The sequence below is a fragment of the Rhodococcus sp. GB-02 genome, from assembly GCF_053470465.1.
Genome location: NZ_JBPUKE010000003.1, coordinates 632896 through 961275 on the forward strand (window position 1 = coordinate 632896; position 328380 = coordinate 961275).

Below are 328380 nucleotides of genomic sequence, written 5' to 3' on the forward strand. Positions count from 1 at the left end.
TACATCAGATCTCCCGGAGCCCCGAAAGGATCTGCGACGAAACGCTCGGAGGTCGCTCCGGCGCGACCGAGGTATCCCCTGGCCAATTGCGGTCCGGCCAGATAGAGCTCACCTCGTTCACCGTCGGCGACCGGCTCGAGCGCGCTGTCGAGCAGGTACGCACGGGTTCCCGCGAGCGGGTACCCGATACGCGGTCCGGCACCTTCGACCGTGGTCGCGATCGCGTCGACCGTCGTTTCGGTTGGGCCGTAGAGGTTTCGAGCGGGAACGCCGGATTCGATGATCGCGTCCCACAGTGCGGGCGGTGCCGCCTCGCCGCCCATGACAAGCAGGTGCAGTCGCTGGGTGCGCAGCAATCCGTTGTCCACCATCGCTGCCGCCATCGACGGCGTCGTGTCGACCACGTCGACGCAATCTCGCTCGAACGCCGCGACCAGGGCAACAGCATCCTTCTGCAGTTCTTCGTCGTATACGTGCACCCGATGACCACACAGCAGCCACAACAGCTGATCGAGAGACGCATCGAAGGCGAACGACGCCGTGTGTGCGGTGTGCAGTTGCCGGTTTCCGACTCGCTCGGCAGTTTCCCGGTACATAGTGGCGCAGTGGTGGTGAAGCAGATGCGCCAATCCACCACTTCTGACCAACACACCCTTTGGCTTGCCGGTCGATCCAGAGGTGTAGATGACGTACGCCAGGTGATCACCGTGCCGCGGTGTCGCCAGTTCACCGAGTTCGAGGGGAAGCTCGGAATTGGCACGGAGTTCTTCTCGCACGGCGTCGGAATCGAGTACGAGCGGGACGGGCCGCGAATCTCCGACGAGTTTCCCGGCCAGTGTGGAAGTGGTGAGCACCACCTTCGGTTGCGCGTCGTCGACCAAGTCCCGCAATCGCTCAGCCGGGTGCTGCGGATCCAAGGCCACGTACGCTGCGCCCGCGTTCAATGTCGCGAGCAGAGCCACCACCATCTCGGAGGTACGCGGAAGTGCAAGTCCGACAATGTCGTCCGGGCAGACATCGCGAGCCCGAAGCAACCGGGCGAGTTTGTGGACGCGGCCACCGAGTTCTGCGCCTGTCAGACGTTCCTCACCGCACACCAGAACCGTGTCATCCGCGTGCTCGACGACGATGCGGTCGAACACGTCGGGAACGAGTTCGACAGAGCCGGGCAACGGTGCAGTTTCGCGGCTGGCGAGAATCCGCGCGGCTTCGGCCGCAGGCATCATCTCCACCTGTCCGACGGCAGGATCTCCCTCCCCGACCATCGCGTTGACGATGCTGACGAAACCGGCGAGGCGACGCTGAACCGATTCCCGAGTATTGGTACGCGCGTCCACTTCGAATCCGAGTAGAACTTCGCCGTCCGCAATGGGCGTCACCGTCAAACCCAGGTCCTCCGGCGGCCCCCCGGCGACGTTACGCAGTACACCCACAGCGCCGGCGAAATCGAGGGCGAAGTCGAAAGCCTTGAGATTGATTCCGATCCCGTGAAGCAGTGCGCCGGTGCCGGCGACGCCCAGGTCCCGAGCAAGATTCTCACCGCGGTAGCGCTGGTGTGCGCGCAGGCTTTTCATCGTGGCGGCCACCTGCTTGCTCAGGTCACCGAGTCGATCGTGGCTGCGAATCGTCAACCGGAGAGGCAGAACGTTGACTGCCATGGCGGGCGTCTTGAGTGCCGTGCGCCCCACGCGCGCCATGAGTGGCATCGCGATGACAACATCCGTCTCGCCGAGCAACCGGTGGAGAAACGCGCCGTAGCAGGCGATCAGCGCTTCGGCCCACGTTGTTCCCGTCGCGTCTGCCACCTCTTTGAGGCGGCCGAGGGCGTCGGCGGTGATGACCTCACGAACCTGGATCGTTCGTTCCGCCGGACCGGCGACCTGCTGGCCACGTCCGTCCAACGCGGGCAACGGCGTCAGGACATCACGCCAGTAGTCACGATCTTCCGCGAACTGCTCGCCCGCCTGGTACGCCTCGTCCTCGCTGACCAGATCGGACATAGAGCCGAATCGCGTTGGCGCGACCTCGGTTCCCTTCTTCGCGGCCGTGTAGTGCGCGGCGACACGACGCGAAATCATGGCTGCGCTGTATCCGTCGACGATCAGGTGGTGATAGAGCTGGATGCACCAGATCTCGCGATCGCTCAGCCTGATCAGCGAGTACGTGTACAGCGGGCGCTCCACCATCAAGCGGCAGTACTCGGACGCCCGGCTGCGCTCGGCGTCGACCAGTGCGTGCGCCACGGCTACGGGATCGCGCTCGTCACGGACGTCGGTGATCGGGATGACGCCAACCGGCTCGTCGGAGATGTATTGACGCGGGCCGTCCGCCGTCTCGATCATCCGCAACCGCATGGTCTCGGCTTCGCCGATCGTCGCCCTGATGGCGGCCGGCAGAAGTTCGGTGTCGATCGGTTCGTCGCCCGAGATTTCGAGAACCTCACCGACGAGATAGCTCCGAGATTCGGGATCAAGCCTCTGTGCGTTCCAAATCCCGAGTTGAGCTCCTGTGAGAGCAAACGTAGCTTCGTTTGCCGCTCCGGAGTTCGAACCTGGAAGAACGCTCACACTGATCCCCTCGTCTGTGGACACACGTCACCCAAGGGTGACCTAACATTGTTTTGGGTAGCCTAAACTAAATATCGATGAATCGGGGAATCCGCCTCGCCGGTGACCCGAAAACCGGCGGCTCCCGACGCGTTCACCAGAGGACGCGCGCTGCTACAACCGCTTGCTGGACACTCTGTTTCGTGAACCGAAACGAGAATGTGAAAGCTAGTCCATCAGCGTTGCTGCGACGGTTCCGCCCAGTTCATAGCAACCGTCGCGGACAGATTTATCCACGCTGACAGTCACTTCGAGCGGATCCGCCACCGCGACCAACCCGAGCCCTGTCGCGAGTTTGCGCACCGACGACGCGGCACCAGCAGTGTCGTTGTTGCCGTGAACCCACAGGCCGTACGGCCGATCCGACACCGCACCGAGGCATTGGTAGTACGTGGTGTCGAAAAAGTACTTGAGCGCACCCGACATGTAACCGAAATTGGCGGTGGTACCGAAAAGATAGCCGTCAGCAGCAAGGACGTCGGGCACCGTCGCCGCCAACGCCGGCACCACCTTCACCTCCACACCCTCGATCTCCGGATCGCGAGCACCGGCAAGGACTGCATCCAACAATTCGTGGGTTGTCGGCGAGGGCGAGTGGTGAACCACCAACAATGTCTTCACGCACCTGACAATACGGCGACGATTATCACCCCGTCGCCGTTCACGACTACGCCGAAACCGTTTCCGCGCTCATCGCCTTGACCAGGTCATCGGTTCGGGTGACCGAGGCGCAGCGCCCGGCTGCGTACTCGAGGGCACCGACATGCTCGTCCAGGGAGAAGTCGGCCACCGCGTCGCCCACGAAGAAGATCTGCACGTCTTGCATGAACCCGTCCAAAGCGGTAGTCAGGCAACCGATGTGGGCATAGATTCCGGTGATGATCAGCTGGTCACGCCCACTCTCGCGCAGCCGCTCACGCAGATCCGTTTTGATGAAGGCGCTGTAGCGCCATTTTGTGAGCATCACGTCGTCCGGATGCGGAGCCAACTCGGCGATCACGTCGGTGTGAGCGGGATCTGCCTTCAGTCCCGGTCCCCAGAAATCCGACAGCAACGCACGCTCCTCGGGATCCTGATCACCGGGTTGCGCGGTGTAGACGATCGGGATTCCGGCAGCTCGCGCCGACGAACGAAGCCGGTCGATATTCGGAACCACGGTTTGGAGCGGGTCGACGCTTCGGTCGTACGCGTTCACGAAATATTCCTGCATGTCGTGCAGAAGCAGCACCGCTCGGGAAGGATCAAGAGTCCAGTCGACCCGATTCTGCGGAAACTCGGTGGGCATCTCGTATCGGACTGCTGTGGGTAGCGCCATGATGAATCTCCTCGAAAATGTGGGGTGGTAACCGATCAACTCGACAGAGTCTGCGCCGCAATCGATTCGCTGAGAACACGGCGCAAGGCCGCCTTGCTGGTCTTTCCGACGCCGGTGACGGGGAACTCGGTCACGAACTCCACTCGATCCGGAACCTTGTACGCCGCAACGCCTCGGCCTCGTATGTATCGCTTGATCTCGCCGACAGTCGGCACTTCTCCCAAAATCACCAGAACGGCGCAGGTTCGCTCGCCCAGGTACTCGTCGGGAACAGCGACGACGGCCGCATCGTGGACAGCAGGATGCGAGAGCAGGTGGTTCTCGATCTCCTCGGCGGCCACCTTCTCGCCGCCGCGGTTGATCTGGTCCTTTGCGCGACCCTCGACTATCAGGTGACCCGTGTCGGTGACGCTGACCAGATCGCCGGTGCGATAGAAACCTTCGGCGTCGAAGACCTCGGCATTGTGCGCTTCCGCCCGGTAGTAGCCACGGATCGTGTACGGCCCCCGCGTCAGTAAGTGCCCCGTGGTTCCGGGCTCGACGAGAGTGCCCTCGTCGTCGACCACACGAACCTCGTCGTCGGGTGAAATGGGCCGGCCCTGCGTGCTGACGATCAATTCTTGTGTGTCGTCGAGGCGGGTGTAGTTAACCAGCCCCTCGGCCATCCCGAACACCTGCTGGAGGGTGCAGCCCAGCTCCGTGGGTACCCGCGCAGCGGCTTCGGCGCTGAACTTCGCTCCGCCAACGCCGAGAACCCGCAAGCTCGACAGATCGTGATCTGCCTTGCTGGGGGCTGCCATCCAGGCCAACGCGATCGGTGGTACCAAAGAAGCGTGCGTGATTCGCTCTGATTCGATCAGACCGAAAGCTGTGGAGGGCATGGTGTCCGGCGCTAGAACGACGGAGCCGCCCGCGTGGAAAACACCCAGGATGCCCGGCGAACTCATCGGAAAATTATGCGCTGCAGGAAGAACCACCAACATGCGCGTCGAGTCGTCGACGCCGCAGATCGGGTTGGATGCCCGCACCGAGTAGAGGTAGTCGGCGTGCGTTCGCGGAATCAGCTTCGGAACACCGGTCGTGCCACCGGAAAGCTGAAGAAAGGCGACCGACAACGGATCGACATCGGCAAGGACGGAAACCTCGTATCCGCGCAGCGAATCGAAACCGACAAACTCTTCGGGGTCACCGGCCACGATCACAACAGGCGGAGTCTCGAGGCCTTCGTTCACCTCACGCGCCAGCGCGCGGTAGTCGAACCCGCCATGCCGGTCGGCGACGATATAGGCAGCGACATCAGCGAACTGGCAGAAGTATCCGATTTCGGTTCGGCGATGCGCCGGCAACCCGAATACCGGCAGGGCGCCGAGCTTCAGCACACCGAACAATGCTTCGACGTATTCCACGATGTTCGGCAGCTGCAGAAGCACCCGGTCACCGGCGCGAACACCCAAGCCGGACAGGCCTCCGGCCACGGCCGAGCTGCGACGATCGAGGTCGGAGTACGTCAGCCGTGTCTGTGTGCCAGAGGCATCGCTGCCGACCACCGCTTCGTTGTCGGGATGCCGTGCGGCCGCGGCCGTGACGAATCCGGCCAGCGTCTCGTCAGTCCAATAGCCTCGTTCCCGATAATGCGTCACCAAATCGGGTGGATACTGTGCGACGGGTGCCAAGGGCTCGCGAGCGATCCTCGAGGTCATGCAAGTGACTCCTGTTCGAAAGTACTGTCAGCAAATACGTCTCACGCTTTGAGCGTCGCTCCACCATCGACGTACAGCGCCTGCATGGTGATGTGGGCCGCCCGGTCGGACAGCAGGAAGTGCACCGAGTCCGCGATATCGTCGGCGGTGGCCAGTTTTCCGAGCGGAATGCCCAGGCGATAGTTCGCAAGATTGCCTTCGATGACCGCGTCGGCACCCGAATCGTCGGTGGGGTCCGACCACAACGAACGCTGCATTGCGGTGTCGGTGGACCCAGGAGCGACCACGTTGACACGAATCCCGTCGGCGGCCAACTCCAGTCCAGTGGTTCGAACCAACATGGTGGCAGCAGCTTTGGACGAACCGTAAGCACCCATCCCGATACGTGGGACACCGGCCGCGTTCGACGAGACCACCACGATCGACCCGGTCCGCTGACGACGCATTTCCAGTCCCACACTTTGCAGCACGTTGAGCAAACCGAAGACGTTGACGCCAAAGATCTTCCGCCACTGATCGGGATCAGAGTCCAGCACCGATCCGGTGTCGAGTATTCCGGCGACGTGCGCGAGCGCGTCGATCCGGCCGAACCTGTCTATCGTGGAGGCAACTGCTGCATCGACTGCTTGCCGGTCGGTCACGTCCACGACGTGGGACTCGATCGAGGCGCTATCGGCGATGGTTTCTGCCATTTCCGCGGCTACCCGCTTCAATTCGACGTTGTCGCGATCGAGAAGCGCCAGCGAATAACCGTCGCACGCAAGGGTACGGGCTACTGCGGCGCCGATCCCCGCCGCAGCACCGGTGACCACGGCGATTCGGCACTCGCTCACTGCGGGCACAGGACCTGAACCCAGGCACTGATCGTGGGCTCTTCTGCCAACTCCGCGAAGTCGGCATCCGCGCCCGCTCCCCGCCACCGTTCGACGAGCGTCATCAAGCGAACCGAGTCCAGTCCTTCGTCACCCAGGTCCGCGTCGTCGCCGAGTTGTTCTGCCCTCATCGACAGAACCTCGGCGACGTCGCGCACGATCTGGTCACGGTCCACGGTGTTGCTCATCGGTCTCCTCGAGTAGTGGTCGACGCGCTCAGATCGAGCCAACCCACCCTCGTGTCGACCCCGTCCGCACGCCTTGATTTTAGGCCAGCCTAACCATAACGGCACGGAAGTACACAACCCAGACGTTCACGACACAATTTCACCCGAACTAAGGCTAGCCTCAACATAACAAGCAAACTGTCGAACTGGAAGGGTGTCCATGTCAGCACTCGCCGAAGTATCCGAATTCCCGTTGCGCAACAACCGGACTGACGATGGAACGGACTCCGTTTTCCTGCTCTCACGTAGGGAAACGTCAATCCGCACTTCGGGAGTAGTCGAAGAATTCGACTCAGCCTTCGACGCGGCTGAAGCCCTCAAAACGGGGCGCATCGACTCGGTCGTCGGCGCCCTGCCGTTCTCCCCGGAGACACCGTCCGCCCTTACTGCGCCGCTGAGTTTCACGCGTGTCCGCGGTGATCTATATCACTCGAACGTTCCGGCACTCCCCTCTTCGCGGGTAGCCGGATTCGAACCGAGCCCGCAGATCCACACCGACAGGGTCCGCAGCGCCATCGCCCGTCTCCGAGCAGGCGAGCTCGACAAAGTTGTCCTCGCACGCTCACTGACCATCGAAGCCGAGGCTGCGATCTCCCCCTCCGCTCTGGCCGAGAAACTGATTGCACTCGACCACGCGCACAACGGCTTCTGCGTCGACCTGTCCCCCGCCGGTGGCGGGTACCGCGGACGTTCGCTGGTCGGCTCGACACCCGAGGTCCTGATCGAGCGGCGAGGCGACATCGTCACCTGCCACCCGTTGGCGGGCTCGATTGCACGGCAACCGAATTCGGATCAGGACGAGGCGAATGCCGAGCAACTCCGCGCTTCGACCAAAGATCTCACCGAACACGCTTTTGTCGTCGATTCCATCAGCACAATACTCGGACCGCTGTGCACGTCATTCACTGCACCCAGTGCTCCGGAACTGCTTCGGACACCGCAACTGTGGCACCTCGGGACCAAGATCGAAGGTGTCCTGACCGACCCGAGCCTGACCTCTCTCGAACTGGCAATGGCACTGCACCCGACTCCCGCTGTCTGCGGAACACCAACGGACGCTGCACGTGAGCACATCACCGCAACCGAGGGCGATCGCGGGTTCTATGCCGGTGCGGTCGGCTGGTGCGACCGCACCGGAGACGGCGAGTGGATGGTAGCCATTCGTTGCGCCGAGATCGCCGCAGACGGTCTGTCCGCGCGGGCGTACGCCGGCGGCGGCATCGTCGCTACTTCCGATCCTGAAACCGAACTGCGAGAGACCAGTACAAAATTCCGCACGCTACTCAGCGCGTTCGACCTCGCTGAGCATCAGCTCTGACAGGGAGTCACTTTTTCGAGGTGTTCAAGGCAATCGCGGCGTGAACGAGTGCCTTGAACGCCTTTTCGTTGACGGCTTCACCCTCGTGAAAGTCGATCGCCCGCCTCGTATTGCCCTCGAGGCTGGAGTTGAAGAGGCCTGAGGTGTCCTCGAGTGATGCGCCTTTGGCAAAAGTCACCTTGACTGCGCTCTTGTAAGTCTCACCGGTGCAGATCATTCCGGCGTGGTACCACACAGGGACTCCCCGCCACTTCCATTCCTCCACTACATCCGGATCCACCTCTTTGATCAGGGTACGTATCCGCGAGAGCGTCTCGCCCCGCCAGTCTCCGAGTTCCTCGATTCGCTTGTCGATCAACTGAGACGGGGAGTCTGCGCCTTGCTTTTCGGGATCACTCTTCGCCATCGCTTCGTCACTTCCTGCTCGTTGTCGCCGATCTCCGGTGAGTCGAGTATCCCCTCCTGCACGCACATTCCTTCGGCGAACCATCGATCTCCGCGGCTTCGACGCTCTGTGCACACCCACCGATGCGGCCTTTCCGAGCTGTCCGGACTCACCGCCACAACAATCGGGATGTACACAATCGGCGACAGAGGCTCTGACGATCGCGTCGCCGAACTCGATTCGAACTGCCAAGTTCAGCGATGGATCAATGTGGGCACTCCTCGCGTCGATGTCGGGGATCTCCGACGACGAATGGGCACACGCCGTACAACAAGCCACCGAAAACGTCACCCGCATCGAAACACTCAACCGTGCAAGCAACCAACGCGGAAACTCCTGGTCCCTCCCCATCCCCGACGGCACCTACAGCCGTACCCCCAACTGGACCAGCCGCACACACTGGCAACACCAAGTCCGCACCCTCCTCAACTCCCCCTCCGGCACGACACTCTGCACAAAACACACCATCAGCACCGAAACTGTTTTCGCCGTCTCCGTCATCCACGCCTCCCTCGCCTAAAGCGCAACCGGAAGCTCAGTGACCGCCTCACGCGAGACCATCGCCCACCGTGCAGGAGTGAGCACCTCCACCGCCAAACGCGCCCGACGAGTCCTCACCGCACTCGGAGTCGCAGTAGAACTCGCTCGCGGTCGCTACCTCAGTCGGCTGGAAGCTATGGCCGCAGAATCACACCACGGCCACCGCCAACTCCGTGCAGCCTCCACCTGGACGCTCACCACACCCCGCCCGGTAGCCACGACCGTCACCCCTCCCTCCACAAAACCCAGAAAACCCTCCAGAGCCACACTGCGCACCAACGCATACCGATCCAAAACCACCACACGGAACCATCCACAATCCAGCCACCGTGACCCCCTATCCCCCTCCGGGGGGATTTGCACTTAAAGCTCTTGCTTTCAAGATCTCACCAACGCGCACACAAGCACACGCGGGCAAGACACCACACCAACCAACAACCACTCCCCGACCCCTCCACCTCCAACGCGCAGCAGCCGAACTCATCGCTCACGCAACAGCATTGAAACCAGCCGGCCACATCGGAACAATCTGCGACGCCCTCCAACAAACCGGAATCGACACCACCCGATGGACCGGCCGCGACATCGCACACCAACTCACCACAGACACCAAACAACGAGGCTGGACCTGGCCCAACCACATCCCACGACCAAGCGCTTTCCTGCGCTGGCGAACGACCCAACTAGATTGAACTGCCATCTCGCCGACGGAACAAAGGCTCGAACATGATCGCCTTCGGCGCTCGGAACAAGCCAAACGACGCGCAGAATTGCGAAAGCGCGATGCAAGCAGGGCGACGGAAGCAACGCGAATCGAAATCGTTCAAACCCTCCGAGCAGCTCAAAGCCCTTTCCGTCAAGTACCCACAACGACCATGCGCTCGATCTCTCATGGTGAGCACACGAACTGAGCGGCGATGTTCGCGATTCGACTTGCTGCCTCGAGCTCGAAAATGAGGGTATGGAAGTGGCATTCCCCGGAGTCACGGGCGACGGCGGTGAGTTTCGCGCCCATCTATAGTTGGCTGCGCTCGCGATCGCGCTCAAGCGCCGGGTTGTCATTCTGCAGGGCGTTGAGGTCGGCCAAAGCAATGAGGCCAATCCCTTCGAGAACTTCGTACGGAGTCTCCGAGACGACCAGCACCGGGTCGCCGTCCTGGAAGGCCGGGTGGAGAACGTCCTGCGACGGCTGTCTGCGCTCGAATTGCGCTCACCTAAACGGCTCATCGGCAAGGTGATGACCAGGAAGCAGGTCGACAGCCTGCTGGAAACGTCATACCGTCTGCATGCACTCGCCCCCGCTCACCGCGCAAGCTCCCCGAGCGCTGATGTTGTAATCGAGATCAAGAAGCGCAGCGATGGCACACTCCTGGCGCTTCCAGCGCGTGCCTCCTGACCAAGGAGTCGCAAGTTGGCTCTAACCGAGGCTCGACCAGGTCGTTCCGAAAGTCGATTCCCAAATGCAGTCGATAAGTGATTCTCGCACGCCACAGGATGATGCCGGTGGGGCGGGAACACCAACGGTGCCCCTGCTGTTCCCGCTCGTCCTCACCCGAGCGAATCTACGACCTTCATCGTCTCGACCAGCGCTTGCTCTCAGAGCAAGGTCCACAAACCGAGCGTCGCTGCACGGGCTGCGACACGCCCATGAAAAGTGGCTATTTCACCGCGGCCTGGGAAGACCGTGACAACGCAGATGCCTACATCACCTGCCCAAGTTGTGGTTACCAGAACATTTTCTAGGCTGTGCGCTCGTTGGAATTGAACCCTTGCCACGAAGTCAGTCGTCGACGTTCTCCTCCAACAGCGTGCGGAAACTGGCAGCCAGTCGGACAACTGTGCTCCCGTTGTCATGGTCGACCAAGCACACGCTTCCGTCCGCAGCGATCCAGATCGGATTCCCCGACCCGTCGTCAGCGAACACCACCCCGTCGATGAGGGCACCGTATGCGTCACGCGCCTCAATGGTCAGCTCGATGCATGTCTCACGACCGATAAGCTCGGCGTTGTCCCATGCGTGCACTGACACGCCCACGAAGCATCCACCCCAACGTCCCACGAACTCGGTGAAGTCTTTGTCCGGGGCGATGTCGAGCGCGTGCAATCGCGCGTGAATCTCGTCTGCCGGAATCGGACGGCCGGGACCGTAGAAGTCCACGGTCCGCTCGATGCGAGCGACCAACCCGTTTCCAAGAGCCATATCGGAAGCTTAATACCGGCGCAGGACACTAGCCTGATCGCTAGGTAAGTATCCGCGTACAGTCATCGCACGATCTCGAGACGAGCATCGCCGAAACCCAGGGAATGCTCCGAACTCTTCCGAAGCTCCTTCGAGCCTGGGAGCACGGCGACACCGACGTCCACGGACTGCCCATCGACGTGATGCACGGCCCGTTTGCCGCCCCGGACATGTACCGGTTGCAGGCCGCACGCTCCAAGCCCCGCACCTCCTACGCCTGCATGCCCGACAACGCACCCCTGTACAAGGTCCTGCGCGATGCCGACTACGGCTCGTACTGGGACGACAACTCCGGACCCGACCACGACATCCGCCTGTTGGTCAGCACCGTCGATGCGAATACCGAGTTGGGGCGCAACCAGATCGCGCACGAAATCAACGCGGGCTCCCAGGTTCGGATGCACTCGAACCTGCCGAGCTTCTTCTGGGTGCTCGACCACTCGAGCATCGGCATCCCGTTCACCTGGGGAGAAGCCTGGCCCAGCAGCGTCATGTCCATCCAGTCCCCGGCGCTCGCGGAACTCATGACCTGGATCTACCACCGTCTCTGGGAAGAGGCGGTACCCGTCACCGGACACAACCACACCTGGGAGCACCCGTGGGATCCCATCCTGCGACTGATGAACTCGGGAATGACGATGGAATCCGCGTCGACAGCCCTGGGATTGACCGCCCGAACGGGCCGACGTCGGGTCTCTGACGCCATGCGCCACTACGGCGTCCGCTGATCGACCGCAACCATCGAAGACACTTTTGCATGCCTCCATCAACGCACGAAAGTTCTTCTTGAGTAGCTCAATGTCGCAGTAGTGCAACACTTGTTGGCGAGCTCCCCGTCGTTTCAGCTCACTGAGCAGAGGTGTCGCGTTACGGGCTGCGTCGTCGCAGGGCGCTGGATCGGGCACCTTTCGCGACTCCTCCTTTATCGGTGATGCGGTCCCCGCCCAGATTCTGGACAGGGACGACCACATCGAGCTTGTGCGGCGTTACTGGTCGGCGGGGATCACTGGTTCTGACTTGCTCAGAGCATCAGCGAACGCATTGATGGTTTTGGTGTAGCGCGGGTAGCTCTTGTTGGCGCCGTAGTCCCAGAGCACCATCTGTCCGGCGTCGACACCCGAGAGGGTGCCGAAAGTGGGGTACTGGTCGGAGAGTTCGGACAGCTGGACATCGGCCGCGTTCGCGACGTCGTGGTAGACGAACATCAAATCCGCGTCGACGGTGGTGATGTTCTCCCAAGAAATTTTTTTCCAGTAACCGTCGTCCGTGGCTTCCGGCCGGTACATCGCCAGTCCCCAGCTGACGTAGTCACTGAAGTCTGGATCTGCCGTCGGGTCCAGGACGTAGGCAACATCGAGCGGCCAGATACCCATCCCGATCACGTCCTTCTTGTCGGCTGCGACCCGCCGGAAATTCTCCACTGCCGCCTCGAAGTCGGCTTTGATTTCTGCCAGACGGCCACCATCGATGTTCACACCGAGCGCTCGAGCCAATTCTTGGTAGTTGTCGATGGTTTTTTCGGTCGACGTCGTCTCGAGCGTGACACCGAGGGTGGGGGCGGCGCTGTCGAGGACATCCGACTTCGTGGTGTCGCCTTTTGTTGTCAGCTTACCGAATTGCTCGAATCGCGGATTATATTCTCCGACAATCAAATCAGGAACCAATGCGAGTACAGATTCGACGCTGATCGACCCCCAGGCCTCGCCCACCGACTGCACCCCTGTCAGGTCCAGGCACTGCAGGATCGGGCTCTTGTCCATCGGGGTGGTGGACCAGATCGCGATCGGCTTGATGCCGTACGAGTAGAGCGCTGCCGCAGATTCCTCATCGGCGATGATGCGCTCGGGTTGACGATCCAGCGCGATGGTGCGTCCGCGACCGTCGGTGAAGGTGAACGGCCCGGATGCTCGATCGATCGCGGGCGTGGCGTCGCCGTCCGCGCATGCTGCTGGATCGGATGTCAGATCGATTGCCTGATCCGTCTCCACTGGTGCGGAACCGCATCCCGCCACGACGGACAACGCCATTCCTACCGCCGCGAAGGCGAGTCCTTTTTCGCGTAAGCCTCGCAGCGCGAATCGTCCCTGATGAACGCCGAACATGTGTTGAGTCCTCAATGTTTGTAGGAAAGCGAATGCCTGAACAGCCCGTCGACAACCCCGCCGCGGCAGCTTGAGGTTAGCCTTGCCATGCCATTGGCGCTATGCCTCGAAGGAGACACAGATGCTCCCGACAAGACACAAGGTCTGTCTCATTGGAGGTATCTCACTACGGAAAGGGCGAGTTCAGAGACAATGAATACGCCGAAAAGGACTATTGATAATTTCCATGTATTCGAGCACAACGTCGACACGGTGACCTCGTTCGGTGCCCACCGACACCGCGAGCATCAGATCGCATGGATGCGCCAGGGCCGCATGCAGATCGACGTCGACAACCGGCGACTGCACCTGCATCCCGAACACATGATCTGGCTACCGAGCTACCTCGTACACGAGATGACAATTATGACCGCCGGCACGCTCGTCAGCGCGTACGTTCATCCCGGCCTTTCACCTGGTGGACAGCGCTGGCAACGTCCGGTTGTCGTCACCGCACACCCACTGGCGACCGAATTGCTGACTTACCTCACCGAGACCACGGTCAGCGACAAACATCGTGAACAATGCGTTCAGACACTCTTCGGGGTACTCGAACACGCCCCCGAACGCGAGGACATTCTCGCGCTCCCCCTCGATCGGCGCGCACGAGCCATCGCAGCCGCGATCCTCGACAACCCCGCAGACAGCCGAACCCTGCAGCAGTGGGCACACGAAACCGGCGTCAGCACGAAAACACTAATGCGTGCCTTCTCCGCCGAGACCGGACTCTCTTACACGCAATGGCGAACGCGAGCTCGCATACACTCCACCCTCGAAGCGCTCGCCGCCGGAAAGTCGGTGGCTACCATAGCCGCCGGCACCGGATACAGCACCACTAGCGGATTCATCACAGCGTTCCGAAGTGTCTTCGGCACCACCCCATCCGCCTACGCCCGGGCTCACCGCACCAGCAATAACACCGGGCTGTCCGCAGACTCGTGATCCGCCCGCGTTCCCTGGCGTTTGCCATGGGAACATCGCGCTCGTGAAAGTTTTTGACGCGAAAGGACTTCCGCGAAACACACGTGTTCGGCCACAACATCAGCCCCGCCGCGAGCGATCTCATGGACCACAAGTTCACTCATGAAGAGCCGAACAAGCCGGGGGTTGAACATTTCCCGTCACCTTCTCCAGTCCGAGTGGCACACTCACTGCGACGACGCCGATCACCGCGGCCAGGACCGCGAGTGGCCGCTGGTGTCGACCCATCAGGATCGCTGCGGCCAAAGGGGCCGATCACGACCAGGTCATCGCCGCGATCCGCGCTATCAACCGCGGCGATGCTCTGCATCCGGTGACATCGCTGTATCTGGACCGGTGTGTCATCGACGCAGTCCGACAGCTCTCGACCGTCGAGCCACCGCCGCGCGCTCGCGACGATGGGGACCATCGCGATCGGCCCGTTCGCAGCGCCCTTTCGTCAACGGGCGGCGGGAGTCGCCGTCTGCACGACCATGCTGTACGCGACACCATGCGGCAATCCGATCGCGCCATCTAGGCGCAGTAGGTGCAGTGATTCGCGACAGACCAGCCATCTCAACTCGGGGCGCGTACCAACGCTTGGCCGACAGATCCCATCGCGCACCTTCAGCCTTTGCCACATCCTTCTCCGCGTAATCTGTGAGGATACGAGGCGAACTCGATCGCGTACGCGTTCAATGCCGTAGCTGTTGGTGGGGTCTTCGTCGGTTGCTCCATCTGCATCGCCTCCGCGTCACCGACCGCGGCCAGTGGGCACTCCACTCCGGCAGCATGACCCGGCGGGACTCGAACTAACCGTTCAGTAACACCAGGCACTGAAAGTGAAATACGTTGCCAAAGAATAGATTTCGCTATCTCCTGCTTGGGCGATCAATGCACACTTGTCGCGCCAGAAACTTCGATAGCGAGCATGCCATCGGTGAGCGCTCCGAGAGATTGTTGATCGACACCACTGCCGGCGATACCGATTCGTCGACACCTCGGATCAGCGATGCCGCCGCGATCGTGAACACTTCACCGCTCCAGTGCTCGGGCCCGAAAACGGACGCGGGCCGCACCTGAGCTCACTGGGGTTACCGGCATTGGTTCCAGGCGGCAACGTATGCCAGCGCGACCATACGTCGCAGCATCGACCGTGTCGTCACCTTTCTTGAAGACTGATCTCGCAACGTAAAATCAGGGGTAAATGCATCAGCTTCCCGCAACCCTACTTCATTTTCCATATTTGCAATATAATAAAAGGTGGGCTTCAGCGTACAAGTATCTCGTTTCATATTTTGTACATTTTCATTTTTCGATACAGGGATGATCGAGCAATTCCAAGACTCTTTGCTGCGCGCATCCTGTTTCCATCGTTCTCTTCCAGGCTTTTTACTATAGCCTCCCGTTCCACATGTTCTAGAATTCCAGAAGCATGAATCGATGACAGGCAAATGGAAGTGGGAAGATCTTCCATCTCTATCATCCCAGAAGGTTTTTTCGACAGACACTTTAAAAGCACATTGCGTAGTTCAGTTATGTTACCCGGCCAAGAATAGGCGGATAGTTTCTCGAGCGCGTCGCTACTTATCTCCGAGACACCGTTACCGGATATTTCACTCAGCGTGTGCCGCGCAAGGTAAGGAAGGTCGTTCGTGCGATGCCGCAGCGGTGGGACCTGTATTGATCGACCGAAAATACCACGAAATGATCGATGAAAATGATTCTCTTTCGACCCAGAACTTTCCGCTTCTGTGACTATGGCCGCCACTCCAACAAGATTTTCCTGTGAATTCAATTCGGACAGCACCTCTTTGATAAGAAGAATCTCGTCAGCTGTCAACCGTTCCGGATGCCGCAGAATAAGATACACGGTTCTGCTCCCATCAGAACTGGCGCACGTTTTCACGTCGTTCGCAAGGAATCCTGGCTCGATGCCGATAAAAGTAACGTCTGGATGCACTTCACGAACCATGTCCCTGATCAGTTTTTCTTTTCCCACTCCTCGTTCGCCAATGAGAGTGACACTCTCTTTTCTTTCCACCACATCTCTCACTGAAGATGTGACACTCTTCCAAACCGAAGATAATTCAGTGCATGGTTCAGAAACAGAATTTCGGCCAGCACACATCGATGAATCGTTGACCACATTGAATTGAGGAACCGTTACAGCGACTGTTTCGCGAACAGTTACGTCAAGTGTAGTTAAATCCAAAATCGACACTCCGACGCCGACAACAGACTTTCCTGATGAAATTCGAGTGGTTCGTATTTTGACTATTCGCTGCGGAGAAAGCTCGATTTCTTCAGTGGCTTTTGTCGCCCGCTCCGCGAGATACAGCGCATGTTGGACGATTATTCTTTGTTCGGCGGCGTCGAGGAGCTTCTGCGCTTTGCTGGTAGAGATCAGGACGTTCTTTCCTGCAACAAGCAGTGGCGAGCGAGATTTTGCTTCCATTTTCGAGAAGGCATTGAAGAGGATACGTTGGTTCAGTTCTCGATCGTTGAGCAATGCGGTTTCGATCGTCGATGCGGCGGAACGAACGAAACTGTGAAGCAGTGGGGTCGAGTGCTCGACCAGGCAGGTCAAATCGAGTACACCCTCGATATGGCCTGACAGTGGGTCTCGAATCGGGGCGCCTGAACACGAATACTTTTGGAATCGCTCGTGAAAGTGCGCCGCCCCGACAATGTGGACTGAACGCCCTGATTCGAGGACAGTTCCAACTCCGTTGGTTCCGACCTCACTCTCGGCATAACTGAAACCCGGAGCCAGCGAGATGGTGTCGACCAGTGCGCCGATAGTGGAGTTGGTGTCAAGCCTGGAGAGCACTCGCCCCTTGTTGTCCGAGACCGCGACGCTCAACGGCACATCCTCGGTGTATTCGATGAGCTTTTCGAGCACAGGCTGGGCGTAATGAACCAGACGCGATGCGACGTCGACATCTCCGATGTACCGGATATCGCCGCCCTCGGGGGAAACTCCGGCGGCTTGCGATCGGAGCCAGGACGCAGCGACGAACTCGTCTGTCCCTCCCAATCGGGCGTCCCGGTTGCCGGGGCTCACACGCTTTCGGCCATCACCGTCCGTGTCGTCGACGATCCCCATCATTGCGTCCTCCATGTTTCCAACCTGCTAAATCGCCACCGCTGCTACGCACCTGCCCGGGGTGATCCGTGCATTCAGGAAACACCCGGAGGCGGTGGTGTGGAGTGTCCCAAGGTCGGACACTCCACCCCCTCGCTCTCGATGTGATGCTTTCCCCTGTTCGCAATCGAAGTGATGCCCATCACTTTAGTTTCATTCATTCTCGACAATGCTAGGAGCCTCGGTGGAGCGTTTGATCAACATCGACAACGGCGGAACCTTGACCGACATCTGCGTCGGCAGTGGATCCGAATTCGCATTCACGAAGACACTCACCACTCCGGTCGATCTGTCCCAGTGTCTGTTCGACGGTATGACCAAGGTGTCCTCGGTCATCTATGGCGAGCAGAACCTTGCAGGTCTGCTGCATTCGACTCAGCACATCAGATATTCCTCGACGCAAGGCACCAATGCCCTCGTGGAGAGGAAAGGGCCTCGTCTCGGATTGATCGTCGACGATGTTGCGATCGTGGACGAACTTCGCACCAACACAGAGTCCGAATCACTCTTCGACGACGTGATCGGGCCGCGTAGCTCGGTGGTATCGGACGAACTTGTCGGCGACGCCTTGACCGTTACATTGGTGGCGGAAATCAACAGGTTGACCACGGCAGGTGCCGAACGACTGATCCTCGCCGCGAAGTCCAAGGACCGTGAGGCACTCTTCAAGCGGATCATCCTCGAGAGCTTCCCACGCCATCTGCTCGGTTCCGTCCCCGTTCTGTTCAGCTGGGAATTCTCCTCCGACGAATTGCGATCACGCCGAATTTGGTCAGGAATCATCAACTCGTTCCTCCACCCCACAGTGGAGCGTTTCCTCTACAGCACCGAACGCCGGCTACGCAGCTACAAGATCAAGAACCCCCTGCTCATCTACCGCAACGACGGAGCCTCGTCCCGCGTCGCAAAATCCGTGGCGCTCAAGACCTATTCCTCCGGCCCGCGTGGAGGTCTCGAAGGAACCCGCGCGCTCGCCGAAGCGTACGGCCTCCCCCATGTGCTCATGATCGACGTGGGCGGAACCACCACCGATGTCGGAACGGTCAAGAATTACACCATCGCGACCGAGCGCCGCGGCCGGATCAACGGCGTTCCGGTCTCCTACGAACTCAGTGACGTCAAGTCCGCCGGTGTGGGCGGCAGTTCCATCATCGCGGTCGAGGACGGCAAGATCGTGGTCGGCCCGGAAAGCGTCGGAGCGGCCCCCGGCCCCGCGTGCTTCGGTTTCGGTGGCAAGAAGGCGACCATCACCGACGTCAATTTGCTGCTGGGCGTTCTCGATCCCGACACGTACCTCGACGGTGAAATGTACCTCGACGCGCAACGCTCCCGGGCGGTCATCAGCGAGAGCATCGCCGAACCACTGGGAATCACCGTTGAAGAAGCACTGATCGAAATGGCCGCCGCCTACGCGGCGAAGGTGTCGGAATCATTTGCCTCTTCCGTCGAAAGCCCGGAGACGACAACGGTCGCCGCATTCGGCGGTGGCGGGCCCATGAGTGCGTGTGATGCCGCACGAATCGCCGGAGTCCGGCGGGTGCTGGTCCCGAAACTCGCCGCCGTGTTCTCCGCATTCGGTATCAGTTTCTCCGATATCGCCCAGTCCTACGAAGCCAACATCACCGACTGCACCCCCGAGCAAATCACTGCAGCGATAGACGAATTACGTTTGCGCGCAACACGTGACATGTTCCAAGAGGGATACGACATAGCGGATTGTTCGTTGGAATGGGCATCGCTGGTCGAGGATGCCGACGGCACCGCGACCCGGGCCGAGTTCGACAGCGATCTCGACGTCAGCTCGGCAGCTGGGAGCAAAACCATCCTGGCGTTGAAGGCGACGCGCGAGCTTCCGCACTCGATGATCAAGGGCGGATCACCAGAGAAGAAGTCTCCGGCGGTTTCGACCGCGACGCGATCGGTCCGCACCTCGGCGACATCAGTCGAGGATCTGCCGGTCTACCAGCTCGACCAGCAGGCTGCCGGTGCGGTGGCATCCGGTCCGGCCGTCGTGGAGGGACAGTTCTTCACCGCTCAGGTCCCCGCCGGCTGGGAGCTGGAAATCTCCAACTCCGGCGACCTCATCTTGACCGACACCGCGTAATCGGTACGCGATCTCTTCTCGAACCAACACATCGATATTTCTCGACACGAAGGTAGCGAACATCATGCGTATCCCCATGACCGAATATCTTGCAATAGATCTCGACTCCGAGCGGTGGCTCTGCCGGGTCTGCCAGCACGATCTGGGCAATGCCCGAGGGAACTACAAAGAAGGCACGCTGGTCTACGACCGCGATCCCCGCGACATTCACCCGTCGATTCTCGATCCGGAGAAATACGAGTACACCTTCGCGCCGGATCCGCTGTTCTGCCGGATCCTCGAATTCTATTGCCCCGGTTGCGGAACACAGATCGAAACCGAGTACACCCCGCCCGGACACCCGCCAACCGTCGACATGATCTGGGACATCGACGCACTCAAGAAGCAATGGGCCGAGCGTGAGGGCGATCCGGAAACCCTCGTCAACTACGGGCCCGGCGAGAATGCGATCGCCGAGCCGCGAACACGGCATTCGCACTCCCACTCACACGCCCAGCACTGAGACCGGATCGAAGGAGATTTACTGTCATGAAACGCATTTCCGTTGATATCGGTGGAACATTCAGCGACTGCTTCTTTGTTTGGGACGACATCTACGTCGAAGCGAAGGCTCTGACCACCCACCACAACCTGGCCCTCGGCTTCAATGAAGCACTGGACTTGGCGTGCTCGCGCGCCGGAGTGAGCCGCAGCGACGCTCTCCGCGAGGTCGATTCGGTCCGTTACGCCACCACGTTGGGCACCAACGCACTCATCGAGGGCAAGGGCCCCAAAGTCGCCGCCCTGGTTACACACGGATTCGAAGATACGATCCACCTTTCCCGTGGTCGCGGCTACGGCGAAGGCCTCGACGGCGTCAAGCAGGGCGATATGGCGGACGCCCAACGCCCCGATCCTCTGGTACCGCGTCATCTGGTGCGATCGGTCAAGGAACGAGTCGACACCGTCGGCGAAATCCTGGTCCCGTTGATGGTCGACGATGTTCGTCAGCAGGTGCGCGAGTTGGTGGATAACGGTGCCGAAGCCATTGTCGTGGCACTGACGAACGCTACCGAGAACTCGGCCCACGAGCAGCAGATCCTCGAGATCATCCTCGATGAATACCCCACGCACCAACTCGGAGCAATCCCGGTGCTGCTCAGCAGTCAGGTTTCCGGCCGAAAAGGCGAGTACGTCCGGGCAACATCGACAATTGTCGATGCTTTCCTGCATGCGACGATGTTCCACGCACTCAATCAGTTGTCGAGCAATCTGCGTGATTCCGGCTATGAAAAGCCGATGCTAGTCATTCACAATTCCGGCGGCATGGCCCAGCCGAACTCGACCGATGCGTTGCAGACCATTCACTCGGGTCCGATTGCGGGAGTCGGAGGGGCTCAACACCTAGCGGAGACCACTGGCATCGGCGACGTCGTATCGATGGACATGGGCGGAACATCCTTCGATATCGGTCTAGTCCCCGAAGGCGGAGTTCGTCACTACGATTTCCAACCGACCATCGGCCGCTGGCTGGTCTCGGTTCCGATGATCCACCTCAACACCCTCGGCGCTGGCGGAGGCTCCATCGCGACGTACAACCGGATCCACAATTCGGTGCAGATCGGACCCGAATCGGCAGGCTCGGACCCCGGCCCAGCATGCTACGACCGCGGCGGCCTGCAGGTCACGGTCACGGACGCAGACCTAGTGCTCGGATACCTCGATCCCGACAACTATGCCAACGGCTACATCGCACTCAACAAGAAGCGTTCCGTCTATGCGATCGACGAAAACCTTTCCGACGAACTCGATCTGGAGGCCGTAGATGTCGCGAAGGTGATCAAACGCACCGTCGACGAGCAGATGGCTATCGGTATCGAGAAGGAACTGCGCTCACGGGGCGGTCTTGTCGAGGACTACACCATGCTCGCCTACGGAGGCAACGGCCCGTTGCACGCGTGCGGAATCGCCGCCAAGGCCGGCATCAACAAGATTCTCTTCCCCCCGTTCGCCTCGGTTTTCTCCGCACTGGGCGCGGGCAACATGAAGCCGCTCCACATCCATGAACGAAGTGCCTACATCGTTCTCTACGAGCCACGCGAGCGAACTCTCTACAATCAGTACGAGCAACTCAACTCCTACATCTCTGAGCTCGAGAACAAGGGCACCGAAGATCTTGTCCGTCAAGGCTACAACCGTGACGACGTCAAGTACCGACTCGAGATGGACATGCGTTACGGCAATCAGTTGGTCACCACTGCCGTGTCCTTCGACATCAACCGAGTCAACGGTGTCGCCGACGTCCTGTACCTGATCAAGACTTTCGCCGAGATCTTCGGCCAGCGCTACGGCGAGGGTACCCAGGCTCCCGAAGCCGGAGTTCGCGTACAAACCTTGCGCGTCGCCTCCTACATCAACGGCGACGTGGTCAAATTCGATTCCATCGACACCGGCGGCAAGCGCGCGGTCCCGGCGCCGGTGACCAATCGGAAAGTGCACTTCACCGACATCAACGAGCCGGTTCAGACCCCGGTCTACGACGAGTCCGCTCTCAATCACGCATACGTTATCGCCGGTCCGGCAATCGTGACGACGGAAAGCACCACCTACCTCGTCGAACCGGGCTGGCGACTCGAGCCGACCGTTCAAGGTGCCGTCTGGCTCCTCAAAGACTGACGAGCAGTCGAATCAACCCCAGTTCTTTCTAAGGAGCCAAACATCATGACAATTTTGGACAACGGCAGCAGCGGACCATCCACGGACCGCGACGACGCTCAACAGCTCAGCGCACAGGAGCAGCAGTGGGTCGACAAGTTCATGGACGAGACCACCCTGTTCCTCGGCCCCGATCCCGAGATCATGCGACACCACCAGATCGCGGCACGCACAGCGCACGAAAACTACTGTATGACCTCTGATACGGATCCTATCGAGGCCGATCGAATCCGCAAACGTCTCGCCGGCTCGCTGGACGAGGCATTCGAGATGTGCGAGAGCATGGGCGCGGCGCCGGGCGCAAAGTGGGCCGACCTATCGGTCGCCGTCTATACCGCTGAGGGCGACGTCAGCTACCTTTCCAACCGCGGCGTCATCGCGTTCTCCGCGGTCCTGCATCACCCGATTCGCTACATCATGAAGAACTGGAAAGACGAACCGACCGTAGGAATTCGGCCGGGAGATGGCTTCTTTCACAATGATTCCCGATTCGGCATGGTCCACAACACCGACCAGTCGATGCTGGTGCCGGTCATGCGGGACGACCGGATCATCGCCTGGGTGGGGGCCACCATCCACGAGGGTGAAAACGGTGCTTGCGAGCCGGGTGGTATGCCCTCGGGATCCGAAACTCCCTTCGATGACGGGCTACGCGCATCGCCGATCAAAATCGTCGAAGGCGGTCGCCTGCGCCGAGACCTGTTGACTTTCCTCCAGCACTCCACCCGTGACCCCAAGCTGATGCTCGCCGACATCAAGGTCAAGATGGGCGCCGTCAGCCGGGTAATGGACACGGTCAACCGCCTGATCGACGAGGTCGGCGAGGAAGCGTTCGTCTCCACCCTCCGGAGCACGGTTGAGAACGTCGAAGCCGAAGTGCGGCGCCGCATTTCGGATCTACCCGACGGCACGGTCACGTTCAATCAGTTCGTCGACTCCACTCTCAAAGAGAACATCTTGATCAAGTTCGCCTGCAAGATCACCATCAAAGGCGACCGGATGATCGTCGATCTCACCGGCACTGGCCCCGAGATCCTCAACAGGGCCATCAATTCGCCACTCGGGTCGACCAAGTCGTTCATGACCCAAGCAATTCTGTCGTACTGGTGGCCGGATCTGCCGCGCAGCACCGGCGCGCTCTCGCCCATCGAGGTCATCTCGGAGGAGCACACCTGGGCCGACGCTGGATACGACGCGCCCGTCGGTCAATCCTTGCAGGCTTCGTTCCGTGGTTTCTCGGCCCTGCAAACCGCGTATGCCAAGCTGCAATTCTCCGCACCCACCAAGTACTCGAACGTCATCGCCCCCTGGTTCAACCAGATCAACAACTTCCTGTGGGGCGGAACCACCCAGCACAGCGAGCAAGTGGGCAACCTGTGTGCGGACTTGAACGGAATGGGCGGAGGCGCGAAGGCTTTCCGGGACGGCGAAGATGGCGTCGCTCCCCTGTTCTGCGCAATGGCCGATATCGCCGAGCAGGAGGTCATGGAAGAGGAGGTACCATTCCTGCAGTTGGTCTCCAAGCGGCTGGTCAAGGACAATCAGGGCTTCGGCAAGTACCGCGGCGGAATGGGCTACGAAATGATCGTGGCCTCACGCGGCACCCCCAGCTGGGGGTTCATGACCGTGACTTCCGGATCGAAATTCTCGTCGGTCAGTGGAATGTTCGGTGGCTACGGATGCCCGACCTATCCGTTGTCGATGGTCAAGAACATCAACATCTACGACATCATCCGCAAAGATCCGTCACAGTTCGACCTGTCCATCGAACGCGTGATGAATGAACAGCCCTACGAGGGCGGCAAATATCTGACCGGCCACATGGGACTCCAGTTCGACGTCGCCAAAGAAGGCGAGCTGTACATGATCAGCCAAGGCTCCGGCGGCGGATACGGCGACATCCTCGAGCGCGATCCCGAGCTTGTGATGGCAGATTTGCAGCTCGCACGAATCTCGGACAAGGTGGCCGGCGAACTGTACGGCATAGTCTACGAACCCGACACCTTCGTCGTCCGCGAGGAAGACACAATCGCGCTGCGCGCACGGATGCGTCGGGACCGTTTGAAGCGGGGCAAGCCATACAAGGAATTCGTGGCCGAGTTCGTCAAGCCCGAACCTCCACAAGAGTTGCTGTACTTCGGTTCTTGGGGCGATGACAACGACCAACTCGTTGCCACTCACTGGGGTAAGAGTGAGCCGGAGAGAGTGACCGCACGGCTCGAGGATCTGCCCCTCATCATGATTCCAGACCGTCGCGTACTCAAGATCGAGGAACTGAGCAAGCGAGTCCGTGAACTCGAAGTCAAGTGTGGCGAGGAAGTCCAGCACAAGTCCTGACCCTGCCGATACCGCGCGGTGATGCACCGCCGACCCCTGCACCATGTCGGCGCCAGCATCACCGCGCGGTGTCGCACCAACCTCCGAGGAAGACCATCATGTCCACCAGCCTTCTCACCACAATCGCCACACCACCCTCGGGCCGCGCCACGGCACTTTTACTCGATCACCACAAGTACGCGCAATCAGTGTTCCTGCGTAATCGGCCAGCCCCCTGGGACGACCCCACCAGCTACGCCCGCTACTTCAATCAAGCACAAGGTCTACTCAAACCCGACCTGGCCATCTTCGACCTGAGCCCCTTCTACGACCACCACCTCGAACTGAACCCCACCCTGCGGGATGCAATGTCCCAGAAGACGAGGACCGGATACGCCCTGCGAACCATGCTCGCAGACAAGGACCTCACCCGTAGCGCCATCGATCTTGCACAAACACTGACCGCGATGGCATCAGGACCAGTGGTCCTGCAGATCCCCTCGCCCATGCAGTGGCTGCGAGCCACCCATAACTATTCGGGTTCTTCCGAACTCGACAGCCTCGATGCCGACGACGCGGAAAACTCGTCGATGTACGTCGCGGATTGGCTACGCGGCTTCGCAGCACTTCCCTTCTCCGCGATACTCCTCGACGACCGACCAATAAACCCCTCCGAACCAGCGACACCGGTCGCGTTCGACTCCTACACCCCGATCACCAATATCACCGCGCACTACCGACTCGTCGTCGGAATGCGCGACTCCCACGGTGTAACGCTCCATCAGCAGACCGCCCGCGGGAGTGTCCTCCCCGAAAGCTACTGGCTCGGAGAAGAATCAATACTTCCCCCGGACGACTTCTACATCACTCAGATCCCCGCCGCCGCGATACCAGAAATCGTCCTCAACCAACTTGCCCAGCTCAAGTGACGCAAGCCCATTCGATCCAACCAACCCGAACCGAATCGCAACAAGCGAGCCGTCAAGCCCCTTCAACAAGGATCAGCACCTCACATCCGACGGGAAGCTGCATGAACGTGCCTGGACGGAAGAAAGCGGTCTGATATCTCCACGAAACCGTCTGTCAACGCCATTGATGAGGACCCCGATTGGCACTGTCTCGATCCGGCTGCTCGGGGCATTTTTCTCGACGACTGCCATGACGCGAACCCGGCGCAGGGACGACGACACCGATCGCTGTCGATCACCACACAATGATGATGGTTCTTATCGCGTCGATACTTGCCCACAGTTGCCCCACATGCGGTTCCCTTCACGCTTGTTCTCCACAGTTCGGCCCTTCACCTGGGCGGACTCTGTCTACGCCGCAACTGTCGCAGAACCACTCTGTGGCTTTCCCTGGCGCGGGATGGCCTTCTGTAGTGAGGCAGAGACCGAACCAACCACCGCCAGGGGAACAGCAAAAAGAAGCGATCCCCACACGGAAGTCCAGTTCGCCATCCCGACGACGGACAAACCGACGAGTGCGGCGACCTCAAACCAGGAAACCAACTTTCGCATTGCTAATACCGCCACCAGAGGGGGTGCTGTGAGCAACATGGAGTGTGTCAAGGTTCTTGGACAGCGACTCGGCGGTTTCAGGCAGCTGAAGCTGCGTTTCGATACTCGGCGAGGGCTTCCGCGGGGGTGCGATAGCCCAGCGTCGAATGCAGACGTTGCCGGTTGTAGAACACCTCGATGTACTCGGCGACCGCGAACCGTGCCCGGCTCCGGGTGCCGAACGTTCGCCGGTAGTACATCTCGTTCTTCAAGGTCGCGAAGAACGACTCGGCCGCCGCGTTGTCCCAACACGCCCTTGTTCGTCCGACACTGGTTCGCACGTCCTTCGACTCGGCGAACTCTGCGAATCTCGTTGATCTGTACTGACTTCCGCGACCTGAATGGAACACTGCGTCCGTCCTGACGTGCCCACCGGTGACGGCCATCTGCAACGCGTCGACGATCAGCGACGTGCGCATGTGCGACGCGGCCTGCCATCCGACGACCATCCGCGTCGCGAGATCGATCACCGTCGCCAGATACAACCATCCCTCACTGGTGCGTAGGTAGGTGATGTCACCGACCAGACGCGCGCCCGGAACCTGTGCGGTGAAGTCCCGGTCGATCAGGTCCGGGATCGCCGCCACCTCGCCGGCAATCGTGGTCCGCTTGTACGCACGTGGTTGCACCGCGCACAATCTCAGCTCGCGCATGATGCCGGCGACGGTGCCGACGCTGACCTCGAAACCGTCCCGATTCAACTGGGCGGCCACGCGCCGGCACCCGTACGTCTGCCGCGACGTGTCGAACACCCGCCTGACCTGCTCGCGCAACCCTCGCCTGCGCGAGGCAGTCGGTGTCTCGACCCGGCCACGCCAGACATAGAACGTCGACCGCGGCACATCCAACAGTGTGCACATCCAGCCGATCGAATAGTTGGCCTTCTCCGCTTCGATCAACGCGCAACGCTCGGCTACGGGTGTGTCCTGGCGAAGAAGGCCGCGGCTTTTTTCAGAAACTCGTTTTCCATCCGCAGCCTGCGGATTTCTGACTCCATCTCCGCCACACGTGCCGCCTCCACAGGGTTCGTCGCGGTCGCGGGGTCGGGATTCTCCTCGCGCCACGCCTTGACCCAGTTACCGAGCGTGCCCGGATTGATCTCCAGGTCCCGGGCGACAACGGCGAGTGAACGTCCCAGTCCGACAACCATGTGCACCGCTTCCGCCTTGAACTGCGGGCTGAACTGACGACGCTTCTCGGTCATGTACAGATCCTCTCTCATCCCGAGATTCACTGTCCAAGATCATTGGCACACCCCACCGTCCTTCTCCCGACCACTTGCTACGTCGAACGGTCGCGCAATGGAAGAGATCATTCGGGCCGCCGGTGGCCGCCGCGACGGCCCAGTCGATGAACAGCAAGGCCACCGATACGCGCTAGACCAAGCGCTCCGGCAAGGTCAAGTTCGAGTGTGAGGATGGGAATCGGCTAGTCGACTGTCTCACCGGCCTACCCGAAGAGCGTTGCCGCACATCAGGAATAATGCTGAAATGTCGTCTTGTTCAGGATCCGCCAAGAGATTGAAAACACCGCGGGTCCGGTATCTGATCGCGTTCGCCGCAGCAATGTTCCTCCTCACCAGTTGCGGCACCACACCCGTCGATGAAAACAGCCTGCCCACAGCCTCATCGCATGCACCTCTGACGGGCGGAACACACACCACGATGGACGCCGTCACAGCCACGCTCCCACTAGCATTGGCCCAGAGCAGCATCTGCTCACAAGGATCGAACACCGAAGCCGGCGACCTCTACCTCTTCTGCACCGTCTCCTCCGCATCACCACTGAACAGAGGGCTCTCCGACAACAACATCGTCTATCTCGTCTGGGTGAACAAGGCCGAAGCCGAACGAACACTCCAGGACTGGCGCAACGGGGACCGACCCGAACTCGTCACCGAAAACACCACACACACCGCAGCAGCGCGCCTCGAATACCGCGACGCCGTCAACTCCGTGCACTACGTCCACACCATCAACGGACTCAACATCGACATCAGTGCAGGTAGTCTGCAAACTGCAGAAGAAGCGACAACCTTCCTCCGCCGCGCCGACCTCATGAACTGAGATGACAACTACCGTTCCCCCTCCGATGCCGCCGAGGGTCATGTCTAGAGCTCTGCCGTAGCGCGGGGAGCTTCGAAGATCGTGTGTAGGGCGGCGATGTCACCGTCCATGACGACGGCTGATGCGATGGCGTCGATGGTCAGCACTCCTGCTGCCAGACCCAGCACGATCGGGGCCTCGGCACTCAGAACGGCGCCGACATCCCGCCCGTCCGGCAGACCGACATCGATACCTGTGGGTGTGGCGCGGAGTTGGATGAAGTGGTCTGCAACCGAGACGTTCACCGGCGCTGTCTGACCGACTGGGACACGGCCGGTGAACAAGGCCTGAAGGGCCAGCAACATCCACTCGGGCCGGAACTCGTCGTCTTCTGGACCGCGGATCATCAGCGGCGTCGACCACCGGATCAGTCCGTTGATCGGCTCGCGAAGTTCGGCACCCCACGGCGTCAAGGCGTAGGTGATGGCATTCCCGCCTTCGGACAGGCGTCTTTCGATCACACCAGCGGTCTCGAGGTCGCGTAGGCGGCCGGCCAACAGGTTGGTGGCGATGCCGGAGAGCGCTTCGCGTAGGTCACCGTATCGAGCAGGCCCCAGCAACAACTGCCGGACGATCAGCAAATTCCACCGGTCACCGATCACATCGAGAGCTCGGGCGAGTCCGCAGTACTGGCCATAGTCGCGGCTCATAACACCTACTTTCGAAAATAAAGTGTGCTTCACTATATCAACCATCCACTTTGCGAGGGGCGCGCATGACGACGACAACAAGGCCATCCTGGGTCGACGACGACTTGTTCCCGTTCGAGAGTCGATTCGTCAACATCGACGGAAATACCGTCCACTACGTCGACGAGGGATCCGGCCCCACATTACTTCTGCTGCACGGCAATCCGACCTGGTCATTCCTCTGGCGCGAGGCGATCAGTGCGCTCCGCTCCGACTTTCGATGTATTGCCCTCGACTACCCGGGCTTCGGCCTCTCGACCCCCAAGCCCGGCTACCGCTACTTTCCAGAGGAACACGCCGACGTCGTCACCGGATTCGTCGACGCACTCGGCCTCGACGACGTCACGTTGGTCGGCCAGGACTGGGGCGGGCCGATCGGACTGGCCGCCGCCCAGCGGCGACCGGGTGTTTTCGATCGACTGGTACTCGTCAACTCCTGGGCGTGGCCGGTCAACGGGATTCTCCACTTCGAGGCATTCGCTCGCATCATGGGCAGCCTCCCGATCCGCTTCCTGGTTCGCCGGCACAACCTGCTCGTCAACGCCTTCCTCCCCACCGGGCACCACCGCCGGAAACCGACCACAGCCGAGATGACCCACTACAGACTGGCCCTCGATACTCCAGAGCGACGACAAGCCACCGCTGTGCTTCCCGGCCGAATCCTCGCCAGCCGCGACTTCTTCACCGAAGTCGAAGCCGGCCTCCCCGACCTCGCTCACCTACCGACACTGATCGTGTGGGGTGACGCGGACATCGCCTTCCGCCGGCAGGAGCGTGAACGCCTGGAAACTACGTTCCCCGACCACACAACCGTGATCGTCACAGGCGCAGGCACCTACGTCGAATCTGACGCCCCTGACGAGTTCGTCGCCGCAATCCGCAACTGGCACACACCCCGACAGTGACGGCGGCTGGCGACGACACCAGCGTGGCCGTGACCGGTGCATGAGCGCGAAGGACCTTCATACAAGCCAGCCGGCGAGTCGGTAAGAGCCATCATTCGAATCTATCGGCAGAAATTCGCCCAGGATCGAACGTGATTTCTACGTGCCCGCCACTCGAGAACAGCGCCTCGGCCCGACCGCTACGGCTAACGAACTGTCGGTCGCTTCAATTGCACTGCGAGCACGACCGCACCCAGGAAAGTGAGTGAGAGCGAAAGACACGCAACGACTGTCGGACCCCAGCCTTCAGGCAGGACACGGACATTCACACCCACCTCGGGATCAGCACCCTCACAGGCCACCCCGATCGGCCACCACCACCGAACAGCCCGCACACCAGCAGGCCCCGGATACGGCGGATTCTCCGGAGTCCCCCACGGTAAACGATCAGCGCACAAACCTCCCCCGGGAATTGCCCACTACACCCAACCACGGGGCAACCAGCGCAATCGCACATACGCCAAGCCCAATGACGATGGCACACGCAGAGATGACTACCGCGTCAGTCCGACGCGTCCTACCGCCACACATTCCGCGCTCGCCCATCGGGGAAGGTTATCGTTCGTCAACGAAAGATCGTTGTGACCTGAGGAAGTGTCGACTTCTCGAATCCGGAGCCGAACCCGCATCGGTGCCGACTCGACTGGGGCGGATCCAGTCCGAATGACAGGGCACGGTGTAGACAGCTACCTCGGCTGATCGCTGTCGGAAACCGATGTGTCACGACCTCGAACCCTCATCCGCCAGCCAAGCAGGACCATCACAAGCACAACGGTTCCACATGTAGCGGCAATGACCCACCTCAGAGAAGTGTCGGCGTCGTCGATGCCGACACTTCTCTGAGGATCCGGGGTTCGCGGCAATCCGTAGACGGCCACCGCCGCAGAGTGAGTGCGTTCGTTGCTCGATTCGGTTGTTGCCGAACAACTGTTCACCGACCACGATGCAGCGGGATTCTCGGGTGCGGAAGCGAAGACGATGTACTCGGTCCCGATCTCGAAACCGCGGCCGCAAGAAGCACTCAGCCCGTACGACGATACGACCGTCGTCGCACCGACATCACCCGAGAAAACCTCGCGCACATCGAACTCGTATAGCCCGGTATTACCGTCAACGCGTTTCGCCGTCGCGGTTCCGGTGAAGACCGACGCTGCAGCCGAGACCTGCTCGACGATCTGGGGTCCGTCAGGCGCGTAGACACATGAGCAGGCGTGAGCCGGGGCAGATGACGCCAACGGCAGCGCCCCAGCGAGCCCCATCGTCACGAGAACCGACAACAACCACGGCATAACTCCCCCTGTTCGCCGACATGGATACCAATCCGAACCGACGTTACGGCAGAACTCGACGGCCATCCCCGCCTTGATCGGGTTTCCAGCAACGTAAACGGCAAACAGTTTCTCACCCAGCGGCGACGTTTTAGCGCCTTCGCATAGGCGGTCACGATTGGACTGAAAAGTCGTCACCTGTAGTGCAACAATCCAATTCGTCCGCAATCTTACAATTGCGATCGCGTGTGGCGGCACGATCGGTGTTGTAGGTTCGACGACTCGGTGTCACCTCAATGTGCACCTGACCTGCGGGTTCTCAACATCGAGTCAGTGCTTGCTTCTCACGAACCCGTCGGAATCTTCAGTCCGCTCACTATCCGTTACCGGATCGGGGACCAGTCACGAATCCGCTTGCCGGTTACCGTTCGGGAAGTCGGCCAACTCCTGGTACTTCTCAAACGCGGCTTCCTGATAGCCGATGTTGTACAAGGTCTGTGACATCTGTTCGAAGAGCATGCCCGCCCGCTCGACGGCGCGAAAGATCTCTTCGCCGAGCGCCAGGGCATCCCCCACTCCGCGGACACCGATGAAGACGTCCCAGAATTGCTGGCCGGGCTGTCGCCGTGTACTGGGATGTTCTCGGTGGAAACGGACTGAATTCTCCGGTACGAGTGCGGGATCGAGAATCTGCCACCGACCGATCTCGCCGAGAACGGGTGCGATCACCTGATCCAGTGCGGACACATAGTCGGCAGCCTCATCGGACGTGGCGTAGATCTGAAACCCGAATTCGAGGACGTCGGCTTCCTCGAAAGGGACCGGCAGATCCGGAGGTGTGTCCCACGCCGTGCCCTCGTAGACGTCGACATCTCCGACCGTCCCGAGATCAGCCGCAATTGTCTGCACCAAGCACAGCATCGGATGGCCGTAGAGAGCCGCCAGACGCGCCTGCCTTGCGAAGATCTCCAGGATGCTCCGGCCGGTGCGATGGTCGATGTGCAGCAGCACGTCGAAGTCCGCGATCGCAAGGACGGTTCCCACCGTCGCAGGATCGCTGCCATAGCTGAAAGTCGCGACATCACTGAGGGCATCGTTGAACGCATCCAGGTTCTTTCCGTAGTAGTCCGGAAACGACATCGATGCTGCGAACGCGGCGTGCATGTCCGTAACGGAGGTCCATTCCTGCGCTTCGAGCTCATGCACCAGATAGCCGAGGTCCGTGAGTCGTGTGCACGCGCTGTCGAACTGGAACCGAGTGGCGTACCGGAACACGAACCCCGACTGCAGAAGCGTCCAGTCGAAACCTTGCCGCTGCTCATCGAACAGTTCCCGCTCAGTCGGATCAAACACCACCCTGCGCGCCATCCACCGAGCGTATGCGTATCCGATCGCGATCGGGGACGTTGTCGACGAGCGTCGTCAGATCTGCCTCATCGTTGGCGGCGCGGCGCGAGAGCAATCGCGTTCCGTTACTGTCGATCACCACGCAGTGGTGGTGGGCTTTACCTGCATCGATGCCCGCCATAGTGGTTTCTTGCGTTCCTCTTAGGTTCTCGATTCGACTAACGACCTGGTGGACGACCTCTCCGTCGTGTCCTTACACAGCGATATGGTTCGCGTCTCTCAATGAGCGGTCGAGTCGTCGAGAACACCGGGTGGCCATTCTCCTTCAGCCATGCGCACAGCAGAAACAAAAAGAGCCATACCCGGCGTCCCCAGGCAGCTCCGAACCTACAAATGTTCGGCCAGTACCGCCCAGCAAAACGGTAAGGAAACAAATAGAACGCTTTTCCGGAATGGAGCGAAGCGGCGTTCTCTTCGGGGGACACCGCAGGTGGCCGGGCCGCCGGGCAGGCGGATGCAGTCGGTGATCCGACCGACCGGGTTGAGTGCCAGACATTTACTCATCTGGACCTGAAAGCGGCAAGCGGTCCGTTTCCACGTCCGCACCGAAGGTGCGATAAGCCTTGTCTCGCCTAGTCATAAAGTATGAATGGCCAGATTGCGAGCCTTTCGCGCTACCGCTGACGTGACCGACGTCATTGTGTCGCAAATGTTTGGTTACCGGATTTTGCGATACCGTCAGTTACATCAAGTTGGTTGCGGTCGATGCAGCCTTCGCGTCGCAGGAGGTTTCCATGTCTCGTTCACGTATGGCCGTAGCTGCACTGTTAGTCCCTGTCGCAGCCGGTGCTGTCGCACTCCTCGAGGCGGGTGCAGCTTCTGCCGCAACCCCGTACTCCGGCAACGGGTATGTCGGCATTCGATTCGATCCGAACGAAACTCAATTCATTGCCGACACCAATGCCGCGGATTTCCTTGAGGTTGTTCCGAACGACTACTGGAGCATCGCCCTCGGCGAAGACTCGATCTACAAAGGCGACGGCCAGTACGTCTACGCCAGCATCGATCAGTTGGTCGAGGAAGCAGCGTCCCACCGAGGTGAGATCTCCTTCTCGCTCACCGATCCTGCGATCTGGAACAACAACATCTACATCCTCCAGGACTGGTGACATAGGTCGAGTTCGTACGCGTAGGGCCGGTGAGCGCATTGCTCACCGGCCCTTTTCGCGTGTCCGTAATTGCCCGGCTCAAATGGTAGCCGGCACTTCGGTGACGGCGTCGGCGGTCACGAGCATGTCGATCTCTACGAGGTTGGTTCCGCCGGCATCGGTGACTCGCACGGTAATTCCGGCCAACTTGTGTATTGCCGGTCAATGACCGCACCCATCAGGTATAGGACGTCGAGTTGAGATAGAGGCGTGCCATTCGAGACGCAAGGAGGGCGAGATAGCCGTTTCCCAAGCTATCTCGCCCTCGGCCGATATGTGCAGCTACGCGATGTGGTTGGTGACCTCGTCCGTGGTCCAGTTCTTGGATCTGAGCACGGCGAACGGCGCAGGGTGCTGTTCCCACAGCTCCAGCAGATACCGCTCCGGAGAACTCCGCACGACCTGATCGGGCTGACGATGACGTCCCTGCGCGCTCACGCACACCCGATACGTAGCCGCCGCGCTCGATGTAGCCTTCAGGATTTCGTTGGCTTCCTTGAGATCTCGCACCTCTCGCTTGAGGTCAAGGACGCTCGCGCATCTCCTGGCCGCGTCAGCGAGACTCCCCGCTACACGGGTCACATTGCCTCGGTCACTCGAGAAGGCGAGTCGGTGTCATGCCCGCTCGCCGCGTGTTCGTAGAGCGCCGTCACGGCCGCGGGAAGGGAAGAGTCCACGCCGGCGTCCTTCGATGCGGTGGTCACATGCTGCATCGTCGTTACGGCGGACATGATAGTCGAGGTATCGGCTGGATATGTCCGGTTGTCGGCGTCTCGTGCGAAGCCAGGGCCGATGTCTGCAGCGAGCTGCACCATTGCTGTCAGCTGGGCAGCGATCGATTTGCCATCGATTCCGTGAGCTCTCGCCAGTGCGGTGCCATGTGCCCACGCTGCGAGCGTGGTCCAGAACACGCCGAGCAGTGCTGTGTCGAATGACGCGGGGAGCTCGTGTCGATTTCCCAGCACCGTCACGGTGGGGGCGATGGTGGTCAAAACTGGCAGCGCCGAATCGAGGTCGGCTTCGTCTCCGGCGACGAGCATCGTTGATCCGCTTTGCCCCACGATTGTCGACGGCGTCACCATGACACCGGCCAGGTAGCGAACTCCGCGTTCGTGAGCCCACTGACTCAGAGCTCGGCTACTGGCGGGGGTGTCCGAGCTGAGGTTGACCACCAGCGATCCGCGTATTGCATATCCCGCCGAGACAAGAATGTCTCGCGCTGCCTTGTTGTCGAGGGTCGAGACGACGACTAGATCCGCACTGGCCAAGGCTTCTGCAGGGTTAGCGGCGAGAAGTGCGCGGTCGGCGAAGGGCGTTGCCCGCGACGGTGTGCGGTTCCAGACGGTTACCTTGTGACCCACGTCGATTAAGTGAGTCGCGATCGCGGTGCCCATGTGTCCGAGTCCGAGGACTGAAATTTTCATACCGCCAGGGTGGGTGCTTGCAGCCCCGACCACAAGTACCCACTTTCAAGTGCGGTAGCCACCTCAATGGCAGTATTGCGCTATGGCAGCAACTTTCGCGGGGAGCAAATACTCATGCGGCTTGGATGCGGCCGTCTCCGTCGTCGGAGGAAAGTGGAAGCCGCTGATTTTGTGGCAACTCCACGACGGTCCGAAGCGCCACGGCGAACTACGCCGGTCGATCGTTGGCGTGAGCGAAAAAGTCTTGACACAGCAGCTCAGAGAACTTCAGTCCCACGGCATCGTTCACCGCGAAGTGTTCGCAGAGGTACCACCTCGAGTCGAATACTCACTGACTGCCCTCGGGCAAAGCCTCAACGACGCGCTACGAACCCTTGGCGATTGGGGCGAAGAACACGCGGAACACATCATCGGCCTGAGCGCCGAGACATAGAGTCGCCAATCGGCGAAGCCGTCAGGGGTTGCGCCGGGACCGCCGTCGATCAGGATCGGAAGGACAGCAAGGAAAAAGGATCTTTCGCTTGTACAGAGCGGAGCGCAGCGGAGCATCCTCTTGGGGGACACTGCAAGTGTCCGGGTCGCCGGGCAGGCTTGTCACACGGTCAACGGTCAGCCACGAACTATGGCTACAAGCCAGCCATTGGCCGTCGTGCATTTTGACCCAAAACTGTTGGGCTGCATCAAGATACCCGGACATGTAGAGCGCGGACGTTTTCACCCGCATGCTCACGTGAGCTGAGTGCCGCCCTCCCACAATGTGTGACATACGCTCGACACTGGCGAGACGTACGACCGCCCGATCACACGTGAATCGCATATCTCGGTTCGCGTGCTGGGAAGCCGTTTATTTCCTCGACGGCTGCGAGGGTGGTAGCCCTATTCCATCAGGAAACTGAGATACCGGTCGACGCTGCATGGCTTGGATCGCCACGCGTCTTTGACCATGCGGGACTCTTGCGCGGCCATCACCAGCGCGAGGAGCAGGATCTGGACGCGGGGTCTCGGACGACTTTTCTCTGGGCGTCGGAGGTGTCCGCCGTTTCCAACGATGCTTGGTCCTGTCGCTGTTGTAACGTCAGCGGCGTGCGAAAGCCCCTCGAGAAAACCGCGATCCGGACATGGAGCTGCCCGATTGCTCGGCCGCCGTATCGAACAGCGCAGCCGCAGCGAGACTGCCGAGTGTGATGTGGCCCGCCGCAGCTTCGTGGGTTTCGCGTCTGATCCCCAGTGCTCGCCATCCGACGCGTTTGGTGGCGACGGGATTCGGAACCGCAACCGTCATCGGCGCTCTACTGCTGATGCTGCCCGTCGCATCCGAGAGTGGTGAAAGAACCGATTTCCTTACAGCTTTGTTCACTGCGACGTCCGCAGTATGTGTGACCGGACTGATTGTGGTGGACACAGGCACACACTGGTCGTCCTTCGGTGAGGTAGTGCTGCTGTGCCTGATCCAAGTCGGTGGTCTGGGCATCATGACGCTGGCGTCGATGCTGGGGCTCCTCGTTGCGCGCCGGATGGGTCTTCGGATGCAATTGGTGGCACAGACAGAAACGAAGAGCTTACGGCTGGGCGAGAGCAAACGTGTGGTCATCGGGGTGATCAGGTTGAGCCTGCTCGTCGAGCTCGTGACGGCGATCGCCTTGACCGCTCGCTTCAGGTTCGGATACGACGAGCCGTTAGCCCGAGCCACATATTTGGGTGTGTTCCATTCGATCTCGGCATACAACAATGCCGGGTTCGCTCTCTACACCGACAGCCTTGTCGGGTTCGCCACCGATCCGTGGATCATGGTGCCGATCATGGGTGCTGTCGTACTTGGCGGTTTGGGTTTCCCGGTGATCTTCGAAGTGACTCGGTCGATACGGCGGTCCATTGCCGCCAACGGAGCACGACCGGGGTGGTCCCTTCACACGAAGATCACTCTGCTCACGTACGGGGCGCTCGCTGGCGCTGGAATCGTTGCAGTCACGGCCATCGAATGGAGCAACCCCGCCACGCTCGGTTCGCTGAGCGTGGGCGGACGAGTATTGACCGGTGTCTTTCACGGGGTCACCCCGCGTACCGCCGGTTTCAACTCCGTCGATGTCGCAGCAATGCATCCGTCTTCACTACTGGTCACCGACGTATTGATGTTCGTCGGAGGTGGGAGTGCAGGGACCGCCGGCGGAATCAAGGTCACGACATTCGCTCTGTTGGCGTTCGTGATTTTCGCCGAGGTCCGCGGCGAACCGACGGTCCACGTCATGGGCCGCCGTATCGCCGCGACAGTGCAACGCCAGGCGATCACGGTGGCACTGCTCGGAGTCGGAGCGGTAATGTCCGGCACTCTCACCATTTTGCTCATGACGGATTTCGATCTCGACGCCGTCTTGTTCGAGGTCGTCTCGGCTTTCGGCACGGTCGGTCTGTCCACCGGAATCACAGCCGATCTCCCACCATCGGGACAGGTAGTACTGATTGCCCTGATGTTCCTCGGGCGACTCGGCCCGATAACCCTGGCGTCGGCACTTGCCCTACGCGAGCGCGAACGACGTTACGAACTACCGGAGGAGCGACCCATTGTCGGCTAGGACAAACAAACGACACGGCACGCGCGTGACCGTGATCGGGCTTGGCCGCTTCGGCAGCTCGCTCGCGCGAGAACTCGTATTGCACGGATCCGAAGTACTCGGTATCGACTCCGATCCGCGTCGGGTCCAGCGCTACTCCGAAAGCCTCACCCACACCGCCGTCGCGGACACCACCGACCGGGAAGCGCTCGAACAGCTCGGTGTACCTGATTTCCGCCACGCGGTCGTAAGCATCGGAACCGACCTGGAGTCGAGCATTCTCACCACCTCGCTACTCGCAGACTTCGAAATTCCGAGGATCTGGGCGAAAGCGACAAGTCGACAACACGGACGGATCCTCGAACGCGTAGGAGCCCACCATGTAGTGCTGCCCGAGCACGACATGGGTGAGCGAGTCGCTCACCTTGTCACCGGCCGCATGCTCGACTATGTCGAATTCGAAGAGGACTACGCGATGGTCAAGACACTCGCTCCAGCCTCGACCATCAATCAACCTCTCTCCGACAGCCGCCTGCGGGCAAAGTTCGGAATCACCGTCGTCGCCATCAAACATCAGGGGGGAGAATTCACCCACACAACGCAGGACACCATCGTCCGTGAAGGTGATCAACTCATCGTTGCCGGCCGGACATCTCAGGTCGAACGATTCGCAGAGATGACCTAGTCGCAAGGAGCTGCCGATCGCTGTTCACGCAGGGTTTCGGGGCACGAGTAGCAACAGGTTTCGGGTCAGGAGTAGCAACAGCTCGTTCATCCAAGACGATGCGAAAAGATGCTTTCGCCGTGGCGCCGCCGAACGGTTGGTGGCGTAAGTCTGAAGTCAGTGCTCGCCTTCGTCGGCAGAGAACCCTCCGTTCGCCCAGCTGCGGCAGTGGGTCGTGGACACCCCGTTGCCAGGTAGAATGGCATTGTGCAGATCCGGTATGCGACTCCTCGTGGCGAGTCCGGTGCCATGATCACGAGTAGCGACCCGACGGAGGAAGCGGGTGCATCTACTCGGTTTCACGAGCCGTCGATGATGTTCTTCGAAGAAAATCTGCGCCCGGGTGGGACGAACGGCTACACCACCTCGTGGGGTACGAATGCTCACGGCAAACTCGCCGGCTGCCCACCTTCTCATCATTGACAGCTCCCGCCTTCCTGACCTGATTTCACAGCAATTCGGGCGGGAAGTGTCCATCGTGGTGCTGTCGCTTTGCCTTCTGTGACCGGAATTGCTCCTGCGTGGGTGGTTCACCAAGCGCATCTCCTCTCCTCATGTGTTGGGAGGTGCGCAAGGCCTGAAAGTCAGTGATGACCTCCCCTTTCTCCCGTTTACCGTTGTTCTCCCGCGGGTCTTGGCCCGAAACTCAACGCGTCACCGCGGTGCTCCGCAAGGAAACCGTGGGTGGTGTCCTCCTGCTCATCGCTGCGGCCACCGCTCTGATCTGGGCGAATACTCCTTGGTCGGATGCATACGATTCGTTGCGTGACTTCACCGTCGGCCCATCGAGTCTGCACCTGAACCTTTCGCTAGGGGCGTGGGCAGCGGACGGATTGTTGGCGATCTTCTTCTTCGTCGTCGGTCTCGAACTCAAACGCGAATTCGTCGCCGGTGATCTGCGCGACCCGAGGCGTGCGGCGCTTCCGGTGATGGCCGCAATCGGCGGCATGATCGTTCCTGCCCTCATCTTCGTGGCGATCAACATCAATGCCGGCGGCGGCGCGTTGAACGGATGGGCGATCCCGACAGCAACCGATATCGCGTTCGCTGTCGCGGTCCTCGCCGTCGTCGGATCTCACCTTCCGACAGCGCTACGTACGTTCCTGCTCACGCTGGCCGTCGTGGACGATCTGTTGGCAGTGACGGTGATCGCGATCTTCTACACCGACGATCTCAACTTCGCCTACCTCGGACTTGCGTTGATTCCGTTGGCGGCGTTCGCTTTTGCAGTACAGCGGCGGGTGCGCAGCCCGTGGCTTCTCATTCCCCTCGCGTTGGCGACATGGTGGTTGGTGCACGAGTCCGGAGTGCATGCAACTGTCGCCGGTGTGCTCCTGGGATTCACCGTTCCGGTACTGCGTAGCCAGGCAGCGGGCGGGCCGGATGCCGGACCGGGGCTCGCGGAGTACTTCGAGCACCGCATCCGGCCACTTTCCGCCGGGCTGGCTGTCCCGGTGTTCGCGTTCTTCGCCGCAGGCGTGACCATCGGCGGTCTCACCGGATTCGTCGACACTCTCGCCGACCACGTCGCCCTCGGCATTGTCGCCGGTCTGGTGATCGGGAAGGTGATCGGCATCGTAGGAATGAGTTACCTGACCGCGAAGTTCACGAAAGCCGAACTCGACACTGATCTGACGTGGTGGGACGTACTCGGAGTCGCGATGCTCGGCGGTATCGGATTCACCGTCTCGTTGCTGATCGGCGAACTCGCGTTCGCAGGCGACGCCGTGCGCGGAGATCACGTGAAGATCGGGGTCCTCACCGGCACCGTCATCGCAGCAATGTTGGCGTCGATCGTGCTCCGACTGCGCAACCGCACCTACCGGGTCATCGAAGAACGAGAGACCCGCGACGACGACAACGACGGTATCCCCGACATCTACCAGCAGCCCTGATATCTATCCCATCCCTCTTCGCAGTTTCCCTCACCGCCGCTTGAGATCGCGTATGGCGGGCGGCCAAGCCCGGCGTCCATACTTGACGGTCGATACCACTGCCGAGGTTTCTCGAACGGACGACGAGTCGGCGAGGGCCGTACCTTCTGGCAGAAAAGTCCGTAGAATACGGCAACAATGCCAACGCATCCACATATCGAGCGGTACAGGGCAAAGGAGCCGGCCAGGGTAGCTGTCGGCCGCGAGTCGACAGGGCCTGTGCACCACCCGCGGCCGTTCCCCCGATCGTCAAGGATTTCTTCGGGACACCTCTCACGCTTCAGCAAGTACTCCAGTGCTTTCTTCATTCCACACCGAAGAGTTGGGAGTCCTGATGTTGCCCGGCCGAAGTATCGATGCGAAGGACCTGCGATGGCGGTGGGTGGGAATCGCCGCGGCGGCAGGCGCCGGGTCGAGTGTTCTGATTTCAGCTGTGGCGACAATAGTCGTGGCAACGCTCCTCGGGGCGCTCGGACTCCTGTCTTTTCACTTCGCCCGATCACGGATGCTGGGTGGGGTTTCCGCGTCCATTGGTCTGGGTTTGTTGATTCCGGCGGTGCCGTTGGCACTTGTCTCTGCGGTCGACCTGCTTTAGATCCCGCTGCCCCAGGCAAGCACAAGCCCTGCGTTGCCACCAACCCAGTCGGCGTGGGCGAGGCTTTCGGACGAGAGTGCTGAAGGCCAGCCGTTCGACCGCCGAGCACCGTGTGATCACTCGTTTTCGGGCGGCAATCCGATCTCGCGGCGCTCTCAGCAGGAACTCGGCGCGGCGATCATCATTGCCCTACCGCGCGATGATTTTCTACGATCGTTTTGAGAAGTGCGAGATGTGCGCAACGACGAGCACAGGGATCCAACACCTCCTTTTCCTCTCAGTGGTGGCGCGACTCAGGTGGCGGGGACATTTTCTTGGGATCCAAGAGACGCAGCTTTCTCGGGTGCTTCACGCCGTCGAATCGGCCGGGACCGGACAGGAGTGGCCAATGAGCCCACAACCTATATTCGCTGAAGGGATCTACCGGAGTTCCGATGCAGGTGTACCGGTCCGGCGGTGGTGTCGTGAACATCTGCAGCAATGGAGTGAGCCGCACTGCTTGATCCGCTTCGATACCTCGTTGGGATCGTCCACCGTGGTCTCGGCCGGTGTAAGCACCGACCTACCCCCTGTGGTGATCCTGTCCGGGACAGGGTTGAATGCGGCCACCTCACTTGCTTCCGCAGGTGCCTTGACGAGGCGCCGGCGTGTGTTTCTCGTTGATCTTCCCGGGCAGCCTGGTCTGAGTTCTTCGACAGGACCGCCGCAGCGTGGGCACATGAAAGGGTACGGGCGTTGGCTCGACGAGGTGATTCCGCAACTGACCATCGATCCGGTTGTGCTCGTGGGACATTCCCTCGGTGCTGCGGTGGTCCTGTCGTCGGCCCCTTCCCCGCAGGTGGCCGGGTTGGTACTGGTCAATCCATGGGGATTCGTTGCAGTTCACCAATCGGCAGGTTTTCGGATCCTTCGATGGAAGTGGCTGACCGACCCCTCGACGAAAAACAGCGAACGATTCCTCTCCCATCTGATCTCTCCGAGGTTCGTGCCCGATGCAGCACTGATCGTCTGGTTTCAGCTGCTCGGGGAGCACTGCAACGGGATTCGATATGACAAGCCGTTGCCACCGGCATTGGTTCACAGGTGGAGGGACTACGGCACACCGGTGATCGTGGCGACCGGATCGCACGACCGACTGGTCTCACCCGATCAGCTCCGAGGTCCGGTGTACTCACTTCTCGGTTCGGATGTGCAGACGATCACCGGGTGCGGCCATCTTGGTTTACGCGAGGCTCCGGCGGCAATCGCGACATTGGTGAGTTCGGTGACCTCCCACCACGGGTAGATGTGTCTTCCGTGTTGACGAACAGACCATCTCGGACAGGAAGGGTGGATCACGAAGAACTGTGCAGGCGCCCTGGATTCCGTAGGATGGGCAGACAGCACGTGACCGGCAGCGATTCGAGGCACGGTTCTAAGAATCTCTCTCGGCGGGTGCCGGGAGGGAGGCGGCCATGGATTCGTCCGAGCACCTCCTGCCGACGTCACGACGAAGCCGGGTACTGATCGGCGTCTTGGTTGCGTTCGTACTGGCACTTCTGACAGTGCCGCGATTCGTCCTCGTCTACACCGACTGGTTGTGGTTCGGCGAAGTCGGATATCGCAATGTGTGGACCACGATTGCGTCGACACGGTTAATCTTGTTCGTCGTGGTCACCGGAGCCGTCGCCACGATCATGTTCGTCGCCCTCGCGTGCGCGTACCGCATGCGGCCAATGTTCATCTCCCCCGACACGGACCCGCTCGAGCCGTATCGCGCTCTTGTGGTGCGCAGAGCTCGAAGGCTGGCAATCGGTATCGCCTTGCTGGTTGCGGTGCCGTTCGGGCTCTATGCCCAATCGAATTGGGCAATAGTGCAACTGTTCCTCCACGGTGGATCTTTCGGCACCTCCGACGCCGAGTTCGGGCACGACATCGCGTTTTACGTTTTCGACCTGCCGTTTTACCGGATGGTGTTGAACTGGCTCTTCGTTATCGTGTTTCTCGCACTGATCGCGAACCTCTGCGCGCAGTATTTGTTCGGGGGCATCCGCGTGCAGCGTAAGGACAAGTTGCCGTTGATCACTCGTCCTGCACGAATCCAACTCGCAATCCTTCTGGGCATTTTCGTCACGCTCAAGATAGTCGCGTACTGGTTCGACCGGTACTCATTGCTGTGGAGCGGCCGCAAGGAACCGACATTTACCGGCGCCGGATTCACCGACATCAATGCCGTTTTGCCGGCCCGGTTGATCATGGTCGCGATCGCGGTGATCTGCGCTGGGGCGTTCTTCGCCGCTGTCGTCGTGCGCGACCTACGGATACCCGCGATGGCCGCTGCCTTGCTTGTTCTCTCGTCCATCCTCGTAGGAGGTATCTGGCCGGCGCTCGTCGAGCAGTTTTCGGTGCGCCCGAACGCCGCTGACCGAGAACGTGTCTACATCGAACGCAACATCGCCGCCACACGCGAAGCGTACGGACTGAGCGAGGATCGGATCGAGTACCTCGACTACCCCGGTGTCGGCACCCGCTCACCGCGGGAGGTGCCCGCCGACATCACCACCACCGCCAATGCCCGACTACTCGATCCGACGATCCTCTCGCGCACGTTCACCCAGCAACAACAACTGAAAAACTTCTACGGCTTCACCCCTACCCTCGACATCGACCGATACAGCCTCGACGGCGAAATCTCCGACTACATCGTCGCAGCGCGGGAGTTGTCCCCGAACAGCCTCAGCGGCAACCAAACCCAATGGATCAATCGTCACACCGTCTACACCCACGGCAACGGATTCGTGGCCGCGCCGGCCAATCGCGTCAACGCCGCAGTACGAGATGTCGCCGGTCAAAGTTCCACCAGCGACAGTGGATACCCGATCTACACGGTCAGCGACATCGCTACCCAATCAGCCGGTACGCAACTCATTCCCGTCGAGCAACCCCGTATCTACTACGGGGAGGTGATCGCACAAGCCGACCCGGACTACGCCATCGTCGGCGCCTCCGGCGAGAGTGAACCGCGCGAGTACGACACGGACACTTCGCAATACACCTACACCGGCAGCGGCGGTATACCCATCGGCAACTGGATCAACCGGTTGGCGTTCGCCGCGAGATACACCGAACGGAACATCTTGTTCTCGGGCGCCATCGGCGCAGAGTCCAAAATTCTCTTCAACCGGGATCCGGCGTCGAGAGTCGAAGCCGTCGCTCCGTGGCTGACCACTGACGACAACCCATATCCCGCTGTCGTCGACGGCCGCATCACCTGGATAGTCGATGCGTACACCACCCTGGCGAACTACCCGTACTCCCAGCCCGGGGCGCTCAGCGAACCCACCCTCACCGTCTCGGGGACACCGCGGCCGGCCCCGGAAATCTCGTACGTCCGCAACTCCGTCAAAGCCACCGTCGACGCCTACGACGGCACCGTCACTCTCTACCAGCTCGGCGACGACCCCGTCCTCGACGCGTGGATGAACGTCTTCCCCGGTACCGTCAAACCCGAAAGCGACATCTCACCCGATCTGCGTGCCCACTTCCGGTACCCGGAGGACCTGTTCCGCATCCAACGCGACCGCCTGGCCAAATACCACGTCAACGATCCCCGGGAATTCTTCACCAACAACGCCTTCTGGTCGGTCCCGAGTGACCCGACGTCGGAAACGATCGACGATCAGCCCCCGTACTACGTACTCGTCGGTGATCAGGAGACCGCACAACCGTCCTTCCGGCTCACCAGCGCGATGGTCGGATTCAACCGAGAATTCCTCTCCGCCTACATCTCCGTCCGCTCGGACCCCGAAGACTTCGGGAAGTTCCAGATCTTACGACTGCCAACCGACACCCAAACCCAAGGACCACAACAAACACAGAACTCGATGATCTCCGACACCCGAGTCGCTTCCGAACGAACCCTGCTCGAACGCTCGAACCGCATCCACTACGGCAACCTCCTGACATTGCCGATCGCCGGCGGCGGCTTCCTGTACGTCGAACCCCTGTTCACCGAACGATTGAGCACCCAAGCCGACGGCTCGACCTTCCCCCAACTCTCCCGTGTCCTCGTCAGCTACCGAGAACCCGGAACAGGCGGCGTCAGAGTCGGCTACGCCCCCACCCTCGCAGAAGCTCTCGACCAAATCTTCGGGCCCGGCACCGGAACAATCGCCACAGCCCCCGGCGGAGACGCCGCCGCTCCACCCCCTTCCACCGCGCCACCCCCGCAGCAGACACCATCCATACCAGCCGATCCCGGATCCGATCTCACCACCGCAGTGACCGAACTCAACCGCGCCCTCGCCGACCTGCGCACCGCACAACAAAGCGGCTTCGGCACCTACGGCGACGCCCTCGACCGACTGCAACAAGCCATCGACGCATACCTCCAAGCAGGCGGACGCTGAATGCGCACCCGCCCACTCGGATCAGGAGGCAATCTCATACGACGAACCACTCGCGGCCCGAATTTGAACTGACGCATCACCGCACGGCGGCGTGTCCGTAGGTATCGGATGCCTGACTTTTGATGATCGTCGGTTACTGTGGCGCACGGTGTGCCGGGAAGTCTGGTCGGCGGCAGCTCGATGCTGTCCCGTTCAACCAGGAGAGCCATGAACCACCCCACGCCTCATACCCCGATCGTTTCGCCTGACGTGCCCCTCGAATCCGGGTTCCGCTGCCCCGGCGACGAACTGCAACTGCACACCTCCGCGCGCAAGATCCTGCAGACCTGGACACTGTCCTGGACACTGCAGCGACTGCGTACGTCATTGAGCGACACCCTCGTGCTCGCAGTCGGCTCGGCATCACCGCTACCGGCAGCTGTGATCATCCCCGGCGCCGGACTGAGCGCCGCACTGCTCGAACCCGCACTCGCTGAGATCGCCTGCACCCGAAGAGTATTCGTCGTCGACATACCCGGCGAACCAGGGATGAGCGCCGCCCGCCGGCCCGCCTCCGCTGACCTCGATCACTACGGCCGCTGGCTCGACGAGGTCACCGACGCGCTCGGCGAGAAATCCATCGTGCTGATAGGCCATGCCTTGGGCGGCGCCATCGTCCTTTCCTCCACACCCCACCCTCGTGTCGCCGGCACGGTTCTGGTCAACCCGGAGCGACTCTGTCGCTCCCGCTGTTCCTGGGGCGCCCTGCGACGGTTCCTATGGCGCAGAAGCACCGACATCGACGCAGCGCAGCACTACCTCGAACACGTCACCGGACCACAGTTCATTCCCTCCCCCGAGCTGGTGACCTGGTTCTGCAACGTCGGCGCCTACTGCCACCCGACCCCATCGCGACCACTGCTGAGCAAGGACAGATTCACCATCTGGACCCGGCATGCCCCGATGACCGTCGCGGCCGGCGCTGACGACCCCGTCTCTCGCCGCCAAGCCGTGTACCGCGCTGTGAAGGATCACACCGCCTCGGTGATGCTTCTCCCGAAGACCGGGCACCTGGCCCCGGTTGAAGATCCGCTCTGCCTCTCGCAGATCTTACGAAAGCACGAACTCCCCGCCCGACGGTCTGCCCCCGGCGAGTAACAGCCGGAGGCAAACCGGTGCGCGGTGACCCCCGTGCCCCGAAATACGCCCGTCGCGCACATCGCATATCCGCAACGATGATGCTCTAAACAAGCCTCGACCGGCCGGAGGTAGATCCTCCGCCGGAAAAAATCATGACGACGAGACAGGGAACCATTGAACCTGCGTGCCCAGAAACTGCATCCTCCGACACATGCTCCTCGACGTTGCCGCTCGCCGAGCGGCAACGCTGGTCAGGCCTCAAAGTCGAGGAAGGACTCGCCTGCCAGCGCCAGGATCTACCGTGTGCGTCGGTAGGTTGCCCAGCACCAGGTGTCCGGGGTCGATTCCGCGGTCCAAGCGGCCTTCTCGACGTGCGACCAGATACCGGTATCCGAGGACACAGAAGATCACGATCAGCAGAAGGCTCCAGCCGAGGGTGCTCTTGGTGTATTCGGCGGCCCGGCCGAAGGTCGGCCAGCGGTTCGACCACCAGCTGTCGAAAGTCATGAAGCCGTAGACGGCGAGCCAGGCGGGCCAGTTCCGCATGACCGAGTTCTTGAGCACCACGGACATCAGGAGCGGGAGCAGCATCATCGAGTAGTACATCTGGCCGAGCGAGGGCAGCAGGAACGATGCGGTCATGATCACACCGGTTGCGGTGGTGAGGAAGAAGAGTTCGTCGTTGCGGTAGTAGCGGTACAGCAGCCACAGAGAGACTGCGACCATGGCGGCGAACACGACGCGAAGCAGCAGGATCAGCCACTCGGGCAGGCCGAAGTAAGCGCCGTTTCCGACAATCGAACTGTTGAAGTAGTCACGCGATTCGAGTAGGTACGGCACGGTGCGGCGGACGAAGTCCATCGGATCCGACGCGAGTGGCCACGCCACGACGGTGAGAATGAACGGGATGCCCAGGGCGGTGACGAACACCTTCCACTGGCCGCGAGCGAGTGGCAGTAGGAGCAGCGGCGCGAGAGTGGGTTTCACTGCGATGGTGAGCCCGATCGCGGCGCCGGCCCACAGATCCTTCTTGCGCATCAGCAGCAGGAGGAAGGCAATTTCGCCGAGCAGCACGAGACCATTGATGTTGGTGAACACCAACGTGTTGGTGACCGTCTCCGACATGAAAGCACCGAGCACGAGAATCGGCGCCGCAATGGAACTGATCGTCAGGTCGAACAGGCGCAACAGCAGGTAGAGAGCCACGAGGACGGCGACGGCATTGACACCGATGAACAGCCACCGCGAGCGCTCGGGATCGAGGATCGCGAGGGGCGCCATCAACAACGAACCCGATGGTGGGTACAGGTAATGGGGGTCTACCGAGTTGAAATCTGCGGTGTAGACGTCGCGCCCGTTCCAGAACGCCAGCGCGGCGTTGTAGACCGGTCGGAAGTCATCGGTGATGGCGCCGTTGACTGCGGTCACGATGACACGATTGAGCACTGTCATCACGGCGATCGGCCACAAAACGAAGTTGACGACTTGTTGGGTTGTCCGCCCGGTACGCGGCTCGAGCTGTCGAAGGAACACTTCGGCACGGTACACCGGAACAGGATCGGGCCGGCTCACATCGCACCCTCACGACAGCGCAGGCAGATCGACTCCTCGACCCCGATCAACCGACCGAGACATGAACATGCACGACCCCGCTGCCCTCGACCAGTAAGCTACGCGCACAGAACCGAATGGAAACGAGGTGGGAAGCGTCTCTCGGAATAGGTTTCGGTCACGTTTGAACCGATCAGAGACACTCACCGACCGCCCCGACTTCGCGCTGGTCGGTGTGCTTCGCGTGCCAGGAATACAGAACAGTCCCGGCACTGCCATCCTCCGCCGAATCGGATATGCACTTACCGCGCTGGCGCTCGTTGTCGTGGTGGTCTATCTCGACCGTGACGGATACTCCGACACCCAGGGTGACGACCTGTCGCTCCTCGACTGCATCTATTACGCCACCGTGTCCCTGTCGACGACCGGCTACGGCGACATCGCACCAATCACCGATCAGGCACGACTGATCAACGTCCTCGTCATCACACCGCTGCGGGTGTTCTTCCTCATCGTCCTGGTCGGTACTACTCTCTCCGCACTGACGGAGTCTTCGCGCCAGGCGTTCAAGATTCAGCGCTGGAGGCGCAGCACCCGAAACCACACCATTGTCGCCGGATACGGCACCAAAGGACGCACAGCGGTAACCGCGATACTCGGTGACGGAGTTCGCCCCTCCGACATCGTGGTCGTCGACACCGACCCCGTCGTCCTCGAGCGAGCCATCGGGCAGGGATTGGTGACAGTGCACGGTTCGGCAACGAAATCCGATGTACTACGACTCGCCGGCGCCGATCGCGCCTCGTCGATCGTCGTTGCCACCAACCGCGACGACACCGCCGTATTGGTGACGCTCACCGCTCGGGAAATTGCCCCTGGTGCCAGGATTGTCGCCGCCGTACGTGAATCGGAGAATACCCAACTGCTGCGCCAATCCGGCGCGAACTCGGTCGTCGTCTCCTCCGAGACCGCGGGCCGACTCCTCGGTGTGTCCACCACAGCCCCGACTGTGGTGGAGATGATCGAAGATCTCCTCACCCCGGAGACCGGGTTGGCAATCACCGAACGCGAGGTCCATCCCTCCGAAATCGGCGTCTCCCCACGTCACTTGTCCGACATCGTGCTCGGGGTAGTGCGCGGTGGGCACCTTCACCGGGTGGGTGGTCCTGACATCGACACCGTGCAGCAAGGCGACAAGTTGCTCTACGTTCGACGCGTACCGTCCTGAAGGTTCCATGTCTCCCGCATATTCACTCTGGGGACGGCTTGCGGAACACGGTTCGGTTTGGTCCACACGTAGTGAACGTATCTGCCCGACAGTGACACCTGATTCAGCGTGATTTCTCCCAGCCGGCGGCCTCTGTGCCTGGTCCCCGCTTTTCGAAATGCCGGCCACGGGTACCTGTCGTAGGTGTGACGAGCAGCAGGGACGGAAAAGATGCACAGTTTCGCACTGATCGCGACGATCCTCTCTATCACTGCCCTCGCGGGATTGCTCGCCACCCGGCTTCGGCAGCCCATGATCGTCGCCTTCATCGGGGTGGGGGTCTTGGTGGGCCCGGTAGGAACGGGCTGGGTAGTCGCAGACAGCACCATCGAACTCCTCGCCCGCATGGGCATCGCTGTCCTGCTCTTCCTTGTCGGGCTTCGACTCGACATGCACTTGATTCGCATGACCGGTTCTATCGCTGTGGTCACCGGTCTCGGACAAGTCGTGTTCACCGCGGCGATCGGTTATCTCCTGTGTATCGGATTCGGGATGGACGCCGTCGCCGCTCTGTATGTCGGATTGGCTCTGGCCTTTTCCTCGACCATCATCATCGTCAAACTGCTCTCCGATACCCGGGAAATCGAGCAACTTCACGGACGCATCGCTGTAGGGCTGCTGATCGTTCAGGATCTCGTCGTCATCCTGGTGATGATTGCCGTCAACGCGTTCGGTCGCACCACCGACAGCACCGTGGCAGCAGCCGTCGCCGGGACGGCGTTGAAGGGACTGGGATTGCTTGCGGCAATCGCGATTCTGATGAAGTTCGCCTTGCCCTGGCTACTGAGACAGGTAGCGCGGTCGCAAGAACTGTTGGTGCTCTTCGGGATCGCTTACGCAGTCTCGGTCGCGACCGTGACCGAGGCTCTCGGATTCAGCTCCGAAGTCGGCGCATTCCTTGCCGGTGTCTCGCTCGCTGCAACGCCCTACCGAGACGCGCTCGGAGCCCGCATGGTGAGTTTGCGTGACTTTCTGCTGCTGTTCTTCTTCCTCGATCTCGGCGCAGGATTGGACGTCGCGGAAGCAGCGGGTCACATACCGCAAGTAGTGATGTTGTCCCTGTTCGTTCTCGTTGGTAAACCGCTCATCGTCATGGTGATCATGAGCGCCAAGCGCTATCCGATTCGTGTCGGATTCGCCACCGGACTTCCTCTTGCCCAGATATCGGAATTCTCCCTGATCCTCGCGGCATTGGGCTTGAGTCTGGGACACATCACCGCGACCACAGTCAGCGTCATCACGGTGACAGGCCTGGTGACCATCGGCGGATCGACCTACCTGATTCTCTACTCCCGTGCGCTCTACCAACGGTGCGAACGTTGGCTACGAGTATTCGATCGGGCAGGGAACCGACGTGAAGAGCCGACACAGACAAATCCCGAGGTCGACATCGTCCTCTTCGGCCTCGGGAGATTCGGTCGCCACATCGCCGATCAACTCAGCAGCACCGGCCACCGCGTACTCGCAGTCGATTTCGACCCCCAACGACTCGCTGCGAACGAACGCGACAGAGTCACCGTGGTCTTCGGCAGCGCCGAGGACCTCCATTTCCTTCAGACGCTGCCCCTGCCACAAGCCAAATTCGTCATCAGCACCATCGCCCTCGCCGACGTCAACACCGCCCTCCTCCACGGACTCCACCACTACGAATATCAGGGCCATGTACTGATGACCGCGCATACACCACACGACGCCGAACTCCTCAGCCGAGCCGGAGCCGACCTCGTCCTAGAACCCTTCTCCTTGGCCGCCGAGAAAGCCGACGAAATCCTTACTCGCCTCACACGAAACGACGAAAACCACACCAAAAGTCACGACGCCACACCAACCGAGCAGGATCCGGCCGAACCAGAATAGAACCCGATCCACAACACACGTCCATCGATCACAACATTCAATTTCCTTGTTTCGCAGCACTTTCCGAACGAACAACAATCGAAGAAGACTCCGCGTGGCGGGTGCTCACGCCAGGGCGCGATGGACTCGGAACCCCCCTGAGACCTCACCACCTACACCGGACTTCGAAAGCCACCCGAGCGGAAACGGGAAAATTGACGGGACCGAGCTCGCGGGGTCGATCGCGCTTCGTGGTTCACCCGAACCGTGGCCGTCATGGTGCATCGGACGCTGCAGCCCTGGAAGGCTACGTGAACAGGTCCCCGGTCGCGAACCGGTGGAAGTACCGCGCGAAGATTCGGGCTTCTTCCGGTGGCCAGCCGCTCAGACTTTCGCTAATACGTGCGGCCAGGCGCCTCCGAAGTTCGTCCACAACCGCTTCGCCGCGCGAAGTGAGCACCAGGAGGGTAGCTCGCTGGTCGGCGGTGTCCTGTTCACGACGTATGAGACCGGCCTTTTCCAAGCGGGATGCGCGACGCGTCACGACGGAGCGATCCACTCCGACATCCGGTGCGAGGTCCGCGGCGCTACGAGGTCCGGTCCGTGCGAGCCCACTCAAGACCGGGTAGGTCGTTTCGTCCACTGCTTCACCCAGATCTGCGGTCAACGCCGTGTAGATCCGGCTGCGGGTGGTGCGCCGCAGAAGCAACCCCAAAGCGTCGGCGACCTCACGTCCACCTTCGTCGTCCATAAATGGAGGATAGCGTGCATCACGCACGGATAGGCTGCTACGGTGACACAGGTGCGTGCATATTGCACGCTTTATGTGGCAATCACTCCACCGGAGGACCTCATGAACCGCACCGGCATGCATGCCGCCCTCACCGACCTGATATTCACCCCCGAACTCGACCTACACGATGCGGTCGACCGCCATTTCAGCCCGACTTACCAACAGCGCACCGACGGCGAGTGGAGCAACCGAGAACAATTCGTCGAACACATCGCCCACCTCCGGGAAATTGTGGCCTCCGGGTCCATCGAGATCCACGACGAACATCACGATCACAACCGTTATGCCGACCGCCACACCGTCGACATCACCAAAACCGACGGCACCACCGTACGAATGGAGGTCTACGCCTTCGGAGAACTCGCACCAGACGGCCGCTTCAACCGCATCGAGGAGGCCACACTCATGCTGTGCGGGCCCAACTCCGACCGGAACCTCGGCCGCGCCCGCTAGGACGAGACCGTCTCCAGCTCAGCGTTCCGGCGCCGGACACTGAATGAGCGCTAACGTGGGAGGTGCCGCAGGGACGGCACCGGAAGCTGAGCCGAAGACGGAGGGCGATCCGATCAGTACGAGCTATCGCCGTCGTCGTCAGATGGCCGTTCACGCGGGAATTTCGTCAGATGGCCGTTCACGCAGGAATTCCGGCCGAGGCCCACTGCTAACTCGATACGATCAGCGAGATCGTCGAGCTCCGCATTCAGCAAAACCAGAAACACTCGCGCCGGCGCGGTTCGAAGGCCCTGCAAGCGGCCTGCACGCTCGTTATGACGCGACCAAGGCAGAAAGACTCTCGTTCGCCATACGTTCAACGAGCAGAGGAACGAAATCTCGTATCCGGTGCCCGACGAAATGAGCATGGGCAGACGCGACAGCCTCGGCTACGACATCCGCCGACACCGCGGGGTACTTCGCGGTCAGACGTGCACGCGTCTGCGCAATCAGGCGATCTTCCTCGTCGTTTGTCATCTACCAATGATGAGCCCGCTCCTCCAGCACGTCCACAGGAGAAGCTCCTCAGGATACGACTCACTCAGGCCACGTCAGTAACGACCGCAGGCCTTCTGCGTAGTGGTGAAGACTCGCAGGTGACGTGGAAACGAATGCGACGAGGACCCAAGTTGTCCATGTCCGTTTCGTCTGATTTTGCTAGACTGATTGATCCCTATTCAATTTCCGTCAGCTCCTTCGAGGAGGAAGGGCCATGGACACCAGCGACAAACCCTGGCCGCCTAAATGTAGGCGGCTGCGATGAACGAGATCGTCGTCAACATAGTGCTGGTGCTGGCTTTCGTTCTGATCGGCGGAGGGTTCGCCGCCACCGAGATTGCCCTGGTGTCGTTGCGCGAAGGGCAGATTCGGCGGTTGGAGCAGCGAGGAGGGCGTGGCGCTCGGACTGCAGCGCTCGCCCGTAATCCGAACCGTTTCCTCTCCGCCGTCCAGATCGGGGTGACGGTCGCCGGTTTTCTCTCCGCCGCGTATGGCGCCTCCACTATCGCTCCGGCCGTTTCTCCCGCTCTCCAATCGTGGGGGCTTCCGCCTGCCGCGGCCTCGATCACGGCTTTGGTCGGCACCACACTGGTGATCTCGTATCTGTCATTGATCTTGGGAGAACTGGCCCCCAAACGTATTGCGCTGCAACGCTCCACCGGAGTCTCGTTGCTGACCGCACCGGCGTTGGACCGGTTCGCAACAGTGATGCGGCCCGCGATCTGGTTCCTGTCCCTCTCAACGGACCTGTTGGTACGACTGGTGGGCGGTGACCCGAAGACCAAGGGGGAAGCCATCACTCACGAAGAGTTGCGCGATCTGCTCATCGGTCACAACGCAATCGCCGAGGACGAGCGCCGTATCCTGTCCGAGGTTTTCGATGCAGGACACCGATCTCTGGTAGAAGTGATGCGACCGCGCACCGATGTCGATTTCCTTTCCTCCGATACCGCGTTGCCGCTGGCAAGGGAACGGGCATTGCAGTGGGGGCACAGCCGGTATCCGGTCGCGAACACCTCCTATGACGACATCGTCGGGTTCGTGCATCTTCGCGACCTCCTCCTCGCCGACGAACGCGCAGTCGCCACTGTCTCCGATGTGTCGCGTCCTGTTCTGCACCTTCCGGGATGCAAACCTGCATTGGCTGCCCTGACCGACATGCGCCGCGAGAATCTACAGATCGCGATCGTCGTCGACGAGTACGGGGGTACCGCGGGGATCGTCACCCTCGAAGACATCGTCGAGGAGATCGTCGGCGAAATCGGCGACGAGTACGACGAACCTGCAGCGTCCCCGGTATCCCCGATCCCGAAGCGTCAACGAATCGATGGTTTGCTTCTCGTGGACGATTTCGAGTCCGTCACCGCGATCACGCTTCCGGCAGGTCCGTACGACACCGTGGCAGGATTCATGCTGCACCGACTCCAGCGTGTCCCACAACTCGGTGACACCGTCATTTTCGAGGGGCACCGGCTCACCGTCAGCACCCTCGACGGTCGCCGCATCTCGGGCATCCGGGTCACCCACCCACAGGCCAGCGTGCAAACACGTGAGCGCCCCGCCGGGTCGATCGTCCAGTGACAGGCAACATGTGGGACCGTCGGACAATCACCCGTGCAGATACTCACAACGGGGGGCGGTAGCGATGCTCGTAGGCCCTGGGATCGAGTCCGGCAATCTACGGCGGCGTTGGATGACCGTTGCCGCGATCGGCTCGCTGTGTGTGATCTGGTTCGTCTCCCCCGTCGCAGTCTTGCTCACTGCTGCGGTCGTCGGCGGGGCCGGACTGCTAGTTTTTCACCTCCTCCCGCTACGCGAAGCAGGTGCCCGCGCAGCGTCGGTCGGTGTGGGGTTGCTGATTCCAGCGGTTCCTGTTCCGTCGTGTACTTGGTCAATCTGATGTAGCACGCGACATCACACGAACCGTGGGCATCCCGGGGGCGGTAGGGCCGGTGATCTATCGGTAGGGCATCGTTTCCGTATTTCGGTGGCAAATATTTTTCGGCGAAATGGACGATGGTGCCGCTGGTGGAAGTGTTTTCGACAGTGGCTCTGCTTGGCGATCTGAGAAGCTAACTGGGCGGGGATCGCTGCCCTGCGCTCTCAACATTCCCTGAAACGCACCTGCTCATTCCGCAGGGAGGTACACCGTCGTCACCCGGCCGTCATCCTGGATGAGCGCTGAAGATGGAATCTTGGCTACTGCATACGCCTGAAAGTAGTCGCCCGACGAGCCCGCGAAGTTGAGGATCGTGACGACGTACACCGAGAAGAAGAACTGCGAGGGCAACGTGAGCAACAGTGTCACGAGAATGAGGCCCCAGACGACGACTGGTGCGAGAGCGACGACGAGAAAGCTTCGCGTGTTGAGGTAGCCCCGGCCACCGACGGCCAGATAGGGGAGCCTTACCATGACGGCCGGTCGCGTGTGGGAGAACAACCACAGGAAGCCGGCGTGGGTCAGTTCGTGAACGACCATGTAGAAAAAGCACGCGACGACGGTCATCACGATGGTCACCCACGTGCTGAAGTCGCTCGACAACGGAAAGTCGAGGATGAGTGCCAATCCGACCAGGACTACCGCAATTGAGACTAACGCGACTTGGATTGCGGCGGCGATTTTCCGATCCGTCTTAAGATCGACTGTCGTGCGCACGGCATACTGCACCGGAAGTACGTTCGTGTTCCCGATCATGCGGTGAGTGTCCCCTTTGTCAGTCCTGCCTGAATCGTGAGGTTTCGGCAACCATCGCGTCCACCCACCGGTGACTGCGAGGGCGGCCCGAGCGTGTTCATGCGGCCAGTTGAGGTTGAACAGCGAGTGGAAGGCAACGCCGGGAAGAGTGATCCCGGTGAGCGCCGCGCAGCATGCCAGGACGATGTCGATCGGCCGAAGATGACGTCCTCGCGGGCTACCCATAGCCCTGCTGGGCATCGCACTGGTGCAGACCACACTGTGTTTCGTCGCGGCATGTGCGCAACGAAGGTTTCGCTCACAGCGGGTTCTCAGCTCAGGGTCAGGGCGTGTTGGACGAATGGACGATCAGAATTGGGCAGTGCGCTGAGTTCATCAGTCGCCGGCTGGTCGAACCCAACAGCATCGATGTGAAGCCACCGCGCCCGCGACTTCCCACGACGACGAGTTGCGCTGATGTGGACTCGGCGATCAGAGCATGTACGGGCCTATCGCGCACGACGACATGGCGCACTGCTACATCAATGAACTTTTCGCTCCAACCCGCCAAGCTTTCGGACAATACGGCGTGTTCGCCTGATTCGATTGCATCCCAGTCCAAAGCGACTCCGTCTGGATCGGATCGGAAGACGGTGGCGAGGTCGAGGTCGGTCCATGTGTGGACGGCCACGAGACCTACGCCATGCAGCGAGGCGCTTTCAAATGCTTCTGCAATTGCTGGTTCACTGTTCGCGGATCCGTCGACACCAACGACAACAGGGCCGTCACTTGCCGATTTTCCAGGATTAGATATTCCACGAATAATCGCGACCGGCACACGAGCGTGCAACGCGACGGCGGAACTGACCGACCCGAGCAGCCCGCTGGTCAACTGCCCCTGCCCACGAGAACCGACCGCGAGAATCGAGCAGTCCCTGCTTTCTTCGAGCAGGACGTCGACGGCGTGCCCGTATCCCAAATGTTCGGTAACCGAGACGAGACTGCCACCAAGCTCCTTGATGGCTGCGGATCGGGCATTGGAGAGTCGTTGCAGCCCTGCGTATTTCTGGTCGGGGAAGTTTTCGGCCGTCAGCCGAAAGGCATTACCGAAGGTGTCGGGCGCAGCAGGCGACGCGGCGACGAGATGCAGCGGGCGGGACCGCAGGGCGGCTTCGCGTGCTGACCATCTGACGGCATCGAGGGCGCAGGCCGAGCCATCGACCCCGACCACAATAGGGGCTCGTAATTTCATGATTGCGTTCCTGATTTCTGAGCGCTGCTCGGCTGATGCGCGAATCGAATCAGCTCGGCCCAGTTGTCGACGGATTCCCAGTCCCGGAAATCTCCCTCGGGCGCTCTAACAGCACGAACCATCATGCGTTCCCCGAACCCCAGCGTGTTGCGATCGAGTTTGCCGGCGAACATCCGGTGCGCGAGGGCACCTGCCGACTGCATCTGAGCGCTGACATCGGGGGGATCGTTGACGGTTCGTCCGTTGTTTCCAACCGGTCCGGAGGAAAACAGCCATACCTGGCGAAGTCACAGCGCATCTCGGAAACGCGCGATGAACTCTTTTGCCGAAGACAACCAGTGCCCGGTGTAAATCGCACTGCCGATGACGACGGTGTCGTAATCGGTGATCTCGTGCACGTCGTCGGGTTCGAGCAGGTCCACTTCCACACCACCTTCACGTAGGGCGGCGGCGAGTGCTTCTGCAATCTCGTCGGTCGATCCATGGCGACTTGCAGCTGTGACAAGAGTCTTCATGGGAGTTCTCCTGAAGAATTGACCACGCGTGGGTGGCTTCGCCTCGCACTGTGCCAGATGGGAGGGTTCTTGGACAGGGTCACGTGGTTCACGTTCGTGGGCCCACCGGCCGTGGAAGCCAATCGAGGAGGACACCCAACCGGGTGTTCAAGTCGCTAGCCAGCTGTTGCGCAGATTCCGAGTGTCTCACCGTCGGGTGTGTCAGTAACGGTCTGGGTCTCAACGCATCTGCATCAACCCCAGAAGATCGGATCTGGGACTGCCTCGCCAATTGATACACCAGAACTTGACAATAATGCCCTTCGCTGGGCGTGCAGTCGTCTTCTGAAGAATGCAGTCGTCTTCTGAAGAATGCAGTCGTCTTCTGAAACTGACATCGTTCTGCGTTGAGAGCGATGCTATCGAACCGACCGAAAACGGTCTACCCGCCAGTTTCGACCGATCTAGTTTCGGGATGACTTTCGGTCGACGGTTTCGCGTGGTCGGTCAATCGCGCTGTGACTTTCAGCTGAATGTGGCGTGATTTTCGATGCCGAGTTTGGCGCGGTGTGGATGTTTGCCGTCTTTGTCCTGCGATGCAATTACGACGGTGTGGCATTCTGGCGGGATGGCTGGAGGCGGAGGGGCGGATGCACTGCGGTCCGTCGATACCGGAAAGGGCGCGCGGTTTTCAAGCAGGACTGAGTGGCGACGGCATGACACCGCATGGGTGACAAGTGCGGCTTTGCTGCCGATCCTTCTCCTCGTAATCTCGGTACCGGCTGCTCTAATCGAGGACAATCGCGGGACACTGATCGGCGATGTGCTCAACTCTTGGAATCTGGTCGGTGTTTTCGGACTGGTGGTGGTCGTGCCGGTGATGACAGTTTCCTTGTTCGGTGCGGGTGCGTTGGCTGAGCAGTTCCGTTTCGGTCGCTGGCTTGCGTCGATCGGAAGCGTGGGCATGGTCCTCGTGGCTGCTGCCGCTGTATACGGCGCAGTTGCGGAAGTAATCACGCCTGCTGCGTGGCGTGATCCATACAGTTGGTCAGTGCCGCTCTCGCCTTTCGCGACGGCGCTCTTCATTATCCCGTATCTCGTGATCGCTGCGATCAACATTTACGTCATCGCCCGACTATGGAAAGGGACTGTCAGAGTTTGACGGTGGTGTCGAGTCGGCGGTGGATCATCGATAGCGTGGTGAGAAGCTCGAGTAGTTCGGTGTCCGGGACCGTGCGGTGAATCGCACCGGCGAGTCCGGAGACTTTGATGTACCCCGAGTTTCGTGGAGTCGTCATATTTGACTTCAGGCTACGGGTTGACGTGTGAAGTGTACGTTCTCGAACTCGATCGGGGTCAGCATCCCGAGTGCACTGTGCCGGCGTTGGCGATTGTGGAAGATCTCGAGGTACTCGAACATGGCGTTGGCCAATTCGATCCTCGTTTTCCATCGTTTCCGATTCAAAAGTTCAGTTTGCATTCTGCCCCAGAAAGATTCGATCACTGCGTTGTCATAGCAATCGCCGATCGATCCCATCGACGGGACCAGCCCTGAGTCGTGCGCCCGGCGGGTGAATGCCCAGGACGTGAACTGCACTCCGTGGTCCGAGTGAATGAGTGTGCCGGGTGTTGGGCCTCGATTGGAAATGGCCATTCCTAGAGCGTTTGTCACCAATGTCGCTGTCTGCGAGCTGTCGATAGACCACCCGACGACTCGCCTCGAAAACGTATCCAGGACAACAGCGCAGTAAATTTTACCTTCACGGGTGGGATGTTCCGTGATATCCGTGACCCACAACTTATTCGGCTCGTCGCGGGTGAACTTAGGTCCACGAGATCGCTCGCGGTCGGAGTCTGATGCTTGGAACGCGCACGTTTGTTTCCCGGAAGTCCTTTCACACCAGCAGCTCTCATCAACATTTCGATGCAGCCGTGTCCCACGGCAATGTCGTGACCAAGGGTGAGTTCAGCGTGGATGCGCCGCGCACCGTAGGTGCCATGCGAGGTGGTGTGAACCTCGGTGATCAGCTGGGTCAACCAGGCATGTCGCAGTGAGCGTTCGGAGGGTGGCCGGTTTCGCCACTCGTAGAAACCGGACTCCGACACCTCCAGAATCCGACACGAAGTCTGTACCGGTAGTCCTTCTTTGGCCATCACTTCGATCGCTTCGAACCGCCTTTTGGGAGCACCACCGACTTCAGCAGTTCCGTGGAGCGTTTGGCGATGGCAAGCTCGGTCTCCAACTCGGCGAACGACGACGGGCGGCGGCGAGTTCGGCGCTCTCGATCGAGCTCAGCCCCGGCTTCTGTCCGGTATCGATGAGCTCCTGGTTACGCCAGTTGTAGATGGTTTGTTCGGTGACAGCGAGATCCGAGGTGACGTCGGCGACCGTGCGTCCTGGCTTCAACAGATCGAGGACTTTTCGGTGGAACTCGGGCGGATAGCGTCGGGGCATCGTGGACCTCTCTCGGGTGCATCAATGCCTGAAGTAAAACAAACGAACTCCGGAAAACTCGGGGTACATCAGGTGCATCGCCGGACGATCTGGTGAAGCACTTTGAGGACCTTCAGCTAGTGCCCGAATCACATCTGAACCAGTAACCGATCGAAAAATGCTCAGTGGCCGCGGAGGAACGGCCACTACCTGACTCGATTGACAGATCGTCGGTGGTCAGCTCTCACCGGGTGCCGCATCAACGACAAACGATCGGACACTCCCACCCTCGCCCCACGGGTGGCGGAACTCGTCGATCGATCCGAGAAGAGGGGTATCTGCGTCCACGAGAGTGGTGGAGATGGAACTGGTGTCGAGTGCGATACCCAAGCTTTCACGCACAACTACCTCCAAGGATTTCACGAGAGTTTGAAACACAGAAAAGACGGCGGGTGAGCATGTCAGGTTTCGGAATGCGCGTGTCGGTGGTCAGAACGTTAACCCGTTCACAGACATCGCACGGGGGGATAACACGACCTCCACCGGTGCCCTACCGTCGACCGTGACGCGGTACATGCCGGGAAGGAGCCCGACGAACGCGAAGCGCCCAGCGACCGGCGTCACTGACCGAACAATCGCGTGAGCACACTGATCAGCTCCCTCGATCGTCACGAACTCTGCCGGACCGGAGGTAACCAGACCGGCGATGCGGCCGTCCGCCACCACCGAACCATCCGGAGTTGCTGCACGGTCGGAGACGGGGACTCCGTGCGGATCACAGACGCCCGCCGTGGTCGAGACCCGCACGGTGACCTCCCCCGAACGGACACGAACCGCTCCCTCGTCAGCGGCCACGATTACCGCGATCGGCAGCCCGTCCGCCGTCGACCGTGGACCAGCTGTCATGGTCACGGTCCGAGTGAAATGCTCACCCTGCCCCACACTTCCTACGCGGCAGGTCAATCCCATAGCGTCGACACCTGAGCCGGGGCCGCAGTAATCCGGCACGGACATCAACGCGGTGAGCTTGTGTCTCCCGGGCCGGAAGTGCGGCGAAATCGCGCTGAACACCGCCAGAAACCGTTGAGCCGCACCGGATGAGCGGAAGCCCTTCATCGCGTGTTCTCGCTGTCTGGTGGGTTGGTGCGAGTTCTCGGCCCGGTTGTTGAGGTACTTCGAGCGCCGATGTTCCACCGATGGCATCAACTCCCGATGCGCCACAACGTAACTGGCGAGCTTATCGGTCACCAGCACCCTCGGTACCCGCCCCTGCTTGCGCATCAGCTTGCCGAGGAAGCGTTTCGCAGCCTTCGCGTTGCGTCGTGACTGAACCAGGACGTCGAGCACGTTGCCGTCCTGATCGACCGCCCGCCACAGGTACTTCCGGACGCACTGTCACGTTGTTGAACGCGGCAAACTGGGAGAATGTGGCGTGACCAGCCCGATGCCGTCGTACAAAGGCCACCGCTACCCGGTCGAGATCATCAACCACTGTGTGTGGTTGTACTTCCGGTTCCCGCTCAGCTTCCGTGAGGTTGAGGAGATGATGCTCGAACGCGGTGTCGTGGTGAGTTACGAGACGATCCGCCGGTGGTGTGCGAAGTTCGGGCAGGCATACGCAAACGAGCTGCGCCGGCGTCGGTCCCGGCCCGGTGACAAATGGCACCTCGACGAGGTTTTCATCAAAATCAACGGCAAACTGCATTACTTATGGCGGGCGGTCGACCAGGATGGCAATGTGCTTGAGGTGCTGGTCCAGTCCCGCCGAAATGCGTTGGCGGCCAAACGGTTCTTCCGCAAGCCGCTAAGAAGGCTGGAGTATGTGCCGCGGGTGCTGGTGACCGACAAGCTCGCCAGCTACCGGGTGGCGCACCGCGAGACGCTGGCCTCGGTCGAGCATCGCCAATCCAAGTACTTGAACAATCGAGCCGAGAACTCGCATCAACCCACCAGGCAGCGAGAACGGGCTATGAAACGGTTCACATCACCTGGGCACGCCCAACGATTCTTGTCCACCTTCTCGGGCATCTCACCGCATTTCCGGCCCAAACGGCACAGACTCTCGGCGCCCGAATGGCGTACCGAGATGGCTGGCCGCTTCGCGGTCTGGGAGCAGGTCACCGCGGCCGACGCCGCTGCCTGAAAGCGAACTGCCCGGCAGTGTCCCGTAGCAGCATCCCCAAACTAGCTGCGACGCTGAACTTTTCGACTAACGTGACAGTGCCATCGGTTCCGCTTGGTCCGAATTCCCAGTGGTCCTCCAGAGCGTCGACGAGTTCGGGCGCCCGCTCGTCCGGGAAGAACAGCCGCGCACCTGGCACCTCGACCACCCTCATCGCTCCGGGGATAAGATTGACAAGCCAATCCGCCCAGGTGCGCCGGAAGAAGATGTCGCCCGTGCCCCACACGATGATGGTCGGCACCTCGCACGCACCCAGGAGAGGTCGGATCGGGGCGAGTAACTCGGGCGTCATCGACGACAGCAGCGCTGTCATAAAACGAGAGCCCTCGCGACTACCCAGAGTCGGTGCCAGGTAGTCGATGATGACATCGTCGGGCACGGCGGACACATTTTGATAGCCAGCGCGGTAGATCAGTTTCGCGAGCCGCGGGCGCTTGGCAAGCGGGGCGCCCACGCGCAACAAGCGGGCCTTGGCCGCCCAGACTGCGGGCCGGAACGCAGGCGGTGGGAAGTTGCCCTCGGTGTCGCAGTTGGTGAGAGCGAACGACGCGAACCGTTGCGGGTCGCGGGTCAGCACGACCTGAGCGACCGCACCGCCGGTGTCGTTGCCCACCAGGTGAATGTCGCGCAAGTCCAGCTCGCGGATGATCGTGTCGACGGCGTCGGCCAGCCCCCACAGCGACGGCTCCCCCACAGGGGGTGTGTGCCCGTGGCCGGGGAGGTCGATGCTGATGCAGCGGCGGTGCTCGGACAGCAATTGCACGCAGTTGCGCCAAAGCCTGCCGTTGGTGAAGACCCCATGCACGAACAGCGTGACCGGGCCCTTCCCTACGTCGGTGAAGCTGATGCCCCCGGCTGTGCGGCGATGGGCGGCGAACTCTTCAGTCACGTACTTCTCCTGGTCTGTCGGTCAGTCGGTAACGCCTAGGCCGCCGCGGTTTCCCTGCACGGGTTCGGGGTAGAGCTTGGCGGCGAGTTCTCGCGCTGCTTCGCGGTCGGGGATCAGATCGAGGTGTTGCCAGAACAGGTGCTCGATGAGGTAGTCGGTGTCGATCAGGAGCGTAGTGGAGATGACTTCGCACTCTGAGCGGTATCCGAACTGCGCACCGGCCGCGACCAGCACCGCGTCGCCGGGTTTGGCGAAGCTGGGTTTGGCGCGGCCGATGTCGAGGATTAGTGAGCCGTCGCGGACGAGCAGGAATCTCACGCAGTCGTAGGAGCCTCACGGTTCGCTACGGATGCTTGTGACTGCCCGCACTGCACTCGCTGCCATCGTTTAACCGTGTATTCAGCCGTAGGAGAACCGGCCGTTGATGGAACCGTGGTCTGCGATGGTTCGGATGGCTGGCACGCACGCTGACCGCAGGGGCATCATCTCGATGTCGGCTCCGCGTCGTAGGTCACCCAGGCGGTTCGCGTGGCCAGCGTGTTGTAGAGGACCTGGGCTTGGTTGTTGTCTTCCGCTGTCATCCATTGCACTCCTGCGCGCCCCTCGGCGGCGGCCATGTCGGTGAGTCGTCCGATGAGTGCCCGCCCGACACCGCGGCCACGAGCTGCGGGAACGGTGAAGAGGTCATCGAGGAAGATGTGACTCGTGCCGGTGTAGGGCGACGAGAAGCGGCGGTGGTGCGCGAAGCCGAGAATCTCCCCGTCGGCTTCGGCGACGAGCGCCTTGCACTCGTGAGTCGGGTCCATAAACCAGCCCCACGCGCGGGAGACGACCTCTTCGGATTCTTCGAGCTTGTAGAACTCGCGGTAGGCGCGGAAGAGACCTCGCCACAGGTTCTCGTCGGCGGGAGCGAGGAAGCGGACGGTCGGTGCAATCTTGGTAGTCATTGATGTGTCCTTGAATGTCGAGGTGGGCAGTCGGTGTTGCCGCGTCCTGCGGGGTAGCCCCTGGGGTTGCGCGGACCTATCGAATGGAACGGTGAATACTCGCCTATGTAGTCACAGCGGCCTCCCTTCCGGCGCTGGGCTGGCGGGAGTGTTCCCGGCGTGGAGCGAGCATGAGGTAGACCGCGGTGCCCGCCAGCAGACCCCAGAACGCCGCGCCGACACTGAGGACGACGACTCCCGACATGGTGACTGCGAGGGTGGTGATCGCAGCGAGGCCGGTGCGGGTGTCGCCGCTCATCGCGCCGGTGAGCGCCGTGAGCGCAGAACCTAGCAACGCGACAGCAGCCACGACAGCAACGGTTTCGGAGGGGATCGCCCGGAACCCGGCCACCAGCACGCCGCCGAAGGAGCCAACCAGCAGATAGGTGAGACCACCGGAGAGGCCAGCGACATAGCGCTTGGTGCGGTCGGGGTGAGACTCCGGCCCGAGCGCGATTGCCGCAGTGATCGCGCCGAGATTGATGCCGTGCGCACCGAACGGTGCCAAGGCTGCCGACACGGTGGAGATCGTGCCTACCAGCACGCGGTCATTCGGTTGGTAGCCCTGCGAATACAGCAGCGCGAGGCCGGGCGCGTTCTGCGACGCCATAGTCACGATGAACAGCGGCAGCGCGATACTCACGAGCGCGGCAGGCGTAAATACAGGCATCGTAAATACCGGGCCGCCCAAGGTGAGTGAGAGCGCGACTTCGTGGAATGATCCTGTGGCCCAGGTGATTGCAAGGCCTGCGACGAGCGTAGCCAGCACTGCGAAACGGTCGAAGAAGCGCTTGCCGACGAAGAACGTGACCACGATGCTCCCCGCGATCAGTGGAGCAGTTGCGAACGCTCCCGCGGCGGTCACGACAAAGGGAAGCAGGATGCCAGCAAGCAGCGCCTGCAACACGGGGCCGGGCACCTTGGAGAGCAACCAGCCGAACCAGCCCGTGTATCCCACGACTGCCGCAGCGACCGACGCCACGAGAAAAGCCCCCACCGCCTCAGCGAACGAGAAGCCGCCCAAGGAGGCGATGAGCAGCGCGGCTCCCGGCGTCGACCACGCCACGATGACCGGGATGCGAGTGAAGAGGCTGAGTGCGATGCTGCACACGCCGTTGCCGATCGACAGCGCCCATACCCAGGAAGCGGTCTGCGCTTCGTTCAGGCCCGCCGCTCGGGTCGCTTCGAGCACGATCAAGAAGGGCCCGGCAAAGTTGATGAGCGCCGAGAGAAACCCAGCGACCACGGCCGAGACGGACACATCCCGCAGAACAACAGCCACCCGGCTCATGCCCGCACTGCCTCGGCGACGAGAACCGAGCAAGACCGTAACGGACTTGCAAGATTAAGAGTAACGTTATCTACTGGCTTCATGTCCAATGATAACAGAGCGTCGGAGATCGCGGCACGGCTGCATCAGCGAGTCACAGCGGCACCCGCCGGAGAGAAGCTGCCCGGCGTGCGGGAACTGTCCAAAGAGTTCCAAGCGAGCGCCGCCACCGTCTCCGCCGCCCTCTCGGAACTCAGCGCGCTGGGATTGGTGCGAGCCGAACCCGGCAGAGGCACATTCGTCGCCGAGCGCGGACGGCTTGCCGAACCGGACTTCGCCTGGCAGTCACAGGCCCTCGGCCCCGCCCGCGTGGACGCCGACCGCGCATCACGCCTCGGCGGATACGGCACCCCCGACCACATCCCGCTCTCCTGGGGCTACCTCGCACCCGAACTCCTGCCGAACGAGGAGTTGCGCCGCATCAGCACCCGCGCCGCCAAGAACAACCGCGCCTGGATGATGACCCCGCCCGCAGGGTCGCCGGATCTGAGGCGCGTGCTCGCCGCAGAGTACCGGGCCGATCCGGGCGATGTGCTCATCGTCTCCGGCGGGCAGCAGGGTCTCGTGTTCACGATGCGCACCCTCGCAGAACCGGGCTCCACCGTGATCACTGAGAGCCCGAGCTACCCTGGCGCGATCCTTGCCGCGCAAAGCGCGGGCCTCACCATCGCGTCCGTGCCTGCAGACAAGGACGGGATCATGGTCGAGCGCCTCGCCGACGAACTCGAACGCACCCGCGCACGCGTGATCTATCTCCAGCCCAGCTATGCGAACCCGACCGGCGCGGTGCTCAGCCCGGAACGCCGCGCACAGGTGCTCGAACTCGCAGCACAACACGGCGCGTTCATCATCGAGGACGACTGGGCCAGGCATCTCGGCATCGACGGACGCACCCCAGCACCCCTCATCACGGAAGACCCCAACGGTCACGTCGTCACGGTCACCACGCTTTCGAAGCCCGCCTCGCCTGGACTCAGACTCGGGGCAGTGATTGCGCGCGGCCCAGCCGGTGACCGGCTCCGTGCCTCCCGCACCGCCGACGACCTCTGCGTCGCACCGATGGTGCAGGAGATTGCCCTGAGTCTGTTGACCTCGAACGTCTGGCCACGGCACCTGAAACGCCTGCACACCGAACTCGCCGAACGCCGAGACACCCTCGCCGCCGCGATCCACCAGACCCTGCCCGACATTCGCATCCAGAGCGTTCCGAGCGGGGGCATCCACCTCTGGGCGCGGCTGCCTCACGGGGCCGACACCCGACAGATCAGCGCTGACGCCTACGCCGCAGGAGTGCTCGTCGGAGACGGGCGACACTTCTTCGTCAACGAACCCCCGGCCCCATTCCTCCGCTTCTCCTACGGTGCAGCCACCCCCGCCCAGATCTCCCAAGGCATCCGGCAACTTGCCCGCATCCTCGCCTAACGATGATGGCCGAATTCGAGTCAGACCTGATCAGAAGTCGAACCAGGGACGCTGTGGCGGCGGCCGCAGCGGCCGGCAAGATGAAAGGCCGTCAGCACAAGCTCACGCCGGAAGAGCGTGCGTACCGTTGCAGCGCACGAGACCGGACAGTTCAAGATCGAAACACTCTGCCGGAAAACAGGTTTGAAGCGTTCGACACTCTACGCGAATATCGAATTGGCGCGCACCGGACGGGAGGCGTGGACGCTCCCGGCACACTGAACCTGACCGGAAGTCAGCCATACCCGCGGCGATCCGTAGGTGCCAGCGAACTCGTGTGAGGCGCGGATCTCTTCGATCAACGTCAGCAGACGTTCGTCGCCGCACCGACGCAGTGACGGCGAGGTTCGACGTGCACGCCAGTCATAATAGGTCGACGAGGCGATATTTAGAAACCGCAATACGATACCGGCCGAGAAGTCATGTGCACCAACGAAACTCATGACCTCCTCCGTGTCGGGTCGATCTCCGCCGCGAAATACGCGCTCGCCGCCCGCAACACCTCGTTGACCCGCCGCAGCTCCGCGTTCTACCTGGCCGGGCACCGGTTCTCCTCGAGCATCGCCGTGCTAGGCCGGTCGTCTCGCTCCCCGTGATCGGCCTGGGCCTGACGGATCCAGTTCCGCAATGCTTCGGGGTGGACGTTCAGCTGCTCGGCCAGGCGCCGGATCACCGGCTTCTGCTCCGACTCCCGGTACAACCGCACCGCGCGCTCCCGCAGCTCCGGCGGATACTTTCTCGTTCCCACAATGATGTCCTTTCTCGGTCTCCACGATCAAACCTGGTTCGGAAGTCTCCGGGAAAACGGGGAAACTCAGGACAGGCAATTTCCACCCTACGATGGGTCTATGTCCAGGCCATCGAGGGTGAATTCCGCGCGTCGAATTTCGGCAATCGTCGCCGATGCTTCGTCTCTGGACGAACGCGCCGAAGCGGTGATCGACGAGTTGGCGAACATTGTTGCGTACGACGCTGCGCAGATCGCTACATGGGACCCGCAGACCGCGACGCATCTCACTGTTGCCAGCCGCGGCTACACCCAGGACATGAGAGTGGCCCTGAACGGTCCTCGGTATCGCACCGACCGGGTCTGGAACGTGTTGGAACAAACCCCGGAGCCGGTCTTCTGGAAAGACTGCCCGTTCGATCGTCGCGAATCGGAGTTCTACGTCGAGGCGGTCGAAGCGCACGGCTTCAGGGAAGGCGCCACGATGCTGCTCCGCGACATCAACGGCGGGTATCTGGGCATGCTCCTGGTCAACCTCGAGTCGGCAGCGGCACCCGAGGCCGCGGCGCAGGAATTGTTGGGCATTGTCGGAGCCGGGATGACTCCGCTTGTCGACCCTCTCGCCCCTGCACGGCAGTTCGTCGCGATGCATTCGTCGCAGCAGTCGACCGCGGCGCTCGATCGAACACGTGGATGGCTGCCGTTGACCCCGGAAGGACTACCTCCCGAAGCACTGCTCGACAGGCTGTCCGAAGTCCTCTCGCGTACCGACCGCCCTACCCGTTTTCTCTGGCACGATGCAACTGACGATCGCAGGGGCCGGCGAACACGTCCGGACCCGCTGATCGTGGAGTTGTTCCCCTTTACACATTCCACCTGCCGCGCCGTGGTGAGCTGGCGCCGGGAGCCACTTCCACACGGCCTCACTAGACGCGAACTCGATGTTCTCGCCATCTTGGTGACGGGTGCTTCGAATGCCGCTATCGCGCAGGCACTGTCGACGAGCACCCGCACGGTCACTACTCACGTCGAACACATCCTCGCCAAGCTGTCCGTCTCGACGCGCACGGCTGCGGCGCTCGTTGCCGAGCGTGAGGGACTGCTGAGCGCCGACGAAAGATACGTAATCTGACCGACGCGCCACAGCAGTGATGCAGATTACATTTCCACTCATCGGGCCACTCACGGCAGTGGACGGAACCATTCGTCAGCTGCACTGACTCGGGCCCGAGGTGGAGGAATGCGTGGCACCCTGCCGGTGAAGAACCGGCCCACTCCCCTCCGACCGCCTCGTCGTAGCTTCCGCTACGCGATTCAGTCCACGCGAACCATGACGTTCGCGGCACGAGGAGACAACGATGACGACATCTTCCGAACTCGACACGCTTTCCGCGGCGGAGACCGCTCGAGCCGTCAGGGCGAAGGAACTCTCGCCCGTGGAAACCACCGAGGCGGCCATCGAGCAGATCGAACGACGTAACCGAACCCTGAATGCCGTGACGCACAAGGGGTACGACGATGCTCGGACGCGCGCTCGACAGTTGGAGGCCCGCGTTGTCCAGGGCGAGGATATCGGTGTGCTCGCCGGCGTACCGAGCCTGATGAAGGACCTGTTCGGATTCAAGCCCGGCTGGCCCGCAACCCTCGGTGGTCTCTCGGCACTGAGGGGCAACCTCGCCGATACCTGGAGCACGTTCCCCGCGCGCGTCGAAGCTGCCGGCAGCATCGTCGTCGGTCAGACCAACAGCCCCGCGTTCGGGTTTCGAGGCACAACCGACAATGCAACTGTCGGTCCGACGAAGAATCCGTTCGACCTCGATCGGAACCCAGGCGGATCGTCCGGCGGAAGCGCGGCCGCAGTCGCGGACGGCATGGTTGCGCTTGCCGGCGCGACCGATGGCGGAGGATCGATCCGAATTCCCTCGGCGTGGAGTGGAGTCGTCGGGTTCCAGCCTTCCGCAGGTCGGGTGCCATTCGTCGCCCGACCGAACGCCTTTGGGACATCCTGCTTCCTCTACGAGGGTCCGATCACGCGAACCGTGGAAGACTCCGCACTGGCGATGACGGCACTGCACGGCTACGACCCTCGCGATCCGACTTCTCTCCACGGCACAGTCGATTTCCTGGGCGCGCTCACACGCGGAGTGCGCGGCAAGCGCATCGGATACACCTCCGACTACGGGATCTTTCCCGTCCAGAAGCAGGTGCGGGACATCGTCGACGAGGCAGTGCAAACATTCGAGACCCTTGGTGCGATCGTGGAACCGGTCGACTTCAACTTCCCCGTCTCTCAGCAGGAACTGAGTGACATGTGGTCACGTGTCACCGCGTTCGGCGTACACGAAACCTTGGCCTCCCTTGCGGATAACGGTGTCGACCTCCGGGCCGAGAGCCCGCATGAACTGCCTCGATCGATGATGCGGTGGGTCGATCTGGTTCCCACGCTCACCGCGGACGACCTTATCCGGGATCAGCGGATGCGGACAGGTGTCTACGACCGCTTCGCGAACGCGTTCGAACAGTACGACTACATCGTCGCCCCGACGCTGGCGTGTATGCCCGTCCTGAACGGTACCGATGGAGAAACCCAGGGTCCGACGGAAATCAACGGTAAGAGCATCGATCCGCTAATCGGTTGGTGCATGACCTATTTCACCAACTTCACGGGCAACCCCAGCGCATCCGTGCCCGCTGGACTCTCGAACGGACTGCCTGTCGGAATGCTCGTCATGGGCCGACGGCACGACGATGCAGGCGTCATGTCGGCAATCGCCGCGTTCGAGCAGGCCCGGCCCTGGTCTCAGCACTACAGCATTCCCGATACACGGTCACTGTGACCGGTGCGTCGGGAGGGAGGACACCCCTCCCGACGCCCCAGATCCTTGTCGCAAGTTCCGCTCTTCGCCCTCCTCTTCCCACCTGCCGCCCATTGGAAGGTCAGTATGCCGTCCGCCGCAACTTCTCGAGAGTTCTCCCCTGGCCGAACTCGTAAATCTGCCACTCTTGGAACAGTTCTCGGCGCATCAGCTATCTGTGCGCTGACGGCCGCCGTCGTCGCTCTCCTCGAATCCGCTACCTCGTCGCACACGAACACGGCGCACAACTACCAGCAGTGGACAGCCCACGTTTCGACGTCGTGGACGGCGTGGTGGACGTGGGTACTGGGGGACTTCACCGAGCCGGCCTCCTACAAGAGTCCAATCGCTTCCGTCGGATTGCTCGTCGGCGCATTCGTTGCGTACTTCTTGTGGCGGACTTCATCTCGGCTCGCCGGCACCCCCGTCTCGTACGGTTTGGGCGCCCGATTCCCGTGGATGATCGGATCGGTGACTCTGTCCCTACCCATGTCGAACCTGGTCTTCCGCGAGCTGCTAGCCGACGGCCGATGGCAGCCGACCTTCGTCGTCGTCGCCTCGGTCCCGGCGGCCATCGTGTTGCTCTACGGGCGCGGCTGGGCGATCCTCGGCACGGCCGCCGTTCTCGGCGTAGTGACGGTACCGCCCCTCGCGATGGTATTGATCACCAAACTGTGTATCCCAGTGGGGATCCCGAATGTGGTCGGTATCGTCCTGGCCATGGGTATCGGCGGGGTGATCGCCTGCGCAGTGTGTCACGTCCTACCCTGGATGAGGATCACTGCAGATCCGACGCCACCGCCCGTTCCGGCGACCACGGCACGGCAGAACGAAGTGACCTGGACGATCCGCCGTATCCTCAGCGACTTCTCGGAAGCACAGTTCATCGGCAACGAATGGGCCGGCGGATTGATGATCGTCGGAGCGTGCGTCGGATTCCTCATCGATCCGAGCTTCGCCGGATACGGTCTCGAACTGCTACCCCGGATACTTTTCTCCCAGGTGCTCGCCTCCGCCATCGGGGTGATCTTGTGGCGGCAGTGGTATCGCGACGGCGGATGGACCGCGACGTACGTCCCCGTCGTCTCGTGCGCCCCGACCGCCGTGATTGCCTTCGGCGGCAGTTGGCCTGCGGTCATCCTTGGTGCGGCCATCGGTGCAGTCCTCGGTGCACCGGTCGCTCGACTACTCGCGAAACCATTGCCACCGACATTCCACCCGTACATCGCGAACGTGCTCTCCATGGCAGTGACCACCCTCGTCATGTACTGGTCACTCAGCTCTCTGCTCTCGCAGTAGGACGAGCAAGGACTGAGCAAGGACTGAGCAAGGACTGAGCAAGGACTCATGCTGAACCTTGTGCCTGCGCGCAGTGCACGGCCTCAGTTGCTCGAGGCAGCTGTACCCATACGACTCGGCACTATAGCGGGATGCGTTGTGGAACGTGATATTTGGCAGGCACAAACCGGCAGCAACTGGCGAAACGGCCATTACACGCATGATCCGTCGGGCGCACGGTGCTATTAACCGCCGATCGTCGAGGTCCGGGAATCGGCGATCTCGGCCCGCTTCTTCTCCGAGGACCCACGAGTCCAGATCGCGGACCTGCGCAAAACCGGGGCCGGCATCCGGCAGATCGCCACAGCGATGGGCAAGTCGACCTCTACCGTGAGCCGAGAACTGCGCCGCGTCGGGTGAGTATCGCCCGTTTCACACGCACTGACTTACTCGGAACCGGCGATCCCGCGAACGCCCGAGCCAGATCGACTCCAATACTGCTCTGCGGCAGAAACATTCAAAACCTTCTAGAACAACGGTGGAGTCCTGCGCAGATCAGCTGGCACCTGGCCACCGAGCACCCCGACCAGCCGGCAATGCGGGTAACGCACGAAGCGATCCACCGCGACCTCTACGACTCACGGGCAGGTTCACTCGACCGCGGTAGTACCGGATGCTTCGCACGAAACGGGATCGACGTAAACCCTCACGGCCTGTGCAGCGGCGCCGATCGCGATTCGCCGGGAACGTGTCGATGATCAGCGACCGTCCTTTCGCGCCGACCGACCGATCGAAAGCTGTTGTGTGGGAGCGTTATTTAATCATGGAACGGCACAACCGTTCCGCGATCGGCACCCTGATCGAGCGGGCCAGCAGGTATACTCTTGTATTGTCGTCGATGCCGACAGGCGCTCGGAATTGTTGCGAGACTTGCTCATTGCTGCATTCGCCCGACCCTACAACGCGAACGTGCGATGAAACGGTTCACCTCACCTGGGCACGCGCAACGGTTCCTATCCACGTTCAGCAGCATCGCCGCATTTCAGGCCGCGCCGACACCTGCTGACCGCCGCCGAATGGCGTACCGAGATGGCCGACCGATTCGCGGTCTGGCTGGAGATCACCGCGACCGATGCCGCCGCCTGAATCTGAACGGCCCGGCGGTTTCCCGTAGCAAAATGCACCACAATAGCTGTGCTGCTATATTTCTCGACTACTTTGACAGCGCCGTCGGCAGGCCGCCCGGTATCAGAATCTAGAGGTGTTGAACCGTGGAAACGACACGTCCCTCCATTTTTCGGGAGATAGGAGCAGTGGCTCGATCGGAGCGGCAGCCAGCCTGTCGGGGTGTTGGCTACGTTCAACACACGCTGGAATTCGGCCAGCACCGAGTGCATGCCGAACATCGCGCGGCCCTCCGCGGTGGCGGTGTCGATCCCCTGCTCGGTTGTGCAATGGGGAGGGTCGCCTGCCCCTCCCCACTACCGGAGGCTCGTAATCGGTTGACCGCGCGCGGAACCCACTAGTGCGCTGCCTTGAATTCGTACTGTTCGGCGGCGGTGTCGATGGTCAATCCGGAGCCGAAGTGCGGGCCTGCGCCGCCGCTGTATGTGCCATAAACCCGCTTGAGTAGGGACGGGCTCCGACGATCACAGCGGCGATCCTTTCGCTGGTCTACATCGCCGCATTGTGCGCCCTGAACGGACTCACGGATTTCAATGTCCGAGAAATTGTCGGGACGTTCGAATTGTGGCTCGCACTAACCATTTTGACATTCGGCACACTCAGCGTTTTCCTTGTCGACTACCTCCGTCCCACGCCGAAACCGGATGATCGCTAGAGTCGCAACGCGATCGAAACCTGCCGCACAACAACCGACGATCCTCTCGTGTGCCGTAGTGGTGTCTGCATGGTCGGAACATCGGCAACGCGTCAGCACCGTGTCCAGTCGTTCTGCGTGGCACAATGGAGCCTCGGCCACGCAGGTACGAACCGGCGGCATCGAATCGACCATCGTCCCTCGGCGGCTTCGTAAATCTCTGACGTGCACAAGAAACGGGGTTCCCGGAGACCGCGTTACTCGCCCCATCGCGACAGCAACACCCCTCCTTCGTCCGTTCGTTTCGCCGGGGTGGCAGCGAGAGACTGCTGATCGCGAACTGCCGATTCTTCTTTGCAACAGCGTCGATTCCGCCGAGTCGTTCGATGACAGTTCGCCGTTGTGAACCTTCGGTGACGCCGGCGCGCGGTGCGGCGCGTGAGCGCGGATCGCCGTCATCGACAGATGACTGTAGGTGAGTCGCGTTGCTGCGCGTGGTTGATGAGCCGTCGCGCGTGGGGGGGCGTCACCACCCACTCGCCTGGTTGCCCGAGGGAAACCAACTGCTAGTTTCTTGAGGGGAAACAAAATGATGGAGGAGAATGTGGATAGCAACGAAGCAGCCAACCGCCTCGCTGAGGTGCGTCGGATGAACCGTTTGTCGGCGAGGAAGGGAGCGCGGGGGACGTCTCTCGTTCTGTCCGTCGCCGCACTGGCGATCGGAGCGGTGCTCGATTTGGACATGATGTATCTCTCGGGACTCGTTGTGCTGGCCGTGGTGGGATTGTTGTCGATCGGGTCGATCCGGCCGCGCTTGACGTGGTCCGATCGAGGCGGAGCGTGGTTGGTCGGCGGCGGGGCCGTTCTGGCGCTCGCGGCATACATAGCCGTGCAGTTTCCCGTGCGCGCGGCGGGATGGATCGCCCCCAACACGATCGGAGCTCTCGCCGCCGTGGTCGTGATTCTCATCTTCTGTCGAGCTGGCCTGCAGCGCCTCGCGAGCGCCTCCACGGCCGCGGAGTCCAGGAACACACAATGAGCGACGTGCCGGGAGGAGATACAGAAGCTCTGCGCCTAGACCCGTTGCTGCATGAGCCGGCGCGGTTGGCTGTACTGGCTGCCCTTGCTCCTGCTGACTTCATCGAGTTTTCAGCGCTCCTCGGCCTCGTTGGGGTAAGCAAATCGGCGCTGTCGAAGCATGTTTCCGCTCTGGCTGATGCTGGCGTTGTCGTGGTAACGAACAGCCCGGCCGATAAGCGGGCACGCCGTATCGCACTCACCGACGCTGGACGGGACTCCTTTGACGCTTACCTGCGACGGCTCGAAGAAATCGTCCGATCAGCACGACGGTGAAGCAACGGTCTCCTCTCCCACTTTCTGCATTCCAGGTCTCCGTCGTAGGGTCGTGGAGTTCGATTGTTGACCGCGTAGTGATAGTCATTCGCACGAAGGATTCGAGGACTGCGGTTCATCCTCGGATGACAAGCACGTCGGACTTGATCACAATCGGCACCGTTAGAAGACGCTGTGTCATGACTCCATCATGGTTGAGTACGGGTGGATCATATTGCCGTGGCTCGCCGGTTGTCGTTGCCGGCGCCTGGCGATCGGGAGCGGTTCGATCGGTTCATTGTTCGCGGCCCCGCTGAGCGTGATTGTCATTCTGGTCAGGGGTCGATTTCTGATGACGGATATGGTCGAAACTGAGCGGTATTGCATCAGGTATACATTCGCCCGATACCGACTTGCTGTATGAGGAGCGTCGGATGCCCGAACCGTTCGAGACCGAGGTGGACGCCTTCTACAACACGATCGTCCTCCGATCACCGGATGACTACAAGCCTCCCGGGCCGGAGTGGTTTCCCACCGAACCCCAGTTGGTGAACGGCGGTCCAGGCCGGTTCGTCATCCATACCGGCGGACGCGGGCTGGTGCGTGTGACAGTCGCAGCGACCGAGACACCCGCGCCATCTTTGAGCGACTCGTTGCTCGAAGAATGGGAAGACATTGCGGAAGGCTCGTTTCCCATTGAAAGCGAGACGCTCTGCTTCGACGGATTCTCTTGAGATATCTCGCAGCCCATCCCCACCCCCGGTCCCGGCCCGCGTCGGGTGCGAGTATTTGCGCGGGGACGGACCGAGCACTGGGACGCCTACCGGACACCGGAGGACCAACCGCAGATACAGTTCCACCTCCAGCTCTGGCCGCAATAACTTGGCGACCCTCACCTGATCCAGCGGCTGTTAGCGTCGATCGCGGAATGCAGGTAGGTGTAGCCGATGCGGGCCTGCTTGTTTTTCGTTTTCCGGTGCTGGGATCGTTTGGCCTGCTCGCACCCGCGGCCGTGAACGCGCCACCCGCCGCCGTCGGGGATCTTCCCCACTTTCTTGATGTCGACGGGGACCATCTGTCCTGGCCGTTTCGCGATGCTGACCTGTGGTTTTCGGTTGGTTTCGCCGTTCGGGTCGATGAACCGGCGACGATTCAGCCCGAGATTCCGCAGGAACTTCGTGACAGTCGTGCGAGCAATGACCGTCCCATCCATTCGTAGTTCGAACGTAATTCGTGAGGCCGACCGCTTTCGGGCCCGTCGCATGAGTTCGATCTCGGCCACGACGCCCGCCGCGGTGGCGGTCGGTTGGTGTTTCGGTGTGCTGGATCGGTCGTGTAGTCCCAGATCGCCGTATTTGCGGTGACGGTTGACCCACTTCAAGGCGCATTGCCGAGAGATCCCCATTTCAGCAGCGACATGCGCTACCGGACTCGTTCGGCATCGTTCGACGAGTCGCTGTCTTCCCTCCACTGTCAGCGGAGCATTACGGTGTGTCACAGGGCTGGTCCTTCTTGGTTGAGAACGGTTGTGTCGCAACTCCCATTCTCACTCCGAGGACCAGCCCGTCTACTTCAGTCCCGCGTCAGCAACGTCCATACCCACAACAGCTAGGCGGGTATGCCGTAGCTCATCTTCATCGTTTCCGGGTTCTCCACCAATGCCATCAAGTTGGCGAAGGCATCGGTGTGCGCAACTTTACTCATCGAGTTTTGAGCTTCGAGGAGTGTGGCCCATCGGTACTCGAGGAGCCAACCGTTGTCTGTTCCAGCAGCGCGGTACAACTCTCGTGACTGGAAGCCACCGATATCTGCTAGTTCTCGGTCGAGTGCGTCCAATGCTCGCTTCAGGTTTTCGGCCGTGGTGCTCGGATGGGTGGTGAACTCGACGATCTCGATGACGGTCATGTGGTTTCCTTTCGACAGGGATTAATGGAGGGAGCGGAGAGCTCGGCGCGCGATCCGTTCGGTCGCCGCGTTCGCTTCGTTTTCGGTGAGCCATCGCCGGCATTGGGTGCGTGCCCAATCCGGATTCGTCTTCGCTGCGTCGTTGATCCAATTCGCCACCGAATCCTGCACGTACCGGGACGGATCTGCTCGCAACGGCGTCAGGATCGGCAACCCGAGGTCGGGGTCGACCTTCAGTGCCGCGATGTGTGTCGACCACACTCCGCGTGGACGGAGCGCTTCGCTGGCAAATCGACGGATACGCTCGGATTCGTCGTTCGTCCACTCAGCGAGTAGACCGATGCTGGTCTCGAGATCGGTGACCAGTGTCGACCGTACGGCCATCCATGCCCATTCTCGAACGGCGAAGTGAGGATCGTCAGCGAAGGAACGAATCTTGGTCAACAACTCGGCTGGTTCGATGTTGTCGATCGCGGCGACGATGAAGCAACTCCACCCGCGCGCAGTGTCGGACGGGTGCGCGGCCAGGCGCGCCGTTTCTTCCTCATCAAGCGAGTCAGCGAGCGCAGCGCCGACGTGTCGCATCCGAGCGAGGATGCCCAGAGATTGTGCTTGCGTGACTGACGAACGCAGTTCGTCAGTCACAAACGGGAAGATGTTTTCGAGCAGCAACGCCTGGTCCACGGACAGCGCCTCTGCGAGGGTGCGAGATGCGACTCGACCCTCATTCAATTCGAGTAAACGTTCGGGATCGATGCCCGTGCGGCGCCGCGAACCATGCTCAACCACCGGAAGTGTCCGTGTCCAGGTTGCGCTGGATGGTGGCCATCGCCCGGGTGGCTGCCGCTCGATCTTCTGCGCCGATGTCAGCACTGAGGTGACGCAACCAATCCGTGTACATCGGCGTCAGCGCCGCGAGGAGGGCTTCGCCCGCCGAAGTGACCTGCAACGAAATGGAGCGACGGTCCCCGACGACGCTTGTCCGACGGACGAGGTCACGACGTTCGAGCCCGTCGAGCAGGCCCGTCACGGTGGCACTTTTCACCTCCAAACGATCAGCGAGGGCACCGGGGGCAATTCCAGGTTCCGCGGACACGCCCAGGAGCGCCGCCAAGCGTCCTTCGGACATTTCGTATTCGGCCAGCAGCTCGGTGCATTCTGCATCGATACGTCGCGCTGTTGTCAGCAACGCCATAACCAGTCGGTTGGCCTCGTCGTCGCCGATCCGCGACAGCAACAGCTCTTGTTTCACACCCACGAGATTTTTCATTAGGCGCCATAATATCAGGCGACTTATTATCGTCTCCTCGGCCCCAGACCTTGTCGTACCTATTTGAGCGCGTTGCCGACCCGGGAGCTGGCAGCTTCGAGGGCAAGTCGGCGAACCTCGACGATCGCTCGTTCGAGTATTGCGGTTCCGATGAGCATCGTCTCGACGGCAGCCGTACGATCCGACATGGCTCGGGCGTATTCCACTTCGATCTGCGCGGTCCGCTCGATGATGTCGGCGACACTGTCGAAATCGGTGAGCATTGTCGGGAAATCGAACCGGCGCATCGTGGCGACAAGTTCGGCCAGGCGATGCGGCGCGGGCGCGTCCGACTGGATGTGCCATCCCCTGGACGAAAGCCATTCCTGCACTTCACTGTAGGCCGCTTCGATGTTGGTGGGCCGGGTATCGGCGGGCACCTCGTCGAGGCCGTGCATTACCACCCCGAATGCGCCGTGCATGGGCGTCGATTCATCGTCAACTGCCGCGAGTGTTGCACGCACATGTGAAATCGAGAGACCGCCGATGTCGATCAGGGAGCGGATCAGCCGCAGCCGCCGAATGTGCTGTTCGCTGTACACGGCTTGGTTGCGGCTGTCTGCACACCGCCTGTCAGCAGGCCCTCACTCAGGTAGTACTTGATGGCCGCAACCGTCACCCCACAGAGCTGACTGAGTTCCTGTCTCGCCCCGCACTCCGCGATGCTCACCGGGTGGACATTGCACAGCAACACGATTCGCTGTCCCTCATTGTTGCGTTTCTTCGACCCAGTCGGGGTGTTCTCGGCTGTCGTCGAGCACCCAGGTACGGGATTTGTCGCCGATGCGGTCGGGGTCAGTGAGCCAGCATGTTGCGTCGGGCGCCCATCCGGCGATGACGCTGGCCATCTCGTCGTCGACTCTGATCGCGGTTCCCGCTGCGGCCAGGTATCCCGCCACTGTGAGATGCACGCCCGTGTAGCTCTCGGCGACGAGTTGCCAGTTGGGGATGACCCATCGCCCTGATCGTCCGGTGGTCCGGTACCAGTCGTGTCGTTTCTCCGCGGTGACCTCGAGGGGGAACCGTCTGCAGAGTTCCGCCCACGCCTGAGCGCCGTCGATCTCGTATATACGAGCGCCGGCGGGTGTGCCGACTTGTCGCACGGCGACGCGTCTCCAGCCCATGCTGTCTTCGACAAACCACAATTCTGCCGGGGTCCCGTCGAACAGTGTCCGTGTCGAACACCGAACAGACGGATTCGACCACCAGTAACCGGACCAGTTCGCCGTTGGATCGGTCGGGCGGTCAGCGGCTCGCGCTTCCGCTGCGAGAGTGTGCTCGTGCCAGTCGCTCAGGAGTTCTGCAGCCGTCGACTCAAAGGTATCGGGGCTGTCGTCGTCCCGGCTCACTATCACCCATTGGTCGGTCTCGGCGAGCGCGGTTGTCCACCACTGCGCGTGTGGGGATCGTGCGATGTGCTCGGCGACTCGTCGAAGCTCACGCCGTACCGGCTCGGTTGCGACGAGGATGTCTTCACCGTCGGGGTCCTGCCAGTAGCGAGCTGTGTCCGTCGCTGCGGCGAGGGCCGAACGGAGTGCAACCTCGGTCACCTCGGGAAGCGGCACTTCGGACAGGCGGTGCGCCACATCGTCGGCAGTGACGACAGCACGTAGGGGCTCTTCAGGAGGCTCTTCAGCGCCGGACTCGTACGCGAGTGAGTACGTCACGCTGGAGTCTCGATCGGGGTCGAGGTGATGCGACGCCAGAAAAACCGCGGAACCAAACGAGTCGTCATGCGGCTCGGGTCGCCGGATCCGTTCGGCATCCATCACGTAGTCAAGCAGCATCCGCCGTCCGCGTGGCCCCGACAACAACGCATCCGCTGTACTCGTTGTGCTCACTGCCTCAGGCTCCTCGATTTCCGTCATGACTGTGTGTACCAGTATGTCGAGCTATCGGTGTTGTGCGCTGGGGCCACACACCCCGGCGGCCCCAGCGGATCGGGCACCACTCCTCGAAGACGAAGGTGGCGCTGCCATCTTCTGGCATCTCGTGAACGATCACCTCGTTGCCGATACCCGTGACAACGGACACGAAAGTGGCCGCCTCCCTGTCGATCCTGACGTACACGGTCATATCCGGCTGGATTCGTGGAGGATGCCAACGCCGCCCCGGTTCCGGGACGGCGTTGGTGTTCTTTGTAGTGCTTTTCGCGCTGTTACACCGAGAAGCAGTGACGCAGAAGGTGCCTGCTGATCCGGAAACACTCGTCAAGATCAAGAACGTCAGCTTGCTCGGCGGACTGATGATCGCGTCCGTCGACACCGAGGGCAAGCCGCCGCTCGGCTGGCGTGGCCGCCGCGGCGCTTCCGTTGGTCGCATCGTAGACCGATCACACGAGCGATCGCGTCGAACATGCTTTGTCGGTGGCATCCGAGCGCGGCTCCGAACTGGCCGAGACCGCACGCGAGCGCAGTGCCGAACTGGCCGAGCTGGCGAGCAAGCGCAGCTCCGAGTTCGCCGAACTCGCACTCGAGAAGAGCAACGAGTGGGCAGAGACAGCGTCGGAACAGACCGAGGTGCTGGGTAAGCGGGCCCGCAAGCGCACCGAGAAGGCGCTGGAAAAGGCTCGCGCCAAGAAGGACGAATTGACGCACTGAGTGCACCGAAAACAGGGTCATAATCCTGCAGTGATGCTACTACGAGTTTGTTGGCTAGCGTTTGCTGGCTAGATTTCGTAGCCGACGAAAACGCGATGGACATGCACTCCAAGAGATGAGCGCTCCGAACGGATGACACAGCGGGGCACCCACTGGCTGCGCTCGCGGGGCTTTGTTTTAGGGCGCGACTCGGGGGTGCGCCAACGAACACGAAGGTATAGGCAGGTCATATAGGGACCTGGCTCGCGAAATTGACGGATGATCACGTAGAGGTAGCTAGATGACGGCCCGAGAGGACAAGACCAAGATCACCAGGGAAGGCGTCACCCTCGTACGCGGAGGAGAGGTGATCGGTGTTGACGACGGGGTCATCGGTGTGGTCGGGTCGATGCTTCTCGATCCGACCACCGCATCTCCGCGGTGGGTCACAGTATGCCGGGACCACTCAGGAGTGGTGCACGCACCGATCCCCCTGGGCGACAGTGCATACCGCGACGGGCAGACTCTGCGCGTGCCGTTTACTGCGTCCCAGGTCGACTCTGCACTCAAGGTGGGGCTCGTCGACGTCCTTTCCGCCGAGGATGAACAAAAGCTGCTCGACTACTACGTAAGGGGTTGAGCCGGCCTCCTACCAGGGTCGGCAGTCCGAGACTTTTCTTCGTCGATGTGGATGGCGCCGGTACACATGTCGGATTCGGCGGTGATCTGGAGAAAGGCGCCGAGCGGCTCCGCGGAAAGATTCGCATGCCGAGCAGGCATGGACGGGGAGGTAAAGGAAGATCGCGAATACTCCGTTGAAGCGGATCACGTGGTGAGCAATCTGTTTCTCTACCTCTACAGCGGCACAGCGACCCGAGTGGGTTCAGTTGAGTCCCGCGTAGGAGTGCAAGCCGGAGACGACCATGTTGATGATGAAGAGATTGAACAGCATCGCAACGAAACCGGCGATATTGATCCAAGCAGCCTTCGTCTCCCGCCACCCGGACGTTGCCCTCGCATGCAGGTAGGCCGCGTAGATCACCCAGGCGATGAAGGACATCGTCTCCTTCGGATCCCAACCCCAGAAGCGTCCCCACGCAGCTTCCGCCCAGATGGCACCCAGGATTACGCCCGCGCCGAACAGCGGAAACGCGATGATCGTGCTCTTGTACGCCAAGCGGTCGAGAGTCTGGGCGTCCGGCAGTCGCTCTGCGATCCGGCCGCCGATGCTCGTGCCTTCGTCACCGGGCGGGAACTTCAGTCGCAGCAGGAACAGGAGGCTCGCGATACCGCCGATCATGAAGATGCCGGAGCCGACGCTGACGATCGTCACGTGAATCGGAAGCCAGTACGAGCGCAGCGCCGGAACCACGGGAGCCGCGTCGGCGTAGAGGACCGTGCCGGCGAGGAACATCAGAATCAGAACGGGAACCAGCAGGAAGACCCACATCGGACGGTAAGTCGGCTTGATCAACAGGACGTGCCCGACCAGCAACGACGCCGCACACGCCATCGCCACGAATTCGTACATGTTGCCGAGTGGGAATCGTTCCGTCGCAAATCCGCGGAGCATGATCGACGCGATGATCAGAACCGTTCCGACGACCAGGACAGCTCGGCCCATTCCGCCGAATCGCTCCGAGAGCGACTTGGTCGAAGTCTCCGTGACCCTGCCCGGCACGGAAGCGTCGACTCCGCCGGCCGAGACCAGTTCCTTGTTCTGAATCGCCTTGGCTCTGGCCGACGCGTACTGCACGATGAGCAGCACGAACGCCAGAACGAGCACGGTGAAGGCGGACTTGAAGGCCCAGTCGCTGTACTGCGCGAGTGTCTCGTTGGTTGTCATCGGGCGTTCTCCTGGGCGTGCGGTTGTTTCACCGCGGTGGTCGGATTGCTTTTCAGCAAACGGTCGGTGAGGGTAGTCTCTGTCGATCCTTTGCTTGTGACGAGACGGGCTACTTCCGGTGGTGGGTCTCCACAACCGGGCAGGAATGCGGTCTGATCGAGTGGGGGTCAGGCGTCGGTGCAGGTGGTATCGGTTAGCGGCTCGTCTTCGCCCGACGTATCAAGCCCGGAGCGCTCCTGACGTGCAACTTGCAATACCCGCAGCGACGCCGCTAGGCCGAGGGCGAGGAATGCGATCGCTGCGACCATCGCCCATTGAGTGGCTGAGGCGAAGGCCTCGGACAACTGATGGATGACCTCGTCGGGGCCGTGACTCGCGCGTAAGCCGGCGATCGCGCCGCCCGCCGATTCTCGGGTGGCGTCGGTGAAGTTCTCCGCTGGACCCTGGATACTGCCGAGGTAGTGGGCCAGCCCGATCGAAAGGACCGCACCGACGACTGCGGAGCCGAGCGCCGAGCCGATCTGTCGAACGGTGCTCTGCGTGGCGGAGCCCTGCCCGGAAAGGTCTACTGGTATATCGGACAGCACGGTGCTGGTAAGTTGCGCGGACGCCAGGCCGAGGCCGACACCGTAGATCACGAGCACTGCGCCGACCGTGACAGGGGAGACGTCCGCGCTGATGACGAGAACGAGTGTCAGCACGCCGATGATCTCGAGGACGACGCCGACAACGACTGTGCCGGCTGCACCGATCGCAGCCGCCAGGTGACGGGCCATGGTGCCGGAGAGAAAGGCGCCGGCTGCCATCGTTGCCAGCACGAAGCCGGCGCCGAGGGTGCTCAGGCCGATGGCATTGATCAGGAACAGCGGCAGCGCGAAGATCAGGCCGAATTCGCCGACTGCGATCATCATCGCGGCGATGTTCCCCCAGCTGAAGGTGGGGGTGTAGAACATGTGCAGGTCTAGAAGTGCGGACCGATTGACTCTGGCACGGTGGCGTTCCCAGAACACGAACAGTGTCAACGCGACGGCGGCTACGAGTAGCAGGATCGGCACGATCGAGAGGGGCTTGTCTGCCGACCACGTCATACCGAAGAGGCTCAAGTCTTTGAGTGGCTTCCACCACCCGAGGGTGCTGCCTTCGATGATGGCGAAGACGAGTGCACCGAAGCCGATCGCACTGAGCAATAGCCCATCCACGTCGAAGCCGGGGCGGGTGTCGCCGGAGCGGGTCTCGGGGATCACAACCAGCGCTGCGACTATCAATACAAGGCCGATGGGGATGTTGACGTAGAAGATCCACTGCCAGCTGAACGAGCTGGTAAGCCAGCCGCCGAGCAGCGGGCCGAGTGCGGCGGCGCCGGCCATGACCGCCCCCCAGACACCGAATGCGGCGGCCCGATCCTTGCCGCGGAAGGTCGCGTTGACTGTCGAAAGCGTGGACGGGAGGATGCACGCGCCACCAACGCCCTGCAGTGCGCGTGCAGCGATGAGCATCTCCGCGCTCCCGGACTTGGCGGCCCAGAGGCTCCCGGCGAGGAACAGGGCGATGCCGACGATGAAGATGTTGCGCCGGCCCAGGCGGTCGCCGAGGTTGCCGGTGGTCAGCAATAGCGCGGCGAACACGATCGAGTAGAGCGAGTTCACCCACTGGGCGTCGGTGATGTTCAGGTGCAGGTCGTCGATGATTGTCGGGAGGGCGACGGCCACAATTGTGCCGTCCATGACGATCATCGCCAGGCCCAGCGCGAGTACGACGAGGCTCCACCACTTGGATATGCGTGGGGCAGGAGAGAGCGCTGAGGCCGATGCTTTTTCCGTCACGGGGTCACACTACGGTTCGCGGCGGACGTCTGCATCAATCGAAAGTTGTACTGTCACCGGTTAGTCAAGGTTCACGCAGGACTGAATTGGGGAGTGAGCTCCCCTCAGTCCACACGCCCCGTCCGCCTCAATAAGTGGTCGCCCCAGGGACTTCGAACAGTGGGTTCGTAGGTTTCGGTTGTCTTGGATGCGATCCCCACTTTTAGGCTATCCTTCGGCCTTTCATCGATCGGTCCGGGACAAGATGGAGCTGAGCTAGTCTCAGGCGATGTTGGCCACCGCGATTATCGTCATCACATTTGCCCTGGTTTTCTACTCCATTGGCATCTGGTCAGAACGCATTCAGAAGACGCTGAAGTGGTGGCACGCTGGTGCATTCACGCTCGGCCTCATTTGCGATGCAACAGGCACATTCTTGATGAGTCGAATTTCCGATCAGTCTCCGGATACCGGCACCTCCACATTCGACCCAATTATGATCGCCACCGGAGCCTTAGCTATCGTGCTCATGGCAATTCATCTGGTGTGGGCTGTAATTGTTCTACTCCGAGATCGTCCCTCCGAAAAGGCGAAGTTCCACAAGTTCAGCCTGGTCGTCTGGGTCATCTGGCTGGTGCCCTACTTCACTGGAGCCATCGGTGCGATGACGAGCTAGTGCCCCGAGTTTGAAGTTGTTTTACGGTCGGCTTTCGCCAGGATCTGCTCGGCAGTTTTCGTCCACACGAAAGGTTGCGCCCGCGGATTCCACCCGTTGATGAACTCCCGGATCTTGCTCGTCAGATCGCGAACACTGCGGAAAGTTCCGCGATGAATCGCTTGGCGTTCAATGATCCCGAACCATACCTCGACCAGGTTCATCCACGACGCCGATGTCGGGGTGAAATGGACATGGATCCACGGGTTCGCAGCCAACCACTGACAGACCTCGACCTTCTTGTGGGTCGCGTAGTTGTCCATCACCAAATGCAATTCCTGCTTCGGATACGCCCGCGCAACGTGTTTGAGGAACACCAGAAACTCCTGGTGACGGTGCCGAGGCCGACAGATCCCGGTCACCTTCCCGGTCGCGATCTCCAACGCAGCGAACAAGGTGGAAGTGCCATTGCGGACGTAGTCATGGGTTTGTTTCTCCGGGATCCCGATCTGCATCGGCAACGTCGGAGCCGTCCGATCCAATGCCTGAATCTGCGACTTCTCGTCCACACACAGCACGATCGCGTTTTCCGGCGGATCGAGGTACAACCCCACGATATCGGTCACCTTCGCAACCAGTTCCGGATCGGTGGAAAACTTGAATGTCTCACTGCGCCAAGGCTTCACACCGTACTCACGCCAGATCCGCGCGACCGTGCCGTACCCAATCCCCAAATGGTTCGCGAGCAAACGCGAACTCCAGTGCGTAACACCGTATTTCTCCGGCGGCGCCATCAAGGTCGCGGAGATGATCTCCCGGTGATCGAGGCTCCGCGGCCGGCCGGACCGGGCATCGTCCTCGAGGCCGGCCAACCCGTCCGCATCGTAGCGGGCACGCCAAGAAATCACCGTCGGCCGCGACACCCCGACCAGCTCTGCGATCGACGAATTCGACTCACCTTGAGATGCGAGCACAATGATCCGTGCCCGCTGCGCCGCGCCCGAGGGGATCGACCTCGACCGCACCCGCCTCGCCAATTCGATATCGTCCCCGTCGCGCAAAACCAGAGGCTTAATCCGCATGGGTGAAGTATCTCAAATCGTACTGTTAAAGAACTTTAGGCGCGCGGCACTAGCGCCTCGGATCGGAACTTAGCTAAGGGCACTGTCAAGATTACAAAAGATATTGCCTCGGAAGAACTTCCCGCAACCCCGAACGCCCTCGCTCTCGCGCGCTGCACGATGGCCGTCCTCACCGGAATCGCCCAAGCCTCACGCGACCACGTATCACCATCCAACCTCGCCGCAGTCGCACAGATCGCACTCCGCGCTCGGCCATGAACTCCGAACACTGCCAGATCGAAGGTAGTAAGGCGCTGTCACGTTGCTGAAGTCAGCGAACTGGGAAAAACGGTGGGGCGAACACCGCTGTTCCGTCGGAAAAGGGTCACCGATACCCGGCCAAAATCATCACTGGAATAAGTCTTCGCATTGGTCGCTTCAGGGGCTGTCGGTGCTGACGTTCTTTGCTCCCCCTCCGACACTATCGAAGGAAATGCGCAGCAAGACAACGTATCCAGCGACCCTCTCACATAGCCGAAGCCGCGTCCCCCAGCACTCGTCACCACCCGATCCATCATCCCGATTTGCCGAAATCGACAACAATTCCGTAGCTGCCCGCTTATCGCATCAGCGAGCCGGATCTCCGATATCCCGCGCAGCGACCCGCCGCTCAACTGCCCGATTCTGGCGGTAGACGGGACCGAGGACCCGGCGACGTCAGTAGAGGGACTGCACGCGTGGTCGGTGCACACGACAGGCGGTTTTCAGCTGGCACTGCTGCAGGGCGGGCACTTCCACCTTCATGACTCTTGGCCCGCGATCGCCGGGCCGCTGCGGCGGTTACCCCAAGGCTGCGATAGTTTCGCGGTTCTGTTCACAGACATCGAAACCAGCCGGCTGATCCTACGTTTCCTGCGCGAGGAGGACCGGCCGACGATGATCGAATTGCACACCGATCCTCGCACGACCCAGTTCCAGACCCGGCAGAGCCACTGCCCGCAACGTCGGGACAGCTCACGTACACGATGGTCGAGGACGGCGGCCGCTGGCGGATAGCCTCCGCCCGGACGACGCCGATCAGGGCCTGAGCACCGTCCACGCCGACCGCTGCCGGAGCGCGCGAGTCTCGATTAGCACCGACACTTGCCCGCCGAGGACACGAATACTCAGATCTGCGCGGGCTGCAGGGCACACTGTGGGCATGCTGCACCTGCGTATCCTTTCGCCCTCGCTGTTGACTCAGGACGTACTCGGGTGCCTCGTCGACAGCCCCGCAGTCAGCGGGATCGCGGTGACCCGCGAGGCCTCGGTGACACCGGTAGGCGACCTAGTCGTCGCCGATGTCGCCCGCGAAGGCGCGAACGAGATCATCGACCACCTGCGCACACTCGGAGTGCACCACGAAGGCAGTATCCACATCGAACCGGTTCGTACCTGGCTCTCGCGTGCGGGCTTCGACGCCGAACAGCGCACTCCGGGCAGCAGCGCCGACGCAGTGGTGTGGGCGGATGTCGCGCAGCGCTCATATGAGGAGACCGAACTCAACTGGACCTACATCAGTTTCATGAGCATGGCCACGCTGCTCGCGGCGATCGCGATCGTCATCGACTCACAAATCCTGGTCATCGGCGCCATGGTCCTTGGCCCGGAGTTCGGAGCGATCGCCGCCCTCGGTGTCGCACTGGTACGCGGGCGGTTCACGCTGCTGGCTCGCGCGACGCGGACCCTCGTGGTCGGATTCGCCGTGTCGATTGCTTTCACCACTGCCATGGCGCTATTGGCTCGCGCGGTGGGATGGGTGAGCGTCGACAACGTCACCGGACCCCGACCAGGCACCGACTTCATCTACTCCCCGGACAAATGGTCGTTCATTGTGGCAGTGATCGCGGCAGCAGCCGGGGTCCTCTCGATCACCTCCGCGAAGATGGGCGGACTGTCCGGGGTGTTCATCTCGGTGACCACAGTGCCCGCCGCAGGAAACGTCGCCCTGGGATTGACGTTCGGAATCGGACACGAAATCTGGGGCAGCACTCTCCAATTGGTGGTGAACATCGCCGGTATGGCCGTGGCCGGTTGGGCTACTCTCGCGATTCAGCAGAGTGTGTGGGCGCGGTTCTCCGCTCGCCGCGCCGCCGCCGTCAACCGATTCCGGAAACGCTGAGAGAACCCGACCCACACGAACGACCATCACCGCGTCAATAGTCCGGCGGCGCAGAGCCGCAAGCAGTTTCATTGCCGATTCGAGCCGTGATCTCAGTCGAGTCCCCGCGTATCTTCCTCCGGAGCGGATGGCGTCCTAGCCTGGGATCTATGGCTGGCAACAGGTACGGAGAGCTGACCTCGTGGGATTTGGGTCAGACGATCGATGACTACAAGCCGGGGAGCGACACAACGCGTCCATGGGGTATGACCGGCCGACTGGTCTCGGTGCGACACACTCTCGAAAGCGACGAATACGTGACCCGGCTGACGGTGGAGTTGGGTGACGGTCAACGGATCACGTTCGCAGCTGATTCCGGCTCACACCTCAACGGCGATGACTAGGAGCGCCGACGATGCTCACCGTTGACGATTTGGTGAACTTTCGACTGTTGTCGGCGGACCAACTCGTCTTGCACGATCTCGAGCCTCAGCTCCTCACACCGGCTCAGCTCGTCCAGATTCTCGAGCCGGTTGAGCTCCTCGACCAAATCGAAATCGGTCATCGCGCGTCTGACGTCCTGCATTGTGTAGGCACCTTCCGATCTGCATCTTTTCCGTAGGCGTACCCCAGGCAAGTGGCCCGGTAATCAAGGCCGCTGAATCTTCCGAACAGGCGGGACGGCGGGGGCGACCATGAGCTATCGGCTGGTGCAGAACGTGTGGCGGCACGAGTCCCCGCGCGTACTCACCGTCCGGACGCGCACGCATAGGCGACCTCGCTGCCTACGCGGATGCCCACCAGATCGTCCTGTACGGGTCATCGAATGTCGGGTGCAGCTATGTCGACGAAGCGCGCGATCTCAGATCTCCCCATCCCAAGCATCGATGCGATCGCGGCATGCGGGCGTCGGCAGGCCATGTCCGAGCCCACGCGCCTTCATCTCCTCGTTCACAAAGTAGAACCGCGCTTTTTGATTCGGGATAAGGCGATCGAACCGGGAATACAAGCATTGGTACTCCTCGACGAGATCGTCTCCCGTCATTCGGTAAACCGACAGCGGCACCTCGTCATCCGTCATCGATGGCCTCCTCGATTCATCAACGCCCACATGACTACCAGGGCATCTCCCCCACCGACAGAGTCCACACAGTGGACCTGTGGGAGCGCATAGGTCAATTACACGCCTCTCCACGACAAGGTCAAAGCAATACGGCTGCGTGATGAGATCCGGTGCTCGTCGTCGTTTCGCAGCCCGGCGTACCGTCTTCGGTCGGCATCGGTCATGCCACCCCAGGTTCCGTACAGTTCACCAGCACCCAAGGCGTATTCGCGACACTGAGCGAGCACGGGGCAGTTCAGAAAAATCCGCTGAGCCCGCGGTTCCCGCTGGGACCGGGCGTGACCACGCTCCCCTTCCGGGGAAAAGAACATCGACGCTTCAGCGCCACCGCACGCGGCGTTCCCTGCCACCACTTGGAGTCGGCAGCACCGTCCGGGACGGGATGCGCCGAACGCGCTACGGGTATCACTACGAAATCCCCTCTCACTCGCAAACTCCGATACAGGACTGACGCCAGGCAGCGCCTCGAAGGTCTCTCGGTCACATGCTTCGACGGGAAGATCACATGCTGCTGCGCACACGTCCAAGCCGGACTCAGAAGTGGGTGTGGCCACCCAGTGACGCCGTGAAGACCGCGGGCCGCGGCAACGGGTGGAGGCGGTAGTAGCTGTCGAGGTTGATCGCTTCCTCCTCGGTCAGGTCGCCTCGATGGAACAGGCCGGTCAGGTGCAGATGGTCAACGAGATACTTCATGACGTGATCCTCGCTAGCGTTGGAGAGAAAACGGCGCGAACCAGGCTGCTGCGCAGCGACTTCGACTTCACCTCGGAGATACATGGCTGAACCACTCCCGTTGCTTCGCGAAGGCTGGTATCGGCCGTCGGTCCGGTGGCCTCGCGGTCGGTCCTGTTCGAGCGCCCTCCGCGTGGCTGGTCGTCGAGACTCTGACACCAACGTGGCTCAGTGGTGAGCCCGGTGGCGTACTCGCACTCACGCAGGTGCTGGGCAACCGAACTCTGAATGCGCGGCATATCGCCATCACATGCCAGGCCGTCATCACCGCACCCGCGGACGAGACCCGAGTCGGCCACCGTCCAGGACCGGACGGACCTTCGGAACGCCGGGGCGGACTGGCCGGCGGGTATTGACGCAACGCAGAAGCAAAGCGGCCCCGAGAAATGAGCCGACGAGGACGAGAGTCAGGACAAACGAATCCACGGCAGAGCTGCCTTTCCGAGACCACCAAAGTAACCAACTCACCCAGAATCAATCATCGACCGGCTCGAAGGAAGAATTCCGCTCGGATCTTCGCGGGATCCATACAACTGGGTTGCTGATCTCTACTCACATGCCCTCGCCGGCATCATCCTCCGGAAACGCAGCCAGAGGCCCGGACTGCGGAGACGCACCCCAATTAGCGTCAAAGGTCTCGAGAGCTGAACGTGACGGACAGACGGGACAGCGTCAAAGCGTCTCGGGGACTTGCTGTTGCAAGTGAGGGGTGCGCAGTCGAGAAATTCGCATATCGTGGAGTTCCGTGAGCACTGTGCCCGTCGTCGTGACCGAGCCTGGACGCGATTGTGTCCAGTGCGGCCGTCCGCTGTTGATCACCGTGCTCGAATTCTATGCCGGGGCGCAGCCCACACCGACCGGCCGACGCGAAGGGTTTGTCGATTGCAGCAACGGTTGCGTCGGCGTCATCGAACCGCCTGCCCTCCTGGACGTGACACGTTGAATTGCTGGCACGAGTGCAAGTTCCGGCCGGGCCGGACAAATATCTGCACTGACGGTTTCTACAGCCAGCGTTTGCGGCGGAACAAGGTGAACAACGACACCGCGCCGGTCACCGCGATGATCCACCACAACAGATACCCGTACCGCCATCGCAGTTCCGGCATGAACTGAAAGTTCATGCCGTAGATCCCGGCGAACGCAGTCACGAACGCCGCCAAAGACGCCCACGCGGTGATCTTGCGCAGATCAGTGTTCTGTTGAACATTGACCCGAGCAAGGGTCGCAGCGACGAGAGAGCTGATGACATCGTCGAACTCGACGATCCGTTCCGCCACCGCGGCGTGGTGTTCGGCGACATCGCGTAGCTGTCGGTGTACGTCCTTCGGAATCGGGTCCGGTAGCGCGGTAGTCGTGGTGAGAGTGGACAGCGCCGCCGCGAGCGGATTGACCGAACGCCGCAATTCGAGCACCTCACGTTTGACGAAATAGATCTGCTCGATAGGGGTGTAACGATCGGGACTGAGCAGTTCCACCTCCAGGGTGTCGATATCGACGTCGACCGAACCGACGACGCCAAGGTATCCGTCTACGATCTGGTCGATCACCGCGTGCAGGACAGCCCACGGCCCCATTCGCAGGTGTTCCGGCGATCCTTCGAGTTCGGCGCGCACGCCCGCCAACGCGGTGTGAGCACCGTGCCGGACGGTGACGATGAAATCCGCGCCGACAGCAGCGAGGATCTCACCCGTCTCGACGATGTCGTCGGCGGTGCGGATCGAGGTCGGTGAAAGGTAGTGCGCGGTGCGCATCACCAACACGGTCACCTTGTCGTACTGTTCGAGTTTGGGGCGTTGATGCGCGTGCACCGAGTCCTCGGCGACCAATTCGTGCAGGCCGTACGTCTGTGCGACGACGGTCATCTGCTCGAAGGTCGGTGCAAACAAACCGAGCCACACGAACCCCGAACCACGGCGCCGAACCTCATCCAACGCACTTTCCGGCGTGTGGGTGCCGGGCAGTCGCACCCCGTCGACATAGGCCGCGCAGTCGACCACAGCAGCGGCAGCACTTGATGCTCGCTCCCGACCCATACCGTTTACCCTCCGAATCTGCGCAGGCCTCCGACGACGGGGGCGATTCAGAATAGCGGCTGACCGCGCACCGAGCGTGATGAGCGCTGCGCCGGAAACCGATCAGCTGCGGAAAGAATGTGCGGCAGGCACATCAGCGGGAACATTGGCGGCAGGAAAGCGGCGTATCAATTGCTCGACCAGAGCATGCACCCGATGAAGGTCCTTACGCAGAGCCGCCGCATCGGTGCGCGCCGCCGACGCCAACCCGGGTGCGCCCGGACGAGTACCCCACACCAGTCGCAGCGTGGATTCGATACGCTCCGACAGTTCGTCGATCTCCGAATTCAACAGCGCCAGAAACACTCTCGCCTGCGCAATATCGGACTCGTCTGCCGCGGACACGTCCGCTAAGACGGGACCAGCGAGGAAAGTTTCTCCCCCGCCATGCGCTCGACGAGCAGAGGAACGAAATCACGCACCTTGTGGCCGTCGAAATGAGCATGAGCAGACGCCACAGCGTCCGCAACGACATCAGCCGATATCGACGGATACTTCGCAGACAACCGCGTCACCGCATGAGCGATCAGACGCTCTTCCTCTTCGGTCTTCATCTGTAAATACTGCGCCCCACCTGCCCATAGTTCAACAGGAAAGACAACTTCGGCTGCGGAGAACGGCCAGCACGTAGTACCTCCGTGCTGCCACGAGTCGAACCCGGCAGGCAGATCGCCCCAACCGGCGACCGGTGCACGGAACCAGGATGCGACGTTCAGGAAATCTCCTACCCTCAAACCATGAGCACCGCCCTCGTCGTCGTGACCGAACACGGCCGCAACTGCACCCACTGCGGCCGACCCCTCACGATCACGGTGCTCGAGTTCTACGCCGATCCCTACCCGACACCCGTCGCCTGATGTACCCCGAGTTTCCCGGAGTTCGTTTGTTTTACTTCAGGCATTGATGCACCCGAGAGAGGTCCACGATGCCCCGACGCTATCCGCCCGAGTTCCGCCGAAAAGTCCTCGATCTGTTGAAGCCAGGACGCACGGTCGCCGAGGTCGCCGCAGCTCTCGATGTCACCGACCAGACGATCTACAACTGGCTTGGGCCAAGAGCTCATCGACACCGGACAGAAACCGGGCCTGAACTTGATCGAGAGCGCCGAACTCGCCGCTGCCCGTCGTCGTGTCGCCGAGCCGGAAACCGAACTTGCCATTGCCAAACGCTCCACGGAACTGCTGAAGTCGGTGGCGGCCTAAAAGGCGATTCGAAGCGATCGAAGTGATAGCGAAGGAAGGACTACCCGTCCAAACCTCATGCCGAATTCTGGACGTGTCGGAGTCCGGTTTCCGCGAGTGGCGAAACCGGCCACCCTCGGAACGCTCACTGCGACATGCCTGGCTGACCCAGCTGATCACCGAGGTTCATACCGCCTCGCATGGCACCTACGGTGCGCATCGCATCCACGCGAACTCACCCTTGGCCACGGTATTGCTGTTGGACACGGCTGCATCGAATTGCTGATGAGAGCTGCTGGTAAGAGGTGTGCGGGAAAGGTATTGGAGATCTGGGAGAGGCCTGCTGGTCAGGTCTGGCGCTCCAGTACTGGACGTGTGGGCCTTCAATCTCGCCTTCGGGCCCGGCGAAGGTGGCGGCCAGTCACCTGCGCCGCACCGAACCACCATCGACCACATCCTGCTCCTGTGGACACGTGCAATGCCTGCAACGTCGAGATCAGTCGAAACGACGCCATTTTCAAAGCTCTCGAAGAGCAAGAGTTGCGCTCATTTTTGGCGAATCGCTGAGGTGGCCGACGGTCGAACGGACAATCACAAGCGAACCAAAGCGCAGACATCAATTGTAGTACAGTTACCGTATCGAATTACGGAGGCGTTCGAACGTCACGATCCGCAAGATCGCGACGGGACCGCCCAACTCGACTACGCGGGAATTTTGGCAAATTATGTGGTGGACTGTCATTTCATTGCAATCATGGTCAGCAGTCCTGTCCAGTTTGCGTCAGGAACGATGCGTTCAGACTTCGAGGAATGAGCTGTAGTGACGATCGACCTTAATCTAGAGAATTCTGACATCGTGAACGCAACGTCAGCGACATTCGAGCTTCTGGGCGATCGACTCACACTTGCGGTGTTGCGGGACGCTTTTCTCGAGCGAACGTGCCGGTTCAATCAGTGGCTCGAACACACGGGTGCGCCGCCTGCGATACTGGCCGACCGGCTCAATGCCCTTGTCCTACGGGGCGTATTCCACCGAGTACCGCAACCGGACACTCCGGAGCGATACGAATACCAACTCACCGAGTTGGGATTGTCGACGTGGCAGATCCTCGTCTGCTTGTGGGGTTGGCAGCGCGAATGGACCGCAGAAGGAGCCGGGGAACCTGAGTTGGTTCATGAGCAGTGCGGACACCGTGGACCTGCAGTTGTGGTTTGTTGGGAATGCGATAACCACATCAGCGCACGCAACACCGTTGTGGAGATAGAATCGGACGCAGTCTGGTCATCGACATCGGGTGCCCGTCGACGTTCGAGTCGACTTCCAAGCGAGCCCGCACAGCGCGGGGACATGCAGTTCAATACGGTGATGGAAGCTATCGGGGATCGCTGGAGTGCTCTCGTGACCGGGTATGCACTGGCCGGTGCCAGACGGTTCGGCGATTTCAGAGCGGCCCTGGATGTTTCTCCCACGACTCTCACCGATCGGCTCAGCCGACTGTGCGCGGCTGACATTCTCCGCAAGTGCGAACCTGGGCAGCAGTATCGACTGACTGCCCGCGGCATGGACTTGTTCGGCGTGTACGCGTCGTTCATCTGGTGGTCGGGACAGGCATTTCCTGATGCGACGGGGCGAGGCCTTGTTATCCGCCACCGGTTGTGCGACGCGCTCGTGGAACCGGTATTGAAGTGCCGTGGCTGCAATAGTCGGCTTAACCGGACCAGCGTGCGGTTCGATCACGTTAGAACACAGTAGCCGACAGCTATCACCATTGACCTCCAACTACAGAAGTCTGTCCACATCTCCGAGGTTCTTCACTAGCCGAATACCACACTCACGAAAGACGACTTCGCATGAAAAGCAATACATTCGGCGCTGGAGATTCCGCGCCGTGGGTGATCGATGCAGCTCGGACGCCGTTCGGTGCGGCGCGAGGATCCTTGGCGCACATACGTGCCGACGATCTCGCCGCGTTGCCCATTGCCTCTTTGATCGCCCGGTACCCAGATTTTGATGCTGCCGGCATTGAGGATGTCTTGTGGGGTAATGCAAACGGCGCCGGTGAGGACAACCGGAACATAGCGAGAATGGCTACGCTTCTTGCGGGTCTTCCGACGAGTATCCCCGGCGTCTCGGTCAACAGACTGTGCGGATCCGGTGCAGAAGCCCTCGCGTCGGCCGCTCGGCGTGTAGCTGTAGGCGAAGGCAATCTGTATCTGGCCGGGGGCTCAGAGAGCATGAGCCGAGCGCCCTTCGTGCTGCCTCCCGTGGATTCCGCATTTCCGCGTTCCGTCGAGCTGGTCTCGACGACGGTGGGATGGAGGATGGTGAATCCTCAATTCCCGCAGCCCTGGGTGGAAACTCTTGGGCGTTCAGCCGAGTTGATCGCCGACGAGAGAGGTGTCGGCAGGGAAGAGCAGGATGCGTGGGCCCTGAGGTCGCACGAACTGGCATCAAAGGCATGGTCGGACGGTGTCCATACTGGATTCGTGGATCCGTTGTCCGGCCTCGAATGTGATGAGTTGATTCGACAGACAAGCATGCAAAAACTCGCCTCGTTACGTCCGGCGTTCTCCACGGGAGGCTCTGTGACAGCGGGAAATTCATCACCTATCAGCGACGGCGCAACGGCCGCACTTGTAGGAACTCGTTCTAGCGCAAACGATCTAGGGGTTGAGCCGCTGGGACGAATCTTGACCTCGGCGGTTGTTGGCGTGGAACCTCAACGTTTTGCACTGGCACCGGTGGCCGCAGTACACAAGGCGATGGACCGCTTGAACCTCAACTTCGCAGACATTCGGGTACTCGAGATCAATGAGGCATTTGCAGCGATGGTGCTGTCCTGCCTACGCGAGTTGTCGCAGATACCGGTGGATCGAGTAAATCCCTTTGGGGGAGCTATCGCGCTGGGGCATCCACTCGGGGCATCTGCCGCGAGACTCGTCGTCGACTGTATGCGGCACCTTCGCCGTATGGGCGGCGGGATCGGTATCGCGACTGCGTGCATCGGCGTAGGCCAGGGAATCGCCGTCGTAGTTGAAGTGTAGGGGCCCCGAGGTATCGAGATCGTTTCAACGGCAGGGCGAGCCGGAATGCACAGCATTCTGGCCCGCCTTGTCGACCGATTCGACGCCGTCAGACCCCGGCGCTCACCGGATGTCCGTCCGAAATCCGCTGCAGCGCAGTGCCGTACTCCGCAGCAATCTGATCGACTATTTTGCTCACCGGCTCGACCGCATGGATAGTCTGCAGTCCCTGACCGGCCGCCCACACGTCCTTCCACCGCTTGAGCGATCCACCACCGGCCGTGTAGTTCTTCTCCACGGTCAGCGGCGCAAGGTTGTCGGGGTCCAGTCCAGCCGCAATCAGACTGGGTTTCAACCAGGAGGCCGGAGTGCCGGTGACAGACGCACTCACGACAAGATCATCGGGGCCGCTGTCGACGATCATCTGCTTGTACGCCTGCTGCGCCATGCTCTCTTCCGCCGCTAGGAAGCGAGTTCCCATGTATACGAGATCAGCACCCGCGGTGATGGCGCCCGCAACTCCGAAGCCGTCGCTGATTCCGCCGCCAATGATGATCATGCCGTCGAAGAACTCGCGGACGGCTGACGTGAAGGCGAACGGGGAGAGATGGCCGGTGTGTCCACCCGCCCCTGCGGATACGCACGCCATACCGTCGACTCCCGCATCTGCTGCTTTGTGCGCAAGTGTCATGTTGACGACGTCCGCGATCACGATGCCGCCGTAACCCTTCACGACGTCCATTACAGGCTTCGGGGAACCGAGAGCTGTAATGACCAACTTGGGCTTGTATTCGGCGATGAGACGAAGGTCATCCGCGAGACGTTGGTTGCTGCTGTGGGTTACAAGGTTCGCGGCCCACGGAGCAGGGTTGGTGGAACCGTTTGCGCCACTACCGAGGCGATCGGTTATCGATCCCATCCAACTGTCGAGGTCGTCGAGGGTCCGGCAGTTCTGCGTGGGAAAGGAACCGATGACGCCTGATTGACATGCCGAGACGACGAGGTCGGGTCCCGAGACCAAGAACATCGGCGCGGCCACGATGGGGAGACGGAGGGAAGTGAGGATCGGGCTGTTCATTGGTACCTACTTAAGAGATGGTTTCGGGTTCAGATGTCGGGTTCAACCACTGCATGTCGTTTCCGATCACGCAGTAGCTTTCTGCGTGAGTTGCTCGAGCAGTCGCGTTGCACTGACCCTGTCGATCTTCCCCAACGGTGTCAGGGGAAGATCGTCGACGTGGTGAACGGACTTGGGACGTTTGAAGTCGGGAAGTCGGCGTCGGCATTCGGCCAGTGCACTCGGTTCGTCGACCGTCGTGGTGGATTCGACGGTGTACGCCGCGACGATGCGCTGACCCCAGAGGGGGTCTGGAAGGCCAATGACGACAACGTCTTTGATTCCGGGTATCGCGGAGAGCTCCTCTTCGATCTCTCTCGGATAGACGTTGTATCCGCCGGTAATGATCATGTCCTTACTGCGACCGGTCAGATGGAGGTAACCGTTGGTCGCACGGAATCCGAGGTCGCCGGAGTACAGGAGTCCTTTGTCATGACTTTTTCCGAGGTCGGTACGTGTTTCGGCGTTGTGGTATCCCGGGCTCACTGAAGGTCCGCTGACCACGAGTTCGCCGATCTGGCCGTCCGCGACGGTCTCGCCGCCGTCGCAGAACTCGATTTCGACTCCCGTGCAGGGTTTCCCGACCGAGTGGAGCACGTCCGCGTCCTCCGTCACACCCCGGCGGTGATCAGCTGTGGTGAGTACGGTCAACGGCGGAATCGCTTCGACCATCCCGTAGTACTGTACGAGATTCGGCGTGATCCGATGGTATGCCTGACGGAGATGCTCGACGGGCATCGGCGCGCCCGCATAGGCGAGCATGCGCAGGCGGCGCATCGGCGCGAGTCGTGCGTCATCGAAATCCAACAAGCGTGCTACGACGGTAGGCACCAGCGCGGTGTGTGTCCCACCATGCTTTTCGATGGCATCGATCATGTCCTCGGGATGAGGATGATCGAGAAGCACTTGACGGCCGCCTGCCTCGAGGAGTGGGAGGACGAACAGTCCGCTCGTATGGATCACGGGTCCGGCATGGATGAACACAGAAGGTTCCAGTCCGTCGAGGCTGCCTTCGAGCACGTGCTCGCGCATTGCGCGCAGCGATGCGAGCCGGTTCGCGTGTGACCGTTGCGCTCCTTTTGGTACACCTGTTGTACCGGACGAGTAATGCAGAGCGCATAGGGATGCAGGGTCGAGGGTTCCGAGGGAGGCACCGAACGGTGCATCGGCAATAATTTCATCGAGTGTGGGCCGCGCGCTGCCACTTCCTTGCACCTCGATTACTACCTCGGCCGTCGACCGTGACACGAAATCGGTCGCTCCGTCAACCCTCGGGTCGAAGATCAACGCACGAGGAGCGCAGTCTTGTTCGATTCTTGCCCAGTCCCGTTCGCCGACACGTGGGTTGAGTGCAACTCGTATGTATCCCCCGACAGTCAAGGCGAGGTCAACCTCGACTGATGCAACGGAGTTGGGCAGAAGTACGAGGACTCTATCGCCAGGTGAAACCCCGACTTTGTCGAGTCCGACTGCCAGTTGGTGTACTCGGTCGGACAGTTGAGAGAACGTCAGTGAACCTTCGTCGTCTTCCACGGCCACTTCGGGGCCGTACTTGCATGCTGCACCACGCACCACATTTTCGATTGACATTCGAACTCGATCCCTCCAGTTAACTACACTTATTGAAGTAGACAACGAGGAGGGCCAATACCGCAACTGCGTTTCGCCTGCGAAGCCCAGGACAGTTGACAATTCGCCAAGTAGACCAGCGACTATCTGTCACGCAAGGCATTTCAGGACGGATCGTTGACAACGATAGACTCACTAGATTAACTTCATTAGCGGTAGTAGCATCTGATTCGTGCAGTGAGCCGATCCACACACAGGCCCCGCGAGTAGCTGGCTGCACTCAATCGAACTCTGTGCCATTTCTAACCCTGAGTTGTATTTGCCGCCGACAGGAACGAGTGTTCATGTTCTTCGAAGTCCATTTGGATCTACTCCAGGCCGCAGTAGAAGCCAATCTGTCACGCACCGCATGGACTGGATTTGCCCCCATCACTCCACCCGATTCCCGGCAGGCCGACGAATTTGTCGGAGCCTATGCCGGTGCCGTACTGCAGCTTTCGGACCTCTCTACGTCGACAATCACTGCTGACGAGGTTTCGCCGTACACTGGAAAGCCTCTGAACGTCTCGTACAGCGCACCCACCGCACATGAAGCCTTGGCCGGCGCTGCTCGGGTGGCTGCAGACCTGCGTGACGCTGGGGTCCAACGCCGTGTCGGCGTGTGCCTCGAGGCGTTGCATCGGATCCACCAGCGTGGACCGGAGTTCGCCGCCGTCACCTCCCACACCACAGGCCAGAGCCTCTCCATGGCGTGCAGCGGCAGTGGGACAAACGCTCTCGACCGTGGACTGGAGGCCGTTGCAATGGCCTGGGCCGCCATGAATCGTGTTCCCAGCGAGGTGACCTGGCAGCAGACGTTCGGCAAGACTCCGGTGACTCTGCGCAAGCGTTTCCGCCCCCGACCACTCGGCACGGCACTCGTCATTGCCTGCGCGTCGTTCCCGGCCTGGAACGCCTATCCTGCGATCCTCGCGAACCTCGCCACCGGCAATCCGGTGCTCGTGAAGCCGCATCCCCGATCGATTCTCGCAACGGCACTCGCCGTCAGCATCATCCGGGACGTGCTCAGCGAAACCGGCCTGCCGGCAGATTCGGTTCAGCTCCTCGTCGACACGGCCGAGAGCCCTGTCGCCGGTGACCTCGCAACCAATCCGGCCACTCGAATTGTCGACTTCACAGGTAGCCAGCGCTTCGGAAACTGGCTCGAGCGCAACGTCTCGAATGCGCTCATATTCACGGAGACGTCCGGCGTGAACACCGTGATCCTCGATTCAGTTCAGAACGTGGCCGCGACGATGCGGACCTTGGCCGGCGGTCTGTCACTGTTCAGTGGGCAGATGTGTACTACGCCCCAGAACATCTACATCCCCGATGCGGGCGTCCTCACGCCCGACGGAGTCGTTTCCCGAAACGACGTGGTCGCCGCACTCAGCGCAGCCATCGACGATCTGGCGGGAACACCCCGCCGAGCAGCTGCCATCTGTGGTGCACTTCAGTCGGAGAGCACTCTCGAATCACTCAATTCCGTTGCAAACCAGGCTGAAACCAACGGAACCCTGGTGCGCAATCCGGTTGCCTACGCGCATCCTGAGTACTCGAAGGCCCGGGCTGTGACGCCGTTACTGATCCGTGTCGATCCACGTCGAGGCGACCAGTTGCCCGGCGGCGAGCAATTCGGACCCGTCGCCTACCTCATCGATTGTGCGGACCGTGACGCTGCCGTCGAGCACGCGACAGCAAGCATCCGTCAACACGGTGCAATCAGCTCGTACCTGTATTGCACCGACGACAACGCCATCGACGATATCGCGGCCGCCTATGCCGACGCCGGGGCATCGCTGTCGGCCAATCTCGTCTCGTCGATGCCGATGCAGTACGCGGCCGCGTACAGCGACTACCACGTCACCGGGCTGAACCCGGCTGGAAACGCCACCTTGACCGACGAATCCTTTGTGGCTGGGCGATTCCGTATGGTCCAGGACCGCCGTCAGATCGAAGGGTGACAGCATGTCGCAATTCTCTTCCGGCGTCTACATTTACGACGCCATCCGCACTCCGAAAGCCCGGGTCCGTCGCCAAGGCGGCACCCTCGCGAACGTTCCGGCTCACGACCTTCTCGGCCAGTTGTTGTCGGCAGCAGCAGAACGCGGCCTAGCACCCGAACTGGTCAGGGACATCATAATCGGGACAAGCACCGCATTCGGTGACCAGGGCGGCAACGTCGCGCGTGCCGCGGCACTGTGGGCCGGCTGGCCCGACGAAGTGAATGCCGGCGTCGTGTCGAGGCTATGTTGCTCGAGCCTCGACGCCATCGAGACCGGCGCCGCCAAGGTTGCTTCCGGTATTGCGGACGTCGTAGTCGCCGGAGGAGTCGAATCGATGTCTCGGGTCCCGATGATGGCCGACAAGCCCTCCTTCGCGATCGACGACGAGCTCGGAGACCGCACAGGTTACGTCACGATCGGAGTCTCCGCCGATCTCACGGCCGCCCAGTGCGGCTTCACCAGAACGCAACTCGACGAGTGCGCAGTTTCCTCGCACCAGCGGGCGCTCGCGGCGCCGTCATCCGATTCGATCATCGCGGTACGGTCGAACGACACGACGATCCTTTCCACAGACGAGGGCCCGCGCGCAGGCCTGAGCGTCGACGGGCTCGCCGAACTACCGACACTGTTCGGGGAAGATCCGTCGTGGGAACGGGTCGCGTATCGATTGCCGTCCGCGCCTCGTGCCGCGACGGGACTGCATACGTCGGCGACCGCGCCTCAACTCGCCGACGGCGCAGCGTTAGCTGTCCTCGGCTCGCGTGCCGCGTCAGCACGCCTCGGCCGAGAGCCGGTAGCCGAGGTGATCGGTGTCGCGCAAGCCGCAGTGCGTTCTCCGCTCCTGACCGCGCCCGTGGCGGCAGCACAGCGCGCCTTGGCCAACGCCGGGATCACGGCGCCACAACTCGACGTCGTGGAAGCGAACGAATCCTTCGCGGCATCTGTGCTGTTGATGACCCGCGAATTCGAGCTCGATCCAGCCATTGTGAATCCGCTCGGTGGTTCCATGGCCACTGGACATCCACTCGGCGCCGGCGGCGCAGTGCTGCTGGTCAACGCCCTCGACCAACTGCGCCACATCGACGGTGAGTACGCCCTGATCACCATTCCGGCGGCTCTCGGACTGGGCGCTGCCGTCGTCGTCAGGCGTCTGCAATGACTCTTCTCCCCCGCCCGTCGTCCATGCCTGCCAAGCCATCCAAGGGAACGAAACTCGTGAATGCCATCATGGATCAAGATCACACGAATCAGTTGCGCGCTTGCCATCCCGAAAGTCGGGTCCTCGATCATCTCGAACGTGGATGGTGGCTTCCTGAAACGGTTCTCAACCTCTTCGACGGTCATGTTCTCTCACGCGGCGACGCACCTGCCATGACCGACCCGCAGAATCTCTCGGACATCGCCGGGATTTCACCCGGTTCGTTGACCTGGTGTGAACTTGATGCACGTATCGACGACATCGCCGCAACCTTGCATGCGCACGGAGTGGGCCCCGGTCACGTTGTTGCAGTCCTGCTGCCCAACTCGATTGCCCTTGCCGCCACGTACCTGGCGCTGTGGCGTCTCGGAGCGATTGCGGCGCCCATGCCAGCCTCCTACCGACGACACGAACTGAGCCGGATCGTCGAATCGTCCGAGGCAGTCGCCGTCGTCACCGCGACGCGACTGCATGACCGAGCGCCGCACGAGGAAGCCCTCACCCTCATCGATGTAGCTCCGTCGTTACGTCGCGTCTTCACCTTCGGACCATCGCAGGACAACGCAGGTGTGCCGTTGGACGGGGCTTCATCGACGGCTGACGACATCAACGCAGTCCGGAAGGCTTACAGCCAACTCGACCGAACTGTCAACGACTGCATCACGATCTGCTGGACGAGCGGGACCGAAGCAGCACCCAAGGGTGTCCCCCGGTGCCACGCCGACTGGCTCGCAATCGGCCGGGCGGTGCAGGACGGACTCCGGGCCGACTCGGACTCAATCATTCTCGGTCCCTTCCCAATGGTGAATATGGCAGGATTCGCGACGTCCCTGCTGCCGTGGCTGCTCAGCGGCGCGCACCTCGTCCAGCACCATCCATTGGACATCGCAGTCTTCCTCAACCAGGTTCAACAGCACCATGTCACCCATGCCAGCATGCCCCCCACTGTCTTGAGCATGCTGCTGCAGAACCCGAACCTGCTTTCCACATTCGACCTTTCGTCGTTGCACACAGTTGGATCCGGCGGTGCGCCACTGCCTCCCGGGGTAGTGCGCGACTGGCAGAACGACCTCGGCATCGAGGTTCTCAATTTCTTCGGATCCAATGAAGGCGTGTGTCTGCTCGGGGCTGCGTGCGACACCCCCGACCCGATGATCCGAGCCGAGTATCTGCCGAACTACGGTGCCACCACCAGGACCTGGGTAACGTCGGTCGCAGAACGTACCTCGGTGCGCCTGGTCGACTTGACGACCGGTGAGGTCGTCACCCGGGTTGGCGGTCGCGGTGAACTTCGACTGAAGGGGCCGACGGTATTCGCCGGCTATCTCGCGGGAACCGCAGAGAAAGGCCCGTTCGACGACGACGGGTACCTTTGCAGCGGTGATGTTTTCGAACTGTGCGGAGAATCCGGCGAGTACCTCAAGTTCGTCGACCGCAGCAAGGAAATCATCATCCGAGGCGGAATGAACATCGCGCCGGCAGAGATCGAGGGACTACTCCTCGAGCATCCCCACGTCTCGGACATTGCGATCGTCGGCTACGACGACGCTGTCCTCGGCGAGAAGTGCTGTGCCGTCGTAGTTCCCATGCCTGAGGCGAGTGTCTCACTCGACGCACTGGTGGAATTCCTGCGTGCCAAGGACATCGCGTCGTTCAAATTGCCCGAACGGCTCGTCACAGTCGAGGAGTTGCCGCGCAACCCGGTCGGGAAACTACAGCGCCGCGACCTGCGAGTCCACATCGCACAGAATCTGTGATCGATGAGCCGGAACCAATCCCCGGTAGGGCTTCCGAGAGCAACACCTACCGGCGTCGACCTCCCACTGACCGATGAGCTGAACGCCATGCTTCAAGGGCGACTGCCGGGCCTGATCGGCATGCGCATCCGCAAAGCCTCGGCAGAATCGGTCATCGCCGATCTGACCGTTAGGGAAGAACTCTTGGCACCCAACGGATATCTACACGCGGCAACTGTTGTTGCACTGGCAGATACGGCTTGCGGAATCGGCACACGCCTGGCACTGGCGGACGGTGATTCCTTCACCACACTCGAAATCAAGACGAACTACCTCGGAACCGCACGATCGGGAATGGTCACGGCGGTCGCCACGCCCGTCCACTGTGGGCGACGCACTCACCTCTGGGATGCGAGCGTCCTGGACGAGGAAGGCCGGCGTATCGCCGAGTTCCGATGCACGCAGTTGGTGATCCGGCCCCGGATGGGACCGGAGCTCAAATCGATGGAAGGAAAACGATGACGAATACTCAGTTGCCTGCCGGCGAGGCGCCGATCGCGGTCGCACGTCCTGTGAACGGCGGCGAAGACAACCCCTACCTTCTCGGGGTGTTCGCTCCGGTGAAAGATGAACTGACACTAGAGGACCTGACTGTGATCGGCGAGATCCCCACGGACCTCAACGGTGTCTACCTTCGGAACGGTCCGAACCGCCAGTTCCCGTCCACCGGGCGCTACCACATGTTCGACGGGGACGGCATGATCCACGCCGCCCACTTCGAGAACGGCAAGGTCAGATACCGCAACCGGTACGTCCACACTCGTTCTTTCGAGCAGGAATCGGAGGCCGGCGGCGCATTGTGGACCGGCCTGATGGAGAACCCCAAGGACAACCCGTGGGGTAACGGCCACGGACTCGGCATCAAGGACGCCTCCAATACCGACGTCATCTACCACCGCGGCCAGGTACTCTCGACGTGGTATCTCTGCGGAACACCGTACGCCGTCGATCCTCTGTCGCTGGAAACACTAGGTGCACAAGACTTCCTAGGCACCTTCGCCGGCGACATGATGGCTCACCCCAAAGTCGACGAGACGACGGGCGAGCTCATCTGGTTCGACTACGGGCCGGATATGGATTACCTGCGGTACGGAATCATCGGAGCCGAGGGCACGCAGACACATGAAACAAAGATCGACCTTCCCGGCCCCCGCTTGCCGCACGACATCGCGATCACCGAGAACTACTCGGTCCTCATGGATCTCCCGCTGGTACAAGACCATGAGGCCCGGAAAGCCGGCAAGTACCGGATCTTCTACGATCAGGCTCTACCCGCCCGTTTTGCTGTCATCCCCCGCCACGGGACAGGCCAGGACGTTCGTTGGTTCGAGGCGAAACCGTGCTACATCTATCACGTCGTCAACTCCTGGGAACAGGGCGACGAGATCATCATGGATGCCTGCCGAGTGAAGAACCCTCAGCACCAGTCCACCTTCGAGCATCCACTGTCCAACATGCTTGCATACATGCGTCTCGATGCGCAGCTCTACCGGTACCGTTTCAACCTTCGCACCGGAATGACAACCGAGACGCCGCTCGACGACGCCAACATCGAGTTTCCCAGCGTCGACTCGCGAATCATGGGCCGAGAGCATCGGTACTCGTACAACATGAGTCTCGCCAATGAACCCACCCTCCTCTTCGACGGACTCGTAAAATTCGACTCCCAGACCCAAACCAAAGAAGAGCACAAGTTCGGACCGGGACGATGGGGTTCCGAAGCGCCCTTCGCGGCGCGCGACGGCTCCACCAGCGAAACCGACGGCTACCTGGTCTGCTTCGTCAACGACGAAGCAGAGGATCGCGGCGAGATCAACATCTTCGATGCCGAGAACATCGAGGACGGCCCCGTCGCTCGCGTCCTACTGCCGCAGCGAGTTCCGTCAGGATTCCACGCCTGCTGGATCCGCGGCGACCAACTCCAGAAGGCATAGAGCTCTCGACAGAACAAGATCTCAGCAAGTATCTCGTGCCGCTGGTGGATCTCTTGGCAGCTATCCACCAGCGGCAGGCCTCAATCCGGCACACCCCATGAAGGACCGGCCACGCAATCGTCGGAAACCACAACGTCGATCCCAGCCGGCCTCGAGACGAGCAACAGCACACCGGCGACCGACACGAAGTCGTCGCGATTACCCACTCAACCAAGCCGGAATTCTGCGGCCAGGACCCGATCACCAACCCGACGAACCGCACACCCGCACTCACCAACGATTCGACACTCAAGGCACTGTGGTTGAGCGTGCCCAATCCTGACACAACCACCAGGATGGCGGGTGCCGACAGTTTCACCGCTACATCGCGCACCGAGAATCCGCCCAGACCGAGACTGACCAGAACTCCGCCGGCACCTTCCACGAGCGTCAGAACATGCGCTAGTTCGGGCGGGTTAAGGCTTGAGCGAAGACGAGAAGTTCGAAATCCAAGTATGGGGCTCGCAGGCGGAATCTGTTTGTAGCGGCGTTTGCTTCTCCGGACGTTCGCGTCCATCGGGAAGACGGCTATTCGTCAAAAGCCTTGGGAGTCCAGGTCCGGCGGCTCTGGGAATTGCTTGCCTACGGCGCTTTGCCCAGGCTGGCCTCCCGGCGTGTGACTGACTTCCATTGACGACCGGACCGCGGCAACGAAAACAGCAGCAGCACAAACACTCCAGCGAGCACAATGCCAATCAGATTGACACCGAGTTGAGCAATTGAGCTCAGCACGACATTCCACTTCCCCGCGAAGACCGCGACGACGGCCAGCCCCGCAGCTGGCACCGTCGTTACCGAGATGAAGACGCCCACCAGGACCGTAGAGGTGGAGGTGACCATTGCCAGCATGCCTGCCGCTCCCGCTAGCAGTGCTACCACCAGGGAGAACGGTCCCACCTCGTAGATGAAATCGAACGCGCGGGCGTTCTCGACATCACCGACCCCGACCCAGCCCAGACGAATCCACAGCAGGGTGGCCAGGCCGGTGAACGCCATCGCGGCCGGAAACGAGATCGCCAGAGTGCGTATCGAATTGCGCACGAGCCCTTTGTCTCGACGTACCAGACCCACTGAAAGCGCTGCCGATGGCCGGAATTCGGGTCCCACCACCATTGCACCGACCAAGGTCAGCGGCGAAGCAGTGGCAACACCGACTGCCGAGAGCAAAAATGCGATCACCAGAAAAGCAAGAAACGCGGGAGTCAGACGGGCCCCCTCCCTCGCCTGAGCGAGTAGCTGCTCCCACACCACCGTCTCGTCCGACCTTGTCGGAGCCGCAGCGCCCGCCCGTCCCCCCTGAGAAGGACAGCACGGTTCCCACCGGCTCGAACGAAATACCGCCGGCCCTCACCAAGTCCAGAGCAGTCAACGCAGCAAGCACATCATTAGCGCAGGCACGCGCTACATCCGCCTCGATCACATCCCCAGGCGGATCGACAGCGGCACTGAGCGCGAGCGTCACATGAGTGACCCCGGGCTCAGCAGCCAGCATGTTCAACACGTCTCCGGTTCGCTCACTCGGCGAGATGACGCGCAGGTGCAGCACAGTATTGTCTCCTTCAACCGGCGGTGGTCTCAGGGGCGGGCAGCATCGACGGCCGGTACATCGCCAGAAACCACAGCGGGCATTGTCATATTAACGTGAATATCCGGTGGCACAGTGTGTTCGGATGCGTGGTGACACAACGGACTTGTCGCCGTTGCCTTTTCAGCCAGCGGCGGCGCTAACGGTAGCCTCACGCCAGACGCCGAACTGATCGGCCATCACGCACCGGTACTCACCGGCCGACAGCAGATGTCGTCTCGGGCGGAAGTGCGATCTGATCCCCCCGAAAGCAGACAGGGACCGCTGCGCGCGGCCAGGTGATTTGAACCGCCGCATTGCCCGCTCCCGCTGCTGGGTCGGCTGATGACTGTCTTCGGCGCGTTGGAACGGGCTATCCGCCCTAATCTGAACTAGGAGATAGGGATACTCCTATGCCTGATGAGCAGCTACTTCTTGCAGGGGAAGTGCTGCAACGAGAGCTGCATCAAAGGACACTGGCCCCAGAGCTGCCGCACCCTTGGGAGAACCTATGTCAGTGAAGAACTCGGCATTCGCGCTGGCATAGCCAGCCCAGATGTCAGGCAGATCCTCGTCAAAATAGATTGCTTCGACAGGACAAACCGATTCGCAGGCCCCACAGTCGATGCACTCCCCCGGGTGGATGTACATTGATCGCTCACCTTCATAAATGCAGTCAACGGGACAGGCCTCGACACACGACCGGTCCAGGACATCCACACAGGGAAGTGCAATGACGTAGGCCATTTTTCACAGCTCCTCGACACCCGTATAGATGGTCTTGCCCCAGGAGAAGAACTCCAGCGCAGTGTGGCCCTGTTCCCGGAAGGTGTTTGTCGATGAATCCCCGATCCCGCCGAACGGTACGTTCAGATCCAACCCCGCAGTGGGTCGGTTGACCTTGACGACCCCGGCTTGGGCGCGCTGGGTGAAGTCGGTTGATCGAGCGAGGCTGTCGGTGCAGATGCCTGCGGTGAGTCCATAGGATGAGTTGTTGATCTGGGCAAGCCCCTCCTCGTAGTCGGGGACTTCAAGAACCGCGACCACGGGGCCGAAGATCTCGTCGGTAACGACGGGGTCGTCGTTGGAAACATTGGTGATCACCGTCGCTTCAAAGGCCTGGCCGTTTGAGCGGCCACCCTGCACCACGCGCGCACCACGCCGGGTCGCACCTTCAACGGCAGCGATGTCCGTTGCCAGCTGTTGTTCGCTCACCACCACGCCCATGGTGGTCGCCGGATCAAGGCCATCACCCGGGACATAGTTGCGTGCCAGGCCCGCGAGCTCGTCGAGCAGTGCAGGGAAAATGCCGGGGGTCGCGTAGACGCGGGAAGTGGCGGTGCAGGCCTGGCCCGTGAGGCCGAAACCGCCGGCCGCGATCACTTGTGCCGCGCCACACGGGGATGCATCGTCAAGGACAAGCACACCATTCTTGCCACCCATCTCTAGCTGCACGCGGGCGCGGCGTTCGCTCAGCGCGCGGTGCAGACCGAGACCCACGTTTGTTGATCCCGTGAACGAGAGTGCGGCAATGCGCTTGTCCTTGGCCAGCGCCTCCCCGATGACCCGTCCCTTGCCGTGGACGACGTTGAGTACGCCTTCGGGCAGACCGGCATCCATGAGCGCCATGGCCAGGTGTGTTGCCGACATCGGCGTGAGCTCTGCCGGCTTGAGCACCACGGAGTTGCCGGCCAGGAGCGCGGGGGCCATCTTCCATGCCGGGATGGCGATCGGGAAGTTCCATGGCGTAATAAGCCCCACCACCCCGAGCGGCTCGCGGCGCGTGTGGATGCTCGTTCCCGGCAACCCGCTGGGCAACACATCGCCGCTTGCGGCCCACCCGAGTGAACCGAAGAAGCGCAACACATCGATGGCACGATTCACCTCGCCCGTGGCCTCGGCGAGGGTCTTCCCTTCTTCGCGGACAAGGTCGGCGGCAACGATGCCAATCCGGCCTCGGAGGATCTCTCCGGCGGCCATGAGGATTGCGCCGCGGGCCGGCATGGGGAGCGCCGCCCATTTGCGTTGCGCGGCGCTTGCGGCGCCGATGGCGTTACTCAGGGTTTCGACCGTGGAACTTGGTGAGACGGAGGCGATCTGGCCGGTGCGGGCCGGATTCATGCGTTCAAAATCCGAGGTTCCGGCCCATTCACCACCGATGAGGTTTTGGGCGATGGCTGTGGCTTCGAGGGTGCTGGTCATGGTGTTCTCCAATGCCGTGTCAGGTTAGAGGGAGCGGACAAGTCCGCCGTCGCAGCGCAGCGCAACCCCCGTGATGTAGGAGGCGGAGTCGCTGCAGAGGAAGGCAGCCGCGGCGCCGAATTCTTCTGGGCGGCCGTAGCGGCCCGCAGGTATTGCCGCGAACGATTCGGCGCGCACCGTTTGTAGGTCGGTGTCCCGCCGTGCCGCGGCCGCCGCGTCAAGTGCATCGACGCGATCGGTGTTGATGCGGCCGGGCAGCAGCAGGTTTGCCGTGACTCCCTGGTGGGCTTGTTCGGCGGCAAGAGTCTTGATGTAGGCGGCGAGCGCCGAGCGCCCGACGTTGGACAGCACGAGGTTTGGCAGGGGCGCAGTGATCCCGCTCGATCCGATGGCGAGGATGCGACCCCAGCCGCGCTTGACCATGCCGGGCAGCACCGAGGCAATCAGCCGCTGTTGGGGCAGCAGCAGTCCGTCGATTGCTTCGGAAAGGTCTTCGGCGCTCGTGTCGCTTGCGGGCTTTGGCTTGGGGCCGGGCCCGTTCGTCACGAGTATCTCGACAGAACCCAGCTCCGCGGTGACCCGGTCAACGGTTTCCGCAGGCGCACCCGGGACGCCGAGGTCCAGGTGGAAGGCGGTGGCGCCGGGCAGTGTCGCGGCCACGGACCGGGCACGTTCAAGATCGCGCCCGGTGACCACCACGCGTGCACCCTCAGCTGCCAGGGACGTGGCCACCGCAAGCCCGAGGCCGCCGGTCGATGCCGCAACGAGGGCGACGCGTCCTTCCACTCCGAGGTCCACTATGCCTCCACGGGTGCTGAAGAAGTCTGCAGCAGATCGCGCTCGAGGGCTTCCCGGTGCGTGACAAGCGAACCGTGCAGGATCTCCGGGAACGCCGCAGCGGGAAGGCGGGCTCCGGACTCCTTGATGAAGCCCCGCTGGCGCAGCAGCTCCTTGCGCACGGCGAGGGCAATGCGGGGCTGCTGCTCAAAATTGATGAGCGGCAGGTACGGGGCCAGCGCCTCGTGTGCGGCTTCGAAACCGCCGCTCTGCCAGGCTTCGACGCACGCGATCAGTCCCTCCGGGTAGGAGAAACCGGTCATCGCGCCCGCGGCGCCCGAGAGCAGCTCGTCAAGCAAATTCTGTCCGCCCAACCCGCCAAAGACCGGGACCTCAACGGATTCGCGGAGCTCCGCGATCGCAAGATTGGTGGGCGGGGCCTCCGACTTGACCGCAATGACGAACGGGCAGGCCCGCACGATGGCGGCGACGGATGCGCTGGACACCGATACCCCGCTCACCGCCGGGTAGTCCTGCAACACGATCTTGACGCCGAGGGTGTCATGGATTGCCGTCAGGTGGTCCACCACGAGGTTCGGTCGCGCCGAGTTGATCTGCACCATCACGGCAGCAAGCCGGTCCCCCACGGTTTCCAACGCCAGCCGGGATTCCTCAAGCGCGGGGCGTGTGTGCAGGCTCGCCACCCCGACGACCAGCGGCAGCGTCGTGCTCTCGACCACGACTTCCATCACGGTCTCGCGCTCGATGGCGGTGAGGCTTGCAGCCTCTCCAAAGACGCCGAGCACGGCGAGGCCTGTCGCCCCGATTCGTTCGTAGTGTTCGACGAGAGTGGCAAGGCTTTCCTCGTCGATGTCGAAGGTACTTCCCTGGAACGGGGTGGCAACGATTCCCCAGACCCCGGGGACGAGCCCTTCCGTGCGCTTCGTGGTCATGTTCAAACTCCTTGGTGTGCAACGTTCCGGTGGTTGCTTCACTTGCTTGCTTCGTTTGGTTGCTTCGACGCGCGGTTTCCGGCCTAGCGGCCGCTCCAAACCGGTTCCCGCCTCTCCTGGAAGGCCAGGACTCCCTCTTCCTGCTCCTTGCTCATGAGTGCGTCGGTGAGTGCCGGCACCAGGAGCGCACGGGCGTCGCGTGCCGAGAGGTGCTCGGTGCGGGTCACCATCTGCTTGACGGCACGAACCGAGGTGGGTGCGCAGCGCAGGATCTGCTGGACCCAGCGTTCGACGGCTTCGTCGAGTTCGGCGTACGGGACAACCTCGTTGACAAGCCCGTGACTGTGCAGCTCCTGCGCGCTGGCCTTGCGGCCGGTGAGCAGCATGCCCATGGCCACGTTGTGCGGAATCTTGCGAACCAGAAGCGCGATCCCGCCGTCAAGTGCGAGCCGCCCGACGTTGGGTTCCGTGAGCCCCAGACGGGCGTGGTCGGCGGCAACAACGATGTCCGCACCGAGCACAATTTCCATGCCGCCGCCAAGCGCGTAGCCGTTGACGCGGGCGATGACCGGCACGTCGAGGGTGTTGCGCAGGCTGAGGCCGCCGAACCCGTTGGGATCCATGTCTGCCCAGTACTCCAGGCCGGTCTTGGCGACCGCGGAGGGGGTCATGTCTGCCCCCACGCTGAATGCGCGGTCCCCCGCGCCGGTCACCACGACCACGCGGACATCGCTGTCCGCCTCGATGCGATCCCAGATCTCGTTGAGTCGGTCGAAGGCGGGTCCGTCCACCGCGTTGAGCACCTGGGGCCGGTCGATCGTCACCCGGGCGATGTGGTTGGCGACTTCGAAGCTCACGCCGTCGCGCGTCTCGAATGGCGTGCTCATCGCAGTACCCCGTCCGCGCGCAGCTTTTCGATGGTCGCGTCGTCCACGCCGTACTCACGCAGGATCTCGACGTTGTGTTCGCCGAGTTGGGGTGCGGCCCGGCGCACCTCGGGCGGGTTGGCCGAAAGCCTTATCGGCGCGTTCAACATCTTCACGGTGCCGACCACCGGGTGCTCGGCCTCGACGATCATGTTGTTGGCGGCGGTCTGTGGATCCGCGAGCGTCTGTTCAAGGGAATTGACCGGGGCGTTGAGCAGCCCTTCGTCCTCCAGCCGTTGGCACCAGTACGCGGTGGTGTTGGTGGCAAACCTCGCGGCGAAGATCTTCTGCAGCGACGGCTTTTGGGCGAACTGCTGTTCAAGCGTTGCGTACTCGGGGCGCTCGCTGAGGTCGTCCTCGAGGTCCAGTGCCCGGGACAGATGGTGCAACGGGTTTTGGGTGAATCCGCCGACCAGGCACAGGGCGCCGTCGGTGGTTTCGAAGACCCCGCTCAACGGCATTTCGGCCCAGTTGACCTCGTAGCCGCGGTTAAGCTGCATGCAGGCCTCCTGCATCTGCATGTGCAGCATCGAGTCGTACATCGTGACTTCCACTTTCTGGCCCTGGCCCGTGAGGTCGCGGGTGCGCAGGGCGAGCAGGATCCCCTGGGCCAGGTGCATTCCGGTGGTGTAGTCGCAGAGGGTCGTGGGGTACATGGACAGGGGGATCTCGGGCGATTCGCGGCGCCACATCACTCCGGAGTAGGCCTGCGCGATCGCATCCTGCCCGCCCTTGTGTGCGTACGGCCCTTCGTTGCCGAATCCTGTGCCGGAAGCCCAGATCAGGCCGCGGTTTTCACGCGAGAGTTCCTCGTAGCCGAAGCCCATGCGCTCAATGACACCGTGGCGGAAGTTGCTGACCACTACGTCCGCCTCGGCGATGATGCGTCGCAGTACCGCGCGGCCTTCCTCCTCCCGGGTGTCGATCGAGAGGCTGCGCTTGTTCCGGTTGATCGAGAGGAAGATCGGGTTGTCCTGCCCGTCCTTGTCCGGGAAGGAGTTGCGGGCGATGTCGCCGAGGCCCGGGCGCTCGATCTTGATGATGTCGGCGCCGAAGTCCCCGAGCATCTGGGTGGCACTTGGCCCCATGAAGACTTGGGTGAAGTCAACAACGGTGATCCCGGCCAGCGGGAGCGGCAGGGCCGTTGCCCCTGGTTCGCTCAGGTCATTCGGACGGGTGTCGGTGATACTCATACCAGTGCCTCCTCGGGGGCGTCGATGGTTGCGTTCGTGGCAGGAACGTCGCCGGGGTCGGCTCCGTGCAATTTCATGCCTGCCTGAATGTCGATTGCGGAAATATCCCGGACCAGGAGGTTCTTGTCCAGCGCGATGGCTGCGGCCACGCCGACGGCCTGCCCCATGGCCATGCACGGGGGGATTTCCCGCGAGGACTTCTGGGCGTCGGGAGTCGCCGAGTAGTGGCGGCCCGCGACGAGCAGCTGGTCGACTTCCTTGGGAAGTAAGGAGCGGTACGGGTAGTAGTAGTCGCGACCGCGTGCTACCGAGTCGGCGAAGTGGCGGCGGGTGGTGACATCGTCCTTGGTCATCACGTATTCGCCCTGCAGCAGGCGCGTTTGGCGCACACCGATCTGTGGTGCGGCATCGACGATGTAGCTGTTCTCGAAGCCCGGCAAGTTCTCCCGCACATAGGCCGCAGCCTCGGCGATCCGGTCGCGGGCCGCCAGCTCGGCGCGGGTGAGATCGACGGGGTCAACGCCGTTGTAGCCAGTCATGTGCGGAGCGTTGCACCAGACCACGCCGGGCAGCGGGGTCTTCAGCCACCATAGTTCCCAGGCTCCGCCGAGCAGGCGCTTGATGGTGCGGTTGATGGCGCGTGCTTCCTTCGGGTTTTCCTGTTCGAAGTGCTCCGCGGCATCCGTGTCCACGCCACCGAGCCGGAACACCAGGGTGGTCAGGTAGCTGTCCTGGATGTGGCTGGCGCCCGCGCGGGAGGCAACGTCGATGTCGCCAGTGGTGTCGATGACGATGTCGGCGAGGTATGCCTGCGGGCCGGCCTTGGATTCGCAGATCACGCCCTTCATCACGCCGTTCTCAACGACGGGCTGGCTGAACCAGGCGTGGAGACGCAGGTCGACGCCGGCTTCCCGCACCAGGTCGTTCGAGACCCGCTTCCAGCCATCGGGGTCGAACGCCGCTGCATAGCAGATCGGCTTTGGCTGGACATGCGAATGGAAGTCGAAGAGACCGTACCGGCCCCACTTGTTCCAGGTTTCGCGCGATGCGTAGCGGTCTTCCTTCGGTGCAACCACCACGAGGCCAAGCCGGTCCATGCGTTCGATGTACTCGGAGACGATGCCCGTGACGGAGATTTCCGACCCGTTGACCATGTCATCGAGTACCAGGACCATGCCGCCGGAGGCGAGCCCGCCGAGGTATGAGTACCTCTCCAGCAGCGTGACCTTGGCGCCGGAACGCGCTGCGGTGACCGCGGCGGACACACCGGCGGGTCCACCGCCCACGACGATGACGTCGGAGCGCGAAACGACGGGTGCTTTCAAGGTAGCGGGGGTGACTCGAAGGTCTAGTGCAGTCATTGTGGTTTCTTCACTTTCCGATGTAGAGGCCGTTGGCACGGCGGGCAAGGATGTAGAAGACGATGCTGAGAATGAGGAGAACTGCTACATAGACCGGGAATAGCCATGAAGCACCGACGGATTGCAGCCACACCAACAGATAGGAAGCGGTGCCTCCGAAGAGTGCGACGCCGACGCCGTAGCCCAGTGATACGCCGGCACCACGTGAAGCCTTGGGCATCAGGGAGCTGGAGACCACGTTGTAGAGGGTCAGGTTCAGTACGAGCACCACCGAACCGCCCAGAAGCACCACGGCAAATCCTCCGATGCCGGGCTCGGTGTATGCCAGCATGAGGAAAACGGAAGGGACGGCGAGTATCCGCGTCACGATGAACCAGCGCGACATGGGTCGGCCGTCAACGAGCTTTCCAACGACCCAGCTGCCGGCCACCATGATCACGCCAAGAATCGTGGTCACGGCAAAGACCGAAGTCGGATTTTCCTTGAAGCCGCTGCGTGCGGCGCTGGGCAGGCCAGTGGTCCAAGCGTAGCTGTAGGCCTGGACCGCACCGACAACAAAGACGATGGCGAGAACGCTCAGCCAGTTCTTTCGTACACCGGCCCAAACAGACTTCGTCGTCGTTTCCGCCAGCTCTTCCGGCTTCATCGTTTCCGGGAGCGTGCGGCGCAGATAGAGAACCACGAACCCGAAGACTGCCCCGATGATGAACGGGATGCGCCAACCCCACGCGGTCATCTCATCACCGCTCAGAGCCAGGCTGCAGAAGAAGCTGACCATCGAGGCGAGCAAGACGCCGATGTTGACGTAGAACGTCATGATACCGGCGACGGCACCCTCGCGGCCTTCCGGCGCCAGTTCCAGAGCGTGTGCCGTGGACAATGGAGCCTCGATACCGGCCGAAATGCCCTGAACAACGCGGCACAGCAGCAGGATGACTCCTGCCCATGGACCGATCTGTGCGTAGGTGGGAGTGAGTGCGATGACCAACGTTGTAGCCGCCATCATCATGATCGACAGGAGCATCACGCGCCGGCGGCCGATTTGGTCGGCAAGGGTGCCGAGCAGGATGCCGCCAAGAGGGCGGAACGCGAACCCCACCGCAAACACGGCCAGGGCGCCGAGGGTTGCGGTAACGGGATCGTGCGAGGGGAAGAAACTTGGCCCAATGAATGCCGACAAGAGACCGAAGATCATCCAGTCGTACCATTCGAGGGCGTTGCCGAGTCCGAGCCCGAACAAGCCTCGGCGAACCTCGGAAGAGAAGCGTGATGTGTTGCGTTTTGCCGCTGGGGAGACAACGGTTTCTACCATGATTTCCTTCTTTCACTTGCGCTTTCAGAGCGCATGAAGGATCGACTGAGGAACCGGTGGGCACAAGGCACAACGGTTTAGAGCCAATCAGTGAGGGGAAACGCCTGCTAGGTGTAGCGAACTATTACCAGGTGGGTGGAGTGTTCACCCAGATAGAGACGCAGGCTTCGTCGTATGGATTCATGTACCAATGTGGGACATCGGAGGCATAGGTGATCGAGTCGCCGGCCTCGAGAACGTACAACTCTCCGTCGAGGTAGACGTCCTTCTTGCCGGAGAGAACAACACCGAATTCTTCTCCGCCGTGGCGGAATGGGGTGGCGCTGGTGTCGGACCCTGGAGGGCTGACAATCCAGTGCACCTCCAAGGATCCGTTGAGATTGGGGGTCAGGAGTTCGTAGACCTCTCCCCCGTTGGACTCGCGCGCAGTTCCTTTGAGGTTGCGCCGTTCATCCTTCCGTACGACCGGTGACGTGGATTCTTCTTGGGTAGGGAAGAACCGTCCAACGGGGATCCCCAGGCCGTGGGCGAGCTGAACGAGTGTAGTAAATGATGGGTTCGCTAGTCCGCGTTCAATCTGGCTCACAATTGCGGGGCTCAGCCCCGTGAGTTCAGAAAGTTGAGAGAGCGTGAGGCCCCGCTCCTTGCGCAATGCCTTGACCTGGCTTCCGACACTAACGAGGAGGGACTTCATGACAGCTGGCGATGTAGCATTGAGCATCATTCAGTGCCCTTCCTGTGATGTGCCTTACGTTTAATATACTGAAAATATTTACTAAGTCAACGATTCTGTGAAACTCGCAGAACCACAGGCTGAATCCCCTCCGTTACGGATATCCGCAGGGCAGTAAACACGTAAAAACGAATCGAACTCACGCGCGGAACCTGGCTCAATGAAGCAATCCCACGCCAAGCAGTTCCACTGAGACGGTCATCCAACCCTTGACCTGACTACCCGCAACGGGGACCCACAACGCGCTTGCCGATTCGCTGAGATCCTGGCTGTCTACATTCTCCGAGGCCCGCGGGTTGCTTCCATCGCGACGTAGCGGGCTGCTTGTACTGCGGAGGCGTGGACTTTCTGCCAGTCGATGGTCCAGCCGGAGGATTTGAGGAGTTCGTCGAAGAAGACTCGTTGCGTGCGGGAGTTTCCGTCTCGGAACGGGTGCAGGACGGTGGTTTCGCCCCAATGGTAGGCGAGTCGGTCTACGGCGCGGTCTTTCGGGAGTCCTTGGGGGAAGTTGTCTTTGGCGATTCCGCCGAGCACTCACGAACTGGACATCCGACAACGCAGCTCCGGAACCTTTCACAGTCATCGGAAACTAGAACGTGCTCGCACCAGCACAGGAAACCTTGAAATGACCGCACTTGCCACAGGGATCGTCCTCGTGACTGCGCTCCTGAATGCAGGCTTCGGCATCTGCGTCCCGGCACTGCTGTCGATCTAGCGGAAACGGTAGACACTTCGACATACACCCGGTCACGAGCACGACGCTGCGTGGATACAAATGCGCGCAGTCCACTTGACCTGCCAAACAACATTTCGGACTCCGTTGCGCTGTTCGTGTTGTTCTCGCGCCACTCCGCGTCGGACTGGACCATCGGTCCTCGCAGGCAGTAGCGGCCGCCGTTGTCTTGGACGTAAGGGGTGAAGCACCTGTTCTCGCATCCGCCGCGTCCTTTGGTGCGACGTATCACGACAAAGCTTGTGGGAGTATCTATTTCGGTCATGTTGACGCCTTCTTGCGAGTCGGTAGTGTTGCTCCCCTGTCACCTTGTCGAGTGCTTCTATCAACTTCGCAAGGCCAACAGCCGTCTCGGGCTCAGCACCGATATCGGGAGTGCTCGACTACAGTCCCCTTCATGAGCGGGACAGACTGGTGAATTCGGCTGTGTGGCGTCGTGGGTGGAAACGATGAGTGACGTTTCTCCGACAGTCAATCGTTCATCGTTTCGCCGCTTCCTCACAGCCGCGGTGATCAGTTCGGCCGGCTCGTCGGTGACAGCGGTGGCGATGCCCATTCTGGTCGTGCAACTTCTAGACGCGACACCCTTCGAAGTCGGTGTGGTGAACGCAGCTCAGTTCATCCCCTATGCGGTGCTCGGATTGTTCGCGGGGGTCTACGTCGACCGGTGGCGACGCAAGCCAATCCTCGTGTGGGCCAGCATCGGTCGAGCGGTAGCACTCGGTGCCGTCCCGCTCCTGTGGCTCGCCGGCCTTCTGCACATCTGGGTTCTGGTCATCGTGTTGCTCTTGTTCGGCTCCTTCTCAGTGTTCGGCTTCGCCGCGATGCAGTCCTTGTTGCCCCGGCTGGTTCCACGCAGCCAACTGGTGCAAGCAAACGCTCGACTCGACCAAGCCGACGCAGCAGCAACGACATTGGGACCAACGGTCGGAGGCGCACTCGTAGGCCTACTCGGCGCTCCCGTCGTGATCGCCGTCGACGCAATCAGCTACCTCGCTGATGCCGCACTCAATTCCGGTCTCGATGTCGACGAGCCACGACCCGCTGCTCGCTCCCGCAACCTGATAAACGAAGTACGCGACGGTCTGAGATTCACCTACCGCCACCGCACCCTCAACCCACTCGCACTATCAACACACGTGTGGTTCCTCGCCAACGGAGCTGCATTGACTGTGCTGTCGCTCTTCGCCCTCCGCTCACTCGGGTTCAGCGCCTACACATACGGCTTGCTGCTGACGACTTTCGGTGTCGCCAGCCTCCTCGGCACATCCTGCGCTCACGCGCTCGGCATGCGCATCGGATCAGGACGCGCAATCATCCTCGCCCGCACGGTATACCCCGTCACTTGGCTTCTCGTGGCCTTCGCGACGGACACAGGTGTCGGCCATGTGCTGCTCTTCGCAGCACTGGGCCTGCAAGGCTTGGCGGCAGGCGCCGAGAACGCGAACGAGATGGGCTATTGGCAAGCACTCACCCCCGATGAGCTTCTCGGGCGCGTGAATGCCGCCCGACGTTCCGTCAACCGCACCATGGCCGCACTCGGTGCCGTGATAGCAGGCCTGTTGGTCGGCGCGATCGGCGAATGCCCCACCCTGATCGGCGTCATCATTGTGTTCGCCATCGCAGCAGGCGCACTGGCGTTCTCGCCGCTGCGGCACTCGGCGCGCGATCTCTGACCTCGAAACGAGCGCTAGCCAGGGGTTGGAACCGTTGTCGTACAGTTCCCGCGTTTGAGCCTCCAGCGAGCGATTCAGATCCTTTTCGTTGCGAGGTTTAGATACAGAGCGCTGCGGGCGACGTTCAGCACTTCGGCGATCTCGGTCGTGGATACGCCGTCGCCCCGCATCGTGTTGGCCTGCCGTTTCTCCGCCGCAGTCGCGAGGATGGCCGGCCTCCGACGCGGCCGCGATCACGAGCCGCGGAGAGTCCCGCCGTGGTGCGTTCCTTTATCTATACGCGTAGTGGACGGATTTCAATACTGGCCAGGAGTAAGAGGCGTTGGAGGTAGCAATGTGGCTATGGGTTGCCTGAGCGACGTGTTCGCACTCCTGCGAGCATGAAGTGGGAGAAAATCTACTGATCGATGTTGGGCGTCGGGTTCCGCTGCAACCAATGGTGTTCCGTGGAGGGCCAGCTAGGCGGAGCAGACCAACTCCTTACAAGTTGTTCAGGGCGGCCCCGATCGGCGTCAGGGCGGCTTCTTCGTAGGCGCGTAGCGCAGCGATCCGGTCGACGAGTGCAGCTTCTGCTTGTGCAGCAACGACATGCCTTCTGCCCCACTCTGCCCGTGCTCGGGCGAGTTGGTCGTTGCCGTCGTCAACCGGCAGCGTCGGTGTATTCGACCGCAGACGGAGTCGCTCTTGCGCGGCGGACGCGATCATGCGCAGTTCGGGGTGTGTCCAGGATGGGTCGGAGATGATCCGTGCGACAACATTTTCCGCGACTACGACGAGTCGGATCTCGGGGCCTTCCTCGCGGGGCTTCCTGGTGAGGGTGCACCACCAGCTCGTTTGGGCGACAAGTTCGTTCGGGTCGACGATCGTGGTCGAGAGTGCTGCGAAGGCGGACTGCGTGGACGAACTCACAGACGTCCAGTCTAAGACTGCGGTGGTGCGCGTGGATCGTTGAGGGAAACGGAGTCGCTCGATCACCCAGGCGCGGGCGGCGTCCATCTCGACCAACTCGATCGCAGTCTCTTCCCTCTCAGCAGGGGCAATGGGGTCAGTTTATCGCCGGATACCTAACACCCGCGCCGACAAACGCGCTTCAGTGGCCGGCGCGCTTGCGGCGGCTTCTAGCCGCGTGGGCGGCGTTTGGTCAAGGCAACGGGTGACTTCTGCGAGACGGACGTCCAGTATTCTCTGGGTACTAAGTCCCGATTCTTCGGCCCGGAGGACTCCATTGTGATGTGGAATCGCGCGCTTGCCCACTCGATTTTCGCGGCTGCCGGCTCAGTTGTTCTCGCCGCCGCAGTCGCTGGTGTTCACGCTGCTCCGGTAGCGGCGAAACAGGCCTCGCGCGTCTTCGACGCAATGTGCACACCCACCGATGCGGGCCTTTCGGAGCTGTCCGGACTCACCGTCACCGCGGCCGGAATGTACGCAATCGGCGACAGCGGCTCTGACGATCGCGTCGCCCAACTCGATTCGAACTGCCACGTTCAGCGCTGGATCAATGTGGGCACCCCTCGCGTCGATGTCGAGGATCTCTCGTCGGCTCCTGACGGCCATCTGTGGCTGGCAGACATTGGCGACAACAACGCGATGCGAACGTCGATCGGTCTGATCGAACTCGATCCGGCTTCAGGCACTGCCACCTCCTACCCCCTGGTTTATCCGGACGGGGCGCACGACGCCGAGACACTGTTGATCCAGAGCGACGGGCTTCCCGTCATCGTCACCAAGGACTACTTCGGCGCAAGCGTCGTCTACACAACCGCTGAGCGACAGCATGTTCAAGATCTGAGTACGGCATCGCCGACCACGTTGGCCGAAGTGGGCCAGCTGAGGATGACGCCCACCCTCACTTCCGGTGGGCCGGTTCCTCATGCCGGGACGATGGCAGTCACGGGCGGCGCCGTGAGCAAGGACGGCACAGTGGTAGCGCTTCGCACATACACGGACGTCTACCTGTATTCAGCTCCCGATGGTGATGTCGCGAAAGCGTTGACCACCAAACCGATTCGTGTTCCCCTTCCCGACGAGCCACAAGGTGAAGCGATCGCGTTCAACGCTGCCGGTGATCTGATCAGCGGTTCCGAGGCATACCAAGGGCCGTTGCCGCCGCTGCGAATTCTTCGCGGCGCCAGTGACATCGCACTGTCGGGCGGATCGAGCGGCTCTCTCGGCTCGTAGTCGAAACACGTCCCAGGCAAAGCGATCGGGTGCCGCTATCATGGCCGGGTGAACAAACAACTTCGAGCGACAGTGGCGATCTCGGCAGTTCTCGCGGTGGCTTCGTGCGCGAATTCCGTCGAAGGAACACCTCGTCCTGATGCGTTTGTTCCGAGCGTCGACAATCCGGATCCGTCCGAGGCCATCGACGGAGTTGTCGCGGTCGACTACCCAGCCGCTCAACACGTACGCCCGAACGAACGTGTGGCGTACACACATTCACCGCCCTTCGGCGGGCGTCATGATTCGGTCTGGGCCAACTGCGCCGGAGTTGTTTATCCGCAAGCGATTCGGACCGAGAATGCGGTCCATTCTCTCGAGCACGGAGCTGTGTGGATCACGTACAACCCCGACCTCGTCTCGGGCGAGGATCAGGCCCGCTTGGCGCAGCAAGTCGAGGGCATGAGCTACACATTGATGTCGCCGTACCCGACCCTGGATTCGCCGATCTCGCTGCAGTCATGGGGCCGTCAACTCAAGCTCGACAACGCGGAGGACGCCCGCGTCGATCAATTCATCTCGGCATTGCGGGTCAATCCGAACACGTATCCCGAAGTGGGCGCGACGTGTTCAGTGCCGGTAACGAGCTTCGACCCGAACAACCCGCCGCCATTCGACCCCACCACTCCGGATCCTTCTTCTCCCACAACGGTTCCGGAGCGCTAGCACCTCACCGATCCCCTGGTCGCAGGAGAGGAAACTACTTGCCTCGCGAACGACGTTCCAGTTCCACTGCCCGGCGCATGGTTTCCCGCGCACGGCTTCGGTCACCGGCGTAGTCGTAGGCGCGAGCGAGTCGGAAGTTCTGCTTCCAGTTGTCCGGATCTGCTTCCCAGTCGACCTTGATCTGGGCGAACAACTCGTCGGCGGCCGCTCGCTCGATCCGACCCGAAGGCAATTTCGGAAGCGAAGAGGCGTCGACAGCGAGGCCTTCGTCGTGGATCTGCTGCGCGAGACGCTGGTGTGTGAACCCCGCACGGAGCGTGGCGATGACGAGCCACAGCCCCAGGAACGGCAGGATCAACACTCCGATCCCGAGACCGATTGCGGCGCCGCCGCCGTCCTGGATCAGCTGGATTCCGCGCTGACCGAGCAGCACGAAGTACACCGCGAGCGCGATACAGATCGCAACGATCAGCGCGAGGGTGCGGGTGGTCTTGTTCATAGATCGAGGAAGGAATCGATACCGACGGTCAGACCCGGACGAGAGCCGATCTGACGAACACCGAGCAGAACGCCCGGCGCGAATGAATTCCGGTCGATCGAGTCGTGGCGAATGGTCAGCGTCTCGCCCTGCGTTCCGAGAATCACTTCCTGATGCGCAACCAGGCCGGCCATGCGCACGGAGTGAACCCGGACGCCGTCGACGTCGGCTCCACGCGCACCCTCGAGTTCGGTCGTGGTGGCGTCAGGACTGCGTCCGACGCCTGCTTCCGCACGAGCCTCGGCAATCATGGCGGCCGTTCGGTATGCGGTGCCCGAAGGCGCGTCGGCCTTGTTGGGATGGTGAAGTTCGATGACCTCGACGGAATCGAAGAAGCGCGCCGCCGCAGCCGAGAAACGCATCAACAGCACCGCGCCGATGGCGAAGTTGGGCGCGATCAGAACACCCGTTGCCGGCTGGGCGTCGAGCCAGGACTGCACAGTCGCGAGCCGGGACTCGTCGAAGCCGGTGGTGCCGATCACAGCGTGAATTCCGTTGGCCACGAGAAATTCCAGATTTCCCATGACGACGTCGGGGTGAGTGAAGTCGACCACTACCTGGGTGCGGGTGTCGACAAACGTCTCGATGCGATCACCGGTGTCGACCTGCGCAACAAGTTCCAGATCGGGAGCAGCCTCCACTGCCTCGCAGATCGCTCGACCGACCTTGCCCTTGGCTCCCAGAACCCCGACCCTGATGGGTGCTGCACTCACGTCTTCCACGCTCCGTCCGATGCATTGTTTGAGGTGAAGCCTACGCAATCGCGCCGATACGCTCACCATCAGTCGGGCAGGAGTCATGTCACCACTGGCACACTGGACGTAGTGAACAACCGTCCGCAAGTCCGCGAAACCGGCAACCTTCGACCACTCGAGTTGGCGACAGGTGCCGTCATGGCCGGATTCACGGTCGCGTTGTCCGTTATCGCCACGGTCATCCCCATGGCCAGCGCCCTCAACCTCGTGGCCGCCGTTCCGATGGGAATCGTTGCCCAGCGCTTTCGCGTCCGTGCGGTGGTGACGGCTGGAGTGTCGGCTACTGCGGTCGCCTTTGTCGCCGCTGGTTCCGGGTCTGCATGGGCGGTGGCATTGTGCGCCCTCCTCGGCGGAATCATCGGCACGGTCAAGCGGCGTGGTCTCGGCTTCGTATCCGCGCTGCTGTCGTCATTTGTCATCGGGCCGGCGCTGGCGTTGTTCTCCATAGTCTTGCTGCTTGTTCTCGCGCCCCTGCGCAACTTGTTGTTGAACTCGCTCGAGAACACCGCGCTGGGTGTGGCCACGATCTTAAAGCGTGCGCCTTCCCTGGTCGGGGCAGCCGAGTGGATCGAGAACAGCATCGGCTCGATCATCGACTACTGGTGGTTGTGGATCGCCGCGTCGATCATCTCCGGGATCGTCCTGAGCACCGTCGTTTCCTATTTTGTCCTCGGTGCCGTCCTCGATCGATTGGCTGCACTCCCCTCGTCCGACCCGCTCGAGACAACACCTGACGACCGTCCGATCGATCCGTTGCCGGTGACTTTCGATCACGTGGGCTTCACCTATCCGGGTGCATCGACGCCGGCCCTCGTTGATGTCAACTTCACCGTCCGACGCGGCGAGTTCGTCACCGTCGTCGGCCACAACGGCTCGGGCAAGTCCACACTCACCCGGTTGCTCGCCGGTCGCGCACCAACCGTCGGGAGCCTGACGAGACCCGGGTCCGCAGGCCTCGGCCGACACGGCGGAACCGCAATTGTCCTGCAGCGACCGGAGAGCCAGATCCTCGGAACCCGCGTCGCGGACGACGTCGTCTGGGGGCTTCCCCCCGAGTCTCATCCCGACGTCGATGCACTGCTGACTGAAGTAGGACTCGCCGGCATGGGTATGCGCGAGACCTCGGGGCTGTCCGGCGGCGAGATGCAACGTCTGGCGGTTGCTGCCGCTCTGGCGCGGCGTCCCGCACTGCTGATCGCGGACGAAGCCACCGCGATGGTCGATCAGGCCGGCCGGGAGGAATTGGTCGCACTCCTCGCCGAACTTCCACGACGCCATCCCATGGCCGTGGTGCTCGTGACCCATCACCACGCTGACACCCGCGCGGCAGATCGGGTGATTCAACTGCAACGCGGACGGCAGATCGACCACCAACCCGGTTGGATGACGTCGACGTTTGCGGGTCCGCCCGCCGCGCCCTGGCCGGCCGGCACCCGACCGGTCCTCCAACTCACCGATGTGACGCACACCTACAACGACCGGACTCCGTGGTCGAGACGGGCACTGTCGGACGTGAACCTGACCATCAGCGACGGGGACGGACTACTGATCCTGGGCGGCAACGGTTCCGGTAAATCGACCCTGGCCTGGACCATGGCCGGCCTGATCACTCCGAGCAGGGGAACCGCAGTCTTCGACGGCAAACCTGTCTCTCGTCAACTTGGCACCGTCGGTCTCACGTTCCAACATTCGAGGCTGCAATTGCAACGCCGAACCGTCGCCGAAGACATCGAGGCCGCCGGCGGTGCGGAGATCGGATCCGTACAAGTGTCCTGGGCGCTCGACGCCGTCGGACTCGACCGCCACATCGCCGGCCGCAGTATCGACGAGTTGAGCGGCGGGCAGATGCGACGCGTCGTGCTGGCCGGTCTCCTCGTCCGCCAACCCCGAGTGCTCATTCTCGACGAACCTCTCGCCGGTCTCGATCCGCCCGGCCGCCACGAAATCCTGAACGTACTCAGGTGGATTCGACGGAACGGAACCGCAGTTGTCGTCATCTCCCATGACGTCGACGGCATGGATGCCGTGTGCAGCAGAACGATTCGACTGTCGCAGGGTCGCATACTCGATCCGGCCGCCGGCGCAGCTTTGGAAGGATCGACAACGTGACCACCCTCTTGCGTGAAGTTCCGACTTCTTCTCCGGTCCATCGACTGTGGGCCGGAACGAAGATCGTGGCCGTCGTACTCGTCAGCATCGTGGTGGTTGTGACACCGTCCTGGCCGACGATCGGCGTCGTGCTCGGACTGCTGCTGCTGACCGCGGTGATCGGACGCATCCCCCCGACAGCAGTTCCCCACCCTCCGTGGTGGTTGTGGGCGCTTATTCTGCTCGGCGCATTGATCAACCTTCCGATCGGCCTCGACGCGGTGTTCCTGTACCTGCAAGCCGTGACCTTCGGCCTCGTACTGCTTTGCGTCTCACTGATGTTGGCGTGGACCACGTCGATGAGCGATGTGGCGCCCGCCTTGGCCACACTGGGCCGACCGCTTCGATTCTTCAAGATTCCCGTCGACGAGTGGGCCATAGCGACAGCCCTTTGCATTCGTTCGCTTCCGCTGTTGATCGACGAGATGCTCACGCTCGTTGCGGCACGGCGACTCCGTCCGAAAGCTGTGGTGAACAGTGCTGCCGACAACTCGATAGTCGACCTGATCACCACAACCATGTCGGTGGCAATTCGGCGATCTGCCGAAATGGGCGAAGCGATCTCCGCTCGCGGGGGCACAGGATTGATCGCGGCGTACCCCAAGCGTCCTCAACTGGCCGACCTGCTCGCCTTGGTCGTCGTCATTGTTGCGTGCGCCGGCGCGGTCGCTTTGACGATAACTCTGCGCTGACCGGGTCACTTTTCATCGAACCCACCTGGGCGATGATCGCGGAACCCATCCAGCGTCGTAGGTATCGCCGCAGTTCCTCGTCGCTTCGCGCTGGGTCGCCGGGCGCGAGGAAAAACGACTGCATAGTCCGCAGGACATATTCGACCAGTTCCTGAAGCGACGCGTCGTCGTATCCGTAACTCAGCCAGTCCACGTCGAAGCGGGTGATCATCGCCATTCCGAAGGCTTGCGCCTCCTGAGAGGTCAGACCTTCGGGGTGAAGACTCGAATTCGTGCTTGTGAGCAGGATGCCGAGATGGGGCGTTCGATGGACCTGGGTCAGTGTGTAGACGACACCCTCGGTCATCGCCTCGACGGGGTCTTCGATGCCGCTCACGTGCGTGGTCAGTCGATCGAGATAGCCGTCGACCGACGCGATCGCAGCTGCCCTCATCAGAGCGTCGGCACTGGGGAAGTAGCGATACACGGTCTGCCGGATCACGCCCAGTGACTCGGCGACGTCGCCGATGCTGATTTCCGAACTCGTCCGTCCGATCAGCTCGACCGCGGCCTCGACAATGCGACGAGACGCATCGTCGTCACTGTCCGGTGGATTGCCACCCCACCCACGCCTTCGTGCCACTGCCCACTTCCTCGCTCGAACGAGGCTCGAACCATATCTTTGCGCTCGAAGTCCAAGAGCCACAGGCTAACACAGGCGAGATTTGCAGCCGGACCACTCGAATTTCCCTCCGTCGACGAAAGTGAACATACAACCGCACACCAATATGTATGATTACCGCCACACGTGGCTTCCAGTGCCAGAGCGGCCACCTGACCAGCCCCTCCGAAAGACGAGGTTCGACAAGTGACCAACCTTCAGCCCCGAAAGATGGATTTCGGATTCGAGGATCATGACGTTCCCTTCCTGTGGAACTCGGAGAACCCGGCCTGGTCGAGCATGTCCAACGCGGTCTCGTTCCTGGCCATCGGTTTCGAGAAGATGATCGTGAAGATGATCATGCAGACCAAGTCGCGGATCAGCGATCCTGAGGTTGCCGAGGAAGCCGTGGCGTTCATGCGTCAGGAAGGCCATCACTCGACCGCGCACCGCCAGCATGTGAAGGCTCTGATCAGGCGCTACCCCGGACTACAGAACACGCTCGACGCCGTGATCGGTGAATTCGATCTGCTGACCGAGGCGACCTCGCTGAACTACCGGCTTGCATACACCGCGGATCTGGAGGCGACCTTCACGCCGGTGTTCAAGCTGATGCTCGACAACGAGGCGACCTTGTTCCGCCCGGGAGACGACCGTGTCGCGTCGCTGTTCATCTGGCACTTCGTTGAGGAGGTCGAGCATCGCAGCTCGGCTCTGATCATCTTCAATTCCGTTGTCGGAAGCGAGCTTTACCGGATGCGGATGGCACCGTCGATCTTCGCGCACGTAATGAAGGTGATTCGCATCGCCTGCGCAGGCTTCAACCAGCACGTTCCGCTTTCCGAACGGCAAGTCGACTCACTGTCGATGTTCGCCACCCACCGCACCAAGCAGAAGATTCTGACGTCGTTCGCTCCGTATCTGACCAAGGGCACGATGCCTCGCGCCTTCGATCACCTTCAACTCGGAGAACAACTCGTCGCACTCGGCGGTGTCTTCCGCAGCCAGATGCCCAATCACAACCCGGACCTCGAGAAACTCCCCGCACTCGCCGACCAGTGGTTCAAGCGTTACGACGACGGCTACGACTGCACACGCTGGTACACCGCCGAATCTCAGGCACAAGCCGAGTCGATTACGTCAGGGGCCAACTGATGGCAGAGCACTGCTCCCCCACGTTTGCCCAGCTCGCAACAGAACTCGGTTTCTCCTGCCAGGAAGCAGGTGGACTCGTCGAGTTCCGCAACCCGGCGGCGCTGGAGAACTGGACCCTGCCCGTCCTCGAATGGACGATCATCGTCGGCTCGGTGCTGGCACTGGTCCTGGCGATCGTGCGGTTGCGCCGCAACGGCGACCCCACCAACCTCGTTCTCTGGTTCGGCGCCACCGCCTACCTGTTCATCATCGAGCCTCCGCTGTACTTCCCGGCGGCGTTCGGCATCGAAGAACAAGTGGACACGATGTTCGCGCACAACGTGTTCACCGTCGACTTCATGTGGGGTCGACTGCCGCTGTACATCGTTGCCATCTATCCACTGATGGCAACATTGGCCTTCGAAATAGTCAGAATGCTCGGCGTTTTCCGCAAATACGGTCCACTACTGGGCGCAGTCTGCGTCGGCTTCGTCCACCATGCGTTCTACGAAATCTTCGACCACCTCGGACCCCAGTTGAGATGGTGGGAGTGGTCGACGTCGAACCCGATCAACCAACCCATGTTCGACGCGGTTCCACTACCCAGCGTGGTCGTCTTCGCCGCACTGTGGCCCATGTCGCTGGCATTCTGCGTCCAGTACTTCGTCGGACGGCACGTCGATGCCGGCAAGCACTTCTCCGGACTTCAATTGGTATGGCGCACCATCGTGATCGGCCTTCTGGCGTCACTGGGAACGTTCATCCTCCCGCTCCCGGCGACGGTCTTCGGAATGGGCAGCGACACCGTTCGCGGGTTCCTCTACGCGGCGGAACTTGCCGTCCTCACGGTGGTCGCCATCGTGATTCTCGTCCGCCAATGGACGCACCTGCGCTCGGCAGAATCGAACGCTCCTGCCCACACCAACAAGTTCGTCCAGATTTACAGCGTGGTGTACCTGGTTGTCATGGCCGTACTGTGGGCGAGTGCGCTTCCCGACTTCTTCGAAGCAGTCGACGGTTCCACCAGCGCGGGAGATCCCATCGGAAACCTCTGGTACACAGTGGCCTGCTTCGTTTTCGCTATCCTGTGCGTGAGCGCAACTTTCACCATTCCGAAGCGGAACACCGGCGCCGACGACGCTGAACTTCTCAGCGCAAACTCAGCGACTCCCGCTACCTAGGTCGACCGGGACGAGACCTCTCGGGTCTCGTCCCGGTTCCTCGGGGTCACGGAGCCTCAGGGGGTCAAGGCGTCACGGGACGCGGTGAGTCCACTCTTCGGTGCTGAATTTCGTCTCCACCAGCTTGCGCGCCTGCTCCAACTCCGAGTCCGTGTAATCGCTGTCGCGGGTGTCGTGTTGGCCTCGGAAGTGTTCCGCAAACGACTCCAGGATTGCTGCACGCGTCATTCCGGTCTGCGAGCGCAGCGGATCGACGCGCTTGGCCGCGCTCTTGGTTCCCTTGTCCGACATCTTCTCTCGTCCGATTCGCAGCACCTGCGTCATCTTCTCCGCATCGATGTCGTAGGCCATGGTCACATGATGGAGCACGGTGCCGGACGCGAAACGCTTCTGAGCGGCGCCGGCGATCTTGCCCTTGTCCGAGGCGATGTCGTTGAGCGGCACGTACCGAGCGTTGATACCGACCTCGGCAAGCGCTCCCATGACCCACTGATCGAGAAACGCGTAGGACTGCTCGAAACTCAATCCCTCGACCAACGACGCCGGCACTGCCAACGAGTACGTGATGCAGTTGCCCGGTTCCATGAACATCGCGCCGCCACCGGAGATTCGGCGCACCACCCCGATGCCGTGCCTCGCAGCCGCCTCGGAGTCGACCTCGTTACGCACGGACTGGAACGATCCGATCACGACCAAGGGCGAGTCCCAGTCCCAGAATCGCAATGTCGGCGGACGCTCACCCGATGCGACCTCACGCGCGATGACCTCGTCCAGCGCGACGTGCATCGCGGGATCGAGAACCACCGGCGGGATGAGGTCGAAAGTATGATCCGCCCAACTCGTGGCGTGGCCGAGTGCGCGCCGGATCGCAATACCGACCGACTGCGGCGTGAAGCCGATCATCGAGACGGACTCGTCGAGCGCACTGGAAATGGCTTGTGCCAACTGTTCAGCATCCGAGTCGGCGGGCATTCCGCGCAACGCCGCGTTGATATCGTCGAGCGCACTGTCGGGCTCGAGGAAGAAGTCCCCCGAGACTGCGACTTCGGCCAGCCGACCGTCCGCCACCTCGACGTCGACCGCGACCAGTTTTCCACCAGGAACCTTGTACTCTCCACGCATTCGTCCAGCCTATCCCTGTGCGATTCTCGGCGGTGAGCGCCGTCGAAGATCACACCGCGCGCGCAGTGCGCATCGGTTCGGCCGGAAGGGCGATCAGGCACTCACACCTGTAAGTCGCTGCGGGGCTGCATGATCGCGACGCGAGGACAGCACGTGTCGGACTCTACCCATAAGGTCGACCGATGCCTCTACTTCTGCTCTCCCTCGGCATCGGCGCCGTCCAAGACTTCATCTCCACCCACGTCGACCGGGTACCCGGCGAGATCGATATCGGCTACATCAACGATGCATCGCTCCCCTACTCGGGCGAAGAATTCGTCGCCGCCGAACGCGAGCAACTCGCTGCGCTCGGATACTCCCTGACCGACATCACTGCCGGTGACCACGACCAAGCAGGTACGTTCCGATCCGTCCTCGACGAACTCGATGCCGTCTAAGTCGCCGGCGGCAACACCTTCGTGCTCATGTCCGCGTTTCGCCTCAACGGCACCGGCAACGTACTCGTCAAGAACGATTCACCAATTCTGAATGCCTCGCCGTGACCTCCCGCTTCTTCCGACAGGCGAGATGATCTCTGGGGTAGGAGGATTGCCGCGACGAGCCAACTCTCCAGCGAGTCACAACGGAGGTAGCCATGAAGGTCCCCGCGTTCCACTCGACGGTTCCTTCGGATCTCGACGTCTACCACGACAACGAAAGCTGCATTCTGGCCGCGCGCATCGCAGTGTCCCATCGTGCCCCCGGAGTCGACAGCCGACCGTGGTGCACTGCCTGCGCGTCTTTGGACTGATGAGCAACCACCAGCTCACTCACACCCACGTCGCCGATTCGGGGACAACTCCGTTGGCCCGAGCATTCGCATCGATGACTGCGCGGAGCCACACGGTCAGACCGGTCTCGACCGTGTCGTAGAACTCAGAGAAGCCCGGATCGGCAACGTACATCCGTCCCAGACACACATGCATCGAATGTGTGCAGTCGAAGTAGACCCCGATCGACGCTCGGTGTCGTTCTGCCAGCGAATTCGCCTCGGCGCTTCCCGGTTCGACACCCGCACGGCACGCCAACGCCAGATCTTCGTTGAGCGCCTCGACGCACTCGGCAATCTTCTGCCAATCCTCAGCGGTCCTACCTGCCGACCGTTCCGCGTGCTGCGCCCACTGCGCACTGTCACCCCAACGCTCGTTCGCCTCCGGCCCCCATGACGGCTGCCAGTGTCGGCCGAAGATCGACACCTGCTCGTGTGCCGGCAAGAGCACACCCGACTTCCTGGCATCGATGATGCGATCCAAGGACTCGCCCAGTTCCTCCAAGTCGGCTATCCGTTGCCGCAACTCGACGCGCTGCCCACGCAGCGTCTCGTCCACGTGGGCTGCGGGCGCATCGAGCAATACCCCGACCTCGTCGAGCGACAAGCCCACGTCACGGTAGACAAGCACCCGGCCGATGCGGCCGAGGTCCGCGTCGGTATACAGCCGGTAGCCCCCGTCACTGCGCCCGGACGGGCGCACCAAACCGATCGCGTCCCAATGATGAAGGGTGCGTACGGTTATGCCAAGTCGCGACGCGGCAGCACCAACAGTAAGAGCACTGTCTGCGTCGTCTCCGAAGAGTTGGTCCGTCACGACATCCAGTCTGACAGACGCGGTGCGGGAGGCCACAGCGTCAGGCCGCTGCTCAGTCGTCGGATCCGTCAATTCCAATACCTCGCAGATGCTCGGCCTCGGCACTGTTCGGGTCGTACGGACGAGCGGCCGTCATGATCACGCGCGCATTCTCCGGTGTCACGATCTCCAACTCCAGTGAATTCCACGGCTTCAGGTGTGGACCGCTGGTGCATCCGGGCCGCAATTCCTCACACGCCTGTGCTATCTGGTCGATCTGACTCAGCACACACGCAAAGCTCACGCTGACGGACGGTGGTGAATCTGCTCGCTCACCGGATACGAGCAGAACGTCTTGAAATGCCCAGCGTCGCAAGTGCGTCAGTCGATCAGGCACCGAAAAGAGATCGAAGAAACCGAGCCCTCGGATCCAGAAGTCTGCCGATTCGGCCAGATCCGAAGTCGGAATCGACACGAACATCGGCATACCGTAGAGACCTCGGAACTGTTCCGGAGGCACGGCATCGGTTGCAGGTACGGGGACGGGGCTGATGTCGAAAGCTGGGTAGGTATCGGTCATGAAGTCATCGTGAGCCCTCACGCTACGTCAGGGTCAAATCGTGTGAACTCAGATCGAACCAGATTGCGCGATCACTCCTCGCCGGCGAATACACCGTCGTCTGCGAATACACGTTGAGCAAAGCGTTCGCCGATGAGACGGTGCGTCGCAGCGTCCGGATGGAGCTGATCGGGAAGCGGCAACTCTGCGTTCTCGGCCGCACCGTAGAGATCGCACCCGTCGACGTAATGCAGATTGGGATCATCCACCGATCGCTGGGTTACGATGCGCGCCAACTCTTCCCGAATAGAGCGCAGCGTCAGCTTTCCGGCTGCGTGCTCGGCGGGATCTCCGGTGGCAACGAATCGCATTTCGCCTCTGGCAAGCGCGTCGAAATCGAAAGCACCAGGTCCCGGCGTGTCCTCGTGAATCGGGCAATAGACAGGCGAGACGACCAACAGTGGAGCCGCTGGATGGCCGTCGCGGACCGTGTCGAGGAAGCCGTGCATTGCCGACGTGAAGGCCCGCAGGCGCATCACGTCGGAGTTGACCAGATTGATGCCCATCTTGATGCTGATCAGGTCCGCTGCGGTGTCTCGCATCGCGCGGGCGGTGTACTGGTCCAACAGAGCGCTGCCGCTGAACCCGAGGTTGATCAGATCCACGCCGCCGAGGGAGGCTGCGAGAGCAGGCCAAGTGCCGGAGGGACTTTCAGCGCCGGAGCCTTGACTGATCGAGCTTCCGTGATGGAGCCACACGCGACGCTTCGTCTCGTCCGCGAGTTCGAGTGGGGCGTCGGTCCGCAATGCGACAAGTTCGGTGGTTTCGTTGTGCGGCAACCAGATCTCGACAGCCTTTGATCGCGCAGGCAGGCCCGCGAAACGGATGGTGCTGACGGGCCCGGACTGTCTCTGAGCGGTACCGGTCGCCATGTCGATCGTCACCGTGTTGCCGCCCCCAGCGATTGCGTGCCCGGCTGGTTCGCCGTCGACGATCAGGTCGTACACCCCTTGTGGTCGTGGTGGGGCACCGATGTAGATCATTTTCGTGGGCAGAGTGTCGAGTTCGATGGCCGTAGCGCTGGTTTGGAACACCAGCCGCACGCCGGACGGTTGTGATTGCGCCATTGCCATCTGCCCGTCAGCGAATTGTGTGCGAGCCCTGGCGGGCAGACGGTGTGTCAGCACACCGCGTTCGGTCCGCTCGAGTTCGAGGGCTCCGCGCACGATGTCCTCGGAAATTGCGGTAGTAATCCAATTGCTCTGGCTGTTCATCTCATTCACCTGTATATAGCTTGCGAAAATCTTAACTACAACACACAGTAATTTGCCTATACTATTTAGGCAAGCGGTTTCACTTCTCGACGAACAGGACCAACGGACATGCCTCGCGCAGGACTGACACCCGAACGCCTCGCCATGGCGGGCGCCGAATTGGCCGACGAGATGGGATTCGAGCAGGTGACCGTGTCGGCAGTCGCCAGAGCGTTCGACGTCAAGGTTGCAAGCCTGTACTCCCATGTGAAGAGTTCGCACGATCTCAAAACCAGAATCGCACTGCTTGCCTTGGAAGAGATGGCCGACCAGGCTTCCGAGGCCGTTGCGGGCCGGTCCGGCCGCGACGCGTTGACCGCCTTCGCGAACGTGTACCGCGACTACGCAAGGGCACACCCCGGGCGGTACGCCGCGTCACAGATGCGCCTCACCCCGGAGGCCGCGGCCGCGAGCGCGGGCGTCAGACACTCACAAATGATGCGATCAATTCTGCGCGGGTACAACCTCACCGATCTCGATCAGACCCACGCAGTTCGATTGCTGGGCAGCGTTTTCCATGGGTACGCCAGCCTCGAGTTAGGTGGATCGTTCAGCCACAGTGCACCGGACAGCGCCGAAAGCTGGTCCAGGATCCTTGAGGCACTCGATTCGATGCTGACCAATTGGCCAGCGTCGAGTGCATGATCAGGCGTGCTTTTTGCGAGCAAAGTTCTTGCGCCACTTGGTGATCACACACGGCCAAGAACCCTCGGGCCCGCCACAGGAGCTGTGCCACACAATTGCGCATGCCCGCAATCATTAGTCGCAATGGACAGCAGAGGGTCCGAGTAGGCAAGAGGCCGAGGCGTGGGGCTCCGCCTAGAGGAGAAGCTTGGCACGCAGAGAGTCGATAGTGCCCTGGTCGACGCCGAGGCCCTCCCGTACGTAAGTATCCATACCGCCGTAGAGCCGGTCCACCTGTGCATACGCCGCATCGAGCCACGACAGGTCCACCGCGTCGTCCCGGCCCAGGTACGTGTTCGACGCCATGAAATCGGCACTGATGACCTCACGCGGGACACCGAGGATGGTCAGCAGTATCGCGGTACCCCAACCGGTGCGGTCCTTCCCTGCGCTGCAGTGGTAGACGGTTGCGCCGTCGGAGTTGTTCGCGATCGCAGTCATCAGGTCGCGGAAGGCGGCATCGGAACCACGGTAGTTGACCATGAACGGGTAGCCGATGCTCTGGCCGATGTTCGAGGTTCCCTTGACTGCGCCATCGATCAACGCGCGACCGAGGGTCAGGGGAACGAACTCGTGGAACGCGATGCCGTGTTCGATACTGACGACGTCGGCAACCTGGTAGGTGACCCCGGCGGGGATCCGATCGGGATCCTCCGCGCGTTCGGAGGCGTTGCGCAGGTCGACGTCGAGGGTCAGGTTCGCGGCGGTGAGTTTTGCCAGATCAGTCTCATTGAGCGAGCTGAGCTTGTTGGAACGGAACACCAGGCCTGACCGGACGGTCCTACCCTCGGTAGTCCGATAGCCGCCGATGTCGCGGAAGTTCCGCGCCTCGTCGAGCCTGATCTCGGCCGCGGACGGCGGTGGGATCTCCGGCAGCGGCGGTTGCTCCCCGGACGATCCGAACTGACTCGAACCCAATTGCAGGTCGCCGCTCGAGGCGGAGGCGAGTGTGGGGCCGGTCAGGGCCGCACCCACCGCAACCAGCGCAGCGAGGGCGATTCCGAGAGGGCGCGCCCCTCGGCGGCGCGCGTAAGCAGTCGTCATCCTCGTCCCCTCGCTCGCTGTGCGGGACGACCCGCGCCCCCGCAAACTCACGTGCGAGATTACAAGGGTGGCGCGCTCCTCGTCCCGACTTTGCCCCAGAAACCGGACATGTGTTCAGGTGCCCGGACAGCCGCCATCATGCAGGAAGAAACTCTTGCCCGTCACTGCGGCGCCATCGACCACGCCGGACCCGCTCGATCGACAGACCGCGGCCGCGGCGGCAACCGTAACTGCACACCGCTGAACAACTTCACTGTCGAGCAACTGCACAAATCTCCACCTCGAACTGGTATCCGTTGGGACGAAATCAATCTCACGAGCTACCGGCCATCGACCATGACCAGTGCAGGCTGAGGAATGTCGGACGAAGGATCTGCGAGGGCAGCAAGATCGCCGTCGAGTGCGACAAGGTCCGCGCGGCGACCCGGCGCCAGCATCCCTGCCCGTCCTTCATCATGAACTAAGTACGCACTGTCCACAGTCATGGCCTGCACCGCGCGATGTACTCCGATCCGTTGGTGGGAGCCAAGGACCGCCCCGCCCATGGTCAGCCGATTCACCGCGGTCCGAATCGTCTGGAGGGGATCCATCGGAGTTATCGGGCAATCCGAGTGCAGCCCGAATTTCAAGCCGATGTCATCGGCGCACGCCAGCGGGTCCAGGTTGCCGGCCCGCTCAGGACCGAGGAAACGGTCACGGTGACGATCACCCCAATGAAAGACATGGTTGACGAAAAAGCTCACACCGAGCTCGGCATCACGTATCGCTTCCAGGTCCGCAGGCCCACTGACCTGGCAATGCTCGATACGGTGCCGCGCTCGACGACCGTCGCTGCAGTGTGCACTTCGCAGAGCCGAGATAGCGGCGGCTACGGCCGCATCGCCGTTGGCGTGCACCGCGACCTGCCCTCCCTCGCGGTGGACCTGGAGAACCATGGCGTCGAGTTGCTCCTGAGGATAGAGCAGATCACCGTGATGGTTCGGGCTGCACGTGTACGGGGTCCGCAGAGCTGCGGACAACCCTTGAATGGACCCATCCGCCCAGAATTTGGCGCCGGCCAAACGGAAGCGTGACCCTGGGTCCGGAGTAGCTGCGAAAGCAATCTTCCCTTCCTCCAGTTCCGCGATCGCGAGATCACCCCGAAGGAAGCCAACCGTGTGCACGGGCATCTCGCCCAGGGTGTCCAGGGCACGATAGGCGGCTAACTCCTGCATGCCCGCCGACAGGCCGACCCCTAGATCGTGCACGGTCGTGATTCCTCGCGAACGCGCCAGTGTCAAGCTTCGCAGCAACGCGGTCTGCACCTCCGCCTCTGTCAGGTCTGGGATCGCGGCGCTCAGCCGGGCCACTGCATCGATTTCCCAGGCCATCCCTGTGAGCCTCCCGTCCGCCCCACGCGGAAACTGGGAGCCCCCGGGATCCACCGTCGATTCGTCGATGCCTGCAGCTGCGAGCGCAACGGTGTTTGCCACCGCAAAGTGCCCCGAGATGTGCAGAACGATTATCGGGCGGTCAGTGCAGACTGCGTCGAGGTCATCGCGTGTGAGATGGCGACCTTCTCGAAGTTGTGTGTCGTCATACCCCCATCCACGTATCCAGCCGTGAGTGGGAGCGGAGTTCCGCAGCGCCGCTTGGATATCCGTGATCGAGGCGCACGGGGGTGTCCGGCAATCAGCCCATCCGTCAGTCAATCCGGCGTAGGTCGGGTGAATGTGCGACTCGATGAGCCCCGGGATCACAGTTGCGCCAGGTAGATCGAGCCGACGAGCTTGCGGTCCGACGATCTCCGCCATGTCCTTTCGACTTCCGGTGGCGACAACCAGGCCTCCATCGAGGACAAGGGCCTCCACCTGAGGTGACGCCGCGTCGTGGGTGAGGATTACATCTGCGGTGAGTAATGTCCTGGTCATCGGAATTCCGCCTTCGAGGTCGGGGTGACGGGGCAAGGCGCTGGTGCCGATCGATTTTCTGCGCGGAGGCCCGAAACCGCTTCGACAGGAGGCCACATCAGCCGGGTAGCGGACACGAACAACACGTTCAGCAAGAGGGCTGCGGCACCGATGTTTATGCCTTGATCCGCCAACCACATCGATACCGTGCCGTGTGTGTCGAGGTACAGCCAGAGCACCACCACGTCGCCGAGCACCACGCCCATCGCGAGCGCTGCCGGTCGCAGCTTCCATCCGAAGATCATCGTCGCGAACACCACTACGGCCTGGGTCACCCCGTAATACGCGGTATTCACCAGCGTCAGCAGCAATTGGGGTGCGGCGAGGGTGAGGATCAGTGAGAGGCCGAGGTAGGCGACGATGACCCCGCGCACCCACACCCGCTGACTTGATTCGGGTATTCCAGGAACGATGTTTCGCGAGACGATCGAGCCGATTCCCAGCGCCGAGCCACACAGAACCACGATCGCGCACAGTGCCGCACCACCCGCCACCACTCCGGTCAGCCAGTCCGGGAGCACGAGGCGGGACAGTTGCAGGAGCACCTCATTGGATTCTGCGCCCTCGAGCTTGTTGGGCAGCAATGAAATTGCGCCGAAGGCAGCAGCGACGAGGAAGGGATACATGAGCATGTACAGCGGGTTGAATCGGGCGACTCGCTTGAGGGTTGCCTCGGACTTCGCCGATAGCACCGCCTGCACGATGAAGGGGAAAACGAAAAAGCCGAGTGACTGGAACACAATTGTGGTGAGCACGAAGGTCAGCGACGAACCGGTGACGGTGGATTGCGAGGTCTGCCCGGCCCCATGGGATGCCGCATCGCCAAAGAGCTTCGTGATACCGCCCGATTTGGCCGTGGCGGCTAGTCCGATCAGGATCGCTCCCAGCAGCAGGGCTGCGTCCTTGACGTAAGACACAAACGCCGGTGCACGCACACCCGAAAGCAGGAGGAAGAGCAGAGCAAGCGCAGCGCCGACAAAAACCGCCACCGTCGGGTCGATGGTGATGCCAAGTCCGCTCAGTGCGACCTGGAGGCCCGCCAGCTGCAGTTGACCCCAGGGAATGAGGAAGACAACCGAGGCAATCGCGATTGTCAGTTCCAACCCGCGCGACCGAAAGTGCCGCCCTGCCACATCGGGCAGCGTCATCGCGTTGTACCGCTTGCCTGCCCGCCAGAGATAGGGCGCAAAGAAGTATCCGATCGGATAGGCAAGCAAGATGTATCCGATGAACCAGACGCCGTAGCTTGCCCCGTGGGCGTACACACCGCCGGGGAATCCAATGAGCGTACCGATGCTGTAGGCCTCACCTGCTCCCAGAATGAAAACCAGCACGGGACCGAAAGATCGCCCGCCCACGAGGTAGTCGGAGATCTCTTTTTTGCTTCCACGGCGTGAAAGAACTCCGGCGCCGAGCGCGAGGAGAAGGACGAGCGTAAATGTTGCAGCGATCATGTCGGATCCCCGATCTCGGCCTTGGCCTGAGCCAGGTCGTTTCGTTCCGCTTCCTCGAAGTCCTTGCGGTCAAAGAACTTCCATGCCAAGTGGAGACATAGCGATGTCAGCGGCATCCACAGGAAAAGCCACGCGAACAAAATGGGAAACCCGAGAACGGTCAGTTCGGATCCGGAGAGCGCAACTATCCCGCCCAGCACCCCGACGAACGGAACTCCGATTGCGAGCAAGGCACTCTTCGCCTCGTTGGACATGATTGTGGCTCCTTAGCCGTTGATCGATCCGGAGCAGATGAGGCGAGGGGCGTTTTGCCGTCGAATCGTCGTCCGGTCTAGCGTTGAGTGTGCCTCCCGTCACTATGGCGGGACCATGGGTGAACCCCGGAATCCACGACGCTCGTTCGTGAAATTCACGGGACGCAAGAACAAGCACGCACAAAGGAGTAACCCCGTGGACGTAACCGACGTCGAAGAAGAAGACACGATCCGTCGGTTGTGTCGCGAGGTTTCCGACGAGCTCGAAGCGCTCACCGAGCGCGCGGTACATCAGATTCGCAGCGAACTGCCGGCCTACTCCGCGGTACCAGTAGCCGAGCAAGGCAACTACATCCGCAAACAGTTGTCCGCAATGCTGTGTGCCGTTGCCGAGAACGAAACGATCACCACAGAGGACACCGACCGAAACCGCGAACTCGGGCGCCGGCGCGCGATGCAAGGACTCCCCCTCTCCGATGTCATCGAGACCTATCACATTGCTTCTCGAGAGCTCTGGGACACGATGGTCGAGCGGTCCACGAAGCCGACGCACGAGTTGCTGCAAGCAGGCGGCAAACTCTGGGACCTCGTTCACGCCGCTACGAGCGCAGTCGCGGTCGGACACTCCGAGGCAACGCGCAGCGAGCAGGCCATCCGCGCCGGCGTTCGATACCGATTCTTTGAAACATTGCACAGTGCAACGGATATGGAACTGAGCAACGCCCGAGAGCTGGCACAAACCCTCGGGTTCGATACACAGAAATCGTTCCAAGCACTATCGGCCGTCGAGGACGAATGGTCGGAAGCACAAGTGGATCAGCTGCAACGAACCCTGGATTCCGTGCACGTTGTCGCGCAATGCAGTAGACATGGCACCCGAGTAATCGTGATGTGTCAGGGCGGACCGATCGAAGACGTCATCCACGCAATCATGCGAGATCATCCACGAACGTCGTTAGGCATCGGGATGCCCCGGGTCGGGCTCGTCGGCGCAGCTCAAAGCATCAACGACGCCGAGCGCACATTGCAGTTGGCGACAGCGCCGGGCACGACGGTCAGTTTTGCCGACGAATGGCTCATCGCCACCCTTGCCGCCCACCAGGACGAGCTGCTGCCACTCCTACGGGCTGGGGCGTCCGTGGCCGAAGAGCACTCACATCTGATGGACGCCGTCCGCGCCTTCGCCCGAAGCGGGTTCTCCGTCAGCGCTGCCGCCCGTGACATCCATCTACATGCAAACTCTGTCACCTATCGACTCGACCGCTGGCAGCATCTGACTGGATGGGATGCGCGAACCCTCGACGGCCTGATGAAATCTATCGTGAGCCTCGAATTGTTTCATCGTCCAACGCTCGACCAACATCTGACACCGAACACGCGCCGCGTATCCTCGGCACGCTGAACCGCGCCCGTGCCTGTCACGCCGGCTCGGCGTCGAGACAATGCCGAAGCCAGGCACCTGTATCGAGCGCTGCGCGCCGGGCAACAGGCGTTGGATGGCTTGTAAATCCATGCGGGACATGAGGATAGAGACGCAAGTCGACGTCGTTACCGGCCGCCGACAGCCGCGCCGCCATGGCAAGGTTCTCAGCCAGAAGCACGTCTTCTGATCCGACAATCACGAGGGTAGGCGGCAGGCCGCTGAGGTCGCCGAATGTCGGAGAAATATCCGGGAGAGTGCGATCATCGATATGGCCGACGTAGGCTTCGATGAAGTATTCGTCGCCGATGGTGCGGCCCGCGGGAGTCTGGGCACTGACGTCGTACGTGCCCGCTTCCAGCACCGCACCCGAAAATGACATTGCCAGACCTCGATCGCGAAGGCGCAGCAATGTCGTCATCACCAAGGTCGCTCCCGCCGACATGCCACCAATGGCGAGCCTGGTCGTCCCGAACCGTTCGGCAGCGACATCAAGCAGCCACAAGGCGACTGCCTCACAATCGTCCGGCGCTGCCGGCCAAGGGAATTCCGGCGCAAGCCGGTAATCGACGGTAACCACTGCGACCCCGACCTCGTCGGCAAGTCTCGTACTTCGAGTGTCATCGCTTGCCGCCGAACTCATGTAGAAACCACCGCCAGGAAGATACAGATAGACCCCGTTGACAACGCCATCTTTCGGAGTGACCACACGGACCGATATGGCTCGGCCGTCGATGTCGAGCATGTGCTCAACAGCTCGAGTCGGCGGCGCGTGATCAACCACCCTGGAAGCACGCACTGCGAGCAGTTCCTGCAGAGAACTCGGACCGGTGCCAGCGGTCCGTGAATCGTAGAACACTCGCGTGATTGATAAATCGTCGCCGGGTAGTTGTTCGACCAGTTCAGTCAGTGCAAGTTTCACAAATGCTCCCTCGAGTCGCGACTTGTCGACGATTCTCGCACCTCGAGTAGCAGCTTCGAGCCGGCGTGCCAAGCAATGAGGTGACGGGTATGTGCGAATCGCGCCGCAGAAGGGCGTTCTCGCGCTAGCCTCAAGTCGGAATTGGACGTTTGTCTAGAAAGGTCGATGGATGCGTGCGCTGTTGCTTGCCACCCTTGCAATCCTGGTCCTCCAGATTGCAACTCCGACGGCGAACGCTGCACCACCAGATCCGGGCTGGACTCTCCCCCAACTGACCGTCGCAGATCGCACGATCAAGGACGTCGACGGACGAACAGTGTTGCTACGCGGCGTGAACGCCAACGGTCTCAACGACTACGCAACCAACGGCACCGGACTACCCACCGTTACGCCGCTGGGAAGGACGGACTTTGCGCAAATGGCCACGCTGGGCTTCAACGTCGTCCGGCTCAACGTCGCGTGGTCCCTCCTCGAACCGACCCGCGGTGCATTCGACAAGGAGTACGTCGACCGCATTCGAATAGCGGTCGAGGATGCAAAAGACCACGGCATCTACACCGTTCTCGACATGCATCAGGACGCATGGGGCCCGTATGTCGGTACCCCGAGCGACCAGTCGTGCCCGTCATTCATGCGGCCGGGAGTCGGCTGGGACGGCGCACCGGAGTGGGCAACCCTGACCGGCGGATGGACAACCTGCAACATCGGCGGACTCCGGGAAGCTGCACCAGCGATCGCCCATGCTTTCCAGGCGTTTTACGACGACGAGCAAGGAATCCAGAGCCGTTTGGTGGCGACGTGGGCGAAGTTGGCCGCGGAGTTCAAGAACGAGCCCGCGGTGGCCGGATACGACCTGTTGAACGAACCGAACCCCGGTCTGCGCGACCCCTTCACCGCCGCAGACCAGATCGGGCAGTTCTACCAGCGCGCCACCGACGCCATCCGGCAATCCGAAGCCGGCGGGTTCCCACACCTCGTGTTCTTCGAGCCCAGCGCGATCTGGTCGGCATTCGGCTTCGACGCACTGCCCCCACGCGAGTACGTGACCGATCCCCTGATGGTGTTCTCGCCGCACCTCTACAGCGAATCCATTACGGTGAGTGGCGAATTCCCCGCGATCGAAGACGGATTTCGGATCGCCGACCGCGCCGCCGCCTGGTATGACGCCCCGTTGTGGACGGGCGAATGGGGTTGGTTCGGGGACGCCGACGAGCAGGGAGCAGACGTCGACCGCTTCGTCGACGCCACCGACAAGTACCGGATAGGCGGCGCGTGGTGGTCGTGGACACAAGCGTGCGGTGACCCCCACCCGGTTCGCGACGGCAATACCCACCAGCCACAGGGAAATCTGAATCGCATCGACTGCCCGTCCGGTGAATCACTCGGGCTCGCAGAGGGATTCGCAGTGCCACTCTCGCGAGCGTATCCGCGGGCAGCGCCCGGAATGCTGACAGAGGTATCGCGCGACGGGTTTACCGGGAGCGGCATCGGACGGGTCGAGGCCTGGTACCCCGGCACCCACCAGCCACAGCTCGAGATCACGAATCTCGCCGACGTCCGACTGTCCCCGATCGAGGGCGGATGGCAACTGATCGGGCACGCCGACGGCGACTACGCGGTCAAGCGAGCCTGATCGAACGATCATCTCGGGAGTCGCGCGTTCAAACCACGCGAAAGAGTGGGCATCAGAAGATTCCGCCGATTCCCTTGCCGATCAGAACAACTCCGACGACGAAGATCAACACACTCATCACCGTGGTGTTGTTGTCTTGGAGCCAGACTTTGAGCGACAGTTGAACTGGCGATGATCGTGAAGACAAGGCCCAATCCCTTGACCGCGGTCATCTCGTCGATGGCTTGCATGTGCTGACACTCTGTGCGCCTACATCGTTCGTGCCTCATTCGAAAGGGATGAGTGCCCGAACCGCCGTACCTCTGTCTCGTCCCGTGTCAGCTCGTCTGTGCTTGTTGGAACGCAGCGGCAACACCGCCCACGTCACCCCCGACTTGGAAGACTCCACGAGGCAGATCGGGAAACACTGCATCGCTGACGGCCACGACGAACAGAAGTCGGCGATCGTCGGGGGTGATCATGTAACCCGAGAGCGCTTGAAGGGTCACGATCAACCTGCCGGTGTCGGCTTCGACGTCGGCGGATGTTCCCGTCTTACCGATGACCTTCCCCTTCGCGGGACTGTCGGATCCGACGCCGGACAGTGAACCTCGCTCACCGAGCACCGGTTGACCTGCCCAGAAGGCGTCTGCCCAGGGCTGCTGGTCCACCCAGTCGAGCCAGTTGACGACTGCCGCGGGTGTCGCTTGCGACGGATCTCCGCCCTGACCGTCCATGACCACAAGATCAGACGCTGCAATACCTGCTTTCTCCGCGAGTGCCCGGACGGTAGGTAGACCGTCACTGCACGACGACGATCCTGCCGCTACCGCCAACAGACATAAGAACGTGTTGGCGCCGGTGTTATAGCTGGTTGCGAGGATCATCCCTCCAGACTGCGAAAGTGGTGCTGATTGCAGGTTCGCGACTTGTCGACTGCCGGCATAGGTCCGATCGGCCGGCAGAGCAGCTGCGTTGTTGGTCCGAGATACTGTCGCGACATCGATTCCGTTGCGACGCAGCGCTTCTACGAACAGATGACGGGCCCACGTAGCTGCATCGGTGATGCGATAGACAGTCAGCGAGGTCTTTCCAGCCGGTACCGAACCGGTCACGTTGATCTGGGTGGGGTCGGACTGATCGGCTGCTGCCTTCAGTGTCGAGTCGCTACCTTCTTCACCTGTGGTGACCTGTGCATCGACGCGGAACAGGCTGTTTCCGGGAAGCATGTCGATGGTGGCGGGCTCACCTACCGCACCTGGGCTCGCCTGAATATCGACGAGGTTGTCGTTGACGAAGATCGACGGGACGAGGCCTTCGACGGTTTCGTAGGTGTCCCACAGACGAGGGTCCACCAGAACGTCGCCGTTTACCCGAGTGATGCCGGCGTCGGCTACTTGTCGTGCGAGATCGTTCAGGCCTGCCAGCGGATCGCCGGGCGCGAGAACAACTCCGGGTAGGGCGTCGGCGTACACGTGGTCGATGCCGTCAGTAGCGAAGTCGAATCGGCCCTGTGCCGCATTGCGCCCGCCGAGCGCAAGGTCACCGGAGCCGACGAGCACGAGATCACCGGTGAGGGTGCCCTCAACGGGAACGGAGGTGGCATACACGGGGGTCGTGACGGTGCGGTCCACGCCGAAGGTGTCGTAGGCGGTGCCGACGGTGAAGTGTTTGGTTTGTGAGGCCAGAAACATCGAGTTGTCAGCGTTGTTGCTGTAGATCACCTTGTCTGTGTCGGGGTCGACTACGAGATACGACCACCGAGCCATGGCGTATGGATCGGAGGTCATGATGCGGGTTGCCTCCTGCGGAATTTGCTGCGTCGGAGCCGATGCGATTTCGGAATTCGACGGCTGCGCCGAACATGCGGTGAGGACTACGCCGACGCTGACCAAGGCAGCGAAGGCACGAGCTGATGCGGTGTACGGCATGGGCGCTCCTGAGGATGCATGACTGATTTGTCGTAATTTACTGCAAAGTGCAGCATGCAGAGTGCAGTATCGCTTAAAGTCATTTCATGAACTCTGATGGGAAGTCGACGTCACGAGACGACGTCAAGGTTCGCAAAGTGGCCGTGGTCGGTATCGCCACGGCGTTATTGCTCTCAGCCTGTTCGTCCGCAACCGATTCCGCGTCCCCCTCCTCGTCAGCGCCGACCTCCGCCGGGTCTGCGGACAGCGCTGTCTTGTCTTTCGACAGCGCTGCAATGGATTCCGCCGTCTCCGAGAAGGCGGAGCAGTTCCGCGAGATCGCGATGGTGGTCATGATCACGACACCGACGCAGAAGTACGTCAACACGTGGGGTTCGGTCCGAGAAGGTGTGAACGAGCCTCCCACTCTGGACACCAAGGTTCGCGTGGGCTCGAACACCAAGACCTGGACCGGCTCGGCAATCCTGCAGTTGGTCGACGAGGGCAAGCTGGCGGTAACCGATCCGGTCAGCAAGTTCCGCCCCGATGTCCCCAACGGGGACAACATCACAATCGGCAACCTACTCGACATGCGTAGCGGCCTGTACAACTACACCGAAACCCTCGAACTCAACCGGGCGCTCGACGAGCAACCGGAACGAGTGTGGGCACCCGAGGAGCTACTGGCGATGGGCCTGAGCCAGCCGCCGTACTTCGCGCCCGACACCGGCTACCACTACTCCAACACCAACACCGTTCTCCTCGGCTTGATCGCCGAGAAGCTCGACGGCAAGCCGATTCAGCAGATCTTCGCGGACCGATTCTTCGGGCCACTCGCACTGACCGGGACATCGTTTCCTGCCAACACCGATACCAGCATCCCGACGCCTTATGCAGACGGCTACACCTACAGTGGGAACGTCGAAACGCTGGGCGAAGGCAAACAAGCGCTCCCGCAATCTCGCCTCGACGCGATCGCTGCAGGCACCGAAAGACCGACCGACACCACGATGCACAATCCTTCGTGGACGTGGTCCGCAGGTCAGGGAATCTCGACTGCGAACGACATGGCGACATGGGTCAAAGCCTTGGGCACCGGGTCACTCCTCACTCCGGCCACACACGAGTTGCGTTTGAACAGTGTGCAACCCACAGATGGCGAGGGATCCGCGGGATACGGATACGGCATCGCTCAAATGGGTCCGATGTACGGCCATATCGGCGAACTTCCCGGCTACAACTCCTTCATGGGGTACGACCCGGTCAACGATGTGACCATGGTGGTGTGGGGAAATCTGGCCCCAACCGCTGATGGTTTCGCGCCGGCGTCTGCAGTCGCTGGAGCGCTCGTCCCCTTCATCTACGGCAAACCCGCACAGGATGCATCCGACGACATCGCCGACACCGAGGATGCGAACGGCGAAGGGAAGTAACACTTGTAGGCTTGGATCCCAACCGCGGAGCGAAGGGAGCCATGTGGCTCAGCGTGATCTCACACCCACCTCGTACATGATCCTGGGACTGCTGACAGCCAAGGACTGGTCCGCATACGAAATCGCCGAACAGGTCGGACGCGGGGTCGCCGAATTGTGGCCCAGCGCCGACCGACAGCGATACAACGCCCCAAAAATACTGCTCGAGCGCGGCCTGGTCACGGCCACCACGGTCACAAAAGGCACTCAGCGCTCCCGCACCGTCTACTCCATCACCGACGAAGGCCGAACCGCGCTGAGCGACTGGCTCGCCACCCAGTCCACGCCTCCGGCCTTGCAGTTCGAAGGCATGATTCGCGTGATCTTTGCCCACCAAGGGACGATCGACGACCTGCGGTCCAACCTGACCACCATACGCGAACAGGCAACTCAATCCCGAAGTCTGTTCGTCTCACACGCACAACGAATTTCGGCTCCCGAAGCCGGCACACTCCCCCAACAAAATCACCTGATGGCACTGGCGAACCGATTCATGATCGGCCATTTCAACCACATCGCAGAATGGGCCGACTGGGCATTGGAAGAAACTGCAGACTGGCCCGACACGGTGCAACCCGCAACAACCCACCGAAAGCGCACCCTCTCCACCCTCGCCCGTGCGATAGACGACGGAAGTAGCTAGTTCCCCCCGAAAGTCATCGGACGCCGGTCCGACACCATCTCGAAACCAGTTCGATCAGCGATCTGGAAGAGAACAGTCCGACGGACGCGGACCGCGGGCGAATGATCAGAGAAGGCGAGACCCGCAAAGTCCGGTGAAGAACGAGGATTCCAAGTGCACGGCCGGGAAAGATGTCGACAGCCGACGGCGGCCGCACTGGACGACGTTGAATCTGCAGTAATTTCTCCTCGGCGTGGTTAGTTCACGGGTAGGCGGCGATCTCGATGAGGTTTCCGTCGGGGTCGCGACAATAGTGCGAGACCATCTCGCCGAGGGCACCCAGTCTGGTCACGGGCCCGTCAAGTACCTCGACCCCACAGTTCTCCAGTTGCTCGCGGACAGTTCCAGGTGACGCAAGAGTGATGAAGCACAAATCCTCGGAACCTGCCGCCTCGACGGCGCCGGTGGTCCAGGCCGGGTCTTGCTCCACCGATCCGAGAGGCCTCAGATTGATCTTCTGATTTCCGAACTTCACTGCGGTGCGCGCCGAAGGGCCGAATATCTCGATCGTCATTCCGAGTACCTTCGCGTACCACTGGGCGGTGGCGTCGACGTCACGACAGTTGATCACGATGTGGTCGAACCGTTCGACGGAGAATTCCATGATTGTGCACCTTGTCCTTGCCGTCAGTGCCGTCGCCAAATCACCTTACAGAGCGGACCCTTGGCTGCCATTTCGCGATGGATGACCCGCAACCGCCCGCTGCGTTTGCCCGTCTGTTCGTGAGGTTCACCTGTCTGTTCGTGGGGTTCGAAGGGAGGGCTCACCAGCCCGCACTGCCCGTCGAGCATTGGCCAATATGCCCATGCTAGGGAGATATTAGAAGAGTTGGTCCTCGGGGAACCCTTACACGGCCGTCAGGAATGCGCGGGGCGCATCACGTCCCCGCAACCGCTCGTAACGCGAAACGGCACCGAATCGCCGGTCAAGCGACTAGCGTCGAATCGTATGACTGCACTCAACGCTCTTGCACGTACCGGTGTCACTGTCTTTGCGGCCCTTGCGATCTCCGGCGTGATGTTGCCGGGGACCGCGGCAGCGGCGCCGAGTACGGTTCCGTTCCAGGTCGACCCTTACATCCCGCTCGTCGACTTACCCACACCCCGCCTTGCCGCGAGCATCGGCGAAGAGCCGGGCGTCGCTGTGCTGCACGTACGCCGCGCACCCGGAGACGGAAACCCCCACTCCGCGGTCGTCCACTGGCTCAGCCTCGGTACTGGAGCGTACGGATCAGCATCATTTCCGACACTGGATGCACAACCCGTCACCATTCGTCCGGGCTCGGGTCAGGTCGTCGCATACGTCGATCCCCAGGCGATCGGTACACCGGGCTTCGGAACCTTCTTCGTCCCCTGACACCTGCGTGTCCGCCAGACTGAGGTCCCTGCGCTGACAGGGCACTGTCGCGTCGACATCTCATCAGCAGCAATGACGCAGAGTCCGCTTCAGATGGGCGGAGGACACTGGTGTCAGTCCCGCCTACGACGATCACGTACCGGTCGACAGCATCTCGTTCGCGATCTGCAGTGCAGAGTCTTCCGCGGCATCCAACGCATGTGACTGCTCTGCAGTGATGCTGTCGCACAGCCAATCCCAGTGCATCGTCACCACGGCGCCCAGGAGGGGCATCGCCGCAAGTGAGCGGCCGTCTACGCTCCATCGGACTCGCTGCGTTACCGGCGTGCCTCGTGCGAGTTTCTCGCCGTCGAACTCGAGCGGGGAGGAAGCCACCAACGCGTGCTCCTCGCCGACGTCCTCGACCACTCCCCATCTGATCCGGCAATTCTGGAGGACGGACAGTGGGACCGTACCGCGCTTCCGTAGAAGTTTGACCCACGGATACACCAGAAGTACGTGAAAGCTGTGGTGAGCGAGCGCGCGGTCCCGTTCCTCGAGGACGGGGAGGAACCCAGTGTTCTCGCGTTCACCGAAGGCCGTTCTCAGGTGCTGCAACAACTTCCCCGAATCGAGAGAGTCGAGGAGATCACCTCCCACCCAATAAGCTTCGATCACTCGCGGATCCAGGGGGTCGTCGATGCCCGCACTTACGGCCAATGCCTCGAGGTACGGCCACGCACCGTCGAATTGACGAGCGCGGTCACGGTCGCCACTCGCCGAGATGCCGTGGGCCTGTCGAAGCAGCACGGAAGGATCATCGGGTCCGCAGTAACCCAACTCGTTCGGCGGATACGCGTAACGAGCAAACAACACCGGCCCGTCCATATCGACGGCAGTCATCAGCAGATCCGCGGGAGTTGTTCACCCGCCGGCAAATCCACTACCCGATTGCCTCCCAATGCTGTTCGCGCCACCACCATTCCGCGATGTTCGGCCACGCACTCCCCGATGACGGCAGCTCCCACACTCAGTGGATTACCGCGCATCGCTTCCAGGACTCGGTCGGCATCTTCGCGTGGAACAAAAGCGATCAACTTGCCCTCGTTTGCGACGTACAACGGATCCAAGCCGAGTAGCCCACAGGCATCGCGCACGTCAGCGGGAATCGGCAGATCTCGCTCCACCAGCGCAACCCCGATGTTCGACGCCTGAGCGATCTCGTTGAGGGTCGCGGCAACTCCGCCCCGGGTAGGGTCGCGCAAGACATGGATGTCGACGCCGGTGGCAATCATGTGGGCGACCACGCCGTTCAAGGAAGCACAATCACTGCGCACCTCGGTCCCGAATTCGAGACCTTCGCGACAACTCATCACGGCTACTCCGTGAACGCCGATGTCGCCGCTGACTATCACGACGTCACCTTCTTGTGCGCGGGTGGGATTGATGTCAACACCATCGGCGACAATCCCGATTCCCGCGGTGTTGATGAAGACTCCGTCGCCGTGACCGGCATCGACAACCTTCGTGTCACCCGTCACCAGTCGGACGCCGGCAACGCGCGCGGCCTGCCCGAGCGCCTGCGCGATTCCCGCGATGTCGGTCAGCGCCGTCCCTTCTTCGAGGATGAATGCCGTCGACATCACCAATGGCTGCGCTCCCGCCATCGCCAGGTCGTTCACCGTTCCGTTGACTGCAAGGTCACCGATCGTTCCGCCGGGAAACACCATGGGTTTCACGACGTACGAGTCGGTCGAGAAGGCGAGCCGCACCCCGCCGACATCGAATACGGCCGAGTCACCGAGTTCTGCATCGGCAGCGCTTCCGAACGAGGGCAGGAACAGGTGCTCGATGAGCTCGGCGGACATCGCTCCCCCACCACCGTGCCCCATGACGATGTTCGGCGAATCACGCAGCGGCAGTGGGCAGACCCACGCCGACAAGTCCACGACAGCGGTCTCCTCAGCCGGCATGACCCGCCTCCTGAAGTTCCAGGCGCCGGTACAGGTAGTACGCAGCGCACGCCCCCTCGGACGACACCATCGTGGCACCGAGCGGATTCCGCGGAGTGCATTCCTTCCCGAAGGCACTGCACTCGTGTGGCTTGATCAAGCCTTGCAACACTTCTCCGGAACGGCAGACGCTCGACTCGTCAGTGTGGATATCGGTCACCGAAAAACGCTCCTCCGCATCAAAATACGCATACTTCGGTGCCAACTGCCAACCGCTGTCCGGGATCGATCCGATGCCGCGCCATGTCCGATCCGACACCGCGAACACGTCCTCGAGCATTGCCTTCGCCGCGGTATTGCCCTCGGCCGTGACAGCACGGGCGTAGGCATTTTCGACCTCGTATCGACCCGATTCCAACTGCAGCACCGTCTTTCTGATGCCCTCAAGCAGATCCAGCGGCTCGAATCCGGTGACGACGATCGGGACCTTGTACTTCTCGGCGAGCGCCGGGTACTCCGAAGTTCCCATCACACTGCACACATGCCCGGCCGCCAGAAATGCCTGCACGCGGCACTCTGGCGAGTCCATGATCGCGGCCATCGCCGGCGGGACCAGAACATGCGAGACGAGTAGCGAGAAGTTCTCGATACCCAGGCGATTGGCCTGATAGACGGTCATGGCGTTGGCCGGCGCGGTGGTCTCGAATCCGATCCCGAAGAACACCACTTGTCGGTCCGGATTCTCCTTGGCAATAGTCAGTGCATCCAACGGTGAGTACACCACCCGTACGTCGCCGCCGGCGCTCTTGATCCGGAACAGATCCGACGAACTCCCTGGAACCCGCAACATGTCCCCGAAGGAGCAGAAAATGACATCGGGTCTTGCCGCGATTTCAAGAGCTTTGTCGATGATCTCGAGCGGGGTGACGCAGACCGGGCATCCGGGTCCGTGGATCATCTCGATCTCTTGCGGAAGTAGTTGATCGATGCCGTGTCTGATGATCGAATGTGTCTGACCACCACACACTTCCATGATCGCCCATCGCCGTGTGGCCAGCGCGCGGATCTGATCCAGCAGTTTGCCGGCCAGTTCCGGATCGGAGAACTCGTCCAGATACTTCATGATTCTTTCTCCTTCGGTTCGATCCCCGCGGCCCGGGCAGCCCTTTCGAACCCGTCACCGAATTCCTCTTCGAGTACGCCGAGGTGCTCGAATTCCGCCAGCGTGCTGCGAGCGGATTCCTCGTCGAGTCGCTGGATGGCAAATCCGACGTGCACCACGACGTACTCGCCGACTTGGGCGCCCGGAATGTACTCGAGGCACACTTCTTTTCGGACGCCACCGAAGTTCACCACCGACATCGTCGTTCCGTCGCGTTCCTCCAGGGACTCGATACGTCCTGGTACGGCTAGGCACATGGCGTAACTCCTGACTTCATGACGAACTCCCGACCAGCACTTGGCCGTAGGCGATACCGCCGTCGTTCGGTGGCAACTCCAGTCCTGTCAACGGCGTGAATCCAGCGTCTCCGAGCAGAGCACACGCCCGAACGAGCAGGAGCGGGTTCTGGAAGACACCTCCGGTGAGTACTACCTCGTCCACTCCCGCCAGTTCCCGGCCACGAATTGTCCACTCGAGCACCAGATGCGCTACGGATTCGTGGAAACGGGCGCCGATCACTTCGGCGGGCACCTTCTCCCGAAGATCGCGGACAACAGCCCGAATGACCGACCGCGGATCTGCTGTCCACGAATCGTCGTCCGACTGCATCCAGTCGAAGGTGTACCGCGAACCGGCGCAGTCGACTCCCCTCGACACCCCCTCCAACTCGACGGCAGCCTGCGCTTCGTAGTCGACCCTCTGTCGGACCCCGGTCAGCGAGGAGACTGCGTCGAACAACCGCCCCATGCTGGAGGTGTCCACACACCCGAAACCGGTCTCCAACTGATGAAGTAGAACCGACTGCTCCCGGGGCGGACAGGCTGCCACGGGCGCGAGGTCGGATTCCCATTCCAACCCCGCATGCCACAGGTGGGCGAGCGCCATTCGGTACGGCCGTTCCACTCCGGCATCGCCCCCGGCCAGCGGCACGTATCCCAGATGCGCGAGACGGCGATAACCCTTGTACGTCGCCAACAGTAGTTCCCCTCCCCACACTGCGCCGTCCGCCCCGTAACCGGTGCCGTCGAACGCTATTCCGAGAACTGGTTCGCTCCCGTCCTGACCGTTCTCCCCCATCACGGAAGCCACATGTGCGTGGTGATGCCCGACGACGCGCACCGGTCGGTCACCACTACGACTGCGAGCCCACGAGGACGAGCGATACCGCGGATGTTCGTCACAGACAATCTGGTGCGGCACTACTCCCGTGATCGATTCGAAGTGACTCTCCGACGCCGCAAAACTGTCGATAACAGCGAGGTCGCCCATGTCGCCGATGTGCTGACTCGGCCACACATATCCGCCCTCGGCAAGACAGAAGGTGTTCTTCAGGTCGGCCCCGACCGCCAAGGTAGGCGGTACGTCGAACGGCGCGGTGACGGGCAGCGGAGCATATCCGCGCGAGCGACGAAGCAACAGTCGTCGGCTGTCCACTATTCGCATCACCGAGTCGTCACACGGTATCAAGATCGGACGGTTGTGGGTCAATACCCCGTCGGCCAGATCGCCCAATCGATCGAGATCGTTGTCGGAGTATAGAATCGGCTCTCCACCGATGTTCGCCGATGTCATAACCAACACCGCCGGCCCCGCAGCTTCTCCGGCCAAACCCAGAAGAAGATGCTGAATCGGGTTGTATGCCAGCATGATTCCGATATCCGGAATGTCGGGGGCAATCAAGGGCGAAAGCGTGTAGCCAGACGCTTTGGCAACCAGCACTATCGGGCGCTCGCGCGAGGACATGGCGTCAGCCTCGGCATCCCCGACCGCACCGAGCTCTCTGGCTTCTCGCACATCTCGCACCATCACCGCCAGCGGCTTGCTTGCTCGATGCTTGCGTACACGCAATTCGTGGACCACGCGATCATCGCGGGCATCGCAGGCCAGGTGGAAACCTCCAATCCCCTTGACAGCAAGTATCTTCCCGTCTCGTAGTAGCGATCGGGCTCGTAGCAGTGCAGCCTCGCCACTCACCTCGCCCGTGCCCCGTTCCACGAATGAGAGCGTCGGACCGCACTCCGGGCAGGCAATCGGTTGCGCGTGAAACCGGCGGTCCGATGGATCCACGTACTCCGCCGCACAAGCCGTGCACAACGGGAACCGTTTCATCGTCGTGGCGGCCCGGTCGTATGGCAGCGACTCGATGATCGTGAATCGTGGACCACAATTGGTACAGGTGATGAAGGGATGACGAAATCGCCGATCGCCGGGATCGGTCAGTTCCCGGAGGCAATCGTCGCAGATCCCGACGTCGGCCGGCGCCAAGGTTCGCCCGACGGAAACTGCATCCGTCTCGATTATGCAAAACCCCTGACGACCTACCGGTCGCGAGTCCTCGCGCTCTACCGACTCCACCCGGGCCAGCGGTGGGGGGCGGTTTCGCACCCGAGCGACAAATGCATCGATTGTCTCTCCGTCGCCTTCGACGTCGATCACGACACCGAGAGCAGAATTTCCCACCGAACCCGAGAGTCCCAACTCGGTGGCGGTCGCATGAACGAACGGCCGGAATCCCACCCCCTGGACTACGCCACGAACGATGACACGGCAGGCGATGATCATGTCCCGACCTCGCCCGTACGAGTATCGGAGTCGTCGATCTCACCGTCATGACCACCACGGCCCATCAGTTCGAGGCCTGCCCGAGCGTGGCGTGCTCCCTGCTCGTCGACCTTCTCGACTGCAAAGCCCATGTGGATCACCACCCAGTCACCTGCCGTGACGGTGCCTTCGTCGAGCATGCCGATGTTGACCTTGCGTGGCGCACCTTCCACGTCGACGAGGGCGAGTTGACCGCCGTACCCGTCCAGTAGTTCGCGTACCCGTCCCGGAATCCCCAGACACATGACTCACACCTCCGGCCCCAAGGTGGTGGCATCACAATCCACGTCGATCGACCGGACGAGTGCCATCACCGCAGAGGCGGCTTGCCCCACCGAATCACGCATCTCTGCACTCAATCCGATTCCGTCGCCAGTCGATTTCGCGTGTGCCCCCACCACGAACGTCCGCGGGAGTGTTCCGCCGAGCGCCTGCAGGCTGGCAAACACCGAACTCGGATGCATCGAGTGCGCGTCGAAACCTCCTTGCGTGCCTTCACTTTCGGGGTCCACTTCGACGATCGCGAGCTTCCCCGGGACTCCGGTCACCGGTAAGGCGTCGATCAGCACCAGCGCGTCCCACGACTCCAACAAGTCGTAGGCCAGATGCACCCCCCGAATTCCGTAGTCGACCAGGCGAGCTCCCGACGGGAGAATCTCATGCTGCAGCGCCCGAACAACTTCGGGGCCGAATCCGTCGTCTTCGAGAAATATGTTTCCGACACCTGCAATCAGCACGCGCACAGCGTTTTACATCTTTCGCATTCGCAGATAGCGCTGGATGTCCGGCATCGACACCACCAGAACGACCGCGGCTGCGATCGCGGTGGCGCCGAGAAGTGCCGTCGACAGCAATCCCATGTTCCTCATTGCGAGTTCTCCTCTCGATAGCTGTGAAGTCCGATAGCTGTGAAGTACGTCAACTCGCGCTGTCTCGCGGCATCGGCTCTATCTCGTCCGGCGCGAAGTACAGGTAGCGGCCGTACCAGTTGTGCAGATCGGCGGCCGGATCGTCCAAGAGTGTCACCCCAACATGAATGTCGCCGTCCACGTCTTCATGAATGGTGGCGACGTGGGCGATCCGGCCGTCGAAGAACAGGTCCTGCGCATCAGCGCGACGTGAGGGGTGAAGGCGAACTGTACTGCCACCGGAGACGCGGACGCCGTTGATCAGAACTGCGTCGGTGCGTGGTTGAACACTGGTGTCGGCTTCCGGGGTCCACCAGTCCACGCCGTCAGGCACCTCGGGTATCAGATCAGAACCGGCGTGCGGATATCGCAGCACACCGTGCAGGCCGGCTAGATCATCGTCCGTCAAGTGCTCACATCGGTCGATGATGTCGGCAGCTTTGGAGTCGGTTGCCCGCGCCCGCGCCTTTTCCGCGTCGGTCATGGCAAGGATTCTCAGGGTGAGAATTTCGTCGATCTCCGTCGAATCGAAGAGAGATCCCTCGCTCTGCGGCGCAATCTCGGGAAAGTCGTACAAGATGATCGGTGACACCAGAACGGTGGGTGATGTACCAGGGTGAGTGTGGTCCTCGGCCCCCGCAAGCACTGGATAACAGCGATTTTGCCGCAGCGACTCCAAGTGATCTGCGTCTTCGAACATCGACAGGAACCTCGAGCCTGTGCAGTTCAAAATGACGTGAGTGCCGAGCATCGATTGCGCCGTGGCCGTGCCCTTGTCCCTTGCGTCGACGCTCGTGGCATTCATGATCTTCACGGAAATCACCGTGCGTCCGACCCCGGCGGCGGCGCTCACTGCCAAGAAGCCATTCACCGGAAGCCGTGTCCGGACGATCCGTCCGACCACCCTGCCCCGAGAGTCCGACAGAGTCTCTCCGTCGACAACTCCCACTGCACAGAAGGTTTCTTCGACGCCGCCCTCGAGTTCGTCCAAACCCCACGGACCCAACACGATCTCGGATTCGGTGGCTTCGTCCCACGAGATCGACTCGCGCTCGTCGACTACCAACCGATCGACCGGGATCCACGCGCCGCCTGCGCCGAGTCGTTCAACCGTCCGCGACTGGTGATGCAGAAACCTCACAGTCGCAGTCACTTCGACGCCGCTCCGCTCGAATTCGCCGAGCAGACATTGCGCGGACATCGACGGTTCCTCCCCGACTCCGACCTCGGCGGCGCCTGGCGGTCCGAGAACCCCGAACTGCCAACGGGATTGATTCTTCGCCGAGCCGGCCCGGTAGGGATAGAGAAGATAGCCCTCGTAGAGGACAGCGTCGGCCACGGCCCGAACGTCGTGATCCATCTCAGCTCGAGTCATCGCTGCACCTGGCTCGCCGTCAGCAACTGCCGCACGGCTGAATCGAGGTCCGTGAGGCCGTGGGCAGACTTGAATCGCACGAGATCGGCAATCGTCTCATGGTCGAGGCGTACCCAGCCGGAGGCCGGATAATGCGTGGCCATCAGCTGTTTCCACACGTCGACCGGCAATTCGTAGGCAGCAGATCTGTCCCACGGGATCTGCTGGACCGAGAAACCGCGTTGTCCGTCGGTGAATACCGTGCCGCTCAGTAGTACCACGATCGGAATCGTTCCGTCACGGAGTGCGTGCATGTACTTCGACGCCGTCACCGAGAAGTCGTACGTACACGCCATGGGTAAGGCTACGACCGTGGTTCCGGTGAATCCTTGAACGACCGTGGAGCATTCCATCCACAGGAAGGTGCGCAGCGTACTCGACCAACGCTCCCGCGGACCGAAGAGATCGCGCAGACCTTCCCCTTCCGCGTCGGAGTACGGTCGGCGGTGGGGTTCGATTCGAACCTGAGCGCGCAGAGCCACCGCACGGACGGTCGCGCCGGTGGATTCCGACATTCTCAATCTCACCGTCAGATTCGGCGTAACCGCGTACGGTTCCACCTCCACGTTGTCGACCGAGAAGTCGAGAACAGTCATGCCGACCTGCTTCGCGCCTCGACGCGCCCGAAGAACTCGTCCACTGCGCGTGCGGCATCCTGGCCACCGTCGAATCCGCGCCACACGGTGCGCAACCGTCCCACCAGCTCGTAACAGGCGTCGATGGGAACAACGAAGCATCTCGGCGATTGCCCTGACGTGGGCACGGACACTATCAAGGCCTCGACGTCGGCGCGCATCTGCGAGAGCCCCGGATTCTCGTCGTGCACAGTCTCGAACGCGTCGATGGGCAACTCGGATTCGGTAGCTCCGGCCGGTCCCGGGTAGAAGACTATGTACTTGTCGAGGAGTGAGTTTCGAAAGAAGAATGCCAGGCCGACGGGGATTTCCAGAGACTCCCACCGGCCAGGTCCTAGGTCGAAGTTCGGAAATTCGAGATACCTATCGGGAACCGCCTTGTATCGAAGGTCTGCGTCGATCGGCGCAAAGAGTAGATAGCAGGGACGGCACACGCACATCAGGCTCCGGACCTGTACGTCCACGACGTGTTGGTGTTCGTCACCTATGCCCGCCGCGCACATCTCACACCGCGGTCCGGTCGGAACGGCGCGCGTCGAGGCGATTCGTGTGAGCACCTCTCCCACAGTGACTTTCATAACCGGGCTGCGTTCACGGCTAGGTCACCGGTATCACTGAATCGTCAGCAAGCGCGACCGAGAGCACTCCGTCGCGAATCAGCACCGGCACAGGCGCCAGATGCTCGGAGCCGGTGCCCACCCGTGCTCCCGCTCCGTAAACACTGAAGTGAGCAGAGCACGTCGGACAGGTGAGGACGGCGGCGTCTCGGGCAGGTCGGCCCATCATGCGTTCGAGCACAGCCCCCGCCATCGAGTGCTCACACACTGGGCAGTGGTCGCGATACGCGTACAGATCGTCACCGGAGCGACAGACCAACAGATCGGTGCCCGATACCCGGAACCCCGCGACCTCACCCACGTCGACTTCGGCAAATTCGGGGACCTCCACCCAGTGCGCACCTCCGCCGTCGGCGTGTACGTGCGAGAACAGGGACTCGACCGAGATCACACCCGACCTCACCTCGTGCGGGTCAGGTGTTTCGACGTCGATTCCGGTGGTCTCGGGTGCCGCCGCCTGCACCGCATCCTGGACGGCGGTTTCGAGGGTGACCGACGACGAAGGGCAACTGTTACAGCTCCCGAGCAGACGGAGCCGCACGACTCCATTCGCCACCTCGATCAGTTCGACGTCGCCGCCGTGCGAGCCGAGGTACGGACGCACGCTGTCGAGCGCAGTACGGACGCGCGTCTCCACGTCGTGCGGGTGAAGTCCGTGCACCAATAGGAGGCTGGACACCAGATCGTCACGAACCATCGCATCCATCGTGGCCGGATCCGCCAGCGCGACGGTGCGTTCGAGTGCTGCGCCGTACAACTGCACGACTTCACGCACCAGTTGCTCGGCGCGATCTCTGGCCACCGGGCCTGCACCGGCATTGGCCTGCAACAACGTCTCGATGCGCTCACCTGCTCCGCGCCAGTAGTCGGCCGATTGCTCCATCGATCACTCCCCGGTCACGGACTGCGTCGGAGAGTGCAACTTCTCCAGGGTCTTACCGCCGCCGAGATACATGTGAACACCACACGGCAGACAGGGATCGAAACTACGCACGGTCCGCATGATGTCGATGCCCTTGAAGTGGTCTCGATCGTTCTCCTCGAAGATCGGCTGACCCTGCACGGCATCCTCGTACGGACCGGGGGTTCCGTAGCTGTCGCGCGGGCTCGCATTCCACGGGGTCGGTGGGTACGGGTGATAGTTCGCGATCTTGCCGTCACGAATCACCATGTGATGTGAGAGAACTCCGCGGACGGCTTCGGTGAATCCGCAACCGATTCCCTCGTCCGGAACCTCGAACGACTCCCACGTCTTGGTGCGGCCGGCCCGGATCTCGACAAGCGCCTTCTCTGCGAAGTGAAGGGCAGCCGCTGCTGCGTATGCCTGGAAATACGTTCGCGCACGGTTTCTTTCGAGAGTGTTGCTGCCATGTTCTGGAATCTTCCACTCGAGCGAGACGGGACCTTTCAGTGCTGTTTTCGGAAGATTGATCTTCACACTGTGTCCGGTCGACTCGAGGTATCCGATGTCGACCAGGCCGGCAAGAGCGGTGCTCCACAGACGAGCCAATGCTCCCCCGCCGGTGTCCAGAGCGAGGTTGTCTTTTCCATCGAACCATCGCGGTGACATGACCCAGCTGTACTTGTCCTCGAGATTACGCTTCTGCGGATGTGGGTTGGTGTGTTGATTCCACGGGTGCCTGCGATCGACCGGGTTACCCAGCGGATCGGTTTTGACGAACATCTCCTGATCACTCCAGTCCTCGTAATACGAGGACCCCAGCATGATTCGGATACCGAGGTTGATGTCCACCAGATCCGTGGTGACCAACTTTCCGTCGACAACCACACCGGGAGTGACAAACATCTTCCGGCCCCAGTCGGTCATGTCCTTGTACGAGAAATTGCAGTACTCGGGGTCTTGGAACGAACCCCAACAACCCAGCAAGGTCCGCCGCAGGCCTACCTTTTCGTAGCCAGGCAACGCCTCGTAGAAGAAGTCGAACAGGTCGTCGTGCATGGGCACGACCTTCTTCATGAATTCGACGTACCGCATCAGCCGCGACATGTAGTCCGTCATCAGTTCGATCGTCGCGACCGTGCCGACGCCACCGGGATAGAGCGTCGACGGGTGAACGTGCCTACCCTCCATCAGGCAGAACATTTCACGGGTCGAACGCGAGACTTGCAACGCTTCGCGATAGAACTCACCCGTGAACGGATTGAGAGTCCTCATTATGTCGGCGATCGTGCGATAACCATGCTGGTCCTCGTGCGGGCAGCGCGTGTTCTCCGCCTGCGCCAGCACACCGGGATTCGTCTCGGAGACCATCTTCTCGCAGTAGTCGACCGCGACCAGATTCTCCTGAAAGATGTTGTGGTCGAACATGTACTCGGCGGCCTCGCCGAGATTGACGATCCACTCGCCCAGATGCGGCGGCTTGACGCCGTACGCCATGTTCTGTGCGTAGCACGAGCACGTGGCGTGATTGTCACCGCAGATGCCGCAGATGCGACTGGTGATGAAATGCGCGTCGCGCGGGTCCTTCCCCTTCATGAACAGGGAATACCCACGAAAGATCGACGACGTGCTGTGGCACTCCACCACTTCGCGATTGGCGAAGTCGATCTTGGTGTAGATGCCCAGGCTGCCGACGATTCGGGTGATGGGGTCCCACGCCATCTCGACAAGACCGTCGCGGTCCGCAGTCGAGGTGGGTTCGGGAACGATGGCCGTCATTGCAGTGCCTCCCAGAGACGTTGCTCACGAACTGATTTGAATGTATCCGGTCAGTCACCACGTACGCGTTGCACCGGTGAGCAACTTCGACCCGCGCTCGCGCCAGTGCGGTTCCTTGTCCAACGTGTGGCCGGTAATCCGGCGCAGACTGTGAATCACGGACCCGTACATTCCCACCGCTTTGGTGGAGAGTTTGCCGCCGGGCGGTTCATCCATGAACGGCATGAACTTGTCGGGGAATCCCGGCATCGTGCACCCGATGCAGATCCCGCCGACGTTGGGACACCCGCCAACGCCGTTGATCCAACCGCGTTTGGGGACATTGCATTTCACGACCGGTCCCCAACACCCGAGTTTGACGATGCACTTCGGTGACCCGTACTCCGTCGCGAACTCGCCCTGCTCGTAGTACCCGCCACGGTCACAGCCCTCGTGAACGGTGGCACCGAAAAGCCACTGCGGGCGGAGGGATTCATCCAAGGGAATCATCGGCGCCTGATCAGTGGCCATGTACAGAAGATAGGTCAGGGTCTCGGAGAGGTTGTCCGGTTGAATGGGACACCCGGGAACGCACACGATCGGGATGCCCGCCTTCGATTTCCAGCTCCACCCGAGATAGTCCGGCACACCCATCGCACCGGTCGGATTGCCGGCCATCGCATGTATTCCGCCGTAGGTCGCGCACGTGCCGACTGCAACTACCGCAGTGGCTTTCGGTGCCAGCTTGTCGAGCCATTCGCTCGTGGTGACCGGTTGGCCGGTTTCGCGATTGTTCCCGAAGCCACACCAGTACCCTTCGTCGTGGAGTTTCTCGTTCGGTATCGATCCTTCGACAACAAGAACAAAGGGTTCCAATTCTCCCCGGTCGGCTTTCCAGAACCACTCCAGGAAATCGTCAGCGCCACCTTGCGGTCCGCATTCGAAGTCGATGAGCGGCCAGTGAACCGCTACCTGAGGCAGGCCGGGCAACGCACCGAGCGCGATCTCCTCGATACTGGGTTGCGTGGCAGCAGTCAGCGCCACCGAATCACCGTCGCAACTGAGCCCGGCATTGATCCACAGCACGTGAATCAAGGTTTCTTCCGCTTTCGCCGCTGCGCTTCGGGAGGTCGCTGCGCTTTCGGAGGCAGGTTCCGCCGTGGTGCCAGCAGTCGATTTTTGTGTGTCCATGTCAGCAGCTTTCACGGGTGCACTTGCGCCTTGACTCTCAGCGCCGCGACTGGCCTGACACGCTATGACCTCGAAACCCAAAGGCTTCGAATTGCCGCGGCACCGAAACGCTGACGCCACCGGAGTCGAACCTCGACCCACTTGCGTGGCACCCACTCATTTCATTAACTACCGGAGCAGTTCAGTTGTCAACGGCCAGCGGAGAAATCGCCGAACGACTACCGATCCACTCATACCACTCGTCCATGCCCTCACCTGTCGTAGCAGACAAAACAACCACGCGCACAGCCGGATTGAGGATTTTCGCCTGCGCGACACAGGCCTCGACGTCGAACTCGACGTATGGGAGCAAGTCGATCTTGTTGATAACCACCAGGTCCGCGACGGCAAAGATGTGCGGGTACTTTTTCGGCTTGTCATCCCCCTCCGGCGTCGAAATTAGGACAACCTTGCCTTCCTCTCCCAGGTCGAAGAGTGCGGGGCACACCAGGTTTCCGACGTTTTCGATCAGAAGCAGCGACTTGTCTGCGGGATCCAGGGCGCGTAGTGCGCGGTCGATCATCTCCGCGTCGAGGTGACATCCGGCCCCGGTGTTCACCTGGACCACCGACGCACCGGTCTCGCGAATCCGTTCGGCATCGAGCCGGGTTTCCTGGTCACCTTCGATCACTGCGACAGGTCGTTGCCGTTCGAGTTCCCGGATCGTTCGCGCCAGCAACGTCGTCTTCCCCGCGCCGGGCGAACTCATGATGTTGAGCGCCGTGATTCCGTGCGCCCGCATCCACTCACGATTGTGAAGTGCGATGCCGTCATTCTTGGCAAGTACCTGCTGCTCGAGAATCACAGTGTGGTCGGCGTGGCCGTGCTCATGGTCATGCCCGTGACCGTGCCCATGACCGTGTTCCTGCTCGTGTTCTCCGTCAGCGACTACCGACACCCGAGGTCCTGTGGTGTCCCCACACCCACACGTCGCGCACATGCTCAGCTCACTTCCATCGACAGGATCCGCAACTCTCGGCCGGCAAGCACCTCGACATCAGCACTGCCGCATGTACACAGCAAGAACATGTCTGGCGGCGAGAACGTCACGCCGCAGCTTTTGCATCGCGCGCTGGTTGCAATTTGATCGATGTGCAAGCTGGCACCTTCGGCGTGAGTACCCGCAGTGACGACGTCGAAGCAAAACAACAGAGAGTGTGGAACCACCGCGCAGAGTTGCCCTACTTCAAGCCGCACGCTCGATACCCGTCGCTCGCCGGCACGCTCACACACCGCTTCGACCACACTCTGCGCAATAGACAACTCGTGCACGGTGAAACCCACGATTCGTGATCCGGGAACCTCCCTTCCACGATAAGCACCAACGGTCGCTGTACGTAACCCGTACATGAAAACAGGCTGCGATCCGCAACTAGTTGCGGATCGCAGCCTGTTTTCAGCGTTATTCGTGTGACGAACGCCGGCGAGAAGGATTACGGGTTCGGAACCGGCACCTTCGCCGTCGTGGTCGTCGACGTCGCTGTTGTTGTCGGGGGCACCGTCGTCGCATCCGTGGCCGCTAGCGGTGTGGTCGGAACGGTCGACGTCGGCGTCACTGCCGCCGAACCTGTCGGAGTGGCGACCGCTCCCGATGTGACCGACGCCGATCCTGCCGCAGGCACCTGTGACGTGGTTGCGGGCGCTCCAGCAGATCCCGTGGAGCCAGTGGTCCCGGCCGGTGCCTGACCGGTTCCGGCGCCTTCAGCCACCGCGGCATCGCCTTCCGCATTGCCGTCAGCCATGTATGCATCGACGGCGGCGGTGATCTGTTCGGGGGTCGGCTTCGCCGTAGCGTCGACGGGCTTTCCCTCCTTCGCCTGTTGAGCGAGGTAGGTGAGCCAGGCTGCTGCGTACTGAGCTGAAGTCAACGGTTTGCCGTTGGCCGCATCCGCATCACGCCAGTAATCGAAGTGGTGTCCGACATCCGGAGCGAGTGTCTGCTGGTAGGGGTCGCTCAGGATCACGGGAATCGTGTTCTGGTTGGTAGCGATGAGACCGACGATCTCCTTGAAGAGCTTCTGCGGCAGATATGCCAGCGGAGACACCTTGTCGGTAGACACCGTCTCGCCATCGGCTACCGGTGCCGGCGCGGGTGTTTTACCGGGCTTGTACCCCGGATCCGACACCTTGAGCATCACCTGAAGGAACGTCTCGTCACTCTGCATCCAGTTGGGATTGGACGAAATGTCTGCGAACGCCTCGAAGACGACCTGGCCGAATACCACCGCGACGTCCTGACCGGTGGCCGGGTTCAAACCCTGCGATTCGAGCTGGTCGATGTTCAATTGCCGACCGACATTTGCCGCCAAGATCAACAGGGAGATGTTGCTGGGAGCCGAGCAGGTGAAGTCACCGTCCGAGCAGAAGGACGCGACCTTGCCGTTCAGCTTGCCGAAACCTCCAGCAGTGTCGGGGAGAACACCTTCGCCGGGTGTCGCGGAGGTGCCGTCCTGGTACTTCGTATCGAAGTTGTTCGGGTTCGTGAACGGATTCTTGGCACCGAGGAACGTTCCGTCGCCGGCTTCACGGCCTGCATCCGCCAGCATGACCACAGCGACAACCTTGTCCGGGTCGACCCCGAACTCGTTGTTCTCCTGCGTACCGATGTCCTTCGCCACGCGACGCACCACATCGGCGCCTTCGCTGTACCCGACGATCGAGAACTGAGTCTTCGGGCATTCCTTGGCGATGGCACTCATCACGGACTGCGTGTTTGCAGCGCCGGCAGCGACGGCGTCCTCGTAGGACGCCATGTTGGCCGGGTACGCGATGTACACAGCCGCGTAAGAGCCGGGTTTGTTCGCGTTGACGGAGCCTGCCGGGTTGATCACCTGGTCGACGCGTTCACTCTTGTAGTCACCGGACAGGGCGGCCGGAAGGGGCTTCCCGTCGGCTCCCAGCAACATCTTCACCGTCGAAGCGTCCGGTGTGTCGTGTCGACCTGCAACCGCGATGCTCACCATGTCGTGGCACTCGGTGACCGAAGACGTCAATTGTGTCTCGATCGTGCGTGACTCCGGAGAATCCACGGCAACTGCGACCGCCACCAACGCGGCCACGCCGAGCGCTGCGGGCGCTAGTGCACCCGCCAGTATTCGATGTCGCGAAAAGAACCCACGAACCGGCATATCTTCTCCCCAATCAGCTTTTGGAAAACGTACGACCGACCCCCGGGGCGTCACGCAACGTCATTCGAGTAGTCGTCCAGTACGAAAGAAGCGTTACAGGAGGTAACGATTTTCAGTCGAAAACTATGACCTGTCGGATTGCTTTTCCGTCCGCAAGTTCGTCCATACCGGAATTGATGTCGGCCAATTCGATGCGCGAGGAGATCAGCTTCTCGACCGGTAGCTTCCCGTCCCGCCACAACTGCGCGTAGATCGGGATGTCGCGAGCCGGGACTGCGGATCCGAGGTAGCTGCCGATGATGGTCCGCGCTTCGGCGACCAGCCCGAGAGGTGAGATCGACGAGCGCGCGTCAGGCGCCGGCAACCCGACCGTGACGGTCGTGCCACCCGCTGCCGTCGCAGCCACCGCGGTCTCGAATGCCCGAGCATTTCCGGCAGCCTCGACGACGATGTCTGCGCGGACACCGCTCTCGGTCAACCCGGACGGTGTGAAGACCTCGGTCGCGCCCAATTCCAGGGCCTGGGCCAACTTCGACTCCAGCGCGTCGACGCCGATGACGTTCTCGACCCCGAGTGCGCGGGCCGTCAGAATTGCGGCCATCCCGACTCCGCCCAAGCCGACCACCATTACCGTGTCGGCCGGGCGAGGCCTGGCCGCATTGAGCAGCGCTCCCCCGCCGGTCAACACAGCGCACCCGAGGACGGCTGCGATCTCCGCCGGGATGTCGTCGTCGACAGCAACCACCGACTTGGCGTTGACCACTGCATGCGTCGCGAAACCCGAAACGCCGAGGTGATGCTTGACGTCCTCACCGGAACGCCTGAGCCGCTGCGCGCCGCCGAGCAGACTGCCGTCGTTGTTGGCGGCGCTGCCCACCGTGCAAGGCATCCGGCCGTCAGTGCCGCATCCCGCGCATTCACCGCACCGCGGAAGAAAAGTCATCACGACGCGGGTGCCCACCGACAACGAATCAACTCCGTCGCCGAGTTCGATGATTCGACCTGCCGCCTCATGGCCCAACAACATCGGCACTGGGCGTACGCGATTCCCGTCGACCACGGAGAGGTCGGAGTGACAAAGCCCGGCAGCTTCGATCTTGACCAGGATCTCGCCGGGGCCCGGGGATTCGAGATCAAGCTCCGAAATCGAAATCGGGGTCGATTCCGCAAAGGGACGCTCCCGGCCGATCTCTTCGAGCACTGCACCACGGATCTTCAACTGCACACCCCGATTTCGATTTGTTCGAACTACTTGCCCACGATCCCGCGTACCGACGCGGGGAGATCACGAACCCGCTTGTACGGGCCGACGACGGCGGCTGCAAACGGCCTCGTCAAAAGTACCTGCGCCACCTCGAGCACCTCTTCGGAGGTGACTGCGTCAATGGTCGCGAGCGTCTGCGCAACACTGCGATGGTTGCCGTAGTTCAGTTCACTGCGACCGATACGGTTCATGCGTGAGCCTGAATCTTCCAGTGCCAGAACCAATCCGCCGCGCAGCGATCCCTTGGCGCGGGCGATCTCGGCATCGGTGATTCCGTCCGTCGCCACGTTCGCGAGTACCTCGCGGATCACTGTGGCAACCTCCCCGAGGTTCTCCGGCTGGCAACCTGCATACACGGAGAACGCTCCGGTGTCCGCGAAGGTGTCGACGCCGGAGTAGACGGAGTACGCAAGCCCGCGCTTCTCCCGAATCTCTTGGAACAGACGAGAACTCAGCCCACCGCCCACTGCGGCGTTGAGCACCGACAGCGCCCAGCGATGGCCCTCGTGCCGGCCGAACGCGCGTACCCCGAGCGCAAGGTGGACCTGCTCGCTGTCGCGGTGGGTCAAGCTCAGTTCAGGCATCGTTCGCAAACGCAGAGTGCCTTCGCGCCGCGGCGCCGGCTTGACCCCGCGCTCGAGATGTCCGGCAAATGCACGGCGAGCGAGCGTCACAACCTGCTTGTGGTCGACGTTTCCCGCCACGGCCAGCACCATCCGCTGCGGTGTGTAACGCCGAACATGGAAGGAATGCAACTGATTGCGCGACATCGACTCGATCGATTCGACGCTACCGATGATCGGGCGGCCGACAGGATGATCGCCGAACAACGCGGTCAGGAACGCGTCGCCGAGCAAGTCTTCCGGATCGTCGTCACGCATTGCGATCTCTTCGAGCACTACTTGCCGCTCGACGTCGACGTCCGCGGTTCTGCAACGCCCGCGCAGCACGACGTCGGCGACAAGGTCCACCGCCATCGGCAGGTCGTCGTCGATCACGTGCGCGTAGAAACAGGTGTGTTCCTTCGACGTGAACGCATTGAGTTCGCCGCCCACACCATCCATGACCTGCGCGATGTCCAACGCAGTCCGTGACGGCGTCGACTTGAACAGCAGGTGCTCGAGAAAATGCGCGGCACCGGCCACACTCGGCTGCTCGTCGCGGGAGCCGACTCCGACCCACACGCCGACGGAGGCCGAACGCACACCGGGGATGAATTCGGTGACGACGCGCAGCCCGCCGGGAAGGACCGTGCGCTGCACTCCCGATTCAGGAGACTTCGCATCGATCGGCGATTTCAGCACAGCGCTGCGGCTGCGCGTGGTGTTGGGAGTGGTCTTTGCCATGAAAAGGTTCAGCAGTCCTCGGTACAAGTGGTGAATCAGGTATCTACAGGCTCGTGTCTACAGACAGTACAGATGCGGCCCCGCACGGAAATCCGCGCGGGGCCGCATCAGAGTACGAAGTGAGATCTACTCGGAAGCAGCCTCGTCGGCGGCCGGAGCGGCAGCCTCGTCGTTGCCCTCTTCGACCGGGATCAGCGAGATCTTGCCGCGAGCATCGATGTCGGCGATCTCGACGCGGATCTTGGATCCGACGTTGACCACGTCTTCGACCTTGGCAATGCGCTTACCGCTGCCCAGCTTCGAGATGTGCACCAGTCCGTCGCGTCCCGGCAGGAGCGAAACGAAGGCACCGAAGGCAGTGGTCTTGACGACCGTGCCCAGGAACCGCTCGCCGACCTTGGGGAGCTGCGGGTTGGCAATGGCGTTGATCATGTCGATCGCGGCCTGTGCAGACGGTCCATCGGTGGCGCCGACGAACACGGTGCCGTCGTCCTCGATGGAGATGCTGGCACCGGTCTGCTCGGTGATGGAGTTGATCATCTTGCCCTTGGGGCCGATGACCTCACCGATCTTGTCGACGGGGACCTTGATGGCCGTCACGCGGGGAGCGAACGGGCTCATCTCGTCCGGGGTGTCGATGGCCTCGGCCATGACCTCGAGGATCGTGGTCCGGGCGTCCTTCGCCTGCGACAGCGCGCCGGCGAGAACCTTGGACGGGATGCCGTCGAGCTTCGTATCGAGCTGCAGAGCCGTGACGAAGTCCTTGGTGCCTGCGACCTTGAAGTCCATGTCACCGAAGGCATCTTCGGCGCCGAGGATGTCGGTCAGAGCCACGTAACGGGTTTCACCGTCGACCTGGTCGGAAACCAGACCCATGGCGATACCGGCAACCGGAGCACGCAGCGGCACACCGGCGTTGAGCAGTGCGAGCGTGGAAGCACACACCGAGCCCATCGAGGTGGAGCCGTTGGAGCTCAGAGCCTCGGAGACCTGGCGAATTGCGTACGGGAACTCTTCGACGCTGGGCAGAACCGGCATGAGAGCGCGCTCGGCGAGTGCACCGTGACCGATTTCGCGACGCTTCGGCGAACCGACGCGGCCCGTCTCACCGGTGGAGTACGGCGGGAAGTTGTAATGGTGCATGTAGCGCTTGCTGGTCTCGGGACCGAGCGAGTCGACCTGCTGCGCCATCTTGACCATGTCGAGAGTGGTGACACCCAGGATCTGGGTCTCGCCGCGCTCGAACAGTGCGGAGCCGTGTGCGCGCGGGATGATCGCAACCTCGGCAGACAGCGAACGGATGTCCGTGACGCCGCGACCGTCGATGCGGAACTGATCGCGCAGGATGCGCTGGCGAACCAGCTTCTTGGTGAGCGAGCGGAACGCTGCTCCCAGTTCCTTCTCGCGGCCTTCGAAGTTCGGTGCAACCTGCTCGAGAACCTCGACCTTGACCTCGTCGGTCTTGTCGTCGCGTTCCTGCTTGCCGGCGATTGTCAGTGCGGCATTGAGCTTTTCGGATGCAGCGGCCTCGACGGCAGCAAATACGTCGTCCTGGTACGCCGGGAAGACCGGGTAGTCACCCGTGGGCTTTGCAGCCTTGGATGCCAGTGCTGCCTGTGCAGCGCACAGGCGTGCGATGAACGGCTTGGCGGCCTCGAGGCCTTCGGCGACGATGGCCTCGGTCGGTGCCTGAGCGCCGTCGGCGATCTTCGCGATGACGTTGTCGGTGGCCTCGGCCTCGACCATCATGATCGCGACGTCGGCGTTGTCACCGCTGCCGGACACGACGCGGCCGGCGACGACCATGTCGAAGACGGCGTTCTCGAGCTGATCGACCGTCGGGAATGCAACCCACTGGCCGGCCTTGTTGTCCTCGGAGACGATGAGTGCAACACGCACGCCACCGACGGGTCCGGAGAACGGCAGGCCCGCGATCTGCGTCGACGCGGAAGCGGCGTTGATAGCCACGACGTCGTACAGATCCTGAGGGTTGAGGCTCATGACCGTGACGACGACCTGGATCTCGTTACGGAGACCGTCGACGAACGACGGGCGCAGCGGCCGGTCGATGAGGCGGCAGGTCAGGATCGCGTCGGTGGAAGGGCGTCCCTCACGACGGAAGAACGAACCGGGGATGCGGCCCGCTGCGTACATGCGCTCTTCGACGTCCACCGTCAGGGGGAAGAAGTCGAAGTGCTCCTTGGGGTGCTTGCTGGCGCTCGTGGCGGACAGCAGCATGGTCTCGTCGTCCAGGTAAGCGACGACGGCGCCGGCGGCCTGCTGAGCAAGGCGTCCGGTCTCGAAACGGATGGTGCGGGTACCGAAAGACCCGTTGTCGATCACGGCGGTGGATTCGAACACGCCTTCGTCGACCTCTACTACGGAATTGTCTGTCATTCTTTTCTCTTCACTTCCCTCTCGTCTTCGCCGTACCCGCGCGGGCGTGTCCACCCTCCTGGTGGAAACTGCGCACCGAGGGACGTCCCCCTCTTGAATTGCAGACGCTCCTGCTATGCGAGCGATTTCTGCTTCGGGACGTCACGACGTTCGGGCGGCCGTCGATCGAAGTCCGCCGGAGCTTTCGGGCACTTGCCCGGTCCGGAGAACCACTACCGACAACCGACACCACGTTCTCTGGTGCATACGGTGTGCTGACTGCGCACTGCACAACTGCGCATAGACAACTGTGCATGTGCGCCGACAGCGGAAACTGCCTTGCGGCAGCTAACGCCGAAAGCCAGCGAAGCCCAGTATATGCGTGGCTTCGCCGGCTGACGGAGTGTTCGGCAAACCGAAGCGTGCCGTATTGCTTTCGATCAGCGTCGTAGGAAAAATCTAGCGACGCAGGCCGAGACGCTCGATGAGCGTGCGGTAGCGAGCGACGTCAGTCTTTGCCACGTACTTCAGCAGACGACGACGGCGACCGACCATCAAGAGCAGTCCACGACGCGAGTGGTGGTCATGCTTGTGGGTCTTGAGGTGCTCGGTGAGATCGGTGATGCGCTTGGTGAGCATTGCCACCTGAGCTTCGGGCGATCCCGTGTCGGTCTCGTGCAAGCCGTACTCGCCGAGAACGACCTTCTTTTCTTCCGTGGTCAATGCCACTTGATTCACTCCTGTAATGACGTTTGCGTGAAAGGAACTAGATCGGGCGCGGCCACCGCAAACCGCAGCACGCACCGAGAGAAGATCCTACCAGCAGTAATGCGGCGCATTCGCACGCCTACAGCGAATGTGGCCGCCGCCACTAACGCTGCGCTCTGCGCTCAACCCACGCTGCGCTCTGCGTCCTCACTCAAGATTTCGCGAGCACGGTCGACGTCCCGGTTCATCGCCGTGACGAGCGACTCGATCGAGTCGAACTTCTCCATCCCGCGAATCCGCGAAACCAGGTCGACCGCGACATGTTGCCCGTACAGGTCGGCTTCGGTGTCGAGTACGTACGCCTCGACGGTTCGGGTCCGGCCGGAGAAGGTCGGATTGGTCCCTACAGACACTGCGGCTTGATATCGACGACCGGGAACGACAGTTCCGAGTTCCTCACCGGCGCCGAGCACCGTGAACCACGCTGCGTACACACCGTCGGCCGGAATGGCCGAAAACATCGGCGGTGCAACGTTGGCCGTCGGGAATCCCAACTCGCGTCCACGCTTGTCACCGTGCACGACTACACCTTCGACACGATGCGGACGCCCGAGAGCTTCGGTAGCCGCTTCCATGTCGCCCGCGTCGACGCAGGAGCGGATGTAGGTGGACGAGAAGGTCACCGCGTGCTCGGCGAGCAGCTGGACGCCGTCGACGGCAAAGCCGAAACGAGCGCCCATCTCACGCAGAAGATCAACGTTTCCGAGCGCCTTCTTGCCGAAGGTGAAGTTGTCGCCCACCACCACCTCGGCGACATGCAAGCGTTCGACGAGAATTTCGTGGACATAGCGCTCGGGCGTCAGCTTCATGAAATCAGCGGTGAACGGCATCACGCAGAAGACGTCGATGCCCAGATCCTGAGCCAATTCCGCACGCCGTTGCAGCGTCGTCAACTGGGCTGGATGACTACCCGGCCGCACAACCTCCATGGGATGCGGGTCGAACGTCATCAACACGCTCGGAACACCACGTTTGCGGGCAGCGGTAACCGCTCTCGCTATCAATTGGGCATGCCCACGATGCACACCGTCGAACACACCGATAGTGAGCACACAACGACCCCAATCGGCCGGAACTTCGTCGAGACCACGCCATCTCAGCACGATTGGCAGCCTACGGGTCCACTAGCGGCGGGTCACGTTCGGACCCGCTCAGCGAATCACCGCTGTGCTGCCGCTCACGTACGGAAGTTCCGGATTTCGTAGCCTAAGCTAAGCGTTGTGGCAGCTCACAAGACCGGAACCCCGGAAGCATCATCGGCGTCGGACAGCGACAACACTTCGGCGCACGACGCGGCAATCGACACGCTCGCGCTCTCGTCGGTGGCTCAGGACTACCTCAAGGTCATCTGGACGATCCAGGAGTGGTCCCACGAACGGGTTTCCACCAAGCTCCTGTCCGAGAAGATGAGCGTCTCGGCCTCGACCGTGTCAGAGGCCATCCGCAAACTCTCGGACCAGGGCCTGGTCGATCACGCCCGCTACGGTTCCATCGCCTTGACGGACAGCGGCCGCGCCGCTGCTGTGTCCATGGTCCGGCGCCACCGGTTGATCGAGACCTACCTGGTTCAGGAACTCGGGTACGGGTGGGACGAAGTCCACGACGAAGCCGAAGTCCTCGAACATGCCGTTTCCGATTTGATGATCTCCCGGATGGACGCCAAACTCGGCTTCCCCGAACGCGACCCACACGGTGACCCCATTCCCGCCACCGATGGTTCGGTACCGACTCCCCCGGCCCGCCAGCTCAGCGACTTCGCCAACGGCGAACGGGGCCGCGTTGCCCGGATCTCCGATTCCGATCCCGAAATGCTCCGGTACTTCGATTCCGTCGGCGTCAGTCTCGATGTCGAGATCACTGTCGAGGAGCGCCGCGATTTCGCCGGTACCGTGTCCGTGCGACTCGGCGACAGCCCGAATACCATCGACCTGGGAAGCCCAGTCGCTCAAGCAATTTGGCTCGTCTAACCGCTCAGAGCGGCAGCCGGTATCGACGTTCCACCGGCCGGACGCCGTCAGTCCGCGTCCAGTCGGCGAGCCTCTCGTCGACGTACACCCAACCTCGACGCTCGTACAGCACGATCGCCGGCAGAGCGTCGTCGACGACGTCGAGCACCAGTCCCAACCGACGGTCGACGGCAAAATCCGTCACGGCGTCAAGTAGTGCACCACTGAGGCCGTTTCCGCGTGAACCGGGATGAACGAATAGTCGCGACACGGCTATCGTGCCCGCAGCAGTGGGCGCACCTCCGAGCGAGCTGTCGAGGGCGACATGGCCGACAACACGGCCGTGACTCTCACCGACCCACGCCTTCACCAGAGTTGGCGAACTGAGCCAACGTCGTGGAATCTTCGGCCATGTGTCCGGATAACCGTCGCGCTCGTGAACCTGCGCCAGCGCATCGACGCAACCGTCGAGGTCGCTTTCGACACGCTCGCGAACGATCATCCGCGCAGCGTCGCCGGCCGCACAACCATTACCGAACTGGCGCGTCGACCCTTCTCCTGCAAGAGCGCGATCGTGTGACCCGTGGGATCGATGGCCGCACAGATCCCCTTCATCCCGATCGGCTCGAGCCAACGACCCTGACTGATCGCCTCGGCTTCCTCCGCCGTGATCTGCCGATGTGGAAAGGCCGTCTGCGCGGCCTGATCGATGTCGAGGCTCACATCCGGCTGTTCTGCGAGATCTTCGAGCGTGCGCGCATGTTCGAGAGTGAACGGCCCGACGCGGGTGCGGCGCAGTGCCGTCAAATGACCGCCGACGCCCAACTCACGACCGAGATCCCGTGCGAGCGAGCGGATGTACGTACCGGACGAGCACTCCACGTCGACATCCAGATCGACAAACCCTCCCGGGACATCTCGCCGAGCCAGAACCTCGAAAGTCGAGACCGTTACCGGGCGGGGCGAGAGTTCGACGGTTTCTCCGGCTCGCACCAATGCGTGTGCGCGCTGACCGTCGACCTTGATAGCACTCACGCTCGCCGGGATCTGCTTGATGTCTCCGGTCAGCGTGGCCACGATCGCGCCGATCTCCGCGTCCGTCACCTGCGAAGCATCTGCGGAAGTCAGGACCTCACCCTCGGCGTCGTCCGTGTCCGTCGCTGCGCCGAGGCGAATGGTCGCCGAATACGCCTTGGTGGTCAGCGCCAGGAGGCCGAGCAACTTGGTCGCACGCTCCACCCCGAGAACAAGGACGCCGGTCGCCATGGGATCAAGCGTCCCGGCATGTCCCACCTTGCGGGTGTTCAACAATTTGCGGCATCGAGCGACCACGTCGTGGCTGGTGATACCCGCCTCTTTGTCGACGATCAGGATTCCGGCGCCGACAAGACCGGAGGAAGGCTTTTCACGAGCTGACACGTGTGCCGATTCTGCCAGTCGCGCTCACTGCACCGAAATTGCCGTCAGGATGAGCCCGTCCGACACTAACCACCTGCCGCCGAAAGAGGTGAGCGGCGGACCGGACGTCGCCTCACCGGGGACGAGCAGACGTGAAGTGAAAGTTCCGGAAGTGTCCGACTCCGCCTCGAACGTGATGTGGGCGTCCTCGAACCCCAGCCAACGCCCGGTAAGCGGAAACCATGCTTTGTACGTGGCTTCCTTCGCGCAGAAAAGCACTCGATCCCAATGCACCGGACCGTCGGTCTCCTGGGCACCCAGCCACGTGCGTTCCGCCTCGATGCTGACCGCGGGCAAAACCCCGTCCGGCAGCGGGCCGTGCGGTTCGGCGTCGATCCCGAGTGAGCGGACCTGCATGGAGTACGCGAGGACAGCGCCGCGGTAGCCGTCGCAATGGGCGAGGCTCCCGACCACTCCTTGCGGCCACAGCGGGGCACCACGCTCGCCGCGCATGACGGCAGCAGACGGAACACCGAGCTTGCCCATCGCCTGACGCGCAAGGTGCCGAGTAGTCACGAACTCGCGACGACGCTTCTCGACGGCGCGGCCGATCAACGCCTCCTCGCTGGGATGCGGTACCAGACCGGGCGGATCGACGAAGGCCTCGGCCGTCGCGACTCCACCGGGAAGAATCTGTTCGATCACGTAGCGATACCTCTCAGCGTCCGGCGCGCATGCGCTCGACTTCGGCTTCCTGCTCGGGCGTGACCTTGAAGTGGCCACCCCACTTGTTGAGCGTTCCCGGCGGGTACTCCGGCACGGGAAGAATCTGACGCAACAGCTTCTCCGGCAGACCGCGCCGACGCCATTCACGTGGGTATCCGAGTGAGACTTCCTCGAAGCGGACGCCGTCGTAGTACGTGGTTCGGGGAATGTGCAGGTGTCCGTACACCGAGCACACCGCGTTGTACTTCACATGCCAGTCGGCCGTCGCAGTGGTTCCGCACCACAGTGCGAACTCCGGATACATGAGCACGTCCGTCGGCTGCCGGACCATCGGGAAATGGTTCACGAGAACGGTTTTTGTGCCTTCGGGGAGCGCGTCCAGCCGTGCCTGGGTGTATTCGATTCTCGCCCGGCACCACGCATCGCGCGTTGCATAGGGCTGCGGCGAGAGTAGGAACTCGTCGGTGGCGACGACGTTCTTGTCCCGCGCGATCTCGAGCCCGTGTTCCTTGTCCCGCGCACCTGCGGGCAGGAACGAGTAGTCGTAGAGAAGGAACATCGGGACGACCGTGACCGGCCCCTCGTCTCCCTCCCAGACCGGGAACGGGTCCTCGGGCGTGATGACGTCGAGTTCGCGGCACATGTTGACCAGGTATTCGTACCGCGGCGCTCCGTGAATCTGAACCGGATCCTTGGCGGTCGTCCACAGCTCGTGGTTGCCCGGAATCCAGATGACCTTTGCGAATCGGCTGCGAAGGAGCTTCAACGCCCACCGGATGTCGTCCGTCTTCTCCGAGACGTCACCGGCGAGGATGAGCCAGTCGTCAGGCGAATCCGGAAACAGTTCTTCCGTCATCGGCTTGTTGCCGTTGTGACCGACATGAATGTCGCTCACCGCCATCAACTTTGCTGCCACGATCCCTCTGCTTCCTCAGTTGAACTTCCGCGCCTCGCCGTCGCCGGACCTGTCACTGCCCACTTGCCGGAAAACGCTCGCCACGACACTGCGACCATCCGAAGTACTACGAACACGGTAAGCCCTGCCCAAATTCCGGCCAGCCCCCAGTCGTAGGCGAGAGAGAGCCAGATCGCGGGCAGAAACCCGAGAACTGCGCAGAGCATGGTCGCGTTGCGCAGAAACACCACGTCGCCGGCACCGAGTAGAACACCGTCGAGTGCAAACACGATTCCCGCTACCGGCATGATCGCGACGAAGAACCACCACGCGATCGACATCTGACCGAGCACCTCGGCGTCAGACGTGAAGAGTCCGGGGATCACGGAGTGTCCGGCGGCGAAGAGGATCGCGAGCAACACGGCAAATACCGTCGACCATGCGGTGATCCGCCAGGTCATCTTCTTCGCCGCGGCTGCGAATCCGCCGCCGAGCGCCGCTCCGATGAGCGTCTGAGCGGCGATGGCCAAGGAATCGAGAAGGAGCGAAACCAGGTTCCACAGTTGGAGGACAACTTGGTGTGCACCCACGACGGCAGCACCGAACCTCGACGCCACTGCAGCCGCAGAGACGAAACACGCTTGGAATGCGAGGCTGCGCAGAATCAGGTCACGGCCCATCAGCATCTGCGCCCGCATGATCGCAAAATGCGGTCGGGCGGAAACCGGTTCACGAAAGAGCGCCCAAGCGAACAGGACACCTGAAACGGTCTGGCCAACCAGATTCGCGACAGCCGACCCTTCGAGTTCCATACGCGGAGCACCGAGCAAACCGTGCACGAGAATCGGGCACAAGACCGCCGAAATACCCAGGCCGACAAGGACGAACCGAAGCGGTCGCACCGTGTTCTGAACCCCGCGCATCCAGCCGTTGCCGGCCAGGGCTACCAGGATGAGTGGAACACCCAATACCGCTACCCGAAGCCAACTTTCCGCAGCCGCGGCGATGTCGGGAGTCCCGGCCACCGCCGAAGTCAGCGGGCCGGCGATCACCTGCACGATCACGACCAAGGCCAAGCCGATCGCTGCCGCCAGCCAGGTCGCCTGAACGCCCTCGCCCACCGCGTCGCGCTCGCGGCCCGCTCCGTGCAGCCGTGCCGCGCGTGCCGTCGTGCCGTATGACAAGAAGGTCAGCTGCGTACTCACCAATGACAGGATCAGACCACCGACCGCCAACCCGGCCAGCGGAAGCGCCCCGAGTCGACCGACCACGGCGATGTCGAACAACAGATAGAGGGGTTCGGCCGCCAGCACCCCGAGTGCCGGAAACGCGAGGGAAAAGATTCGTCGTCCAGTGACGTCGAAATCAGCTGCTGAAGATCCCGCCGAGGTGGCGTCGGTTTCGCTCAATGCCGCGGATTCAGCCGAGTGCCGCGACGAGCGCGACAACAATCTCGTCGCTGGAACTGGCCGACGTATATCCGGCCGACAGCCGATGCCCGCCGCCACCAAGACTTTCGGCCACCGCCGACACGTCGATCGCCGACTTTGCACGCAACGAGATCGACCAGCTTCCGGAAACCGACTCTTTGAGTACCGCGGCAACTTCGGCTTCCGAAGTGGTTCGCACGATATCGACGACGCTCTCGATCTCCTCGGAACGAAGATCGCCGATGTCACTGCGTCGGATCACCGCGTACACCAGCCCACGCCCACCCGCGGCTTCCGGGACCAGCACCGCGGACCCGAGTACCGAAGCCAGCATCGGCAACCACCCGAACGGATGGGTGTCGAGCAGCTTTCGCGCAATCGCGTCGCCGTCGATGCCGGTCGCCAGCAAACGCGCCGCGAGCACGTGCGGGGTCGGTCCACCCCAGCGGAAGGAGCCGGTGTCGGTGACCAGCCCGGCATAGAGACAGTGCGCGATATCGCGATCGATCGCGACTCCCCACGAATCGAAGAATCGCGCGATGAGCGCCGTCGTCGAAGCCGCGGTTTCGTCGACGACGTTGATGGTTCCGAATTCGGAATTGGAACGATGGTGATCGAGAACGATCGTGCGATTCGCGCCGGCGAGTCGACTCGCCAACTCACCGAGCCGCCCCTCGCTCCCGACGTCCACGGTCACCAAAACATCGACGTTTTCCCGAACATCGATGGGAGCCACGAGCAGGTGGACACCGGGGAAATCACGCATCGACTCGGGCAGCGCCGACGGCCGGCTGAACGCCACCTGAACCGAAACTCCCCGACGCTCGAGAACGAGGCCGAGTGCAAGTCCGCTGCCGATCGTGTCCGCATCCGGCTGCACATGGCAGAGAATTGTCACCGTGTGTGCTGCTTCGAGAACCTCGGCCACCTGAGCGAACTTCGCCTCGCAGGGGTCGACGTCCGAAAGTGCGGTGATCGTCATTCTTGGTGCGCGTCAGTCGGCTTCACGAACATCTGGCGACGCCTCGTCTTCGTCCGAAGCCACTCGCGGCTCCTTGTACGGATCTGCATCTCCGGCGGGCTGAGCGTTCTCACGCGCCTTGGCGACCTCGTCGTCGGCGGCCTTGGCACGGGCCAGCAGCTCTTCCATATGACGCGCGGTGTCGGGAACGGTATCGGCGACAAACGTCAGAGTCGGCGTGAATCGCACTCCGGTTCCGGCACCAACCTTCGAGCGCAGAACGCCCTTGGCCTTCTCGAGACCTGCAGCCGCGGCTTCCACGTCGGGCGCAGAATCGACCTTCTCACCCATGACCGTGTAGTACACCGTCGCGTCGTGCAGATCGTTGGTGACCTTGGTGTCGGTGATGGTCACGAATGCGAGTCGCGGATCCTTGATCTCGTGATCGATCGCCGTCGCGACGATGGTTCCGATACGCTTTGCCAACTTGCGTGCCCGGGCTGGATCTACCATGACTGTCAGTCTCCTCTACCTGGCCACTCGAATCGAGGTGACTCGATCGATCAAAGTTCTGGTTAACAAGAATTATTACCGACAACAGTCTCGTCCATCGGCTACCCGGCAACCAAATCACCATACGCAGAGGTCCTCGAGCACATTCACACCGCTGGCAGGGCCGTCGTCGATCTCCACGGCAACCGGGAGCGTCGAGCGTGAGCACAAACACCGTCACAGTTAGTCCCGAAGCCACCGAATCCCTTTCCGACGAACTCGATTCGGTACGCCGTCTGGAAGCGTGGCTCACTGACACCGATCGGTGACGCTCAGTCTTCCGGGCCGAAGATTCGCCTTCTCACTGCCAGCAACTGAATCTCGGGACGCTCGGCCACTGCCCGTTCACAATGATCGAGAACATCGTGCAGGTGATCGACGGACGAGCTGACCACCCCGACGCCCACGAGCGCACGACGCAGGCGTCCCTGCTCCCCCGCCTCCGCTGCACTCACGCCGAATCGACGGAGTTCCGTCAGGATCGGCGACAGCATCGAACGCTTTTCCTTGAGTGAGTGGACATCCCCGAAAAGGATGTCGAACTCCAGTGCCCCTACAAACATTTTCCCCCTAGACAGAGCCGAATGGACCCTCCCGGCCTTGAATGTTCAAGTCCGGGAGAGTCCATGTCAGCTAGTACTCACGTGCGTCCGCCCCAACGCCCGTGTCGACATAATCAGTCGCGCGGCTTCTCGCGAAGCTCGTAGCACTCGAGAACGTCACCGATCTTGATATCGGAATAGGTGACGGTCAAACCACATTCGTAGCCTTCGCGAACCTCGGTTGCGTCTTCCTTCTCCCGCTTGAGCGAGGAGATGGTGACTGTCTCGGCGACGACCTTGCTGTCGCGGATGAGACGTGCCTTGGCGTTGCGACGGATGCTGCCCGACGTGACCAAGCAACCGGCAATGTTGCCGATCTTGGACGAACGGAACATGGCGCGGATCTCTGCCTTGCCCAGCTCGACCTCTTCGTACACCGGCTTGAGCAGACCCTTGAGTGCCTTCTCGACCTCGTCGATGGCCTGGTAGATCACCGAGTAGTAGCGAATGTCGACGCCCTCGCGGTTCGCCAGCTCCGTTGCCTTGCCTTCGGCGCGGACGTTGAAGCCGATGATGATCGCGTTGGACGCAGCAGCCAGGTTGACGTTGGTCTCCGTGATGCCACCGACACCGCGGTCGATGACGCGCAACTGCACCTCGTCGTCGATCGGAATTCCGAGGAGAGCCTCTTCGAGGGCCTCCACGGTTCCCGAGTTGTCACCCTTGAGGATCAAGTTCAGCTGTGAATGTTCCTTCAGAGCTGCATCGAGATCGTCGAGGCTGATGCGCTTACGACTCTTCGCTGCAAGCGCGTTGCGCTTACGTGCGTTGCGACGGTCTGCGATCTGGCGAGCGATACGGTCCTCGTCGACCACGAGCAGGTTGTCGCCTGCACCGGGGACCGACGTGAAGCCGATGACCTGGACCGGACGTGAAGGCAGTGCCTCGTGTACGTCCTGACCGTGTTCGTCCACCATGCGGCGGACGCGGCCGTAAGCGTCGCCGGCAACGATCGAGTCGCCGACCCGCAGCGTTCCGCGCTGGATGAGCACGGTAGCGACGGGGCCGCGGCCACGGTCGAGGTGCGCCTCGATGGCAACACCCTGAGCGTCCATGTCCGGGTTGGCGCGCAGATCCAGGGACGCGTCGGCCGTCAACAGCACTGCTTCGAGCAGTGCGTCGATGTTGAGGCCCTGCTTCGCCGAGATGTCGACGAACATGGTGTCTCCGCCGTATTCCTCGGCCACCAGTCCGTACTCGGTGAGCTGCTGCCGGATCTTGTCCGGGTTCGCGCCTTCCTTGTCGATCTTGTTCACCGCGACCACGATCGGCACGTCGGCCGCCTGGGCGTGGTTGATCGCTTCCACCGTCTGCGGCATGACACCGTCGTCGGCTGCGACAACAAGGATCGCGAGGTCGGTGGCCTTGGCACCACGAGCACGCATGGCCGTGAAGGCCTCGTGACCCGGGGTGTCGATGAACGTCACGAGACGCTCGTTGCCCTCGAGCTCGGTCAGCACCTGGTAGGCACCGATGTGCTGCGTGATGCCGCCGGCTTCACCCTCACGGACATTCGCCTTACGGATCACGTCGAGCAGACGGGTCTTACCGTGGTCGACGTGGCCCATGACGGTGACCACAGGCGGACGGGACTCGAGGTCCTCTTCTCCGCCGGCGTCCTCGCCGTAGGTGAGGTCGAAGCTGTCGAGCAGCTCGCGATCCTCGTCCTCCGGGCTGACGACCTGCACGACGTAGTTCATTTCGCCGCCGAGCAGCTCCAACGTCTCGTCGTTGACCGACTGAGTTGCCGTGACCATCTCACCGAGGTTGAACAACGCCTGCACGAGTGCTGCGGGGTTCGCATCGATCTTGTCCGCGAAGTCCGACAGCGATGCGCCGCGAGCGAGACGGATGGTCTCGCCGTTGCCGCGTGGCAGCCTGACGCCGCCGACTGCGGGAGCCTGCATGCTTTCGTACTCGGCGCGCTTCGCCCGCTTCGACTTACGTCCACGGCGAACTGCTCCGCCGGGACGACCGAATGCACCTGCCGCTGCGCCGCGCTGGCCGGGACGGCCACCGCCGCCGGGACGACCGCGGAATCCACCGGCCGGAGCTGCTCCACCGGGAGCACCTGCACCGGCACCGGCGCCGGGAGCGCCGCCACCGCGGTATCCACCGCCGCCACCCGGACGACCACCGGGAGCGCCACCGGGACGACCCGGACGTCCGCCGCCACCGGGCGCGGGACGAGCGGAACGAGCAGGCATTGCACCCGGGTTCGGGCGAGGAGGCATGGAGCCGGGGCTCGGACGGGGTCCGCCCTGACCTGCAGCCGGACGAGGTCCACCCTGGCCGGGAGCCGGACGGGGACCGCCCTGACCCGGAGCCGGACGAGGTCCACCCTGGCCGGGAGCCGGACGGGGACCGCCCTGACCCGGAGCCGGACGCGAACCGCCCTGACCCGCACCCGGGCGCGGCGCGCCGGGAGCCGGACGAGGTGCCGGACGCTCGGCGGGAGCGGAGGAGTACGGGTTGTTACCGACGCGAGGTGCCTTCGGTCCCGGACGCGGTCCGCCGGGCTTTGCGCCGGTGGACGGTGCGGCCGGAGCCGCGGGGGCTGCCGGTGCCGACGCTGCGGGAGCAGCCGGAGCCGGGCGTGCCGGCTGTGCTGGTTTCGGAGCGTTGAACGTCGGGGTGGGGACCGGCGCGGACGGCGCGGACGGTGCTGCCGGAGCAGCGGCTGCGGGAGCCGAGGGGGCTGCCGGTGCCGGTGCTGCGGGAGCGGCCGATGCGGGTGCGGCCGGTGCGGGTGCGGCCGGCTTGGGGCCGGGACGCGGGGCGCCGGGCTTTGCAGCTGACGGCGACGGCGCACCGGGCTTTGCCGCGGGGCGGGCCGGAGCGGATGCGCCGGTCTCGGTCTTGGTTTCTGCTCCGCCTGCCGACGGGAATGACTCCCGCAGACGACGGGCGACGGGCGCCTCCACTGTGGATGACGCAGACTTCACGAACTCGCCTTGCTCTTTGAGCGTTGCGAGTAGTTCCTTGCTGGTGACACCGAGTTCTTTAGCCAACTCGTGCACGCGGGCCTTGCCTGCCACTGCTCTCCTCACTGATGAGGTCGAGCAGGAGGCATCCCACAGATGTGGGTCCCGCACGACCTCGGGTTATCGCCGATGGACGTTCATCGTTGGTGCTTCACGGTGTGCTCATGAGTGCTTGTGCCTGTTCTTCTCGAGAGGTACTGCTTTTGTGTGAACTGCGTCGACCAGTTGGTCGACAGCGGACGTGTCCAGATTTCCGGACACTCGCAGTGCTCTGCTGAATGCTCGGCGCCGCTCTGCCAGGCTCAGACAACTCGGATCCAGGTGCAGCCATGCACCTCGACCGGGGAGTCTTCGCGATACGTCGGGGATCAGCGGGGAGCCCTCCGGCCCCTGCTCACCAACCACGACCCTCAACAGATCGACAGCCGACCCTTGTTCCCTGCACCCCACACACGTTCTAACCGGCGAACCGGGTTTCACGCGCGCAGAATCCGAGGACTCACGTCGAACCATTGTCCACTCTACCGCCGAACCGTCTCGATCACTGCATTCCACCGTTATCCGTTGGACGTGGCGGGCCGCTCGGACGCATCTGCAGCGGGTGCCGCATCGCTACGAATGTCGATACGCCAACCCGTCAACCGCGCAGCCAGGCGGGCATTTTGGCCCTCTTTTCCAATGGCCAGCGAAAGCTGGAAATCGGGCACGATGACACGGGCCGCACGAGCTTCGGGATCGACGACAGTGACGGAGACCACTTTCGACGGGGAAAGTGCGTTGCCGACAAAGGTCGCCGGATCTTCGTCGAAGTCGATGATGTCGATCTTCTCCCCCGCCAGTTCACTCATGACGTTGCGGACGCGCTGACCCATCGGGCCGATGCACGCGCCCTTCGCGTTGAGTCCCTGCACGCGTGAGGCAACGGCGATCTTGGAACGGTGTCCTGCTTCGCGCGCGACGTTGATGATCTCGACGCTGCCGTCCGCGATCTCCGGAACCTCGAGGGCGAACAACTTGCGAACCAGGTTCGGGTGGGTCCGCGACAGGGTGATCTGTGGGCCACGAGCGCCGCGAGCAACTCCGACGACGTAGCACTTGATGCGCTCACCGTGCTCGTAGTTCTCGCCCGGAACCTGTTCTGCCGGCGGCAACAATCCTTCGGCGCCATTGGATTCGCTGCCGATGCGAACTACGACCATTCCTCGAGAGTTCGCTCGCGTGTCACGCTGGATGACACCGCCGACGATCTCACCCTCATGTGTGGAGAACTCACCGAAACTGCGCTCATGCTCGGCGTCGCGCAGGCGCTGCAGGATGACCTGGCGTGCGGTTGTCGCCGCGATCCGGCCGAATCCTTCAGGAGTGTCGTCCCACTCCTCGCCGATCATGTTGCCGTCTGCATCGGTGTCGTGCGCCATGACTCGCACGGAACCGGTCTTGATGTTGACGTCGATCCGAGCGTTCTGCTTGTGTCCCTCGGTGTGGCGATACGCCGTCAGCAGCGCGGTCTGGATCGTGGCGATCACAGTTTCGATCGAGACACCCTTTTCGGCTTCGATCGCTCGCAACGCTGCAATGTCGATATTCACTTGTCGAACCCTTCTTCGTTTTCTACGTCTTCTAATTCTGCTTCGTCGTCTTCAGCGCTGTCGACACCGACATCAATCGCATCCGACGGGACTGCACGGCCCTCCGGAATGCCGCCCGCGAGTTCCAACTCCGCCTCACTGGGCTTCGAGAACTCCACCTGAACGACTGCCTTCTGTACGTCGGCCAGGGCTATCTCTCGCACGCTCAGTCCGCCGCGCCCACCGATGACAACCGCAACCGAATCGTCGTTCAACGTTCCGATACGGCCCACCACGGTCTCGCCGGCCAGATCGATGCGCGCTTTACGTCCCCGAGCTCGACGCCAGTGACGCGCGAGCGTCAGCGGACGATCGATTCCCGGCGAGGTCACCTCGAGGGTGTACGGCGTTTCACCGATTTCGTCGAGACTGTCGAAGAGTTCCGAAACGAGTCTGCTGATCTCTGCGGCGGCATCGAGTTCGATCCCGGCATCGCTGTCGACCATGATGCGCACCGCGCTGTGCTTGCCCGCGTTGGTCACGACTACGTCTTCGACGTCGTAACCCTGGGCGTGCACGAGTTCGGAGATCAGCTCGATCACCCTCTCCCTGGATGGCACCGGCATCTCGCGAACTCCTCATTTCAGTTGTCGTCGATTGTCCGACTTGTGTCGACGGTCGACGTGGGCGGCTGCGAGCATGAAAAGACACCAGGTGCCACATGCTGCAAGCATCCAAGAGTACCGCTCATTGCGCGTCTCCGTGACCAGAGTGCCCGACGCACGTCACAGTTGAACACGACCCGCGGATTCGAACGATCGGCCGACCACCTGGCACGATGGACTGGTGCTGACGCCCATGACCACTACCCCACTCTCCCGGCGGAGTGCGATCAAGATGACGGGAACCGCAGCAGCGTTGGGCGCTGCAGCCTTCACCTTGTCCGCCTGCACCGACGACGGCACAGCGGAGGCGGCTGCAGAAGTCGACCAGCTGACGGCCCAGGCCGAGAGAGCTCGTTCGGACGCGGCAGCGGCAACCGCCGCGATCGCTCTTGCACCGGACAAGTCGGCCTCGCTCACGACGATCAGCGCCGAACGAACAGCGCATGCACTCGAACTCGATGCCGAAATTGCACGGGCAGCGGGCGGCGCCGCTACGACCACTGCATCGCCGTCAACCTCGGCCGCGAACGCTCCTACTGGCGTCGACACGCTGAGTACCTCGCTAGCCGATTCGGCGCGCAGTGCCTCAGACCTGGCGCGGACGATGTCCGGCTATCGCGCAGGCTTGCTCGGCTCGATCAGCGCGTCGTGTTCAACCCAGGTTGCGGTGTTGCTTCCGTGATCACTTCGCACACCCGTCGATCCGAGAGTTCTGCCTTGCTGACCGCCATCGAATCCGAGAATGCCGCGATCTTCGCCTACGGAGTAGTCGCCGCATTTTCGAACCCTGCCCGTGTCGATGAAGTTGCCACGCACACAGCTGCGCACCGCGCTCGACGCGATGCTCTCGTCGCACTCTCGACCGAAACCGGCGAGACCCCGCCGACAGCCGCGGCGGCCTACGAGATTCCGTTCCCGGTGACCGATGCCGTTACCGCAGCACAATTGGCTGCACAGATCGAAGCTGACACTGCCGTGACCTACCGGGCATTTGTCGAACAAGTCGACACCGACCAACTCCGCACGTTCGGAATCGACGGCCTCACCGATGCGGCAATCCGCGGTGCCGGTTGGCGGTCCGCACTGGGAACCGCTCCGGCCACCTCAGCGTTTCCGGGGGACCCGACTACGTAACTGCTGTGCAGTTGTTCAGGCCTTGCGATGCGAGGGCACGAACAATGCCGCGACCACCGCGACCAACACGAAGCAACCGCCGACGCGCAGAGCCGGTGTCAGTGCATCGCCGTAGCCCAGCGGAGTGAGCGCACCGCCAGCGGCGAGGAAGACTGCGGTGAGAACAGCGATTCCCAGAGCAACACCGATCTCACGAAGCGTGGAATTCGTCGAACTGGCCGTTCCGTGATCGGGTTCGTCCATGTCGACGAGCACAGCTGTCGAACTCGGCGCGAAGGTCAGGCCCATGCCGATGCCCGCCATCAGCAGCGCAGGAACCAGCGACCCGTACGTCACGTCCGGACCGATCAACGCGGCCAACCAGAACAGTGCTCCGGCCTGGAGCAATAATCCGGTCAGCAGGAGCGAACGGAGCCCGACCTTGGGCGCCAGAAAACCTGCGAGAGGCGCGAAGATCATCGGCGCTGCCGTCCACGGAAGCGTCCGCAGGCCTGCGTGGAACGGGCTGTAGCCCATCACGATCTGGAGGTACTGCGACAGCAGGAACACCGCCCCGAAGATACCGATCGAGAAGGTCAAACCGATGATGTTCGCCATCGAGAAGCTGCGCGAGCGGAACAGACGTAGGGGCATCACCGGATGCGACGTCTTCATCTCGCGAAGAACGAACAGCGCCAAGGCAACTGCGGAACCCACCAGCGAGGCCACCACTCCGAAGGATCCCCAGCCCTCGTCGTTGCCGTGAACGATTCCCCATACCGCCAGAAACACGCCGAGCCCGGCGAGCGCGACACCGGGAAGATCGAGAGGCTGCGTGCGACCGGACGATTCACGCAGCGCGTACAACGCAAGAGGAACAGCGACGATCGCAACCGGCACGTTGATCCAGAAGATGCCCTGCCACGAGAACCCGTCGACTACTGCTCCACCGACAACCGGACCCATCGCGATTCCCAGTCCGGAGACTCCACCCCACACGCCGATTGCCATGGCGCGCTTGGCTTCCGGTACCGCTGCCACGAGGAGAGTGAGCGAGAGCGGCATGATCGCGGCAGCGCCGGCGCCCTGAAAGGCTCGGGCCGCGATCAGCAGGCTTGGTGTAGTCGACAACGCCGAAGCAATCGATGCCGCCGTGAACAGCCCGATCCCGAACACGAACATCCGGCGGCGCCCCCACCGATCGCCGAGCGTCGTCGCCGAAAGCATCAGCGTCGCAAAGCAGAGCGTGTACGCGTTCATGAACCACTGAAGTTGCCCGACGGACGCATTCAGTTCCTTCTCGATCACCGGTAGCGCGCTCGTCATCACGAGGTTGTCGAGGGTGGCCATGAACATGGGCAGAGAAGCAGCAACCATCGCTATCGCGATCGGAACCTTACGTCCTCCACTGTTTTCCGACCCGGATGCGGCGTCCGATCCGGACTTCGTCAGAACGGTCATCGTGATTCCTCGCGTGAAGGTGCCCTAAGGCATTGATTGATTACTTAAGTCGAAATTAAGCTATCCGGTGATAACGTGTCAACATGTCGATCGGTGCAGCTGAACCACGTACCCGCAGGATGAGCGCACCGGAACGTCGCGCGTTGGTCCTTGCCGCGGCAACGCGAGCATTTGCAAAGGGTGGATACTCCGGTACCAGTACGGACGCCGTGGCCAAAGAAGCCGGTGTCTCGCAGCCCTACGTCGTGCGCATGTTCGGAACCAAGGCAGATCTGTTCCACGCGGTGTTCACGCGCGCGCTCGACGAAATCGTGCGCACCTTCGACGACAAATTGGATACGGTCACGATCGATCCGAGCAATCCGCAGTTCTGGGCCGAGCTCGGATCCGCCTACGGTGAATTGGTTCTCGACCGAGATCTACTGCTTGTCATGTTGCACGGCTTCGCCACCAGCACCGATGATGTCGCCGCCGTGTCCCGGACCGCCATGTCCGGCATCTACACCCTGCTGCGTGAGCGCACCGGCTGCACGCCCGAGCAAGCGCGTTTGTTCATTGCGAACGGGATGCTGATCAACAATCTGCTCGCAATGATGGCGCCCGAACACGCCGAAGAAGATCCCGCCCTCGGCGAGCTCTGGGGCAGCGTCTTCAGCGACTCGACTGCGATCACGCTCACCGGCGACGAATCCTCGAGCGAAACCGACACCGATTCCTGACCGTTCACTGGGAAAAGCTACACACATGTGACTGAGGACACCCTACAGTCGATCCGACATGTCTCCGGGAAACCCAGACGAAAAGGACCGACGTTGGATCTCGCACAACGCCTCGACGCGCTCGAACAGATCGAGGAAATCAAGAAGCTCAAGCACGGCTACTGGCGAGCATGTGACGCCAAGGATCCAGTTCAGTTCCGCAACAGCTTCATCCGTTCCGGAGCGTCGATCGACTACGGCCGCCTCGGCGCGTTCGACGACGCGGGGCCGATGGCGGACATCTTCGAGAAGATCGCTCTCCGTAAGGTCGACGGCCGGTACGCGGTACTCGACATGCATCACGGATTGCATCCCGATATCGCACTGACCTCGGAGATTTCCGCGGAAGGTCGATGGACCCTGCAGTTCCGCCAGGTCGACACCGTCGGACGCACCGAGAAGTTGATGACCGGGGAATACGACGACAAATACGTGATCGAGGACGGTGTGTGGAAAATGAGTCAATGCCACTTCACGGAGACGTGGTCGATCACCACTCCCCTGTCCCCGGACGCTGATATCGCCGAGGGTTCGTTGGGTGGGCCGCGATGACGACAAACGGAAAAGTTGCGCTCGTAACCGGTGCCAGCAGGAGCGTCGGTAAGGGCATTGCCCTCGCCCTGGGAAGCGACGGGTGGACGGTGTATGTGACGGCACGAGGAACCGTCGGCGCCGACGGCCCGCTCGATCGCACCGCAGCGGAGATCACCGAGCGCGGTGGTCACGGCATTGCCGTGCAGTGCGATCACAGCGACGATCAGCAGATCGTCGACCTGTTTGCCCGTATCGCCGACGAACAGTCCGGGCGCCTCGATCTCCTGGTCAACAACGTCTGGGCCAACCCGGCCGGCTATGCAGGCTTTGCTGATCCGTTCTGGAAGAGGCCGATCGACGATTGGGATTCGCTGATCGGGATCGGACTACGCGCCCACTACGTTGCTTCGGTGGAAGCGGCCAAGATAATGGTTCCCCGGGGCAGCGGAGTGATCGGCAACATCTCGTCATTCGGGACCCGCGGGTACCTGCACTCGGTGCTGTACGGCATGTCGAAGGCAGGCTTGGACAAGATGGCCGCGGACATGGCCGTCGAATTGAAGGGAACCGGCGTCACCGCGCTGTCCTTCTGGCTCGGATTGATCCGCAACGAACGCATGGAAGCGAGCGGGATCGAGAGCTTCGAAGGCTTCTCGCTGGCCGAGGCTGAAACCCCCGAATTCGTCGGTCAGGTCATCACCTCGTTGGCCAACGATCCAGAAGTGAACGCGCGTAGCGGTCACACACTGATCACGGCGGAGACGGCCGTCGAGTACGGAATCACCGACGCCAACGGGAAACAACCTGCGTCACATCGCAGTGCCTTCGGTGGCGGCCCGCTCTTCTGAATCATCGGTGGCAGTAGTCGCGTCGCGTGCCGACACAGCACGCGGCGCTGCCACTCGGGCCTTCAAAGCAAGCCAGGCGCAGACGATTACGACGACGCCACCGGCCATGATCGAGGGTGACAACGCCTCACCGAGTATCAGCGCCGACCACGCGATGCTGAGTACAGGTTGAACCAACTGTGTTTGGCTCACTGTGGAAATGGGACCGATCGCCAGGCCCCGGTACCAGGGCAAGAACCCGAGAAACATACTCACGCACCCCAGGTAGGCAAACGAAAGCCACGAGTTCATATCAGCCGAGACCGGTGTCTGCGCCATGGACACCACCGTCAACGCCATCGTGACCGGCAGTCCGAGAATCAATGCCCAAGCAATCGTCTGCCACGACCCGATCTCGCGAGCTAGTAACGCACCTTCCGAATATGCCAGCGCTGCACAGACAACCGCGGCGAACAGAAGAAGGTCCGCAAGATGGAACGAGCCGAGTCCACCGTTTGCGACGGCCACGAACCCTACGACGGACACCGCACCGGCGGCGCTTGCCCACCAGAATCCCGGACTGGGGCGCTCTTTTCCTCGAACGACGGCAAATACCGCGGTAGCCGCGGGAAGTAGACCGATCACCACCGCCGCGTGACTTGCCGGCGATGTCTGCAACGCAAACGTGGTGAACAGTGAAAACCCCAGAACTGCACCAACAGTCACGAGTGCGATGCGCAACCATTGCCGAATCGTCGGAAGCGTCGCGCGAGTGACCGAAAGCATCACAATCGCAAGGACTCCGGCAACGACGGCGCGGCCCGCACCGACAAACAACGGGTCGAGATCCGCGACGGCGACCCTCGTCAGCGGAACGGTGAACGAGAACGCCAGCACTCCGAGCAAGCCCCACCACAAACCGGATCGAGACGATGTCGTCGGTAGCAGTGCCTGTGGCGCGATGATAGCGCTACTCTTAATACTCATGTTTTACGATAGCAGTAGCGCACCAACCTGCGAAACTGGTATTTCAGATGCGTACCCGTGTGCAGGAGATCGAAATTGCACCGAGCAGACCGACAAGCGCGAATGCGTAGAAGCCCCACGGCACGGCGTAACCCGCGCCCAGGAGAACTCCGCCCAGAATCGGGCCACAGATCGCACCGACCCGACCGACACCGGCCGACCATCCGAGCGCTGTCGCGCGAATTTGAGGAGGATGATTGGCGCTGGTGAAGGCGTAGACCAACACCTGTGCACTGAACACGAAGCATCCGGCGAGAAAGACCATCACGTAGATCCCGAACGACACCTTCACACTCAGAAGTGCCAGGAACAATGCCGCTCCGGCGAACCACACGATGGCGGCGGTACGCGGGCCGATCTTGTTTGCGACGCCCCCGGCGATCAAGAGTCCGACGACAGCGCCGGCATTGAGGATCAGGAGGAACGTCAACGACGCTCCGAGGTTGTAACCGGCCTCACGCATGATTGTCGGAAGCCACGTGTTCAATCCGTAGACGAGCAACAAGCCCATGAAACTGGTGATCCAGATGGCAATGCTGTTACGCAGGAACTTCGAAGAGAACAGTGCACGAACAGGATTGGCGGCTTCGGCACGCCCAGCTTCGGACGTAGGCGCGGCCTCGAGCCCGACTCCGTAACGGGCAGCGATGTCTTCGGCTTCGGCACGCTTTCCGTGAGCGAGAAGGTACGACGGAGATTCCGGCAGATACCGCAACATGAGTGGAATCAAGACGACGGCAGGAAGTGCGCCGACAACGAACATTGCTCGCCAACCGAAAGGTTCGATCACGACGAGCGCCAGCCCGGCGGTGGCAACGGCGCCGACGTGATAGCCGGTCATCAGCATGGTCGACGCAGATCCGCCGCCTTGCTTCTTCGAGAATTCGTTGACCAGAGCCAATGCCGTCGGCAGGGCGCCACCCAGTCCAACACCGGCCAGGAAGCGCAGCAGACCGAAAACGAAGGGGTTAGGCGCAATTGCGCACAACAGAGTGAGAATCGAGAATGCGGCAACGGCGTACAGCAGCGCGCGGCGTCGACCTATGACGTCGGTGAGAGTGCCGATGACGAGGGCGCCGATGGTCATGCCGATGAGCCCGAAGGTCGAGATCATCGTGATCGTGCCTGTGCTCAATCCCCATGCGTCGTAGTCGAGAAGCGAAGGAATGACCGCGCCGAGTACGACCAGGTCGAATCCGTCCAGAAGCACAGCGATCCAACACAACGGTGCTACCCACATTGCGGCGCGCGCCCCACGCGAACCGGTAATTGAACTCGACTGCGTATGCGGTGCGGTCATCGGATCCTCGACATTCACTGCTTGTGGGCGTTCGCTACCGGTTCGGATCCAGTAGTCCAGATCGATACATGTTCGCATTACGAACGCCTGTTCATAATGAGCACATCGATTGTGTACGGAGTCACAACGCCATGTCAAACGTCGCGGTAATCTCGAGGAATGGCACTCTCCGAAAATGAGCGTGAACAGTTTCTGGCCGAACCCCACATCGGGGCGCTGTCCGTGGCGGACGGCACCGAGCGCGGTCCGTTGACCGTCCCGATCTGGTACCTGTACTCACCCGGTGGCAAACCATGGATCCTCACGGGCAAGGATTCTCGAAAGGCACGACTCATCGAGTCAGCCGGGCATTTCTCGTTGATGGCCGAAAGGCTCGATCCGACAATCCGTTACGTCAGCGTCAGCGGATCCGTCGACAAGATCGTTCCGGGCACCGACGAGATGCTGGTCGAAGTGTCGCGGCGTTACCTGACCCCGGACAAGGTCGACGGATACCTCGAATTCGCGCGATCGCAGTTGGGCGAGCAGGTAGCGATCTACATGAATCCGCAGCACTGGCTGTCTGCGGATCTCGGGGCGATCTGACAATTCCCCGAAAAGCGAAGGCTCGGCGCGCCGGAGTGGCGCGCCGAGCCTGACCTGCATGTGGAGGGCTTTATATCAGCTCTCAGTGAAGAAACGCACCCGATTGAGTCGATGACCGCTCGCCTCGAAGCCGAACAATGCGATGGCCGGTTCCCCGCAGACGATGACGCTCGCCGTCACGGTGCGACCGGCAACCAGCATCTTGCTCTTCGTCACGCCGGTGAGCAGAGCGTTGACATCAGCGTTGGACAACTGTGTGCCCGCCGGAAGCTCGACGGGTACCGGCGGCGTCCGGCCGACGGCGGCCGCATCGAGGAACCGCGACGCAGCCTTCTTGCCTTTGTCTCCGACGCCGAAGATGCCGCGTGAGAACCCGAGCGCCCCGCCGATCCCCTGGTTCGAGAGCAGCTGTGGGGTCAACTTCGCGGCCGCCTTCACCCCCGCCACACCAGCAGTAGCGAGCTGGCTCAACATCGTCGCCAATTCCCAATGCGCATAAAGGGTTCCGATACGCAAGGAATCGGGCTCCCCCACCAAGTCGTAGCGCAAGTGCATCGGAACGTCGAGAACGACTCCGGTCGACATCTCGGTAGCGAGGCTCAGATCGCGCCACACCGTCCGGCCGCACACGATGTCGCGCTCGACATGGAAGGTGATCGAATTGGGGGCGATGAACGTGTCGTAGAAGCTTTCGATCGCCGCCTGACCGTTGTGCGGACGCGAACCAACAGGATCGTTGATCTGCCCCTCGCCGGCAAACAAGGCAACCCACGTCGAGCGGTCATGCGCGCCGACGGCTTTCGGAGATCCCTCCACGACGGCCATCAACTGCTCGCGCGTCACCGGGGCGGTCATGCGCGCATCTCGTATGCACCGTCGTACGCCTTGACCTGCTGCCACACCCGGTCGAAGCGTTCGCCGTCGACCACGGGCTTACGCACCGCGGCCAGTGCCCACTTCTGCTGCTCCGGCGTCGACGACGGCTTTCCGTGCAGTGCGATCGCGTATCCCGAGAAGTCGCGGATCTGGAAGTCGAAGATCTGATCGACAACGTCGGCGTCGAGTCCGGTGATCTCGGCCTGCTCGAGAATCAGATGACCGTAGACGACGAGGGAAAACAGGTGCCCGACGTTGAGCATGAAATCGAGATCCTTCTGCTGCTGCGCGTCCGGCGCTGCGGCAGTGAGCAATTCGGTGAGCGCGATCGCCTGCTCATAGAAACGAGCGACGTTCGGAATCGACGAGTGCTTCTCGTAGACGGGCTTCCACTCGTGGAACTGAATCTTCGCAGCGCCGCGGGTAGGCCCCTGATTCCAGAAGAACTCGTCGTCGGCGGCGTCGTCGCGAGTGACGACCTTCGGGAACTCCGCTGAATTGAACAGATAGTTCGGCAAGAACTTGAGGATCAGACCGACGTTGACGTGGACGGTGCCCTCGAGCTTGGGCAGCGTGCCGATCATCTGCGCGGCCTCGCGGAAGTACGTGGACTTCTCGTAACCCTTGGCCGCGATCACGTCGTGCAGCAACCCGACCACCTTTTCACCTTCGGACGTGACCTTGGCCTTGGTCATCGGGTTGAACAGCAGATAGCGACGGTCCTCGAGGCTGGCACTGCGGAAGTAGTCGACCGCCCGCGCACTGAACTGCTTCATCGCGACCAAACGTGAGTAGGCATCGACAAAGGCGGCGCGAACGTGGGCGAAGTCCGTGACCGGGTTGCCGTAGAGAATTCGATTCTGCGCGTGAGTGATTGCCTCGAAGAACGCATGCTCGGTAATCCCGATGGAGCCTGTGCAGAGGTTGAACTTTCCGACGTTGACCGTGTTGAGTGCGGCCTCGAATGCGGCGACGCCGGTGTGCAGAATGTCTTCCTCACGCACCGGGTAGTCGTCGAGGCGGAAGTTGCTGACGTACATCTGCCCGCGCAGGACGTTGTCCACGAGCTGATAGTTCGGATGTGCACTGTCGGCGACGAAGAACACGTAGCCTTCGGGACCCTCGACATCCGTACGACGCCCGAACACGGACACCATTCCGGCGACATTGCCGTTTCCGATGTAGTACTTTTCGCCGCTCGCGCGGAAGACGACGTCACCGTCGGCGGGAGTCAGAAGCATGTCGGTGGAGTAGACGTCGGCGCCGTGATCGCGCTCGGACAGCCCGAACGCCATGACACCGCCGTCGGCAAGTTCCTGTGCTGCACGCTTCTTCGCAGCGTCGTTGTCACTCATCCAGATCGGTCCGAGTCCGAGGATCGTGACCTGCCACGCGTACCAGTACGCGAGCCCGTAGAAACCGAAGATCTCACTCAAGGCTGCGTTGCGGGCTCCGTCCCAACGACGGTTCTCGTCACCGTCGGCGAATGCCGCCGGAGTCTGGAACGTGGCGAACAACTTCTCCTTGCCGACGAACTCGAGAAAGTCGGAGACCCACACGGCGTCGAGGTCGTCCTGAAGCAGTTGCTTCTTGCCGCGGCTCTCGAACCATTCGATGGTGGCTCGCAGCAACCGGCGGGTCTCCGGATCGAACTGAGCGGGGTCGTAAGTATGGGGGTTGAAGAGCAATCCATCGGTGCCTGACACGTCATTACCTTTCGTCGATGACGCTAAACTACCAGCGGGTAACTTTCCGCGGTGCGATTCATGGAAGACCTGCGATTCTTCGCGAATGCCACAGGTCCATCGGGTTCCACGTACCGGCCCGAGCACGCGTGATCGGGTAGCACGCCAACCCGAGCAACAACGCGGACATGTGGCCGATGGCGGTGAAATTGGTGGCAAAAATCAGAGGTACCCCGTAGAAGAGCAACAAACCCGCGAGGTAGACGTACCGCCACGGATCGACGATGCGGTACACCAGAATCCCCATGACGCCGGCCAGACCGTAGCTCACACCCACGTCGAGAGTATTGACCGCCGACTCCGCCACGTAGCCGTGCCGAATACCTTCGTACAGAACACCTTCGCTGATATACGTGGCTCCGACGTGGGCAATGACGACAACACACAACCACCGCCACGTCCCGAGCCAACGCTCAGCTGTGGCATGAAAGATCGTGAACAGCACCAGGTATCCCAACCATCCGCCACCTTCGAGCCAGAAGGCGCTCGAAAACAGGACTCGTAGCGGGTCTTCGGCGAGGTGATGCAGATTGGTCGAGCGCTTGCCGAGAAATCGTTCCTCGACGTTATCGGGCAGATGCCGCAGGAACAGTGTGGTGAACAGCAAGGCCAACAGCCAGACATACGTACCGGGTGCACTGCGCACCCACCGCCACGCCGCTTTTGCTGCCCCCAGCATCCTCACCGCTTCGAGTCTGCGCTCACTCGTTCACTACTGCAACGGCAAACCCGTCCCACCCCTTCGAACCCACGGTTTGAATGGCAGTGCCGTCGAGCTTCGGTTCGGCCGCGATCATCTCCAACACTGCTCGACTCGCTTTGACGCGCTCGTCGTCGATATCCGGGTTCGACACATGTCCCCCACGCACCACGTTGTCCACGATGATGACGGTTCCGGGATGCGAGAGTGCCAAAGCCCACCGCACGTACTCGGTGTTGTTCTCCTTGTCGGCGTCGATGAAGACCAAGTCGAAAGGTCCCAGCTCCTCCTTCGCGATCGACGGAAGACTGTCGAGCGCCGCGCCGACGCGAATGTCGACCCGGTCAGCCACGCCGGCCCGCTCGATGTTGGACCGCGCGACGTCCGCGTGGGTGGGATCGAATTCCAGCGTGATGACCTGGCCCGAGGGACCGACCGCGCGAGCGAGCCAGATCGTGCTGTATCCGCCGAGCGTTCCGATCTCGAGAACATTGCGCGCCAAGCACATTCGCGCCAGAAGGTTGAGGAGCTTGCCCTGGTTCGGCGCCACGTCGATGGGTGGGAGACCGGCCTCGGAATTGGCGGCGAGAGCCGCGTCGAGAACCGGATCTTCACCTACCAACGTGGAAACGAGATAGCCGTCGACTTCTGCCCAATCCGGTTCGCGTTCCATAGCCACGATTGTGGCAGAAAAGAAGGGCCGCCGCAGACACCTCGGAAGGTGGCTGCGGCGGCCCTGACGACTATTCGAATCAGCCGCGAACTGCGCTGATGATCTCCTCGATCGCCGAGTCGGCGTCGATCTCACGGCTCTCGCCAGTGAAGCGGTCGCGAATTTCGACCTTGCCGTCCGCCCAACCGCGTCCGACGACAACGATCAGTGGAATGCCGATCAGCTCGGAGTCCTTGAACTTCACGCCCGGCGATGCCTTGCGATCGTCGAGGATCACTTCGAGTCCGGCGCGGTCGAGCTCCGCGGCGAGGCCTTCGGCACCGGCGCGAGCAGTCTCGTCCTTGTTCGCGATGACGAGGTAGACATCGGCCGGTGAAACCTCGGCAGGCCAGCGCAGACCCTTTTCGTCGTGATGCTGCTCGGCAATGACAGCCACCAGGCGCGAGACTCCGACGCCGTACGAACCCATGGTCGGGCGGACGGGCTTACCGTTCTCCGCGAGGACGTCGACGGTGAAGACGTCGGTGTACTTGCGGCCGAGCTGGAAGACGTGCCCGATTTCGATACCGCGAGCCGAGACCAGCGTGCCGGCTCCATCGGGCGAGGCGTCGCCGTCACGAACCTCGGCGGCTTCGATGGTTCCGTCGGGGGTGAAGTCGCGACCGGCAACGAGGCCGACCACGTGCTTGCCGTCTTCGTCGGCGCCGGTGATCCAGCTCGTGCCGTCGACGACGCGCGGATCGACGAAGTAGCGAACACCGTTGGCCTGCAGCGCCTTCGGACCGATGTAGCCCTTGGCCAGGAAGGGGTTGTTCTTGAAGTCGGTCTCGGTGATCATCACGAACTCGGCCGGCTCCAGCGAAGCTTCGAGGCGCTTTTCGTCGACCTCACGGTCGCCGGGGATGCCGATACCGAGCAGTTCCCATTCGCCGCCGGGCAGGCGCGTCTTGACCATGATGTTCTTGAGAGTGTCGGCGGCGGTGATGGTGCGGCCGAGGTCGGCACCGTTCGCCCAGTCCACGAGGGTGTCGATGGTGGGTGTGTTCGCGGTGTCGTACACCTTGGCTTCGGGCAGTCCGTCGAACGGAATCGAGTCGGGAACGACAGTCTTGACGGCCTCGACGTTGGCGGCGTAGCCGGATTCGAGGCAGCGTACGTACGTGTCTTCGCCGATCTCGCTCTCGGCGAGGAACTCCTCGGACGCACTGCCGCCCATCGCACCGGAGGTAGCCGAGACGATGACGTACTTGACGCCCAGACGCGTGAAGATCTTCTCGTAGGCGCCGCGGTGCGCCTGGTACGACTCCGTCAGGCCTTCGTCGGTGAGGTCGAAGGAGTAGGAATCCTTCATGAGGAACTCGCGACCGCGCAGAATGCCCGCACGCGGACGCTCTTCATCGCGATACTTGGTCTGCACCTGGTACAGGGTGACCGGGAAGTCCTTGTAGGAGTTGTACTCACCCTTGACCGTCAGAGCAAAGAGCTCTTCGTGGGTCGGGCCGAGCATGTAGTCGTTGCCCTTGCGGTCCTTGAGGCGGAACAGGTTGGGGCCATATTCGGTCCAGCGGTTCGACGCTTCGTAGGGATCGCGCGGGAGGAGAGCAGGCAGCAGGATTTCCTGTCCGCCAATGGCATTCATTTCTTCACGGACAACACGCTCTACCTCGCGCAGCACCCGCAGTCCCAGCGGCAACCACGAGTAGACGCCTGGAGCGATACGGCGCACGTAGCCGGCACGTACCAGCAGTTTGTGGCTGGCAACTTCGGCGTCCGAGGGATCGTCACGCAGGGTACGCAGGAACAGGTGGGACAGACGGGTAATCACGAGGTGTAAGGATAGTCGCCGCAGTCGGCCGAGCGGGCCTCGGTACGGTTACAGCGTGCTTGTACTGCTGCCTCCCTCAGAAACCAAGTCCGACGGCGGCAAGGATGCGCCCCTCGATCTGGCCGAACTGTCGATGCCACAGTTGACCGAAACGCGCGAATTGCTGGTTCAGACGCTCGTCGATCTGGCCGCTGACGTCGAGGCGTCGTGCGAAGCGCTCGGCCTTGGTCCGACGCAAGCGGACGAAGTGGAGCGCAACGCCAAGCTGTGGGTGTCCGCAACGCGGCCCGCGCTGCAGCGCTACACCGGGGTGCTCTTCGACGCACTCGACGCCAAGACGTTCACCCGCGCCCAGAAGGCCAAGGCCCTCGATCGGATCGCTATCGGTTCCGCCCTGTTCGGTGCGGTCCGCGCCGGTGATCTGATCCCCGCCTACCGCCTCTCCGGAGGGTCCAAACTGCCCGGGATGGGCACGCTCCGCTCACTGTGGAAGCCGGAACTGCCGAAGGCCCTGGCCGCCGAAGCCGACGGCCTTGTCATCGATCTACGGTCCGGCACCTACCAAGACCTCGGACCGGTTCCGGACGCATTGATAGCCACCGTGCTCACCGAAAAGCCGGACGGCACCCGGACGGTGGTCAGTCACTTCAACAAGCACCACAAGGGTTTGCTCGCCCGTGCACTGGTGGTCTCGCGCGCCGAACCGACCGATATCAAGGGTGTTGCGCGGGTGGCGTCGAAGGCAGGCCTGCGGGTGGAAATCGCGTCGGAGCGTGAACTGATCATCCTGACGGATTGATGGCTTCGTCTATCAAGTGCCGCAGAAGGTTTGGAACGTCTCGCTGAAAGACTGCGGAGCCGCTGCGGTGTAGTCAGCCCACTCGTCGCGTCGGTCGAATGGATGCGTGACCACTTCCAACAGCTTCTCGAATGGAGCGAGGTCACCGTCGGTCGCGGCGCGCAGGGCAGCATCGAGGTGATGATTACGCGGAATGTACAGCGGGTTGACGCGATCCATCGCGCCAGCGGTCTCCACGGCCTCGCGTCCCTGTTCCGTCAGGGCGCCCTGCCACCGCTGCAACCAGGGCGCGATGTGGTCCCGTGGCACGAGGTCGTCGAGGGGCGCCGAATTTCCGCGCAACTCGTCCGCAAGAGCACGGAAACTGCCCGTCCAATCAGCACCGTGTTCCACCAACAATGTCAGCAGATCGTCGACTAGCGCTCGATCGACAAACGGTTGGGCCAGACCGAGCTTTGCCGCCATGCCGGCCGCGTAGTGGCCCTCGTAACGCTCGTCGAAGATGTCGAGAACTGCCGACGCCGCGGAAATCGCATTGTCGGGTGCGGAATCGATCAGCGGCAACAGTGTTTCTGCCAAGCGCGCCAGATTCCACTTCAGTACAGCGGGCTGATTGCCGAACGCATAGCGGCCGCCGTGGTCGATCGAGCTGAACACTGCCGCCGGATCGAACACGTCGAGGAAGGCACACGGACCGTAATCGATGGTCTCCCCCGAAATTGTCGTGTTGTCGGTGTTCATGACCCCGTGAACGAAACCGATGAGCATCCACCTCGCCACCAGTGACGCCTGCGCCTCGACGACCGCCTCGAGGAACCTCAGGTAGCGATTGTGTGTACCCGTTGCCGGCACTTCGGTCAGCTCCGGATAGTGCCGGGCGATCGCGTAATCGGCGAGCGACTGCAAGACCTCGCCCTGCCGGGCCGCGAACTCGAAGGTCCCCACTCGAATATGGCTCGACGCAACCCGTGCAAGCACAGCACCCGGTTCTGCGCCGTTGCGGCGAACGTCTCGGCCCGTCGCCACCACCGACAGCGCGCGCGTAGTGGGGACACCGAGGGCGTACATCGCCTCACTGACCAGATATTCGCGCAGCATCGGCCCTACGACCGCGTACCCGTCGCCGCCCCGAGAGAACGGCGTGCGCCCGGAGCCCTTCAGATGCAAGTCCACTCGCTGCCCGTCACTGGTGACGAGTTCTCCGAACAACAACGCCCGACCGTCCCCGAGAATTGGTGCGTACCCACCGAACTGATGACCCGCATACGCCATCGCCACCGGAGTGGCCCCGACCGGCACCGTCGACCCGGACAGGACGCCAACCCCGTCCGCACTTCGCAGCGCTGCTACGTCCAATCTCAACGACGCAGCCAGCTGCTCGTTCAGCACGAGCAACTGCGGGTCAGGGGCGGCAGCACCATGCCACGGCACCGTCAGAGCGCCGAGTTCGTCAGCGAAGGTGCTCTCGAGGCCGGCCACTATGGTGACCGTGTCTGCTGTGGATTCCTGGATTGCGGCCATCACACGAGAGTAGTCACCGTGCGATGGACTATCGATCAGCCCTGATCGATGTACGACTCGAGCTGATCGCGTTCGCTCTTGAGCTCGTCGATGCGGCTCTTCACGACGTCACCGATACTCACGATGCCAAGAAGGCTGCCGTCCTCGATGACCGGCAGATGCCGGATTCGACGCTCGGTCATGATCGCGGCAATGCTGTCCACGGCGTCTGCCGGAACGCACGTGTACATCAGGGCAGTCATGACCTCGGAAACCTGGATCCCGAGAAGGTCCGGGCCACGCTCGTGCAGGCGTCGCACAACGTCGCGTTCGGAGATGATGCCGACAACCGCGCCGTCGTCGACGACCACCATGGCTCCGATGTTGTGACGGGCAAGATCGCACAGCAACCCGTTGACCGTCGTGTGGGCTTCAATGGTGACGATGCTGTTGCCCTTGTTTCGCAATATGTCCGCGATCCGCATCACGGCACCCCGATTCGTCGAGACTCTCGGCACGTCCTGCAACGATCGTATCGGCTAGCGAAGCGGAAAAACAGGACTGATCAGGCGATTCCCTGAGCTGCCTTCTCCGCAGCCTGTGCCTGGGCTACCTGAGAAGGTGTGAACCTGATGCACAGCGCCGCGATACCGGCGAACACGGCGCAGACCGCGCAGCCCACAAGTGCGAAGGTGTATCCCTCTCCGAGTGCGATCAATTGCGCCGGATTCATGTCCGCGGCCTTGCCCGAAGTGCCGCCGAGCGAGAGCGTCTTCGACGTCGCCATCGCACCGATTACCGACAGCGCCAGAGGTCCACCGAGCGTCTGGGCAACTTGAGCGATGGCCGTCAGCGGGCCGATCTCGGTCTCCGGGACACCGGCGATCGCGCACAGCGGCAAGGGCACCATCGCGAGGCCGATACCGAATCCGATCCCGATCACGGGCACGAACAAGTTGGCCAAGTAGGTGGAATCGGAATCGAGAGTAGATCCGTAGAGGAGTCCGACGATCATGATCACGACGCCGGTGAGGACAAGCCAACGGGGTTGAACCTTCACGGCGAGCTTGGAAGCAACCGACGCGGCGGCGCCCAATCCGAACGCGAACGGAATGAACGCGATACCGGCACGCAACGGCGAATACTGCATGATGTCCTGCACGAACAGCGCGACGAAGGCCGTCATGCTGAACATCGCGCCGCCGACGAAGAAGATGGCGAGGAACGTCGCGACACGGTTGCGATCGGCGAACAACGAGAAGGGCAACAGCGGGTTGTCCGCAGTTCGCTCGACGAAGAGGAAGGCGGCGAGGGCGACCAATCCGGCCGCCAGTGCACCGATGACGGCGATACTCCCCCATCCCATTTCCGGGCCTTCGGTGAGAGCAAAAACAACACCGGTACAACCGAGGGTTGCGAGAATCGCGCCGGGGACATCCAAAGCCAGACGCGTCTGATTCGTCTCGCGAAGGGCGCGGAACGCCATGCCGACGAGCGCGATACCGATCGGGACGTTGATGAGGAAGATCAGACGCCATGACACCTCGGTCAATGCGCCGCCGATGATCAGACCGGCGATCGATCCGACGCCCGTCATGGCGGCAAAAATCGCGATGGCCTGATTACGAGCCGGACCCGCGGCGAAAGTCGTGGCAACAAGGGCGAAGGCGGTGGGCGACGCCACGGCTGCGCCGACACCTTGAAGCGCCCGCGCTGCGATCAACATGCCCTCGTTCAGGGCGAGACCACAGAGCAACGATGCCACCGTGAACAGCGAGACTCCCGCGATGAACATCTTCTTGCGCCCGTACGCGTCACCGAGGCGACCACCGAGGAGCATGAGCCCACCGAACGCAAGCGCGTACGAGGTCAACACCCAATTACGACCACTGTCGCTCAGCCCGAGGTCTGCCTGCAACGGCGCCAGCGCGAGGTTCGCGACAGTGCCGTCGAGCACCACCATCATCTGCAAACCACTCAGGACGATGATGGCGAGCCCGATGACTCGAGTCGCTACCGGGGCATTCGCCGAAGCGGTTTCAGATGTTGGGGAATCAGACACAAGACTTCACGTTACCCAGCATCGACAGAAAAGCCCGCGACCGGCCCGATCACGATGATCGCCGGAGGCTTGATCTCCTCGTCCTTGACGCGCTGAGCAACGGTCGCGAGATCGGCACGCACCTCTCGCTGAGTACGAAGTGTGCCCTCTTGGATGACGACGACCGGGGTGGTTGGCGGGCGTCCACCGTCGACGAGCGCCTTGGCAAACTGATCGATGCGCTCCACCGCCATGAGCAGCACGATCGTGCCGCGCAGCTTGGCCAGCGCCGACCAGTCGACCAGCGAATCCGGATGATCCGGCGCCACGTGCCCACTCACGACGACGAACTCGTGTGTGACGCCGCGGTGGGTGACCGGGATGCCTGCGGCCGACGGGACCGAGATCGCGCTCGTGATTCCGGGCACTACGGTCACCGGAACGCCGGCAGCGGCGCACGCTTCGAGTTCTTCGTATCCCCGCCCGAAGACGTACGGGTCACCGCCCTTGAGCCGGACGACGAACTTGCCGGCCTTGGCGTTGTCGATCAGCGCGGCGTTGATGGCCTCCTGTGCCATGGCGCGGCCGTACGGAATCTTCGCGGCGTCGATGACCTCGACGTCTGGACCCAGTTCGGCGAGCAACTCCGGCGGAGCCAATCGGTCGGCGACGACGACGTCGGCGCGAGCGAGCAACCGGCGGCCGCGCACGGTGATCAGATCGGGGTCACCGGGGCCACCACCGACCAGGGCTACACCCGCAGCGGCGGGCTCGGCCGTATCGGCGAGCACGCCCGACTGGAGACCTTCGACAACGGCGGTGCGGACCGCTGCCGAACGACGGTGATCGCCACCGGCCAGAATTCCGATGCTCATGCCGTCGTACTCGGCACTGGCGGGAGTTACTGCGGTGCCGTGCTTCGCGTTGTCGGCGCGCACGCAGAAGATGTGGCGACGCTCCGCTTCGGCGACGATCGCCGCATTGGTTTCCGGTTCGTCGGTCGACGCGATGGCGTACCACGCACCTTCGAGGTCACCATCGGCGTACGGACGCTCTTCGACCGTGATCTGCCCGGCCGTGGCCATGCCTTCGACGGCTGGAGTGAACGCGCGGCTGATGACATGAACACGGGCACCGGATGCAACAAGCAGTCCGAGACGGCGCTGAGCCACCGTGCCACCGCCGAACACGACCACGCGTCGATCGGTCAGGTTGAGGCCGACCAGGTAGTTGGTCTCGTCTGCGGTGGACTCGCTCACTCGCACTCCGTTTCGTCGTCAGAATTGTTCAAGCTGGAGGGAACTTTACGGGCCGCGGCTACGGTCACTCCATCGCTGGCAGTCTTGGTCACTACGAGCTGGCCGCCCCCGGAGGCGAGGATCGCCGCCGCTTCCGCGACGCTTGCCGTCCCGATCGCGTGCTCGACGCGAGTCGACGGTGACGGAACCTGAACTCGCCCAAGTACGTCCGGGGCGAAACTCACAATCGGGACGTTCAGTTCATCGGCCGCTGCCAGCAGAGCCGGAGACTCAGCTTTTGCCGTCGCAGTGGCGAGTACCACGATCTTCCCTCGCAGTACGGCGTTCACCGCAGCGACGATGTCCTTCGCGGTGGCACTCGTCGTGAATCCAACGCCAAGACAGAGGTCACCCTCGGGCGGCATCGACGAACTTCGCGATCGATTCAGGCTGCCCCACCGGATGAGTGTGGAGATACGACGCGTGGACGCCGCCGCGAACAAATCCTTCGCGGACGCTGCCGCCGTCCCAGAGCCGCCAACCCCATGCACTTGCACACCCGTCGGCGTCGGCCGAGACGAGCGAGGTCCGGTGGAACTCGTGGCCGGTGACGCGGGCGCCGGGGTCGAAGAGGCTGGAGTCGCTGATCGCGACCGCTTCCCGGTACCCGAGGGTCAGGCGTTTCCCGAACGTCGCATCCACCCCGACAACACCGGCCATGCTGTGACCGTCCAGGCTGCGAGCAAGGTAGAGCAGACCGGCACACTCCGCATGGATCGGCGCACCGCCGTCCGCCAGGTCACGAACCTGCTGTAGCAGAACGGTATTGGCCGCAAGATCGACCGCGTGCTCTTCCGGGAATCCGCCGGGAAGGACCAGAGCGGCAGTTCCCGCGGGAAGCTCTTCGTGCAACGGATCGAACACCTGGACGTCGGCACCGGCAGCGGTCAGCAGTTCTCGGTGCTCGGCGTAGCCGAAGGTGAAGGCAGGTCCACCAGCCATGGCGACCACAGGTCGAGAGTCGCCGTGTTCGCCGACTTCGGCAACCGGATCCCACACAGCTGAACTCACGTTCGATGCGGCCAGCGCGCGAACAGCGCCGAGATCGACGTGCGAGGCAATCAGGTCGGACATCGCGTCCACCGCGGCCACGGCGGCCGCGCCGTGCTCGGCCGCCGGGATCAACCCGAGATGACGGGAGGGCACTTCGAGTTCCGTCAACCGCGGCACAACTCCGAGCACCGCGACGCCGACCTTGTCGCACGCGTGCCGCAACACCTGTTCGTGGCGAGCACTGCCGACACGATTGAGGATGACGCCGCCGATGCGCACACCCGCGTCGTACGTCGCGAAGCCGTGCAGTACGGCGGCCAGACTCTGACTGTGTCCACGGGCGTCAATCACGAGAACCACCGGCGCACCGAGGATCGACGCGACCTGCGCCGTCGATCCTTCGGCTGACGGCTGCGAGTTGGCCTCGTCGATCTTGCCGTCGAACAAGCCCATGACACCTTCAACCACTGCGATATGGCAGCCGGCGGTTCCATGCCGGTAGAGCGGGCCGATGCGATCCGGGCCCACCAGGACAGTGTCGAGGTTACGTCCAGGTCGCCCCGCGGCGAGCCCGTGATAACCGGGATCGATGTAGTCCGGCCCCACTTTGAAAGGGGCGACACTGCTGCCGGACCGCCGGAGCGCGCCGATCAATCCCGTAGCCACCGTAGTCTTTCCGCTACCCGAGGCAGGGGCTGCAATCACCACGGCCGGTGTGGAAGAACTCACCATTCGATGCCCCGTTGGCCCTTTCGGCCGGCATCCATCGGGTGCTTGATCTTGGTCATCTCCGTCACGAGGTCGGCTGCGTCGATCAACGCCTGCGGGGCGTCGCGTCCCGTGATGACTACGTGCTGGTTGCCCGGACGATCACGCAATGTCTGCACGACCTCGTCGACGTCGACCCAGCCCCACTTGAGCGGATAGGTGAACTCGTCGAGGACATAGAATCGATGTTCCTCGCCTGCAAGCCTTCTCGCGATCTCCTGCCATCCCTCAGCGGCGGCAGCGGCATGGTCTTCTTCGCTACCGGCCTTGCGTGTCCACGACCAGCCTTCGCCCATCTTGTGCCACTGCACCGGCCCACCGACGCCGGTTTCGTCGTGCAAGTTTCCGAGCGCGCGGAATGCGGCTTCCTCACCGACCTTCCACTTGGCACTCTTCACGAATTGGAAGACGCCGATGTCGAACCCCTGGTTCCAGGCGCGCAGCGCCATGCCGAAAGCGGCAGTGGACTTACCCTTTCCAGGGCCGGTGTGCACGGCGAGCACCGGTGCGTTACGACGCTGACGCGTGGTCAGACCGTCGTCGGGAACTGTCTCGGGAACACCCTTGGGCATCGTGAACTCCTGAGCTGGGATCTAGGCTGCGGCGCGGACGACACCCGCGACCTGCTGCGCTGACAATTCGGCTAGGCGGACGTAACCGCCACGTAGTTCTCGGGCCAACTCGGCCGCCAACCCCAGACGAACGAGGCCGGTCTCGCAGTCGACGACGATGGACGCAACGGACGCATCGGCAAGAAGATGCGCGGCGACGCGGGCGCGATGCAGCGCGTCCTTGCCACCGGTAGCTCGGCCGTCGGTGAGCGTGACGACGAGGGCGCGGCGCTGTGGGTCACGAAGGCGCTCACGCAGAACCACCTCGCGGGCACGCAGGAATCCTTCTGCGAGTGGGGATTTGCCGCCGGTACGCATGGACTGCAGACGGCGAACGGCGATGTCCACCGAAGACGTCGGCGGCAGTACGAGCTCCGCTTCGCGGCCGCGAACAGTGATGACGGCGACCTTGTCGCGGCGCTGGTAGGCGTCGCGGAGCAGCGAGACGACGGCACCGGTGACCGCGGAGAGCCGATCGCGTGCTGCCATCGACCCCGAGGCGTCGACAACAAAGACGATCAGATTGCCTTCTCGCCCTTCACGAATCGCGCCGCGAAGATCATCCGGTGCCAGTCGCAGCCGCCCCGTAGTACGACCGCGCGCAACTTGGGACTCGGCTGCGGCGAAGACCGTGCTCGTCAAATGCAACCCGTGCCCACGCTCCCGGGTGGATCGCACAACCCGTCCGCGGGACGACATGGATCGCGAGCGGCGTCCCGGTGCACCTTCACCGACTCCCGGAACCTCGAGGAGCTTGGCCTTGAATTCGCCGGCCGGTGGTGCCGAGGGTCGATCAGTGGCGCGCACTCCCCCACCTGGCCCGTCAGGGTCTTCCGGGCCGTCATCGTCCGGCCCCTCATCGCCTGGTCCCCCATCACCGGAGCCGCCATCTTCGGGGCCACGACCGTCGGGATTCTCGGGAGGTTCGGGCTCCCCGTCACGCGCGTCGTCCTCGACCTGCGACTGGGCATCCTGATCAGCCTGCTCGAGTGCATCGTCCAACTGCTGCTGATCCAAGCCGGGCTCGTCGAACGGGTCACGGCGGCGGCGATGCGGCAGCGTCAGTTCTGCCGCCACTCGCACGTCCTCCGCAGTGACCTCACTGTCGCCTCGCCACGCGGCGTGGGCGGTCGCGGTGCGCGCGAGCACCAAGTCAGCGCGCATTCCGTCGACGTCGAACGACGCACACAGTGAGGCGATACGACGAAGCTCCCGATTGCTCAACTCAACGGAGTCCAGTTTCTCACGCGCCGTGAGGATTTCGGCTGCCAACTCTTGATCGGCTGATTCGTACCGAGCGACAAACGCCTCGGGGTCGCGCTCGTAGTCGAGGCGGCGACGCACCACTTCCATGCGAACGTCGACGTCGCGAGAAGCTGCGACATCGACCGCCAGACCGAAACGGTCCAACAACTGTGGACGCAGTTCTCCCTCTTCGGGATTCATCGTGCCGACGAGTACGAACTTGGCCGGATGCGAATGGGAGATGCCGTCACGCTCGATGTGAACCCGGCCCATCGCCGCGGCGTCGAGAAGCACGTCGACCAGGTGGTCGTGAAGCAGATTCACCTCGTCGACGTACAGAACGCCCTGGTGAGCGGCCGCGAGAAGTCCAGGTTGGAAAGCGCGTTCCCCGTCGCGGAGGACCTTCTCCAAGTCGATCGAACCGATCACCCGGTCTTCGGTGGCGCCGACGGGCAGTTCCACCAAGCGGGCCGGTCGCGTCGTTCCGGCGTCGTCGACTGCGGGCAGCAGCGCAGTCAGCGCGCGCACGACCGTCGACTTGGCAGTTCCCTTCTCACCGCGGACCAGAACGCCACCGATCCCCGGATGTACCGCACACAGGATCAGCGCCAATCGCAATTGATCCTGGCCGACCACAGCACTGAACGGGAAGCCCGCCACTGGTCGATCTTCTTCACTTCGCACGTCGATATCCCTCCACCTCTCGGTTTCCTCGCCGAGAATTTGGCTGCACTCGAATGCCGCGGCAACCTGGCTGAGATCTCCCGGACGATCGGTAGAGGAGAGATCTTTCACAGTGGCGGGACCGCGCCTGAATCGAACAGGACTTCCCCGCGAACATTCGGTATCGAAAAAACCCTAGTCGGCTCACTTTCCCATGAGCCGACCAGGGTCAAATCTCGAACAAACTAGCTGACAGCCACGAATGGCTCTCCCCCACCACGACGCATCGGGGTGTGCGGGATGCCGTCTTCGATGAACTCTTCGCCGTCAGCCTTGAATCCGTGCTTCGCGTACATCTCGACCAGGTAGGTCTGCGCATTGATCCGGCACGGCGCTTCACCGACCTCGGCCAGTGCGGCCTGCAGGAGACGGGTCGTGTGACCCTGTCCACGAGCCTGACGCGAGGTGCAGAGACGCCCGATTCGGAAGCTCTTGTTTCCGTCGTCGTGCTCTTCGAGCAGACGGAGCGTGCACACCACTTGGCCGTCCTGTTCGAGCCAGAAGTGGCGTGTTTCCGTCAGCAGGTCCCGCCCATCCAACTCGGGATACGGGCAGGCCTGCTCGACGACAAAGACCTCCACTCGAAGCTTCAACAACTCGTAGAACGTCTTGTTGTCGAGATCGAGTGCCCATGAACGCTTCAAAGCTGCTGTTGCCGTCATGGGTTGGACTATCACACAGTCGCGGCGGTATCCGCGACCGGAACGGATTCGGAAACGCCGGCGGAATCGAGCTCGAGGACCTTCGAGGACCAATCCCACACCTGGTTGAACAGGCCTTCGTTGTCGGTGAGCTTGACGCCGATGGACGGGACCATCTCACGAAGCTTGCCCTTCCAACCCTGGAACTCGGTCGGGAAGCAGCGCTCGAGGACGTCCAGCATCGCCGGGACGGCCGTCGACGCACCGGGCGAAGCACCGAGCAGACCGGCGATGGAACCGTCCTCAGCGGCGACCACAGCGGTGCCGAATTCGAGAACACCACCCTTGCCCTTGGCCCGGCGGATCACCTGGACGCGCTGGCCGGCGGTGATGAGTTCCCAGTCCTGGGCCTGCGCCTTGGGCGCGAATTCACGCAGATCCCAGATACGCCCGGCTTCGTTCTTGGCGAGTTCGCTGACCAGGTACTTGACCAGGCCGAGCTCGCTGACACCGACGCCGAGCATCGAGAGGATGTTGTTGGGCTTGACCGAGCCGGGCAAGTCAGTGACGCGACCCTGCTTGAGGAACTTCGGCGACCATCCGGCGTAGGGGCCGAACAGCAGTCCCGGCTTGTTGCCGATGACGCGGGTGTCGAGGTGCGGCACCGACATGGGCGGGGCGCCGACAGCAGCCTTGCCGTAGACCTTGGCGCTGTGCTGGTCGATGAGTTCGGGGTTTGTGCAGCGCAGGAAAGCGCCGCTGACCGGGAAGCCGCCGAAGCCCTTGGCTTCCTTGATGCCCGACTTCTGCAGCAGGTGCAGGGCGCCGCCACCGGCACCGACGAACACGAAGCGCGAGCGCACGGTGCGCTTTTCACCGGTACGACGGTTGGTGACCTTGACGGTCCAGGACTTGTCCGAATTCTGGGTCAGGTTGGTGACCTCGTGGCCGAAGTACATCTTGCCGCCGGTCTTACCGATGTAGCCGATGAGCTGCTTGGTGAGCGCTCCGAAATCGACGTCGGTGCCGTCCTGGCTCCAGTTCAGCGCGATGGGATCGGAGAAGTCGCGTCCCTTGGCCATCAGCGGCAGACGCTCGCTGAACTCGGCCGGATCGTCGATGTACTCCATACCGCGGAAGAGCGTGTGGCCGGCAAGTGCGTCGTAGCGAGCACGCAGGTACTTGGCGTTGGCCTCACCGTGAACGAAGCTCACATGTGCGATGGGGTTGATGAATTCCTTGGGCTGAGTCAGGACGCCCTGCTCGACCGCGTGTGCCCAGAACTGGCGAGACACCTGGAACTGCTCGTTGACGTTGACGGCCTTCTTGATGTCGACCGTGCCGTCCGAGTTCTCCGGGGTGTAATTGAGCTCACACAGGGCGGAGTGACCGGTTCCCGCGTTGTTCCAGGGGTCGCTGCTCTCGGCTGCGACGGCATCGAGCCGCTCGAAGGTCGAGATCGACCAATCGGGCTGCAGCTGGCGCAGCAATGCGCCCAGCGTGGCACTCATGATGCCTGCGCCCACGAGCACTACATCCGTCTTCGTCTCTACCGCGTTCTGATTCGACACTGGAGAATCGACTTCCTTGTCATTAGCCGTGCGCGCATCCGCCTGCTGTGTTACGCCGAATAGGTTACCCGTGCGTACACGCGCGGTTCACCACCCCCAATTGTGCTCTACAACGCGCACTCGAAACGACGATTAGATTGTGATTTGTGACTACTTGGGTTCCAGACGTCCTCGGTGACGGATATCAGCAGCTGACGATCCCGCTCGGAACGGATCCGGACGGCGAAGGCGAGGTGGACGCAACACTGGTCCGCTACCAACCGCAGAAGGAGGCGGTGAAGACACACCGTGCCGTTTTGTACGTGCACGGTTTCACCGATTACTTCTTCCAGAAGCACCTTGCCGAGCACTTTGCCGAGCAGGGCTACGCCTTCTTTGCACTCGACCTGCGTAAGTGCGGCCGGTCCCTCAAGCCGGGACACACAGCGCACTACGTGTCCGACCTCGCGCTCTACGACGCCGAACTGAACGAGGCGCTGCGCATCGTCGGCAACGAGACCGACGGCAGCGAGGTGCTGCCGATGGCGCACTCCACCGGCGGTCTGATCGTTCCGCTGTGGCTGAACCGCTTGCAGCGCAAGCCCGGTGGCAGCGCTGGCGCCGGAATCTGCGGGCTGGTACTCAACAGCCCGTGGTTCGACCTTCAGGGACCTTCGGTCGTTCGCAACGTCGGCACCACCGCTATCGACGCCCTCGGTCGGGTCTCGGCAAAGACCGTGATCCCCGGCACCGGGCTACCGACTTACGGTTCCAGTCTTCACGTTTCGGCCAACGGAGTCTGGGATTACAACCTCGACTGGAAGCCACTGGCCGGCTGCCCCGTCACCTTCGGCTGGATGCGGGCCGTCCGAGCGGGTCACGCAAAACTGCACCGCGGCCTCGACATCGGAGTGCCTGCGCTGATTCTGCGCTCGAAGAAGTCGCAGTTCGCGAAGGCGTACAACCCGAGCGTCGACCTCGCCGATTCCGTGCTCGACGTCAAGCAGATCGCACGTTGGGCCGGTTGCCTCGGCGATCGAACCAGCATCGTCCCGATCGACGGCGCCCGTCACGACGTGTTCCTTTCGACCGAGAAGCCCTTGGCCACAGCCTTTTCCGAACTCGACCTGTGGTTGGAGTGGCTCGACGGCCACCTCACCCCGGCCGCAGAAAGTTCGGCAAGCACAGCAAGCAACACACAGGAGATCGCGCAGTGACGCACTACGACCTTGCAATCATCGGCAGCGGATCCGGAAACTCGCTGCCCGACGAGCGGTTCGACGGCAAGAAGATCGCAATCCTCGAAGAGGGCACCTTCGGCGGAACGTGCCTCAATGTCGGGTGCATCCCGACCAAAATGTTCGTCTACGCCGCCGAGGTGGCACGCACCGTCACCACTGCCGAGAAGTACGGCGTCGACGCCACGCTCGACGGCGTCCGTTGGTCCGACATCGTCAAGCGCGTCTTCGGCCGCATCGATCCCATTTCCGCAGGTGGTGAGCGGTACCGCAGCGAAGACAGTCCCAACACCACCGTCTACCGCGGCCACGCCACGTTCACCGGCGACAAGACGATCGACACCGGAACCGGTGAGACGATCACCGCTGACCAGGTGGTCATCGCAGCCGGTTCGCGTCCGATCATCCCGGACGAGATCGCGTCGAGTGGTGTGAAGTACTACACCAACGAAGACATCATGCGACTGCCCGACCTTCCCGAGCACCTCGTGATCGTCGGCTCCGGATTCATTGCCACCGAGTTCGCACACGTGTTCTCCGCGTTGGGTTCTCGCGTGTCGATCATCGGTCGCAGCCAGAGACTGCTGCGGCACCTCGACGACGAGATCTCCGAGCGCTTCACCGAGTTGGCCGAACAGAAGTGGGACGTCCATCTGGGCTCCCCTCTCACGTCGGTACGCGACGACGGCGACAACATCGCCGTCGAACTGGCAAATGGCACAGTCGTTTCCGGTGACGTCCTCCTCGTCGCGGTGGGCCGCCAGCCCAACGGCGATCTACTCGGTCTCGACACGGCCGGCGTCGAACTCGACGACAAGGGCTCGATCGTGGTCGACGAATACCAGCGCACCACCGCAGAGGGCGTCTTCGCGCTCGGTGACGTCTCGTCGCCGTACCAACTCAAGCACGTCGCCAATCACGAAGCGCGGGTCGTTCAGCACAACCTGCTTCAGGATGCGTGGAAAGACACGTCCGGACTTCGTAGCACCGACCACCGCTTCGTACCCGCCGCAGTGTTCACCGACCCGCAGATCGCCGATGTCGGCATGACGGAGAAGCAGGCCCGCGACGCCGGACTCGACATCGCCGTCAAGGTGCAGGCATACGGAGACGTGGCGTACGGGTGGGCGATGGAGGATCAGGAGGGTGTCTGCAAGGTGATCGCCGAGCGCGGCACCGGACGCATTCTCGGTGCCCACGTCATGGGCACGCAGGCCCCGACGGTGATCCAACCGCTCATCCAGGCGATGAGCTTCGGTTTGTCGGCTCAGGACATGGCGCGCGGCCAGTACTGGATCCACCCGGCCCTGGCCGAAGTAGTCGAGAACGCGCTGCTCGGCCTCGACATCTGAGCCCCCGCAACCCGTACGACGCCGAAAAGGCGGGCACTCCGCGCGATGGGAGTGCCCGCCTTTCCATAGGTCAGTGTTTCACCAGGGGCTGGTACGCAGCACGATCTCGGTTGCGAGTTCGGCCGGTGCAGACTTCACGACGTCGTCGACACCCGGAAGTTCCGTCACGCGGAAATCGGAGTACACGAAACGACCGCTGGCGTCGGCAATGGCCCGACCTCCACTGCCCACGACGATGGTGGTCGGCACTTCGACCGGCGGTACGCCGGCAATATCGCTCGCCGACGGATGTCCGCGGTCCACCGCGATCAGACTCGCGAAGCGGCCGAACTGCCGTGCCGCCAACAGCCAGGCGAGATCGGCCCCCTCCCGGTGACCGACCAGGTTCACCCAGGCGATGTTCAACTCGTCCAGAAGTACCACTGCTGATGTCTCGTCGAGATTCTCGATCGATTCCACCGCGACGGTCCGCAGATCCGAATGATGCAGTCGCTCACACACATCGTCGTACAAGTCGACGGGGTCGCCTTTGCCAGGGAGCAGGAGTACCGCGTGCTTGCTGACCGGCCCGTCGATCCGAACGGTGCACGAACCACTGCCCACCGCCACTCGAGTCAATTCCATGTCTGGAAACGGTACGCGATCCACACTGTGGAGGGCCCTGGAGTCGACAGAAGTATGACCACTCATACATTCTCACCACCGCCTGCGAGTCCGATTTATTCGCTCTGCACCGCCTCCCCACTGAGCGAAAGTGGCTTTCGGCGCATCTGAGGCGACGAACGTACCGTTCGCTCGGGGTTGGGGGTGGGCCGAACTCAGGTGAAGGGCAGGCTAGGTGCCGGACGGCTTCGGGAGCCGCGTCATTCCGTAGACGTGATCAGCCCGTACCGTGAGAATCTGTCGACGCTCTGCCACCATTGCTTCGCGGTACTCCTCCCAATCGGGATGCTCCTGACCGCTGATGTCCCGGTAGAGCTCGACCAGTGCGTCAGACACTTCGTCGTGAGGATCGGCCGCTGCGGGTGTCACCACGGCAAGTCCTTCGATCACGGCGTAGCTCCAGAAGTCGGGCGCGCTGACATGGAGGGAAACCCGCGGATCGCGGACCGCATTTTTACTCTTGGCGCGATCGGCAGTGATGGACACGGAAGCCGTCTTCGACTCGGCATCCCAGCGGTAAATGATGTTGGACAACTGTGGACGGCCGTCACGCTTGACGGTTGCCAGCACACCTTGTTTTCCCTCGGCCACGAGTGCGAACAACGCGTCGTCAGTGCCTGTGTCATTGCTCATAACTGCACCAACGACGCCGTGCGGCCGGTTTGTTCCGAGGCAGTCCAGTTCGAAGATTGCGGACCGCAATCGCGTGACTGCTCTTCCCCCGATCGATGGCGGCGGACAAAGATGGTCGACATGGCAAATTCTCGCGACATCCTCCGGCTGACTGCGTTCAGTTCGGATCCGGCCGGCGGTAATCCGGCCGGCGTGCTGCTCGACGCCCGTGGGCTAGACGACTCCGAATTACAATCTGTTGCAGCCGAAATCGGGTATGCGGAGACGGCATTTCTCATCGAACCGGAACTCGGAGACAACCCGCGCCACAGCCGGATCCGCTACTTCTCCCCCATCGCCGAAGTACCGTTCTGCGGTCATGCCACCATCGCGACAGCCGTAGCACTCACCGAGCGCGACGGCAGCGGAACCTTCACTTTCGAAACACCGATCGGACCGGTATCCATCGACACGGCGACTGACGAAGACGGGCGATCCACCGCGACCTTCACCAGCGTCGAACCGTCGGTCTCGCCGATCGATCATGCTGTGTTGACGGCACTGCTCGGGCTGATCGGCGTCGATTCGTCTGCACTGGACCAGCGGTATCCCGCCATGCTCTCGTACGCCGGCAACACGCACCCGGTCGTCGTACTTCGTGATCAGGGGACGTTCGACGAGTTCACCTTCGATCCACCCGCAATGCGAACTCTGATGGACGCGCAGGGATGGGCCGGCACGGTGACGATCCTGCATCCACTGGACGACTCCACTTTCGAAGCCCGCAATCTCTTTCCGGTGGGAGCAATCACCGAGGATCCGGCAACGGGCTCTGCTGCTGCATCGACCGGCGGTTACCTGCGCGAACTCGACCCGGCGGCCACTCCTCGCCGGATCACCATCTTGCAGGGCCGACACGTCGGGCGTCCCAGTGTTCTCGCGGTCGACATCCCGGCAGGCGGCGGCATCGCGGTCACGGGCACCGCCGTGCCCATCGCCGATCCGCGGTAACTGCCCGGCGATGAGTTTCTCCGGGTCCGAAGGTCTACATCACCACACCATCACAAGACCATCGCATCGAGCCGGGAGAACACCATGTCTGCAATCGCGTCAACCGCACACAACCTCCACGTCACCAAGCCACGTGCCGTACTCGGCGCCACGGTAGTTGCTCTCGTAGTCAATCTGATCCTGTGGTTGATCGGCCTCGCATTGGGCGGATCCTTCGAGATGACAGATCAGGGAAAGCCTGCGAGCGTCGCGCCTGGTGGGGTCATCACATTGACGGTGGTGCCACTGCTGGTCGGTTTGTCGGTCGCAATGTTGATCTCACTGAAGTGGGAGCCGATCATCCGCATCGCCCAGATCGTGGGTGCAGTCGTGGCGCTCGGCACCATCGCTCTGACCATTGCCGCAGACTTCGACGCCGCCAGCACGGTCATGCTCGCGCTGATGCACGTGGTTGTCGCCGCGGGCGTCGTCGTCGCGCTCGAGGCTGTACGTCGGTCCCCCTCGAACTAGACCGCGGTTGGCGGCGCGGAATACGTTTCGACGATCTCGGCTGCCACGTCGCGCAACCTGGTGTTCGTGGTCTGAGACTGCTTGCGCAGCATGTGAAATGCGGTGTCGGCGTCGATCCGATGGATGGCCATCAGCATGCCTTTGGCCTGTTCTATCGGCGCCCGGGTCTCGAGCGCGCGTTGCAAGGCATCAGCCACCGCCCTGGCAGATCTGAAGCGAGAGAAGTCGCCGATCGCGCGTGAGACTGTTGTCGTGAGAATCTCCATGACGTCCGCGTCGACGCTGTCGAAGGCCGCTGGAGCGCGTCCGTACAGGTTGAACGAACCCAGACGCTGATCCGGCGTGAAGAGCGGCGCCGCGAGAAAGGACTTGATCCCTTCGTCCTTCGCCGCCGCCGCGAACCGCGGCCAGCGTTCCGCGCTGGTCTCGGCATCGACGACAACGGTTTCACCGGTTCGAGCTGCGTGCAGACACGGTCCGTCGCCTGCGTCGTACTGCTCGATGTCGACGCGCAGGGTCCGCGAGTCGGTGTGAACGGCGGTGTAGGTCTGCCCGGCCAGATCGATGGTGACGCCGATACTGTCGGCGCCCTCGATGGCGTCGTTCGCGATTTCGACGGCGCGCTGGAGCAAGACCACGAGTTCGTCCTCGTCGCCGATACTTCCCCCGAGCGCTGCCAGCAACTCCCGGACCGCGCTTGCGGTCAGTCGAGTTTCCGCAGCCTCGACGGCGACGTCAGCGCCGGCTGCCGTCGCGTCGTCCGGCATCACTGACGGGACCGAATCCTCGGTTCTCGGGTCGAAGCCTCTGGGGTCGAAAGCGGTATCCACGACGAAGCATTCTTCCAGTTTCGAGGGCAGGAAGGAGAGTGAGTTCGGCGACAAAACCCGGCACACCGGCGAGCTGTCATCGCCATCGGTGGAGTGCGGCGCCGAGATTTCTTCTCGCCCGAGTGTGTTGGCCGCGAACCGCGTCCGGGCTCAGTTCCAGGACAATCGCAATCTGCGGATACGTCATCCCCTCGACTTCCCGCAGGACCCAGGCGGCGCGCTGGTGCAGGGGCAGGCGATCGAGTTCGGATTCCAAGGCGTCGAGAAATGCTGTGCCACAAACTTCTTCGCTCGGATCGCGCAATCGGGGATCAGCTCCTTCCCTGAGTTCGTCCACGTCAGCGGCGCACGAGCCGACTTTTCGATAGAAATCCGAGATCTTGCGGGAACAGATCGCGAACAACCAGGTCTTGATGCTCGAGCGCCGCTGAAACCCCGGAAGTTGGCGCCACGCGGCAACGCAGGTTTCCTGGACGATGTCGTCGACGTCACTCTCGCTCGCGAGCAGTCGACGGGCAAATCGATACAAGTGCGGGCCGTGTCGGCGAACGATGACATCGAAGGCTGCGTGATCGCCGAGTATTGCCGCGTCGACCAGCACCTCGTCACTGAAGTCGGTCAGCAAGCCGTCGAATTGATCTGTCACCGCGCACACTCCTACTAGGGAGCCGTCGCGGGAGTGAGGCCTGGCTATTCTACCGCGTCCACGCAGACGACTGCGGGAGCGCTCTCAGTCTTCGAGTGCGGAGGCAATGACGGGGAGCCCACGCGGCGCCCCGCCGTTGATCAGTTTCTCGAGCAGATCCTGGTCGAGATGCTGTTCCACAAGGTCGGCAAGGAGGTCGAGTTGCTGCTCTCGGACATCGGCAACCGAAGTGTCGGGGGCAACAACAAAACCGGTAACCTCGATCTCCCGCAGCAGTCTGCGCCGAAAGTCGTCACTTTCCAGGAGTCCGTGCCAGTGGGTCCCTCGAACAGACCCTCGCACGCTGCCTTCCGGTGCGCCTTCGGAACCCTCCAGCAGTGGACGGTCGCCGTTGCGGACTACCCGGCCGTGATGAATCTCGTACCCGGACACAGAGATACCGTCTGCCGTACCGGTCACCTGCGCCAACACCTTGTTGGGCGCGAACTCGATCTCGAGGTCCAGCAGTCCGAGTCCCGCCGTGGTACCCGATCCCGATTCGACGTCGTCGACGATGGACTTGCCCAGCATCTGATAGCCACCGCAGATTCCCAGCACTGCCTGCCCGCGACCTGCGCGAGCGATGATCTCGTCGGCCAGGCCGGTACTGCGCAACCACTCGAGATCACTGACAGTGGACTTGCTCCCTGGAATCACCACGAGGTCCGCGTCGCGAATACGCGCCGCGTCGGTGATCCACGAAACCGCAACGCCCGGTTCACATGCCAGGGCCTCGACATCCGTCGAATTGGAGATCCGCGGCAGCCTGATCGCGGCGACGCTCAACCACCGATCCCCCAGAGGCGGACGCGGTCGGCCGACCGGAGCATTCCCGGTCACCCCCAACGAGTCTTCGGCATCGAGCCAGAGGTCGTCGGCAAAGGGAATCACGCCGAGCGTCGGCCGGCCGGTGAGGCTGTGCAGTTGCTCGAGGCCGGGTTCCAACAGGGCAACGTCGCCTCGGAATTTGTTGATCACGAACCCGGCGATCAACGACTGGTCGCTCGGCGAGAGCACCGCCACGGTGCCGAAAAGATGGGCCAGGACCCCACCGCGATCGATGTCACCGACGACGATGACCGGAATCCGTGCAGCCTCTGCCAACCCCATGTTGGCAAGATCCGTTGCGCGTAAGTTGATTTCGGCCGGTGAACCGGCGCCTTCGCAGATCACGACGTCGAACTCGGATCGAAGCGATTCGAGATCCTCGGCCACGACTCCTCGAAGCCACTGGCGATGCTGCATGTAGTCGCGAGCACCCACCGTGGTCGTCGCCTTGCCCCGAACGACAAGTTGCGACGTCCGGTCACTGCCCGGCTTGAGTAACACCGGGTTGAATCGAACACTCGGTTCGAGCCCGCACGCCCGTGCTTGAAGGGCCTGCGCACGGCCGATCTCTCCGCCGTCGAGCGTGACGACGGAATTGTTCGACATGTTCTGCGCCTTGAACGGAGCAACTCGGACGCCTCGACGCGCCAGCATGCGGCACAGTCCGGCTACGAGAACGCTCTTGCCCGCGTCGGACGTGGTGCCCGCTACCAGCAGAGCGCCATGCATCTCCGAACTCAAGGCAGGGTGAGAATCTCTGCACCGGTCTCGGTGACCACCAGGGTGTGCTCGAACTGTGCCGTCCACTTACGGTCCTTGGTGACGACGGTCCAGCCGTCCTCCCAGATCTCGTAGTCGATACCACCGAGGTTGATCATCGGTTCGATCGTGAAGACCATGCCCGGTTCGATGATCGTCTCTACCGCGGGCTCGTCGTAGTGCAGGATCACGAGACCGTTGTGGAAGGTCTCACCGATTCCGTGTCCGGTGAAGTCACGGACGACGCCGTACCCGAACCGATGGGCGTAGGACTCGATGACACGTCCGATCACGTTGAGCGCGCGGCCGGGCTTGACGGCTTTGATGGCCCGCATCGTTGCCTCGTGTGTGCGCTCGACGAGCAAGCGGTTCTCTTCGGACACGTCACCGGCGAGGAACGTCGCATTGGTGTCGCCGTGCACCCCGTTGATGTACGCGGTGACGTCGATATTGACGATGTCGCCGTCCTGGATCACGGTCGAGTCGGGGATTCCGTGGCAGATCACCTCGTTGAGAGACGTGCAGCACGACTTGGGAAAGCTCTTGTAGCCCAACGTCGACGGATATGCGCCGTGGTCGAGCATGAACTCGTGTGCGATGCGGTCGAGCTCGTCGGTCGTGGTACCGGGAGCGACAGCCTTGCCGGCTTCCTGCAGCGCGCCTGCAGCGATCTTGCTGGCGATGCGCATCGCCTCGATCGTCTCCGGCGTCTGAACCCAGGGCTCGTTGCCCTCTTTGGCGGTCGGCTTCCACGCGTACTCGGGCCGCTCGATCTTCGAGGGTACAGCGAGGACGGGAGAGACGGTTCCAGGGACCAATGGGGTACGCACAGACATGCAGAACAGCCTAGACCTCGCGTCGCGCGTCAGCCGGATGCACTCCAGTTCCGGAAAACCGGATCGACGAGAATTCTGATGGGGGTCGACATCGTCTGTCCGAATTCCTCGAAGAGCTTGTCACGAGATTCGAAGGTGCCCAGATCACGGTCGACGAATTCGGAGAAGTCCAAGCAATCGCACGAAATTGATTTGCCCCAACTGATCGGAGCGCGTCCGATCGCGTCGAACAGTGTTTCCTCGCCGGTGTTCGTGAATGGTTCGACAGCTGAGACCACCGCAGGTGAAACGATCTCGGAGATGTCCTGCCAGCGTCCGTCGACCAGAAATTCCGGCCACGCCAGCAGCACTGACTTCGGAATCACCGCATGTAGACGCCGAAATCTCGGGTACCAGAATTCCCCGCGTAGTACGAGACCGCGTACTCGGGTGGCGATACCTCGGCGGCGAGCCAACGCTTCGACGATGGCCAGTCTCTGACTGCAGGATCCGCGCTCTCGACTCAATGTCACCGAGACGGGTTGCCGGTCGTCGAGGCCGTACACCGGCCGAATATTTCCAGCGACGCTGCGATGCGCCGACACCAGGAACTCCCGCGCCGACTGGATCGCACCTTCTGCAATGTCCTCGTAGAGGCGGGCCACGTCGTCGTGGCCCCAGTCGAGAATCGGCGTCGCGGTTATATCGCCACCGGACACTTCGTGGCGGATGTCACCTTCGCGGATTCCGCCGAGCAGCACGCACGTCATGTCTCAACCGTAGTGCGCGGCCGGAATCCGTGGAGCCTGACAGAATCCGAACCGTGAAGAAATGGCTGCTGTTGATCACCGCGATCCTGACCGAGGTGTCTGCGACTCTGTCTCTGCGCGCTGCCCTCGATCACCCCGCCTGGTACGTCGTGGTCGTCGGCGGATATCTCGCAGCATTCACCGCGTTGTCGTTCGTCCTGCGGGAGGGCATGGGACTCGGTGTTGCATACGGAATCTGGGGCGCAACCGGAGTTGTCCTGACCGCGGTGTTCGCGACTTTCCTATTCGGAGATCCTCTGACAGCCACGATGGGCGTCGGCATTGCCCTGGTCATCGGCGGAGTGCTGTGCGTCGAACTCGGCTCTCAGGCAGCTGCCGACAGCGGACCGGCGGACCCAGCATGACATTCGTGTTTCTCATCGCTGCAATTGTTTCCGAGGTCACCGCAACACTGTCGCTGAGGATGGCGTCGCAGGACGGCAGCGACAAGCGTTGGCTCGCAGTTGTCACCGTGGGGTATCTCGCCGCTTTCGCCTTCCTCACACTCGCACTCGACGCGGGCCTCACCATAGGCGTCGCGTACGGCATCTGGACCGCATGCGGGGTGGCGCTGACGGCAATCGCATCCCGCATTCTCTTTCACGAACCACTGACCAAACTCATGATCGTGGGGATCGGTCTCATCGCCGCAGGCGTGCTTCTCATCGAACTCGGAGCGGGTCACTGAGCCCAGCACATTTCAGTGTAAGGTTTACCTAACTTTGCTCTGGAGGTAGTCCGCGGTGCCGATCCCTGCCCTTCGTGAAATCGACGGTGGCCTCCACCTGTCGGATTCCGACCGCCACACTCCGATGGCGCGCGCCGTCCCGGCGCCGTTCCAACTGACGACGTACATCGTCGAGACCGACCACATCACCCAGTGGCCACAGCACGCGCATGCCGAGCACGAACTCATCTGGTCCGACCGCGGCGTCGTCAACATGATCATCGACAATCAACTCTGGACCGTCACTCCCGGCGTCGGCCTGTGGATCCCTCGCGGAGTCCTCCACGAAGGTCAGGCCAATCCCCACGTCGCATTCCGTGCCACCCTCTTCACCCCCGAGTTGTGGACTCCCGCCTGGAACGAACCGTGCATCGTGACGCTGAGCGAGGCGGCGCGAGTTCTGCTGATCCACCTCGCCCATACCGGAATGCCTGCAGAACAACGCCTTCGGGCACAGCAGGTCTGCGTCGATCTCCTCACTCCCGCATCGGCCCCGCATTTCGACGTGCCGATCCCCCGCGATCCTCGGCTACGGATACTCGTCGACAAAGTTCTGTCTGATCCCGCCGACGATCGATCACTCGATCAGTGGGCGCACGTTCTCAATCTCAGCCGACGCACGGTCACCCGGATCTTCGCCGCGGAACTCGCCTTGAGCTTTGCGCAGTGGCGCACCCTGGTTCGCATGAGTACGGCCTTGGGAATGCTCGGGACCGGGATGAGTGTGAATGCAGTCAGTCGTCGAGTCGGGTACGGGACGTCGAGTTCGTTCATCGCCGCTTTTCGCAAGACGGTCGGCTACACCCCCGGCAATGCTCTCGCCGCCGTCAACTGACTCGAGCCTGACCTGTTGTCGACATCTGCTGGCCCCTTCGCTACACGGACGCGCCCTACATTCACTTAGGTAAGCCTGCTCTCATGTGCTCGAGGCACTGAGTCGTGCAAGCACTTCCCCGATCAATCCCGAGGAGTTTCGCGTGTTCAGATCTGCCCGTCAGAGAATTCTTCCCCAGCGGAGGCGACGAATAGTCGTTGCGCTGATGGTGGCGGCCGCACTGCCTCTGGCTGCCTGCACGCAGTCGTCAACCGAGACCGAAGGAAACAATTCGTCGGCATCCGCCGTCGAGGACGGCGCGTTTCCCGTCACGATCAAGCACGCATTCGGTGAAACCGTCATCGACAAGGAACCGACCAGGGTCCTCACCCTCGATTCCGCAGCGGCAGACACCGTCATCGCCCTGGGAGTCACCCCGGTAGCGATGCAGAAGGACTCGTGGGCCGGCGACGCCGACGGCTTCCTGCCGTGGACCCGCGCGGAACTCGAGAAGTCGGGCCAGACACTGCCCACGCCTGCGCCGTACTACTCCGACAGCGGAGAGCTCCTGTTCGAACAGATACTCAATGTCGCACCCGATCTGATTCTTGCGCCGTATTCCGGTTTCTCCGAACAGGACTACCAGCGCCTGAGTTCGATCGCCCCGACACTCCCCTACGACACCAAGCCGTACCAGCCGAGTTCGTGGCAGAACCTGGCCACCGATGTCGGCAAGGCCCTCGGTCGCCCCACGCAGACCGCTGCGCTGATCAAGTCCGTGGAGGAAACTGTCCAGGAGTCGAAGGCGAGCCATCCGGAATTCAACGGGGTCACCTTTGCCTTCGGGTCCTACATCCGCGAGGGAGAAACCGAAACCGCCATCTACGGCCCGGACGATCCGCGCGTGAAGTTCGTCGAAAACCTCGGGCTCACAGTCGCTCCCGACGTGGTCAACGGTGCCAAGAACTTTGCAGGCGACTCGTTCCTGTTCGGCATCAGCATGGAAAAGCTCGACACGATAAACACCGACGTATATCTCGGATGGGCAAGCGATCAGTCGGAAGTCGACAGCACGTTGGCCAACACCCTGTTCGCACGGTGGCCGGTTATCGCCAACGGGAAGGACTTGTGGATCACCGACAATCGCCTGACAGCCGCCACCATGTACGTCAGCGTTTTGAGCGTTCCATGGGCAACTGACGAGCTGGTCCCCCAGTTGACCGAACTGGTCGCGAAGTAGCAGCTCACCCCCTGATCAGGCATTTGAATGCCACTCACTGCGCAGCATTGCAAAAACCACAGTGTCGGTCCATTCGTTCTTGATCCACGCATTCTGCCGAAAATGTGCCTCTCGTCGCATCCCGATTCGCCGCGCGAGTCGTGCCGAGGATTCGTTTCTCGCATCCATCTCCGCGACCACACGGCGCAATCGGGGTGTTGCGAACACCAGGTCGAACAGAGCGGTCACAGCTTCCGTCGCGAATCCTCGGCCGCCGAACTCGGGCGAGAATGCCCACCCGACTTCTGCCGTGTGCGCGGTTTCGGCTGTGCAACCCGATTCCTCGACTAGCCAGGCACTCATGCTTCCGACAACCCGGCCCTCGTATTCGACGACAAGAGCCACCGCGCCCGCTGCCAGGTCGCGTCGAGACATTCTGGTCTGCACTGCCTCTCGCGCATCTTCCGGGCTCCAGGGTGCGTTGAACAAATACCGGCACACGTCGCTACGCCCGTAGAAGGTGAGAAGATCCTGATGATCGCCGGAACGGTAGGTACGAAGCACCAGTCGATCCGTCCGAATTGTTACCGGCGCAGTCGTCGGCGTCATGCCTGCGTCCTCCCAATCCATGCCGTCACGGTAGATCCTCTCGGATTCGTGGGCGAGCGAATATCGCGAGGATATCCAGCGCTCAATGTTTGATTTGCCCCGTGGCGGGATACTTCACCACCGTAAATAGTCGCAATACGGAGTTACGCCAGGCAATTTCGCACTTGATACCAAGGGGCGGTCATGGCCGAGGATTCACTGGTGAAGCAAGGTGTGGCAAAAGGAAGCGCGCTGGGCGGAGCCGTTCTTCTCGTCACCGTCGGCGTGCTCGAGATTCTCCAAGGCATCTCGGCGATATCCAAGGACGATGTGACCGTTGTCGGCCCTGAATACGCGTACCAATTCGACCTCACTTCCTGGGGATGGATTCACCTCGTACTCGGCGTGCTCGTCACCGCTGTCGGAATCATGCTCTTCACCGGCGCGACGTGGGCACGGGTAGGCGCGATAATCTTCTGTTCGCTGTCGATCCTCGCGAATTTCCTGTGGCTACCCCACTCTCCGTGGTGGTCGATCACCATCATCGCGCTCGACGTATTCGTCATCTGGGCTGTCGCGACATGGAATCCCGACGTGATCTGAGGTCTCGACTCCGGATCCACCCATCGAATTCAGCGTTTTCATCTGTGCGGCAGCAGTTTCCCTCCGGAGAGGAACATGATGGCAAACGGCACGAACGACGGCCCACTCCAGGAGGACGAACGTGCCGAACTAGCCAGGTTGCGGCAAGAGGTTGCAACGCTCCGCGAGCAGACTCCCAGCGCCCGCGAAACGACCGTCGAGCAAGTCTCCCGGCCACCTCGACACGGACTGCGGTGGACTGCCGTGGCGATACTGCTGGTGTTGGTCGCGCTCCTTGCCGTCTTGTCCGTGACCACCCGCTTCACCCGTAGTCAGATACTCGACACGGACCGCTACGTCAGTACGGTCGCGCCACTGGGCGAGAATCCCGCCGTTCAGGCCGAGATCACGAATCAAATCACCGACGAGATCTTCGATCGTGTCGACGTCGAGGGGCTCACCACCGACGCACTCACCGCACTGACCGACGTGTCGAATCTTGCTGCCAACGCGCCGCGTCTGGATCAAGCCGTGGTGGGGTTGGCACCGGTGATCGCCGGCCAGGCAAAGAGCTTCGTTCACGACACGGTGGGCTCGCTCGTTCGGTCACAACAGTTCGAGGACTTGTGGATTCAAGCGAACCGATCGGCGCACAACGCACTGGTCTCGGTCATGACCGGAGATTACGGCCCCAACTCCGTCGAAGTCGATCAGAGCGGAACCGTCAGCATTTCGCTCAGTACGATCATCGACAGGGTCAAAACAGCTTTGATCGACCGCGGCTTCGCCTTCGCAGACAAAATCCCCTCCGTGGACAAGGAATTTGTTCTCTTCCAGTCCCCCGAGCTGGTGAAGGCACAACGAGCCGTCTCGGCACTCGACAAGGTCTCAGCGGTGCTGCCGTGGTTGGGAATCGCGTGCGCGGCAGCCGCTGTCGCCGTTGCGCCAACCGGTCGCAGGCTCCGCGCACTGTCCCTGGTCGGCCTGTCGATTGCGTTGGGAATGCTGGTTCTCGCGATCGGAATTCTCATCGGACGCGCAATCTACCTCGACAGTGTGCCAACCGATATCCTCTCGCCAGACGCCGCCACTGCCGTCATCGACACAGTTCTGGTACCACTGCGCACGAGCCTGCGAGCGGTCGCGGTCCTCGGCGTGGTGATAGGGCTCGGGGCCTACCTGGTCGGTGGGTCGTCCTCGGCGATCGCCGTTCGACGAGGCTACGGGCAGGCGTTGGACTTCGTCCGGCATTCTTCAAGCGGCCGTACGCCGAATCAGGTGGAGCGGTGGGCCAATCAGCTTCGTGTTCCGCTGCGCTGCGCCATCATCGGCATCGCCGCACTGTTGCTGCTCTTCTGGCGCTACCCCACCGGTTTGGTCGTGGGTTGGATCGTCATCATCTCGCTGGTTGCACTCGTAGCTCTCGAAGTGCTGGTTCGTCCCGCACGCGCCGCCACGCAGGACGCCCGGCCTGACGATACCGAAACCGAGGACGCCAGGCCTGCCGCAGAAGATGCGAAAACTACGCCAGCGCCTTTGCCTTGATGGCCTGGAATTCCTCTTCGTTGATCGCACCGGAGTCGAGAAGCTCTCTGGCGTCGGCGATCTGCTGGGTCGGAGATTTCCCGGCGACGGTTCGAATGTAATCACTCTGCGCGTGTATGTGCTGCTGAGCGGCCTCCATCGACCGCCGAGTCATTCCGTCATTCTTGACGACCACGTAGATCATGGCGGACAAGAATGGAATGACGAACAGGAATACCATCCACAACGCTTTGGCCCAGCCCGAAGTCTCGTGATCACGGAACAAGTCGGTGATGATCGAGAACAACACGCTCAAGTACGCCACAAAGGCAAAGCAGACGAAGATGAACCAGAAAAATTCCCAGAAGCCTTCCATGTCAACGCTCCCTGCACTCGGTTTACACATCAGGAGTTCGGGAGGCTGACGTTCCGCGCCTGAACTTCTGCATGCGGCCAGAACTCCCTGGTCCAAGGTCATTTCAGTATGCGCCGACGACGTCCGCTACGGCTACAGTTCGAGAGGGTTGAGGACTGCGGACCGTTCATCCACTATCGGAATCACGATTCTCCGATTCGAGATCTCTTGTCTGGCCGCCTTTTCGACGAGGAGAGGCACGAAGTCACGGATCCGACAGCCCACAAAACGCTGGTGAATTGTTCGCACTCTGTTTTCGATCTCCGGTGGAGGAACTGCGGGATAGCGGGAAATCAGGCGAGTGATCACCCGCTCGACGTGGAGCAACTCTTCGTCGCCAGTCATTCATTAATGGTCGTCTGTACAGCCGAGCGCGTCAAGACTCGGAAAGGGTTCGAAAACAACACAATTCAGGTATCTCTCGCAGCCAGGCCGACCGATGGGGCATAGTTCGAGACTTCTGACAACTGCGGGGGGATAATCGACGGATGATGTGGGCGGAGAGTCTAGGTCGGCTACCGGGCGTCGCGACTGCCCGTGGGTATCGCCGCGAGTGGTTGCGAACAGATGTCACTGCCGGACTCGTCTTGACGGCCCTTCTGATCCCCGCTGGTATGGGCTACGCCGAGGCCGCCGGGCTGCCTGCGTACGCCGGACTGTACGCCACCATCGTGCCGTTGCTCGCGTACGCGGTAGTCGGACCGTCGAAAATCCTTGTACTCGGACCCGATTCGTCGCTGGCACCGCTGATTGCAGCCGCGGTCATACCGCTGGCTGTAGTCGGCGATTCGGAGAATGCGCTTGCACTAGCCGGTGTTCTCGCCATTCTTGTCGGACTCATCCTCGTGATCGGCGGATTCCTTCGTCTCGGCTTCGTGACCGAACTCCTCTCGAAACCGATCCGTCTCGGCTACCTCAACGCCATTGCACTCGTCGTCGTGGTTGGTCAGATTCCCAAGCTGCTCGGATTCTCCGTCGACGCGTCCGGTCTACTCGGTGAAATCGGCGGGATCGCAAAGGCCCTGGTGGGTGGCGGCGTCGACCCCCTCGCTGCCGCCATCGGCGTCGGTTCACTCGTTGTCATAGTCGCCTTCCGGCTCTCGGTACCTGTTGTTCCCGGCGTTCTGGTGGCCGTTGTCGCGGCCATAGTCTTGTCCGCTGCCGCCGGTCTCACCGATGACATCGGCATGGTCGGCGCACTGCCGGAAGGACTGCCCCTCCCCTCCGTCGGCGGAGTCACCTGGCAGGACGTCGGCCATCTGATCGGGCCTGCCGCCGGTATCGCATTGATTGCCTTCGCCGACACCGGCGTTCTCTCGCGCACCTTCGCCGCCCGACACGGCGAGGACGTGAACGGCAGTACCGAGATGAAGGCGATCGGTGTCGCGAACGTGGCCGGCGGACTGTTCGGCGGGTTTCCGATCTCGGCGAGCGGGTCACGAACTCCGGTAGCCGAACAGAGTGGGGCGCACACACAATTGGCCGGCGTCGTCGGAGCACTCGCCGTCCTGGTGTTTGTCCTCGTCGCTCCTGGACTCACGGCATATTTGCCTGATGCAACTCTGGCCGCCGTCGTCATCGTCGCCGCGTGTGCACTGATCGACGTAGGCGGCATGGTCCGCATGTGGCGCATGAGCACTGTGGAATTCAGCCTTGCCGTCGCGGCGTTTCTGGGAGTCGCCCTGGTCGGGGTGCTCCAAGGCATCCTTGTTGCGATCGGGCTGTCCTTCGCAGCGGTCATCGCGCAGGTATGGCAGCCACATCGAACCGAACTCGTCGAGACGGGCGAACCCGCCGGATTCCACGACGTCGAACGCCATCCAGATGGGCATCGCATCCCCGGCCTGGTGTTGGTGAGGTTTGACGCTCCACTGTTTTTCGCGAACGGCGAGATCTTCGACGAGTACGTTCGCTCCGTCGTCGCCAAGGCGCCAGATCCGGTCGACTGGGTGGTTATTGCCGCCGAACCGATCACCGGACTCGATACAACGGCCGTCGACGAACTCGTCGATCTGGATACATTCCTGGAGGGCAAAGGAATTCGATTGGCGTTCGCGGAGATGAAAGGTCCGATCAAAGATCGTCTCATCCGATTCGGCGTCGGCGACAGGTTCGATTCGACGCACTTCTACCCGACCGTCGAAGCGGCCGTGAACGCATTCCGCACCCGACCCAGTGACTGACAACGCCAGGCAATCGGGAGTCGTGGCTGCATTAGGTACCGTTTGGTATGGGATTCACGACGGACAATGTTCCGGCTCGCCGTATCGCTCAGGTCGCCGGCGTGGGCGGTATTGCCGTCGGCGTTGTCGCGCTCATCGCGTTGTACTCCACCACAGCGATCAACCCGTTGATCGCCGTGGCCTCCTTTGTCCCGATTTTGCTTGCAATCACCTTCGTCGCGTCCTTGATATGCCTGGCCTTTCGGCGCTGGATCCTGCTGGCGATCTCGGTGGTACCGATAGCGGTGGGCGCGTCGGTGATCAGTCCGCTGTATGTGGCAAACGGTTCCGAAATCGACGGGCCGACGCTGCGTGTAATGCAGGCGAACCTTCTCTTCGGGCAGGCAGACCCCGTCAGTTTGACTGCGACGGTCCGCGAGAAGGCAGTCGATGTCCTGACGGTTCAGGAACTGACCACATCACTCGAAGGCTCTCTGAGAGATCAGGGGCTCGAGCAACTGCTTTCGCATCACTACTTGGTACCGGACGAGGCCGGCGGCGGCGGAGCCGGGATCTACAGCCGCTACCCGCTGACGGATACGCGAGAGCTGAACGGCTTCGGACCCACGAATCTTGTTGCAACAGTGGGCTTCTCTACTCCATTCACGCTTCTGGCGGTACACCCCGGACCGGCGTACGTGACCCCACCCGACGTGTGGACTGCCGAGCTGAGCACTTTGCGAAACGCGCTCGACGCTGCTGCCACCGAGGAAACCGTCATCGTCAGTGGCGATTTCAACACGACCTTCACGCACAAGCAATTCCGTGACCTCCTCGACGTCGGCTACACCGATGCCGCAGACCAGTTGGGAGTCGGCATCGTCCGCACCTACCCGGCGGACAAGAAATTCCCCGCGATTGTCGGCATCGACCATGTACTTCTACGGGGCGCACAAGCGAAGTCGCTCGATCGGATCGAGATCGAAGGTTCCGATCACTACGGCTTGATCGTCGACGTCACGATCCCCCAGTAGTCGGAGAGCACCCGACCCGCACGAATGCGTTGGGGATCACCCGTGCTTCGGCATGCTTCGACCCGACACATCGATCGTTCGATGTAGGTGATGCGGCGTACGCAGGACGATCGACCGGTCCACCACGGATACGCCCGGAAACTGCTCGGCGAGATAACCTTCCAAACGCTGCACGTCGTCGATCGAGCGCAGCCACACCGCCAATGCGATGTCGTAGCTGCCGATCGTAGAAGCAACAAGCCTCGCCTCACGCAGGTGGGAAAGGCGCTGAGCAATTGCCTCCTTTCGCCCGTCGAGACGTAAGAAGTACCAGGCGTAAACCGGCCAGCCGGAGTAGGGCCGAGCAATCTCCGTGCGGACGACCAGACGCCCCGTCGACAGCTCGTGCGAGAGGAGCGCCCCGGCGCGGGCCGCTGTTACTCCGAGCGCTGTGGCGAGGGCAGAGACGGTAATTCGTGGTTCGCGAGAAAGAATGTCGAACAGCTTCGACTGTTCCTCTTCGCTGGCGCGTACCCCACGATTCTTCGCCGCCGGGGCCGACTCGAGCGCGGCAATTTCTTCCGCATCGAGAGCACGTAGACGCCAGTTTCGTGCGTTGGAATTCGCCGAGGACACGATCTGAGTTCGCATCGCAGTGACCATCGGCAGCGATCGTGTTCGTTCCAAGACATACCTGGACAATTGATCGAGGTCAGTGCAGGTCAGCGTGACGAGTAGATCCCGATTGCCGGTTGTGAGATCGACTGTGAGAACTTCGGGATCGTGCGCGATCTGTTCGGCCACGCTCAAGGTCTGTGCCGGTGCGCATTCGATCTCGAGCAGTGCGGTCGCCGACACGATGGGACCCCCACGGTACGCAGCGATCCACGCTATCCCTTGCGAGTGCAGACGCTCCCAACGCCTGGTCAGGGTGACCGGGTCGGAACCGATCGCGCGTGAAAGCTCGGACCACGAGGCTCGCGGCCTGATCTGCAGTGCGTTCAACAGTCGAAGATCTTCGTCCTTGAGCACCTGATCCTGCACCGAGGACCTCACTTTCGAAAGAATGCTGCACCGAAACAGGATCGAAACGCATCGATCCTAACTTCATCACATCAATAGTCCACCAAATCCTGAACCTCGAGAACGCTTACTTCTTGCGTTCGTTCGCCCCCTCGAGAAAGACACCGACATGACCGAAGCATTCCCTGTCTCGCATGACGATTCTCCGGTCAGCGATCAAACCGCGACGCAAAAGGTCGTCTTCGCCTTGAGGTCGCCACGCCTGTGGATCGTGGCGATTCTGCTCCTCGCGCTTGCGGCAGGCGCCCAACTGATCGGCCCCGCAGTGATTCCTGTCGGCGCTGCCGCCATCACGATCTTGCCCATGGTGTGGGGACTGATTGCCGGCGGTGCCGTCTCGAGTCAGAAGTGGAAACCTCTCGGCCTCGATCTTCAGGCCGCAGCCTCGGCAATCATGGGGTTGGCTGTTCTCTTGCTTTGCGCAAGACTGTCTTTCACCATCGGCCCGAACATCCAACTGTTGTTCGAGGCGGGCCCTGCCCTGCTACTGCAGGAACTGGGGCACTTGTTCGGCACTATCGCTCTCGCACTCCCGCTGGCGGTACTCCTTCGGATGGGACCGGCCACCGTCGGAGCAACCTTCTCCATCGACCGCGAGGGGTCCTTCGCGATGGTCAGTGAACGCTACGGTCCCGATTCCGACCAGTACCGTGGTGTCCTGTCGATGTACGTCTTCGGCACTCTGTTCGGTGCCGTGCTGATCAGCCTGATTGCGTCGCTGGCTACATCCTTCAACATCTTCGACCCCCTTGCGTTGGCGATGGGTGCTGGGGTCGGATCCGGCTCGATGATGGCTGCCGCTGCCGCCAGCGTCGTTTCGGCGCACCCCGAGATGGCCGACCAGGTACTCGCCGTAGCGGCAACATCCAACATCATCACCGGCCTCCTCGGCCTGTATGTCGGCATGTATGTCGCACTCCCCCTTGCCGATCGAATCTACGGCGCACTCACCAAGCGCTCGAAGACGACCAGCGAACGGAAAGCCCACACTGCCCCACGAGCGGTTTCGCCGAGCGTCACCGTGCCGCTGACCACTATCGTTCCGATTCTGTTCGTCGGTGGGGTCATCGTCTCCTCGATCGCAGCGGGCGGCGTATCTCGATCGATCATCGTCGGTTACGTGATCCTCACCGGATTGTTGCTCCTGGGCGTCGGCGTGGCCCGCCTGACGCGCGGCAAGATCGCGGCGATGATCGCAATCATCACCATCGGCGCCTTGGCGACAACGCCGTGGTCACCCATCGGTGATTTCGTCTCGAGCACCGTCGGGACTGTCGACTTTCTCTCGATCTGCACCCTCACCTTGACTGTCGCAGGTCTCAGCCTCGGCAAGGACCTGCCCTTGCTCAAGACGATCGGCTGGAAGATCGTGCCGGTCGGAATCGTCGCGATCCTCGCCTCTTACCTACTTTCCGTGGTCGTCGCGGAGTTCGCGTTGGGCCTCTGGCACTAGAACTACACCCGAAGACGCTGAGAACCGAAGACACCGCGATCCGAAGACACAGAGAACCAAAGATGTTGAAAGGAAGCAATACCCATGTCCATCGCTGACACCCTCACCCACACAGACTCGGTTTCGAGCACGATCGAGAAGTGGGCATCACGCCTCATCGATGTCAGCCACACGATCCATGCTCACCCAGAGCTGGCATTCGAAGAGCATCGGGCGTCCGCCCTCTTGTCGGACGCCGCACAGGAAGCCGGCTTCGCGGTTACTCGCGCCGCCTACGGCCTCGAGACGGCATTCGAAGCTGTGCGAGGCTCCGGCCCCTTCCGCGTCGTCGTCTGCGCCGAGTACGACGCCCTTCCCGACATCGGTCATGCGTGTGGACACAATGTCATCGCCGCTGCCGGACTGGGAGCAGCGATCGCGCTCGGAGAGCTCGCGGAGGAACACGGCCTGACTGTCGTCCTTCTCGGTACGCCGGCCGAAGAACATGGCGGCGGGAAAGTCTTGCTGCTCGAACATGGCGCATGGGAGGGCGCGGCGATGTCGATCATGGTCCACGGCGCTGCAGGCGAGGACGTCAGTTGCATCGCCACCGGAACGCAGGCAGTCGATCGGTTCGATGTGACATACACCGGAAGAGCCGCACACGCCGCCGCTGCGCCACACAAGGGCATCAACGCAGGTGACGCCGCCACGATCGCCTTGGTTGCCATCGGACTCCTCCGCCAGCAACTTCCGTCCGACGTCAGACTGAACGCCTACGTCGAGCACGGCGGCGAAGCAACAAACATCATTCCGGCCTCGACGTTGGTGCGAGCGGAAGTTCGGGCCGCAGAACTCGACGTGCTATTGGACGCCAAGCGTCGCATGCTCGCCTGCTTCGAGGGCGCAGCTGTGGCCAGCGACTGCTCCTGGTCGACCGAACGCGCCGAACCTCGGTACGAGGAGCTGGTACAACATCGCGTGCTGGCGACGATCTGGGACGAGGAGATCGCGAGCCTGGGCCGCACCGCGGCCGCCCGAACTCCCCTGACCGGTGGCTCGACAGACATGGGCAACGTGTCGAAGGTGGTTCCCTCGATCCACCCGATGATCGCGTTACGCGGCGTTACCGGAGTTCCTCACACGATCGAGTTTGCCGCTGATGCCCGCTCCGCAGCGGGCGACGAAGCTGTTCTGCACGGAGCAATTGCAATGGCGCGCACTGTGATCCGAGCCGCCACCGGGGACTCACGCTCCAACCTCCTGACGATTGCGGCCCAGCGCGAGTCAGGAGCGACCACCGTCACGAGCGCCGAATGAACACCACCGGCGTCTATGTTTCCGCGCTCGAATTCTTCTCCATCGGCATCGGGCCCTCCAGTTCACACACGGTCGGTCCGATGCGAGCCGCCCGCACTTTTGTCGGCGAGGTCTCCGCCGCCGGCTTGACCGCGTCGGTCGACCGAATTCGCTGCAATCTGCACGGCTCTCTCGCCGCCACCGGAATAGGGCACTGCACTCCCGACGCGGTGATCGCGGGACTTCGTGGGTTGGATCCTGAAACGTGCGAGCCGACCGACGTTCACGGGTGTTGGGCTGAGCTGTCGGGCGGCGGATCGGTGATGCTCGTCGGCGGCTCACTCGGACACGTTGTGTTCACTCACGAGGACATGGTGTTCGAGCCGCTCGTTCGCCGTCACGAGCACCCCAACTCGATGACACTGACCGCCTTCAAGGGTCACGAAATCGTCTGTACGAGTACATATCTGTCGATCGGTGGCGGATTCGTGCTACGCGCCGGAACTCAGACGCAAGTAAGTGCGCATTCGATCAACTCACGCTATCGAAACGCGAAAGAGCTACTGGCGGAATGCAGATCCGGAACTATCGCCGAACTGGCACTGTCTGACGAACTCGCGATACACGGCCAGGATCGGGCATTCGCCGGCATCGATGCGATCTGGTCCGCGATGCGCGCCTGCATCGAGCGCGGCACCCAGACCGAAGGTGTATTGCCCGGGCGCCTCGGAGTTCGCCGAAGAGCGCGGTCTGCGAACATTCAACTGGAACAACGTAACTGCGCACCATCCTCTCGCGAGTGGCTGACCGTTTACGCCATGGCGGTCAACGAAGAAAACGCAGCAGGTGGCCGCGTGGTAACGGCTCCGACAAACGGTGCGGCAGGCATCGTGCCTGCAGTGCTCTACCACCACATACGCGCGACGGGCGCCGGCCTTCACGACGTTCGAACCTTTCTCCTCACTGCGGCCGCAATTGGATCGATCATCAAGGCGAATGCTTCGATCTCGGGTGCGGAAGCCGGGTGTCAGGGTGAGGTCGGAGCCGCCTGTGCGATGGCGGCGGCCGGTCTGTGCGCTGTCATGGGCGGATCGCCACGACAAATCGAGAATGCAGCTGAGATTGCCATGGAACACCATCTGGGGCTGACCTGCGATCCGGTTGGTGGCCTGGTCCAGATCCCGTGCATCGAACGAAATGCCGTCGCTGCCTCGACTGCGGTCACCGCAGCTGAGCTCGCATACCTGGGTGACGGGACACATGTGGTGAGCCTCGATACCGTCATCGAGACCATGCGACAAACCGGAAACGACATGTCCGTGCGTTACAAGGAAACCAGTGAGGGCGGGCTCGCAGTCAATGTCGTCGAGTGCTGAGGGGATGTCGACGGCAGCGGCGACGGCGGGCGGACGCCATCGCCGGAAATATCATCCTCTCGAACGATGAAGTCCGGTGTACCGATTTCTACACTCGTTGACATGACTTTGTGGACGGTGACCAGATGATCGCTCATCACGCTGGAGGAATCCCACTTCACAATTCTTCACGGCACAACACTGCAGGGCCGTCGCGATCAACGCAGTCCTCCGGTCGCAAGATCGTCGCGTTGATCGCGTTGGTCGCCGGTTTCTCCGTTGCCTTCGTTCTCGCCCCGGGCATGGTGACCAGTAGGCCGGGTGATGGGTACGCAGACCAGGGGGAACTCGTCGAGACGGTCCGCGCCGCGTTCGTCGAATACTGGAGTTCCGGTGTCCAAGCCTTCTCTCCGAGCTTGGAGTCCGCTGTCGACTACTGGCTGCGGTACCACGTGGCCAAGGCCGTGATCGCGGTAATCCTGCTGACGGTTCTGCTCGCACTCGGCCGGATGCTCAAGGCGTCGTTCGTGAACGCCGGCCCTCTGACGGCTGGAAAGAAACTCGCATTCGTCTCGGCGGGAGGGCTGGTCACGATCCTCGCACTGTTCTCCTCGGTGCTCGTGATGGCAAATGTCCAAGGTGTCGTTGCACCCTTCTCGTCGCTGATCTCGATGCTGCCCGTGGGCGAGACGGAAGGGGAACTCGCCGATACTCTCGGTCAAGTTCGGTATCAGCTCGCCGAGTCCACGGGCGCCAGAGGGCAGGAAAACCCTGCGCTCGATCTGATGATCAGCGACTTCGCTCGATATCACGCGGCCATGGCTGTGATCGCACTGATCGCGGCAGCAGTATCACTCGGCGTGTCCGTGCTGCTGTGGGTGCGCTTCGCGAAAACTGCGCGATCCGACAGACGGACGAGATTCGTGTCGGGGTCGATCGGTGTTCTCGCTGCACTGTTCACGCTGGGATTAGTCGTTGTCGGCGTAGCAAACATGGGCACCGCGGCAGATCCGGCACCGGCGCTGGCGGCGTTCTTCGACGGCGGGCTCTGACCCAAGTCATGGGTTCAGGCCAGGGTTCCGTAGTCCCCCAGTACCGGTTGAGGAGGTACCTGGGGACTGCGTCTGCCGTACCCGGGGTCGATGTGTGAGTGCCCTCGGACAGGCAGAGTTCGACTCATGAAAACCGGAGCAAGACGCATCATGATTGTCGGCCTGTGCAGCGCCATGGTTGCCGGAGCTGTAATCAGCTGCAGCACGGACAAATCCGCAGACAATCCGACAGCCACATCCGACAAAGTCATGGACTCTGCCATCACCGACCAACTCGATTCGATCATCGACGCAGCGGTGAATTCGACCGGGATTCCCGGTGCGATGGTGGGCATTTGGGGACCCGACGGCAACTATGTCAAGGTTGCAGGAGTCTCGGATACGGCAACCAAAGCACCGATGGAAACCGACTTCTACCACCGGATCGGCAGCGTCACCAAAACATTTACTGTGACCGCCCTGCTGCAATTGGTCGACGAGGACAAGATCGGTCTCGATGACCCGATCTCCAAGTACGTCGATGGCGTCATGGAAGGCGATGCGATCAGCTTGCGCCAGCTGGCGGGGATGCGCAGTGGGCTCGTGGACTACACGACGTCCGAACAGTTTGTCATGGAGTATCTTTCGGATCCTCGCCGAGCTTTCACACCCGAAGAGCTCGTGGGGTACGTCAAGGATCTCCCACTTCAGCTTCGACCAGGGACCACCGTCGACTACTCGAACACCAACACTATTCTGCTGGGAATGGTGATCGAAAAGGTCTCCGGCTCCAAACTGTCGGAAGTCATCGACACCAAGATCACGACACCACTCGGAATGGAGCACACCAGCTTTCCCACCAACAACGCGTTCCCGACACCACACGCACAGGGGTACACCAACCAAACGCTCGACGAATCCGTGACCGCGGCAACGGACTGGAATCCGTCGTGGGGCGGCGCTGCGGGTGCAATGATCTCGACGTTGGACGACATGCGCATCTGGGCTCCGGCACTGGCCAAGGGCGATCTCCTCACCGACGACACTCAGAAGCAGCGCCTGCAAACCGTGAGCTTGAGCGAAGGGGACGACAGCTCCGGCTACGGACTCGGTTTGTTCAACAGCGGCGGCTGGATCGGTCACAACGGAAGCCTGCCCGGCTACAAGACAGTCTCGGTCTACTTGCCCGAGAAGGACACCACACTGGTCGTCTTCATCAACACCGACATCGACGGCGAGACTGACCTGACCAGCGCTTTGATGGTACCGATCACCGAGTTGATCAGCCCGGACAATGTCTACGGCTGATCAATTTCCTCTGGCTGCTCACGGGCCCGTAATCAACCTCCACCGCGTTTTTTATACCGGTGGAGGTTGAGCGCGTGATCCGACGAACATGTTCGTTACGAACATGTTCGTGTACGGTGAAGTCATGCCCACTCACCCCGCAAGTCCATCGAGCCGACGCAATCGCCCGGCTAAACCCGCACTGACACGCGAGGGCATCGTCAGTGCGGCGGTGGATATCTTGCGCTCGGAGGGGCTGCAGAAGTTGACAATGCGTCGGCTCGCCCTCGAACTCGACACCGGACCTGCGTCGCTGTACGTGTACGTGCGAAACACAGCCGAATTGCACGCCGCGGTTCTGGACGAACTCCTCGGAGTAGTCGACCTCGCCGAAAGAACCTCCGGCACTTGGCAAGCGCGCCTCGAACGAGTGTTGACCTCGTACACGGCCGTATTGTTCGACCATCCCGGTCTCGCCCAGTCGGCACTCATTTCCCGGCCCAGCGGAGTCCACTACGTACACCTGCTCGAGCGCCTGCTGGCACTGCTCGACGAAGGCAAAGTCCCTTCAGGTCAAGCCGCGTGGGGCGTGGACTTGCTACTGCAGTACGCGACGTCCACTGCTGCCGAACACTCGGCGCCGAACAATTCCGCCGACGCGGATGCCCGATGGAGCGCGTTGACCGACGCAATCCAGAACGCAAACCCGCAGACGCACCCCCTCGTCGCAGGCCATGCAACAGCTCTACTTGCCGGTGAACCCTCGGCGCGCCTCTCTTGGGGATTCCGCACGCTCATCACGGGCATCGAGAACACCCCACTCACTTCTTAGGAACCCACCATGAACCACTACCCCATCGCAATCATCGGCGCCGGCCTTGGCGGCCTCACCCTCGCCCGAGTCCTCCATCTCCGCGGAATCGATTCGGCGGTATTCGATCTCGAATCCGGACCGACAGCCAGAACTCAAGGCGGGATGCTCGACATCCACGAAAACTCAGGCCAGATCGCGCTTCGTGCCGCCGGCCTCTACGACGAGTTCCGCGCACTCGTTCATCAAGGCGGTGAAGGAACGCGTGTCCTCGATCGAAATGCCGTCGTGCACCTGAGCGAACAGGACACTGGAGACGGCGACCGCCCGGAAATCGATCGCGGCCAGCTGCGTGACCTACTGCTCACCTCAATTCCGAAAGAAACAATCCACTGGGGAGCCAAGGTGCGCAGTGCTCATCCGTTGCCGGACAGTCGGCATGAAGTCCACCTCGCGGATGGCACCCACTTCACCACCGATCTCTTGGTCGGCGCCGACGGCGCGTGGTCGAAAATTCGCCCACTGGTTTCACACGCCACTCCTGCCTATACCGGAGTATCTTTCGTGGAGTTCGACCTTCACGACGCCGACAACCAGCACGCAAGTTCCGTTGAAACAGTCGGCGGCGGAATGATGTTCGCGCTCAGCGCTGACAAGGGCTTCCTAGCCCACCGTGAGACCGACAACAGTCTGCACATCTATGCCGCCCTGCGAGTTCCCGAGAACTGGTCAGCGAGTGTCGACTTCTCCGACGATCACATCGCGAAGAAGATTCTGCTGGAACACTTCTCGGACTGGGACGAGTCGCTGCGTTCTCTGATCGTCGAAGCGGACAGCTCGCTGACCCCTCGCCCCATCCATGCCCTTCCCATCGGGCACAGTTGGAGCCGCACTCCTGGGGTCACTCTGCTCGGGGACGCGGCACATGTCATGTCGCCGTTTGCCGGAGAGGGCGCGAACCTGGCAATGCTCGACGGCGCCGAGCTCGGCCAGGCGATCGCGTCACACGGCGAAAGGGAGGAAGGACTTGCCGCCTATGAGGAGCGACTCTTCCCGCGCAGCGCCGCGTCGGCGCGACAGTCGGCTGATGGTCTGGACATGTGCTTCGGCGAGAACGCACCCCACGGGCTCCTGGACATGTTCACCTCACACGCGTAATCCGAACCGCCATCCGGTTGTCAGTTCGCCCGCGCAATGACAAACAACCAATCGGCAGTGGAACCGACCACGGTTTCGATCGACAAGGTCTCCCACCCGGTACTTCAGAGCACCTGACGAAGCTGGCTGTCCTGCCAATATGTGAAGTGGCGCGGCAACCCCAGTTTCGCATTGCTCCAACTGGTTCCGTCGCCCTTCTTGACCGTGAACGCGAGTAGTCCCTCTGCACTCACTACACCTCGCGATTTTCTCGCGACCACCTCGAACTCGTCGCGTCGCAAATGAAGCAGAACCGCATTCGCCACCACGGCATCGTAAGTTCCATTGAACTGCTCAGTTCGCATGTCGAGGACCTCTGCCGTAAAGCCCTGTGCCCTCATCATTTCAACGAAGGCGAGTGCGCCGTCAGTTCGCGTCACCGATACTCCGAAAGTTTCGAGGTACTCGGCATCACGGCAGGACCACTGCCGAGTTCCAGAATCGTCCCTCCGTCCACCAGCTTGGCGATCCGGGCAAGGTACCGGGCCATTGCCTCCCCCATGACATACGGTCTCGCTGCATACAGATTCGCACCGGCCTCATAACTCGCGAGCGTGATGTCGCCTGCATCGCCCACCGCAATCACTCCCGCAACGTCGTCAAGAAGGCAATGCGGTCGCCGCGGTAAAGCGAGCGAACCCGCTCAATCGGCACACCATCCGGGTCGACGGACGTCCGGTGCAGCAGAAGCATCGGCATCGAGGTCGTGGACTCGACGAGTGTTGCCTCACGCGGTGACGCGAGCACCGTCTCGATCCGTTCGGTTGCGAAGGCGAAGACCACGCCAATGGAACGGATAGCCGCGTACAGCGATGTCGTCGCATCGAAAGCGTCGAGCATCTCACCGAACCTGCTGTCCGGCAGGAAAGTTGATTCGAGTCCGATCTTCTCTCCGTCGGCGAAGAGAACACGCTCGAGATGAACGACGCTGTTACCTGGTTCGATACCCAATTCCGTAGCGAGACCGTCGTCGGCCGACATTCGTTCGAACGTCACAACCTTACGACTGGGTACCCGCCCAGCGCTCAGAGCGCCTTCGGTATAGGAACGAATCGATAGCGGCTGAACCAACTTCGGACTCGCGACGACAGTGCCCCGCCCCCGCCGCTCGATCCGTCCTTCGACAAGCAGATCACGAAGCGCTTGTCGGACCGTCTCGCGAGCGACAGTGAACCGTGCCGCCAATTCCCGCTCGGACGGGACTGCGTCGCCCTCCTCGAGCCCACTGAGAATGGTCTCGATCTCGGTGCGCACCCGGTAGTACTTCAACTCCGGTTCCATCACGACGCTCGAGGTCCCCGGCCCGGTGGACGTCTGCTGATTCATGGCGCAAGCGTACAAGAATTCGGTCTATACCAATTGTTAACCTGGAGTTCGTCTCGATTCCCCCTATTGGTCTAGACCAAACGTCACTATCTCTACATGCGAATTTTGATTGTGGGCGGAGGAATCCTCGGAACGGCGCACGCCGACGAGGCAATCCGCCGGGGACACGACGTCATCCATCTCGAACGCGAGCCCGAAGCCCGCGGTGCAACGGTGCGGAACTTCGGATTGGTCTGGGTATCCGGGCGCGCTCCACACGAACTCGAAGCCGCGCTGCGATCGCGCGAGCTGTGGGCGGACCTTGCCGCCCGTGTCCCCGGCGTCGGATACCGCCCGGCCGGCTCCATCACCCTCATGCGCACCGAGGAGGAGGTCGCGGTCGCGCAGGAAGTCTTCGGCCGCCCCGACGCTGACAACAGAGGGTTCGTGCTCTTGGATCCCGACGCCGTTCGCGCCGTCAACCCCGCGCTCCGGGGCAAGTTTCTCGGCGGACTGCACTGCACCCTGGACGCCGCTGTCGAGTCACGGCAAGCGCTCCCCGCCATCCGTTCCTATCTCGAATCCACCGGCCGTTACACTTTCCACGCCGGAACGGAAGCCCGCGAGATCACGACGAACACCTCCGGCGTACACATCCGCGACGACCATGGTCGCAACTTCGACGCCGATCTGGTGATCGTCTGCCCCGGAGCAACACTCGGCGGATTGGCTCGCGATCTCGCCGGCGATCTCCCGTTGCGCCGCGTGCGCCTGCAGATGATGCAGACAGCCCCGCTCGGCGAAAAGCTCACCACAGCAATCGCTGACGGTGACAGCTTCCGCTACTACCCAGGTTTCGCCGGATCTGCCCTTGATCACCTTCGCACAGTGCAGCCGCAGGAACCGACTGCCGATGAACACCGCATGCAGCTCCTGTGCGTGCAGCGCTTGCATGGCGGCCTGACCATCGGTGACACCCACGAATACGAGGAGCCCTTCGACTTCGACGTCGACGAGGCGCCCTATCGCCATCTGTCCGGAGTCGTGGAAACACTTCTGGGACGCGATCTTCCGCCCATCGTCAAGCGATGGGCGGGCGTCTACAGCCAGTGCCTCGACCCATCACAACTTGTTCACCGCGCACAAGCCGCCGACAACGTCTGGGTGGTTGCCGGTCCCGGTGGCCGCGGCATGACGCTCGGCCCGGCACTGGCGGAACAATCCGCCGACCAGTTCGGTCTCTGAATCCTTCCGACAAGAAAGACTTCTCATGTCTCCCATCACCCTCGCCGTTCTCGACATGGCCGGCACCACCGTCGCCGACGACGGACTGGTTCTTCGCGCCTTCGCTGCCGCCGCTGAAGCCGGCGGACTGCCCGCCGAAGGCCCGGAAGCCGATGCCGCTCGCCAGTACGTCCTCGACACGATGGGCCAGTCGAAGATCGTCGTGTTCCGGGCGATCTTCGGTGACGAAGACCGCGCCCAGGCCGCGAACGCCGCCTTCGAAACCACGTACGACTCCCTCATCGACCAGGGGCTCGCCGAGCCGATCCCTGGCGCGGAGAAGGCGATAACCACACTCCGCGAGGCCGGCATCAAAGTTGCCCTGACCACCGGGTTCAGCCGATCGACGCAGGACAAACTCCTCGTCGCGCTCGGCTGGGAAACCCTCGCCGATCTCACCCTCTCCCCCGCCGAAGCCGGTCGCGGTCGCCCGTTCCCTGACTTGATTTTGACTGCGCTGCTCAAACTTTCGATCGACGACGTCCACCAGATCGCCGTACTCGGCGACACGTCCAACGACGTGCTCAGCGGCATTCGATCCGGCGCATCAATCGTTGCCGGAACTCTGACCGGCGCTCACGACGAGCAACAACTTCGCGACGCCGGTGCCACCCACATCGTCCCGTCCGTGACGGAGTTCGCCGAACTCCTCACCCACCCCTGATCTCACCTCCGAAGAAGGAATCGTCATGCGTCTACGCCCGAGCATCGCTGCGGCCGCTCTCGCCGTGTCCGTCCTTTCGTTCACCACAGCATGTGGTGGAACCGGCACTGCCGCCGGATCAGATACCGAAACCGTCACCGTCTACAGCGCCGACGGACTGTCCGGTTGGTACAAAGGCAGATTCGACGCCTTCACCGCGCAGACCGGCATCGCTGTCAACCTGGTGGAAGCCGGTTCCGGCGAGGTCGTCTCCCGCGTCGACAAGGAGCAGTCCAACCCACAGGCCGATGTCATCATCACCCTGCCACCGTTCATCCAGAAGGCCGACGCGCAAGGTCTGCTCGAGCCCAGCGGAATCGACACCTCCGCCGTTCCGGCCGACGAGAAGGACGACGCCGGCAAGTACGTACCCGTCGTCGAGAACTACCTCTCCTTCATTGCCAATCCGACTGCATCACCCGCCCCACAATCTTGGGACGACCTGCTCACAGATCAGTTCAAGGGCAAGTTGCAGTACTCCACGCCCGGGCAGGCCGGCGATGGTACCGCGGTGCTCTTGCTGCTCCAGCACCTGATGGGCAAGGAAGGCGCACTCGACTACCTCGGAAAGCTCCAGGCCAACAACGTCGGACCCTCGTCCTCGACAGGAAAGCTCCAGCCCAAGGTCAGCAACGGAGAACTGTTGGTCGCCAACGGTGACGTCCAGATGAACCTCGCCTCCATCGCCGACGACGGATCCAAGTTCGACATCTTCTTCCCCGCGGGAGCCGACGGCACTCGCACCACCATTGCACTGCCCTACGTGATGGGGCTCGCCAAGAGCGCCCCGAGTAGCGAACAAGCGAAGAAGCTCATGGAATTCCTGCTCTCCGAAGAATCCCAGAAGACCGTCGCCACCGATGCACTCGGCGTATCGGTCCGCGAGGACGTCCGAAGCGCTACCGGTGAATCCACCGACAAGAACACGCCTTCCGGAGTTCTGCAGGGCGTCAACGTGTGGACCCCGAACTGGAACGACGTCCTCAGCTCGCTCGACGCAGACATCGCCGCCTACCAGAAAGCCACCGGGAGCTGATCATGGCAAGAACCAGACTGGGGCGGACGCTCCCCGAGACCGTCGGTGTCCACGGAGCGATCGAACATTCCGCTCCGGCCATCACCTTCGATCGCGTCAACGTCGCCTACGGCCGCGGGAAGACCGCGACCCATGCCCTCGTCGATTTCAATCTACGAGTGGCGCCGGGTGAAACCGTGGCACTGCTGGGGCCCAGTGGATCCGGCAAGTCGACCGCCCTGAAGGCCCTCGCGGGATTTGTCCGCCCCACGTCCGGTTCGGTCAAGCTCGGCACCCGAAACATCACCAACCTCCCTCCCGCACAACGCGGAATCGGCGTCGTCGTTCAGTCGTACGCGCTCTTCCCGCACATGAGGGTCTCCGAGAACGTGGCCTTCGGACTCCGAGCCCACCGTGTGCCGCGGTCGGAGATCGGCCCACGCGTGGCCGAAGCCCTCGACATGGTCGGGATGTCGGCATACGGAAAGCGTCTGCCGCGTGAGCTTTCCGGTGGCCAACAGCAGCGAATCGCCATCGCCCGCGCCTTGGCGATTCGTCCGGGAGTACTCCTCCTCGACGAACCGCTGGCCGCCCTGGATGCTCAACTTCGCGAGAGCATGCTCGGAGAACTGGCGAGACTGCGCGCCGCACTACCCGACACAGCCATGCTCTATGTGACGCACGATCAGAGTGAAGCCCTCGCGCTCGCAGACCGAATCGCAGTGATGCGCAACGCCAGACTCGCGGACATCGACACCGCCGAGGCCTTGTGGAAACGCCCGCCGTCCAGCTTCACCGCGGCCTTCCTCGGGGGTGCGAACCTGCTGCCCTGCACTGTCACACGCGTCATCGGCACCTCCGCACTGGTCTCGATCGGTGGCACGCCGTTCACTGCTCACGCCCCGCAGCCCGAGATCGGGCACATCGAATGGGAGTCCGACATGGACGCCTACCTGTGTGTTCGCCCGCACGCGGTAGGCGTAACCGGCGTCGGCGCACGAGGATCATTCCCGGCGCGCATCGTCTCGAGCGTCTGGCGCGGTTCCACGACGCGTCTGACGCTGGCTGTCCGTGGCCTCGACGACGTCCGCGTCGACGCGGATGTTGCAGGCCACGACGAGCGACCGGTCGACACCGAGGTTGGCGTCGTCTTGCCCACGGACGGCAGTGTCCTGGTTCCGGCGGATCGCCACCCATGACGACAACCTTGGAACGCCCCGAAACCGCTGTGCCCCAACATAAAGACCCGATTCCGTGGCGCCGGATCGGCTGGGCGCTACCGCCACTGCTTCTGGTGCTCGTGTTCGCGGTGTATCCCACCGCGCGGGTCCTCACGGAATCGCTGAGCACCGCAGACGGCACCGGTCTGTCCACGTGGTCTTCGGTGCTCGGTTCGGAACTGTTCCGAACCGCGCTCTGGCGGACCATCCAAATCGCCGTGGCGTCGACCCTGGGTTGCCTGGTCCTCGGCACTTTCCTCGCCTTGGTGCTTGCCTTCGTTCCGTTCGCGGGATCCAAGGTGGTAGGGCGATTGATCGACACGGTGCTCGCCCTGCCGTCATTCCTGATCACGCTGGCGTTCACGTTTCTGTACGGCACGGCCGGCGCCGTCAACGCCTTGATCGTCCGCATCACCGGCGACGCGAGCGGCCCGCTGAATTTCCTCAACACACCGTTCGGCGTCGTCGCGGCCGAAATCACCTTCTTCACACCTTTTGTCGTACGTCCGCTATTGGCCGCTTTCACCCAGATTCCCCGTGAACAACTCGACGTCGCGGCCAGCCTCGGAGCGTCACCCATCCGGGTTCTGCGACAGGTGGTGATGCCGGAAGCGTGGCCAGCCCTCCTGGCCGGTGGGTCACTCGTACTTCTGTTGACGCTCAACGAATTCGGCATCGTGCTCTTCACCGGAGCAAAAGACGTCGTAACTCTGCCGGTCCTCATCTACACCCGTGGCATCGTCACGTTCGACTTGCCGGGCGCGGCAGTGATCGCGACAGTCCAGGTCGCACTCTCACTCGGCTTGTACTGCCTCTACCGATTCACCTTCAACAGATTGATGGGAGGCAGCCGTGCTGCTGTGGACACGAAGCTCTAAGGCTCTCGTTCTCGGATTCTTCGCCCTCGTCGTCGCGGTCGTTTTTGTCGCACCCATCGCCACCGTCGTCGCGGCTGCGCTGGCCGGATCGTGGACGGGGCCATTGCCCTCGAATCTCGGCGGAAGGAACTTCTCGACTGCGCTGTCCGACGAGAACTTCGCCAGCCTGACCGTCAGCTTGCAGACTGCGTTCATCTCGGGAGTGCTGGCACTGATCGTCGGAACGTGGGCCGCACTGGCCTCTCGTGAGGCACCGATGTGGCTGCGCCGCATCACCGACGCCGTGTTCCACCTGCCGATTGCAGTTCCCTCGGTTGCCATCGGCTTGGGTCTGCTGATCACCTTCAACGAGCGCCCACTGCTGCTCGGCGGTACCAAGTGGATCGTGATTCTCGCTCACACCGTTCTGGTGCTCGCCTTTGCATTCAGCGCGGTTTCTGCGGCACTGGAACGACTTGATCCCGCGTACCGCCAGGCCGCGGAATCGCTCGGGGCAGGCCCCGTACGGGTGCTGACGCGAGTGACACTTCCGCTGCTACTCCCAGCATTGGGTGCGGCCGCGGGACTTTCCGTCGCGCTCTCGATGGGTGAACTGGGCGCTACCGTCATGGTCTATCCGGCGACATGGAAGACCTTGCCGGTCAGCATCTTCGGACTCACCGACCGCGGCCAGGTATTTCTTGCCGCAGCAAATACGACACTGCTGCTTGCAGTCACCCTGATCGCCCTCATGGTGGTCGCCAGAATCCGTCGGCGCTGACCTTGCTGTGCGCCTTTGTTAACCGCCCGCGGTTAATGAAGGCGCACAGCAGGGGGGTTTATCCCTTCCGCAAGATGTACCGCTGAACCTTGCCGCTCGGGGTCTTGGGCAGGTTCGGAACGAAGTGCACGGTGCGCGGGTACGCGTGCGCTGCAAACTTCTTCTTCACCAACGTCTGCAGTTCCTTCTCGAGTTCGTCGTCGCCGTCGACGCCTTCTCGTAGAACGACAAACGCCTCGAGGACCTCACCGCGCAACTCGTCGGGCATGCCCACGACAGCGGCCTCGATGACGTGCTCGTGCATGACCAGCACGCTCTCGACGTCGAAGGGTCCGATGCGGTAGCCGGCCATGATGATGACGTCGTCGTCTCGCGAGGAGAAGAAGAAGAATCCGTCCTCGTCCGTCATTCCGGCATCGCCAGTGATGTACCAGCGGCCGTCTTCGCTGAATCGCTGCTTCGTCTTCTCCGGAGCATCGACGTATCCGGAGAACCACATCAACGGGCTGTTGTGGGTATCGATCGCCACCCGGCCCTGAGTGCGAGCCGGTGCGATGTCATCCGAATTGTCTTCCAGCACAGCAGCAGACCAACCCGGCAACGGACGACCCATCGATCCTGGGCGCACGTCCTCACGGAGCCCGTCGGCCCAGGCGTTGACGATGAACATGCCGTGCTCGGTCTGGCCGTAGTGATCACGGACCTCGACGCCCAACGAGTTCTTCGACCACGCAACCACATCCGGGGTCAACGGCTCACCGGCCGAGGACGCGCGGCGCAGCGAAATGCCTTCCGGAACCGGTGCCTTGTCGGCACGCAGACTGCGGTACACGGTCGGAGCGGCGGCAAAATTGGTGACACCGAACTTCTCGATGATCTGCCACGTCAGGGGCGCGGAGAATCCGGCGTGCAGCAGAATGCTTCGCGTTCCGGCGGCTAGCGGGCCGAGCAACGCGTAGTACAACCCGTACGCCCAGCCCGGGTCCGCGGCGTTCCAGAACACGTCGTCGCCGCGGACGTCGAGGCCGAACTCTTGGTAGGCGTGGAACGACGCGAGCGCACGCACCGGTACCGGCACGCCCTTGGGTGTTCCCGTGGTACCGCTGGTGAACAGCTGCACCATTGGCGCGTTGCCGCCGACGGCCTGAGCAGCGCCTTTCGGGTCTTCGGCATCCTGAGCTGCGACAAGTGCATCGAAGTCCAGTTCGTCACCGGCCGCGCCGCCCGCGACGATGACCTGCCACGCTGCGTCGGCGGGGATGTCCTCACCCGGCGCGAGCTTGTCGAGCTGATTGGCGTCGGAAATGACGACCTTCGCGCCACTGGCCGTCAAGCGGAAAGCGATGGCCGGCGAAGCGAACGCCGTGAACAAGGGCACGTGGACCGCGCCGCGGCGCCAGATTCCGAGGAGTGCGACCACGAGGTCCGCAGACTTGCCCATCAAGGTCGCGACGTTGTCACCCGGCTCGACTCCGAGGTCGGCCAGAGCTGCCGCGAAACGCGCGGACTGCTCACGTAGATGACCGTAAGTGAGGTCCACCGAGCTAAGGTCTGCCTCGACGACGGTGAATGCAACGCCATCCGCGGGATGCCGATCGCAGAGCAATTCTGCGGCGCTGGCATGCGGGGTGTCGTACTGGTCCAGCAGCTCGCGCACCCGTGCGGTGGGATCGGTGCTCATCAACTTGCTCCTTATCGATCGTCGTATGGTTGGCCCGACCGGTTACGTTGGCGGCTCGTCATACGTACTGTTCACCCCCTATGATCTAGCTCACAAGAGAACTTCACTACCCCCAGAAAGGGGTACCTGCGTGAATCGACATGCTTCGTCACTTCTGCGTCCCCGCGACGGGGACGCTATGCGAGGTGAACTCCGAACAATTGCAGCTCAGGGCGTTGTTCCCGTGCTGTTCGGAGGCGAGGTCCAGGACGGAACCCTGCACCTGAGCGAATTCGTCGGCACCCGCACCAACAATCTCAAGGGCTTGGCCATCCCGCCGCGCTCGGGCATGGGCGGACGCGTCGTCGCCCAGGGTTCACCTATCACCGTCAACGATTACGGCAATTCGCAGTCCATCACTCATCACTTCGACCGGCCTGTTCTGAGCGAAGGCCTGCATTCGATCATCGCCGTTCCGGTCATGGTGTCCGGCAAATCGCGCGCTGTCCTCTACGCCGCCATCCGCGACTCCGCTCCCCTCGGCGATCGCACAGCAGACGTCATGGTCAGCGCATCCCGGCGCCTCGGGATGGAGTTCGCCATCCGCGACGAGGTCGATCGTCGCCTGCAACTACTTCAGGCCGCCGCCGCGACCACCGCCGACGGTATGTCTTCGGAAGAGATCCGCGGAGTCCACGCCGAACTACGCAGTGTCGCCCAGACTGTGACCGACACCGACTTGCAGACCAAGCTCCGCGGACTTTCCCAGCGTTTGGCCAACCTGCTGCGGCCTAACGCCGACGCCGAATCCGACGTCGCGCTCACCCCGCGTGAAGTGGACGTTCTCTCGCAAGTCGCACTCGGCTGCACCAACATCGAAGCCGGCCAACGACTTTCCCTTCGCCCGGAAACAGTCAAAAGCTACCTGCGGAGCGCGATGGGAAAGCTGGACGCGAGCTCACGCCACGAAGCCGTGGTGACCGCCCGCAGGTTGGGCCTGCTCCCCTGACGGGTCAGTAGCCTTCCGGAAGGGCGGTGAGCATGTCTCGGGTGACTGCGACGGCGTTGTCCGAACTTCCGCCCCGCACAACCAGAGTGGCGAAGGCCAGGTTGCCGCGATAGCCGACGAACCACGCATGCGATCCCCCGTCGACCTCGGCTTCACCGGTCTTGCCGTACACCTCACCCTGATCTTCGACGCGTTCGGCGGTACCACTGGTGACGACGAGTCGCATCATTCCGCGCAGACCGTCGACCATGGCCGGTGTGATCGCCGGGCGCTCACCGTCGATAGTGGTCTCACGTCCCGAAATCAGTTGCGGCACCGGTGTCGAACCGTTCGCGACCGTCGCCGCCGCCATCGCCATTCCGAACGGACTGACCACGACCTTGCCCTGACCGAATCCGTCCTCGGTCCGCTGCACCAGATCCGACGCCGGCGGCACCGAACCCGAATCGATCGGCAACCCCACCACGTTGTAGTCCTGGCCGATGCCGAACTGCGCTGCGGCAGTGGTCAACGTGTCGGCTTGCATCTCGCTGGCCAGCTTTGCGAAGGACGTGTTGCACGAACGGGCGAAGGCCGTTGCCATCGGCACCGTGCCGAGTGCGAACTCGTTGTAGTTGGGGACGCTGCGCTCGCCGATCTCGATTCGGCCCGGGCATGGCACCATCGTGTCTGGGCTCGCCTGACCCGTCGAAATTGCCGCACCTGCTGTGATGATCTTGAACGTCGAACCGGGTGGGTATTGACCCATCGTCGCGACCGGTCCGTCGCGGTCTGCTGCCTTGTTCTGTGCAACGGCCAAAATGGCGCCGCTCGACGGTTCGATGACCACCATCATCGCCTGATCCTTGTTCACGTTCACCGCGCGCTGCGCAGCGATCTGAATGTTGCGGTCCAGACTGATAGTGAACGACGGAACAGGTTGCGGCGCAGTCTCGGTCAACACGTCGGTGTCGACGCCGTTCTGGTTGACCGTGACGACACTCCAGCCGGCCTTGCCGTCGACCTCGTCGATGATCGTCTTCTTGATCTGCCCGAGCAGGTCAGGTGCGAACTCCGGGTCGGTCGAGACGAGATCCGATTCGTCCGAGACCGATACTCCCGAGATCGCTCCGAGTTGCGCCGAAACCTGGTCGTAATCGTCACTGCGCAACCGGGTCACCAGGTAGTCACCCTTGACGGCCGTCGACGATTCCGCGATCGACTGACCCGTCAGCGAAGAATCGAACCGGCCCAGAACGCTTGCGAGACTGTTCGCGGAGCCGATGATGTCGTTGCTCTTCGAGCGATCGAACTTCACGCGGTAGACGATTCCCGGCACGAGGACGTCAGTGCCCGAATGCTCGTTGACCCTCGCCCTTGGCGCAGCGGTTGCCCGCAACGACATCGTCTGCTTGTCACCGAGACGGGGATGAACGTCCGTCGAACTCCAACGGACGGACCAGTCGCCGTCCTTGCGCCCCATCTGCAGCTCGCCGTCGTAGGTCCAGACGCGATCTTTCGGCAGATGCCACTCGTACGTGTAGCCGACCGTCGCGGTGTCACCGTTCATCTTCACCGACGTCGTCTCAGCAGTCATCGACTCAGCCTGAAGCGCATCCCAGGTATCGCTCAACACGGGCCCGGCGGAATCAGGCCGGTCCGTCAATTTTGCTGCCTCGTCGACGTCCCTGTCACCGAATGCACTCAAGAACTGCTGCGCGACGGGCTCGGGGCCGGCGGGTTTCGGAGTACACGAACTGATCCCCACCGCCAAGAAAATCACGGTGCAGGAGGCCAACAGTTGGGCCGAGCGACTACGAGAGAAATGCCGAGTGTTCATCGAGCCCCATACTAAGGCGGCAACCGACGCGGTCAGGGTAGGCGCGACCATTGCACCCAGCGTGTGCGGTCAGTCGAGCAGTACCGTCGAGAAAGTTGCGACCTGTCGGAACCCCACCCGCGAATAGGTCGACCGCGCAATCGTATTGAAGCTGTTGACGTACAGGCTCGCAATGCGACCGGTCGCCATGATCGACTCCGCTACAGCCGCCGTACCGGTCACCCCGAAGCCCTGTCCGCGAAACTCGGGATTGACCCACACGCCCTGAATCTGGCCACAGCGCGCGGACATCGAACCGACCTCCGCTTTGAAAACGACCTGGCCGTCCTCGATGTGCGCCCACGCTCGTCCGGCTGCGATCAGGCTTGCGACACGATGCCGATAACCACGCCCACCGTCGTTGGCACGCGGATCGACGCCCACCTCTTCGATGAACATCGCGATCGCGGCAGGCAGATAGATGTCGAGTTCATCGGAGCGGACCTGCCGGACCAGAGGATCCGACGGGCACGCCAGCGGCTCGGACACCGCGAGCAACGGTTGTTCGGGGCGGACCTCCCGCGCAGTTCCCCAATCCAGTTCGAGCATTTCCCAGAGCGGCAACGCCAACTCGGCGCGGCCGACCACCGACGAGCACATGCGTGGAATCCGACAGGCACGGTCAGCGAATGCTCGAATGTCATCCGGATCGCCTCGAAGCGGAACCAGATTTGCTCCGGCAAAGCACAGGGAGGACAACGGCCCGCCTCGACTCCACAGCTCGCCGTGAATCATTCGTGGGTCGACGCCGCATTCCTCCACGCGCGCGGCAATCATGCAAGCGGCCACCGGATCGGCGTCGAGTACCCGTCGGACGTCTTCGAGATCTCGACTTCCGACCTGCTTGGCTCCGAGGAGTTTGAGCATCCGTCAACCCCCTCGACTCGACTGCGCGTCCACGAATATCACTACCCGATCATGATGCACTCAGATTGCCACGAACCTGACACCGACGGGGAAGATTCATCCGGCAATCACTCAACTCACGGTGACGACCGGCGCACCCTCCGAAGCGTCACCCTCCATGCTCTCGGCAATTTTCATCGCCTCTTCGATCAACGTCTCGACGATCTGCGCCTCGGGCACCGTCTTGATGACCTTGCCCTTGACGAAGATCTGGCCCTTGCCGTTGCCGGACGCCACACCGAGGTCAGCCTCACGCGCTTCACCCGGTCCGTTCACGACGCAGCCCATGACTGCCACGCGAAGCGGAATCTCCATACCTTCGAGACCCGCGGAGACCTCGTCGGCGAGTGTGTAGACGTCAACCTGTGCACGACCACACGAGGGGCATGAGACGATCTCGAGCTTGCGCGGACGCAGGTTCAGCGACTGCAGAATCTGGTTACCGACCTTGATTTCCTCGGCCGGAGGGGCCGAGAGCGACACACGGATGGTGTCGCCGATGCCCTCCGCGAGCAGCGCACCGAAGGCGACCGCGGACTTGATCGTGCCCTGAAACGCCGGACCCGCCTCGGTGACACCGAGGTGCAACGGGTAATCGCACTTGGCGGCAAGTTGGCGGTAAGCCTCGACCATGATCACCGGATCGTTGTGCTTGACGGAGATCTTGATGTCACCGAAGCCGTGCTCTTCGAACAACCCGGCTTCCCACAGCGCAGACTCGACCAACGCTTCGGGCGTCGCCTTGCCGTACTTCTCCATCAAGCGAGGATCAAGCGATCCGGCGTTGACACCGATACGGATCGGAATGCCTGCATCACCGGCAGCCTTGGCTACCTCTTTGACACGGCCGTCGAATTCCTTGATGTTGCCCGGATTGACGCGCACCGCAGCGCATCCCGCGTCGATTGCCGCGAAGATGTAGCGCGGCTGGAAGTGGATGTCGGCGATAACCGGGATCTGGCTCTTCTTCGCAATGATCGACAACGCGTCCGCATCTTCTTGACGCGGGCAGGCGACACGGACGATGTCGCAACCGGACGCGGTCAGTTCCGCGATCTGCTGGAGCGTTGCGTTGACGTCGTGCGTCTTCGTGGTGCACATGGACTGCACCGAGATGGGGAAATCGCTGCCCACACCTACCGTGCCGACCTGCAGCTGCCGAGTCTTGCGTCGAGGAGCAAGAATCGCTGCGGGTGCCGAGGGCATTCCCAGTCCGATAGGGATGGTCACGTCTGTGCCTTCTTTCATAGCTTCACTGCAAGTTTAGCCGGGCGATCACCGCAGTACCGCGCGGCAACCGTCGCCCTGCTCACACGGTCAGAAGATCTTGATCGGATTGACGATGTCAGCCGTGAGTGTCAGCAACATGAACGCGCCACCGATGACGATGAATACGTAAGTAATCGGAAGGAGTCTCGTGTAGTCGACGGGACCGCCCGGGATCAAGCCGCGGCGGGCGCGGAACCAATCGCGGATCTTCTCGTGGAACACCACCGCGATGTGACCGCCGTCGAGCGGCAACAGCGGCAGGATGTTGAATACACCGAGGAAGAAGTTGATCGACGCGAGCAATCCGACGAACATCGGCCACTCGGCCCGATCAGCAGCCTCCCCGCCTATCACGCTGGCACCGACCACGCTGATCGGTGTGTCCTGCGCCCGCTCGCCGCCCGTGATCGACTCCCACAGAGCCCCCACCTTCGACGGAATGTCAGCCAACGCCTTCACAGAGTCAACCATGATCTGGCCGGTGTAGTCGAAGGCCGCCGGCACAGCCGTGAAGGCGTTGTACTCGACCATCGCGGAGCTCGGCCCGCCGATTCCCACAGCCGAGACTTCTTGCTTCACCGGAGCGCCGCTGGCGGAATTCACATAACGCTGAACACGTTCCGGGACGACCGTGATCGACAATGACTGTCCGTCGCGATCGACCGACAGCACGATGGGGCCGTCGACACCGCGAATAGCAGCTGCGACCTCGGGAAAGGTACTCGTCGACTCCCCGTCGACTGCGGTGATCCGATCGCCCGCTTGCAGACCTGCATCGCCTGCGGGACCTCCACCCGAGCATTCCGTCAGCTCGAAGTCGCCGTCCTGCCCCAACTGATCAGGGGCTACACACGTGACCTCTTGAACTACCGGCTGCGCAGGTTCAGTTCTCCCCCATCCGAGGAGCAACGCGTAGATCAGGAAGAACCCGAGAATGAAGTTCATCGCGATACCGCCGGACATGACGACGACGCGCTTCCACGCCGCCTTCTTGTACATCGCGTGCGGCTCTTCTTCAGGCGTCATCTCGTCGAGGGCGGTCATACCTGCGATGTCGCAGAATCCGCCCAGCGGGAGCGCCTTGAGTCCGTATTCGGTCTCACCTCGACGGAACGAGAAGATCTTCGGTCCGAAGCCGATGTAGTAGCGGCGAACCTTCATTCCCAAAGCCTTGGCCGTCCACATGTGGCCGGCTTCGTGCAGGGCGATGGACACGCCGATGCCGAGGGCAAACAGCACTACGCCCAGTGCAAAAACCATGAAAGCTCTAGCCCTCCTGCTTCACGAGCTGACGCGCTCGTGTGCGTGCCCAGCCGTCTGCGGCCAGAACGTCGTCCACGGTAACCGGTTCCGCGGACCACTGACCTGCATCGTCGAGAACAGCAGCCACCGTGCGGACGATCGCCGGGAACGAAATGACGCCGTCGAGGAATGCCTGAGCCGCCACTTCGTTGGCCGCGTTGTAGATCGCAGTGAAGCAGCCGCCGGATTTGCCCGCACTTCGCGCCAGATCGACGGCGGGGAACACCGACGAATCGAGCGGCTCGAATTCCCAGGTGGAAGCCGTGGTGAAGTCGCATGCCGACGCCGCGCCTTCGATACGGTCGGGCCAGCCGAGCGCGAGAGCGATCGGGAGCTTCATATCCGGCGGGCTTGCCTGTGCGAGCGTAGAACCGTCGAAGAAGGTCACCATGGAGTGCACGATCGACTGCGGATGCACGGTGACGTCGATGCGGTCGTAGTCGATCCCGAACAGCAGGTTCGTCTCGATCAACTCGAGCCCCTTGTTGACCAAGGTTGCCGAGTTCAGGGTGTTCATGGGTCCCATCGACCAGGTGGGGTGCGCTTTTGCCTGAGCCGGATCCACACTTTCGAGTTCTTCGGCGCTCCAACCACGGAACGGCCCACCCGAAGCGGTGAGAACCAACCGAGTCACCTCGTCGCCCGTTCCACCACGTAGACATTGGGCCAACGCCGAATGCTCCGAGTCGACCGGCACGATCTGACCGGGCCCGGCGGCTTTGGTCACCAGCGCACCGCCTGCGACAAGAGATTCCTTGTTCGCCAGCGCCAGACGTGCACCCGAGTTCAAAGCCGCCAGGGTCGGTTCGAGTCCCAACGAACCGACGAGCGCATTGAGGACGACATCGGCGCCGCTGTCGCGAACCAGTTCCGTCACTGCGCTCGGTCCCGAACGAGCCGTCACCGATTCCAGAGCGGCGGCGGCCACGGGGTCGGCGACCGCGACGTCGGTGACGCCGGTTGCGCGAATCTGCTCGGCCAACAACTCGACGTTGTTGCCGCCCGCTGCCAGTCCGACTACTTCGAAACGATCGGGGTTGGCAGCGATGACCTCCAGCGCTTGGGTACCGATCGAACCGGTACTGCCGAGAAGGAGGACGCGGGTACGTGTGGTTTCCTGCACTCACCCATTGTTCCTGATAACACCTGAGAACAACCTTATCGACGCCCAACTACGTACGACAGGCAGTCGTATGTCACCATATTGGGCAGTAGTGCAACCGAATGAGCAGGAGGATCGACCGTGGCCGATACCCAGTTGGACGTCAAGTCCAGCGCTCCCGTCGTGGTCTCGCACGTCGATGAGGCCGAGGTTCCCTCTGCCGCATGGGGGTGGAGTGGTGAAGGACTCAAGTTTTTCCGTTTCCTCGGATGGTTCTTCGCAATATTCCTGCTCCTGATGATGATCGGTAACCATCACGGCAAGGTCGAGGATCTGTGGCTCATCGGCACCGCCGGATTGATGATCTTCATTCTGGTCCGCGACATCGTCATCCGTCGCCGCCCGCGCTAGAGACGTAACCGCTAGATACGAAACACAGAGAAGGCCTCCACGAACGAAAGTCCGTGGAGGCCTTCTCTTTGCCTGTTTCAGGCCCGAAGCGTCTCAGTTCTCGGCGGCCAACTGACCACAGGCTGCGGCAATTTCCTGGCCGCGCGTGTCACGCACCGTGCACGAGACACCCTGAGCGATGACGCGACGCACGAACTCACGCTCGACGTCCTTCGGGCTCGCGTCCCATTCACTGCCTGGAGTCGGGTTGAGCGGAATCAGGTTGACGTGCACCAACCCGCCGAGTGCCTTCTTCAGTTTCTTGCCCAACATGTCCGCGCGCCACGGCTGATCGTTGACGTTCTTGATCATCGCGTACTCGATGGACACACGGCGGCCGGTCTTGTCTGCGTAGTAACGCGCGGCTTGGAGCACCTCCGACACGGACCAACGATTGTTGACCGGCACAAGGGTGTCGCGCAGTTCGTCGTCCGGCGTGTGGAGCGATACCGCCAGCGTGACGCTCAGGCCTTCGTCGGCGAGCTTGCGGATAGCGGGAGCGAGGCCGACGGTCGAGACCGTGACGGATCGCTGCGACAGGCCGAGTCCGTCCGGTGCGGGCGAGGTGATGCGTCGTACCGCCGCGACCACACGCTTGTAGTTCGCCAACGGCTCGCCCATGCCCATGAACACGACGTTCGAGAGGCGTCCGGGGCCACCGGCTATTTCACCGTCGCGCATGGCTGCTGCTGCCTCGCGAACCTGATCCACGATCTCGGCAGTCGAGAGGTTGCGGTCGAGGCCGCCCTGACCCGTCGCACAGAACGGGCAGGCCATTCCGCAGCCTGCCTGACTCGATATGCAGAGTGTCGCCCGATCGGGATAGCGCATCAGGACGCTCTCGAGCAGCGTTCCGTCATGTGCCTTCCACAGGGTCTTGCGTGTGTCGCCCGAATCGCACGCGAGATGCTTGATCGGCGTCAGCAAAGTCGGGAAGAGCGACTCCCCCACTTTTTCGCGCACCGATGCGGGGAGGTCGGTCATCTTTTCCGGATCTGCTTCGAGCCGCGCGTAGTACTGACGCGCCAGCTGATCGGCCCGGAAAGCCGGAAGGCCGAGCTCTTTCACCGCTTCTTTGCGCTCGGCGGAATCGAGATCGGCGAGGTGCCGAGGAGGCATTCCGCGCTTGGGTGCAGTGAAAACGAGGGGAAGAGAGGCAGCCATAGTTACACCATTGTCCCATTGTTTTGGGGTGCTACCCCACTGCCACCCGATTGTGGCCGGATTACCCGTGCAACTTCGCGCAGGTTGCGTGATGATCATGTCATGTCAACCACACCAGAGGATCCGTCGAACTCCCCCGTGTACGGCCCTGCCGACGGTTTCGGTCCCGACCCGGAACTTCCGAAAGTTGGCGAGGACAAGGCAGTCGAAGAACACGATCCCGAACCGAACCCGACGCCTGAACCGACGCCGGCAGGAACCGCGGTTACCGACCGAACCAGGGCTGCGACGACGTGGGTTGGCCTGGTCATCGGCGCAATCGTGCTGGTCTTGCTGCTGGTGTTCATCTTGCAGAACCTCGAGAGCGTCTCCGTCAAGATCCTGGCCTGGCAAATCGACTTTCCGCTCGGAATCACGATCCTGCTCTCCGCGATCGCGGGCGCATTGATCATGGCGTTGGCAGGCGGGGTTCGCATCATTCAGATCCGGCGCGCAGCGAAGCGGCAGATGTGACTGAAATCTAGTTACGCAATTGGGTCGATCGATGGGCCAGCAGGCATCATTGATGTCGTGGAAATCACCGGAAAGGCCCTGATGTGACTACTCACATGGAGAGACCTGTGACCTCGCGAATTGCCCCGCAGCAGGCAAGATCCTGGCTCCTCGTCCCCGCGTCCAAACCGGACACCTTCGACGCCGCCCTCGCGAGTGCGGCCGACGCCGTCATTCTCGACCTCGAGGATGCCGTCACCGCACCCAACAAACCGGCCGCCCGCCGCGATGTCGCCGCATTCCTGAGCGAACACAATCACGCCTGGGTTCGGATCAACGACGCCACGACACCGTTCTGGGAAGAGGATCTGGCCGCACTCGCGGGCCTCCCCGGACTCGAGGGTGTCATGCTCGCGAAGACCGAGAGCGGCCAGCAGGCCGACGCCACTGCCGAGCGACTTCCCGAGGGCACCAAGATTCTTGCTCTCGTCGAATCCGCGGTGGGGCTCGAAGCTGCGCCCGAGATCGCACGCACCGACGGAATCTTCCGTCTTGCATTCGGCAGCGGAGACTTTCGTCGCGACACCGGGATGGACGACTCGCCCACCTCGATGTCGTACCCGCGTTCGCGGCTCACGATCGCCAGCCGCGCGGCTCGTATCGCTCCGCCGATCGACGGTCCAACGCTCGGCCCCGATCTGGATCTGCTCGCCCGAGACTGTGCGATCACGTTGTCACTCGGCATGGCAGGCAAGCTCTGCATGACCACCGCGCAGACTGCCCCCGTCAACGCGGGCCTGAGTCCGTCCGTGGCCGACGCGATTTGGGCTCAGAACGTCATCGACGATCTCGGTGAAGACGGCTCACGCGTACGCGACGGCAGTGACCTGCCCAAACTCGCCAAGGCAAAGAAGATTCACAAGCTTGCAACCCTGTTCCACATCCCCACCGATCACTAATTTTTTTGCTACTGAATCGGTGCAGAAAACGTCAGGCGCTCAAGTCGGAGCGCCTGACGTTCGTCTTTCGAGCCCGCCATCACGCCAGTTCGAGTGACCGCGGTTTGAATCGAACATGGATCCGGTATCGCACCGCAAAGGCCAATCCCGTCACCTGCGAGAACGCACGCTCGGCGGTCTTCTCGGTGAACTCGATCCCGAGTACTCGCCGCAAGTCGTCTCGATTCTCGAACTCCCACCGGGCGTCGACACGGATGAGCGAGAACCCTTGAGCCTCGAAGAACGCTTCGACGGCCGTTGGATCGTATTTGGGCAGATCCGCCCTCATCCACTCTCCGTACGGGCCGGCGCTCACATCGAGATCCACGATCAGCAGGGCTCCCCCGGGCCTCAGGATGCGCATGGCCTCACGAATTCCCGGGCCGCAGCCTTTGCCGAAGAAGTACGCCGTACGGGCATGAACGAGATCGACGGAAGCATCCACCAGACCCGTGGACTCCGCTGAACCCTGGACTACGTCGATCGACGCCGAATCGCTGGTTCGTTCCCGCGCGGCCTTCACCAGCGGTGCGTGCGGCTCCACTCCGACAACACGACGGGCGGTACGAGCGAACTCCGGTAGATGGAACCCCGCCCCACAGCCGACGTCGACGACGTCGCGTCCAGACCAGTCGACCTGGGCTCGCATCGCGGCCCAGATGGAACCGTCGACGTCCTGCGCGCGGTTCTCGATTTCGTACACGTCCGGCCAATGCCAGATGTTCGGGCTGGGGATCGGCTTGGAACGGCCGGAGAAGAAATCACGCACGCGAAATCAGACGAGTGCGTACAGAATCAGCCAGGTGACAAAAGCCGACGGCAGGAGCGAATCCAGGCGATCCATGATTCCGCCGTGGCCGGGAAGCAAGGTTCCCATGTCCTTGATGCCGAGTTCACGCTTGATCTGCGATTCAATCAGGTCGCCGACCGTCGCGACTACCACCAGGACGACACCGAGCAGGACGCCGATCATCGAGTTCGCGTCGAGGATCAACGTCACCGAAAGCAAACTGCCGATAACGCAGAAAATGAGGGAGCCGACGAATCCCTCCCAGGACTTCTTCGGGCTCACAGCGGGCACCATCGGGTGCTTCCCGAACAGCACTCCGGCCGCGTAACCACCGATGTCGGAGCACACGACACCGATCATCAGGACGAAGACGCGGCCCGGGCCGTCGTCTTCGAGCACCATCAATGCGCCGAATGACGCCAAAAGTGGAATCCACGCCAAAACGAACACCGTGATGGAGGTATCTCTGAGGAAGTTCTTCGGGGTCGCCTTGAGCCCGTGGTCGAACAACCGCCACACCATGCACACCAGGACAGTCGCGGTGAATCCGCTGAGCACCCCGACCGGTCCCCACGGCCAGCCGAGCCAGATCGTGGCTTGCCCTCCGACGAGAAGCGGAATTCGCGGCACCTCGATGTCGGCTTCCCGAAGCCGCGTGGTGACCTCCCACGTTGCGATGAACATCGCGATCGCGACTACAGCGATCCACCCCGGGGGCAGGAAGATCAAAGTGCCGATGACCAGGGCGCCGAGACCAGCTCCGACGCCGATGGCGGCAGGTAGGTTCCTGCCCGCCTTCGACTTCGGCGGTTGCGCGCCCTCAGCGCCGCCCGTAGGCCCGTCCGTGACGGGACCACCGGCGGTTCCCTCTTGTGCGTGCACCCAGACTCCCTGATCTACTCCCGACGACAAACACTGCAAACGAGGAGGCTATACCTCCATCAACTCTGCTTCCTTGTGCTTGACGAGTTCCTCGACCGTGTGCACGTACTTCGCCGTGGTCTTGTCGAGTTCTTTCTCTGCGCGACCGACCTCGTCCTCGCCGGCTTCGCCGTCCTTCTGGATCCGGCCGAGTTCGTCCATCGCCTTGCGACGAATGTTGCGCAACGTGACCTTCGAGTCCTCGCCCTTGGACTTGGCCTGCTTCACCAGTTCCCGACGACGCTCTTCGGTGAGCTGCGGAACCGAGATGCGGATGATGCTGCCGTCGTTGGACGGGTTCACACCGAGATCCGAGTTACGGATCGCCGTCTCGATCGCGTTGAGCTGCGAAGCCTCGTACGGCTTGACGATGACCATGCGGGCCTCGGGGACGTTGATGCTCGCGAGCTGCGTGATCGGCGTGATCGAACCGTAGTAGTCGATCACGATGCGCGAGAACATACCGGGGTTGGCGCGTCCGGTGCGAACCGAGCCGAGATCGTCCTTGGCTACCGTGACAGCCTTTTCCATCTTCTCTTCTGCCTCGAAGAGCGCTTCATCGATCACGGCTGTTCCTCCATGTTGTCTGCATCATTTTTTGGGTGTCACTCACGACTTGATCAGGGTGCCGATCTTCTCACCGGACACCGCGCGAGCGATGTTTCCTTCGGTGAGGAGGTTGAACACCATCATCGGCATCGAGTTGTCCATGCAAAGGCTGAACGCCGTTGCGTCTGCGACCTTGAGCTCACGTTCGATGACCTCGCGGTGCGTGATCTGTTCGTACATCGTCGCGTCCGGGTCGATACGCGGGTCAGCCGAGTAGACGCCGTCGACAGCCTTGGCCATCAGGACTACCTCGGCACCGATCTCCAGCGCGCGCTGCGCAGCAGTGGTGTCGGTGGAGAAGTACGGCATACCCATCCCGGCACCGAAGATGACCACGCGCCCCTTCTCGAGGTGCCTACGTGCACGAAGGGGAAGGTACGGCTCGGCGACCTGTCCCATGGTGATGGCCGTCTGCACACGAGAATCGACGCCGGCCTTCTCCAGGAAATCCTGCAAAGCGAGGCAGTTCATGACGGTGCCGAGCATGCCCATGTAGTCGGAGCGCGCGCGATCGAGGCCACGCTGCTGCAGTTCCGCTCCGCGGAAGAAGTTTCCACCGCCGATGACCACTGCAACCTGTACGCCTGATCGAACGACCTCTGCGATCTGCTCAGCCACCTTGGTGACCACATCGGGATCGAGACCGACTTTGCCGCCTCCGAACATTTCGCCGCCGAGTTTGAGCAGGACCCGCTTGAATCCTGGACGTTCGTTGGCAGGTTCGGACATTGTTCTCCTCAGTTCGATACAAGACCCTGTAGGTCCTTCGTTCTTCTTCTGTCACCGAATCGGAGACGGTGACACAGAAAGCCCTCGGGACTAGTCCCAAGGCACTCCCATCCTGCCTCATCGGAGGCCCCAGGTACACGTAGACCCCGCCGGTAGAGCAAATGCTCTTCTGGCGGGGTCCATGTGTACGGGCTCCGATTAAGCGGAGGCGCCGACCTCGAAACGCACGAAGCGCTTGATGGTCACGCCGGCCTCGTCGAGGATCGCCTTGACGGTCTTCTTGGAGTCCTGAACCGAAGACTGCTCGGTCAGCACGACGTCCTTGAAGTAGCCGTTGACGCGGCCTTCGATGATCTTCGGCAGAGCCTGCTCGGGCTTGCCCTCCGCGCGAGCGGTCTCTTCGGCGATGTGGCGCTCAGAAGCCACGATCTCCGAGGGGACCTCGTCACGCGTGACGTACTTGGCCTTGAGTGCAGCGACCTGCATTGCAGCTGCGCGAGCAGCCTCGGCTGCGGCATCGCCTTCACCGGTGTACTCGACGAGCACGCCGACGGCCGGCGGCAGGTCGGCACTGCGCTTGTGCAGGTACACGGCAACGGGGCCGTCGAAGGAAGCGACGCGGCTCAGCTCGAGCTTCTCGCCGATCTTCGCGGACTGCTCCTGGATGACGGTGTCGATGGTCTTGCCGTCGAGCTCGAGCGCCTTGAGAGCGTCGAGGTCGGCGGGCTTGCCAGCGGCAGCGACGGTCACGATGGAGTCGGCCAGCTTGATGAACTCGTCGTTCTTGGCGACGAAGTCGGTCTCGCAGTTGATCTCGATCATGACGCCGTCCTTGGCGACGACGAGACCCTCAGCGGTGGTGCGCTCTGCGCGCTTTCCGACATCCTTCGCGCCCTTGATACGCAGCTGCTCGACGGCCTTGTCGAAATCGCCGTCTGCATCTGCGAGTGCGTTCTTACATGCCATCATTCCGGAGCCGGTGAGCTCACGGAGCCGCTTGACGTCAGCGGCGGTGTAGTTCGCCATGATTAGCGAGCCTCCTCATGTGTCTGTTTCGGACCTAGGACTAACGGTGAAGCACGGCCTGACGGTGGTGCTCGGGCCTAACGGTGAAACGGCCCTGACCAAAAGAACTCTTGGTCAGGGCCGGTTTCAACGAATCAGGCCTCGGTGGCCGGTGCCTCTGCGGCGGGGGCTGCCTCAGCCTCTGCAGCGGGGGCTGCCTCAGCCTCTGCAGCGGGAGCTGCCTCAGCCTCTGCGGCCGGAGCTGCCTGCGAGAGCAATTCCTGCTCCCACTCGGCGAGGGGCTCGCCCGCGCCGGCTTCGGGCTTCGCGTCCTTGTCGGCGCTCAGTCCTGCACGTGCCTGCACACCCTCGGCAACCGCGGAAGCGACAACCTTGGTCAGCAGTGCTGCGGAACGGATGGCGTCGTCGTTGCCCGGGATCGGGTAGTCGACGAGGTCGGGGTCGCAGTTGGTGTCCAGGATCGCGATGACCGGGATGTTCAGCTTGCGAGCCTCGGCAACTGCCAGGTGCTCCTTGTTGGTGTCGACGATCCACACCGCGGAAGGAACCTTGGCCATGTCGCGGATACCACCGAGGGTGCGATCCAGCTTGGTCATCTCACGCGTGAGCATGAGGATTTCCTTCTTGGTGCGACCTTCGAATCCACCGGTCTGCTCCATTGCCTCGAGCTCCTTGAGGCGAAGCAGACGCTTGTGGACGGTGGTGAAGTTGGTGAGCATGCCGCCGAGCCAACGCTGGTTGACGTAGGGCATTCCGACGCGAGTCGCTTCGGAAGCGATGGACTCCTGCGCCTGCTTCTTGGTGCCGACGAAGAGAACGGTGCCGCCGTGGGCAACGGTCTCCTTGACGAACTCGTACGCCTTGTCGATGTACGTCAGCGTCTGCTGGAGGTCGATGATGTAGATGCCGTTGCGGTCGGTCAAGATGAATCGCTTCATCTTCGGGTTCCAGCGACGGGTCTGATGTCCGAAGTGGGTTCCACTATCGAGCATCTGCTTCATGGTTACGACAGCCATGGCTGTGTACCTCAAACTTTCAATCCGGTTGATGCAGGCGATCGGGTGATCCCTGCCCTGGCACCCGCACGGCCGTCGGACCTGTTTCGTGAGAACCAGGACCAGCCGAGGCCGGAAAACGTGCGCGGGCGCGCGAAGTCGGACTGTGCGAGCACAGACCGCTCGACAAGTGTACGTCCTCGTCCCCCGATGCCATAACCACCCCGGAAACAACGGACCGAACCGGCGGTTGTGGATCGGCGGCCATCCTGTGGATTACCCGTCCGATCTGCATTGAAGCGCGCGCGACTCCGCGGAAGATCAAGCAATGACGATGTTGAGCGGAGCCCGACGAGGAGTGGTCGTCGCCGTGATTTTCTGCTGTGTAGCCGTAGGTACGGCGTCGGCAGAGGCGCGTTTCGATTGGCCGCTCGCTCCCCGGCCGCACGTGGAACGCGCTTTCGACCGACCGGCCCAGAATTGGCTTCCTGGTCATCGCGGTGTCGATCTAAGCGGCAGTCCCGGTCAATCCGTCCTCGCGGCCGGCGACGGCATTGTGGCGTTCGCGGGAGTCGTCGCGGGAAAGCCGGCGGTATCGATTGATCACGACGGCGGCCTACGTACGACCTACGAACCCGTCGTGGCCGGCGTTCGAGCAGGCGAACGCATCGCGGCCGGGGCGGTGATCGGCACCCTCGAATCCGGGCACGATGGGTGCGTCGTCGCCGCATGTTTGCACTGGGGCCTGCGCAGAGGGCGCGAGTATCTCGATCCACTCGGGCTCGTTCGGTCGCAACCGCTCAGGCTCAAGCCACTGACCGGGGGTTGAGTCTGGCGGGGGGGTTGAGTCAGTGCCACTCGGAAACGGCGTGCCGACCCACAGCGTCCGCGAAATCGTCGGCAACCATCGCTGCCAGTTCCATGAAAGCTCGCCTGGTGGCCGGTCGCATCAACTCGAGATCCATCACCGATCCCTCCGCGAGATGCTCGTCGAAAGGAATGACCTCGACGGCGCGGCATCGACGCATGAAGTAGTCCACCAACGCGTCCATGTCGATGACGCTCGACCCTGGTCTGGCGGCGCTGATCACGACGACGGTCCGTTCGACCAGATGACCGTATCCATGCAACTGAAGCCAATCGAGTGTTGCCGCTGCGCTTCGTGCCCCGTCGATTGCCGGAGAACTGACGAGAACCAACGAATTGGCAAGATCGAGAACTCCGTTCATCGCCGAGTGCATGATCCCGGTACCGCAATCGGTGAGGATGATGTTGTAGTAGACCTGCAAGATGTCGATGACCTGGCGATAGTCATCCTCGCTGAACGCCTCCGAAATCGCCGGGTCCTGCTCACTGGCCAGTACCTCGAGACGACTCGGCGACTGAGATGTGTGCGCGCGTACGTCCGAATAGCTCTTTATGTCCGGCCTCGCGGCGATCAGATCACGGACTGTCGAATTTGTCTGCAGCGGAACACGTTGCGCCAACGTTCCGAAGTCGGGATTGGCATCGACCGCCACGACGCAGTCGCCACGAAGCGAAGCAAACGTCGCACCGAGTCCGACCGTGACGGTTGTCTTGCCGACGCCACCTTTGAGCGAGAGCAAAGCGATTCGGTAGTCGTTGCGAATCGGCTGCTCGATTCGGGCGACCAGTGCACGGTTGCGCTGTTCGTTGGTCGAATCCCCCAGATTGACCACACCTGCGGTCGCACGATGCAATCCTCTACGCCAGCCGCCACGCGGCGTCCGTTTTGGGCGTTTCAGTAAAGCTTCGGCAACCAGATCCTGGTTTGTCACCTGCTGCTGGCTCGACGGCGGCGGTGGCGCGGTCCAGGCCTCTTGCGGTCGCGCCACAGGCTCTGGCGTCGACATCGGCACAGGAGCCGGTTGCGGCGCTTCGGACAGCCAGGCCGGTTGGCCACTGTTCGGCGGGTGCTTTACATCTTGGCGGTTCACGAATCCCCCGGATATCGCATGTAATCGAGTGCCTTGACACGACGATCGAACTTTGCCGATTGTTCACTCTTCCGACCTGCGACGCTACCAAACACCTGCCGAGAACTCGCGCCGCTTCACAATCTAGGCGCGTGGATGGGCCTGATCGTGGACGGATCGGAGCCGTTCGACCGATACATGCGTGTACAGCTGAGTAGTCGCCAGACTCGCGTGCCCGAGAAGTTCTTGCACCACACGAAGGTCTGCGCCGCCTTCCAGCAAATGTGTCGCAGCCGAGTGCCGGAGCCCGTGCGGACCCATGTCGGGAGCCCCTGGAATTGCAGCCATGGTTTCGTGGACTACCGAACGCGCCTGACGCTGATCGAGCCGACCGCCTCGAACTCCGAGGAGCAACGCCCGCCCAGACCGATCCGAACTCAGTGCGGGTCTTCCGTGCTCCAACCATCCGTTCAGTGCCGATTCTGCGGGCAGGCCGTAGGGCACCGATCGCTCCTTGTTTCCCTTGCCGAGCACACGCAGCAGGCGTCGATCGGCGTCGACCGACTCGACGTCCAGTCCACACAACTCGCCGACGCGAATTCCGGTGGAATACAGCAATTCCACGATGAGTCGGTCCCGCAGGGCGAGCGGCTCTTGTTGCTGCGCACCGCTTTCCGCCGCATCCATTGCGTCGATCGCCTGACTCTGGCGCAGCACCGTCGGCAGCGTGCGGCGAGCAGGTGGAGCTGCCAGACGTGTACCGGGGTCGACGGGAATGCGTCCTGTCTGCGCGAGCCACGCCGTGAAACCGCGCGCCGACGACGCCCGTCGAGCTACCGTCGTCCGGGCCGTTCCCACGGCATTCTGGGCAGCCAACCACGAGCGCATGACGCTTAGGTCGAGGCCATCGAGATCTGCAGTCTCCGAACCGGCAGCGAAATGGGTCAGCAATGCCCGCGCGTCACCAACGTAGGCACGGATCGTGTGTTCAGACCGCCCTCGGCTCAGTCGAAGGTGCTCGGCATAGGCATCGAGGTGAACACTCAAGCTCGCCGACAATGCGTCAGTCATGAACACACGCTCGCCCGTCGCGATTGAAACTGCAAGCTGCCTCGCCGATAGGGTTGATCGGTGAATCGAGCAATTCCTCTGAAGATGTTGTGTGTACTGGCACTGATTTCCGCAATCGCCCCACTGTCCATCGACATGTACCTGCCCGGCCTACCTTTGATGGCGGATGCGCTCGACACTACTGCGGCCAGCGTTCAGCTGACGCTGACTACCTTCATGGCCGGCCTCGGAATCGGCCAGCTGATCATCGGTCCGATCTCCGACGGGCTGGGGAGGCGGCGAATACTGCTTGCCGCAACGATCATCACGGCGCTGAGCGGTGCGGCATGCGCGGTGGCGCCGAACATCGAGTTTCTCATCGGCGCCCGTCTCGTCCAGGGATTGAGTGGAGGCGCTGCCATCGTCTTGGCCCGTGCTTGTATTGCCGACCGGGCGCGTGGGGACGACGCAGCGAAGCTCTTCAGCATCATGATGATCATCGGCGGTATCGCTCCGGTGGTCGCGCCACTGATCGGCGGCGCACTTCTCGGCCCCGTCGGGTGGCGCGGAATCTTCTGGGTCCTGGCGGTCGCGGGCGCCGTGATGGTGGCTGGTGTCGTTTTGCTGGTTCCCGAGACACTCCCACCCGAGCGACGCCACGGCGGTGGATTGAAGTCACTGATCTCGAATCTGAGATACGTCGTCCGAAATCAGCATTACCTCGGATATGCGCTCGCATTCGTCTTCGGATTCGGCGCTCTGTTCGCGTACATCTCCGCGTCGCCGTTCGTCGTTCAGAATGTCCTCGGGCTGAGTCCGTCACAATTCTCGATCGTGTTCGCAGTGAACGCCACCGGAATGGTCGCGGCAGCGATGATCACCACTCGCCTGCTCGGTCGCGTCGGAGCTCGCACCCTACTGCGGTTCGGGGTGTGCCTGCTCCTCGCTGGCGGCGCCGTATTACTCTGCACCAGCGTAATTTTCAGTTCCACGAATACCTGGTTGATCTTGGTTCCGCTGTTCGTGGCAGTTTCGAGCATCGGGTTCATCATGGGTAATGCGACCGCTCTCGCCCAAGGGGAGGTCACCAACGCGGCAGGAACCGGTTCAGCCCTGATGGGAGCGGGCCAGTTCGGCTTGGCGGCGCTGGTTTCGCCGTTGGTGGGAATTGCGGGAGAAGACACGGCAGTTCCGATGGCAATTGCAATTCCCACCTTCGGAGTTCTCGCGGCCGTTGCGCTCGTGTTGCTGACGCGCGGCAAGGCCGCAGCGAGTTAGCTTTCGACCGCCGCGAGTTCGGACTTCCAGACGCGGAAGCCTTCTTCGGTGCGACCACGACGCCAGTAACCGGAAATAGAAGCGGCCGACGCCGGGACTTTTCGTTCCTTGCGAATGTACGGCCGGAGGTTATGCATGACGGCTTGTGCTTCACCGTGAATGAATACGTGCGGCTCGCCCGGTAGCCACTCGAGCGCCTTGACCGCGGCGACGACTGGCGCGTTGTCACCTGCCGACTCTTCACCCACCGCGTCGGACGACGCTCCGCGATGTAGCCAGGTCACGGCAATGCCCTCTGGAGCATCGAGTGCAATCTCGTCTTCCGGTCCACCGACTTCGACGACGGCGTAGCCGACCGCATCCGGCGCCAATCTTGCTATCGACGCAGAAATGGCAGGTATTGCGGTCTCGTCACCGACGAACAGATACCAATCAGCGGACGGTGACGGTGAAAACGCGCCGCCCGGTCCACGCAGGGTAATCTCAGTGCCCGGCTGAACTGAAGCCGCCCAAGGACCTGCAACTCCGACGTCACCATGGACGACAAAATCGATCGCTATCTCTTTGGTAGCAAGATCGTAGGAACGGATCGTGTAGGTACGCAGGACGGGCTGATCAGGCGTGCCGAATTCGATCTTTACATAGGAATCGCTGTATTCGCTGGGAGTGAACGTCTCGAAGCTCGGTCCCCCGAGAAACACTCGCACCATATGAGGAGTCAATTGTTCGGTCCTCAGAACCGTCAATGCAGTTGTCGGCTTGGCCACAGAAAGATCCTTCCGAAAGTTAGTGTTACCTAACTAACCTACACGACAATTACAGCGCACGGGAAAAATGCCTACACGGTGAATCCGTCCAGCGCGCCAACGGGTCAGTCCACGCAACGAAATAAACCGACCAATCTGCCCGGTAAATGTGATGGCAGCCAAATTATCGGCTCACGAACCAGCCGATGATCAGGCCGGACATCGCTATCGGAGAAATTAGCAAAGCGACAGTAAAATACGCCTCTGGCTCCTGGCGAGGTTCGCCAGGAGCCAGAGGAGGTATTTAATTCAACCTAGTGTGCAGCATCGAAAGCGTCGATGATTTCCGCTTTGATACGCCCGCGCGGAGCAACTTCGTAACCGTTCTTACCCGCCCAGTCACGAATGGCCTGGAGAGTCTCCTTGGAGCGTCCGGAACCCGACGTGGCCTGCGGAGATGCAGCCTGAGCCTTCTTGCCGCGCTTTCCGCTCACCTTCGCAGCTGCCTCGACGAACGGCTTCACCGCAGCGTCGAACTTCTCCGCATTGGTGGCGCGCAGATCGATCACGTAATCCGTTCCCTGGTAAGAGAACTCAATTCGATCACCGAATCCATCGTCAATCGGCTTACCGTCAAGGTCGTCGATGAGTTGCCGAATCAGCTTCTCAGCCATTGCACTCCTCTTTCAATGATCGATTCAATTCTCCTTCACAATACACAGATAGAGCGTTGATGAACAAAAGAAGTCCGAAAACCTCTGCCATTTGCGAACAGACTCAATGGTCCGAATTAGCAGCAGGTTAACGACACCAATGAATACCCGCACTCAGGGGATCCGGACTAATCAGACTTCTAAGCACATTGACCTGAGACTTTCCTGAGGCCCGTTAAATTCACGGCCAGGTCTGCACAGCTGGGTCGAGAATAACGCTGCACACGGCCGAGCAAGTTCTCGAAAAACAGCCCTGACGTGCAATTACCAGCATCGCGAGGGTATTCGCGTTTCGCAGTCGCAGGAACAGTTAGTGAGCATCGCCACCTGCCCACAGGAAGAGCACAATGAAGTTCACGCGCTACCGCGTCCGAAACCATCCACTCGAATCAGAACTCGCAAACCCCTCGAGTTCGAGCAGAGGAAGAGTTGCACGAACCTGCGCTATGAGCAATCCCGATTCCTCGGACAGCTCACGCGTACTACGTGAACCTGTTCCCGGCAAAGCTTCGTATACCAATCGAGAATTGCCTCGCAATGCGTCGATGTCACGCGTCGCGGCGACATCCTCCGCGGAATCACCCACACCGAACGGACCCGACGCTTCGACTACGTCCACGGCGTTGGAGACGAGTTGGGCTTCACCTTCGCGAATCATTCGGTGGCATCCGGTCGACGACGCCGAGGTCACCGGTCCGGGCACCGCCATGACGGGACGGCCTAGTTTTCGAGCCCAATTGGCGGTATTGCGTGCCCCACTGCGCCATCCGGCCTCGACCACCACTACGCCGTCCGACAACGCAGCTACCAGTCGATTCCTCGCCAGGAACCGAAACTTTGCAGGTGTGGTCCCCGGTGGATACTCACTTATCACTGCACCCGAATTCGCTATCTGCTTGAGTAGTCGCGCATGCCCCGACGGATACGCCCGATCCACGCCACAGGCCAAGACGGCCATTGTGGTTCCGCCTACGCCCAATGCAGCCCGATGCGCGGCCCCGTCGATCCCGAAGGCCGCTCCCGAGGTCACGGTCCATCCGTCGACAGCCAGATCACCGGCAATCTCTGCCGTCACGTGTTCGCCGTACGCAGTCGATGCCCGCGTGCCGACAATCGCGACGGATCTCTCCGTAAGATCTACCAGATCCCCAGACCCCAACACCCACAACACAAATGGCGCGATCTCGCCGCCGGAGGCATCGAGTCCGTCGAAGGAGAGCATCCGCCACGCCGGCCAATCGGCGCAGTTCGGCGTTACGAGCCTGCCACCCATCGCCTCCATCAGATCGAGGTCTCGCTGGGCCGTGTCGATGTGAGCGCGAGCTCGCGTCTTCTCCTCGATCGCGGGTGGCAGATCGCCGTTGCGGACAGCCCTCGCAGTTGCTTCGATCCCGAGCTCGTCGATCAACATCGACATATACGCGCTGGGACCCTGCACGACGCGGGAAAGATATGCCGAGGCAAGTAGTCGTGGGTCGTGTGCAGTCATTGGAATCCCCTGTCTCGGAAGTCGAGTGCGGTGACAACTTGATCTGGACCGGGCATCGCCTCGCCTGCCAGATCAGCGACGCTCCAGGCAACCCGCAACGCTCGGTCCGCTCCACGAGCAGTGATCACCCCTTTACGCAGCGCCCGTTCCACCGGCGCCAACGCGGCACGCGAGAGTCTGAACTTCTGCCTCAGCGCCGGTCCTGGCACTTCCGCGTTGGTTCGCCACCCGTACTCGCTCCACCGCTGGGCTGCGGTGTCTCGCGCTGCCGCCACGCGCGCACGAACATCGCGGGTGCTTTCCCCCACTTCGTCGATCAGCGCTCCGGTTGCAACGGCCTGCATCCGGACCCTGATGTCGACTCGGTCCAACAACGGGCCGGACAATTTACCCAGGTATCGGCGACGTGCCGCCGGTGCACAGACGCAATCCGCGTCTCGGGGCGGCGCGCACGGGCACGGATTCGCGGCCAGGATGAGCTGGAATCGAGCCGGGTAACGCGCAACTCCGTCCCGCCTGGCAATTCTCACTTCACCGTCTTCGAGTGGCGTACGCAGCGCTTCGAGCACTTTCACCCCGATCTCCGCACATTCGTCGAGAAACAGCACGCCGCGATGGGCCCGGCTGACCGCACCCGGACGAGCCATCCCACTACCACCACCCACCAGCGAGCTGACCGACGAACTGTGATGCGGCGCAATGAAAGGCGGCATGTCGATCAACGGCCGATCCTCCGGCAACACCCCCGCCACCGAATGAATCGCCGTCACCTCCAACGACTCCCCCTCCGTCAACGGCGGAAGAATCCCCGGAAGCCTCTGCGCCAACATCGTTTTCCCGATCCCCGGCGGACCCGTCAACATCAAATGATGCGCACCCGCCGCAGCAACCTCGATCGCCCACCGAGCATCCGTCTGCCCGACAACCTCACTCAAATCCCGCACCGTCACCGCATCAGCACGCTCGAAAACATCAGGAACAGCCAACGCCAACTCACCACGCAACCACCCGATCACCGCAGACAAATCATCGGCGCCCAACACCTCGATCCCCTTCACCAGGCCCGCCTCTGCCAACGCCCGAGCCGGAACCACCACGGTCCCCCACCCCGCCCGCTTCGCCGCAAGCACCGCAGGCAACACACCACGCACCGTCCGCAGACGACCGTCGAGCGCCAACTCCCCCAAAAAGACAGTCTCCCGCAACAACTTCCGCGGCAACTTCTTCGCCGCATCGAGAACCGACAACGACAGAGCCAAATCGTAAACACTCCCCACCTTCGGCAACGTCGCCGGCGACAACGCCAAAATCACCTTGCTGTCCGGCCACTCCTCACCGGAATTAGTCACCGCCGCCCGAATCCGATCACGCGACTCGTGCAACGCCGTATCAGGTAGCCCCACCAAATGCACCGCCGGCAACCCGCGCCCTATATCCGCCTCGATCTCCACGATCTGCCCGTCCACACCACTGACCGCAACAGAATGCGCCCGCCCCAACGCCATCAGAACGCATCCACAAAATGCTCGACCGAAGGCTCACCGTCGCGACCGATCAACACCGCCACCACATCGAAACGCACCCTCGACCACGACCGACCCGAATCAGCCAGCCACTGCATCGCCAACACCCGAATCCGACGCTGCTTCGCGAACGTCACCGACTCGGCCGGACTCCCGTACCCCGCACCCGACCGAGTCTTCACCTCCACGAACACAATCCGATCACCAGATGTCGCAATCACATCCAACTCGCCGTACCGACAACGCCAATTACGCTCGACAATCTCCAAACCCGCATCGATCAGGAACTCGACAGCCACATCCTCGCCCCGAGCTCCCAACGCCATATTCCTCGCCATCACAGCCCCCACCACTCACATGACCGCGCGCCCGCCCCATACGAAACGCGTCCCAACCACCACCCTCAACCCACCACCACAAAACCAAGCCACCAAAAACCGACCTGTTCACAACTCAGAACCTGTGGAATTCGGCAGCGCGACACACCAACGGCGGGCCCAACCCTGACAATTTTCTGAAATCCACCACAATTTGGACGAAAGTCCAGTAGAACTAGTTACAGTTTTGCTCAAACCGTCACGCACCCCGCTGAATGGAGTTCTATATGGCCCGCCGCTCACTACGCCACGCAGTAGCCACCACCACGTCCCTCGTCCTCATTGCCGCCGGCGTCACTGTTGGACTTGGAGCCTCGGTGGCGCAAGCAGCACCGGCATGCGCGCTCAACCAGTCAGTCACCAGCAGTTGGGCCGGCTCGCTCGGGACGCCCTACACCCTCAGCAAGGAGGTTGTCGGCGACGGCAAGGTTGCCGCGGGGCAGACGGTCACCTACCTAACCAAGGTTTCCGGTTCGGGAGCACTCGTCAACGAGATCCGCGATTTCCACCCGGCAGGATTCCAGCTGGTCAAGGCTCGCCTGAACGTCAAATGGCTTATCGGCGACCAGCAGTGGGATGACGTTACCAAAACTGCTGTTGTCGGCAACAACTCCGTAGTCGCCAAGGGCGGCGGGTGGACCACGGCGGGCGGTGGTGTCATCGCTCTGGAAACCACCTACAAAGTTCCCGATAGCGCGGCCGTAGGCACGCAGTACGACAGCGGCGCCGGCACCAACATAGTGCTCGCGGCCGGAAACTGGAATATCAATCCGATGGGCGTGTGTGTCACCATCCGGCAGCCGAACCCCGTCGAGGCGGGCGCCGGAAGCCTCGAGGACATGGGCTTCGGCTCACTCAACTCCGGATCGGGCCAGGTATTCGGCTCCCTCACCGACCCGCAGGGGTCGATGACCAATGTCATCAGCGGCGTCCTGGGCAACGTACTCGGAAACATGAGCTGACTCAGTTCGGATTAGGAGATGGGCCGAGCTACCAGCGCATGCTGGTAGCTCGGCCCATTTCGTCGTTCTTGAAGCAAGCTCGACCTTCAACCAAATTTCGACAGGCCATCAGCGAAACACAAGTTCGGCGACTGGCTTCCGAACGAGCGCTACGACATCCTCGAGCCCATCGACTGCTTGATCGTGATGGCCGACTCGGAAGGAGAGAAAGCCCTCGCCCGCAACATCCTCTACCAGCGGCTACCCACCGTGAAGAACGGAAATGCGATAGTCGTGCGATACACCGCAGACCCACCCATTGGTGCGTCGATGTCCGGCAGCACGGTCCTGAGTATTCCGTATGCCGTCGACCAACTGACCGCCACGTTGGCGAAGTAAACAACAGGGCGGGTATCGAAAATATGTTCGAAAAGTGTTAGCCTCGAAATCAGGATGCACACACGAACATCGAGGACCGCCATGGACGAGGTACCGGACACCGCGTTAGATCTGGCTCGACTGGTCGACGAGCTGACAGTTCTCGACCAGCGACGCGTCGACATCGGCGAGAGCTTGCTTCATCTCGAGTACCTCTACTCCCAGATGGGCGCACGGCAACAAGCAAACGCTGCCCGAAAAGCCTTCCAGGAGAAGTACGTCGGACGGATCTACGAACTCGCAGACGGCCTGCGCACCTGAAAAAGAAGTTGCACACAACTACTGACGGAGCGCATGGTCATTCCTGCACGACACACCGGACCGATCGGTTCGGCTGTGAACTATGTGGGAGAAATCTGATGGAGAAGATCACCAAAAGGCTGTGGAACTGGGCATCGATACTCGACGAGAATACTCGCGAGCAAGCGCTGCGCACGTCCCAGATGCCTTTTGTCCGTCCACATCTGGCATTGATGCCGGATGCGCACCTCGGTGCGGGAGCGACGGTGGGTTCGGTGATTCCGACGGAAGGCGCAATCATGCCCGCCGCCGTCGGAGTCGATATCGGCTGCGGAATGATCGCGGTCAAAACCCAGTTCAGCGCGCGCGACCTTCAAGGCCGCGACCTGAGCGTTCTTCGCCACAGCATCGAACACTCCGTTCCACTCTCGGCAGGTGTCTACAACAAGACGCTGAGCGACACGGCGCAAATCCGCATCGCAGAACTGGAGACCATGGCGGGCGATCGTCTGCCCTTCTACGACAAGTTCAAGAACAACTGGAGGTTTCAGCTCGGGACGCTGGGTTCTGGCAACCACTTCATCGAGGTGACGCTCGACGAGAGCGACGGCGTCTGGCTGTTCCTGCACTCGGGCAGCCGCGGTATCGGAAACAAGCTCGCACAGCATCACATCAAGATCGCCAAGGACTTGTGCGAACGGTGGTACATCAACCTTCCCGATCCGGATCTTGCGTACCTGGTCGAGAAGACGCCCGAATTCGACTCGTACATCACCGATCTCAACTGGGCTCAGCACTTCGCTCTGCTCAACCGCGAAGAGATGATGGACCGCGTCGTGAAGGACTTCGCGCACTTCATAGGTGACGGCACGATCATCGACGAGATCGAGCGGATCAACTGCCACCACAACTTCACCCAGAAGGAATTCCACATGGGCCGAGGCGTGTGGCTGAGCCGCAAGGGCGCGATCAAGGCAGACGAGGGCACTCCTGGGCTCATCCCCGGTTCGATGGGGACCGCAAGTTACGTTGTCGTCGGCAAGGGAAACGTGCCGTCGTTCAAGTCCAGCCCCCATGGCGCGGGTCGGGTGTACGGACGCAACCAGGCACGCAAGACATTCACCATCGAAGATCTCGACAAGGCAATGGTCGGAATCGAATACAAGCGCTCCGCTGCGTTCCTCGACGAGATCCCGGGTGCGTACAAGGACATCGACGTCGTGATGGACGACGCGAAGGACCTGGTCGAGATTCGACACACCCTGCGTCAGATCGTGAACGTCAAGGGCAACTGACCCGCGCAACTCCGCGAAATACGAAGTGCCCCGCCGATATCGGCGGGGCACTTCGTCGTCGAGATCTGTGCAGCAGGCACAGTCAGTCAGGAAGGCGCAGATCCGGCTTGTCCAACTCTTCGATGTTGACGTCCTTGAACGTCACGACGCGTACGTACTTCACGAATCGCGCCGGGCGGTACATGTCCCACACCCACGCGTCGGACATCCGCAGTTCGAAGTAGATCTCCCCGTCTGAATTGTGGGGCAGCAACTCAACCGTGTTGGCCAGGTAGAAACGTCGTTCGGTCTCCACGACGTAGGAGAACTGTCCGACGATGTCCCGGTATTCGCGGTAGAGCGACAGCTCCATCTCGGTTTCGTACTTCTCGAGATCCTCGGCACTCATCGGTTTAGCCAGTCCTCCCAGTTCGTCTGAACTACCATCATCCCGTACGGCCTGCACGTTGTTCCAACCGGACTCCTGCAGCCACCACGTTGGCATAGGTCATGCGGTGCTCGGGGCACGGCCCCAGCTCGTCGAGAGCGCCCATGTGCAGGGGCGTGCTGTATCCCTTGTGAATCGCGAAGCCGTATCCGGGATGAGTGTCGTCCATCTCGGTCATCACGCGATCTCGGGTCACCTTCGCGAGAACGCTGGCCGCGGCGATACATGCAGCGGCGCCGTCACCGCCGATGACCGGTAGCGAGGGAGCCGTCAAACCCGGAACCCGGAACCCGTCGGTGAGGACGTAGCCCGGTTCGAGGTCGAGGCCCGCAACTGCTCGCCGCATCCCCTCGATGTTCGCGACGTGAATACCGATCTGGTCGACTTCCGCCGCGGGAACAGCGATGACACTCCACGCCAATGCCAAGCGCTTGATGGCTGGGAAAAGCTCCTCGCGAGCACGTTCGGTCAGCTTCTTCGAATCGTCCAGACGCGCCAGTGCCGCTTGCGGTTTCGGTGCCAGCACGCACGCTGCAATGACGAGCGGACCGGCGCACGCTCCGCGACCGGCTTCGTCGACGCCGGCGACCGGACCGAGTCCGGTTCGTGCCAACGCAGACTCCATCGTCCGCAGACCTGCCGATCTGCGAATGACAACGCGAGGGGGCCAACTACTCACTGTCTCTGCCTACTCGGAACTAAACGAATCCATGTGTGCGGTCCGACAACTCAATTGCCCTGAATATCAGGCGCATCGATGCCACCCATTCGCGACGGAGGAAGGACGATGAATCGCGCTTGACCGATGATGTTGTCGACCGGGACGGTTCCCTGGAACTCGTCGTCGACGTGGTACCGCGAATCGGCGGAATTGCTCCGGTTGTCACCCATGACCCATACGTGTCCCTCGGGCACGGTGATCGGTCCGAAGCAGCGCCCCGACTTCAGTTCGGTGTCACACGTTTGTGTTCCCGGAGTGAACGGGAAGTCCATCTTGATGTACGGCTCGTCGAGTGGTTTGCCGTCGACCAGGACTCGGCCCTGATCGTCACAGCATTCGACGGTCTGGCCGCCGGTGGCGATCACTCGCTTGACCAAGTCGTTCTCGTCCGGCGGAACGAGGCCGACCCACGAACCGACCTCTTGAATGCCGCGGACGACAACGTTGTCGGACCGATTGGACACATATTTCGTGTTCCACGAATCGGGTCCTTTGAAGACGACGACGTCGCCAGGTTCCGGATCGCCGAAGCGGTATCCGATCTTCTCCACCACGATGCGGTCACCGGTACATCCTGCACAGCCGTGCAGTGTCGGTTCCATCGACTCGGATGGGATGAGAAAAACTCTGAAGACAAATGCCTGAAGAACGATGCTCAGTACCAGCGCGACGCCGATCAGAACAGGGAGTTCTCGCAGGAACGATCGCTGTTTCTTCTGCGGCCGATGTGAGGTCGGTTCCTCGGAACCGCTTGATCCCTCATGATTCTCGGGTCCGGACGACAATGCCTGCTCCTTCGAAGAATCTGCCACAGAAACCAGATTAGCCCGACACCGCGTGTACGCGGTGCCGGGCTCATCGGAAAGATCAGCGCTTTTCCTTGATCTTCGCCTTCTTGCCACGAAGCTCACGGAGGTAGTACAGCTTGGCGCGACGGACGTCACCGCGGGTCAGAACCTCGATGGAGGCCAGCGTGGGGCTGTGAACCGGGAAGGTGCGCTCGACGCCGACGCCGAAGGAGACCTTACGGACGGTGAAGGTCTCGCGAACGCCGCCGCCCTGGCGACGAATAACGACGCCCTTGAAGACCTGCACGCGCTCCTTGGAGCCTTCGATAACCTTGACGTTCACGTTGAGCGTGTCGCCGGGACGGAACTCGGGGATGTCGTCGCGGAGCGACTTTTTGTCCAGGAAGTCCAGGGTGTTCATATGTCATCCTTGTATTTCGCAGGAGCAGAGGAACCGAGCGGCACGCGTTTCGGTCTCCCGAAACGGCGCTCGTCTGGTTCGTGCCCAGATCAAGTGCTGCTGCCTGGTCCAGGCAACCCGTCCATTGTGCCAGACGCGGACACCAGCGGGGAAATCGGTGGTGGCGGAGCCGCGTGGACGGTGTGGTCCAATTCCTGCTCGGCCGCCGTCATCGCATGCTCGACGCTCGGTGATCCGGCAATGAGATCCTGAACGTAGATCTTGGCCCGGATGACGGGCCGACGCCATTTCCGTTCACGCTCGAGAGCGCGGTTCATCCGTTTCGGCTTGCGCGTGTATCGCCAACGTGCCCACGGCGCACCCGGCCGGCTCAGGCGAACTGCACCGATTACCAGCAACGGAAAGACGAACAGGCCCACGAGCCCCGTCCAGATCTTCCCCTTGAGAATGACGATGGCTGCCAGGGCGAAGTTGATCAACGCGACAAAAACGAAGACCAACTTGATCCACGGATCTCGTTCTTCACGGAATCCGGCGACGTCGAGCAGTTCGAGCGGGCGGAACCCCAACAGCACCAGACCGGTCACGGCGATCGCAACGAAGACCGCATCCACCGAGGTCCGACCTTGCTCGGCCCAGTACACGTCCTTCAGGTAGAAAATCAGTGCAAACTCGTCGAGCACCAACGCCGCACCCATACCGAAGATCGCCGCCAGTACGGCACCGGTGGTCTGCGAACCGTCGACGTAGACCGCGATCAGCGCACCACCGGAGATCATCATCGCGACGACACCGAACACGACGTGATGCACGTGCTGACCGCCTGGCGCGATGTTGCCCGGCCACCATTTCACCTGTGCGCGGATCATCCGGACGCTCAGGCGGATGAAGAGGAAGGCGGACAGGAACCCGAGAAGGAAGAACAGCAGCGGCAATCGGCCATGGGCGATGATCTCTCGCTCGAGCCACTCCCGCATCACTGTCCTCCCTTCACCGAATTCATGATCCGATTCTTGATCGGATTCATACTGACAACCGACTCGATTGTGACGATACGGACTTCGAAAACCCGGCGTACCGCTTTACTTGCCGAAGCCGGCCTTGCGCAGCGCGTCTGCCATCGATCCTGCGACGGGCGCACGGTTGTCCGGACGCGACTCGCGTCCACCCTGTCGCCCACCGCCACCTCGCTGCTGCCCCTGGCCCTGGCCCTGACGTGGAGGCTGGCCCTGTCGCTGGGGTTGCCCACCTCGCGGGCCTTCGGACTTGCGGGGAGCGCCCACCTCGTCGTCGAGACGAAGCGTCAACCCGATGCGTTGGCGCGCCTCGTCCACTTCGAGAACCTTCACCTTGACGACGTCACCCGATTTGACGACCTCTCGCGGGTCCTTGACGAAGTTGTGCGACATCGCCGAGACGTGAACCAGACCGTCCTGGTGAACTCCGATGTCAACGAAGGCGCCGAAGGCGGCGACGTTCGTGACCACACCTTCGAGCGTCATACCGGGCTTGAGGTGCGCGACCTTTTCGATGCCTGCGGCAAAAGTCGCGGTCTTGAACTCGGGTCGCGGATCTCGTCCAGGCTTCTCCAACTCGGAGATGATGTCGGTGACGGTCGGCAGACCGAATCGCTCGTCGACGTAGTCGGACGCCTTGACCGATCGAAGTGCCTGCGAGTTTCCGATCACGGAGCGAACGTCCCCGCCGGCACTCGCGACGATCTTGCGAACCACCGGATACGCCTCCGGGTGGACGCTCGACGCGTCGAGGGGGTCGTCACCGTCGGCGATCCGAAGGAAGCCGGCGCACTGCTCAAATGCCTTGGGCCCCAATCGTGAGACGTCCTTGAGTCCCTTGCGGGATTTGAACGGACCGTTCTGGTCCCGATGCGCGACGATGCTCTCCGCGAGGGAGCCTGCGATCCCGGACACCCGAGCGAGCAGCGGCACGGACGCAGTGTTGACGTCGACGCCGACCGAGTTGACGGCATCTTCGACGACGGCGTCGAGGGAACGTGAGAGCAGCGATTCGGTGATGTCGTGCTGGTACTGACCGACGCCGATGGACTTGGGGTCGATCTTCACCAACTCCGCCAACGGATCTTGCAGGCGACGCGCAATGGACACCGCACCGCGAATCGAGACGTCGAGGTCGGGAAGTTCCTGCGACGCATAAGCCGAAGCCGAGTACACCGATGCGCCTGCCTCGGACACGACGATCTTGGTCAGGTTGGGCGCGCCGGTCTTTTTGATCAGTTCGGTAGCGAGCGTGTCGGTCTCGCGTGAGGCCGTGCCGTTGCCGATGGCGATCAATTCGACGCCGTGCTTGGCGACCAACCCGGCAAGCGTCGCAAGAGCGGCGTCCCACTTGTTCTGCGGCTGGTGTGGGTAAATCGTCTCGTAGGCAACAACTTTGCCGGTTCCGTCGACGACGGCAACTTTGGTTCCGGTGCGGAATCCGGGGTCGAGTCCCATGGTGGGTCGGGCGCCGGCGGGAGCCGCGAGGAGTAGATCCTTGAGGTTGGTGGCGAAGACGTCGACGGCATCCTTTTCGGCCGACTGTCGCAGACGCATCCGAGTGTCGATACCTAGCGTGACCGCGAACTTCGTCTTCCACGCCCACCTCACGGTGTCGAGGAGCCACCCGTCCGCGGCACGGCCACGGTCGGCGATCTCGAACCGCGACGCGATGCGGCCTTCGTAGACCGTGCGCTCCCCCGGCGCGAGTTCTTCGGTGTCGGCGGCCATGTTCACCGACAGCACTTCTTCCTTCTCTCCGCGCAGGACGGCGAGGATGCGATGAGAAGGCAATTTGGAGAACGGCTCCGAGAACTCGAAGTAGTCAGCAAACTTCGAGCCATCGGATTCCTTACCCTTCCGGACCGAGGAGACGACCTGGCCGCGACTCCACATCAGCTCGCGCAGTTCGCCGACCAGATCGGCGTCCTCGGCGAAGCGCTCCACGAGGATCGACCGGGCTCCGTCGAGTTGCTCGTCCGAATACTGCGCGGGATCGGTGGTGGGGTCGCCGATGAGGGCATCCGCGACGGGCTCGTGGCCGGCCTCACGAGCGATCTGCGCCTTGGTACGACGCTTCGGCTTGAAGGGAAGGTAAATGTCCTCCAGCCGCGCTTTTGTCTCGGCCAGCATGATCTGACCACGCAATTGATCGTCCAATTTGCCCTGAGAGTCGATCTCCGTGAGCACGGCGTCACGACGGTCGTCGAGCTCGCGGAGATACCGCAGCCGCTCGTCCAGGAGTCGCAACTGAGCGTCGTCGAGCGTGCCGGTGACTTCCTTGCGGTACCGGGCGATGAAGGGCACCGTGGCTCCGCCGTCGAGAAGGTCGACTGCTGCTGCAACCTGGCCTTCGCGGACGTCGAGTTCCTCGGCAATGCGCTTATTCACGGTCTTGAGAATCACGAGATCCGACCCTACCGCTATCCTGAGACAAGAAGATCGGCAACAGTGCCGTGTCAGGGCTACCGGGGGAAACAGATGAGTACGCGGTACGTCCGGATTGCCGCAATGGCGGCCGCAGTTACTTTTGCGGCGTCGTGCAGCGGCGGACAGAACCCGGATGATTCGATGCAGACCCCCGCCTTCCCCGACACCAATATTCCGGTCGCGGAGACTCTCGACGGTCGACTGGCGCAAGCCCAGGTGGCGGCGCTCGGACGCGGTGCAGACGTCTCCATCGCCATCCTCGACCGCTCCTCGGACAAGTACCTCGATGTGTCGAGCGACCAGCAGATCGAAACCGCCTCGGTGGCAAAGCTGTTCATCGCGGAGGATCTACTTCATCAGGACGCGCGAGGCGAGCGGCCGATCACGGACGACGACCGCACCCTCATGGCGGCGATGCTCGAATCCTCCGACGACACCGCAGCCAACCTCCTGTGGGACGAGGTCGGCGGTCAAGAGGTGATCACCCGCGTCGCCGAGCGTTACGCACTGACCGCGACGACGCCGCCGTGGGACGGAATGTGGTGGAACACCGAAACCACGACCCGTGACCTGGTCACCTTCTACAACGGCATCCTCGACGACTCCGACCAACTCGGACCTGAACGGGTCGACCAGTTCGTCGAGTACCTGCGGCAATCCACTCCCGAAGGAACCGACGGCTACGACCAGAGGTTCGGCCTGCCCGAGGCCCTGTTCGGCGAGCCGGTCATCGGAGTCAAACAAGGCTGGATGTGTTGTGTCGAGGACAAGTGGATACACCTGTCCACCGGCATCGTCGGTGACGACAACCGATACATCATCGCGATCGGTTCACGAGAAGACGTCCAGTACACGGACGAGGACAGTTTCTACCCCGACACTTCGTTCACCGATGCTGTCGACGACGAAAGCGCACTGCACGCACGCGACACGGTCACCGGCGTCACACAAATCCTCTTCCCGAGCGGAAGCATCGACAACTGGGCGGCAGCATCCATGAACACGGATTCGGTGATGCCCGAAGCCTCCGGACCCTGATTCGGCCCACGCGGCCCGATTCCAACTCAGTCTTGCTTGTACTCGAGCACCGAACTGATGACCCGTTCCTGCTGTTCGGAGGTGAGCATCGGCCACAACGGCAGTCGAAGGATCGACGCCGAGAACTCGGCACTACGCACGCACGGCTCCGGTGTTCGTCCGTAGCGCACACCAGCCGCACTAGTATCCAGCGGAATGTAGTGGAACGGCGCCACGATTCCGTCGGCGGCAAGATGCCGAATCAAGCCGTCACGGCTCTCTTCGGTCGGCATCTTGAGATAGAACAGGTGCGCGGTGTGCTCGCGATCATCGGGCACAGCCATGGGCACGACACCGTTCGCGGCCGCCCACTCGCCCAAACTCACGCTGTAGGCATCCCAGACGCGATGCCTGGCCGCCTGAATCGCGTCGAACTCGGAGAGTTGTGCGTCGAGGACGGCGGCATTGAGTTCACTGGGCAAATAGCTCGACCCGATGTCCTGCCACGAATATTTGTCGACCTGGCCGCGCAGGAAGCGCGCACGGTCGGTCCCCTTCTCACGGATGATTTCGGCGCGGGTCATCAGCTGACCGTCGGAGAGCAACAGCGCGCCACCCTCGCCGCAGTGAACGTTCTTGGTGTCGTGAAAACTCTGCGTTCCGATTGTTCCGATGGTGCCGAGCGCCCGCCCGCGCCACTTTCCGCCGAGTCCGTGTGCGTTGTCTTCGATCAACGCGACGCCGCGGAGTTCCACGAGGTCGAGTAGAGGTTCCATGTCGGCGGCGACTCCGCCGTAATGCATGACCAGTACAGCTTTGGTCCGTTCCGTCATCGCCGCCGCGACGCAGGCCGGATCGATGTTGCCGGTACTCGGATCGATGTCGACGAAAACAACAGTGGCACCGCGCAACGCGACGGCGGTCGCCGCCGAACTGAACGCGAAGCTCGGAACTATGACCTCGTCGCCCGGGCCCAATTCGAGCAGCAGGGCACCCAATTCGAGTGCGTGTGTGCACGAGGTGGTCAGCAGAGCGTGCGTGGACCCGGTGATCGTTTTGATTGCTGCAGTCGCGGACTTGGTGAAACGCCCGTCACCGTGAATGTGATCGGACTCCAGAACCGTTGCCAGATTCGACAATTCGTTCGATGCCCGATAGGGGCGGGAGAAGATGATTCGATCAGTGCTCACGAGTACGCCGATCGATCGAGGTTCCCGGCCGCGGTGAATCGACAGTCAGATACAGCGGCTTTCCGACGAGGACGTGCAGTGCGACACCGAGGTATTCGGCGATCAGCCCGAGTGAGAACAGGATCGCACCTGAACAGACCAGCAGCGCCATGATGATCGACGCCCATCCTTCGGGGTCGTTGTTGTCGCCGGTCATGGCCTGGATGAAGATCACCGCGGCCATGATCACACCGGCCGACGCCAGGGTGACTCCGAGCAGACTGACCAGCCGCAGACCGCGGGTTCCGCTACACAACACCATCTTCCAGAACAACGAGAACAAACGGCGGTAGTTGTACCCGGATTCCTCGCGGCCTTCGGCTCGAAGTGTCACCGGCGCCGTGGCCGTGTTGCCGACCACCCACGTCAGCGCGACGTCCAGATACACGCCGTTGGCGGCGACGCCGGCCAACTGTCGGCCGATGTCACCGCGGATCAGGCGGTAACTTTCGAATCTCGTCGAGTCAGGGAACGCGAATACCGTCGCCAAGACGATCTTTGCGCCGCGCGAGGTCAGGTTCCGCAAGAATCCGTGCGGGCGTGTGTTCGTGGGTTTGGAATACACGAGATCGGATCGCTCCGTCAGCGCGGTGTCGAGGAAAGCCCCGATGTGCACCGGGTCGTGCTGGCCGTCCTCGTCCATCGTCACGATCCACTGGCCAGTTGCAGCGGCCATGCCGGCGATGGTCGCCGCGTCCTGGCCGTAGTTGCGGCTGAGCCACACGACACGCACCTGCTCGAAACGGCGCTCCAGTTCGAGCAACACCACGTCGGAGCGGTCCGGGCCGTTGTCGTGGACCAGCACGATCTCGTCGACGGAGAACTGCGCACCACCGGGCGTCGTACTCGGTGCGCCCAGGGCGTCCAACTCCTCGACGAGCGCCGTGATCGTCTTTTCGCCCTGATAAACGGGCACTACGACGGAAATCGAGTGCACTCGCTTCCACTCCCTTCAGGGGGCTCGACTGGCGCCGAGAGACAGGCACGATCAGGCCCACACCGTCGCGAACTTTAACACGCAGAGATGTCTTGACTTCGGATGCCGGCGGCACGTGACGCGCTCGCGTCTCCGTACGCCCCACCTGCCCTGTTAAGGTCTGGAACTCGTGGTGGAAACTCGCACTCTCGCCCGGGCAGACGTGTACAAGTGGGGCGCCGTCACGGCGATCGGTGTCATCGCCGGTTATCTGGCCGTGGTGCTCGCGAATGCTCGTCACTTCTACACCGACGACACCGAGTCCCAGTACGCGCCGCTGTGGGTCATGCTCGGCCGCAGTCTGCGAGAAGGACACCTCCCGGTGCTCGTCCCCGAGAACTGGATGGCGGGCAACTACGCGATCGAGGAAGCAGGCCTTCTCAATCCACCGCAACTCCTGATCGACCTGATCGCACCGTCCTTCGACAACTTGGCGTTGTACGCGACGATCGTGAAGTTGATCTTCGCGATCATCCTTGCACTCGGCGTCTATCGGATCTGCATCGAGTACGGCTCGAAGCCCACGTGGGCTGCCGTCGCCGGCGTCTCGATTCCGTTCACCGGTTTCCTGCTGTTCTTCGACTCGGCCAGTTGGATGACTGCCTTCACCGGCACTGCCTGGATGGTTCAGGCGTGGGCGTCGGCAATCCGCTACGCCCGAGGCAAGAGCGGTCCGATCCCGACCTTCGTGTTCTTGTATCTCGCGATGTCGGTCCAATATGTTTTCCCCGCAGTCGAATCCGGCTTGATGATCGGTGCGGTCGCAATCGGCGAAGTTGTCTATCAGCGGCGTTGGCTGCCGTCACTGCGGCTTCTGGCGGTGTCCGCGTGTGCGGCCCTGGCCGGTCTCGCGACGTATCTGCCTAGCCTGCTCACCGCGGACGTCACCTGGCGCGGTGCCTCCGAGGTCAAGAACGACGCTTTCCTCGCTGTTCCGTGGTCGGAATCGCTGAACGCGAGCCTGCCGAGCACCATGCCTGCGTTCACCTCGTGGTGGGGATACATCCAGACCATGCCCATGGTCTACGTCGCCTGGTTCCTCATTCCGGCACTGGCGTTCATCGACTGGGGCAAGGCACGCGCCGCGGCACGCGAATTGACCGCCGTCGGGGTCTTCACCGTCGCCGTCCTCATGTGGACTGCCGGGCCGAGCACGATCGGCCCACTGCGGTGGCCCGCACGCGTGCTTCCGATGGTGGCCATCGGCCTTCTGCTTCTGGTGTGCATCCTGCTCGGGCGTTACGCCACGACCGACAAGTTGCGCGGGCGCTGCGTTGCCGCGGGAATCCTCGTGGGCCTGCTTCTGATTCGGTCCGCCTCGGCAGCCCCAGGGCTCGCGAAATGGCATGTGATCTCAGCCGTCGCCGTCGTTGCCCTCGGCGCCGCGATGGTGTGGCTCGGCCGTACCAAGGGCACTGCGTTCGCATGCCTCGTAGCGATCGTCGCGGTCTCCCCCATCGCTTACGCCCAGGTTCGAGCAGCACAACCAACCCCGATGAGCTGGAACCTGCCCGAATCCCGCTCGGAGATGAAGGAAACCTTCCCCGACTTCGAGGGCACGACACTACAACTGGGCGACCGCGCGCTCATCGGCCCCGGCGACCGAACTCTCGACGGAGCGTACGGTTCCCTGGCCTTCGGCAACTACCCCAAAGACCTCGAACTGACCTACACCAGCGGCTACACCCCTAACGGGCACTTCTACTTCGGTGACCTGCTCTGCATGCGATGGGACATGAGCGTCTGCCCCGACGCCTTCCGACGCGCATTCGCCGTCGAACCCACCACTGGCCGCACCATCGTCGATCTGATGAACGTGGACCGCGTCGTACTGCAAAACGCCCTCTACCCCGATGCACGCAAGAACCCGGCTCCCGACGGATGGAAATGGGTCGACTACCCCGGACACGAGAACTTCATCTCGGTACTCGAACGCGTCGACGGCCCCGTCTCGACACGCAACGGCCGCATCGCCGACGCCCAAGGCGTCGAGGCTACGTCGATCGCGGAATCGAACTTGTCCAGCACCCTGCGAGTCAGTTCTGAGAATGGCGGAAAGGTCGTGTTCGCGCGCCTCGGCTGGCCCGGATATCGGGCCAGCCTAGGTGGTCAGCCCGTGCCGATCGACGTCGTCGCGAAGTCCTTTGTCACCGTGGACGTTCCAGCCGGTACGAAAGACGCGGAACTTGTCCTGACGTGGCGCCCCCCGGGATGGAAGGTCGGCGGCGCCTCGATGGTCGCCGGAATCCTCGGACTCGGTGTGCTCGAGTGGATGTATCTGCGCACGCGACGCAAGGACCGGATCAGCGACGTGCACACCGAGTCTTCATGACGGAAGGCGTCGCATCGACCGAGAACCCCGGCCCACTGCTGCGGGTGGTCAAGCATCAACCCATCGCGTTTGCCATTGTCGGAGTGGCCAATACGGCGATCGGCTACGTGCTCTTCGTGATGTGGTCATTGATCCTCGACAACAAGAATCTGTATCAGGTGGCCGTGATCGGCGCGTACTCCATCAGCGTCCTCATCGCTTTTGTTCTGCATCGGACTCTGGTTTTCCGCGTTCGCGGACATGTTGCCCGCGACCTGGGCGCGTTCATCGTCGTCAATTCCGGTGGCCTCGTGCTGAATCTGATTCTCGGAACACTCGCAGTGTCGATTCTGCACGCCCCGCCGCTCCCCGCTCAGGCCGTTGTCATGCTGATCGTTGCCGGTGTGAGTTTCTTCGGTCATCGATACTTCTCGTTCCGCCGCAAACCTACTGAACTGCACTGACCGTCTACGACTCGCGGGGTAACGCTCGATCCACTGCCGATTCAACGATCGTTCGAATATCTTCCTCTCCGAACAGGTTCGGCAATGTGAGTCGATCCAGTACGAGCCAGTTCAAGGACATGTAGAGCAGGCGAACGGTCATCGCATCACCGGGCACGCCCGACGCCAGATGATTGGCTACGTTCAGATCGAAGTCTTCTCGGATACTGACGGTCAGTACCGCACGCAGGTCCGGTCGACGCGTCGCCTCCAGCCGCAACTCCATGAGTGCAAGGAAACCCGTCCCGAACGAGGTGACCCGCTCGACCACTTCGAGCATGAGCGTCACCAGGCGCTCACGATCGGTGCCGTTGACGGGATCGATCAATCCCTCGAGGTCGTCCGGTATCAGTCGCTCGTAGATCCGGCCACCCGCTTGGGTGAGCAGGTCGTCGCGATTCGAGAAGTAGTTCGACGCAGTCCCGTTCGGCACGGCTGCCTGAGTGTCGACGGCTCGAAAGGTCAAGCCCCGAGCCCCTTCCCAAGCCAACACCTCGATTGCCGCGTCGATCAGGGCAAGCCGACGTTTCGGGTTCTTTCGCACTTGACATCACTCCAGACACAACCCTAGGTTAAACCACTACAAACAGAGTACTACGAACGGAGCACTTCATGCGAAAGCTTGTGTACTACGTGGGAGCATCGCTCGACGGCTACATCGCGGGACCAGGCGGCGAATTCGACTTCTACCCGGTATCCGAACAGATCACGGCCTGGATATGCGACCGGTATCCCGACACCGTGCCAACGCACGTGCGGTCTTCCCTCGGAGTGGAGGGCGCACCCAACAAGGTCTTCGACACCGTCATCATGGGTCGCGGTTCGTACGAACCCGGGCTGACCGCCGGGGTGACGAGCCCCTTCGCACATCTGCGCCAGTTCGTCGTCTCTACCACCCTCCCCGACACCGAGGATCCCGCGATCACCCTCATCCGCACTGATCCGCTGGCGCTGGTCAAAGCCCTCAAAGAAGCTGAGGGACAAGACATCTGGCTCTGCGGCGGCGGAACTCTCGCGGGCGAACTACTACCGGAGATCGACGAATTGGTCATCAAGAGGTATCCGGTTGTCGCAGGCGCGGGCATACCGATGATCAGAGGCAACTTCGAGCCGACACTGTTCACACCGACTGCAACCGAATCGCTGAGTGACGGCGCGAGCATCACCTGGTTGAAGAGAAATACCTAAGGGAGCAGATCCGGTCGACGCTCGGCCGTGCGCTGCAGCGACTGCGCATGGCGCCAAGCCTTGATCTTTGCGTGATCACCCGACAGCAGAACGGGCGGAACCTCGAGGTCGCGCCACACGGCCGGACGCGTGTAACTGGGTCCTTCGAGTAGTCCGTCGGAAAACGAATCTTCTTGGTGTGAAAGCTGATTGCCCAGCACGCCGGGCATCAGTCGAACAACAGCTTCGACCATCACCAGCACGGCAGCCTCACCGCCGATCAGTACGTAGTCGCCGATGCTGACTTCTTCGACGCGAACCCGCTTGGCTGCGTCGTCGAAAACTCGTTGATCGATTCCTTCGTATCGGCCGCAGGCGAACACAAGGTGCTTTGCGGTGGACCAGCGGTGTGCGGTCGCCTGGGTGAACGGAACGCCGGCAGGAGTGGGCACCACCAGAATCGTCTCGACGTCATCCGGGCCGTCAGTATCTGCTCGCCCGATCACGTCGTCCAGGGCCGGGCCCCAGACGGTCGGTTTCATGACCATGCCGGGTCCGCCGCCGTACGGGGAATCGTCGACGGCTTTGTGCACGTCATGGGTCCACGACCGCAGATCGTGGACGTCGACCGAGATCAAGCCACGTTCGATTGCCTTGCCCAGCAAGGCAGCACGAAGCGGTTCGAGATACTCGGGAAAGATGGTGACTACATCGAGACGCATGACAAGCGGTCAGTCGCTGTCGGCGTTCGACTTGTCGCCGAAGTCCGGGTCGAGCAGTCCCTCGGGAGGCTCGATCACCACGACGCCGTCGGCGATCGACACCGAGGTGACGATGGCAGCGACAAACGGGATCAGCAATTCACCGGACGTCTCACCGGCGCGGCGAATCGAAAGCAATTCGCCTGCGGCGGAATGCAATACCTCGATGACCGAACCGACCTCGGTGCCGTCCGTGAGGACGACCTTCAGTCCTTCGAGTTCGTGATCGTAGAACTCGTCCGGATCATCCGAAGGCTCGAGTTCGGAACTGTCGATGACAAACAGTGTGCCGCGCAACGCATCTGCATCGCCACGGTCACTGACGCCTTCGAGGCGCAGCAGAAGCCGCCCGGAATGATCCCGGGCGGCTTCCACTGTGTACGACTTCAGTGTGGACTCGCGCGGCTTGCGCCCACGCAGCACGGAACCTACGGCAAAACGATCTTCGGGCTCGTCTGTACGAACCTCGACAACCAATTCACCTTTGATGCCATGCGACTTCGCGACACGACCGACTACGAGTTCCACCTGTTTACTGCCGTCTACTGATCGGTGTCGACGACATCAACACGGATACCGCGGCCACCGATGCCGGAGACCAAGGTCCGCAGAGCGGTCGCCGTGCGACCACCCCGACCGATGACCTTGCCGAGATCGTCGGGGTGCACGTGCACCTCGACGGTCCGTCCCCGACGTCCGGTGATCAGCTCGACACGAACATCGTCGGGATTGGCGACGATGCCACGCACGAGATGCTCTACCGCATCAGCGACGACTGCACTCACTTGTCAGCAGCCTCGGCGTCTGCAGCGGGAGCCTCGGCGTCAGCCGCGGTGTCTTCTGCCTTGGCCTCGTCAGCCTTTGCAGCCTTCTTCTTCTTGGGGGTGATTGCTTCAGCAACCGGCTCGTTCTCGGCCTGCGCGAGTGCAGCCTGGAAGAGCTCGAGCTTGGTGGGCTTGGCTTCCTTGACACGCAGGGTGCCTTCGGTGCCCGGCAGGCCCTTGAACTTCTGCCAGTCACCGGTGATCTTGAGGAGTGCCTCGACGGGCTCGGTGGGCTGCGCGCCCACGGACAGCCAGTACTGAGCGCGCTCGGAATCGATGTCGATCAGCGAGGGCTCTTCCTTGGGGTGGTACTTGCCGATGGTCTCGATCGCACGGCCGTCACGACGGGTGCGCGAGTCGGCGATGACAACGCGGTACTGAGCGTTGCGGATCTTGCCGAGGCGGGTGAGCTTGATTTTGACAGCCACAGCTGCAGTTCTCCTTCAGCGCGCACAACAGTGCTGCGCATGTCACGTGCAATTCAGCGACCCACACGATTTGTGAGCCCGGTTTTGCCTCTATCCTGTGACCGTCGCAGCGGTACGTAACCGGTTGCGACGAACAATGGTCCATTGTGCCAGATGGGTGGGCCCGTTCGGAAACCACCCTGTGCGCGTTCAGGGAGCGCAGGGACTCCCTAACCACTCACGGGGGTGCCGCGGAGGATCACACGCATCGGCTTCGCGAGCATATCGGGGTTGCCGCGCGGATCTTCGGAGTAAACCACCAGGTCGGCGGGCGCTCCTTCTTCGACGCCCTGCGCACCCAACCAACTCCGCGCGTCCCAGCAGGCTGCGCCCAGCGCCTGATGCGCCGTCAGACCGGCAACTTCGAGTTCGGCGATCTCGTCGGCGATCCGCCCGTGCCTGATCGATCCGCCCGCATCCGTTCCGGCATAGATCGGAATCCCGGCGTCGTGAGCGGCACCGATGGTTTGGTGTCGACGAGCGTGCAGATCCCGCATGTGCGCTGCGTAGGTCGGATACCGCGTGGCAGAGTCCGCGATCTCGGGGAAAGTGGCGATGTTGATCAGCGTAGGAACCAAGGCCGTGCCGTGAGCGACCATCGATTCGATGGTCGCATCCGTCAGTCCGGTCCCGTGCTCGATGCAGTCGATACCGGCGTTGATCAGGCCGGGCAGAGCGTCTTCGGCAAAAACGTGAGCGGTGACCTGTGCGCCTTCGGCATGGGCGGCGGCGATGGCCTCGACCAGAATCTCGTCGCTCCACAACGGGGCGAGGTCGCCGATGGAACGATCGATCCAGTCCCCGACGAGCTTGACCCAACCGTCACCGGCGCGTGCCTGACGCACCACCTCGGCCGGCAACTGAGATTCGTCGTCCAGGTCAACCGGCAGGCCCGGGATGTACCGCTTCGGTGCCGCGATGTGCTGACCTGCGCGAATGATCCGCGGCAGATCGAGGCGCTCGTCGATGAATCTGGTGTCGACCGGCGATCCGGCGTCGCGGAGCAACAGCACACCCGCGTCACGTTCGGTCTTCGCCTGCCCCAGCAAGCCGTCGACGGTTTCGCCCCCGCCACCGCCGTAGCGGATACCGACGTGACAGTGCGCATCCACGAGACCCGGTGTGATCCAACCCGATTCGACGATCGTCTCCGCGCCGGACACCGGCTCGAAGGAAATCAGCCCGTCTACGATCCACAATTCGATCGGCCGGGCATCGGGCAGACCGATACCCCGGAGATGAAGCGCAGTCACCGACTACTTCTTGGGCAGCTTGAGCTGAGAGAGATCGATGCCTTCCAGTCCGGGCGGCAACTGGTCGAGACCCTTGGGCATGTTCGACAGGTCTGGCATTCCAGCCGGCATGCCGCCGGGCATACCCGGGAAGCCGCCCATGCCGGGGAATCCTCCGCGCATCTTGGGCTGGGTCGGACCCTTACCGCCCTTTTTGCCCTTCTTGCCCTTCTTGCTGCGCACCTGCTTGCGGGCGCCGGGCATGCCCATACGTCCGGCCATGGCAGCCATCATCTTGCGAGCCTCGAAGAAACGATCCACCAGCTGGTTGACGTCGGAAACCTTGACGCCCGAACCGTTCGCGATGCGCAGTCGGCGGGAGGCGTTGATGATCTTCGGATCGTCACGCTCGGCCGGCGTCATACCGCGGATGATTGCCTGGATTCGATCGAGTTGCTTCTCGTCGACGTTGGCAAGCGCGTCCTTCATGCCGCCTGCACCTGGCAGCATGCCGAGCAGGTTGCCGATCGGGCCCATCTTGCGGACGGCCATCATCTGATCGAGGAAGTCTTCGAGGGTGAGCTGACCGGAACCGATCTTCGCTGCGGTCGCTTCGGCCTGATCGGCGTCGAAAACCTGCTCGGCCTGCTCGATGAGGCTCAGGACGTCGCCCATGCCGAGGATCCGGCTGGCCATGCGATCGGGGTGGAAGACGTCGAAGTCTTCGAGCTTCTCGCCGGTGGAAGCGAAGAGGATCGGCTGGCCGGTGACCTCGCGGACGCTCAGCGCGGCGCCACCGCGGGCGTCGCCGTCGAGCTTGGTGAGGACGACGCCGGTGATGCCGACTCCCTCACGGAAAGCGTCGGCGGTGCTGACCGCGTCCTGACCGATCATGGCGTCGAGAACGAAGATGGTCTCGTCCGGCTTGACGGCGTCACAGATACCAGCGGCCTGCGCCATCAGCTCCGAGTCGATACCGAGGCGACCGGCGGTGTCGACGATCACGACGTCGTAATGCTTGTTGCGTGCTTCCTCGACGCCGGCGCGGGCGACCTCGACGGGGTCGGCAGCGGACACACCGAGGGCGTTCTCGCCGCCGCCGATGGAGGTGCCGGGATGCGGAGCGAAGACTGCGGCGCCCGCGCGCTCACCGACGATCTGAAGCTGAGTGACGGCGCCTGGACGCTGAAGGTCACAGGCGACGAGCAGGGGCGTGTGCCCCTGGTCCTTGAGCCACTTGGCCAACTTTCCGGCCAGCGTGGTCTTACCGGAACCCTGCAGACCGGCCAACATGATGACCGTCGGCGGAGTCTTGGCGAACTGGAGTCGACGGGTTTCGCCGCCGAGAACCTCGACCAGCTCTTCGTTGACGATCTTGACGACCTGCTGAGCCGGGTTCAGTGCACCCGAGACCTCGGCGCCCTTGGCTCGTTCCTTGACCTTGGCGATGAAGCTGCGCACTACGGGAAGTGCGACGTCGGCCTCGAGCAGGGCAAGGCGGATCTCGCGGGCCGTAGCGTCGATGTCGGCGCCGGACAGACGACCCTTGCCACGCAGATCCTTGAGAGATCCGGTCAATCTGTCGGAAAGGGATTCGAACACCGAGTGCGCTCCTGAAGGTCGTGCGAGTTAGCCGTGGATATTCTCGGGCACCAGCCTAGCCGCTACGCCCGCACCGATCCCAGCCGATGCGGGCGTAACCGCCGAAACAGGTCCGTCAATCCTCTTTCTTCTTGGGTTGAGGCACCGGAACCACCGCGAGCACCGCCTCTTCCACACGCTCTCTCGCCGCGCGGGTATCCGCCTCACCGAAGTCGAGGCAGAACGCGTCGACCACCGAAGTACCCAACGTCGCGACCTTTGCCCACCGGATGTCGGCACCGCTGTGTTCGAGTGCTGCGGCCAGTCGGCAGAGCAGGCCGATGCGGTCCTCGGTGCGCAATTCGAGGATCGCGTGACCGTCGCCGGGCGCGTCGAACCAGATGACCCGCGGCGGCGCCTGCGAATAGAGCACCGGAACCGCCGAGTCCTTGTTGGTCTGGATCGGGTCGTCCCACTGCTCCGCCCGCGCCTCCTCGTCCTTTGCGTCGAGAAGCTCGAGCAGATTCAGTTCACCGGCGGACGCTCGGATCAGTTCCTGTCGGAGCAACACCGCTTGCGGCGGTGTACCGAACCTCGGCGTCACGACAAACGAATTGACCGCCGAACCCGCATGCGACCCCAGCGAAGCAGAATGCACCCGCAAAGACTGCAGCGCCAGAACCCCGGCCGCCCGAGACAACAACCCGGGTGCGTCGGGCGCGATGACCGTCACGACGTAGGTGTGCGGATTCTCGGCCGGAACGAGCGAGACGTGGACCCCGCCGTCCTCGGCGATGGCCAACTGCTCGGGGTCGAGTGGATCAGGTTGCGGGAGCTCCTCCCCCGCCATCAGCAATCGGCAACGACGCACGAGCTCACCGATCAGCGACGATTTCCAGTCGCCCCAGACACCAGGCCCGGTGGCCAGGGAATCCGCTTCCGCCAACGAATGCAGGAGATCGAGAAGGGTCCCGTCTCCCTCGAGTGCGTCCACCACTCGCTGCACCGTTGCCGGATCGTCGAGGTCGCGACGGGTCGCGGTTTCCGGCAACAGCAGGTGATAGCGCACCATCGCCGTCAACGTCGCGACGTCGGAAGGCCAGAGTCCCAATCGATTTCCGATAGCGGTGGCCAGTTCGGCACCGACGACGCTGTGATCTCCCCCTCGGCCCTTGCCGATGTCGTGGATCAACGCACCGAGCATGAGCAGATCCGGCCGGGCGACCCGCGTGGTGAATCCGCTTGCATAGGCGGCAGTTTCGACCAGATGGCGATCGACCGTCCACGTGTGGACGGCGTCGCGCGGCGGAAGATCGCGAATGGTTCCCCACTCCGGCAGGAGTCGACCCCAGAGCCCGGTCCGGTCCATCGCCTCGATCACCGGAACCGCACGCGAGCCCGAACCGAGCACGACAAGAAGATCGTTGACCGCGTTCTTCGGCCACGGTTCACGTAGTTCGGGGGCATTGTCGGCAAGGCGATTGAGCGTCGACGCCGAGATCGGCATGCCGTTGGTGGCTGCCGCTGCCGCCACCCGCATCACCAGACCGGGGTCCTTCTTCGGCCTGGCGTCGCGCGCCAGAACAACCTCACCCGCATGCTCTACGACGCCCTCGTCCAAGGGCCGCCGCACCGGCGCACGACGCAGCCGAGACAAACCACGCCTGGGCAAGGAGTTTCCGGCGGTACGGATACCGACGTCCACCGAATAGCTGATGGTGCGCGCCGATTCGCTGAGAAGGCGTGCCAGATCGAATCGATCACCGATCCGCAGCGCCGCACCGATTTCGTCGGCGTCCTGTGCTCGCAGTTGATCGCGGGCGCGACCGGCAACGCGATGAAGTTCGGTACGCACGTCGAGCAACCGCCTGTGCGCAAGTGCCAGACCGCCGCCGGGCGAGTTGGGTCCGAGTCCCGGCATCCCGTCGGTCAACTGCGCGATGGACAGAGCGTTGAGCAACTGCACGTCACGCAACCCGCCGCGGCCGCTCTTGAGATCCGGTTCGGCGCGATGGGCGATCTCGCCGCTGCGCTCCCACCTCGTACGAGTCTGGGTGATCAACTCGTCGAACCGGCTGCGGATATCCATGCGCCACTGTCGACGGACACCACTGATCAACAGGTTGCTCAGTTCCACGTCGCCGGCAATGTGGCGCGCTTCGAGCATTCCGAGCGCCGCGGTCATGTCTGTGGCCGCAACCTGGAGCGCCTGCGGAAGCGTCCGCACACTGTGGTCGAGTTTGATGTGCGCATCCCACAGCGGGTACCACAGGCTGTCCGCAACGTGGGAGACGACTGCCGGGTCCATGTCGTCGTGCAGCAAAATCAGATCGAGGTCGGAATACGGCAACAGTTCACGTCGGCCCAGACCACCCACGGCGACGATGGCAAACCCACAATCCGGTTTGATGCCAAGTTCGGTCCCCTTGGTGGTCAACCAGAATTCGTGCAGATCGACCAGTGCATGTCGCAGTGACGGGGCGTCGAGCCTCCTGTTCTTGACGCCACCGGTGAGTAGAGCCTTGCGCGCGCGGGCCAGGTCCGCGGCTTCGTCGGATCCCCCTGACGAGACCGGCCCTGGCGCCGTCGCTTTCGCGACGGAACCAGGGCCGAAGTTCTCGGACCCTTTCGGGTCAGAGTGCATCGCCACCGCGTTCCCCGGTACGAACCCGGATGACCGACTCGACGGGCGAGACCCATACCTTGCCGTCACCGATCTTGCCGGTGCGAGCGGCCTCGACGATCACCTCGACCACCTTGTCAACGGCGGCGTCGTCGACGACGACCTCGACCCGAACCTTGGGTACGAAGTCCACGGAATACTCCGCGCCTCGGTACACCTCGGTGTGGCCCTTCTGTCGGCCGTAGCCCTGAACTTCGCTGACTGTCATACCCAGCACTCCGGCCTGCTCGAGTCCGGTCTTGACGTCCTCGAGCGTGAACGGCTTGACGATTGCTGTGATCAGCTTCATGTGCTCATCCCTTTCCAAACTCTGAAGTGCCTGAATTCACTTTAATCACGTGCTGATCACGCGAGGTCGTATGCGGTCTCTGCGTGTTCGGTCTCATCGATGCCGCGTGCCTCGTCCTCGGCCGAGATTCGCCAGCCCAGGGGCTTGAGTGCGAAGCCGATGATCGTCGTCAGGACGCCGGTGAAGACGAGTGCTGCGAGTGCGATCACGATCTGAACCACCAGTTGCTTGTAGTCGCCGCCGTAGAAGAGGCCGGTTGCGGTGCCGAAGAATCCGATACCGATCGTGCCCCACAGGCCGGAGACGAGGTGAACGCCGACGACGTCGAGCGAGTCGTCGAAGCCGAAGCGGAACTTCAGGCCGACTGCGAGAGCGGACAGGATGCCGGCAACGGCGCCGAGGAAGATGGACCCGACAGGGTTGAGCGCACCGGCAGCCGGAGTGATGGCGACCAGACCGGCGACCGCACCGGAAGCTGCGCCGAGGCTGGTGGCGTGACCGTCACGAATACGCTCGGTGGCGAGCCAGGCCAGGACTGCGGCACACGTCGCGGTGGTCGTGTTGACCCAGGCGAGACCGGCGTTTCCGTCGGCGGCGAATGCCGAGCCGGCGTTGAAGCCGAACCAACCGAACCAGAGCAGTGCGGCGCCGAGCATCACGAAGGGCAGGTTGTGCGGACGGAAGGCGGTCTTGCCGAAGCCGAGACGCTTGCCGACGATGAGAGCGAGGACCAGACCGGCCATACCCGCGTTGATGTGGACGACTGTGCCACCGGCGAAGTCGATCGGAGCGACGTTGGCGACGGTGACTCCGTCGTCGTTGACCGTGGTGCCGAAGAGCTTTGCCGCGATGCCGTCCTCGGAGCCCGAAAGGAGTCCGCCACCCCACACCATGTGTGCGAGGGGGAAGTAGACGACGGTGACCCAGATACCCGAGAACAGGAGCCAGGTACCGAACTTGACTCGCTCGGCCAGGGCGCCACTGATGAGGGCGGTGGTGATGATCGCGAACGTCACCTGGAACGCGATGTCGATGACGTTGGGGTAGCCCCACGCGCCGGCGATGAAGTTGCCGTCAGCATCGGTGATGCTGTTCTTGAGGCCGAAGAACTCGAACGGGTTGGCAAAAATGCCCCCGATGTTCTCGGAGCCGTAGGACATCGACCATCCCCACAGAACGTAGATGACGCCGATGACGGCCATGGCCCCGAAGGACATCATCATCATGTTCAGGACGGACTTGGACCGAGACATCCCGCCGTAGAAGAAAGCGAGGCCGGGTGTCATCAGCAAGACCAGAGATGCAGCCATCAGCATCCATGCGGCGTTACCGGAGTTCGCCAACAAATCGTCGGTACTCACTTACTACCTCCTAGTCGCACGTGCCGGGCAGCACGTCGTTAAGGAGAAGAGTGCTGGGCTGGTGTTTCGTCCATGGCGCTGTCGCGTTTCGCAGACGTGAACCAATTGCCCAACTTTGTTGCAAACAGGTTTCGCCAGGGGGTTCTACGAACCCTGTGCGCCTTTTCGGTAGTTCGAACTACCGAAAAGGCGCACGGGGCGTCAGCCCAGCAGGGCGTCGACGAACGCACCCGGCTCGAAGGGCGCCAGGTCGTCGGCACCTTCACCGAGACCGACCAACTTCACCGGCACACCCAGTTCATGCTGAACCTGGAAGACGATTCCGCCCTTGGCAGTTCCGTCCAGCTTGGTCAGTACGACGCCGGTGATGTCCACGACCTCCGCGAACACTCGAGCCTGCGCCAGTCCGTTCTGGCCGACCGTCGCATCGAGAACCAGCAGAACGTCGTCGACCGACGCCTTCTTCTCGATGACCCGCTTGACCTTGCCGAGCTCGTCCATCAGACCGGTCTTGGTGTGAAGGCGGCCGGCGGTGTCGATCAGGACCACGTCGACGCCGTCCGCGATGCCCCGTGAGACCGCGTCGAAGGCAATCGCAGCGGGATCTCCACCCTCCTTGCCACGAACAACTTCAGCGCCGACACGCTCGGCCCACGTCTGGAGCTGATCAGCAGCGGCGGCGCGGAACGTGTCCGCGGCACCGAGCACGACGCGACGACCGTCGGCGACGAGCACGCGAGCCAGCTTGCCGGTTGTGGTGGTCTTTCCCGTCCCGTTGACGCCGACGACGAGCAGAACAGCCGGGTGATCGTCGTGCGGCAAGGCGCGAATGGAACGGTCCAGTTCGGGACGCAGTTCGGCGATCAACACCTCGCGCAGCAGTGCGCGGGCGTCAGCTTCGGTGCGGACACTGCGTGCCGCCATCTGCTCACGAAGCTTGGTGACGACCTTTTCCGTGGTCGCGGAGCCGAGGTCAGCGATCAGAAGGGTGTCCTCGACTTCTTCCCACGAATCCTCGTCCAGATCGCCGCCACCGAGCAGACCGAGCAAGCTCTTGCCGACCGCTGACTGCGAGCGGGAGAGGCGTCCGCGCAGTCGATCAAGCCGACCCTCGGTCGGGTCGATCTCGTCCAGCACGCGAGGCGCAGGCACGACAGGCTCGGGTACAACTACAGGTTCAGGAACGACAACAGGTTCTTCGACAACCGGCTCTTCGATTACCGGCTCTTCGATTACCGGCTCTTCTGCTACCGGCTCTTCGGCAACCGGTTCCTCGACGACGGCCGGCTTCTCAGCGACAGGTTCCTCGACAACCGGTTCCTCGACGACATGTTCTTCAACTATCGGCTTTTCGACGACGGGCGGCTTCTCCGCCACCGGGGGTGCCGGAACCACCGGAGGTGGCGCTGTTGCCGTCGACCCCTGACTGAAGTTGAACCCGCCGCCGGCCTTGTAGCCGCCTGACTTGTCCTTCTCGGGGGCGCCGAGCTCCGGCTTCGTCTCGGGCGCCTTCAGCGAAACCTGCCCCTTGCGGTAACGCAGGAATCCGGCAACGAGAACGACGAGTAGTACGGCCGCTACAGCCGCGATGATGATCCAAGCCTGGGTAGTCACCGGCCCATTGTTTCAGGCTCCGACCCGGAAAGTGAGCAGGGCTTACGTAGAGGCCATGTCTTGACCGCGAAGTCGCTGCGAAATCACGGTGGTGATGCCGTCGCCGCGCATGCTGACTCCGTACAACGCGTCGGCGATTTCCATGGTCGGTTTCTGGTGGGTGATCACGATCAACTGCGACTTCTCCCGCAATTGTTCGAAGAGTCCGATCAGCCGCCGCAGGTTGGTGTCGTCCAACGCCGCCTCGACCTCGTCCATGACGTAGAACGGGGACGGGCGTGCCCGGAAGATCGCGACCAGCATGGCCACCGCGGTCAACGACTTCTCGCCGCCCGACAGCAACGACAACCGCTTGACCTTCTTCCCGGGCGGACGCGCTTCGACCTCGATGCCTGTGGTGAGCATGTCCGACGGATCGGTGAGAACCAGTCGTCCTTCTCCCCCGGGAAACAGTTTCTCGAACACGCCCACGAACTCCCGCTCGACGTCGGCATAGGCCTCGGTGAACACCTGCAGGATTCGTGCGTCCACGTCTGCGACCACAGCAAGAAGGTCCTTGCGTGCGGTCTTGACGTCTTCGAGCTGAGTGGAGAGGAAGGTGTACCGCTCCTCGAGCGCTGCGAATTCCTCGAGCGCCAGCGGATTGACCTTGCCGAGGGTGGCGAGGTCCTTCTCCGCCCGCTTGGCGCGCCGTTCCTGAGTCGCACGGTCGTACGGAAGCGGAGCGGGGGCGGTGACCTGCTCCCCGCGCTCCTTGGCCTGCTCGTACTCCTCGATTTCGAGGGCGGTCGGCGGCAGTTCGACGTCGGGTCCGTACTCGGCGATCAGATCATCGAGGCCGATACCGTACTGATCGAGGATCGACTCCTCGAGTTGTTCGATGCGCAGCGCTGCCTGAGCCTTGGCAACCTCGTCACGATGGACGGCGTCGGTGAGTGAAGCGAGTTGTCCGGTCAGTGCTCGGACGATCTCGCGGACCTGATCCAGCTTTGCCGTGCACTCGGAGCGGGCCCGAGCCAACTCGTCGCGGTGAGCAAGGGCAGCAGCGACGACGGTCTCGAGTTCGGCCGCCACACGTTGTCCCGATTCGGCGACGGCAGCTGCAACCTCCGCAGCGTGCGCCCTGGCGCGCAGAGCCCGTTCGGCGCGAATTCGCGCTTCTCGTTCGGCGGACGCGGCACGGCGAAGCGAATCAGCCTTTCCGCGAACGGATTCCGCACGTTCTTCGGCGGTGCGCACCGCGAGGCGGGCATCCATTTCGACGATGCGCACTTCCGCTAGCGCTGCTGCGGCCATTTCACGATCGGCAGCGGTCGATTCTGCGCCGTGTCCCGGTGCACTGCCGTCGGTTTCGGCCACACGCAGACGTTCTTCCAGGTCCGCCAGCTTTGTCAGCGACTCACCGCGGCCCTCCTCGGCACGCACTCTCTGGGCGGTCAACCGCTCGGATTCCGCGTGGGCGACTCGTGCTGCTTGCCCCAATCTGCCCAACTGCTCGTAAATGGCGGACATGGCAGCGTCCGACTCGTTGAGCGCGGCCAAAGTCTGCTCCGCGGTCTCGCGTCGAGCGGCCTGTTCGGCCAGAGCGCCGGACAGCGCCGCGTCAAGTTCCTCGGATCGGCTCTCCGTTGCCGCCAGTTCCGCTGCTGACGCGTCGATCGCCGCCTGTACCTCCAGCGTGCTGGGTTGCCGATCCGAGCCACCGATCATCCACCCCGAACCGTGCAGATCGCCGGAACGCGTCACGGCACGAATTCCCTTGTGGTCAGCAACAACTCGAATCGCGTCCTCGAGAGTCTCGACCAGGACAACGCCATCGAGTATTGCGGTCAACCCCGCACGCAACTCGTCAGGGCAGTCGATGACGTCGACGGCATGACGACTACCCGGCGCGATCTCGGCCTCGCGCTTGATCGCCGGTTCACCGCTCACGATCAGTGATGCACGCCCACCGTCCTGATCGGCCAGTGCTGCAACAGCCGAGCGAGCCGAGTCCAGCGACTGTGCCACGACGGCGTCCGCTGCCGGCCCCATCGCGGCGGCGATCGCGGCTTCGTAACCTGGTTCGACGTGGATCAATCCGGCCAGCGAGGTGATGCCGTCGTCGCGTCGGTGTTCGAGCAGCCAACCGCCACCGTCCTTGCGCTGCAAGCCCATCGACAGTGCCTCGACGCGCGCACGGAGCGAAGCGATACGTTGCCCGCTCGTCTTTTCTTCCTCGCGAAGTTCGTCGACGCGCGCGTCGATCATCTCGAGAGCTTCGATGGCGCGTTCATGATTGGTGTCGAGGCCGACTTCACCGGCATCGAGGTCCCCGATGCTTTCCTGCACCGTGTCGAACTCGGCCTGTGCAGCATCCCCACGCAGACGAGCCTCGTCGATTGCCTCGGTCAGCCGAGACACTTCCGCGTCGACGGATTCGACGCGGGTACGCAGAGTGTCGACCTGACCGGAGAGTCGAGCGAGACCTTCGCGCCGATCAGCGACGGCGCGGACTTCCGCCATGTGCGCCCGTTCCGCCTCTGCTGCAGCATCTTCCGTGGATGCCAGCTGCTCACGAGCTGCTTCCGATGCCGCTCGCGCGATCTCGACGCCTTCGAGAAGTTCGGCTTCCTCAGCAGCGAGACGTTCGGCCCGCGCCTCCATCTCGTCCGGGTCCTGGCCGCGGTTGCCGACGGGTTCGGAGTCGAGATGTCGTGCACGTTCGCGGGCGATGCGCACGGTGGCGTTGACTCGTTCGGCAAGCGCGGAGAGCTGGAACCAACTCTGCGCAGCCGCTTCCGATCCCGGAGTCAGACGAGCGAGAGCTTGCTCCTGGCGCCCGAGTTCGAGGTTGGCCTCGTCGAGCGCGGACGCCACCTCGTTGTGCTGTTCGCGGGCCGCTTTCTCGTCCTGCGCCTGGTCGTTCAGTTGGGTTCTACGGGTCACCAGGTCGTCAGCGGCCAGTCGCATCTTGGCATCACGCAGGTCGGCCTGGACCGTCTGCGCTCGCCGGGCGACCTCGGCTTGGCGTCCGAGCGGTTTGAGTTGCCGACGCAGTTCCGAGGTGAGATCACTGAGCCGAGCGAGATTAGCCTGCATGGAATCGAGCTTGCGCACCGCTTTTTCCTTGCGGCGGCGATGTTTGAGGACTCCGGCGGCTTCTTCGATGAAGGCGCGTCGGTCTTCGGGCCGGGATTCGAGGATCGCAGCGAGCCGTCCCTGCCCGACGATGACGTGCATCTCGCGGCCGATACCGGAGTCACTGAGCAGTTCCTGGACGTCCATCAGACGGCAGGACGAGCCGTTGATCTCGTACTCCCCCGCGCCGTCGCGGAACATGCGGCGCGTGATCGACACTTCGGAGTACTCGATCGGGAGCGCCCCGTCGGCGTTGTCGATGGTCAGGGTCACTTCGGCCCGGCCCAGCGGCGCGCGGCCGGAGGTCCCGGCAAAGATGACGTCTTCCATCTTGCCGCCGCGCAGGGCCTTGGCGCCCTGCTCGCCCATCACCCAGGTCAACGCATCGACGACGTTGGATTTTCCCGAGCCGTTGGGGCCGACGACGCAGGTGATCCCCGGCTCGAACCGAAGAGTCGTTGCCGACGCAAAGGATTTGAATCCTTTGAGTGTCAGACTCTTGAGGTGCATGGGGGGAAACTTTACCGCCAAACCGGTCAGCGTTCGACGAACCCTGTCAGGTCGCCCCTGGCGGGGTCCCAGCTGTCGACCACAAGATCCACCGTGCCCGGGGTAGTGCCCGAGCGCAGCAACTCCAACAATCGCTCGAGCTGCGTGCGTTCGCCTTCCGCCACGACGAGCACTCGACCGTCACGCTGATTGGACGCATATCCGATCAACCCGAGTTCGAGAGCGCGGGCCCTGGTCCACCACCGAAACCCGACGCCTTGAACGTATCCGTGAACCCACGCCGTCAAACGCACAGGCGCTGTCTCAGCCACGACGCTCAGCCCGCCACACGTTCGAGACGGTGGACCTCACCCAGGAAACCGGTTGTGTAGAGCGAGTTGGGATCCCAGCCAGGGCCGGCGCCGAACTTGACCGCGGATGTGAACGGCAGACCCGAGGCGATCTCACACGAAGATCCCGAATCCGGATCGACGCGCACAACTTTGCCGCCGGCGTTGAAGGCGATATACAGCGCGCCATCCGGTCCGACGGTCAGATCGTCCGCCATGTTTGCCGGACCGAACCCGGGGAGCGTGATCGTTCGCACCGCTCCGCCCAGATCGTCTGCCTCGAGGAGGTGGACGGCGGTCACCATGTCGAAGGTCGTCGTCACGTAAATCGTCGAACCGGAGCGCGCAAGGCCGTCGACGGTGCCGAGATCCTCACGAACGATCGAACTGGTTCCGTCACTGTTGATGACTGTGAGCCCCGGCCGGGTCAGCGTGCGAGCGGTAAGGAAGCGGCTACCGTCCAGCGGCACAAGCCCGTTCGGCATCACCAGACCGTCGGCAATCGTTGTCACCGATCCTTCTGCGACGTCGACCTTGCGAAGGCTGCCGTCGGCGATTCCGAACAGTCCCGAGACAGTCGAGTTGCCCGTGGTGAAGTACACGGATCCGTCACGCGCGACCAGCCCGCCAGGTCCGGTGACGTCACCGACCAGAGTTGTCCGTGTTCCGTCCGGAGCCACTTTCAGCAGTGCACCCGGCCCGATCAGAGCCGACTGCGACAACACCATCGATCCGTTGCCGTCGAATTCGAGATTCTCGAGCATGCCGGCACCAGTCGTCACGACGCTCGACGTCCACGACCCGCAACCACCGGCCGAGCCGTCGACCGGGACCGAGGCGTGCGCCGGAGCACTCACCGCCACAACGGAACCCAGTGCGATCGCAGCGACAATGCTGCCCGCGCGAGACATCAGGCTTCCGTATCGAAAGACAGAGTGACCTTGGTTCCGGCCTTGAGAGTGCGCCCGACGGTGCACACCTTGTCCACGGAGCGCTCGACCAGAGTGATGAGGCGCTGCTGTGCTTCGGCATCCAACTCACTGAGATCGAGTTCGAGAACCTCGTCGAGCTGCGGGTAGACCTCGTTCTCGCGATCGGCGGTGCCGGACACTCGGACCGTCGCGTCGTAGTTATCACCGAGCCGGCGAGAAATCGGGAAGTCGGAGCTCATACCGGTGCATGCGGCCAGCGCGATTTTGAGGAGTTCGCCGGGCGTGAAGACTCCTGGCACCGATTCGGAGCCGATGAGAACCTCTGCGCCGCGCGAACTCTTGCCGGTGTAGAGGCGGGTTCCGGTGCGTTCGACCCAAAGCTCCGTGTGAGCCGGGGCGGTTGCAGCGTTGTCGGGAGTCTGTTCAGCCATGACGCAATCTTGCCACTCCGCCGAACCGGAGGGGCGGGAGACCTAGGCGATTCTCCGTGCCCTCGGGGTCGGCTGACACCGCGGGCAACTGAACGACGATCGATTCATGAACTTCTCACGCTTGATCGGCGCGCCGCATCGCGGGCACGGAAGGTTCTCCTGCCCGTAGGCCGACAGTGACCGGTCGAAGTAACCGGACTCGCCGTTGACGTTCACGTACAGAGCGTCGAAGGACGTACCGCCCTGATCGAGCGCTTCACCCATCACTGCGTGCGCTGCGGTCAACAGCTCTCGAAGTTTGGGCCTGGTGAGGGATTCGGCGATTCGGTTGCCGTGAATCTTTGCGCGCCACAACGATTCGTCAGCGTAGATGTTTCCGATCCCGGATACCACGGTCTGATCGAGAATCGCACGCTTGATCTCGGTGTGCTTGCCCCGCAGGACTTTCACGACGGATTCGAGATCGAATGCAACGTCCATGGGATCGCGAGCGATGTGCGCCACCGACTCTGGCAGCATCGTTCCGTCGACCTCGACGAGAGGTGAAATCGACCAGCCACCGAAGGTTCGCTGATCGACGAATCGAAGATCAGCTCCGGAATCGAGGGCCAACCGAATACGTAGGTGCTTTTCCCAGTCGACGGTCGGGGGTTGGACCAACATCTGTCCGCTCATCCCGAGATGGACTACCAGTCCGACACCGGCAGGCTCGAGAACCAGCCACAGATACTTGCCACGTCGCTCTGCCGAAGCGATGGTCTGGCCGGTGAGTTGGCCGATCAAGTCCTCGGAACCGAGAATGTGGCGCCGGATCGCGCGGGGATGGAGGACCTCGACGGCCTCGATCGCCGCACCTACAGCATGAGACTGCAGGCCGCGGCGAACGACTTCGACTTCGGGAAGCTCAGGCAAGAGTGAACTCAGCCGGCGAGATCAGTCGCGTCGTCGGCAGCGACTGCGCTAGCAGCGGCATTCTCCGACATCGTCTTCCATGCCGAACTTGCTGCCTTCTGCTCGGCTTCCTTCTTGGAACGACCGACACCGACACCCAAGGGCTTGCCACTGATGAGAACGGTGGCCGTGAATTCCTTGTCGTGATCGGGTCCGGTAGCGGTGATCTCGTATACGGGAACTCCGGCACCGTGTTCTGCGGTCAGTTCCTGCAGGCTCGTCTTCCAATCCAGACCCGCGCCCAGAAGCGGTGCGCGAGTGAGTAGATCGTCGAACAGATCGAGAACAACGCGTCGCGCAGTCTCGATGCCGTGTTGCAGGTGGATGGCGCCGAGAATCGACTCCATACCGTCGGCGAGGATGGACGGCTTGTCACGGCCGCCCGTCATTTCCTCACCCTTACCCAGCAGCAGGTGCGCTCCGAGTCCACCTTCACCCAGAGTCCTGGCAACCTCGGCGAGTGCATGCATGTTGACCACGCTGGCACGGATCTTCGCCAGATCACCTTCGGATTTGTCCGGGTGGGACAGATAGAGATTTTCGGTCACCGTGACCCCGAGAACGGAATCCCCGAGAAACTCGAGGCGCTCGTTCGTGGGCAGTCCGCCGTTCTCGTACGCGTACGAGCGGTGCGTGAGAGCCAGGGTCAGAAGACCGGGCTCTATATCTACGCCGACAGCGGCGAGGAGCTTGTCGTGATTGCCCTCGCCGCCGGCGGCTGAAACTGTATTTTCGCTCGTCATAGTCTTTCTCCGGGGAGAACTAGACAGCAGCGGTTACCTGGCGGCCCTTGTAAGTACCGCATGACGGGCATGCGATGTGGGGAAGGGTCTGCTCGCCACAGCCACGGTTGGGGCAGGTAACGAGGGTGGGCACAGTGGTCTTCCACTGGCTACGACGCGACCGCGTGTTGGATCGCGACATTTTGCGCTTGGGGACAGCCACTTCTACTTCTCCTCGGCTTCGGTGATCACAAGATTTTCGCTGGTGTTTGATTCCACGCCAAATTTGGCCGCGAGACCAGCCCAGCGAGGATCAAGTATGTCATGCCCATGCCCAGATTCCGCAATCGCCAGGCGAATGCCACATTCTGAGCACAATCCCAGGCAATCGTCACTGCACAGAGGCTGGAGCGGAAGCGCCAGCCCGACTGCATCGACGATGACCGGTTCGAGGTCGATTTCGTCGTCTTCGACCGCGTAGACCTCTCCCTCTTCCGTCGTCTCCTCGGTGGTGCTGTCCGGGTAAGCGAACAACTCCGTGAGATAGATGTCCACGGTGTCGGTGAACGGTTCGAGGCACCGCGAGCACTCACCCTTGGTGGGTGCGTGCACGTTTCCGGTGACAAGAACACCTTCAGACACAGCTTCGAGACGAAGATCGAGATCTATGTCCGCGCCCGCTTCGATCGCGATCAGATCGAGACCGATACGGTTCGGGGACTGAATTGTTCTCTCGACGGTACGCATCGACCCTGGACGACGACCGAGCTTGACCGTGTCCAGCAAAAATCCCGCATCACTTGACTGATGCGACGAACTACGACGATGCGTTGACAAAGAGAACTCACCTAACTGTTGAAACTGGTATGGGCAACCACTCCACAATACGGCAGCTACAAGGCAAATCCCAATTCCATCCACGAAAAAGTGGGCCGCCCCATATCGGACGACCCACCCTCGACTGCCTGATCCGCTCTAGCGGCGCCGCTCCGAACGACGATCGTCGTCTTGGTAATCGGGAACTCCCGAACCCGTTCGAAGCTGCTGACGACCGCGCCCGACCGATCGAACGGTTCCCGTGAGGAACTCCTCGAACTCGGCCAACTTGGTGTCAACGTACAGGTCGCACTCCGACCGCATCCGATCGGACTCGGCGTGAGCGGCGTCGATCACCCGCGCGGATTCCGCGTGGGCTGACTGGACAACCTCGGTCTGCGAGACCAGACGAGCCTGCTCGGCCGTTCCCTCGGCCACCGAATGGTCGTACGAAGCCTGGCCAGACTCGATCATCCGATCGGCCTCGGTACGCGCCCGTCCGGTCACTGCGTCGTACTCACGACGGCCGTCCGTGACAGTGCGTTCAGCTTCTGCTTCTGCGTCCTCGACCAACTGATCGGCGTGTGCACGTGCTTCGGCAACCATGCGATCGGCCTGAGCCTTGGCGTCGGACAGAATGCGGTCGGCGTCGTCGCGTGCGTTCTCCACCGTCGTCGTCGCCTCGGCGTTGGCGCTGCTGACCGTCTTCTCCGCGTTAGCTCGCGCGTCACCGACCAGTTTGTCCCGATGATCGAGGACGTCCTGAGCGTCGTCCAGCTCGCTCGGAATTGCGTCCCGGACGTCGTCGAGCAGCTCGAGTACGTCACCGCGAGGCACGACACACCCTGCGGTCATGGGAACACCGCGCGCCTCTTCGACAATTGCGACCAGTTCGTCCAGTGCCTCGAATACGCGGTACACAAGCAACCCCAATCTCTACCGGCCGAATTCGGCCCACATCGTCACCGGTCCACTCGGACCTGTGCCCGTTCCTGTCCAAGTTTGCCGGAAGAACGGCCAACGGGGCGTCGTCGTGGTCGGTGTGTCGGGGATCAGCTGTTTTCTGCTGCTCGTTCGGCGATACGCGCGAGTAGCCGAGAATGCACCTTGGCCGGGAGCATGTCGGAGACGTCGCCACCGAAGGTCGCAACCTCCTTCACGAGAGAACTCGACAGGTAGCTGTAGGTCGGATTCGTGGCGACGAAGAGCGTGTCGACGCCAGTGAGCTTCTGATTCATCTGAGCCATCTGCAGCTCGTAATCGAAGTCGTTCGCGCCGCGCAGACCCTTGACGATCGCGCTGAGGCCTTCTTGTTTTGCAAAGTCAACCAACAGTCCGTGCCACGACGTGACCCGAACATTGAGGAGGTGACTCGTCGCGTCTTCGAGCATCTCGATCCGCTCGTCGATCGTGAACATGCCACGCTTGCTCTTGTTGATCAGCACGGTGACCACGACCTCGTCGAATTGCGCAGCAACTCTTCCGATTACGTCGAGGTGACCATTGGTCACAGGGTCGAAGGATCCGGGGCAAACGGCGCCAGTCATGAGTCCAGACCGTAGCAGGTGGCCAGCTCGATGCGGGCTTCACCGTAGTTCTTGGCCTTGATCGGCTCGTAGCCCGGCGGCCACACGGTCTCGGGCGAGCGCGACGAACGTTCGAGTACGACGATGGTGCCCTCCCCCACCCATTTGTTGGCCTGCAGATCGGTGAGCATGGACACGACGGCCTCGTCGGTCACCGCGTACGGCGGGTCCGCGATCACGATGTCGTATTCACGCGCGCTCGGACCCGAGACCACGGCCGCGACCGGAGCGGCACGAACCGTCGCCCCAGGCAACGCGACAGTGTCGATGTTCGCCTTGATGACGGCAGCAGCCTTGGCATCCGATTCCACGAGAACGACGTGCTCGGCCCCCCGCGAGAGCGCTTCGAGGCCCAGAGCACCCGAACCCGCAAAGAGGTCGAGAACCGCGCACCCTTCGAGATCGATGCGCGCTTCGAGAGCACTGAACAGCGCCTCACGAACCCGATCCGATGTCGGACGGGTGCCGCTCGGCGGGACTCGCAGGCGTCGACCGCCCGCGAGTCCCGAGATGATGCGTGTCACTCTGCGGCGCTCTCCCCCGTCGAGACGACTACCAGCAGGTCTCCGCCCTCGACCTGTTGGACGGCGCTGATCGCGATCCGCGAGACGACGCCGGCGCGCGGCGAGGTGATCGCCGCTTCCATCTTCATCGCTTCGATCGTGGCCACGGTGTCGCCGGCCTCGATCTTCTGGCCTTCCTTCACCGCGAGTGTCACGACGCCCGCGAACGGTGCAGCCACGTGGCCCGGGTTGTTCTTGTCGGCCTTCTCCGCCACCGGTACGTCACTGGCAATGGAGCGATCGCGGATCGAGACCGGGCGCAGCTGGCCGTTCAGGATGCACATGACAGTGCGGTAGCCGCGCTCGTCGGGCTCGGAGATCGCTTCGAGACCGATGATCAGTTCCACGCCGGGAGCCAATTCGACGCGGTGCTCGTCGCCGCGCCGCAGACCGTAGAAGAACTGGTTCGCCGAAAGCCGCGACGTGTCACCGTACTTCTCGCGGTGCTCGAGGAATTCCTTTGTCGGGCCGGGGAACAGCAGACGGTTCAGCGTCGCCTGACGGTCCTTCGACGAGCCCTCCAGCAGTACCTCGTCCTCGGCGGAGAGCGTCGCTTCGGGCTTGGCCTGGCCACGGCCTTCGAGCGCCTTGCTGCGGAACGGTTCCGGCCAGCCACCGGGAGGCGTACCGAGTTCGCCGCGCAGGAAGCCGACCACGGAGTCGGGGATGTCGAACTTCGCCGGATCTGCGGCGAACTCCTCCGAAGGCACACCGGCGCCGACAAGATGGAGAGCGAGGTCGCCGACAACCTTCGACGACGGCGTCACCTTCACCAGATGCCCGAGCATGCGGTCTGCGTCGGCGTACTTGGCTTCGACCTCTTCGAACCGGTCGCCGAGGCCGAGAGCAACGGCCTGGGTCCGGAGGTTGGAGAGCTGGCCACCCGGGATCTCGTGCGTGTACACACGTCCCGTCGGAGCCGGTAGCCCGGATTCGAAGGGCGCGTACACCTTTCGCAGCGCCTCCCAGTACGGCTCGAGGTCGCACACGTTCTGCAGGTTCAGTCCGGTGTCGAACTCGGAGTGCGCGGCAGCGGCGACGATGGCCGAGAGCGCAGGCTGGCTGGTGGTTCCGGCCAGTGCCGCCGAAGCACCGTCGACTGCGTCGGCGCCCGCCTGCCACGCGGCGAAGTACGTGGCCAACTGTCCACCGGGGGTGTCGTGCGTGTGGACGTGAACCGGCAGATCGAAGTTGCTGCGTAGCGCCGTCACGAGCTTGGTGGCCGCCGGAGCGCGCAGCAGGCCGGCCATGTCCTTGATCGCGAGCACGTGAGCGCCGGCATCGACGATCTCTTCGGCCAACTTCAGGTAGTAGTCGAGCGTGTACAGCGTTTCGTTCGGATCCGACAGATCGCCGGTGTAGCTCAGCGCCACCTCGGCGAGAGCCGTTCCCGTCTCACGCACCGCGTCGATGGCAGGGCGCATCTGGTCGACGTTGTTGAGCGCGTCGAAGATTCGGAAGATGTCGATGCCGGTGTCGGTGGCTTCCTGAACGAATGCGCGCGTGACCTTCTCCGGATAGGGCGTGTAGCCCACCGTGTTTCGTCCGCGAAGGAGCATCTGGAGGCAGATGTTCGGGATCGCTTCACGGAGCGCGGCGAGCCGGTACCACGGATCCTCGTGCAGGAAGCGAAGTCCCACATCGTACGTCGCGCCGCCCCAGGCTTCGATCGAGAGCAGTTCCGGCGTCAACCGTGCAACGTGCCCGGCAACTCCCAGCAGTCCGCTGGTTCGAACTCGCGTGGCCAACAACGACTGATGCGCGTCACGGAAGGTGGTGTCGGTGACGCCGACGGCCTTCTGCTCACGCAGTGCCTTCGCGAAACCTTCGGGACCGAGTTCGAGCAGACGCTGGCGGCTGCCGGCGGGCGGCGGCGTCGAAAGGTCGATCTTGGGCAGCTTGTCCTGCGGGTACACCGAAGAGGGACGCTCGCCGTGCGGCTTGTTGACCGTCACATCGGCGAGGTAGGTCAGGATCTTGGTGCCGCGGTCGGCGGAGGAACGCAGGGTCAGCAGCTGCGGACGTTCCTCGATGAAGGAGGTGGTCACACGTCCAGCCCGGAAGTCCGGGTCGTCGAGAACTGCCTGCAGGAACGGAATGTTGGTCGAGACGCCACGAATACGGAACTCCGTGACCGCGCGGCGAGCTCTCGCGACAGCGGCTTCGAGGTCGCGACCACGGCAGGTGAGCTTGACCAGCATCGAGTCGAAGTACGCTCCGACCTCGGCACCGAGCGTCGCGCCGCCGTCAAGGCGGATACCGGCGCCGCCCGGGGTGCGGTACGCGGTGATCCGGCCCGTGTCCGGGCGGAATCCGTTGGCCGGATCCTCGGTCGTGATGCGGCACTGCAGCGCCGCGCCGCGCAGCTTGATCGTGTCCTGTGACAGACCCAGATCTGCAAGCGTCGAACCGGACGCGATCTTGAGCTGCGACTGGACCAAGTCCACGTCCGTCACTTCTTCGGTGACGGTGTGCTCCACCTGAATTCGCGGGTTCATCTCGATGAAGACGTGGTTGCCGCGCTTGTCGAGGAGGAACTCGACAGTGCCGGCGCACGTGTACCCGATCTCCTTCGCGAAAGCGACGGCGTCGGCACAGATCTTGGCGCGCAACTCTTCCGAGAGGTTGGGGGCCGGAGCAAGCTCGATCACCTTCTGGTGGCGACGCTGCAGCGAGCAGTCACGCTCGAAGAGGTGGATGACGTTGCCCTGCTCGTCGGCGAGGATCTGCACTTCGATGTGCCGGGGGTCGATGACGGCCTGCTCGAGGAAGACCGTCGAATCGCCGAAGGCCGACTCCGCTTCGCGCGCTGCGGCTTCGATCGATTCCTTGAGCTGTGAGCGTTCCGCAACGCGGCGCATTCCGCGTCCGCCGCCGCCGGCGACAGCCTTGACGAAGATCGGGAAGGTCATGTCCTCGGCTGCTGCGAGCAACTCGTCGATGTCCGCTGACGGCTCCGAAGACGCGAGCACCGGGAGACCGGCGGCCTTGGCCGCGGCGATGGCGCGTGCTTTGTTGCCGGTCAACTCGAGGATCTCCGCGGAGGGACCCACGAACTTGATGCCTGCCTCGGCGCACGCCGCCGACAGATCCGGGTTCTCGGAGAGGAAACCGTAACCGGGGTAGATGGCGTCCGCTCCGGCGCTCTTGGCGGCGGCGACGATTTCCTCGACCGAGAGATACGCGCGAACGGGGTGACCCTTCTCCCCGATCTGATAGCTCTCGTCTGCCTTGAGGCGGTGGATCGAGTTCCGATCCTCGTACGGGAACACCGCGACGGTTCCGGCACCTAGTTCGTAGGCGGCACGGAAGGCACGGATCGCAATTTCGCCGCGGTTCGCGACGAGCACTTTGGAGAACATTCGAGAAAACTACCCCGATTTCATCTTGCGTCTACATGCGGAGTCTCATATTTCGGACTGAATCGAGAAACCAACCCGGCGGTCCTCGTGCTATTCGATTTCAGCTTGTCGTCATACCCGTCACGACTTCTCGAGGTACTCGATCCGGTCGGAGTCCAGCGCGGCGGTCACCATGGAAGCCAGGGCGGGATGACCGTCGAGCGATGGATCGTCGTCGACGATTCCCTGGGCGAACTCCCGGGCGGATTCGAGGATGTCTCCGTGTGCCATGAGAGATAGCAGCCGCAGGTTCGAGGTCGTGCCCGACTGCGCCGCTCCGAGGATGTTGCCTTCGCGTCTGGTCGCGAGGTCGAGCTGAGCCAGTTCGAACCCGTCGTTGGTCGCGGCCACCGCGGAGAGTCGCTCGTATGCCGACCCGCCGGGATTGCTTCCGGTGACGAGGATGCAGAGTCCCTGGTGCTTCCCTCGGCCGACACGACCACGCAGCTGATGGAGTTGACTGACACCGAACCGTTCGGCATCGACGATCACCATCACCGTCGCGTTCGGGACGTCCACACCGACTTCGACGACAGTCGTACAGACGAGGACGTCGATGTCACCGACGTTGAACGCGCTCATCACGACGTCTTTTTCGTCGGAAGGCAGTCGACCGTGCAGCAACCCGACTCGTAGATCGGCCAGCGGGCCACTCGACAGCTCTTCGAAGACGTCGACCGCCGACTTGGTCTCGGGCTGTTTCTCCTCGGTGAACTGGTCCTCACCTGCACCCTGCTCACCGTCGCCGATCCGCGAGCACACGACATACGCCTGACGACCAGCGGCGACGTCCTCACGGATTCGTTCCCATGCGCGATCCACCCACTGCGGCTTCTGCTTCGCGGGCACGACGCTGCTCTTGATCGGGGTTCGCCCACGCGGTAGTTCCCGCAGGGTCGAGACCTCGAGGTCGCCGAGCACCGTCATGGCGATGGTTCGCGGAATCGGCGTTGCCGTCATCACCAGCAGATGCGGACTCAGACCTTCACGCGCTCGTGATCGCAACTGATCACGTTGCTCGACGCCGAAGCGATGCTGCTCGTCGACGACAACCATGCCGAGGTTGAAGAACTCCACGTTGTCCTGGATGAGCGCATGGGTACCGATGACGATCCCGGCGTCGCCGGTCACGGCTTCGAGCAGCGCTGCGCGCTTCGCAGCGACAGGCAGCGAGCCGGTCAGAAGGGCGATACGGGTGGAATGTTCGGCCGAACCGAGTTCACCACCTGCCGCCAACGGACCCATCATCTTGCGCAGTGATCGCGCGTGCTGATTTGCCAGGACCTCGGTGGGTGCGAGCAGCGCGCACTGATAACCCGCATCGACGACCTGCAGCATCGCGCGCAGAGCCACGATGGTCTTGCCTGACCCGACCTCGCCCTGAAGAAGCCGGCTCATCGGGTGTGGGCGGGCGAGGTCGCTGGAGATCTCCTCCGCGACTGCTTGCTGTCCCTCCGTCAGAGTGAACGGGAGCATCTCCTCGAACTGGTCCGCGATCCCGCCGGCAACCGGAGCGCAGGCCGGAGCCACACGCTCGGAATTGTCGTGACGACGCATCGCGAGGACCAACTGCAGAGACAGCGCCTCGTCGAATCGCAGACGATCCTGCGCTCGTTCGATGTCTTCCTTGGTATCTGGAAGGTGAACAGTGCGCAGTGCCTCGTCCAAACCGATGAATCCGTGCTCGGCCCTGGTCTCGGCGGGCAACGACTCCTCGATCTGATCGAGTTGGTCGAGTACTTGCCGCACGCACCGCATGATTGTCCAACTCTCGACCTCGCGGGTCGCCGGGTACAGCGGGATCAATGCGCGGTCGAAGACGGAGAGATCGAGTTCGGCTCCAGGATCCTGATTTGCGCGAGCCAGACCGGCAAGGTCACCGGCCCCCTTGATGGATGCCAGGGGTACCACTGAATCCTCTTCGCCGACACGAGGTTCCGGGAGGATCAGGTAGCTCGGATGAGTGAGAGACCACTTCCCGCGGAAGTACTTCACCGTCCCGGAGAACATCGCCCGCACGCCGGGCTTGATGACGTGACGCACCTTCTGCGGATTGAAGAACGTGACGTCGACGGTCTGCGAATCGGTCGCGAGCGAGACCCTCAGCATCTGTCCCGGACGGTTCTTCATCTTCACGACGGCTGCCGACGTCACCCGCGCGATGATAGTGATGTGCTCACCTTCGGGCGGCTCCTTTTCGGCAAGTTCCTTGCCTGCCGACGCGTACCGGTGTGGGTAGTGACGCAGCAAGTCCTCGACAGTCCGGATCTCGAATGCCTCGTCGAGCGCCTCCGCGGTCTTCTTTCCCAGCAGCCGATCGAGTGGGTCGCCGAGCGTCGCCATCAGTTCCTCCAGCACAGTGTCGCGGTAAGCACAGGTGTTCGTATATCAGCAGCCACCGACAGACTCGGTCCGATCACTCCACGCCCAACTGGAACAAGTCACCGGGCTGATCTCCCTGATACACGAGTACATCCACACCGGGGTGGTGCGCGATCACGTGGGCTTCCAACTGTGCTGCCAGGTCGTCCGGTGCGTCGGCCCCCATGAGAAGGGTCACGAGTTCACCGCCGGATCCGAGGGCAAGATCAACCAATCGCGCACTCGACTCCGCGACGTCGGGACCGATGAGCACCACCTCGTGACCCATCAACCCGATCGCGTCACCCGGATCACACGTCCCGACGTAGGTCAGCGAGCGCTCGACGGCAATACGCAAAGATCCCCAGCGCGTCGCCGCTGCAGCCTCGGACATCGTGAAGCCGTCGTCGGCGACGTTGCGCTGGGCGTCGTGAACGGCGAGGGCGGCCAAGCCCTGCACCATCGACGACGTCGACAGCAACAGGACCTGGTGAAGCGGATCGCGTGCAGCGGCACTGACTGCGACCAGTTCCTGAGCGGTCAAAGCTCCGTTCGGTAACACGAGGACTTCGCTTCGCTCCATCTGACGAATGCGGCCGAGCAGCTGCGCGCGTGTCACCGGAGCGTCGTCACAACGAAGAACCGTCGCGCCCTCACTCTCGAACAACGCCGACGCGCTTTCACCGGCGACGACAGCCAGAACGCCGCGTGCGCCGGCGCCCGGGAATCGCCTCTCAGCCCGTGCCACCAGCTGGTCGCGTTCGTCGACGAGAAAACTGCTGATGCGAATGCCGTGGACCTTTCCGGCCTCGAGGCCTGCTTCCACCGCCGCGCCGGCATCGCAGCAATGTACGTGCACGGACCAGCCGCCGAAGCCGTCGCTGACGATGACCGTCGAATCCCCGAGGACGGAGAGTCGCGTGCGCAGCGCCGCCATCCGGTCGTCGTCGGAGTCGTCGACGAGGTACATGACCTCGAAATCCTGTTCCGAGTGATCACCACATTCGATCGGGCTCTTGTGAGCCCAATCGTGATCGAATGCGCTGACATCTACCAGGGAGGCCGAGCGCAGGTCCGGTGTTCCCAGATCCTCGCGGACCTGAGACTTCCCTGTCACCACCTCGACAAAGGCGTCGAGGATCAGAACTAGACCGAACCCCCCGGCATCGACCACCCCGGCGGACGCCAGAACGTCCAGCTGCTCCGGCGTCTTGTTCAGTGCGACCGCAGCGGCGTCGGCCGCGGCGGCAACTACGGATGCAAGATCCTCGCCGCTCGGCGTCCTGGTGTCGACGCACTCCTGCGCTGCTTCTCCCGATGCACGCAAAACCGTGACGATGGTGCCTTCCACCAGATCGGAGACAGCCCGAGAGGCCAGAGTCGTCGCCGTGGTCAGCGAGTTCGCGAAGCTGCGGCCGTCGATGCGCTCGCCTTGAACGCTCTCGGCGATACCCCGGATCACCTGGGAGAGGATCACTCCGGAATTACCCCGGGCGCCGGAGACCGCGCCCCGAGCCAGAGCGTTGGCGACGCGGCCCGCACTGCGGACGTCGTCCTCGATCGTCTCGGCGGAATCGAGCGCGGCCCGCATCGTGAACAACAGATTGGTGCCGGTATCCGAATCAGGGATGGGAAAGACGTTGAGGCTGTTGATCTCTCCGCGACGTTTCTGGAGGCTGTCGACGGCCCGGCGGGCCCACCGCCGCAGCAGGTGTCCGTCCGCGACGGATTCTGCTTCTTCGGCGCCAGTCCCTCGGCCATCGTCGGCGACGCCTTGCACTTCCCCCACTGACGGTTCCCCTCGACGATGGAAAGACTGACGATGAAAAAGAGATCGGTGATCGGTGCAGTCGAGGGTAGTCCGACGCTTCTGCGCAACCGTCATTACCGGGCGGTTTGGCCATTCGGGCCGGAAGCGGTTACTCTTACACGGTTGCCTCGAACGGGCTACACGAAATAATGCTGCACTTTGTTTGTTGCTGATTGACTGTTTTCACGTTCGGCTGCACAGTGAGCGGTCAAGGATCGGTTCGAAGTCGAGTATATTCGGATTGTAATTCTGGCTGCCCTACCGTGTAGGGTAACCACTTCAATATTCATTTCTAACAAGGAGTTCGCGACTATGGCTGCCGTCTGCGACGTATGCGCCAAGGGGCCCGGCTTCGGTAAGTCGGTCTCGCACTCGCACCGGCGTACCAATCGTCGCTGGAACCCGAACATTCAGTCTGTTCGTACCGAGGTTGCCCCGGGTAACACCCGTAAGGTCAACGTGTGCACCTCCTGCCTGAAGGCAGGCAAGGTCGCTCGGGGCTGATTGCCCGAGCACAAACTATTGCAGGCTCTGCCCCCGTCACTTCTGTGACGGGGGCAGAGCTTTATCGATGTGACTGTATCTATCTGTCCCCGTTTTTCGTATGGCTGTCAGACACCCGTAATGTGCGTTGAGTGACTTCTATCGATGACCTGAGCAAGGTGACCCTCGACGAGGGTGTACTCCGCATCACCATTTCCACCGCCGCCAACGGCACCTCCCTCGACGACGAAGGACTGGTTCAGGGCGCGCAGGCGCTCGAGACAGTCGGAAACGACATCGGGAGCATCCTTCTGGTCGGCGAAGGCGCAAACTTCTGCGCCGGGGGCAACGTCCGTGCGTTCGCCGCAGCCCCCGATCGCGGCGAGTACGTCGCCGAGGTTGCCCGCGTCTTCCACGTGTTCGTTCGCGCGCTCGACGCCGCGACCGCTCCAGTCGTGGCCGGGGTCCACGGATGGGCTGCCGGTGCCGGAATGAGCCTGGTCTGCCTCGCCGACGTCGCAATCGGCGGCACCGGCACCAAGCTTCGTCCCGCCTACCCCTCCATCGGATTCACCCCGGATGGCGGAATGTCATGGACGCTCCCCCGCATCGTCGGCGTGGCACGCGCTCGCGAGATTCTTCTCAACGATTCGGTGATCGGTGGCGACGAAGCCGTCCGGCTGGGGATCCTCACCCGACTCGTCGGCGACGACGAAGTGCAGGAAGAGGCAGCTCGCCTCGCCCGCGCCTTGGCCAACGGACCGAGCACGTCGTACTCGGGAATCAAAGCGCTGCTGCGTTCGTCGCGGACGAACTCGCTCGCCGAGCAACTCGACGCCGAAGCCGCGTCCATCGCCATCGCGGCGAACAGCCCCGTCGGCCGCGAAGGTGTCGACGCGTTCGTCGACAAGCGTCGCCCCGATTTCACGTCCGCAAAGCAGGCGTAGTCGAATGGCCGTGCCGAACGTCGCGTCACGACGTTCGGCACGGCAGTTCGATCAGACGCAGTTCGATCCACCCAGATTCCAGTCGACCGGGTCGGCCCCGAGTCCGGTCAAGAGCTCGTTCGCACGACTGAACGGACGCGAACCGAAGAAACCGCGCGAAGCCGAAAGCGGTGACGGGTGCGCGGATTCGATGATCGGTGTGTCGCCGAGCATCGGCGCGAGAGTGGCCGCGTCACGACCCCACAAGATCGCGACCATCGGTGACGATCGCGCGACCAGAGCGCGGATGGCCTGCTCGGTCACCGGCTCCCAGCCCTTCTTGCGATGCGAAGCGGCTTGGCCCGGCTGCACGGTGAGAACGCGATTGAGAAGCAGCACACCTTGTTTCGACCACGGAGTCAGATCGCCGTTCGACGGTATCGGCAATCCGAGATCCTGGTGATATTCCTTGTAGATGTTGCCGAGGCTTCGCGGAACCGGCCGCACGTCCGGGGCGACCGAAAAGCTCAACCCGACAGCATGACCGGGCGTCGGATAGGGGTCTTGACCGACGATGAGCACTCGAACGTCGTCGAACGGATTCGTGAACGCACGCAAGACGTTCTCCCCCGCCGGCAGATACTCTCGCCCCGCAGCGATCTCTTCACGCAAGAACGTGCCCATCGCGGAGATCTGCTCCGACACCGGTTCGAGTGCCCGCGCCCACCCTGGATCGACGATCTCTGCAAGCGGCGCCATCAGTCGAGCCTGCGCAACGCGTCGCGGTAGTACGCCGCGTTGGCTGCGTACATCTTGACGTTGCCGTCGAGGTGACCGAGCGGGACCTCGTATCCCGCACGGACCTTGGCGGGCACACCGAGCACCATGCTGCGCGGCGGAACCTGCATCTTGTTGGCTACCACCGCACCAGCGGCGACGATCGACCCCGTCCCGATCACCGTTCCGTTGAGGACCACGGACCCCGATGCGATCAGGCAATGGTCTTCGATGGTCGAACCTTCGATGTGTGCGTTGTGGCCCACTACGCAGGCCGAACCGATGACGGTCGCATCGATGGCGGTGCAGTGGATGACGGTTCCGTCCTGGATGTTGGATCCGCGACCGACCGAAATGGTTCCGTAGTCACCACGCAACACCGCTTGCGGCCAGATCGAGGTGCCCGCCGCGAGAGTCACGGCGCCGATTACCACCGCGTCCGGGTGGACGTATGCGTCCGGATGTATGTCCGGAACTCTGTCTCCAAGTGCATATACAGCCATGAAAGCAACCTATACCGCAGTGGTGCCGGTGGTCGAAAAGCTGTGCCAACCTCCGCCGCTCTCGCGAAGAGAACCGTCGACGGAAACGCCGGAACCGGGGGCGACCTGACCGATCACGGTCCATCCCGACGGAATCTCGACCTCCGGTCCGAAAGTTGCTGCAAATCCGTGATCTTCACCACCGGACAGGATCCAGTGCAGCGGATCGACATCGAGCGCCTCGGCCGCCGACGAGACGTCTGGTGAGGTGGGAACCGCGGCCGACAAGATGTCGAACCGTACGTGTGATGCCTCTGCGAGATGTCGAAGATCCGCGATCAATCCGTCGGAGACATCCGTCATGGAATGTGCTGATTCTGCGGCGTCCCATGCCGATTGATACGGCGGATCCGGAACACGATGAGAGGCAAGTAGATCTGGAAAGCTGCAGGCTTCGTCGAGCAGTTCGGTTTCGTCGAGCAATAGTGCCAATCCCGCTGCCGAGCAACCGAACAGCCCGGCGACAGCGATCTTGTCACCGACCTTTGCTCCCGAACGGAGAACTGCCGGACGGCCACCGAGATCGCCGAGCACGGTCACCGACACGACGATCACCGGTGACTGGACCAGGTCACCGCCGACCACACCGGCCCCCAGATCTGTTGCCGCGTCCCAGATCCCGGCCGAGATTCCGTCGATCACGTCGACGGGAGTCGAGGGCGGGCACCCCAGGGACACCGTGAATGCCGTCGGCCTGGCTCCCATCGAAACCACATCAGCGGCGTTCTGGGCCACCGCCTTGCGGCCGATATCCCGTGGCGAAGACCAGTCCACTCGGAAATGCCGACCTTCGACCAACATGTCGGACGAGACAACCACTCGGCCGTCACCGGACGTCACGATCGCGGCATCGTCACCCGGCCCCAATTCGGTGGTGACCGGTTGGATTCGGCCGACCAGAGATCGCGCGATCACGTCGAACTCCCCCACCTGTTCGACAGTGTGCTGTGATTCGAACTCCGATGATGCAGTGAACTCCGATGATGCGATGAGTGTCTCCAATGCCGACGCAATTCGCTCGTAAGCGGCCTGCGGTACCTTCTAGCTGTGGTCGTGAATGCTTCTGCAAGCTCACGCGTGTGTCGGCAATCCTACCGATTCACCGGCGTGTCCTCAGAAGTGACAAGACCGCTGATCGACTGGACCAGGACCCGAGCGAAGAACTGAGCATGGCAGACAACACTTCCACCGCAGACAACGCCGACATCGACCCCGACGGCGAGGACGACCCGACCGAACGCCGTAGCCCGGCACTGATCGCCACTGCCATCGCACTGCCGGTAGCCCTGATCGTCGGAGTGGTGATCGCAGCCGTCGTCGCGGGCAATAATCCTGAACTCTCACCGGTAGCGCTGGGACCCGTACCGGCACCGGCAGCGGAGTCGGAGGCCTGCGTTTCTCTCCTCGACGCGCTCCCCGACAAGATCGACGACTTCACGAAAGCCGAGTTGGTGGAACCTGCCCCGGCCGGAGCGGCCGCGTGGCAGCGCAGCGAAGGTGAGCCGATCGTCTTGCGCTGCGGGCTCGACCGTCCGACCGAGTTCGACCAGGCGGCCGCGCTCCAGGTCGTGAACGGCGTCCAGTGGTTCCAGGTCTCGGGAACCGACATCGGTCTGGCGGCCAGCACCTGGTTTGCCGTCGACCGTGGTGAGTACATCGGCATCACGGTTCCCGACGGGACCGGCCCGACGCCGATTCAGGAGATTTCCGACACCATCACGGCGACTCTGGAACAGAAGCCTCTCGACCCGGCGCCGGTCGCGGTCCCCTGATCAGCGAAGACCGGTGCCGCGAGCGATGGCGGTATCGACCAGAGTCGAAATCAAAGTGCGGTAATCGATTCCGGTGGCGTTCCACATCTTCGGGTACATCGAGATGGAAGTGAACCCGGGCATCGTGTTGATCTCGTTGATCACCGGGCCGTCAGCGGTCACGAAGAAATCGACCCGCGAGAGTCCCTGGCAATCGAGTGCCTTGAACGCGCGGACGGCAAGCTCTCGAATCTGGTCGCTCACCGCCTCGTCGAGTTTCGCGGGGATGTCGAATTCGCAGACGTCGTCGAGGTACTTGGTGTCGAAGTCGTAGAACGCATCCGAATCGGCGTCGGAATCCGGCATCCGGATCTCGGCGACCACACTCGCCTTGACGTCGCCGTTCGGGAATTCGAGGACGCCGCATTCCACCTCACGGCCGATGATCGCGCCTTCGACGATCACCTTGGGATCGTGCAGGCGTGCATGAGCGATTGCCCCGTCCAGACCGTCCCAATTACTCACCCGAGTGATGCCGATGGACGAACCACCTCGAGCGGGCTTCACGAACACCGGAAGGCCCAACTCCGCCTTCTGCTCTTCGGTCAGCGTTGCGGTTCCCGGTCGAAGCACGACCTGCACTCCGACTGGAAGTCCTTCAGCGGCAAGAAGCTTCTTCGTGAACTCCTTGTCCATGCCGGCGGCGCTGGCCAGGACTCCGGGTCCGACGTACGGAACCCCGGCAAGTTCGAGCAGACCCTGAATGGTGCCGTCTTCGCCGTAAGCGCCGTGCAGGACCGGGAACACGACGTCGACCGACGCGAGCACAGCCCCGGCGTCAGAGCCGTCGAAGGAAATGACCTCACCCTCGCGGGTGGGGTCCGCGCTGAGGACCACCGACGTTCCGTCCTTGTCGACCGACGGCAGCGCGCGCCCACTGATCGCCAGGGAGCTGGGGTCGCTCGAACCGAGCACCCAGGAACCGTCGACGGTGATACCGATCGGTACGACGTCGTACCGATCGGGGTCGAGGTTGCTCAGGACGCTTCCGGCGGAAACACAGGACACTGAATGCTCATTGCTCCGGCCACCGAAGATCACGGCCACGCGGGTACGACTGCTGTTCACGCGTCAAACCGTACCGCCGAATCGACTTCGGCACGCGATCGGGCCGGACCGGAAATCATCGACGTGGTCCGTTTACGCGTCGAGTGCGCGCTCGATATCGGCAAGGAGGTCGGTGGTGTCCTCGATGCCACAGGCGATTCGGACAAAACCTGCACCGACCGGATCGCCCCAGCGCGCTCGGCGATCCGCCGTCGTGTGGATCCCGCCGAAGCTGGTGGCAGCCGTGACAAGAAGACTCGCTTCGACGAACGAGTGGAATGCCTGAGCCGAATCCAACTCGACGCTCACCAGTCCGCCGAAGCGATTCATCTGACCGGATGCCGTTGCGAAGGACGGGTCACCGCAAAGACCGGGGTAACGAACGGACCGGACTGCTTTGTGACCTACCAACATCTCGGCCAGTGCAAGCGCGTTGTCGCACTGACGCCCGAATCGCAGTCCTGCGGTGCCGAGACTCCGGTGCGCGAGCCACGTCTCGAAGGGTCCGAGCACCGTTCCCGAGAGGAGCCGCTCGCGCTCGATTCGCTGACCGACCGCCCCATCAGAGGTCGCGACGTAACCCATCAGGAGGTCACTGTGCCCGCTGAGGGCCTTGGTGCCGCTGGCCACCACGATGTCGGCACCCAATTCGAGCGGGCGCTGACCCAACGGTGTTGCAGTCGTGTTGTCGACGATCAGGAGCGCACCCGAACGGTGGCACACGGCGGCGAGGACGCGAAGGTCGACCACGTCCAGCACCGGGTTGGACGGCGTCTCGGCGACGACGACCACGCGGCCCGGCGACGCCTCGATCAGATCCGTGAAGCTCGCGTCACCCATCTGCAGGGTCGAGACCTCACGAACGGTGATTCCCAACGGAGCCAACCGTTCGTTCGCGTACAACCGCACCTGGTAGTACCCGTCCGAGGGCACGACGACCGTGTCCCCGGTGACGAGGACGCTGCGCAAGGTCGCGGTGATCGCGGACATCCCCGATCCCATGACGAGTGCGTGGTCCGCTCCCTCGAGCGCCGCAAGCGCCGATTCGAGTCCGCGCCAACCCGGGTTCGAGGCACGAGCGTAGGTATCGGATTCGGAACCTTCGTCGGCTGAAAGTTGGTACGGCGCAGCAAATATCGGACCGAGCTGCATCGGCTGACCTGCCGCGTGTTCCGGTGCTACCGCGCTGACACTGCGCGTCGAATCCCCGTAACCCTCGAAGTGACTCACACCGATTTCACTCACTCCGGCTTGGTCCGGCGTCCGAGCAACTGACCGATCGCATCGCTGACGGCCATGCCTTCGTGGCACACCCGATGGACCGCGTCGGTCAACGGCATCTCGACGTCGTATCCGGCAGCGAGTGCTCGCACCGATGTGCACGACTTCACCCCTTCGGCCACCTGCCCGTTTGTCGCCTTCTGCGCCGACTCCATCGACCCGCCCCGTCCGAGCCGCTCGCCGAACGTCCGGTTTCGCGACAGCTCGGAGGTACAGGTCGCGACCAGGTCACCGACTCCCGCCAGACCGGCAAGTGTCGATGCCTTGGCTCCGAGCGCAACGCCGAGACGAATCGTCTCGGCGAGCCCGCGGGTGATGATGCTGGCGACGGTGTTGTCGCCGAACCCACTACCGGCGGCCATGCCGCAGGCCAGTGCAATAACGTTCTTGCACGCACCACCGATCTCACAACCGATGACGTCGGAATTGGTGTACGGCCTGAAATAGCCGGTAGCGCAAGCATCCTGGAGAGCGAGGGCACGCGAGGAATCCGAGCAGGCGATCACCGTCGCCGCGGGCTGCCCGCTGGCGATCTCGTGTGCAAGATTCGGACCCGAGAGCACTGCGACGCGCCCGGGTTCCACGCCGGTCACCGACACGATGACCTGACTCATGCGCATGAGCGTCCCCGTCTCGATCCCCTTGGCCAGACTCAGCAGAGTCGCATCGGGTCCGATCGAGCCCTTCCACTGCTCCAGGTTTCCCCGTAGCGACTGCGAGGGAACCGCCAGCACGATGAAGTCCGCGCCTGCCATCGCCTCCTCGTGGTGGTGGGTCGCGCGAATCGACGAAGGCAAAGCAATGCCTGGCAGATAGTCGCTGTTCTCGTGCGTGGTGTCGATGCGCTTCGCGACCTCTTCACGCCTGGCCCACATCGTCACGTCGGTTCCGGCTTCGGCCATCACCTTCGCCAACGCCGTTCCCCACGAACCTGCGCCCAGTACAGCTGCCTTACTCACACGCTCACCCCGTCTACCCGGCGAAGCGGGTCGCCGCCAGAAAAATCGTCTGCACAGAGTATCGCCTGTAGCTCGCTGCGGTGGGCAGCCGCGGACACCAAGCGCGATGACTGGCAAGATCGAGGAATGGACAGCGCGGAACCCCCGTACCCACACGCCGTGGAGACGCCGCATGCGCACGCGGAGATCGAACGCCCCATGCATGCGATAGTTGCCGTCAAGTCCTTGAGATCGGCCAAGTCTCGCCTCGCGGACGAACTCGACTCGGACGCGCGGGCGGACCTCGTGTTGGCAATGCTCCACGACACCCTGTCCACTGTTGCCGCCGTCTCGGCGATCGACAGCGTCACAGTGGTCACCCCCGACCCGACCGTCGCCGCTCTGGCGTATTCCGCCGGCGTCACCGTCTATGCCGATCCAGCTCCCGACGGCGCACGAACCAACGGCGCCGCACCGCGCACGGAGGAAACCCTCAACGCCGCGTTGAGTGCAGCGGCCGCCGACATCCGAGCCAAGCGCGGAGCGGTCGACCTCGTTGTGCTGCAAGCTGACTTGCCCGCCATGCAACCGAGCGAGTTGTCGGAGGCGGTGGTCGCAGCCCGAAGCGGCGGTCGTTCCGTCGTCGTCGATCACCACGGCACCGGCACCTCGGCGCTCTTTGCGTGTGGTGAGAGCTCACTCGACCCTCGATTCGGTCCAGAATCCGCACGCGCACATACTAATTCGGGAGCACGGCGACTGACCGGTCAGTGGCCGGGACTGCGGACCGACGTCGACACCCATGCCGACCTCGACGCTGTGCGAGCACTGGGAGTGGGCCCCGCGACACTGGCTTCGTTGACCAGACTCAAGGCCGCGCCGTCGAACAGTCGATGAATTTTCTTTCATCGATTGTCGGACCGCGCGATTGTGGGGGATGATCGACGAGTGAGCAATGGCGAAGCACTCGAAAACCGCATTTCCGAAGACCAGTCGGACGGAGATCACAGCTCCGGCCGACACGAGAACGGCGCGGCCACGTCGCCGCGATCTCAAGCCGTCGCGACTGCCACCAACATCCCGGGCGCTCCCCCTGCAGCTACCAAGGCAGAGCTACCCGAACTGCTCGTCGGACTTCCCGAGGATCGTTACCTCAACCGCGAACTCAGCTGGCTCGATTTCAATGCGCGCGTTCTCGCATTGGCCGCCGACGAGTCACTGCCGTTGCTCGAGCGGGCAAAGTTCCTGGCAATCTTTGCTTCCAATCTCGACGAATTTTTCATGGTCCGGGTGGCCGGGCTCAAGCGCCGCGACGAGACGGGACTGTCGGTCAGGTCCGCCGACGGTCTGTCCCCACGCGAACAATTGGCGCTCATCGCGCGTCGCACCCAGGAACTCGCCGACAAGCACGCACACGTGTTTCTCGACTCGGTCCGCCCCGCGCTGGCGGCAGAAGGCATTTCGATTGTTCGGTGGGCCGATCTCAGCGCCGACGATCACGGCCGACTCTCGGCGCATTTCCACGAGCAAGTTTTCCCGGTACTGACGCCATTGGCAGTCGATCACGCCCACCCGTTCCCCTACATCAGCGGACTGAGCCTCAACCTCGCCGTCACCGTGAAGGACTCCGTCACCCGCGGCGAACACTTCGCTCGCGTCAAGGTCCCCGACAACGTCGGCCGGTTCGTGCGAGTCAAGAGCACGACGTCTTCGTCCACCATCGATTCGTTCCTCCCGATGGAGGAACTGATTTCGGCTCATCTGGACGTACTGTTCCCCGGAATGGAAATCGTCGAACATCACGCTTTCCGAATCACACGCAACGCCGATTTCGAGGTCGAAGAGGATCGCGACGAGGATCTGTTGCAGGCGCTCGAACGCGAATTGGCGCGTCGCCGTTTCGGTTCGCCCGTCCGACTCGAAGTCGCGGACGACATGACCGAGCACATGCTCGAACTGCTTCTGCGTGAACTCGACGTCGACCCGGCCGACGTGATAGAGGTGTCCGGTCTCCTCGACTTGTCCTGCCTCTGGCAGGTTTACGCCGTCGACCGCCCGGCACTCAAGGACGCTCCGTTCGTCCCGGCGACGCATCCGGCGTTCGGCGAGCGTGAGACGCCGAAGAGTGTGTTCTCGACCCTGCGCGACGGCGACGTGCTCGTCCACCATCCTTACGACTCGTTTTCCACCAGCGTTCAGCGCTTCATCGAACAGGCCGCCGCCGATCCGCAGGTGCTCGCGATCAAGCAGACCCTGTACCGCACTTCGGGCGACTCCCCCATCGTCAACGCACTGATCGACGCCGCCGAGGCCGGCAAGCAAGTTGTTGCCCTCGTGGAGATCAAAGCGCGCTTCGACGAGCAGGCCAACATCAAGTGGGCACGCAAACTCGAGCAGGCCGGCGTTCACGTCGTCTACGGTTTGGTCGGTCTCAAGACTCACTGCAAGACGTGCCTCGTCGTCAGGCGTGAGGGGTCGACCATTCGTCGTTACTGCCACATCGGCACCGGCAACTACAACCCGAAGACCGCGCGCATGTACGAGGACGTCGGATTGCTCACCGCAGCACCGGAGATCGGCGCGGACCTCACAGACCTCTTCAACTCGCTGACCGGATACTCCCGTAAGACGAGTTACCGCAACCTTCTCGTCGCGCCGTACGGGGTTCGCCGCGGGATCATCGAGCGGATCGACAACGAGATCGCTCACAAGCTCGCGGGCCGCGATGCCGGTATCCGATTGAAAGCCAACGCATTGGTGGACGAGCAGGTCATCGACGCGTTGTACCGCGCGTCCAAGGCCGGTATCCCCGTCGAGATCGTGGTCCGCGGAATCTGCGCGCTCAAACCGGGTGTTCCGGGCCTCAGCGAAAACATCGAAGTACGTTCCATTCTCGGCCGGTTCCTCGAACACTCGCGAATGTTCCATTTCCGCTCTGCCGACGAATTCTGGATCGGCAGCGCAGACATGATGCACCGCAACCTCGATCGCCGCGTCGAGGTCATGGTGCAGGTCAAGGATCCGAAACTGTCGAAGCAACTCGGTGACATCTTCGATTCCGCGCTCGATCCCCGAACTCGCTGCTGGGTACTGCATCCGGACGGCAGTTGGGTAGCTGCCCCCGAACGCGGCGAGGACGTACGTGAGCATCAGCAGTCGTTGATGCGCAGCCGCACGTCCAGCGGGTCTTGACGGGCTCGGATCACACAATGAGCGACAAGCCGGTCAAAGCCAACATCTTTGCCGCAGGCGCGGTTCTGTGGCGGAAGGCTCCTGAGGATCCTTCCGCCGTCGAGATCGCCGTCGTACATCGACCCAAGTACGACGACTGGTCATTCCCCAAAGGAAAACTCGACCCCGGCGAGACCTTCCTGACCGCGGCGGTTCGCGAAGTGCGCGAAGAGACCTCGATCACGGGACGTTTCGGCAGGCACCTCGGTGGCGTGACATACCCGATCCCGGGGCATCGCAAACTCAAGCGGGTCGAATACTGGTCGGCAGAAGCAGTCGACGGAGATTTCGGACCGAATAACGAAGTAGATGTCCTTTATTGGCTTCCGGTCGCCGAGGTCGCCGATCATCTTTCGTACCCGATGGATCGAATGATTCTTCGCCGCTTCGTTTCCATTCGGCCGGACACGAAAACGGTATTACTCGTCCGCCACGCAAAAGCCGGAAGCCGGAAGCGATACAAGGGCGACGACAATCTGCGTCCACTCGACGCCAAGGGCAAAGAGCAATCGGCCGCGTTGGTCGAGCAGCTGAAAATCTTCGGCGCCGATTCCGTTTTCGCGGCCGACCGTACTCGCTGCATCGACACGGTGATGCCGTTGGCGGAGGCATTGAGTGTCGAGATTTCTACGGAACCTCTTCTGACCGAAGAAGGTTATGCGGCCGATCCCGATGCCGCTCGGGCCCGTGCGCTACAGATCGCCGCGCTGGAGGGCACACCCGTGATCTGCAGCCAAGGGGGCGTCATTCCCGATCTGATGCACTGGTGGGCCGATACGGCCGGCGTAACACTGCCCTCTGCACGCAACCGTAAGGCGAGCACCTGGGTGCTCTCGTTCCTAGACGGCCGTCTTGTCGCGGCCGATCACCTCGACAGCCCACTCCCCAAAGTCGCCAATTCCTGAGGGATTTGGGCAACTGGAGCCGGGGACCGATTCGGTAGTTTTGCAAAGCACTGAAACACAGGGGAATTCAGACTTCTCCGACACAGCAAAAAGA

At 62.2% G+C, this 328380-nt stretch carries 319 protein-coding genes and 8 pseudogenes (1 of these 327 only partly in view); 121 read left to right on the forward strand and 206 right to left on the reverse strand.

What is annotated here, in order from left to right; translation table 11 throughout:
- The 6 genes from ACSW29_RS23345 to ACSW29_RS23370 all read right to left on the reverse strand — a co-directional run.
- A protein-coding gene (locus ACSW29_RS23345; protein ID WP_448278405.1) for an amino acid adenylation domain-containing protein crosses the window boundary here: on the reverse strand, positions 1–2567 show its 5' end (the start). The gene continues 9895 nt to the left of window position 1, outside the view; the window shows 2567 of its 12462 coding nt (coding positions 1–2567); its start codon is at positions 2565–2567; its stop codon lies off the left edge, out of view.
- Between the two features lie 207 nt (positions 2568–2774).
- On the reverse strand, positions 2775–3227 hold the full coding sequence (locus ACSW29_RS23350; RefSeq protein WP_230817090.1) for a flavodoxin family protein: 453 nt from the start codon (positions 3225–3227) through the stop codon (positions 2775–2777).
- 46 nt (positions 3228–3273) lie between these two features.
- A complete protein-coding gene (locus ACSW29_RS23355) occupies positions 3274–3921 on the reverse strand; it encodes an isochorismatase family protein (protein ID WP_007735125.1) in 648 nt (215 codons plus the stop codon).
- 35 nt (positions 3922–3956) lie between these two features.
- Positions 3957–5621 carry a (2,3-dihydroxybenzoyl)adenylate synthase gene (locus tag ACSW29_RS23360; RefSeq protein WP_448278406.1) on the reverse strand — a complete coding sequence of 555 codons (1665 nt, stop codon included), beginning with the start codon at positions 5619–5621 and terminating at the stop codon, positions 3957–3959.
- 41 nt (positions 5622–5662) lie between these two features.
- The gene (locus ACSW29_RS23365; protein WP_448278407.1) at positions 5663–6463 is read right to left on the reverse strand and encodes a 2,3-dihydro-2,3-dihydroxybenzoate dehydrogenase; all 801 of its coding nucleotides are present in this window, start codon (positions 6461–6463) and stop codon (positions 5663–5665) included.
- The gene (locus tag ACSW29_RS23370; RefSeq protein WP_230817087.1) at positions 6451–6681 is read right to left on the reverse strand and encodes a phosphopantetheine-binding protein; all 231 of its coding nucleotides are present in this window, start codon (positions 6679–6681) and stop codon (positions 6451–6453) included. The genes ACSW29_RS23365 and ACSW29_RS23370 overlap by 13 nt, the downstream gene beginning before the upstream one ends.
- Before the next feature lie 199 nt (positions 6682–6880).
- Here ACSW29_RS23370 and ACSW29_RS23375 point away from each other — a divergent pair, with 199 nt between their 5' ends.
- On the forward strand, positions 6881–8038 hold the full coding sequence (locus ACSW29_RS23375; protein WP_448278408.1) for an isochorismate synthase: 1158 nt from the start codon (positions 6881–6883) through the stop codon (positions 8036–8038).
- 7 nt (positions 8039–8045) lie between these two features.
- Here ACSW29_RS23375 and ACSW29_RS23380 read toward each other — a convergent pair whose 3' ends face one another.
- On the reverse strand, positions 8046–8444 hold the full coding sequence (locus ACSW29_RS23380; protein WP_448278409.1) for a DUF1801 domain-containing protein: 399 nt from the start codon (positions 8442–8444) through the stop codon (positions 8046–8048).
- Between the two features lie 247 nt (positions 8445–8691).
- Between ACSW29_RS23380 and ACSW29_RS23385 the strand changes: the two genes are divergently transcribed.
- Both ACSW29_RS23385 and ACSW29_RS23390 read left to right on the forward strand, forming a co-directional pair.
- Positions 8692–9003 (forward strand): hypothetical protein, encoded by a 312-nt coding sequence (locus tag ACSW29_RS23385; RefSeq protein ID WP_448278410.1) that lies wholly within the window; start codon positions 8692–8694, stop codon positions 9001–9003.
- Positions 9004–10044: 1041 nt separating this feature from the next.
- Positions 10045–10419 carry a hypothetical protein gene (locus ACSW29_RS23390; RefSeq protein ID WP_448278411.1) on the forward strand — a complete coding sequence of 125 codons (375 nt, stop codon included), beginning with the start codon at positions 10045–10047 and terminating at the stop codon, positions 10417–10419.
- A gap of 384 nt (positions 10420–10803) precedes the next feature.
- Here the strand turns inward: ACSW29_RS23390 and ACSW29_RS23395 are convergent, their stop codons facing one another.
- On the reverse strand, positions 10804–11223 hold the full coding sequence (locus ACSW29_RS23395) for an SMI1/KNR4 family protein (protein ID WP_230817083.1): 420 nt from the start codon (positions 11221–11223) through the stop codon (positions 10804–10806).
- A gap of 104 nt (positions 11224–11327) precedes the next feature.
- Between ACSW29_RS23395 and ACSW29_RS23400 the strand changes: the two genes are divergently transcribed.
- On the forward strand, positions 11328–11990 hold the full coding sequence (locus ACSW29_RS23400) for a hypothetical protein (RefSeq protein WP_448278412.1): 663 nt from the start codon (positions 11328–11330) through the stop codon (positions 11988–11990).
- Positions 11991–12248: 258 nt separating this feature from the next.
- Here ACSW29_RS23400 and ACSW29_RS23405 read toward each other — a convergent pair whose 3' ends face one another.
- The gene (locus tag ACSW29_RS23405; RefSeq protein WP_230817081.1) at positions 12249–13364 is read right to left on the reverse strand and encodes an ABC transporter substrate-binding protein; all 1116 of its coding nucleotides are present in this window, start codon (positions 13362–13364) and stop codon (positions 12249–12251) included.
- 252 nt (positions 13365–13616) lie between these two features.
- Here ACSW29_RS23405 and ACSW29_RS23410 point away from each other — a divergent pair, with 252 nt between their 5' ends.
- The gene (locus ACSW29_RS23410) at positions 13617–14345 is read left to right on the forward strand and encodes a helix-turn-helix domain-containing protein (protein WP_230817080.1); all 729 of its coding nucleotides are present in this window, start codon (positions 13617–13619) and stop codon (positions 14343–14345) included.
- 380 nt (positions 14346–14725) lie between these two features.
- On the opposite strand, the gene ACSW29_RS23415 is transcribed toward ACSW29_RS23410, so the two are convergent.
- Entirely contained in the window at positions 14726–15031 is a 306-nt protein-coding gene (locus ACSW29_RS23415) for a DUF5710 domain-containing protein (RefSeq protein ID WP_374228121.1), read from the reverse strand.
- Positions 15032–15654: 623 nt separating this feature from the next.
- Positions 15655–17487, reverse strand: a complete 1833-nt coding sequence (locus tag ACSW29_RS23420; protein ID WP_347872567.1) for a sigma-54-dependent Fis family transcriptional regulator — start codon at positions 17485–17487, stop codon at positions 15655–15657.
- Between the two features lie 208 nt (positions 17488–17695).
- Between ACSW29_RS23420 and ACSW29_RS23425 the strand changes: the two genes are divergently transcribed.
- The 5 genes from ACSW29_RS23425 (at position 17696) to ACSW29_RS23445 (ending at position 25554) form a co-directional block, all read left to right on the forward strand.
- Positions 17696–19615, forward strand: coding sequence for a hydantoinase/oxoprolinase family protein (locus ACSW29_RS23425; protein WP_230817078.1), 1920 nt, complete (start codon positions 17696–17698; stop codon positions 19613–19615).
- Positions 19616–19679: 64 nt separating this feature from the next.
- Positions 19680–20117: an acetone carboxylase subunit gamma gene (locus ACSW29_RS23430; RefSeq protein ID WP_054831510.1), complete on the forward strand. Its 438-nt coding sequence runs from the start codon at positions 19680–19682 to the stop codon at positions 20115–20117.
- Positions 20118–20143: 26 nt separating this feature from the next.
- On the forward strand, positions 20144–22270 hold the full coding sequence (locus ACSW29_RS23435; RefSeq protein WP_230817077.1) for a hydantoinase/oxoprolinase family protein: 2127 nt from the start codon (positions 20144–20146) through the stop codon (positions 22268–22270).
- A gap of 45 nt (positions 22271–22315) precedes the next feature.
- The gene (locus ACSW29_RS23440; protein WP_230817076.1) at positions 22316–24646 is read left to right on the forward strand and encodes a hydantoinase B/oxoprolinase family protein; all 2331 of its coding nucleotides are present in this window, start codon (positions 22316–22318) and stop codon (positions 24644–24646) included.
- A gap of 98 nt (positions 24647–24744) precedes the next feature.
- Positions 24745–25554 (forward strand): hypothetical protein, encoded by an 810-nt coding sequence (locus ACSW29_RS23445; protein WP_054831509.1) that lies wholly within the window; start codon positions 24745–24747, stop codon positions 25552–25554.
- Between the two features lie 668 nt (positions 25555–26222).
- Here the strand turns inward: ACSW29_RS23445 and ACSW29_RS23450 are convergent.
- Positions 26223–27388 (reverse strand): IS3 family transposase gene (locus ACSW29_RS23450; protein ID WP_448278413.1). Its coding sequence is split into 2 segments (ribosomal slippage): positions 26223–27130 and positions 27130–27388, totalling 1167 coding nucleotides; the frame shifts between segments, so codons are not numbered across the junction.
- Positions 27389–27704: 316 nt separating this feature from the next.
- Here ACSW29_RS23450 and ACSW29_RS23455 point away from each other — a divergent pair.
- Complete coding sequence (locus tag ACSW29_RS23455; protein WP_347875375.1) at positions 27705–28250, forward strand: hypothetical protein; 546 nt, start codon at positions 27705–27707, stop codon at positions 28248–28250.
- A gap of 44 nt (positions 28251–28294) precedes the next feature.
- Here ACSW29_RS23455 and ACSW29_RS23460 read toward each other — a convergent pair whose 3' ends face one another.
- Positions 28295–28939 carry a winged helix-turn-helix transcriptional regulator gene (locus ACSW29_RS23460; protein ID WP_448278414.1) on the reverse strand — a complete coding sequence of 215 codons (645 nt, stop codon included), beginning with the start codon at positions 28937–28939 and terminating at the stop codon, positions 28295–28297.
- A 65-nt stretch (positions 28940–29004) separates the two neighbouring features.
- On the opposite strand from ACSW29_RS23460, the gene ACSW29_RS23465 reads away from it, so the two are divergent.
- Positions 29005–29883, forward strand: a complete 879-nt coding sequence (locus ACSW29_RS23465) for an alpha/beta fold hydrolase (RefSeq protein ID WP_448278415.1) — start codon at positions 29005–29007, stop codon at positions 29881–29883.
- Positions 29884–30608: 725 nt separating this feature from the next.
- Here ACSW29_RS23465 and ACSW29_RS23470 read toward each other — a convergent pair.
- The 3 genes from ACSW29_RS23470 to ACSW29_RS23480 form a co-directional block, all read right to left on the reverse strand.
- Positions 30609–31211, reverse strand: a complete 603-nt coding sequence (locus ACSW29_RS23470) for a hypothetical protein (RefSeq protein WP_448278416.1) — start codon at positions 31209–31211, stop codon at positions 30609–30611.
- A gap of 381 nt (positions 31212–31592) precedes the next feature.
- The gene (locus ACSW29_RS23475) at positions 31593–32558 is read right to left on the reverse strand and encodes a barstar family protein (RefSeq protein WP_448278417.1); all 966 of its coding nucleotides are present in this window, start codon (positions 32556–32558) and stop codon (positions 31593–31595) included.
- Complete coding sequence (locus tag ACSW29_RS23480) at positions 32536–32718, reverse strand: IS110 family transposase (RefSeq protein ID WP_448278418.1); 183 nt, start codon at positions 32716–32718, stop codon at positions 32536–32538. Before ACSW29_RS23480 ends, ACSW29_RS23475 begins: the two co-directional genes overlap by 23 nt.
- Positions 32719–33331: 613 nt before the next feature.
- Here ACSW29_RS23480 and ACSW29_RS23485 point away from each other — a divergent pair.
- Positions 33332–33706 (forward strand): hypothetical protein, encoded by a 375-nt coding sequence (locus ACSW29_RS23485; protein ID WP_448278419.1) that lies wholly within the window; start codon positions 33332–33334, stop codon positions 33704–33706.
- A gap of 321 nt (positions 33707–34027) precedes the next feature.
- Here the strand turns inward: ACSW29_RS23485 and ACSW29_RS23490 are convergent, their stop codons facing one another.
- On the reverse strand, positions 34028–34327 hold the full coding sequence (locus ACSW29_RS23490; RefSeq protein ID WP_448278420.1) for a hypothetical protein: 300 nt from the start codon (positions 34325–34327) through the stop codon (positions 34028–34030).
- Entirely contained in the window at positions 34324–35169 is an 846-nt protein-coding gene (locus ACSW29_RS23495) for an NAD(P)-dependent oxidoreductase (protein ID WP_347875382.1), read from the reverse strand. The genes ACSW29_RS23490 and ACSW29_RS23495 overlap by 4 nt, the downstream gene beginning before the upstream one ends.
- 82 nt (positions 35170–35251) lie before the next feature.
- Here ACSW29_RS23495 and ACSW29_RS23500 point away from each other — a divergent pair, with 82 nt between their 5' ends.
- The 8 genes from ACSW29_RS23500 (at position 35252) to ACSW29_RS23535 (ending at position 46496) form a co-directional block, all read left to right on the forward strand.
- Complete coding sequence (locus tag ACSW29_RS23500; RefSeq protein ID WP_448278421.1) at positions 35252–35602, forward strand: winged helix-turn-helix transcriptional regulator; 351 nt, start codon at positions 35252–35254, stop codon at positions 35600–35602.
- A gap of 751 nt (positions 35603–36353) precedes the next feature.
- Positions 36354–37739 (forward strand): TrkH family potassium uptake protein, encoded by a 1386-nt coding sequence (locus ACSW29_RS23505; protein WP_448278552.1) that lies wholly within the window; start codon positions 36354–36356, stop codon positions 37737–37739.
- 25 nt (positions 37740–37764) lie between these two features.
- Positions 37765–38403, forward strand: a complete 639-nt coding sequence (locus tag ACSW29_RS23510) for a potassium channel family protein (protein WP_317829357.1) — start codon at positions 37765–37767, stop codon at positions 38401–38403.
- 629 nt (positions 38404–39032) lie between these two features.
- A complete protein-coding gene (gene nhaA, locus ACSW29_RS23515; RefSeq protein ID WP_448278422.1) occupies positions 39033–40337 on the forward strand; it encodes a Na+/H+ antiporter NhaA in 1305 nt (434 codons plus the stop codon).
- Between the two features lie 334 nt (positions 40338–40671).
- Complete coding sequence (locus tag ACSW29_RS23520) at positions 40672–40971, forward strand: hypothetical protein (RefSeq protein ID WP_448278423.1); 300 nt, start codon at positions 40672–40674, stop codon at positions 40969–40971.
- 388 nt (positions 40972–41359) lie between these two features.
- Complete coding sequence (locus ACSW29_RS23525) at positions 41360–42256, forward strand: alpha/beta fold hydrolase (RefSeq protein WP_448278424.1); 897 nt, start codon at positions 41360–41362, stop codon at positions 42254–42256.
- Between the two features lie 169 nt (positions 42257–42425).
- Entirely contained in the window at positions 42426–45359 is a 2934-nt protein-coding gene (locus tag ACSW29_RS23530) for a UPF0182 family protein (protein WP_448278425.1), read from the forward strand.
- A 207-nt stretch (positions 45360–45566) separates the two neighbouring features.
- The gene (locus ACSW29_RS23535) at positions 45567–46496 is read left to right on the forward strand and encodes an alpha/beta fold hydrolase (protein WP_448278426.1); all 930 of its coding nucleotides are present in this window, start codon (positions 45567–45569) and stop codon (positions 46494–46496) included.
- 240 nt (positions 46497–46736) lie between these two features.
- Here ACSW29_RS23535 and ACSW29_RS23540 read toward each other — a convergent pair whose 3' ends face one another.
- Positions 46737–48026, reverse strand: coding sequence for a glycosyltransferase family 87 protein (locus ACSW29_RS23540; protein ID WP_448278427.1), 1290 nt, complete (start codon positions 48024–48026; stop codon positions 46737–46739).
- A gap of 187 nt (positions 48027–48213) precedes the next feature.
- On the opposite strand from ACSW29_RS23540, the gene ACSW29_RS23545 reads away from it, so the two are divergent.
- Both ACSW29_RS23545 and ACSW29_RS23550 read left to right on the forward strand, forming a co-directional pair.
- Positions 48214–49257 (forward strand): potassium channel family protein, encoded by a 1044-nt coding sequence (locus ACSW29_RS23545; RefSeq protein ID WP_448278428.1) that lies wholly within the window; start codon positions 48214–48216, stop codon positions 49255–49257.
- Positions 49258–49467: 210 nt separating this feature from the next.
- Positions 49468–51153, forward strand: coding sequence for a cation:proton antiporter (locus ACSW29_RS23550; protein WP_448278429.1), 1686 nt, complete (start codon positions 49468–49470; stop codon positions 51151–51153).
- Positions 51154–51439: 286 nt separating this feature from the next.
- Here ACSW29_RS23550 and ACSW29_RS23555 read toward each other — a convergent pair whose 3' ends face one another.
- Positions 51440–51883: a MarR family winged helix-turn-helix transcriptional regulator gene (locus ACSW29_RS23555; protein WP_448278430.1), complete on the reverse strand. Its 444-nt coding sequence runs from the start codon at positions 51881–51883 to the stop codon at positions 51440–51442.
- A 102-nt stretch (positions 51884–51985) separates the two neighbouring features.
- On the opposite strand from ACSW29_RS23555, the gene ACSW29_RS23560 reads away from it, so the two are divergent.
- Positions 51986–52378 carry a nuclear transport factor 2 family protein gene (locus tag ACSW29_RS23560; protein WP_448278431.1) on the forward strand — a complete coding sequence of 131 codons (393 nt, stop codon included), beginning with the start codon at positions 51986–51988 and terminating at the stop codon, positions 52376–52378.
- Between the two features lie 312 nt (positions 52379–52690).
- Here the strand turns inward: ACSW29_RS23560 and ACSW29_RS23565 are convergent, their stop codons facing one another.
- Positions 52691–52894, reverse strand: a complete 204-nt coding sequence (locus ACSW29_RS23565) for a three-helix bundle dimerization domain-containing protein (RefSeq protein ID WP_218680991.1) — start codon at positions 52892–52894, stop codon at positions 52691–52693.
- Positions 52895–53176: 282 nt separating this feature from the next.
- Between ACSW29_RS23565 and ACSW29_RS23570 the strand changes: the two genes are divergently transcribed.
- Both ACSW29_RS23570 and ACSW29_RS23575 read left to right on the forward strand, forming a co-directional pair.
- Positions 53177–54496: a hemolysin family protein gene (locus ACSW29_RS23570; RefSeq protein ID WP_448278432.1), complete on the forward strand. Its 1320-nt coding sequence runs from the start codon at positions 53177–53179 to the stop codon at positions 54494–54496.
- 112 nt (positions 54497–54608) lie between these two features.
- Complete coding sequence (locus ACSW29_RS23575) at positions 54609–54815, forward strand: hypothetical protein (RefSeq protein ID WP_448278433.1); 207 nt, start codon at positions 54609–54611, stop codon at positions 54813–54815.
- 228 nt (positions 54816–55043) lie between these two features.
- Here the strand turns inward: ACSW29_RS23575 and ACSW29_RS23580 are convergent, their stop codons facing one another.
- From ACSW29_RS23580 to ACSW29_RS23590, 3 genes are all read right to left on the reverse strand, one after another.
- Positions 55044–55835, reverse strand: coding sequence for a metalloprotease family protein (locus ACSW29_RS23580; RefSeq protein ID WP_448278434.1), 792 nt, complete (start codon positions 55833–55835; stop codon positions 55044–55046).
- 97 nt (positions 55836–55932) lie between these two features.
- Complete coding sequence (locus tag ACSW29_RS23585; RefSeq protein ID WP_448278435.1) at positions 55933–56841, reverse strand: universal stress protein; 909 nt, start codon at positions 56839–56841, stop codon at positions 55933–55935.
- A 287-nt stretch (positions 56842–57128) separates the two neighbouring features.
- Positions 57129–57356, reverse strand: a complete 228-nt coding sequence (locus ACSW29_RS23590) for a flavodoxin domain-containing protein (RefSeq protein WP_347875395.1) — start codon at positions 57354–57356, stop codon at positions 57129–57131.
- Between the two features lie 709 nt (positions 57357–58065).
- Here ACSW29_RS23590 and ACSW29_RS23595 point away from each other — a divergent pair.
- Positions 58066–58497 (forward strand): hypothetical protein, encoded by a 432-nt coding sequence (locus ACSW29_RS23595; protein ID WP_448278436.1) that lies wholly within the window; start codon positions 58066–58068, stop codon positions 58495–58497.
- On the opposite strand, the gene ACSW29_RS23600 is transcribed toward ACSW29_RS23595, so the two are convergent.
- The 4 genes and pseudogenes from ACSW29_RS23600 to ACSW29_RS23615 all read right to left on the reverse strand — a co-directional run.
- Positions 58487–58633 carry a hypothetical protein gene (locus tag ACSW29_RS23600; RefSeq protein ID WP_347875410.1) on the reverse strand — a complete coding sequence of 49 codons (147 nt, stop codon included), beginning with the start codon at positions 58631–58633 and terminating at the stop codon, positions 58487–58489. The two genes, ACSW29_RS23595 and ACSW29_RS23600, sit on opposite strands and share 11 nt — an antisense overlap.
- A gap of 8 nt (positions 58634–58641) precedes the next feature.
- Positions 58642–59790: pseudogene (locus ACSW29_RS23605) on the reverse strand (IS3 family transposase).
- A gap of 216 nt (positions 59791–60006) precedes the next feature.
- Positions 60007–60192 carry a hypothetical protein gene (locus tag ACSW29_RS23610; protein WP_448278437.1) on the reverse strand — a complete coding sequence of 62 codons (186 nt, stop codon included), beginning with the start codon at positions 60190–60192 and terminating at the stop codon, positions 60007–60009.
- Between the two features lie 594 nt (positions 60193–60786).
- Positions 60787–61155: pseudogene (locus ACSW29_RS23615) on the reverse strand (IS6 family transposase); the annotation flags it as partial.
- A gap of 58 nt (positions 61156–61213) precedes the next feature.
- Here ACSW29_RS23615 and ACSW29_RS23620 point away from each other — a divergent pair.
- Positions 61214–61912, forward strand: coding sequence for an IS6 family transposase (locus ACSW29_RS23620; RefSeq protein WP_347875456.1), 699 nt, complete (start codon positions 61214–61216; stop codon positions 61910–61912).
- On the opposite strand, the gene ACSW29_RS23625 is transcribed toward ACSW29_RS23620, so the two are convergent.
- The 4 genes from ACSW29_RS23625 to ACSW29_RS23640 form a co-directional block, all read right to left on the reverse strand.
- A complete protein-coding gene (locus ACSW29_RS23625) occupies positions 61887–62840 on the reverse strand; it encodes an alpha/beta fold hydrolase (RefSeq protein WP_448278438.1) in 954 nt (317 codons plus the stop codon). The two genes, ACSW29_RS23620 and ACSW29_RS23625, sit on opposite strands and share 26 nt — an antisense overlap.
- A gap of 21 nt (positions 62841–62861) precedes the next feature.
- Entirely contained in the window at positions 62862–63158 is a 297-nt protein-coding gene (locus ACSW29_RS23630) for a hypothetical protein (RefSeq protein ID WP_448278439.1), read from the reverse strand.
- A gap of 164 nt (positions 63159–63322) precedes the next feature.
- On the reverse strand, positions 63323–63787 hold the full coding sequence (locus tag ACSW29_RS23635) for an N-acetyltransferase family protein (RefSeq protein WP_448278440.1): 465 nt from the start codon (positions 63785–63787) through the stop codon (positions 63323–63325).
- 103 nt (positions 63788–63890) lie between these two features.
- Entirely contained in the window at positions 63891–65117 is a 1227-nt protein-coding gene (locus ACSW29_RS23640) for a benzoate/H(+) symporter BenE family transporter (RefSeq protein WP_448278441.1), read from the reverse strand.
- Between the two features lie 81 nt (positions 65118–65198).
- Here ACSW29_RS23640 and ACSW29_RS23645 point away from each other — a divergent pair, with 81 nt between their 5' ends.
- Positions 65199–66578, forward strand: a complete 1380-nt coding sequence (locus ACSW29_RS23645; protein WP_448278442.1) for an aminotransferase-like domain-containing protein — start codon at positions 65199–65201, stop codon at positions 66576–66578.
- A 200-nt stretch (positions 66579–66778) separates the two neighbouring features.
- Here ACSW29_RS23645 and ACSW29_RS23650 read toward each other — a convergent pair whose 3' ends face one another.
- Positions 66779–67162, reverse strand: a complete 384-nt coding sequence (locus ACSW29_RS23650; protein WP_448278443.1) for a hypothetical protein — start codon at positions 67160–67162, stop codon at positions 66779–66781.
- On the reverse strand, positions 67147–67365 hold the full coding sequence (locus ACSW29_RS23655; RefSeq protein WP_448278444.1) for a transposase: 219 nt from the start codon (positions 67363–67365) through the stop codon (positions 67147–67149). The genes ACSW29_RS23650 and ACSW29_RS23655 overlap by 16 nt, the downstream gene beginning before the upstream one ends.
- Positions 67366–67465: 100 nt before the next feature.
- Here ACSW29_RS23655 and ACSW29_RS23660 point away from each other — a divergent pair, with 100 nt between their 5' ends.
- The 8 genes and pseudogenes from ACSW29_RS23660 to ACSW29_RS23695 all read left to right on the forward strand — a co-directional run bounded on the left by ACSW29_RS23660 (position 67466) and on the right by ACSW29_RS23695 (position 75362).
- Entirely contained in the window at positions 67466–68476 is a 1011-nt protein-coding gene (locus ACSW29_RS23660) for a response regulator transcription factor (RefSeq protein WP_448278445.1), read from the forward strand.
- A 226-nt stretch (positions 68477–68702) separates the two neighbouring features.
- Positions 68703–70181, forward strand: a complete 1479-nt coding sequence (locus tag ACSW29_RS23665) for an amidase (protein ID WP_448278446.1) — start codon at positions 68703–68705, stop codon at positions 70179–70181.
- A gap of 105 nt (positions 70182–70286) precedes the next feature.
- Positions 70287–71498, forward strand: coding sequence for a hypothetical protein (locus ACSW29_RS23670; RefSeq protein WP_448278447.1), 1212 nt, complete (start codon positions 70287–70289; stop codon positions 71496–71498).
- Between the two features lie 258 nt (positions 71499–71756).
- Complete coding sequence (locus ACSW29_RS23675; RefSeq protein WP_448278553.1) at positions 71757–71897, forward strand: helix-turn-helix domain-containing protein; 141 nt, start codon at positions 71757–71759, stop codon at positions 71895–71897.
- Positions 71898–72424: 527 nt separating this feature from the next.
- Positions 72425–72623, forward strand: a pseudogene (locus tag ACSW29_RS23680) (IS6 family transposase); the annotation flags it as partial.
- Between the two features lie 1277 nt (positions 72624–73900).
- Positions 73901–74335 carry a hypothetical protein gene (locus ACSW29_RS23685; RefSeq protein ID WP_448278448.1) on the forward strand — a complete coding sequence of 145 codons (435 nt, stop codon included), beginning with the start codon at positions 73901–73903 and terminating at the stop codon, positions 74333–74335.
- Positions 74332–74649 carry a MarR family winged helix-turn-helix transcriptional regulator gene (locus tag ACSW29_RS23690; protein WP_448278449.1) on the forward strand — a complete coding sequence of 106 codons (318 nt, stop codon included), beginning with the start codon at positions 74332–74334 and terminating at the stop codon, positions 74647–74649. The genes ACSW29_RS23685 and ACSW29_RS23690 overlap by 4 nt, the downstream gene beginning before the upstream one ends.
- 413 nt (positions 74650–75062) lie before the next feature.
- Complete coding sequence (locus ACSW29_RS23695) at positions 75063–75362, forward strand: hypothetical protein (RefSeq protein ID WP_448278450.1); 300 nt, start codon at positions 75063–75065, stop codon at positions 75360–75362.
- A 170-nt stretch (positions 75363–75532) separates the two neighbouring features.
- Here the strand turns inward: ACSW29_RS23695 and ACSW29_RS23700 are convergent.
- From ACSW29_RS23700 to ACSW29_RS23725, 6 genes and pseudogenes are all read right to left on the reverse strand, one after another.
- Positions 75533–76126: pseudogene (locus ACSW29_RS23700) on the reverse strand (leucine zipper domain-containing protein); the annotation flags it as partial.
- 110 nt (positions 76127–76236) lie between these two features.
- A complete protein-coding gene (locus tag ACSW29_RS23705) occupies positions 76237–76533 on the reverse strand; it encodes a hypothetical protein (RefSeq protein ID WP_230817949.1) in 297 nt (98 codons plus the stop codon).
- A gap of 21 nt (positions 76534–76554) precedes the next feature.
- Entirely contained in the window at positions 76555–77322 is a 768-nt protein-coding gene (locus ACSW29_RS23710) for a hypothetical protein (protein WP_448278451.1), read from the reverse strand.
- Positions 77315–77803, reverse strand: a complete 489-nt coding sequence (locus tag ACSW29_RS23715; protein WP_448278452.1) for a MarR family winged helix-turn-helix transcriptional regulator — start codon at positions 77801–77803, stop codon at positions 77315–77317. The genes ACSW29_RS23710 and ACSW29_RS23715 overlap by 8 nt, the downstream gene beginning before the upstream one ends.
- Before the next feature lie 59 nt (positions 77804–77862).
- Positions 77863–78384 (reverse strand): MerR family transcriptional regulator, encoded by a 522-nt coding sequence (locus tag ACSW29_RS23720; RefSeq protein ID WP_448278453.1) that lies wholly within the window; start codon positions 78382–78384, stop codon positions 77863–77865.
- A gap of 165 nt (positions 78385–78549) precedes the next feature.
- Positions 78550–79683 (reverse strand): hypothetical protein, encoded by a 1134-nt coding sequence (locus ACSW29_RS23725; RefSeq protein ID WP_448278454.1) that lies wholly within the window; start codon positions 79681–79683, stop codon positions 78550–78552.
- Between the two features lie 525 nt (positions 79684–80208).
- On the opposite strand from ACSW29_RS23725, the gene ACSW29_RS23730 reads away from it, so the two are divergent.
- The gene (locus ACSW29_RS23730) at positions 80209–80442 is read left to right on the forward strand and encodes a hypothetical protein (protein WP_448278455.1); all 234 of its coding nucleotides are present in this window, start codon (positions 80209–80211) and stop codon (positions 80440–80442) included.
- A gap of 280 nt (positions 80443–80722) precedes the next feature.
- A complete protein-coding gene (locus tag ACSW29_RS23735; RefSeq protein WP_448278456.1) occupies positions 80723–81061 on the forward strand; it encodes a hypothetical protein in 339 nt (112 codons plus the stop codon).
- Between the two features lie 243 nt (positions 81062–81304).
- On the opposite strand, the gene ccsB is transcribed toward ACSW29_RS23735, so the two are convergent.
- Entirely contained in the window at positions 81305–82267 is a 963-nt protein-coding gene (gene ccsB, locus ACSW29_RS23740) for a c-type cytochrome biogenesis protein CcsB (RefSeq protein ID WP_448278457.1), read from the reverse strand.
- A 167-nt stretch (positions 82268–82434) separates the two neighbouring features.
- Entirely contained in the window at positions 82435–84090 is a 1656-nt protein-coding gene (locus ACSW29_RS23745; RefSeq protein ID WP_230817993.1) for an MFS transporter, read from the reverse strand.
- Positions 84091–84358: 268 nt separating this feature from the next.
- Here ACSW29_RS23745 and ACSW29_RS23750 point away from each other — a divergent pair, with 268 nt between their 5' ends.
- Complete coding sequence (locus ACSW29_RS23750; RefSeq protein ID WP_448278458.1) at positions 84359–84745, forward strand: HsmA family protein; 387 nt, start codon at positions 84359–84361, stop codon at positions 84743–84745.
- On the opposite strand, the gene ACSW29_RS23755 is transcribed toward ACSW29_RS23750, so the two are convergent.
- Positions 84742–85806, reverse strand: coding sequence for an IS630 family transposase (locus tag ACSW29_RS23755; RefSeq protein WP_448278459.1), 1065 nt, complete (start codon positions 85804–85806; stop codon positions 84742–84744). The genes ACSW29_RS23750 and ACSW29_RS23755 overlap by 4 nt on opposite strands.
- Before the next feature lie 1180 nt (positions 85807–86986).
- On the opposite strand from ACSW29_RS23755, the gene ACSW29_RS23760 reads away from it, so the two are divergent.
- The gene (locus tag ACSW29_RS23760) at positions 86987–87946 is read left to right on the forward strand and encodes a DUF389 domain-containing protein (RefSeq protein ID WP_448278460.1); all 960 of its coding nucleotides are present in this window, start codon (positions 86987–86989) and stop codon (positions 87944–87946) included.
- A gap of 149 nt (positions 87947–88095) precedes the next feature.
- Positions 88096–88329, forward strand: a complete 234-nt coding sequence (locus ACSW29_RS23765) for a hypothetical protein (protein WP_448278461.1) — start codon at positions 88096–88098, stop codon at positions 88327–88329.
- Here the strand turns inward: ACSW29_RS23765 and ACSW29_RS23770 are convergent.
- From ACSW29_RS23770 to ACSW29_RS23785, 4 genes are all read right to left on the reverse strand, one after another.
- Positions 88326–88511, reverse strand: a complete 186-nt coding sequence (locus tag ACSW29_RS23770; protein ID WP_230813160.1) for a hypothetical protein — start codon at positions 88509–88511, stop codon at positions 88326–88328. The genes ACSW29_RS23765 and ACSW29_RS23770 overlap by 4 nt on opposite strands.
- Before the next feature lie 276 nt (positions 88512–88787).
- On the reverse strand, positions 88788–89006 hold the full coding sequence (locus tag ACSW29_RS23775) for a hypothetical protein (RefSeq protein WP_230813159.1): 219 nt from the start codon (positions 89004–89006) through the stop codon (positions 88788–88790).
- Positions 89007–89104: 98 nt separating this feature from the next.
- Positions 89105–89359, reverse strand: a complete 255-nt coding sequence (locus tag ACSW29_RS23780; RefSeq protein WP_448278554.1) for a WhiB family transcriptional regulator — start codon at positions 89357–89359, stop codon at positions 89105–89107.
- A gap of 223 nt (positions 89360–89582) precedes the next feature.
- Positions 89583–89741 (reverse strand): hypothetical protein, encoded by a 159-nt coding sequence (locus ACSW29_RS23785; RefSeq protein WP_448278462.1) that lies wholly within the window; start codon positions 89739–89741, stop codon positions 89583–89585.
- A gap of 784 nt (positions 89742–90525) precedes the next feature.
- On the opposite strand from ACSW29_RS23785, the gene ACSW29_RS23790 reads away from it, so the two are divergent.
- Positions 90526–90723 carry a hypothetical protein gene (locus tag ACSW29_RS23790; RefSeq protein ID WP_448278463.1) on the forward strand — a complete coding sequence of 66 codons (198 nt, stop codon included), beginning with the start codon at positions 90526–90528 and terminating at the stop codon, positions 90721–90723.
- 58 nt (positions 90724–90781) lie between these two features.
- Here the strand turns inward: ACSW29_RS23790 and ACSW29_RS23795 are convergent, their stop codons facing one another.
- The 3 genes from ACSW29_RS23795 to ACSW29_RS23805 form a co-directional block, all read right to left on the reverse strand.
- The gene (locus tag ACSW29_RS23795; protein WP_448278464.1) at positions 90782–91813 is read right to left on the reverse strand and encodes a magnesium and cobalt transport protein CorA; all 1032 of its coding nucleotides are present in this window, start codon (positions 91811–91813) and stop codon (positions 90782–90784) included.
- Positions 91814–91915: 102 nt separating this feature from the next.
- A complete protein-coding gene (locus ACSW29_RS23800) occupies positions 91916–92197 on the reverse strand; it encodes a hypothetical protein (RefSeq protein WP_230813155.1) in 282 nt (93 codons plus the stop codon).
- A gap of 5 nt (positions 92198–92202) precedes the next feature.
- Positions 92203–92406, reverse strand: coding sequence for a three-helix bundle dimerization domain-containing protein (locus ACSW29_RS23805; protein ID WP_347875431.1), 204 nt, complete (start codon positions 92404–92406; stop codon positions 92203–92205).
- Positions 92407–92777: 371 nt separating this feature from the next.
- Here ACSW29_RS23805 and ACSW29_RS23810 point away from each other — a divergent pair.
- The 5 genes and pseudogenes from ACSW29_RS23810 to ACSW29_RS23830 form a co-directional block, all read left to right on the forward strand.
- Positions 92778–92843 (forward strand): annotated as a pseudogene (locus ACSW29_RS23810) (hypothetical protein); the annotation flags it as partial.
- Between the two features lie 55 nt (positions 92844–92898).
- Positions 92899–93054, forward strand: a complete 156-nt coding sequence (locus tag ACSW29_RS23815; RefSeq protein ID WP_448278465.1) for a hypothetical protein — start codon at positions 92899–92901, stop codon at positions 93052–93054.
- A gap of 352 nt (positions 93055–93406) precedes the next feature.
- Entirely contained in the window at positions 93407–93847 is a 441-nt protein-coding gene (locus ACSW29_RS23820; RefSeq protein ID WP_448278466.1) for a hypothetical protein, read from the forward strand.
- A 42-nt stretch (positions 93848–93889) separates the two neighbouring features.
- Positions 93890–94786 carry a winged helix-turn-helix transcriptional regulator gene (locus ACSW29_RS23825; RefSeq protein ID WP_317829634.1) on the forward strand — a complete coding sequence of 299 codons (897 nt, stop codon included), beginning with the start codon at positions 93890–93892 and terminating at the stop codon, positions 94784–94786.
- A gap of 98 nt (positions 94787–94884) precedes the next feature.
- Complete coding sequence (locus tag ACSW29_RS23830) at positions 94885–96078, forward strand: thiolase family protein (RefSeq protein ID WP_230813150.1); 1194 nt, start codon at positions 94885–94887, stop codon at positions 96076–96078.
- 88 nt (positions 96079–96166) lie between these two features.
- Here ACSW29_RS23830 and ACSW29_RS23835 read toward each other — a convergent pair whose 3' ends face one another.
- Together ACSW29_RS23835 and ACSW29_RS23840 are read right to left on the reverse strand one after the other, a co-directional pair.
- Entirely contained in the window at positions 96167–97135 is a 969-nt protein-coding gene (locus ACSW29_RS23835; protein WP_317829635.1) for an NAD(P)H-dependent flavin oxidoreductase, read from the reverse strand.
- Positions 97136–97201: 66 nt separating this feature from the next.
- Positions 97202–98764, reverse strand: a complete 1563-nt coding sequence (locus ACSW29_RS23840; RefSeq protein ID WP_448278467.1) for a class I adenylate-forming enzyme family protein — start codon at positions 98762–98764, stop codon at positions 97202–97204.
- Between the two features lie 323 nt (positions 98765–99087).
- Between ACSW29_RS23840 and ACSW29_RS23845 the strand changes: the two genes are divergently transcribed.
- The 5 genes from ACSW29_RS23845 to ACSW29_RS23865 are packed head-to-tail and all read left to right on the forward strand — an operon-like array spanning position 99088 to position 105716.
- A complete protein-coding gene (locus ACSW29_RS23845) occupies positions 99088–100746 on the forward strand; it encodes an aldehyde dehydrogenase family protein (protein ID WP_448278468.1) in 1659 nt (552 codons plus the stop codon).
- Positions 100747–100750: 4 nt separating this feature from the next.
- The gene (locus tag ACSW29_RS23850; RefSeq protein WP_448278469.1) at positions 100751–101947 is read left to right on the forward strand and encodes a thiolase family protein; all 1197 of its coding nucleotides are present in this window, start codon (positions 100751–100753) and stop codon (positions 101945–101947) included.
- Positions 101944–103743, forward strand: a complete 1800-nt coding sequence (locus ACSW29_RS23855; RefSeq protein ID WP_448278470.1) for a class I adenylate-forming enzyme family protein — start codon at positions 101944–101946, stop codon at positions 103741–103743. The genes ACSW29_RS23850 and ACSW29_RS23855 overlap by 4 nt, the downstream gene beginning before the upstream one ends.
- 3 nt (positions 103744–103746) lie before the next feature.
- Positions 103747–104244, forward strand: coding sequence for a PaaI family thioesterase (locus ACSW29_RS23860; protein WP_230813144.1), 498 nt, complete (start codon positions 103747–103749; stop codon positions 104242–104244).
- On the forward strand, positions 104241–105716 hold the full coding sequence (locus ACSW29_RS23865; protein WP_347875438.1) for a carotenoid oxygenase family protein: 1476 nt from the start codon (positions 104241–104243) through the stop codon (positions 105714–105716). The genes ACSW29_RS23860 and ACSW29_RS23865 overlap by 4 nt, the downstream gene beginning before the upstream one ends.
- A 280-nt stretch (positions 105717–105996) precedes the next feature.
- Here ACSW29_RS23865 and ACSW29_RS23870 read toward each other — a convergent pair.
- The 13 genes and pseudogenes from ACSW29_RS23870 to ACSW29_RS23930 all read right to left on the reverse strand — a co-directional run.
- Positions 105997–106272 (reverse strand): annotated as a pseudogene (locus ACSW29_RS23870) (AAA family ATPase); the annotation flags it as partial.
- A 65-nt stretch (positions 106273–106337) separates the two neighbouring features.
- Positions 106338–107301: pseudogene (locus ACSW29_RS23875) on the reverse strand (DUF389 domain-containing protein).
- Between the two features lie 162 nt (positions 107302–107463).
- Positions 107464–107682: pseudogene (locus ACSW29_RS23880) on the reverse strand (IS6 family transposase); the annotation flags it as partial.
- 48 nt (positions 107683–107730) lie between these two features.
- Positions 107731–108066 (reverse strand): ferredoxin, encoded by a 336-nt coding sequence (fdxA, locus tag ACSW29_RS23885; protein WP_317827694.1) that lies wholly within the window; start codon positions 108064–108066, stop codon positions 107731–107733.
- A 3-nt stretch (positions 108067–108069) separates the two neighbouring features.
- The gene (locus ACSW29_RS23890) at positions 108070–109521 is read right to left on the reverse strand and encodes an aldehyde dehydrogenase family protein (protein ID WP_317827695.1); all 1452 of its coding nucleotides are present in this window, start codon (positions 109519–109521) and stop codon (positions 108070–108072) included.
- Between the two features lie 24 nt (positions 109522–109545).
- Complete coding sequence (locus tag ACSW29_RS23895) at positions 109546–110319, reverse strand: SDR family oxidoreductase (protein WP_317827696.1); 774 nt, start codon at positions 110317–110319, stop codon at positions 109546–109548.
- Positions 110319–111251, reverse strand: coding sequence for a dihydrodipicolinate synthase family protein (locus tag ACSW29_RS23900; protein WP_448278471.1), 933 nt, complete (start codon positions 111249–111251; stop codon positions 110319–110321). Before ACSW29_RS23900 ends, ACSW29_RS23895 begins: the two co-directional genes overlap by 1 nt.
- Before the next feature lie 83 nt (positions 111252–111334).
- Positions 111335–112138, reverse strand: coding sequence for an enoyl-CoA hydratase-related protein (locus tag ACSW29_RS23905; RefSeq protein ID WP_448278472.1), 804 nt, complete (start codon positions 112136–112138; stop codon positions 111335–111337).
- The gene (locus tag ACSW29_RS23910; RefSeq protein ID WP_347873349.1) at positions 112135–113370 is read right to left on the reverse strand and encodes a CaiB/BaiF CoA transferase family protein; all 1236 of its coding nucleotides are present in this window, start codon (positions 113368–113370) and stop codon (positions 112135–112137) included. Before ACSW29_RS23910 ends, ACSW29_RS23905 begins: the two co-directional genes overlap by 4 nt.
- Entirely contained in the window at positions 113367–114731 is a 1365-nt protein-coding gene (locus ACSW29_RS23915; RefSeq protein WP_448278473.1) for an FAD-dependent oxidoreductase, read from the reverse strand. Before ACSW29_RS23915 ends, ACSW29_RS23910 begins: the two co-directional genes overlap by 4 nt.
- Before the next feature lie 10 nt (positions 114732–114741).
- Complete coding sequence (locus tag ACSW29_RS23920; RefSeq protein WP_448278474.1) at positions 114742–116043, reverse strand: MFS transporter; 1302 nt, start codon at positions 116041–116043, stop codon at positions 114742–114744.
- 124 nt (positions 116044–116167) lie between these two features.
- The gene (locus ACSW29_RS23925) at positions 116168–116737 is read right to left on the reverse strand and encodes a helix-turn-helix domain-containing protein (protein WP_347873346.1); all 570 of its coding nucleotides are present in this window, start codon (positions 116735–116737) and stop codon (positions 116168–116170) included.
- Positions 116738–117049: 312 nt separating this feature from the next.
- Positions 117050–117310 (reverse strand): Fic family protein, encoded by a 261-nt coding sequence (locus ACSW29_RS23930; RefSeq protein WP_317827702.1) that lies wholly within the window; start codon positions 117308–117310, stop codon positions 117050–117052.
- Between the two features lie 648 nt (positions 117311–117958).
- Here ACSW29_RS23930 and ACSW29_RS23935 point away from each other — a divergent pair.
- Positions 117959–119185 carry an MFS transporter gene (locus tag ACSW29_RS23935; RefSeq protein WP_448278475.1) on the forward strand — a complete coding sequence of 409 codons (1227 nt, stop codon included), beginning with the start codon at positions 117959–117961 and terminating at the stop codon, positions 119183–119185.
- A gap of 480 nt (positions 119186–119665) precedes the next feature.
- On the opposite strand, the gene ACSW29_RS23940 is transcribed toward ACSW29_RS23935, so the two are convergent.
- Positions 119666–120094, reverse strand: coding sequence for a hypothetical protein (locus tag ACSW29_RS23940; protein ID WP_448278476.1), 429 nt, complete (start codon positions 120092–120094; stop codon positions 119666–119668).
- A 321-nt stretch (positions 120095–120415) separates the two neighbouring features.
- Between ACSW29_RS23940 and ACSW29_RS23945 the strand changes: the two genes are divergently transcribed.
- Both ACSW29_RS23945 and ACSW29_RS23950 read left to right on the forward strand, forming a co-directional pair.
- Positions 120416–121363 carry a hypothetical protein gene (locus tag ACSW29_RS23945; RefSeq protein WP_448278555.1) on the forward strand — a complete coding sequence of 316 codons (948 nt, stop codon included), beginning with the start codon at positions 120416–120418 and terminating at the stop codon, positions 121361–121363.
- Positions 121364–121411: 48 nt separating this feature from the next.
- On the forward strand, positions 121412–122068 hold the full coding sequence (locus ACSW29_RS23950; protein ID WP_347873341.1) for a DUF3105 domain-containing protein: 657 nt from the start codon (positions 121412–121414) through the stop codon (positions 122066–122068).
- Between the two features lie 34 nt (positions 122069–122102).
- Here ACSW29_RS23950 and ACSW29_RS23955 read toward each other — a convergent pair whose 3' ends face one another.
- Both ACSW29_RS23955 and dapB read right to left on the reverse strand, forming a co-directional pair.
- Positions 122103–122567, reverse strand: coding sequence for a hypothetical protein (locus ACSW29_RS23955; protein WP_020907483.1), 465 nt, complete (start codon positions 122565–122567; stop codon positions 122103–122105).
- Complete coding sequence (gene dapB, locus ACSW29_RS23960; protein ID WP_003942179.1) at positions 122564–123328, reverse strand: 4-hydroxy-tetrahydrodipicolinate reductase; 765 nt, start codon at positions 123326–123328, stop codon at positions 122564–122566. The genes ACSW29_RS23955 and dapB overlap by 4 nt, the downstream gene beginning before the upstream one ends.
- A 102-nt stretch (positions 123329–123430) precedes the next feature.
- Here dapB and ACSW29_RS23965 point away from each other — a divergent pair, with 102 nt between their 5' ends.
- Both ACSW29_RS23965 and ACSW29_RS23970 read left to right on the forward strand, forming a co-directional pair.
- Positions 123431–125470, forward strand: coding sequence for an ATP-binding cassette domain-containing protein (locus tag ACSW29_RS23965; RefSeq protein WP_448278477.1), 2040 nt, complete (start codon positions 123431–123433; stop codon positions 125468–125470).
- Positions 125467–126201: an energy-coupling factor transporter transmembrane component T family protein gene (locus tag ACSW29_RS23970; RefSeq protein ID WP_230813139.1), complete on the forward strand. Its 735-nt coding sequence runs from the start codon at positions 125467–125469 to the stop codon at positions 126199–126201. The genes ACSW29_RS23965 and ACSW29_RS23970 overlap by 4 nt, the downstream gene beginning before the upstream one ends.
- Here ACSW29_RS23970 and ACSW29_RS23975 read toward each other — a convergent pair.
- Positions 126152–126823 (reverse strand): TetR/AcrR family transcriptional regulator, encoded by a 672-nt coding sequence (locus ACSW29_RS23975; protein WP_230813138.1) that lies wholly within the window; start codon positions 126821–126823, stop codon positions 126152–126154. The genes ACSW29_RS23970 and ACSW29_RS23975 overlap by 50 nt on opposite strands.
- A gap of 225 nt (positions 126824–127048) precedes the next feature.
- Here ACSW29_RS23975 and ACSW29_RS23980 point away from each other — a divergent pair, with 225 nt between their 5' ends.
- Both ACSW29_RS23980 and ACSW29_RS23985 read left to right on the forward strand, forming a co-directional pair.
- A complete protein-coding gene (locus ACSW29_RS23980) occupies positions 127049–127996 on the forward strand; it encodes a metal-dependent hydrolase (RefSeq protein ID WP_448278478.1) in 948 nt (315 codons plus the stop codon).
- The gene (locus tag ACSW29_RS23985) at positions 127996–129156 is read left to right on the forward strand and encodes a DUF7802 domain-containing protein (RefSeq protein ID WP_347873337.1); all 1161 of its coding nucleotides are present in this window, start codon (positions 127996–127998) and stop codon (positions 129154–129156) included. Before ACSW29_RS23980 ends, ACSW29_RS23985 begins: the two co-directional genes overlap by 1 nt.
- 72 nt (positions 129157–129228) lie before the next feature.
- Here the strand turns inward: ACSW29_RS23985 and ACSW29_RS23990 are convergent, their stop codons facing one another.
- Positions 129229–130278, reverse strand: a complete 1050-nt coding sequence (locus ACSW29_RS23990; protein WP_347873336.1) for a lipoate--protein ligase family protein — start codon at positions 130276–130278, stop codon at positions 129229–129231.
- A gap of 182 nt (positions 130279–130460) precedes the next feature.
- On the opposite strand from ACSW29_RS23990, the gene ACSW29_RS23995 reads away from it, so the two are divergent.
- Together ACSW29_RS23995 and ACSW29_RS24000 are read left to right on the forward strand one after the other, a co-directional pair.
- Complete coding sequence (locus ACSW29_RS23995; RefSeq protein WP_347873335.1) at positions 130461–130715, forward strand: hypothetical protein; 255 nt, start codon at positions 130461–130463, stop codon at positions 130713–130715.
- Between the two features lie 197 nt (positions 130716–130912).
- Positions 130913–131068 carry a hypothetical protein gene (locus tag ACSW29_RS24000; RefSeq protein ID WP_448278479.1) on the forward strand — a complete coding sequence of 52 codons (156 nt, stop codon included), beginning with the start codon at positions 130913–130915 and terminating at the stop codon, positions 131066–131068.
- 19 nt (positions 131069–131087) lie between these two features.
- Here the strand turns inward: ACSW29_RS24000 and ACSW29_RS24005 are convergent, their stop codons facing one another.
- The 3 genes from ACSW29_RS24005 to ACSW29_RS24015 all read right to left on the reverse strand — a co-directional run bounded on the left by ACSW29_RS24005 (position 131088) and on the right by ACSW29_RS24015 (position 133715).
- Complete coding sequence (locus ACSW29_RS24005) at positions 131088–131903, reverse strand: MerR family transcriptional regulator (RefSeq protein WP_448278480.1); 816 nt, start codon at positions 131901–131903, stop codon at positions 131088–131090.
- Between the two features lie 52 nt (positions 131904–131955).
- Positions 131956–132462 carry a VOC family protein gene (locus ACSW29_RS24010; RefSeq protein WP_448278481.1) on the reverse strand — a complete coding sequence of 169 codons (507 nt, stop codon included), beginning with the start codon at positions 132460–132462 and terminating at the stop codon, positions 131956–131958.
- Positions 132463–132533: 71 nt separating this feature from the next.
- On the reverse strand, positions 132534–133715 hold the full coding sequence (locus ACSW29_RS24015) for a GDSL-type esterase/lipase family protein (RefSeq protein ID WP_448278482.1): 1182 nt from the start codon (positions 133713–133715) through the stop codon (positions 132534–132536).
- 108 nt (positions 133716–133823) lie between these two features.
- Here ACSW29_RS24015 and ACSW29_RS24020 point away from each other — a divergent pair, with 108 nt between their 5' ends.
- The gene (locus ACSW29_RS24020; RefSeq protein ID WP_448278483.1) at positions 133824–134399 is read left to right on the forward strand and encodes a TetR/AcrR family transcriptional regulator; all 576 of its coding nucleotides are present in this window, start codon (positions 133824–133826) and stop codon (positions 134397–134399) included.
- A gap of 174 nt (positions 134400–134573) precedes the next feature.
- On the opposite strand, the gene ACSW29_RS24025 is transcribed toward ACSW29_RS24020, so the two are convergent.
- From ACSW29_RS24025 to ACSW29_RS24040, 4 genes are all read right to left on the reverse strand, one after another.
- Positions 134574–135482 carry a tyrosine-protein phosphatase gene (locus ACSW29_RS24025; RefSeq protein WP_448278484.1) on the reverse strand — a complete coding sequence of 303 codons (909 nt, stop codon included), beginning with the start codon at positions 135480–135482 and terminating at the stop codon, positions 134574–134576.
- A 320-nt stretch (positions 135483–135802) separates the two neighbouring features.
- Complete coding sequence (locus tag ACSW29_RS24030) at positions 135803–137392, reverse strand: amidohydrolase (protein WP_448278485.1); 1590 nt, start codon at positions 137390–137392, stop codon at positions 135803–135805.
- Positions 137389–138885 carry a sodium:solute symporter family protein gene (locus ACSW29_RS24035; RefSeq protein ID WP_448278486.1) on the reverse strand — a complete coding sequence of 499 codons (1497 nt, stop codon included), beginning with the start codon at positions 138883–138885 and terminating at the stop codon, positions 137389–137391. The genes ACSW29_RS24030 and ACSW29_RS24035 overlap by 4 nt, the downstream gene beginning before the upstream one ends.
- The gene (locus ACSW29_RS24040; RefSeq protein WP_448278487.1) at positions 138882–139139 is read right to left on the reverse strand and encodes a DUF3311 domain-containing protein; all 258 of its coding nucleotides are present in this window, start codon (positions 139137–139139) and stop codon (positions 138882–138884) included. The genes ACSW29_RS24035 and ACSW29_RS24040 overlap by 4 nt, the downstream gene beginning before the upstream one ends.
- 196 nt (positions 139140–139335) lie before the next feature.
- Here ACSW29_RS24040 and ACSW29_RS24045 point away from each other — a divergent pair, with 196 nt between their 5' ends.
- Complete coding sequence (locus tag ACSW29_RS24045) at positions 139336–140541, forward strand: PucR family transcriptional regulator (RefSeq protein ID WP_448278488.1); 1206 nt, start codon at positions 139336–139338, stop codon at positions 140539–140541.
- 16 nt (positions 140542–140557) lie between these two features.
- Here ACSW29_RS24045 and ACSW29_RS24050 read toward each other — a convergent pair whose 3' ends face one another.
- Positions 140558–141481: an alpha/beta hydrolase gene (locus ACSW29_RS24050; RefSeq protein ID WP_448278489.1), complete on the reverse strand. Its 924-nt coding sequence runs from the start codon at positions 141479–141481 to the stop codon at positions 140558–140560.
- Between the two features lie 169 nt (positions 141482–141650).
- Here ACSW29_RS24050 and ACSW29_RS24055 point away from each other — a divergent pair, with 169 nt between their 5' ends.
- A complete protein-coding gene (locus tag ACSW29_RS24055) occupies positions 141651–143114 on the forward strand; it encodes a glycoside hydrolase family 5 protein (protein WP_448278490.1) in 1464 nt (487 codons plus the stop codon).
- A gap of 52 nt (positions 143115–143166) precedes the next feature.
- Here ACSW29_RS24055 and ACSW29_RS24060 read toward each other — a convergent pair whose 3' ends face one another.
- Together ACSW29_RS24060 and ACSW29_RS24065 are read right to left on the reverse strand one after the other, a co-directional pair.
- Positions 143167–143301, reverse strand: a complete 135-nt coding sequence (locus ACSW29_RS24060; RefSeq protein ID WP_448278491.1) for a hypothetical protein — start codon at positions 143299–143301, stop codon at positions 143167–143169.
- A 130-nt stretch (positions 143302–143431) separates the two neighbouring features.
- The gene (locus ACSW29_RS24065; protein ID WP_448278492.1) at positions 143432–145024 is read right to left on the reverse strand and encodes a D-alanyl-D-alanine carboxypeptidase/D-alanyl-D-alanine-endopeptidase; all 1593 of its coding nucleotides are present in this window, start codon (positions 145022–145024) and stop codon (positions 143432–143434) included.
- Between the two features lie 86 nt (positions 145025–145110).
- Here ACSW29_RS24065 and ACSW29_RS24070 point away from each other — a divergent pair, with 86 nt between their 5' ends.
- Together ACSW29_RS24070 and ACSW29_RS24075 are read left to right on the forward strand one after the other, a co-directional pair.
- Positions 145111–146436 (forward strand): serine hydrolase domain-containing protein, encoded by a 1326-nt coding sequence (locus tag ACSW29_RS24070; RefSeq protein WP_448278493.1) that lies wholly within the window; start codon positions 145111–145113, stop codon positions 146434–146436.
- A gap of 43 nt (positions 146437–146479) precedes the next feature.
- Positions 146480–147118, forward strand: a complete 639-nt coding sequence (locus tag ACSW29_RS24075) for a PadR family transcriptional regulator (protein WP_448278494.1) — start codon at positions 146480–146482, stop codon at positions 147116–147118.
- Between the two features lie 241 nt (positions 147119–147359).
- On the opposite strand, the gene ACSW29_RS24080 is transcribed toward ACSW29_RS24075, so the two are convergent.
- Positions 147360–147761: a VOC family protein gene (locus ACSW29_RS24080; RefSeq protein WP_448278495.1), complete on the reverse strand. Its 402-nt coding sequence runs from the start codon at positions 147759–147761 to the stop codon at positions 147360–147362.
- A 345-nt stretch (positions 147762–148106) separates the two neighbouring features.
- Between ACSW29_RS24080 and ACSW29_RS24085 the strand changes: the two genes are divergently transcribed.
- Positions 148107–148514, forward strand: a complete 408-nt coding sequence (locus ACSW29_RS24085) for a hypothetical protein (RefSeq protein ID WP_448278496.1) — start codon at positions 148107–148109, stop codon at positions 148512–148514.
- A gap of 132 nt (positions 148515–148646) precedes the next feature.
- Here the strand turns inward: ACSW29_RS24085 and ACSW29_RS24090 are convergent, their stop codons facing one another.
- From ACSW29_RS24090 to ACSW29_RS24195, 22 genes are all read right to left on the reverse strand, one after another.
- A complete protein-coding gene (locus ACSW29_RS24090; RefSeq protein WP_347870845.1) occupies positions 148647–149396 on the reverse strand; it encodes a DUF6390 family protein in 750 nt (249 codons plus the stop codon).
- Positions 149396–150466, reverse strand: coding sequence for a hydrogenase expression/formation protein HypE (gene hypE / locus ACSW29_RS24095; RefSeq protein WP_317827788.1), 1071 nt, complete (start codon positions 150464–150466; stop codon positions 149396–149398). Before hypE ends, ACSW29_RS24090 begins: the two co-directional genes overlap by 1 nt.
- Positions 150456–151568 (reverse strand): hydrogenase formation protein HypD, encoded by a 1113-nt coding sequence (gene hypD / locus ACSW29_RS24100; protein ID WP_230813056.1) that lies wholly within the window; start codon positions 151566–151568, stop codon positions 150456–150458. The genes hypE and hypD overlap by 11 nt, the downstream gene beginning before the upstream one ends.
- Positions 151565–151864 (reverse strand): HypC/HybG/HupF family hydrogenase formation chaperone, encoded by a 300-nt coding sequence (locus ACSW29_RS24105; protein ID WP_030535597.1) that lies wholly within the window; start codon positions 151862–151864, stop codon positions 151565–151567. The genes hypD and ACSW29_RS24105 overlap by 4 nt, the downstream gene beginning before the upstream one ends.
- Before the next feature lie 16 nt (positions 151865–151880).
- Positions 151881–154169, reverse strand: coding sequence for a carbamoyltransferase HypF (gene hypF, locus ACSW29_RS24110; RefSeq protein WP_448278497.1), 2289 nt, complete (start codon positions 154167–154169; stop codon positions 151881–151883).
- Positions 154166–154453: a HypC/HybG/HupF family hydrogenase formation chaperone gene (locus tag ACSW29_RS24115; protein WP_230813054.1), complete on the reverse strand. Its 288-nt coding sequence runs from the start codon at positions 154451–154453 to the stop codon at positions 154166–154168. Before ACSW29_RS24115 ends, hypF begins: the two co-directional genes overlap by 4 nt.
- 3 nt (positions 154454–154456) lie before the next feature.
- Complete coding sequence (locus ACSW29_RS24120) at positions 154457–154951, reverse strand: hydrogenase maturation protease (protein WP_347870848.1); 495 nt, start codon at positions 154949–154951, stop codon at positions 154457–154459.
- Positions 154952–154957: 6 nt separating this feature from the next.
- Positions 154958–155077, reverse strand: a complete 120-nt coding sequence (locus ACSW29_RS24125) for a DUF6893 family small protein (RefSeq protein ID WP_374227973.1) — start codon at positions 155075–155077, stop codon at positions 154958–154960.
- Positions 155078–155126: 49 nt separating this feature from the next.
- Positions 155127–156491 carry a hypothetical protein gene (locus tag ACSW29_RS24130; RefSeq protein WP_347870849.1) on the reverse strand — a complete coding sequence of 455 codons (1365 nt, stop codon included), beginning with the start codon at positions 156489–156491 and terminating at the stop codon, positions 155127–155129.
- Positions 156488–157126 carry a DUF6084 family protein gene (locus ACSW29_RS24135; protein ID WP_317827792.1) on the reverse strand — a complete coding sequence of 213 codons (639 nt, stop codon included), beginning with the start codon at positions 157124–157126 and terminating at the stop codon, positions 156488–156490. The genes ACSW29_RS24130 and ACSW29_RS24135 overlap by 4 nt, the downstream gene beginning before the upstream one ends.
- Entirely contained in the window at positions 157123–157743 is a 621-nt protein-coding gene (locus ACSW29_RS24140; RefSeq protein ID WP_448278498.1) for a DUF5947 family protein, read from the reverse strand. Before ACSW29_RS24140 ends, ACSW29_RS24135 begins: the two co-directional genes overlap by 4 nt.
- A 19-nt stretch (positions 157744–157762) precedes the next feature.
- The gene (locus ACSW29_RS24145; RefSeq protein WP_448278499.1) at positions 157763–158665 is read right to left on the reverse strand and encodes a NifU family protein; all 903 of its coding nucleotides are present in this window, start codon (positions 158663–158665) and stop codon (positions 157763–157765) included.
- A 3-nt stretch (positions 158666–158668) separates the two neighbouring features.
- Positions 158669–160462 (reverse strand): nickel-dependent hydrogenase large subunit, encoded by a 1794-nt coding sequence (locus ACSW29_RS24150; protein ID WP_283303856.1) that lies wholly within the window; start codon positions 160460–160462, stop codon positions 158669–158671.
- A 54-nt stretch (positions 160463–160516) separates the two neighbouring features.
- Positions 160517–161632, reverse strand: coding sequence for an NADH-quinone oxidoreductase subunit B family protein (locus tag ACSW29_RS24155; protein ID WP_230813047.1), 1116 nt, complete (start codon positions 161630–161632; stop codon positions 160517–160519).
- A gap of 181 nt (positions 161633–161813) precedes the next feature.
- Positions 161814–162611, reverse strand: a complete 798-nt coding sequence (gene hypB, locus ACSW29_RS24160; RefSeq protein ID WP_448278500.1) for a hydrogenase nickel incorporation protein HypB — start codon at positions 162609–162611, stop codon at positions 161814–161816.
- Between the two features lie 2 nt (positions 162612–162613).
- Positions 162614–162943, reverse strand: a complete 330-nt coding sequence (hypA, locus tag ACSW29_RS24165) for a hydrogenase maturation nickel metallochaperone HypA (RefSeq protein WP_230813230.1) — start codon at positions 162941–162943, stop codon at positions 162614–162616.
- Between the two features lie 161 nt (positions 162944–163104).
- Complete coding sequence (locus tag ACSW29_RS24170; RefSeq protein WP_448278501.1) at positions 163105–164799, reverse strand: cutinase family protein; 1695 nt, start codon at positions 164797–164799, stop codon at positions 163105–163107.
- A 112-nt stretch (positions 164800–164911) separates the two neighbouring features.
- Positions 164912–166018 carry an alcohol dehydrogenase catalytic domain-containing protein gene (locus ACSW29_RS24175; RefSeq protein ID WP_347870854.1) on the reverse strand — a complete coding sequence of 369 codons (1107 nt, stop codon included), beginning with the start codon at positions 166016–166018 and terminating at the stop codon, positions 164912–164914.
- A 29-nt stretch (positions 166019–166047) separates the two neighbouring features.
- Positions 166048–167409 (reverse strand): M16 family metallopeptidase, encoded by a 1362-nt coding sequence (locus tag ACSW29_RS24180; RefSeq protein ID WP_317827800.1) that lies wholly within the window; start codon positions 167407–167409, stop codon positions 166048–166050.
- A gap of 126 nt (positions 167410–167535) precedes the next feature.
- Positions 167536–169806 (reverse strand): polyribonucleotide nucleotidyltransferase, encoded by a 2271-nt coding sequence (locus ACSW29_RS24185; RefSeq protein ID WP_230813042.1) that lies wholly within the window; start codon positions 169804–169806, stop codon positions 167536–167538.
- Positions 169807–170244: 438 nt separating this feature from the next.
- Complete coding sequence (gene rpsO / locus ACSW29_RS24190) at positions 170245–170514, reverse strand: 30S ribosomal protein S15 (RefSeq protein ID WP_003942254.1); 270 nt, start codon at positions 170512–170514, stop codon at positions 170245–170247.
- Positions 170515–170675: 161 nt separating this feature from the next.
- Positions 170676–171656 (reverse strand): bifunctional riboflavin kinase/FAD synthetase, encoded by a 981-nt coding sequence (locus ACSW29_RS24195; RefSeq protein ID WP_230813041.1) that lies wholly within the window; start codon positions 171654–171656, stop codon positions 170676–170678.
- Positions 171657–171773: 117 nt separating this feature from the next.
- On the opposite strand from ACSW29_RS24195, the gene ACSW29_RS24200 reads away from it, so the two are divergent.
- Positions 171774–172520, forward strand: coding sequence for a metal-dependent transcriptional regulator (locus ACSW29_RS24200; protein WP_269590693.1), 747 nt, complete (start codon positions 171774–171776; stop codon positions 172518–172520).
- A 4-nt stretch (positions 172521–172524) separates the two neighbouring features.
- On the opposite strand, the gene ACSW29_RS24205 is transcribed toward ACSW29_RS24200, so the two are convergent.
- The 12 genes from ACSW29_RS24205 to rimP form a co-directional block, all read right to left on the reverse strand.
- Positions 172525–173001 (reverse strand): GNAT family N-acetyltransferase, encoded by a 477-nt coding sequence (locus ACSW29_RS24205; protein ID WP_448278502.1) that lies wholly within the window; start codon positions 172999–173001, stop codon positions 172525–172527.
- Positions 172998–173918 carry a tRNA pseudouridine(55) synthase TruB gene (gene truB, locus ACSW29_RS24210; protein WP_230813039.1) on the reverse strand — a complete coding sequence of 307 codons (921 nt, stop codon included), beginning with the start codon at positions 173916–173918 and terminating at the stop codon, positions 172998–173000. Before truB ends, ACSW29_RS24205 begins: the two co-directional genes overlap by 4 nt.
- 24 nt (positions 173919–173942) lie before the next feature.
- Positions 173943–174602, reverse strand: a complete 660-nt coding sequence (locus ACSW29_RS24215) for a 4'-phosphopantetheinyl transferase family protein (RefSeq protein WP_230813038.1) — start codon at positions 174600–174602, stop codon at positions 173943–173945.
- A gap of 13 nt (positions 174603–174615) precedes the next feature.
- Positions 174616–175539, reverse strand: coding sequence for a metallophosphoesterase family protein (locus tag ACSW29_RS24220; RefSeq protein WP_317827802.1), 924 nt, complete (start codon positions 175537–175539; stop codon positions 174616–174618).
- Positions 175524–176927, reverse strand: coding sequence for an MATE family efflux transporter (locus ACSW29_RS24225; RefSeq protein ID WP_448278503.1), 1404 nt, complete (start codon positions 176925–176927; stop codon positions 175524–175526). The genes ACSW29_RS24220 and ACSW29_RS24225 overlap by 16 nt, the downstream gene beginning before the upstream one ends.
- Before the next feature lie 10 nt (positions 176928–176937).
- Positions 176938–177930: a DHH family phosphoesterase gene (locus tag ACSW29_RS24230; protein ID WP_347872221.1), complete on the reverse strand. Its 993-nt coding sequence runs from the start codon at positions 177928–177930 to the stop codon at positions 176938–176940.
- A 12-nt stretch (positions 177931–177942) separates the two neighbouring features.
- A complete protein-coding gene (gene rbfA, locus ACSW29_RS24235) occupies positions 177943–178422 on the reverse strand; it encodes a 30S ribosome-binding factor RbfA (RefSeq protein ID WP_003942248.1) in 480 nt (159 codons plus the stop codon).
- Between the two features lie 311 nt (positions 178423–178733).
- Positions 178734–179024 carry a DUF503 domain-containing protein gene (locus ACSW29_RS24240; protein ID WP_003942205.1) on the reverse strand — a complete coding sequence of 97 codons (291 nt, stop codon included), beginning with the start codon at positions 179022–179024 and terminating at the stop codon, positions 178734–178736.
- 113 nt (positions 179025–179137) lie between these two features.
- Positions 179138–182101, reverse strand: coding sequence for a translation initiation factor IF-2 (gene infB / locus ACSW29_RS24245; RefSeq protein ID WP_448278504.1), 2964 nt, complete (start codon positions 182099–182101; stop codon positions 179138–179140).
- 108 nt (positions 182102–182209) lie between these two features.
- Positions 182210–182560, reverse strand: coding sequence for a YlxR family protein (locus ACSW29_RS24250; protein ID WP_095970750.1), 351 nt, complete (start codon positions 182558–182560; stop codon positions 182210–182212).
- Between the two features lie 44 nt (positions 182561–182604).
- Positions 182605–183636, reverse strand: coding sequence for a transcription termination factor NusA (gene nusA, locus ACSW29_RS24255; protein WP_230813032.1), 1032 nt, complete (start codon positions 183634–183636; stop codon positions 182605–182607).
- Positions 183633–184241, reverse strand: a complete 609-nt coding sequence (gene rimP, locus ACSW29_RS24260; RefSeq protein ID WP_317827805.1) for a ribosome maturation factor RimP — start codon at positions 184239–184241, stop codon at positions 183633–183635. The genes nusA and rimP overlap by 4 nt, the downstream gene beginning before the upstream one ends.
- Before the next feature lie 271 nt (positions 184242–184512).
- Here rimP and ACSW29_RS24265 point away from each other — a divergent pair, with 271 nt between their 5' ends.
- On the forward strand, positions 184513–184962 hold the full coding sequence (locus ACSW29_RS24265; protein WP_230813229.1) for a hypothetical protein: 450 nt from the start codon (positions 184513–184515) through the stop codon (positions 184960–184962).
- Positions 184959–185414 carry a ferritin-like domain-containing protein gene (locus ACSW29_RS24270; RefSeq protein ID WP_317827806.1) on the forward strand — a complete coding sequence of 152 codons (456 nt, stop codon included), beginning with the start codon at positions 184959–184961 and terminating at the stop codon, positions 185412–185414. The genes ACSW29_RS24265 and ACSW29_RS24270 overlap by 4 nt, the downstream gene beginning before the upstream one ends.
- A gap of 15 nt (positions 185415–185429) precedes the next feature.
- Here the strand turns inward: ACSW29_RS24270 and ACSW29_RS24275 are convergent, their stop codons facing one another.
- Positions 185430–186854, reverse strand: coding sequence for an MFS transporter (locus ACSW29_RS24275; protein ID WP_347872219.1), 1425 nt, complete (start codon positions 186852–186854; stop codon positions 185430–185432).
- A gap of 83 nt (positions 186855–186937) precedes the next feature.
- Here ACSW29_RS24275 and ACSW29_RS24280 point away from each other — a divergent pair, with 83 nt between their 5' ends.
- The 3 genes from ACSW29_RS24280 to ACSW29_RS24290 all read left to right on the forward strand — a co-directional run bounded on the left by ACSW29_RS24280 (position 186938) and on the right by ACSW29_RS24290 (position 188994).
- Positions 186938–187573 (forward strand): TetR/AcrR family transcriptional regulator, encoded by a 636-nt coding sequence (locus ACSW29_RS24280; protein ID WP_230813028.1) that lies wholly within the window; start codon positions 186938–186940, stop codon positions 187571–187573.
- Between the two features lie 93 nt (positions 187574–187666).
- Entirely contained in the window at positions 187667–188164 is a 498-nt protein-coding gene (locus ACSW29_RS24285) for a nuclear transport factor 2 family protein (RefSeq protein ID WP_347872218.1), read from the forward strand.
- Positions 188161–188994: an SDR family NAD(P)-dependent oxidoreductase gene (locus tag ACSW29_RS24290; RefSeq protein ID WP_230813027.1), complete on the forward strand. Its 834-nt coding sequence runs from the start codon at positions 188161–188163 to the stop codon at positions 188992–188994. Before ACSW29_RS24285 ends, ACSW29_RS24290 begins: the two co-directional genes overlap by 4 nt.
- Here the strand turns inward: ACSW29_RS24290 and ACSW29_RS24295 are convergent.
- Positions 188956–189960: a DMT family transporter gene (locus tag ACSW29_RS24295; protein ID WP_317827809.1), complete on the reverse strand. Its 1005-nt coding sequence runs from the start codon at positions 189958–189960 to the stop codon at positions 188956–188958. The genes ACSW29_RS24290 and ACSW29_RS24295 overlap by 39 nt on opposite strands.
- A gap of 43 nt (positions 189961–190003) precedes the next feature.
- Positions 190004–191299 carry an MFS transporter gene (locus ACSW29_RS24300; protein WP_448278556.1) on the reverse strand — a complete coding sequence of 432 codons (1296 nt, stop codon included), beginning with the start codon at positions 191297–191299 and terminating at the stop codon, positions 190004–190006.
- Positions 191300–191458: 159 nt separating this feature from the next.
- On the opposite strand from ACSW29_RS24300, the gene ACSW29_RS24305 reads away from it, so the two are divergent.
- A complete protein-coding gene (locus tag ACSW29_RS24305; protein WP_020907428.1) occupies positions 191459–191884 on the forward strand; it encodes a pyridoxamine 5'-phosphate oxidase family protein in 426 nt (141 codons plus the stop codon).
- Positions 191885–191959: 75 nt separating this feature from the next.
- Here ACSW29_RS24305 and ACSW29_RS24310 read toward each other — a convergent pair whose 3' ends face one another.
- The 5 genes from ACSW29_RS24310 to ACSW29_RS24330 all read right to left on the reverse strand — a co-directional run bounded on the left by ACSW29_RS24310 (position 191960) and on the right by ACSW29_RS24330 (position 197703).
- Complete coding sequence (locus ACSW29_RS24310; RefSeq protein ID WP_317827811.1) at positions 191960–192739, reverse strand: nuclear transport factor 2 family protein; 780 nt, start codon at positions 192737–192739, stop codon at positions 191960–191962.
- The gene (locus tag ACSW29_RS24315) at positions 192736–194466 is read right to left on the reverse strand and encodes an acyl-CoA dehydrogenase (RefSeq protein WP_347872213.1); all 1731 of its coding nucleotides are present in this window, start codon (positions 194464–194466) and stop codon (positions 192736–192738) included. Before ACSW29_RS24315 ends, ACSW29_RS24310 begins: the two co-directional genes overlap by 4 nt.
- A gap of 58 nt (positions 194467–194524) precedes the next feature.
- Positions 194525–195184 (reverse strand): rhomboid-like protein, encoded by a 660-nt coding sequence (locus ACSW29_RS24320; RefSeq protein WP_003942804.1) that lies wholly within the window; start codon positions 195182–195184, stop codon positions 194525–194527.
- Positions 195185–195206: 22 nt separating this feature from the next.
- Positions 195207–195878 carry an O-methyltransferase gene (locus tag ACSW29_RS24325; protein WP_230813022.1) on the reverse strand — a complete coding sequence of 224 codons (672 nt, stop codon included), beginning with the start codon at positions 195876–195878 and terminating at the stop codon, positions 195207–195209.
- 79 nt (positions 195879–195957) lie between these two features.
- Complete coding sequence (locus ACSW29_RS24330) at positions 195958–197703, reverse strand: proline--tRNA ligase (protein ID WP_448278505.1); 1746 nt, start codon at positions 197701–197703, stop codon at positions 195958–195960.
- A gap of 55 nt (positions 197704–197758) precedes the next feature.
- Between ACSW29_RS24330 and yaaA the strand changes: the two genes are divergently transcribed.
- Positions 197759–198502, forward strand: coding sequence for a peroxide stress protein YaaA (gene yaaA / locus ACSW29_RS24335; RefSeq protein WP_317827814.1), 744 nt, complete (start codon positions 197759–197761; stop codon positions 198500–198502).
- A gap of 12 nt (positions 198503–198514) precedes the next feature.
- Here the strand turns inward: yaaA and ACSW29_RS24340 are convergent, their stop codons facing one another.
- The 10 genes from ACSW29_RS24340 to mqo form a co-directional block, all read right to left on the reverse strand.
- Positions 198515–200023: a protein adenylyltransferase SelO gene (locus ACSW29_RS24340; RefSeq protein ID WP_448278506.1), complete on the reverse strand. Its 1509-nt coding sequence runs from the start codon at positions 200021–200023 to the stop codon at positions 198515–198517.
- A 35-nt stretch (positions 200024–200058) separates the two neighbouring features.
- Positions 200059–200487 (reverse strand): CBS domain-containing protein, encoded by a 429-nt coding sequence (locus ACSW29_RS24345; protein WP_230813018.1) that lies wholly within the window; start codon positions 200485–200487, stop codon positions 200059–200061.
- A gap of 80 nt (positions 200488–200567) precedes the next feature.
- Positions 200568–202064 carry an MFS transporter gene (locus ACSW29_RS24350; RefSeq protein ID WP_020907421.1) on the reverse strand — a complete coding sequence of 499 codons (1497 nt, stop codon included), beginning with the start codon at positions 202062–202064 and terminating at the stop codon, positions 200568–200570.
- 11 nt (positions 202065–202075) lie between these two features.
- On the reverse strand, positions 202076–203302 hold the full coding sequence (gene cobA, locus ACSW29_RS24355) for a uroporphyrinogen-III C-methyltransferase (RefSeq protein WP_317827817.1): 1227 nt from the start codon (positions 203300–203302) through the stop codon (positions 202076–202078).
- Positions 203299–203706, reverse strand: coding sequence for a cobalamin biosynthesis protein (locus ACSW29_RS24360; RefSeq protein ID WP_317827818.1), 408 nt, complete (start codon positions 203704–203706; stop codon positions 203299–203301). The genes cobA and ACSW29_RS24360 overlap by 4 nt, the downstream gene beginning before the upstream one ends.
- On the reverse strand, positions 203690–205066 hold the full coding sequence (locus tag ACSW29_RS24365; RefSeq protein ID WP_448278507.1) for a cobyrinate a,c-diamide synthase: 1377 nt from the start codon (positions 205064–205066) through the stop codon (positions 203690–203692). The genes ACSW29_RS24360 and ACSW29_RS24365 overlap by 17 nt, the downstream gene beginning before the upstream one ends.
- The gene (cobO, locus tag ACSW29_RS24370; RefSeq protein WP_019748043.1) at positions 205060–205674 is read right to left on the reverse strand and encodes a cob(I)yrinic acid a,c-diamide adenosyltransferase; all 615 of its coding nucleotides are present in this window, start codon (positions 205672–205674) and stop codon (positions 205060–205062) included. Before cobO ends, ACSW29_RS24365 begins: the two co-directional genes overlap by 7 nt.
- 21 nt (positions 205675–205695) lie before the next feature.
- Positions 205696–207642, reverse strand: coding sequence for a magnesium chelatase subunit D family protein (locus ACSW29_RS24375; RefSeq protein ID WP_230813014.1), 1947 nt, complete (start codon positions 207640–207642; stop codon positions 205696–205698).
- Positions 207643–207866: 224 nt separating this feature from the next.
- Entirely contained in the window at positions 207867–208343 is a 477-nt protein-coding gene (locus ACSW29_RS24380) for a GNAT family N-acetyltransferase (protein WP_003942808.1), read from the reverse strand.
- An 11-nt stretch (positions 208344–208354) separates the two neighbouring features.
- Positions 208355–209893, reverse strand: a complete 1539-nt coding sequence (gene mqo, locus ACSW29_RS24385) for a malate dehydrogenase (quinone) (RefSeq protein ID WP_269590692.1) — start codon at positions 209891–209893, stop codon at positions 208355–208357.
- A gap of 146 nt (positions 209894–210039) precedes the next feature.
- Here mqo and ACSW29_RS24390 point away from each other — a divergent pair, with 146 nt between their 5' ends.
- Positions 210040–211089 carry an alpha/beta hydrolase gene (locus ACSW29_RS24390; protein ID WP_230813013.1) on the forward strand — a complete coding sequence of 350 codons (1050 nt, stop codon included), beginning with the start codon at positions 210040–210042 and terminating at the stop codon, positions 211087–211089.
- Entirely contained in the window at positions 211086–212462 is a 1377-nt protein-coding gene (mtr, locus tag ACSW29_RS24395) for a mycothione reductase (protein WP_448278508.1), read from the forward strand. Before ACSW29_RS24390 ends, mtr begins: the two co-directional genes overlap by 4 nt.
- Before the next feature lie 78 nt (positions 212463–212540).
- On the opposite strand, the gene ACSW29_RS24400 is transcribed toward mtr, so the two are convergent.
- Both ACSW29_RS24400 and ACSW29_RS24405 read right to left on the reverse strand, forming a co-directional pair.
- On the reverse strand, positions 212541–213086 hold the full coding sequence (locus tag ACSW29_RS24400; RefSeq protein ID WP_230813011.1) for an alpha/beta fold hydrolase: 546 nt from the start codon (positions 213084–213086) through the stop codon (positions 212541–212543).
- Positions 213087–213296: 210 nt separating this feature from the next.
- Positions 213297–213758, reverse strand: coding sequence for a PPOX class F420-dependent oxidoreductase (locus ACSW29_RS24405; RefSeq protein ID WP_317827822.1), 462 nt, complete (start codon positions 213756–213758; stop codon positions 213297–213299).
- A gap of 120 nt (positions 213759–213878) precedes the next feature.
- On the opposite strand from ACSW29_RS24405, the gene ACSW29_RS24410 reads away from it, so the two are divergent.
- Together ACSW29_RS24410 and ACSW29_RS24415 are read left to right on the forward strand one after the other, a co-directional pair.
- Positions 213879–214748 carry a PhzF family phenazine biosynthesis protein gene (locus ACSW29_RS24410; RefSeq protein WP_230813009.1) on the forward strand — a complete coding sequence of 290 codons (870 nt, stop codon included), beginning with the start codon at positions 213879–213881 and terminating at the stop codon, positions 214746–214748.
- Between the two features lie 84 nt (positions 214749–214832).
- Positions 214833–215258 (forward strand): DUF6069 family protein, encoded by a 426-nt coding sequence (locus tag ACSW29_RS24415; RefSeq protein WP_317827823.1) that lies wholly within the window; start codon positions 214833–214835, stop codon positions 215256–215258.
- Here ACSW29_RS24415 and ACSW29_RS24420 read toward each other — a convergent pair.
- The 5 genes from ACSW29_RS24420 to ACSW29_RS24440 all read right to left on the reverse strand — a co-directional run bounded on the left by ACSW29_RS24420 (position 215255) and on the right by ACSW29_RS24440 (position 219945).
- Entirely contained in the window at positions 215255–216088 is an 834-nt protein-coding gene (locus ACSW29_RS24420) for a GAF and ANTAR domain-containing protein (protein ID WP_317827824.1), read from the reverse strand. The genes ACSW29_RS24415 and ACSW29_RS24420 overlap by 4 nt on opposite strands.
- Positions 216089–216164: 76 nt before the next feature.
- Positions 216165–216734, reverse strand: a complete 570-nt coding sequence (locus tag ACSW29_RS24425; RefSeq protein ID WP_230813006.1) for an RNA polymerase sigma factor — start codon at positions 216732–216734, stop codon at positions 216165–216167.
- An 84-nt stretch (positions 216735–216818) separates the two neighbouring features.
- Positions 216819–218330 carry a cobyric acid synthase gene (locus tag ACSW29_RS24430; protein WP_317827825.1) on the reverse strand — a complete coding sequence of 504 codons (1512 nt, stop codon included), beginning with the start codon at positions 218328–218330 and terminating at the stop codon, positions 216819–216821.
- A gap of 8 nt (positions 218331–218338) precedes the next feature.
- Positions 218339–219196: a type I methionyl aminopeptidase gene (gene map / locus ACSW29_RS24435; protein ID WP_230813004.1), complete on the reverse strand. Its 858-nt coding sequence runs from the start codon at positions 219194–219196 to the stop codon at positions 218339–218341.
- Between the two features lie 29 nt (positions 219197–219225).
- Positions 219226–219945: a transglutaminase domain-containing protein gene (locus ACSW29_RS24440; RefSeq protein WP_317827826.1), complete on the reverse strand. Its 720-nt coding sequence runs from the start codon at positions 219943–219945 to the stop codon at positions 219226–219228.
- A gap of 53 nt (positions 219946–219998) precedes the next feature.
- Here ACSW29_RS24440 and ACSW29_RS24445 point away from each other — a divergent pair, with 53 nt between their 5' ends.
- From ACSW29_RS24445 to ACSW29_RS24460, 4 genes are all read left to right on the forward strand, one after another.
- Positions 219999–220349, forward strand: coding sequence for a DMT family transporter (locus ACSW29_RS24445; RefSeq protein WP_317827827.1), 351 nt, complete (start codon positions 219999–220001; stop codon positions 220347–220349).
- On the forward strand, positions 220346–220672 hold the full coding sequence (locus ACSW29_RS24450; protein WP_317827828.1) for a DMT family transporter: 327 nt from the start codon (positions 220346–220348) through the stop codon (positions 220670–220672). Before ACSW29_RS24445 ends, ACSW29_RS24450 begins: the two co-directional genes overlap by 4 nt.
- Before the next feature lie 55 nt (positions 220673–220727).
- Positions 220728–221546: a helix-turn-helix transcriptional regulator gene (locus ACSW29_RS24455; protein ID WP_317827829.1), complete on the forward strand. Its 819-nt coding sequence runs from the start codon at positions 220728–220730 to the stop codon at positions 221544–221546.
- A gap of 142 nt (positions 221547–221688) precedes the next feature.
- A complete protein-coding gene (locus ACSW29_RS24460; RefSeq protein WP_317827830.1) occupies positions 221689–222765 on the forward strand; it encodes an ABC transporter substrate-binding protein in 1077 nt (358 codons plus the stop codon).
- A 15-nt stretch (positions 222766–222780) separates the two neighbouring features.
- Here ACSW29_RS24460 and ACSW29_RS24465 read toward each other — a convergent pair whose 3' ends face one another.
- Complete coding sequence (locus ACSW29_RS24465) at positions 222781–223374, reverse strand: GNAT family N-acetyltransferase (RefSeq protein WP_448278509.1); 594 nt, start codon at positions 223372–223374, stop codon at positions 222781–222783.
- A 162-nt stretch (positions 223375–223536) separates the two neighbouring features.
- On the opposite strand from ACSW29_RS24465, the gene ACSW29_RS24470 reads away from it, so the two are divergent.
- Positions 223537–223935 carry a DUF7144 family membrane protein gene (locus ACSW29_RS24470; protein ID WP_317827832.1) on the forward strand — a complete coding sequence of 133 codons (399 nt, stop codon included), beginning with the start codon at positions 223537–223539 and terminating at the stop codon, positions 223933–223935.
- 78 nt (positions 223936–224013) lie between these two features.
- Positions 224014–225459, forward strand: coding sequence for a hypothetical protein (locus tag ACSW29_RS24475; protein WP_317827833.1), 1446 nt, complete (start codon positions 224014–224016; stop codon positions 225457–225459).
- Here the strand turns inward: ACSW29_RS24475 and ACSW29_RS24480 are convergent.
- Together ACSW29_RS24480 and ACSW29_RS24485 are read right to left on the reverse strand one after the other, a co-directional pair.
- Entirely contained in the window at positions 225437–225814 is a 378-nt protein-coding gene (locus tag ACSW29_RS24480; protein WP_317827834.1) for an SHOCT domain-containing protein, read from the reverse strand. The genes ACSW29_RS24475 and ACSW29_RS24480 overlap by 23 nt on opposite strands.
- A gap of 132 nt (positions 225815–225946) precedes the next feature.
- On the reverse strand, positions 225947–226198 hold the full coding sequence (locus ACSW29_RS24485) for a three-helix bundle dimerization domain-containing protein (protein WP_317827835.1): 252 nt from the start codon (positions 226196–226198) through the stop codon (positions 225947–225949).
- Positions 226199–226341: 143 nt separating this feature from the next.
- On the opposite strand from ACSW29_RS24485, the gene ACSW29_RS24490 reads away from it, so the two are divergent.
- Together ACSW29_RS24490 and ACSW29_RS24495 are read left to right on the forward strand one after the other, a co-directional pair.
- Complete coding sequence (locus tag ACSW29_RS24490; protein WP_448278510.1) at positions 226342–228036, forward strand: SulP family inorganic anion transporter; 1695 nt, start codon at positions 226342–226344, stop codon at positions 228034–228036.
- A gap of 47 nt (positions 228037–228083) precedes the next feature.
- Complete coding sequence (locus ACSW29_RS24495; RefSeq protein ID WP_317827837.1) at positions 228084–229049, forward strand: endonuclease/exonuclease/phosphatase family protein; 966 nt, start codon at positions 228084–228086, stop codon at positions 229047–229049.
- Positions 229050–229085: 36 nt separating this feature from the next.
- On the opposite strand, the gene ACSW29_RS24500 is transcribed toward ACSW29_RS24495, so the two are convergent.
- A complete protein-coding gene (locus tag ACSW29_RS24500) occupies positions 229086–230084 on the reverse strand; it encodes an Lrp/AsnC family transcriptional regulator (RefSeq protein WP_448278511.1) in 999 nt (332 codons plus the stop codon).
- Between the two features lie 136 nt (positions 230085–230220).
- Here ACSW29_RS24500 and ACSW29_RS24505 point away from each other — a divergent pair, with 136 nt between their 5' ends.
- The 7 genes from ACSW29_RS24505 (at position 230221) to ACSW29_RS24535 (ending at position 238484) form a co-directional block, all read left to right on the forward strand.
- Positions 230221–231564, forward strand: a complete 1344-nt coding sequence (locus tag ACSW29_RS24505; protein WP_317827839.1) for a DUF3100 domain-containing protein — start codon at positions 230221–230223, stop codon at positions 231562–231564.
- Positions 231565–231648: 84 nt separating this feature from the next.
- Complete coding sequence (locus ACSW29_RS24510) at positions 231649–232863, forward strand: amidohydrolase (protein WP_317827840.1); 1215 nt, start codon at positions 231649–231651, stop codon at positions 232861–232863.
- A complete protein-coding gene (locus ACSW29_RS24515) occupies positions 232860–234218 on the forward strand; it encodes an L-serine ammonia-lyase (protein WP_317827841.1) in 1359 nt (452 codons plus the stop codon). Before ACSW29_RS24510 ends, ACSW29_RS24515 begins: the two co-directional genes overlap by 4 nt.
- Before the next feature lie 125 nt (positions 234219–234343).
- Positions 234344–235249, forward strand: coding sequence for a hypothetical protein (locus ACSW29_RS24520; RefSeq protein WP_317827842.1), 906 nt, complete (start codon positions 234344–234346; stop codon positions 235247–235249).
- 126 nt (positions 235250–235375) lie between these two features.
- Positions 235376–236536, forward strand: coding sequence for a serine hydrolase domain-containing protein (locus tag ACSW29_RS24525; RefSeq protein WP_448278512.1), 1161 nt, complete (start codon positions 235376–235378; stop codon positions 236534–236536).
- Positions 236537–236660: 124 nt separating this feature from the next.
- Positions 236661–237347, forward strand: coding sequence for a TetR/AcrR family transcriptional regulator C-terminal domain-containing protein (locus ACSW29_RS24530; protein ID WP_448278513.1), 687 nt, complete (start codon positions 236661–236663; stop codon positions 237345–237347).
- Between the two features lie 9 nt (positions 237348–237356).
- Complete coding sequence (locus tag ACSW29_RS24535; RefSeq protein WP_448278514.1) at positions 237357–238484, forward strand: FAD-dependent oxidoreductase; 1128 nt, start codon at positions 237357–237359, stop codon at positions 238482–238484.
- Between the two features lie 104 nt (positions 238485–238588).
- Here the strand turns inward: ACSW29_RS24535 and ACSW29_RS24540 are convergent, their stop codons facing one another.
- Genes ACSW29_RS24540 through ACSW29_RS24550 form a run of 3 tightly spaced genes read right to left on the reverse strand, consistent with a single transcriptional unit; the run spans position 238589 to position 239849 of the window.
- The gene (locus ACSW29_RS24540) at positions 238589–238903 is read right to left on the reverse strand and encodes a hypothetical protein (RefSeq protein WP_448278515.1); all 315 of its coding nucleotides are present in this window, start codon (positions 238901–238903) and stop codon (positions 238589–238591) included.
- Complete coding sequence (locus tag ACSW29_RS24545) at positions 238900–239100, reverse strand: hypothetical protein (protein WP_448278516.1); 201 nt, start codon at positions 239098–239100, stop codon at positions 238900–238902. Before ACSW29_RS24545 ends, ACSW29_RS24540 begins: the two co-directional genes overlap by 4 nt.
- Before the next feature lie 5 nt (positions 239101–239105).
- Positions 239106–239849 carry a GntR family transcriptional regulator gene (locus ACSW29_RS24550; protein ID WP_448278517.1) on the reverse strand — a complete coding sequence of 248 codons (744 nt, stop codon included), beginning with the start codon at positions 239847–239849 and terminating at the stop codon, positions 239106–239108.
- A gap of 96 nt (positions 239850–239945) precedes the next feature.
- Here ACSW29_RS24550 and ACSW29_RS24555 point away from each other — a divergent pair, with 96 nt between their 5' ends.
- Genes ACSW29_RS24555 through ACSW29_RS24580 form a run of 6 tightly spaced genes read left to right on the forward strand, consistent with a single transcriptional unit; the run spans position 239946 to position 245688 of the window.
- On the forward strand, positions 239946–241073 hold the full coding sequence (locus ACSW29_RS24555) for a TIGR03364 family FAD-dependent oxidoreductase (RefSeq protein WP_448278518.1): 1128 nt from the start codon (positions 239946–239948) through the stop codon (positions 241071–241073).
- A gap of 25 nt (positions 241074–241098) precedes the next feature.
- Positions 241099–241776, forward strand: a complete 678-nt coding sequence (locus tag ACSW29_RS24560; RefSeq protein ID WP_317827848.1) for a phosphonatase-like hydrolase — start codon at positions 241099–241101, stop codon at positions 241774–241776.
- A 25-nt stretch (positions 241777–241801) separates the two neighbouring features.
- Positions 241802–242851, forward strand: a complete 1050-nt coding sequence (locus ACSW29_RS24565; RefSeq protein ID WP_317827849.1) for a 2-aminoethylphosphonate ABC transporter substrate-binding protein — start codon at positions 241802–241804, stop codon at positions 242849–242851.
- A gap of 2 nt (positions 242852–242853) precedes the next feature.
- Positions 242854–244029, forward strand: a complete 1176-nt coding sequence (locus tag ACSW29_RS24570) for an ABC transporter ATP-binding protein (RefSeq protein ID WP_448278519.1) — start codon at positions 242854–242856, stop codon at positions 244027–244029.
- Entirely contained in the window at positions 244026–244928 is a 903-nt protein-coding gene (locus ACSW29_RS24575; RefSeq protein WP_317827851.1) for a 2-aminoethylphosphonate ABC transporter permease subunit, read from the forward strand. Before ACSW29_RS24570 ends, ACSW29_RS24575 begins: the two co-directional genes overlap by 4 nt.
- Positions 244903–245688: an ABC transporter permease gene (locus tag ACSW29_RS24580; RefSeq protein ID WP_448278520.1), complete on the forward strand. Its 786-nt coding sequence runs from the start codon at positions 244903–244905 to the stop codon at positions 245686–245688. Before ACSW29_RS24575 ends, ACSW29_RS24580 begins: the two co-directional genes overlap by 26 nt.
- A gap of 58 nt (positions 245689–245746) precedes the next feature.
- Here ACSW29_RS24580 and ACSW29_RS24585 read toward each other — a convergent pair whose 3' ends face one another.
- Positions 245747–247369 (reverse strand): AMP-binding protein, encoded by a 1623-nt coding sequence (locus tag ACSW29_RS24585; RefSeq protein WP_448278521.1) that lies wholly within the window; start codon positions 247367–247369, stop codon positions 245747–245749.
- A 178-nt stretch (positions 247370–247547) separates the two neighbouring features.
- Here ACSW29_RS24585 and ACSW29_RS24590 point away from each other — a divergent pair, with 178 nt between their 5' ends.
- Positions 247548–248357, forward strand: a complete 810-nt coding sequence (locus ACSW29_RS24590) for a LuxR C-terminal-related transcriptional regulator (RefSeq protein ID WP_448278557.1) — start codon at positions 247548–247550, stop codon at positions 248355–248357.
- 4 nt (positions 248358–248361) lie between these two features.
- On the opposite strand, the gene ACSW29_RS24595 is transcribed toward ACSW29_RS24590, so the two are convergent.
- From ACSW29_RS24595 to dxr, 5 genes are all read right to left on the reverse strand, one after another.
- Entirely contained in the window at positions 248362–250176 is a 1815-nt protein-coding gene (locus ACSW29_RS24595; RefSeq protein ID WP_317827854.1) for a penicillin-binding transpeptidase domain-containing protein, read from the reverse strand.
- Between the two features lie 69 nt (positions 250177–250245).
- On the reverse strand, positions 250246–251082 hold the full coding sequence (locus ACSW29_RS24600; RefSeq protein ID WP_230812969.1) for a GNAT family N-acetyltransferase: 837 nt from the start codon (positions 251080–251082) through the stop codon (positions 250246–250248).
- Positions 251083–251193: 111 nt separating this feature from the next.
- Positions 251194–252351 carry a flavodoxin-dependent (E)-4-hydroxy-3-methylbut-2-enyl-diphosphate synthase gene (gene ispG / locus ACSW29_RS24605; RefSeq protein ID WP_007734888.1) on the reverse strand — a complete coding sequence of 386 codons (1158 nt, stop codon included), beginning with the start codon at positions 252349–252351 and terminating at the stop codon, positions 251194–251196.
- Between the two features lie 87 nt (positions 252352–252438).
- Entirely contained in the window at positions 252439–253650 is a 1212-nt protein-coding gene (locus ACSW29_RS24610) for a M50 family metallopeptidase (protein ID WP_448278522.1), read from the reverse strand.
- A 7-nt stretch (positions 253651–253657) separates the two neighbouring features.
- Positions 253658–254815 carry a 1-deoxy-D-xylulose-5-phosphate reductoisomerase gene (dxr, locus tag ACSW29_RS24615; RefSeq protein ID WP_448278523.1) on the reverse strand — a complete coding sequence of 386 codons (1158 nt, stop codon included), beginning with the start codon at positions 254813–254815 and terminating at the stop codon, positions 253658–253660.
- A 120-nt stretch (positions 254816–254935) separates the two neighbouring features.
- Here dxr and ACSW29_RS24620 point away from each other — a divergent pair, with 120 nt between their 5' ends.
- Positions 254936–255205, forward strand: coding sequence for a DUF2631 domain-containing protein (locus tag ACSW29_RS24620; protein ID WP_003942762.1), 270 nt, complete (start codon positions 254936–254938; stop codon positions 255203–255205).
- Positions 255206–255298: 93 nt separating this feature from the next.
- On the opposite strand, the gene rlmN is transcribed toward ACSW29_RS24620, so the two are convergent.
- Positions 255299–256408 (reverse strand): 23S rRNA (adenine(2503)-C(2))-methyltransferase RlmN, encoded by a 1110-nt coding sequence (gene rlmN, locus ACSW29_RS24625; protein WP_230812959.1) that lies wholly within the window; start codon positions 256406–256408, stop codon positions 255299–255301.
- Positions 256409–256510: 102 nt separating this feature from the next.
- Here rlmN and ACSW29_RS24630 point away from each other — a divergent pair, with 102 nt between their 5' ends.
- Together ACSW29_RS24630 and ACSW29_RS24635 are read left to right on the forward strand one after the other, a co-directional pair.
- A complete protein-coding gene (locus tag ACSW29_RS24630) occupies positions 256511–256921 on the forward strand; it encodes a LapA family protein (RefSeq protein ID WP_230812956.1) in 411 nt (136 codons plus the stop codon).
- 95 nt (positions 256922–257016) lie between these two features.
- Entirely contained in the window at positions 257017–257859 is an 843-nt protein-coding gene (locus ACSW29_RS24635; protein WP_030244636.1) for an HpcH/HpaI aldolase/citrate lyase family protein, read from the forward strand.
- A 79-nt stretch (positions 257860–257938) separates the two neighbouring features.
- Here the strand turns inward: ACSW29_RS24635 and ACSW29_RS24640 are convergent, their stop codons facing one another.
- The 6 genes from ACSW29_RS24640 to rpsB form a co-directional block, all read right to left on the reverse strand.
- Positions 257939–258667 (reverse strand): class I SAM-dependent methyltransferase, encoded by a 729-nt coding sequence (locus ACSW29_RS24640; RefSeq protein ID WP_230812955.1) that lies wholly within the window; start codon positions 258665–258667, stop codon positions 257939–257941.
- 6 nt (positions 258668–258673) lie between these two features.
- Complete coding sequence (locus tag ACSW29_RS24645; protein WP_003942673.1) at positions 258674–259570, reverse strand: phosphatidate cytidylyltransferase; 897 nt, start codon at positions 259568–259570, stop codon at positions 258674–258676.
- 48 nt (positions 259571–259618) lie between these two features.
- Positions 259619–260176: a ribosome recycling factor gene (gene frr, locus ACSW29_RS24650; RefSeq protein WP_003942777.1), complete on the reverse strand. Its 558-nt coding sequence runs from the start codon at positions 260174–260176 to the stop codon at positions 259619–259621.
- A 42-nt stretch (positions 260177–260218) separates the two neighbouring features.
- Positions 260219–260947: a UMP kinase gene (gene pyrH / locus ACSW29_RS24655; RefSeq protein ID WP_019747988.1), complete on the reverse strand. Its 729-nt coding sequence runs from the start codon at positions 260945–260947 to the stop codon at positions 260219–260221.
- Positions 260948–261145: 198 nt separating this feature from the next.
- A complete protein-coding gene (tsf, locus tag ACSW29_RS24660) occupies positions 261146–261973 on the reverse strand; it encodes a translation elongation factor Ts (RefSeq protein WP_347872184.1) in 828 nt (275 codons plus the stop codon).
- 134 nt (positions 261974–262107) lie between these two features.
- Positions 262108–262989 (reverse strand): 30S ribosomal protein S2, encoded by an 882-nt coding sequence (gene rpsB, locus ACSW29_RS24665; protein ID WP_113682954.1) that lies wholly within the window; start codon positions 262987–262989, stop codon positions 262108–262110.
- A 307-nt stretch (positions 262990–263296) separates the two neighbouring features.
- On the opposite strand from rpsB, the gene ACSW29_RS24670 reads away from it, so the two are divergent.
- Positions 263297–263797, forward strand: coding sequence for a M23 family metallopeptidase (locus ACSW29_RS24670; RefSeq protein ID WP_347872183.1), 501 nt, complete (start codon positions 263297–263299; stop codon positions 263795–263797).
- Positions 263798–263816: 19 nt separating this feature from the next.
- Here ACSW29_RS24670 and ACSW29_RS24675 read toward each other — a convergent pair whose 3' ends face one another.
- Together ACSW29_RS24675 and ACSW29_RS24680 are read right to left on the reverse strand one after the other, a co-directional pair.
- The gene (locus ACSW29_RS24675; RefSeq protein ID WP_347872182.1) at positions 263817–264926 is read right to left on the reverse strand and encodes a MinD/ParA family ATP-binding protein; all 1110 of its coding nucleotides are present in this window, start codon (positions 264924–264926) and stop codon (positions 263817–263819) included.
- Between the two features lie 123 nt (positions 264927–265049).
- A complete protein-coding gene (locus ACSW29_RS24680) occupies positions 265050–265976 on the reverse strand; it encodes a tyrosine recombinase XerC (protein WP_347872181.1) in 927 nt (308 codons plus the stop codon).
- Positions 265977–266060: 84 nt separating this feature from the next.
- Between ACSW29_RS24680 and ACSW29_RS24685 the strand changes: the two genes are divergently transcribed.
- Positions 266061–267233 carry a multidrug effflux MFS transporter gene (locus tag ACSW29_RS24685; protein WP_317827919.1) on the forward strand — a complete coding sequence of 391 codons (1173 nt, stop codon included), beginning with the start codon at positions 266061–266063 and terminating at the stop codon, positions 267231–267233.
- Here ACSW29_RS24685 and ACSW29_RS24690 read toward each other — a convergent pair.
- From ACSW29_RS24690 to ACSW29_RS24710, 5 genes are all read right to left on the reverse strand, one after another.
- Positions 267230–268000 (reverse strand): siderophore-interacting protein, encoded by a 771-nt coding sequence (locus ACSW29_RS24690; RefSeq protein ID WP_347872180.1) that lies wholly within the window; start codon positions 267998–268000, stop codon positions 267230–267232. The genes ACSW29_RS24685 and ACSW29_RS24690 overlap by 4 nt on opposite strands.
- A gap of 293 nt (positions 268001–268293) precedes the next feature.
- Positions 268294–268653: a histone-like nucleoid-structuring protein Lsr2 gene (locus ACSW29_RS24695; RefSeq protein WP_003942721.1), complete on the reverse strand. Its 360-nt coding sequence runs from the start codon at positions 268651–268653 to the stop codon at positions 268294–268296.
- Between the two features lie 400 nt (positions 268654–269053).
- Positions 269054–270181, reverse strand: coding sequence for a DNA-processing protein DprA (gene dprA / locus ACSW29_RS24700; RefSeq protein ID WP_317827862.1), 1128 nt, complete (start codon positions 270179–270181; stop codon positions 269054–269056).
- A complete protein-coding gene (locus tag ACSW29_RS24705; protein WP_317827863.1) occupies positions 270178–271686 on the reverse strand; it encodes a YifB family Mg chelatase-like AAA ATPase in 1509 nt (502 codons plus the stop codon). Before ACSW29_RS24705 ends, dprA begins: the two co-directional genes overlap by 4 nt.
- A complete protein-coding gene (locus ACSW29_RS24710) occupies positions 271686–272042 on the reverse strand; it encodes a YraN family protein (protein WP_317827864.1) in 357 nt (118 codons plus the stop codon). The genes ACSW29_RS24705 and ACSW29_RS24710 overlap by 1 nt, the downstream gene beginning before the upstream one ends.
- A gap of 266 nt (positions 272043–272308) precedes the next feature.
- On the opposite strand from ACSW29_RS24710, the gene ACSW29_RS24715 reads away from it, so the two are divergent.
- The 4 genes from ACSW29_RS24715 (at position 272309) to ACSW29_RS24730 (ending at position 274995) form a co-directional block, all read left to right on the forward strand.
- Positions 272309–273043: a hypothetical protein gene (locus ACSW29_RS24715; protein WP_448278524.1), complete on the forward strand. Its 735-nt coding sequence runs from the start codon at positions 272309–272311 to the stop codon at positions 273041–273043.
- 183 nt (positions 273044–273226) lie between these two features.
- A complete protein-coding gene (locus tag ACSW29_RS24720; RefSeq protein WP_448278525.1) occupies positions 273227–273421 on the forward strand; it encodes a hypothetical protein in 195 nt (64 codons plus the stop codon).
- A gap of 81 nt (positions 273422–273502) precedes the next feature.
- Entirely contained in the window at positions 273503–273721 is a 219-nt protein-coding gene (locus ACSW29_RS24725; RefSeq protein WP_448278526.1) for a hypothetical protein, read from the forward strand.
- Between the two features lie 98 nt (positions 273722–273819).
- Positions 273820–274995: an RtcB family protein gene (locus ACSW29_RS24730; RefSeq protein WP_448278527.1), complete on the forward strand. Its 1176-nt coding sequence runs from the start codon at positions 273820–273822 to the stop codon at positions 274993–274995.
- Between the two features lie 82 nt (positions 274996–275077).
- Here ACSW29_RS24730 and ACSW29_RS24735 read toward each other — a convergent pair whose 3' ends face one another.
- From ACSW29_RS24735 to ACSW29_RS24760, 6 genes are all read right to left on the reverse strand, one after another.
- A complete protein-coding gene (locus ACSW29_RS24735) occupies positions 275078–275383 on the reverse strand; it encodes a DUF2469 domain-containing protein (protein WP_003942715.1) in 306 nt (101 codons plus the stop codon).
- A gap of 37 nt (positions 275384–275420) precedes the next feature.
- On the reverse strand, positions 275421–276101 hold the full coding sequence (locus ACSW29_RS24740; protein WP_317827868.1) for a ribonuclease HII: 681 nt from the start codon (positions 276099–276101) through the stop codon (positions 275421–275423).
- Positions 276102–276151: 50 nt separating this feature from the next.
- Complete coding sequence (gene lepB, locus ACSW29_RS24745) at positions 276152–276955, reverse strand: signal peptidase I (protein WP_230812928.1); 804 nt, start codon at positions 276953–276955, stop codon at positions 276152–276154.
- Positions 276956–277010: 55 nt separating this feature from the next.
- Positions 277011–277352 carry a 50S ribosomal protein L19 gene (rplS, locus tag ACSW29_RS24750; RefSeq protein WP_003942791.1) on the reverse strand — a complete coding sequence of 114 codons (342 nt, stop codon included), beginning with the start codon at positions 277350–277352 and terminating at the stop codon, positions 277011–277013.
- Between the two features lie 89 nt (positions 277353–277441).
- Positions 277442–278329: a hypothetical protein gene (locus tag ACSW29_RS24755; protein ID WP_317827869.1), complete on the reverse strand. Its 888-nt coding sequence runs from the start codon at positions 278327–278329 to the stop codon at positions 277442–277444.
- A gap of 105 nt (positions 278330–278434) precedes the next feature.
- Positions 278435–280774, reverse strand: coding sequence for a Tex family protein (locus ACSW29_RS24760; RefSeq protein ID WP_317827870.1), 2340 nt, complete (start codon positions 280772–280774; stop codon positions 278435–278437).
- 75 nt (positions 280775–280849) lie between these two features.
- Here ACSW29_RS24760 and ACSW29_RS24765 point away from each other — a divergent pair, with 75 nt between their 5' ends.
- Positions 280850–281836 carry a serine hydrolase gene (locus ACSW29_RS24765; RefSeq protein ID WP_448278528.1) on the forward strand — a complete coding sequence of 329 codons (987 nt, stop codon included), beginning with the start codon at positions 280850–280852 and terminating at the stop codon, positions 281834–281836.
- Between the two features lie 26 nt (positions 281837–281862).
- Here the strand turns inward: ACSW29_RS24765 and rffA are convergent, their stop codons facing one another.
- Both rffA and ACSW29_RS24775 read right to left on the reverse strand, forming a co-directional pair.
- The gene (gene rffA / locus ACSW29_RS24770; protein WP_317827872.1) at positions 281863–283005 is read right to left on the reverse strand and encodes a dTDP-4-amino-4,6-dideoxygalactose transaminase; all 1143 of its coding nucleotides are present in this window, start codon (positions 283003–283005) and stop codon (positions 281863–281865) included.
- On the reverse strand, positions 282995–283981 hold the full coding sequence (locus tag ACSW29_RS24775; RefSeq protein ID WP_230812918.1) for a glycosyltransferase: 987 nt from the start codon (positions 283979–283981) through the stop codon (positions 282995–282997). The genes rffA and ACSW29_RS24775 overlap by 11 nt, the downstream gene beginning before the upstream one ends.
- Before the next feature lie 172 nt (positions 283982–284153).
- Between ACSW29_RS24775 and ACSW29_RS24780 the strand changes: the two genes are divergently transcribed.
- Entirely contained in the window at positions 284154–286352 is a 2199-nt protein-coding gene (locus ACSW29_RS24780) for a hypothetical protein (RefSeq protein WP_448278529.1), read from the forward strand.
- Positions 286349–286795 carry a GtrA family protein gene (locus ACSW29_RS24785; protein WP_347872172.1) on the forward strand — a complete coding sequence of 149 codons (447 nt, stop codon included), beginning with the start codon at positions 286349–286351 and terminating at the stop codon, positions 286793–286795. Before ACSW29_RS24780 ends, ACSW29_RS24785 begins: the two co-directional genes overlap by 4 nt.
- 4 nt (positions 286796–286799) lie before the next feature.
- Here ACSW29_RS24785 and ACSW29_RS24790 read toward each other — a convergent pair whose 3' ends face one another.
- Entirely contained in the window at positions 286800–287378 is a 579-nt protein-coding gene (locus tag ACSW29_RS24790) for a TetR/AcrR family transcriptional regulator (RefSeq protein WP_448278530.1), read from the reverse strand.
- Between the two features lie 68 nt (positions 287379–287446).
- Between ACSW29_RS24790 and ACSW29_RS24795 the strand changes: the two genes are divergently transcribed.
- Positions 287447–288022 (forward strand): dihydrofolate reductase family protein, encoded by a 576-nt coding sequence (locus ACSW29_RS24795; RefSeq protein WP_448278531.1) that lies wholly within the window; start codon positions 287447–287449, stop codon positions 288020–288022.
- Here ACSW29_RS24795 and trmD read toward each other — a convergent pair.
- The 24 genes from trmD to ACSW29_RS24915 form a co-directional block, all read right to left on the reverse strand.
- Complete coding sequence (gene trmD / locus ACSW29_RS24800; RefSeq protein ID WP_317827877.1) at positions 288019–288723, reverse strand: tRNA (guanosine(37)-N1)-methyltransferase TrmD; 705 nt, start codon at positions 288721–288723, stop codon at positions 288019–288021. The two genes, ACSW29_RS24795 and trmD, sit on opposite strands and share 4 nt — an antisense overlap.
- 9 nt (positions 288724–288732) lie before the next feature.
- Entirely contained in the window at positions 288733–289290 is a 558-nt protein-coding gene (rimM, locus tag ACSW29_RS24805; protein ID WP_230812907.1) for a ribosome maturation factor RimM, read from the reverse strand.
- A gap of 14 nt (positions 289291–289304) precedes the next feature.
- Entirely contained in the window at positions 289305–289547 is a 243-nt protein-coding gene (locus ACSW29_RS24810; RefSeq protein ID WP_003939023.1) for an RNA-binding protein, read from the reverse strand.
- Positions 289544–290014 (reverse strand): 30S ribosomal protein S16, encoded by a 471-nt coding sequence (gene rpsP / locus ACSW29_RS24815; RefSeq protein WP_003942818.1) that lies wholly within the window; start codon positions 290012–290014, stop codon positions 289544–289546. The genes ACSW29_RS24810 and rpsP overlap by 4 nt, the downstream gene beginning before the upstream one ends.
- Before the next feature lie 209 nt (positions 290015–290223).
- Positions 290224–291306: an amidohydrolase family protein gene (locus ACSW29_RS24820; protein WP_448278532.1), complete on the reverse strand. Its 1083-nt coding sequence runs from the start codon at positions 291304–291306 to the stop codon at positions 290224–290226.
- Between the two features lie 3 nt (positions 291307–291309).
- Positions 291310–292887: a signal recognition particle protein gene (gene ffh, locus ACSW29_RS24825; RefSeq protein WP_448278533.1), complete on the reverse strand. Its 1578-nt coding sequence runs from the start codon at positions 292885–292887 to the stop codon at positions 291310–291312.
- Between the two features lie 115 nt (positions 292888–293002).
- Entirely contained in the window at positions 293003–295510 is a 2508-nt protein-coding gene (locus ACSW29_RS24830; protein ID WP_347872168.1) for a [protein-PII] uridylyltransferase, read from the reverse strand.
- Positions 295500–295838, reverse strand: a complete 339-nt coding sequence (locus tag ACSW29_RS24835; RefSeq protein WP_003942772.1) for a P-II family nitrogen regulator — start codon at positions 295836–295838, stop codon at positions 295500–295502. Before ACSW29_RS24835 ends, ACSW29_RS24830 begins: the two co-directional genes overlap by 11 nt.
- A gap of 56 nt (positions 295839–295894) precedes the next feature.
- A complete protein-coding gene (locus ACSW29_RS24840) occupies positions 295895–297154 on the reverse strand; it encodes an ammonium transporter (protein WP_051649690.1) in 1260 nt (419 codons plus the stop codon).
- Positions 297155–297400: 246 nt separating this feature from the next.
- Entirely contained in the window at positions 297401–298813 is a 1413-nt protein-coding gene (gene ftsY, locus ACSW29_RS24845; protein ID WP_347872167.1) for a signal recognition particle-docking protein FtsY, read from the reverse strand.
- Between the two features lie 42 nt (positions 298814–298855).
- Positions 298856–302443 carry a chromosome segregation protein SMC gene (gene smc / locus ACSW29_RS24850; protein ID WP_347872166.1) on the reverse strand — a complete coding sequence of 1196 codons (3588 nt, stop codon included), beginning with the start codon at positions 302441–302443 and terminating at the stop codon, positions 298856–298858.
- Between the two features lie 26 nt (positions 302444–302469).
- Positions 302470–302754, reverse strand: coding sequence for an acylphosphatase (locus ACSW29_RS24855; RefSeq protein WP_230812898.1), 285 nt, complete (start codon positions 302752–302754; stop codon positions 302470–302472).
- 5 nt (positions 302755–302759) lie between these two features.
- Positions 302760–303683, reverse strand: a complete 924-nt coding sequence (locus ACSW29_RS24860) for an SMP-30/gluconolactonase/LRE family protein (RefSeq protein WP_347872165.1) — start codon at positions 303681–303683, stop codon at positions 302760–302762.
- Positions 303683–304135, reverse strand: coding sequence for an OsmC family protein (locus tag ACSW29_RS24865; protein ID WP_230812887.1), 453 nt, complete (start codon positions 304133–304135; stop codon positions 303683–303685). Before ACSW29_RS24865 ends, ACSW29_RS24860 begins: the two co-directional genes overlap by 1 nt.
- A gap of 42 nt (positions 304136–304177) precedes the next feature.
- Positions 304178–305047 carry a bifunctional DNA-formamidopyrimidine glycosylase/DNA-(apurinic or apyrimidinic site) lyase gene (gene mutM, locus ACSW29_RS24870; RefSeq protein WP_230812885.1) on the reverse strand — a complete coding sequence of 290 codons (870 nt, stop codon included), beginning with the start codon at positions 305045–305047 and terminating at the stop codon, positions 304178–304180.
- 8 nt (positions 305048–305055) lie between these two features.
- Positions 305056–305829 carry a ribonuclease III gene (gene rnc / locus ACSW29_RS24875; protein ID WP_317827884.1) on the reverse strand — a complete coding sequence of 258 codons (774 nt, stop codon included), beginning with the start codon at positions 305827–305829 and terminating at the stop codon, positions 305056–305058.
- 19 nt (positions 305830–305848) lie between these two features.
- Positions 305849–306031 (reverse strand): 50S ribosomal protein L32, encoded by a 183-nt coding sequence (gene rpmF, locus ACSW29_RS24880; RefSeq protein ID WP_007729318.1) that lies wholly within the window; start codon positions 306029–306031, stop codon positions 305849–305851.
- Positions 306032–306033: 2 nt separating this feature from the next.
- Positions 306034–306594, reverse strand: a complete 561-nt coding sequence (locus tag ACSW29_RS24885) for a YceD family protein (RefSeq protein ID WP_007729319.1) — start codon at positions 306592–306594, stop codon at positions 306034–306036.
- Between the two features lie 189 nt (positions 306595–306783).
- Complete coding sequence (locus ACSW29_RS24890; RefSeq protein ID WP_317827920.1) at positions 306784–307545, reverse strand: DivIVA domain-containing protein; 762 nt, start codon at positions 307543–307545, stop codon at positions 306784–306786.
- Positions 307546–307676: 131 nt separating this feature from the next.
- Positions 307677–308171, reverse strand: a complete 495-nt coding sequence (gene coaD, locus ACSW29_RS24895) for a pantetheine-phosphate adenylyltransferase (protein ID WP_230812875.1) — start codon at positions 308169–308171, stop codon at positions 307677–307679.
- Positions 308168–308734, reverse strand: a complete 567-nt coding sequence (gene rsmD, locus ACSW29_RS24900) for a 16S rRNA (guanine(966)-N(2))-methyltransferase RsmD (protein WP_317827885.1) — start codon at positions 308732–308734, stop codon at positions 308168–308170. The genes coaD and rsmD overlap by 4 nt, the downstream gene beginning before the upstream one ends.
- Positions 308731–312135: a pyruvate carboxylase gene (locus tag ACSW29_RS24905; RefSeq protein ID WP_347872163.1), complete on the reverse strand. Its 3405-nt coding sequence runs from the start codon at positions 312133–312135 to the stop codon at positions 308731–308733. Before ACSW29_RS24905 ends, rsmD begins: the two co-directional genes overlap by 4 nt.
- A gap of 120 nt (positions 312136–312255) precedes the next feature.
- Complete coding sequence (gene recG, locus ACSW29_RS24910) at positions 312256–314517, reverse strand: ATP-dependent DNA helicase RecG (protein ID WP_448278558.1); 2262 nt, start codon at positions 314515–314517, stop codon at positions 312256–312258.
- A gap of 73 nt (positions 314518–314590) precedes the next feature.
- Entirely contained in the window at positions 314591–316324 is a 1734-nt protein-coding gene (locus ACSW29_RS24915) for a DAK2 domain-containing protein (protein WP_448278534.1), read from the reverse strand.
- A 333-nt stretch (positions 316325–316657) separates the two neighbouring features.
- On the opposite strand from ACSW29_RS24915, the gene rpmB reads away from it, so the two are divergent.
- Together rpmB and ACSW29_RS24925 are read left to right on the forward strand one after the other, a co-directional pair.
- The gene (rpmB, locus tag ACSW29_RS24920) at positions 316658–316849 is read left to right on the forward strand and encodes a 50S ribosomal protein L28 (RefSeq protein ID WP_003942669.1); all 192 of its coding nucleotides are present in this window, start codon (positions 316658–316660) and stop codon (positions 316847–316849) included.
- Between the two features lie 131 nt (positions 316850–316980).
- Positions 316981–317775: an enoyl-CoA hydratase-related protein gene (locus ACSW29_RS24925; protein WP_230812869.1), complete on the forward strand. Its 795-nt coding sequence runs from the start codon at positions 316981–316983 to the stop codon at positions 317773–317775.
- Between the two features lie 51 nt (positions 317776–317826).
- On the opposite strand, the gene ACSW29_RS24930 is transcribed toward ACSW29_RS24925, so the two are convergent.
- Genes ACSW29_RS24930 through ACSW29_RS24940 form a run of 3 tightly spaced genes read right to left on the reverse strand, consistent with a single transcriptional unit; the run spans position 317827 to position 320075 of the window.
- Positions 317827–318513 (reverse strand): uracil-DNA glycosylase, encoded by a 687-nt coding sequence (locus ACSW29_RS24930; RefSeq protein ID WP_230812867.1) that lies wholly within the window; start codon positions 318511–318513, stop codon positions 317827–317829.
- Complete coding sequence (locus ACSW29_RS24935; protein WP_448278535.1) at positions 318513–319034, reverse strand: gamma carbonic anhydrase family protein; 522 nt, start codon at positions 319032–319034, stop codon at positions 318513–318515. The genes ACSW29_RS24930 and ACSW29_RS24935 overlap by 1 nt, the downstream gene beginning before the upstream one ends.
- A gap of 9 nt (positions 319035–319043) precedes the next feature.
- Positions 319044–320075: a thiamine-phosphate kinase gene (locus ACSW29_RS24940; protein WP_448278536.1), complete on the reverse strand. Its 1032-nt coding sequence runs from the start codon at positions 320073–320075 to the stop codon at positions 319044–319046.
- 77 nt (positions 320076–320152) lie between these two features.
- Here ACSW29_RS24940 and ACSW29_RS24945 point away from each other — a divergent pair, with 77 nt between their 5' ends.
- The gene (locus ACSW29_RS24945) at positions 320153–320845 is read left to right on the forward strand and encodes a DUF3515 domain-containing protein (RefSeq protein ID WP_230812856.1); all 693 of its coding nucleotides are present in this window, start codon (positions 320153–320155) and stop codon (positions 320843–320845) included.
- Here ACSW29_RS24945 and ACSW29_RS24950 read toward each other — a convergent pair whose 3' ends face one another.
- The 3 genes from ACSW29_RS24950 to ACSW29_RS24960 all read right to left on the reverse strand — a co-directional run bounded on the left by ACSW29_RS24950 (position 320846) and on the right by ACSW29_RS24960 (position 324171).
- Positions 320846–321952 carry a D-alanine--D-alanine ligase family protein gene (locus tag ACSW29_RS24950; RefSeq protein ID WP_317827890.1) on the reverse strand — a complete coding sequence of 369 codons (1107 nt, stop codon included), beginning with the start codon at positions 321950–321952 and terminating at the stop codon, positions 320846–320848.
- A 72-nt stretch (positions 321953–322024) separates the two neighbouring features.
- The gene (locus tag ACSW29_RS24955; protein ID WP_347872161.1) at positions 322025–323176 is read right to left on the reverse strand and encodes a cystathionine gamma-lyase; all 1152 of its coding nucleotides are present in this window, start codon (positions 323174–323176) and stop codon (positions 322025–322027) included.
- The gene (locus tag ACSW29_RS24960) at positions 323173–324171 is read right to left on the reverse strand and encodes an NAD(P)H-dependent glycerol-3-phosphate dehydrogenase (RefSeq protein ID WP_019747941.1); all 999 of its coding nucleotides are present in this window, start codon (positions 324169–324171) and stop codon (positions 323173–323175) included. The genes ACSW29_RS24955 and ACSW29_RS24960 overlap by 4 nt, the downstream gene beginning before the upstream one ends.
- A 198-nt stretch (positions 324172–324369) precedes the next feature.
- Between ACSW29_RS24960 and cofC the strand changes: the two genes are divergently transcribed.
- The 3 genes from cofC to ACSW29_RS24975 all read left to right on the forward strand — a co-directional run bounded on the left by cofC (position 324370) and on the right by ACSW29_RS24975 (position 328286).
- Positions 324370–325047: a 2-phospho-L-lactate guanylyltransferase gene (cofC, locus tag ACSW29_RS24965; RefSeq protein WP_411742565.1), complete on the forward strand. Its 678-nt coding sequence runs from the start codon at positions 324370–324372 to the stop codon at positions 325045–325047.
- Between the two features lie 180 nt (positions 325048–325227).
- Positions 325228–327342: an RNA degradosome polyphosphate kinase gene (locus ACSW29_RS24970; protein ID WP_374227985.1), complete on the forward strand. Its 2115-nt coding sequence runs from the start codon at positions 325228–325230 to the stop codon at positions 327340–327342.
- 17 nt (positions 327343–327359) lie between these two features.
- Positions 327360–328286, forward strand: coding sequence for a bifunctional NUDIX hydrolase/histidine phosphatase family protein (locus ACSW29_RS24975; protein ID WP_317827893.1), 927 nt, complete (start codon positions 327360–327362; stop codon positions 328284–328286).
- The last annotated feature ends 94 nt before the right edge of the window (positions 328287–328380 follow it).

What these genes read in the sequence shown, in the direction of transcription:
- ACSW29_RS23355 (WP_007735125.1), bottom strand. Translation starts at nt 3,921, where the DNA reads ATGGCGCTACCCACAGCAGTCCGATACGAGATGCCCACCGAGTTTCCG.
- ACSW29_RS23360 (WP_448278406.1), bottom strand. Translation starts at nt 5,621, where the DNA reads ATGACCTCGAGGATCGCTCGCGAGCCCTTGGCACCCGTCGCACAGTAT.
- ACSW29_RS23370 (WP_230817087.1), bottom strand. Translation starts at nt 6,681, where the DNA reads ATGAGCAACACCGTGGACCGTGACCAGATCGTGCGCGACGTCGCCGAG.
- ACSW29_RS23375 (WP_448278408.1), top strand. Translation starts at nt 6,881, where the DNA reads ATGTCAGCACTCGCCGAAGTATCCGAATTCCCGTTGCGCAACAACCGG.
- ACSW29_RS23380 (WP_448278409.1), bottom strand. Translation starts at nt 8,444, where the DNA reads ATGGCGAAGAGTGATCCCGAAAAGCAAGGCGCAGACTCCCCGTCTCAG.
- ACSW29_RS23385 (WP_448278410.1), top strand. Translation starts at nt 8,692, where the DNA reads ATGTGGGCACTCCTCGCGTCGATGTCGGGGATCTCCGACGACGAATGG.
- ACSW29_RS23395 (WP_230817083.1), bottom strand. Translation starts at nt 11,223, where the DNA reads ATGGCTCTTGGAAACGGGTTGGTCGCTCGCATCGAGCGGACCGTGGAC.
- ACSW29_RS23400 (WP_448278412.1), top strand. Translation starts at nt 11,328, where the DNA reads ATGCTCCGAACTCTTCCGAAGCTCCTTCGAGCCTGGGAGCACGGCGAC.
- ACSW29_RS23405 (WP_230817081.1), bottom strand. Translation starts at nt 13,364, where the DNA reads ATGTTCGGCGTTCATCAGGGACGATTCGCGCTGCGAGGCTTACGCGAA.
- ACSW29_RS23420 (WP_347872567.1), bottom strand. Translation starts at nt 17,487, where the DNA reads ATGGAGGACGCAATGATGGGGATCGTCGACGACACGGACGGTGATGGC.
- ACSW29_RS23430 (WP_054831510.1), top strand. Translation starts at nt 19,680, where the DNA reads ATGCGTATCCCCATGACCGAATATCTTGCAATAGATCTCGACTCCGAG.
- ACSW29_RS23435 (WP_230817077.1), top strand. Translation starts at nt 20,144, where the DNA reads ATGAAACGCATTTCCGTTGATATCGGTGGAACATTCAGCGACTGCTTC.
- ACSW29_RS23440 (WP_230817076.1), top strand. Translation starts at nt 22,316, where the DNA reads ATGACAATTTTGGACAACGGCAGCAGCGGACCATCCACGGACCGCGAC.
- ACSW29_RS23445 (WP_054831509.1), top strand. Translation starts at nt 24,745, where the DNA reads ATGTCCACCAGCCTTCTCACCACAATCGCCACACCACCCTCGGGCCGC.
- ACSW29_RS23460 (WP_448278414.1), bottom strand. Translation starts at nt 28,939, where the DNA reads ATGAGCCGCGACTATGGCCAGTACTGCGGACTCGCCCGAGCTCTCGAT.
- ACSW29_RS23465 (WP_448278415.1), top strand. Translation starts at nt 29,005, where the DNA reads ATGACGACGACAACAAGGCCATCCTGGGTCGACGACGACTTGTTCCCG.
- ACSW29_RS23470 (WP_448278416.1), bottom strand. Translation starts at nt 31,211, where the DNA reads ATGCCGTGGTTGTTGTCGGTTCTCGTGACGATGGGGCTCGCTGGGGCG.
- ACSW29_RS23475 (WP_448278417.1), bottom strand. Translation starts at nt 32,558, where the DNA reads ATGGCGCGCAGGGTGGTGTTTGATCCGACTGAGCGGGAACTGTTCGAT.
- ACSW29_RS23480 (WP_448278418.1), bottom strand. Translation starts at nt 32,718, where the DNA reads ATGGCGGGCATCGATGCAGGTAAAGCCCACCACCACTGCGTGGTGATC.
- ACSW29_RS23485 (WP_448278419.1), top strand. Translation starts at nt 33,332, where the DNA reads ATGTCTCGTTCACGTATGGCCGTAGCTGCACTGTTAGTCCCTGTCGCA.
- ACSW29_RS23495 (WP_347875382.1), bottom strand. Translation starts at nt 35,169, where the DNA reads ATGAAAATTTCAGTCCTCGGACTCGGACACATGGGCACCGCGATCGCG.
- ACSW29_RS23500 (WP_448278421.1), top strand. Translation starts at nt 35,252, where the DNA reads ATGGCAGCAACTTTCGCGGGGAGCAAATACTCATGCGGCTTGGATGCG.
- ACSW29_RS23505 (WP_448278552.1), top strand. Translation starts at nt 36,354, where the DNA reads ATGTGGCCCGCCGCAGCTTCGTGGGTTTCGCGTCTGATCCCCAGTGCT.
- nhaA (WP_448278422.1), top strand. Translation starts at nt 39,033, where the DNA reads ATGACCTCCCCTTTCTCCCGTTTACCGTTGTTCTCCCGCGGGTCTTGG.
- ACSW29_RS23525 (WP_448278424.1), top strand. Translation starts at nt 41,360, where the DNA reads ATGAGCCCACAACCTATATTCGCTGAAGGGATCTACCGGAGTTCCGAT.
- ACSW29_RS23530 (WP_448278425.1), top strand. Translation starts at nt 42,426, where the DNA reads ATGGATTCGTCCGAGCACCTCCTGCCGACGTCACGACGAAGCCGGGTA.
- ACSW29_RS23535 (WP_448278426.1), top strand. Translation starts at nt 45,567, where the DNA reads ATGAACCACCCCACGCCTCATACCCCGATCGTTTCGCCTGACGTGCCC.
- ACSW29_RS23550 (WP_448278429.1), top strand. Translation starts at nt 49,468, where the DNA reads ATGCACAGTTTCGCACTGATCGCGACGATCCTCTCTATCACTGCCCTC.
- ACSW29_RS23555 (WP_448278430.1), bottom strand. Translation starts at nt 51,883, where the DNA reads ATGGACGACGAAGGTGGACGTGAGGTCGCCGACGCTTTGGGGTTGCTT.
- ACSW29_RS23560 (WP_448278431.1), top strand. Translation starts at nt 51,986, where the DNA reads ATGAACCGCACCGGCATGCATGCCGCCCTCACCGACCTGATATTCACC.
- ACSW29_RS23565 (WP_218680991.1), bottom strand. Translation starts at nt 52,894, where the DNA reads ATGACAAACGACGAGGAAGATCGCCTGATTGCGCAGACGCGTGCACGT.
- ACSW29_RS23570 (WP_448278432.1), top strand. Translation starts at nt 53,177, where the DNA reads ATGAACGAGATCGTCGTCAACATAGTGCTGGTGCTGGCTTTCGTTCTG.
- ACSW29_RS23575 (WP_448278433.1), top strand. Translation starts at nt 54,609, where the DNA reads ATGACCGTTGCCGCGATCGGCTCGCTGTGTGTGATCTGGTTCGTCTCC.
- ACSW29_RS23580 (WP_448278434.1), bottom strand. Translation starts at nt 55,835, where the DNA reads ATGGGTAGCCCGCGAGGACGTCATCTTCGGCCGATCGACATCGTCCTG.
- ACSW29_RS23585 (WP_448278435.1), bottom strand. Translation starts at nt 56,841, where the DNA reads ATGAAATTACGAGCCCCTATTGTGGTCGGGGTCGATGGCTCGGCCTGC.
- ACSW29_RS23590 (WP_347875395.1), bottom strand. Translation starts at nt 57,356, where the DNA reads ATGAAGACTCTTGTCACAGCTGCAAGTCGCCATGGATCGACCGACGAG.
- ACSW29_RS23600 (WP_347875410.1), bottom strand. Translation starts at nt 58,633, where the DNA reads ATGACGACTCCACGAAACTCGGGGTACATCAAAGTCTCCGGACTCGCC.
- ACSW29_RS23620 (WP_347875456.1), top strand. Translation starts at nt 61,214, where the DNA reads ATGCCGTCGTACAAAGGCCACCGCTACCCGGTCGAGATCATCAACCAC.
- ACSW29_RS23635 (WP_448278440.1), bottom strand. Translation starts at nt 63,787, where the DNA reads ATGACTACCAAGATTGCACCGACCGTCCGCTTCCTCGCTCCCGCCGAC.
- ACSW29_RS23640 (WP_448278441.1), bottom strand. Translation starts at nt 65,117, where the DNA reads ATGAGCCGGGTGGCTGTTGTTCTGCGGGATGTGTCCGTCTCGGCCGTG.
- ACSW29_RS23645 (WP_448278442.1), top strand. Translation starts at nt 65,199, where the DNA reads ATGTCCAATGATAACAGAGCGTCGGAGATCGCGGCACGGCTGCATCAG.
- ACSW29_RS23660 (WP_448278445.1), top strand. Translation starts at nt 67,466, where the DNA reads ATGTCCAGGCCATCGAGGGTGAATTCCGCGCGTCGAATTTCGGCAATC.
- ACSW29_RS23665 (WP_448278446.1), top strand. Translation starts at nt 68,703, where the DNA reads ATGACGACATCTTCCGAACTCGACACGCTTTCCGCGGCGGAGACCGCT.
- ACSW29_RS23670 (WP_448278447.1), top strand. Translation starts at nt 70,287, where the DNA reads ATGCCGTCCGCCGCAACTTCTCGAGAGTTCTCCCCTGGCCGAACTCGT.
- ACSW29_RS23690 (WP_448278449.1), top strand. Translation starts at nt 74,332, where the DNA reads ATGAGCGACGTGCCGGGAGGAGATACAGAAGCTCTGCGCCTAGACCCG.
- ACSW29_RS23695 (WP_448278450.1), top strand. Translation starts at nt 75,063, where the DNA reads ATGCCCGAACCGTTCGAGACCGAGGTGGACGCCTTCTACAACACGATC.
- ACSW29_RS23705 (WP_230817949.1), bottom strand. Translation starts at nt 76,533, where the DNA reads ATGACCGTCATCGAGATCGTCGAGTTCACCACCCATCCGAGCACCACG.
- ACSW29_RS23715 (WP_448278452.1), bottom strand. Translation starts at nt 77,803, where the DNA reads ATGAAAAATCTCGTGGGTGTGAAACAAGAGCTGTTGCTGTCGCGGATC.
- ACSW29_RS23735 (WP_448278456.1), top strand. Translation starts at nt 80,723, where the DNA reads ATGACGGCCCGAGAGGACAAGACCAAGATCACCAGGGAAGGCGTCACC.
- ccsB (WP_448278457.1), bottom strand. Translation starts at nt 82,267, where the DNA reads ATGACAACCAACGAGACACTCGCGCAGTACAGCGACTGGGCCTTCAAG.
- ACSW29_RS23750 (WP_448278458.1), top strand. Translation starts at nt 84,359, where the DNA reads ATGTTGGCCACCGCGATTATCGTCATCACATTTGCCCTGGTTTTCTAC.
- ACSW29_RS23755 (WP_448278459.1), bottom strand. Translation starts at nt 85,806, where the DNA reads ATGCGGATTAAGCCTCTGGTTTTGCGCGACGGGGACGATATCGAATTG.
- ACSW29_RS23760 (WP_448278460.1), top strand. Translation starts at nt 86,987, where the DNA reads ATGCTGCACCTGCGTATCCTTTCGCCCTCGCTGTTGACTCAGGACGTA.
- ACSW29_RS23765 (WP_448278461.1), top strand. Translation starts at nt 88,096, where the DNA reads ATGGCTGGCAACAGGTACGGAGAGCTGACCTCGTGGGATTTGGGTCAG.
- ACSW29_RS23770 (WP_230813160.1), bottom strand. Translation starts at nt 88,511, where the DNA reads ATGCAGGACGTCAGACGCGCGATGACCGATTTCGATTTGGTCGAGGAG.
- ACSW29_RS23775 (WP_230813159.1), bottom strand. Translation starts at nt 89,006, where the DNA reads ATGACGGATGACGAGGTGCCGCTGTCGGTTTACCGAATGACGGGAGAC.
- ACSW29_RS23780 (WP_448278554.1), bottom strand. Translation starts at nt 89,359, where the DNA reads ATGTTCTTTTCCCCGGAAGGGGAGCGTGGTCACGCCCGGTCCCAGCGG.
- ACSW29_RS23785 (WP_448278462.1), bottom strand. Translation starts at nt 89,741, where the DNA reads ATGAAGTATCTCGTTGACCATCTGCACCTGACCGGCCTGTTCCATCGA.
- ACSW29_RS23795 (WP_448278464.1), bottom strand. Translation starts at nt 91,813, where the DNA reads ATGGGTCGGGAGCGAGCATCAAGTGCTGCCGCTGCTGTGGTCGACTGC.
- ACSW29_RS23805 (WP_347875431.1), bottom strand. Translation starts at nt 92,406, where the DNA reads ATGAAGACCGAAGAGGAAGAGCGTCTGATCGCTCATGCGGTGACGCGG.
- ACSW29_RS23830 (WP_230813150.1), top strand. Translation starts at nt 94,885, where the DNA reads ATGAAAAGCAATACATTCGGCGCTGGAGATTCCGCGCCGTGGGTGATC.
- ACSW29_RS23835 (WP_317829635.1), bottom strand. Translation starts at nt 97,135, where the DNA reads ATGAACAGCCCGATCCTCACTTCCCTCCGTCTCCCCATCGTGGCCGCG.
- ACSW29_RS23840 (WP_448278467.1), bottom strand. Translation starts at nt 98,764, where the DNA reads ATGTCAATCGAAAATGTGGTGCGTGGTGCAGCATGCAAGTACGGCCCC.
- ACSW29_RS23845 (WP_448278468.1), top strand. Translation starts at nt 99,088, where the DNA reads ATGTTCTTCGAAGTCCATTTGGATCTACTCCAGGCCGCAGTAGAAGCC.
- ACSW29_RS23850 (WP_448278469.1), top strand. Translation starts at nt 100,751, where the DNA reads ATGTCGCAATTCTCTTCCGGCGTCTACATTTACGACGCCATCCGCACT.
- ACSW29_RS23855 (WP_448278470.1), top strand. Translation starts at nt 101,944, where the DNA reads ATGACTCTTCTCCCCCGCCCGTCGTCCATGCCTGCCAAGCCATCCAAG.
- ACSW29_RS23860 (WP_230813144.1), top strand. Translation starts at nt 103,747, where the DNA reads ATGAGCCGGAACCAATCCCCGGTAGGGCTTCCGAGAGCAACACCTACC.
- ACSW29_RS23865 (WP_347875438.1), top strand. Translation starts at nt 104,241, where the DNA reads ATGACGAATACTCAGTTGCCTGCCGGCGAGGCGCCGATCGCGGTCGCA.
- fdxA (WP_317827694.1), bottom strand. Translation starts at nt 108,066, where the DNA reads ATGGCCTACGTCATTGCACTTCCCTGTGTGGATGTCCTGGACCGGTCG.
- ACSW29_RS23890 (WP_317827695.1), bottom strand. Translation starts at nt 109,521, where the DNA reads ATGACCAGCACCCTCGAAGCCACAGCCATCGCCCAAAACCTCATCGGT.
- ACSW29_RS23900 (WP_448278471.1), bottom strand. Translation starts at nt 111,251, where the DNA reads ATGACCACGAAGCGCACGGAAGGGCTCGTCCCCGGGGTCTGGGGAATC.
- ACSW29_RS23905 (WP_448278472.1), bottom strand. Translation starts at nt 112,138, where the DNA reads ATGAGCACGCCATTCGAGACGCGCGACGGCGTGAGCTTCGAAGTCGCC.
- ACSW29_RS23910 (WP_347873349.1), bottom strand. Translation starts at nt 113,370, where the DNA reads ATGAGTATCACCGACACCCGTCCGAATGACCTGAGCGAACCAGGGGCA.
- ACSW29_RS23915 (WP_448278473.1), bottom strand. Translation starts at nt 114,731, where the DNA reads ATGACTGCACTAGACCTTCGAGTCACCCCCGCTACCTTGAAAGCACCC.
- ACSW29_RS23920 (WP_448278474.1), bottom strand. Translation starts at nt 116,043, where the DNA reads ATGGTAGAAACCGTTGTCTCCCCAGCGGCAAAACGCAACACATCACGC.
- ACSW29_RS23925 (WP_347873346.1), bottom strand. Translation starts at nt 116,737, where the DNA reads ATGAAGTCCCTCCTCGTTAGTGTCGGAAGCCAGGTCAAGGCATTGCGC.
- ACSW29_RS23935 (WP_448278475.1), top strand. Translation starts at nt 117,959, where the DNA reads ATGAGTGACGTTTCTCCGACAGTCAATCGTTCATCGTTTCGCCGCTTC.
- ACSW29_RS23945 (WP_448278555.1), top strand. Translation starts at nt 120,416, where the DNA reads ATGTGGAATCGCGCGCTTGCCCACTCGATTTTCGCGGCTGCCGGCTCA.
- ACSW29_RS23955 (WP_020907483.1), bottom strand. Translation starts at nt 122,567, where the DNA reads ATGAACAAGACCACCCGCACCCTCGCGCTGATCGTTGCGATCTGTATC.
- ACSW29_RS23985 (WP_347873337.1), top strand. Translation starts at nt 127,996, where the DNA reads ATGGCAGAGCACTGCTCCCCCACGTTTGCCCAGCTCGCAACAGAACTC.
- ACSW29_RS23990 (WP_347873336.1), bottom strand. Translation starts at nt 130,278, where the DNA reads ATGCGTGGAGAGTACAAGGTTCCTGGTGGAAAACTGGTCGCGGTCGAC.
- ACSW29_RS23995 (WP_347873335.1), top strand. Translation starts at nt 130,461, where the DNA reads ATGCCTCTACTTCTGCTCTCCCTCGGCATCGGCGCCGTCCAAGACTTC.
- ACSW29_RS24000 (WP_448278479.1), top strand. Translation starts at nt 130,913, where the DNA reads ATGAAGGTCCCCGCGTTCCACTCGACGGTTCCTTCGGATCTCGACGTC.
- ACSW29_RS24010 (WP_448278481.1), bottom strand. Translation starts at nt 132,462, where the DNA reads ATGACCGATACCTACCCAGCTTTCGACATCAGCCCCGTCCCCGTACCT.
- ACSW29_RS24015 (WP_448278482.1), bottom strand. Translation starts at nt 133,715, where the DNA reads ATGAACAGCCAGAGCAATTGGATTACTACCGCAATTTCCGAGGACATC.
- ACSW29_RS24020 (WP_448278483.1), top strand. Translation starts at nt 133,824, where the DNA reads ATGCCTCGCGCAGGACTGACACCCGAACGCCTCGCCATGGCGGGCGCC.
- ACSW29_RS24025 (WP_448278484.1), bottom strand. Translation starts at nt 135,482, where the DNA reads ATGACGACTGCTTACGCGCGCCGCCGAGGGGCGCGCCCTCTCGGAATC.
- ACSW29_RS24030 (WP_448278485.1), bottom strand. Translation starts at nt 137,392, where the DNA reads ATGACCAGGACATTACTCACCGCAGATGTAATCCTCACCCACGACGCG.
- ACSW29_RS24035 (WP_448278486.1), bottom strand. Translation starts at nt 138,885, where the DNA reads ATGATCGCTGCAACATTTACGCTCGTCCTTCTCCTCGCGCTCGGCGCC.
- ACSW29_RS24040 (WP_448278487.1), bottom strand. Translation starts at nt 139,139, where the DNA reads ATGTCCAACGAGGCGAAGAGTGCCTTGCTCGCAATCGGAGTTCCGTTC.
- ACSW29_RS24055 (WP_448278490.1), top strand. Translation starts at nt 141,651, where the DNA reads ATGCGTGCGCTGTTGCTTGCCACCCTTGCAATCCTGGTCCTCCAGATT.
- ACSW29_RS24065 (WP_448278492.1), bottom strand. Translation starts at nt 145,024, where the DNA reads ATGCCGTACACCGCATCAGCTCGTGCCTTCGCTGCCTTGGTCAGCGTC.
- ACSW29_RS24070 (WP_448278493.1), top strand. Translation starts at nt 145,111, where the DNA reads ATGAACTCTGATGGGAAGTCGACGTCACGAGACGACGTCAAGGTTCGC.
- ACSW29_RS24080 (WP_448278495.1), bottom strand. Translation starts at nt 147,761, where the DNA reads ATGGAATTCTCCGTCGAACGGTTCGACCACATCGTGATCAACTGTCGT.
- ACSW29_RS24085 (WP_448278496.1), top strand. Translation starts at nt 148,107, where the DNA reads ATGACTGCACTCAACGCTCTTGCACGTACCGGTGTCACTGTCTTTGCG.
- ACSW29_RS24090 (WP_347870845.1), bottom strand. Translation starts at nt 149,396, where the DNA reads ATGACTGCCGTCGATATGGACGGGCCGGTGTTGTTTGCTCGTTACGCG.
- hypE (WP_317827788.1), bottom strand. Translation starts at nt 150,466, where the DNA reads ATGCCGGCTGAGGAGACCGCTGTCGTGGACTTGTCGGCGTGGGTCTGC.
- hypD (WP_230813056.1), bottom strand. Translation starts at nt 151,568, where the DNA reads ATGAAGTATCTGGACGAGTTCTCCGATCCGGAACTGGCCGGCAAACTG.
- ACSW29_RS24105 (WP_030535597.1), bottom strand. Translation starts at nt 151,864, where the DNA reads ATGTGCCTAGCCGTACCAGGACGTATCGAGTCCCTGGAGGAACGCGAC.
- hypF (WP_448278497.1), bottom strand. Translation starts at nt 154,169, where the DNA reads ATGATCATCGCCTGCCGTGTCATCGTTCGTGGCGTAGTCCAGGGGGTG.
- ACSW29_RS24115 (WP_230813054.1), bottom strand. Translation starts at nt 154,453, where the DNA reads ATGTGTCTGGGGATTCCGGGACGGGTACGCGAACTACTGGACGGGTAC.
- ACSW29_RS24125 (WP_374227973.1), bottom strand. Translation starts at nt 155,077, where the DNA reads ATGAGGAACATGGGATTGCTGTCGACGGCACTTCTCGGCGCCACCGCG.
- ACSW29_RS24130 (WP_347870849.1), bottom strand. Translation starts at nt 156,491, where the DNA reads ATGACTCGAGCTGAGATGGATCACGACGTTCGGGCCGTGGCCGACGCT.
- ACSW29_RS24135 (WP_317827792.1), bottom strand. Translation starts at nt 157,126, where the DNA reads ATGACTGTTCTCGACTTCTCGGTCGACAACGTGGAGGTGGAACCGTAC.
- ACSW29_RS24140 (WP_448278498.1), bottom strand. Translation starts at nt 157,743, where the DNA reads ATGAAAGTCACTGTGGGAGAGGTGCTCACACGAATCGCCTCGACGCGC.
- ACSW29_RS24145 (WP_448278499.1), bottom strand. Translation starts at nt 158,665, where the DNA reads ATGGAGCAATCGGCCGACTACTGGCGCGGAGCAGGTGAGCGCATCGAG.
- ACSW29_RS24150 (WP_283303856.1), bottom strand. Translation starts at nt 160,462, where the DNA reads ATGACGGCCATCGTTCCCGAACCCACCTCGACTGCGGACCGCGACGGT.
- ACSW29_RS24155 (WP_230813047.1), bottom strand. Translation starts at nt 161,632, where the DNA reads ATGGACACACAAAAATCGACTGCTGGCACCACGGCGGAACCTGCCTCC.
- hypB (WP_448278500.1), bottom strand. Translation starts at nt 162,611, where the DNA reads ATGTGCGCGACGTGTGGGTGTGGGGACACCACAGGACCTCGGGTGTCG.
- ACSW29_RS24170 (WP_448278501.1), bottom strand. Translation starts at nt 164,799, where the DNA reads ATGCCGGTTCGTGGGTTCTTTTCGCGACATCGAATACTGGCGGGTGCA.
- ACSW29_RS24180 (WP_317827800.1), bottom strand. Translation starts at nt 167,409, where the DNA reads ATGGCAAAGACCACTCCCAACACCACGCGCAGCCGCAGCGCTGTGCTG.
- ACSW29_RS24185 (WP_230813042.1), bottom strand. Translation starts at nt 169,806, where the DNA reads ATGACAGACAATTCCGTAGTAGAGGTCGACGAAGGCGTGTTCGAATCC.
- ACSW29_RS24205 (WP_448278502.1), bottom strand. Translation starts at nt 173,001, where the DNA reads ATGATCGTTCGCGAGCGTGTCGAAAGCGACCTCGACGGTTGCGTCGAT.
- ACSW29_RS24230 (WP_347872221.1), bottom strand. Translation starts at nt 177,930, where the DNA reads ATGACGATCACCGCACTTTCGGACGTCGACCCCTGCGAGGCGAAGTTC.
- rbfA (WP_003942248.1), bottom strand. Translation starts at nt 178,422, where the DNA reads ATGGTAGATCCAGCCCGGGCACGCAAGTTGGCAAAGCGTATCGGAACC.
- ACSW29_RS24240 (WP_003942205.1), bottom strand. Translation starts at nt 179,024, where the DNA reads ATGTTTGTAGGGGCACTGGAGTTCGACATCCTTTTCGGGGATGTCCAC.
- ACSW29_RS24250 (WP_095970750.1), bottom strand. Translation starts at nt 182,560, where the DNA reads ATGGTTCGACGTGAGTCCTCGGATTCTGCGCGCGTGAAACCCGGTTCG.
- rimP (WP_317827805.1), bottom strand. Translation starts at nt 184,241, where the DNA reads ATGCCGGTGCCATCCAGGGAGAGGGTGATCGAGCTGATCTCCGAACTC.
- ACSW29_RS24265 (WP_230813229.1), top strand. Translation starts at nt 184,513, where the DNA reads ATGACGGGAACCGCAGCAGCGTTGGGCGCTGCAGCCTTCACCTTGTCC.
- ACSW29_RS24275 (WP_347872219.1), bottom strand. Translation starts at nt 186,854, where the DNA reads ATGACCGTTCTGACGAAGTCCGGATCGGACGCCGCATCCGGGTCGGAA.
- ACSW29_RS24280 (WP_230813028.1), top strand. Translation starts at nt 186,938, where the DNA reads ATGTCGATCGGTGCAGCTGAACCACGTACCCGCAGGATGAGCGCACCG.
- ACSW29_RS24290 (WP_230813027.1), top strand. Translation starts at nt 188,161, where the DNA reads ATGACGACAAACGGAAAAGTTGCGCTCGTAACCGGTGCCAGCAGGAGC.
- ACSW29_RS24295 (WP_317827809.1), bottom strand. Translation starts at nt 189,960, where the DNA reads ATGAGTATTAAGAGTAGCGCTATCATCGCGCCACAGGCACTGCTACCG.
- ACSW29_RS24300 (WP_448278556.1), bottom strand. Translation starts at nt 191,299, where the DNA reads ATGACCGCACCGCATACGCAGTCGAGTTCAATTACCGGTTCGCGTGGG.
- ACSW29_RS24305 (WP_020907428.1), top strand. Translation starts at nt 191,459, where the DNA reads ATGGCACTCTCCGAAAATGAGCGTGAACAGTTTCTGGCCGAACCCCAC.
- ACSW29_RS24310 (WP_317827811.1), bottom strand. Translation starts at nt 192,739, where the DNA reads ATGACCGCCCCGGTGACGCGCGAGCAGTTGATGGCCGTCGTGGAGGGA.
- ACSW29_RS24320 (WP_003942804.1), bottom strand. Translation starts at nt 195,184, where the DNA reads ATGCTGGGGGCAGCAAAAGCGGCGTGGCGGTGGGTGCGCAGTGCACCC.
- ACSW29_RS24325 (WP_230813022.1), bottom strand. Translation starts at nt 195,878, where the DNA reads ATGGAACGCGAACCGGATTGGGCAGAAGTCGACGGCTATCTCGTTTCC.
- ACSW29_RS24340 (WP_448278506.1), bottom strand. Translation starts at nt 200,023, where the DNA reads ATGGCCGCAATCCAGGAATCCACAGCAGACACGGTCACCATAGTGGCC.
- ACSW29_RS24345 (WP_230813018.1), bottom strand. Translation starts at nt 200,487, where the DNA reads ATGCGGATCGCGGACATATTGCGAAACAAGGGCAACAGCATCGTCACC.
- ACSW29_RS24360 (WP_317827818.1), bottom strand. Translation starts at nt 203,706, where the DNA reads ATGCCGCCCGAGGGTGACCTCTGTCTTGGCGTTGGATTCACGACGAGT.
- ACSW29_RS24365 (WP_448278507.1), bottom strand. Translation starts at nt 205,066, where the DNA reads ATGGTGAGTTCTTCCACACCGGCCGTGGTGATTGCAGCCCCTGCCTCG.
- cobO (WP_019748043.1), bottom strand. Translation starts at nt 205,674, where the DNA reads ATGCCCAAGGGTGTTCCCGAGACAGTTCCCGACGACGGTCTGACCACG.
- ACSW29_RS24380 (WP_003942808.1), bottom strand. Translation starts at nt 208,343, where the DNA reads ATGACGGCAACAGCAGCTTTGAAGCGTTCATGGGCACTCGATCTCGAC.
- ACSW29_RS24400 (WP_230813011.1), bottom strand. Translation starts at nt 213,086, where the DNA reads ATGGAATTGACTCGAGTGGCGGTGGGCAGTGGTTCGTGCACCGTTCGG.
- ACSW29_RS24405 (WP_317827822.1), bottom strand. Translation starts at nt 213,758, where the DNA reads ATGAGCAATGACACAGGCACTGACGACGCGTTGTTCGCACTCGTGGCC.
- ACSW29_RS24410 (WP_230813009.1), top strand. Translation starts at nt 213,879, where the DNA reads ATGGCAAATTCTCGCGACATCCTCCGGCTGACTGCGTTCAGTTCGGAT.
- ACSW29_RS24415 (WP_317827823.1), top strand. Translation starts at nt 214,833, where the DNA reads ATGTCTGCAATCGCGTCAACCGCACACAACCTCCACGTCACCAAGCCA.
- ACSW29_RS24430 (WP_317827825.1), bottom strand. Translation starts at nt 218,330, where the DNA reads ATGCATGGCGCTCTGCTGGTAGCGGGCACCACGTCCGACGCGGGCAAG.
- map (WP_230813004.1), bottom strand. Translation starts at nt 219,196, where the DNA reads ATGTCTGTGCGTACCCCATTGGTCCCTGGAACCGTCTCTCCCGTCCTC.
- ACSW29_RS24440 (WP_317827826.1), bottom strand. Translation starts at nt 219,945, where the DNA reads ATGACGTGCGTGCTGCTCGGCGGAATCCGCGAAGGTGACATCCGCCAC.
- ACSW29_RS24450 (WP_317827828.1), top strand. Translation starts at nt 220,346, where the DNA reads ATGACATTCGTGTTTCTCATCGCTGCAATTGTTTCCGAGGTCACCGCA.
- ACSW29_RS24465 (WP_448278509.1), bottom strand. Translation starts at nt 223,374, where the DNA reads ATGGATTGGGAGGACGCAGGCATGACGCCGACGACTGCGCCGGTAACA.
- ACSW29_RS24470 (WP_317827832.1), top strand. Translation starts at nt 223,537, where the DNA reads ATGGCCGAGGATTCACTGGTGAAGCAAGGTGTGGCAAAAGGAAGCGCG.
- ACSW29_RS24475 (WP_317827833.1), top strand. Translation starts at nt 224,014, where the DNA reads ATGGCAAACGGCACGAACGACGGCCCACTCCAGGAGGACGAACGTGCC.
- ACSW29_RS24480 (WP_317827834.1), bottom strand. Translation starts at nt 225,814, where the DNA reads ATGGAAGGCTTCTGGGAATTTTTCTGGTTCATCTTCGTCTGCTTTGCC.
- ACSW29_RS24485 (WP_317827835.1), bottom strand. Translation starts at nt 226,198, where the DNA reads ATGACTGGCGACGAAGAGTTGCTCCACGTCGAGCGGGTGATCACTCGC.
- ACSW29_RS24490 (WP_448278510.1), top strand. Translation starts at nt 226,342, where the DNA reads ATGATGTGGGCGGAGAGTCTAGGTCGGCTACCGGGCGTCGCGACTGCC.
- ACSW29_RS24495 (WP_317827837.1), top strand. Translation starts at nt 228,084, where the DNA reads ATGGGATTCACGACGGACAATGTTCCGGCTCGCCGTATCGCTCAGGTC.
- ACSW29_RS24505 (WP_317827839.1), top strand. Translation starts at nt 230,221, where the DNA reads ATGACCGAAGCATTCCCTGTCTCGCATGACGATTCTCCGGTCAGCGAT.
- ACSW29_RS24510 (WP_317827840.1), top strand. Translation starts at nt 231,649, where the DNA reads ATGTCCATCGCTGACACCCTCACCCACACAGACTCGGTTTCGAGCACG.
- ACSW29_RS24515 (WP_317827841.1), top strand. Translation starts at nt 232,860, where the DNA reads ATGAACACCACCGGCGTCTATGTTTCCGCGCTCGAATTCTTCTCCATC.
- ACSW29_RS24520 (WP_317827842.1), top strand. Translation starts at nt 234,344, where the DNA reads ATGATCGCTCATCACGCTGGAGGAATCCCACTTCACAATTCTTCACGG.
- ACSW29_RS24525 (WP_448278512.1), top strand. Translation starts at nt 235,376, where the DNA reads ATGAAAACCGGAGCAAGACGCATCATGATTGTCGGCCTGTGCAGCGCC.
- ACSW29_RS24530 (WP_448278513.1), top strand. Translation starts at nt 236,661, where the DNA reads ATGCCCACTCACCCCGCAAGTCCATCGAGCCGACGCAATCGCCCGGCT.
- ACSW29_RS24535 (WP_448278514.1), top strand. Translation starts at nt 237,357, where the DNA reads ATGAACCACTACCCCATCGCAATCATCGGCGCCGGCCTTGGCGGCCTC.
- ACSW29_RS24550 (WP_448278517.1), bottom strand. Translation starts at nt 239,849, where the DNA reads ATGAATCAGCAGACGTCCACCGGGCCGGGGACCTCGAGCGTCGTGATG.
- ACSW29_RS24555 (WP_448278518.1), top strand. Translation starts at nt 239,946, where the DNA reads ATGCGAATTTTGATTGTGGGCGGAGGAATCCTCGGAACGGCGCACGCC.
- ACSW29_RS24560 (WP_317827848.1), top strand. Translation starts at nt 241,099, where the DNA reads ATGTCTCCCATCACCCTCGCCGTTCTCGACATGGCCGGCACCACCGTC.
- ACSW29_RS24565 (WP_317827849.1), top strand. Translation starts at nt 241,802, where the DNA reads ATGCGTCTACGCCCGAGCATCGCTGCGGCCGCTCTCGCCGTGTCCGTC.
- ACSW29_RS24570 (WP_448278519.1), top strand. Translation starts at nt 242,854, where the DNA reads ATGGCAAGAACCAGACTGGGGCGGACGCTCCCCGAGACCGTCGGTGTC.
- ACSW29_RS24575 (WP_317827851.1), top strand. Translation starts at nt 244,026, where the DNA reads ATGACGACAACCTTGGAACGCCCCGAAACCGCTGTGCCCCAACATAAA.
- ACSW29_RS24585 (WP_448278521.1), bottom strand. Translation starts at nt 247,369, where the DNA reads ATGAGCACCGATCCCACCGCACGGGTGCGCGAGCTGCTGGACCAGTAC.
- ACSW29_RS24590 (WP_448278557.1), top strand. Translation starts at nt 247,548, where the DNA reads ATGCGAGGTGAACTCCGAACAATTGCAGCTCAGGGCGTTGTTCCCGTG.
- ACSW29_RS24595 (WP_317827854.1), bottom strand. Translation starts at nt 250,176, where the DNA reads ATGAACACTCGGCATTTCTCTCGTAGTCGCTCGGCCCAACTGTTGGCC.
- ACSW29_RS24600 (WP_230812969.1), bottom strand. Translation starts at nt 251,082, where the DNA reads ATGCTCAAACTCCTCGGAGCCAAGCAGGTCGGAAGTCGAGATCTCGAA.
- ACSW29_RS24610 (WP_448278522.1), bottom strand. Translation starts at nt 253,650, where the DNA reads ATGGTTTTTGCACTGGGCGTAGTGCTGTTTGCCCTCGGCATCGGCGTG.
- rlmN (WP_230812959.1), bottom strand. Translation starts at nt 256,408, where the DNA reads ATGGCTGCCTCTCTTCCCCTCGTTTTCACTGCACCCAAGCGCGGAATG.
- ACSW29_RS24630 (WP_230812956.1), top strand. Translation starts at nt 256,511, where the DNA reads ATGTCAACCACACCAGAGGATCCGTCGAACTCCCCCGTGTACGGCCCT.
- ACSW29_RS24635 (WP_030244636.1), top strand. Translation starts at nt 257,017, where the DNA reads ATGGAGAGACCTGTGACCTCGCGAATTGCCCCGCAGCAGGCAAGATCC.
- pyrH (WP_019747988.1), bottom strand. Translation starts at nt 260,947, where the DNA reads ATGTCCGAACCTGCCAACGAACGTCCAGGATTCAAGCGGGTCCTGCTC.
- tsf (WP_347872184.1), bottom strand. Translation starts at nt 261,973, where the DNA reads ATGGCGAACTACACCGCCGCTGACGTCAAGCGGCTCCGTGAGCTCACC.
- rpsB (WP_113682954.1), bottom strand. Translation starts at nt 262,989, where the DNA reads ATGGCTGTCGTAACCATGAAGCAGATGCTCGATAGTGGAACCCACTTC.
- ACSW29_RS24670 (WP_347872183.1), top strand. Translation starts at nt 263,297, where the DNA reads ATGACGATGTTGAGCGGAGCCCGACGAGGAGTGGTCGTCGCCGTGATT.
- ACSW29_RS24680 (WP_347872181.1), bottom strand. Translation starts at nt 265,976, where the DNA reads ATGACTGACGCATTGTCGGCGAGCTTGAGTGTTCACCTCGATGCCTAT.
- ACSW29_RS24685 (WP_317827919.1), top strand. Translation starts at nt 266,061, where the DNA reads ATGTTGTGTGTACTGGCACTGATTTCCGCAATCGCCCCACTGTCCATC.
- ACSW29_RS24695 (WP_003942721.1), bottom strand. Translation starts at nt 268,653, where the DNA reads ATGGCTGAGAAGCTGATTCGGCAACTCATCGACGACCTTGACGGTAAG.
- dprA (WP_317827862.1), bottom strand. Translation starts at nt 270,181, where the DNA reads ATGACTGCACACGACCCACGACTACTTGCCTCGGCATATCTTTCCCGC.
- ACSW29_RS24705 (WP_317827863.1), bottom strand. Translation starts at nt 271,686, where the DNA reads ATGGCGTTGGGGCGGGCGCATTCTGTTGCGGTCAGTGGTGTGGACGGG.
- ACSW29_RS24710 (WP_317827864.1), bottom strand. Translation starts at nt 272,042, where the DNA reads ATGGCGAGGAATATGGCGTTGGGAGCTCGGGGCGAGGATGTGGCTGTC.
- ACSW29_RS24715 (WP_448278524.1), top strand. Translation starts at nt 272,309, where the DNA reads ATGGCCCGCCGCTCACTACGCCACGCAGTAGCCACCACCACGTCCCTC.
- ACSW29_RS24725 (WP_448278526.1), top strand. Translation starts at nt 273,503, where the DNA reads ATGGACGAGGTACCGGACACCGCGTTAGATCTGGCTCGACTGGTCGAC.
- ACSW29_RS24730 (WP_448278527.1), top strand. Translation starts at nt 273,820, where the DNA reads ATGGAGAAGATCACCAAAAGGCTGTGGAACTGGGCATCGATACTCGAC.
- ACSW29_RS24735 (WP_003942715.1), bottom strand. Translation starts at nt 275,383, where the DNA reads ATGAGTGCCGAGGATCTCGAGAAGTACGAAACCGAGATGGAGCTGTCG.
- rplS (WP_003942791.1), bottom strand. Translation starts at nt 277,352, where the DNA reads ATGAACACCCTGGACTTCCTGGACAAAAAGTCGCTCCGCGACGACATC.
- ACSW29_RS24755 (WP_317827869.1), bottom strand. Translation starts at nt 278,329, where the DNA reads ATGCGGGAGTGGCTCGAGCGAGAGATCATCGCCCATGGCCGATTGCCG.
- ACSW29_RS24765 (WP_448278528.1), top strand. Translation starts at nt 280,850, where the DNA reads ATGAGTACGCGGTACGTCCGGATTGCCGCAATGGCGGCCGCAGTTACT.
- ACSW29_RS24785 (WP_347872172.1), top strand. Translation starts at nt 286,349, where the DNA reads ATGACGGAAGGCGTCGCATCGACCGAGAACCCCGGCCCACTGCTGCGG.
- ACSW29_RS24795 (WP_448278531.1), top strand. Translation starts at nt 287,447, where the DNA reads ATGCGAAAGCTTGTGTACTACGTGGGAGCATCGCTCGACGGCTACATC.
- trmD (WP_317827877.1), bottom strand. Translation starts at nt 288,723, where the DNA reads ATGCGTCTCGATGTAGTCACCATCTTTCCCGAGTATCTCGAACCGCTT.
- ACSW29_RS24830 (WP_347872168.1), bottom strand. Translation starts at nt 295,510, where the DNA reads ATGCACTCTGACCCGAAAGGGTCCGAGAACTTCGGCCCTGGTTCCGTC.
- ACSW29_RS24835 (WP_003942772.1), bottom strand. Translation starts at nt 295,838, where the DNA reads ATGAAGCTGATCACAGCAATCGTCAAGCCGTTCACGCTCGAGGACGTC.
- ACSW29_RS24840 (WP_051649690.1), bottom strand. Translation starts at nt 297,154, where the DNA reads ATGCTGATGGCTGCATCTCTGGTCTTGCTGATGACACCCGGCCTCGCT.
- smc (WP_347872166.1), bottom strand. Translation starts at nt 302,443, where the DNA reads ATGCACCTCAAGAGTCTGACACTCAAAGGATTCAAATCCTTTGCGTCG.
- ACSW29_RS24860 (WP_347872165.1), bottom strand. Translation starts at nt 303,683, where the DNA reads ATGTCTCGCGCGGGCAGCATTGTCGCTGCGATCGCACTGGGTTCCGTT.
- ACSW29_RS24865 (WP_230812887.1), bottom strand. Translation starts at nt 304,135, where the DNA reads ATGGCTGAACAGACTCCCGACAACGCTGCAACCGCCCCGGCTCACACG.
- rnc (WP_317827884.1), bottom strand. Translation starts at nt 305,829, where the DNA reads ATGACGAGCGAAAATACAGTTTCAGCCGCCGGCGGCGAGGGCAATCAC.
- coaD (WP_230812875.1), bottom strand. Translation starts at nt 308,171, where the DNA reads ATGACTGGCGCCGTTTGCCCCGGATCCTTCGACCCTGTGACCAATGGT.
- ACSW29_RS24905 (WP_347872163.1), bottom strand. Translation starts at nt 312,135, where the DNA reads ATGTTCTCCAAAGTGCTCGTCGCGAACCGCGGCGAAATTGCGATCCGT.
- recG (WP_448278558.1), bottom strand. Translation starts at nt 314,517, where the DNA reads ATGGCGACGCTCGGCGACCCACTCGATCGGCTGCTGGGAAAGAAGACC.
- rpmB (WP_003942669.1), top strand. Translation starts at nt 316,658, where the DNA reads ATGGCTGCCGTCTGCGACGTATGCGCCAAGGGGCCCGGCTTCGGTAAG.
- ACSW29_RS24930 (WP_230812867.1), bottom strand. Translation starts at nt 318,513, where the DNA reads ATGGCGCCGCTTGCAGAGATCGTCGATCCAGGGTGGGCGCGGGCACTC.
- ACSW29_RS24935 (WP_448278535.1), bottom strand. Translation starts at nt 319,034, where the DNA reads ATGGCTGTATATGCACTTGGAGACAGAGTTCCGGACATACATCCGGAC.
- cofC (WP_411742565.1), top strand. Translation starts at nt 324,370, where the DNA reads ATGCATGCGATAGTTGCCGTCAAGTCCTTGAGATCGGCCAAGTCTCGC.
- ACSW29_RS24975 (WP_317827893.1), top strand. Translation starts at nt 327,360, where the DNA reads ATGAGCGACAAGCCGGTCAAAGCCAACATCTTTGCCGCAGGCGCGGTT.